Source organism: Brachybacterium squillarum M-6-3 (assembly GCF_000225825.1).
Taxonomy (GTDB): domain Bacteria; phylum Actinomycetota; class Actinomycetes; order Actinomycetales; family Dermabacteraceae; genus Brachybacterium; species Brachybacterium squillarum.
In genome coordinates, this window is record NZ_AGBX01000006.1 from 1 (window position 1) to 390,377 (window position 390,377).

Sequence of the window (390,377 nt, forward strand, 5' to 3'; positions counted from 1 at the left end):
GCGGCGCGGCCGCCGAGGAGACCCGCCGCGGACGGACCCCGTCCGCCCGGACCCGCGCGGGCTCCGGCCCCGCCCCCCGCCCGGCGGCGAACACCGGCGATCGTCGGCCCCGCCAGGACCCCGCCCCCGCCCGCCCGGCGCCGCGCCCCGAACCCGCCGCCCCGGAGGAGCCCCGCCCCCGCGGCCGCGAGCGCGTGGTCGAGGCCACCGACCGCTTCCGCGGGATGGTCGCCGGCAAGCCCTGGCGCCGCCGCCGCCGGGCGATCCTCGCCTCGCTGGCCGCGCTCGCGCTGCTGGCCGTGATCGCCCTCGGCACGGCGGTCTTCCTGCCCGCCCTGCGGCTGCAGCAGGTGAGCATCGAGGGCCTCGGCTACGTCGAGGAGACCGCGGTGCGCGAGGTGACCGAGCAGCACCTGGACGACAGCGTCCTGCTGCTGCCCACCTCCGCGATCGAGGAGGAGATCACCGGGGTGCCCGGGGTCCTCACCGCCGAGGTGCACCGGGACTGGCCCGACGGCGCCACCGTCACCGTCACCGAGCGCGAGGCCGTCGCCCAGCTCACCCGGCAGGACGGCTCCACCGCCGTACTCGACGCCCAGGGCGTGGAGCTGCCCGCGGCCGCCGCCGAGGGCGCCGAGCTGGTGCCGCTGACCGTCGCCCCCGATGCGGAGGACCCGGACGGCGCCACCGAGGCGATGAGCGAGGTGCTCGCCTCCGTCCCCTCCCCGCTGCGCGGCGCCGTGGTCGACATGACCGCCTCCACCCGCAGCGACGTCAGCTTCACCCTGAGCCTCGAGGACGGGGACACGAAGACCGTCGTCTGGGGCGACACGGCCGACGCGGACCTCAAGGCGGAGGTGGTGCAGGCGCTCCTCGGCCAGGGCGGCGGCACCATCGACGTCTCCTCCCCGATCGCCCCGGTCACCCGCTGAGGCGCTCCCGCGCGGTCCCCGCCCGCGGGATCGGGCGAACCGGGCTGACCGGGAGTGATCCACCTCCGGTCCGCGACGCGACACGCGCGGGTGGTCGTTGCGCGACCTCCGCGGTGTCCCTAGCGTCGAGAGCGTGCACGGACGGCACGAAGTCCGAACCTCAACTTCAGGTTCAGGGTTTCCCCGGACGTCGACCAGGACCCGCGTCGCCACCTCGGCAGGCGCCAGACAAGAGCAAGGACCACACGTGGCCGGAACCCAGATCTCCCTCGCAGTCATCAAGGTCGTCGGTGTCGGCGGCGGAGGCGTCAACGCCGTCAACCGGATGATCGAGTCCGGCCTCAAGGGGGTCGAGTTCATCGCTGTGAACACCGACGCCCAGGCCCTGCTGATGTCCGACGCCGACGTCAAGCTCGACGTCGGCAAGGAGATCACCCGCGGTCTCGGCGCCGGCGCCGACCCCGAGGTCGGCAAGAAGGCCGCCGAGGACCACGCCGAGGAGATCGAGGAGGTCCTGCGCGGGGCCGACATGGTCTTCGTGACCGCCGGCGAGGGCGGCGGAACCGGCACCGGCGCGGCCCCCGTCGTCGCCAAGATCGCCCGCAGCCTCGGCGCCCTCACCATCGGTGTGGTCACCCGCCCCTTCACCTTCGAGGGCCGCCGCCGCTCCACCCAGGCCGAGTCCGGCATCGCCGCGCTGCAGGCCGAGGTGGACACCCTCATCGTGATCCCCAACGACCGTCTGCTCTCCATCGCGGACAAGCAGGTCTCCATGCTCGACGCCTTCAAGAGCGCCGACCAGGTGCTGCTCTCCGGCGTCCAGGGCATCACCGACCTGATCACCACTCCGGGCCTGATCAACCTCGACTTCGCCGACGTGAAGTCCGTGATGCAGGGCGCCGGCAGCGCCCTGATGGGCATCGGCTCCGCCCGCGGCGACGACCGCGCCCTGCAGGCCGCCGAGCTGGCCGTCTCCAGCCCGTTGCTGGAGGCCTCCATCGACGGCGCCTATGGCGTGCTGCTCTCCATCCAGGGCGGCAGCGACCTCGGCCTGTACGAGGTCTCCGAGGCCGCCCGCCTGGTGCAGGAGGCCGCCCACCCCGACGCCAACATCATCTTCGGCTCGGTCATCGACGACGCCCTGGGCGACGAGGTCCGCGTGACCGTCATCGCCGCGGGCTTCGAGGCCGGCGGCCCACAGCCCCGCAAGGAGCAGCCGCAGTCCGCGCCGCGTCCCGCCCCGCGGGCAGAGTCCGCGCCGCAGTCCTCGCCCTCCCCCTGGGAGCAGCGCAGCAGCGGGGCCGGTGCCGCCGCGGGTGCCGGGGCCGCCGCCGGCGGTGCCTGGGGCGCCCCGCAGCAGACCTTCGCCCCCACCTCCCGTCCGGCCCCCGCCCCGGAGCCGGAGGAGGACCCCGCCGACCAGGAGGACGCGGTGCAGACCTCCCCGGCGCCCGCCCCGCAGCCGGCCCGCCCGCCGCGCATCGAGGAGCCCCCGGCGGACGACGACGACCTCGATCTGCCGTCCTTCCTGAAGTGACGAGCACCCCCCTCAGCGCACGGGCCCCGCGGCATCGCGGGGCCCGTGCCCTGTTCACGGGCCGTGCCGGCGGCGTGAGTGCGGGGGAGTTCTCCTCCCTGAACCTCGCCCGCCACGTCGGCGACGACCCCGCCGCCGTCGAGGCCAACCGGGCCCTGCTCGCCGCCGAGCTCGACCTGGATCCCGCCTCCCTGGTCTTCGTGGACCAGGTGCACTCCGCCGAGGTGCACGTGCTCCCGGCCGAGGGCCCCGCCCCCGTCGTCACCGCCGACGCCATCGTCACCGACCGCCGCGACGTGGCCATCGCGATCATGGTGGCCGACTGCCTTCCGGTGCTTCTGGTCGACGCCGAGGCCGGCATGATCGGCGCGGCCCACGCCGGGCGGCCCGGGCTGCTCGGCGGCGTGCTCGAGGCGACCGTCGCCGCCATGCGGGACCTCGGGGCTCGTCCCGAGCGCCTGACCGTGAGCATCGGCCCCTCCGTCTGCGGCGCCTGCTACGAGGTGCCTGCCGAGATGCGGGAGGCCGGCGCGACACTGCTGCCCGCCGCCGCGGCCACCACCCGCTGGGGCACTCCCGCCCTGGACCTGCGCGCCGGCGCCGTCCAGGCCCTGACCCGGCTCGGCGTCCCCGCAGTGGCGATCGACGCCGACCATCCCTGCACCCTCGAGGACGACACCTACTTCTCCTACCGTCGTCAGGGCCGCACCGGGCGATTCGCCGGGATCATCGCCCGGGCCTGAGCGTCCGACGGAAGCCCTGGTCGCGGCGACGCGGAGGGTGGCGCCGCGGATCACGCGACACACCGGCCGACACGCCGGGCGCGTCCCCGGCGATCTCCGCGGCCTGGGGTACTTTCGCACCCGAGGGTCCCCGCGCACTCCCCGTGCTTCCCTGGGGCCCATCCGCGTGAGAGCAGCAACGAACCGGGAGAACTGCGATGGGAACCTGGCGCAACGCCATGGTCGCACTCGGCCTCGCCAACGAGGTCGATGACGAGTACTACGAGGACGAGCGGGACCGGCACGAGGATCACGCCGCCACCCGTCGCACCGAGCGCGCCGACGAGGCGCCGACCGAGCGGGAGGCCCAGGTGACCCCGATCCGACAGCGGTCCCACCAGGTGGTGTCCGTGGCGCCCTCCCCGGAGGAGTCCATGCACCGCATCACGACCATCCACCCGCGCTCGTACAACGACGCCAAGGCGATCGGCGAGTCCTTCCGCGACGGCGTGCCCGTCATCGTGAACCTCTCCGACATGCAGGACGGGGACGCCAAGCGCATGGTCGACTTCTCGGCCGGTCTGGTCTTCGGTCTGCGCGGCACCATCGAGCGCGTGACCTCCAAGGTCTTCCTGCTCTCCCCGGAGTTCGTCCAGGTCGACGGTGACACCACGGCCGACGAGGGCAGCTTCTACAACCAGAGCTGAGCGCCGTGCAGATTGTCGCGGCGGTGCTGTACATCGCGCTGCTGCTGTACCTGATCACGCTCATCGCCCGCCTGGTGCTGGAGTGGGTGCAGGCCTACGCCCGCGACTACCGGCCCAGCGGCATCGTGCTGGTGCTCTTCGAGCTGGTCTACACGCTGACCGATCCGCCGGTGAACGGCCTGCGGCGACTGATCCCGCCGCTGCGGATCGGCGCCGTGGCCATCGATCTCAGCCTGATGATCCTGCTGCTGGGGGGCTGGTTCCTGCTCTCCCTGCTGGCAGGCCTGGCCTCCTGAGGCCTCCCGACCCCGCCGCCGGGACGGCTCGGTGCCTCGGCGAGGCCCACGCGACCTGGGGCATTGATCACCCTGGGCCGGAGGTGGCGAGCGCCCACCCTCCATCGGATAGGCTGTCCGGCGACGGTGCACGGGCCGAACCCTGCGCCCCGACTTCCACACTGACGAGAAGGTGACCCATGGCTCTGATGCCTGATGACCTGCTGAACAAGCGGTTCACCCCGGTTCGGTTCTCCGAGGGCTACGACATGGACGAGGTGGACAACTACCTCGACAACGACATCCTGCCGCGGCTCCAGGAGCTCATCGACGAGAACACCCGTCTGACCACCGAGCTCGAGCAGGCCCAGAGCCGCATCGCCGAGCTCGAGTCGGCCCCGGCCATGGCGGCCGCCGCCGAGTCGCCGGTGGAGGACGAGGTCGAGGGGACCCCCGCCGAGGAGTCCCCGGTCGTCGAGGCCGAGGAGACCGAGGGCGTCGTCGTCGCGGAGCCCGAGCCCGCCGCCCAGACCGGCGAGCAGTCGGCCGCGCAGGCCCCGGACCAGTCCGCCGCCGGCATCATCGCCTTGGCCAATCGTCTGCATGACGAGTACGTCAAGAACGGCGAGGACGAGCGCGACCGCCTCATCACCGAGGCCAACGACGAGCACCGCCGGATCGTCGGCGAGGCCGAGGAGAAGTCCCGCAGCACCCTGGCCGCCCTCGAGGAGACCAAGGCCGATCTCGAGAAGTCCATCGAGGGTCTGCGCACCTTCGAGCGCGACTACCGCAACCGCCTGCGGAACTACCTCGAGAACCAGCTCCGCGAGCTCGACACCGACGAGACGCAGGACAAGCAGGCGACCTACGGCCTGTGAGCCGCACCGCCTCCTCCGCCACGAGCGCCGATCCCACCGGGGTCGGCGCTCGTCGCCGTGCGGGCCTGGGCCTCGGCCCCGTGCTGGTCATCGTCCTGTTCCTGGGCGGCGCCATCGCCCTGATCGACCAGCTCACCAAGAACTGGGCCGAGGCGAACCTGCCACTGCTGGACCCGCAGCCTTTCCTCGGTGAGTTCCTGCAGTTCACCCTGCTGTACAACTCGGGGGCCGCCTGGGGAATGGGCTCCGGCATCACCCCCGTGGTGACCGTGCTGCAGATCGGCATCGCGATCGGCGTGGTCGTGTTCGCGGTGCGGGCCGTCCGCTCGTCCTGGTACGCGCTCGCCCTGGCGATGATCCTCGGCGGGGCGCTCGGCAACATCCATGACCGGCTGCTGCGCCCGCCCGGCCCCTTCCGCGGGGAGGTCGTCGACTTCCTCGAGCTGCCCAACTGGCCCGTGTTCAACATCGCCGACATGGGCGTGGTCGGCGGTGCCATCCTGGTGGTGCTGCTCGGCGTGATCGGCGTGTCCCCGGACCCGGCCCGCGAGGCCGAGGAGGACGCCGCGGCCGCCGCCGCCGGGGGCGATGCGGAGCCCCAGGGCACGGAGGAGGGCCGGTGAGCGGATCGCGGATGCTGATGGTCCCCGACGGCCTCGCCGGGGAGCGCATCGACACCGGCCTGTCCCGTCTGCTGGGCCTGTCCCGCACCCGCGCCGCCGAGCTCATCGACGCGGGACTGGTCGAGGTCGAGGGCCGCGCCCCCTCGCGCTCCCAGCGCCTCGAGGGCGGCACCCTGCTGAGCGTCGAGATCCCCGAGGAGAAGCCCGCCGTCGCGGTGCGCCCCCGGATCGCCGAGGGCATGGCCCTCGTGCACCAGGACGAGGACCTGGTCGTCATCGACAAGCCGGTCGGCGTCGCTGCCCACCCCAGCGCCGGCTGGTCCGGCCCCACCGTGCTCGGCCACCTCGCCGCCGCCGGGGTCTCGATCTCCACCAGCGGGGATCCGGAGCGGCAGGGCATCGTCTCCCGGCTCGACGTCGGCACCAGCGGCCTGATGGTGGTCGCCCGCACCGAGCGCGCCTACACCCGGCTCAAGGACGCCTTCCGTGCCCGCGAGGTCGGCAAGATCTACCACGCCATCTGCCAGGGCACCCCCGAGCAGTCCGTCGGCACCATCGCGGCCGCCATCGGCCGGTCCCCGCAGCACGACTACAAGTTCGCGGTGCGCAGCGACGGCAAGCCGTCGGTCACCCACTACGAGACCCTTCAGGACCTGCACGGCGCGACGCTGCTGCGGGTGAAGCTCGAGACCGGCCGCACCCACCAGATCCGGGTGCACCTGTCCGCCCTGCACCATCCGTTGGTGGGGGACCCGCTGTACGGCTCGGACCCGACGGTTGCGGCCCGGGTCGGGCTGGATCGGCAGTGGCTGCATGCGATGGAGCTGAGCTTCGTGCACCCCGTCAGCGGGGAGCCGGTCAGCTTCACCTCCACCTACCCGGACGACCTCGCCGCCGCCCTCGAGGCCCTGCGCACCAGCCCGGGACGGACCGGCGTCGGGGGCTAGAGCCCGGCGGTGTCCAGCGTCCGTGCGGTCTCCGCGCGGCCCGCCTCGATCACCCGCTCCAGCCGGTGGAACTCGAGCGTGCTGCCGGCCGCGGGCGGCACCGAGACCAGCACATGCTCCGGGGCGTCCGCGAGCACCTGCGTCTCGATGGTGCGCAGCATGATGTCGAAGGTGGCGACGGTGATACCGGGCAGGTGGCGCAGCAGCCGCGGCGGCCGAGCCCAGGGCTCCTGTCCGGACCCCATCACGCTGACCACCACGAGCGCCTCCGCCTCGGGATGGCGCTCGGCCGGGACGGGCAGCGGGGCGGTGAGGGTGCCGTCGGCCAGCGCGTGACGCAGGCGCCCGCCCGGTCCGCGATGGAGCTGCGGCACGAAGGCGCCGGGGATCGCGGTGGAGGCACGCACCGCCTCGGTGAGGCTGCCGCGGGTCAGCTCCACCGTGGTGCCGGTGGCCAGGTCGGAGGTGATCGCGGCGAAGGGCAGCGGCAGCTCCTCGATGCGGGTCGAGCCCCAGAGCCCGTCCAGCAGGCGGTGCAGGCCGCGCGCGCCCACCAGGCCTCTGGTCGAGAGCGAGGGGAGAGGTGCCGGGGAAGCGTCCACCAGCGCAGCGCACGGGCCTCCGCCTCGAGCGCGTCCAGGGTGCCGGTGGCCCAGGCGCCGCCGACCATCGCCCCCATCGACGTGGCGCGGATCCGCACCGGCTGGTGCCCGCGCGCCTCCAGCTCCCGCAGCACCCCGATGTGCGCCACCCCGCGGGCGGCCCCCGATCCCAGCACCAGATCGATCTTCATCCCATCCCTCTTGTCGTCGTGCCCGCTCAGGGTCGCACGGACGGGCGCCGCGGACGCGATAGCGTCGAGGCATGAGCGAGAACGCGCCCCGCACCGGATCCGAGCTCCGCCGCCGCCTGCTGGCGGGGGAGGACCTGCCGGTCGAGCGCATCGCCCGCCTGATCGGCCTGGACCCGCAGGCCGCCGAGGTGCAGCTGCGCGAGCCGGAGCGGATCCGGGAGGCCGTCCGCGAGGCCGCCGCCCGCTACCACGAGGCCGTCGAGGAGCAGCGGGAGGGCCGCGCCCCCACTACCCCGCTGGCCTCCGATCCCGACTTCCCGACCGGCGTGGGCATGGCCCTGGTCGGCGCGGCCCTGCTGTGGGAGGTGCCCGAGGTGGTGCCGCGCCTGGCGCTGGTGGTCGCGGCCGACCTCACCGCGGACGGCGAGCTGGAGCTGGCGGCGAGCTACGTGGCGCTGGTGCGGGAGACCGCCCTGCCGGGCCGCGACGACGCCGCGGCCTGGGCCGCGCAGTCCCTGCTGGTCACCCTGTTCCAGCGCACCGGGGACGCGGCCCGCGCGGAGGAGCTCTCCCGCGACCTTGTCGCCCACGGCGTGCCCTTGGACCTGTGGCAGCAGGCCGACCCGCGCCTGCCGGACGACTCCCTGGCCTGGCACGGCGGAGCCTTCGAGGGCGGCATCCCGCCGCGCCGCGACGAGCGCGGCCTCGCCTTCGAGGACGTCCACGACTACCTGCGGATCCTGCTGCGCGACATGCGCCGCGAGCAGGAGGCCGAGGACGACGCCGCAGGCCTGTGATCTCCGGGGTCGTGGCGCGTCCTGTCCACCGGACCCCTCAGATCGCAGGCGGCGTGCATATCGCAGGCCACCTGTCACCTGAGTGCATCGGATGGACAGGGGCGTTGCGGCGTGTCCACCAGATGGAGCGTGAGCGACGGTGCCCCGCCCGTGCGCGACCGCTGTCGCGCACGCTCCATCTCATGGACAGCCACCCGCGCGAGGCCGCTCCGCGGAGGCGGGACGACGTGATCCCAGGGCATGCCGCCTCGGACGTCGCGTCACCCGACGATCCACTCCTTGTCGATCTCGTCATCCTCGAGCTCGCGCAGGAGCAGCGTCACCGCATTGAGCGTCAGGCCGTGCAGGCGACGATGACGATGCAGGCCGAAGCGCTCCATGGCGTCGATCCAGGCCGGTTCTGCCCAGGCCACAGGCGTTGTCGTGGAACAGGACGCCGGGAGGAGTCCCACCTGTCGCTCTATGCTGACCGCGGGTCCAGCTCCCCACGGATCCGCCTCGACGTCATCGCGCGGATGGACGGCCGCCGCCCAGGCTTCGATGTCGCGCCACGACTCGACATCGTGGCCCTGACCCCGCAGGACGTCACGGATCTCCTCGGCCTGTTCTCCGTTCCCGCAGCCGGAGAGGGCCGCAGCGAGGACTCCGAGGATCAGCTCGCCGTACGGGACCTCCGACCGACTGGCCAGGTCGAGGGCCAGCACTGCGAGGTCCCGGGCATCGCGGACGTCGCCGTCCAGAAGGAGACGGCGGGCGACGAGTCCGGCAAGCACTCCTGCGTCGGCCGAGGTCTCGAGGGCCGCGTGGAGATGCAGACCGCCGAGGACGCGGCGCGCGAGGATCACGGGGAAGTCGGGATGCCGAGAAATTTCCGACGCTGGAGGAACCGACCTAGAGCCACGGTGCTCGCACTCGACGATCGCCTCCGCGATGTTCCTCGCCAGCTCCGACAGAGCCCCCGGGCGGTCACTCAGGTCGGCGTGAGGCACCCCCGGACAGCAGTCGAGAAGTGCATCGACGGCAGCCCTCGCGCGGCTGCGGATACCGCCCGAGTGCCCCATAGCGGTCGTCATGGCCTCACGTTCTGTCATTCCCGCACCGTAGGCCGGAGGTGTGACAGAAGATGAGCCCGAGCGCGCCCCTCGCGCGGGCTCGGAGCCCAGCGCTCCCCTCGCTGTGCCATCGCCAGAAGGAGGCCCCATGACGACTGCCCACTTACCCGAGATCCTCGCGGGAGATCGAGATGACGAGGCCGTGGAGAGACTCCGCGCCTACTACGGCCGCAAGGTTCCTCCCCTTCCCGGTGATTCCGCTGACGACATGTCCCCCAGCAGGCCGGTCTTCTCGGGTGCACGGTTCGACACCTTCGCGGCGGATCAGAACCCTCCGAACGAGCTCACACCGGCCGACCTCCTTGCCGTCGGGCTGCTCGGTGTCCATGTCCCTGGAGACGCCGCCCTGCAATTCCTGGAGGTCCGCCATCGGGAGATCTCCGGCCTCCTGAGCGAACTGGACCCGACTGATCAGCTGGGCTACCTCTCCAAGGCGGCGTTCGAGAGTCGTCTCGGGGGCGTCGACAGCCCGGGCCACAAGTTGTGGCGCCTCATTCGAGGGCATGACATAGACGTCTATCTCGGAGTGGGCGAGGTCATCACCAGCAAGCTACTTGCGCGTAAGCGTCCCCACCTCGTCCCGATCTACGACCGCCACATAGGGGAGGCGATGGGCCTCGGATCGTCCGAGCATCACTGGGTCGTGATGCACGAGCTGATGAGTTCCCCGGAGCTCGTGGAGCGGCTGACCCGGATCCGGAGCGAGGCCGGCATCGAGTCGATACCCCTTCTGCGGGTCTTCGATGTTGCGACCTGGCACGCGGAGTCCCAGAAGCACCCGCCAGGCTCGGGCAAGGAGTCTGAGACCGAGGCCCCGTACAACGAAGAAGTCGTCGGCGAGGACGACGCCGCGGGCCTCTGAGCCTCGGGGTCGTGGCGGGTCCTGTCCACCGGATGTCACCAGATCGCACGTCGCGTGCATATCGCAGGCCACCTGTCACCTGAGTGCATCGGATGGACAGGGGCGGGGGCCTGTCCACCAGATGGAGCGTGAGCGACGGTGCCCCGCCCATGCGCGACCGCTGTCGCACACGCTCCATCTCATGGACGGCCCCGCGCGGCAGGGCATCGAGGACGCGTATTCCGACCCGCCGTATGACCTCCGCGACGGGGTCGCGCGGCGCGTCGGGGCGCGGCGGTGGCTACGCTGGAACGCATGGCAAACGCGGGCACCGACGACTTCGTCCACCTCCACGTCCACACCGACTACTCCCTGCTGGACGGGGCCGCGAAGATCGACAAACTCGTCGATGAAACCGCACGTCAGGGCCAGAAAGCGGTGGCCATCACGGACCACGGCTACCTGTTCGGCGCCTACGAGTTCTACGCCGCCGCGACCGCCCGCGGGGTGAAGCCGATCATCGGCATCGAGGCCTACGTGACACCCGGCACCAGCCGTCACGACCGCACCCGCCAGCAGTGGGGCACCCGGGAGCAGCAGCTCGCCGGGGACGACGTCTCCGCGCGCGGCGCCTACACCCATCTCACCCTGCTCTCGCGCAGCACCGCGGGCATGCACAACCTGTTCCGGCTGGGCTCCGCCGCCTCGCTGGACGGGCAGATGGGCAAGTGGCCGCGCATGGACCGCGAGATCCTCAACCGCTACGCGGACGGCCTGATCGCCACCTCCGGCTGCCCCTCCGGCGAGGTGCAGACCCGGCTGCGGCTGGGCCAGTACGAGGAGGCCGTGAAGGCCGCCGGCGAGTACCAGGACATGTTCGGCAAGGAGAACTACTTCATCGAGCTGATGGACCACGGCCTGTCCATCGAGCAGCGCGTCACCAAGGATCTGCTGGAGGTCTCCAAGGCCATCGGCGCGCCGCTGGTCGCCACCAACGACCTGCACTACGTCACTGAGCAGGACGCGACCATCCAGGACGTGCTGCTGTGCATCAACTCCGGCTCGAAGCTCTCGGACCCGGACCGCTTCAAGTTCGGCGGCTCCGGCTACTTCCTGAAGTCCGCCGCGCAGATGCGGGAGCTGTTCCGCGAGTTCCCCGAGGCCTGCGACAACACCCTGCGCATCGCCGAGATGTGCGAGGTCGACTTCCGCACCACCGCCGAGGGCGCCAACTACATGCCGCGCTTCCCCACCCCCTCGGGGGAGGACGAGGAGTCCTGGTTCGTCAAGGAGGTGCAGCGGGGTCTGGAGTACCGCTACCCGGCGGGCATCCCCGACAAGGTCCAGGACCGCGCCGACTTCGAGGTGAAGATCATCCTGCAGATGGGCTTCCCCGGCTACTTCCTGGTGGTCTCCGACTACATCAAGTGGGCCAAGGAGCAGGGCATCCGCGTGGGCCCGGGCCGAGGCTCGGGCGCCGGCTCGATGGTGGCCTACGCGATGCGCATCACCGACCTCGACCCCCTCGAGCACGGCCTGCTGTTCGAGCGGTTCCTGAACCCCGACCGCGTCTCCATGCCCGACTTCGACGTCGACTTCGATGATCGCCGCCGCGGCGAGGTCATCGACTACGTGGAGCAGAAGTACGGCGACGACCGGGTGGCGCAGGTGATCACCTACGGCGTCATGAAGACGAAGAACTCCCTCAAGGACGCGGCGCGGGTGCTGGACTACCCGTACGCGATGGGCGACCGGCTCTCCAAGGCGCTGCCGCCCACCGTGATGGGCAAGGACATCTCCATCAAGGGCATCTTCGACCCGGAGGACAAGCGGTACGCCGAGGCCGGCGAGTTCCGCAAGGTCCACGACGAGGACCCGGACGTGCAGAAGGTCGTGGAGATCGCCAAGGGCGTCGAGGGCCTGACCCGTGGCTGGGGCGTGCACGCCTGCGCGGTGATCATGTCCTCCGAGCCGCTGACCGACATCATCCCGATGATGCGCCGCCCCTCCGACGGGCAGATCATCACCCAGTTCGAGTACCCCACCTGCGAGACGCTCGGCCTGCTGAAGATGGACTTCCTGGGCCTGCGGAACCTGACCGTCATCTCCGACGCGCTGGAGAACATGACGCGCAACGGCAAGGAGGCGCCGGACCTCGAGGTGATGGGCTTCGAGGACCCCGCCACCTACGAGCTGCTGCAGCGCGGTGACACCCTGGGCGTGTTCCAGCTGGACGGCTCGGGTATGCGCACCCTGCTGCGGCAGATGAAGCCCGACAAGTTCGGCGACATCACCGCCGTCTCGGCGCTGTACCGCCCGGGCCCGATGGGCATGGGATCCCACACCAACTACGCGCTGCGCAAGAACGGCCTGCAGGAGATCACCCCGATCCACCCGGAGCTGGAGGAGCCGCTCGCCGAGATCCTGGGGGAGACCTACGGCGTGCTGGTCTACCAGGAGCAGGTCATGCAGACCGCCCAGAAGGTGGCGGGCTACAGCCTCGGCGAGGCGGACATCCTGCGCCGCGCAATGGGCAAGAAGAAGAAGGCGGAGCTGGACAAGCAGTACGTCTCCTTCGAGGCCGGCATGAAGGACAACGGCTACTCCGACGCCGCCGTGCAGGCGCTGTGGGAGACCCTGCTGCCCTTCGCCGACTACGCCTTCAACAAGTCACACTCGGCGGCCTACGGCGTGGTCTCCTACTGGACCGGCTACCTGAAGGCGAACTACCCGACCGAGTACATGGCCGCGCTGCTCACCTCCACCCAGGAGAACCGCGACCGGCTCGGCCTGTACCTGGGGGACTGCCGTCACCGCGGCATCACCGTGCTGCCGCCCGACGTCAACGAGTCCGACCTGTACTTCTCCGCGGTCGGCGACGACATCCGCTTCGGCCTCTCCGCGATCCGCAACGTCGGCGCGAACGTCGTCGAGGAGATCATCAAGGCCCGCGAGGAGAAGGGCGCCTTCACCTCCTTCACGGACTTCCTGGACAAGGTGCCGCTGTCGGTGTGCAACAAGCGCACGATCGAGTCGCTGATCAAGGGCGGCGCCTTCGACTCGATGGGGGCGAACCGGCGCTCGCTGGTGCTGGTGCACGAGGACGCGGTGGACTCCGTGGTCGACGTGAAGCGCAAGGAGGCCCAGGGCCAGTACGACCTTTTCGCCGACATGCTCGGCGGCGGGGGCGACGGCATGGCCTCCGGCTCGGCCGCGACCATCACCATCCCCGACCTGCCCGAGTGGGACCGCAAGGAGAAGCTGGCCTTCGAGCGCAACATGCTCGGCCTGTACGTCTCCGACCACCCGCTGTACGGCCTGGAGCACGTGATCGCGCAGAACTCCTCGACGGCGATCAGCGCGCTCGCCGACGAGGGGGCCGTGGAGGACAACTCGATGGTCACCATCGCCGGGCTGATCACCAGCCTGCAGCGCAAGACCACCAAGAAGGGCGACATGTGGGCGATCGCCACGGTCGAGGACCTCGAGGGCTCGATCGACTGCCTGATGTTCCCCTCCACCTACCAGACCGTCTCCAGCGAGCTGGCGGAGGACCTGATCGTCTCCATGAAGGGGCGGGTTGACACCTCCAAGGGCATGCCTGAGCTGCGGGTGATGGAGATGAGCGTGCCCGAGGTGGGCGCGGGTCCGGACGGGCCGGTGACGATCTCTCTGCCGGCGATGCGGGCCACCGCGAAGGTCGCCGAGAGCATCCGCGGGGTGCTGCAGGACAACCCCGGCTCCAGCGAGGTGCGGCTGAAGCTGCAGGAGCCGGGCCGCTCCACGCTGATGCAGCTGGACAAGCGGCTCTCGGTGACGCCCTCGGCGGCGCTGTACTCCTCGCTGAAGGCGCTGCTCGGACCGGGCTGCCTGCTCTGAGACCGGGTAGACCGTGATGGTCCGACTGCGCGCCGCCAGCTACAACACCCACCACGGGGCCGATGCCCGCGACCGCCTCGACCTGGGGCGGACGGCGGAGACCCTGGCCGCCCTGGACGCCGACGTGATCGGCCTGCAGGAGGTCGACGTCCACTTCGGGGCGCGCTCCGGCGGGGTCGACCAGGCGGCGCGGCTGGGGGAGATGCTCGGGATGCAGGTGGCTTTCGGCGCCGCCATCGACCGTGCCGACGCCGAGGGCGGGCCGCGGCACCGCTACGGCAACGCCCTGCTGCACCGCGGCGCGATCGAGGAGCCGGCGATGCACCTGCTGGAGGGCCACCCGTCCCTGCCGGCGATGCACGAGCCGCGCGGGGTGATGAGGGCACGCCTGCCGATCCCGGGCGGCCCGGCGCTGACCGTGCTGGTCACGCACCTGGACACCGGTCACCGCGGGCACCGTGCCGCGCAGGTGCAGGGCATCCTGCGGCTGCTCGGCGAGCTGGAGGGTCCGGCGGTGCTGATGGGCGACATGAACAACGACCCGGCGGCCTCCGAGTTCGCCGCGCTCGCCGCGAGCGGCTGGCGGGAGGCGGGCGCCGAGGTGGCAGGGCGCGCCTCCGCCGGGTCGCGGCTGGGGGTGCTGGGCTCCCTGCTGCGGGCTGCCCTGCCGACCTCGGCGGCCCGTGCCACCTGGCCGGCCCGGTTCCCGCTGCGGCGGCTGGACGCGATCTGGTTGCACGGCGAGGTCCGCGCCCTGGACCTGCGGGTGGAAGACTCCCAGGCCTCCGACCACCGGCCCCTGGTGGCGACCCTCGGCCTCGGCTGAGTCCGCTCGGTCGCAAGGGATCAGCCGGTCGCGACGACGTGGGTCGCGGCCTCCCGCGGGGCGAAGCGCTCGGCGAAGTCCCGTACGTTGGGCACCCACACCTCGCGCCACAGCCGGTCGCGGTCGCGGCCCAGCGCATGGTCGCGGACCATCCCGCGCTCCGCGGCGGTGGCCGGGTCGAGCTCGCACCACACCCGCAGGTCCAGCTCCGCCAGCACCTCCGGGTGGAACAGGCCGATCAGGTCCACCACCAGCAGGCGACCCGTCGGCACCGGTTCGGGCTCCCCGAGCGCGCGGACCCCCCCCCGGTCGAAGCGCCGGAAGCTCGCTGGACGGCGTTCCCGGAAGGGGCGCAGCACCGTGTAGCGCAGCCGCACCCGCTCCACGCCGGCCCAGTCGGGGGAGCGGTGGTGGGAGCGGACCGGATCAACGAAGTCGTCGCCCCGCATCCGCACGGCGCCGCCGACCTGCTCCGCCAGGTCCCGGGCCAGGGTCGACTTGCCCGCGCCTCCCGCGAGGTCGCCCCCGGGGTCGATGCGGGGGACCCGTGCCCGCTGGGAACAGGCGGCGGGTTCTGCATCATCGCGGGAGTCTACGAGCTCGGCATAGCGTAGGGGCATGAGCATCGAGCACGAGCTGTTTCCCGAGGACCTGCTGGCCACGTTCCGCGACCGCGCACCCGGCCACGACCGGGACAACACCTTTCCCGAGCAGGACCTCGCGGACCTCCGCGCCGCCGGCTACCTCGGCCTGCTGGCGCCCGCCGACCTCGGCGGTCGCGGGGCGAGCCTGCTCGAGGCCGGGCGGGTGCAGCGGCGCCTCGCCCAGGCCGCACCTGCCACCGCGCTGGCGATGAACATGCACCTGGTCGTCACCGGCGCCGCCCTGCACGCCCACCGCCTCGGCGTGCAGGCCGCCCGGACGATCCTCGCCGAGGCCGCACAGGGCACCCTGTTCGCCTTCGGCATCTCCGAGGCCGGCAACGAGGCGATGCTCTTCGACTCCTCGACCGTCGCCGAGGACGATGGCGCGGGCGGCCACCGCCTGAGCGGCACCAAGATCTTCACCTCCCTCGCCCCGGTCTGGGACCGGCTCGTCGTGCACGGACGAGTCGATCGTGGTGAGGAGGAGCCGGAGCTGGTCTTCGGCACCCTCGAGCGCAGCGAGCAGGTGGAGGTGAAGAACGACTGGGACACCCACGGCATGCGCGGCACCCAGTCCCGCACCACCCGCCTGCACGGCGCCCACCTGCCCGCCGAGCGGGTGATCACCCGGACCCCCATCGGCCCGAACCGCGATCCCTTCCCGATGGGGATCTTCGGCGTCTTCGAGCTGCTGCTCGCCTCGGTCTACATCGGCATCGCCGAGCGAGCGGTCACCGTGGGCTGCGAGATCGCCCGTACCCGCCGCAGCGTCACGCGCGGCCTGGTCCACGCCGACGACCCCGACATCCGCCGCCGCCTCGCCGAGGCCGCGATCGGGATCGACGGCTCCGTGCTGCAGATCGAGGCGGTGCTCGCCGACCTCGACGCCCTCGGGACGGGCGAGACCGGCCCCGGCCTCACCGACCACGGGGCGCGCTGGTTCCTGCAGTTCTCCGGGGTCAAGCACCGCTCCACCGAGGCGGCCATCGCCGCGGTCGACCAGGTGCTGCGGGCCAGCGGCGGCGCCCACTTCTTCCGCCGCAGCGAGTTGGAGCGGCTCTCCCGCGACGTCCGCGCCGGGCTCTACCACCCCTCGGACGCCGAATCGGTGCAGGCCTCCTACGCCCGCGCGCTGCTCGGGGAGATCGGGGAGGACCGCGGCTGATCCGCCGGACGACCCGGCCCGACCACGAGGCGCCCCGCTCCCCGAGCGGGGAACGGGGCGCCTCGGCGGGGCGGGGGAGCGGGCTCAGCCGAAGAGCGTGAGCGCCTCCTCCCAGCGGGCCTCGCTGACCTTCTTCGGGTTGCCGATCGCGTCGGTGAGGGGCACGTCCACGATGTCGGTGCCCTCCAGCGCCACCATCCGGCCGAAGTCGCGACGATGCACCAGGCGCACCGCGGCGGAGCCGAGGCGGGTGGCCAGCACCCGGTCGTAGGCGCTGGGCTCGCCGCCGCGCTGGATGTGGCCGAGCACGGTGGCGCGGGACTCCACGCCGGTGCGCTGCTCGATGACGGGGGCCAGGGCCTCGGCGACGCCCCCGAAGCGGGGCCGGCCGAACTCGTCGAGCTCGTAGTCCATGAAGCCCTCGGGGGCGTCCTTGGGCACGAAGCCCTCGGCGACGACGACCAGCGGGGCGCGGCCGCGGTCGTAGGCCGAGCGCACCTGCTCGCAGATCTCGTCGATGGTCAGCGGGAACTCGGGAATGCAGATGACGTGCGCGCCCGCGGCCATGCCCGAGTGCAGGGCGATCCAGCCCACCGAGCGGCCCATCACCTCGGCCACCATGCAGCGGTGGTGGGAGTCGCCGGTGATGCGCAGCCGGTCCAGCGAGTCGGTGGCGATCTGCACGGCGGTGTCGAAGCCGAAGGTGTAGTCGGTGGCGCCGAGGTCGTTGTCCACGGTCTTCGGCACCCCCACCACGGGGATCCCGGCCTCGAACAGGCGGTTCGCGGTGTACAGGGTGCCGTCGCCGCCGATCGCGATGATCGCGTCGATCTCGTGCTCCTCCATCTGGCGGCGCACCATGGCGGCGCCGTCCTCCCCGTCGTGGAAGGGGTTGGAGCGGGAGGTGCCCAGGATCGTGCCGCCCACCCGGGACAGGCCGCGGATGCGGCGGCGGGGGAGGGTCATCCAGTCGTCGTCGATCACGCCGCGCCAGCCGTCGCGGTAGCCGATGAACTCGTCCTCGTAGAGCTTGTCGCCGGTGAGGACGGCCGCGCGGATCACGGCGTTCAGGCCGGGGCAGTCGCCGCCGGAGGTCAGGATGCCGATCTTCATGGGGGAACGCGCTCGCTTCCAGGCAGGGGACACATCGGGACCAGCCTAGGCGGGGACGGACCTGCAGGACAGGCCCGAGGTCCCCGCCCGGGCAGGGGTCAGTCCGCGGCGGGCTCGGCGCTCGCCGAGGTCTCCGACGCGGGCTCCGCGACGGGGCTACCCGAGGAACGTTCGGCCTCCTCGCGCACGGCGCGGCCCCCGGCGGCGGCCCGCTGCAGGGTCTCCTGGAAGTCGACCCCGGTGGTGGAGCGGACCATCTCCAGCACCTGCGCGAGGCCCACGGAGATGTTCTGCCCGATCTTCGCCTCGCCGTCGGTGGAGTACACCGAGAGCTGGTCGATGTTCGCGTAGGGGGAGGCCAGCTCGTTGGCGACCGAGGGCAGCACCTCGAGCACCTGCGCCAGCACCGCGGCGTCGTTGAACTGCTTGTAGGCCTCGGCACGGGCCCGGGTGGCCTCGGCCTCCGCCTCGCCGGTGGCGAGGATCGAGGCGCCCTCGGCCTCGCCCTGGGCGCGGCGGGAGTCGGCCTGCGCCTGACCCTCCAGGCGCACCGCCTCGGCGTCCTTGGAGCGGCGCTGCAGCTCCACCTCGGCCTCGGCGCGGCCGCGGGCCTCGATGGCGTGGGCCTCGGCGTCGGCGGTGACCTTGCGGGACTCGGCGCGGTTGCGCTCGTCGGTCAGCTGCGCCTCCGAGTCCGCGACCCGGGCGTACTTCTTGGAGTCCGCGTCCTGCTGCTCGGCGTAGCGCTTGGCCTCGGCCGGCTTGTGGACCTCGGCGACGAGCTGCTTCTCGCGCAGGTCGTTGTTGCGGACCGCGATGAGCTCCTCCTGCTCGATGATCTTCTGCTGCTGGGCGGCGCGGGCCAGGGGTCCGGCGGCGTCGGCCACGGCCTGACGGGCGTCGGTCTCCTCCTTGATCTCGGCCTGGCGGATGTCGAAGGCCTGCTTCGACTCGGCCTCCTGCTGCAGGTTCACGTTCTTGGCCTGCGTGGACTCGCGGTTCGCATCGGACTCGGCGATCGCGGCGCGCTTGGCGACCAGCGCCGCCTCGGGGCGGCCCCAGTCCCGCAGGTAGGTGCCGTCGTCCTCGATCGCGGAGATCTGAAAGGTGTCGATGACCAGGCCCTGGTTGTTCATCGAGTGCTCCGCCTCGGCCTGCACCTGGTTGGCGAAGGAGGCGCGGTCACGGATGATCTGCTCGACGGTCAGGGTGCCGACCACGGCGCGCAGGGTGCCCGAGAGGATCTCCTGGGTGTAGTGGTCGATCTGCTGCTGCTGGTCCAGGAAGCGCTGGGAGGCCTTGCGGACGTCCTCGATGTTGCCGCCCACCTTCACCTGGGCGACGCCGCGCAGCCGCAGGAAGATGCCGTTCATCGAGTAGCCCTCGACCTCGACGGGGATCTGGCGGGAGCTCAGCGACAGCACGAAGGCGCGGTCGAAGATGGGGCGCACGATGGCGCGGCCGCCGATCACCACCCGGGCGCCGCCGGATTCGAGGTCGATGTCCCCGTCGGGGGTGGACTTCGCGTTGCGGCCGGTGATGATCAGGGCCTCGTTCGGCGCGGCGATGCGATAGGACCTCACCAGCACCAGCAGGAGGATCAGGAGGACGACGACGGCGACGCCCACCAGGGCGAGGATCGGGATGAGGGCTTCCATGGTCACAGTGTCCCATCCTGCGGGTGCCCTGCGTCACCCCCGGGGATCCGCATGCTGACATCAGTTCCCGGATCGCGAGACCGGGCGTAGGGTCCGGGACGTGAACGAGCAGTCCCCCCGCCCCGCCCCCTCCTCTTCCGATCCGAGTCCCGCCGGCGACCCCGGCGCCGTGGGCACCGCCGGGCACGCCCCCGCGGCGGCCCCCGCGAACACCCGCGGCCGCGTCATCGTCGCCTCGATGGTCGGCACGACCATCGAGTTCTTCGACTTCTACGCCTACGCCACCGCGGCGTCCCTGGTGTTCCCCACCCTGTTCTTCCCCGAGCAGAGCCCCACCACCCAGCTGCTGAGCTCCTTCGCCGTCTTCGGCGTCGCCTTCGTCGCCCGGCCGCTGGGCTCGGTGCTGTTCGGCCACTTCGGCGACCGCATCGGCCGCAAGCGCACCCTGGTGGCGAGCCTGCTGGTGATGGGCATCGCGACCTTCCTGATCGGCATCCTGCCGCCCGCCACCACGCCCGGCTTCTCCGTGCTCGCCCCCGCGATCCTGGTGCTGCTGCGCTTCTGCCAGGGCGTGGGCCTGGGCGGCGAGTGGTCCGGCGCCGCGCTGCTGGCCACCGAGAACGCCCCTCCGGGCAAGCGCGCCCTGTACGGCACCTTCCCGCAGCTCGGGGCCCCCATCGGCTTCATCCTCACCAACGTGCTGTTCGTGGTGCTCAGCGTGACCCTCAGCGACGAGCAGTTCATGTCCTGGGGCTGGCGCGTGCCCTTCCTGATCTCCGCCGTGCTGGTCGTGGTGGGCCTGTGGGTGCGCCTGCGGCTGATGGAGACCCCCGCCTTCCAGCGCGTCCTGGACGAGCAGCGGGTGGCCGAGGTGCCCGTGGCCCGCGTCTTCACCACCGCCTGGAAGCCGCTGGTCCTGGCCACCCTCGCGATGGTCGCCACCTACGTGCTCTTCTACATGATGACCGCGTTCCTCATGGTCGTCGGCACCACCCCGACCACCGATCCGGTGCCGGGTCTGGGCTACGAGCGCCCAGCCTTCCTGGCCATGCTGATCATCGGCGTCGTCTTCTTCGGCATCTTCACCCTGGTCTCCGGACCGCTTGCCGACCGGGTGGGCCGCCGCTCCATGCTGCTGGTGGTCACCGCCGGGATCGCCGTCTTCGGCCTGCTGCTGCAGCCGTTGATCTCTCTGGGCACCGTCGGGGTGATGGTCACGCTGATCCTCGGCTTCACCCTGATGGGCCTCACCTTCGGGCCGATGGCCGCCTTCCTGCCCGAGATGTTCGCCGCCGACGTGCGCTACACCGGCAGCGCCGTCAGCTACAACATGGCCTCCGTGATCGGAGCGGCCCCCGCGCCCTACGCGCTGATCGCCCTGTGGACCCTGCTGGACGGTTCGCTGTGGCTGGTCGGGGGGTACCTGGTGCTGGCCGCGGCGGTCACCGCGGTCGCGCTGCTGCTCGGCTCCGAGACCAAGGACGTCGACTACCTGGCCTGACCCCGCGAGCCCGCCCCCTGACGACGACGCGCCCCCGCCGGAATCCGGTGGGGGCGCGTCACGCGTGCGTCGCGGCGGCGCTCAGGCCCGGTGCGCGCGGTAGTAGCGGATCAGCTCGGCAGTGGAGGAGTCCTGCTCCTCGATGGCCTGCTCGTCGCCGGCGACGGCGGGGGCGAGCTCCTTGGCGAGCTGCTTGCCCAGCTCCACGCCCCACTGGTCGAAGGAGTTGATGCCCCAGACCACGCCCTCGACGAAGGTGATGTGCTCGTACAGGGCGATCAGCTGGCCCAGCACCGAGGGGGTCAGCGCGGGCGCCATGATCGAGGTGGAGGGGCGGTCCCCGGAGAACTCGCGGGCGGCGACCAGTGCGCCCTCGGTGCCCTCGGCGCGCACCTCCTCGGCGGTCTTGCCGAAGGCCAGCGCCTTGGACTGGGCGAAGAAGTTCGCCAGGAACAGCTCGTGCACGTCCTGCTCGCCGTCGGTGAGCGGCCGGGTGGGGGTCGCGAAGGCGATGAAGTCGGCCGGGATGATTCGGGTGCCCTGGTGGATGAGCTGGTAGAAGGCGTGCTGCCCGTTGGTGCCGGGCTCGCCCCAGAACACCTCGCCGGTCTCGGTGACCACGGTCGAGCCGTCCCAGCGGACCGACTTGCCGTTGGACTCCATCGTGAGCTGCTGGAGGTAGGCGGGGAAGCGGTGCAGGTACTGGGAGTAGGGGAGCACCGCGTGGGTCTCCGCCTCCAGGAAGTTCACGTTCCAGATGTTCAGCAGGCCCATCAGCAGCGGCACGTTGGACTCGGCCGGTGCGGTGCGGAAGTGCTCGTCCATCGCGTGGAAGCCGGCCAGCAGCTCCTCGAAGACCTCCGGTCCGAGCACGGTGGCCAGCACGGTGCCGATCGCGGAGTCCACCGAGTAGCGTCCGCCCACCCAGTTCCAGAAGCCGAAGGCGTTGTCCGGGTCGATGCCGAACTCCTCGACCTTGTCCAGGGCGGTGGAGACGGCCACGAAGTGCTTGGCGACGGCCTCGTTCTCCTGCTCGCGGGTGAGCCCCGCGTTCTCGCGCAGGCCCTGCAGCAGCCACTGCCGCACCAGGCGGGCGTTGGTGATGGTCTCCAGGGTGGTGAAGGTCTTGGAGGCGACGATCACCAGGGTGGTCTCGGGGTCGAGGTCCGCGGTGGTCTCGTAGGCGTCGGTGGGGTCGATGTTGGAGATGAAGCGGGCCTCCAGGCCCTCCTGGGCGAGCGGCTTCAGCGCCTCGTAGACCATCACGGGGCCGAGGTCGGAGCCGCCGATGCCGATGTTCACCACGGTGCGGATCGGCTTGCCGGTCACGCCGGTCCACTCGCCGGAGCGGACCTGACGGGCGAAGGCGTAGATCTTCTCCAGGGTGGCGTGCACGTCGGCGTCGACGTCCTGGCCGTCGACCTCGAGGGCGGGGGAGGTCCCGGCCGGGCGGCGCAGCGCGGTGTGCAGCACGGCGCGGTCCTCGGTGGTGTTGATGTGCTCGCCCGCGAACATGGCGTCGCGGCGGTCGGTGAGGCCCACCTGCTCGGCGAGCTGCAGCAGCAGCTCCTGGGTGCGGGGGGTGATGAGGTTCTTGGAGAGGTCCACGTGGAGGTCCGCGGCGTCGTGCGTGAAGCGGGCGGCGCGCTCGGGGTCCTCGGCGAACCACTCGCGCAGGGAGCCGGTCATCTCGGCGTCGTGGGCGTCCAGTGCCTCCCAGGCGGCGGTGGTCGTCGGATCCACCGGGGCGGTGTCGGGGGCGGTCTCAGCTGCAGTGCTCGATGAGGTCATCCCCCCATTGAACACCCCGTACCGGGCGCCCGCGAGGGCCGACCGCCCTGCGACCGAGACAGAAGTGTTATCACCAGATGGATATCCGTTGACATGTAAGCGGGCACACTGTCAGTCACGGTTCCGGCGACGACTGCCGGGTTCCCGCACCAGCCACTCACAGGAGACCCCATGGCTATTTCGCGACGTTCGATGATGCTCGGCACCGCCGCCACCGGCGCAGCCGCCGTCACCCTGGCCGCCTGCGGCGGAGATTCGGAGAGCGGTTCCGGCGGAGGCGGCGGCGATGCCGTCATCCTCGCCAACACCACCGAGCCCGAGAACCCCCTGATCCCGACCAACACGGGTGAGGTCGGCGGCGGCCGCATCGTCACCGCCATCTTCGCCGGCCTGGTGTACTACACCGCCGAGGGAGAGGCCGAGATGGAGCTCGCCGAGTCCATCGAGTCCGAGGACTTCCAGAACTGGACCATCACCCTGCGCGAGGGTCTGACCTACTCCGACGGCGAGACCCCCGTGACCGCCCAGGACTTCGTCAACGCCTGGAACTACGGCGCCAACGCCGCCAACGCCCAGATCGGCCAGTACTTCTTCGAGCCCTTCGAGGGCTACGACGAGCTCTCCGCCGAGGACGTCGCCGCCGATGCGACCCTCTCCGGCCTCGAGGTCGTCGACGACCTCACCTTCACCGCCCGTCTGGTCTCCGCGCAGTCGGACTTCCCGACCCGCCTGGGCTACTCGGCGTACATGCCGCTGCCCCCCGTCGCCTTCGACGACATGGAGGCCTACGGCGAGGCGCCGCTCTCGAACGGCCCCTACATGCTCGACTCCTGGACCCACGACCAGGAGATCGTCCTGGTCCCGAACGAGAACTACGACGGCGGCCGCACGGTCGAGAACGACGGCGTCACCTTCGTCGTCTACGCCGACCCGGAGACGATGTACAACGACCTGCTCTCCGACAACGTCGACGTGGTCGACCAGATCCCGAACTCGGCCCTGCAGACCTTCGAGGACGAGCTCGGCGACCGCGCCGTCAACGAGCCGGGCGCCGTGTTCCAGTCGATGACCCTGCCGGGCTACGACCCCAACTTCGAGGGCGAGGCCGGCGAGCTGCGCCGTCGGGCCATCTCCCGCGCCATCGACCGCGCGTCGATCTGCGAGAACCTGTTCTTCGGCACCCGCACCCCGGCCACCGACTTCGTCTCCCCGGTGATCCCCGGCGGCGGGGCCACCGACCTGGAGGGCGCCGAGGTCTTCGAGTTCGACGAGGCCGAGGCCCAGGACCTCTGGTCGCAGGCCGAGGACATCCAGGCCTTCGAGGGCCCGCTGGAGCTGGCCTACAACTCGGACGGCCCCCACCAGGAGTGGGTCGAGGCCGTCTGCAACTCCCTGAGCAACGTGCTCGGGATCGAGGCCAACCCGGTGCCCTTCGCCCAGTTCGGCGAGATGCGCGAGCAGATCCGCATGCGTGAGCTGCTGGGCACCTGGCGCTCCGGCTGGCAGGCCGACTACCCCTCGATGTACAACTTCCTCGGCCCGCTCTACGGTTCCGCCGCCGCCGACGGCAACGGCTCCAACGACGGTGACTACAAGAACGAGGAGTTCGACCAGCTGCTGGCCGAGGGTCTCGCCACCGAGGACGAGGACGAGCGCATCTCGATCTGGAAGGACGCCCAGGAGCTCCTGGTGCGCGACCTCCCGGTGGTGCCCCTGTGGTACCAGAACTCCATCGGCGCCTACTCCACCGCGGTCAGCGACGTGCAGTTCGGCTGGGACACCGTTCCGCTCTACCACCAGATCACCAAGTGATCGCCTGACCCGTCTCGACAGCGGGAACCGGATCTTCTCCGGTTCCCGCTGTCGTCCGCGTGGCCACGACCCACGCGACCCCGGGGTCCCGGCCCCACTCCGACTGCGAAAGAGACCCACGTGATCTGGTACATCGGGCGGCGCCTGCTGCAGATGATCCCGGTCTTCCTCGGCGCGACACTGCTCGTGTACGGGATGACCTTCCTGACCGGCGGAAATCCGATCGACACCCTGGCGGGGGACAAGCCCATCTCGCCGGCCGTGCGCACTCAGCTCGAGGCGCAGTTCAACCTCGACCGGCCCTTCATCGTGCAGTGGCTGCTGTACCTCAAGGGCGTGCTGACGTTCGACTTCGGGGTCGGCTTCAACGGCCGCCCGATCATCGACCAGATCGCCGCCGCCTTCCCCGCCACCGCGAAGCTCGCGATCATCGCCGTGGTGGTCGAGACCATCTTCGGCGTCGCGGCCGGTGTGCTCGCGGGCCTGCGCAAGGGCACCGTCATCGACACCACCCTGCTGATGCTCTCGCTGCTGGTGATCGCCGTGCCGACCTTCGTGATCGGCTTCGTGGTGCAGTTCTTCCTCGGCGTCCGCCTGGACCTGATCACGATCAACGTGGGCCGCGATCCGAGCTGGATCAACCTGCTGCCCCCGGGGATCGTGCTGGGCGCGGTCTCCTTCGCCTACGTACTGCGCCTGACCCGCACCTCGGTGGCCGAGACCATGACGGCGGACCACGTGCGCACCGCCACCGCCAAGGGCCTCTCCCGCGGCGGCGTGGTCTCCAAGCACATCCTGCGCAACTCCCTGATCCCCGTGGTCACCTTCATCGGCGCCGACCTCGGCATGCTGATGGGCGGCGCCATCGTCACGGAGAACATCTTCAACATCCCCGGGATCGGCACCCTGCTGTTCGACTCGATCCGGGACAACGAAGCGCCGATGGTCGTCACCCTGGTGACCCTGCTGGTGATCGTCTTCCTGGTCTCCAACCTCATCGTGGACCTGCTCTACGCCGCGCTCGACCCGAGGATCCGCTATGCGAAGTGACACCCGCCCCGCCCTGAGGCCCCGTGCCGAGCACTGGGTCGCGCCGCTGGAGGAGACCCCGCTGCGCGAGGTCGACGCCGCCGACAGCAGCACCACACCCCGTTCCCTGTGGGCCGAGGCCTGGCACAACCTGCGCCGCAACCCCGTCTTCCTGATCTCGGCCGTGCTGATCCTGTTCGTACTGTTCGTGGCCGCGTTCCCGCAGCTGTTCACCGACCAGGACCCGCGCTACGGCAACCTGGCGCAGGCCCGCCAGGACCCGAGCGCCGAGCACCCCTTCGGCACCACCGTCCAGGGCTACGACATCCTCTCCCGCACGGTCTGGGGAGCCCGCACCTCGGTGACCATCGGCTTCCTCGCGATGATCGGCACCACCCTCATCGGCATGGTGATGGGCTCGCTGGCCGGCTACCTCGGCGGCTGGGTCGACGAGGTCATCTCCCGCATCACCGACATCTTCTTCGCGCTCCCGCTGGTGCTCGGTGCCATCGTGATCGCCACCCGTCTGGGGTCGATGACGATGCCGATCGTGGTGCTGGTGATCTGCCTGTTCGGCTGGACCAACATCGCCCGCATCATGCGCGGCGCGGTGCTGTCGACGAAGACGCAGGACTACGTGATGGCCTCGACCGCGCTGGGTGCGAGCTCGACCACGAACCTGCTGCGCCACGTGATCCCCAACGCGATCGCCCCGGTGATCGTCACGGCCACCGTGAACCTGGGCGTCTTCATCGTCGCCGAGGCGACCCTGTCCTTCCTCGGCGTGGGCCTGCCCTCGACCTCCGTGTCCTGGGGCGGGGACATCTCCGCGGCCCGCAGCGCCCTGCGCACCCAGCCGATGATGCTGTTCTACCCCTCCATGGCCCTCGCCATCACCGTGCTGAGCTTCATCATGCTCGGCGACGCGGTGCGCGACGCCCTGGACCCGAAGGCGAGGAAGCGATGACCGCCCAGCCCACCACCGAGCGCCCCGGCGCCGCCTCCGGCCCGGCCCAGCCGCTGCTGGAGATCAAGGACCTCGAGATCACCTTCACCACCTCCACCGGTCCGGTCCAGGGTGTGCGCAAGGCCGACCTCGAGGTGTACCCGGGCGAGACCGTCGCGATCGTGGGGGAGTCCGGCTCGGGCAAGTCCACCACCGCGATGAGCATCGCCCACCTGCTGCCCAAGAACGGCACTGTCACCGGCGGGCAGATCCTCTTCGAGGGTCGGGACATCACCCACGTCTCCGAGCGGCAGATCCGCACCCTGCGCGGCGACCAGCTCGGCCTGGTCCCGCAGGACCCGATGAGCAACCTCAACCCCATGTGGAAGGTGGGCAGCCAGCTCACCGAGGCGCTCGCCGCCAACGGGATCGCCAAGGGCTCCGCCGCCAAGCGCCGCTCCGTGGAGCTGCTCGAGGAGGCCGGCCTGTCCGACGCGGAGCGCCGCGCCCGGCAGTACCCGCACGAGTACTCCGGCGGCATGAAGCAGCGCGCCCTGATCGCGATGGGCCTCGCCGCACGACCGAAGCTGCTGGTGGCCGACGAGCCCACCAGCGCGCTGGACGTGACCGTGCAGCAGCAGATTCTCGACCACCTCGACGGGCTCACCCAGGAGCTCGGGGTGGCGGTGCTGCTGATCACCCACGACCTGGGCCTGGCCGCCGAGCGCGCCCAGCACCTCGTCGTCATGTACAAGGGGCAGGTCGTGGAGTCCGGCCCCGCGTTGGAGCTGCTGCAGAACCCGCAGCACCCGTACACCCAGCGCCTGATCGCGGCGGCCCCCTCCCTGGCGTCCCGCCGCATGGAGTCCGCCCGTGAGGCGGCCCCGGCCCACCCGCGGCCGCACAGGGTGTCCGAGCCGTTGGTGACCGTCACCGAGCGCGAAGCCGACACTGCCGCCCCGGCGGATCCGACGCCGTCCGGCGAGCAGGACGGTCACGGCCCCGAGTTCGGCTACGGCCCGGTGAACCCCGAGGCCGCGATCCAGGTCCAGAACCTGACCAAGGTCTTCCCCCTGCGCGGCGCCGTCCCCTGGAAGACCACGCCCTTCACCGCGGTGGACGACGTCTCCTTCGAGTTGGCCCGCGGCACCACCACGGCCATCGTGGGGGAGTCCGGCTCCGGCAAGTCCACCGTCGCCCAGATGGTGCTGCGTCTGCTGTCGCCCACCCAGGGCCGGGTGCTCATCGACGCCAAGGACGTCACCGAGTACCGCGGTGCGGACCTGAAGGCGCTGCGCCGCCGCGTGCAGCCGATCTTCCAGAACCCCTACGGCACGCTCGACCCGATGTACTCGATCTACCGCACGATCGAGGAGCCGCTGCGCCTGCACGGCATCGGCGACGCGAAGAGCCGCGAGGCGAAGGTCCGCGACCTGCTGGACAAGGTGGCGCTGCCCGCCGACATGATGCGCCGCTTCCCCAACGAGCTCTCCGGCGGCCAGCGCCAGCGCATCGCGATCGCGCGGGCCCTGGCCCTGGACCCCGAGATCGTGGTCTGCGACGAGGCGGTCTCCGCCCTCGACGTGCTGGTCCAGGACCAGGTGCTGCACCTGCTCAACGACCTGCAGGCCGAGCTGGGGCTGTCCTACCTGTTCATCACCCACGACCTCGCCGTGGTGCGCCAGATCGCCGACAACACCCTGGTCATGGAGCAGGGCAAGGTCGTCGAGCAGGGCACCACCGACCAGGTGTTCCAGGACCCGCAGCAGGACTACACCAAGCGCCTGCTGGCGGCGATCCCCGGCGGCAGCATCCAGCTCGCAGGCGCCGAGATCCTTGACGTCGAGGCCCCGGAGGGCCCCGGGGTCGAGGCCGAGGCGGTCCACCCCGAGCAGGTCCACGGCGACGACGACCCGGGCGAGCGCTTCCAGCGCCCCGACCCGGTCTGATCCCCGCCCCGTCCGACCCCGCTCTCCCTGCCACCCCGGACCCCCGTCACTTTCGTGTCGGATAGCGCGCCGTTATCCGACACGAACGTGACGGGGGTCCGTGCATTCCCGCGCACTCGTGACGGAGGTGCGCGGTGGCGCGCGGAGCGTGCAGGAGGTGATGTGTGTCGTGTGCAGGAGGTCTGCCATCGCCCCGCGGTGCGGTGCTCGATAGACTCGCGAAGGCCCCAGCGGGGTCGCGCCGCCTGGTGCGACCGGCACGGACGGGCCGCACCCTGACCTGCGACCCGGAAACGAGCTGCCCCGCATGACCCTTCGTCACCGCACCGACCTGCGCAACGTCGCCATCGTGGCCCACGTCGACCACGGCAAGACCACCCTCGTGGACGCCATGCTCCAGCAGGGCGGCGCCTTCGGGGAGCGCGACAAGCACGACGACCGGGCGATGGACTCCGGCGAGCTGGAGCGCGAGAAGGGCATCACCATCCTCGCCAAGAACACGGCGATCCGGTACACCGGCCCCTCCGCCGCGGCCGCCGGCGAGCCCGAGGGCATCACCATCAACGTGATCGACACCCCCGGCCACGCCGACTTCGGCGGCGAGGTCGAGCGCGGCCTGTCCATGGTCGACGGCGTCGTGCTGCTGGTGGACGCCTCCGAGGGCCCGCTGCCGCAGACCCGCTTCGTGCTGCGCAAGGCGCTGGCCGCGAAGCTGCCCGTGATCCTCGTGGTCAACAAGGTCGACCGCCCCGACGCGCGCATCGACGACGTCGTCGGCGAGGCCACCGACCTGCTGCTGGGCCTGGCCGAGGACCTCTCCGACGAGGTCCCCGACCTCGACCTGGACGCGCTGCTGGACGTGCCCGTCGTCTACGCCTCCGGCAAGGCCGGCCGCGCCAGCACCGACAAGCCGGCCGACGGCACCCTCCCGGACTCCGAGACCGTGGAGCCGCTGTTCAAGACCATCCTCGAGTCGATCCCCGCCCCGAGCTTCGACGACGAGGTGCCGCTGCAGGCCCACGTCACCAACCTCGACGCCTCCCCGTTCCTGGGCCGCCTCGCGCTGCTGCGCATCAAGAACGGCGAGCTCACCAAGGGGCAGCAGGTCGCCTGGTGCACCCAGCACGGCACCACCAAGACCGTGAAGATCACCGAGCTGCTGGAGACCAAGGGCCTCTCCCGCGAGCCGATGACCCGCACCGCCCGTCCCGGCGACATCGTCGCCGTGGCCGGCATCCCCGACATCATGATCGGCGAGACCCTCGCCGACGTCGAGGACCCGCGCCCGCTGCCGCTGATCACGGTCGACGAGCCCGCGATCTCCATGACCATCGGCATCAACACCTCCCCGCTGGCTGGCAAGAACGGCAAGGGCCACAAGCTCACCGCCCGTCAGGTGAAGGACCGCCTGGACGCCGAGCTGGTGGGCAACGTATCCCTGCGCGTGCTGCCCACCGACCGCCCCGACGCCTGGGAGGTGCAGGGCCGCGGCGAGCTGGCACTGGCCATCCTCGTCGAGCAGATGCGTCGCGAGGGCTTCGAGCTGACCGTCGGCAAGCCGACCGTGCTGACGCGCGAGATCGACGGCAAGACCCACGAGCCCGTCGAGCGGATGATCGTGGACGTGCCCGACGAGTTCCTCGGCACCGTCACCCAGCTGATGGCATCCCGCAAGGGCCGCATGGAGACCATGAGCAACCACGGCTCCGGCTGGGTGCGCATGGAGTTCGTGGTGCCCTCGCGCGGCCTGATCGGCTTCCGCACCCGCTTCCTCACCGAGACCCGCGGCAACGGCATCGCCTCCTCCTACGCCGACGGCTTCGAGCCGTGGATGGGTGCGATCGAGTTCCGCTCCACCGGCTCCCTGGTGGCGGACCGCCCCGGCGCGGTGACCCCCTACGCGATGATCAACCTGCAGGAGCGCGGCTCCTTCTTCGTCGAGCCCACCAGCGAGGTGTACGCCGGCCAGGTCGTCGGAGAGAACTCCCGCAACGAGGACATGGACGTCAACATCACGAAGGAGAAGAAGCTGACCAACATGCGCGCGGCCTCGGCGGACTCCTTCGAGAACCTGGTCCCGCCGCGCAAGCTCACCCTCGAGGAGTCCCTCGAGTTCACCGGCGAGGACGAGTGCGTCGAGGTGACCCCGCAGATCGTGCGCATCCGCAAGGTCATCCTCGACACCGGCGAGCGGGCCCGTGCCCGCTCCCGCGCCAAGGCCGGCGCCTGACCCGCGAGGCGATCCCCTCGTGAGCCCTGCCGCCGGATCGTCCGATCCCCTGACCGAGCGTCTCGGTCAGGGGGCGGTGGCGATCCTGCCGGCGATCATCTCCGTGCTGCTGATGATCACCACGCACCGCCTGCGGGTGGAGCTCGGCGGGGTCGAGCTGCCCGTGGGGCTGCTCCTCGGCGCCGCCTATCAGGTGCTGACCTGTGTGTTCCTCTGGGCGGTGACCGCCTCTCGGCTGCCGCTGGTGATCCTCGGCGGGCTCTGGGGCCTGCTGTCGATGCCCTTCCTCGGCAACGGCGTCGGCGGCGGCGTGCTGATGCCGGGCGCGCTCGGCGAGCAGCCGCAGTACTCCGGCTGGATCGTGCAGCTGCTCGGCGTGGGCATCCCCTTCCTGGCGGCGGGCCTGCTGAGCCTGCGCCGGAGGGGGCGATGACCGCCCCGGTGCCGCACCGCTCCGACTGGGCGACGATCCCCAACGCCGTCACCCTGCTGCGGTTGGTGCTGCTGGTGCCCGTCTGCGTGCTGCTGGTCGACGGCGGCCCCGACACCCTGGCGGTGCTGCTCCTGCTCGTCTGGGCCTCCACCGACTGGGTGGACGGACTGCTGGCCCGCGCCCTGCACCAGACCTCCCGGATCGGGGCGATCCTCGACCCGATCGCCGACCGTATCGGCGTGATCGGGATCGTGCTCTCCCTGGCCGTGGCCGGTCTGCTGCCCTGGGCGGCGCTGGTCCTCATCGTGCTGGCCGACGCCGTGATGGCCGCGCTGGCCAGCTCCGCCGCGCTCGGCGGTCGGCTCCACGTCTCCTGGCTCGGGAAGATCCGCACCGCCCTGATCATGGCCTCGGTGCTGCTGCTGGCGGCCGCCGCGGCCTGGGCGCCCGGGGCCGTCCCGGCCGTGCAGGTGATGCTGTGGATCGGGGTCGGCCTGCACCTGGTGACCGCCGCGGACTACGTCATCCGGGCTCGTCGGGTACCCGCCGCCGCGGCGGGGGAGGGACCTCCTTCGCGGCGATGACCAGCGCCCGCGGCACGTCCACGCTGCCGCGGCGGGTCATCACCCGCACGCTCGCCTCACCGACCTGCTCGACGCTGCCCAGCGCATCGGTCATCGACTCCCCGCGCGGGGCCTCGGCGCGCGGTATCGCGTAGCGCAGCACCACCCGTCGGCCCGGCACCAGGAACGGGGCCCAGCCGGCGCGGGCACGGGGCGCGGGGTCCGGGGTCATGGCGGGCACGCTACGGCACCGCCGGGGGAGCGGGGAGCGGCGTCGGGGCCCGTGTTCCTCCGGTCACGTCCGGTTCACGATGCGCCATCGGAGGCGGCCTTCGAGGGTCATAAGGTGCGATGATGGATGCCGTCTCCCGACGGAAGGAAGCCGACCCCATGACCTACGTCATCGCCCTGCCCTGCGTCGACGTCAAGGACCGGGCCTGTGTCGACGAATGCCCCGTGGACTGCATCTACGAGGGCAACCGCTCCCTGTACATCCAGCCCGACGAGTGCGTGGACTGCGGTGCCTGCGAGCCGGTGTGCCCCGTCGAGGCGATCTACTACGAGGACGACGTGCCCGACGAGTGGGCCGAGTTCTACCAGGCCAACGTCGAGTTCTTCGACGAGCTGGGCGCCCCCGGCGGCGCCGCCAAGATGGGCGTCATCGAGAAGGACCACCCCATCATCGAGGCCCTCCCTCCCCAGGGCGAGTGACCCTCCCGGCCGGTCGCGGTCTGGGACAATGGTCGCCATGAGCACCGCCCCGTCCGCGACCTCCGCCCGGCGGCCCCTGGCCGACCGGCTGCCCTCCTTCCCCTGGGACGCCCTGGCCCCCGCGAAGCAGCGCGCCGCCGCCCATCCGGACGGCCTCGTGGACCTCTCGGTCGGCACCCCCGTGGACCCGACTCCCGCCTCCGTGCAGCAGGCCGTCGCCGCCGCCGCGGACAGCCCCGGCTACCCGACGACCATCGGCACCCCCGCCCTGCGCGAGGCCCTGGTGGACTTCGTGCACCGCCACCGCGGCGCCCCCGCCTCGATCGACGTCGACGCGGTGCTGCCCACGGTCGGCTCCAAGGAGCTGGTCGCGCACCTTCCCTTCCAGCTCGGCATCGGGCCCGGCGACGCCGTCGGCTTCCCCGCCATCGCCTACCCCACCTACGACATCGGCGCCCGCTTCGTGGGCGCCGAGCCGGTCCCGCTGGACCTGGTGGCCCTCGCCGAGCACGGTGACGCGGCCCTGCCCGACCCGGGGCTGGCCGCGCGGCTGCGCCTGCTGTGGCTGAACTCCCCCTCGAACCCCACCGGTGAGGTGCTCACCGCCGGGCAGATGGCCGCCCTGGTCGCCTGGGCGCGGGAGCGCGGCATCGTCGTCGCCTCCGACGAGTGCTATGCCCTGCTGCCCTGGGACGTCGCCGAGGTCCCCTCCGTGCTGGACGACCGGGTCAGCGGCGGCTCCCTGGAGGGCGTGCTGTGCGTGTACTCCCTGTCCAAGCAGTCCAACCTGGCCGGGTACCGCGCCGCCTTCGTCGCGGGGGACCCGGCGCTGGTGGGGGAGCTGCTGGCCATCCGCAAGCAGGCCGGGATGATGCTGCCCGGCCCGATGCAGGCCGCCATGACCGCGGCCCTGGCCGACGACGCAGCGGTGGCCGCCCAGCGCGAGGTCTACCGGACCCGCCGGGCGCTGCTGGCCCCGGCCCTGCGCGCCGCCGGCGGGGAGATCCCCGCCTCCCCGGCGGGCCTGTACCTGTGGACCACCTTCGGTGAGGACGCGATGACCAGCGTGGACCGGCTGGCCGACCTCGGTGTGCTGGTGGCTCCGGGGATGTTCTATGGTGAGGGGGGCGCGGAGTTCGTCCGCGTCGCCCTGACGGCGAGCGATGAGCGCATCGCCGCCGCGGCCGATCGCCTCGCGGGCGCCTGACCGCCCCGCCCGGGGCGAGCCGCCCCGCACCACCCGCCCCTCGGGGCGCAGCCCGGATCCGACCATGCACGACGGAGAGCCCATGGATCAGCAGAGCCCGACCTCCCAGCTCCGCCACGGCGAGCAGACCCTCGACCTCGAGACGATTCCCGCCGTCGAGGGCAACCCCGGCATCTCGATCGCCCCGCTGCGCAAGGAGACCGGTGCGGTCACCTTCGACCCGGGCTTCATGAACACCGCCAACGCCCGCTCCGCGATCACCTACATCGACGGCGACGAGGGCATCCTGCGCTACCGCGGCTACCCGATCGAGCAGCTCGCCGAGCACTCCAGCTTCCTCGAGGTCGCCTACCTGCTGATCTATGGCGAGCTGCCCACCGGCGGCCAGCTCGACAACTTCACCGCCTCGGTGGAGCGGCGCACCCTGCTGGACGAGCGCTTCAAGCGCCTGTTCGACCACTACCCGCGCGACGCCCACCCGATGGCCGTGCTGCAGGCCGGGGTGTCGGCCCTGTCCACCTTCTACCAGGACTCCCTCAGCCCCTTCGACGAGGAGCAGGTGCGGCTGTCCTCGGTGCGGCTGCTGGCCAAGGTGCCCACCATGGCCGCCTACGCCCACCGCATCGCCCAGGGCCACGCCCTGCTGTACCCGGACAACCGGCTCTCCCTGGTGGAGAACTTCCTGCGCCTGACCTTCGGCTTCCCCGTCGAGGAGTACATCGCCGACCCCGTCGTGGTGCGCGCGATGGAGCAGCTGCTGATCCTCCACGCCGACCACGAGCAGAACTGCTCCACCTCCGCGGTGCGCCTGGTCGGTTCCGCCCAGGCCGACCTGTTCACCTCGATCTCCGCCGGCATCGGCGCCCTCTCCGGCCCCGCCCACGGCGGCGCCAACGCGGCCGTGATGGAGATGCTGAACCAGATCCGCGACGGCGGCATGGACCCGCGCCAGTTCATGGAGAAGGTCAAGAAGAAGGAGGACGGGGTGCGCCTGATGGGCTTCGGGCACCGCGTCTACAAGAACTACGACCCCCGCGCGAAGTTCGTGAAGAAGATCGCCGATGACGTGCTGGAGCGCCTCGGCGTGCACGACGAGCGCCTGGAGCTGGCCATGCAGCTCGAGGAGATCGCGCTGAAGGACGACTACTTCATCGAGCGCAAGCTCTACCCGAACGTGGACTTCTACACCGGCATCATCTACAAGGCCATCGGCTTCCCCACCCAGATGTTCACGGTGCTGTTCGCCATCGGCCGGCTGCCGGGCTGGATCGCCCAGTGGCAGGAGATGGTGCACGACCCGGAGACCAAGATCGGGCGCCCCCGCCAGCTCTACACCGGCAGCCCCGAGCGGCAGTACCAGTCGATGGAGGCCCGCACCGGCACCACCGAGCTGCGCCTCGAGCAGCTCGCCTCGGAGCTGCAGGAGCAGCACCGCGCCCACCAGGAGCAACTCGCCAAGGAGCGCCGCCTGGACCACTGAGGCCCGCTCTCCCCTGCGTGCAGCGCCCCTTCCCGGACCGCCGGGAGGGGGCGCTTCCCATGTGACGGGGGTCACGACGTCGTCGCTGGTGGCGCAGGACCTTCCGCCCCGGAGGCGTCCACATCGCGGACCTAGCCTGGATCCATCACGGAGGGCCAGGTCCCGACGGGCCCTCCGGTCCCGTATCGAGGAGGATCCCCATGACGTCCGCGACCACCGATCGACCGCTCACCGAGCCCGTCGCCGAGCCCACCCCGCGTGATCCCTGGGAGGGCTTCGTCCCCGGGCCCTGGCAGGAGCAGATCGACGTCCGCGACTTCATCCAGCGCAACTACGAGCCCTACGAGGGCGATGCCGCCTTCCTCGCCGGGCCCACCGAGAAGACCCTCGCCGTCTGGGACACCCTGCAGAACACCTACCTCGCCGAGGAGCGCCGCCGCCGGGTGTACGACGTGGACACCCACACCCCGGCCGACGTGGACGCCTTCGACGCCGGATACATCAGCGACCAGGACGACGTGATCGTCGGCCTCCAGACCGACACCCCGCTCAAGCGCGCCATGATGCCCAACGGCGGCTGGCGCATGGTCGAGACCGCGATCACCGAGGCCGGCAAGGAGATCGACGAGGACGTCAAGAAGGTCTTCACCCGCTACCGCAAGACCCACAACGACGCCGTCTTCGACATCTACACCCCGCGCATCCGCGCGGCCCGCTCCTCCCACATCGTCACCGGCCTGCCCGACGCCTACGGCCGCGGCCGCATCATCGGCGACTACCGGCGGCTCGCCCTCTACGGCGCCGACACGCTCATCGCCGACAAGAAGGTCGCCAAGGACGCCGTGGTGGACCAGCCCTTCAGCGAGCACTGGGCCCGCTACCGCGAGGAGCACTCCGAGCAGATCAAGGCCCTGCAGAAGCTGATCCGCCTGGGCGACAGCTACGGTCTGGACCTGCGCCGGCCCGCCGCCACCGCCCAGGAGGCCGTGCAGTGGACCTACATGGCCTACCTCGCCTCCGTGAAGAGCCAGGACGGCGCCGCGATGTCCATCGGCCGCCTCTCCGGCTTCCTGGACGTCTACTTCCAGCGCGATCTCGCCGCCGGCACGATCACCGAGACCGAGGCCCAGGAGATCATCGACGCCCTGGTCATCAAGCTGCGCATCGTGCGCTTCCTGCGGACCATCGACTACGACCAGATCTTCTCCGGCGACCCCTACTGGGCCACCTGGTCCGATGCCGGCTTCGGCACCGACGGTCGTCCGCAGGTCACCAAGACCTCCTTCCGCCTGCTGCAGACCCTGCGGAACCTCGGCCCCGCCCCGGAGCCGAACATCACCATCTTCTGGGACCCGGCCCTGCCCGCCGGCTACAAGGAGTTCTGCTCGGCCGTCTCCATCGAGACCTCCTCGATCCAGTACGAGTCCGACGAGCAGATCCGCGACCGCTGGGGCGACGACGCCGCGATCGCCTGCTGCGTCTCCCCGATGCGGGTGGGCAAGCAGATGCAGTTCTTCGGGGCCCGCGTGAACGCCGCCAAGTCCCTGCTGTACGCCATGAACGGCGGCCGCGACGAGGTCAGCGGGAAGCAGATCACCCCCGAGGGCATGGTCACCCCGGTCGCCGGCGACGGCCCGCTGGACTTCGAGGAGGTCTGGCAGAAGTACGAAGAGATGCTGGACTGGGTGGTGGGCACCTACGTGGAGGCCCTGAACATCATCCACTACAGCCACGACAAGTACGCCTACGAGGCCGTCGAGATGGCGCTGCACGACAGCGACATCGTGCGCACCATGGGCTGCGGCATCGCCGGGCTGTCGATCGTCGCCGACTCCCTGGCCGCCATCCGCTACGCCACCGTCACCCCGGTGCGGGACGAGACCGGCCTGATCGTGGACTACGTGACCGAGGGCGACTTCCCCCGCTACGGCAACGACGACGACCGTGCCGACGACATCGCCGCCACCATCGTCCACACGGTGATGAGCAAGATCAACGAGATCCCGATGTACCGCGACGCGATCCCGACCCAGTCGGTCCTGACCATCACCTCGAACGTGGTGTACGGCAAGGCCACCGGCTCCTTCCCCTCGGGCCACCGGGCCGGCACCCCCTTCGCCCCGGGCGCGAACCCGGAGAACGGCGCCGACTCCCACGGGATGGTCGCCTCGATGCTCAGCGTCGGCAAGCTCGACTACCAGGACGCCCTGGACGGCATCTCGCTGACCAACACCATCACCCCGCAGGGCTTGGGTCGCACGAAGGACGAGCAGGTCACCAACCTGGTCGGCATCCTCGACTCCGGCTTCATCATCGACGAGGACTGACCGCCCCGGTCAGCCGTTTCCCACACCGCTCACCCACCAGGAGGAACCCCATGAGCACCAAGACCTACGCCGAGCGCCTCGCCTCCATGCAGGCCAACCGCGCCGAGCACCACGCCGACTCCGGCCTGTTCCACGCGAACATCAACGTCCTGAACAAGGACACCCTGCTGGACGCGATGGAGAACCCGGAGAACTACCCGAACCTCACCGTGCGGGTCTCCGGCTACGCCGTCAACTTCGTCAAGCTCACCCGCGAGCAGCAGCTGGACGTGCTCGACCGGACCTTCCACCAGAGCGCCTGATGACGACCACCCTGGGCGTGCCCTCCGTCCGGCGCTCCGGCGCCGGCACGGAGGGCATGGCGCAGGCGGCGCTCGAACGCTCCGAGCGGCTGCAGGCGATCCGTGCGGGCACCCTCGCCTCCGTCCACTCCTGGGAGCTGGTCACGGCCGTGGACGGCCCCGGCACCCGGCTGACCGTGTTCTTCGCGGGCTGCCCGCTGCGCTGCGTGTACTGCCACAACCCCGACACGATGGAGATGCGCCGCGGCCAGGACGTGGAGCTCGCCGAGATCGTGCGCCGGATGCGCCGCTACCGCCGCGTGTTCACCGCCTCCGGAGGCGGCATCACCCTCTCCGGCGGGGAGGTGCTGATGCAGCCGGCCTTCGCCCGCAACGTGCTGCGCGAGGCGAAAGCGATGGGCATCCACACCGCGATCGACACATCCGGCTTCCTCGGCGCCGTCGCCACCGACGACTTCCTGGGGGACGTGGACCTGGTGCTGCTGGACGTGAAGTCCGGCACCGAGGAGACCTACCAGGCCCTCACCGGCCGTCACCTGCAGCCCACCATCGACTTCGGGGACCGGCTCGCCGCGGGCGGCACCGCCATCTGGGTGCGCTTCGTGGTGGTGCCCGGCTGGACCGACAGCGAGGAGAACGTCGAGCACGTCGCCGACATCGTCGCCCGCTGGAGCGACGTGGTCGAGCGCGTCGAGGTGCTGCCCTTCCACAACATGGGCCAGGACAAGTGGGACTCGCTGGGGATGGAGTACAAGCTCCGCGACGCCCAGCCCCCGAGCACCGAGGTCGTGGAGCGCATCCGCGGCCAGTTCCGCGCCCGCGGGCTGACCGTCCACTGAGTCGCCGGCCCCGGGCGGGGAGGATCGCAAAATCCCTGGCCGGGGGTGCTCCGCCGCGACATCATCACCTCATGGATGAGGACGAGATCGCGCGCCAGCAGCGGCTGTGGGACGAGGAGATCGCCCAGGGCTACGACACCCCCGGCACGGGGGCCTTCGCCCCCGAGGTGCTCGGACCCACCGTGCTGGTGCTGGCCGAGCTCGCCGGGGACGGGCCCGCCCTCGAGCTCGCGATCGGCACTGGCCGCGTCGCGATCCCGCGCGGGCGGGGGAGGGGTTCTCCCTGGTCTACCTGGTCTTCAACACGATCGGGAACCTGCTCACCCAGGAGGCGCAGGTCGACTGCTTCCGCAATGCCGCCCGCCACCTCGCCCCGGGCGGGCGCTTCGTGGTCGAACTGGGGGTGCCGCAGCTGCGCTCCCTCGCCCCCGGGCACGGCGGCGTCCTCGAGGTCAGCGAGCCCGGCTACCTGCTGGTGGACACCGTGGACCCGCTCGCCCAGCAGCTGGTCTCCCACCACGTGTGCTTCGACGCCGATCTGGAGGGGAGTCGGCAGGCACATCTCGCCCGCACCCCGCACCGCTACGTCCGGCCCTCCGAGCTGGACCTGATGGCGCGCCTGGCCGGGATGCGCCTCGAGCACCGCTGGGCCGACTGGGACCGCAGCCCCTTCACCGGCGAATCCCGCAGCCACGTCTCCGTGTACCGGCTGGCCGAGACCTCCTGAGCCGGGCGCTCAGCCCCCGGCGACGAGGACGACCACCGCGTCGGGGTCGCCGCCCTCGATGCTCGCCCAGGACTGGGCGTCCTCGCCGCGCAGGGAGCGGTCCCAGGTGCGGCCCGCGTAGCTGACCTGCACCACCGCGTGCTCCGCGGCCTGGGCCACGGCCCAGTTCGCGACCGACCAGCCGATGTCGTCCTCGCCGCCCACGTCGATCACCAGGGCCGTAGCGCCGGAGCCCTCGGGGCGCTGCGGGGCGGCCTCCGCGCCCTCCAGGGAGGCGCTGATCCGGCCGGACTCCGTCATCCGGGGGAACTGCCGCTCCAGCTCGGAGCGGACCGCCTCGGGGGTGCCGACGCCGTCCACGTCGTCCAGGATGCACACCAGGTTCGCCCCCGACTGGCCGGTGAGCGCCGAGGCGTAGAGGCGGCCCTCGGTCTCGTGGTCGCGGTAGGCCTCCGGGTGCCCGCTGCGCTGCACCTGCTGGGCGACGTCGTTGATGTCGGCGCTCTCGTAGCCGTCGATCTCCACCAGGGCGTCGTAGAAGGCGTTGGTCGAGTAGACCGGGTCGAGGATCTCCTCGACGCTGCCCCAGCCCTGCGAGGGCCGCTGCTGGAACAGGCCCACCGAGTCCCGGTCGCCGTGCTCGATGTTCTGCAGCTGCGACTCCTGGTAGGCGGTGGCCAGGGCGATCGACGCCGCCCGCGGGGGCAGGCCCCGGTCCACCGCGACCGCGCTGATCAGCGCCGCGTTCGCCACCCGGTCGGTGGTGTAGCGGTGGCTGGTGTCCAGTCCCGTGGCGGTGCAGGTGCCGGCGTGGGCGGGGGAGCCGTAGCGCTGCAGAGCCATGTAGGAGCCGCCCGCGATGCCGCCGAAGACCAGGATCATGACGCACGGCAGGACCAGGTGGCGCGCGGCACCACCCGGTCGCTGCCGGCGGCTGGTCACGGGGCGGGGGTCAGTTCGTGTGCAGGGCGTCGTTCAGGGCGACGGTCTGGCCCTCGCGGGCCACGACCTCCACTGCGCCGCTCAGCGAGTTGCGACGGAACAGCAGGTTCGGCACGCCCGAGAGGTCGCGGGCCTTGACCGTGTGCGGCTCCGCGCCGTCGCCGCGTTCGCCGACCACGACCACCTTGGTGCCCGCGGTGACGTACAGCCCGGCCTCGACCACGCAGTCGTCGCCCAGGGCGATGCCGATGCCGGCCTCGGCGCCCACCAGGGAGCGCTTGCCGATGCGGACCCGCTGGGTACCGCCGCCGGAGAGGGTGCCCATGGTGGATGCACCGCCGCCCACGTCGGAGCCGTCCTCCACGATGACGCCCTGGGAGATGCGGCCCTCGATCATCGAGATGCCGAGCGTCCCGGCGTTGAAGTTCACGAAGCCCTCGTGCATGACGGTGGTGCCCTCGGCGAGGTGCGCGCCCAGGCGCACGCGGTCGGCGTCGCCGATGCGCACGCCGGTGGGCATCACGTAGTCGACCATCCGGGGGAACTTGTCGACGCTGAACACGGTCGGGGTGCGGCCCGCGGCGATCAGGCGCAGGCGGGTCTCCTCGAAGCCGGCGACGGCGCAGGGGCCCTCGGAGGTCCATACCACGTTGGTGAGCCGGCCGAACAGGCCGTCGAGGTTCTGGGCGTTGGGGACCACCAGGCGGTGGGAGAGCAGGTGCAGGCGCAGATAGGCGTCGGCGGCGTCGGCGGGGGCGGCGGCCAGGTCGAGGGCGCGCACCACCACCTCCTGGGTGGTGCCGCGCACCTCGTCGGCGCGAGCAGAGGCCTCGAGCTGCGCGTGCAGCGGCTGCGCGGTCACGTCGGCGGGGGCCTCGCCCGGCTGCGGAGCCGGGTACCAGACATCGAGGGTGGAGCCGTCGGCGGCGAGGGTGGCCAGGCCGATGCCCCAGGCGTGGGTGGGGGCGGCGGGGTCGGTCGTCGGGGTGCTCATGGCCCCGATTCTACGGAGCGGGGCTTTCCCCGTCCCGGCCCGCGGGTGTGACCTGGGCCGGGTCCAGCGCTTTGCCCAGCCACTCGACGGCGGCGGCGCGGCGGACCAGCAGCTCCAGGCGACGGGTGCGCAGCGAGGACAGTGCCATCGCCACGATGAAGGCCGCGACGCCGCCGCCGAAGCAGCCCAGCGCCACCTCCACCAGGCCCGGGTTCTCGCGGGAGAGCAGGGTGACCAGCAGGATCGCTGCGCCGATCACGACGGCCAGCAGCGCTGCACCGATCAGCAGGGTCGGGCCGAGCACGGCGAGGATCGTGGGCGCGGGGGAGAGGCGCTGCAGCGGACGCCGCACCGGGATGCCCCGGCCCAGTTGGCCCGGCCGGGCGCAGGCCCAGTCCAGCAGGGCGCGGTCCCGGCGGCGGGTCGCGACTGTCCCCACCAGCGCGGCCAGCAGCAGTGCCGCGACCGTCACCGCGGCCCAGGCCAGCAGCGGGCGCGTCGCGCCAGCCCAGCCCTCGCCGCCGAGGCCCATCCCCAGCCAGACCAGGGCGAGCACCCCGGCGGCAGCGAGAACCAGCAGCAGCCCCTCCAGGATCCGCAGCGGGACCTGCCGGGCCGCGTGCTCGGCGTCGGCCGCGGAGACGATCTCGTCCTCGACCACCTCGGCGCCCTCCTCGATCACCACCCGGCGCTCCGCCGCCAGGCCCTGCACGAAGGCGTCCAGGTCGTCGCCCGCACGCAGCCCGGGGGCGTAGCGATCCCGCTGCGCCGCGGTGAGCCAGGCCGTCAGCACGGTCGCATCGGCCAGCGCCCGTTCCCGCGGCAGCGCATCGGAGCGTGCCAGCGCCCGCAGCCGCGAGGCCGCACGCCCGGGCAGCAGCCCACCCCGGTGCGAGGAGGCGGAGTGCTGCAGGTGACGCGGCGGGGTGGTCGGCGGCTGGCGCATGCGCACATCGTCGCAGAACACCCCCGCCCCGTCCTGTCCCGGCCCCGATCCGCGCGATACTGGGGGGATGACCTCCCCCTCCGCGCCCAGCCGAACCGTCGCCGTGATCGGTGCCGGGCCGCGGGGCACCGCGATCGTGGAGCGCCTGGTGGCGGCCTCCACCCTCGGGGACTGGCAGGGACGGCTCACCGTGCACCTGATCGACCCGCAGGTGGGGCGCGGCGGCGCGGTCTGGCGGCACGACCAGCCCGAGGTGCTGCTGATGAACACCGCCACCTGCCAGACCACCATGTACCCCGACGCGAGCTGCCACCCAGCCCTGCCGCTGCTGCACGGCACCACGCTCGCCGACTTCCTCGCCGCCGAGGGCTACGCCCCCGCCGACGTCGCCCCCCGCGCCGCCCACGGCCGCTACCTCGCCCACGTGCTCGCCACCGCCGAGGCCGACGCCGACCCCGCCCGCCTGCGCATCGTCCGCCACGCCGCCGAGGTGGTCGACGTGACCGGACCGGCCGAGGGCGCCCAGCGAGTCCGCCTGGACGACGGCCGCGTGCTCGCCGTCGACGCCGTCGCCCTGCCGCTGGGCCACCTCGCCACCGCCCCCGGACCCCGCTCGCAGCAGTACGCCGACGCCGCCGCGCGCCACGACCTGATCCACCTGGGCCCCGCCAACCCCCTGGAGCTGGACTACCGGGCGCTGCTGGGCCGCGAGGCCATCGCCGTGGCCGGGATGGGCCTGAACTTCTACGACCTGATCGGGATGCTCACCCACGCCGCCGGCGGCGTCTTCGAGGAGGACCCCTCCGCCCCCTCCGGCCTGCGCTACCTGCCCGGCGGCGGCGAGCCCCGCCTGGTCGTAGGCTCCCGCTCCGGCATGGTCTACCGGCCCAAGCCCGACCTGCGCCCCGAGCTGCCCGCCCCGTACACCCCGCAGGTGCTCACCTCCGAGCGGGTGCTGGACCTCGCCGTGCGCCCCGCCGGCGTCGACCACGAGCGGGACGTGATGCCGCTGATGCTCGCCGAGCTGCGCGCCGCCCTGCGCTCCGTCGGCGCACACCACCTCGCCACCGACGAGGCCCTCGTGCACCTGCTGTTCCCGCTCGGCCGACGCGGCGGCGCCACCGACGAGCCCCACCGCCTCACCCGCGAGGTGCTGCGCGACTCCCTGCGCGCCGCCACCGAGCCCGACCCCGTCTGGGTGCTCGTGTTCCGGGTGCTCAGCGCCCTGCGGGTCCAGGTCAACCGCCTCATCGACCTCGGGGCGTACACCACCGACAGTGTCCGCCGCGACATCGACGGGCACCTGCGCAACGCCTTCGCCTCCTGGGCCTCCGGCCCGCCCGTGTCGCGGGTGCGGCAGCTGCTCGCGCTCGAGGAGGCCGGGCTGGTGCAGTTCCTGGGCTCCCGCATGCACGTCGACATCGACGAGGAGGCCGGCCGCTTCGCCGTCCGCGGCGGGGACAACCCGCCCGTGCTGTGCGAGGGCATCGTCGAGGCGCACCTGCCGCCCGTGGACCTCCCCGCCTACCGGAGTCCTCTGCTGGGTGCCTGGCGCGAGCGCGACGAGGTGCAGAAGGACTCCTGGGCCTCCCGCGGCAGCGGGCGCCGCCTGCTGACCGGCTCCATCGCCGTGGACGGGCTGTACAGCCCCATCGGTGCCGACGGCACGGTCCACGAGCGGCGGTTCCTGCTCGGCGTGCCCGTCTCCACCGCCCAGCCCGGCTCCGCCATCACCGCCGAGCCCGACAGCTCCGCCCAGCTGCTGCGCCACGCCGAGGCCGTCGCGCTGCGCCTGGCGATGATCGGCGGCGCCCTGAGCGCCGGCGCCGGGGCGGGCGCCTCCGGGCACGGCCCCGGGACCGTGCTCGCCCCCGCCCGCTGAGTGCGGCGGACCTCCCCGTCCTCCCCGGACGTCGCGCCCCGCACCTTTCCGCCTCGGTGGCAGGATGAGGACATGAGCAGCCCCGCCGCCCCCGCCCCGGACACCCCCGTGCTGGACCCGCACGCCGACATCGTCGACCTCACCGCCGCCGTCGTCGACGTGCCCTCCGTCTCCGGGGACGAGCGAGCGCTCGCCGACGCCGTCGAGCAGGCGCTGCGCACCCACGCCCCGCACCTCGAGGTGATCCGCGACGGCGACACCGTCATCGCCCGCACCCACCGCGGCCTGCCGCAGCGCATCCTGCTGGCCGGCCACCTGGACACCGTGCCGATCGCCGGCAACGTCCCTTCCACCCGGCGCGTCCGGGAGGGGCGCGAGGAGCTGGTCGGCCGCGGCAGCTGCGACATGAAGGGCGGCGTGGCCGTCTTCCTCAAGGGCGCCGTCGAGGCCACCGACGCCGCCGTCGACCTCACCTGGATCTTCTACGACCACGAGGAGGTCGCGGCGGCCGAGAACTCCCTCACCCGGATCGCCGCCGAGCACCCCGAGTACCTCGCCGCCGACCTCGCGATCCTCGGCGAGCCCACCATCGCGGGCATCGAGGGCGGCTGCAAGGGCACCATGAAGCTCGAGGTCGCCGCCCACGGCGTCGCCGCCCACTCCGCCCGCGACTGGGTGGGTGACAACGCCATCCACCACCTCGGCGCCGTGCTGCGCCGCCTGGAGGACTACGAGGCCCGGCGTGCCGTGATCGACGGGCTCGAGTACCGCGAGTGCCTCAACGCCGTCCTGATCGACGGGGGCATCGCGGGCAACGTGATCCCCGACCGGGCCGTGGCCACCCTCAACTACCGCTTCGCCCCCGACACCTCGATCGAGCAGGCCGAGGCGCACGTGCGCGAGCTGCTGGCCGACCTGCCCGTCGAGGTCACCGTCACCGACGCCGCCCCCGGCGCCCTGCCCGGCCTGGACACCCCCGCCGCCCGGCAGGTGCTGGAGGCGCTCGGCGAGGACGTACGGGTGGACGCCAAGCAGGGGTGGACCGATGTGGCCCGCTTCGCGCCGCTCGGCGTGCCCGCCGTGAACTTCGGCCCCGGCGACCCGCTGCTCGCCCACACCGCCGACGAGCACGTGCCCTACGCCGACCTCCGCGCCACCCTGGACGGGCTGCGCCGCATCCTCGCCCCCGCGGGCACGGAACCGGGCGATACGCTCGGCGCATGAACGCCACCGACGACCGCCACCGCAAGGGACCCGTCACCCTCAGCGGGCGCCACCGCCCCGACCGCACCACCGACCAGCGGCTGCTGGAGGAGTCCGGTCCCGGCGACTGGGTCCACTCCGACCCCTGGCGGGTGCTGCGCATCCAGTCCGAGTTCGTCGAGGGCTTCGGGGCGCTCGCCGAGCTGGGCCCGGCCATCTCCATCTTCGGCTCCGCCCGCACCCCCGCCGACCACCCGGACTACGCCTGCGCCGAGGAGATCGCCCGCGGCGTCGTCGACATGGGCTACGCGGTGATCACCGGCGGTGGCCCCGGCATCATGGAGGCCGGCAACCGGGGAGCCCAGGAGGCCGGCGGCACCTCCGTGGGTCTCGGCATCGAGCTGCCCCACGAGCAGGGCATGAACCGCTATGTCGACCTCGGCGTCGACTTCCGCTACTTCTTCGCCCGCAAGACCATGTTCGTGAAGTACTCCAGCGGCTTCGTGGTGATGCCCGGCGGCTTCGGCACCTTCGACGAGCTCTTCGAGGCGGTCTGCCTGATGCAGACCCACAAGATCCGCATGTTCCCCGTCGTGCTGGTGGGCCGCGACTACTGGCAGGGCCTGCTGGACTGGATCTCCACCGCGGTGCTGGACCGCGGCATGATCGGCGAGGGCGACGTGGAGCAGCTGCGCGTGGTGGACTCCGCCGAGGAGGCCCTCGCCGTGCTGCGGGAGGCTGCGGGCCGATGACCGCCGTCTCCGCGATGGTGCTGGTGCTGCTGGGCACCGCCCTCGTGGTCGCGGTCGCAGCGGTGCTGGTCGCCGCCGGTCGGGTGGGGGAGGGGATCTCCCTGCCCGCGCGCACGCCCCGGAGGACTCGCCGGGAGCCCGCCGCCGTGCCTGCGCCCACCGCCGACGAGACCCGCGACGACGCAGGTCCGCGGACCTGAGATAATGGCCACCGTACCCGGGCTGTCCGGGGTCCCGACCCGGGGCCCTGCCGGGGACCGCGACACCACCAAGGAGGCACGCATGGCCGCTATGAAGCCGCGCACCGGGGACGGTCCGCTCGAGGTCGTGGAGGAGGGACGCAGCATCATCATGCGCGTCCCGCTCGAGGGTGGCGGCCGCCTGGTCGTCGAGATCGCCGCGTCCGAGGCCGTCTCCCTGCGGGACGCCCTCCAGGGCGTCATCAAGGAGTGATCCGCGACCTCGCGACCTGAGCTCGCCCGTCGAGCCTGATGGCCCTGCACCCCCGGGTGCGGGGCCGTCGCCGTCTTTGGGGTCTGTGCGGTTCCGCGCCTCGCGGGGTGCGGGGGCTCAGCCGCGCAGGACCGCCGCGAGCACCCCGTCGCCGCTGCCGGTGAGCGCCGTGATCAGGTCCTCGGACTGCTCGACCTCGCGCAGCAGCTCGCGCACCGCACGGGTGGCGGCGTCGCGGGCGGTGGGGTCGGCGACCCGGTCGTGGAACAGTGCGTGGGGGATCACCAGCACGCCGCCGGGCCGCAGCAGCCGCGTGGCATGGGCCAGCAGCTCGGGCGCGTGGTCGGCGTGGGCCGGGAAGGACACCAGGTCGTAGGCGTGATCGGTGAGGCGGCCGACGACGTCGCGGGGGGAGCCGGCGATGGTCCGCACCCGCGCCGGGCGGATCTTCGCCTCGGTGAAGGACTCGCGGGCCGCGCGCTGGTTCTCGACCTCCGGGTCGATGGTGGTCAGCACGCCCTCGGGGTGCATCCCCGCCAGCAGGTACAGGGAGCCGACGCCGCTGCCGGTGCCGATCTCCACGGCGGACCGGGCCTGAACGGCCGCGGCCAGCACCCGCATCAGGGCGCCCGCGCCGGGCAGCACCGGGGTGGCCCCCAGCTCGTTGCCACGCTCGCGGGCACGCGCGAGCACCCCGGTCTCGGGGAACAGCGTCGCCTCGTCGACGAACTCCTCGCCGTGGGCCCAGCTGGCCACCTTTCCCGATGCCATGGGATGCCCTTCCTTCCTCGCCCCGCACCCGGTGCCCCCGCCCCTCGGCGGGACCGGTCGACGCGACCGGCCCAGCCTACGTCAGGCGGTCCCCGCTCCCGGACTCTCCCCGGATCCCTCTGCCATAATGGCTCCGCGGAATCCGCGCCACCCCGGGGCGGAGCAGTGCGAGGCCGGCCCGGACCCGGCAGGAACAGGTGATGACGTGAGCTTCTTCGGGCTGCAGGGCTGGGAGCCCGTCGTCCTGCTCATCATCTTCGTGATCATCATCGGCCCCCAGCGCCTCCCGGAGTACACGCGCAACGTCGTGCGCTGGGTGCGCTCGGCCCGCCAGTGGGTGGACGAGTCCCGCGCCTCCGTCGAGGACGAGATGGGCATCGCCATCGACGACCTGCGCAAGTACGACCCCCGGCAGTACGACCCCCGCCGCATCATCCGCGAGGCCTGGGGCGACACCAATCCCGAGGAGCTGCTGCCCTCCAAGGAGTCCCTGAGCGTGGCCGCCGGCGGCGCGGCCGCGGGCACCGCCGCCTCCCGCCGGAAGTCCTCCGGCGGCGCGAAGTCCGGCTCGAAGACGGCCAAGGGCGAGGGCCCGCAGCGGGCCCCCTGGGACCCCGAGGCCACCTGAGCCGACCGCGCGGACCGCGCCGTGGGTCAGCCCCGCGCGACGATCAGTTCCGGGCGACCGAGATCGGCAGCTTCATCCCTCCGAGCCCCCGGGGCCGACGCACCAGCGAGCGCGCCACCTGCCGCAGCGCCTGCGCGGCGGGGGAGTCCGGCTCCGAGACCACCAGCGGCACACCGCGGTCGGCGCCCTCGCGCAGGGCCGGCTCCAGCGGGATCCGCCCCAGCACCGGCACCTCATGGTCCACTGAGCCCGCGAGGGTCTCCGCCACCCGGTCGCCGCCGCCGCTGCCGAACACGTCCATCACGGAGCCGTCGGGCAGGGTCAGCCCTGCCATGTTCTCCACCACCCCGGCGATGTCCTGCTCCGTGGAGGAGGCCAGGGAGCCGACCCGCTCCGCCACCGAGGCGGCGGACTGCTGGGGCGTGGTCACCACGACCATCTGCGCCCCCGGCAGGATCTGCGCGACCGAGATCGCGACGTCCCCGGTGCCGGGCGGCAGGTCCAGCAGCAGCACGTCCAGGTCGCCCCAGAACACGTCCGAGGCGAACTGCTCGATGGCCCGGTGCATCTTCGGGCCGCGCCACACCACGGCCTGCCCCTCGGGCACGAACATGCCGATGCTCATCACCGCGACGCCGTGCGCCTGCGGCGGCATCAGCAGGTCGGAGACCTTCGTGGGCTGCTCGTCGATGCCGAACATGCCGGGCATCGAGAAGCCGTGGATGTCGGCGTCGATCACGCCCACCCGCAGCCCGTCCGCGGCCATCGCCGCCGCCAGGTTCGCGGTCACCGTGGACTTGCCGACCCCGCCCTTGCCGGAGGAGATCGCGAGCACCCGGGTGAGGTTCCCGGGCTGGTTGAAGGGGATCTGGCGACGGCCCTGACGCAGCCGGTTGGTGAGCTCGCGGCGCTGCTCCTCGGTCATCGCGGTGGAGTCGACCTCGACCCGGGTCAGGCCCGGGACGGTGGCGGTGGCCTCGGCGGTGTCCTGCTCGATGCGGTCCCTCATGGGGCAGCCCTCGATGGTCAGCAGCACCCGCACCCGGGCGATGCCCTCCTCGTCGACGCTGACCTCGTCCACCATGCCCAGCTCGGTGATGGGCCGGTGGATCTCGGGGTCGATCACCCCGGTGAGGGCCTGATGGATCTGGGTGACGCGGTCGTCCGCGGGTGCGGTCTCCGTCGTCTCGGTGGTGGTCATTCCGGGGTCTCCTCCCTCGGGTGTCGGGGCGCGGCGGCCGCCCGCTCGCGGGCGGTGAGGGCCGCGTCGATCTCCTCGCGCAGCAGGGCGCGCAGCATGGCGTGGTGCGTGCCCTGCCCGCTGTCATCGGCGGACCCGGCATCGCCGGGGGACCGCGGGGCCTGCTCGCGGGCGTCCTCGGCCTCGTCCTCCAGCTCCTGCAGCAGGTCGCGCAGCTCGCCGCGGACGAAGTCGCGGGTGGCGACGTCGTTCAGGGCCAGCCGCAGGCCCGCGATCTCGCGGGTGATGAAGTCGGTGGTGGCGTGGTTGCGCTCGTTGGACTGGCGGTCCTGCTCGGCCTGCACCCGGTCGCGGTCCTCCTGGCGGTTCTGCGCCAGCAGCAGCAGCGGCGCCGCGTAGGAGGCCTGCAGCGACAGGATCAGGGTGAGCAGGGTGAAGTTCATGGCCCGCGGGTCGAACTGCGCGGCCTCCGGGGCCAGCGTGTTCCACGCCAGCCACACCGCACAGATCAGGGTCATCCCCAGCAGGAAGGCGGGGGTGCCCATGAAGCGGGCGAAGGCCTCGGCGACGCGGCCGAAGGTGTCTCCGCCCAGGGGGTTGCGCACCAGCGCCCGGCGGCGTGGCGAGGGGTCGTCGAGGGAGGAGGAGGGCTTGCGCTCGGCCATGCTCACCCCTTCCCGTTCGCGCGGGCGGTGGCGCGGGCGATCTCGCTGAGGTCGATCTGGCCCGTGGTGGGCACCGGTTCGTCCTGCTCACGCCAGTCGTCGGGCAGCACGTGGTCCAGCACGTCGTCGACGGTGACCGCGCCCAGCAGGCGCCCGTCCTCGTCGATCACGGGGATCGAGACCAGGTTGTAGGTGGCCATCTCGCGGGTCACCTCGGACAGCGGCGCGCTGGGGGCGACGGCCGCGCGGTCCTGGTCGATGAGGTCCCCGACGCTGCGGTCCGGGGGCTCGCGCAGCAGCTGCTGGAAGTGCACGATGCCGACCAGCTTGCCGGTGGGCGTCTCCAACGGGGAGCGGCATACGTGCACGGTCGAGGCCAGCGCGGCGTGCAGCTCCTCGCGGCTGATCATCGCCAGGCAGTGCGCGACCGGCGTCTCGGGGGAGACCACCAGAGGCTCGGTGGTCATCATGCCGCCGGCGGTGTACTCGTCGTAGGCCAGCAGACGGCGGACGTCCTCGGCCTCCTCCGGCTCCATCAGCTCCAGCAGCTCGGTCGCCACCGTCTCCGGCAGCTCCTGCACCAGGTCCGCGGCGTCGTCGGGGTCCATCGCGTCCAGGATCTCGGCCGCGCGCTCCGCGTCCAGACCGGTCACGAGGTCCACGCGGGCGTCCTCGGGCAACTCCTCGAGCACGTCGGCGAGGCGCTCGTCGGCGAGCTCCCCGGCCAGCTCCACGCGCCGCTTCGGGTCCAGCTCCAGCAGGATCTCCGCGAGGTCGGCAGGGTTGAGGTCCTGGTAGGAGGCGGCCAGCAGGTGCGCGGACTGCTCGGCCTGGGTGCCATAGAGCCCGGTCACCTCGTGCGCCGGCACCGTGAGGGTCTCCCCGCGGGTCATCAGGCGGCTCAGCGAGGAGCCGCGCTTGCGGCGCCGCACGTGCAGCCGGGAGATGTACCAGTCGCGGTGGCGGTCTTGGTCCAGGGCGATGTCCTCGACGGTGGCCTCGCCGCTGCCGTCCGTGAAGGTCACCACGCGGTCCAGCAGGTCGCCGATCACCAGCAGCTCGCCGCTGCGCTTCTCGAAGCGGCGCACGTTCAGCACGCCGGAGGAGATCACCTGGCCCGAGGTGATCGAGGTGACGCGGGTGATCGGCAGGAAGACGCGCTTCTTGCCGGGGACCTCCACCACGAAGCCGACGGCGCGGGCGCCGGCGCGGGGCTGCGGCACCACCACCACGTCACGGATCTTCGCCACCACGTCCCCGATCGGGTCGAAGACGGTGGTGCCGGCCAGGCGGGCGGCGTAGAAGCGCTGCAGGTTGGAGCTCACCCCCACAGACTAGCGATCCACGCCTCCACCTCGTCGGCCGTGCGGGGCGCCGCGGACGAGAGGTTCTCCACCCCGTCCTCGGTCACCAGCACGTCGTCCTCGATGCGCACGCCGATGCCGCGCAGCTCCGGCGGCACCAGCTGATCGTTCTCCTTGAAGTACAGGCCCGGCTCGATGGTGAAGACCATGCCCGGCACCAGCTCGGCGTCCAGGTACATCTCGCGGCGGGCCTGCGCGCAGTCATGCACGTCCAGGCCCAGGTGGTGGCTCGTGCCGTGGACCATCCAGCGGCGGTGCCACTGCCCCTCGGGGGCCAGGGACTCCTCGGCGGTGCCCGGCAGCAGGCCCCACGCCTCCAGCCGCGCGGCGATCACGCCCATCGCGGTCTCGTGAAGCTCGCGGAAGCGCATGCCCGGCTTCGCGACGGCGAACACGGCGTCGGCCGCCCCCAGCACCGCCTCGTAGACCCGGCGCTGCTCCGCGGTGTACGTGCCCGAGACGGGCAGGGTGCGGGTCACGTCCGCGGTGTACAGCGAGTCGATCTCGACGCCCGCGTCGATCAGCACCAGCTCGCCCTCGCGGACGGCGCCGTCGTTGCGGATCCAGTGCAGGGTGCAGGCGTGGTCGCCCGCCGCGGCGATGGTGTCGTAGCCGACGCCGTTGCCCTCGGCGCGGGCCGCGGCCGCGAAGGTGCCCTCGATGACCCGCTCGCCGCGGCGGTGGGCGACGGCGGCGGGCAGCTCCCGCACCACGTCCTGGAAGCCGCGGATGGTGGCGTCCACGGCCGCGCGCATCTGCTCGATCTCGTAGGCGTCCTTGACCAGGCGCTGCTCGGAGGCGGTCTCGGCCAGGTGCGCGGCCTCCTCGGCGGCCTCGTCCCCGCCGGGCAGGCCGTTCTGGGTGCGGATCTCCTCGACCATCGCCTCGACGCCCGCGTCGACCTGCGGCATCACGGTGAGGGAGAGCTGGGCGCCGACGTCCTTGGCCAGGTGGTCTCGCAGCTCGTCGATGTGGCGCACCTCGATGCCCAGCCGCTGCCCGGCCTCGATCAGGGTGGGACGGCGACCCACCCACATCTCGCCGTAGCGGGCGTCGGCGTAGAACTCGTTGCTGTCGAAGCCGGCGCGGGGGCGGAAGAAGTAGGTCGCCTCGGCGCGCTCGGGGTCCTCCGCGGAGGGCTCCACGACCAGCACGCTGTCCGGCTCCTCGTCGGTGCCCAGCCCCGAGTAGTAGGCGAAGGCGGTGTCGGGGCGGAAGGGGTAGTCGGTGTCGTTGGAGCGCACCTTCAGCACGCCTGCCGGCAGCACCATGCGGGTGCCGGGGACCGAGCGCACCAGGGCGTCCCGGCGGGCGGGGGTGTATGCGGTGCTGGGCAGCGGCTCGGCCTCGGGCACCGTCTCGTCCCAGCCGGAGGCGATGAAGCGACGGAACTGGTCGCTGGTGGGGCGCTGCGAGCGGGAGTCGCCGCGGGAGGCGAGCTCCGTGGCGCGGTCCTCGTCCGGGGTGGCCCCGGCGGTGTCGGCGGCGGGGATGGGCTGGGTCTGGGGCTGCTCCGTGGTCACCGATCGATCGTCCCACATCGCGAACTACCCTGGGTCCATGGAGGAACGCATCGACCTGCACGCCCACTCCACCTGGTCCGACGGCACCCGCGACGTGGCGGAGCTGTTCGCCGACGCCCGGGCGGCGGGGCTGGACGTGCTGGCACTCACCGATCACGACACCGTGGCCGGCTGGGCGGAGCTCCCCGGGGCCGTGGCTGCCAGCGGGGTGGCCGCGGTGCCCGGCATCGAGGTCTCCGCCGAGCACGAGCAGCTCAGCGTGCACGTCCTCGCGCTGCTGGTCGATCCCGGTCCCGGCACGGAGCTCGCCGGGGAGATGGCCCGGGCCTGCGCCTCCCGCGACCGCCGCGCCCGCACCATGGTCGACCGCCTCGCCGCGGACCACCCGATCAGCTGGGAGGGCGTGCAGGAGCAGGTCGCCGACCCCACCACCGTCATCGGCCGCCCCCACATCGCCGACGCGCTGGTCGCCGCCGGGGTGGTGCCGGACCGTTCGAGCGCCTTCGCGGAGCTGCTGAGCCCCTCGGGCCCCTACTACGTGCGCTATGAGGCGCCCACCCCGGTCGATGCGGTCCGGCTGATCCTCGCGGCCGGCGGGGTGCCGGTGATCGCCCACCCCGGCTCGGTCAGCCGCGAGGGGATGCTGCCCGTGGAGCTGCTGGAGGAGATGATCACGGCGGGTCTGGCCGGCATCGAGGTCGGCCACCGGGAGCACGAGCCGGATGAGCGGCGGCGCCTCGCGGAGCTGGCGAGATCACACGACCTGCTGGTCACGGGCGGAAGCGACTACCATGGCACCGGCAAACCCAACCGGCTCGGGGAGAACCTCACGCAGCCGGACGTCCTGGCCGCGATCACCCACCGCGCCACGAGCACCACCGAGGTCATCCGTCCGTGAACCTGGTCGACCTGAGCTTCCTCACGGGAGTCTTCGTCACCCTCTTCGTCATCATCGACCCGCCGGGCACCGTCCCGATCTTCCTGTCGCTGACCCATTCCATGACCGCGAAGCAGCGGGCGCGGGCGGCTCTGGTCGCCGTGGGGGTCGCGATGCTGATCATCAGCGTCTTCGCGCTGTTCGGGCGCTTCATCCTCGCCTACATGCACATCTCGCTGCCGGCGCTGCAGTTCTCCGGCGGCCTGCTGCTGCTCATCGTGGCGCTGCAGCTCCTGGCCGGCAAGGAGGACGAGATGGCCGCCAGCGAGGGCGTGAACGTGGCGCTGGTGCCGCTGGGCACCCCGCTGCTCGGCGGTCCCGGCGCGATCGTCGCGATGATGCTCTTCGTGGAGCAGACCGGCGGGCAGCCCGCTCGCATCGGCTCCCTCGTGATCGCGCTGCTGCTGATGGCCGTGGTCATGTACGCCACGATGCGCTTCGCTGACGTCATCGCCCGCCTGCTCGGCAAGGGCGGCGTCACCCTGGTCACCCGCATCTCCGGCGTGCTGCTGGCGGCCATCTCCACCCAGATGGTCTTCGACGCCATCCACTCGTTCCTCGTGGACTGGGGCACGATCCCCGCCTGACCGCCGGGCCCCGCCCGGCTCTCCGAGATATTCGACGGTCCGTGCCGGGACGTGGCACGGACCGTCGAAATCCATCGAGCGCGCGGCGCCTCGCCCGGGCGTGCATCGAGGGTCTGTTCCGGAGGTGGAACAGACCCTCGACGTGGTGGGACCGGCGCCCGAGGGATCAGGCGCCGGGACGGGGGATCACTCGCCGGAGGAGTCCGCGGCGGGGCCGGTGCCACCCTCGCCCTGGCCGCTGCGACGACGGCCGCGGCCCCCGCGGGAGCGGCGGCGACGCTTCGGGGCCTCGCCCTCGCCGCCCTGCTCGGAGGTGCCGGACTGCTGCGCAGGGCCGGAGCCCTGCTCGCCGTCGACGACCTCGCCGTTCACCCGGCGGGTGCGGGTGCGCGAGCGGTTGCGACGGGGACGCTCCTCGCCCGCGTCGGACCCGGCCTCGGAGTCGGCGCGCTCCTCGCGACGCGGGCCGCGCCCGCCGCCACCGCTGCGCTCGCCGCCGCGTCCGCCACGGCCGCCGCGGTCCCCGCTCCGGCCGCCGCGGTCACCGCCGCGGGAGCCGCGGTCGCGCGGGCCCTCGGGCCCGCCGAGGTCCTCGACCTCCTCGGCCTCCAGGCCTGCGCGGGTGCGCTGCGCCTTCGGCAGGGTGCCCTTGGTGCCCTCGGGGATGTCGAGGTCGGCGTACAGGTGCGGGGAGGTGGAGTAGGTCTCCACGGCCTCGGTCGACTCCAGCCCGAGCTGGCGGGCGATGAGCGCCCAGCGCGCCAGGTCCTCCCAGTCCACGAAGGTCACCGCGGTGCCCTTCTTGCCCGCGCGGCCGGTGCGGCCCGTGCGGTGGAGGTAGGTCTTGTCGTCGTCGGGGCTGTTCCAGTTGATGACGTGGGTGACGTCGTCCACGTCGATGCCGCGGGCGGCGACGTCGGTGGCGACCAGCACGTCCACCTTGCCGTTGCGGAAAGCTCGCAGGGCCTGCTCGCGGGCGCCCTGGCCCAGGTCGCCGTGCAGCGGGGCGGCCGCGAAGCCGCGCTTCTGCAGGTCCTCGGCCACTCGGTCCGCCTGGCGCTTGGTGCGCATGAACACGATGGTCAGGCCGCGTCCGCGGGACTGCAGCACCCGCGCCAGCACCTCGATCTTGTCGAGCTGGTGGGCGCGGTAGACGACCTGCTTGATGTCGGCCTTGGTGCGGGAGACGTCGCCCGGGTCGTGGGCGCGGATGTGGGTGGGCTGGGTCATGAAGCGCCGCGCCAGCGCCAGGATCGGGCCCGGCATGGTCGCGGAGAACAGCATGGTCTGGCGCTTCTCCGGCACGGCCCGCAGCAGCTTCTCGATGTCCTCGAGGAAGCCCAGGTCCAGCATCTCGTCGGCCTCGTCGAGCACCGCGGTGCGCACCTGGGAGAGGTCCAGGTACTTCTGGCGCATCAGGTCGATGAGACGGCCCGGGGTGCCGACGACCACGTCGACTCCCTTCTCGAGGGCCTCGATCTGCGGCTCGTAGGCGCGGCCGCCGTAGACGGTGAGGATGCGCACGGGGCGCTTCGCGGAGGCGTCCTGGAGGTCCTCGGCGACCTGCACGGCCAGCTCACGAGTGGGCAGCACCACCAGGGCCTGCGGCTTCCCGATCACGCGGCCGGTGGGGTTGTCCTCCCCGGGCGCGACGGTGCTCTGCAGCAGCGGGATGCCGAAGCCCAGCGTCTTGCCGGTGCCGGTCTTCGCCTGGCCGATGATGTCGCGGCCCTTGAGGGCGACGGGCAGGGTCATCGACTGGATCGGGAAGGGGTGGATGATCCCCTTGGAGGACAGCGCCTCGACGATGTCCTCGCGCACGTCGAAGTCGGCGAAGGTCTCGCTGACGACGGGCTGCTTGGCGGGCTCGGCCGGGGCCTCGGCCCCGGCGGTGGTCAGGGTGTCGCCGGAGCTCTGCTCGACGGCGGCGGAGGCCGACGCGGCCTCCTCGGTGGGGATGGTCTCAGACACCGTTCAACTCTCTGAAGGTCATGGATGTGCTCGGCCATCCTACCGTCCGCCCTGAACTCCGCCCTGAACTCCGCCCTGATCGCCGCCCGGGAACGACCTCGCCCCGGTCCGCACGAGGCGGGCCGGGGGCGAGGAGCGATGCGGCGGGGTGCTGAGCCCGGGGGCGTCAGCCGAGGAAGCCGACGCGGCGGGGCTCCTCGGTGGAGACCTCGGCGTAGGCCACCTTCGCGCCGGGGACCAGCACGATGCGGCCCTTGCTGTCCTCGAGGGTGACCGAGGTGCCCTGCTCGATCGCGGTGCCGAGCGATTCCAGCACCGCCGCGGACTCCTGCTCGGACTCGATGACGAGCTCGCGGGGGGAGTGCTGGATGCCGATGCGGATCTCCATGACCTGCGCCTTCCTTTCCGCCCGAGGGGCGGGGACGAGTGGACGTGCGCCGGGAGTCTACTCGCGCAGGGCCTCCTCGCGCAGGAGCGTGAAACCGGACAGGCCGTGCGCGATGGTGGTGGTGATCGTGTCGAGCACCCGTTCCCGGGCGTCCTCGTCCGGGGCCTCGTGCTGCAGGGTCGCCGAGACCTGGGTGATGCCGATGATCGCGTGACCGACGATGCGCGCCTCCTCCTCACTGATCTCGCGGAAGGCGGTGACCACGCTCGCGAGCTCGAGGGCCAGGGCGTCCAGCACCGCGTCCACCCGGGCCTGCACCGGCGCGGACAGCTCCACCTTCCCCGTGAACAGGCGCAGCGTGTTCTCGAGCGAGACCAGCTCGTAGAAGCGGCGCTGTCCGTAACGCACCCGCTCCACCGGGGTGCCCTCGTATCTGGTCAGCTCGGCAGCCTCCCGCAGCAGGTTCTCGCCGAGCACCCCGATGACCTCGCTGTACAGCGCCTCCTTCGAGGCGAAGTGCTGGTAGAGCACGGGTTTGGTGACGCCGGCGGCCCTGGCGATGTCGTCCATCGAGGTGCCTTGATAGCCCTGGTCCGTGAACACGGCGGTCGCGAGGTCCAGCAGCTGGGCGCGGCGCTCCCGGCGCGGCATGCGGGTGCTGGGGGACATGATGGGCACCTCCAGGGGCCATGGCTCTGAGCCCGAAAGAGAGTACCGGGCGGGAACTGTGACCCTTGACACTGTACGCCCGTGAGGTGCAGGGCCGGGGCCCTGCGCGCCGTCGTTCGTCGGGTCCGTGCGTTCCAATGGGGTCACGATGATCACGCAGAGCCCGCCCCGAGAGCGCCGCCGCCACGGCGGCGCCGTGGCCCCGCCGATCCGGCTGCTGGGCCCGGACCTCGCCGCGCTCCCGACGGTGCGGGAGCTCGACGGGCTCGACGCCGACCAGCGCGCTGCGCTCAGGGACCTGCTGACCGGGGAGGACGTGCTGGTGCACGGTGCCCCCCGCAGCGGACGCACCGCCCTCGCCCTGGCCGCCGCCTCGGCCCTCGCCCGGCGCCCCCGACCCTTCGCGGCGGCGGGCGGGGAGGACGCCGCGGTGCTGCTGCTCGCCCCGCGCCGCGCCGCCGCTGCCCGGCTGCGCGACGCCCTGGCCGCCGGCGGCGTCGACGGAGCCCGGGTGATGACCCCCGCCGCCCTCGGCTTCGCGCTGGTGCGCAGCGAGTCCGCCCGCCGCGGCGCGGGGGAGCCGACCCTGGTGACCGGCGCCGACCAGGACGCGCTGCTGGCCGAGCTGATCGCCGTGCGCGAGGACTGGCACCTGGAGATCGACGCGGCCGCCCGGCTGCTGCCGGGTTTCCGCACCGAGCAGCGGGACCTGGTCACCCGCGCCGGGGAGCTGGGCCTGGACGCCGAGGAGCTGGACCGCCGCGGCCGCGAGCTGGGTCGCCCCGCCTGGCGGGATGCGGCGGCGCTGCTGCGGGACTACCTGGGCGTGCTCGCCCTCGAGTCCGGCGCGGCGCTGGACGCCGGGCCCCGACTGGACAGCGCGGGGCTCGGCCGCCGCGCCGCCGAGCTGCTGCGGGCGGGCGCCGTCGAGCCGCCCGCGCCCGTCGTGATCGTGGACGATGCCCAGGACCTCACCGGCGCCGGCATCGCCCTGGTCCGGGCGCTCGCGGCGGGTGGGGCACGGCTGCTGCTCACCACCTGCCCCGACGAGGCCGTGGACACCTTCCGCGGAGCCCTGCCCGATGCGGCCGCGCGCCTGGCCGAGGGTCTCGCCCGGCCTCTGCGCCGCCACCAGCTGGGCGCCTCCCGCGCCGAGCCCGGCATCGCCGCGGCGGCCGCGGGGCTCGCCGCCCGGCTCCCGCTGGCCGGCGCCCCGAGCGCCGCCCGGCGCCCCGTGGACGGCGCCGCGGCGACCGGCGGCACCTCCGGGTCCGGGGACGGCGTGGCCGTGCTGCGCGCGCGGGACGAGCTGGAGGAGTCCCAGCTGCTCGCCGCCGCCCTGCGGGACCTGCACCACCGCGAGGCCGTGCCCTACGACGAGATGGCCGTGGTCTGCCGCTCCGGCGCCGCCGTGGGCGACCTCGCCGACCTGCTCGCCCGCGAGGGCCTGCCCGTGCGCACCCCGCGCCGCTCCCGACCCCTGCGCGAGGAGCCGGTCGCCGCGGACCTCCTGGCGATCGTCGAGCTGGGCGTCGAGTCCGCCCGCGGGGCCGCCGTGCCCGATCCGCTGCGCACCGCCGAGCTGCTGCGCGGACCCTTCGGCGACGCCGACGAGCTGCGCCTTCGCCGCATCCGCCGGATGCTGCTGGCCGCCCGGCCCGAGGGGGAGGAGACCCCCAGCGAGCAGCTCCTGGCCCGCGCCCTGGTGGAGCCGGAGGCCCCCGGCCTGCCCGAGCCCGGAGCACGCGACCGTGCCGCCGCGCCCGTGCACCGGCTGCGCGCCATGATCGCGGCCGTCCGCGCCCACCACGAGGAGCCCGCCACCGCCGTGCTCTGGCAGGCCTGGGAGGCGGCGGGTCTCGCCGAGGGCTGGCGCCGGGCCGCGCTGGGCACCGAGGAGGACAGCGACGGCGCCCGTGCCCGTCTGTCCGGCTCCCGCCTGGACGTGCTGATGGAGCTGTTCGCCGCCGCCGAGCGCCTCACCGACCGCCGCCCGGGCGCCGGAGCCCTGGACCTGGTCGAGCAGATCCGCGGCCAGGCCGTCGTCGAGGACACCCTCGCCCCCTCCGCCACCCCCCGCGGTCGCCTGGCCGTGCTCACCCCCGCGCAGCTCGCCGGCGAGGACCGGGACACCGTCGTGCTGGCCCGCGTGCAGGAGGGCGCATGGCCCGACCTGCGCCTGCGCTCCACCCTGCTCGGCGCCGCGGACCTCAGCCTGCTGGCCACCTCCCCGCAGGCCGCCGAGCTCGCCGCCGACCCGGACGCCCTGCACGCGGTGCAGCGCTCCCAGGTCCTCGCCGACGAGCTGCGCCTGGCCGTCAGCGCCCTCACCCGCGCCCGCCGCCGCGTGCTGGTCACCGCCGTCGACGGCGGGGAGCTCGCACCCTCCGCCCTGCTCGACGCGATCGAGGGCGCCGCGCCCGCGGAGCCCTGGGTGCAGGCGGAGACCCTGCGCCGCGACCCCGGCCCCGCCCCCGATGCCCGCCGCCTGGTCGCCTCCCTGCGCCGCCGGCTGCGGGAGGAGGACCCGGTCCGGGTGCGCGACGCGGCGCTGGCCCTGCACGCCCTGGCCCGCGCCGGGGCGCCCGGGGCCGACCCCGCCGCCTGGTACCACCAGCACCCCTCCAGCTCCGCGCCGCTGCGGGCGGGGGAGCGGCCGATCTCCCTCTCGCCCTCCGCACTGGAGCGCGCCCACGACTGCCCCCGCGCCTGGCTGTTCGAGCGCGCCGGCGGCACCCGCGCCGGCGGCCCCGCCCAGGTGCTCGGCACCGCCGTGCACCGCCTCGCCCAGGACCACCCCGCCGGGGACGCCGCCCCCGAGGACCTGCTGGACGAGCTGCACACCCTGCTGCGCGGGGTGCCCGGCCTGGACACCTGGTCCGGCCGACGCCGGGTGCGCCGCGCCGAGGACGCGGCCCGGCTGCTCGCCGCCCACCTCGCCCAGGCCCCGCCCGCGCTGGCCGTCGAGGCCCCCTTCACCGTCGAGCTCGGCGAGGTGCGCCTGCGCGGCACCATCGACCGCATCGAGGGCGACCCGGGCGCCCTGCGCGTCGTCGACCTCAAGACCGGACGCACCCCCAAGACCAAGGCTGCCGCCGCCGAGGACCTGCAGCTCGGCGCCTACCAGGCCGCCGTCCGCGCCGGGGCGCTGGACGAGCAGCTCGGCGAGGGCGCCGGGGAGCACCTCACCGGCGCCGAGCTGGTCTACCTCGGCACCGGCGGCCGCAGCGCCGCGGTGCGCCCCCAGGCCGCCCCGGAGCAGACCGAGGACCCGGACTGGTTCGCGGGGGTCACCGCCGAGGTGGCCCGCGCCGTCTCCGGCGACGCCGTGCTGGCCCGCATCAACCCCCACTGCTCCCGCTGCGCCGTGCGCGCCAGCTGCCCCCTGCAGCCGGAAGGGGCCGACCTGTGAGCCCCCCGAGCACCCCGCGCTACTCCGCCCTCGACCTCGCCCGGCTGCTCGAGCAGCCCCCGCCCACCGCCGAGCAGATCGCCGTGATCGAGGCCCCCACCGCCCCGATGCTGGTGGTCGCCGGGGCAGGCTCCGGCAAGACCGAGACCATGGCCTCCCGAGTGGTGTGGCTGATCGCCAACGAGATCGTCGCCCCCCGCCAGGTGCTCGGCCTCACCTTCACCCGCAAGGCCGCCCACGAGCTCGGCGAACGGATCGGGGCGCGCCTCGCCGCGCTCGCCGCCGCCCTGCGCGCCGAGGGGCTGCCGGTGCCGCCCGGCCTGGACCGCGGCGGGGACGAGCTGGTCGGCCAGCGCCCCACCGTGCACACCTACAACGGCTTCGCCCTGGACCTGGTGCGCGAGCACGCCCTCGCCGTCGGCCTGGACCCCGAGCTGACCATGATGTCGGCCTCCGCGTCCTGGCAGCTGGCCCACACCCTGGTGGAGGCCTCCGACGACTCCCTCGACCTCGACGCCTCCCCGGCCACCCTCACCGCCGCCCTGGTCTCGCTGACCTCCTCCCTCGCCGACCACCTGGCCACCCCGGCGGACCTCGCCGCCGAGCTGCGGCGCATCCGCGACCACCTCGCCGGGATCCCCCTGCAGGTGGAGGGCCGCCGCCGCACCACCCCGCCCACCGTCGCCGCCGTGCTCGACGCCCTCGAGTCCCGCCTGGCCCTGGTGCCGCTGCTGGAGCGCTTCGCCGCCGTGCGCGCCGAGCGCTCCGCCCTGGACTTCGCCGACCAGATCGCCCTGGCCGCCCGCATCGCCGCCGAGGTGCCCCGCGCCCGCGAGGAGGCCCGGCGCCGCCACCGCGTGGTGCTGCTGGACGAGTTCCAGGACACCTCGGTCGCCCAGCTGCGGATGCTCTCCGAGCTGTTCGGTCCCGGCCACGCCGCCTGCGCCGTCGGCGACCCGCAGCAGGCCATCTACGGCTGGCGCGGCGCCTCTGCGGCCTCCCTCGGTGGCTTCGGCCGCGCTTTCGCCACCCCCGAGCGCCCGGTGCTGCAGCGCACCCTGTCCACCTCCTGGCGCAACGACGAGGCCGTGCTGGCGCTGGCCAACCGCCTCGCCGGGCCCCTGCGCGAGGCCGGGGCCGGCATCACCATCCCCACCCTGCAGGCCCGCCCGGGCGCCGGGGAGGGCGCCATCGAGATCCACGAGGCCGGCGACGAGCGCCGTGAGGCCGCCGCCATCGCCGCCTGGATCCATGCCCGTCGCGCCGAGGCCGGCCCGGCGGAGGAGGTGCCCAGCGCCGCGGTGCTGGTGCGGGCGCGCCGCCAGATCGGACCGCTGGTCGAGGGCCTGGAGGCGGCCGGCCTGCCGGTGTCCGTCGTCGGCCTCGGCGGCCTGCTGCACCGCCCCGAGGTGGCCGACGTGCGGGCCCTGCTCACCGCCGCCCACGACCCCTCCCGCGGGGACGCCCTGATGCGTCTGCTCACCGGGCCCCGCTTCCGCCTCGGCGCCCGGGACCTCGCCGTGCTGGGTCGCTGGCGCGACCGTCTCGCCTCCCGCCTGCGCGGCGGGGAGGGCATCGCGAAGGATCCGGCCCGCCAGGTCTCCCTGGTCGATGCCGTGGACGACCTGCCGCCCGCCGACTGGGAGGACCCCGACGGCCGCGCGCTCGGCGCCACCGGCCGCGAGCGGCTGCGGCAGCTGCAGGGGATCCTGCGGGAGCTGCGTCGCCTGCTGCCGCTGCCCCTGCCGGACCTCGTCACCGCCGCCGTCCGTGCCCTCGACGTCGACCTCGCCCTGCTGGAGCAGGATCCGGGGAGCTCCGCCCTCGCCGACCTGGAGGCCCTGCGCGACCATGCCGCCGCCTTCGACCGCTCCGCCGTGCGCGGCGGCCTGGGTGCCTACCTCGACCTGCTGGAGATCAGCGAGGACGAGGAGGCCGGGCTGGCCGTCACCGCCGCGGCCGCCGCCGAGGCCCCGCCCGAGGCGGTCACCATCGTCACCATGCATTCGGCCAAGGGCCTGGAATGGGACCTGGTGGCCGTCGCCGGGCTCACCGAGGGCACCGTGCCCTCCTACGACCTGCGCCGCGCCCGCACCGACGAGTCCGGCCGGGTGCGAGTCCCCGCGAGCGGCTGGCTGGGCCCGCTGGCCTCCGCGAGCGTGCCCACCGCGCTGCGCGGGGACGCCGAGACCCTGCCGGAGTTCGCCTGGGCCGAAGCCGACACCCAGGTCGACGCCGAGGGCCTGCTCGAGGACTTCCGTTTCGCCCAGGGCGAGGAGTCGCTGCGGGAGGACCGACGGCTGATGTACGTCGCGGTGACCCGGGCCCGTCGCCGTCTGCTGCTGACCTCCGCAGCCTGGCGGCTGGGCCTGCGCGCCCCGCGCCCCCGCTCCCGCTACCTCGCCGAGGCCGAGCCCCTGGTGCCGGAGGCCTTCCGTCGCCGCGAGGAGGTGGGGGAGGAGAACCCGCTGGAGGCCGAGCGCCCCACCGCGATCTGGCCCCCGCCGCCCGGCGTGGAGGAGCACGCCCGGGACCGGGCCGCCGCGCTGCTGGAGGCCGCCGCCCCCGCGGGCGAGGGGCCCGGCGGCCCGGAGGGCACCGACGACGCCGAGGAGCGCGATCACCCTGGTGACCCGCACGAGCCGGGGGGCCCTGACGACTCCTCCGGGTCTGACGACCCCGCCGGCCCGGCGGATCCCGAGCTGGCGCGGCTGCTGGAACGGGCGCTCGCGGACCTCGCTGCCCGCCGGGCCGCGCCCGTCGTCCATGCCCCCGCCCGGCTCTCCGCCTCCCAGGCCGTCGCCCAGGCCCGCGACCCGGAGGCCGCGGCCCGCGACCTGCTGCGCCCGCTGCCGCGCCGTCCCTCCCCGGCGGCCACCCGCGGCACCGCCTTCCACGCCTGGCTGGAGCACCGCTTCGATGCCGGCACCCTGCTGGACCTCGAGGACATCGCCGAGCTGGCCGACGCCGAGGACGAGGAGACCACCGGCGCCACCGCCTCACTGCGCGAGACCTTCGCGGGATCCGCCTGGGCGGGACGCACCCCGATCGCGGTGGAGCAGCCCGTGCACACCCGTCTCGGTGAGGTCGCGGTGCGCGGCGTGATCGACGCCGTCTTCCCCGATCCCGACGGCGGGGACGGCGTGATGATCGTGGACTGGAAGACCGGCGCGGTGCCGCCGCCGGCCCGCCTGCGGGAGCTGTCCCTGCAGCTCTCCCTGTACCGCCTGGCCTGGGCCGAGCGCAGCGGACTGCCGCTGGGCAGCATCCGCACCGCCTTCCACTACGTGGCGGCCGACCACACCCACGAGGTGCGGCGGCACCCCTCCCGCGCGCGGATCGAGGCGATGCTCACGCCCGGGGAGGACACCGGGGACTGACCCGCGGCCGCTCCCGAGCAATCAGTGGCGGGATCAGCGCTGCTCGTCCTCGCCGTGCAGCTCGGCGTAGGTGCGCTCGGCCTCCTCCCGCGCCATCTGGGCGAGGTCCTGGTCGAGGTCGTGGATCATGCCGCGGGCATCGGCCACGATGTCCTCGTCGTCGGTGTCCAGACCGTGCAGCAGCCACTCGCAGACGGCGAACTCGCCGAGGGCCTGGGCGCGCTCCAGCAGCCGCGGGTGCACCGCGGTGGGCAGCTCCTCGCGGTAGGCGGCGTACAGCTCGTCGAAGCGCTCCGCGTCCAGGGAGGACACCAGCCAGGCGAGGTCGGTGGCCGGGTCGCCGATGCGGGCCGAGGACCAGCCCTGCACTGCACTGATCCTGTCCCCGCTGCGCAGCAGGGACTCCTCGGACAGGTCGGCGTGGACGAACTGCGGGGTGAAGTCCCACAGCTCGTCGTCCTCCAGCAGGGTCTCCCAGCGCTGGGCGACGGCCGCGGGCAGGTGCTCGCCGGCGCGGGCGCGCTGCACCCGGGCGCGATGCTCCTCGTGCAGGGTCGCGGCGGTGAAGGACTCCACCCCGGCGGCCTCCGCGGCGTAGCGCGGCACGGTGTGGATGCGCGCCAGGATCGTGCCCAGCGAGCGGGCCAGCTCGGCGGAGGCCTGCAGGCGGTCCAGCATCAGCGGCTGCCCGATCGCGGCCTTGGAGGCGACGGCGCGGCCGCCCTCGGGCAGCTTCACGAAGCCCAGCACGGGCGGCGTCACGGCCGACAGCGGGGTGCCGCCGAGGGCGTCGCTCACGGCCACGTCACGCTCCAGCCGCACCCCGGCGGAGGTGGTGGCGGGGGAGCGGACCACGAAGCGGCGGTCGTCCTCCCCGACCACCCCGGCCACGTCGAGATCCTCGGCGGGGGTGATGATCAGCGTGGTCCGCACGGGCACCAGCCCGGGGACCGCGGCGGCGGCGAGGGCGGCCAGCGAGAAGGAATTGCGATGCACGGGCCCCACCGTACCCGCCGCACCCCGGCCTCCCGCGTAGGCTCCCGGGCATGGCGACGCTCCGTGGACCACACCTGCACACGCCCCTGGCCTCGGGGCTCAGCGACCGGGACGCCCTGGACCGGGCCGACCCCGCGATCCTCGACCCGGGGGAGGACGCCCGCTACGTGGTCACCCGCGCCGGCACCGTCGCCCTCACCGAGGACGCGGACGGCACCCTGCGCCTGCTGCTGGAGACCGAGGACCCCCGCGGCTCCTCCACCCAGCCGGCCGTGCTGCTGGGCCGACGCGGCGGCCTGCGGGTGATCGGCGTCGAGGTGCCCGAGCCGCGCGCGGAGCTCGACGACCCGGGCCGTGACCTGCGCGAGCTGCGCCGCGTCGCCGACCGCCTGGACCCGGCCGACGCCGGCTTCGCCCTGGCCGCCGTCGCCATGGGTTCCTGGCACCGGGTGACCCGGCACTGCCCCCGCTGTGGGGCCCTGCTGGACCCGGAGACGGCCGGCTGGGTGCTGCGCTGCCGCGAGGACCGCTCCGAGCACTTCCCCCGCACGGACGCCGCCGTGATCATGGCGGTGCGCGACGACGCCGACCGGCTGCTGCTGGCCCGCAACGCCCATTTCCCCAGCCGCTTCCACTCGGTGCTGGCCGGCTTCGTGGAGCCGGGGGAGACCCTGGAGGCGGCCGTCGCCCGCGAGGTCGCCGAGGAGGTGGGCCTGGAGGTCGAGGAGGTCGAGTACGTCGGCTCCCAGCCCTGGCCCTTCCCGCGCTCGCTGATGCTGGGCTACCGCGCCTGGGTGCGCGGGGACACCGCGCTGACCCTGCAGGACGAGGAGATCGCCGAGGCCTCCTGGTACACCCGCGAGGACCTCGCCGCCGCTGTCGAGGCGGAGGAGATCGGCCTGCCCGGCCCCGCCTCGATGGGCCGCGCCCTGATCGACGACTGGATCGCCGGCCCCGCCGACTGACGTCCGCCCGCGGTGGTCCTCCTCACCGTCGCCCCTCCCCAGCGCCCCGGCGGCGGCCTCGTCCGTCGGCCCCCGCTGGCAGGATGACCGGTGATGACCGCGACCCCTCAGCACACCCCGAGTTCCGGCCCCGACGGCGCCCCCGTCGAGCCGGAGGAGATCCTGCACGCCCTGGACCCGGAGCAGCGGCAGGTCGCCGCGACCTTCGGCAGTCCCGTCTGCGTGCTCGCGGGCGCCGGCACCGGCAAGACCCGCGCCATCACCCACCGCATCGCCTACGGCATCGCCACCGGACGGATGGACGCCCGCCACGTGCTGGCCGTGACCTTCACCGCGAAGGCAGCCGCCGAGATGCGCTCGCGGCTGCGGGACCTCGGGGTGCCCGCCGTGCAGGCCCGCACCTTCCACGCGGCCGCCCTGCGGCAGCTGCGCCACTTCTGGCCGCGCGTCGTCGGCGGGCCGATGCCCGAGATCATGCCGAACAAGTACCCGGGCATCGCCGAGGCCTGCCAGCGCCTGCACATGAGCGTGGACCGCGCCGCCCTGCGCGACATCGTCGCCGAGGTGGAGTGGGCGCGGGTCTCGATGCTCACCCCCGAGAGCTACCCCCGCGCCGCCGAGCGCGCCCGCCGGCCCGGGGTGGCCGGCTTCGACGCCCGCTCGATCTCCCGGATCCTCACGCAGTACGAGGAGGTGAAGAAGGAGCGCGGCGTCATCGACTTCGAGGACGTGCTGCTGCACATGGTCGGCTTCCTCACCGAACGGCCCGACGTGGCCCGCGAGGTCCGCTCCCAGTACCGCCACTTCGTGGTCGACGAGTACCAGGACGTCTCCACTCTCCAGCACGCCCTGCTGCGGCTGTGGCTGGGCAGCAGCGACGACCTCTGCGTGGTGGGTGACGCCGCCCAGACCATCTACACCTTCGCCGGGGCACGCGCCGCCTTCCTGCTGGACTTCCCCCAGGAGTTCGGCCGCGCCCGCATCATCCGCCTGGAGCGCAACTACCGCTCCACCCCGCAGGTGGTGCGGATCGCCAACACGGTGCTGGACGGCGCCCGCGGCCGCACCCGCGATTCCCGCCTCACCCTGGTCTCCCAGCGCGAGGACGGCCCGCCGCCGCTGATCGAGTCCTACCCGGACGACCCCGCCGAGGCGGAGGGCGTCGCCTCCCGCATCGCCGAGCAGGTCCGCGAGGGCCGCCCCGCCTCCGACATGGCGGTGCTGTTCCGCACCAACGGCCAGTCCGAGGCCCTCGAGCAGGCCCTCACCGGCCGCGGCATCGGCTACCTGGTGCGCGGCGGGGACCGCTTCTTCGAGCGCCAGGAGGTGCGGCGGGCGATGGTCGCGCTGCGCGCCGCCACCCGCGTCGAGCAGGTCGAACCCGACCGGGCCGTGCGGGACGTGCTCGCCCCGCTGGGCTGGGCACCGCAGGCCCCCGAGACCACCGGCGCCGTCCGCGAGCGCTGGGACTCCCTGAATGCCCTGGTGATGCTCGCCGACACGGTCCTGTCCCGGCCCGGCACCGGGCTGCCGGAGCTGGTGCGGGAGCTGGAGGAACGCGCCGAGGCGCAGTCCGCCCCCGTCGTCGACGGCGTCACCCTCGCCTCCGTGCACGCCGCCAAGGGTCTGGAGTGGCCCGCGGTGTACCTCATCGGCGCCAGCGAGGGGCTGCTGCCCATCTCGATGGCCTCCACCGCCGCCGAGGTCGAGGAGGAGCGGCGCCTGCTGTACGTCGCCCTCACCCGCGCCAAGGACCTGCTGACCATCTCGTGGTCCGCGGCCCGCACCCCCGGGGCGCGCGGCTCCCGCAAGCTCTCCCGCTTCCTGGACGGGGTGCGCACCACCGACGGTCCCGAGGGCTCCCGCGGCCCGGCGCCGCGCCGCACCGGACGGCGCAGCGCCACCGTGTACAGCGAGTGCCGCGTCTGCGGGCAGGGCCTGGTGGCCGCGGCCGACCAGCGCCGCGGGCGCCACGCCGGCTGCCCCGCCACCGGCCACGAGGCCGCGGCCGCCGCCCTGCGCAGCTGGCGCGAGGAGCGCGCCCGGGAGCTCGGTGCGCCGCCCTTCGCGGTGCTCACCGAGGCCGCCGTCGAGGCGATCGCCGAGCGCGACCCGCGCACCGAGGCTGAGCTGATGGCCGTGCCCGGGGTCGCCGAGCGGGTGCTGGCCCGCCACCGGGAGGACGTGCTGGCGGTGCTCGCCGCACATCGCAGCGGGGCGGCGACGTCCTCCGGATCGGGAGCAGAACCGCAGGTCAAAAAATGATGGGCGGATTCTCGGGGGCTGTGTAGACTGCCACTCGTCCATCGTCACAGTCGTGGCCCGGCAGGCCGGGGTACGCGCACCAGAAAGGAGGGGAACCATGATCGATCAGGAGAATCTCGCGGTCGACGGCGGCGCCCCTCGCGGTGCGTCCTCCCTGTCCCACCGCTACCGGGGCTTTACTGCCCAGGTGCCGACCCGACACTGACGAGGTTCGACCTCGCTGCGGGGCGGCACCATCGCCGCCCACGGAGCCGTTCCGGCTCCCCACGACTTTCGAAGCAGCGAGACGATGACCTCCACCACCTTCCCGTTCCCCATCACGGCGGCGGCGATGCTGCCCTGCCACGAGGCCGAGGCGGCCGACCTCTTCTTCTCCGAGCGGCCCGCGGACCTGGAACAGGCCAAGCAGCTCTGCACCGGCTGCCCCCTGATGCAGGAGTGCCGCCAGGGAGCCTTGGACCGCGCCGAGCCCTGGGGCGTCTGGGGCGGGGCGATCTTCGAGGCCGGGCAGATCATCGCGGTCAAGCGCGGCCGTGGACGCCCCCGAAAGAACGCCGCCTGAGCCCGGGCCTCCCCCTCTCCGCCCTCACCCCTCACCACACCCGGGCCTGCCCCTCCCACGTCGAGCTCTTCATGGTTGCGTCCGAGGCGGCCCGAAGGCGCACTCTCGAAGAGCTCGACGCGGTGGCCGAGGAGGGGCCGTGAGGGCGCGGGGCCCTGGACCACGAGATCCACGTTCGGGTTGCCCTGTCGCCTCAGGGCAACCCGAACGTGGATCTCGGCACCCGGCACGGGAAAGGCCTCCCCGCGGCCGGGTCGGGTGGCGCCTCGGCATTCGGAAGGGCCCGGACAGCGAGAACGGGGCGGAGCACCCGCAGGTGCTCCGCCCCGTTCCGGAACCGGTCGTTCAGGCCGTGGAGATCAGGCCTTGCCGAGGATGCGGTTCAGCTTGGTGCCGCACACCGGGCACACCGCCTTGGCCATGCGCCGGCCGTTCGAGACGACGACGTCGCCCTCGGCCTCCCGCTTCTCGCGGCACTTGACGCAGTAGAACTCTCCGGCATAGGTCTCGTCGGCCATACCTGCTCCTTGTGAAGGTCGATCATTCGGATACCCGCGGGACACCGTCGGTGACCTGCGGGGGCCGTTCACTGTAACCCGTCCGAGGGGCGGCCCGTCGCACGCTTCGGGTCGTGGGGGCTCACGGGGAGCCGAGGAAGTGCGTGCGACGGGCCGGCGTCGGAGTCCGTCCGGCGCCCGCGATGGGCCGGAGGACCGTGGAACCCCGGGGGCGCTCAGCACCACGCGCACCTTCCCCGTGTGCGTCCTGCTAGTTATCCCGGGGTCCCACGTCTCGGAGAACGTAGCCCCTGCCCGTGGCACCGGTCAAAGGCGTCCCGGGGATGGGCTGTGGACAAGCGGCGTGGCGGTGTGGACATCACGGGGGAGGCGGTGAGGACGCTGTGGAGGAGCATGTGCATTTCCCCTCCACGATGCTGTGACCTGTGATGATGCAGCGCACACGTGTGGATGAACTTTTTTCCGTCGCCCCGTGCCAGGCTGTGTCCTATGTCCGGTTCCCGCTCCCAGACCACCACCGTGCTCAGCGATCAGCGGGGTCCGCGCGGGGAGCCGGTGTGGGTGCGGCGCTCCACCCGACGACGTCGGACGGTCTCGGTCACCCGTCGCGAGGGCGAGCTGGTGGTGGCGATCCCCGGCAGCTTCTCGACGCGTCAGGAGCGGGACTGGGTGACCCGCATGATCCGCCGCTACGCGGAGGGTCGCGAGGCCGAGGCCCCGGCGCGTCGCAGCGACGAGGATCTTGTCCGCCTGGCTCGGCAGCTCGGCGAGCGCCACCTGGACGGGAAGGCCGTCCCCACCTCGATCCGCTGGACCTCCCGGCAGCAGCAGCGCTGGGGCTCCTGCACTCCCGCCGAGGGCAGCATCCGCATCTCCGACCGGCTGCAGGGGATGCCCGAGTGGGTGCTGGCCTCCGTGGTGATGCACGAGCTGGTCCACTTGCTGGTGCCCGGCCACGGCTCCCACTTCCAGGCCCTGATGGCCCGCTACCCGGAGGCGGAGCGGGCCCGCGGCTTCCTCGAAGGCGTCACCTTCGCCCGCGACGAGCCGGCCCCGGCCGAGGAGTGAGACGGCTCAGGTGATGAGCTCGGCCTCGATGCGCCGCAGGTAGATCCGCCCCGCGGGAGTGAGGCGGAAGTCCTGTCGCTTCGCGCCGGTGCGGGGCACCTCCACCTGGGCCGTCGTCAGCAGTCCGCTCTGGGCCAGGCGCCGCAGCGTCCGGTAGAGCCCGCGTTCGCTGATCGACCAGCCGGAGGCCTCGGTGAACCGCTCGGCCGCCTCCCCGGCCGCCACGGGGCCGTGGTCCCGCACGATCCGCAGCAGCACCAGGGTGGTCGCGCTCTTCTTGTAGACCTCGACCCAGGAGCGGCCGAGCTCGGCGACCCATTCGGCGTCCTCCGCGGACAGGGGGGCGGCCTCCTCCGGCTCACCCGGACCGGTCTCCGCGTCGACGGGGGTCCCGCTGCTCACGCGCGTTCCCGCTCGAAGCCGCGGGAGAGCACGGCGCCGATTCCGTGGCAGAGCAGGCCCAGGCCCCAGAAGCTCGCCATCGCGAACGTCGCGCCGAACCAGCCGCCGTCGATGGGCAGTCGGCCCTCGCCGGCGACGGCGGGGGAGCCGGAGGCGATCAGCAGGTTCGCGTGCAGCAGGAAGCCGGTGTTGATCGCCGCGTAGGTGATCGCGTGGGCGGTGAACAGGCCGTAGCGCACCCGCGCCAGGCGTCGTCCGGCGGTGAGCAGATAGACGGCGTATCCCACGCCGACCAGCGCGGTGAGCAGCGCGATCCACGCGGTGATGTGGCTCCCGGTGGCGAGGACGACCGCCTGGATCGCGATGCTGGATCCGGTGATGGCGAGGGCGAAGGGCAGCAGGGTGCGGTGGGCGGCGGCGCCGTCCCCTTCGGCGCTCAGGCCGTGGTCGGTGGTCTCGATGTGTGCGGTCATGGCGTCCTCCCGGTCGCTCGGCGTCCCTGCGGCGGGGTCGGTGACTCCGCTCCGGACACTTGGTACTGTACCGATGGTGCACTGCTGATGTGAAGGGGTGCTTCCCGGAGGAACGGGGTAGGGGATTCCCCGGTGCCTCCGGGGTGCAGCATGCCCCTGGACGAGTGGGGAGGACGGCGGGGCGGTCGCGCGCCGAAGCCACGGAGCGATCACGGTGCCCTGGGCCCGGAGTCACCCGCGCCGCGGCGCCTCAGGTCCGCCGGGGGTGCGCGGCGAGGTGCTCGGCCAGCTCCGCGAGCTTGTCCGGCATGTCCTCCACGGTGCCCGGGGGCAGGTGCGCGACCGAGCGGGCGGGCCCCTCGCCGAGCAGCGGCCAGGGTACCCAGACCACCTCGGGGGACTCCTCGCTGGCCCGCAGCGGCAGCTCCGGGGCCGGGAGCGCGGTGCGCAGCAGGTACTGCACGTCCCAGTGCTCGTGGCAGGCGCCGAAGGCCGCGTCCAGGGCATGGCGGTGCAGCACGGCGGGGCCGGGCCCCACCCGTTCCAGCTCCTCCAGGCCGATCTCCTCGGCGACCTCCCGGCGCGCGGCGGCCTCCAGGTCCGCGTCGTCGACCTCCAGGTGCCCGCCGGGCTGCACCCAGAAGCTCCCCTTGCGGTGCCACACCAGCGCCAGGTGGTCGCCGTCACGGTCGATCACCACGGCGCTCGCCGTGAGGTGGTGGGGCCCGCCCTCCCGGAACAGGGCGCCCGGCTCCGCCTCCAGCACCGCCAGGTAGTCCGCGGCGGCGGCGCTCCCGCTCGCGGCGAGCTGGGTGCGGGCCGCGGCGAGCAGCCCGGACGCGGGGGCGGCCCCGGGAATGGTCCCCGGGGCCGCCGCGCCGTCCGCCTGCGGGGAGGTCCCGCTCATCGGGACCCGTCGCCCGCGGCGGAGTCGTCCCCGTCCGAGGGGCCGTCGTCGCCCGAGTCGTCGTCCCCCGCGATGCGGCCCTGCTCGTCCTCGTGCGGGGCCGAGCCCGCGCCGTCGCCGTCCAGCAGCCGCTGCAGCTCCGCGTCGAAGTCGCTGGGCAGCTCGGCCTGCACCTCGGCGGTCAGCTCCTGAGTCTCCTCGCCGCCCGCCCGCGGGGCCTGCGGGGTGCCGGAGAGCACCTCGGCGGTGGGCAGCAGGTCGGGGTGCTCCCACTTGGCCTCGCGGCCCGCGATGCCCTCGGTGGCCAGCACGCTGTCCCACCAGGCCAGGGCCTCGCGCACGCGGCGCGGCCGCAGCTCGATGCCGACGGTGCTGGCGAGCATCTGCTCGGCGGGGGAGCCGGTGGCGCGTCGGCGCCGCAGCACCTCGCGCAGCGCGTCCAGCTGCGGCAGCTTGCCCTCCAGTGCCTGCGTGGTCACGTGGTCCACCCAGGCCTCCACCAGGGCCAGCAGCGTGGCCAGCTCCTCCAGAGCGCGCTCCTGGGAGGCGCGGCGGGTGAAGACGAACAGGTCCTCGGGGCGCTTGGCCTGCAGCGCCTCCGGATCGGAGATGTCCAGGTCCCGCACCATCTCGTCGAGGGCGTCGAGGTCCAGGGTGATGCCGCGGGCGTAGTCCTCCACCGCGGAGAACAGGGTGCGACCCAGCCACGGCGCCGCCGTGAACAGGGCGGTGTGCGCCAGCTCCCGGGCGGTGAGGAAGATGCGGGCGGCGTCCGGGTCGAGGTCGTGGTCGGCGATGAGATCGGCGACGTTCACGGCCACCATCGCCGGCTCGCCCTCGCGGCCCAGCGGCAGCGAGAGGTCGGTGGTGCCGAAGACCTCGCGGGACAGCGAGCCGATGGCCTGGCCGAACTGGATGCCGAACAGGGTGCCGCCCACGCGCTCCATCATCGCGGCGGGGTCGCCGGGCATCGGCATCGGCGCCTCGGCCATCTGCGAGGTGATCGCCTCGCCGATCGCGCCGGCCATGTACTTGGCCACGGGCTCCACGGTCGACTTCCAGCGGGGCAGGGTGCGCACCATCCAGGTGCCGCGGCTGTAGACGCCGAGCTCCTTGGCGGGCACGTCCACGCCGAGCTCCGGGTCCAGCCACAGGCTCGCCACCTGCGCGGCCTGGCGCAGCTCCTGGATCTGCTCCGGGGTGGGGTTCGGGTCGCCGGGGGTGCCGGTGGGCTCGGGGGCGCCGGGGATCGGGGTGGAGCCGGCCGAGACGCGGCGCGCGATGTCCTCGGCCATGGTCCAGTTCACCGGGCCCTCCCCCTGGGCGTCGAACAGGTGCTGCATCTGTGCCGCCGCGGCCCGCAGCTGCGCCGGGTCCTGCGGGACGTTCGCCTGCTGCGCGAGGGCGGACAGGTCCAGACCGTCCAGCGCCCCTTCGGGCAGGGCCTCGCCGAAGGCCTCCTTCAGCAGGCGCTTCAGCGCCTCCTCGTCCATGTTGCCGGATCCTCCGGCCACGGGGTTCTCGCTCATCGTCTCCTCCTGCACGGGGTCGCCCGCCAGCGTACCGAGGCCGCCTGGGGGATTACGGCACAATGGCCCGGTGACCGCGAACGACGAGCCGACCCCCGCCCCGCCCGGACGGAGGAGCCGTCTGCGATCCCGGATCGACGCCATCGAGGTGCCGCGCCCCCGCCTCGCCGTCGGCGCCCTGGCCGGTATGTGCGTGATGATCCTGGGGGCCTCGATGCTGCCGGTGCCCTACGTCGTCGAGCGGCCCGGCCCGGCCATCGACGTGCTGGGGGAGTACCAGGACGAGCAGATCCTCACCATCGAGGGCGCCGAAACCTACGAGACCGACGGCGAGCTGATGATGACCACCGTCTCCGTGGACGGCGGCCCTGGCTACACCGTCACCCCCGTCGAGGTACTGGTGGGCTGGTTCGACCCCTCCCAGGCGGTGTTCCCCCGCGAGCTGCTGTTCCCCGAGGACCAGACGCAGGAGCAGACCGACCTGCAGAACACGGTGCAGATGAGCACCTCCCAACAGGGTGCCGTCGCCGTGGCCCTGGACGAGCTCGGCGTCGCCTACGAGGACACCGTGATGGTCGCGGGCATCCAGGCCGGCGCCCCCGCCGAGGGGCAGCTCGAGGGCGGGGACGTGATCCTCGCCGTCGACGGCGAGGAGGCCGCGGACGTCGAGGGCTACCAGGCGCTGGTCGCCGACCGCGAGCCCGGCGAGGACGTCACCGTCACCGTGCTGCGTGACGACGAGGAGCGGGACGTCACGATGGCCACGGCCGACGTCGACGGCACGGCCCGCCTCGGCATCGTCCTCGGCGCCGGCTACGACTTCCCGATGGACGTGCGCCTCACCGTCGGCGACGTCGGCGGGCCCAGCGCCGGCACCATGTTCTCCCTGGCCGTCTACGACGAGCTGACCCCCGGGGCGCTCACCGGTGGCGAGGCCGTCGCCGGCACCGGCACCATCTCGGCCGACGGCGAGGTCGGATCCATCGGCGGCATCCGCCAGAAGATGATCGGGGCCCGGGACGCGGGCGCCGAGTTCTTCCTGGCCCCCGGCGCGAACTGCGAGGAGGTCGCCGGGAACGAGCCGGACGGCCTGCAGGTCGTCGCCGTGGACACCTTCGACGAGGCCCTCGAGGCCACCACCACGATCGCCGAGTCCGGCACCGCGGACTCCCTGCCCACCTGTGAGGACCGATGAGCCGCCGCCGCACCGCCCCCCGCCGCCCCACCGTCGCCCTGGACTTCGGGGGCGTGCTCAGCGCCGGGCACGACCCCGCGCCCGAGCTGCACGAGCTGCTCGGCGGCGACCTCGACACCCTCCGCGCCGCCTGGCTGGAGCACCGCCCGCCCTACGACGCCGGGCAGATCGACGCCGCCGACTACTGGGGTCGGGTCGCGGCCGCCGTCGGCGTCGAGCAGCTGAGCGCCGAGGAGGTCACCGAGCTGCAGGAGACGGACGACCGCTACTTCCTGCAGCTGGACCCCGACGCCCGCGCCCTGCTGCACGACCTCGCCCGCAGCGGCACCCGCCTGGTGCTGCTGTCCAACGCCTCCCTCTCCTTCGGCCAGGCGGTCCGCCGCGCCGACTGGTTCGAGGCCTTCACCCTCGCCGTGATCTCCGCCGAGGAGCGGGTCTCCAAGCCCGACCGCGAGATCTACGAGATCCTGCTGGAGGTGCTGGCCCACGAGACCGGCGGTGTCGCCCGCCCCGGGGAGGTCGTCTTCTTCGACGACCGCGAGGAGAACGTGGCCGCCGCCCGTTCCCTCGGCATCGACGCCCACCACTGGCCGCGCAACGGCGAGGACCACCCCGAGGGCACCGAGCACGGCACCGTCACCGCGCGCCGCGTGCTGGCCGACCGGGGCGTCGTCCTGGACTGAGGGACGCGGCGGCTCAGACCGCACCGATCGTCAGCAGCGGGATCACCACTGCGGCATGGACCGAGACCAACCGAGACCAGCAGGGCACTGCCCCGACCACGGTCAGCGACGCCGCCGCGCCCGCCAGCAGCATCCCCGCCCAGTCGTCCCTGCGGGCGATCGCGAAGACCAGCCCCAGCAGCAGCGTCACCGCCGCCAGGGCGCCCAGAGCCGTCGCCCCGAGGAAGAAGACCGCGCCTCCGGCGAACCCCAGGGTGACCAGGGTCAGCAGCACCACCGCTCCGGCGTCGAGCCCGGCCAGGACCAGCGCGCCGCCGACGGCGGCGATCCGCGGTCCGCGGGGGATCCGGCTCGGCAGCAGGACCACGGCCGCCTGGGCGGCCACGGCGAGCAGCCCGGCCAGCAGCAGGGCGGCGATGGCGAGGTCGCCGAGCAGCCCCGGGTCCGGCTCGCCGTAGTCCGCGTACTGCGGGTCGGAGAAGAGGCCGTGGAACGAGAGCGGGGCGAGGACGGTCGCCAGCAGCTGGGCGATCACGACGGCCGGCCCCGACCAGGGCGGCGGGGGAGCGGCGGGCGGAGGGGAGGTCGCGGCCCCCGGGTGGACGGCGGGGTAGCCCGCCGCCGGGTGCCACTCCTGCTCGCCCGCGCCGTCGCTCCAGGACGGTGCCTGCGGATGCGGACGCGGATGGGTCATGGTCGATCCCCCTGTCGTCCAGTGCCGCGAGGATCCCCCGATCCCCTGTGACGGCGGTCAAGCCCCGTCCCGCGTCGGACCGGCACGCTGGGAGGAACCGGATCGCGGTGGGTAGAGTGCACGGGGCGCGCCCCTCCGCGAGGAGCCGGGCCCCTGCGCCGCTCCACCCCCATCAAACCACCCAGGAGATGCTTTGGCAGAGTTCATCTACACGATGTACAAGGCCCGCAAGGCCGTCGGGGACAAGGTGATCCTCGACGACGTCACCATGAGCTTCTACCCGGGCGCCAAGATCGGCATGGTCGGCCCGAACGGCGCCGGCAAGTCCACGATCCTGAAGATCATGGCCGGCCTGGACCAGCCCTCCAACGGCGAGGCCCGCCTCAGCCCCGGGTACAGCGTCGGCATCCTGCTGCAGGAGCCCCCGCTGGACGAGACCAAGACCGTCCTGGAGAACGTCCAGGAGGGCATGGGCGACCTGTACCGCAAGGTGCAGCGCTTCAACGCCATCGGCGAGGAGATGGCCGAGCCCGACGCCGACTTCGACGCCCTGATGGCCGAGATGGGCACCCTGCAGGCCGACATCGACGCCGCCAACGGCTGGGACCTCGACTCCCAGCTCGAGCAGGCGATGGACGCCCTGCGCTGCCCACCCGGGGACGAGATGGTCACCCACCTCTCCGGCGGCGAGCGCCGCCGCGTGGCGCTGTGCAAGCTGCTGCTGGAGAAGCCCGACCTGCTGCTGCTGGACGAGCCCACCAACCACCTCGACGCCGAGAGCGTGCTCTGGCTCGAGCAGCACCTGCAGCAGTACGAGGGCGCCGTCATCGCCGTCACCCACGACCGGTACTTCCTGGACCACGTGGCCCAGTGGATCGCCGAGGTCGACCGCGGCCACCTGTACCCCTACGAGGGCAACTACTCCACCTACCTGGAGAAGAAGGAGCAGCGCCTCCAGGTGCAGGGCAAGAAGGACGCCAAGCTCGCCAAGCGCCTCAAGGAGGAGCTGGAGTGGGTGCGCTCCAACGCCAAGGGCCGCCAGGCGAAGTCGAAGTCCCGTCTGGCCCGCTACGAGGAGATGGCCGCGGAGGCCGAGCGCACCCGCAAGCTCGACTTCGAGGAGATCACCATCCCGCCCGGCCCGCGCCTGGGCAACGTGGTCATCAACGCGAAGGACCTGGAGAAGGGCTTCGGCGACCGCAAGCTCATCGACGGCCTCAGCTTCTCCCTGCCGCCCAACGGCATCGTCGGCGTCATCGGCCCCAACGGCGTCGGCAAGACCACGCTGTTCAAGACCATCGTCGGCCTGGAGCCGCTGGACGCCGGTGAGCTGAAGATCGGCGAAACCGTGAAGATCAGCTACGTCGACCAGAACCGCGAGAACATCGACCCGAACAAGAACCTGTGGGAGGTCGTCTCCGACGGCCTCGACTTCATCCAGGTCGGCAAGGTCGAGATCCCCTCTCGCGCCTACGTCTCCCAGTTCGGCTTCAAGGGACCCGACCAGCAGAAGAAGGCGGGGGTGCTCTCCGGCGGCGAGCGCAACCGGCTGAACCTGGCGCTGACCCTCAAGCAGGGCGGCAACGTGCTGCTGCTGGACGAGCCCACCAACGACCTGGACGTGCAGACCCTCGGCTCCCTGGAGAACGCCCTGCTGGAGTTCCCCGGCTGCGCCGTGGTCGTCTCCCACGACCGCTGGTTCCTGGACCGCGTGGCCACCCACATCCTGGCCTACGAGGGCACCCCCGAGGAGCCCGCGAACTGGTACTGGTTCGAGGGCAACTTCGAGGCCTACCAGAAGAACAAGGTGGAGCGCCTCGGCGAGGAGGCGGCGCGTCCGCACCGCGTCACCTACCGTCGCCTCACCCGCGACTGATCCCGCCGCCCGAGGGCCCGGCACCAGGAGAGATCCCGGTGCCGGGCCCTCGGCGCGTCCGGAGATCGCGCGGTGCCGCGATGGCTCGACGCACCCGACGGCGGCGACAGGTCGGCGCGACCGGGCGTGTCCGCACCTCGACGAGGACCCCGCACGGGTGCCGCCGGGACGCGATGGTCCGCCCCGAGGTGGTCTGCCCGGTCCACCCGCCCGGGTGCGGCCGCGTATGCCCGGCCCCGCAGGAAGCAGACCCCGTGAGCACACCCTCCTCCGCGCCGCTGATCGACTGGCGCACGAACCCCGCCACCGAGGCCGAGTCCAGCCTGACGAACATGGTCATCCTCGTGGTCCTGGCGCTCGTGACCATCGCCCTCCTCGCCGGTGCGGTCCTCATGGGCTGGTTCCTGCTGATCTTCGCGGCGTTGACGGGCCTGGCCACCGCGGTGTGGGCCTCGCTGGTCTACAACTCCTACGCGGTCAGCAAGCTGACCGGCGACGACCTCATCACCATCGTCGTGACCGAGGAGGGGCTGACCACACAGGGCGGACGCACCACCACCTGGGACGAGATCGGCGCGGTCGACATCGTCACCGAGCAGGCCTACGCCGCCGTGAAGCAGCGCGCCGACACCAAGATGAAGCGTCTGGTGCTCTTCGGCCCGATGATCGGCGATCCGGCGAAGATCGACATCGGCCTGGGCAAGGTCCGGGCCGCCCAGATCGCCGACCTGGAGGAGGCGCTGCGCCGCGCCGCCCCCGCACGGGGTGATCGTGGACCACGCGGGGCCGACCCGGCCCGACTGAGCGCCGCCCAGCGGCTGAAAGTTCTTGCGAATTCCGGGGATCGGGACTGTGGGAGTGCTCACCCCGTAGGCCGTCACGCTGCGTCCCTGCAGGCCACGGGGTTCTGACTGGTGAGACGCCGCGCTTGTCCGGCTTGCAGATGGACTGCAAAGGTCCCGGCCCGCTCGATTATCGTGGAGGCATGAAACCGATCTCCACGATCACGGTCGCCTCCGACCTGCCCCCCGCTCTCGCCCCCCTGCGGGACCTCGCCCTGAACCTGCGCTGGACCTGGCGCCGCCAGACGGTGGACCTGTTCCGCAGCCTGGACCCCGAGGCCTTCGCCGCCAGCGACGGCAACCCCATCGCGATGCTTCCCTCCGTCTCGGCCGCGCGTCTGGCCGAGGCCGCCCGCGACGAGGACTTCCTGGCGCGCATGCGCTCCGAGGTCGGCGACCTGCGCACCTACCTCGACTCCGGCCGCTGGTTCCAGCGCACCGTCGAGCCCGCGGCCGGCGCCCCCACCTCCGTGGCCTACTTCTCCATGGAGTTCGGCATCACCCCCACCCTCCCCATCTACTCCGGCGGCCTCGGCATCCTCGCCGGCGACCACCTGAAGTCCGCCTCCGACCTCGGCGTGCCCCTGACCGCCATCGGCCTGCTGTACCAGTGGGGCTATTTCTCCCAGTCGCTGGACCGCGAGGGCTGGCAGCAGGAGAACTACCGCCTCAACGACCCCTCCCAGCTGCCCGTCGAGCCGGTCCGCACCGCCGCCGGGGAGCAGCTCACCGTGCAGGTCACCCTGCCCGGTGACCGCACCGTCGACATCGCCGTGTGGGTCGCGAAGGTCGGCCGCATCCCGCTGCTGCTGCTGGACACCAACGTCGCCACCAACGACGAGGACGCCCGCGCCATCACCGACCGCCTCTACGGCGGCGACCACGAGCACCGCATCGTGCAGGAGATCGTCCTGGGCATCGGCGGCGTCCGCGCCGTGGAGGCCTACAGCGAGATCACCGGCGGCACCGCCCCCACCGTCTTCCACCTCAACGAGGGCCACGCAGGCTTCTCCGGCCTGGAGCGCGTGGGCAGCCTGATGCAGGAGGGCCGCAGCTTCGCCGAGGCCCTCACCGAGGTCCGCGCCGGCACCGTGTTCACCACCCACACCCCGGTGCCCGCCGGCATCGACCGCTTCGACGTCAACGAGCTGCGCCGCTACCTCGACGCCGACGCCGAGGGCTCCTCCCGCCTGATCCCCGCCCTGCCCGTCGAGGCCGCGCTCGCGCTCGGCACCGAGGAGGGCGGCGAGGTCTTCAACATGGCGCACATGGGCTTCCGCATCGCCCAGCGCTCCAACGGCGTGGCCAAGCTGCACGGCGCCGTCTCCCGCGGCATGTTCCAGGAGCTCTACCCGGGCTTCGACGTGTCCGAGGTGCCCATCGGCTCGGTCACCAACGGCGTGCACCGTCGCACCTGGACCTCCGACCGCATGGACGATCTGTACAAGAAGGCGCTGGGCGACGTCGACATCTCCGCGCTGTCCGACTGGAGCCCGCTGGCGACCATCACCGACCACGAGCTCACCCAGGCCCGCGACGAGCTGCGCGCGGACCTGGTGACCATGGCCCGTCGCCACGTCAAGGAGTCCTGGCTGCGCCGCGGCGCCGACGACGCCGAGCTGGCCTGGACCGAGACCATTCTCGACCCGAGCGCGCTGACCATCGGCTTCGCCCGTCGCGTCTCCACCTACAAGCGCCTCACCCTGATGCTGCAGGACCCCGAGCGTCTGCGCCGCATCCTGAGGGACCCCGAGCGGCCCGTGCAGTTCGTCATCGCCGGCAAGTCCCACCCTGCGGACCGCCCCGGCAAGGAGTTCCTGCAGCAGATGGTGCAGTTCGCCGACCAGCACGGCGTCCGCGACCGCATCGTCTTCCTGCCGGACTACGACATCCGCATGGCCTCCGTGCTGATCGCCGGTTCCGACGTGTGGCTGAACAACCCCATCCGCCCCGAGGAGGCCTCCGGCACCTCCGGCATGAAGGCGGTCCTCAACGGCGGCCTCACCTTCTCGATCTCCGACGGCTGGTGGGACGAGATGCGCACCGACGAGGCGGGCTGGACCATCCCCACCGCCCAGGTCTCCGACCGCGGCGAGCGGGACCGGATGGAGGCCGAGGCCTTCTACGAGATCCTCGAGAACCACGTGGTGCCCACGTTCTACGACCGCGACGCCCGGGGCATGTCCGCCCCCTGGCTGGCCAAGGTCCGCAACTCGCTGGTGCAGATCGCCCCGCAGATCACCGCGGCCCGCATGGTGCGCGACTACGTCACCGACCTTTACGTGCCCGCCGCCCGCGCGGCCGCCGTGTTCGCGAAGGACACCACCGCCGCCACCGCCTTCACCGCCTGGCGGGACCGGGTGCGCGACGCCTGGTCGCAGGTGTCCGTCACCGACGTCCGCCTCGACGGCGGCCCCGGAAAGGCCGTCGCCACCGGCAGCGAGGTCTCCCTCTCGGCGCAGGTCGAGCTGGGCGGTCTGGACGACGCGGACGTGCTCGTCGAGGCGATCCTGGGCGAGATCGACGCCGCGGGTGAGATCATCGACGCGCAGCGCATCCCGCTGCAGCGCGCGCAGGACGGCCGCTTCGCCGCCCGCTTCGCGCTGACCGTCCCCGGCGAGGTCGGCTACACCGTGCGGGTCACCCCGCAGCACCCGGTGCTCGCCTCCCGCGCCGAGCTCGGCCTGGTCGCCACCGCCTGATCCGCCCTCCGGAAGGACCCCGCCCCCGTGCTCTCCCGCCGCCAGTTCGTCACCACCGCGACCGGGATCGCCCTCGGGGGCGGGGTCCTTTCCGCCTGCGGCGGCGAGGAGGACCCCGAGCTCGCCGAGGGCGAGGTGCTGCGGATGCGGGTCTGGGACGAGGCCGCCGCCTCCGCCTACCGCACCGCTCTGGAGACCTTCACCGCCGACACCGGCCTGGAGGTCGAGGTGGAGGTGCTCGCCTGGGAGGACTACTGGGCGCAGGTCCCGCTCGACGTCGCCGCGGAGACGCTGCCCGACGTGCTCTGGATGAACACCGCGAATCTCGCCCAGCTGGTCGACGGCGAGGACCAGGCCCTGCTGGACGCCGGTGCCCTGGCCGGGGACGAGGCCTCCGGCTGGGAGGACGCCGCCACCGAGCTGTACCGCCGCGACGGCACCCTGTGGGGCGTGCCGCAGGTCTTCGACCGCACCGTGCTGCTGGCCCACGACGAGCTGGTCACCGCCGCCGAGGGGAACCCCGACGAGCTGAGCTTCGACCCCGGCGCGGACTCCGACCCGCTGCGGGAGCTCTCCCGGCAGCTCACCGTCGACGGGGAGGACCGCCACCCCGGCGACGAGGACTTCGACGCCGGATCCCGCAGCGTCATCGGCTTCGGCGCCCAGCCGGACCGCTCCGCGGTGCTGGGCCCCTTCATCGCCGGCAACGGTGGTGCCTGGCAGGACGACGCGGAGAACTTCGTCTTCGGCTCCGAGCAGGGCATCGCCGCCGTGCAGTACCTGGCGGACATGGCCACCGGCCACCTCGCCCCCGACGGCACCGCGACCGCCGAGGACCTCGGGCACTGCCGGAGCCTGTTCATCGACGGCACCCTGGCGCTTCTGCAGACCGGCACCTACGACCTGGGCCCGGTGCTCGAGGACATCGACGGCGGCTTCGGCTGGAGCATCCACGAGGCGGTCGCCGGCCCCGAGGGCTCCCGGCCGCTGGTGCACGCCATCGCCGCGGTCGCCGCGGAGCCCGAGGACGAGGAGCGCGAGCCCGCCATCGGTCGACTGCTCGCCTTTCTCGGCACCGCCGACGGCCAGCGGCCGCTCGCCCAGGCGCGTGTCGGCATCCCCGCCCACCGGGACCTGCGCTCGGACTGGGTGGACTCCTGGGCGGAGGTCGGGGTGGACGTCGAGGCCGTCTCCGAGCTGCCCAACGCCCTGGCGGAGCCCGAGCAGGGGGTGCGCTCCGCGGAGGGCACGGGGGCGGCGCTGCCGATCATCGCGACCGTCTTCACCGGCGAGGCCGAGGCCGCGGAGGCCGTGCCCGAGGCGCAGCAGGCCGCCCTGGAGGCCAAGGGCTGACACCGGAGGCCCGGGCCGGGCCTGTGGCACGACCGGGCCCCGCGCCGGCGAGGGGAGTGGAGTGGGAGCCTCAGCCGCGCTGACCGGCGCGGATCATACCCTCCTGGGTGACGGTGGCGACCAGGTCCCCGTCGGCCCCGAACACCTGGCCGTGGGTCAGCCCGCGGCCGCCCGAGGCGCTGGGGGAGCGCTCCACGTACAGCAGCCACTCGTCGGCCGGGACGTGCCGGTGCCACCAGATCGCATGATTGATGGTCGCCATCCGCAGGCCCGGGCTCATCCAGCTCAGCCCCTGCCGCCGCAGGATCGGCTCGAAGGGCGTGTAGTCGCTGGCGAAGGCCAGGATCGCGTCGTGCAGCAGGGCCTCGCCGCCCACCGGGGCGACGGTGCGCATCCACACCATCTGGGTGTCGGTGCCGCTGCCCTCCGGGGCCGGGCCCAGGTAGATCGGGTCGGTGACGTGACGGATGTCGATAGGGCGCTGGGTGGACCAGTACCGCGCGATCGGATGGTCGATGCCCTCGAGCACCTGCGCGGTCGTGGGCAGGTCGTCCGGGGCGGGCGCCTCGGGGGCGCGCTCCTGGTGCTCCAGGCCGTCCTGCTGCTCCTGGAAGGAGGCGGTCATCGCCAGGATGGTGCGGTCCTCCCCGGGCTCCCCGTCGCGGCCGGGCTGGGTGGCCAGGACCCGGCGCACCGAGAAGGAACCGCCGTCGCGCAGGTTCTCCACCTGGAAGCGGATCGGATGGGCCGGGTCCCCGGGCGCCAGGAAGTATGAGTACATCGAGTGGATGCGGCGCTCGGACGACACCGTGCGGCCCACCGCGGTGACGGCCTGCCCCATCACCTGGCCGCCGAACACGTGGCCACCCGGCTGCGGGTTGGAGTCGCCCTCGAAGGCGGCGACCACGGCGGGGGAGGCGAGCGCCGGGTCCACGGGGACCTCCCGCAGGTCCAGCAGCTGGACCAGGGCGGCGGTGACGTCGGCGGGATCGGTGCTGGCTGTGGTCATGCGCTCGATGGTAGATGCCGGGGCGAGGTGCGCGGGCACCGACCCCGCCGGCCCGTGGCAGGTCCCTCGCCGGATCGGGCTCCGCGGCGGTGAGCGCGGCCCCTACGATGTCTGGCATGCCTGACGCCACCCCCGCCGGGGCCCTCGACCTGCCCATCGCCGTGCGCTGGACCGACCTGGACGCCTACGGCCACGTGAACAACGCCGCGATGATCCGCCTGCTGGAGGAGGCCCGCATCGCCGCCTTCTGGCAGGCGCCCGAGGACCAGGTGGCCCTCGGCGCCGTCGAGCCGCCCGCGGCGCTCCCCATCAGCGGGGTCGGCGCCGAGGTCAGCACCGTGATCGCCTCCCAGCGCATCGAGTACGCGCGCTCGCTGGGCCACCGCCGCGACGGCGTGGTGGTGCGGCTGTGGCTCTCACGCCTCGGCGGGGCGAGCCTCAGCGTCGACTACCTGGTGCTCACCCGGGACGACCCCGAGGGCACGGCGCCCTACGCCCGCGCCCGCACCGTGGTGGTGATGGTGGACGCCGCCACCGGCGCCCCCGTGCGCCTGGACGCGGGGACCAAGCAGCGCCTGGCCGCCCACACCGGGGAGCCCCTCACCTTCCGCGACTGACGTCGTCCACCGGAACCATGCAGGTGACAGGCGGCGTGCACAGTGCACGCCGCCTGTCGTCTGGATGGCTCGGATGGACAGGAGCCGGGCGCGCTCTGGTTCGGGGGCGGCTCAGCTGAGGTGGTCGGGCACCGTGCCGCCCGGTATGGGGGCCTCGCCGCCGTCCTCGGTGTTCACCATGAACTGGGCCGCCCGCTCCAGGTACTCCCAGAGGATCTGCTCGTGGCGCTGCTCCAGCTCCAGCGAGGTGACGGCCGCGCGCATGTGGCCCAGCCAGGCGTCCCGCGCGGAGGGGGAGACGGGGAAGGGGGCGTGGCGGATCCGGAGCCGCGGATGCCCGCGCTGCTCGCCGTAGGTCTTCGGTCCGCCCCAGTACTGCTCCAGGAACATCCGCAGCCGCTCCTTCGCCCCGGTGAGGTCCTCCTCCGGGTACATCGGGCGCAGCAGCGGGTCCTCGGCGACGCCCGCGTAGAAGCGGTCCACCAGCGCGGTGAAGGTGGGGCTGCCGCCCACCGCCGTGAAGAAGCTGCTCTCCTCGCCGGCCGGGGGCTGGGCATCGCCGGTGCGGCGGGTGGGCTGCAGGTCCATGTCGGGCTCCTGTGGTGAGGGAGGGGGCACGTTGCCCCGGGGGGCCGGTGAGTGCCTCCCGCGGCGTGCGGGGTCAGGCCTTGGTGATGTCCGCGATGCGCGGCAGTGCGAAGCCGATCCCGGCGTCCTGGAAGGCGGTCTGGATGCGGCGGCGCAGCTCCTGCTCGGCGTCCCACTGGGTGCCGGGCGCCACCTGGATGATGATGCGCCGCTGGAAGCCGGCGCCGTCCACGCTGAGGATGCCGCTGACGTCAGGCGTACCGATGACGGTGGACTCCCACTCGGGGTCGCTGGCGAAGGCGGTGGCGGTGCGCTCGAGCACCTCGGTGACCTTCGCGTTGTCGGCGCCGGAGTCGATGTCCAGCACCACCATCGCGTTGGAGTAGCCGCGGGACATGTTGCCGATGCGGATGATCTCGCCGTTGCGCACGGTCCACAGCACGCCGTCGAGGGCGCGGACCTGGGTGACCCGCAGGTTGATGCCCTCCACGGTACCGGTGGCGTACTCGAGGTCCACCACGTCGCCCACCGCGACGATGTCTTCGAACAGGATCACCACGCCGGCCACGAAGTCCTTGATGATCGTCTGCGCGCCGATGCCGGCGGCCAGGCCGATCACCCCGAGGGAGGCGATGACGGGGGCGATGTTCACGCCTACCTCGGACAGGATCATCACGATCGCGACCATCCAGATCACGGCGCGGGTGAGGTTGCGGGCCACGTTCGAGAGGGTCTCGGTGCGCTGCTCGCGCCGGGCCTGGGCGGCCTTCTGCAGGCGCGGGTCGCGCTTGACCATCGCCCCCGCCATGGAGGTGAGCTTGGTCGAGGATTCGCTCATCGTGCGGAAGAAGCGGCGCAGCAGCCAGCTCGCCACCACCGTCGCCAGCGTCGCCACCAGCAGGATGATGACGATGCGGACGCCGCTGGACAGCAGCCACTGCACCAGCGTCTCCAGCAAGGTGAGGGCCTCGTCGGTGTCGGGTGCCGCCAGGGTCGGGAGCAGGTCGTCGAGCATGCTCCCGACCCTAACGAAGCGATTCCGGGAAGATCCCGGACCTCAGGCTTGATCCGCCTCACGTACCCGCAGCGAGCGGGCCACGGTGTCGCGGCCCTCGATGATCACGCGGCGCAGGCCGAAGGGCGCGCCCTCGTGCTCGACCAGCCAGGCGTCGGCCAGGTCCAGCACCTCGGGGCCGCCGTGGGAGGAGGGGAAGTACCCCTGCACCAGGCGGTTCGCGATCTCCGAGGAGCGCTGCGACCAGATCCCGTCGATCGCCTCGAAGTAGCGCCGCTGGTACGGCGCGATCAGCTCCGGGTCGGTGACACGGCCGAAGCCGAGCACCACCGCGGTGAGGGACTCGTTGGGCAGGGTGTCGCGCTCCACGGTCTCCCGCCAGGCCGCGGCCTTCGCCTCCGCGGTGGGGGCGGCGGCCTTCGCGGTCAGCGCGGACTTGCGGCCGGACTGGGTGTCGTCGGCGGCGAGCACCGCGGCGATCCCCTCCTCGTCGATCCCGCCGAGGGCCGACAGCGCGATCACCAGCTTCCAGCGCAGGTCGGTGTCGATGGTGCGGCCCGGCAGGGTGAGCGTTCCCTCGTGCAGCTCGGAGAGGATCTCGCGGTGCTCGGCCGTGGAGGCGAGGCGTGCGAAGGTCTCCAGGTACTGCAGCTGGGCGTCGGAGCCGGCCTCGGCCCCGCCTGTGAGCTGCCAGAGGTCGTCGGCGGCGGCCACGCCGCGGGCGGCCCGCTCGGCTTCGGCCGCGTAGGGACCGGCGGCGGTCTCGAGCTGCTGCAGCAGGGTCCGCACGACGGAGGAGGAGTCCTCCCCGGTGATGTTCGCCAGCACCAGCTCCTGGAAGCGGCGGCTGGGCAGCTCCGCGTCGCGGGTCATGTCCCAGGCGGCGGACCAGACCAGGGTGCGGGCCAGCGGGTCGGTCATCTCGCGCAGGTGCACGGTGGCGACGGCCAGGGACTCCGGATCCAGGCGCAGCTTGGCGTAGGCGAGGTCGTCGTCATTGACCAGCCACAGGTCGGCCTGCTTCCCGATCAGCTCGGGCACCTCGGTGAGGGGGCCGTCGACGTCGAGCTCCACCTGCTCGGTGCGCACGAGCGCCCCGCCCTTGAGGGTGTAGCCGCCGACGCGGAGGCGGTGCGGGCGCAGCTCGGGATGTTCGGCCGGGGCCTCCTGGGCGATCGCGAAGGCGGTGACGGTGCCGTCCGCGTCCCGCTCGATGCGGGGGCGCAGGGTGGCCACGCCCGCGGTCTGCAGCCACAGTCGCGACCAGCTGGCCAGGTCGCGGCCGCTGGTGGCCTCGAGCTCGACCAGCAGGTCGCGCAGCTCGGTGTTGCCCCAGGCGTGCTTGGCGAAGTAGGCGCGCAGCCCGTCGAAGAAGGCGTCCTTGCCGACGTAGGCGACCAGCTGGCGCAGCACCGAGGCGCCCTTGGCGTAGGTGATGCCGTCGAAGTTGGTCTCCACCGCCTCGAGGTCGACCATGTCGGCGACGATCGGGTGGGTGGAGGGCAGCTGGTCCTGGCGGTAGGCCCAGGCCTTCTCGGAGCTGGTGAAGGTGGTCCAGGCGTCGGTCCAGTGGGTGGCCTCGACGCTGGCCAGGGTGGAGGCGTACTCGGCGAAGGACTCGTTCAGCCAGAGGTCGTCCCACCAGCGCATGGTCACCAGGTCGCCGAACCACATGTGGGCCAGCTCGTGCAGGATCGTCAGGTCGCGGCGCTCCCGGATCGCCCCGGAGACCTCGGAGCGGAACACGTAGGCCTCCACGAAGGTCACCGCGCCCGGGTTCTCCATCGCGCCCATGTTGTACTCCGGCACGAAGACCTGGTCGTACTTGGGGAAGGGGAAGTCCTGGTCGAAGGCGTCCTCGTAGAACTCCAGGCCCCGCCGGGTGATGTCGATGATGTACTCGGGGTCGAGGTGCTCGGCGAGGGAGGCGCGGGCGTACACGCCCATCGGGATCTCGCGGCCGTCGCGGGAACGCACGGACCCCTCGCCGCCGCGGTAGTCACCGGCGATGAGCGCCACCAGGTAGGTGGAGATGGAGACGGTGGGCTCGAAGCGCCAGGTGGCGGTTCCCTCACCGGCCGCCTCGGGGGCCGGGGTGGGGGCGTTGGAGATGACCCGCCAGTGCTCCGGCGCGGTCACGGCCAGGGTGAAGGTCGCCTTCAGGTCGGGCTGCTCGAAGCAGGCGAACATGCGTCGCGCGTCGGAGACCTCGAACTGGGTGTAGAGGTAGACCTCCTCGTCCACCGGGTCCACGAAGCGGTGCAGGCCCTCACCGGTGTTCATGTACGCGCCGTCGGCGAGGATGCGCACCGTGTTCTCCCCGACGCGCAGCGCGGGCAGCTGCACCCGGGCGCCGTCGAAGCGGGAGGCCGGGTCCTCCAGCAGTTCGCCGTTCAGCTCGATCTCGTGCACCCGCGGGGCGATGAGGTCCACGAAGGTGGGCCGCGCCTCGGTGGAGCGGAAGCGGATCGTGGTCTCCGTGCGGAAGGTCTCCGGGCCGGTGGTCAGGTCCAGCGCGATCGCGTAGGTGTCCGTGGCCAGGAAGGAGGCGCGCTCGCGGGCCTCGGCGCGGGTGAGGTTCTCGGTGGGCGTGGGGGAGGTCATGCCGTCCATCCTGCCACCGGGACGACGGGACCCTCCCAGGTCCCCGTGACGTGCCCTCAGCGGCGGGTGAGGTCGACGTCCCAGGTGTAGTGCTCGGGCAGACGCGGCACGGGCCAGGTGGGGTCCGGGAAGAAGTACTCGTAGCCCGCGGAGAAGGGATAGCTCCACTCGCCGATGTGCTGCTCGGCGCAGCGGCCCGCCTCCTTGATGTCCGCGATCTCCTGCGGGGAGAAGTAGCCGGTGCGCTCGGCGCCCTCCAGCTCGTCCTCGTCCTTGTAGTGCCAGTCCTTGCGGGGCAGCACCACCAGGTCCAGCACCAGGTCGCGGGTGCGCACGCCCTCCTCGGTGCGCTCGTAGGGCGTCTCGAGGTTCACGTAGTAGCAGCCCAGCGAGCCGTCGTCCTTGTAGAACAGCCACACCGAGTACGGCTTGTCGGGCAGGCCGATCATCAGGATGCCGTTGCCGGTCCACAGCTGCTTGGACTGCTTGCGGGGCGCGGTGAACATGCCCTCGTCGCCGGCGCGGCGCAGGGCCGCCCCGGATTCGAGCACGGGCAGCAGCACCTCGGTGCCGGGGGCGATCCACACGGCGATGCCGCGGTCGTCGTCCAGCACGACGGTGCCGGGGCGGACGGTGCGGGTGGGGTGCTGAGGGGTGTAGTACGTCCAGGTCACCTGGTCGCCGGGTGACCATCGCGAGATGGGAGGCATGGTGGAGGTCCTGGCCGGGTCGGCCTCCACGGACGCCCCGGTCCGTCCGGCCGCAGGGCCGGGGCTGCACTGCCCGTGAAGGGGTAGGCGTATGGGGCGACCATACCCCTTCGACACGCCGGGGCGGGGAAGGCTCGAGCGCTGGCCGGGCCCGGGCCGCCGGAGATGCCGGACGGCTCCGGCATCTCCGGCGCGCCGGTCTCTGAGAAGCTCTGGCGGTTCAGGCGCTCCAGGCGCTCCACAGTCGGGCGTACACCCCGCCGCGCTCGACCAGCTCGGCGTGCGGGCCCTGCTCGACGACGTGCCCGCCCTCCATCACCAGGATCCGGTCGGCGTGCATCGCCTGCGAGAGGCGGTGGGCGACGATCACGGTGGTGCGGCCGCGGGCGACCTCCAGCGCGGCGCGCTCCAGCACGCGGGCGCCGGAGGAGCCCTCGTCGGCCGTGGCCTCGTCCAGCACCAGCACCGCGGGGTCCTGCAGGGCGATCCGCGCCAGCGCGAGCTGCTGGGACTGCTCGGCGGTGAGCCTTTCGCCCTTCTCGCCGACCTCGGTGTGCAGGCCCTGGGGGAGCCGCCGCGCCCAGGGGCCGGCCTCGACCCGCTCCAGCGCCGCCCACAGCTCCTCCTCGCCCGCCTCGGGGCGGGCCAGGCGCAGGTCCTCGGCGAGGGTGCCGCGGAAGACGTGCACGTCCTGGCTGACGATGCTGGCGTGGCGACGGGCCGCCTCCAGCTCCGCCCGGGCCAGGTCCGCGCCGCCGTGCAGCACGGCGCCGTGACGCGGCGTGAGGGTGCCGGCGATGATCGAGGCCAGGGTCGACTTGCCCGCCCCGGAGGCACCGACCAGGGCGATCACCTCGCCGGGGGCGACGTGCAGGTCGATCGGGAACAGCACGGTGCGCTCGCCGCCGTCGGCGCTCTCCCCGTAGGCATGGGAGACCTGCTCCAGCCGGATCGAGGCGTCCGCGGGCACCTGGTCGCCGGGGGAGGAGGCAGGGTCGATCGCCTCGATCACGCCGACCATGCGGGTCAGCGAGGCCGCCGCGGACTGCACGTCGTCGAGGCTGAACAGCAGGTTCATCATCGGCCACAGCAGCGTCAGCACGTACATGCCGGCGGCGGTGACGAGGCCGACGGGTGCGTCGGAGACGTGCACCATCGCGTAGCCCAGCACCAGCACCAGCGCGATGGACAGGTTCTCCGGCCACACCACGACCTTCACCACCCGCGTCACCAGGGTCATCACCCGCATGCCGAGCACGGCGGCGGCCTCGGAGAGCACCGCCACGTGGCGGGTCTCGCGGCGCTCGATGCCGTAGGCGTGCACGGTGGGGATGCCGTGGATCGCGGAGAGCAGGCCCTGGGCGCGTGCGCCCATCGCCACCCGCTCGCGGCGGTAGATCGGGGCGGTGCGGCGCAGGTACCAGCGGCCCGCCAGGATGTACATCGGGGCGACGAGGACCACCAGGATCAGCAGCCACGGGGACAGGGTGACCATGCCGATCATGGTCACCACCACGTAGAAGCCCATCTGGATCAGGTTCGGCACCACGTTGTTCACGGCGCGCGCGGTGACGTCCACGTCGTCGGCCACGCGGGAGAGGGCGTCGCCGATGCCGGTGATCTCCATGGTCTGCGCGGGAAGGTCCAGGGCGCGGTCGATGACGTCCTCGCGCATCCCGGCCAGCACCCGCTGCCCGAGCCCGGAGACCAGCGACCAGCCGATCGCGGAGAACAGGGCCTGCAGGATCCCGGCCAGCAGGATCAGGGCGCCCTGGCGGTACAGGGCGTCGGTGTCGGCCCCCTGCTGCACCAGGTCCACCACGCCGCCGATGAGGCGCGGCAGCCAGGCGGCGGCCGCGGCCCCGGCGGTGACGACCAGCGCGGTCAGCGCCGTCATCCACGGCATCTGCGCGAGGCGTCCGCGCAGGTGCCGGGCGGTGGTGGGCACGTCGGCGATCGGCAGGATCGAGGCGTGCTCGGCGAGCTGGCGGCGCGCGGTGGCGTCCGAGGCCAGCAGCTCCTCGGGGGAGACGTCCCAGGCGATCTGCCGGGTGGGGTGGCGCGGTGTCTGCGGGGTCTGCGCAGTCGCCGTGTCCGCGGGGTGGGGGGCGGTCATCGCTGCACCATCTCCCGGTAGTCGGCGCGCTCCATCAGCGCGGTGTGGGTGCCGCGCACGGCGGGGCCGTCGGCGGGCAGGAACACCACCTCGGGGGCCTCCCGCAGCAGGGCGGGGGCGCGGGTGATCAGCAGGGTGGAGCGGTCCGGCAGGCTGCGCGCCGCGATGAGGGCCTCGGCGATGTGCTGCTCGGTGACGGCGTCCACCGCGGTCGTGGGGTCGTGCAGCACCAGCACGGGGGCGTCGGCGGCGACGGCGCGGGCCAGGGCGATGCGCTGGCGCTGTCCGCCGGAGAGGTTCGCGCCGCGGTCCAGGATCCGGGTGTCGTAGCCCTCGGGCAGGATGCCCAGCAGGTCCTCGGCGCCGGCGGCGTGCAGGGCGTCGTCGGCCCAGCCGTTCCCGGCCTGCACCGCGGCGGCGGGGGCGCGGGTGGCGAGCTGCTCGCGCAGGGTGCCGTCGAAGAGGTCCACCACGTGCGGCTCCACCAGCAGGTCGGCGCGGGTCGCGAAGCGTCCCTGCGCGGTGACGGGCTGCTCGCCGAGCTGCACGCTGCCCTGCTCGGCGTGCCCGCCGAGCGCTGCGACCAGGGCCTCGGCGCGGTGCGGGGCGGCGCTGGCGACGGCCAGCACCCCGCCCTCGGGCACCGTGAGGGTGAGGCCCTCCAGCTCGGAGCCGGGGGCGCCGTCGATGCGCAGGCCGCCGACGCCGGGGCGACGCTCGCCGGGGCTCGCCTCGCCGCGGTCGTCACGGGCGGTGGCGAGGTGGCCGAGCTGCAGCTCGGGGTCGTCGATGCTGCGGCCGAGGTCGGCCAGCAGGTCGCGCACACGCCGCCCGGAGGTCGACATCGAGGCCCACCAGATCGGCAGGCCGGACAGGCCCTGCAGCATGCCCATGTTCTGCCGGGCCACGCCCACCACGGCGATGAGGGTGCCGATGGACATGTCCCCGGCAATGGTGCGCTGGGCGGCGATGATCGCCACCGCCGCCATCATCCCGGCGGTGACCAGGGTGGTCAGGCCGCTGGAGACGCCGGAGTAGCGGGCGTTGACGAGCGCCGCGTCCAGCGCGATGCGGGAGCGGCGGCGGTACTGGCTGCGGGCGCGGGACTGCACGCCCAGGCCCTGCAGCACGCGCAGACCGTGCACCAGGTCGGTGGCGGTGGCGGCGGCATCGGCGGCGCGGGACTGCTGGGCGTCGTAGCGGGCGGAGAGGATCGGGCTGATCACGCGCACCACCAGCACCATCACGGCGATGCCGATCAGGGTGGCCACGCCCAGCCAGATGTCCTGCCATCCCAGCCACACGCAGCTCAGCAGCACCACCGCGGAGGCGGGGAACGCCCAGGGCAGCATGTCCAGCAGGTCCGAGGCCTTGTCGGCGTCGGAGGTGGCGATCGAGAGGACCTCCCCGGCGGGCCGCTGGATGGGCCGTGAGCGCGGGTCCAGCACGGCGCCGGTCACGGCCACCCGCACCCGATGCCGCTCCGTCATCCGGGCGCGCTGGGAGGCGGCGAACATCGCCGTCCACAGGTAGGTGGAGAACAGTCGCACGACGATCACGCCGAGCGCCCCCAGCAGGGTCACCGTGAGGCTGCCGGCGAGAATGCCCCGGTCGATCACCCAGCCCAGCAGCAGCGGCAGCGCCATGTCCACGAGCTCCACCACGAAGGAGGCGCCCAGGATCCACGGGATCTGGTGGCGGTGCTGGCCCAGCAGCGAGCGCATCACCGGGACCGGGCGCGCGGGGGGAGGGGGAGAGGAAGGGGGCACCAGGAGATCCAACACCGATCCGGCCGGGGCCACAACGCATTTAGTCCGACCGGGGTGACAGAATGGCCGCGATCCCCGTCACGCCTGCGAAGGAGACCCCATGAGCGCCCGCAGTGTCGAGCTGTTCTTCGATCCGATCTGCCCCTGGGCCTGGATGACCAGCCGCTGGCTGCTGAACGCCGCGTCGGTCCGGGACCTCGACATCACCTTCTCGGTGATGTCCCTCGCCGCCCTCAACGAGGGCCGCGACCTCCCCGCCGACTACCGCCGCAGCATGGACGAGGCCTGGGGCCCCGCCCGCGTCGCGCTCGCCGTCTCCCAGCAGGGCAGCCAGGCCGACGTCTCCGCCTACTACACCGCCTTCGGCGAGACCTACCACGTCGGCGGGGGCGAGGACCGCCGCGCCGCCGCCGAGGCGGGGGTCGCGGCCACCTCCCTGGACGCCTCCGTGCTCGAGGCCTACGACGACGCCTCCCTCGACGACACCCTCCGCGCCAAGCAGCAGGCTGTCGTGGAGCTGGTGGGCGACGAGGTCGGCACCCCGGTGATCTCCTTCGGCGAGGGCAAGGCCTACTTCGGGCCCGTCATCTCCCCGGCCCCGAAGGGCGAGGAGGCCGGCGAGCTGTTCGACGGCCTCGAGCTGATGAGCCGCACCAGCGGCTTCTTCGAGCTCAAGCGCACCCGCACCGTCGGCCCCATCTTCGACTGACCCCGCACACCCCCACACCCTGCGAAAGGCAGCAGCCCCCATGCGCGTCCACATCGGCACCGACCACGCCGGCTTCGAGCTGAAGAACCGGCTGGTCGCGAACCTCACCGAGAAGGGCCACGAGGTCATCGACCACGGCGCCCACGAGTACGACGCGCTGGACGACTACCCGCCGTTCTGCACCGCCGTCGGCGAGGGCGTCGTCGCCGACGCCGGCTCGCTGGGCGTCGTCATCGGCGGTTCCGGCAACGGCGAGCAGATCGCCGCCAACAAGGTGCGCGGCGTGCGCGCCGCCCTGGTGTGGAACGAGGACACGGCGCTGCTGGCCCGCCAGCACAACGACGCCAACGTGATCTCGGTGGGCGCGCGCCAGCACACCGAGGCCGAGCTCGAGCAGCTCATCGACCTGTTCCTGGCCGAGCCCTTCTCCGGTGAGAAGCGCCACCAGCGCCGCATCGACCTCGTGGCCCGCTACGAGGAGACCGGCGGCTACGACGACCCGGAGGGCGCAGGCGCCGCCTGATGCCGGAGGGACACACCGTCCACCGGCTCGCCGCCGCGATCCGCACCGGCTTCGGCGGCGAGCGGGTCATCACCTCCAGCCCCCAGGGTCGCTTCCCCGAGGCCGACGCCCTGGCCGGCTGGACCCTCGCCGACGCCGAGGCCGCCGGGAAGCACCTGCTGCTGGCCTTCACGCCGGGCCCCGACGTGGAGGCCGGCGCCCCGGTCACCCGCTACGTGCACGTCCACCTGGGGCTGTACGGCTCCTGGACCTTCGCGGGTGAGGAGGGATTCGCCTCCGCCCCCGCGATCGGCGCGCCCCGCCTCCGGGTCGGGGAGCGGGAGGACGCCCTCGGCGGCGCCGAGCCGTGGCGGGAGATCGTGCCGCGCGAGACGGTGCGGCTGCGCATCGTCGGCCCGCGCGGCCTCGCGGACCTCACCGGGCCCACCGCCTGCGAGGAGCTCGACGCCGCCGGACGGCAGGCCGTGCTGGACCGGCTGGGCCCGGACCCGCTTCGGGAGGACGCCGAGCCGGAGCGCTTCGTGCGGCGCGTGCTGCGCTCCCGCACCGCGATCGGCACCCTGCTGATGGACCAGTCGGTGGTGGCCGGCATCGGCAACATCTACCGCGCCGAGTTGCTGTTCCGCGCCCGCCTGGACCCGACCGTGCCGGGGCGCGACCTCAGCGAGGGCATGGTGCGGGGGCTCTGGGAGGACCTGGTGCCGCTGATCCGCTACGGCGCCCGCACCGGCCGCATCGTCACCACCCAGCCCGAGCACCGGCAGATCGAGGCGCGCATCGTGGAGCGCTCCCGCGGCACCCGCCAGAACGGCGACGAGGACCCCACGGTGGTGCCCCGCGAGGAGTCGTTCTACGTCTACCACCGCCAGACCCTGCCCTGCCGGCTGTGCCGCACCACGGTCCGCTCGGGGGAGATGGCTGGGCGCACCGTGTTCTGGTGTCCTCGCTGCCAGACCCGCCGCGTCCGCCGCGCCGGCTGGACCCGCGAGCACCCCGCGGAGGCCTGGGCGGTGGCGTGAGGCGCGGGGCCTGATGGGGCCGACCTCTCCGCCGCTCGAGCTTTCCCCGGCTCACTTCCACTGGTGGAAGCCAGCCGGGGAATTCCGCACAGACTCCGGCCCCTGCCCTGCCGCTCCCTACACTTTTGCGCGCTCACGAGCCGTGGGTGGTTCGTGAGTGCGCAGAAGTGCGGGGGATCAGGAGTTGAGGTCCACGATCGCCATGTTCAGGGCGCTCGCGAAGGCGGTCCACACGGCGTAGGGCGACAGCGCCACCCCGAGACCGCCGCGGGCGCTGCCGACGCGGCGCACCAGATCCGCGCTGGAGACGGCGAGGGCCACCGCGACCGGCACGGCGGCGGCGATCTCCCGACGGCCGAAGAACATCCAGCACCACCCGGCGTTCAGCCCCAGGTTCACGCCGAGCGCGACCGCCAGGCGGCGACGCTGCGCGGGCTCCAGCTCGTCCAGGGCCGCCGCGGTGGTGACGGCGATGTCGGTGTACAGCGCGGTCCAGGCGACGGGGAACGCCCAGGAGGGCGGCTGGAACGAGGGCTTGGCCAGGTTCTCGTACCAGTCGGAGTCGACGGAGGAGGCGGTGGCCTTCGAGCCGACGACGGCGCAGGCGGCGGTGGCGAGGGCGGTCGGGATCAGGTGACGGGCGCTGGGCACGGGGGCCTCCGGAGGATCGGGGACCGCATCAGCCGTTCCCGCCCGAGGAAGGGCGGCGCTGGATACAGTCCGGGGATGGACTCGCCCTCGACGCTACCCCCGCTGCTGGAGGAGGGCCGTCTCCCCGTCTCCGGCGGTCACGAGCTGCACTACCAGGTCTCGGGCACGCACGACGGCGTCCCCGCCCTCTACCTGCACGGAGGCCCCGGCGGCCGTCTCACCTCCGGGTACCGCCGCAAGGTGCCGGGGGAGACCACCCGACTGGTCGGCTTCTCCCAGCGCGGCGCCGGCGCCTCCACCCCCTCGGCCTCCGAGCCCGCGGGACTTGAGCACAACACCACCGCCGAGCTGGTCGAGGACATCGAGGCGCTGCGCATGCACCTCGGCATCGAGGACTGGGTGGTGCAGGGCGTCTCCTGGGGCGCGAGCCTCGCCGTCGCCTATGCGCAGGCGCATCCCGAGCGGGTGCGGGCCGTGGTGCTGATGGCCGTCACCGCCACCACCCGCACCGAGGTCGACTGGATCACCGAGCACGTCGGCGCGATCTTCCCCGAGACCTGGCAGGAGCTGGCCGCGCTCGCCGAGGCCCGCACCGACTACCGCCCAGGCGGGGAAATGCGACTGGTCGAGGCCTACCGGCGGATGCTGACCAGCGGCGACCGGGACCTGGAGGACGCGGCGACCCACGCCTGGATCGCCTGGGAGGACGAGCACATCCGCATCGGCACCGGCGGCTTCGCGCGCGTCACCGCCGACCCCGGCGCGCCCGTCGAGGACCAGGCACGGGTCTTCGCCCGATTGGTCACGCACTACTGGGCGCGCGACGGCTTCCTCGCCGACTGGGCGACTGCCTGGGGCGGTGAGCCCGGCAGCGGCCTGCTGGGCGGGATGCACCGCATCGGCCACATCCCCGCGGTGCTGATCCACGGCCGCCGCGACGTCTCCGGCCCGGTGCGGATCGCCTGGCAGATGCATCGCGCCTGGCCCGCCTCCGAGCTGATCGTGGTGGAGGACGAGGGCCACGGCGGCGAGGCGATGGTCGAAGCCTGGGCGCAGGCGATGGCCCGCTTCACCGCGCGCTGAGACGGGCCGGTAATCTGCCCGCATGTCCGACGATGCACCGCAGCCCGTGATCCACCCCGCCGCCTCCGAGCCCGACCCGGCGACCGGGGCCGTGCTGCGCCGCGCGCACCTGCGCGACATCGACCCGCGCACCGCGTACCTGCTGGCGAAGCTGCGCCAGGACGTGTTCACGATGGAGCAGGGCGCCACCGACCCCGACCTCGACGGCCGCGAGCTGGAGGCGGGCACCACCCTGCTGTGGGTGGAGGTGCCCGGCCCGGAGGCGGAGGCCGCGGGCCTGGACCGCGAGCCCGCCGCCCACATCCGCGTGCTCACCGAGGCCGACGGCACCATGCGTATCGGCCGTCTCGCCGTGCGCGGCGCGAACCGGCGCGACGGCTTCGGCGGCCGCATCATGCGCGCCGCCCTCGACGTCACCCATGAGGTCGCCCCGCAGGCCGAGGTGCACATCGACGCCCAGGCCTACCTCGAGAAGTGGTACCTCGGCATGGGCTACGTGACCACCGGCCCCGTCTTCCTCGAGGCCGGTATCGAGCACGTGCCGATGGTGTTCCGGCACCCCTCCTGATTCCGAGGAGCGGCGGCGAGGTTCCGGGAGGTCAGCCCAGCAGCGCGGCGATGTCCTCGCGGCCGAAGTACTGGGCGGTGGCGCGGGCGTCGGGTGTGCCGATGCTGGGGTCGGCGCCGGCGTCCAGCAGGGCCTTCGCGACGGCGAGGTCGCCCTTGAAGGCGGCGCCCGCGATCGGTGACTGGCCGCGGTCGTTCAGCAGGTCCACGTCGGCGCCGCGCTCGGCCAGTGCCGTGACCAGCCCGGGGTGGCCGTGGTACGCGGCCAGCATGAGCGGGGTGTTGCCGGAGGGGTCCTGCAGGTTCACGGGGGCACCGGCGTCGATGAGGGCCAGCAGCGGCTCCGCCTCGCCCTGGCGGGCGTGGTCGAGGAGCTGATGGGCGAGGGCGAGGACCTCGTCGTCGACGGGGTCGAGAGCAGGAGCGGCGGGGGAGTCGTCGGTCATGGGGCCAGCGTATCCAGCGGCACCGACAGTCCCCGCTGTTCCTGGAACGGCCTCACAGGGCGAGGGTGAGAACCAGCGGCAGCAGGCCGAGCGCCACCCCGAGGGCGAGACCCACCGCATCGGCGGCCCGGAAGGGCGGGACGCCCGTCCAGGTGCGGCGGGTGGCCCGGGCGAAGCCGCGGGCGTCCATCGCCAGGGCCTGCTGCTCCGCTCCGCGCAGGGCGTCGACCAGCAGGGCGAGCGTGGAGCCCGCCACCGCGCGCAGGGAGCGGGTCCCGCCGAGGCCGCGCAGGCGCCGCACCCGGGTGATTTCGCCCCAGCGCTGTCCCAGGTGGCCGGTGCGCACCAGGGCCGAGACGGACGCGGCGACCGGACGGGCGGGAAGGCGCAGCCGCGCGCCCAGCGAGTCGCCGAGCGCGGTGACGTCCACGCTGCCGAGCGCCAGCACCCCGGGGGCGACGAACACCGTGATCCGGCAGGCCTCCTTCAGCCCCAGCAGCCACGCCTCCCCGCTGAGCGGCGGCGCGGTGCCGAGCAGCGCCGTCGTCCAGGCCAGGGTGAGCGCGGAGAACAGGATCGGGGCCAGCCTCAGCAGGCCGCCGCGAAGGGTCCGCACCGCCAGCGGCGCGAGCAGCACCAGCGGGATCAGCGACAGCAGTCCCACCTGCCAGCTCTGCACGGCGAAGGAGCCGGCCGCGGTGAGCAGGCCGATCAGGCACAGGGTCAGCGGGTTCAGCCGGTCCGCGGCGACGGGGCGGCCGGTGCGGGGGACCGGGCCGATGGTGCGGTCCGGCATGCGATCCGGGCCCGCGGCAGCCTGCGGCGCGGGTGCATCCGCGCGGTCGTGCGACGCCCGACCGGGTTCGTCGACCAGCTCGTGGCGATGGTCGGCGCGGGCGATGAGATGGGGATCGTGGGTTGCGGCGAGCACCGTGCAGCCCTCCGCTCGGGCGGCATCCAGCAGGGCCAGCACCGCCTCGCGGCGCTCCCGGTCCAGGCCCACCGTCGGCTCGTCCAGCAGCAGGAGCTCGGGCCGCGGGGCGAGGGCGCCGAGGATCGCCAGGCGTCGCTGCTCCCCGCCGGAGAGGCGATGCGGGTTCGCCTCCGCCAGGTGCGAGAGGTCGGCGGCGGCCAGCAGCTCCTCGGCGCGAGCCGTGCGCTCGCGCCAGGTGGGGGTGTCCACGTCGCGGTCCTCGCGCAGCGGCACCATCAGCTCGCCGCGCACCGTCGTCACGACAAAGGAATGCTCCGGGTTCTGCGGCACGTAGCCCGGCCGGGCGTCCCGGGGTTCGTCGGCGAGGGCGCGCAGCAGGGTGGTCTTCCCGGCACCGCTCGATCCCGTGATCACCGTCAGCGCGCCCGGGACGCGGCGCAGTTCGGCCTCCGGGACCGGCCCGGATCCCGGCTCGGCCTCGCGCAGCGCGGGATGCGCGGCGAGCACTGTGGCGGGCGGCCCGTCGGCGAGGATCGTCGCGTCCGGGCCGAGCAGGATGATGCGGTCCAGGTGCTCCAGCCAGGGCTCGATGCGATGCTCGGCGAGCACCAGGGTCCGGCCGGCGGCGGCCGCGAGGATCGCCTCACGCACCCGGTCGGCGGTGTCGAGATCGAGCATGCTGGTCGGCTCGTCCAGCAGCAGCGCCCCCGGGTGCAGGGCGAGCGCCCCGGCCAGGGCGATGCGCTGCTGCTGCCCGCCGGAGGTGCGCAGGGGGTCGCGGGAGGCGTCCACATCCACCCGCGCGGCGTCCAGGGCCGCCGTGACCCGCTCCCGGATCTCGTCCGCCGGGAGGGCGGCGTTCTCGGGGCCGAAGGCGGTGTCCCGGCCGACGGTCGCGGCGACGATCGCGTGCACCGGGTTCTGCAGCAGCAGGCCGCGCTCCCCGGGACGCTCCGGGATCGGCTGATCGCCGTCGAGGTCCCCGGCCTCCGGGTCCAGCAGCCCGGCCAGGGCCCGCAGCACCGTGGACTTCCCGGCGCCGCTGGGGCCGGCGAGCAGCACCCGCTGCCCGGCCGGGATCGTCAGGTCCAGGCCGTCCAGGGTCGGTTCGTCGCGGCCCTGCGGGCGCCAGGTGAGCCCCTGCAGCCGCAGCTCCCGGGCCTGTCCGGACCTGGCCTCGACGGAGGGGACGGCGACGTCCGACGTCGTCCCCTCCGTCACCGGTTCAGGAGACCGCGGCAGGGCGGCGCTCCGTCCCGGTCAGCGCGCGGTCCCGGCCCGCGGGCAGCGCGTCCAGCGCCCCCGTCGCCGCCAGCGCCCGGGTGGCGGCGCGTCCCAACACCCCGCCCAGCACGGCCCCGGAGGCCAGGAAGAACGCGAGCATCACCAGCGCGAAGGGCCAGGACATCTCCGGGTAGTAGGCGAAGCGCTCGTAGACCCATTCCAGGGCGGCCGCGAACACGCCGGCGAGCATCGCCACCGGCAGGGTGAAGCGGCGGTAGGCGAGCAGGGCGAAGCCGAGCTCCACGCCGCCGCCCTGCAGCAGGCCGGAGATCATCGTGCCCCACGCCCACTGGCCGCCCAGCAGCATCTCCAGGGCGGCGGCGATCAGCTCCGCGAGCAGGGCCGCGCCGGGCTTGCGGACGATCAGCGCCGCGAGGATCGCCGGCAGGAACCAGATGCCTGCCAGCAGGCCCTCGGCGGGCTTGAACGCGGCCGTCAGCGGTCCGATCAGCGAGTACAGGGCGCCGTAGCCCAGGAAGGCCACCCCGAAAGCGGCCCCGATCGCGACCGTGACCAGCAGGTCGATCGTGCGGAATCGTGTCATCACGTCTCCTTCCCTCACGGAAAGGGGCGCGGGGCCGGGCAGCGGATCCGCCGGATGGCGGTCGTGCACCGTCCCCACGGATCCCGACTCCCTCCGCCGGTGCTAACCGGTTCAGGTTCGAGGGTCTGCGTCCGATGACGCACTCTCAGCACCCCGCTGGTGCTCCCCTGTCGTGGATGACCTGCTTACCCTATCGCGCTCAGCGCCGCGCGCGGATCGCCTGGTCGATGGCCGCGGCCGTCGCCTCGGTGTCCGTGGGGGAGAGCAGGTAGTGAACACCGCCGCGGCCGATGATCTCCACCTGCATCCCGGTGCGGGTGACCAGGGTGCGGTAGGGCGCCCGCGGCTCGCTGAGGGTGTGGATCTTGCGGCTACCGACGGGCCGCAGCTGCTCGGCCGAGGCGGTCAGCGCCCGGCCGCTGCGCCAGCCCAGACCGCCCACGGCCGCGCTGACGGTCACGTCGCCCAGGTCGCGCAGCTGCACGGTGCGGAAGTCCGCCAGCGGCCACCCCTGCCGCGGCCAGAAGCCACCCAGGCTCACCGTCACCCCGCGCTCGTCGACCACGAAACGGGTCCACTGGTGGATGAACGTCCAGGCCGCCATGCCGAGGAACAGCACCGCGACCAGGGTGATCGTTGCGGGCGTGGCGAGGTCGGGGCGCTGGGACATCAGCGCGATCACCACGCCGCCGATCACCACCGTCAGCAGCACGCGGGTCCAGCCCACCGCGGAGGGGCGGGTGGCGCCCACGAAGAACGGCATCTCCGGGCGGGCCATCAGCGGCGCCGTCCCTCGGTCGCGGCGACGCTCACCAGATCCGCACGCGCTGGTCGGGGGCGAGGAACATGCCATCGCCCTCGGTGACCGCGAAGGCCTCGTGGAAGGCGTCCACGTGTCCCAGCGTGGTGTTGCAGCGGAACTCGGCGGGGGAGTGCGGGTCGGTGGCCAGGCGACGGATCGCCTCCTGCGGGCGGTTCTTCCCGCGCCACACCGTCGCCCAGGACAGGAACACCCGCTGCAGCCCGGTGAAGCCGTCGATCTCCGCGGCCGCCTCCTCCTCGGAGCGGGTGGCGAGGTACGCCTTCACCGCGATGGACAGGCCGCCCAGGTCGCCGATGTTCTCGCCGATGGTGAGCGCGCCGTTGACGGTGTGGGTGTCCTCCAGCTCGCGCGGGGACAGCGTCGAGTACTGGGTGATCAGCGAGGCGGTGCGCTCGTCGAAGGCGGCGCGGTCCTCCTCGGACCACCAGGAGACCAGGTTGCCGTCGCCGTCGTACTTGGAACCCTGGTCGTCGAAGCCGTGGCCCACCTCGTGGCCGATCACCGCGCCGATGCCGCCGTAGTTCACGGCGTCGTCGGCCTCGGCATCGAAGAAGGGCGGCTGCAGGATCGCCGCCGGGAACACGATCTCGTTGGCGCCGGGGTTGTAGTAGGCGTTGACCGTCTGTGGGGTCATGTGCCATTCGGTCTCGTCGATCGGGCCGCCGACCTTCGCGTACTCGAAGGCGGCCTCGAAGCGGCGGGAGGCACGGACGGTCGCCACCAGGTCGCCCTCGACGATCTCCAGGTCCTCGTACTCGCGCCACTTGTCGGGGTAGCCCACCTTGGGAGTGAACTTCTCGAGCTTGGCCAGGGCCCGGGTGCGGGTGGCGGGGGTCATCCAGTCCAGCCCGGTGATGGAGACGCGGTAGGCCTCCAGCAGGGCGGCGACCAGCTCCTGCATCCGCTCCTTGTGCTCCGGCGGGAAGTGGCGGGCGACGTACTCGCGGCCCACCTCGAAGCCGACGACGCCCTCGACGAAGCCGACGCCGCGCTTCCAGCGCTCCCGCAGCTCCTCGGCGCCGGAGAGCACCGTCCCGGAGAAGGCGAAGTCCTCCTCGACCAGGGCGGAGGACAGGTAGGGCGCGTAGGCGGCGACGGCGTGCACGGCCATCCAGGAGCGCAGCACCGCGAGGTCCTCGGCGGCCAGCATCTCGGCCATTGCGGAGACGAACTCGGGCTGGCCGACGCCGGTCACCTCGAAGGCCGCGGCGGGGGCGCCGGTGCCCTCGATGAAGGCGTCCCAGGGGAAGGCGGGGGCCAGCTCGGCCCGCTGGACGGCATCCATCGGGTTGTCGGACTTCTCCCTGTCCCGCAGCCGCACCACGTCGACGTGGCAGGCGGCCAGGCGGGTCTCCAGGCCCATCACGGCCTCGGCGAGGGCCTCCGGGGTGTCCCCGGCCAGGCCCGCACGGCCCGGCAGCTCGGCCAGGCGGGCCAGGTTCGCCAGGTGCGCGGTGTAGGCCTCACGGATCTCGCCGTAGGCGTCCTCGCGGTAGTAGGACTCGTCCGGCAGGCCGAGCCCGCCCTGGTGCAGCCGCACCTGGTAGCGGGTGGAGTCGTGGTCGTCGGTCCACACGTAGGACAGCAGCGCCGCGGTGCCGGCGTCGGGGGCGGCCATCGCCCGTACGATCGCGGGCAGGTCCGCCAGCTCGGCGATCTCGCCGAGCATCGGCTCCAGCGGGCGGAGGCCGGCCTGCTCGATGGCGGCGGTGTCCATGAACATCGCGTAGAGGGTGCCGATGCGGCTCGGCTCCGCGGAGGCGGCGGCCTCCTCGACGATCTCCCGCACCTGCTCCTCGGAGCGGTCGCGCAGGGCGTGGAAGGCGCCGTCGGAGGAGCGGTCGGCGGGGATCACGTGCTCGCGCAGCCAGGCGCCGTTGACGTGTCCGAAGAGGTCGTCCTGGGGGCGGACCGCGTCGTCGCGGTGGGAGAGGTCCAGCCCGGAGGGACGGGCATCGGCGGTGGTCATGGAGGGGAGTTCCTTCGCGTCGAGGACGGGGCGGAGCCGGTCGGGTGCGGGTCGGACGGCGGCGGGTCAGACGGAGGCGATGCCGAGGATCGCCAGGGCCAGGGTCAGCAGGCCCACCCCGAGCGGCACGAAGGCCCAGGGGGAGGCGGTGCGGGCGGCCAGCTCGCGACGCTGCAGCACCAGGGTGGACAGGCCCGAGCCGATGGACAGCACGGCGGTGCCGATCACCAGCACGGGGGAGAGGATCACCAGCACGGTCGCGCCGATCTGGAAGGCGGCGGTGCCGATCACGTCCAGCACCCGCATCAGGGCGGTGGAGCGCGGGTTCACCCGCTGGTCCAGCAGGGTGGCGACCGTGTCCGTGGCCCAGGCCGAGGGGCGGGCCAGGCCGCGGCGGGTGGCGACGGTCTGCGCGGTCGCCAGGGTCATCCACACCAGGGCGGTGCCCGCGCCGATCCACACGCCCAGCTCGGCCCGCGCGTCCAGCGGCCACATCAGCAGCGCCAGCAGCACCGCGGCGACGCGCAGCACCTCCTCCACGGCGCTGCGCACCGCCAGCAGGCCCGGGTTCACGGCCAGCTGCCGCCGCGTTCGCGAGACGAACATGCTGGTCAGCACCAGGGAGGCGAGATGGGCGGCACCGAGGCCGATACCCAGCAGCAGCACCAGCGGGCTGGTGGGCGCCATCGGCAGCACCGCCAGCATAATCACCACGGCCAGCGCCGGGATCACCAGCGCCACCACGGACAGCGCCCGCACCAGCCCCTGGACCAGATCGGCCCCGGTGGGCGGATGGTCGTGCCCGGTGTGGTCGTGCGGGTCGTGGGGGTCCGTCGCGCAGCCGGCGGAGGACTCCGCAGGGGCCTCTCCGCTGGTGTCGGAGGCGGCGGTGGGGGTGTCGGTCATGGGGCTCCTTCTGGTCCCCACCAGGGTAGCCGCTGGGACGATTGCGCCCCGAGCCGAACTCGCGGGTAACAATGGTGTGGAACGATGGCCCGGTGACGGCGCCGGCGGGGAGGACGACACCATGGCACTGACGCCACCGCAACGAGAGCGGGCCCGAGGAGCCGTGGTCGCCGCGGCGACCGGCGACGCCCTCGGCGCGCCCTACGAGTTCCAGGCCCCGATCCCCGACTCCGACGATGTCGAGATGGTCGGCGGCGGCGTGCTGGACTGGCAGCCGGGGGAGTGGACCGACGACACCTCGATGGCGATCGTGGTGCTGGAGGCCGCGGCCGCCGCACCCGGTCGGCACGACCTCCGCGTCGACTCGGCGCAGGACCAGATCGCCCGCGAGTGGTACAGCTGGTCGCTGGGCACCCCGGACATCGGCACCCTGACGTCCGCGGTGGTGCGCCGCGCCGCCGACCGCACTCGCGCCGCCGGGCACTACGCCCCGCACGCCGAGGACTTCCGCGAGGCCGCCGCGAGCGCCCACGAAGAGCTGCCGCGGATCGCCGGCAACGGCTCCCTGATGCGCACCCACGCCGCGGTGCTGCCCTACCTCGAGGCCAGCGAGGACGAGGCCGCCGCGGGCATCGACATCGTCTGCCGCCTCACCCACGTCCACCCGGACACCACCGAGGCCTGCCTGCTGTGGGGCCTCGCGGTGCGCCACGCGATCCTCACCGGCGAGATCGATGTGCGCCGCGGCCTGCACCGGCTCAGCGAGGAGCGCCGCGCCCTGTGGGTCGACCGCATCGAGGAGGCCGAGGGCGGCTACCCCCACGAGTTCCGCCGCAACGGCTGGGTGGTGCACGCCTTCCAGGCCGCCTGGTCCGCGATCCACCGCGCAGGCCCGATCCCCGAGGACAAGTTCGCCCGCCGCCAGATGCTGGTGACGGCGCTGGAGGCCGCGGCCCGCGCCGGCTACGACACCGACACGGTCGCCTGCATCACCGGGGCCCTGATCGGCGGGGCGCTGGGCGTGAAGGCGGTGCCGCCGGAGTGGCGGCGGGTGCTGTTCGGCTGGCCCGGCTACGAGGTCGACGAGCTGATCGCGCTCACCGACCGGGTGATCACGCCCACCGAGGCCGAGAGCTGAGCCTCGCGCTGAGGGACCCGGCGGCGGGGGTCAGCCCCGCAGGCCAGCCCGCAGCGGCACCGCGTCGTCCTGTCCGCCGACGTGACGGATCCGCACCGTGCCGTCCGCGTCCTGCCCGACGACGGTGAGCTGCGTGCGGTAGCACTCCAGCGCCTTCCGCACGGCGTCCCCGGTCCCCGGCAGGTCACGCCAGGCGAAGCCCTCGCCCTCGGTGCTGCTGGCGATCTCGATCCGCGGGATGCCGGTGGCCCCGGATGCCTCGCGGGCCAGGTGGTGGGCCTGCACGTGGTCGGGGTGGCCGTAGGTGCCCTCGTCGTCGTAGCCGAGCAACACGTCGGGGCGGACCACCTCGATCAGCGCCCGCAGATCCGCGAGGGCCTGCGCGCGCGGGCGGCGGGTGAAGGCGTCCTCGCCGGAGGTCTCGGCCGGGCCGGCCAGTCCCTCCCGCACCCAGCGCATGCCCGAGTCGCGGTAGCGGCGGGGCGGCTGACCGGCGGCGAGGGCGGGGGCGGTGCCCAGCAGGTGCCGCTCGGCGACGCCGAGAGCCTCGCAGGCGCGGCGCACCTCCTCGCCGCGGATCTCGTCCAGGGGCCGCTCGTCGCCCGCGGCGATCGCCCCGGCGACGACCTCACCCTCCTCGCCGCGGCTCGCGGTCAGCAGCACCACGCGGGTGCCGCGGCCGGCCAGGTGGGCGAGCAGGGCACCGCTGGCCAGGGTCTCGTCATCGGGGTGGGCGTGCACCGCCAGCACCGTGCCGGCGTCCTCCAGCAGCTCCCAGGGGCCCGGAGCGGTCATCGGCGGGCCTGCAGGGTGCTCGCGTACAGGGAGGTGAGGGCCTCGGCGCTGGCCTCCCAGGTGCGGGTGGTGGCGAACGCGCGGGCGGAGGCGACGGCGGCGGCGTAGCGCTGCGGGTCCTCCAGGAGGGTCTGCACGGCTTCGGCCCACACGTCGGGGTCGCGGCTGGTCAACACCAGGCCGTCGGGGTCCACGGCCTCGCGCACGCCGCCGGCGCACTGCCAGGCCACCACGGGGGTGCCGCTGGCCTGCGCCTCGAGCGCCACCAGGCCGAAGGTCTCCGACCAGCTGGTCAGGAGCAGCACCCCGGCCGAGCGCATCGCCGCGGCCAGCTCGCCGCGGTTCAGGGCGCCGACCAGCTCCACCCGGTCCGCGACGCCCAGCTGCTCGGCGCGCTCGCGCAGCTCGGCGAGGTAGTCGGCGAAGTCGGCGGAGGAGCCGCCGGCCAGCACCAGCCGCGCCCCCAGGGCCGGGTCCAGGTGGGCGAGGACCTCCAGCGCCAGGTCGGGGGCCTTCAGCGGCTGCAGACGCGCGGTGAACAGCAGCGTCGGCCGCTGCCGCCGGTCCTCGGCGGTGTGCTCGCCGGGGTGGAAGCGCTCCACGTCGACGCCGGGGCGCACCACGGCCAGGCGCTCCCCGGGCACGCCGTAGCGCTCGCCGACGGTGCGGGCCTCGGCCTGGGAGACGGCGACCACCAGGTCGGAGTCCTGCGCCGCGAGGCGCTCGCCGGGGATGCGGCCGGCGGACTCGGCCGGCTCCCCGTTCTCCAGCGAGCCGGCACCCTCGGGCGCGGCCACCGAGTGGAAGGACTGCAGGTGGGGCACGCCCAGCTCCCGGGCCACGGGCAGGGCGGCGACCCCGCTGAACCAGTGGTTCGAGTGCATCAGGTCGATCTCGAGGGGCTCGCCGAGGGCGTCGGTGCCGGCCAGGCGGGCCCGCAGGGTCGCGGTGAACGGCTCGATGGCCTGCTCCATCGCGCTCTTGGCCAGCGGCGTCGCCGGCCCGGCGTCCAGATGGTGCAGGCGCAGGTTCTCGGCCACCTCGACCACGTCGGGGGAGTCCGGGTGGGCGCGGCGGGTGAACAGCTCCACGCGGTGCCCGGCGCGGGCCAGCGCCAGGGACTCCTCGAGGACCACCACGTTCATGCCCCCGGCGTCGTCACCCCCGGGCTCCTCGAGCGGGGAGGTGTGCAGGCAGATCGCGGCGATCCGCAGGGGGGTGTCGAGCATGGCTCCATCCTAGGCGGGCGTGACGTGACGCCTCTCCTGTTCGCCCGTGACGAAAATGCGCGCGGCCTGGGTCACGGGGAGTTGAAACTATGCCCCCGCATTCGACAGCCTGAGCGGCATGGATACCGCGGAAATGGTGGATTGGGCGGCCCTGAACGCCCATGCAGCGGGCCGTCCTGCCCGGCGGCTGGTGTCGAAGGCGATCACCGCGGCCGGAGGGGACCGCCACGCGCAATCCGGTGTGGTCCTGGATCTCGGAGCCGGCGCCGGCGCCGACTCGCTGCAGTTCGCCCGCCACGGCTGGACCGTGCACGCCTACGACGCCGACGACACCCTGGCCGCGCGGCTGGTGGAGAACGAGCGCATGAGCGGCGACGTGATCTTCCATCACACCGACCTGGCGGAGGTCGAGGAGTTCCCGGCCGCCCGCATCATCTACTCGACCTACACCCTGGGCCTGCTGGGCCCCGAGGGCCTGGCCGCGATCTGGCCGAAGCTGGTGGGTGCCCTGCCCGTCGGCGGCGTGATGGCCGTGGACCTGTTCTCCACGAACGACTCCTGGGCCGAGCGCCCGGACATCGCCACCCCCAGCCGCGAGCAGATCGACGAGATGTTCCGCGGCTTCCAGATCGTGGAGCGCAGCGAGCGCGACGAGGACGGTCGCTTCCTGGCCGACCGCAAGCACTGGCACGTCATCACGACCCTGGCGCGGAAGCGGGGCTGAGCGCCCCGAGGGTGCGCAGCCGCCGATCTCGGGCGGGCGCGGCGCGATCCGCGAGGGCGAGGTTGGCCATCGCTGCAGAGCCCACACGCCAGGCCTGACCCGCGATGCCTCGCCGTGCGGCGTAGTCCCGCAGGGCGCGGCGGAGGTCCGCGTGGCGGGCGAGGCTCGCCGTGAGGGCCGCGGCGTCCACCAGCGCCGTGTTCGCGCCGTGGCCGAGATTCGGCGCCATCGCATGGGCGGCGTCCCCGATCAGCACGACGTTCTCCCGCACGGGCCACGGCATCGGCGGGGCGGTGTGCATGCCGTGCACCAGGGTCGTCTCCGCACGGGCCGCCTCGAGCACCCTGTCGATCGGTGCGCGACGTTCACCGAGGACGCCGCGCAGATGCGTGAGGGCCGCGGCGACCGTGGGGGAGCGGTGCTCGGGGATCACCGCGAACCAGTTGGTGCGCTCCCCGGGCAGCGGCGTGATGCCGAACAGCCAGCCCCCGCCCCAGGTCTCGGAGACCTCCGGCGGCGGGATCTCCGCGGTGCCCCGCAGGATCGTCACCCCGTGCGAGCGGGCCCGGCCCCTCCCGGGCCAGCCGGAGGCGCGGACCAGGGAGTGCACCCCGTCGGCTCCCACCAGGAGGTCGGCACCCTCGCGCAGCGGGCGGACGTCCGCGATCCGCGCCGTGCGCCGGGCCACCTGATCGGGCAGGGCGTCGAGCAGGAGCCGCACCAGCTCGGAGCGGGGGATCAGCAGGGCGCCGCCCGCGGGCAGCTGCGCGAGCGTGCGGCCGTCGGCGCCGACGAGCCGTCCGGACCGGGGCGCGGCAGCGCGGTTCCGGACGTCCTCCAGCAGTCCCAGCTCGGCGAGGACCCGCTGCGCCGGGCCGAACAGACCGAGGGCGGTGCCCACGGCGGGCACGGCGAAGGCCTCGTCGACGATCTCGATCTCGTGACCCCGACGGGCCAGCAGGCCGGCGGCGGCGAGGCCGGCCACCCCGGCGCCGAGCACGCGGACCCGCAGGGATCGGGTGGCCGCCGCGTCGCTCATGGGCCGACGGTACCGTCACGCCCCGACGAATGATGAGGCGGGGTGGATCACCGGCCCTGCAGGGTGAGCACGGCGGTCACGCGCCGGTGCACGCTCGCATCGGCCTCGAGCCCGAGCTTCGCGAACAGCCGCTGGGTGTGCTTCTCGACCGCGCCGCCGCTGATCATCAGCCGCTCGCCGATCGCCACGTTCGTGAGACCCTCGCCCTTCAGCTCCAGCACCTCGCGCTCGCGGGCGGTGAGGTCGTCCAGCGGGGTGCGGCGGCGGGAGGCGATCACCTGGCCGACGACGTCCGGATCGATCGCGACCCCACCCTCGGCGACCCGCTCGATCGAGGCCAGGAAGGTGGGGATGTCGAACACGCGGTCCTTCAGCAGGTACCCCGTCGCGCGGGTCCCGGACTCGATGAGCTCGGTCGCGTAGCCGATCACCACGTACTGACTGAGCAGCAGCACCGGGGCCTCGGGCCAGGAACGGCGGATCTCCTGGGCGGCGCGCAGTCCCTCGTCGGTGTGGCTCGGGGGCATCCGGATGTCCGCGATCACGAGGTCCGGGCGCAAGGAGAGAGCACGGGTCACCAGGCCCGGACCGTCGGCCGCGGCGGCCTCGACCTCGTGGCCGGCCTCCTCGAGCAGCAGACGCAGCCCCTCGCGCAGCAGGGCCGAGTCGTCCGCGATCACGATCCGCACGGGATCACCGCCTCCAATCGGGTGCCCCCGCCGAGCGGGGATTCGATCCGCAGCTCGCCCTCGAGGGCCGCCACCCGGCCGACGAGCCCCGCGAGTCCGCCGCCCGGACTGGTCGCCGCACCGCCGCGCCCGTCGTCCACGACCTCCACGTGCAGCATGTCGGCCCGCCGGAGGACCTGCACACGGACGGCCTCGGCCCCGGAGTGCTTGGCGACATTCGTGAGGGCCTCGGAGACCACGTAGTAGGCGCCGATCTCCACGTGTTCGGGCAGGTCGAGGTCGGGACACTCCACCTGAGCGGGCACCGGACAGATCGCGGCGAGCTCGGCCAGCGCCCCGGGAAGCCCCCGGTCCACGAGGACGGGCGGCGCGATCCCGCGGGAGAGGCGACGCAGCTCGTCGAGCGTCTCCGCGAGCTGGGTGCGGGTGCCGCGCAGCATCTCCTGGGTGCGCTCCGGGTCCGTGCCGGCGGCCTGCTCGGCCCTGGCCAGATCCATCGAGGCGCGCACCAGACGCTGCTGGGGACCGTCATGGAGGTCCCGCTCGAGGCGGCGCAGCGCTGCGGACTCGGCGAGACGGCCCGCGGCACGGGACCGCTCGGCGCGCTCGAGCTGCTGCTGCTCGGCGTAGCGCGAGCTCAGCAGTCCACGGGCGATCCCGCGGTGGACCGCGGTGAGGCCGCGCGTCACGGGGACCACGGTGAGCAGGAACAGCAGGCCGATCAGCACCTGCCCGCCCAGGTCGACCACCAGGGCAGGTGTCCCGGTCATGCCCATCAGCTCGGGCAGGCCGGAGCGCTGCTCGGCGGGAAGCACCTGTTCCAGGATGAGGGTCGCGACCGGCCCGGCGACGGTGCCGATCGCCCCGAGCGTCCATGCCAGGGCGATCGGGAAGGTCGCCAGCACCGCGACCAGGTTCACGGGGGTCCACAGGCAGTTCATCCAGGACTGCGGGTCCGCGAGCGGGGTGAGCATCCTGCGCACCCAGCCGGCTTCCTCTGCGGCCCTCCGCGGTCGCGGGGTGGGGAGGTCGGTGCCGAGCAGGCTGTGCTGGAGGGAGCGCTCGGCGGCGGCGAAACCGCGGGCCACCAGCACCCCGGCGACGAGGATCGGCAGGCCGATCCAGATCACCACGGTGACGGCACCGGCCGCGAGCAGGGTCAGGACGAGGGAGAACGCGAGGAGCCCGAGGACGAGAGCGAGGAGGGAGTACAGCAGGAAGCGGCCCACGTCCCCGGCACCGCGGGTCAGGCGGTGGCCGGTCCGGGCCGGCGCCTCCGTGGAGGGCGACCGGGTCGCGAGGTCGTCGAACGGGTCGGGGAGGGACAGGGAGGCCGCGTTGTCGGAGGCAGGGGTCACGGTGCTCATGGTTCCAGTCTGGGAAGGAGGACGAGGGTTCCCTATCCGGCGGGCACCCGGGTGGACGTCGGGCCAGCCCGACACCCACGGTCCGGCGGCACGCGTAAGGGTGCAGGGGGCTCGATGTCGGCACGCCTGGTGCCGGGCGTGGGTGGCGCGGAGGGCGCGACCGGTGTGGCGTACGCGGCAGCCGACGCGGAGGTCCAGCGTTCGCTGATGCCCCCGAAGCGCCTGTTTCGCAGCCTCGCGGGGGAGTCGCCCGTGCAGGCGGCGGAGCGGATCTGGATGCCACTCGTCCGAGCCGGGGAGTGCCATCGACAGGGCTGCCGGACCACCGCGGGGTCGCAAGGCCCTGATAATCCCCGCGCGTCCATCCTGATCGGATCCGAGCGGAGGGGACGGGGGCGTCATTGCAGGGTAGCGGTGCACCTCCTTGCGCCTCTGCTTTCACCGTCCAGGTCTGGCTCGACAAGAAATCAGTCGCGACGGCTCCGTGCGCGGTGGCGGCGGACGGCGTCTCTGCTGGCACCCCGTGGAGAGCAGCAGCGCTGGGTCCCGTTGCGCGAGGTATCGACGATCACGCGCCGACAGGGCGTGGAGCCGCAGCGTCCGAGGCGGGTGATGCCGCGCGTGGTCAGGTGGATCGCCGTGCCCACGGCGATCACCGAGCGCAGGACCACCGGGAGGTCGTCATCGATGTCGCGGTAATGCAGGTGCCATCCCTCTCCGTCGTGGTCGGTCAGTCGCGGGTAGGCGGTGACGACCGCCATCTGCTCGTTCAACAGGGCGGCGCGGGCCTCGGCACTCGGAGCATTGACGATGAGCAGCCACTGGTCGATGATGTCCCGGCAGCGGGCGTGATCTCCCGGCTGCGCGGGAAAAGGCATGGACATGCCGTGTTCGCGGGTGCGGTCGACGATGCCAGAGCGGTTCGCCGGCCAGTCGTCGGACAAGGACTGTGCGAGGCGGACCGCGTACTCACCGTAAGGGTTGAGATGCACAAGGCCATTACATCAGGGTCGTCCCATGATGACTCCAGCGACGATGTTCCACATTTCCGCGCAGGCCGTGATCGGGAGGGCGGCGGCGCAGGCGATGGTGCTCACCCCGGGACCGAACATGATGTACCTCGCCTCTCGCAGCATCGGGCAGGGCCGACGCGCTGGGCTGGTCTCTGAAGCGCCCCGGGTCACTTTCCATGGCTAGGAAGCCGCCGGCACGGTGAACCGTCCCGGGTTTGATGCCGCTGCTGTTTGAGTCCGGAAGGATGGACAGCATGCCGAAGAAGATCGATCCCCAGCTGCGCGCGAGGTGCGTGCGGCTCGTCAGGGAGCACCAGCAGGAGTACCCCACCCTGACGGCCGCTGTCGCCGCGGTGGCCCGCCAGGAGGGCGTCTCGCGGGAGTCCGTGCGCCGCTGGCTGGCCGAGGCCGAGGTCGACGACGGGACCCGCCCCGGCATCACGAGTGAGGAGTCTGCCGAGGTCAAGCGTCTGAAGGCCGAGAACAAGCGGCTGCGGGAGGACAACGAGATCCTCCGCCGGGCCTCGATTTTCTTCGCGTCAGTACCAGACTGAGGGTGTCCCGGCGGGGCTGGCTCGTTTATTCGCTGCTTTCGTAGCTTGTCCGCGATGTGCCGTCCCGCCGGGGCCCGCGGTGCTGGAAGTGGGCGTGGCCTGATAGGAGCCTGCTGGATCGAATGCCCAACTGAGTCGTGCCCGTCTGCGTTCGGCACCGCAGCTCGAGCAGTACCGGACTGGGAAAGGGACTGTCATGACTGTCATCGGGATCGACGCTCACAAGGACTGGCACACGCTCGTCGCGGTGGACGAGGTGGGCCGGAGGATCAAAGAGCTCACGGTCGAAGCACGTGCCGTGGGGCATCGGAAGATCTTGACCTGGCTGGAAGGCTTCGAGACCGTCACCGTCGCGGTCGAGGACTGCCGCCACCTGACCCGTCGGCTCGAGGCTGACCTGCTCGAGGCCGGCCATCGAGTCGTTCGCGTGCACACCAGGTTGATGGCTGGCATGAGGCGCAGCAGCCGGGAACGCGGCAAATCGGATCCTATTGATGCGGAAGCCGTGGCCCGGGTAGCACTTCGCGAAGAGGGATTGCCGACCGCTGAGCTGCCGGGCACTTCCCGGGACATCAAGCTTCTGTCGGACCATCGCAGGAGCCTGGTTGCACGGCGCACAGCGATGCAGTCCAAGGCACGCTGGTTCCTCCACGAAATCGATCCTGAGCTGGAGATTCCCTCTCGTGCTCTGCGCCGGTACCACCTCCTGGACGAGCTGGTCGAGTACCTGGCGACAGCTGACGGAGCGGTCGCCGAGATCGCTCGCGACCTGCTGGTCGATATTCGCGAGCTGACAGTCAGGATCAACACGCTCGAGAGCCGCTTGAGCCGGCTGGTGCGGGCCGACCATCCCTCACTGGTCGCTGTCCCGGGCATGGGTACCTTGGGCGCAGCGATGATCATTGGCGAGACAGCGGGGATCGCCAGGTTTCGCTCCCGCGATGCCTACGCAAGATTCAACGGCACTGCGCCGATCCCGGTCTGGTCAGGGAACAAGGTGCGTGTTCGACTCTCGCGTGGAGGGAACCGCACGATCAACACCGCCCTGCACATGGCTGCCCTCACTCAGATTCGAATAGGCGCGGAAGGCGCCACCTACTACGACAAGCTCATTGCCGCCGGCAAGACTCGCAAAGAGGCGCTGCGGCTCCTACGACGTCGACTCTCAGATCGCATCTACGCCGCGCAGAGGGCCGACCTGGCCCCTGTCACCCAGACGCCCGAGGGTGGTGCCCCATTGGAGGAGCAGTCGCCGATCGAGCATCCTGCGTCGTCGATGCCGCTCATGGCCGCCTGAGCGATCCAACTTGACATAGGAGCATCGGGGAGCTCGACCCCCGCGGCCGCTGATCTGTGCCTTCATCGACGAGATGCGCCCCGAAGGCTATGCAGTCGAGTCGATCCTGAGGGTCCTGCGCCAGCAGGGCCTCGTGATCGCTGCACGCACCTACCGGGCCTGGAAACGCCCGGCCCGGATCGCGGCCCGCACCGTCACCGACGCCCTGGTCGAGAACAAGATCCGCGACCTCGCCTGGATGCCCAACCCGGTCACCAGGCAGGTCCAGATGACGCCGGAGGGCCTGTATGGCCGCCGGAAATGGACCGCTCTGCTGCGTCGCCAGGACGGCCTCGCGGGCACGTCCCGTGGGGCAGTGGACCGGGCGATGCGGACCCTCGGCCTCGAGGGCATCCGACGGGCGAAGAAGCTCCGCACCACCATCCCCGACCCTGACGGGAAACGGGCAGGTGACCTGCTGAACCGAGACTTCACCGCAGCGGCCCCGAACCGGGTCTGGGTCACAGATTTCACCTACGTCCGCACCTGGGCAGGGTTCGTCTACGTCGCGTTCATCGTGGACGTCTTCGCCCAGCGGATCATCGACTGGCACGCCAGCTCCAGCAAGAAGGTCGACCTGGTGATGACCCCGCTGCGCATCGCCCTGTGTCAGCGGGAACGAGAGGGAAACCGGGTCTCACCAGGTGATTTGATCCATCACAGCGATGCCGGATCTCAAGGCGGATTCAACAGGTCGTCGCAACACCTTGATGTCGGAGGTGTTCGAGCATGGCCACAAAGGACTGGACCAAGAAGACGAGCGACGCGGCAGAGGAGCTTCGTCGGCAATGGCGTGCTGACCGGGCGCTGAGACCGCCGATGCGCTCGCCCGGACGTCCAGACCCGTCCCGGGAGGTGCAACGGCAGTTCTGGCGTCTGATCGCCACGGGCATCACGTCGGCAGAAGCGGCGCTCGCGGTCGGCGTGTCCGTGCCGGTCGGGTCCCGCTGGTTTCGCCACGCTGGCGGCATGCCGCCCATCTCGCTTGCTGAGCCCACCGGCCGATACCTGAGCTTCGAGGAACGCGAGGAGATCGCCATCCTGCACGCCCAGGACAAGGGCGTTCGCGAGATCTCCCGCGTGATCGGGCGTGACCCCGGAACCGTCTCACGCGAGCTGCGCCGCAACGCGGCGACTCGTGGCGGGAAGCTGGAGTACCGGGCCACGGTCGCCCAGTGGAAGGCGCAGCAGGCGGCCAAGCGGCCCAAGGTCGCGAAGCTTCTCAAGAACGAGAACTTGCGCCAATACGTCCACGAGCGGCTCGCCGGCGATGTTCGCCGGCCCGACGGCACGATCGTCACGGGCCCCACCCCGGCCCCGTGGAAGGGGCTGAACAAGCCGCACCGAGCGGACCGGCGGTGGTCGCTGGCCTGGAGCCCGGAACAGATCTCTCAGCGCCTGAAGCTCGACTTCCCCGATGATGAGTCCATGCGCATCAGCCACGAGGCGATCTACCAGTCGCTGTTCATCGAGGGCCGGGGGGCGCTCCAGCGAGAACTGGTCACCTGTCTTCGCACCGGTCGCGCGTTACGGCGTCCCCGGGCCCGGTCACGGAACAAGCCCGGTGGGCATGTCACGGCCGATGTGATCCTCAGCGAACGCCCCGCGGAAGCCGAGGACCGCGCCGTGCCCGGTCACTGGGAAGGCGACTTGATCATCGGCACAGGCAGGTCGGCGATCGGGACGATCGTTGAGCGCAGCAGCCGCTCAACGATCCTGGTCCACTTGCCCCGCATGGAGGGCTGGGCAGAGAAACCCCATGTAAAGAACGGGCCATCGCTGGGCGGCTACGGGGCCGTCGCGATGAACGCGGCGCTGAGTGCATCGATCACCACGCTGCCCGAACAGCTGCGCAAGACCCTAACCTGGGATCGCGGGAAGGAGCTCTCGGGGCACGCGCAGTTCGCGATGCAGACCGGCACGAAGGTGTTCTTCGCAGACCCCCATTCACCGTGGCAGCGACCGACGAACGAGAACACCAACGGCCTGCTCCGCCAGTACTTCCCCAAAGGCACAGACCTCTCGCGATGGTCCGCCGGGGACCTCGAGGCCGTCGCTCACGCACTCAACAACCGCCCCCGAAAGGTCCTCCAGTGGAAGACACCCGCCGAAGTTTTCGAAGAGCAACTACGCTCGCTACAACAACCCGGTGTTGCAACGACTGGTTGAGCCCACGCAATACACCGCCATTCGACTGACCGAGCTTCTCGCCCTTGAAGGGATCGCCCCGGCGATCGGGACCGTCGGCGACGCCTTCGATAACGCGCTGATGGAGACGATCAACGGGCTCTACAAGACCGAGTGCATCCGCACCACCGTCTTCCACGCCGGCCCCTTCCGCACCCTCGCGGACGTCGAGTTCGCAACCGCCGGCTGGGTCAACTGGTACAACAACCGCCGCCTCCACGGCTCCCTCGGAATGCTCACCCCGGTAGAGTCCGAGACGCTCCACTACGAGGCCCTCACCCGAGAGCCCCACCCCGCAAAGTCGCGGCAGAGAACCCGGGCCGATTCAGAAGACGCCGGGTGGGCCTTCGGGCCAGGACCTGGTCGAGCAGTTGAAGGAAGCGGGGCAGCTGGACGCGCCGTTCGCTCAGATCGACGCCGGCCAGGTCGAGCTGACCGGGGACGGTGGGTTCGTGCCCGCGCTGGTCAAGGCCGCGCTCGAGCGGGGCCTGCAGGCGGAGCTGAGCAGCCATCTCGGCTACGAGTAGGGCTCCGACGACGCGTCGAAGCACGCCAACTCGCGTAATGGGACGACGCAAAAGACGATGGATTACGAGGTCGGGCCGATCGCGCTGGACGTCCCCAGGGACCGTGCTGGCTCGTTCACGCCACGCCTGGTTCCGAAAGGCCAGCGGCGCCTGGGAGGCCTCGATGACATGATCATCAGCCTCTACGCCAGCGGGATGACGAAGCGGGACATCCAGCACCATCTGGCATCCACGCTGGGCACGGACCTGTCGCACGAGACGATCTCGAACATCACCGACGCGGTCCTCGAGGAAGTCGCCGCGTGGCTAGCGAGGCCGCTGGAGGAGTTCGATCCCGTCCTTTACCTCGACGCGATCCGGATCAAGATCCGGGAGAACAGCCAGGTCATCAGCCGCGCGGCGAATATCGCGGTCGGCGTGGACCTCGACGGGATCAAGCACGTGCTGGGGATCTGGGTCCAGGACGCCGAGGGGTCGGCGTTCTGGGCCCAGGTCTGCGCTGACCTGGCCAATTGCGTTGTGCGGGACGTGCTGATCGTGTGCTGCGACGGCCTGAAGGGCCTGCCGGAAGCGGTCGAGGCGACGTGGCCGGACTCGATGGTCCAGACCTGCGTGGTCCACCTGATCCGCGCCGCCACGCGGTTCGTGGCCTACCAGGATCGCAAGAAGGTCGCTGCCGCGTTGAAGCCGATCTACACCGCCGCGAGCGAGGACGCGGCCTGGACGGCGCTGGTGGAGTTCGAGGCTTCGCCGCTGAGGCAGAAGTACCCCCAGGCGGTGATGACCTGGAAGAACTCGTGGGACCGGTTCACCCCGTTCCTCCAGTTCCCGCCGATGCTGCGGAAGGTCATCTACACGACCAACGCCATCGAGTCGTTGAACTACCAGCTGCGGAAGGTCACGAAGAACCGGGGCCACTTCCCCTCGACGGACGCGGTCGTGAAGCTGCTCTGGCTGGCGATCTGCAACATCGAGGACAAACGCGCCGCCGGTCGTGCCAGGGACCGCGGCGAGCCCGCGAACGAGCGGAAGGCCCAGGGGCGGCTCGTCGAGGGCCAGGTCGTCACGAAGTGGAAGCAGGCCCTCGCCCAACTTGCCGCTGCCTACCCCGACCGGATCACCCCCTACCTGTGAACACCCCGCTTACACAGACAAATTGACAAGCCCCCTGGCTGCGACACAGAACGGAACCCAGAGCGCTTCAACCCGAAAGTCACGTCGACCGGGAGTGTTGCTTCGGCACCGTGAGACGATCGAGTGTAGATACACGCTACTAAGCGATAGTCAAGCCTTCAAATATTCAATCGATACACACCTCCGAGAAAAAGTCAAGCCTTTACATGTCCGATCGGCAGATGCAAGCTTCGAGCAGCAGAACCTTCCCAGCATCACTTCCATGAAAGTTGAAAAAATGAGAAAAGCTAGAATTGCATGCCTGACACTTGTCGGGGTCATGGCGACGACCACGATGGGCCTTGGGGTCGCGAGTGCAGAGCAACCGGAGGTGACTGATCAAGTCCTCGCCGCGGTTGGTGGAGGCGTCATCGACGGTAATATTGACGTAAAGAGTGAAGCCAACAGTTTCTCAGGCGAGGCAGGCGATGGTTCCACAGTGCACATCCCAATCAAGGGCGAGGAGGGTATTGTTCTGAGCTCCGCCGACGAGGACCTGTCTGATCTAGCCCTTGTTCTTCCCGACGGTGACAATGTTGATTCAGCAGAAGAGTCCGACCTTGGAGGCGTGAGATTTGAGAACAGTGATGGCACTAGCAGTACCGTACTTCCAAAGGATGATGGATCAGTTCAGGTTGCTACCGTCATTCCAGACTCGAATTCTCCACGTAGCTTCACCTATGAGATTCACGGCAGCTCTGGAGGCTCCCTCGTCCTCGAGAGCGACGGTAGCGTTTCTGTGCTAGATGCCAGCGGCGAATGGGAGGGTGGGGTGAGTGCGCCATGGGCCACGGATGCGGATGGAAATTCCGTGCCAACCAGTTACACGGTGGACGGGAATCGGCTTACTCAGCACGTGGAATTTTCAGAGGAAACGGCGTTTCCGGTTGTTGCTGACCCTTGGTTGGGTAAGGCTCTCATAAAGAAGGCCGTTTGGGCCAATGGCCTATGGAAGTATAGTCCCACCCTCAAGGTGTACCCGACAACGTGGGGCCGCTGGACCGGAGCCGGGGCGCGGTGGTCAGCCTGGAAAGAGACCCTTGATAAGACACCTCGCAGAGGGCACCCGAATCCCAACACTACCACAATGAAACTGCAATTCTACTGCCATTTCGACGTCGTTCGATACCGAGCCCCGAACAAGGAAAGTTGGAATCTGGACACCAAGATCCCTAATCGTGGATACACGGGTTTTGTTAAGAATGGATGCAACTGACATGAATACAGTCCGCCGAATCCCTTTATTTCTCGGTGCTGCCGCGGGAGCCTCTCTCGTGATACTCAATGTAGTCACCGCCACTTTTTACCTGCTCTGGATGGGTGCTGACCAATGGTTGGTTAATCGGTCTGAAAGTGGTGGCGGATTCGACCCCAGTCAACTTCCTCCGTACACTCATGCTACTTGGTTCGCCGCACATGCCACCATGCTTTCGCTCGTGGTCCTGGATGTAATTGCCGTCGCGGCAGTCGTTCTTCTCATTCGTGGAAACCGAAGGCAAGCAGATGCCCCGGCAGCTGTCAATCTCCCACATCCTTCTGTGCACCAGGCCTGATGAAGGCTGAAGGGGAGTTGGGGTGTCACTCTCTAGTGAAGGCGTCCGTGATGACTGTGAATTACTCCGACTCCGATGGGGTTTTGATCCCACGAGATATCTTGGTGTGACATCTTGGGGCATCGTTCGCTGATGTCTCGGAACATCGTTCATGAAGAAGGGCCCCGACTCCTGCCGGGTGGTGTCAAAGCGTCGAAGCAACATGGGGCTCGCCGGCCAGTAGTCGAGTGAATGATTCTGTCGGTGTCAGGAAGCCGAGCCGGCGGCGGGGGCGGTTGTTGATCTCCTCCGCGATCGTGGTGAGGTAGGGCTGGTGATCGGGGATCGCGGTTCCCTTGGGCAAGTACTCGCGGTAGAGCCGGTTGGTGTTCTCGTTGGACGGTCGTTGCCACGGGGAGTGGGGGTCGGCGAAGTAGACCGGCATCGACGTGGCCAGGGAGACCTTCGCGTGCTGAGCCATTTCGCTGCCCTGGTCCCAGGCCAGCGAGGTTCGCATCATCTCGGGCAGCTCGTTGAAGTACTCGATGACCGCGTCCGCTGTCGTCTCGGCGTGCTTCGAGGGCAGGGCCAGCAGGCCGGTGAACCCGCTCATCCGCTCCACCAGCGTCGCCGCGCATGAGGTGCCGTTCTTCCCGATGATCAGGTCGCCCTCCCAGTGCCCGGGCACGCGTCGCTCAGCGGCGTCCTCGCCCCGCTCGCTCAGCGGCACCATCCCCACGATCGGCCCGCCCCGAGACCGGCCGGTCGTGCGGGGCTTGCGCCGAGTGCGCTTGGACTGCAGGAAGATGCCGCGCCGGGCGAGCTCGCCTTTGGGGATGGCGTAGATGTACTGGTAAATCGCTTCGCCGGAGACCGTGCGGCCCTGCGCGTCGGGTGAGTTCGCCACACGGCCAACAGTCGGGTCTGTGGCTTCCAGACGCAAGCGACCCGCGATCTCGTTCGGCGTCCACGACGCGGCCAGATCCGCCTCCACCCGCGCCTTCAGCACCGGATCTCTGGCGACCTTCCGCTGCTGCGGACGCGCCCGGCGACGCTGCGCGGCCACGTCCGCGGTGACGGCCTGATAGCCGCGGGTCTTCGTCGTGTTCCGCCGGATCTCCCGCGAGACCACAGACGGACATCGGCCCAGGTGACGAGCGATTCTCCGCACGCCCCACCCTGCCTTCGACGCGGTGGAAATCTCCGACCGCTCACCAAACGACAACCCCACCCGCGCCATCAGCACCCTCACCCGTCGATACCCCCACCGACCGGGAGTGTTGCTACGACGCTATGACACCGCCCCGGGGTCCTTCTTCTTTGGCTGTCATCCGCGGGCGGGGTCGATGGAGAACTCAGCAAGGATGGTGTCGGTGTCGGTGTCGGTGTCGGTGTCGGTGTCGAGGTCGGCGACGAGGACTGAATCGCCGCGGGGTTGTTTGAGGCCCGCTAGTGCGGTGTCGGCGTTCACCGGCACGGGCTGGTTGTGATGGTAGATGTCCTCGAGCTCGACGGGCGTGATCATGCCAATCTCGCTGTGGAGGCGCCGGTGACTTATTAAGGAGATGCACTTTGTGGTCGCGATCTTGAGATCGTCGATGATTCTCCAGGGCCCTCGATTGCGGACCATTTCGGCCTTTGGCAGCGAGTTTAAGGGCTCTTCGCAGATGAGGGTGTAGGAGCTGTCGGCGCGGCAGTGTCGGGATAGGCGTCGAGGCCTCCCGATGATGGAAGTTCTCAAGCTGCCCATCTGGAAGACCTCGACGTGGACAACGCTACCTTCAGCTCGCCGGATCTCGACGCGTTCTGCATGCTCGACCGCCTCGGCCTCACAGCCCCCGGACAACGCCTCGAACAAGACCAGGCTGTGCTGCAGTGCCGCTCCCGCGAGCCCGACCCGTGGTGCCGAGCCTGCGGGACCAAGGGCGTCGCAGTGGGCATGGTCCCTCGTCCCCTCGCTCATGGCCCTCTGGGGTGGCGACCCACGCTCCTGCAAGTCAGGGTCCGCCGCTACCGCTGCGAGCACTGCCAGCTGGTCTGGCGCGAAGACCTCGACCAGGCCGCTGCTCCCCGCTCGAAACTGACCCGCCACGCAGTCCTGTGGGCGCTGAAAGCACTGGTCATGGACCGCATGTCGATCTCCCGGATCGCCACGGCACTTGGCGTTGCCTGGCACACCGTGAACACTGCCGTCCTCGACCTCGGCCACCAGCTGCTCATCGATGACCCGTCCCGGTTCGACGGGGTCCGAGTGATCGGCGTGGACGAGCACGTGTGGCGCCACGCCCCGGGCAGGGACCGCTTCGTCACCGTCATCATCGACCTCACCCCTATCCGCGAGGCGACCGGCCCCTCCCGGCTGCTGGACATGGTGCCGGGCCGCTCGAAGAAGGTCCTCGCGACCTGGCTGAACGAGCAACCGCCCGGGTTCCGGGACGGGGTCGAGGTGGTCGCGATGGATGGGTTCACGGGCTTCAAGACCGCCGCGGCTGAGCAGCTGCCCGCTGCGGTCGCGGTGATGGACCCCTTCCACGTGGTCGCACTGGCAGGGGATGCCCTGGACCGGTGCCGGCAACGCATCCAGCAACAGACGCGCGGGCATCGGGGGCGTTCCGGGGACCCGCTCTACGGCATCCGCCGCACGCTACGGACCGGGGTGGACTTGCTGACCGGCCGGCATTGCGACCGTCTTACCAGCGTCTTCGCGACGGATCAGCATGCGGCGGTGGAGGCGACCTGGGGGATCTACCAGAGGATCGTGCAGGCCAACCGCCGCGACAACCGCGCGACAGGGAAGCAGGAACTGAGTTCGGTGATCAGTGCCCTCGCCAAGGACGTCCCGGCCGCGCTGAGCGAGGTCACCACGCTGGGCCGGACCCTGAAACGCCGAGCCGAGGACGTCCTGGCCTACTTCGACCGTCCCGGCACCAGCAACGGCCCCACGGAGGCGATCAATGGCCGGCTCGAGCACCTCCGCGGCACCGCCCTGGGCTTCCGCAACCTCGCCCACTACATCACCCGCGCCCTGCTCGACACCGGAGGCTTCAGACCCGCCCAACACCCTCAATTGCGATGAGCCCGTATAGGCACCCGCCGACACCGCACCTGCAAACCCCTTCCACCTCTGGGGTGAATCCCATCTTGACCCCGGCAGAACTGCATGAGAACGGCAGCGCGAATCCGCGGTGTGCCGCGCCGAAAGAAGGGAGGGCCGAGCACGCGTGCCGGGCGCCTAGCTCAAGGAGGAAACCTGTCGGCCGAGCTCCGCGAGGTCCGCGGCGACGGCGTCGATGTCGGAGGCGAACTCCTCCTCGCTCATGGTGCCGCGGCGGATGGTGAAGACGGCCTCGCTGCGTCCCTCGTCCAGCGGCAGCACCCGCAGCGGGTTCAGCACGGACTCGCCGGAGGGTAGCGTCACCGTGTGGTCAAGCACGCCGTAGGGGTTCTCGGGGACGAAGCTGACCAGGACCTTGCCCATCGGGGAGGTCATCGACCACTGCTCGACCTCTCGCTGCACCTCTCCGCCGGCGAGCCCAGCGGCCCACCGCGGCAGGTTCCGCGGGTCCACGGCGAAGGCGTACACCTCCTGCCAGGGGGCGTCGATCACCTGGGAGACGTGACGGCTGACGGGGCTCTGCGATGCGTCGCTCATGGCCCGACCGTAGCAACCCTGCTGGGCCCCGCGGCCCGCAGCTCCTCGAGCACGGCGGCCACCAGGGCGGGGATGCTGCGCGGCTCGCGCACCCGGACACGATCTCCTTGCGGCACGACGATCACCCAGCGGGCGGCGCCGCGGCGGGGCAGGCGCCCCACCTCGAGGCTGCGCCCGTCGGGCAGCGGCACGATCAGTGCGCCGCTCGGGCCGGCGACGACGCGCCGGGCCAGCTCGGGACGTTCCCGGGCGAGCAGCGCATGGATGCGTTCGCGTTCGTGGTGCACGCGGTCTGGTGGGGCGGTCGGTGCGGTCAGCGTCATGGTTCCTCCTCCCCGGCGCTTCCCCGGTCCCGGTGGTCCGGGCTCGGTCCCGACGCTAGGAGAGGGCTCCGACGAACGAACGAGCCGTGGAGCAGTTCCTCCGTGGTCAGGACGTCAGCGATCACCGCGCGAATCTCTCGGTGTCTCGTAGGATCGACGAATGCGTGATACTCGCTCATCCTCTGCCGATGGTGGAGAGCTCTCGACCCCCGTAGTACTTGGCCTCGCTGACGCAGGCGAGGTCCTCACGCTTCAGCGCGCGGCGTATCTCACCGAAGCCGCTGCGCATCACGACTTCAGCCTCCCGCCGCTGACGCAGACCCTTGCGGAGCTCGAGGAGGAGCTGACCGACTCCGCGGTGACGGCGCTCGGCATTCGCGTCGTCGGCCGACTCGTGGGAGCAGTACGCGTGCGCCGTGCTGCGAGCGTGGTCGAGCTCGGTCGGCTCATCGTCGCGCCTGACTGGCAGGGTCACGGCGTCGGGACCCGGCTCCTGCTCCGCGCCGAGACCGTGCATCCCGAGGCGAGCGAAATGCGTCTCTTCACCGGTGAGCACAGCACCGCCAATATTCGTCTCTACACGCGCCATGGCTACCACGAGACGCGCAGAACTCCGGCGGGTAGTTACCACCTCGTCCACTTCGCCAAGGTGCTCCCATCACGCTGATGTGCCGGTAGTCCCTCACGACTCCCGACGTTCCGCGATCTGCAAGAATCCCAGAAGCAATCCGTTCACGACCGGACGACGACCTCTTGCGCCCCACGCTGAGTGCGTCCAGAACGTCGAGGCGGAAGTCCTCGACTCGAAGGAGAGCATCGTGAAGCTGCGCTGGTACACCGTCGTCATCGACTGCCTGGACCCCCACGCCCAGGCCCGCTGGTGGGCCGGGGCTCTCGACGGGCAGATCGTCTACGAGGCGGACGACGAGGTCGTCGTGATCCCGGGTGGCCTGCCCGAAGGCTACGACCACACCGTCCCGATCCCCGCCGAGCAGTGGCACCGCCAGCAGCCCGGCCTGGTCTTCGTGACCGTGCCCGAGGGCAAGGAGGTCAAGAACCGCCTGCACCTCGATCTCGCCCCGCACACCGAGGACGACCGCGAGGCGCAGATCCGGCGGCTGCTGGACTCCGGGGCCACGCGGGTCGACGTCGGACAGGACGAGCAGCAGGTCGGGTGGACGGTGCTCGCGGACCCCGAGGGCAACGAGTTCTGCGTGCTCTCCTCGCGGAGCACCTGAGCGGACGTCCCCGGGACGGCTGACGTCGGGTCGGGGCCGTTCGCGGCCCGCGTCAGCGCAGCCGGGAGGCCGCGAGGGCGGCGGAACCCTCGGGGTCCAGCACCGCGGCGGGATGCGGGCCGGCCGCGCGCCAGCGCGCGGCCATGTCCTCGACTGCGGGGGTGCCCAAGGCGCCTCCGGCCAGCAGCACCATGTTCCCGTCCGCGGGATGCTCCAGCAGCGGGGCATGGGTCAGCATCCACACCCCCGCCGTGCCGCACTCCTGCGCCGCAGATTCCAGCTCCCGCAGCTGCCGCGCCAGGAACCGCTGCCCGGCGTCGTCGCCGACGTTGACCAGCAGCAGGCCTTCCGCCGTGAGGTGGCCGAGGGCCTCACGGTAGAAGTCGGCCGCGGCCAGGTGCGGCGGCGACTCCTCACCGGAGAACACGTCCAGCACGATCGCATCGAAGAGCCGCTCCGGCATGCCGGTCAGGGCCTCGCGGGCATCACCGATCACCACCTCCACCTGCGCCCCCGCGGGCAGCGGCAGGGCGCCGGTGACCAGGCTCGGCAACTCCCGCTCGATCTCCACGACGAGCTGCGGCGAGCCCGGCCGGGTGGCCTGCACATACCGGGCCAGGGTGAGGGCGCCGCCCCCGAGGTGCGCCACCTCGATCGGCTCCCCGGCGGGGCGCAGCGTGTCCAGCACGGTCGCGATGCGCTGCAGGTACTCGTGCTGGATGCGGCGCGGATCGGCGAGGTCTACGTGCGACTGCTCGATCCCGCCGATCCTCAGCACCCAGCCGGAGTCCCGGCCGTCCGGCTCGACGCTCGCCTCGACACCGGCGCCGCTCAGGTGCACACGCCGCGATCGTCCCGTGCTCTCAGAGGTCACGGGCGAGCTCCTCGATCACGGTGGCCGCGGGCACCTCGCGGGCGGCACGGAATCCGGTGCCCGCCCAGAGGTGCACCCGCTCCGCATCGCCCTGGGCGGCCGCCGCGGTGCGCAGAGGCTTGGTGAGGTGATGGACGACGGGGTAGGCGGTGGGCGCCTCGTCGTCGTGGTCCTCGACGAAGCGGCTGTGCAGGGCGCGCGCCGGCCGCCCGGTGAAGGCCCGGGTCACGCGGGTGGTAGTGAAGCGGGGGTCGGCGAGGGAGGCCCGGTGGATCGCCGAGGTGCCGGCCTCGACGGTCCGCAGCAGCAGGGTCCCGACCGCGGCGGCCGTCGCCCCCGCGGCGCGCAGCTCCCGCACGGCCTCCGGCCCGTCGACGCCGCCCGCGGCGATCAGCGGCAGCGAGGTCGCCAGGGCGACGGTCCGCAGCACCGTGGCCGTCGACTCCTCGGTGATCGTGCGGTGCGGGTCCCAGGTTCCCGAGTGGCCGCCGGCCCGGGGGCCCTGCACCACCAGGGCATTCGCCCCCGCCTCCTCGGCGGCGCGAGCCTCCCCGGGCGTGGTGACGGTGACCCACACCTGGGTGCCGGCTCGTCGCAGCCGGGAGACGTCGTCCGCTGCGGGCAGGGCGAAGGTGGTGGTGACCAGGGGCACCGGGTCTTCGAGCAGAAGGGCCAGCTTGTCTTCGTAGGCGTCCTCGTCATGCTCGGGGACGGCGCCGAGCTCGGCGCCGAGGGCTTCCAGGTCCGCCGCGAGCGCGGAGCCGTAGCGGTCCACCGCGGCGCGGGAGGCGGCATCCAGCGGCGGTCCGGGCACGAAGAGGTTCACGCCGAACGGCGCCCCCGTCGCCCGGGCCGCGGCGATGCGCTCCGCCAGGGCGTCGGGGGAGAGGTAGCCCCCGGCGACCATGCCGAGCGCCCCGGCACCGTTCATCGCGGCCACCAGCTCCGGGGAGGAGGGGCCGCCCGCCATCGGGGCCGCGACCAGTGGCAGGGGGACTCCGAGGTCGGACAAGGGTGACCAGCTCATGGTCCGGAGCCTACGCTCGCGGGATGCGACTGCTGTTCCTGCATGGTGCCGGCGGTGAGGAGGCCGGACGGGCCCTCGCCGCCGAGCTCGCTGCGGCGGTCGGCGCCGACCCCCTCGTGCCGTCCCTGCCCGCGGAGGACTTCGCCCGCGAGGCGTGGACCGCGCCCATCACGCATGCCCTCGAGGGTCTCGATGCCGAGGACCTGGTGATCGGCCACTCCTTCGGGGCGAGCATGCTGCTGCACGCGCTGGCGGAGCGCCCGGACGTGCCCTGGACCGTGCACCTGCTCGGCATGCCCGACTGGGGTCCGGAGGGCTGGGACGTGCCGGACTACGTGCTCACGCCCGCTGCCGTCGAAGGGCTGTCCGGGATCGCGCTGCACCTGCACCACACCGCCGACGACGAGGTCGTGCCCCTCGCGCACCTCGACCTCCACGCGGCCTGTTTCCCCTCCGCCAGCGTGCACCGCCACCCGGTCGGCGGGCACCTGTTCAACGGGTGCGCCGCGACCGTGCTCGGCCGCGAGGTCTCCTGGTCCCGGCCCTCATCCGCTGACTCCAGGACCGACCCCTCGCGCTCCCGGTGCCCCTGACCTAGTCTGGCCGCACAGACCGGCCCGCCCCGGGAGGCGATATGCCCGTATACGAATTCCGCTGCCAGAACGCTCACCTGCACGAATGCGCCCTGCCGCTGAGCAGCGACCGCCGCGAGGTGCCCTGCCCCGACTGCGGCGGCCCCGCCCGTCGAATGATCAGCGCCCCCGGCATCCACCACCTCGGCTCACCCGCCGCCCGTGCCCTGGACGCCTCCGCCCGCAGCGCCCACGAGCCCACCGTCGTGGACCGCCCACCCGCCGTGGCGAGACCCGGCACCCCGCGCAGCGCGGACCCCCGGCACGCGCGGCTGCCCCGCCCCTGAGGCCCCGAAGACCCGGCGGGGCCGCTCGGAGGGCCCGCCCCTGATGGAGGAGCACGACCATGCCGACGACCATCTTTCCGCTGGACTCCACGACCCCCTTCACCGAGCAGCAGATCCTCGGCCACAACCGCTGGCACCCCGACATCCCACCCGCCGCGAGCGTCCGCCCCGGGGACGCCTTCCGGGTGGACTGCCGCGAGTGGTTCGACGGTTACATCCGCAATGACGACTCCGCCGAGGACATCGCCACCGCACCCCTGAACACCGTGCACTGCCTGTCCGGGCCCTTCCGCGTTGACGGCGCCAAGCCCGGGGACCTGCTGATCGTGGACATCCTCGACGTCGGCCCCATCCCGCAGGAGGACTCCGGTCCGCTGGCCGGCCAGGGCTGGGGCTACACCGGCATCTTCGCCCGGCGCAACGGCGGCAGCTTCCTCACCGAGCAGTTCCCCGACGCCTACAAGGCGGTCTGGGACTTCCGCGGCGACACGGCCACCTCCCGCCATGTGCCCGGGGTCAGCTTCACCGGCATGATCCACCCCGGTCTGATGGGCACGGCCCCCTCGCCCGAGCTGCTCTCCCGCTGGAACGCCCGTGAGCGTGCCCTCATCGAGACCGATCCGAACCGGGTGCCGCCCCTCGCGCTGCCTCCCGAGCCGGACGGAGCCGTGCTCGGCGGTGTGCCGGTGACGGACCTGGAACGCGTCGCCGGGGAGGCCGCGCGCACCGCCCCGCCGCGTGAGAACGGCGGCAACCAGGACATCAAGAACCTGACCAAGGGCACCCGCATCTTCTACCCCGTCTTCGTGGACGGGGCGAACCTCTCCCTCGGCGACCTGCACTTCTCCCAGGGCGACGGGGAGATCACCTTCTGCGGCGGCATCGAGATGGGCGGGTTCATCGACCTGCACGTCGACGTGATCCCCGGTGGGATGGAGAAGTACAACGTCGCCGAGAACGCGATCTTCATGCCCGGGAACACCGCCCCGCAGCACTCGCGGTGGTTGAGCTTCTCCGGCACCTCGGTGACGCTCGACGGCGAGCAGCGCTATCTCGACTCGCACCTCGCCTACCAGCGGGCGTGCCTGCACGCGATTGAGTACCTGACCACCTTCGGCTGGTCCGCCGAGCAGGCCTACCTGCTGCTCGGCGCCGCGCCGATCGAGGGACGGTTCTCCGGCGTGGTCGACATCCCCAACGCCTGCGCGACCGTCTACCTGCCGCTGGACATCTTCGACATCGACATCCGGCCCGGGGCGGGCGAGGTGCCGAGGATCGATCCGGGCATCGGCGCGCCGCGCGCGAGCGTCGGCTGATCCCGAGGATCCGGTCGACAGGGGCGGGCTGAGCATCGACCGACGACCGACGGCGGCGGGTCCGGGAGGAGTCCCGGAGCCGCCGCCGCGTGATCCGCGAGAGACTGCCGGGATGACCGCCCCGACCCCCTTCTGCTCAACGGCGCGCCGCGCCGTGCTGCGCTGAGAGCCTCCGCGCGGCAGGTCCCCGTCGCCTGGTGATCATGGCGCACATGATCGACCTGAACCCGCTCTGGCCCGACTATCTCGGGATCAGCTGGACCGGTGCACTGGGCGTGGTGATCTCCACCATCGTGCTCTACCTGTTCTTCACGCTTCTGGTGAATCTCTCCGGCACCCGGCTGATGGCGACGATGAGCACGGCGAGCTTCGGGGTGCTCGCCGTGGTGGGCGGGGTCAGTGCACGCTCGATGCTCGGAAAGTCGCCGAGGATGCTCGCAGCCCTGCTCGCGCTCAACACGCTGATGGTGATGGATGCGCTGATGGGGACGTTCCGCCGCATCGCGCCGGTCCTGACCGCGGCCGTGCGTCGCCGCCCGAGCGTCGTGATGCTCGAGGGGAGCAGCCGTGCAGAGGCCCTGCGCCGACGTGGGATGACGGAGGTCTGGCTGCACGATCGACTGCGCATCGGGGGAGTGCTCGACCCCGCCCTGCGCGACGGGGGAGACCTGCACCCGCAGCGCTCTGTGGTCGGTGCCCGGGTTCGTCAGGCAGCTCGGCACGGGGCCCTCGACACGAGGGCCGACGATCGCATGGCCGATCCGGGCGAAGGGCGGCACGCTGCGGCCGACGGGCCAGGCCGGCTCCCACAGCCCCACCCCGCGGCCCCGCCTGGGGGCGGCGAGGAAGCCGTCGGCCGTGAGCTCGCGCATCGTGTAATGCTGCGCGATCGCATCGAGGTCCCCGACCAGCAGCAGGTTCTCCTCGGTGTGCGGCGCGACCATCTCGCCGACCGCAGCGGCATCGGCGGTCCATGACTCCGCGCCCATCCGCGGCGGCGCAGTGCGGACCGCCGCGAGGTGCCACAGCGTGCCGTCGATGGTGGTGGTGACGAGGAGGTTGTCGAAGACGGTGCCCTCCGTGGAGTCGACCAGCTCGACCGAGGTGCGGGAGAGCAGCATCGTCCCGCCCGCATCGTCGCGGGCGGTGCCGAAACGATGCGGGAAGGCCTCCAGCAGGCCCGACGTCTCGAGAGCCTCCTCGAACTCCGGCGTCACCTCCTGCAGCGCGATCGCGTCCACCCCTGCTCGGCGAGACGGGTGATCTCGTCGATGTCGGCGCCGCCGTACTCGACGTTCGACGAGAGCACGGTGAGCGTCCCCTCGGGGGCGGCCTGCGGGGTGTCCGACCACTCCGGTCCGAGCAGCATCGGTCAGGCCGTCACCGCTGCGAGCACGAGTGTGAGCGTCGCGGCGCCGAGCACGCCCATCATCAGCAGCACCCAGCCCGCGCCGCGGAACTCACGACCCATCATGCCGCCGGCCCGTCGGTCGAGGAGGAGCCGGTGCCGCCCTCCGCGGCGAGGAAGGTCTGCGGATCCACCGGCCGCCGCACCTGCGGCAGCGTCTCGACGGCCAGCAGGTAGGAGTCCGTGACGAGCTCGCGCGCGAACTCCGCCTCGAGCCCGCCGGGGCTCAGCGTGATCCAGTGCCGCTTGTTCATGTGACAGCCGGGCGTGATCTCCGGATGCGTCGACCGGAGCGCCTCCGCGTCGCGCGGCTCGACCTTCAGCACCACGCTCGGCTCGCCCTTCACCTCGGTGAGCAGCAGGAACATCTTCCCGAGCACCTTCGCGACCCCGGCGCCCGGACCGACGGGCATCTCGAACGCCGCAGCGGGCAGCTCGAGCGCACGATCTCCTGCAGGACGGTCCCGCCCATCGCCTCTCTTCTCATCCCTGCTGCTGGATGATGCCGATCTTCTGCCACACCTTGCGGGCCATGTCCGAGGTGAGCGCCTCGATGCCCTCGACCGCATCCAGCACGTCCCCGTCCGTGGTGTGTTCCGCGAAGAGCGCCGCGCTCTTGCCCACCAGCGACAGCATCTCCGTGCAGAAGTCGAGGTAGCGGGTCAGCTCCGTGCGGCCCAGGTCCAGCCCGCCGTCCTCGCGCGAGCCGCGCTCGAGCCGCTCGGGCACCTTGGTCAGCTGGTGCATGTCGATCACGTGGGCCAGGGAGCGCAGACGGTGCAGGATCCGCAGCACGCGCGCCCGCTCCATCCTCTCCGGGACCCGCAGCAGGAAGAACACCGCTACCCCGCCGAAGACGAGGTCGTTGATGATCGTCTCGAGCAGCGGTAGCACGTCCAGGGGGCCCAGCACGTCGCGCTCCGCGAACAGGTCCACCGCCGCGAGCGCGACAGCCCCGCCGAGGAACAGCGCGACCGCGAGCATCGCGAGCCGTGAGAGCAGTCGGGCGAGCCGCACCCGTCGGCGGCTGATGCCGGTGCCGGCGTTGATCTCGTCCACGAGCCCCACCACCTCCCGGCACACCTCCCACAGAGTGCGATCGGGGAAGCGGGTCATGATCCGGTGTTCGAGCGCCGCGGCCGAGCGGCGCACCGCCTGCCCGTCCAGACGCTGGAAGCGGCTCGAGGAGGGCGGCTCGTCGGAGTGGTCTTCAGGGCGGGGCGCGGGGGCCGACGGGTCGGTGGTCGGAGACATGCAGCGAGGCTAAGGGATCCGACGGGAACGGGTGTGGCGTCGACCCCGTGCTCCCCCGGGGAGCCCTCGAGCGCCCGCAGGTCTGCGCCGGGACCGTCGGCCTCGGCGACGGCCCGTCGAGGGCGCGCAGGGCCACGGAGGCAGCACTGTCCTGCCGACCATCGAGCAGGGGCTGATGCGACAGCGGGGCGACTTGGCGGTCTGGGTGCCCCGCTGAGGGGACCATCGGCCGCCAGCGGGTAGCGCAACTCGCACGGTCCTGGATCGGTACGCTGTGGCTTCGTTCGCTTGGTGGCGGGGTTTTTGCAGCGCTCCGTGGCGGTCTTGTTGCCGCGATCACGCAGGACTGGCTGCAGGTAGGTGTCGCGGTCTGAACCGAGAGGGGTGCGCCCGGTCGGGGCCGTTTGGATCGCTGCCGCTACGTCAGAGTCCGAAGGCTCCGCCGCTGACGAGGATCACGATGCCGAGGCCGATGAGAACGATGGGGAAGAGGATGTGCTCCCAGCGTTCGAGCACTTCGGCGATCGGGGGGCGGGTGGCGACGAACTTTGCCAGGGCCACCAGGACCGCGACGAGCGCGAGGAAGACTATGCAGTAGGCGACTGCTGCGAGAGGTTCCACGCTGAGGAAGACAGGGGTGTAGACGCCGATGTTGTCGCCGCCGTTGGCAAGGGTGACGCCTGCGACGGTCCACACGCCGACCTTCTTGCCGGCAACCTTGGCCTCGTCGTCATCGTCGTCATCGTCTCCGCGCCAGGCCTGCCATGCGGCCCAGAGGCCGAGGCCCAGAGGGATGAGACCGAAGTACGGGATGGCTGTCGAGGGCAGGAATGCTCCGGCGCCGATGGTCACCAGGACCGCGGTACCGAGGATGCCGGCGAATCCGAGGTACTGGCCGGCCAGAATGCGGGCGGTAGTGCCGCGCTGGCCTGCCCCTCGCGCGAAGAAGAGGGAGAGCACGATGATGTCGTCGATGTTGGTCGCTGCGAACAGGCCCATCGCCTGCAAGACCGAGGTGAGGATCATGCGCCCTCCCCAGCTGCGTCGCATCCGGGAAGCGAGCAGGCGGGATCGATGCACGGGGCGTCTTCGTCCACTGCCAGGGTGGCATCGACCAGTGCCGTCAGCGCCTGCGCCAGGTGCGAATCGGCGATCTCATATCGTGTCCGACGACCCTCGGGCTCGGAGACGACGATCCCGCAATTGCGCAGGCATGCCAGGTGGTTGGACACGTTCGGGCGTGTCAGGTCCAGATCTCGGGCCAGTTCCGCCGGGTAAGCGGGATGGTCGAGCAGGGTCAAGATGATCCGGGATCGAGTGGGGTCGGCCAGTGCACGACCCAGGCGGTTCATCACGTCGAGACGCGAAGCAATAGTCAGCATGAACTGAACTATACAGCGCGCACTGAACACTCGGTCACAGGCGTCAGCCCAGATCGCATGCCCGTAAGGGGAACCCTCACCGGACACCACCGCTACTGATCGAGAGGAACGACGGCACGCCTGGTGGGCTGTCCCGTAAGACCCGTCCGGTGAACTGTCCGGTGAAGGGAGGCTATATGACACACTGGGGAGCATGTCCCCCTTGAAGGTCGGCTATGCCCGAGTCTCCACCGACGAGCAGGACCTGACCGCGCAGCGTGACGGACTCGCGGCGTTCGGCGTCGATCCCAAGCGCATCTACGTCGATCACGGGCTCACGGGCCGCAACGCCGACCGTGAGGGCCTGCGGCAGGCGCTGGCTGCCTGTCGGGACGGCGATACGTTCGTGGTCACCAAGCTCGATCGGCTGGCGCGTTCAGTCCGTGATGCCCACCAGATCGCCGACGACCTCGCGGCGCGGGAAGTGAAGCTGAGCATCGCCGGATCGGTGTACGACCCGACCGACCCGATGGGGAAACTGTTGTTCAACGTGCTGGCGATGGTCGCCGAGTTCGAAGCCGACCTCATCCGTGCCCGCACCCGCGAGGGGATGAAGGTCGCCAAGGCCAAGGGCCGGCTGCGCGGGAAGTCACCGAAACTCACCCCCCGGCAAGAAGCTCACCTCGTCCAGCTACATGCTGCCGACGAGCACACCGTGGGCGAGCTGGCCGAGCTGTTCAGCGTGGGCCGCTCCACGGTCTACCGCGCCCTTCAGCGCGCCGAGCGCGGGCGCGAGAACGCCTTGCAGTAGGTGCGTCGTGGACGCTCGAGCGCGGTGGCGAATCCTCAGGCTCCACGTCGAGGACCAGGTGCCCCTCGCGCGCTTAGCTCGCGAGACCGATGTAGGGCTGCGGACCCTGGAGCGCTGGCACGCCCGCTACCGCGCCGACGGCTACGCCGGACTGGAGACAGCCTCACGGGCGGACGCCGGCTCCCGCCGCCTTCCGCCCGACCTCGTCGACCTGATCGAGGGCCTGGCACTGAGCAAGCCGCGGCCGGCCATCGCCACGATCCATCGCAAAGTCACGGGCATCTGCGCCGCCCGGAGGTGGCCGGTCCCCTCCTACTCGGTGGTGTGGGACATCGTGCGGACCCTGGATCCCGGCATGGTCACCCTCGCCCTGGAGGGCGCAGCGTCCTACCGCGACAAGCACGAGCTGGTGCTACGCCGGCAAGCAGAGCTGCCCAACGCGATGTGGCAATCCGATCACACCATGCTCGACATCCTGGTGGTGGGCACCGACGGCAAGCCCGCACGGCCATGGCTGACAACGATCCTCGACGACTGCTCCCGCGCGATCTGCGGCTACACCGTCTTCCTGGGCGCACCGTCGGCGATGAACACCGCCCTGGCGCTGCGCCAAGCGATCTGGCACAAGACCGACCCGGCCTGGCCGATGTGCGGCCTGCCCGACGTGCTCTACGTCGACCACGGCAGCGACTTCACCAGTGACCAGCTCGCCCACACCGCCGTCGACCTCCACATCCGACTGATCCACTCCACCGTCGCCCGACCCCAGGGACGGGGCAAGATCGAACGGTTCTTCGACACCATCAACACCGAGCTACTCGCCACCCTGCCCGGACTCATCACCGAAGGGCACCCCTGGCCGACACCGAAACTGTCCCTGGCCGCCCTCGATAGCGCCCTGGAGGCGTTCGTGGCCACCTACAACGACCGCACGCACAGCGAGCTCGGAACCTCCCCGCGCAGCGCGTGGATCGCCGATGGCTGGCTGCCCCGAATGCCCGAGAGCCTGGAAGACCTCGACAGACTGCTGTTAACCGTCGCCAAGACCCGCGTCGTGCGCCGCGATGGCATCCGCTTCCAGGGCCTGCGCTACGTCTCCCCAACGCTGGCCGGCTACGTCGGACGCTCGGTCGTGATCCGCTACGACCCCCGCGACATCACCGAGATCCGCGTCTTCGATCACGACGAATTCGTCTGCAAGGCAGTCAACCAAGAGCACCACGACCAGAAGGTCAGCCTCAAGGAGATCCAGGCCGCGCGCAACGCCCGCCGCCGGGCGCTGCGAGCCGGCATCAACGAACGCATCGCCCTCGTGGCCGCACCTACCGAGACGCCACGGATCACCGAAGCACCGGCTCCGGCGCCGAGGTCAGCGTTGAAGATCTACAAGGAGGACCTCAGGTGAGCCAGCGCTTCATCGTCACCAAGGAGCACCGCCGCTTCACCGAGTTCGCCGACGCCGTGCGCCGCGGGCACACCATCGGTTTGTGCTTCGGATCAGCCGGCGTAGGAAAGACACTCTCCGCACGCCGCTACGCACACTACGAGAAGGCTCATGACCTGCTGACCTACTGGGGGCCGCGCGCCGACAACGACGCCAAGATCTACGCCGCCTTGAACCGGAGCCGCACCGTGCTCTACACCCCCAGCGTGCTGACCACCCCGCGGACCCTGAAGGACGAGCTGACCCAAGCCATCACCCGCACCAACATGTGCATCGAGCAGCACCTCGTACCTCCCGGCACGGCCACTCCCGAGGCCTGGGGATGGCGACACGGCAGGAACTACGTGGAGCTGATCATCGTCGACGAGGCCGAACGACTGCGTCCCGCCGCGCTGGAACTGCTGCGCGATCGCTACGACCGCGACGGCATCGCCCTGATCCTGATCGGCATGCCCGGCCTGGAGAAGCAGTTCAGCCACTACCCCCAGTTCTACAGCCGAGTCGGCTTCGCCCACCAGTACCGGCCCCTGGGACAAGACGAACTGCTGTTCGTCCTCGAGCGACACTGGCGATCCCTCGGCAAGACCCTCGACCCCGACGACTTCACCGACGCCCAAGCCATCGCAGCCATCGCACGGATCACCCGCGGCAACTTCCGGCTCCTCGAACGCCTCTTCCCCCAGATCCAGCGGGCCCTGAAGATCAACGAACTCGACACCATCACCAACGACGTCATCGAAGCCGCACAGAGCACCCTGGTCATCGGTGTCACCTGACCCCGCCATGAAGCGACCGAAGAACCCCGCCATTCAGCAGACGAAGTCACACCGTCAGCCGCGGTCTTCTTCCCACTCCCGTGGGTCTCGAGCCACTGTCGCAGCGTGCCTCGGACGATCCCGAGGTCCTCCGCGATACCGCGGAGCGTCGCTCCCGGTGTCGACTCGTACAGGTCAACCGCCTGCTGGCGAAACTCTTCGGAGTAGTTCTTCCTGGCCATGGTTCATGATCTCGCTTCCCCAGCAGATGCTGGAATCAGCGTGTCCACGAACAAGGGTCAGGCCCCCACCACCACCGGCGAGTTTTCTCAACGCCACCCTGAACCGGCCCAACCACACAGCGAGGATTCAGCCTCCGTGCCGCCACAGCTACCGGCGAGATGAGGTCGGCGCTGATGACGCTCGCTGAACTTCCCCACTTCTGCTCATCGAATTTCCCCAGTCTGGGTCGCTCCGTCGCATGAGGCGGGCCGCCCTGGATGCTGGTGGTCTCTGACCACTCACCAGCCTTCCAGGGAGGCCCTACGCTCATGCTCTCAGAGAGGAGCAGCGTGGATATCCACGCTCTACGCCGGCAGGGATTCACGATCAGTGAGATCGCCCGACGCACCGGCCACGACCGCAAGACCATCCGTTCCTACCTCCGCGGCGACCGCGAACCGGGCGTGCGCCGGCGCGCCGTCCCGGACGTGTTCGAGCCGTTCACTGACTACGTCACCGCGCGGCTGATCGAGGACCCTCACCTCTGGGCGGTGACCCTGCTGGACGAGCTGCGCCCGCTGGGCTTCGAGGGCTCGTATCAGACGCTCACCAGGCACATTCGTGACCGGTCATTGCGGCCGGCCTGCCAGGCCTGCGCCCACGTGACCCGCCGGCCGAACGCGGTGATCGAGCACCCACCCGGGGAGGAGACCCAGTTCGACTGGCTCGAGCTGCCCGATGCGCCCGGCCACTGGGGCTATCCGACCAAAAGAGCGTTCGTGCTGGTCGGCTCGCTCGCCCACTCCGGTGTCTGGCGGGCCGCGATCGCTCCCTCGATGGACCTGCCCCATCTGCTGGCCGCGATGACGACCGTCCTTGCCCTGCTGGGCGGGCTGACACGCACCTGGCGGTTCGATCGGATGCGGACCGTGCTGGACCCTGCCACCGGAGACCTGACCGCGATGTTCTCCGCGTTCGCGAAGCATTACGGAGTCCGGGCCGTGGTCTGTCGGCCCCGCTCCGGGAACCGTAAGGGCGTGGTGGAGAAGAACAACCACACCGCCGCCCAACGCTGGTGGCGGACCCTGCCCGACGAGACCACCGCCGAGCAGGCCCAGGCCTCGCTCGAGACCTTCGCCGCCCGGCAGGACGGGCGCCGCCGCGAGAGCCCGACCGGAACTACGACGGCCCTCCAGATGCGGGCCACAGAGCGGCTCCGACCGCTGCCGTCGATCGCGTTCCCGGTGGTGGTGACCGAGCAGCGGACCGTCTCGCGGCAAGCGTTGATCCACTGGCGCGGCAACCGCTACTCCGTCCCGCCCGAGCTGGCGATGGCCACCGTGAATGTTCACCAGCCCCTCGGCGCGGACCACATCGAGATCGCCACCACCTCCGGCGCCATGCTCGCCCGCCACCAGCTGGCCGAGGCCGGCCTCGGGATCACCCAGCGCACCGACCAGCACGTCACCGCGCTCGAGTCGATCGCTCTGGCCTCCGCCCCACCGGGCCGGCCTCACCGCCGCAAGGAACGCATCCCACCCGGGGCTGCGTCCCTGGCCGCGGCACAGGCCCTGACCGGGTCGCCCGCACCGACTGCGACCGTGATCGACCTGGCCGCCTATGAGCAGGCCGCGAAGAACAGGAACACCCTCACATGACCACCACACCCACTACCGCGAGCGCCTATCAGCAGCTTCGCGGCCACCTGACCGAGCTGAAGCTGGCCGACGCCGCCGAGGCTCTCCCCGGCATCCTTGACCAGGCACAGGCAGAGGACTGGACCCTCACAGGCGCCCTGGAGCGCCTGCTGGCCATCGAGGTCTCCGCCACCGAGAAACGGCGCCTCGCGGGCCGGTTCCGGTTCGCGAACCTACCCAACGGCGCCACTTTGGAGAACTTCGACCATGACGCCGCTTCCGGCATCGACCCCAGCCTGCTCACGGAGTTGGGGACCTGCCGGTTCCTCGAGAACGCGACGAACGTGCTGCTCATCGGCCCTCCCGGAGTGGGCAAGACCCACATCGCCACCGGCCTCGGCCACGCCGCAGTCAACGCCGGCTACCGGGTCTACTTCACCTCAGCTGCGGACCTCGCCGCCCGCTGCCACCGCGCCGCGATCGAGGGCAAGTGGTCCACCATGATGCGGTTCTTCGCCGGCCCCACCCTGCTGATCATCGACGAGCTCGGCTACCTGCCGCTGCCCGCCGAAGCAGCATCAGCCCTGTTCCAAGTCATCAACCAGCGCTACCTGAAGACCTCGATCGTGATCACCACGAACAGACCCGTCGGCGCCTGGGGCGAGATCCTCGGCGACACCACCGTCGCCGCCGCCATGCTCGACCGGCTCCTCCACCGCTCCGTCGTGGTCACCCTCGACGGCGCGTCCTACCGACTCCGCAACCACCACGCCGCCGCCGAAGAAATCCGCCGCGCCACGACCGGCACGAACCTCGGCTAACCTAACCCCGCGACCCGGGGAAGTTCACCGAGCAACTCTGGGGAAAATCGATGAGCGCCATCAGCGCGGCGTGCTCCGGTCACTGCCAGGACGATGGCGGCGATAGTGAGCACGGCGGCGGTGCCGGTGAAAACACCGCGCCGAGACCGGCTACACCGAAGGCCAGCAGCAAGGGTGCCCGATGCAGAACAGGCGCACTGCTGCACCAGTACCGAGGACCAGGCGTCCCCGGCGCTCCGGCCCGGGCCTCGGATTGGGCCAGTGGATACGAGGGATCTCAGGCGCAGCAGGACGTCGGCATCTGGTTGCGGAAGAGGCCGGCGACGATGCGCAGACTCTCCGCCATGGTCAGGTACGGCGCCCAGGTGTCGGCCAGATCATCAACGGTCATGCCGGCCTTGATGGCGTAGGTGGCCGCCAGCATGATCTCCCCGGCGCCGTCGGCCAGAGCGTGCACGCCCAGCACCTTGCCGGTCGTGGCGTCAACTACGAGCTTCACCGCGCCCCTGGTGTCGTGCTGGACCAACGCCCGAGGGACGTCGGATAGGCCCAGGACCCGGCAGTCGCACACGTACCCGCGGGCGAGGGCCTCGTCCTCTGTCAGCCCTGCCGAGGCCAGCTGGGGCCTGGTGAACACGACCGCAGGCAGACCGGTGTAGTCCACGCGTGCGGGCGTGGCCCGACCGTCGTCGGCAAGTGCGTTGAGCGCGGCGGCCCGACCGCCGGCGGCGGCTACGTAGTCGTACTGAGGAGCCCCCGAGACGTCACCGGCGGCGTAGATGCGCGGGTTGGAGGTGCGCTGGGACTCGTCGACCACGACGAAGCCCCGCTCGTCCACGTCCACCGCGGCAGCGGCCAGGTCCAGGCCGTCGGTGCGCGCGAAGCGCCCGGTGGCCACCAACAGCCGTGCTCCGCGGACCTGCGCGCCGGAGGCGGTGCTCACCACGACGTCCTGTCCATGAGGACCGATGCCGGTGGCCACCGCGGTCGCGTGCTCCTCGACCACCGTGATGCCATCGTCGGCGAAAACCTCCCGAAGCCCCTGGGCCAGCTCCGGCTCGGCGTGGGGCGCCAGACGCCCGACCACCGACACCCGGGCACCGAGGTGGGCGAACAGCTGGGCCTGCTCCATCCCGACATAGCCGCCACCGATGACGACCAGGGACTTGGGCAGCTCGGTGAGCTCCATCGCCGTGGTCGAGGTCAGCCAGTCCACGGACTCAAGGCCGGCCACGTCCGGGACGGCGGGGGTGGAGCCGGTGGCGATCAGGTAGGCCCGGGCCCGCAGCACCGCGCCGTCGACGGCCATGGTGTCCTTGTTCAGGAAGGCGGCCTGGCCCGAGCGGACCTCGAAGCCGTAGGCGGCGGCTACGTCGGCGTACTTCGCCTCGCGCAGGCTCTCGATCAGGCCATCCTTCTGCGCCACTAGGGCGCCCAGATCCACCGGTCCGGCTGACGTCGGGACGCCTGCGAAGGGGTTGGTCAGCGCGGCGTGCCGCGCTCCGGCGGCCGCCAGCAGCGTCTTGGACGGCACACAGCCGATGTTCACGCACGTGCCGCCGAGGACGCCGCGTTCGATCAACACCACACTCTTGCCGGCCTGGCTGGCCGCGATCGCCGCCGACATGGCCGCGCCTCCTGACCCGATCACGGCCAAATCGACGTCGTAGTCCTCACCCATATCGCACATCTCCTTTGCGTTGCACGTCTCCAGTGACCAGAATGGACCTTCCAGTGCAGGGAAAGGTCAAGATGAACGTGGAAGCCGTTCGAGCAAGGAGGCGCCGTGCGGATCGGTGAGCTGGCCGAGGCCAGCGGCACCACAACCAAGACGCTGCGCTTCTACGAAGAAGCCGGGCTGCTGCCCGCACCGGACCGAACCGCCAACGGCTACCGCGACTACGCCGCTGAAGCCCTGGCGCGCCTGGGCTTCATCCGCCGCAGCCGCACCGCTGGGTTCACTCTGGCCCAAATCCGCGAGGTCCTCGACATCCGCGACGCCGGGGTCGCACCCTGCCGGCACGTGCAAGATCTGCTCGAGACCCGCCTGGACGACCTGGACCGCCAAATCGCCGACCTACAGGCACTGCGACACACCGTCGCCCAACTCAGCAACGCTGCCGCCACGGTCGACCCGACCGACTGCGACGCCACGACCATCTGCCGCTACCTGTGATCCGCACGGTCCCGAACCTGGCTGGCGCAGTGCCCACCGCTTGGTGCCGAACAGCGTCCCGGGGACCGATCGACCCGGCCCCGCTGGCCATCGCTCGTCAGTGAGACCGCCACGAAGCGACCGAAGAACCCCGCCAATTAGCGGACGGAGTCACAACAAGGGTGAGCCGGGCGTCCTCCGGCCCGCGGATGTGATCCACCTCGGGGTCCACCGGAGAGTCGAGCGTCATCGGGAGATCCGCCGTCTCCTCTCCCCACCGACGGGCCGCGACCTTGAAGATCGACCAGCCCAGAACAGTGGCGAGCACCATCGCCACGAGCACGCCCAGCGTCGCCTGGCGCCCCAGATCCGAGGAGGAGTCGAAAGCGAGGCTGATGACCAGCAGCGACACGGTGAAACCGATGCCCGAAAGTGCTGCCCCGCCGAACACGCTGCCCATTCCGACCCCCTCCGGCAGTCGGCCTGCGCCCATCCGAACGGCGAGGAGCGTCGCGATCCCGATTCCGAGGAGCTTGCCGAGCACGAGCCCCGCGATGACGCCCCACGTCACAGGCGAGCTCAGCGAGTCGGCCACCACCCCGCCGCCCAGGTCGACCCCGGCATTGGCCAGAGCGAAGATCGGCACGACCAGCAACGCCGTGGGGAGACGGAGGTAATCGTGCAATCGCTCGTTGACCGACACGCCCTTGGACAGCCCCCGTCCGACGGCACGCGCCGAGGAAGCGCTCGGGGATTGCCAGAAGTCGCGGAACAGCTGACGGGCGGCGACCACCTCGTGCCGTTGCGTCGGGTAGGCGGGGATCAGAAGGCCGGCGATCATGCCCGTCAGCGAGGCGTGGATGCCGGAGGACAGAGTCGCCACCCACAGCACGATGACGATCCCCACGTACGGAGCGGCACTCCACTGCCGGGAACGGCCCACCAGCCACAGGGCGACGAGGCAGCCGAGAGCGACCAGCAGCGGGACGGGCCGGATCTCGTCGCTGTAGAACACCCCGATGATCGATACCGCAAGGAAGTCGTCGACCACCGTGAGGGTCAGGAGGAAGACGCGAAGCTGCCCGGAAAGCCGGGGGCCGACGATCGCGAGAGCACCGAGCATGAACGCCGTGTCCGTTCCGACGACCGCCCCCCACCCGCGAAGCCCCTCGCCACCGGACGCGCCGACGACCAGGACATACACCAGCGCGGGCAACGCCACGCCCGTGAAACCGGCGATCGCTGCCAGGCGTGCGCGACTGCTGTCCCGCAGAGCCCCATACGCAAACTCCTGGCGCACCTCGAGACCCACGACGAAGAAGAACACGACCATGAGCCCGTCGTTGATCCAGTGGTGCAGATCCAGGTGCAACCCGAACGGGCCGACGTCGATCCCCACGCTCTGGTGCCACAACTCGACATAGGAAGAGGACAGCGGCGAGTTCGCCCAGAGGAGAGCGAAGACCGTGACGACGATGAGCAGGACGGCCGAACCCGACTCCGTGCGGAGTCTTCCGGCTACTCCGCGCGAGGGCGAAGTTGAGTGGGGCACGGCGCGATTCTGCCTGAACGTGCTGGCCGGCGCCACTGGGACGGACCGGGTCCGATGCCGCTGCTGTTCGGGTCCGAGGGGGTGGACGGGCGGCCGTGGGAGACCGATCCCCAGCTGCGCGCGAGGGCCAGGGGACGCTCCGCCCGGCCTCAGTTCTCTTCGCGGCGAGCTCGACCCGCGCAACCAGCGATCCTGGCGTTCGGCGACGTGATGAGAGGCGAGGTCTGCGCGGAGCTGCCGGGCCTGGAGGCGTCGGGCCCGTATCGCAGCCCTCACCGTCATCGATGCCCTGGTCCAAGACGGGATCCGCGATCCAGTCACACCAGTGACAGACCGGTGAGATCACTGCCACCTCGTCGAGAACCTGCGAATGTGGCCTCCATCACGATCCGCCGTGCCGGGAATGAACCTGACCGGACCAGAGTTGAGTCGAGTGTACTCAAGAATGGAGCTGCTCGGATTGACATCGTGAATCTCGGGTTCTCTACTTGAGTCCGTACAGCTCAAGTCTTGCAGCCGGCCGCTGGTCGGCAGCGAAGATCCCGTGCGGCGCATCCGTCGCAGAAAGGCAGGCACCCATGTCCCGTATCGTCGGAATCGATCTCGGCACCACCAACTCCGCCGTCGCCGTCCTCGAGGGCGGTCAGCCCACCGTCATCGCGAACGCCGAGGGCTCCCGCACCACCCCGTCGGTGGTCGCCTTCTCCAAGCAGGGCGAGGTGCTCGTCGGCGAAGTCGCCAAGCGTCAGGCCGTGACCAACGTCGACCGCACCATCTCCTCCGTCAAGCGCCACATGGGCACCGACTGGACCCAGGAGATCGACGGCAAGAAGTACACCGCGCCGGAGATCTCCGCGCGCATCCTCGGCAAGCTCAAGCGCGACGCCGAGGCCTACCTGGGTGAGCCCGTCACCGACGCGGTCATCACCGTCCCGGCCTACTTCAGCGACTCCGAGCGCCAGGCCACCAAGGACGCCGGGCAGATCGCCGGCCTGAACGTGCTGCGCATCATCAACGAGCCCACCGCCGCGGCCCTCGCCTACGGCCTCGAGAAGGGCAACGACGACGAGCAGATCCTGGTCTTCGACCTCGGCGGCGGCACCTTCGATGTGTCCCTGCTCGAGGTGAGCAAGGACGAGGACGGCGCGGCCATCCAGGTCGAGGCCACCGCGGGCGACAACCGCCTAGGCGGCGACGACTGGGACCAGAAGGTCGTCGACTGGCTGATCGCACAGGTCAAGAACAAGGACGGCGTGGACCTCTCCAAGGACCGCATCGCCCTGCAGCGCCTCAAGGAGGCCGCGGAGCAGGCGAAGAAGGAGCTGTCCTCCTCCTCCAGCACCAACATCTCCCTGCAGTACCTCTCCATGACGGAGAACGGCCCGCTGCACCTGGACGAGAAGCTCTCCCGCGCCCAGTTCGAGGAGATGACCAAGGATCTCCTCGAGCGCACCAAGGCCCCCTTCCACCAGGTGATCAAGGACGCCGGCGTGAAGGTCTCCGACATCGACCACGTGGTCCTCGTCGGCGGCTCCACCCGTATGCCCGCCGTCTCCCAGCTGGTCAAGGACCTCACCGGCAAGGAGCCCAACAAGGGCGTCAACCCGGACGAGGTCGTGGCCGTGGGCGCCGCCCTGCAGGCCGCCGTCATCAAGGGCGACCGCAAGGACGTGCTGCTGATGGACGTCACCCCGCTCTCCCTCGGCATCGAGACCAAGGGCGGCGTGATGACCAAGCTCATCGAGCGCAACGCGGCCATCCCGACCAAGACCTCCGAGGTGTTCTCCACCGCCGAGGACAACCAGCCCTCCGTGGCCATCCAGGTGTTCCAGGGTGAGCGTCAGTTCACCCGGGACAACAAGCTGCTGGGCACCTTCGAGCTGACCGGCATCGCCCCGGCCCCCCGCGGCATGCCCCAGATCGAGGTCACCTTCGACATCGACTCCAACGGCATCGTGCACGTGGGCGCGAAGGACCGCGGCACCGGCAACGAGCAGTCCATCCAGATCACCGGTGGCTCCGCCCTCTCCGAGGAGGACATCGACCGGATGGTCAAGGACGCCGAGGCCCACGCCGCCGAGGACGAGGAGCGCCGCAAGAATGCCGACGCCCGCAACGGCCTCGAGCAGCTCGTCTACCAGGGCGAGAAGCTCCTGTCCGACAACGCGGACAAGGTCTCCGATGCGGACAAGACCAAGGCCGAGGACGCCATCAAGGACGCCAAGGACGAGCTCGCCAAGGACGACGCCGAGACCTCCGCCCTGGAGGCCAAGCGCGACGCCCTGAACGAGGCCCTGCAGGCCGTCGGCACCGCGATCTACTCGCAGGCCGAGGGCGCCGAGGGTGCGGAGGGAGCCGAGCAGGCTTCTTCCTCGTCGGCCTCCTCCGACGATGACGACGTGGTCGACGCCGAGATCGTGGACGAGGACGAGGAGAAGAAGTGATGACCGAGGACCGCAGCACTCCCGACGACGCCCCCGAGGGGGAGCCCCGGTTCTCCTTCTCCGACAAGCGCAAGGTGGACCCGACGGACGGCAGCGTCCGTCCGTCGGGCGCCGCCGGCGAGCAGCCCTCCGAGCCCGTCGACCCGATCGACGCGGAGGCCGCCGCCCTGTTCGGGCAGGCCGAGGCCGGCGCGGACGGGCACGGTGACGACGAGCGGATCCGGGCCCTCGAGGCCCAGGTAGCCGAGCTCACCGAGCAGAGCAAGCGCGAGCAGGCGGAGTACGTCAACTCCCGTCGTCGCATCGAGCAGGCCGCCGAGGCCGGCAAGGAGCAGGCCGCAGGCCGGGTCCTCGCCTCCCTGATCGGTGTGCTGGACGACATCGCCCTGGGCCGCGAGCACGGCGACATCGCCGAGGGGACCCCCTTCGGCTCCATCGCCGCGAAGCTCGAGGAGACCCTGCGCACGCAGGGCCTGGAGCGGTACGGCCAGGTCGGCGACGAGTTCGACCCCACCCTGCACGAGGCCCTCATGCACGAGGACGTCGAGGGTGCCGAGAGCACCACGATCAAGCTCGTCATGCAGGCCGGCTACACCGTGGGCGGGCGTGTGCTGCGCCCGGCCCGGGTGGCCACCCAGGGTCCCGCCTGAGCGGGCCCCCGGCCAACGGGGTGGGCAGGACCGGCACGGCCCTGCCCACCCCGCGCCGTACCACCGGCCGGGACCATCCTCCGGCCCGCCCCCGAAGACACATGACCATCATGTGCTGACGCTCCTGGAAGGAGGCGCGATCAAATGTCCGGACAGGACTGGCTCGACAAGGACTTCTACGCGGTCCTCGGCGTCTCGAAGGACGCCGACGCGCAGGAGATCAAGAAGGCGTACCGGAAGAAGGCCAAGGAGCTGCATCCGGATCGCCACCCCGACGACCCGAAGGCCGAGGACCGTTTCAAGACGGTCGGCGAGGCCTACGCGGTGCTTCACGACCCGGAGCAGCGCGAGCAGTACGACGCGATCCGCGCGATGGGCTCCGGCGGGGCCCGCTTCGCCGCGGGCCAGGGCGGCAACACCGGCCAGGCCGGCTTCGAGGACGTGTTCTCCTCGATGTTCGGCGGCGGCGGGGGCGGCCGCGGTGCCCGCTACTCCACCAGCTACGGCGGCGGCCAGGGCGGCGAGCCCGACCTCGAGGACATCCTGCGGATGTTCGGCGGTCAGGGCGGCGGCGGGGGCTTCCCCGGCGGTGCCGGCGGCTTCCCGGGCGGCTCCCAGGGCGGCTTCGGCGGCCCGCCGCGGGCGGCCAAGGGCGAGGACCTCACCGCGAGGCTGCGGATCCCCTTCCGCGACGCCGCGATGGGGACGGAGACCACGCTCGACGTGGGCGGACGCAGCATCACCACCCGCATCCCGGCCGGAGTGCACGACGGCCAGAAGATCCGCCTGCGCGGCAAGGGACAGCCCGGCCAGGGCTCCGCGCCCGCCGGCGACCTGATCCTCTCCGTCGAGGTGGAGCCGCACGCCGTCTGGTCCGCCGACGGGGCCGACCTGCACATCACCGTGCCGATCAGCTTCGACGAGGCCGTGCTCGGCACCACTCTCACGGTGCCGCTGCTCGACGGCGGCACGGTGAAGCTGAAGGTGCCCGCCGGCACCCCCTCGGGCCGCACCCTGCGCGTCCGCGGCAAGGGCCTGGTCACGAAGAAGCGCACCGGCGACCTGCTGGTCACCGTGCAGGTGGTCGTGCCCAGCCACGTGGAGGGCAAGGCCAAGCAGGCCCTCGAGGACCTCCGTGAGGCGCTCGCCGAGGAGGACCCGCGCGCGGGCCTGGCGGAGGCCGCCGCGCGATGAGCACCCCGCAGCACCGCATCGACGAGCGCGCCCCCGTGTTCGTGATCTCGGTGGCCGCGGAGCTCGCGGGCATGCACCCGCAGACGCTGCGCCAGTACGACCGCATCGGTCTGGTCTCGCCCCGCCGCACGGCGGGGCGGGGCCGCCGCTACAGCGCCCGCGACGTCGCGGCGCTGCGCGAGGTGCAGCGGCTCTCCCAGGAGGAGGGCATCAACCTGGCCGGGATCAAACGCATCCTGGAGCTGCAGGAGCAGGTCTCGGGCCTGCGCGAGCAGCTCGAGCGGGTCAACCAGGCCCTGGAGGCGATGGCCCCGGCCGACCGCCGCCGCGTCTTCGCCGCCGATCGCACCGGCGAGATCAACGCGGTGCGACGCGGGCAGCGTCCCGAACGGCGCCCCGGGGGAGCGATGGTGCTGTGGCGCGGCGGTCGCCGCCCGGACTGAGCCGCGACGCCTCCCGGCCGGGAAGGTCCGGACCTTCCTCGGCGACCTGATGGGTGAGCACCCCGTCGGGGAACTGCTCCCGGTACAGCGGGCCCCCGCACCAGCACGGGGTCCCGCAGGCCAGCGCCCGGGAGACGGCGGCCGTGAGCATCCGAGGGTCGGTGCGGCCGTACCAGACGAAGGTGACCTCGGGCCTCGCCGCGGCCATTCGCAGCCAGTCCAGGATCCCCTTGCGCTCCAGCTGCATCCCGACGCACACCACCACCTCCGCCCCGGCGCCCCGCGATCAGCCCGCGGGAGTAGTCGCTGGGGTTCACCACCACCTCCCCGCGGCGGTAGAGCCCGGCGGGCTGCTGGTGGCGGATCGCCGCCCCGATCCCGGACTCCCGGCCCAGGGCGCTGAGCCCGCCGGGGAACAGCACCCGCCGCGGCCGCTCGGCCGGTGGTGTGGCCCCGCGCTCCGCGTGCAGGGACGGGTCGCTCATCAGCATCATCGCGGTCTCCTCACCAGGGGAGCAGGTGCAGCAGCAGGGTGCTCACGCCGAGCCCGTAGGCGATCAGGGCGGCCGGCTTGCCGAGCAGGATGATCAGGGGTGAAGGTGCACGCACGCATCCGGGTGGTGCCGACCAGGTAGCGCAGCAGGTCGTCCGGGGCGATGGGCAGCACGATCGCGAGGGCGAAGGCGCCGGTGGCGCGGGGCCCGGAGAGCCGGTCCCGCATCGCGCCCAGGGGACGCGGCCCCACCAGGCGTCCGATCAGGCCCACCCCGTGGCGTCGCGCCAGCGCGAAGGCGGCCAGCGATCCCGCGCACACCCCCAGGTAGCCGAGGATCGTGACCTCGACGGGCCCGAAGAGCACGGGGGCGGCGACCACGAGCAGCCCGCCGGGCACCAGCGGGAAGGCGATCACTGCGACGGCGGAGGCCAGCACGTACACCACCGGTCCCGCCGGTCCGAGGGAGTCCATGACCGCGCGCAGCGTCTCGGGGGAGTCGAGGATCCCCTGGGAACGGGCCCGGAGCAGGCCCGGTGTCGGTGCTCATGCCGGCACCGGCTCACGGCGGGCGATGATCCGGGGGGACCGCGGGGCGGGATCCAGCGGGGCCCGCATGCCCTGGTAGACGCCGAGCACCCGGGCGCCGTAGGTCGGGGCGGAGAAGGCGCTGTGGGCGTGCTCGACACCCGTCCGCGCCATTGCGCGCCGACGCGGCTCGTCCGCCCACAGCTCCTCCAGGTGGCGCGCCAGGTCATCGGGGGCGTCGAGCTGCCAGCCGGTGCGGCCGGGGATCACCACCGGGTCCAGGGAGGGGTCCCGGCGGCACAGCAGCGGCAGTCCGCAGGCCATCGCCTCGATGAAGGTCAGGCCCTGGCTCTCCGACTGCGAGGCGGAGACGAAGGCGTCGCCGAGGCGGTACCAGCGCGGCACCTGCGAGGGCTCGATCCCCCCGGGGAAGCGGACCCGCTCGGCGATGCCCAGGTGCCGGGCGTGCTCCTCGAGCTCCGCCCGCTGGGGGCCGTCGCCGACCATCACCAGCACGGTGTCCGCGCGGTCCGCGGCGGCGACGTCCTCGAGCACCTGCCGCAGGTTCTTCTCCTGGGCCAGGCGGGAGAGCGAGATCAGCACCCGCCGTCCCGGGGCGATGCCGAGCGCGGCGCGCAGGGCGGCGGCGTCGGCCTCCTCCCGCGGACCCTCGGCGGGGCGGAAGCGGCGCAGGTCGAGCCCGGTGGGGATCACGTGCAGCGGCCGGTCGACGCCGTAGCCGCGCAGTACCCGGGCCATCTTCTCGGTCGGGGCGATGACGGCGTCGGTGCCGTCGAGCAGCCGCCGGGTGAGGGTCTCCACGACCTTGCGGCCGACCGCCCGGGAGGGTGAGTAGTAGTGGGTGTAGTCCTCGTAGTTCGTGTGATGCGTGTGCACCAGCGGCACCCCGAGGTGGCGGGCGATGCGCCGGGCGGTGATGTGGGTGGAGAACTCGCAGTGGGAGTGCACCACGTCGGGGCGCCAGCGCAGGATCTCCCGTAGCGCCCGCGGGTTGGTGGGCATCCCGATCCGGGCGCGGGAGTAGATGGCCTGCGCCGGCAGCGAGCCGATGCGGTAGACGTCGGCCTCGCGGTGGGCGCGCAGCTCGGGGGAGAGGGTCAGCACGCGCACGTCGCAGCCCAGCGCCAGCAGCTCCCGCCGCAGCGTGGTCACGGAGGCGACCACCCCGTTGACCGCCGGCTCCCACCAGTCGGTGGTCAGCAGCACCCGCAGCGGCCGCCCACCGGGGGTGCCGACGCTCGCGCCGCGCGGGGACTCGGACATCTCGCTCATGTCTCGAGCCTAGGAGCTGGGTGTCGGCCATCGGAATCGGGTGTGCCGGATTCCTGGGAGGGGCCTGGCCCCCGTGACAGAGCGGCCCCGCTCTGGTATCGCGCGGCTCAGAAGCCGTCGACCGAGGGCTTCGGGTAGTGCTGCAGGAACTTCTTGACCTGGTTGGCCTTGGCGACGGCAACGTAGCCGCGGCGGCGCCAGCCCTCCACCGGGTAGGCCAGGGGGTGCACGGTGCGGCGCTTCCCGATCGCCCGCACCCGCGCCCGCAGCGAGGGGTCGGTGAGGTAGCGGCGCAGCAGCGCCCAGGGCAGGATCGAGTAGAGGATCTCCGCGCGCGGCACCATCCGCTCGATCCGGCGCCCCTGGACCATGTCGGCCACGACGGGGACCGCCACGTTGGTGCCGGCGGCGGTCATGTAGTAGTTGTTGCGGCCGATCCGAGGGTTCACCTCGAAGAACTTGGCGACGCCATCGCGCGGGTCGACCTTCACGTCGAAGTTCGCGAAGCCGCGATAGCCGGTGGCCTCGAGGAAGCGCACCGAGGCCTCCAGCACCGGCCCCAGGTCCGTGGTGAACATGGCGGCCGGGTTGCCGAGCGCTCCCGGGGTGTGCTCCTCCAGCAGAACGTGCGCCCCGCCCAGCAGGGTCACCTCGCCGTCGGAGTCGACGTAGGCGGTCACCGAGAGCATGCAGGTGTCGTCGCCGGGGATCATCTCCTGCACCACGAAGCGGTCGGTGAAGCCCGCGCCGTGGAGCCGGTCGACCAGGTCCTGCAGCTCGGCGCGGGAGCGGATCTCGAAGACCTTGCGCTTGCCCTCGAAGCTCACCTGCGAGTACGCGGAGGAGCGGGAGGCCTTCGCGACCACCGGGAAATCCCATTCCAGGGTGGGCACGCGCGGCTTGATGCCGTCGGCGAAGTCCAGCACCACGGTGCCGGGGGTGGGCACCTCGATGCCCGCGCAGACCTCGGCGAAGGTCGCCTTGTCGGCCACCGCCTCGAGCACGTTGTCGGCGAGCACCGGCAGGTGGAACACCTGGCCCAGCCGATCGCGGTTGCTCGCGATGAGAACCACCAGGAAGTCGGCGTTGGCCAGCAGGATCGGTCGCACCCCGGCGGCGCGGCGCTGCCCGCCGACCTCCAGCAGGGCCTCGACCATCGCGGCCTCGTCGGCGTCGGCGCCGAGCTCCACGGTGCGCAGGATCCTCGAGTCGGCCACCGGCCCGGAGACGGAGCGGGTGACGACGGTGGCGAGCGTGCCGTACTGCTCATGGAATGCGCGGGCCAGGGCGTAGACGCCGATGTCGCCGCCGAGCAGGACCAGGTCGATCCCCTCGTCGGAGGTGTGCGGGGCGGGGGTGCTCATCGGGACGGGGTCCTTTCGGGGGACCCGTGCGGGTCCGGTGATCGGGGGAGGGACGGGGCCGCTCAGAAGCCGGTGTCGGTGGGGCGCGGGTAGACCTTGCGGTACTTGCGCACGAAGTTCAGGCCGGAGACCGTCGCGTAGCCGCGCATCCACCAGCCCTCGGGACCGTAGCGGAAGGGGTTGCGCAGGCGGGTGCGGGCTACCGTGCGCACCCGCCGCTTCAGCGCCGGGTCCCGCAGGTAGGACAGCACCAGGCGCAGCGGCAGGATCGAGTACAGCACCTGCTCGGAGACCCGCACCGGCGGAATCTCGCGGCCGTGGACGCGGTCCTCCACCACGTGGCGGGCCACGGACTCGCCGGTCGCGGTGACGTAGTAGTTGTTGCGGCCGATGCGCGGGTTGATCTCGAAGAAGCACTCGGCACCGGTGCGCGGGTCGACCTTCACGTCGAAGTTCGCGAAGCCCACGTAGTCCACGGCGTCCAGGAAGCGCTCGGCGGCGTCCAGCAGCTCCGGGTGGCTGCCGGTGATCATCGCGGCCGGCCGTCCCAGGGCGTCGGGGGTGTGCTCCCCGAGCAGCACCTGCGCGGCGCACAGCAGGGTGACGCTGCCGCGGGAGGAGCGGTAGGCGGTGATGGAGCGCTGGGCGGTGTCGTCGCCCGGTATCAGCTCCTGGAACAGGAAGCGGCCGGTGAAGCCGGAGGCCCGCAGGCGCCGCACCAGGTCCTGCTGCTCGGCGGCCGACTCCAGGAAGAACACCTTCTTCTTCCCGGGGAAGGACACATGGTGGTACTCGGCGGTGTTGGCGGCCTTGCCGACGACGGGATAGGACCAGGGCAGCTCCGCGGTGCCGTTCCAGTCGGGCTCCTGCGCGCGGGAGAAGTCGACGATGACGGTGGGCACGGTGCCGATGCCGAGGCCCTCGCAGATCTCCGCGAACTCGGCCTTGTCGGCCAGGCGGGCCAGCAGGGCGCCGTCCACCTGCGCCAGCAGGTAGTGCTTCTCCAGCTCCGCCCGGAAGCGGTCGATGAAGTCGATCAGCGAGTCGGCGTTGGTCAGGAGCAGTGCGGGTCGTCCCGCGGGGCGGCGCGCGGCCAGCTCCAGCAGGCGGTCGCGCACGTCCTCGTCGCTGGCCCCGGCCCCGACCACCTCGAGGTCGCTGGTGACGGTGTGCTCGTTCATCGCGACGGGGGTGCGCACCACCGTAGTGGCGCGCATGCCGTACTGCTGATGGAAGGCGATCGTCAGGTTCAGGGAGTTCAGGCCGGCCCCGAGCACGACGACGTCGAACCCGGGATCGACCGGTGTGGAGCCGTTTCGCATGGGGGTGATCCTAACGAGGCCGGCTGTCCGCGCCCGGGAGGCGCACGGCACCCGGGCATACCGGGTGCCGTGCAGGTCAGCGCGGCGTGGCGTGCGCCTCACCGCGCGGGCGGGGCTCAGGCGGTGCGCAGCCAGAGGGTTGCGTCGGGGGCGATGGCGCCCGCCTCCTGCGCGCCCGAGGCGATGAGTACCTCGGCGTCGGCCAGGCCGCCGGCGGTGGGCAGCGGCAGGCTCTGCTCGGTGGTGTTCACCAGCACCACGACCTTGCCGCGGCGCACACCGAGCACGCCCTCGGGCAGGCCGTCGAGGAACTCGACGGCCGCGTCGTGCCGGCCCAGGCCCAGCTCGCGGCGCAGGTACAGGGCGCGGCGGTACATCTCCAGGGTGGAGCCGGGCACGCCGTCCTGGGCGTCCACGGCCAGGGGGCCGAAGGCCTCCGGCTGCGGCAGCCAGCTCTCGCCGCTGGGGGAGAAGCCGTAGGCCGGGGCGTCCTGCTGCCAGGGGATCGGCACCCGGCAGCCGTCGCGGCCGGGCACGCCGCCGCGGTGGTGGGCGGGGTCCTCGCGCAGCTCGTCGGGGATGTCGGCCACCTCGGGCAGGCCCAGCTCCTCGCCCTGGTAGAGGTAGGCCGCACCGGGCAGGGAGAGCATCAGCAGGCTGGCGGCGCGGGCGCGCTGCAGGCCGAGCTCGGCCTCGGGGTGCTCGTCGCGGCCCAGGCCTTCCCCGAAGGCGTAGTCGGGGGCGAAGCCGTAGCGGGTGGCGTGGCGGATCACGTCGTGGTTGGAGAGCACCCAGGTGGTGGGGGCGTCCACGGCATCGGCCAGCTCCAGCGGCTTCTCGATGGCGGCGCGCATCGTCTCCACGCCCCAGCGGGCCTGCAGGAAGCCGAAGTTGAAGGACTGGTGCGCCTCCTCGCGGCCGATGTACAGCGGCAGGCGGTGCTCGGGGATCCAGGCCTCCAGCACCATCATCCGGTCGCCCTCGTAGGCGTCCAGGATCGGCCGCCACTCGCGGTAGATGTCCAGCACGCCGTCGTTGTCGAAGTAGATCGGCACCTCACCCTCGGGGATGTCGATCAGGCCGTGGGCGTTCACGGTCGCGTCCGGCAGGCCCTCGGGCTTCACCATGCCGTGGGCGACGTCCACTCGGAAGCCGTCGGCGCCGCGGTCCAGCCAGAAGCGCAGCACATCGCGGAACAGGGCGTGCACGGCCGGGTTCTCCCAGTTCCAGTCGGGCTGGGTGGTGTCGAAGATGTGCAGGTACCACTGGCCGGGGGTGCCGTCGGCCTCGGTGATGCGGGTCCAGGCGGCGCCGTGGAAGATCGAGGTCCAGTTGTTCGGGGGCAGCTCGCCGTGCTCGCCGCGCCCGTCGCGGAAGATGTACATGTCCCGCTCGGGGGAGCCGGGGCCGGCGGCCAGCGCGGCCTGGAACAGCTCGTGCTCGCTGGAGGAGTGGTTGGGGACGATGTCGACGATGACCTTGAGGCCCTGCTCGTGGGCGCGGGCGATCAGCTCGTCGGCGTCGGAGCGGGAGCCGAAGCGGGGGTCGACGTCGGTGTAGTCGGCGACGTCGTAGCCGGCGTCGTGCTGCGGGGAGGTGTAGAAGGGCGAGAGCCACAGGGCGTCCACGCCGAGCTCGCGCAGGTAGGGCAGGCGGGAGGTGACGCCGGGCAGGTCGCCCATGCCGTCGCCGTCCGCATCGGCGAAGGAGCGGGGATACACCTGGTAGACCACGGCGTCGCGCCACCATTCGGGGGCGCCGGCCTCGGGCTGCGCGGTCGCGGGGGCGGGCGAGGCGGTGGTGGTCATGGTGTCCTTCCGATGGGGGCGGTGCGGGGCGCCGGGCCGACGGGGAGTGCCGGCCCGGACGATTCGTGGGGTATCAGACAGAGGCCGGTTCCGTGGTCGGCTCAGCAGCCAGCACGGTGGCGCCGGCCGCGGTGGCCTGCAGGCGCAGCAGCGGTCCGTCCGCGGCGGCGGTGGCGCCGCCGACGGCCACCAGGGGATGGGCACCGGTCACGCCGGGCAGGGACCGCAGGTCCAGGGTGACGGGATCGTGGGCGTCCCGGGCCAGGTGCACGATGATGTCGCCGTCCGGGTGGGTGCGCACGAGCACCAGGGCGTCTTCCCCGGTGTGCAGCCAGCGCAGGCCGCCGCGGCGCAGGGCCGGGTGCTCGCGGCGCAGGCCCAGCAGGGTGCGGGTGGCCTCCAGCACCTCGGCATCGACGGCAAGATCGGCGTCCCCGGGATCGCCCGCCTGCTCGGCGAGGGCGTCGATGGCGGCCCAAGGCATCGGGGTGCGGGCGTGCTCCCCGGTGAGGCCCTCGGCGCCGAGCTCGTCCCCGGCGAAGACGGTGGGCACCCCGGGAAGGGCCGCCAGGGCGGCGACAGCGGTGAGCTGGCGGCCGCGCTCGCCGACCACGGTGCGGGTGCGGGGCGTGTCATGGCTGGAGAGCTGGTTCTGGGAGTGCAGGCGGGAGGGCCAGGGCATCTGCGCGTTGTAGTCGCGCAGGCTGCGGGAGACGGCGCCGCCGGGCAGCCGCGGCGTCGTCATGGGCAGTCCCAGCCAGTTCAGGGCGCTGCCGGGCTCGGCCAGCCAGGCCCACAGGGGCCGGGTGAAGCCGGTGTAGTTCATGGTGCCGTGCCAGCCGTCGCCGTCCAGGTCCCCGGTGGCGTCGTGGCCGTGCTCGGCGACCAGCCAGGTGTCCCGGCCGGTGCGGGCGCGGACCCGGCGCAGGGTGCCGCGCATCTCGCGGGCCACCTCGCGGGTGAGGTCCACGGCGCCGTGGCGGCCGGTCATGTTGGCCACGTCGATGCGCCAGCCGTCGGCGAGCACGGGCTCGTCGAGGAATCGCGCGGTCACGGAGCCCTCGCCGCGGGTGAGGCGGGCACGCAGGGCGGCGCTGCGCTGGTCGAGCTTGGGCAGACTCGGCACGTCCAGCCAGCTCACGTAGCGGTCCGGGTGCTCGGTGAACAGGTAGTACCCGGCCTCCTCGCTCCCGGCATCGGCCTGGGCGGCGCGGAACCACTCGTGGGTGTCCCCGGTGTGGTTGGTGGTCAGGTCCAGCACCAGGCGCATGCCGCGGGCGTGCAGCGCCTCCGAGAGCCGCACGAGGGCCTCCTCGCCGCCGAGCAGCGGATCGACCGCCTCGAAGGTGGAGGCGTCGTAGCGGTGCACGGAGCCGGCGGGGAAGATCGGGGTGAGGTAGACGGTGTCCGCACCGAGGGAGGCGATGTGGTCCAGCCGCTCGATGATCCCGTCGAGGTCGCCGCCGTAGTACTGGGCGCCGGTGAGGTCGCCGCGCACGGCGGGCTCCTCGTCCCAGCGCATCGGCATGGCCCAGGCGGGCAGGTCCTCCGGGACGGGGCGGCCCTCGGCGTCCTCGGGGATGCGGGAGCTGCGGGCGAAGCGGTCGGGGAAGACCTGGTAAACGATCGCGTCGTCCACCCAGTCCGGGGCCGGCTCGTGCGCGACCAGGCGGAAGTCGGTGGCGTCGGAGACGTCCCAGGGCACCAGGCCGGCGGCGGTGAGCCAGGCGTAGGTGGGGACCGGGGCGCCGGAGGCGGTGCGGGCACCGGGCTCGGCGAGCACGGCGACGCGGTAGGGCACGACCGGGTTCGCGACGGTCAGGGTCGCTTCCCACCAGGTGCCGGTGCCGTCGGAGGCGGGACGCGGGGTGAGGTCCCCGGTGAGGATCTCCCCGTCCACCACGGACCGCAGGGCCAGGGTGCGCGCCGGATAGGCGGCGGGCACCCAGACCCGCAGCGTGGCCTCCTGGCCGAGGCCCGCCCGCGGACCCGGCACGAAGGACGGGCCGGAGTCGTGGTGGGGCTGCTCGGTCAGGGGCACTCCGCTGGGCTCGATCGCGGGATCGACCGGCTGCGGGGCGGGGGAGGGGAGATCGCTCATCGGGAGGGTCCGTTCAGCCCTTCACGGCGCCGGCGGTGGAGCCGCCGACGATGTAGCGCTGCAGGAACTGGTACAGGATGATCACCGGCACCATGATCATCACCGAGCCGGCGGCGAAGACGCCCAGGTTGTTGGAGCGGTCGCCCTCGAGCATCCCGTACAGGCCCACGGCCAGGGTCTTGGTGTCGTTGCTGGTCAGGAAGATCGAGCCCAGCAGGAACTCGGAGAGCACACCCACCAGGGCCAGCAGGATGGTGGTGGCCAGGATCGGGGTGAGGGTGGGCAGCAGGATCTTGGTGAACACCTGCCAGTGGGAGCAGCCGTCGATGATGGCGGCCTCGTCCAGCTCCTTGGGCACGGTGTCGAAGAAGCCCTTGATCAGCCACACCTGGCCGAGCGAGCCGCCCAGCAGCACGATGATGTAGCCCGGCAGGGAGTCCAGACCCAGGAAGGGGATCGCCTCGCCCAGCCCGGAGGCCATCGAGTAGATCGCGATCATCGCCAGGAACGCCGGGAACATCATCACCAGCAGCAGAGAGAGCAGGCCGATGCGGCGACCGGCGAATCGCAGGCGGCTGAAGGCGTAGGCGGCCAGGGTGGAGAGGAACACCTGCACCAGCGCGACGGTGCCGCACACGATGACCGTGTTCGCGTACCAGCGCAGGAAGGGCCCGCGATCGCCCGCGATCAGGGACTCGTAGTGCACCAGGGAGAAGGCCTTGGGGATCAGGCCGGAGCTGGAGACGGTGCCCAGCGGGTTCACCGAGGCGGAGACGATGAACAGGATGGGGAACACCGCGAAGGCGACGGCGAGGATGCCGACGACGTGGCGCCACCCGACCTCGGCCATCCAGCGGCCGAAGGGCATCCGCCGCTGCGCGGTGACGGAGGTCTGCTGCGAAGTCTGCGTGCTCATGATCGGGCCGCCTCTCAGTTGACGTCTTCGAGGACGCTGGTGAACCGGAACTGGATCGCCGCGAGCACGCCGGTCAGCGCGAACAGGGCGACGGAGACGGCGGAGGCGAAGCCGAAGTCGGCCCCCGAGCCGCCGAAGGCGATGCGGTAGATCATCGAGATCAGGATGTCGGTGCCGCCGCGGGTGTACTCGCCCGGCAGGAACGGACCGCCCTCGGTGAGCAGCTCGATCGCGTTGAAGTTGTTGAAGTTGAAGGCGAAGGACGCCACCAGCAGGGGGGCCACGGCCACCAGCAGCAGCGGGGTCACCACCTTCACCGTGGTCTGGAAGCGGCTGGCGCCGTCGATGCGAGCCGCCTCCATCACGTCACCGGGGATCGCCTGCAGGGCGCCGGTGGTGACGATGAACATGTAGGGGAAGCCCATCCACAGGTTCGTCAGCAGCACCGCGATCTTGGCCATCGTCGGATCGCCCAGCCAGTTCACGTTGATGCCGAGGGTGGTGTTGATCAGGCCGAAGTCCTGGTTGTAGAAGTTCGACCACACCAGCAGGGCGATGAAGCCCGGCACCGCGTACGGCATCAGCAGGATCGAGCGGTACAGGCGGCGGCCCTTCAGCCGCTCGTCGTTGAGGATCAGCGCCAGGGCGAAGCCGACCACGAAGGTCAGCGCCACCGAGCCGAGGGCGAAGACCAGGGTCCAGGCGAAGGCGGCGAGGAACTGGCCGGCGATGTTGGAGTCGGTGAACAGGCGCTGGTAGTTGGACCAGCCCACGTTCTGCAGCCAGGACTGGCTGAAAGCGCGCTCGCCGTTCTCGTTCACGAAGTACTCGGAGTCGCCCACGGTGCCGACCGTGTAGACCGCGCCCGTCTGGGTGTCGGTGATGGTGTCGGCGGCCTCGTCGTAGGTCAGCAAGGTGGTGCCCACGTAGGCCTGATTGGCGCCCTGCACCCGCACCGCGGAGTTCTCGTCGACGGGGACGGCGACCTCCTGCAGCGCGTTGTAGGCGTCGTTGACCTCGCGCGACTCGAGGATCGTGTAGCCGGAGGCCTCGGTGACGTAGTTGTTCTCGACGGTGACGTCGGCGGCGGGCACCGGGGCCAGCTCGGTCTCCTCGTCGCCGGAGTAGACGGTGCCCGTGGCGGGGTCCACCAGGAACAGGGTGAAGGGGCCCTCCACGGGGTCGCCCTGGGTGGCGACCGACATGTTGTACCAGGTGGAGTCGTCGGTCTGGACCACCGAGTTGGCGATGATCGAGTTCACCGCCTGCTCCTTGGTGCCGCGGGTGCCGTCGCCGTAGTTGGAGAAGGAGTAGCCCACCGTGAGGATGATCGGGGTGATCAGGAAGACCGCGAGGAAGAAGGTGCCGGGGAAGAGGTACTTCCCGGGGATGAAGCGCTTCGTGGAGTAGATGACGAAGATCGCGATCGCGGCCAGGACCATCACGGCCAGCCACATCCACTGCTGCTGCTGGATCATCAGCGGCACGGTGAAGGCGGTGACGGCGAGGACGGCGCCGAGGACGATGATGCGCACCAGGACCGCGGGGATCGAGGTGCTGCGCTCGCGGTGCACGGGCGGCAGGGGGCTGGACATGGCGACGGTGCCTTTCACGGGGTGGCGGGGGTGACCGGACAGGCCGGTCGGACGGGGTGCGACGCCGTGATGTCACACCCCGTCCGGAGGATCCGGGGGAGCGGGCGTGCTGCCCGCTCCGTGACGGAGGGAGGGTCAGCCGATCTGGCTGGTGATCTCCTCGCCGGCGGAGGTCATGGTCGATTCGGGGTCCGCGCCGCCGACCAGGTTGGCCTCGGCCTGACCGAGCGGGCCCCAGATGGCGGCCATCTCGGGAATCGCGGGCATCGGGGAGGCGTCCTCGGCGTACTCGGCCACGCGCACAACGTCGGGGTACTCGCCCGTGAGCTTCTCCTGCAGCTCGAGGTTCACCGGGGGCAGCTCGTTGCCTGGGAACATCGCCTCGGCGATGTCGGGGGAGGAGACCACGTCGGTGGCGAACTGCTGGGCGAAGGCCTGGTTGGCGCCGCTGGAGGCGACGAAGAAGGCGTTGACGCCAGCGAAGGGGACCGCCGGGTCCATGCCCTCGAAGCCGGGGACCTGGCTCATGGTGAAGTCGACCTCGGCGGTGCGGATGTCGGCCAGTGCCCAGGGGCCCGAGATCAGGTAGGCGGCGTTGCCGTCGGTGAACAGCGAGATCGCGTTGTCGTTGCTGATGGAGGTCTTCAGCACGCCCTGCTCGCCGAGCTCCACGATCTTCTCGGCCGCGGAGATCGAACCCTCCTTGCCCACGCCCACGTCGGAGGGGTCGAGGTTGCCCTCGGAGTCCTCGCCGAAGAGGTAGCCGCCGCCGGAGGTGTAGAAGGGCTGCATGTGGTAGGCGTCGCCCTCCTCGCCGACCGGCAGGGACAGCACGTTCTCGGCGCCGCCGGCCTCGCCGGCCTCGACGAGCTCCTCCACGGTGGAGGGCTCGGGCACGTCAGTGAGCTCGTTGTTCGCGTAGAGCACCAGGGTCTCCACGGCGTAGGGGGCGCCGTAGGTCTGACCGTCGTAGGTCACGGCCTCGAGGCCGACCGGGGCGATCGCGTCGGAGGCGCCGGAGGGCAGCTGCACCGGGGAGATGGCGCCGTTCTGCACCAGGTTCCCGATCCAGTCGTGGGCGGCCACGATCATGTCGGGGCCGTTGCCGGCCTGGTTGGCGGTGATGAAGTTGCCCTGCAGGTCGTCGGCGACGATCTGCACCGCGACGGTGAGGTTGTTGGCCTCGGCCCAGTCCTGCGCCGGGCCCTCGAGGGCGCCGGCCTTGACCTCGTCGGTCCAGATCACGAGGTCGGCATCGGCGCGCTCGGGCGCCGCGCCCTCGGAGGAGCCGCCCGCGTCCGAGCCGCCGGAGGAGCTGTCGGAACCGGAGTCGCTGCTGCCGCCGCAGGCGGCGAGGACACCGGTGGTGGCGGCGATGCCGCTCAGGGCGAGGAAGTTCTTGCGACGGATCTGCACGTCTTCTCCTTCGAATCGTGGTGCACCTGGCCGTCGGTGGCCGTGCGGATTGGGACAAAATATAGATCCTGTCGCGGTCCTGTGCAAGAATGAGCAAGAACTTGCAGGACACGATTCGGACACGGCACGATGACGCCCGTGGCCGGGGAGGATGAGTGTGATGGCGCGACTCATCGACATCGCCAAGGCCGCCGGTGTGAGCGAGGCCACGGTCTCCCGGGTGCTCAACGGGCGATCCGGGGTCAACGAGGCCACCAGACGTTCCGTGATCGAGACGGCCCGCCTGCTGGGGCGGGAGGTCGGCACCGCCGCCACCCGCACCGGGCCGCTGGTCGGGGTGCTGGTGCCCGACCTCGACAACCAGGTCTTCACCTCCTGGGCCGAGCGCATCGAGGCCGAGCTCTTCGAGCGCGGGGCCGACTGCCTGGTGGCCATGCGTGCCCGCACGGCTGAACGCGAGCGAGAGATCTTGCAGCGTTTCCTGTCGATCGGGGTGGACGGCATCATCGTCGTCTCCGGGCACCACGCCCAGGAGGGGGGCCCCATCGACCACTACCGCGAGGTGACCGATACCGGGAGGCCCCTGGTGCTGGTCAACGGCGTGCGCCCGGACCTGGGCGCCGCCTACCTGTCCACCGACGACGAGCACGCCGTGCGCGCCACCCTGCAGCACCTCGAGGACCTCGGCCACCGCCGCATCGGCCTCGCCGTGGGGGACGAGCGCACCTGGCCGGTGCGCGAGAAGGTGCGGGTCTTCGAGGAGGCTTCCCCCGACAGCGACCGCGAGGAGCGCCCCGTCTCCTACACCGACTTCTCCTACGCCGGGGGGTACGAGGCCGCCCGCGACCTGGTCGCCCGCGGCGCCACCGCGATCATGTGCGGGTCCGACGTCATGGCCGCCGGCGCCCTGGAGGCCGTGCGCGCGATGGGCCTGGCGATCCCGGGGGACGTCTCCGTGGTCGGCTACGACGACGTGTTCTGGTCGGCCCTGACGAACCCGCCGCTGACCACCATGCGCCAGGCTGTGCCCGCCCTGGCTCGCGCGGCCGTGCGCGCCGCGCTCAGCGGGGGCGAGGGGTCCCGTCGCCCCTCCCGCACCGAGGTGGTGGTGCGGCCCCAGCTCGTCGTCCGCGGCTCCACCGGCTCCGCCCCCGAGGCCTGACCCGGGTCCGCGTCCCGGGGTTCCCTTCCCCGCGCCGTCACGCGGCACGGTATTCACCGCCTGACTTCCATCCGTGGAATGGAGCCGAGGAAAACCGTGCCCCCGGCGGCCTCCGGCGCGGTGCCGGGCTGTGCGAGGCCTGCGTCGGAGGGGCGCGGGCGCCGATAGCATGGTGGGCATGACCGATACCGTCGCCGATGTGACCCCCGAGATCGCCCCCTCCAGCTACGACGCCGCCCAGCGGCGCAGCGACGCGATCTGGCAGAAGATCGAGAGCGACCCCAGCGGCCTGCGCATGCTCACCGGGGACCGTCCCACCGGCGCGCTGCACATCGGCCACTACTTCGGCTCCCTGCGCAACCGCGTCCGTCTCCAGCAGGCCGGCGTGGAGACCTGGGTGATCGTCGCCGACTACCAGGTGATCACCGACCGCGAGATCCTCGGCGACATCCAGGGCTCCGTGCGCGAGCTGCTCACCGACTACCTCGCCGTCGGCATCGACCCCGAGCGCGCCACGATTTTCACCCACTCGGCGGTGCCCGCCCTGAACCAGCTGATGCTGCCGTTCCTCTCACTGGTCACCCAGCCGGAGCTGGAGCGCAACCCCACGGTGAAGGCCGAGCTGGCCGCCGCCGGGAAGTCCGCGATGGGCGGGCTGATGCTCACCTACCCCGTGCACCAGGCCGCCGACATCCTCTTCTGCCACGGCAACCTCGTGCCCGTCGGCAAGGACCAGCTGCCCCACATCGAGCAGACCCGCGTGATCGCGCGCCGCTTCAACGAGCGCTACGCGGGCGGGGAGGCCTACTTCCCCGAGCCCGACGCGCTGCTCTCCGAGGCCCCCACCATCCTGGGCCTGGACGGCAATGCGAAGATGAGCAAGTCCCTCGGCAACACCGTCATGCTGCGGATGAGCGCCGAGGAGACCGCCAAGAAGATCAAGAAGGCCAAGACCGACGCCGAGCGGCACATCACCTACGACCCGGAGAACCGGCCCGAGGTCGCGAACCTGCTGACCATCGCGTCCCTGTGCACCGGGCAGGATCCTGCGGCCCTCGCCGAGGAGATCGGCGACAAGGGCGCCGGCACCCTCAAGGTGATGACCGCCGAGGCGCTCAACGAGCACCTGTCCCCGATCCGCACCCGTCGCGCCGAGCTGGAGCAGGACCCCGGCTACCTGTTCTCCGTGCTCCGCGCGGGCAATGAGCGCGCCGACGCCGTGGCCGAGGAGACCCTCGCCCACGTGCGCGAGGTGATGGGGATGGTCTACTGACCCGCTGACCCCGTTCGAGAGGCGGGCCGCTCAGAAACGACCCGAGCTGCCCGCACCGGAGAAGCCACCCGCGACGCCGGGGGAGTAGCCGCCGGTGCTGCCGGAGACCGATCCCGGGTCGCGGTGCTCGGCGAGCTCGTCAGGCGCCGAGGTGCGCCAGTCGGAGAGCCACAGCACCGGGCTGATGGGCCACACGTCGTTGCTCGTCGCCGAATCGGAGGCCTGTCCGCGGCGGCGGACCTCGCGAAGGGTGCCGTACTCCCGGGCCTCGGTGAAGTCGGCGTCGCCGCGCAGCAGCTCCGTCTCCTCCTCGTCGTCCGCGAGGCGGGCCACGCCCAGGTCCCGGCACAGTCGAGCCTCGGTGGACAGGCGTTCCGTGAGCGCATCCAGCCGGTCCAGCGCCTCCTGCGGGGTGATCCGCCGGGCCTTTAGGTCCGCGGTCAGGCCCGGCAGCTCGTCCTCGACCTCCCCGGCGACGCGACGCAGCTCCTCTGCGGCCTCGCGCTCGCCGTCGGTGGCTTCGACGTCGAGCTCGAGCGCATCCGGCAGAGCCTCGAAGCCCGCCCGGAAGGGCGCCAGCTCCCGCTCCCACAGGGCGCGCCAGTCGCCCCGCTGCAGCAGCAGGTCCCGCGCCTCGACCACGACGTCGTCCAGCTCGTCGAGGCGACGGGCTGCCTCCTCCAGCTCCCGGGCGGCGCGATCGGTCGCGGCGCGCGCCCCGCGCACCGCCGTGACGGTCTCCCGGGCGCGGTCCACGTGGGCGCGGGCCTGCCCGCGGGCGACCAGCAGCGAGACCAGCACGATGATCTAGGCGGCCGGAGCGGCGATGATGACCAGCAGCGCCAGCGGGTGCTGCCAGGCGGGACCGTCCAGTCGGTCCGCGTACTCCGCGGCCCCGGCGAAGATCGTCGCCTCCCAGTCGCCGTCCTGCGCCTCCTCGCGCATGTCCTCCTGCGCGGCCTCGAAGCCGCCGTCCGTGAGCTTCACGTCCTCCCCGGCATAGGTGCCCAGGAACCGGTTCCCGGGGACCAGGGCCAGGATCACGGTGCCGTCGGCCCAGTGGTCCCCGTCCTCGGAGAGCAGGTCGGGGCGGAAGTCCCGGGCGTACAGCAGCACGGCGTCGTTCAGGGCGCGGTCGTCGGAGGTGGAGCGGCCCTGCGCGGTGACGTCCAGGACCAGCACCCGCAGGTCGACCTCCGAGCGGAAGCCCACCTCGTCCAGTTCCTCGGTGAGGGCCGGGGCGTCGACCGCGTCCAGGGTGTCGATCACCTCCACCGAGCGGGGCGGCATCGCCTGCGCGGGGACCGGGACCACGGTCGTCAGCGCGGTCACCGCGGCGATCACCAGGAGCAGGACCAAGCGGGGGCCGCCGGTCAGCAGGACCAGGTCCGGGGGCGTCGAGCTCGGGGCGGGTCGGGCGGTGGACCGTGCCGTCATGCCCCCACCCTGCTCCGTGGGGCGAGGGCGCGCGTCTCCGGACGGCATCGAGCCGTGCCTGCCGGGTCGACTCCCCGTCGCCGCGGCGCCACAGCAGGTCCGCGGTGGCGGGGGAGTCCACGGGGAGGGCCGGGGCGGCGGCCTCCTCGCGCTCGCAGTCCTCGCGCAGCGCCGCCATTCCCTCCCGGAGTGCTCACCTCCGCGGTCCCGTGCGCCGGCGGAGGGGAGGCATGACCAGGATCCCGACGATGACCAGGACGGCCGCCGCCACCGGGACCAGGACCACGGGGCGTTGCCAGGGCGGGGGCATCAGCATCCCGGCGAGCTCGGCGCCGACGGTCGGGGCGCTGAACCACGAGGCCATCGATGCCTCCGGAGTCATGGCGGCGGCGAACCGTTCCGTGTCCTCGACCGTGAGGCCGAGCCCCTCGCCGGCGACGGCCGCGGTCTGACCGGAAGCGGGGTCGATCGCCAGGATCAGGGTGTGCTCGCCGACCCGGCCCGCGGGCAGGTCCATCAGCTCGGGGTATCCGTCGGCCGCGAGCTGGAGCGCGGCGGGGGCAGCGCCTGCGGGGTGTGGGTCACGAATCCCCGTTCGGCGACATCGGTGAAGATCACGAACAGGTCGACGTCACGGGGGGAAGGTGACCTCCGCCGGCGCCTCGAAACTGGAGACCGTCACCGAGCGGGCCGGCGGCCCGGTCGCCGGGACAACCGGCCCCCGATCACCCATGACCCCACGATCGCGAGGACGAGGAGTCCGGCCACCGCGAGGCGCGACATCCAGCGACGGCGCGGGGCGGTGGTGGCCGGAAGGGAGTTCTCGCGGATGGTGTCGGTCGTGCAGGGCATGCGGGGCCTGCTCAGGGGTCGTACCGTCGGAGCGGGTGCTCAGCCGAGGATGTCGGCGATCCGGGCGAGGGTGCGGGGGATGCCGGCGCGAGCCGCGTTCTGCCGCTGGGCGAGCTGGTCGTGCGCGTCCTCGCCGTACGTCCCCTCGAAGAACTGCTCGGTGACCTCGCTGGTGCTGGTGAACAGGGTCAGCAGGGAGCCGTCGCCGCGCGGCTCGATGCGGTAGCCCCAGACGGCCCGCCCGCCGCCGACCTCCCAGACGAACTCGCGGCCCGCCTCGGCGACGACGACGGTGGAGACGGTGCTCCACTCGCGCTCGGCGGTGCGGTTGTGGCCCGTGAAGGTGGCCCCGACGCCGCGGGCGGAGGAATCCCAGTCGGCGCGCACGGTCTGCTCGCTCCACTCCCCGGTGCGGGTCACGTCGGAGACGAGGGCGTAGACCTGCTCGGGCGAGGCGGAGAGCGCGATGGACTCGGTGAGGTCGTAGGTCATGGCGGCACGGTACGTCGCGCCCGCGCGCGCGGGAAGACTGCCCCACGAAACGGACGCAGCCGACGAACCGTCCGGTCCGCGGGAACGGCCCGGGTCCCCCGGTGGGCCCCGCGTGACGGGGTGTGACGGACGCCCAGGAGTCCCTCGGACACATTTGGTTATGATCGGCCCAAGCGTCACTTTGCAGAGCGGTCCCTGCACCGGACAGGCACCGCACACCCGCCGTCTGAACGATCCGAGGAGGATCCATGCCCGTCTACGAGAACGTCTCCGAGCTCGTCGGTCGCACCCCGCTGGTCAAGCTCAACCACCTCGGCGAGGACGTGAAGGGCACCGTCCTGGCCAAGCTCGAGTTCTACAACCCCGCCAACTCCGTCAAGGACCGCATCGGCGTGGCCATGATCGACGCCGCCGAGGCCTCCGGCGAGCTCCAGCCCGGCGGCACCATCGTCGAGGCGACCAGCGGCAACACCGGCATCGCGCTGGCGATGATCGGCTCCTCCCGCGGCTACAAGGTCATCCTCACCATGCCCGAGTCGATGTCCAAGGAGCGGCGGGCCCTGCTGCGCGCCTTCGGCGCCGAGCTGGTGCTGACCGAGGCCCCCAAGGGTATGAAGGGCGCCGTCGAGAAGGCCGCGGAGATCGCCGCCGAGACCGGCGCCGTGCAGGTCGAGCAGTTCGACAACCCCGCCAACCTGGAGATCCACCGCCGCACCACAGCCGAGGAGATCTGGGCGGACACCGAGGGCGAGGTCGACGCGCTGGTGGCCGGCATCGGCACCGGCGGCACCATCTCCGGCGTCGGCGAGGTGCTCAAGGAGCGCAAGCCCGAGGCCAAGGTCTTCGCCGTCGAGCCCGAGGAGTCCGCCATCCTCAACGGCGGCCAGCCCGGCCCCCACAAGATCCAGGGCATCGGCGCGAACTTCGTGCCCTCGATCCTGGACCGCGAGGTCTACGACGAGGTCTTCGACATCGACGCCGAGACCGCGATGGAGCGCGCCCGCTCCGTGGCCCGCAGCGAGGGCCTGCTGGTGGGCATCTCCTCCGGCGCCGCCATCGAGGCCGCCGTGCGCGTCGGCTCCCGCGAGGAGTTCGCCGGCAAGACCATCGTCGTGATCATCCCGTCCTTCGGCGAGCGGTACCTCTCCACCCCGCTGTACGCCGAGTACATGGACTGATTCCTCCGTGAATCAGCTCTCCCGGCTCTCCGATCGGGTGCGCAGCGCCGCCGCGACCGTCCGCGAGGATGTCGCGGCGGCGCGACGTCGCGACCCGGCCTCCACCGACGCCCTCACGATGGCGCTGACCTCGCCCGGCCTGCACGCCATCTGGGTGCATCGCGTGGCCCACGAGATGTGGAGCCGCGGCGTCCGCACGCCCGCCGTGGTGCTCGCCCAGGGCGCCCGCTCGGTGACCGGGGTGGAGATCCATCCCGGGGCCACCATCGGCCGCCGCTTCTTCATCGACCACGGCATGGGCGTCGTGATCGGGGAGACCGCCGAGGTGGGGGACGACGTGATGCTCTACCACGGGGTCACCCTGGGCGGCCGCTCGATGGAGCGCACCAAGCGTCACCCGACCGTCGAGGACGGCGTGGTGATCGGGGCCGGGGCCCGCGTGATCGGCCCCGTGGTGCTCGGCGAGGGCGCCCAGATCGGCGCCAACGCGGTGGTGGTGCGGGACGTGCCCGCGCAGGCCACCGCCGTCGGGGTGCCGGCGACGATCCGCAGCGGCGCCGCCCATCCGGAGGAGCCGCAGATGGACCCCGCGATCTACATCTGAGGGCCCGTGTCCGAGCGGAGGCGCCGGCTCAGCCGCCGAAGGGGTCCAGGAACGAGGACTCCCCGCCGCCGTTGACCGCGCGCTCCCAGGCGGGCAGTACCTCGTGGGCGTCCGCGGCGATCACGTGGTCGTAGATCGACCGGAGCCGCGGGTCCAGCGGCGGGTCCACGTCGATCAGCACCGTCGTGGCGTCGTGCTCCTTGGCCAGTGGCACCAGCTGCGCGGCGGGGAAGACCACCCCGGAGGTGCCGACGGCGACCATCAGGTCCGCGCCGCGTGCCAGTCGCATCCCCAGCTCCAGGTCCTCCTCGGGCAGCGCCTCCTCGAACAGCACCACGTCGGGTCGGGTGGGCTCGCCGCAGCGGGGGCAGTGCCCGGGCACGCCGTGGTCCTCGGCGCGGTCGCCGTCCCCGGGGGTGATGGGGGCCCTCCAGTCGCAGCGCGGATTCATGCACACGGCCCGCAGGGCGCTGCCGTGCAGCTCGGCGACGACCTCGCTGCCGGCCGATTGGTGCAGGCCGTCGATGTTCTGGGTGATGACCGGGGCGCCCATGCGGGCGATCGCCCGGTGCCCCGGGGTGGGGCCGTGCGCCACGGCCACGGACATCATCCCGCCCCAGGTGCTCCACAGGTCCGGCAGGGAGCCGGGCAGGGCGCTCGCGTGCATCGCCCGCTCCAGCTCCGGGCGCAGCGCCCAGATCCCCTCGGGGCCGCGGAAGGTGCCCAGGCCCGTGCGCGCGCTGAGCCCGGCCCCGGTGAGCACCACCATGCGCTCGTGCCCGGGACCGGGCACGAAGGCGCCGGAGGGGATCGGGCTCACCACTCCTCGTGCTCGCGGGAGTCCCAGGCGGCGTCCTCCCCGAGGTCGAGGGAGCCCAGCAGCGCCAGGTCCTCCTGATCCAGGGTGATCGCGTCCAGGGTCGCGTTGTCGCGGCGCCGCTGCGGGTCCGAGGAACGGGGGATCACCACCACGTCCTGGTCCACCGCCCACTTCAGGGAGATCTGGGTGGGGGAGACGCCGTGCTTCTCCGCGACCTTCTGCAGGGCGAACTGGGAGGCGAGGCCCTCGCGGCCGCCGAGGGGACCCCAGCCCTCGGTGACGATGCCGTGCTCGCGGTGGAAGGCCAGCGCCGACTGCCGGGGCAGGGCGGGGGAGAGCTGGATCTGGTTCACCTCGGGCCACACACCGGTGGCCTCGACCAGCTCCTCGATCTGCTCGGGCCGGAAGTTGGAGACGCCGATGTGCGCGGCCAGGCCCTCCGTCTTCAGCTCCACCAGGGTGCGCCAGGTGTCCACCGCCAGTCCCCGGGAGGGGTTCGGCCAGTGGATCAGCACCAGGCCCGCGCTCTCCAGGCCCAGGCGGCGCAGCGACTCGGTCAGGCCGGTCCGAGCGGCCTCGCGGCCCTGGTCGCCGCCGGCGATCTTGGTGGTGACGATCAGCTCGGAGGGGTCCACGCCGCTGACCCGGACGGCCTCGCCGACGGTCGCCTCGTTGCCGTACTGCGCGGCGGTGTCCAGCAGGCGGTAGCCGTCCTCGATGGCGCCGGCGATCTTCTCCACCCCGTCGGGCCCCTGGAACTTCACGGTGCCGAAGCCGATCAGCGGGAAGGGGGTGCCGTCGGCGAGGGCGGTGTGCGGGATGGTCAGCTGCGGGGCGGACATGGGGCCTCCTGGGGTGCGGGTCGACGTCGCGCGGATGCCTCCAGGCTAGACCCGTGCGCCCGCCCCGTGACGGGACGGCCCCGCGGGCCGGCACGCCGCTGGCCCGTACCGACCTGTGCCGGCATGCACGCACGCCCGTCCCGCCCGGATCGCCCGGGGGCCGGACATGCCCCGGTTCTCGGCGACCCTGCTGGTAGCGTGCGCGCACCGACCCGCGAGGAGATCCGCCATGGACGCCACCACCGCCCCGCCGCTCGGGGTGCCCGACGAGATCTCCCCGCTGCGGCAGGTGCTCGTGCACACCCCCGGCCGGGAGCTCGAGCGCCTCACCCCCGACACCCGGGAGCGGCTGCTGTTCGACGAGGTGCTGTGGCGCGACCGCGCCTGCGAGCAGCACGAGCAGTTCATCGCCCTGATGGAGGGGGAGGGCGTGCAGGTGCTGCGCCTGACGGACCTGCTCACCGACCTGGTGGAGATACCCGAGCAGCGCGAGCAGCTGCTGGGGGAGACCCTGCACCCGGAGATCCTCGGCGACATCGCCGCGCAGGACCTGCGCCAGGCCCTCGCCCAGCTCGACGCCGCCGCCCTGGTGGAGGTGCTGGTCTCCGGCATCACCGTCTCCGAGCTGCGCGGCCTCGGCCTCGAGCCCCGCTCCATCGCCCTGCAGCTCGCCGGCGGCGACGAGCTGGTGCTGGACCCCCTGCCCAACCACCTGTTCACCCGCGACCCCTCCGCCTGGATCGGCGACAGCGTCTCGGTGAGCCCCATGCGCCACGCCGCCCGTCGTCGCGAGAGCCTCCACCTGGAGGCGATCTACCGCGAGCACCCCCTGTTCACCGGGTCCCGTGCGCCCCGCCGGGTGATCGCCCCGCCGCGGGGCCGGGGCAGTCTCGCGACCGTCGAGGGCGGTGACGTGATGATGCTGTCCCCGCGCACCCTGGCCGTCGGCCTGTCCGAGCGCACCAGCGCCGTCGGCGTCGAGCACCTCGCCGCCGGGCTGCTGGAGGACGGCACCGTGGACCGGGTGATCGCGATCGCCCTGCCCCACCAGCGCGCCATGATGCACCTGGACACCGTCACCACCGTCGTCGACCAGGAGTCGATGCTGCGCTACGGGCCGCTGGGCGGGCTGGAGACCTACGAGATCCGACGTCACGAGGGCCGCCTGGTCTCCCGCGCCCGCGGCCCCGAGGAGCTGGACACGGTGCTCGCCGGCGGCCTCGGCGTGGACGCCCTGCGCGTGCTCACCCCGCCGCTGGACGCCTACTCGGCGGCGCGGGAGCAGTGGGACGACGGCTGCAACGTGCTGGCCCTGGCGCCCGGGAAGGTCGTCGCCTACGAGCGGGCGCACGCCACCAACGACTACCTGCGCTCGCAGGGCGTGGAGGTGCTGGAGCTGGTGGGCGACGAGCTGGGACGCGGCCGCGGCGGTCCGCGCTGCATGAGCTGCCCCGTCTCCCGCGGCTGAGCGGCGGACCCGCGCGGCGGGCCGGTCAGGTCTGCTGCGGCGGCGGCGGGTCCGAGGGCGACTGCACCGGGCCGTCCCGGCTGGGCAGCGGATCGGCCAGCGATCGCTCCATCAGCAGCTGCTGGGTACCGAACTCCTCCAGCCCCTTGCGCACGGTGAAGCCGAGCCGGCGCAGCAGCACCACGCTGCGCTTGTTGCGGGTCTGGGTGACGGCGATGACGTGGCCGTCCTCCAGGGTCTCCTGAGCCCAGCCCAGCACCGCCAGGCAGGCCTCCGCGGCGAAGCCCTGGCCGGTGCACTCGGGCAGCAGCGCGTAGGACAGCTCCAGCTCCCCGCGGTCGTAGTCCAGCGTGATCGAGCCGATCATGGTGTCGTCCTCGCGGCGCGCCAGCACCCAGCGTCCCCAGCTCAGCCCGAGCGGGGACAGTTCCAGCGCCTGCCTGGAGGCGTAGTCCACGGCGCCGCCGAGGTACTCACGGGTGACGGGATCCGTCATCAGCCGGATCATGGTGGACCGATCCGCGTCGCCGGGCTCACGGATCGCGAGGCGGGCGCTGGTCAGGCGCACCGGCCACTGGGTCGTCCCTTCGCTCGTCACCCCTCCACGGTACAAGCCGCAGCCGGTCGGACCGGACCATCGGTCCTGCCGTTCGGTCGGCCCGGCGCCCGCTCCGCCGTCCCACCGGGAACCGCTCGCCGCCCCGCCCGGCCGCTCCTGTCCGCTCTGTCCGGTTCCCCGTCCGGCGTCGCCGGGTCGACCCACACGGACGGCCCCGCCGCGTCCGGTGTCCACGATCCGGGCGGTACAGTGAGGGAGCGCCCCCGACGACGTCGGCGCACCACGCCCCTCTCCCCGAAGGAGCCCCATGCCCGCGACGGAGCCGCGCCGCACCGAGCTCGACGCCTTCCACGAGTCCCTGGGAGCCACCTTCACCGACTTCGCCGGATGGCGGATGCCGGTGCGCTACGCCTCCGACCTCGCCGAGCACGCCGCCGTGCGCTCCTCGGCCGGCCTGTTCGACCTCAGCCACATGGGCGAGATCCACCTGCGCGGCCCGCAGGCCGCGGACTCCCTCGACCACGCGCTCGCCGGTCGCCTCTCCGCGATCGCCGTGGGCCGCGCCAAGTACACGCTGCTGCTGAGCGAGCAGGGCACCGTGCTCGACGACCTCATCGTCTACCGCCTCGCCGAGGACCACTTCCTGGTGGTCGCCAACGCCGCCAACGTCGCCGTGGACCGCGAGGCCCTGACCGCCCGCGCCGTCGGCTTCGACGTCGAGGTCGCCGACGAATCCGCGGACACCGCCCTGCTGGCCGTGCAGGGCCCCGCCTCCGAGGCGATCCTGCGCGACCTGCTCACCGATGCGGGCGGCACGATCGCGGGCGTCGCAGCCGAGGACCTCACCGCGCTCGGCTACTACCGGGTGCTGCAGGGCTCCTACGAGGAGGCCGAGCTGCTGGTGGCCCGCACCGGTTACACCGGGGAGGACGGCTTCGAGCTGTACCTGCCCGCCGACCGTGCCGAGTCCCTGGCCCGACGGCTGCTCGCCGTCGGCGGGGAGCGCCTGGTGCCCTGCGGCCTCGCCTGCCGCGACACCCTGCGCCTGGAGGCGGGCATGCCGCTGTACGGCCACGAGCTCTCCCGGGACCTCTACCCCGTCCAGGCCGGGCTGGGGAAGGTCGTCGCCCTGCGCACCAAGGGCGACTTCGTCGGCCGCGCCGGCGTCGAGTCCGCCCCCACCGAGGGCCTGCCCGTGCTGGTGGGCCTCGCTGCCGAGGGCCGCCGCGCCGCCCGCGCCGGCGCCGAGGTCCGCACCACCGGCGGCGAGACGATCGGCGCGATCACCTCCGGCGCGCTGTCCCCGACCCTCGGCCACCCCATCGCGATGGCCCTCATCCACCCCGAGCACACCGCCGAGGGCACCGCCCTCGTGGTCGACGTGCGTGGCAAGGACCTCCCGGTCCGCGTCGTCCCCCTGCCGTTCTACACCCGTCACTGAGCACCCGCTCCCGCACCAGGAAGGCACCGTCATGTCCGACGAGCTCCGCTACAGCAAGGACCACGAGTGGGTCCGCCTCGACGCCGACGGCCACGCCGTGATCGGCGTGACCGACTTCGCCGCCGGACAGCTCGGCGACGTCGTCTACGTGGACCTGCCCGCCGCCGGGGACGAGATCTCCGCCGGCTCCGAGATGGGCGAGATCGAGTCCACCAAGTCCGTCTCCGACCTGTTCTCCCCGATCGACGGCACCGTCCTCGAGGTCAACCAGGCCGTCGTCGACGCCCCCGAGCTGGTCAACTCCGCCCCCTTCGGCGAGGGCTGGCTGATCAAGGCGTCCTTCGACGCCCTCCCGGACGACCTGCTGAGCGCCGAGGAGTACGCGGCGCTGACCGCCTCCTGACCCCGAGAGGAACCGCGTGAGCCCCGAGCACCAGGCCGGCCCCACCCCGTCCGCGTGGCACGAGTCCTTCGTGCGCCGCCACGTCGGCACCGACGAGCAGGCGCAGCAGAGGATGCTCGCCGCCCTCGGCCTCGGCAGCCTCGCCGAGCTGCTGGAGCAGGCGGTGCCCGGCACCATCCTGCTGGACGAGGACGCCGCCTCGCCGCTGCCGGAGGGGGCCACCGAGCCCGCAGCCCTGGAGGAGCTGCGGGCGCTCGCCGCGCGCAACCGGGTCCGCCGGCCACTCATCGGGCTCGGCTACCACGGCACCCACACCCCCGCCGTGATCCAGCGCAACGTGCTGGAGAACCCCGCCTGGTACACCGCCTACACCCCGTACCAGCCGGAGATCTCCCAGGGCCGGCTGGAGGCGCTGCTCACCTTCCAGACCATGATCTGCGACCTCACCGGGATGGACGTCTCCAACGCCTCCACCCTGGACGAGGCGACCTCCGCCGCGGAGGCGCTGATGATGGCCCGCCGCCACGCCAAGCGGAAGGGCCCGCTGTTCCTGGTGGACGCCGACGCCCTGCCCGCCACCAAGGCGGTCCTCGCCGGGCGCGCCGCCGGCCTCGGCATCGAGCTGCGCGAGGTCGACTTCGCCACCGAGGGCGTCCCCGAGGGCGACTACTTCGGGGCGCTCGTGCAGTACCCCGGCGCCTCCGGCCGGCTCTGGGACCCCCGCGAGGTCATCGCGCAGGTCAAGGAGACCGGGGCGCTCGCCATCGTCGCCGCCGACCTGCTGGCCCTCACCCAGATCGCCTCCCCGGGCTCGATGGGCGCCGACGTCACCATCGGCTCCTCCCAGCGCTTCGGGGTGCCCCTCGGCTTCGGCGGCCCCCACGCCGCCTTCGTCGCCGTTCGCTCGGGGCTGGAGCGGCAGCTGCCCGGCCGCCTGGTCGGCATCTCCCGCGACGTCGACGGCAACCCCGCCTACCGCCTCTCCCTGCAGACCCGCGAGCAGCACATCCGCCGCGAGAAGGCCACCAGTTCCATCACCACCGCGCAGGTGCTGCTGGCCGTGATGGCCGCGATGTACGCCGTGCACCACGGCCCCGAGGGGATCGCCCGCATCGGCCGCCGCGTCGCCGCCTGCGCCGCGAGCCTCGCCGCGCAGCTGCGCGCCTCCGGCTTCACCCTCGTGCACGAGAGCTTCGTGGACACCCTCGAGGTGCGCGCCACCGGCCAGGCCGCCGACATCGTCGCCGCGGCCGCCGAGGCCGGCTGGCTGCTGCACCAGGTCGACGCGGACACCGTGCACCTGGCGCTGGACGAGACCGTCACCGCGGCGGACCTCGCCTCGATCGCCGCCGTGTTCGCGCCCTTCGCCCCGGACCCCGGGGCCGAGCTCACCGCCGTGGAGCCGGGGGAGGGCTGGGGCGAGCTGGCCCGGACCGAGCCGTTCCTGCAGCACCCGGTGTTCTCCTCCTTCGCCTCCGAGACCGCGCTGATGCGGCACCTGCGCCGCCTCGCCGACCGCGACTTCGCGCTGGACCGCGGGATGATCCCGCTGGGCTCGTGCACGATGAAGCTCAACGCCGCCACCGAGATGGCCGGGGTGACCTGGCAGGAGTTCGGCGCCATCCACCCCTTCGCCCCGGCCCAGGACGTCGCCGGCTACCTCGACCTCATCGAGCAGCTCGAGACCTGGCTGATCGAGCTGACCGGCTACGACACCGTCTCCCTGCAGCCCAACGCCGGCTCCCAGGGCGAGTTCGCCGGCCTGCTGGCCATCCGCGCCTACCACGCCTCCCGCGGCGAGGCCGCGCGCGAGGTGTGCCTGGTGCCCTCCTCCGCGCACGGCACCAACGCGGCCAGCGCGGTAGCCGCCGGGCTGCGCGTGGTGGTGGTCGCCTCCGACGCCCGCGGCAACATCGACCTCGACGACCTCAAGCAGAAGATCAAGGACCACGGCGAGCAGCTCGCGGCCATCATGATCACCTACCCCTCCACGCACGGCGTGTACGAGGCGGAGGTGCGCACCGTCTGCGAGCTGGTGCACGACGCCGGCGGCCAGGTGTACGTCGACGGCGCCAACCTCAACGCGCTGCTGGAGGTGGCGCGCCCCGGCGAGTTCGGCGGCGACGTCTCCCACCTGAACCTGCACAAGACCTTCTGCATCCCGCATGGCGGCGGCGGCCCCGGCGTCGGCCCGGTCGCGGCCCGCGCCCACCTGGCACCCTTCCTGCCCGGGCATCCGGCCGCGCAGCGCGCCGAGCATCCCGTCGCCGGGCAGGCGCCGCAGGCCCACGGCGGCGCCCCCGTCGCCCAGGCCCCCTACGGCTCGCCCTCGATCCTGCCGATCTCCTGGACCTACATCCGCCTGATGGGCGCCGAGGGCCTGCGCCACGCCACCGCCTCCGCTGTGCTGGCCGCGAACTACGTGGCCCGGCGGCTGCAGGAGTCCTACGAGATCCTCTACACCGGGGAGAACGGGCTGGTGGCCCACGAGTGCATCGTGGACCTGCGGCCCTTCACCGCCCGCACCGGGATCACCGTGGACGACGTCGCCAAGCGCCTGGTCGACTACGGCTTCCACGCGCCCACCATGTCCTTCCCGGTGGCCGGCACCCTGATGGTCGAGCCCACCGAGTCCGAGGACCTCGCCGAGATCGACCGCTTCGTCGAGGCGATGCTCGCGATCGCCCACGAGGCCGAGGAGGTGCTGGCCGGCACCTGGCCCGCGGAAGACAACCCGCTGGTCAACGCCCCCCACACCGCCGCCTCCATCGCGGTGGGGGAGTGGACCCACCCCTACAGCCGGGAGACCGCCGTCTACCCGGCCACGCAGGCCGCTCCCGCCGAGGGCGACCACGTGACCCCGGGGATGCGGGTGCAGTCGAAGTACTGGCCCCCGGTGCGCCGCATCGACCAGGCCCACGGCGACCGCCACCTGGTCCCCACCTGGCCGCGCGACTGATCCGCCCGGAACCTCCGCACGACTGTGAACTGCTGTGACGCCCCGGTCGAGAGGCCGGGGCGGCGCCGTTAGCCTCGACGGCATGACCACCTCCAGGATCCTCACCAGCCACGCCGGTTCCCTGCCCCGCACCCCGGAGCTGATCGCCGCCAACGCCGCCCGCCCCGTCGGCGAGGACGGCCTGACCCCCGAGCCCACCGCCGAGTTCCGCGAGGTGCTCGCCCAGGCCGTGCGCGACGTCGTCGCGAAGCAGCACGAGATCGGCATCGCGGTCCCCAACGACGGCGAGTACGGGCACCTGATGGGCTCCGCCGTGAACTACGGCTCCTGGTGGTCCTACATCTTCGACCGCGTCAGCGGCCTCGCGCTGACCGGCGACGACCACTTGAACGGCGAGCCCGTGCGCTCCGGGCCCGGGAACGTCCGCCTGACCACCTTCCCCGACCGCCGCGACTGGACGATCTTCGCCGAGGCCTACCAGGACCCCAGCTCCGGCATCACGGTGGGCTCCCAGCCCACCTTCCCGGCCGCGATCGGCCCCATCGCCTACTCCGAGACCGGTCGTGAGCTTGTCGGCCAGGACATCAGCAACTTCCGGGCCGCCCTGGACGCCGCCGGCTACGACAGCGGCTACCTGGCCGCGCTGTCCCCGGGCTCCGGCAGCCGCATCGTCGACGACCACTACGGCGACGAGGACGCCTTCCTGGACGCCTGGGTGGAGGTGATGCGCCCCGAGTACGAGGCGATCGCCGCCGCCGGGCTCACCGTGCAGGTCGACGACCCCTCCATCGCCGAGAACTTCGACCAGATCAATCCCGAGCCCAGCATCGAGGACTACCTGGCCTTCACCCGCAAGCGGGTCGACGCCGTGAACCGGGCCCTGGTGAACGTGCCCACCGAGCAGACCCGCTTCCACCTCTGCTGGGGCTCCTGGCACGGACCCCACACCACCGACATCGAGTTCCGCCACCTCGCCCCGCTGCTGCTGGAGATCGACGCCCGCTACTACAGCTTCGAGGCCGCCAACGTGCGCCACGAGCACGAGTGGACCGTCTGGGAGGACCTCGCGCTGCCGGAGGACAAGGTGCTGGTGCCCGGCATCGTCTCCCACGCCACCAACGTCGTCGAGCACCCCGAGCTGGTCGCCCAGCGCCTGGAGCGCTTCGCCCGCCTGGTCGGCCCCGAGCGCGTGATCGGCTCCACCGACTGCGGCCTGGGCGGGCGCATCCACCCGCAGATCGCCTGGGCCAAGCTCGCCTCCCTGGTGCAGGGCGCCGAGATCGCCTCCGCCCGGCTCTGACCCCTCCGCCCCCCCCGACCGCCCCTGCCCCTGGACCCGCCCGGGCGCGGGGGCGCCGTCGTTCACCGGGGCGTCGGGGAGCCGGCGCGGAGCCGTCACGCCGCCGCCGGGGCCAGGACACCGGCGCCGCCCAGGCTGGGGTGCGTGAGGATCCTCGCCGTCGCCGAATCGTTCCTGCCGCACATGAACGGGGTCACCAACTCGGTGCTCCGCACCGTCGAGCACTTCGCGGCCACCGGCGAAGAGGTGGAGATCATCGCCCCGCAGTGGCCCCGCGCCGAGAAGCACTGGCGCACCCCCACCGGGCACCGCATCCCCGTGCACCGCATCGCCTCAGTGCCGCTGGCCGGGTACCCCGAGGTGCGGGTCGCCGCCACCAGCGCCGCCGCCCTGCACCGCCGGATCCGCGAGATCGCCCCCGAGGTGATCCACCTGGCCTCGCCCACCGTGCTCGGCGGCCGCGCCGCCGTGGCGGCCCAGCGTGCCGGGGTGCCCACCGTCGCCGTCTACCAGACCGACATCCCCGGCTACACCGCGAAGTACGGCATGTCCTTCCTGGAGGCCGCCTCCTGGCAGCTGCTGCGGGACGTGCACAACCGCGCCCGGCTCACCCTCGCCCCCTCCACCGCCACCCGGGACCAGCTCCACGCGCACGGCGTGGAACGGGTGAAGCTGTGGCGCCGCGGCGTGGACACCTCCCGGTTCTCCCCCTCGCTGCGCAGCGAGCGGCTGCGGGAGCGGCTGGCCGAGCCGGGGGAGCGGATCGACATGTGCATGGGGCGGCTCGCGGCCGAGAAGCAGGTCGAAGACCTGCGGGTGCTGCACGACATGCCCGGCACGCGCCTGGTGATCGTCGGGGAGGGCCCCGAACGGGAGGTCCTGCGCCGCCGGATGCCGCGGGCCCGCTTCACCGGCTTCCGCGGCGGGAAGGATCTCGCCGTCCACCTCGCCAGCGCCGACCTCTTCGTCCACCCCGGCGAGCTGGAGACCTTCGGGCAGACCATCCAGGAGGCGATGGCCTCCGGCCTGCCGGTGATCGCACCCCGCCGCGGCGGCCCCGTCGACCTGGTGGACCCCTCCCGCACCGGCTGGCTCTACACCCCCGGCATGCTCGACGAGCTGCGGGAGGCCGCCGTGGACCTGCTGTTCGACGACGCCAAACGGGAGGCCTTCGGCCGCGCCGCCACCGCCGCCGTGGAGCGCCGCACCTGGCCCGTGCTCGCCGAGCAGCTGCGCGGGCACTACCGCAGCGCCCTCGCCGCGCACGCCGCCACGGGAGCCGCGGCCCGCTGAGCTCCTGCGTGGCGGGACCTCTCCGTGACGGGACGTCTCCGTGACGGGGCGCCGTCACATTCGGCCACGAACCTCGCCCCCGGATGCGTCCGTGCCGTGGACTGTGCCCGTCGCCGATCGGCGGCGGACCAGCTCGCGGAAAGGACCACTCATGGCGCAGCGCACCACCACCCGTCGCCCGCTCATCGGCGTCACCGCAGGGGTCGGCCGCATGATGACCGGCGCCTGGGAGGGCCACGCCGCCGTCACCCTCACCGAGCACTACGTGCGCGCCGTCCGCGCCGCCGGGGCCCGCCCCGTGATCATCGCCCCGCAGGACGCGTGGAGCGAGGAGGAGATCGCCGAGCTCGACGGGATCGTGCTCACCGGCGGCACCGACCTCGACCCCGCCGCCTGGGGCGGCGAGGCGCTGCCCACCGACATGACCCCCGACCCCGATCGCGACGCCTTCGAGACCGCCCTGTACCGCGCCGCCCGGAGCGCCGGCGTGCCCGTGCTCGGCATCTGCCGCGGCCTGCAGATCATCACGATCGCCGAGGGCGGCGCCCTGCACCGTCACCTGCCCGCGGACGTCCCCGCCCACCCGACCACCGGCCTCGCCCCGGTCACGGTCGAGGCGGAGATCGACGCCGACAGCGACACCGCCCTCGCGCTCGGCATCCGCGCCGAGGTCACCGCCTTCCACCACCAGGGCGTCGCCGCCGTCGCCGGGGACCTGCGGGTCGTCGCCCGCCACGCCAGCGGGCTGCCGCTCGCCGTCGAGGCCACCTCCGGCTCCCCGGTGATCGCGGTGCAGTGGCACCCCGAGCTGGAGGGCTCCGACCCCGGAGAGGGCCTGTTCGGAGCCCTCCTCCGGGTGATCGCCCAGGGCGAGGCGGTCTCCGCCCGCTCCGCCGCTGGTCTAGGATGAGGGACGTCAGTCGTCACCCGGCCGCGCCCTGAGGTCCGTCCCCAGGCATCCCGCGGCCGCACGCACCCGGCACGAGCGGAGGAACCACCCCCATGAGCAGCGACCCCACCGGCATCCCCGCCGAGAAGCGCGAGAAGGCCGCCACCAGCGAGGGCAACAGCCTGGTCGTCTCCGTGGTGCTGTTCGCCCTGCTGTTCGTCCTGTTCTGCGCGGGCCTGTACGTGATGAGCCTGTTCACCACCGTCACCTTCCTGGTGGGTCTCGGCATGGTGCTGCTGGCCCTCTACCTCACCTTCGACACGGTGCCGCGCCTGCTCACCTGAGCGGCCCCACCGACGACACGGAGCCCGGCACCCCTCGTGGGTGCCGGGCTCCGTCGTGTCCGGGGGAGGTCAGCAGGTGCTCAGGAGGCGCCGCCGTCCAGCCGCACGATGGTCTCCAGCGCCATCACGATCATGTCCTCGAAGGTCTCCTGGCGCTCCTGGGAGGAGGTCTCCTCCCCGGTCAGCAGGTGGTCCGAGACGGTGCACACGGCCAGGGCGCGACGGGAGAACTGCGCGGCCAGGGTGTACAGCGCCGCGGCCTCCATCTCCACGCCCAGCACGCCGTAACCCGCGAGGGTCGAGGCGATCGTGGAGTTCGGGTTGTAGAACTGGTCGGAGGAGAACAGGCCGCCGGTGACCATCGGCAGCAGCCGCTCCTCGGCGACCTCCGCCGCGATCCGCATCAGCTCGAAGTCGGCGGCGGGGGCGAAGGTGACGTCCCCGAAACGGGGCCGGTTCATCGCGGAGTCCGTGGAGGCGGCGACGCCCAGGATCACGTCGCGCACCTTGACCTTCTCGGACAGGCCCCCGCAGGTTCCCACCCGGATGATCGCATGGGTGTCGTACTCGGCGAACAGCTCGTGGGCGTAGATGCCCAGCGAGGGCTGGCCCATGCCGGAGCCCTGCGCCGAGACCCGCACGCCGCGGTAGGTGCCGGTGAACCCCAGCATCCCGCGCACGTCGTTGTACAGCACCGGGTCCTCGAGGAAGGTCTCGGCGATCCAGCGGGCCCGGTAGGGGTCACCGGGCATCAGCACGTAGGGGGCGATCTGGTCGGGGGCGGCACCGATATGGGTCGACATGGCCTCAGCCTACGGCGGGGCGGCACCGCTCCCGGGCCGCGGCACGGGAGAATCGTGCCTCGTGAGCACGCCCTCCTCCGCCCCGCGCCCTGCCCGGATCCCGGTCCCCGCCGAGGCCCGGCGCGCCCGCTGGTCCGTCTCCCTGCTGTTCGCCCTGAACGGCGCCTCCTTCTGCGCGATCCTTCCGCGCTACCCGGAGCTGGTGGAGCGGATGGACGTCTCCAATGCCGCCTTCGGCCTCGCGGTGGGGCTGGGGCCGCTCGGCGGGCTCGCCGCGGGCCTGTTCGTGGCGCGGGCGATGCGCCGCTTCGGCTCCGCGCGGGTGGCGGTGCTCGCCCAGCTCGTGGCCTCCACCGTGCACCTGGGGATCTACCTGGCCGACTCCTGGCTCTGGTTCGCCCTGGCCCTGCTGTGCGCGACCGCCGCCGACGCCTTCACCGACATCGCGATGAACGCCCACGGGATGCGGGTGGAGCGCCGCTACCGCCGCTCCATCATGAACAGCTACCACGGCTGGTGGTCCCTCGGCGCCGTCGCGGGCGGCCTGCTCGGCGCCGCCGGCGCGCAGGCGGGGCTGCCGCTGGCCGCCCAGGGAGTGATCGGGCTGGTGGTCTTCGGGGCGCTCGCGGCGCTGTCGCTGCGCGGCATGCTGCCCGGCCCCGACGGCACCGAGCGCCCGGCCGCCGCGAGCCCCGACCCGGCCTCGGCCGCGGAGGTGCCCGAGGCGATGCCCGACGCCGCGGTGGGTCGCCGCATCGGCGGCATGACCCTGAGGGCCTTCGGCCTGGTGGCGGCGCTGGGCATGCTGCTGGTCTTCGCCGGCTCCACCGAGGACGCCGGCAGCACCTGGGGCGCCCTGTTCATGGACTCGACCTTCACGGTGACGCCCTTCGTGGCGGGCCTGGCCTTCGTGGCGCTGCAGGGCGCGCAGACCATCGGCCGCTTCACCGGCGACGCCGTGGTGGACCGGCTGGGGGACCGGCTCACCGCCCGGGTGGGCGCCGTGGTCTCCGCGCTCGGCATGTCCCTCGCGCTGCTGTGGCCGAGCCCGCTGACCGCAGTGATCGGCTTCGCCGCCGCCGGCTGGGGCATCGCCACCCTGTTCCCCGCCGCCTACCGCGCGGCCGACGACATGGAGGGCGTGCCCCATGGCGTGGGCATCACGGTGGTCGGCTGGTTCGCCCGGCTCGGCTTCTTCCTCACCCCGCCGCTGGTGGGAGTGCTGGCCGACGCCCTGACCCTGCGCTACGCGCTGTGGCTGGTGCCGGTCTACGCGGTGGGGATCCTCGCCTTCTCCGGCGCGCTCGAGGGGCGCCGCGCCCCGCGGGAGCAGGCCGCGGGGGAGCAGGCGACGGGGGAGCGGTAGCCGGCACGACGCTGCGCCCGAGCAGTGCAGTCCGGGAGCGGCAGCTGCAGCGGCCCGGGATCAGAAGCGGGAGACGTCCCCGGCGCCCTCGCGGGCGATCTCCACGTCACCGCCGGAGAGGTCCACGACCGTCGTCGGCTCCACCCCGACGGGACCGGAGTCGATGATGACGTCGAGCTGGTGGTCCAGCAGGTCCTGCACCACCCAGCCCTCCGAGGGCGGGTCCTCCTGGCCCGGCAGCAGCAGCGTGGAGGAGACGATGGGCTCGCCCAGGGTCTCCACCAGCGCGTGGGCCACCCGGTGGTCGGGGATGCGCACGCCGACGGTGAGCTTCTTGGGGTGGGACATCCGCCGCGGCACCTCCTTGGTGGCCGGCAGGATGAAGGTGTACGGCCCCGGGGTGGAGTTCTTGACCAGCCGGAACATCGGGTTGGAGACGATCACGAACTGCCCGAGCTGCGCGAAGTCCGCGCACACCAGCGTGAAGTGGTGGTTCTTGCCGACCTGGCGGATGCGCCGGATCCGCTCCAGCCCCTCATGGGAGTCCAAGGTGCAGCCCAGGGCGTAGCAGGAGTCGGTGGGGTAGGCGATCAGCCCGCCCTCGCGCAGCACCCGCACGGCCTGGTCGACGTTGCGCTGCTGCGGGTCGACGGGGTGGATGTCCAGATATCGCGCCATGCCCGATGGTACGTCCGCGGCGCCCTGCTCAGGCCACGACGACGAACTCGCGGCCGATCCACTTCGTGCGCCGCAGCCGCAGCACGGCCTGCACGGGCAGCGGTCCCTTGATGTGGGGGTAGCCGCGGCCGGCGTCCTGGTGGTCCGCCTCGATGTCCACGGCGATCCCGGCGGCCTCGACCCGGGCCACGTCGATCTCGAGGATCACCAGACCCTCGGGGCGGTCGGGGTAGACGCGCTTGGCGACCATGGAGACCTGCTCGGGCCAGCACGCGTGGAGGAAGCCGGACTCGGCCAGCTCGACATCGCGCGTGGAGCGCCGGTAGGAGCCATCCCGGACCGCCTGCTCCCAGGCGGTCTGCTCGGTGATGTGCCAGATCAGGGGCGCGGGCATGGTCGGCAGTGTAGCGTGATCGGCATGGACGAGAGCCATGTGCACAACGGGGGGTCCGGGGACGGGCCGCAGGTGATCCACGACGAGGATCGGGACCGTTTCGAGGTGCTCGAGGGCACCGCCGTACTGGGGGTGCTCGCCTATGCGGAGGACTCCGTGCTGATCGACGACGACGGCTCCGCCCAGCCCGTGCGCGACCTGCGCTCGACCGTGGTCTCGCCGGAGCGCTCCGGCCGCGGCATCGGCTCGATGCTGGTGTCCGCCGCCGTGGAGGACGCTCGCGAACGGGGCCTGCGGCTCCGCGCCACCTGCTGGTTCGCCCGCGGCTGGATCGACCGCCACCCCGAGGCGGCGGGGCTGCTCGCGGATGAGGACACCGGCGCGGGCTCGCCCGGCGCCGACGGGACCGGCGAGGGACGGGCATGACCGCGGCCCCCTTCCGCGTCCTCACCGTCTGCACCGGCAACATCTGCCGCTCCCCGATGGCCGAGTACGTGCTGCGCGACGCCCTCGAGCAGGAGGGCCTCGGGGACCGGGTCGAGGTGGCCTCTCTCGGCACCACCGGCTGGGAGGTCGGCAACCCGATCGATCCCCGCGCCGGGGCGATCCTGCGCGAGCACGGCCTGGACCCCTCCGCCCACCGCGCCCGCGCCACCACCCGCGAGGAGCTGGCCGGGGCGGACCTCGTGCTCGCCCTGGACCACGACCACCTCGGCCCGCTGCGGCGGATGCTCGGCGACCGCGCCGAGGACACCCTGTTCATGCTGCGCGACTTCGACCCGGCCGAGCCGGAGGACACCGGCATCCGCGACCCCTGGTACGGCGGCGAGGAGGACTTCCAGACCGTCTGGGACCAGATCACCGCCGCGACCGAGGGCCTGGTGCCCGCCATCAAGGAGCGCCTCGCCCCGCGGGATCCCGCGAGCGGGGACAGCGCGGCAGAGCCCCGATGACGGGGCAGCACGCCGCCCCGTCCGCGTCCGTGCCCCCGCTGGGCGCGCTGGGGACCGCCGCCGCGCTGCGTCGCGGCGAGCTCGACGCCCGCGACCTCATCGGGACCACCCTCGCGGCCGCCCACGATCGCGGCGCGGCCCACGGAGCCTTCGCCCACCTGCTGGAGGAGCGCTCCCACCGCCAGGCCGAGGCCGCCCATGCCGTCATCACGGCTGCCTGCCGCGCGGGAACCCTGGAGGAGCTGGCCGCCCGCCGGCCGCTGCTGGGGGTGCCCCTGCCGATCAAGGACCTCACGCGCATCGCCGGGGAGCCCTTCGAGGCCGGCAGCGTGCTGCTGCGTGGCAACCGCGCCGAGGTCACCGACGGGGTCGCCCAGCGCCTGCTGGATGCCGGCACCGTCACCATCGGGAAGACCTCGACCCCCGAGTTCGGGATGCCTTGCTACACGGAGCCCGCGACCGGCGCGCCCGCCCGCACCCCCTGGGACCCCCGTCGCACCGCCGGGGGCTCCAGCGGTGGTGCCGGGGCAGCGGTCGCGAGCGGCGTGGTGCCCCTGGCCCATGGCTCCGACGGCGGCGGCTCGGTGCGCATCCCCGCCGCCTGCTGCGGTCTGGTCGGGATCAAGCCGAGCCGGGGCCGCATCAGTCCGGGCCCCCATGGCGGGGAGGGAATGGGACTGGTGACCGACGGGATCCTCGCCCGCTCCGTGGTCGATGCCGCTGCCGGCCTCGACCTGATCGCGGGCCCCGGACCGGGGGACTACCTCAGCGCCCCCGGATCGGCCCTCGCGCCCGGTGCCTTCACGGCCGCCGCCCAGGGGCCGGAGCCGCAGGCGCTGCGCATCGGCGTGCTCACCGCGCCGCTGGCCGCGGAGACCGCCGTGCATCCCGCCGCGCTGCGCGGGGTGGAGCGTGCCCGGGCCCTGCTGGAGGCGCTCGGCCACGAGCTGGTGGAGGTGCCCGCCCCCTTCACCCCCGAGCAGTGGCGCAGCTTCATGCCGCTGTGGACCGTCGGCGCCGCCACCATCGAGGTGCCCGAGGAGCGTGAGGGTGAACTGATGGAGCTCACCCGCTGGCTGCGCGCGCAGGGCCGCGACTGCAGCGGCACCGAGCTGGCCACAGCGTTCGCCGGGGTGCAGGCGCTGGTGCGGCGCACCGGGCAGGCCTGGGCGGAGCTGGGCCTGGACGTGGTGCTCACGCCGTCCCTCGCCGCGCCGCCCGCGCTCCCCGAGACCCTGCAGCGGCCCTCCGGCGCGGACGACTTCGACGCCCAGTGCGCCTTCACGCCCTGGACCAGCAGCTGGAACATGTTCGGCTGGGCCGCGATCTCGGTGCCCCTGCACCGGGAGGAGATCGAGGGGACCCTGCTGCCCTTCGGCGTGCAGCTCGGCGGCACCCGCCCCGGCACCGAGGCGCAGCTGCTGGCGCTCGCCGCGCAGCTGGAGGCCACCGACCCCTGGCCGCTCCTCCCGCCGGAGCCGGCGGCATGAGCCCGGCACCGGAACGCGCCGCGGCTGTCCCGCCCGAGGGAACGCCCCAGCCGGAGCAGACGACGACACCGGGGCAGGTGGTGGCACCTGGGCAGGCGGCAGACTCGGAGCAGACGACGGAGCCCGACCGTTCGGCCGCGCAGCGCCTCGCGGTCACCACGGTGCGGGCGGACGTGTGGCTGTGGAGCGTGCGCCTGTATCCCAGCCGCAGCGCCGCCACCGCCGCCTGCCGCGGCGGACACGTGCGCCGCGACGGCGAGCCGCTGAAGGCCTCGCAGCGGATCGAGGCGGGGGAGGAGCTGCGGGTGCGCTCCCCGGGCCGGGAACGCATCGTCGAGGTGCGGGTGCTGCTGGGCAAGCGGGTCGGGGCGCCGATCGCGCGGCTGGCCTACGAGGACCGCACACCGCCCCCGCCGCCGCCGCAGCTGCTCGCCGCCCCGCCGCGTCGCGACCGGGGAGCGGGCCGGCCCACCAAGCGCGAGCGGCGCGCACTGGACCGTCTCCGCGGCCGCGACCCGCAGGCCTGACCGGAATCGTCGGACCCGGACCTCACGACGGACGCGACCCCGGACTGAGCAGACGACCGCCCGGACGCCGACCTCCTCGTCGGTGCCCGGCCGGCGCGCAGCGCTCAGGCGGCCTGCAGCAGGGCCTGCCGGTTCAGCGAGAGACGCTGCAGCAGCGCCGCCTCCTGCGCGACGGCCTTCGGGGCGGCCCCGTCGGCCAGCAGCCGCTGGCGCACCGAGGCGAGGTCCGCGCTCTCCCGGATGAACCGCTTCATCACCGGCTTCTGACCGATCTGCGCGGCCCAGCGGCGACCCTCCCGACGGCCCTTCCAGGTGGCGAGCATGTCGACCTCCTCGTGGGTCAACCAGCCCATGTTGGCGTAGTCGCCCAGTCGCACCCGGGTCAGTCGCGCCTCGTCCCAGACCAGGATGCCGATGAGGATGAGCCAGCACAGGGACAGCAGCGCCTTCACGCCGAACTGGGCCAGCATCGCCAGGCCGCCGGTCATCAGGCTCGCGCCGAGGTTCCAGCCCGCATGCAGCAGGATGCCCGGGATCAGCGCCACCACGATCACCAGCACGCCCGGGAGGGTGCCCCACCTGCGCACCACGTACCCCATGATCACGCCGGTCATCGAGGTGTAGATGGCATGCCCGAAGATGTTCAGGACGCCGCGCATGATGAACAGGGTGACCACGCCCTGCGCCCCGTACTCGGTGGCGATGCTCGAGTAGTAGAGGATGTTCTCCGTGAAGGCGAAGCCGCCGCCGATGAGCGCGCCGTAGATCAGGCCGTCCAGGGGGCCGTTGAAGTAGCGCCGTCCCACCAGCAGCAGCAGGACCAGGCCGAGGCCCTTGGTCGTTTCCTCGACCAGCGGTGCGCTGAACACGGCGCCGACGATGTCGGAGGTGCGCATGCTCCCGGAGATGTCGTAGGCGATCATCCCGACGAAGGTGTTCACCCAGAAGCTGATGAAGGTCGCGATCGCCGCACCCCAGAAGATCGCGATGAGCAGCAGCGGGATCGGCTGGGGGTCCCAACGGTCGGCCAGGAGCATCACCCCGGCGATCACCAGCAGGGAGACCAGGGCCAGGAAGGCGGTGGCCGGCCACCAGATCAGGGTGCCGGAGCCGCCGGTGTTGCCCATCGCGAAGAGCACGAAGAAGAAGCCGAGCACGAGGAGCAGCGCGATCGCGAGCACGGTGACGATGATCCAGGCGGCGATGGACACCTTCGGCACCACGGCCTTGGTCTGGGCGACCTCCTGCACCCGCCGGGTCTGGGTGCTCCAGGCGGAGGCGGGCTGGGCCTGCTGCGGCGGGTGCAGCGGGGCGGGGGCGTAGCGCGCCGCGGTGAGACCCGGGGCGGGCCGCATCGAGGTGTCGTACGCCCGAGGGTTGCCGTAGTCCACGTAGCGCGGCGCGGGCCCGGATCCCGGCCCCTGACCGGAGGGGGCGCCCGGACGGGGGCGGCCATTGGGCATCACGGGTCCCCGACCCTGCCCGGACGGCGGGACCTGGCCGGCGGGCGGACCGTGGCCGGGAGGAGGGCCGCCTGCGTGCTGCGGGGCGGGGCCGGGGTGCTGCTGCCCGGGCTGCTGCGGGGACCCGGGGCCCGGGTACGGCGGCTGCGTCATCGGATGCTCGAACTCTCTGTGCGGGGAACGGGTCGGGCCCGGTGCGGACCTCGACCCGGAGGAGGACCACGGCGGTGGGGATCACGACGCGGATCGGGGACCCCGATCCGTCCGTCCCGACCCCCGGCGGGACGAAGCGAGTTCACAGCGCGTCGCGATGATGCGATGCTACAGGTGATCTGCGCCACCGCGGGAAGTATCCCGCGCGGGCGGATGGGTGTTTGTGCTGGTCGTGGCCCTCATGGCCCAGATGTGGGGAGGAGTCACCACTCGATAGGCGGAGGATCTGAAAGTTGAGCGGAATACGCTCAAAGTTAATGTCGTTGACACGGAGGACCGGCGAGGAGGACGACCGGCGGACACCCGGACCACGAGCGGGGACATCCCGCGGACACCCGGACCGATCCCCGCGTCCCCGCACCCATCGCCACCACGACCACAGGAGGGAGCCCGATGGAGTTCCAGTTCACCACCCGATCCCAGGAAGCGGTCGCGGCGGCCGCCCAGCGCGCCGCGGAGGCGGGGAACCCCCAGGTGGGGTCCCTGCACCTGCTGGCCGCCCTGGTCGACCAGCCCGACGGCATCGGCCGCGCCGCTCTTGCGGACGCCGGCGCCGACCCCGCCGAGGTGGCCCGCCGCACCGAGGAGGCCCTGGCCCGACAGCCGCGTGTGCAGGGCGAGGCCGGTGGACACCCCACCTTCGTGGGTCCCGGCTTCGACGCGCTCGAGGCCGCCCGGAAGGCCGCGGACGCGGCCGGCCGCACCTACCTGTCCACTGAACACCTGATGCTCGGCATCGCACTCGGGGAGGACGACGCCGCCCGCATCCTCGCCGAGGCCGGCGCGACCCCGGAGCACCTGCGCGATGCCATCACCCGACTCACCGCCGGAGAGGACACCATGACCGCACCCGATACCGAGAATCCCGAGAGCAGCTTCCAGAGCCTGGAGAAGTACGGCGTCGACCTGACCGCCCAGGCCCGCGAGGGCCGGCTCGACCCCGTCATCGGCCGCGACACCGAGATCCGTCGCGTGGTGCAGGTGCTCTCGCGCCGCACCAAGAACAATCCCGTGCTGATCGGCGAGCCCGGCGTCGGCAAGACCGCCGTCGTCGAGGGCCTCGCCCAGCGCATCGTCGAGGGCGACGTGCCCGACTCGCTGCGCGACAAGCGCCTGATCTCCCTCGACCTCTCCTCGATGGTCGCCGGCTCGAAGTACCGCGGCGAGTTCGAGGAGCGGATGAAGGCGGTGCTGGACGAGATCCGCTCCAGCAACGGCCAGATCATCACCTTCATCGACGAGCTGCACACCGTGGTCGGCGCCGGGGGCACCGGCGACGGCGCGATGGACGCCGGCAACATGCTCAAGCCCATGCTCGCCCGCGGCGAGCTGCGGATGGTCGGCGCCACCACCCTGGACGAGTACCGCGAGAACATCGAGAAGGACCCGGCGCTGGAGCGCCGCTTCCAGCAGGTGTTCGTGGGCGAGCCCAGCGTGGAGGACACCATCACCATCCTGCGCGGGCTCAAGGACAAGTACGAGGCCCACCACAAGGTCTCCATCACCGACGGCGCCCTGGTGGCCGCCGCCGGGCTCTCCGACCGCTACATCCCTGGCCGGCAGCTGCCCGACAAGGCCATCGACCTGGTCGACGAGGCCGCCTCCCGACAGCGCATGGAGCTGGACTCCTCCCCGGAGGAGCTGGACATGCTGCGCCGCCAGGTGGACCGGCTGAAGATGGAGGAGCTGGCCCTGGCCGGCAGCGACGACGCGGGCAGCCGCGCGCAGCTCGACGCCGTGCGCGGGCAGCTCGCCGACCGCGAGGAGCAGATGCGCGCGCTCTCCTCCCGCTGGGAGCGGGAGAAGGCCGGGCTGAACCTGGTGGGCGACCTCAAGGCACAGCTCGAGCAGCTGCGGATGCAGGCCGACCGCGCCCAGCGCGAGGGCGACCTGTCCTCCGCCTCGAAGATCCTCTACGGCGACATCCCCGAGCTGAAGACGCAGCTGCGTCAGGCCGAGGAGAGCGAGGCCAGCGGGGAGCTGGAGGGCGAGGGGCCGCTCGTGGCCGACCACGTCGGTGCGGACGACATCGCCGAGGTGGTGGGCGCCTGGACCGGCATCCCCGCCGGCCGGCTGCTGCAGTCCGAGACCCAGAAGCTGCTGGAGATGGAGGACATCATCGGCGACCGCCTGATCGGGCAGCGCCGCGCGGTGGCCGAGGTCTCCGATGCGGTGCGCCGCTCCCGGGCGGGCATCGCCGATCCGAACCGCCCCACCGGCTCCTTCCTGTTCCTCGGCCCCACCGGCGTGGGCAAGACCGAGCTCGCGAAGGCGCTCGCGGAGTTCCTCTTCGACGACGAGCGGGCGATGATCCGCGTGGACATGTCCGAGTACGGCGAGAAGCACACCGTCTCCCGCCTGGTCGGCGCCCCTCCCGGGTACGTCGGCTACGACGAGGGCGGCCAGCTCACCGAGGCCGTGCGGCGACGCCCCTATTCGGTGGTGCTGCTGGACGAGATCGAGAAGGCCCACCCCGACGTCTTCGACGTGCTGCTGCAGGTGCTGGACGACGGTCGGCTGACCGACGGCCAGGGCCGCACCGTCGACTTCCGCAACACGATCCTCATCCTCACCTCGAACCTGGGCGCGCACGTGCTGCAGGACCCTGTGCTCGGCGAGGCCGAGAAGGTCGAGAAGGTGATGGAGATCGTGCGGGCCTCCTTCAAGCCCGAGTTCCTGAACCGGCTGGACGACGTGGTCATGTTCGATGCGCTCACCCAGCGGGAGCTCTCCCACATCGTGCGGCTGCAGGTGGCCTCCGTCGCCGAGCGGCTGCGGGACCGCCGCATCGCGCTGGTGGTCGACGACGCGGCCACCGAGTGGCTCGCCGAGGTCGGCTTCGACCCGCTGTACGGGGCGCGCCCGCTCAAGCGCCTGGTGCAGAAGGAGATCGGGGACGCGCTCGCGCGGATGATCCTGCGCGGCGAGGTCCACGACGACGAGACCGTGCTGGTCACCCGCGCCGAGTCCGGCGACGGCCTGTCCCTGCGGGTGCGCGAGGGCGATCAGCGCCCCGAGCACGCGGAGGACGGCTCCGCCGGCGATCACCACGATGCCGACGAGGGTGCCCGCCGCGAGGAGTGATCCCCGCGTCGCGGCCCGCCCCACCCGGGGACGGGCGGCGCGGTCTCCGCGGTGCCCGGCTCCCGGTCCCGACCCGTGCCCCTTCCTCATGACGGCCCTCGGTCGTCGTAGGGGAGGGGCACGTGGCGTCTGCGGGCGTCGTAGAGGTTCTGGGCCCCGGTGTGGTCGTCCCGTGCAGCCTGCATGCCGTCCTCCCAGCCCTCGAGCGTGCTCCCGGCCGTCTGCAGGGTCGCCGCGTACCCGGGAGCGAAGGGCTCGACGACCCCGGCCGCCGCGTCCGCGGTGTCCGCCCCGGCACCCAGCCAGGGACTGATGCTGTCCGGCATCACGGCGTCCGAGCCGGCGTCGATCCCGCGGTACACGCCCTTCTCGGCGGCTGCGACGGCTCCCCCCGGATCACCGTCCGCGAGTGCGCTGCCGATCTCGACGTGGGTCTGGATGTTGTTGGCGACGAGCCGGTCCACGCCCTCGAGGGTCTGATTGATCGCACCGTCCTGACCGAGCACGGCTCCGGAGGCGGCCCAGGGGATGCGGACGGCGTCCACGGCCGGGGTGAAGGCCCCGAAGCCGTTGTCCTCCATCCGCGTCTCCAGGGCGTCCAGCCCGGAGCCGGCCTGCTCGTGCATGGCGATGGCGCCCTGGACGGCCCCGATGGTCGTGCCGACCACGGGGATCTTCGTGACCGCGGCGCTCCGGACCCGGCTCACCGCGCCGACCAGCTCCGGGTTCAGCTCGGTGCTGTCCTCGGGGAGGGGGCCGTCGACCGGGCCGGTCGGCGCCGCTCCCGCAGCGAAGGGGTATGCGAAGGGCGTGCCCCGGTACTTCCCTGCCTCCTCCCAGGCGTCCCTCCACCTCTGAGGATCCGCGCCTCCCGGCAGCCGGATCGGCCCGCCCGGGCTCCCGACCGGATCGTTCCAGCCCTCGGGCGGTTCCCAGTCCCTGATCTCGCCGAACAGGCCGGCCCGCACCTGCCACAGCCCGTGCTCGTCGGGGGAGGAGGTCAGCTCCTGCTGCTCGGCGTCCTCGCGGATCATGCGCATGATGCCGAGCAGGTCCCCGCCGAGCCGGTCCATCTCCTGGGTGGCGGTGCGGGTCCCTTCCCGGTGGCCGTCCCCGTCCGGGCCGTCCCAGCGGGTGGAGGAGGAGCTGCCCTGCAGCAGATCCACCAGCTCCTGGATGCGGCGCGCCCCCTCGAGGAGACGCTCGGCGTGCTCGTCCAACTGGTGCGGGTCGCAACCCCAGAATGTGCTGTCCATGGCCTGACCGTAGGCAGCGGCTCCACCGGCCGCGCCCCGGTGGTGGCGGCGGTGGACGACGGTGCGGTGGGGAGGACCGGCGCAACCGGAGGGGGCGGGCACCGGTCTCCCGATGCCCGCCCCCGGCGGTTCCGCGGTGCGCGCGGCGGTCCTCGGACCGCGGCGCCCAGCAGACAGTGCTCAGACCACGATGTTCACGATCCGCGGCGCCTTCACGATGACCTTGCGGACGCTCTGGCCCTCGAGCAGCTGCTGCACCCGCTCCTCGCCCATCACCAGGGTCTCCAGCTCGGCCTCGCCGATCTCCGGGTCGACCTCCAGCTTGTGGCGGACCTTGCCCTTGACCTGCACCACGCAGGTGACGGTGTCGGCCTTCACCAGCGCCGGATCGGCCACCGGGTAGGCGGCGCGCGCCAGGGAGCCCTCGTGGCCCAGGCGGGACCACAGCTCCTCGGCCAGGTGCGGGGCGACGGGTGCGACCATCAGCACCAGCGGCTCGACGGCCTCGCGCGGGGTGCCCTCGGCGCCCGCCTTGGTGAGGTGGTTGACCAGCTCGATGAGCTTCGCGATCGCGGTGTTGAACTGCATCCCCGCCATCTCGCGGGTGACGCCGTCGATGGTGCGGTGCACGGCCTGGCGGGTCGCCAGCGGCGCCTCCTCCTCGGTGACGCGCAGGGCACCGGTCTCCTCGTCGACGGCCAGACGCCACAGGCGCTGCAGGAATCGCTGGGAGCCGACCACGGCGCGGGTCTCCCAGGGGCGGGAGAGGTCCAGCGGGCCCATCGACATCTCGTAGACGCGCAGGGTGTCGGCCCCGTACTCCTCGTACATGTCGTCGGGCGCGACCGCGTTCTTCAGCGACTTGCCCATCTTCCCGTACTCCTGCGTGACGGGCTCGCCGCGGTAGGTGAAGGTGCTGTCGGCCTCGGCCACGACCTCCTCGGCGGGGACGTACACGCCGCGGGCGTCGGTGTAGGCGTAGGCCTGGATGTAGCCCTGGTTGAACAGGCGGTGGAAGGGCTCCTGGCTGCTCACGTCGCCGCGGTCGAACAGCACCTTGTGCCAGAAGCGGGCGTACAGCAGGTGCAGCACCGCGTGCTCGACGCCGCCGACGTACAGGTCCGCGCCGCCGACGGAGCCGTCCTCGCGCGGGCCCAGCCAGTAGGCCTCGTTCTCGGGCCGCACCAGGTGCTCGGTGTCGCTGGGGTCCAGGTAGCGCAGCTGGTACCAGGAGGAGCCGGCCCACTGCGGCATCGTGTTGGTCTCGCGGCGGTACGTCTTCGGGCCCTCGCCCAGGTCCAGCTCGACCTCCACCCAGTCGGTGGCGCGGGACAGCGGGGTCTGCGGCTCGGTGTCGGCGTCCTCCGGATCGAAGGTCTTGGGGGAGAAGTCCTCCATCTCCGGCAGGGCGACCGGCAGCATCGACTCCGGCAGCGGGATGGGGGTGAGCGGGTCCGCGGGGTCGTAGACGACCGGGAAGGGCTCGCCCCAGTAGCGCTGGCGGGAGAACAGCCAGTCCCGCAGCCGGTAGGTGGTGCGGGCCCGGCCGAAGCCGCGCTCGGTGGCGTACACGGTGGCGCGGCGCTTGGCCTCGTCCTTGTCCAGGCCGTTCAGGTCCAGGTCGGCGCTGGCGGAGTTGATCTTCTCGCCCTCGCCGGTCCAGGCGCCGCCGTCGAAGCCCTCGGGCGGGCGGACGGTGCGGATCACGGGCAGCTCGAAGCGCTCGGCGAAGGCGAAGTCGCGCTCGTCCTCGGCGGGCACGGCCATGATCGCGCCGGTGCCGTAGCCGGTCAGCACGTAGTCGGCGGTGAAGACGGGCACCTGGCGCCCGTCCATCGGGTTGGTGGCGAGCAGGCCGGTGAACACGCCGGTCTTCTCGCGGTCCTCGGCGGTGCGCTCCTCCTCGCCCAGCGCCGCGGCGCGGGCCTGGTAGGCGGCGACGGCGGCGCGCGGGTCGGCGGCGCCCCCGGTCCAGGCGTCCTTCGTGCCCTCGGGCCAGGCCGCCGGCAGCACGGCGGGGTCGGACAGCAGCTCGTGCTCGGGGGAGAGCACGCAGAAGGTCGCCCCGAACAGGGTGTCGGCGCGGGTGGTGAAGACGTCGAAGGTGTGCTCCCGCCCGTCGGCGGTGCCCACGACGGGGAAGGTGATCTGGGCGCCCTCGCTGCGGCCGATCCAGTGCCGCTGCATGATGCGGATCGACTCGGGCCAGTCCACCCGGTCCAGGTCGTCGGCCAGGCGGTCCGCGTAGGCGGTGATGCGCATGTTCCACTGCCGCAGGCGACGGCGGAAGACCGGGAAGTTGCCGCGCTCGCTGCGGCCGTCGGCGGTGACCTCCTCGTTGGCCAGCACGGTGCCCAGGCCCGGGCACCAGTTCACCGGGGTCTCGGAGATGTAGGCCAGGCGGAAGCAGTCGGCCAGCTCGGCGATCTCGGCATCGGTCGCGGCGGTGACGGCGGCGGCGTCGGCGCCCTGCCAGCGGGCGGGCAGCTCGATGCCCTGCCGCTCGGCCAGGGCGATGGGGTCCACGGTGCCCGCGCGCAGCTCCTCGCGCAGTTCGGCGATGGGTCGGGCGCGCCCGGTGATGCCGTCGACGTTCGTCGCCTCCGGGTCGTACCAGGAGTCGAAGATCCGCAGGAAGATCCACTGGGTCCACTGCACGAACTCGGGGTCGGTGGTGGACAGGGAGCGGCGGGCGTCGTGGGAGAGCCCCAGCCGGTGCAGCTGGCGGCGCATGTTCGCGACGTTCGCCTCGGTGGTGGTGCGCGGGTGGGTGCCGGTCTGCACGGCGTACTGCTCGGCGGGCAGGCCGAAGGCGTCGTAGCCCATCGTGTACAGCACATTCTTGCCCAGCATCCGCTGGTGGCGAGCCACCACGTCGGTGGCGATGTAGCCCAGCGGGTGACCCACGTGCAGCCCCGACCCCGAGGGGTAGGGGAACATGTCCATGATGTAGATCTTCTCGCCCAGCTCCTCGGCGCTGCGGCCGTCCGCGAGGGCGCCGACGGGGTTGGCGGCCCAGAAGGTGCCCTCCTCGTCCCAGCGCTGCTGCCAGCGGCGCTCGATCTCGTCCGCCACGGCGGCGGTGTAGCGGTGCGATGCCTCGCTCATGGATCCTTCGCTTTCGGTTCGGGTGGGTGCTGCCGGGGTGCTCCTGCGCCGACGGGTCGCCGACATGAAAAAACCCCCGCACAGGCGAGGGGGCCGCGGCGGTGCCGGCATCGGGCGCCGGGGGCGCCGCGGGTGCGGGCGGTGATCCGTCGCGGCTAGGGAAGCAGGAGCTCTCGAGCCACGTGCTCAGCCTAGCGCACCGGCGATACGCACCTTGGCGGCGTCCGTGGCACCTCGGACCGGGGTGCGTCACGTCCGTGCGGGTATCCGCCGAGGTGCGTCACGAACGCGTCGGAATAGCCCCTCCTATCCGACGCGAACGTGGCGCACCCCCGTGCGGGCGAGGGGTGGTCGGGACGTGCGGGGCGCGAGGGGCAGGTGGGGGGGCGCTGCGGGCGTGCTCAGACGCCGAGGAGGCCGGAGACCAGCAGCAGCACGACCACGGTGCCGATGGTCGTGATCAGCACGGTGTCCCGGGCGAGGTTCTCGCCGGCCTGGTAGCGGGCGGCGGCGACGAAGACGTTCTGCGCCGTCGGCAGCGCGGCCATCACCACCACCTCGTAGAGGTCGTGCCCGCGCAGGTCCAGGGCGAGGCCCACCCCGAGGGCGATCAGCGGCATCAGCACGAGCTTCGCGGTGGAGGAGATCGCGATCAGGCCGCGATAGCCGTCGGCCTTGGCCAGGGGCTTCGAGCCGTTGAGGGAGAGCCCGAAGGCGAGCAGCATCGCGGGGATCGCCATCTGGCCGAGGGAGGCGAAGGGCTCCAGCACCACCTCGGGCAGGCGCACCCCGGCCAGGGACAGCACCATGCCGATCACCGAGGCGATGATCGTGGGGTTCGCGCCGATCGAGCGGGTCACGCCGCCGAGGCCGGGGGAGCCCTTCTGCGTCGTCGTGTGCAGGACGAACAGGTACAGCGGGGTGTAGACGGCCTGCTGGAACAGGATCACGGGGATCGCGTAGGAGAGGTCGCCGAGCACGTACGCCGCGATGGGGAAGCCCATGTTGGCGCCGTTGACCACGGAGCCGCTGATCGCGGCGACGGTCACCTCGGAGGCGTCACGGCGGGTGAACAGCCGCAGGCCGAGGAACAGCAGCACACCGGTCGTGAGGCCGGAGACGCCGGCCACCGCCATCGCGGGGGAGAACACCTCGCGTGGATCGGTGTCCAGCAGGCTGGAGAGCACCAGGGCCGGGGAGGCGACGAAGAAGGTGGTGCGGTTAAGCACGTAGCGGCCGTGGGGGCCGAGCACCCCGGTGCGTCCGACCACCCAGCCCACGCCGATCATCGACCAGACGATGAAGAACCCCGCCAGCACCCCGCTCATCGGGGGAGGCGGGGGTCAGGGAAGCTCACCCGTGGATCCTATATGGGTCGTGCGACGACGGGGAAGCGCTGTCCGCGGTGTGGCCCGCGGTGCGGCGGGCCGGTGACCGGGTGAGGTGGTCAGCGGATGCCGATGCTCTCCCGGCCGCTGATCTGATCGGGGGCGCCGGGGACCGGCTCGGCGGCGTCCTCACCGACGGCGACGATGCGGTTGTCGGCATCGACGTGCACGACCGTCGGCTCGTGGGCGATCACCTCGGCCTCGTTCATCTGCCCGTAGGCCATGATGATCACGAGGTCGCCGGGGGAGACCAGGTGGGCGGCGGCGCCGTTGATGCCGATCACGCCGCTGCCGGGCTCGCCGCGGATGACGTAGGTCACCAGGCGGGCACCGGAGGTGATGTCCGCGATGGTGACCTGTTCGTTCTCCACCAGGCCCGCGGCGTCCGCCAGCTGGGCGTCGATGGTCACCGAGCCCACGTAATGCAGGTCGGCCTGCGTCACGGTGGCGCGGTGGATCTTCGAGGTCATGAGGGTGCGCAACACGCCACCAGTGTCCCATGAGCGAGAATGGGTGCACCCCGTCCGTCAGGAGGATCACGATGCCCAAGGCGCGTCGCCGCAGCACCCACCGCTCGAGCCGCTTCGAGGACATGGCGCTGCCCGAGGAGCTGCTGGCCGTCCTGGCCGAGCAGGGGCTGGACCGCGCCTTCGAGATCCAGGAGGCGATCCTGCCGGACGCCCTCGCGGGACGGGACGTCCTGGCCCGGGCAGAGACCGGCTCCGGCAAGACCCTCGCCTTCACCCTCGCGATGACCGCCCGCTTCCGCGGCCGCAAGGTGCACCGCCGTCGCCCCCTCGGCGTGGTGCTCGTGCCCACCCGTGAGCTCGCCGTGCAGGTGGTCGACACCATCCACCCCTTCGCCCGCGCCTCGCGGGTGCGCGCCCAGCTCGTCGCCGGCGGGATGAACATCGAGAAGCAGGCCGAGGCCCTGCGGCGCGGCGTCGAGATCATCGTGGCCACCCCCGGCCGCCTGATCGACCTCGCCGAGCGCGGCGACCTGTTCCTGGACCGGGTCGAGACCACCGTGATCGACGAGGCCGACCACATGGCCGACCTCGGCTTCCTGCCCGACGTGCGCGACATCCTCGCCGCCACCGAGATGGGCAGCCAGAAGATGCTGTTCTCCGCCACCCTCGACGGCCAGGTGGAGCAGATCGTCGACACCTTCCTGGTGGACCCCGTCACCCACGAGACCACCCCCGTGGCCGCGGCCGTGACCACCATGGACCACCATGCCCTGGCCATCGCGCCGAGTGCGAAGCGCGAGGTCACCGCCGCGCTCGCCGCCCGCGAGGGACGCTCCCTGCTGTTCACCCGCACCCAGCTCGGCGCCGAACGCGTCGCCCAGGAGCTGGTGGAGGTCGGGGTGCCCGCCGCCGCCCTGCACGGCAACAAGCAGCAGGGCCTGCGCACCAACGTGCTGGCCGGCTTCCGTGAGGGCGCGTTCCCGGTGCTGGTCGCCACCGACGTCGCCGCCCGCGGCCTGCACATCGACGACGTCTCGATGGTGGTGCATGTGGACCCCGCCGACGACGTCAAGGAGTACGTGCACCGCTCGGGCCGCACCGCCCGTGCCGGGGCCGCCGGCACCGTCGTCACCCTCGCCCTGCCGCACCAGGTGAAGTCCACCCGCTCGATCCTCGAGGGCGCGCACGTTGAGAGCATCTGGGCGGACGCCGACAGCGCCGGGGTCGAGGCGATCGCCGAGCTCGGCGGCCGGCCTCCCAGCGGCGAGCCCGCCGAGGACCCGGCGACCGTCAAGCACAAGGGCGCCCCGCGCAAGCTCGACCTCTCCCGCAGGTCCGGGGCCAGCACCCGCCAGGCCGAGGAGCGGCGCGCGAACGAGGAGCGCCGTGCCTCCTGGGAGGAGCCGTCCCAGGACGTCGGTCGCGGTGGCCGGGGCGGACGAGGAGGCCGAGGCGGCTCCGGTGGCGGCGCTCAGCGCGGCGCCTCCACCCGCGGGGGCAGCAGCGCCGGACCCTCCAGCGGCGGCACCCGCTCCCGCGGCGCCCGGGGCGGCTCCGGCCGTGGCGACAGCGAGGAGCGCGGCGGCGGCCAGGCCCGCGGCGGACGCGGGGGGCAGGGCTCCGGCGGCCGCAGCGGGGGCCGCGCCGGTGGCCAGGGCCGCAGCGGTGGTCAGGGCCGTTCCGGGGGGCAGGGCCGTTCCGGCGGCTCGGGCGCACCCCGCCGGAAGGGGTCGCGGTGAGCATCAGCCTCTTCGATCTGTTCAAGATCGGGATCGGGCCCTCCAGCTCCCACACCGTCGGCCCCATGCGCGGGGCCGCCATCTTCGCCCGCGACCTGATGGCCGATCCGGAGCTCGCGCCCCGGGTCGCGCAGGTCGCCGTGCACCTGTACGGCTCGCTGGCCGCGACCGGTGCCGGGCACGGCACCCTCGACGCCGTGATCATGGGTCTGGAGGGCAATGACCCCGCCGTCGTCGATCCGGTGGCCGGCCGCGAGCGGGTCGCCGCGATCGAGGAGCGGGGCGGGCTGCTGCTGGACGGCACCCTCCCGATCGATCTGCGCCCCTCCGGGATCATGCTGCACCCGCTCACCTTCCTGCCGCAGCACTCCAACGGCATGACCTTCGTGGCGCTCGACGCCGAGGGGGAGGAGCTGCAGCGGCGGCCGATGTTCTCCGTCGGCGGCGGCTTCGTGATCGACGAGGCCGACATGGACCAGAGCGCCGCCGAGGCGATGATCCCCCTGCCCTCCGGACGCGACGCCGAGCGGGAGCGCCGCCTGGCCGTGTTCTCCACCGCCGCCGAGCTGCTGCGGGTGTGCGAGGAGGGCGGTCTGTCGATCTCCCAGGCGATGTTGCGCCGCGAACGGCAGTGGCGCACCGAGGAGCAGGTGCGCAGCGAGGCGCTGGCCATCTGGGAGGCCATGCGCGGCTGCATCGACCGCGGCATGCGCGGCACCGGCGTGCTGCCCGGCGGACTCGAGGTCAAGCGCCGCGCCGCCTCCTGGCACGACTCGCTGACCGCGGAGGACCCCGAGCACCTGCCGCTGAACGCCCTGGAGTGGGTGTCCCTGGCCGCGCTCGCCGTGAACGAGGAGAACGCCTCGGGCGGCCGCGTCGTCACCGCCCCCACCAACGGCGCCGCCGGGATCGTCCCGGCCGTGCTCTACTTCGCCACCACCTACCTCGAGGACGTCGACGTCGAGGACGTGGTGGTGCGCTTCCTGCTCACCGCCGGGGCCATCGGCTCCCTCTACAAGGAGAACGCCTCGATCTCCGGCGCCGAGGTGGGCTGCCAGGGCGAGGTGGGCTCCGCCTGCTCGATGGCCGCCGCCGCGCTGTGCGAGGTGATGGGCGGCAAGCCCGCCCAGGTGGAGAACGCGGCGGAGATCGCGATGGAGCACAACCTGGGGCTGACCTGCGATCCCGTCGGCGGTCTGGTGCAGGTGCCCTGCATCGAGCGCAACGCGATGGCCGCGATCAAGGCGATCACCGCGGCGCGCTTCGCGCTGCGCGGCAGCGGCGACCACTTCGTCTCCCTGGACACGGTGATCGAGACGATGCGCCGCACCGGCAAGGACATGCACGAGCGCTACAAGGAGACCGCGATGGGCGGCCTCGCCCTCACGGCGGTGCCGGTCAGCGTCCCCGACTGCTGATCCGCACCTCGGAGGGCACCGAGGCGGCGCCCAGCCGGTCGTGCACCAGTGCCTGGACGCCCGGTGCGGTGTGGGTGACGCCGACGGACTCGTCGACGGTGACGTGGGCGATCGTGCGGCGCACGCGCTGCGCGTCCGGCACCACCCGCAGCCGCACGCGCAGGATCCCGGGCTGAGTCTGCAGCAGACGCACCACCGCCCTCGGGTCCGGGGCCATGCCCTCGTCCTCCCGGTCGCCCGGCAGGCGCCCGAGCACGGTCACCCGACCCTGCTCGTCGACCTCGCCGCGGTCGGTGACCAGCCAGCGGCGCCCGGTGACGGGGGTGCGGGCGCGCAGCACCCCGTCGCGGGAGCGGATGCGCACCCCGCGCAGGGGCGTGCCGTCCACCGCGAGCATCCCGGTCTCGGTGGTGCCGTAGACGTCGTGCACGCGGGCCCGCCAGTGCCGGGCGAGGTCCGCGTGAAGCTCCGGGTCCAGCCGGTCCGCGCCGGAGGCGATGCGGGGGATCCGCAGCGCCCGGTGCCCGCTGAGCTCCCCGTCGGCCTCGAGCAGGTCCGCGAGGTGCATCGGGGTGCCGACCAGCAGGTGCGGCGTGGTCCGGTGCAGCATCGCCAGGCGGCGCTGCACGCTGAGGTGGCTGAGGTCCACCAGCGGCGCCCCCGCAGCCAGGGACTCCAGGGCCAGGCGCAGCCCGAGGCCGTGGACACCGGGCAGGGCGGTGGCCACCACGGCGTGGCGGCGCAGGCCGATGCGCTTGGCGAGGTCGTTCCAGGTGCGCTGCTGGGCCGCGGTGGAGGGGCCGCGGTGATGCACCCGTGGCGCGCCGGTGGCGCCGCTGGAGCGCAGGTCGAGCTGACCGTCCCCGGCCAGAGCGGTGACCAGCACCTGCCGTAGCGGAGCCGCGGCGGGGAGCTCGGACAGCCGCGGGGGCCGGGTGTCGCGCTGCTCCATGAGCTGCAGCTGGCCGTGCAGGTCCTCCGCGGTCAGCCGGCCGCGGGTGTCGGTGAGCACCACCGCGCCGGGACGCGCGAAGGCGCGACGGCCGAGGATGCGGCGGGCCTGCAGGGTCCCGCCGGAGGAGCGTCGGAGAGGGCTCATCGCGCGATCACCAGGCCCCTCGACGGTAGGGGCCGGGGTAGAGCTGGGGCTCGCGGGCGTCCAGCTCGTGGGCAGCGCGCAGCGGCCAGGAGGGCTCGCGCAGCGCGGCCCGACCCACGGCCACGAAGTCGGCGTCGCCGCGGGCGATGATCTCCTGCGCCTGCCGGGGCTCGGCGATCAGGCCGACGGCGGCCACCGGCATCGAGGTGGCGTCCCGGATGGTGCGGGCGAAGCCCACCTGGTACTCGGAGCCCACCGCGATGTCCGCGGCAACGGCGCCGCCGGTGGAGACGTGCAGGCAGTCCACGCCCACCCCGGCCAGCTCGTGGGCGAGGTCCACGGACTGGCCCACGTCCCAGCCGCCGTCGATCCAGTCGGAGGCGCTGATACGCACGATGATCGGCAGGTCGGAGGGCCATTCCTCGCGGACGGCGGCGGCGACCTCGCGGGCCAGACGGCGGCGCGCCTCGGGGCTGCCGCCGTACTCGTCGGTGCGGGTGTTGATCAGGGGTGAGAGGAACTCGTGGACCAGGTAGCCGTGGGCGAAGTGCAGCTCGAGGGCGTCGAAGCCGGCATCGCGCGCCCGGCGGGCGGCGACGGCGAAGTCGTCGACCACGCCCTGGATGTCGGCGGAGGTCATCGCCTCGGGCGCGTCCAGGCCGGGATAGGGGTCCTCCGTGGGGCCGACGGTGCGCCAGCCGGAGGCGAACTCGGGGATGGTGCCGCGGCGGGCCGCGTAGCGGGGGAGCACCGGCCAGGTGGAGGCCTTGCGGCCGGCATGGGAGAGCTGCGCGGCGACGGCGGCGCCCTGGGCGCGGCAGAAGCCGATGATGCGGGACCAGGCGCGCACCTGGTCCTCGTTCCACAGGCCCGCGTCCAGGGGGCTGATGCGCCCCTCCGGGCTGATCGCGGTGGCCTCGGTGACGAGCAGGCCGAAGCCGCCGGCGGCCCGGGCGCCCAGGTGCATGAGGTGCCAGTCGGTCGGCACCCCGTCCTCGGCCTCGATCATGTACTGGCACATGGGGGCCAGCCAGGTGCGATTGCGCAGCGTCAGGGAGCGCAGCTGTGCGCCATCGAAGAGGGAGGGGGAAGTCGAGGAGCCCGACGTGCTGGCCATGCCCCAACCGTAGTCGGATCGGAGGCTCCGCCGCGCCGATGCCCAGCGGTGATCCGCGCCCTTCGCGATCCGGGAGGAGGCGGACGGACCCGCCGGGAGAGACCTCCCGGTCGCGTGAGGCAGGTCTCAGCGCGATAGGGTGGGCGGGTCCGTCACCGCCCCTCCGGGGCCCCGCGAACAGGAGTGCCGATGTCCGACCAGACCGCCACCGGGACCGATCAGCAGGCCGAGGGCCGCACGTTCTCCCCGCCCACCGACTTCGTCCAGAACGCGGTGGCGCGACCCTCCCTCTACGAGGAGGCGGAGCGGGACCGGCTGGCCTTCTGGCGCTCCCGAGCGATGCTGCTGAGCTGGAAGACCCCCTTCACCGAGACCCTGGACTGGTCCCAGGCCCCGGTCGCCCGCTGGTTCGCCGACGGCACCCTGAACGCCGCCTACAACGCCGTGGACCGCCACGTGGAGTCCGGCCACGGCGGCCAGACCGCCCTGATCGGCGAGTACGAGGACGGCACCTCCACCACCTACACCTACACCCAGGTCAAGGACGAGATCTCCCGCATGGCCAACGTGCTCGCCGACATGGGCGTGCGCACCGGCGACCGGGTCGCGATCTACCTGCCGATGATCCCCGAGGCCGTCTTCGCGATGCTGGCCTGCGCCCGCATCGGTGCCCCCCACTCGGTGGTCTTCGGCGGCTTCAGCGCCGACGCCCTGCGCTCGCGGATCGAGGACGCCGAGGCCCGCGCCGTCATCACCGCCGACGGCCAGTTCCGCCGCGGCAAGGCCCTGCCGCTGAAGCCCGCCGTCGACGCGGCGCTCGCCGCCGGCGCCCCCAGCGTGGAGAAGGTGCTGGTCGTGCGGCGCACCGGTGAGGACGTCGACTGGACCGAGGGCCGTGACATCTGGTGGCACGAGGCCCGCGAGCAGGCCTCGACCGAGCACGAGCCCGTCTGGGTGGAGGCCGAGCACCCGCTGTTCATCCTCTACACCTCGGGCACCACCGGGAAGCCCAAGGGCATCGTCCACACCACCGGCGGCTACCTCACCCAGGCCAGCTACACCCACCGCGCGGTGTTCGACCTCAAGCCCTCCCACGACGTCTACTGGTGCACGGCCGACGTCGGCTGGGTCACCGGCCACACCTACGTGGTCTACGGCCCCATGACCAACCGCGCCACCCAGGTGATCTACGAGGGCACCCCCGACAGCCCGCACCAGGGCCGCTGGTGGGAGATCGTGCAGAAGCACCAGGTCTCGCTGTTCTACTCCTCGCCCACCGCGATCCGCACCGCGATGAAGTGGGGCGAGCAGATCCCCGCCGAGTACGACCTCGGCTCCCTGCGGCTGCTCGGCAGCGTCGGCGAGGCCATCAACCCCGAGGCCTGGATGTGGTACCACCGGGTGATCGGCGGCGAGCGCTGCCCGATCGTGGACACCTGGTGGCAGACCGAGACCGGCGGCATCATGATCTCGCCGCTGCCCGGCATCACCTCCACCAAGCCCGGCTCCGCGCAGGTGCCGCTGCCCGGCATCAGCGCCGAGGTGCTGGACGAGGCCGGTGAGCCCGTGGCCGACGGCGAGAGCGGCTACCTGGTGCTCACCGAGCCCTGGCCGGGCATGCTGCGCGGCATCTGGGGCGACCCGGAGCGCTTCGAGGACACCTACTGGTCGCGCTTCCCGGGCCGCTACTTCGCCGGCGACGGCGCCCGGAAGGACGAGGACGGGGACATCTGGCTGCTGGGCCGGGTGGACGACGTCATGAACATCTCAGGACACCGGCTCTCGACGATGGAGATCGAGTCGGCGCTGGTGGGCCACGAATGGGTGGCCGAGGCCGCCGTCGTCGGCGCCAGCGACGAGACCACCGGGCAGGCCGCCGTGGCCTTCGTGATCCTGCGCTCCGGCACCGAGGACGCGGTCGCCGCGGCCGGGGGCGAGGAGGCCGCCGCGCAGGCCCTGCGCGAGCACGTGAAGACGGAGATCGGCCCGATCGCCCGTCCCAAGAAGGTGCTGCTGGTCAACGAGCTGCCCAAGACCCGCTCGGGGAAGATCATGCGGCGTCTGCTGCGGGACGTCGCCGAGGACCGCGAGGTCGGCGACACCCAGACCCTCGCCGACTCCTCGGTGATGGACAAGATCCAGCGGGGGCTCTCCGGCACGAGCTCCTGACCCGCGCCCGCACCGCAGACGACGGCGGCCCCGTCCGACCGCGACGGTCGGGCGGGGCCGCCGCGTGCCGTGGGGGCCCGCTCGGGCTCAGCGCCCGACGGTCACGTCGCCGCTGCTGCTGCTGGCGATGAGGGTGCCGAGCACCTCCCCGTCGCCGCTCACCAGGTCGGGGTCGATGGTGGTCTCCCCGATCTCGGAGTGCGCCTCGACCGCGTAGCGGCCGGAGCCGGGGGCGGCGACCTCGACGTCCCCGACGCCGGCGGCGACCGTCAGGTCGCCCTCGGCCTCGGGTGCCAGGCGCACCGAGGTGTCGCCGAGGGGGTTCGCGACGTCGATGCCGCCCGGCACCGAGTCCGCGAGGGAGAGCTCCACGTCGCCGACCTCGGAGGTCACCGACACGTCCTTGGCGACGGAGATGTCGCGCAGCTCCACGTCGCCGGCGGACGTGCGGGCCATCACCCGGGTGAAGGCGCCCTCGGCCTCGATGTCGCCGACCCAGTTCGTGGCCTCCAGCGCCAGCTCGTGCTCGGGGGGGATCACCACCAGCAGGTCGCGCTGGGTGGTCATCCACGGCACCGGGTGGCTGGTGCGCGGCACGTCGACCTCGACCTCGCGGTCGGCCTCGGTGCCCCCGAGGGTGACGCGTGCCCGCACGGTCTCCCCGGTGGCCGGCAGGGTGGTGGCGCCCGGCTCGACCAGCGCGGCCGTGACCTGGGTGGCCTCCGGGTCGCGGACCGCGGTGATGTCCGTGACCTCGGCGGCGACCGCGAGGGAGTCGGGGGTGCCGAGCTCGTGGGCGGCGGGAATGTCGTCGTACTCGCCGTCGGCCACCCTCGTGGCCCAGGTGACGGTGGCCAGGGAACCGGCGGCGCCGATCACCAGGACCAGGCCGAGCAGCAGCACCGCCCAGCGCAGCGCGCGCGAGCCGTCGGCGGCGGGGGTCAGGCGGCGGGCGCCGCCGCGCTGCCAGGAGCGGGGGCGGGGATCGGGGGCGGTCATCACTTCTCCTCGGATTCCAGATAGCGCAGGACCGCCATCACACGGCGGTTCTCGCCGTCCACGGGCGGCAGGTCGAGCTTGGTGAGCAGGGAGGAGATGTGCTTCTCCACACTGCCGGGGGAGACGAACAGGGTCTCGGCGATGGCCTGGTTGGAGCGGCCCTGCGCCATCAGCGCCAGCACCTCCCGCTCCCGGGGGGTGAGGCCCTCCAGGGTGCGGCGGCGGCGCGAGCGGACGAAGATCTGCTGCACCACCTCGGGGTCCAGCCGGGTGCCGCCGGAGCCGACCTCCTCGACGACGCCGAGGAAGTCCTCGACGTCGGCCACCCGGTCCTTCAGCACATAGCCGAGACCGCGGGGCGAGTCGGCGATCAGCTCGGAGGCGTAGCGCTCCTCGACATACTGCGAGAGCACCACCAGCGCCACCTCCGGGTCCTGGCTGCGGATCAGGGTGGCGGCGCGCACCCCCTCGTCGGTGAAGGTGGGCGGCATCCGCACGTCCACCACGGCCAGGTCGGGGCGGTGCTCGCGCACCGCGGACAGCAGGGTGGTGGCGTCGCCGACGGCGGCGACGACCTCGTGGCCGGCCTCCGTCAGCAGGTGCTCGAGGCCGGCGCGCAGCAGCACGGCGTCGTCGGCGATCACGATCCTCATCGGGTGGCCTCCTGGGGGAGCGGCCGGCCGGTCGGCGCGGCGGGTGCGGTGGAACGGGGGATCAGGGCGGTCAGCACGGTGCCGGGACGCTCCGTGCCCGGGGCGGCCGCGGACACCTCGAGGCGGCCGCCGGTGGCGCGGACCCGGTCGGCGAGGCCGGCCAGGCCGGTGGAGACGCCGTCGCGACGGATCGCGGCGCCGCCGCGGCCGTCGTCGGCCACCCGTACGCGCAGCTCGCCCTCGGGGCCCTCGCGCAGCACGGTGACCTCGGCGGTGGTGGCCGCGGCGTGCTTGGCGACGTTGGTCAGCGCCTCGGCGACCACGAAGTAGGCCACGGCCTCCTGCTCGCGGTCCACCGGTCCGGTCATCCGCACCTGCATCCGCACCGGGACGGGGGAGCGGGCGGCCAGGGCGGAGAGTGCCGCATCCAGGCCGCGGTCGGTGAGCACCGCCGGGTGGATGCCGCGGGCCAGCTGACGCAGGTCGGTGACGACGGCCTTCGCCTCGGAGTGGGCGTGGTCGACCAGGGCGGTGGCGCGCTGCGGGTCGGTGGGGATGGCCTGCTTCGCGCGGCCCAGGGTCATCGCGAGGGCCACCAGGCGGGGCTGGACGCCGTCGTGCAGGTCGCGTTCGATGCGCAGCCGCTCCTGGGCGGCGGCGTCCACCGCGCCCTGGCGGCGCAGGGACATCTCGGTGACCTGCTCGCGCAGTTCGTCCTCGCTGCCGGAGATCAGCCCTCGGGCGAGTCCGCGGTCGGCCAGGGCCCCCAGGATCAGCACCCCGATCGCCAGCACGGCGATGAGCACGGCGACGACCACCAGGGCGAGGCGGGACAGCTCGACGCCGCTGATCTCCAGCGGGCCATAGCGCACGGCGATGTCCACCGCCATCCACGCGGTGGTCAGCAGGGCGAGGGCGAGCAGGGAGAAGATCCCGGCCACGACCATCGCGAGGTGGTGGTGCAGCACCCCGCGCCAGAACGCCCCGGAGGTCACGTCCAGCCAGAGGCCGTGCAGCCAGCCCGTGAAGCCCTCGCGGGTGCTGCGGCGGCGCCGCGGGGTGATCACCGGCATCCGGTGCACCGAGACCGCGCGGCGCTGCTCCAGCGCGATCGCACCGCGCATCAGCAGCACCCAGGGGATCAGCAGCAGCAGGCCCGCGCCCGCCGCCAGCAGTGAGCCCAGCCCCGCGCTCAGCAGGGAGAGCGAGATCCAGAACCAGGTCAGGAACAGGAATCCGCCCAGCGGCACCCCGAGCACGGCGGCCACGGTGAGGCGACCGCGGTCGGAGGAACGGGTGTCCCGGCGCTCCTGGGCGGGCACGGGATCCGGCGACGGGGAGGTCTGGGGGGAGTGCTCGGCGTCCATGGGGACGACAGTACGGGCGGAGAAATTCCGCTCCCACCGGGGCGTCCCGCCTCCCGGGCGGGGGAAAACCCCCGCCCGGCCATGAGGGATCGCCTGAGGGGCGGCCCCCGGTGCGGTGCCGATGCGGTTCAATGGGGCCATGGCGAGTAACTCCAGCAGCATCGACCCCACGCTCGGCGCCGAGGACGGCACCGGCACCGAGGGCACCACCGGTCAGGTCGTCGAGCAGGGCGAGGAGGTCACCGAGTCCATCGCGCAGGACTCCGGTCCCAGCCGCGGCACCCTCCGCGACGTCGCCGACTCCCTGGGCATCTCCAGCGCCGTCGCGCTGCGCGCCCTGCGCGGTACGGACGACATCCGTCCCCGCCTGGCCGAGCGGGTGCGCGAAGAGGCCGAGCGCCTCCATTTCCCCCTCGAGGAGCTCGCCGGGGAGGCAGACCACCGCGGCGTCGTCGCCGTGCTGGTGAACACCATGCGCAACACCTGGATCTCCGACCTGGTGCGCGCGATCCGCATCGAGCTGACCGCCACCGGCCGCTCTGCCGTGGTGGTGCCCACCCGACGCCGCGTGCCCGAGTACCCGATCGCCGCGGACACCGACGCCATCGAGTCCCTCGTCCAGCTCGGCGTGGACGGCTTCCTGATGATCTCCGACCTCGCCGACGACCAGCGAGTGATGGAGGTGGTCGGCGACCGTCCGATCATCGGCATCGGCTGCTCGAAGGAGTTCGTCGGGCGCATCGACACCGTCCGCATCGACGACGAAGTCGGCCAGGGCCTGCTCGTGGACCATCTGGTCGGGCTCGGCCACCGCGAGATCGCGCACGTCGGCGGGGTCGGCTCGGCCGTCGCCACCGAGCGCGCCGCCGCCTTCCGCAAGGCCATGGAGCGCCACGGCCTCGGCGACTCCGCCCGCATCGAGCCCGGTGACTTCACCGAGCAGGTGGGGCAGACCGCCGGCAACATGCTGCTGCGCGGCAGCCATGTCCCCACGGCCGTGACCTGCGCCAACGACGTGACCGCAGTCGGTGTGATGTCCGCCGCCCGCGAGGCCGGCTTCTCCGTGCCCGAGCAGCTCGCCGTCGCCGGCTACGGCAACACCTCGATCGGTGCCTCCGGGATCGCGCAGCTGACCAGCGTCGACCCCAACTCCGATCGCATCGGCGCGCTCGCCGCCCAGTTCCTGGTGGAGCGGGTCTCCGGCCACGAGGAGGACGCCCGCGACGTCGCCGTCGCACCCTCCGTGGTGGTGCGCCGTTCCAGCTCCGCCGGCCCCCGCGCCGAGTCGCCGCGGCGCAAGCGGATCTCCGTCGACTGAGAGCGGGTCGAGTCCCGACCTGTGCGCGCACGTCCCCTCTGTCCGATTCCCCTGCGTTAGGCTCCCACCCATGATCAACACCACGAACGACCCGAGCACGCCGCCGACCCAGCGGTCCATCGGCGAGCTCGTCCAGTCCATCCGTGATGAGCTGCTGGGCGTCGTCCACGCCGAGATCGACATCGCCAAGAAGGAGCTCACCGCCCTCGGCATCAAGATCGGCATCATCGCCGCCTGCGCCGCGGTGCTGCTGTTCCTGCTGCTCTCGGCCTGGGTGATGCTGCTGTTCGCCGCCGCCACCGGCCTGCAGCGCGCGGGCCTGCCGGACTGGGCCTCCTTCCTCATCGTCGCCGGCGTCTTCGTGCTGCTGGCCGCGATCGCGGGGCTGGTGGCCTTCCTGATCTCCAAGAAGCTCAAGGCCCCCGAGACCACCATCGAGACCGCGCAGTCCGCGGTCGGGGCCGTCCAGGGCAAGCGCCGCAGCAACGCGGTCACCTACGACGACACCTTCGAGGAGCTCTACGGCAAGCGCGCGGAGACCGCCTCGAGCGAGTGATCTCGCAGGCCGGGAGCCCCTGAACGGCTGCTCCCGGCCCCCGTGGGCAGTACCCTGGCAGGCGTGAGCCTCCACCTGCACGACACCGCCACCCGCACCACCGCACCCTTCACCCCGGTGCGCGAGGGGGCGGTGTCGCTGTATGTCTGCGGCCCCACCACCCAGGGGGCGCCGCACCTCGGCCACCTGCGCACCTTCCTCGCGGTCGACGTGCTGGTGCGCTGGCTGCGCCGCTCCGGCTACGAGGTCACCCACGTCCGCAACGTCACCGACATCGACGACAAGATCCTGGTGAAGTCCGCGGAGGCCGAGGCGGCCTGGTGGGCCTGGTCGCTGCGCTTCGAGCGGGACTTCCAGGACACCCTGGCCACACTCGGCACCCTGCGTCCCGACTACGAGCCGCGCGCCACGGGGCACGTGCCCGAGATGATCGCCTTCATGGAGCGCCTCATCGAGCGCGGCCATGCCTACGCCGACGGCGAGGGCTCCGTCTACTTCGACGTCGCCTCCCTGCCGGACTACGGCTCCCTGACCCGCCAGAGCCTCGAGGACATGCTCGACGCCGGCGAGGAGATGGAGCCCGGCAAGCGCGATCGCCGCGACTTCGCCCTCTGGAAGGCCGCCAGGGACACCGAGCCGGAGACCGCCAGCTGGGACACCCCCTTCGGGCGCGGCCGCCCCGGCTGGCACCTCGAGTGCTCGGCGATGAGCCTGAAGTACCTCGGCGAGACCTTCGACATCCATGCCGGCGGACGCGACCTGCGCTTCCCGCACCACGAGAACGAGCAGGCGCAGTCCCACGGCGCCGGATACGGCTTCGCCCGCCAGTGGGTGCACTCCGGCATGCTCACCGTGGACGGCATGAAGATGGGCAAGAGCCTGGACAACTTCGTCTCCGCCGCCGACGCGCTCGCCGCGGCCCCCGCCCCGGTGGTGCGCCTGGCCCTGGTCGGCGGGCACTACCGCGCCAACGTCGAGTACAACGACGCCGCGGTCGCCGAGGCGCAGGTGGTCTGGGAGCGCTTCGGCGCGACCGTGCGACGCGCCGCCGAACTGGTGCCCGGGGAGGCCCTCGCCCAGCCGTCGGCGGACCTCGAGTCCGTGAAGCTGCCGGAGGCCTTCGTGGCCGCGATGGACGACGACCTCGCGGTGCCCGAGGCGATGGCCGTGATCCACCGCGAGCAGGCCGCGCTGAACACTCTGCTCGCCACCGCCGCCCCCGACCCCACCCTGGTCGCGGCGGGCCTGGGCCGCCTGCGGGCCATGCTCGACGTGCTCGGCCTGGACCCGATCGGCCCCCAGTGGGGCGGCGACACCGAGGACGGGGACGCGGCGCACACGGCGCTGGACGCCCTCGTCCGCACCCAGCTGGACGCGCGGGCCACCGCCCGCGCGGAGAAGGACTGGGCCCGCGCGGACGCGATCCGCGACGCCCTGACCGCGGCCGGGATCCGCGTCGAGGACGGCCCCGACGGGGCCCGCTGGACGCTGGCCCCCGCGAACTGACAAGGAGAGACATGGCAGGCAACAGCTCACGCCGCGGCGCGATGCGACACGGCAAGAAGGGCGCCACCGCCGGCTCCGGCGGCGTGCGCCGTCGCGGCCTCGAGGGCCGCGGCCCCACCCCCAAGGCGGCCGACCGCCCCCATCACAAGGCCTACCAGGGCGGCACGAAGAAGGCCCGCCGCGACGACCGCGGCCGCCCCGGCGCCGACCAGGTGGCCGGGCGCAACGCGGTGCTGGAGGCGTTGCGGGAGGACGTCCCCGTCACCCAGCTCACGGTGATGGCGCGGATCGAGGTCGACGAGCGGGTGCGGGAGATCCTGCGCCTGGCCGGCGCCCGCAACCTCCCCATCGCCGAGGCCTCCCGCACCGACCTGGACCGGATGACCGACCACGCCGTCCACCAGGGCGTGGCGCTGACCATCCCGCCCTACGAGTACGCCGACGTCGAGGACCTGGTGCAGATCGCCCAGGACGCCTTCGAGCCGCCGCTGCTGGTGGCGCTGGACGGCGTGACCGACCCCCGCAACCTCGGGGCGATCCTGCGCAGCGCCGACGCCTTCGGCGCGCACGGCGTGATCATCCCCGAGCGCCGCAGCGCCTCGATGACCGCGAGCGTGTGGAAGGTCGCCGCCGGCGCGGCCGGGCGGGTGCGGGTCGCGCAGGTCACCAACCTCAACCGGGCGCTGTCCGCGCTGAAGTCCCAGGGCGTGTTCGTGCTGGGCCTGGACGCCGAGGGCGACGTGACCAGTCGCGAGCTGGAGCTGGGCACCGAGCCGGTGGCCCTGGTGGTCGGCGCCGAGGGCAAGGGCCTGTCCCGCCTGACGCGCGAGACCTGCGACCAGGTGGTATCGATCCCGATGGGCGGGCAGACCGAGTCGCTGAACGCCTCCGTGGCCGCCGCGATCGCCCTCTATGAGATCTCCGGGGTCCGCGCCGCCCACGGCCACGCCTGAGCGGCGGGGCGCTCAGCCCTCGAACATCGGCAGGGCGGACGTCTCCGTGGTCACCAGGGAGCGCTCGTCCGGCCGGTGCACGAACACGGTGAGGATGTAGTCCCGCACCGCCTCGTCCAGGCTCACGTCCACCCCGCGCTGCTCGGAGAGGTACCAGCGGTGCTCGAGCACCTCGTGGTAGAACTCCGGCGGCTCCAGCTTCGAGCGCATGCCGCGGGGGATCGCCCGCACCACCGGCTCGTACTGCTGCTGCAGCCACTCGTGGGCGACGAACTCCTCATCCTCGTCCTGCTGCTCGGTGACGGCCCGGTACTGGTCCAGGTCGTTCAGCAGGCGCCGCGCCTGGTTCTCCTGCGCGTCGATCCCGGTGAGGGACTGCAGGCGCCGCGCGTGGTGGCCGGCGTCGACCACCTTCGGCCAGATCGACAGGGTGGTGCCGTCCAGGTCGGTGGTGATGTCCAGCTCGTCCACGTCGAAGCCGAGCGCGTTCAGCCGCTCCACGCGCGCCGCGACCCGCCAGCGCTCCTCGGTGGAGAACTGCTCGCGGGCCGTGAGGGCGTCCCACAGCTCGGTGTAGCGGCGCACCAGGGTGTCGCCCACCTCGATCGGGTCGGACTCCGGGTCGATCAGCTCCCCGGCCTGCAGATCCATCAGCTCGCCGATGATGTTGGTGCGCGCCAGGTCCAGGTCGTACAGGCGCTGGCCGTCGGTGAGCTGCTCGTGGAGGCTGCCGGTCTCCACGTCCACGATGTACGCCGCGAAGGCGCCGGCGTCGCGACGGAACAGGGTGTTCGAGAGGGAGACGTCGCCCCAGTAGAAGCCCTCCAGGTGCAGCCGCACCAGCAGCACGGCCAGCGCGTCCAGCAGCCGGTGGGCCGTGTCCTCCTGCGAGAGCTGGCTGAACACCGCCCGGTAGGGGAGGGAGAACTGCAGGTGCCGGGTGATGAGCACCGCGTCCAGCGGCTCCCCGGCGGCGTCGGTCCGACCCGAGATCACCGCGAAGGGGGCGACGGCGGGGATGCCGATGCGGGCCAGCATCCGCAGCATGTCGTACTCGCGGCGAGCGAGGTCGTGGTTGATCTCCTTGAGCGCCAGCACCCGCCCGGAGACCCGCACGAAGCGCACCACGTGCCGGGAGATGCCGCGGGGGAGGGCCGCGAGCATGTCCTCCGGCCACTCCTCGAGGGGTCGCTCCCAGGGCAGGTCCAGCAGTGCCGGATCCGCTCGGGAGGCCGTGATCTCCAAGGGTGCCATGCGTCCATTGTCCCCCACGAAGGGGCCCGCACCGGGTACCTCGGCACCACACGGACGGGATCGTGACCTTCGTCCGGGTCGTCCTTTTCCCGAGATGGACGGGGCCGACCGCCGGTGCGGGACGCCCGCCGCACGACCGTCGGCCCGGGCACGACCGGTGCCCGCAGGACGACGCACGGGCGCCCGGCCGCAGCCGGACGCCCGTGCGTTCACCGCCTCGCGGGGCGGTGGGGATCAGTCGCCGAGGCGCTGACCGGACTTCACGTCGAACAGGTGCAGGTGGCCCTGCTTGGGACGGAAGTACACGGTCTCGCCCTTGGCCGGGGGACGACGCCCGTCGACGCGCGCGATGATCTCCTTGCCGGAGTCGTCGCCCGCCAGGCGGCCGTAGACGTAGGCGTCGGCGCCGAGCTCCTCGACCACGTCCACCTCGACGGCGAGGCCCTCGCCGTCGGTGACGAGCTCCAGGTCCTCGGGGCGGACGCCCACGGTGACCGAGTTCTCGTTGGTGTCGGTGAGGGTGGAGCGGTCCACCGGCAGCACCGCGCCGCCGAACTGCACGCCCTGGTCGGTGAGCTTCTCCTCGAGCAGGTTCATCGCCGGGGAACCGATGAAGCCGGCCACGAACACGTTGTTCGGGTGGTCGTACATGCGGCGCGGCGAGTCGATCTGCTGGAGCACGCCGCCGTTGAGCACCGCCACGCGGTCGCCCATCGTCATCGCCTCGGTCTGGTCGTGGGTCACGTAGACGGTGGTGACGCCCAGGCGACGCTGCAGCGAGGCGATCTGGGTGCGGGTGGAGACGCGGAGCTTGGCGTCCAGGTTGGACAGCGGCTCGTCCATGAGGAACACCTGGGGGGAGCGCACGATCGCGCGGCCCATGGCCACACGCTGGCGCTGACCGCCGGAGAGGGCCTTCGGCTTGCGGTCCAGGTACTGCTCGAGGTCGAGGATCTTGGCGGCCTCCTCGACGCGCTTGCGGATCTCCGCCTTCGGGGTGCCGGCGATCTTCAGGGCGAAGCCCATGTTGTCGGCCACCGTCATGTGCGGGTACAGCGCGTAGTTCTGGAACACCATCGCGATGTCGCGGTCCTTCGGCGGGACGTCGGTGACGTCGCGATCGCCGATGAGGATGCGGCCCGCGTCGATCTCCTCGAGACCGGCGAGCATGCGCAGGGAGGTGGACTTGCCGCAGCCCGAGGGACCGACCAGCACGAGGAACTCGCCGTCGGCGATCTCGATGTTCAGGTTGTCCACGGCCGGGCGCTCCTGGCCCGGGTAGATGCGCGAGGCGTTGTCGAACGTGACTGTTGCCATGGTGGTTCTCCTTCACCGGCAGGTACGTGCCGGACGGTCCGTTGTGAAGTGATGATCACCGGTTTGTCGCAGGATGCAGCTGTGCACCTTTGCACCGGCTGGAGAGAGTGTAGCCCAGCTCGCATGTGATCGTGGCCACCCGTTCGTCCCGTGGGCGCGTCGCCCGCTGCCGAGCCGCCCGTCGGCCCGAGCGGGACCGGGGCGGCACGGTCCCTCGCGGACCCGGCGCCCGGGCGATACTGGCCGGGTGGACCTCGCCGATCTCATCCGCCGCACCCTCGACCGCCGCCCCGAGCCCGGGGCCCCGCTGCGCATCGTCCAGGCCGGGCACCCCGCCCTGCGCCGCCGCGCCGTGAGCCCCGCCGAGCGGGTGGAGCCGGCGCTGCTGGCCGAGCTGGCCGCGGCGATGACCGTGACCATGCGCCGCGCCCCCGGGGTGGGCCTGGCCGCCCCGCAGGTCGGCATCCCGCTGCGCCTGGTGGTGGTCGAGGACGCCCACGCCTCCACCCCCGGGGAGGACCCCGAGGACGACCTGCTGGAGCGCCGCCCGCTGCCGCTGCGCACCCTGGCCGACCCCGTGCTGGAGCCCCTCGGCGAGCAGGACGTGGTGGCCTGGGAGGGCTGCCTCTCCGTCAGCGGCTGGCGCTCGATCGTTCCCCGCGCCCGTCGGGTGCGGCTGCGCGCGACCGAGCTCGACGCCGCCGGGCAGGGGACCGCCGTGGAGGAGGAGCACCTCGGCTGGACCGCCCGCATCCTGCAGCACGAGACCGACCACCTCCACGGCGTGCTCTGCCACGACCGGATGGTGCCGCGCTCCTACGTCGACGAGGCCTACGTCCACCACTACGCCGAGATCCCCCAGGCCGTGCGCCGCCTCGGCCTGACCGGTCCCATCGCCGAGCTCGGTCCCGAGCAGGTGGTGCTGCCGCGCCCGGCGCGCGCCGCGGATGCCGGGGCCTGAGCACCCCGCCCGGTAGCGTGTGACCATCGCCGACCACAGAACGGAGCCACCCCGTGACCAGCCGTGACAACACCCCCGGCCCGGCCGACCTGCCCGCCGGGGATTCCCCCGAGCTCGACGACCGCTGGATCTCGCTGCTCGACACCGCGCTGCGCGCACAGGCGCCCGTCGCCCGTCGCTACGTGCAGGGCCTGCGCGCCAAGAAGCCCGGCGCCTCGACCGAGGAGCTGATGCGCGCCCTCACCCTGCGCTACTCGGTGCTGGCCACCGGCGCCGGCGCGGGCATCGGCGGCGTGGCCGCGATGCCCGGCATCGGCACCGCCACCGCCCTCGGACTCACCGTCGGCGAGGGTCTGGTCTTCGCCGAGGCCAGCGCCTTCCTCACGCTCGCCGCGGCCGACATCCACGACGTCGACATGCGCGACGCCGAGACCCGTCGGTTGGTGCTGATGGCGGTGCTCTCCGGGGAGCGCGGCGCCGAGATCATCGCCAAGAGCCTCGGCCAGCAGGGCATGCAGTGGAGCTCCGTGCTCGGCGGCGGGGGAGTCGTCCCCGGCTTTGTCACCCGGCAGGTCTCCCGCTACGTGCGCCGCCGCGTGCTCGCTCGCACCAGCGGCATCTGGCTGGGCCGGCTGCTGCCCTTCGGCGTCGGCGCCGTGATCGGCGGCGTCGGGGCGCGGCTCGTCTCCCGCTCCGTGGTCGACGCCCTCGAGGAGATCTTCGAGGAGGCCCCCGAGACGCTGCAGGGCTCCGCCCGCCCGGCGATCGAGGACTGACCTCCGCATCCACGACGAGGGCCCCGGATCCGTGCGGATCCGGGGCCCTCGTCCATCGCCCGGCGGAGCGGGCGGCTGGCTCAGCGGCTCAGGAGTGGTCCTGGGTGAACTCGTTGGCGTGCTCGGTGCCGAGGGCGCGCACGTACGAGCGGCGGATCTCGGCCTCGGCGTCGCTGCGGCCCTCCCAGTGGGCGCCCTCGACGCTCTTGCCCGGCTCGAGGTCCTTGTAGACCTCGAAGAAGTGCTGGATCTCCAGGCGGTGGAACTCGGAGACGTCGGTCAGCTCCTGACGGCGCACCTGACGGCGGTCGCCCACCGGCACCGCGACGATCTTGTCGTCGCCACCGGCCTCGTCGCGCATGCGGAACATGCCCAGCGCGCGGCAGCGGATCAGGCAGCCCGGGAAGGTGGGCTCCTCCAGCAGGACCAGGCAGTCCAGCGGGTCGCCGTCCTCACCGAGGGTGCCCTCGATGAAGCCGTAGTCGTCCGGGTACCGGGTGGCGGTGAACAGCATCCGGTCCAGGCGGATCCGCCCGTTGTGGTGGTCCACCTCGTACTTGTTCCGGTTCCCCCGGGGGATCTCGATGGTCACGTCGAATTCCACGACAGCCGCTCCATTGCTCTCGGCCCCCCGTGGGGCACTTCCTGGGACGCCGGACACTCTATCGTGAGGGCATGGTCCCTGAGCGCATCTGGCGGAACACGGCGATCGCCCTGTGCATCGCGGTGCCGGCGAGCTTCTACCTGCTCGGGGACCTCGCCGACGCCTTCCCGGGCGTGCTCACCGTGCGCAGCGAGCAGTCCGAACCCGGCGCCGGGCCCGCCGCCGAGGCGGAGGACTGGGAGCGGGTGACCACCCCCGCCCCGCAGGGGCACGTCGCCCCCGAGGTCGACGAGGAGGCCGCCGCCGACGTCGCGACCCGCATGGACGCCCACGCCGGCCTGCCCGTGGTGGAGGGGAACCTCGCCTACAGCGTGGTCGACGCCGACAGCGGCGAGCAGATCGCCGCCCGCGACGCGGAGACCGCCCGCATCCCCGCCTCCACCCTCAAGCTGCTGACAGCCGCCGCCGTGCTGCGCGTGCGGGATGCCGACGAGGTGCTGACCACCTCCGCCGTCGTCAGCGACGGCACCATCACCCTGGTCGGCGAGGGCGACATGACCCTCACCGAGGACAAGCTGACCTCCCTCGCCGAGGACGCCGCGACGCTGGCCGCCGAGCAGGACACCGACACCGTCGCCCTGGCCGTGGACACCACCGCCCTCACCGGCGGGGAGAACCCCGCCTGGGGCGACAACGGCATCGACGGCGGCTGGGTGACGCCGACCGCCGCGATGGCCCTCGAGGAGGGCTGGCTGGACGGGGAGCAGTACGGCGCGAAGTCCGCCGACCCGGTCGGGGACGTCGCCGAGCGCTTCCGGGAGCTGCTGGAGGAGCAGGGCCTCACCGTCGAGGGTGACGTCGCCTCCGCCGAGGCGCCGACGGGAGCGGCCGCCGCGGAGGTCACCTCCGCCCCGCTCGGAGAGATCGTCCGCCACACGCTGCTGATCTCCGACAACACCACCGCCGAGCTGCTCGCCCACCTGGTGGCGCAGGCCCGGGGCGAGGACACCACCCCCGAGGCCGCGGCCGCGGCCGTGGAGGCGGAGATCCGCGAGCTCGCCGCCGAGCTGGGCGTGCCCGAGGAGGACCTCGAGGCCTTCGAGATCGCCGACGGCTCCGGCCTCTCCCGGGACAACCGGGTGCCGCCCACGGTGCTCGCCTCCGTGCTCGGCGAGGTCGCCTCCGGCGACGTCGCCGAGCTCGAGCAGATCCTCTACGACGTGCCCATCGCCGCGCTCTCCGGCACCCTCGCGGACCGCTTCGACGCGGAGGACACCTCGCAGGCGGCGGGCCTGGTGCGCGGCAAGACCGGCTACCTCGGCGGCGCCGCCACCCTGGCCGGGATCACGACCCTGCCCGATGGCCGCACCGTCGGCTACTCGATCATCGTGCACGGCTTCGAGGGCTCCGAGGCCGCCGACGCCCGCGCCGCCGTCGACGAGGTCGCCGCCGAGCTGGTGAGCGGCTCCTGATGGCCGGACCGCCCCCGGTGGTGGCCCGCGCCCGCACCGCGGTGCGCCGCGCCCTGACCGACCGCCTCGAGGAGCTCGCCGACGACACCGCCGCCGGGCAGCTGTCCCCGCACCTGCTGGTGGGACTCAGCGGGGGCGCGGATTCCCTCGCGCTGCTGGCCACCACCGCCTGGGTCGGATCCCGGATGGGCCTGACCACCCGCGCCGCCATCGTCGACCACGGCCTGCAGGAAGGCTCCGCGGAGGTCGCCGAGCGCGCCCGCAGCCAGGCCGAGTGGCTCGGCGTCGAGGCCCGCGTGCTCACCGTCGCCGTGGACGCCGCCGCGCCCGGCGGGGTGGAGAACGCCGCCCGCGAGGCCCGCCACCGTGCCCTGGAGACCTGCCTGGCCGAGGAGGGCGGTCTCGCGCTGCTGCTCGCCCACACCCTGGACGACCAGGCCGAGCAGGTGCTGATGGGCCTGGCCCGCGGCGCCGGCCCCCGCGCCCTGGCCGGCATCCCGCGCCGCCGCGGCCCGCTGCTGCGCCCCTTCCTCGGCAGCGGCCGCGACGAGGCCACCGCCCTGCGCCGCGAGGACACCGAGGAGATCTGCCGCCTGCACGAGCTGGAGTGGTGGGAGGACCCGATGAACACGGACCCCGCCCACCTGCGCGCCCGGGTCCGCCACCGGGCCCTGCCGCTGCTGCGCGAGGTGCTCGGCACCCAGATCGACGAGAACCTCGCCCGCACCGCGGACCTGCTGCGCCCCGACGCCGAGCACCTGGACGGTGAGGCCGGGGAGCTGCTGGCCGACCTGCGCCGCGACGGCGGTGAGCTGCGCGAGGAGGGCGACCTGCTGCTGCTGGACGTGCACGCCCTCGCCGCCGCCCCGACGGCGCTGCGCACCCGCGTGCTGCGCGACGCCTCCCGCCTCGCCGAGCAGGCCGGGGGCCGCCCCTCCGACAAGTCCCTGCTGCGCCGCCACGTGCTCGCCGCGGACGCCCTGGTGCTCACATGGCACGGTCAGGCAGCGGTGCCCCTTCCGGGTAGGATCGAGGTCGCTCGTCGCGACGGCCTGCTGGTCTGGCGCCGTCCCGATCCCTGAGCAGCGACGAGAGCTCCCCGAACCTCACCCAGGAGAACCGCGTGCCCGAGACGCACCTTCACCCGGACGTCGATCACGTGCTGCTCGACGCCCAGCAGATCGCCGACAAGCTCCACGAGCTCGGTCAGCAGATCGCCGCGGACTACGCGGACGAGCCCCCCATCCTGGTCGGCGTCCTCAAGGGCGCCGTGATGGTGATGGCCGACCTCTCCCGCGAGATCGACCTCGCCACCGAGATGGACTGGATGGCCGTCTCCTCCTACGGCTCCGGCACCAAGTCCTCCGGCGTGGTGCGGATCCTCAAGGACCTCGGCGCCGACATCTCGGACCGCCACGTGCTGATCGTCGAGGACATCATCGACTCCGGTCTCACCCTGAAGTGGCTCCTGTCCAACCTGCGCTCCCGCGGGCCCAAGAGCGTCGAGGTGTGCACCCTGCTGCGCAAGCCCGACGCCGCCCGGGTCGAGATCGACGTGCGCTACGTCGGCTTCGACATCCCCAACGAGTTCGTCATCGGCTACGGACTGGACTACGCCGAGCGCTACCGCAATCTTCCCTACGTGGGCGTGCTGAAGCCCTCGGTCTACGGAGGCTGAGCATGCCCGAGGACTCCTCGAACAACCAGACCGCCAAGAACCCCCGCAAGGGGGGCCGGCGCCGCCGCCCCCTCGCCTCCGTGGCGATCTGGATCCTGGTGGCGCTGCTGCTGGGCATGGCCCTGTTCTCCCTCTTCGGTCGTGACGGCTTCCAGGAGGTCGACACCGAGCAGGGCCTCGAGCTGCTCGAGGGCGGCACCGTCGAGCAGGCCAAGATCATCGACGGCAACCAGCAGCGCGTGGACCTCGTGCTGTCCGAGGACTTCGTGGACGGCGACGAGAACAAGGGCACCCAGGTGCAGTTCTCCTACGTCGACGCCCGCGGCGAGGCCGTGGTCGCCGCCGTCGAGGCCGCCGACCCGGCCGACGGCTACACCGACGAGATCGCCACCAGCTCCTGGTGGTCCAGCCTGCTGGTCACCTTCCTGCCGCTGCTGCTGTTCATCGGCCTGTTCTGGTTCCTGATCATGAACGCCCAGGGCGGCGGCCGCGCCATGCAGTTCGGCAAGTCCAAGGCCAAGCTGTTCAACAAGGAGTCCCCGAAGGTCACCTTCGCCGACGTCGCCGGCGCCGAGGAGGCCGTCGAGGAGCTCGACGAGATCAAGCAGTTCCTCGTGGACCCGGGCCGGTACCAGGCCGTGGGCGCGAAGATCCCCAAGGGCGTGCTGCTGTACGGCCCTCCCGGCACCGGCAAGACCCTGCTGGCCCGCGCCGTCGCCGGCGAGGCGAACGTGCCCTTCTACTCGATCTCCGGCTCGGACTTCGTGGAGATGTTCGTGGGCGTCGGCGCGAGCCGCGTACGCGACCTGTTCTCCACCGCCAAGGAGAACTCGCCGGCGATCATCTTCATCGACGAGATCGACGCCGTCGGCCGCCACCGCGGCGCCGGCATGGGTGGCGGCCACGACGAGCGCGAGCAGACCCTGAACCAGATGCTGGTGGAGATGGACGGGTTCGACGAGAACCAGAACGTCATCCTCATCGCCGCCACCAACCGCGTGGACATCCTGGACCCGGCGCTGCTGCGACCCGGCCGCTTCGACCGCCAGATCGCGGTGGAGGCGCCCGACCTCAAGGGCCGTCTGCACATCCTGAAGGTGCACGCCCAGGGCAAGCCCCTCGCGCACGACGTCGACCTCGAGGCCGTCGCCAAGCGCACCATCGGCATGTCCGGCGCGGACCTCTCCAACGTGCTGAACGAGGCGGCGCTGCTGACCGCCCGCTCCGGCAACCAGATCATCGACAACCGGGCGCTGGACGAGGCCATCGACCGCGTCTCGATGGGCCCGCAGCGCTACTCCAAGGTGATGACCGAGCGGGAGCGGCAGATGACCGCGTACCACGAGGGCGGCCACGCCCTGGTGGCGGCGGCGCTGAACAACTCCGCCCCGGTCACCAAGGTGACGATCCTGCCGCGCGGCCGCGCGGGCGGCTACACGATGGTGGTGCCCACCCAGGACCGCAACTACCAGTCCCGCAACGAGCTGCTGGACCGCCTGGCCTACGCCATGGGCGGCTACGCCGTGGAGGAGTCGATCTTCCACGATGTCACCACCGGCCCCAGCTCCGACCTGCAGAACGCCACCAAGATCGCCCGCACCATGGTGATGCAGCTCGGCATGAGCGACGCCGTGGGACAGGTGGCCCTCTCCGGCGATCAGGACGAGGTCTTCGTCGGCATGCAGCAGGGCCAGGGGCCACGCTTCTCCGCCGAGACGGCCTCCCAGATCGACCAGGAGGTGCGCCGGCTGTTGGACACCGCCCTGGACGAGGCCTGGCGCGTCATCGAGCAGAACCGTCACGTGCTGGACCGGCTGGTCGCGGAGCTGCTGGAGAAGGAGACCCTCAACGAGCAGGAGCTGGCGGCGATCTTCGCGGACGTCACCAAGCTGCCCGTGCGCGAGGTCTGGCTGTCCAGCCACGAGCGTCCCGCCCTGGCCGCCCCCAGCGTCGGCGCCACCACCACCGCCACCGGTGCGGAGGCCTCCGACGCCGGCGAGCCGCTGCAGCCGGGCGACCCGAGCCTGCCGCAGCCCGGCGGCGACGGCCCCGACATCCCCGGCGCCCCCGGCCAGTCCGGCCCGCTGGGCACGGACGCCTGAGGCCGGCGGCCATGACGGTGGACCGTCCCCGCGCCGCCGCGGCGGTGCGAGAGCTGCTGCTGGCGGTGGGGGAGGACCCCGACCGCGACGGCCTGCGGGACACCCCCGACCGGGTGGCCCGCATGTACGCCGAGGTGTTCCAGGGTATGGACCAGGACGCGCACGAGCCGCTGGCGACCACCTTCGAGATCGACCACCAGGAGCTGGTGCTGGTGCGCGACATCGGCTTCCACTCCATGTGCGAGCACCACCTGCTGCCGTTCGTGGGTCGCGCCCACGTCGGCTACATCCCCGGCGAGGGGCGGGTGGCGGGCCTGAGCAAGCTCGCCCGCCTGGTGCACGTCTACGCGCGCCGCCCTCAGGTGCAGGAGCGCATCACCTCCCAGGTCGCCGACGCGCTGATGGAGGAGATCGGCGCCGCCGGCGCCATCGTGGTGCTGGAGGCCGAGCACATGTGCATGTCGATGCGCGGGGTGCGGGCGGACGGCTCCCGCACCGTGACCAGCGCCGTGCGCGGGCAACTGCGCGAGAGCGCCACCCGGTCCGAGGCGATGAGCCTCATCCTGCGGGGCTGAGCCCGTGACCGGCCCGCGCCGCCGCCCCCGCGGCCTGCCCGAGCACCTGGACCGGGAGGACACCCTCGTGATGGGGGTGCTGAACGTGACCCCCGATTCGTTCTCCGACGGCGGCCTGTACCTCGAGCCCGAGCGGGCGATCGCCCACGGCCGGGAGCTGCTGGCCGCCGGGGCCGACCTGCTGGACATCGGCGGGGAGTCCACCCGCCCCGGCGCGCCCCGCGTGGACGCCGAGGAGGAGCGCGGCCGGGTGCTGCCCGTGGTGCGGGCCCTGGCCGCCGAGGGCGCCGTGATCAGCGTGGACACCATGCGCACCGAGATCGCCGAGGCCAGCGTCGCCGCGGGCGCCCTGATCGTCAACGACGTCTCCGCGGGCCGCGCCGACACCGACATGGGCTCCCTCGCCGCGCACCTGCGCACCCGCCTGGGCACCCCGCCGGTGTTCGTGGCGATGCACTGGCGCGGCCACAGCGACGTGATGAACGAGCTCACCGACTACGCGGACGTCGCCCTCGACAGCGCCGCCGAGCTCGCCGAGCGGCTGGACGCCCTGCGCGCCGCCGGGGTGGACGAGGACTTCCTGGTGGCCGATCCCGGCCTGGGCTTCTCCAAGACCGGGGAGCAGAACTGGGAGCTGCTGGCCGACTGGGCATCGATCACCTCCCACCGCCTGCCGGTGCTGATCGGCGCCTCCCGCAAGCGGTTCCTCGGCGCCCTCGGGGTGGACCGCGACCACGCCACCGCCGCCGTCAGCGCCTACGCCGCCGAGCACGGCGCGTGGGCGGTGCGCGTGCACGAGGTGGCCCCGACCCTGGCCGCCGTGCGGGTGGGGGACCGACTGCGCAGGAGCCGCCGATGAGCATCGACCCGAGCACGCACGACCCCCTGGCGGGGCTGGACCGGATCGCCGTCACCGGCATCCGCGGCTGGGGCCGCCACGGGGTGCTGGCCGCCGAGCAGGAGCTCGGCCAGGCGTTCACCGTGGACGTGGTGCTGCGCCTGGACACCTCCGCCGCCGGACGCGGCGACGAGCTGGGCGCCACCGTGAACTACGCGGAAGTGGCCGCCGTGGCCGCCGCCGAGATCACCGCCGGCCCCCACCTGCTGATCGAGACCCTCGCCGCCCGCATCGCCGAGCGCACCCTCGCCGAGTGCGGGGCGCCGCTGCTGCGCCGGGTGGAGGTCACCGTGCACAAGCCCGCCGCCCCCGTCGGACTGCCCGTGGACGACGTCGCGGTGACCATCACCCGCGATGCCCCGCCCGGCGAGGCCGTGCTCGCGCTCGGCACCAACCTGGGGGAGCGGGAGACGCAGCTCGCCGCCGCCCTGGCCTCCCTCGCCGCCGCGCCCGGCGTCGAGGTCGCCTGGACCTCCCCGGTGGTGGAGACCGCGCCCGTCGGCGGCCCCGCGGGGCAGGGCGCCTTCCTCAACGCCGTGGCGGGAGTGCGCACCGTGCTCGCCCCCGCCCAGCTGCTGGCCGTCTGTGCCCGCCTGGAGCGCGAGGCCCGCCGGGTGCGCACCGTGCGCTGGGGCCCGCGCACCCTGGACGTCGACGTGATCACCTACGGGGAGCACCGCAGCGCCGACCCGGTGCTGACCCTGCCCCACCCCCGCGCCCACCAGCGGGCCTTCGTGCTGGACCCCTGGCACCGTGCCCGCCCGGAGGCGGAGCTGCCCGGCCACGGCGCGCTCGCCGCCCTCCTGGAGCAGGCCGCGGACCGCGCCGAGATCCGCCCCGGCCCGGTGATCGAGGGGTTCGACCAGCCGTGAAGCCGCTGAACATCGTCCTGCTGGTGCTGATCTGGGCCGCCGGCGCCGGCTTCGGGGCGCAGGTGATGGAGACCCTCGCCACCCGCGGGCACTCCCTGCCCGTCACCGGCTGGCTCACCACCCTGGTCGAGGTGGTGCTGATCGCGGTGCTGCTGGTCAACGCGCTGCCGCTGCGGCGGTACATGCGCGAGAGCGAGGAGCGCGCCGAGCACCCCACCGCCGCGCCGCGCCGCCACCAGCTCGACCTGCCCACCGCCTTCCGCACGGTGCTGCTGGCCCACGCCTGCGCCTACACCGGCGCCGTGATGGGCGGACTCTTCGCCGGGCAGGCGCTGTACCTGCTGCTCTCCGGCACCGGCGACGTGCTCACCGCCGTGCTCCCCACCGGCTCCGCCGCCCTGGCCGGCACCGTGCTGGGCGTGCTCGGGGTGATCGTGGAGCGCTGGGGGACCCTGCCGCCGCAGGACGGCGAGGCCGCCGAGGAGGCCGCGACGGGCTCCTGACCGGCCCCGACCATCGAGGGGTGTCGGCGCCGCGGATCACGCCCTCGGACGGAGGGTGAGGCACCGCCGAGGTGACACGATGGACCCCATGACCCTCCCGCCCGATCCCTCCTCGCCCGCGACCCCCGCCCCCGCGGACGCCGTGTCGCCGACTCCCGCGCCCGGGGACGGGACGAAGCCGGGCACGGCGGTGCCCCCCGCGACGGCCCCGGAGGAGGCCCCGCCGGTGCTCGTGCGCGCCGACGGCCGCCGCCTGCACGTCGAGGGGCTTCGCGCCGTCTCCCCGCTGCTGATCCGCGCCCGCTACCTCGCCGGGATCCCCGGCTACCTCATCGCCCTGCTCGCCGTGGCCGGGGCGATCGTCGCCGCGGTGCTCACCGGCTGGTGGTGGCTCGGGCTGACCGCCCTGCTGCCCGCGATCCTCGCCGGCCAGGGCCTCGCCCTCACCCCGCGCCGGGTCCGCGCGATCGGCTACCTGGAGGGTCCCGAGGAGCTCGTCGTCGCCTCGGGCGTCATGTTCCGCTCCGTGGAGACCGTGCCCTACGGCCGCGTGCAGTCGGTGACCATCGACGAGGGACCGGTCGACCGCCGTTTCGGGCTCGCCCAGCTGACCGTCACCACCGCCTCCGACGGCGCGGACGTCACCCTGCCGGGCCTGCCGCGGGACGAGGCCGAACGGCTGCGGGTGATGCTCACCGAGCGCGGCGTCGAGCTGATGGCGGCCCTTTGAGCGAGCAGCCCGCCCCCGTCGAGCCCCCCGACGCCGCCCGGCCCTCGGACTCCGGCGACGCCCCCGAGCAGGCGCCGGAGCACCGCCGCACCCATCCGATCACGCCGCTGATCTCCGGCTGGAAGGTCATCGCGGGCATCCTCGCCGTGCTCACCGTGCAGAACATCGCGGCGCTGGTGGAGAACTTCACCCTCAGCCGCGCGCTGATCGGCCTCGGCGTGCTCGCCGTGGTGGTGCTCGGCACCATCGCGATCTCCTTCCTGTCCTGGCGGGCCACCACCTTCGCCCTCACCGGGGACGGCGTGGCCAAGCACTCCGGGCTCATCTCCCGCACCCGCCAGTTCGCCCCCCGCGCCCGCATCGAATCGGTCTCCGTGGAGCGGCCCCTGCTGGCGCGGCTGCTGGGCCTGGCGAAGGTGCGGATCGAGGTGGCCGGCGGCTCCGAGTCCCACCTGGACATCGCCTATGTGCGCTCCGAGGAGGCCGAGCGGCTGCGCCGCGGCATCCTGCAGGTCGCCGCCGGCGGGGGCGCCTCGGCCCGCGACGGCGGGACGAGCACCGCGACGGTCCCCGGCGAGGACCGCGCGACCGCCGAGGACGCGACGGTGAGGGAGGGATGCGGCACCGATGGTCGGTCCGCCCCCGGCCGCGACGCAGAGGCCGCCCCCACCCGCGGCGACGCCGAGCCCGCCCCCACCCGCCGCGACACCCTGCGTGAGATCCTCCACGACGGCGTCACCGAGGGCGAGCTGATCGCCGAGATCCCCACCGAGCGCCTGGTCCGCTCCCTGCTCCGCGACCCCGAGTTCCTCATCGGCGCCGCGGTCACCGTGCTCGGCGTGGGCGCCGCGATCATCGCCGGGGCGATCGCCGACGGCTTCTCCCCGGCCCTCCTGGTCGGTCTGCTGCCGGCCCTGATCGCCCTGCCCCGCTTCGTGTTCGGCCGCGTCGAGGCCGGCTGGGGCTTCGTCTCCCGCCTCACCGACTCCGGGCTCCGGATGCGCCGGGGCCTGGCCAACACCCGCAGCGACAACATCGCCTCCGGCCGTATCCAGCGCCTGGACCTGCGCCGGCCCCTGCTGTGGCGCGGCCCCGGCTGGACCGCCGTCCAGGTCACCGTCGCCGGCATCGAGGACACCGAGGGCGGCGCCGAGAGCGTGCTGCCCGTCGGCACGCGCGAGGAGGTCGCCCGCACCCTCGGCCACCTCGCCCCTCCGCTGGGCAGCGAGGACGACCTCGCCCTGCTGGAACGGTTCCTCACCCGACCGGCCCGCGAGATCGAGGGCTACCACCCGCCCTCGCCCGTGCAGTGGATCGCCCGCCGCACCGAGGTGACCGTGACGCTGCCCGGCGCCGTGCTGCACCGCAGCGGCATCCTCGCCAAGCGCGTCCAGATCATCCCGCGTGACCGCATCCAGGAGCTCCGCCTGGCCGACGGGCCGCTGAACAAGCGCCTGGGCCTGCTGGACCTCCACGTCGCCGTCGGCGGGCACACCGTCACCCTCGGAGGCCTCGCCCGCCCCGGCGCCTGCGCCCTGCAGGCCGTACTCGCCCGCGACGCCGCCCGCCGGCGCCGCTACACCGAGCGCGCCTCCTGGCCCACCCCGGTGCTCGCCGGCACCGGCACCCCGGAGCAGATCCGATGAGCGCCCCCCGCCTCGGCATCGGCGTCATCGGCGCCGGCCGCGTGGGCGCCGTGCTCGGCGCCGCCCTGCGCGCCGAAGGCCACGCCGTCACCGGCGCCTACGCCGTCTCCGAGGCCTCCCGGGAGCGGGCCGCGGACCTGCTGCCCGGGGCGCCGCTGCTCGACGTCCCCACCCTCGTCGAGCGCAGCGAGCTGCTGCTGCTGGCCGTGCCCGACGACCAGCTCGCCGACCTCGCCGCCGGGATCGCCGCCACCGGCCTCGTGCCGGGCGGGCAGCTCGTCGTGCACACCTCCGGCCGCTACGGCACCGAGGTGCTCGCGCCGCTCGCCGCCGCCGGCTGCGCCACCCTCGCCCTGCACCCCGCCATGACCTTCACCGGTACCGCCGAGGACCTGCCCCGCCTGCAGGGCTGCCCGATGGCGATCACCGCCGCCGAGGCCTTCCTGCCCGTGGCCGCGGCCCTCGCCGTCGAGCTCGGCGGCGACGCCTTCGTGCTGCCCGAGGGGGACCGCGAGCTCTACCATGCGGCCCTCGCCCACGGCGCCAACCACCTGGTGGTGCTCGTCCACCAGGCCCGCGAGGCACTCGCCCGGATCGGCGTCCAGGACCCCGGCGCCACCCTGCGCCCCCTGCTGGAGGCGGCCCTGGACAATGCCCTGCGCCATGGCGCCACCGCCCTCACCGGGCCCGTCGTGCGCGGGGACGCCGGCACCGTCGCCGCCCACCTCGCGGCCCTCGACGAGGCCGACGACACCGCCGTGCTCGAGCACGAGCACGACACCGGCGCCACCTACCGGGCCCTCGCCCGCGCCGCCCTCGAACGCGCGGGCCTGGACCCCCACACCCACGCCCGCATCCGTGCGCTGCTGGAGACGACGCCTCCCGCGACGGATCCCGCCCCGACCTCCCCGCCGAACCCGCCCCACCCGCAGGAGCCCACCGCATGACCGCCGCCCCCGTTCGAGACACCGTCCTGGTCACCACGATCGAGGAGCTGCGCACCCGCCGCGCCGCCCTGCCCGGCACCGTCGCCGTGGTGATGACCATGGGCGCGCTCCACGCCGGGCACCTGGCCCTGGTGGCCCGGGCCCGTGAGGTCGCCGACCACGTGATCCTCACCGACTTCGTGAACCCCCTGCAGTTCGGCCCCGGCGAGGACTTCACGGCCTACCCGCGGGACCTCGAGGCCGACCTCGCCGCCGTCGACGGGCAGGTCGATCTCGTGCTCGCCCCCTCGACGGAGGAGATGTACCCGGTGCTGCCGCCCACCGTGAGCGTCAGCGCCGGAGCGGCCGGCCGGGTGCTCGAGGGCGCCGCCCGCCCCGGCCACTTCGACGGCGTCGTCACCGTGGTCACCAAACTGCTGCAGATCACGGCCCCCGACGTGGCCGTCTTCGGCCAGAAGGATGCCCAGCAGCTCGCGATCCTGCGCCGCCTGGTGGCCGACCTGAACCTGCCCGTGCGGATCGAGGCCGTGCCCATCCAGCGGGAAGGGACCGGCCTGGCCCGCTCCAGCCGGAATGCCTACCTCAGCACTGACGGCCGCGCGCAGGCCCTGGCGCTGTCCCGCGCCATCGCCGCCGCCGAGCTCGCCGCCCCCTCGCTGGGCGCCGTGCAGGCGGCGCTGGAGACGGCCCGACAGGACTCGGCGGTCGCCTGGGACTACGCGCTCGCCGTCGACCCGGTGACCCTCGCCCCCGTCGGCCCCGAGCACCGCGGCGAGACCCTCGTGGTGCTCGCCGGGTATGTGGAGGGCACCCGGCTGCTGGACGCCGCCGTGGTGTCCGTGACAGCAGCCTGACTCGGCTGGGACACCCCGCGGGGCTCGTGGAACAATCGAGGCCATGAGCCAGAACCCCACCTCTGCCGAGCCGTTGGACACTTCCGACCAGGTCGCGGTGCGCAAGTCCAAGCGGGAGCGGCTGCTGGCGCGCGGGGAGGAGGCCTACCCGGTCTCCGTGCCCGTCACCACCACCATCGCCGCGGTGCGGGAGCAGTACGGCCACCTCGAGGCCGGGGTCGAGACCGAGGACGAGGTCGGCGTGGCCGGCCGCGTGGTCTTCCAGCGCAACACCGGCAAGCTCTGCTTCGCCACCATCCAGGACGGCGAGGGCCGGCGCCTGCAGGTCATGGTCTCCCTCGCCGCCGTCGGCGAGGAGCGTCTGGCCGCCCTCAAGGCCGATGTGGACCTCGGCGACCACGTCTTCTTCCACGGCCGCGTGGGCGCCTCCCGCCGCGGCGAGCTGAGCGTCTTCGCGGACTCCTGGCAGATGGCCGCCAAGGCCGTGCGCCCGCTGCCGGTGCTGCACGCCGAGCTCTCCGAGGAGTCCCGGGTGCGTCAGCGCTCCGTGGACCTCATCGTGCGCCAGCAGGCCCGGGACACCGTGCGCCAGCGCGCCGCCGTGATGCGCTCCCTGCGCGCCACCCTCGAGGGCGAGGACTTCGTCGAGGTCGAGACCCCGATGCTGCAGACGATCCCCTCCGGCGCCGCCGCCCGGCCCTTCCGGACCCACATGAACGCCTTCGACATGGAGCTGTTCCTGCGGATCGCCCCGGAGCTGTTCCTCAAGCGGGCCGCCGTGGGCGGGATGGAGCGCGTCTTCGAGATCAACCGGAATTTCCGCAACGAAGGCGCGGATTCCACGCATTCCCCGGAGTTCGCGATGCTCGAGGCCTACCAGGCCTACGGTGATTATGATTCCATCGCCGATCTCACCCGGCGGATGGTCCAGAACGCCGCCGAGACCGCCACCGGCTCCCAGGTGGTCACCCTCGCCGACGGCACCGAATACGACCTCTCCGGATCCTGGGACGCGATCACCGTCTACGGATCCCTCTCCGATTCCCTCGGCGAGGAGATCACCCCCGAGACCACGCCGGACCGCCTGCGCGAGATCGCCCGCTCCCTGGAGCTGGACCTCGACCACCCGAAGTTCGGCCACGGAAAGCTGGTCGAGGAGCTCTTCGAGCACCGGGTGGGCGATCACCTGTACGCCCCGACCTTCGTGCGGGATTTCCCGGTGGAGACCAGCCCGCTGGTGCGCGCCCACCGCGAGACGCCCGGCGTGGTCGAGAAGTGGGACCTGTACGTCCGCGGCTTCGAGCTCGGCACCGGATACTCGGAGCTGGTCGACCCCGTCATCCAGCGCGAGCGCTTCGCCCAGCAGGCAGCCCTGGCCGCGGCCGGGGACGACGAGGCGATGCGCCTGGACGAGGACTTCCTCGAGGCCATGGAGTACGCCCTGCCGCCCACCGGCGGCATGGGCATGGGCATCGACCGGCTGCTGATGGCGATCACCGGCCTCGGCATCCGCGAGACCATCCTCTTCCCGCTGGTGAAGCCCGAGGCCTGAGATGGACAGCGGATTCTGGTTCGAGGCCGGTGCCCTGGTCCCCTCCATCGGGGTGGGGCTGCTGTTCTGGTTCGTGATCCGCGCGATTCTGCGTGCGGACCGCCGGGAGCGCGAGGCCGATAAGCAGGCCGAGGCCGATTATCGCGCCCGGCATCCCGAGGGAGATTCCTCCCCCACGCCCCCGAAAACCGACGGGTAAAATCACTCTTTACCATTCTCGGATTGATTTCCCAGGTGGAGATCGGCATACTGCTGGGGATTGAACGTCGTAATCCGGCGCCCAAACCCCATCAATACCGAGGAGTCACTCATGGCCCGAAAGACCTACGTGGAGCTCGTGGACGACATCGACGGCGAGAAGGCGGACCAGACCGTCACCTTCTCCCTCGACGGCGTGAGCTACGAGATCGACCTGTCCGAGAAGAACGCCGAGACCCTCCGCGAGGAGATCGGCGCCTGGACCGCGAAGGCCCGCCGCGTCGGCGGTCGCCGCAGCACCAAGTCCGCCGGCTCCTCCTCGCGCGGCAGCAACGAATCCGCGCGCATCCGCGAGTGGGCCCGCGAGAACGGCTACGACGTGTCGGACCGCGGCCGCGTCGCCGGGAACATCCGCAAGGCCTACGAGGAGGCCAACGGCTCCTGAGCCGACCCTCCCGCAGAACCCCGAGGGCCGGGTCCACCAGCGATGGTGGACCCGGCCCTCGGTGTCTGCGCGGCGTCCGCGGATGTGCGGCGGACCGGGCGCAATGGCGTCCGTGGCGGGGTGGGCTCAGAGGCCGCGGATCGCCCAGGAGGTCTCGTGAGCGGTGCCGGGCTCCAGGCGGATCACGTCGGTGCCGCTGCGGAAGGCGTCCGGCGGGCAGGACATCGGCTCGACCGCGAGGCCCAGCCGGTCGTCCTCCGGCTCCGGGCGGTCCCCGGTGTGGATCTGCAGCCACGGCAGGTCCGGCCCGGCCGTGAGCTCCACCCCGGTGCCGCCGGGCGCGGTGACGGTGACGGTGACCCCGTCGCCGTCCCCGAGGTCGGTGAAGGCGTGGTCGATGAAGAGGTCCCCGATCACCCGCGGCGCGGCGAAGTCGAAAGGGTCCCCGGGAGCGATCGGCGCGGTGCCGGTGGGCAGCAGCCGGTCCTCGGTCACCGTGAGCACGCTGCCCAGGCGCACCTGCAGGCTCCAGGTGTCCAGCGGCTCCGGCCCGGCCACCAGGTACGGGTGGGGGCAGACGCCGTAGGGGGCGTCGTCCCGGCCGACGTTCTCGGCCGTGACCGTGGTGCGCAGCCCGGCCTCCGCGTCGAGCGCGTGACGGACCCGCAGCAGCAGGTGGAAGGGGTAGCCGGGGGTGGGGAACAGCTCGGTGACCAGCTCCACCGCGGCCTCCTCCCGGGCGGTGACCGCGAAGGCCTGGAACGAGACCAGGCCGTGCAGGGCGTTTCCGCGCTCGACCTCGGTGATCGGCGTCTGCAGCTCCTGGCCGTCCCAGGTGTAGCAGCCGTCGCCGATGCGGTTGGGCCAGGGGGCGACGATCGCGCCGCGGTAGAACCGCATCGGCCCGCTCGGCGGGTTGCGCACCAGCAGGTCGCGGCCGCCGAGGGTGAGGGACTCCAGGATCGCGCCGAGGGTGGAGACCTCCGCGCGGTAGCCCCCGGCGGCGAGGGTGATCAGCTCGCCGCGGTCGCGGGGCGCGGGGGTCGGGGTGCTCATGCCTGCTCCTGGGGGGTGGTGGCCTGTCCGGTCGATGCCTCGGCGGTGCTGTCCTCGGGCTCGGGCTCCGGCTCGGGGTCCACGAGGACCACGTGCAGCTGCCGCGGGCCGTGCACCCCCTCCACGCGCTCCAGCTCGATGTCGCTGGTGGCGCTCGGACCGGAGATCATGGTCCAGGCGGCGGTGGGGTCCTCGTTCATCCGCTCGATGCCCTTGGGGACGCCGAGGACCACCTGCTCGGCCTCGACCACCACCACGTGCAGGTCCGGCACCAGGGTGATCGCGCGGCGGCCGGAGAGATCGTCGCCGCGCAGCACCAGGGTGCCGGTGATCGCGATGGCGGTGTGGCAGCCGGTGAGCACTGCGTCGATGCCGTCCAGCTCGCGCGGGCTGGCCGAGCCGTCGTCGACCGTGATCTCGGCGGCGACCTGCTCGCGCCAGGCCTCGGGCAGCCCCGGCGGCACGATCACGGAGCCGGATGCGGCCAGCACCTCGGCGACCGTGGCCGCGAGGGAGGAGGGAATGGTGCGGTGCACCGTGGCGCGATAGTCCTCGATGCGCTGGGTGAGCACGTCGCGCACCTTCGCGGGGTCGGTGGAGGTCTCCTGCCGGTCGTCGGCCCGCTGGTAGGCGCGGGGCACGTCGGCCGCGGTGGTGACCTCGTCGCGGCGCGGCGCCTGCAGGGCGGTGCGCACCCGCGCCAGGATCTCCTCCCTGGCGCTCATCCCGGGGGTGCGGGTGGGGCGCTGCTGCTCGGCGCGGGCGCTCATCGCCGCCCCTCCTCGTCCTCGGCCGAGCCGTCCGCCCCGGCACCGGGCTCCGGCTCCGGGGGAGCGGGCTGCTCGCGCTGCTCCCACCAGGAGCGGAAGGACTGCTGGGGCTTGGGCAGGTCGCGGTGGTCGGTCCAGCCCGGCACCAGCGGCAGCATGCCCGGCACCTTGCCGATGTTCTTCCCGGGCAGCACCTTGGACAGCGGCCCGGCGGAGCGCACCGCCAGGTCGTAGGCCTTGGGGGAGGACATCAGGGTGCTGGCGCCCTTCATCGCGATGTCCCACTGCCCGTGGAACTCCCCGCGCTCCCCGCGGCGACGGTCGACGTCCTGGGCGCGCAGGTGCACCAGGATCTCCGGGATGTTGATCTTCACCGGGCACACGTCGTAGCAGGCGCCGCAGAGGCTCGAGGCGTAGGGCAGCGTCGAGTTCGGGTCGTCGGTGCCGGAGGTGCCGGTCATCTGCGGGGAGAGGATCGCCCCGATCGGCCCCGGGTAGGTGGAGCCGTAGGCGTGGCCGCCGGCGCGGGCGTACACGGGGCACACGTTCAGGCAGGCCGAGCAGCGGATGCAGTGCAGGGCGCTGCGGCCGTCCGGGTCCTCCAGCACCGCGCTGCGGCCGTTGTCCAGCAGCACCAGGTGGAACTCCTCGGGGCCGTCGCCCTCGTGCACCCCGGTGAACAGGGTGGTGTAGGGATTCATACGCTCGCCGGTGGAGGAGCGCGGCAGCAGCTGCAGGAACACCTCGAGGTCCTCGAAGGTGGGCACGATCTTCTCGATGCCCACCACCGAGACCAGGGTCTTCGGCAGGGTCAGGCACATCCGGCCGTTGCCCTCGGACTCGACGACGACCATCGTGCCGGTCTCGGCGACCGCGAAGTTCGCCCCGGAGACCGCCATCGAGCCGGGCATGTCCAGGAACTTCTCGCGCAGGAAGCGGCGGGCGGCCCCGGCCAGCTCCGCCGGGTCGTCGGTGATCGAGGCGTCCAGATCCGGCATCGCGGCCAGGAAGATCTCGCGGATCTCGGCCCGGTTGCGGTGGATCGCCGGCACCAGGATGTGCGAGGGGGTGTCGTCGGCGAGCTGAACGATCAGCTCGGCGAGGTCCGACTCGATGGCGCGGATCCCGGCGTGCGCCAGGGTCTCGTTCAGCGCGATCTCCTGGGTGGCCATCGACTTGACCTTGAGGATCTCCTCGGCGCCGCGCTCGATGCCCAGCGCCGTGACGATCTCCCCGGCCTCCTCGGCGTCGCGGGCCCAGTGCACCACGCCACCGGCGGCGGTCACGGAGGCCTCGAGCTGCTCCAGCATCTCCGGCAGGTGGTCGGTGACCTGCCACTTCACGGCGCTGCCGGCGTTGCGTAGCTTCTGCCAGTCCCGCACCTCGCGCACCACCCCGGCGCGCTTGGCCTGGATGGAGGAGGTGGCGTGGTGGAGGTTGCCGCGCTGGGTCTCATTGCCGAGCTCGTCCCGGGCGGCCGCGGGGAAGCCGCGGGACCCGCGCAGGTGCGAGGAGGGGGAGGCATGCTGGGGGCGGACGGTGGGGATGCCGAGGTCGACGGTGCTCATGAGGCCCTCCCGAGGATGGTGTCGGCCGGGATGAAGGGCTCCTCCTGGGTGGAGGCGAGGATCTGCGCCAGGTGCACAGGCTTCGGCTGCGCGCCGGTGCGATGCAGCTTCCCGCCGATGTTCATCAGGCAGGAAGCGTCGCCGGCGACCACGAAGTCCGCGCCGCTGGCGACGACGTTGGAGGCCTTGTCGGTGACCATCGCGTCGGAGGTGGCGTCGTTCTTCACCGAGAAGGTGCCGCCGAAGCCGCAGCAGGTGTCGGACTCGGGCAGGTTCACCACGGTGATGCCCTCGACCGCGCGCAGCAGCTTGAGGGGGCGCGGCCCCACCTTCAGCACCCGCATCGAATGGCAGGTGGGGTGGTAGGTGACGGTGTGCGGGAAGTAGGCGCCCACGTCGGTCACCTTCAGCACGTCCACCAGCAGCTCGGAGAGCTCGTAGGTCTTCGCGGCGACCGCCTCGGCCCGCTCCTCCAGCTCGGTGTCGCCCTCGTGGCGGGCCACCAGGCGGTGCTGGTCGCGCACGCAGCCGGCGCAGGAGCCCGAGGGCATCACGATCGCGTCGACCTCGTCGAGGGTCGGCTCGTAGGTGTCCACGAAGGAGCGCACCACGGGCGCCGCCTCCGTGTAGTAGCCGGTGTTGGTGTGCATCTGGCCGCAGCAGGTCTGGCGTTTGTCGAAGACGACCTCGTGGCCGAGGCGCTCGAGCAGCCGCACGGTGGAGCGGGCGACGTCCGGCGCCATCACGTCCACCAGGCAGGTGGTCATCAGCGAGATACGCATGGGGTCCCTTCCGGGTCCGGGGTCGGCGGGGTGCGCCGGCCGGAGGGGCGACGGGGCGCGCCCCGCCGCGGGTGGTCAGTCGTGGTCCAGGCCGAGCGCCGTGGCGGTGCGGGCCAGGGACTCGTGCGCGGCGGCCGGGTCGTCGGCGAGCGCCGTGCCCCAGCTCGGCACCATCTGGCGGATGGTCGGGGCCCAGGACTCGCGGCGCTCGGGGAACATCCGCTCCAGCAGCTTCAGCAGGATCTCGGTGGAGATGGAGGCGCCGGGGGAGGCGCCGAGCATGCCGCCGATGGAGCCGTCGGCCGCGGAGATCAGCTGGGTGCCGAACTGCAGCACGCCGTGCTTGTCCTTGTCGGGGGCGATCACCTGCACGCGCTGTCCGGCGGTGACCTGCTCCCAGTCCTCGGGGCGGGCCGAGGGCATGAACTCCAGCAGCGCCTCGAAGCGCTGCGCCTCGGTGGCGGCGAGCTGGCCGACCAGGTAGGTCATGAGGTCCAGGTTCGGCGGGGCCACGGCCAGCATCTGGGTGAGGTTGTCGGGCTTGATGGAGGCGAAGAGGTCCGTGTAGGAGCCGGTCTTGAGGAACTTCGGGGACCAGCCGGCGTAGGGGCCGAACATGAGGGACCTCTGCCCGCGGACCACGCGGGTGTCCAGGTGTGGCACGCTCATCGGCGGGGCGCCGACTGCGGCCTTGCCGTAGACCTTGGCCTGGTGGCGGTCGATGATCTCGGGGTCGGTGCAGCGCAGCCACTGGCCGGAGATGGGGAAGCCGCCGAAGCCGCGGATCTCCTCGATGCCGGACTTCTGCAGCAGCGGCAGCGCGTTGCCGCCCGCTCCCACGAAGACGAAGGGGGCCCGGATCACGCGGGTGGCGCCGGTGGCGTCCCGGGACATCACGCCCCAGTCCGTGCCCATGCGGCGCAGGTCCACGACCTCCGAGCCGGTGGAGACGGTGGTGCCGACCCGCTGCGCGTAGTCGAACAGCAGGCCGGTCAGCGCGCCGAAGTCGACGTCGGTGCCGTCGGGGGAGTGGGTGGCGGCGATGGTCTCGGTGACCGGGCGGCCCTCGGTGATCAGCGGCGCCCACTCCGCGAGCTGGGCGTGGGAGGTGGTGAAGCGCATCCGGTCGAACAGCGGGTTCGCGCTCAGGGCCTCGTGGCGGCGGCGCAGGTAGTCCACGTTCTCCATGCCGTGCACGAAGCTCATGTGGGGCACGGTGCGGATGAAGTCGGAGGGGTCGCCGATGCGGTCGTTCTCCACCAGGTGGGCCCAGAACTGGCGGCTGACCTGGAACTGCTCGTTGATGGAGATGGCCTTGGCCGGACTGACGGAGCCGTCCACGTCCTGCGGGGTGTAATTCAGCTCGCACAGCGCGCTGTGGCCGGTGCCGGCGTTGTTCCAGCCGTCGCTGGACTCCAGGCCCAGGCCGTCGAGCTTCTCCAGCACCTGGATGTCCCAGTCCGGCTCCAGCTCGCTCAGCAGCGCCGCCAGGGTCGCGCTGGCCACGCCCCCGCCGATCAACACCGCGTCCGCGCGCGTGACCTCCAGCCGCATCTGCGCCATGACACTCCGTTCTCGGTGATGGGTGCGCCCCGTCCCGGGGCGTGCCCGGGCGTATGCTCGCGAGTCCTCGCGCGGCGCCGGGCGGTTCTGCCTCCCAGGGTATCGCTCCGGGCCGAGCGCGCCGGACATCGGGCGGAAGACGCCGCGCCTGGCCGTATGGAACGGCTCCGGAGGGTCGCGCGCCCAGCACACACGCTCCGCGACCGGCCCGTCCACCGCGCCGTCACAGGCTGTCACGCCCGCGGCGAACACCCGCGACCTTCCGGGATCCGGCGCGTAGTCTCGATCCATCACCACACCCGAATGGGGGAGGACCATGTTCGAACGCTTCACCGACCGGGCTCGCCGCGTCGTCGTCCTGGCGCAGGACGAAGCCCGTCTGCTGAACCACAACTACATCGGGACCGAGCACATCCTGCTCGGCCTGATCCACGAGAACGAGGGCGTCGGCGCCAAGGCCCTGGAGGCCCTCGGCGTCACCCTCGACGCGGTCCGCGAGCAGGTCCGCGACATCATCGGCGAGGGGAACCAGACCCCGAGCGGGCACATCCCGTTCACCCCCCGCGCCAAGAAGGTGCTCGAGCTGTCCCTGCGCGAGGCGCTGCAGCTGGGCCACAACTACATCGGCACCGAGCACATCCTGCTGGGTCTGCTGCGCGAGGGCGAGGGCACCGCCGTCAAGGTGCTCTCCCGGCTGAAGGCCGAGCCCGCCGCGGTGCGCCAGGAGGTCATCGAGCGCCTCTCCGGCTACCAGGGCAAGGAGCCCGCGACCGCCGGCGGCCCCGCCGAGGGCCAGCCCTCCGGCTCGCTGGTGCTGGACCAGTTCGGCCGCAACCTCACCCAGGCCGCCCGCGACGGCAACCTGGACCCGGTGATCGGCCGCGAGCACGAGGCCGAGCGTGTCATGCAGGTGCTCTCCCGCCGCACCAAGAACAACCCGGTGCTGATCGGCGAGCCCGGCGTCGGCAAGTCCGCCGTCGTCGAGGGCCTGGCCCAGTCCATCGTGGCCGGGGACGTCCCCGAGACCCTCAAGGACAAGCAGCTCTACACGCTGGACCTCGGCTCCCTGGTGGCCGGCTCCCGCTACCGCGGCGACTTCGAGGAGCGTCTGAAGAAGGTGCTCAAGGAGATCCGCACGCGCGGCGACATCATCCTGTTCATCGACGAGATCCACACCCTCGTCGGGGCGGGCGCCGCCGAGGGTGCGATCGACGCCGCCAGCATCCTCAAGCCGATGCTGGCCCGCGGCGAGCTGCAGACCATCGGCGCCACCACGTTGGAGGAGTACCGCAAGCACATCGAGAAGGACGCGGCCCTCGAGCGCCGCTTCCAGCCGATCCAGGTCGACGAGCCCTCCATCGTGCACACGGTGGAGATCCTCAAGGGGCTGCGCGACCGCTACGAGGCCCACCACAAGGTGACCATCACCGATGCGGCGCTGGTCTCCGCGGCGAACCTCGCCGACCGTTACATCAACGACCGCTTCCTGCCGGACAAGGCGATCGACCTGATCGACGAGGCCGGTGCGCGCCTGCGGATCCGTCGTCTCACCGCCCCGCCCGAGCTCAAGGAGTTCGACACCCGGATCGAGGACACCCGCAAGCAGAAGGAGGAGGCGATCGACGGGCAGGACTTCGAGCTCGCCGCCTCCCTGCGCGACACCGAGCAGCAGCTCAAGACCGAGCGGGACGAGAAGGAGAAGGCCTGGCGCCACGGCGACTCCGACGTCGTCTCCACCGTCTCCGAGGAGGTCATCGCCGAGGTGCTGGCCGCCGCGACCGGCATCCCGATCGTGAAGCTGACCGAGGAGGAGTCCTCGCGCCTGCTGCACATGGAGGACGAGCTGCACAAGCGCGTCATCGGTCAGGACGAGGCCATCAAGGCCCTGTCCCAGGCGATCCGCCGCACCCGTGCGGGTCTGAAGGACCCCAAGCGCCCCGGCGGCTCGTTCATCTTCGCGGGCCCCACCGGCGTCGGCAAGACCGAGCTGGCCAAGGCGCTGGCGGAGTTCCTGTTCGGCGACGAGGACTCCCTCATCCAGCTGGACATGTCCGAGTTCGGCGAGAAGCACACCGCCTCGCGGCTGTTCGGCTCGCCCCCCGGGTACGTCGGCTACGACGAGGGCGGCCAGCTCACCGAGAAGGTGCGTCGCAAGCCGTTCAGCGTGGTGCTGTTCGACGAGGTGGAGAAGGCCCACGTCGACATCTTCAACTCGCTGCTGCAGATCCTCGAGGACGGCCGCCTGACCGACTCGCAGGGCCGCACGGTGGACTTCAAGAACACCGTCATCATCATGACCACGAACCTCGGCACCCGGGACATCGCCAAGGGCGTGTCCATGGGCTTCCAGGCCGGCGGCGACCTCGCCACCGACTACGAGCGGATGAAGGCGAAGGTGAACGAGGAGCTCAAGCAGCACTTCAAGCCCGAGTTCCTGAACCGTGTCGACGACATCGTGGTGTTCCCGCAGCTCTCCCAGTCCGAGATCATCCAGATCGTCGACCTCATGGTCGCGAAGCTGGAGACCCGCCTGAGCGAGAAGGACATGGCGATCACCCTGACCGACGGCGCCAAGGCGCTGCTGGCCGAGAAGGGCTACGACCCCGTGCTGGGCGCCCGGCCGCTGCGCCGCACCATCCAGCGCGACATCGAGGACACCCTCTCCGAGAAGATCCTCTTCGGCCAGGTGCGCGTGGGCGACGAGATCGTCGTCGGCGCCGAGGGCGAGGGCCTGCTCGGCGAGCTCACCTTCGCCCGCCGCGGCGAGAACGGCGAGCTGGAGGCGATCAGCGACACCGTCGACCTCGAGGCGATGACCGAGGCCCGCGCCGACGAGGTGGCCCGCCCGGACAATGACGCCGCCGACTCCTCGGGGGCCTCCGAGGACGCAGAGGCGACCGCCAACTGAGCCGGGGGAACCGGCCCCACCACGTGTGGGGCCGGTTCCGTCGTATCCGGGCGCGCGGCCCGGGGAAGCGAGATCGCACGTGGATACCCTGCGGGAGCTGCTGGACTGGGCGCTGCACTTCAGCGGCCAGCTCGAGGAGTGGGTGCTGCTCGTCGCCGACGCCTGGTGGGTCTACCTGGTGGTGCTCGGCTTCGCCGCCTTCGACGGCTTCTTCCCGACGGTGCCCAGCGAGTCCACCATCGTCACCCTGTCCTCCCTGTGGTCCTCCTCGGGCCAGCCGTACATCTGGCTGATCTGCCTGGCCGCCTGGATGGGCGCCTGGGCGGGCGACAACATGGGCTTCTGGATCGGCAAGAAGGTGGGCTGGGAGCGGTTCCGCTTCCTGCGCGAGGGCAAGGGCCGCCGCGCCGTGGAGGCCGCCGACCGCGGCCTGCAGCGCCGAGCACTGCTGTTCCTGATGACCGCGCGCTACATCCCCTTCGGCCGCACCGCTGTGAACCTGGTGGCCGGCGCGGTGGGCTACCCGCACGCCCGCTTCTGGCCGCGCTCCCTGCTGTCCACCTTCGTGTGGGCCGTCTACTCCTGCGCGATCGGGGCCGTGGCCGGCGCCTGGTTCGAGGACAACCACCTGCTGGCCATCACCGTGGCCCTGGTGGCCGCCGTGGTCCTGGCCCTGGTGGTGGAACGGCTGATCAGCGCCCTGCACCGGGTGCTGGACCTGCGCGCCGAGCGCCGCGGGGAGGTCCCGACCGACCGCACCTCCCTGCCGGGGGAGGAGCCCTCCGCCACCTACGCCGAGGGCGAGGCCGTCTCCTCGCCCGCCTCCCCGTCCGAGGTGTCGACGAAGGACGCCTCCATCGCCGAGGGGGAGCACCGATGAGCATCACCATCCGCCCTGCCCGTCCCGCCGACGTGCGCGGCATCAACGACGTGGTCGAGCCGCTGGCCCACCGCGGGATCCTGCTGGGCAAGGACCTGGTCTCCTTCTACGAGGCCGTCCAGGAGTTCCAGGTGGCCGTGGACGAGGACGGCACCGTGGTGGGCTGCGGCGCCCTGCACGTGATGTGGGAGGACCTCGCCGAGGTGCGCACCCTCGCGGTGAGCGAGCGGGTGCTCGGCACCGGCACCGGGCACCGCATGCTCGAGGCGCTGCTGGGCCGCGCCCGCGAGCTGGGCCTGGCGCGCGTGTTCTGCCTGACCTTCGAGACGGAGTTCTTCGCCCGCCACGGCTTCGTGCCGATGGCGGAGGCGGTGGACCCGGAGCTGTACGGCCAGCTGCTGCGCTCCCCGGACGAGGGCATCGCGGAGTTCCTGGACCTGGCGCGGGTCAAGCCCAACACCCTGGGCAACACCCGGATGATCGCGCAGCTCTGACGCCTGCCGGGGCCCGTCCGGGGAGTCGGGTCAGGGTAGGCGCAGCGCCTCGCCGTCGGCGGCGACCAGCCCGTCGGCCAGCAGCGAGGCCCGGCAGCGGGCCACCCGCTCCGGGTCCTCCGTGTCCAGGGCGGCGATCGCCGCGGCATCGGCCCGGCCGTGCTCCCGCAGCAGCGCCATGATCTGCCCGCGCAGCTGCCGGTCGGTGCCCTCGAAGCGCTGCACCCGGCGCGGCGCATCGGCCGGTGCGGCCGGGGACCCGGCCGCCACCCAGGCGCAGTGCCCCGACGCCAGCGGGCAGACCGCGCAGCGCGGCGATCGGGCCGTGCACACCAGCGCCCCCAGCTCCATCACCGCCTGGTTCCAGCGCACCGAGCGGACTGTGTCCCCGGGCACGCTCGCGGTGACCACGGCCCGTTCGGCCGCCGTGTAGGAGGGGGCCGGCAGCGCGGTGCCGAGCGCGGCGCGGGCCAGTACCCGACGGATGTTCGTGTCCGCCACCACCGCGCGACCGTGATGGGCGAAAGCCGTGACCGCGGCGGCCGTGTACTCCCCGATCCCGGGCAGGGCCCGCAGGGCGTCCTCGCCGCAGGGCACCTCGCCGCCGTGGCGGGCGACGATCGCGCGGGCGCACTCCTGCAGGCGCAGGGCGCGGCGCGGATACCCCAGGCGGTCCCAGGCCCGCAGCACCTCCGCGATGGGGGCGTCGGCGAGGTCGGCCGGGGTCGGCCAGGCCTCCATCCAGGCGAGCCAGCGGGGCAGCACCCGCACCACCGGCGTCTGCTGCAGCATCACCTCGGAGACCAGGATCCCCCAGGCGCTCGCGTCCTCGTGCCGCCAGGGCAGGTCGCGCGCCTCGGCCCGGTACCAGTCCAGCACCGCGTCGACCGCGGCGTCGTCCAGCACGGGCGGCGCGGCGGGAGCGGGGGAGTGGGGCACCCGGGGACCGTACCTCACCGCGAAGGCGGTCCTCGCACAGGAACGGCGGGGCGGGACCGTGTGGTCCCGCCCCGCCGTGGGGAGCCGGAATGCGTCCGGCGAGCGTGCGGCCGATCAGGCCTGCGGACGCTGGTCGGTCGCGGCCGCCTGGTTCTGGGTCTGCAGCGCGTCGCGGATCTCGGTGAGCAGCGCGATGTCCTCGGCCACCGGGGTCTCCTCCTCCGGGGGCAGGCCGCGGCGCTTGCGGTCCATCTTGGTCGCGGTGTTCACGGGGAGCACGAACACGAAGTAGACGACGGCCGCGGTGATCAGGAAGGCGATCACGGCGGAGATGACGGCGCCGAAGTTCACCAGGGTCGCCTCGTTTTCCTCACGGATGAAGAAGGCGAGGCCGTTGACGTTCGTACCGCCGAAAACGGCGATGACCGGCTGGATCAGATTGTCGACGAAGGCGGTGATGAGCGCGGTGAAGGCGGAGCCGATGACGACGCCGACCGCGAGGTCGAGGACGTTGCCCCGCATGATGAATTCCTTGAAGCCCTTCATGGGGATCTTCCTAACTGGGAAAGGGTGGGATGGAAGGCCGTGCGTTCGACCGGGCGGTCACCGGCGCAGCCCGAGCGGACTCTAACCGACGACGGAGACGGTCAACCAGCCCTCCCGCTGCGCCCGCGCGAGGTCCCCGGCGTCCTCCCTCGCCAGGCGCACCACCACCTCCACCTCGTCTGCCGAGGTAAGGCCCGCATCCTCGCCCATCGGCAGCTCCCCGCCGCTCGCCGACGAGATCTGCACGACATGTGCCGGGATGTGACGCGGCACGCCCGATTCGGGCATTCCCGCCAGCAGCTCCACCGGGGTGCCGGGGCCGAGCTGGCCCGCCAGCAAGCCCGGGGCGGTGATCACCATCGCCACCTCGCCCGCCGGGAGCTCCGCCGCGGCCTCGGCTCGCAGCATGGCCGGGAGGATCGGGCTGCCCGCGGGGATCGCCGTGGACGTGCGGGTGCCGAGCAGCGCATCCGGGTCGGTGGCGGCGCCCGCGGGCACCAGGGTGGCGGCGACCCGCACCGTGGTCAGGTCCGTGGCCCCGAGCGCCGTCCCGGCGGGCACGTCCACTGCGGCCGCGACCACGGCGACCCCGCGGCGGTCGGCCGGTTGCACCGCGGCGGCCAGGGGCGGAAGCGCCAGGGCGATCAGGCAGGCACAGAGCAGCAACACCAGCAGGCGGCGGCGACGGCGCAGGGCACGCCGCCAGGAGGGGAGCTGGGCGCGGATCCGGGTGAGCATGGCCGCACGCTACGCAGCAGCGGTCACCGTCGGCGGAGGTGCCGAGTGGCGGGGGACAGGCCCCCGATGGGGAGGAACCGCGCGGGTCAGGAGGAGGCGGCCTGTGCGGAGCCGCTCGAGGAGGAGCCCGTCGAGGACGAGGACCCGGCGGAGGAGCCGCCGGTCGAGGCGCCCGAGGAGGAGCCGCTGCTCTCGGAGGAGCTCTTCTCCGTCGATCCCGTGGAGCCCTTCTCGCCGGAGCCGCCCACGCTGTTCGCCCCGGAGGTCTTCGCATCGGTGGAGTAGAAGCCGGAGCCCTTGAACACGACGCCCACCGAGTCGAACACCTTGCGCAGGGTCGGCTCGCCGCAGTTCGGGCACACCGTCAGCGAGTCCTCGCTGAAGGACTGGTACTGCTCGAAGCGGTGACCGCAGTTCTTGCAGGCGTAGGCGTAGGTGGGCACCTGGGTTCCTCCGGGGATGAGCGGGCGGGGGCGCCCGTCGCCGGGGCCGCGGACGATTCTACGACTCCGCGCCGCCGGCCCGGACGCCCCGGTCCAGCCGTGTGAGGCCGCTCGCGGTGAGAGCACGCGGCACCGGCCGGTCGTGGGGCATCCGCGGCAGGGCGCCCGCCGGCAGCACCTCGTGCGGGTGCACGATCGTCACCACGGGCACACCCTCGCGCACGTGCGCGAGCGCCCGGTCGTAGTAGCCGCCGCCGTGGCCGAGCCGGGTGCCCGCGAGGTCCACGGCCAGCGCCGGGGTCAGCACGAGCGCGGCGGTGGCCAGGGCGTCGGGGCCGAGTCGGGTGCCGCCGGGCTCGGCGCCGAAGCCGCGTCCCGACGAGGGGGCGAAGTCCTCGCCGTCCCAGACCACCCATCCCAGCTCGGGGCCCTCCGCGTGCACCGGGAACAGCAGCTCGGCACCGCGGGCCCGCAGGTGCGCGGCCAGCGGCAGCACGGGCGGCTCGCTCGGCAGTGGATGGAACAGGGCCACCCGCGGGGCAGCGCGGCCGCGGGAGACGCCGTCGGGGGAGGGGCGGCCGTCGAGCCCGGGGACCCCGGCCAGCAGCGCCCCGGCGTGGCCGCCCAGCAGCCGCGCCTGCAGCTCCCGCTCGCGGGCGGCTCCGGGGCGGGTCGCGCGCTCGCGGCGGGCCCGCCGCAGCCGGGTGCGCCAGGCGGCCTTGCGGGCCATCGGATCCTCGTCGTCCACCGCTACGGATCCATCAGGCCCGTGTCCCGCCTCGCCCCCTCGCTGCTCCATGCCCGAAGCGTGCCACAGCCGCGTCTACGATGACGCGATGGCGCACACCTGGCCCCTGGTCCTCCGCGACGGCGAGCTGGTCCTCCGCCCGCTGCGGCGGCGGGACCGCTTCGCCTTCGAGGCGCTGCGCCAGCGCAACCGCCACTGGCTGCGGCCCTGGGACGCCACCGACCCCGAGCATCCCGCCCAGCGCCCCTCCTTCTCCGCGCTGCGCCGCTGGAACGAGCAGCAGGCCCGCGTCGGCGTCGGCCTGCCCCTGGTGATGGTCGTCGAGGGGAAGATCGTGGGCCAGATCACGGCCGGGCCCCTGCAGTACGGGGCCGTGCGCACCGCCGTGCTCGGCTACTGGATCGACCGCGCCGCCGCCGGTCGCGGCCTCGTGCCGCGCGCCGCCGCCCTGGTCATCGACCACCTGTTCACCGAGATGGGCATGCACCGCATCGAGGTGACCGTGCGCCCCGAGAACACCGCCAGCCTGCGCGTGGTCGAGAAGCTGGGGCTGCGCGCCGAGGGGCTGAGGCCCCGCGCGATCCACGTCGACGGCGCCTGGCGCGACCACCTCGTCTTCGCCATCACCGCCGAGGAACTGGACACCGACGACGCCGGCCACGGCATGATGGCCCGCCTCACCGGCCCCACCGACGATCCGATGGAGTCCGTGGCCGACACGCCCACCGCGTGACCAGCCGAATCACATCGGTGTCATTACCCTTGGGCGGGTGGAGTCCTTCAATCTCGGGGCCGTGCTGTTCGTCCTCCTGCTGCTGCTGTGGCTGGGCTATGCCCTGCCGCGCACCGCGGCCCGCCGCGACGTGATGGGGCGCGCCCGCGCATCCCAGGACGCCGCGTCCCCCTCCGCCGCCCGCGATCTCTCCGCGGCCGTCCACACCGCCCGCCCTTCCCGTGAGGTGAGTTCCCGCATGTCCCAGGACCGTCTGCTGATGCGCCCCGCCGATCCCACCAGCCGCCCCCGCTTCGACGCCGAGCCGGGCGAGCGCCTGGACCCGCTGGCCGAGCGCGCCCGCTCCCGCCGCACCCTCGGCCTCGTCCTCGGTGGCCTGATCGTCGCCACCCTCGCCCTCGCGGGCCTCGCCGTCGCCGGAATGGTCCACTGGGCCCTGCCCGTCGTCGCCGGCGTGGGCCTGACCGCCTACCTGGTGGGCCTGCGTCGCGCCGAGCTGCAGCGCCGCACCCGCCTGAAGCGCGCCGCGGCGCTGGCCAAGATCGAGGAAGCCGACCGCGTCGAGGCGCAGAAGGCCCTCGAGCGCGAGCGCACCGCGACCGCCGCGCCTCGCACGGACCTCGAGGACACCGCCGAGCGCGCCACCGTCCAGGTCACCACCCCCGGCGAGTGGATGCCGCGGCCCGTCCCGCAGCCCACCTACACCCTGCGCGGCGAGGTCGACGACCTCGCCACCCGCCACGCGGCCCACCGCGCCGGCATGCGCCAGGGCGGCACCCCGCTCGAGCGCGAGGGCATCGAGGAGATCGAGGCCAAGGACGAGGCGATCGCCGCGCCCGCGGTCGACCTCCACCTCGACGAGATCCTGGAGCGCCGCCGCGCCTGAGCGGACACTCGCAGGCCACGGGGCCGGGACGCATCGCGCGTCCCGGCCCCGTCCTCGTGTTGAGGATCGTCTGTGCTGAGGCGCGGCTCGATAGGCTGGCGGCGATGAGCACCGCACCCCGCCCCGAGGCCCCGTCCGTCCCCACCGCGGAGGTGCCGGCCCCCGCCGAACTCCTCCGCATCGCCGAGTCCGCCGCCGCGGAGGCCGCCGACTACCTGCGCTCCCTGGACCGCGACCACATCTCCCGCGAGTACAAGACCTCCAGCCAGGACATCGTCACCGAGCACGACCGCGCCAGCGAGGAGATCATCGTCGCCGCCCTGCGCCGCGAGCTGCCCGGTTGCCGCATCGTCGGCGAGGAGGGCGGGGAGCGTTCCGCGGACGATGACGCCCCGGGGTCCGGTGATCCCGCGGACGTGGTGACGTTCTACGTCGACCCCATCGACGGCACCAGCAACTTCGCGTCCGGCCTGCCCCTGTTCTGTGTCTCCATCGGCATCGCGGTGGGGGAGGAGCTGGTAGCCGGGGTGATCGACGCGCCCATCCTCGGGGAGGTCTTCACCGCCGCCGACGGCCCGATGATGGTCAATGGTGTCCCCGTCGAGCCGCGCGCCACCCGCCCCGCCCGCGACGCCCTGGTGCTGTCCGGCTTCCCCGGCCACCGCATCAGCCGCGAGCTGCCCGAGCAGGCCGGCCGGATGAACATCGCCGTGCACGAGGAGTTCTCCGCCGTGCGCCACCTCGGCACCGCCGCCCTGGAGCTGGCCTACGTCGCGGCCGGCCGGGCCGACGCCACGGCGCTCGCCTCCATCAACGCCTGGGACATCGCCGCCGGCTTCCACCTGCTCACCCGCGCCGGCGGCTCCCTCCGCACCTGGCCCGGCACCGGCCCCGCGGACCGCCCCGACCACCTGCGCCCCGCCTACGCGGCCTGTACCGGCCCCGAGCGCCTCGAGCTGCTGGACACCCTGCTGGACGAGGTGCAGGCCCTGCGCGACGCCCGGGTATGAGCCCGGTGGCGGGCCTGTGATCCTCGTCAAGGCCCGCCCCTGAGCGGGCGGACGGCCCCTGAGCAGTGCTAATCTGTCGTGGTCGCTCGACGACATGGGGCTATGGCGCAGTTGGTAGCGCGTCTCGTTCGCAATGAGAAGGTCGGGGGTTCGAATCCCCCTAGCTCCACTTCTGGCCTGAGCCGCGACATCCTCGACCGAGGGTGCCGCGGCTCAGGTTTTTTCGTGAGTTCTCGGGTTGCGAGACAGGCGACTGTTCGGCTCGGCTGATTCCGCTTGACCCCGCCCTTGGGGGAAGCCGTGGGGTGGGTGCAGATGGCGGGACCGCCGCCGTCCCCGTATCGACAGGAGCATTCCGATGACCCTCAGCGTCTCCACCCAGGACCGACCCACGATCCACTACGTCGGCATCCCCGTCACGGCCCGGTACTCCGAGTTCGGCGCACCCGACGGGCCCAACGACATGGTGCCGCGCGTCTTCCAGTGGCTTGCGGAGCACCAGATCGTGCCGCAGAGCGGCCCGCTGTTCGTCTACCGCCACGTGGGAGGCCCCGAGGATCCGGTGGACCTCACCGTCGCGGTCCCCGTCGCCGAGCCGGTGACGCCCACGAACGGTCTCGTGCTCGGCAGCCTGCCCGCCGGCACCTACATCGTCGGCCGATATGAGGGGGCGCCGGATGAGATCCCCGCCGCGGACGCCGAGGTGAGGACCTGGGCCGAGACCCACGGTCACCGACTCGAGGCGGCACGGGACGACCACAGAACCCCCTGGACGGGCCACGCGGAGCACTACCTCACGGACCCGGCCGAGGAGCCCGACACCTCCCGATGGGTGACCGAGCTGCTCTACGCGACCGCGTGAGCGCACAGTCGGACGAAGCCACGGCGATCGAGGAGAGGCGCGGAACCATGAGCGGCCACCTGACCATCGGCGAGTTCGCGACGGCCACGTGGCTCTCGACCAAGGCGCTGCGCCTCTACGACGAGAAGGGCCTGCTCACGCCCGACGCCACGGACCCGCATACGGGGTACCGGCGGTACAGTCGGGCGCAGGTGGAGACCGCCCGGCTCATCACCCTGCTCCGTCGCCTCGACATGCCCCTGGACCAGGTCCGGGAGGTGGTGGGACGGGACCCGGGGGAGCGGGCGGCGCTGATCGCCCGGCATCGCGAACGCGAGGCGGAGCAGCACGCCCGGCGACAGTCCCTGGCCCGGTACCTCGAAGGCGCCCTCGACGCCGGGTCCCTCACCGGGCAGGGGCAGTCGGCCGTGGCGGCGTACGAGGTCTCTCTCCGCGAGGTTCCCGCGGTCGCGCTCCTGACGGCGACCCGTCACACCGCGGCCAAGGACCTCCCCGACGTCATCCGGGAGCAGGCCGCCCGGCTCGTCGCCTTGGCCGAGGACCGCGGCGGCGTGGCGGGTCGGCTCAGCGTGATCTACCACGGGCAGGTCGGCTGGGAATCCGACGGCCCCGTGGAGGTGTGCGTCCCGATCGGGGACCCCGAGCGGGCGCACCGGATCGAGCCCGCCCACCGGGAGCTGTTCACCCGGGTCCGCAGGGAGGACGTCCAGTTTCCGGGCATCCTCGCCGCCTTCGACGCGGTCCAGCTGCGTGCCGCCCACCTCGGACTCACGCCCGCGGGACCTCCCCGGGAGGTCTACGTGCCCGTTGCGGACGAGGAGGTCCCCCGCTGCGACGTCGCGCTGCCCCTCTCCGGTCCGGTGACCTGAGCGCTCGGGGACCGGATCGAGACCCTTGACGTCCCGGGACAGGGACTCAGTTCCTCTCACCCGGGCCAGCTCCTCGAGGCCCATCCGCTCCCGGCTCGTGCCGGGGGACGCCGTGCCCGCGTCCCCGGGTGCGGCCACTCCGAAGGCGGTCATCGAGGTCACCTCCCCATGGCGGGCATGGAGAACTTCGCGGCAATGCCCGCGCGGTCGAAGGCGCGGAACTGGTGGGCGTCCAGGCCCATCGCGAGGCCCTGGATCGTCATGTGCGCCACGGCCTGGCCGAGGTCGTAGCGGGAGAACTCCGAGAACTCCCACTGCGGGGAGTCCTCGACGAGCACGTGCGCCAGGTTCACGACCCGCAAGGACGGCGAGATGGCCGCGGTCGGATCGAAGCGCGTCGGGCTGAATCGACCGGCCAGCGCCGGATGCAGAGCAGGGGCCTCGAGGCTGTCGCAGAGTGCCATGTCGTCAGTCTCCTGCGTCCACGCCGCGGTGCGCGAGTGGCACGCTGAGGTCATGGCATCCCCGCAGACCCTCAGCGAATCGGACCGGCGGATCGTGGCCCTGTGGGCGGCGGACTGCGCCGAGCGGGCGCTGCCGCTGTTCGAGGCCGAGGGATCCGGGGACGGTCGGGCACGCGAGGGGATCGAACGGACCCGCGCCTTCGGCCGGGGAGAGCTGGACGCGGCCGGGGAGATCCGGCGACGTTTCGAGGCGGGACGTGCCGCGCGGTCGGTGAGCGCCCCGGCCGCCGTCGCCGCGGCGCGCGCCGCCGGCCAGGCCTCGGGCGTCGCCCACATGGGGGCTCATGCCCTGGGAGCTGCGGCGTATGCCGCCAAGGCCGCCGCGCTCGCCGGCGATGACGCCGAGGCGGCGCGCCGTGCGGAGGTGCAGTGGCAGATCGAGCACCTGGGTGACGACGCCTGCGCAGCCCTCGCGCGGCTGCCGCTGCTGGGGGAGGACTCCTCCGGTCCGCTCGGACCGGGCCTGCTGACCGCCGCCTCGCTGGCCGGGACCGTCCGGGAGATCCAGGCCGAGGTGCAGTCCGCGTCTCGCGCCTGACACCAGAGACGCAGGGAGAATGGGCTGATGGACGAGACCGCCGACCACGACGCCCACATCGCCGCCGCGGCAGGGCTCACGGCCACCAAGACCGGCGTCGCCTTCACGCCCCGTCGGCCGATCCCCGCGGTCCTCGTGGAGCGCCTGGTGCTCTCCTCCCGGATCGTCCTCGGGGTCTGAGAGCCCTCGGTCCGCCAGGGCAGCGCTGGCCTGCCAGGATGGGGCGCATACCCGCCGATCCTGCGCACCCTGCCCCGACTTCCCTCGCGGAGCTCAACGACGTCGACCGCCTCGACGCGCAGACGCGGGAATGGGTGGCCGAACGCATCCGGCGCCTGGAGGCCGACGACCGGCGCAGCGCCGACACCCACCTGCTGCGCCTCGACCTGCCCGAGGACTGGGGCATCGAGGTCTACCTCAAGGACGAGTCCACCCACGTCACCGGCAGCCTCAAGCACCGCCTGGCCCGCTCCCTGTTCATGTACGCCCTGGTCAACGGCTGGCTGCGCCCTGGCATGAACGTCATCGAGGCCTCCTCCGGATCCACCGCCGTCTCCGAGGCGCACATGGCCCGGCTGCTCGGCGTGCCCTTCGTGGCGGTGGTGCCCCACTCCACCAGCGCCGCCAAGATCGCGCTCATCGAAGGGGAGGGCGGGCGCTGCCACCTGGTCGAGACCGCCGAACAGATGGCCCCGGAGGCCCGGCGCCTGGCCGGGGACACCGGTGGCCTGTTCATGGACCAGTTCACTTTCGCCGAGCGCGCCACCGACTGGCGCGGCCACAACAACATCGCCACCTCGACCTTCGAACAGCTGGCCGAGGAGCCGCATCCCATCCCGCGCTGGATCGTGGTCGGTGCCGGCACCGGCGGCTCCAGCGCCACCCTCGGCCGCTACGTCCGCTACCACCGCCACGCCACCGGCCTCTGCGTCGCCGACGTCGAGAACTCCGCCTTCTTCCCCACCTGGCTGCACGGCGGCACCGGCATCGACACCGGCCGCGGCTCCCGCATCGAGGGCATCGGCCGGCCCCGCAGCGAACCGAGCTTCCTGCCCGAGGTGGTCGACCGCATGATCCAGGTGCCCGACGCGGCCTCCGTGGCCGGTGCACGCCACCTCTCCGCGGCGCTCGGCCGCCGCGTCGGCGCCTCCACCGGCACCAACCTCGTGGCCGTCGCCCGGCTCGTCACCGAGATGCGCCGCCGCGGGGAGAGCGGCAGCATCGTCACCCTGCTGTGCGACAGCGGGGACCGCTACCGCGACACCTACTTCGACGACGACTGGGTGGCAGCCCAGGCCTGGGACCTCGACCCCTGGCTCGCCGAGCTGGAGGCCGCGCTGCCGGGGCCGCGCCCGGTCTGAGCGCCGGATCGGATCAGGCCGGCGGAAGGCCCGATCCCGACGACTCCGCCCCCGACGTCTCGGTCCCCGACGTGTCGATCCCGGACGTCTCGCCGGCGGCGTCCAGCACCCCCACGCTCCGCCAAGCCTCCGCGATCGCGGTGTGCTCCGCGCTGTCCTCGCCGTAGCGCTCGGCGGCGCGGGTGAGGGTGAGGCCGGCGAAGGTGGCGAAGTCGGCGTCCTGGGGGATGCCGCGGCCGGTGATCGTGTCGTACCAGACCTGCCCGGCGCGCTCCCAGGCGTTCCCGCCGAGGGCGGTCGCGGCCAGGTAGAAGGCGTGGTTGGGGATGCCGGAGTTGATGTGGACGCCGCCGTTGTCGTTCTCGTCGTCGTGGGGGAGGACCACGTAGTCGTCCATGGTGGCGGGCTGCGGGTCGGTGCCCAGGCGCGGGTCGTCGTAGGCGGTGCCGGGCGCCTTCATCGAGCGCAGCGCCTTCGCGTTCACGCCCGGCACGAAGATGTCCTCCCCGATCAGCCAGTCCGCCTCCTCGGCGCTCTGACCGAGCAGGCGCTGCTTGACCAGGGAGCCGAACACGTCGGAGACGGACTCGTTCAGCGCCCCGGGCTGGGCCACGTAGGTGAAGCCGGCCGTGTACTGGGTGAGGCCGTGGGCCAGCTCATGGGCGATCACGTCGAGGCTGTCGGTGAAGGAGGAGAAGATCTCCCCGTCGCCGTCCCCGAACACCATCTGCGCGCCGTCCCAGAAGGCGTTGGCGAAGTCGCGGTCGTAGTGGACCGTGGCGATCAGCGGCAGGCCTTCGTCGTCCAGGGAGTTGCGGCCGTAGACCGCGGCGAGCAGATCGAACGTGTGACCGAGCCCGTCGTAGGCCTCGTTCACGGACTCGTCGCCGGTCGGCTCGGCGCCCTCGGCGCGCACCAGGGTGCCGGGCAGCTCGGTGGTGTGCTCGGCGTCGTGGATGCGGCGCTCCGGGGTGGGAGTGCCGGTGGCGGCGGGCGCCTCGGCCTCCGTTACGGCGCCGGTGAGGTTGCCGGGCACGAAGCCGGTGGCACCCGGGGTGGAGCGGCCGGACCCGCTGGAGCCGCGCACCCGTCGCAGACCCCCGACGCGCTGGCGGCTCTGCAGGGATCGCCGCGCCATGCGGGCCACCTGCGGGTCGGCGTCCTGGGCGAGGTGCTGCAGCAGGTGCGGCGGGACGATGCCGCACACGGCGGCGGCGGATGCGTCGGTGGGGGAGAGGCGGGCGGGGTCTGCGGTGTGTCGAGCCATGTTTCACCCTCCCGCAGGGGTCCGACGAACGACAGCGATCCCGCCCGATCCGACCGGTCGGACGGCGTGACCCCGAGTGCCCGGTTCGAGACCGTTCCGAGACCCGTCGTGCCGCGTCGCATCGTCGATCGCTGCTGGTCGGCCGGGAGAATCGACGGTGCCGTCCACCCGTGCCGTCTCGGGACGCCGCACGGCCGCGGGGCGGCATCCCCTCTCCCGTCGCGAAGGCCCTCTCCCCATGACCTCCCGCCTCCCCGCCCGAGTGCGCTCCTTCTCGCGCGGCCAGAAGATCGGCCTCGGCGCCCTCGTCTCCTGCTGCGGCTGCTCCGTCCTCGCCGTCCTGCTGATCATCGCGCTCGGCGTGCTGGGAGCGGTGCTCGATGCCGAGGACACCGTGACCGCTCCGGCCCCCACCGCGACCAGCTCGGCCGCCTCGGATGATGGCGAGCCGACCCCCACCCCGGACACCAGCACGGCGCTGGGGGTGCTGGCCGCGCTCGAGGTCAAGGGCCGCGCCCCCAAGACCGGCTACGAGCGGGACCTGTTCGGCTGGCGGCAGGACGTGGACGGCAACGGCTGCGACACCCGCAATGACGTGCTGCGCCGCGACCTGCGCGACATCCTGTTGGTGCACGGCACACAGGGCTGCGTGGTGCTCTCCGGCGAGCTCGCCACCTCCCCGTACAGCGGGGACGCCGTGGACTTCGTGAAGCAGGACGACCCGGCGCTGGACATCGACCACGTCGTCGCCCTGTCGGACGCCTGGCAGACCGGCGCCGACTCCTGGGACGAGCAGACGCGGCACGCCTTCGCCAACGACCCGCTGAACCTGCTGGCCGTCGAGGACGACCTGAACTCCCAGAAGGGCGACGGCGACGCCGCCACCTGGCTGCCGCCGAACAGTGGCTACCGCTGCGAGTACGTGGCGCGGCAGATCGCGGTCAAGGAGAAGTACGAGCTGTGGGTGAAGCCCGCCGAGGTGGATGCCATGACCGAGGTGCTCACCGACTGCCCGGAGCAGCCCGCCTTCGCCGACGACCAGGCCGTGCCCGCGCCCGGCGAGGGGGAGGGGGCGCGCGAGGAGCCCTCTCCCACGCCCGAGCCGGAGCCCACGACCGAGGAACCCGAGCCCACCACGGAGGAGCCGGAGCCGACGACGGAGGAGCCGGAGCCGACCACGGAGGAGCCGGAACCCACGACACAGGAGCCGGAGCCCTCCACGGAGGCACCCGCCGAGGAGGAGTCCGAGGACGACGGCGGCTCGGTGTACTACGAGAACTGCGACGCGGTGCGCGCCGCGGGGGCCGACCCGATCATGGCCGGTGACCCCGGCTACTCCCGCAAGCTCGACCGCGACGGGGACGGCATCGGCTGCGAGTGACCGCCGCCGCGGGGGGGAGATCAGCCTTCGCCCTCGATGATGTCCTTGAGGACGGTGGTGGCGCCCATCCCGTTGGGCCAGCCGGCGTAGAAGGCCAGCTGCAGCAGCGCCTCCTGCAGCTCCTCGTCGGTGACGCCGTTCTGGCGGGCGTAGGCGAGGTGGAACTGCAGCTGCTCCATCTTGCCCATCGCGGTGAGCGCCGCGACGGTGACCAGACTGCGGTCGCGGGTGGACAGGCCCTCGCGCTCCCACACCTCGTCGAACAGGACGCGGTCGGTGTAGTGGACCATCCCGGGGGCGAAGTCGCCGAAGGCGTTCTTGCCGCCGGTCCACCCGCCCTCGGTGCCCTCAGTGCTCTCGGTGCTCTCGGTGCTCTCGCTCATGGTTTCTCTCCTCTGCGGTGGGTGTCCTCGACGCTAGGCGTGTCGTCGCCGACGAGGGAGGCCCTGGGAGGGCACCCCTTCGATGCCCCGGGCTCCCCGAGATCTACGTTCGGGTTGCTGTGAGCGCTCAGGGCAACCCGAAAGTCGTTCTCGACGGCCTGGCCCCGCTCAGTCCGGCACGTGCTCGTCCAGGAACTCGAGCAGCAGCCGGTTGGTCTCCGTCGGGTTGTCCTGGTTGGCGTTGTGGGAGGCCGTGGGGATCACGGCGTAGCGGCAGTGCGGGTCGCGGGCCGCCCAGGCGGGGACGGAGCGGGCGATGGTGCCGGTGCGGTCCTCGGCGCCGTGGAGCAGCAGGATCGGCTGGGTGATGCGGTAGCCGGGCTCGGCGTGGAGGCAGGTCGCGACGCCCTCCCAGATCCGCAGGAAGTCCCGCTTGCCGATCACGCCGATGGCTCCCCCGGCGTAGGCCTGGACGGCGGGGTCACGGGCGGTGGAGCGCGCGACCACCTGCGTCAGCAGCCGCCACGGCCAGGGGCGGAACCACCACGGCGAGCTGCGCAGCGCCCAGTCCTCCGCGCGGCTGATCGGCAGGGTCAGGCAGGTGGAGCCGATGATGACCAGCGCCGCGACCCGCTCGGGGTGGCGGAACACCAGCTCCTGGGCCACGTATCCGCCGAGCGACTGCCCACCGGCCACGACGGGCCCGGTCACGCCGAGATGGTCGAGCACGGTGAGCAGGTCTTCCACCAGCAGCGGCACCGTGAAGGGCTCCGCGCCGAGGGGACGGGAGGCGCCATGGCCGCGCAGGTCCCAGGTGATCACCCGGTACCCGGCCGCCGTGAGGGCGGGCACCTGGGCGTCGAACATGCGGTGGTCCATCGTCGCGCCATGGGTGAGGACCACGACCGGGCCGTCGACGGGACCGCTGTCCCAGACGTGCACGGTGGCCCCGATGACGGGGATCTGGTGCTCGGTGCTGCGCTGCTCGGCCATGCTCCACGGTATCCGGCCCCCGGGCGCCAGCACCCCGTCGCCGAGCACTTCGAGAGTGCGTGAATGAAAGTTCCCCGACGCAGTTCCGAAGAGTTCGGCGTCCGGGGCGGATCGTGGGGCCGGGTGGGAGAGGGGGACGGCGTCGGCGCCGGCAACGGGGTGGAGAGGCGGGCCGCCAGGGCTTCGGGGTGGCGCGCCCGCTTCGTCATGACATGGGTGATCCTGATCGTCTCGGGGATGCTGGAGGCCGTCTGGGCCACCGCGCTGTCCGACTCACAGGGTTTCAAGCGCCCCGTCCCCACCGTCGTCTTCCTCGTCGCCATGGCGCTGAGCATGGCGGGCCTCGCCGTCGCCATGCGCGAGATCCCCACGGGCACCGTCTACGCCTTCTGGGTGGGCATCGGCGCCGCCTTCACCGTGGGCTCCGTGATGGCCACCGGCGCCGAGGCGGTCTCCGCCGCCAAGATCGTGTTCCTGCTCGGCATCATCGGCGGCGTGATCGGCCTGAAGCTGGTGCCCAGCCCCGCTGCCAGCGAGGAGCCCGCTCCCGACGAGGAGCCTTCCGCGCGCTGAGGCGACACCGGGACGGCCGGCCGTCGGGGGAATCGCCCCCGCGGCCGCGCTTCCCGGGGGCCAGCGCCTCAGCCACCTGTCCCGGTGAGGAAGCGATCCAGTTCCCGCGCCGCGCGGCGACCCGCCCGGTTGGCGCCGACCGTGGACTGCGAAGGCCCGTAGCCCACCAGGTGCAGTCGCGGCTCGGCCGCCACCCGGGTGCCGCGCAGCACGATCCCGCCTTCCGCATTCCGCAGGCCCAGCGGGTCCAGATGAGCGATCGACGGGGTGAAGCCGGTGGCCCAGAGGATCGCGTCGAGCTCCGTCACCGTGCCGTCGACCTCGACCACGCCCTCGGGCACGATCCGGGTGAACACCGGATGCCGCACCAGCACGCCGCGCTCCCGGGCCGCCACGGCCGCCGGGAACCAGCCGAGCCCGGTGTAGGAGACGACGCTGCCTGTGGGGTGCCCGGCCTCCACGTCGGCGGTGACGCGGGCGATCACCGCACGGCCCGTGGTCTCCGGCTCGAACGGGCCCTCCCGGAAGACGGGCTCGCCCCGCGTGTACCAGCGGGTCCGGGCGACGCGGGAGATCTCCTCGAGGTGCTGGATCGCGGAGATCCCGCCGCCCACCACGGCCACCCTCTGCCCGGCGAACTCCTCGGCGGCGACGTAGTCCCGGGTGTGCAGCCGGCGGCCGCGGAAGGTCTCGGCACCGGGGAACGCGGGCAGGCGAGGGCTGTTCCAGGTGCCGCTGGCGTTGATGACGCCGCAGGTGCGCCAGGTGCCCGCCGTGGTCTCCACGAGCAGGTCGCCGTGCGGGTCGGCATCGGCCTCCCTCACCGACCGCACGCGCACGGGCCGCAGGATCGGCAGGTCCATCGCCTGCTCGAAGCGGGAGAAGTAGGCCGGGACGGCCTCACGGCTCGGGGCGGCAGGGGCGACGGGCTCCTGCGCCATGCCGGGCAGGTCGAAGATGCCGTTGACGGTCTCCATCGTCAGGGAGGCCCAGCGGTGCCGCCACGCCCCGCCGGGGGCGTCCTCGGCGTCCAGCACCACCACGGACCGCTCCGCGCCCGGCTGCTCCAGGGCGCTCACGAAGCCGCGGCGGAGCAGGTGGTACCCGGCGGACAGCCCGGCCTGCCCGGCGCCGATCACCACCACGGTGGCACGGCGCTCGGGGGAGGCGGGGGAGGGGTGGCTCATGGCCCGGCAACGATCACCCGCTGCCGCCGATTCCCACCGGCCCCAACGGGGAGGCGCAGGCCACGGTGACGCACCGGGCCGGCATCGGGCCGCCCGAGCAGCGTCGCCGCCACGCGGCCACGGGATCGGCGATCATGTCCTCATGAGTGAGCCCGCCGTCGTCCTCGTCCACGGCACCCGCACGTCCTCCCGCCAGTGGGACCCGCAGGTGCCGGGGCTGCGGGCCGCCGGGTACCGGGTGATCGCCCCCGACCTGCCCGGGCACGGCACCCGCACCGCCGAGCCCTTCACCCTGCGCGCGGCCGCCGACGCGATCGCCGAGGCCGTCGCCTCCGCCGGTTACCGCCCCACCCACCTGGTCGGCACCTCGCTGGGCGGGATGCTCGCCATCCACGTCGCCGCCAACCGCACCCTGCCGCAGCTGGTCTCCCTGATCGCCGCCGGCGCCGCCGTGCAGCCCGGACCCCGCTCCGCCGCCCTCTACGGAAAGATGCTCGCCGGTCTCGACCGGGCCCCCCGGACGCGGCACGCCCACCTGCTCGGCGCCCGCTCCGGCCCCGAGGTGATCGCCCCCGCCATGCGCGCCGTCGCCGCGCTCGACCTGCGAGCCGACCTCGCCCGCATCGACGTGCCCGTCATCATCCTCAGCCCCCGCTTCGACCAGCTCCGCGTCCAGGAGCGGGCCTTCGCGGCCGCCGCCCCGCAGGGACGGCTCGAGGTGCTGCCCTACGGCACCCACCTGGTGAACCTCTCCCGGCCGCGCCGCTTCACCCGCGACCTGGTCCGCCTGCTCGGCGAGCTGGACCGGGAGCGGGCGCTGAGTCGCGACCCGCGCCGCGGCCCGTAGGCTGGCCCTATGGACCGCCCCACCCTCCGCGTCGGCTTCGTGCCCGGTGTCGAACCCGACCGCTTCCTGCGCCGCTGGAAGTCCGGGCGCCGCGCCGCCTGGCTCGAGCTGACCCCCGTGCCCTGGTCCCGCCAGACCGAGGCGATCGGCGCCGGGGAGGTCGACATGGCCTTCGTGCGGCTGCCGATGGCGACCCGCGAGGAGCTGCACGTGGTGGCGCTGTGGGAGGAGCGGCCCGCCGTCGTCGTCGGCGACGAGCATCTGCTGAGCGTCGCCGAGGAGCTGACCGAGGCGGACCTGGCGGGGGAGACGGAGATCCCCGCTCGCCACCTCGACGACGCCAAGGAGCGGGTGGAACTGGCGGCCAACGGTATGGGCTACGCCCGGATGCCGCTGTCCCTGGCCCGCCTGCACCACCGCAAGGATGCCGTGCACCGGCCGCTGGCCGATGCCGACCCCACCCGCATCGCCCTGGTGTGGCCCCGCGAGGCCGATGACGAGCTGCGCCAGGAGTTCGTCGGCGTGGTCCGCGGACGCACCGCCCGCAGCGGCCGCTGACCCGTCACCCGTAGAGCACCCGAGAACCCCGACAGGCCCCAGGAGGACCCGATGACCGAGACCCCGCACATGAACGTCGAGAGCTTCAACCTCGACCACCGCACCGTGGCCGCCCCCTACCTGCGCATCGCCGACCGCAAGCAGCTGCCCGCCGGGGACGTGCTGACCAAGTTCGACGTGCGCTTCTCCCAGCCCAACGTCGAGCACCTCGGCTCCGAGACCGTGCACTCGCTCGAGCACATGATGGCCGAGCACATGCGCAACCACTCCACGCAGGTCATCGACGTGTCCCCGATGGGCTGCCGCACCGGCTTCTACGTGCTGCTGGAGGGCGAGCACGACGTCGAGGGCTTCGCCCCGGTGCTCGAGGCGACCCTCACCGACCTGCTGACGGCCACCGAGGTGCCCGCCGCCAACGAGGTGCAGTGCGGCTGGGGCGCCCACCACACCCTGGAGGGCGCGCAGGCCGCGGCCCGCACGTTCCTGGACCGCCGCGCCGAGTGGGCGCAGGTCAGCGCGAGCTGAGCATCTCCCGCACCGTCCCCAGCAGGCGGGCGGTGCGTTCATCGGTGGCGAGCTGGTCGATGGTGACCGGCCGCTCCAGCTCGTCGGCCAGCGGGATCCGCCAGTTCGGGTACTCCTCGTCGGTGCCCGGCTGGTTCTGGATCCGCCGCTCGCCCACGCAGTCCACCAGGGACACGCCCAGCAGCAGCGAGGGCGTCATCGCCAGGTGGCGGTGCAGCGCGAGCACCGTCTCCTCGATGTCGGCGTCCTCGGCGAGCAGGCTCTCGCGGCGCAGCCCGGCCAGCACCTTCTCGCGGGCCGCCTCGTCGATGGCGATCTCCTCGTCCAGCGGACGCTCCAGCAGGTCCAGCTCGGCGCGCAGCCGCACGTGGTCGCCCTGCAGGTAGCCGGCCGTGGGCGGCAGGTCGTGGGTGTTGACCGAGGCCATGCACAGGCGCCGGTAGGTCTCCGGGGGCAGCGGGTCACCGTTGCCGTCGTTCTCGAACCACAGGATCGAGGTGCCCAGGATCCCCTGCTCGGAGAGGTAGTCCCTCACCCACGGCTCGAAGGTGCCCAGGTCCTCGCCGATCACCAGGGTGCCGGAGCGCTGCGCCTCCAGCGCCAGGATGCCGATCATCGCTTCGTGGTCGTAGAACACGTAGGTGCCGTCGGCGGCGACGGAACCCTGCGGGATCCACCAGAGCCGGAACAGGCCCAGCACGTGGTCGATGCGCAGCGCACCGGCGTGCCGCATCAGCGAGCGCAACATGTCCCGCCAGGGCTTGTAGGAGGCCTCCCGCAGGTGCTCGGGGTGCCAGGGCGGCTGGTCCCAGTTCTGGCCGAGCTGGTTGTACTGATCAGCGGGGGCGCCGACGGCGATGCCGCGCGCCAGCACGTCCCCCAGGCGCCAGGAGTCCGCGCCGACCTGCTCCACGCCGACGGCGAGGTCGTGCATGACGCCGATCCGCATCCCGGACTCGAGGGCGGCGTCCTGGGCGGCGGCGAGCTGTTCGTCCAGCAGCCACTGCACCCAGGTGTGGAACTCGATGCGCTCCCCGAGCTCGGCGCGGGCGGCCTCCACGTCCGCGGCGGTGAGGTCCCGCAGCCGCGGCTCATCCTCGGTGCCGTGGAGCTGCTCGGCGATCGCGCTCCAAGTGGCGAAGTCGACCAGGCCCTGGCCCTCGCGGCGGCGGAAGGCGGTGAACAGGGCCTCGCGGCCGGCGGTGCGGGGCACCGCGAACAGCTCCTCCAGCGCGTCCAGCTTCGCGGTCACCACCGCGTCCCGCTCCAGGCGGTCGGTGCGCTCGTTCCAGACGGCGGCGTCGCGGCGCAGCAGGGCGAGGCGCTGACGCGCGAACTCGGGCAGGTCGCGGTACTCGGGGACGTCCTCGACGCGCAGGTACAGGGCGCCGGTGAAGCGGCGGGTCACCGGCAGGTAGGGGGAGGGCTCGATGGGCACGGTCGGGTAGGAGGCGTGCAGGGGGTTCACCAGCACGAAGTCGGCGCCGTGGTGGGCGCCGGTGATCGCGGCGAGGTCCCGCAGGTCGGCGAGGTCGCCGATGCCCCAGGAACGCTCGGAGCGCACCGAGTAGAGCTGGGCCTGCAGACCGAAGGCGCGGTGCTCCCCGAGCTGCTCGTGCACGGTGACGCGGCGCGGCGTGATGACGACGTCGGCCTCGAACTCGCCGTCGGCGGTGGTGGCCTGCACCCGGTGCCAGCCCAGCGGCAGACCGACGGGCAGCACGAAGCGGGCGCGGCCCAGCCAGCGGCCGTCGACCTCGCGGGCCGGGGTGTTGTCCTCGCCCTGGGGGAGCTCCCGCACGGAGCCGTCCTCCAGCAGCAGGCGGGCGCCCACGCCGGTGCCGGCCTCGACGTGCACCGGCACGGAGCCGACGCGGTCCTCGCGCAGCACGGTGACGGGCGGCAGCACGGCGCGCCAGGCGTCGAGTTCGCGCTCGGCGCGGATACGGGCCGCGTCCTCCTCGGAGTCGACCTCCGCGCCGAGGGCGGCGAGCACCGCCCGCAGGGTGTCGTCGGAGACGTCCTTCTTGGACCCGTCGTAGCCCCAGTAGTCGGTCCCGACACCGAGGTCACGGGCGAGATCACGCAGGGTGGAGGAGAGCAGCGCCATGGGACCAGGGTACCTGCACGGGGCCGACGTTCCGGACACCGGCCGGACCCCGGCTCGGGCGGCGGCCGCGCGGGCCGGCGGGAATCTGGCGCGGCTCAGGTCCAGGACGGCAGCCACATGCGCCACTGCCACTGGTCCAGGTCGATCACCTGGCCGGTCCACACCGGCCAGAAGAACGCGGAGACCAGCACGATCAGCACCAGCAGGGAGCCGACGAACAGGCCCCCGGCCAGCCGCCGCTCCGGGTCGGCGCGGCGCCCCCCGACGACCAGGCCCAGCACGTAGGCCAGGCACAGGATCAGCCACGGCTCGAACACCACGGCATAGAAGGTGAAGACGGTGCGCTCCTCGTACAGCAGCACCCATGGCAGGTAGCCGGCGACGATGCCGCTCAGTGCCGCCAGGGCCCGGCCGTCGCGGAACCACAGGCCGAGCAGCAGCGTGACGATCACCGCGAGGGTGCCCAGCCACCAGATCAGCGGGTTGCCGACGGAGAGGATGTGGGAGGCGCAGCGCTCCACCTGGCAGCCCATCTCGCCGTAGTCGTAGGAGCGGTAGTAGAAGTTCGTGGGGCGGAGCATCAGCGGCCAGCCCCAGGGGTTCGACTGCCAGGGGTGCTCCGAGTCCAGGCCGACGTGGAACTCGTAGGCCTGCCGGTGGTAGTGCCACAGCGACCACAGGGCGTCCAGCGGCGCGAACCCGGTGCCGCCGCCCTCCTGCTCGGCGGCCCAGTGGCGGCCGTAGCCGATGGAGGTGAGGAGCCAGCCGGACCAGGAGAGCAGGTAGGTGACCGCGGCGGTGCCGACGGTGGCGAGGAAGGCGGGGATCGCGTCGCGCCACAGCCCGCCCAGCAGCCAGTCCCGCTGCTCGATGGTGCGCCGGGCCCACCAGTCCCACAGCACGATCATGATCCCGAAGACCGCCAGGAAGTAGATGCCCGACCACTTCACCGAGCAGGCCATGCCCAGCAGCACCCCGCCGGTGATCCGCCAGGGCCGCCACCCCCCGCGCAGGCCCAGCCTCGGCGGGGCCAGGCCCGCGACCCGCAGCCGCGCCGTCTCCAGGGCCAGACGCTCCCGGTGCCGGTCGCGGTCGATCAGCAGCGCCCCGAAGCCTGCCAGCACGAAGAAGGTCAGCGGCAGGTCCAGCAGGCTCGTGCGGGAGTGCACCAGGTGCAGCCCGTCGATGGCGAGCAGCAGCCCGGCGATCAGGCCGACGGTGGTGGAGCGGAACAGGCGCCGCCCGATGCGGGCCAGCATCAGCACGCTGAGGGAGCCCAGCAGCGCCACGGCGATGCGCCAGCCCCAGGGGTTGTCGGCCCCGAGCGCGGTCATCCCGGCGCCGATCAGCCACTTGCCGAGGCTCGGATGGACGACGTACGCGCCGGTGTCGAGGTAGCCGTCCACCTCGCCGCGCTCCCAGGCGGCATCGGGCTCCTCGGGCCAGTCCATCTCCACGCCCTGCTGGGTGAGGGTGTAGCCGTCCTTGACGTAGTAGGTCTCGTCGAAGATCAGCTCGTCGATGGTGCCGAGGCCCCAGATGCGCAGCACCAGGGCCAGGCCGAAGACGGCGAAGGCGCCCGCCCAGGCCAGGCCCGCGGCGTTCGCGCCCACCCGCTCGGGCAGGCGCAGGCGACGGCGCAGCGCGGCATGGGTGGCGGCGAACTCGGCGGCCTGCTCCTCGGCATCGACGGGGGACTCGTCCACGGCGACGGTGGTGGGGGTGGGCTCGGTCTCTGGGGTCGCGGCTCCGGTCCCGGGGGCCACGGCGTCGGCCTCGGGGCTCCCGGACCCGGCGGTCTGATCGCGCGCGGTCGCCGCGTCGTCGTCCTGGGCCCTCTGCACCCGGTCATGCTAGGTCATCGCCGCTGCGCGGCCCGGCAGACGCCGAGGGCGGGCCCGCCCCCGACACCTGCGGAGACCTAGCATGGGGCGCATGCTCTCCCCCGGTGTCCTCACCCTCGCCGCCACCCCCATCGGCAACCCGCTGGACGCCTCGGTGCGGCTGCTGCGGGCCCTGGAGCAGGCCGATCTCATCGCCGCTGAGGACACCCGCCGCCTGCACCGCCTGGCCGCGGCGCTCGAGGTGACGCTCGGCGGGAAGGTCCTCTCCCACCACGAGCACAACGAGGAGCACCGCACCGAGCAGCTGTTGACCGCGCTCGCCGAGGGACGGCGGGTGCTGATCGTGACCGATGCCGGGATGCCCGTCGTCTCCGACCCCGGCTACCGTGCCGTGCGGGCCGCCGCCGCCGCGGGCTACCCGGTCACCGTGATCCCCGGCCCCTCCGCCGTGCTGACCGCGCTGGCCGCCTCCGGCATCGCTCCGGACCGCTTCACCTTCGAGGGCTTCCCGCCGCGCCGCGACGGCAAGCGCCACGCCGCCTTCGAGCCGCTGCGCCACGAGCCGCGCACCATGGTGTTCTTCGAGTCCCCGCGCCGCACCGCCGCCACCCTCGCCGCGATGGCCGAGGTGTTCGGCCCCGAGCGGGAATCCGCCGTGGCGCGCGAGCTCACCAAGACCTACGAGGAGGTGCGCCGCGGCACCCTCGCCGAGCTGGTGGCCTGGGCCGAGGCGGGGGAGGTGCTGGGCGAGGTGGTGATCGTCGTCGCCGGCGCCGAGCCCGTCGCCGCCGACCCGGAGGCGCTGCTGGAACAGGTGCTGGCCCGCGCCGCCGCGGGGGAACGGATGAAGGACGCCGCCAAGGCCGTCGCCGCGGGCGCCGAGGGCGTCAGCGCCCGCGAGCTGTACGACGCGGCCCTCGCCCGTCGCTGACTCAGCTCTGGGAACCCGCCTCCCCGTCCGCACAGGCCCAGGACGCACGAGAGCCCCCGACCACAGGGTCGGGGGCTCTCGTGGAGACGAACGCGCGGGACGGGCCCGCGGGCGATCAGTCGTCGATGGAGATCAGACCGCGCTGGTAGGCCTTCGCCAGGCGACGCGGCACCGCGGCGGTGCGACCGCGGACGGTGACCTGCACGAGGTCGGCGTTCGAGGCCTTCCACTGCGCACGGCGGGACCGGGTGCGAGCCCGGGACATCTTGAACTTGGGCACTGCCATGAGGAACGCTCCTTGACGGTCCGGAGGATGAACATGCGCCGCGACCCGGCCCGAGCAGCGACCCGGACCCACAGGGGTGGGGCGCTCGGGTGCGCGAGGGGGTGCGCGACAACGGTCCATTGTGCCACAGCGGCGCCGAGGCCTCGCCCCCGGGCCGGGTGAGGTAGCCCACCGTTCCCGCAGGCCCGCGCGCCGCGGGGCCGTGCCGGACGGCGGGACGGCGGCGGTGCCGGGGCCTTCTACGATGGTCGCATGTCGTCCCCGACCTCCCCCGACCGGGGCGCCGCCGTGCCGCCCGCCGTGCGCTCCCGCGAGGACATCGACCCGCGCGGCCGCTCCCGCGACCGCTCCTGGCCGCCCGCCCCGGAGCCGCTGCCGCTGCCGGTGATCGACAACCACTGCCACCTGGACTTCTCCGACGGCGACACGGAGCTCAGCGTCCACGACCACGTGCGCCTGGCCCGCGAGGCCGGCATCGATGCGCAGATCACCATCGGCTCCGACCTGGCCGCGAACCGCTGGACCACCGCGCTGATGGCCTCGCCGGATCGACCCGCGAGCCTGCGCGGCGGCGTCGCCATCCACCCCAACGAGGCGCCGCTGCACGCCCGCGGCCACGACCACGAGGGCACCGCCCTGATCGACCTCGACACCGCCATCGCGGAGGTCGCCGAGCAGCTCGCCACCCCCGGCATGGTCGTCGTCGGGGAGAGCGGCCTGGACTGGTTCCGCACCTCCAAGAAGGACGAGGCCGCCCGCGCCGCCCAGATCGACTCCTTCCGCGCCCACATCGCCCTGGCCAAGGAGCGCGGCCTGCCGCTGCAGATCCACGACCGCGACGCCCACGCCGACGTGCTCGACGTGCTCGACGCCGACGGCGCCCCCGATCGCACCGTGCTGCACTGCTTCTCCGGCGACGCCGAGTTCGCCCGCGCCTGCGTCGAGCGGGGCTTCTACCTCTCCTTCGCCGGCACCGTCACCTTCAAGAACGCCGACCCGCTGCGGCAGGCCCTCGCGACCGTCGGCCTCGGCCCCGTGATGGTCGAGACCGACGCCCCGTTCCTCACCCCCGTGCCCTACAGGGGCCGTCCCAATTCCTCCTATCTGATCCCGCTGACCATGGCGACGATCGCCGAGGTCACCGGCGCGACCCTGGAGGAGGCCTGCCGTGCCGTGCGGGCGACCACCGAGCAGGTGTACGGGCCGATCCCGGCCGGGCCCGCCGCATGACCGGCACGGACGGGGAGCGCCCCGGGAAGCTGCTGAGCGCCCGCGACATCCGCGAGCTGGCCGACGCCACCGGCATCCACCCCTCCAAGCAGCGCGGCCAGAACTTCGTGGTGGACCCCAACACGGTCCGCTCCATCGTCGAACGCGCCCACGTCACCCCCGGTCAGGCCGTGCTCGAGGTCGGGCCCGGCCTCGGCTCCCTCACCCTTGGCCTGCTGGAGGCCGGCGCCGCCGTCACCGCCGTCGAGCTGGACCGGGGCCTGGCCGCGCTGCTTCCCGCCACCCTCGCCGCCCGCGGCATCGGCGAGGACCGCTTCCGCCTGGTTCACGCCGACGCCCTGCAGGTCACCGAGCTGCCGGAGGTGCCCGGGGTCGGGCCGCCCACCGCGCTGGTCGCGAACCTGCCCTACAACGTCGCCACCCCCATCCTGCTGACCGCCCTGGAGCGCTTCGCGAGCCTGCGCACCGCTGTGGTGATGGTGCAGTCCGAGGTGGTCGAGCGGCTGTGCGCCGGGCCCGGCTCCCGCACCTACGGCGCGCCCAGCGTGAAGGCCGCCTGGTACGGCACCGTCACCCACGCCGGCCGCATCTCCCGGCAGATCTTCTGGCCGGTGCCCAACGTCGACTCGGCCCTCGTGCGGCTGGAGCGCTACGCCGAGCCGCTCGGGGACGAGACCGAGCGGGCACAGGTGTTCGCGGTGGTCGACGCCGCCTTCGCGCAGCGCCGCAAGACCCTGCGCGCGGCCCTGTCCGGCTGGGCCGGCTCCCCGGCCCGCGCCGAGGAGATCCTCCGCGCCGCCGGCATCGACCCCGGCGCCCGCGGGGAGCGCCTGGAGGTCCACCAGTTCCGGGCCATCGCCCGCGCGGCGGCCACCGGGTGAGCGCCCTGCGCCGCGTCGTGGTCCGCGCCCCCGGCCGGGTCACCCCGTACCTCGCCCTCGGCGCCGCCGACGAGGACGGCCACCATCAGCGCGCCACGGTGCTGCAGGCCATGGACCTCGAGGAGACCATCACCGCCGAGCGCGCCGAGGGCCTGCACCTGGAGGTCGACAGCGAGGGCCCCGGCGAGGTGCCGCGGGACGCCACCAACCTGGTGCTGCGCGCCGCCGCCCTGCTGCGTGAGCACAGCGGCGAGGGCCACGGCGCCGCCCTGCACCTTCACACCCGGGTGCCGATCGCCGCGGGACTCGGCGGGGGATCGGCCGACGCCGCCGCCACTCTGGTCGCGCTGCACCGGCTGTGGGGGCTGGACCTGCCCGTCGCCGATCTGCGCGAGCTGGGCCGGGGCCTGGACGCCGAAGTCCCCTTCGCGATGCTCGGCCACACCATGCACGGCCACGGCGGGGAGCTCACCACCGTGCTCACCCACGGCCACTGGACCTGGCTGCTCGCGCTGCCCGAGGGGTCGCTGGTCGCCGCGGAGGTGCTGGCCCGCCACGACGAGATCGCTGCGGCCGTCGGCCGGGAGATCCCGGAGCGCCCCGCCGTCGACGAGCGGGTGCTGCAGGCCCTCGGTGCCGGGGACGCGCAGCTGCTCGGCCAGGGCCTGCACAACGACCTCACCTCCGCCGCCTTCGCCCTGCACGGCGGGCTGGAGGCCCTGGTGGAGGCCGCCGAACAGGCCGGGGCCGCCGGGGCGATGGTCTGCGGCTCCGGCCCGGCCGTCGCCGTGCTGGTGGAGGACTCCGTGCACGGCCAGGAGGTCGAGGCCGCCCTGCGCGGCGCGGACCTGGTGCGCGAGTGCCACCTGCTGCGCGGCTCCGTGCCGGGCGCCGCGATCCTCGAGGAGCGCTGATCCCGCGCTCCGCGAGGACCGACGGTCAGGCCTGCAGGTCCAGCTCCGCCCGCATCCAGGCGTGGGTGCGGGCGGCGAGCCGGACGTCGGCGGCTTCCGCGCTGCGGGGCAGCAGCGTCGGGTCCCCGCGCAGCGCCCGCGGCCCGTCCGGCCCCACGTAGGAGGCGGCCGGCAGCGGCTGCGTGGCCGCCACCAGCACCGACTCGGCGCCGCGGGCTGCGGGCATCGCGAGCGGGCGGGTCGCCCCGGTGAGCAGCGCGTCCAGCCGCACCGAACCGGTGGCGTTCTGCAGGTTGGTGAGCACCCAGCCGGGATGCACCAGCTGCACGTCCACGGGGGAGCCGACGGCGCGCAGCCGCTCGGAGAGGTCCAGGCCCCACAGCATCGCCAGCAGCTTGGAGCGGCCGTAGCCGGCGGTGAACGACCAGCCGCCGGTCCGGAAGTGCGGGTCGTCCCCGTCGAGCCGGCCGAAGTGGTGCGCCGCGGAGGCGGTGATCACGACCCGGCCGCGCACGGCCGGCAGCAGCAGCTCGGTCAACAGCACCGGAGCCAGGGCGTTGACCCCGGTCATCCACTCGAAGCCCTGCACGGTCTCCTCGCGGCGCCGGGTGACACCGCCGGCCACATGGACCAGCAGGTCGATGCCGGTGTCGGCGGTGGCCTCCTTGATCTCCGCGGCCCCGGATCGCACCCGGTCGAGATCGGCGAGGTCCAGGTCGGTGAGGGTCGCGGCGTCCTCGCGGCCGGTCTCCCGTCGCAGCCGCGCCGCCACCGCCTCGCCCTTGTGGCGGGTGCGCACGGGCAGCACCAGGCGGGCGCCCCAGTGGGCGAGTCGCAGCGCCGCCTCGCGGCCGATCCCGTCGCTGCCGCCGGTGAGCACCACCGTGGAGCCGTGCAGGTCGGGCCGGGGCAGATGCTCCCAGCAGGGGATGTCGAGGCGCGGGGTCGTCATCCCCGCACCGTAGAACGCCGTCCTGGGTGCGGGCCGGACCCACGGCGGGACGGGGCGCGACGGACCCCGGCTACGGTATGTCCATGTCGCCCCGTTCCTCCTCGGCCGTAGCCCTACCGTGAGCGCACCGTCCGCCAGATGCTGCGCGTGATGACCCTGCAGAAGCTCAGCGACAAGTACGACGACGTGCCCGAGGGCTCCCTCGTGGAGCATCTGCTGGAAGGGCGGCTCGGCGCCTCGCGATGAGCACCCGCCGGGCCGTCGTCGGACTGCTTCTCGATGGGTTGCGCCAGGTGCGGTCCCGGCACCGCCTCGTCAGGCGGAGGCGAGTCGAGCTGACACGAGGCGATTCAGCGACACCTCTTGCTCGGCGGCTTCGGTGGCGAGTCGTCGGTGCAGTTCGGGGGTGACCCGCACCGGTCGCCACGTGCGCCTCGTCCTCGGGGGACCAGCGCACGCGGTGGGTGTCGTGATCAATGTTCACGTCGTGCCCTTCTGGGCCGTCGCATCGGCTGGTCAGCGCGCCACCGTCGACGGTTCAGCAACAGACTGGCGACGGTGTGCGACGCGGGAGCGGACCATCGCGAGGGTCTGCTCGTCGCCGTCACCGATCGGTCGCTCTCCGGACCGTGATGCCTTCGCTCAGCCCACCTGCTCGGACAGCTCCAGCCAGCGCTCCTCGGCCTCGGCGCGCTCGGTCTCGGCGGCGCCGGCCTCGGCGGTGAGCTTCTGCAGGCCCTCGTAGTCGCCGGGGTCGTGCTCGGCCATGCGGGCATGGATCTTCTCGATCTGGGATCCGAGCTTGTCGATGCGGCGCTCCAGCGCGGAGACCTCCTTCTGGGCCTCGCGCAGCTCGCGGCCGGAGAGGGCCGTCGCGGCGGACGCGACCGGCTCCGGGGAACCGGCCGCAGCAGCGGGGGCACCGGAGCCCGCGGCCTCCTGCTCGGCGCGCAGCGCCAGGTACTGCTCGACGCCGCCGGGCAGGTGCCGCACGTGCCCGTCGAGCACCGCGTACTGGGTGTCGGTGACGCGCTCGAGCAGGTAGCGGTCGTGGGAGACCACCACCAGCGGGCCCGGCCAGGTGTCCAGCAGGTCCTCCATGGCGGCCAGCATGTCGGTGTCCATGTCGTTGGTGGGCTCGTCCAGCACCAGGATGTTGGGCTCCTCCAGCAGGGTCAGCAGCAGGTCCAGCCGTCGCTGCTGCCCGCCGGAGAGGGCGCCGATGCGCACCTTCTGGTGGGCGGTGGTGAAGCCCAGCCGCTCCAGCAGCTGCCCGGGGGAGACCTCGTCCTTGCCGGCCCGGAAGCTGCTGCGGTAGCGGCCGATGACGTCGCTGACCCGTTCGTCCAGCACGTCCTGCAGCCCCTCGAGGCGCTGGGACACCTGCCGCACGGTGACGGTCTTTCCCTTCCTCACGCGCCCGGCCTGCGGCTGCACGGTGCCGGTGATCAGCCCGAGGAAGGTCGACTTGCCGGCGCCGTTGGGCCCGAGCACGCCGATGCGGTCGGCGGGACCCAAGTGCACCGTCACGTCGTGCAGCACGGTGCGCTCGCCGTAGCCCGCGTCCACGTCGAGCACGTCGATCACGTCCCGGCCCAAGCGCGAGGTGGCCAGCTGGGTGAGCTCGACGGTGTCGCGGGCGGGAGGCTCCCCGGCGATCAGCTCGTTGGCGGCGTCGATGCGGAACTTCGGCTTGGAGGTGCGGGCCGGGGCGCCGCGGCGCAGCCAGGCAAGCTCCTTGCGCATCAGGTTCTGTCGCTTCGCCTCGACCGCGGCGGCCTGCCGGTCGCGCTCCACCCGCTGCAGCACGTAGGCCGCGTAGCCGCCCTCGAAGGGATCGACCACCCCGTCGTGCACCTCCCACATGCGGGTGCAGACGGCGTCGAGGAACCAGCGGTCGTGAGTGATGACCACCAGGCCGCCGTCGCGCGGGGACCAGCGGCGCTTGAGGTGCTCGGCCAGCCAGGCGATGCCCTCCACGTCCAGATGGTTGGTGGGCTCGTCCAGGAGCAGCACGTCCCAGTCGCCCACCAGCAGCTCCGCCAGGTGCACGCGGCGCAGCTGTCCGCCGGACAGCGCGGTGAGCAGCGCGTCCAGCTCGATGCCGCCCAGCAGGCCGGACAGCACGTCGCGGACCCGCGGGTCCGAGGCCCATTCGTGCTCGGGACGGTCGCCGACGACCCGCTTGCGCACGGTCGTGCCGTCGCCGAGGCGGTCCTGCTGGTCCAGCACGCCCACCCGGGTGCCGCCCCGCACGGTGACGCGGCCGTCGTCGGGCTCCTGCTGACGGGACAGCAGGCGCAGCAGCGTGGACTTGCCGTCGCCGTTGCGACCGACGACGCCGATGCGGTCGCCCGCGTCGATGCCGAGGGTGACGGAGTCCAGCAGCACGCGGTCGGGCAGGGCGACGTGCAGGGCCTGGGCGCCGAGCAGATGGGCCATGGGTGGGAACCTCGCAGAGCGGATCGGGAGACGAAGAACAAGGGGGGGCGGGCGCGGGCCGCCGAGAGGCGCCGGGCACGCGGCGCCGAGGGAGGGGGCTCAGCCGCGCGGCGGCTCCTCCGCCTCGAAGGTGAGCAGCAGGCGGCGCAGGGTCGCGGCCAGCGCCTGCTCCTGCTCGGCGCCGAGCGGGCCCAGCAGCTCCCGCTCGCTGGCCAGCAGCGCCGCCATCGCGGCATCCACCCGGGCGGTGCCCTCGGGCATCAGCCGCACCTCCACGGCGCGGCCGTCGCGGGGGCTGCGCGCCTTGGAGACCAGGCCGCGCGCCACCAGCTTGTCGATCCGTGTGGTCATGGTGCCGCTGGTCACGAGCGTCTGCCGCATCAGCTCGCCGGGGGAGAGGGCATCGTCGCCGCTGCGGCGCAGCGCCGAGAGCATGTCGAACTCCCAGCCCTCCAGGCCGGCCGCGGTGAAGGCCTCCCGGCGGGCGGACTCCAGGAACCGCGACAGCCGCGAGATGCGGGAGAACACCGCCAGCGGGGCGATGTCCAGATCGCCGCGGGCCTGCGTCCAACCGGCCACGATGCGATCCACCTCGTCGCGCTCCGCGGCCTCGCCGACGGGCGGCTCGGGGGTGACGGGGCGGCGCTCGGCGCCGGGATCAGCGGGGATGGACATGCAGGGGAGTCTAGGGGCGGACGCCGCGCGGCACCGAGCCGCGCGGCCCGTGCCGTGCGCTCAGGACGCCCGGGCGCGCAGCTGCGGGCGGCGCTCGATGGCGGAGAGTCCGAACCAGGACAGGTTCACCATCCCCGCGGCGACCTCCTCCTTGGAGGGCTGCCGGGTCTCCAGCCACCACTGCCCGGTGTACGACACCATCCCGACCAGCATCTGGGCGTACATCGGGGCGTCGGTGGTGGGGTAGCGGTGCTGGCGCAGCTGCGCGGCGAGGATCTCCTCCACCCGGCGGGCCACGTCGGTCAGCAGGGAGGAGAAGGTGCCGCCGGTCTGGCTGACGGGGGAGTCCCGCACCAGGATCCGGAAGCCGTCCTCGTGCTCGTCGATGTAGGACAGGAAGGCCATCGCGGCCCGCTCCATCAGCACCCGCGGATGCGCCCGCTGGTCCCGCAGGGAGGACTCCAGGGAGGCGAGCAGGGTGGAGACCTCCCGGTCCACCACCACCGCGTACAGCCCCTCCTTGCCGCCGAAGTGCTCGTAGACGATGGGCTTGGAGACCCCGGCGCGGGAGGCGATCTCCTCCACGCTGGTGGCGTCGTAGCCCTTCTCCGCGAACAGGGTGCGGCCGATCGTCACCAGCTGCTCGCGCCGTTCGCGGCCGGTCATCCGGGGGGTGCGCGCCCGGGGAGCCTCCTGCATCGCCATGCGGCGAGTCTGTCACAGGCCCCGCGCCGCCCCGGGGGACCGGCCCTGGCACCGTCCCCGGGCGGCGGTCCGGCGCCGTCCCGGCCGGTAGGATCGTCGCGCGCCCGTGGCGCCCCTCCGCCATGGTGTAATCGGCAACACCTCAGATTTTGGTTCTGAAGTTTCAGGTTCGAGTCCTGATGGCGGAACGACCACCGCCCCCGTCGCGGGGTCACCGCACGTTGTGTGTCGATCACGAGGAGCAGCCGACGTGAACAACCCCGCCCCCGCCGCCGTCGTCGTCCTGGCCGCCGGCGCCGGGACCCGGATGCGGTCCCGCACCCCCAAGGTGCTGCACGAGATCGGCGGGCGTTCCCTGCTGATCCACGCGCTCACCGCCGCCGAGGGCGCCGGCCCCGCCGAGCTGGTGGCCGTGCTGCGGCACGAGCGCGAGCGGGTCGCCGCCCACCTTGCCGACCACGCCCCCGAGGTGCTGATCGCCGATCAGGACGAGATCCCCGGCACCGGCCGCGCCGTCCAGTGCGGACTGGGCAAGGTCACCGCCACCGAGGGCACCGTGCTGGTCACCTACGGCGACGTGCCCCTGCTGGACCCAGCCACCCTGCGCGGCCTGGTCGCCGCCCACGAGGAGGCCGCCGCCGCGGTCACCGTGCTCACCGCGACCGTGCCCGACCCCACCGGCTACGGCCGGATCCTGCGCTCCGAGGACGGCGCCGAGGTGCTCGGCATCGTCGAGCACAAGGACGCCACCGACACCCAGCGCGAGATCGTCGAGATCAACTCCGGCATCTACGCCTTCGACCTGGCCGTCCTGCGCGACGCCCTGGACCGCATCACCACCACCAACGCCCAGGGCGAGATGTACCTGACGGACGTGCTGTCCATCGCCCGCCAGGACGGACGCTCCGTGCGCGCCGTCGTCACCGACGACCAGATGATGGTCGAGGGTGTCAACGACCGGGTGCAGCTCGCCCAGCTCGGCGCCGAGATGAACCGCCGCATCCTCGAGGGCCACATGCGCGCCGGCGTCACCGTCGTCGACCCCGGGTCCACCTGGATCGACGCCGATGTCTCCATCGGCCAGGACGCGATCATCCGTCCCTGGGTGCAGCTGCACGGCGCCACCGACATCGGCGAGGAGGCCGAGATCGGCCCCGAGACCACCCTCACCGACACCGAGGTCGGCCCCGGCGCCTGCGTCGTGCGCACCCAGGCGACGCTCGCCGTGATCGGCAAGGACGCCTCCGTCGGCCCCTTCTCCTACCTGCGGCCCGGCACCGTGCTCGGCACGAAGGGCAAGATCGGCGGCTTCGTCGAGACCAAGAACGCGCAGATCGGCGACGGTACCAAGGTGCCGCACCTGAGCTACGTGGGCGATGCGGAGATCGGCGAGGGCACCAACCTGGGCGCCGGCACCATCGTGGCCAACTACGACGGCGTCACCAAGTCCCGCACCACCGTCGGGTCTCACGTCCGGGTGGGCGCCGACAGCGTGCTGGTGGCCCCGGTGAGCCTCGGCGACGGCGCCCACACCGGCGCCGGCACCGTGGTGCGCAAGGACGTCCCGCCCGGGGCGCTGGCCGTGAACGCCTCCGCCCAGCGGAACATGGAAGGATGGGCCCTGCGACGCCGCGCGGGGACCGCGGCCGGTGAGGCCGCACGGGCCGCACTCGGCGAGCACGCCCCCGGTGATGCCGCATCCGGATCCGGTGCCCAGGAGAGCAAGGAGCACGAGCAGCGATGAGCGGAATCGTCACCACGGGGGAGAAGCGGCTGGTCCTGGCCTCGGGCCGGGCGCACCCCGTGCTCGCCCAGCAGGTCTCGGAGGAGCTCGGAGTCGAGGTGCTCCCGATGGACGCCTGGGACTTCGCGAACGGCGAGATCTACGTGCGCTACGGCGAGTCCGTGCGCGGCTCCGACGCCTTCGTGCTGCAGTCCCACCCGGCTCCCATCAACACCTGGCTGATGGAGAACCTGATCATGATCGACGCGCTGAAGCGGGCCTCCGCCAAGCGCATCACCGCGATCGCCCCCAGCTTCCCCTACGCCCGGCAGGACAAGAAGCACCGCGGCCGCGAGCCGATCTCCGCCCGCCTGGTCGCGGACCTCTTCGAGACCGCCGGCGCCGACCGCATGATCTCCGTGGACCTCCACGCCCCCCAGGTGCAGGGCTACTTCAAGCAGCCCGTGGACCACCTGATGGCGCTGCCGATCCTCGCCGACTACGTCTGGAAGCACTACGGCACCGAGGACATCGCCGTGGTCTCCCCGGACGCCGGCCGCATCCGCGTGGCCGAGCAGTGGGCCAAGAAGCTCGGCGGCGTGGGCCTGGCCTTCGTGCACAAATCCCGTGACCCCAAGCGGCCCAACCAGGCCGTCGCCAAGCGCGTGATCGGCGACGTCTCCGGCAAGACCTGCATCCTGGTGGACGACATGATCGACACCGCCGGCACCATCGTGCAGGCCGTCGAGGCGCTCAAGGCCAACGGCGCTTCCTCCGTGGTGGTGGCGACCACCCACCCGATCCTCTCCGACCCCGCCTCGGACCGCCTGCGCGCCGCCGGGGTGCGCGAGGTGATCTGCACCAACACCCTGCCGATCCCCGAGGAGAAGCAGTTCGAGGGCCTCACCCAGCTCTCCATCGCACCGCTGCTGGCCCGCGCCATCCGCGCGGTCTTCGACGACGGCTCGGTGACCAGCCTCTTCGACGGCGAGGTCTGACCCGCCCCGCCCGGCGCCGATCTGAACCCGGACAGCACGGGACCCCGCGACCCTCGGGTCGCGGGGTTCCCTCGTCCGGGACGAGCGCGGCGGTTCGGATCGGCTCAGATCAGCCAGGGGGCCTTCGCGCCGACCGTGCGGCGCCAGGTCTTCCCGAGGCCCAGGTACTGTCCGGCGCCGACACCTGCCAGGGCCAGCATCAGCACACCCATGATCACGTGGTCGTCGATGATCGGGTTGGTGGTCATCGGGAAGGCGGCGAGGTACATCAGGCCGTACATCGCGGCGCCGGAGACGGCGGCGATGCGCATCCCGATGCCCAGCAGCAGGGCCACGCCGATGCCGAGCAGGCCCGCCATGAACAGGATGTCCACCAGCGGGTTCAGGCCCAGGAGGAACTCCCACAGCCCGGCGAAGGGGTTGCCGCCCTCGATCGAGCCGCCGAGGAAGCCGGTGGTGGGGGAGCCGCCGCGGATCCAGGCGTTCTCCGCCGGGGTGGCGTAGCCCAGCCCGAAGGTCTTGTCCAGGAACGCCCACAGGAAGTAGAAGCCCAGCAGGATCCGCACCAGGCCCAGCAGGGTCAGGCCCCAGCGGCGGGGTGCGGTGGTACCGGTGGTGCCGGTGGTGCTCTGCGCGGCGGTGGTATCGGTGGTCATTGGGGAGACCTTTCATCGGGGCGGTCCCGGGGATGGCTGCGGGGTCTCCGCGAGGAGCCGGGAACCGCGAGGGGGATGTGCGTCCTGTCACCACCGTCCTGCTCCCCGCGACCCCCTCCTGACCGGGACCTTCGGCTCCATCAACGCAGGTCGGAGCCGGTTTTGTCCGACCCCGGGTCCCGTCGCCCGGCCGTCGGGGCGTGCTAGCATCGCGCAGTCACTTCGGCGAGGGGACGGATCCGTCCGTTCCGTGATCGACGCGGTGCGGTTCCCCGGGCGCTCCCGGGTGCCGTGGTCCTGCTCGACGCCGATGCCCGACCACCACCCGTCACCGAGGAGAACCCCCATGGCCGAGAAGCTGAACGTCGAGCTGCGTGAGGAGTTCGGCAAGGGCGCCGCCCGCCGTATCCGCGCCGAGCACAAGATCCCCGCCGTCCTGTACGGCCACGGCGAGGACCCCGTGCACCTGATCCTGCCGGGCCACGAGACCGCCCTGGCGGCCCGCAACGCCAACGCCCTGCTCGAGCTCGAGCAGGCCGACGGCACCAGCAACCTGGCCCTGATCAAGGAGATCCAGCGCCACCCGCTGTCCCGTACCCTGACCCACCTGGACCTCATCATCGTGAAGCGCGGCGAGAAGGTCGAGGTCGACATCCCGATCTCCGTCAACGGCGAGCCGGTGGCCCCCGCCATCTCCGTGCTCGACCTGCAGACCCTCACCATCTCCGTGGACGCCCTCAAGGTCCCCGAGGTCATCGAGATCGACGTGGAGGGCACCGAGGAGGGCCACCAGGTCTTCGCCGGTGACGTCACCCTCCCCTCCGGCGTCGAGCTGGTCACCGATCCCGAGCTGCTCGTCGTCGCGATCCAGATCCCGCGCGTCGAGGAGGAGCCCGAGGACGAGGAGACCGAGGGCGAGGACGCCGAGTCCGCCGAGGAGGGCTCGGAGGAGTCCGAGGGCTCCGACGAGGAGGAGTGACCTCCCGCTGAACCCCTGTGACGCGCGGGAGCGGCACCGCCCGCGACCGATCCGTCACTCCCGCCTCCGGGGCGTCGCGCACCGCGCGGCGCCCCGGTAGGTTTCTCGGGGCCGTCCGCGAGGCCGGCCCGCCGCGCCGTCGTCGCCACACCGTCCCCCCGTTCGCCGAGGAGCAGCCCGTGACCAGCATCGATCGCACCCCCGGCACCCACCTGGTGGTGGGCCTCGGCAACCCCGGCCCGAAGTACGCCGCCACCCGGCACAACGTCGGCCAGATGGTGCTGGACCACATCGCCTCCGCCGCCGGCGCCCGCTTCTCCGCGGCCCGCCGCGCCCAGGCCGTCGTCGTCGAGGGCCGCCTCGGTCTGCCCGGCGCCGACGAGCGCGTGGTCCTCGCCGAGCCGACCACCTACATGAACACCTCCGGCGGTCCCGTGAAGGCCCTCGCCTCCTACTACGACATCCCTCCGGAGCGGATCGTCGTCGTGCACGACGAGGTCGACATCCCCTTCGACACGATCCGCGTCAAGCGCGGCGGCGGCGAGGGCGGCCACAACGGCCTGCGCGACATCACGAAGGCGCTCGGCACCAAGGACTACCTGCGGGTGCGGGTCGGCGTCGGCCGTCCCCCAGGCCAGCGCGACACCGCCGACCACGTGCTGGCCCCCTTCACCACCACCGAGCGCCGCTCCCTGGACCTGCTCGTCTCCGACGCCGCCGACGCGGTGGAGCAGCTGGTCCTCGAGGGCCTGCTCGCCGCCCAGCAGCGCTTTCACGCGAAGGACGCCCGATGAGCACCCCCTCCCAGACCCCTGCCGCCCCGCTCGCGCCGCTGCTCGAGCAGGTCTCCCGCACCTCCGACCTGGAGCGCATCCGCGCCCTGGTCGCCGAGGGCGCCGAGACCGGCGAGGGCGGCAGCATCGTCGCCGCGACCGGCCTGTTCCCCTTCGCGATGGCCGACCTGGCCCGCCGCGCCACCCCCGAGCAGCCACTGGTGGTCATCACCCCCACCACCCGCGCCGCCGAGGACGCCCGCGCCGCGCTCTCCGCGCTGGTCGGCACCGAGCACCTGGCCGAGCTGCCCGCCTGGGAGACCCTGCCCCACGAGCGGCTCTCCCCGCGTGCGGACACCGTCGCCCGCCGCCTGGCCACCCTGCGCCGCATCGCCCACCCCGAGTCCGAGCAGGGCGTGCACGTGCTGCTGATGCCCGTGCGCTCCCTGCTGCAGCCGATCGCCGCCGGCCTCGGCGACCTGGTGCCCGTGCGCGCCGCCGTCGGCGACACCTACCCGCTGGAGGACCTCGAGCGGGACCTCGTCGACGCGGCCTACGCCCGCGTGGACATGGTCGAGCGGCGCGGCGAGTTCGCCGTCCGCGGCGGCATCCTCGACGTCTTCCCGCCCACCGAGCCGCACCCGCTGCGCGTGGACCTCTTCGGCGACGAGATCGACGACGTGCGCTACTTCTCCGTCGCCGACCAGCGCTCCCTCGACCCGGCCCCGCACGGCCTGGACGCCCCGCCCTGCCGCGAGATCCTGCTGACCGAGGACGTGCGCCGCCGCGCCGGGGAGATGGCCGAGCAGCTGCCCGGTGTCGACGAGATGCTGCGCCGCATCGCCGCCGGCATCGCCGTGGACGGCATGGAGTCCCTCTCCCCGGTGCTGGTGGAGCGCATGGAGCAGGTCGCCGACGTGCTCCCCTCCGGCACCCGCTTCCTGCTGTTGGACCCCGAGCGGGTGCGGGCCCGCGCCGAGGAGCTGGTGGCCACCACCGACGAGTTCCTCGCCGCGGCCTGGTCCTCCGCCGCCGCCGGCGGGGGCCTGCCCATCGACGTCGGCGCCGCCAGCTTCGTGCCACTGGACGAGGCCAAGGGCCACGCCCGCGAGGGCGGCCGCCCCTGGTTCACCCTGGCCGCCTTCGGCCTGGACGCCGACGTGGACCTGAGCACCTCCGCCCGCACCCACCCCGGCTACTCCGGTCGCCCCGCCGAGGCCGCCCGCGACCTCGAGCAGCGCCGCCGTGACGGCTGGTCCGTGGTGGCCACCATGACCGGCTCCGGCAGCGCCCGCCACGCCGCCGAGAACCTGAGCGCCGAGGGCCTGCCCGCCGTCTTCGCCGCCCAGCTCGAGGGGCCCGTCGAGCCGGGGGAGGCCGTCGTCACCGTCGGCCCCTTCCCCGAGGGCCTCATCGACGAGGAGGCCAAGCTGGTGCTGGTCTCCGAGCGGGACCTCACCGGCAAGTCCGGCGCCCGCCGCGGCGAGGAGCGCAAGATGCCCTCCCGCCGCCGCAATGTCGTGGACCCGCTGCAGCTCAGCCCCGGCGACCACGTCGTCCACGCCCACCACGGCGTCGGCCGTTTCGTGGAGATGACCAGTCGCACCGTCGGCACCGGCGCCAAGGCCACCACCCGCGAGTACCTCGTCATCGAGTACGCCGCCTCCAAGCGCGGCCAGCCCGGCGACCGCCTCTACGTGCCCTCCGACCAGCTCGACCAGGTCACCAAGTACGTCGGCGGCGAGGAGCCCGCCGTGAACCGGATGGGTGGGGCGGACTGGGCCAAGACCAAGTCCCGCGCCCGCAAGGCGATCCGCGAGATCGCCGACGAGCTGGTGCGGCTGTACTCCGCCCGGCAGTCCGCCCCCGGCCACGCCTTCGGCCCCGACACCCCCTGGCAGCGGGAGCTCGAGGACGCCTTCGAGTTCGTCGAGACCCCCGACCAGCTCTCCACCCTGGACGACGTCAAGGCCGACATGGAGAAAACCGTCCCGATGGACCGGCTGATCCTCGGCGACGTCGGCTACGGCAAGACCGAGGTCGCCGTGCGCGCCGCCTTCAAGGCCGTGCAGGACGGCAAGCAGGTGGCGGTGCTCGCCCCCACGACGCTGCTGGCCCAGCAGCACCTGGACACCTTCACCGAGCGCTACACCGGCTTCCCCGTCACCGTGCGGGGCCTGTCGCGCTTCCAGCCCGCCGCGGACTCCGAGCGCACCGTCGAGGGGCTGCGCACCGGCGAGGTCGACGTCGTCATCGGCACCCATCGCCTCCTCACCGGGCAGGTGCGCTTCAAGGACCTGGGCCTGCTGATCGTCGACGAGGAGCAGCGCTTCGGCGTCGAGCACAAGGAGACCCTCAAGGCCCTGCGCACCGACGTGGACGTGCTGGCCATGTCCGCCACGCCGATCCCGCGCACCCTGGAGATGGCCGTCACCGGCATCCGCGAGATGTCGATCCTGGCCACCCCTCCGGAGGAGCGCCACCCCGTGCTCACGTACGTCGGCGCCCAGGAGGACAAGCAGGTCACGGCCGCCATCCGCCGCGAGCTGCTGCGCGAGGGCCAGGTGTTCTACATCCACAACCGGGTGGAGGACATCGACCGGGTCGCCGCGCACCTGCGGGAGCTGGTGCCCGACGCGCGCGTGGCCGTCGCCCACGGCAAGATGAACGAGGCCCAGCTGGAGCGGGTCATCGTGGACTTCTGGGAGCGGGAGTTCGACGTGCTGGTGTGCACCACCATCGTCGAGACCGGCCTGGACATCGCCAACGCCAACACCCTCATCGTGGAGAACGCCGACAAGTTCGGCCTCTCCCAGCTGCACCAGCTGCGCGGCCGGGTGGGCCGTTCCAGCGAGCGCGCCTACGCCTACTTCCTGTACAACGCCACGAAGCCGCTCACCGAGACCGCGCACGACCGGCTCACCACCCTGGCCACCAACACGGACCTGGGCGCCGGCATGCAGGTGGCGATGAAGGACCTGGAGATCCGTGGCGCCGGCAACCTGCTGGGCGGCGAGCAGTCCGGCCACATCGCCGGGGTGGGCTTCGACCTGTACGTGCGGATGGTGGGGGAGGCCGTGGCGGCCTTCCGCGGCGAGTCCACCGCGCCCGAGAAGGAGATCCGGGTGGAGCTGCCGGTGGACGCCCACCTGCCCCACGACTACATCGGCTCCGAGCGGCTGCGGCTGGAGGCCTACTCCAAGCTCTCGGCGGTGCGCAGCGAGGACGAGATCGCGCAGATCCGCGCCGAGCTCACCGATCGCTACGGCGAGCCTCCCGCTCCGGTGCAGCTGCTGCTGGACGTGGCCGCCTTCCGTATCGCCGCCCGTGCCGCCGGGATCGACGAGATCCAGGCGCAGGGCAAGATGATCCGCTTCGCCCACCTGGAGCCGGCCGACTCGGTGGCCATGCGGATGAAGCGCCTGTACCCGGGCACGATGCTGAAGCCGGCGCTGCGCCAGGTGCTGGTGCCGCGGCCCACCACCTCCCGCTTCGGCGGCACCGAGCTGCGCGACCAGGAGCTGCTGGCCTGGGCCCGTGAGGTGATCGGGGTCCTCGTGCCCGCCTCCGCGCCGGTAGCCTCCCAGGCGTGAGCGAGCCCGCAGCCGACCCCCGCCCCGATGCCGCCCCGCCTCGTGGGCAGGAGCTGCTGCGCGCGGTCGCGGTGATGGAGGCGCTGCGGGCGCCGGACGGGGACGCCTGGACCCACACCCAGACCCACGCGTCCCTGGCCCGCTACCTGCTGGAGGAGACCCACGAGGTGCTCGAGGTGATCGAGGACCCCGCCGCCCACGGCCCCGGCGCGCTCGCCGACGAATTGGGCGACCTGCTGTTCCAGATCCTCTTCCATGCCCGCCTCGGCGAGGAGGAGGACCCGGCCTGGGACGTGGACACGGTCGCCCGCTCCTTCGTGGCGAAGATGGAGCGTCGCAACCCCCACGTCTTCGGGCCCGAGCGGGACGCCGCGCTCGCCGACCCCGGCGACGTGGAGGAGATCATCGCCCAGTGGCACGCCGTGAAGGCCGCGGAGAAGGCGGAGACGGCGGCGGCTGCCGCAGCAGAGCAGGATCCCTCCGATCCCTGGTCCGCGGGCATCCCGGCCCGGCTGCCCGCTCTGCAGCGCGCCGCGAAGATGGTCCATCGCGCCCGCTCCGCCGGTCAGCTCGACCAGCTCCTCGCCGCCGCCGACCGTGCTGCCGCTCCCGACCCGGACGAACTGGGACGGGCGCTGCTGGACCTCGTGGTCGCGGCCGAGGCGCAGGACGTGGACCCCGAGTCCGCCCTGCGCTCCCTCCTCACCCGCCTCGGCCCCCTCGCCCCGCGCTGAGACCTGGCGTCAGGTGCACCACCATCGCCATATACGCGACGAGGGTGCACCTGACGCCAGGTCTCAGCGCCGAGCCCGCTGCCCACAGCTCGGCCCACCCGCGATCGGCCCACCGCCTCCGGCCCAGACGCCCGCGGCCCAGCCCCGCTACCCCGCGCCCACCTCTCTGCCCCCGAGCCCACCGCTCCCGCGCCCCACACACCTGGCCCCCGCGGTGGCTGGGGCCCACCACGTCTGTGTCGGATAGCGCCCCTCCATCCAGCATGGGCGTGACGCACCCCGGGAGGGTCGGTGTGCGGTCGAGGCAGCGGGAGCGCACGCCCCGTACCCGCCACCGCCGCCCCCTTCCAGCCGCCGCCACCCCGCTCCCGCCTTCGCCACCTCGCGCCGCCCCGCCGGATCCACCCCGGGCACGCGCTGAGAAAGGGACGTGGGTGTGCAGCCAGCGCCTCAGGAGCGGTCGCTGCACACCCACATCCGTTGTTCCGTCATCTCCGGCGTCCCGGGCGCCGCAGGTGGCGTCGGCGTGGCGCGGATCGGCCCGCTCCCCACGGGACACCCGTCCCTGCGCGGACGCCGCCCGCAGCGCCTAGACTGTCCGCGGACGGTCAGCGCCGACCGGCCATGATGATCGTCATTCGATGGAAGGAACAGCACATGGCAGCTCTGATCGATGCCGTCCACGCCCGCGAGATCCTGGACTCCCGCGGCAACCCCACCGTCGAGGTGGAGGTGCTGCTGGACGACGGCACCTTCGCGCGCGCCGAGGTTCCCTCGGGCGCCTCGACCGGCGCCTTCGAGGCCGTCGAGCGACGTGACGGGGACAAGGGCCGTTACCTGGGCAAGGGTGTCGAGCAGGCCGTCGCGGCCGTCATCGACGACCTCGGCCCGGCGGTCGTGGGCCTGGACGTGCAGGAGCAGCGAGCCCTCGATGCCGCGATGATCGCGCTCGACGGCACCGAGAACAAGGGATCCGTGGGCGCCAACGCCATCCTCGGCGTCTCCCTCGCGGTGGCCAAGGCCGCCGCGGACTCCGCCGGGGTCCCCCTCTACCAGTACGTCGGCGGCCCCAACGCCCACGTGCTGCCCGTGCCCATGATGAACATCCTCAACGGCGGCTCCCACGCGGACTCCAACGTCGACATCCAGGAGTTCATGATCGCCCCGATCGGCGCGGACTCCTTCCGTGAGGCCGTGCGCATGGGCGCCGAGGTGTACCACCAGCTGAAGTCCGTGCTCAAGGAGCGCGGCCTGAACACCGGGCTGGGCGATGAGGGCGGCTTCGCCCCCAACCTGGACTCCAACCGCGAGGCCCTGGACCTCATCGTCGAGGCCATCGAGAAGGCCGGCTACACCCCGGGCAAGGACGTCGCCCTCGCCCTGGACGTCGCCGCCTCCGAGTTCTTCGAGGACGGCGCCTACACCTTCGAGGGCGCCAAGAAGTCCTCCGAGGAGATGAGCGCCTACTACGCGGAGCTCGTGGACGCCTACCCGCTGGTCTCCATCGAGGACCCGCTGGACGAGGACGACTGGAGCGGCTGGGAGACCATCACCACCCAGCTCGGCGACAAGGTCCAGCTGGTCGGCGACGACCTGTTCGTCACCAACCCGACCCGTCTGGGCCGCGGCATCGCCGAGGGCGCCGGCAACGCGCTGCTGGTGAAGGTGAACCAGATCGGCTCCCTGACCGAGACCCTCGACGCCGTGGAGCTCGCCCACCGGGCCGGCTTCAAGGCCATGATGTCCCACCGCTCCGGTGAGACCGAGGACACCACCATCGCCGACCTGGCCGTCGCCACCAACTGCGGCCAGATCAAGTCGGGCGCCCCCGCCCGCGGCGAGCGCGTGAACAAGTACAACCAGCTGCTGCGCATCGAGGAGGAGCTGGACGAGGCGGCGGTGTACGCCGGCGCGTCGGCCTTCCCGCGCTTCTCGGCCTGAGGCGGTAGCCTTCGGGCATGACCTCCAAGCGACCGGGCGCCCCGCGATCAGCGAGGCGCCCGGTTGCTGCGTCCGGGGGCCGACGCCCCGCGGCGCGACCCACCGCCCGCGGCACCTCCAGCCGCTCCAGCGGCCCCTCCTCGCGTGGGAGCTCCTCGCGCTCCGGGGCCTCCTCGCGCGGCCCCGCCGCGGCCGCCCGGCCCCGCAGCGCCGGCGCCCGGCAGCCCGGCTCCGACGGCCCGGGGATCACCCTCACCCGCCGCACCCTGGTGCTGGTCTCCCTGGTCGTGGTGGCGCTCGCCGCCCTGGTCCCGACCGTGAACTCCTACGTCGCCCAGCGCCAGCAGCTCGCCGCGCTGCGCGAGGAGGTCGCCCAGCAGGAGGCCGACGTCGAGGCCCTGCAGGAGCAGGTGGACCGCTGGGAGGACCCGGCCTTCGTGGCCGCCCAGGCCCGTGAGCGCCTGCTGTTCGCGATGCCGGGGGAGACCCAGTACCGCCTCACCGACACCTCCGGCCAGGAGGTGCCCCTCACCGAGGAGCAGCAGGCCGCGGAGGCCGCCGCCGAGGGCGAGTGGTTCGCGACCCTGTGGTCGAGCGTGGAGGCCTCCAGCCAGCTCACCGCCGAGGACATCCCGGACGAGACCGGTGCCGACTCCCCGGAGGACGAGGGCGAGGAGGACCCGGTCGAGGAGATCACCACCGACGCCCCCGAGACCGACGAGGACACCGCCGAGTGACCACCACCCCCGCCGCCGACGACCCTCGGACCGCCGGCGCCCCCGGATCCCCCCTGCCTCCGCTGCCCTTCGAGAGCCCCGCGACGGCGGAGGACCTCGCTGTGATGCGCGAGCAGCTCGGCCGCGACATGCGCGGCGTCGTCTCCATCGCCCGGCGCTGCGGCTGCGGCCGCCCGGCCGTGGTGCGCACCCGGCCCCGCCTCGAGGACGGCACCCCCTTCCCGACCTCGCTGTACCTGACGCTGCCCTGGCTGACGCTGGACATCTCCCGCATCGAGGCCACCGGCACGATGGCCGAGCTGACCGCGCGCCTGGACGATGACGAGGAACTGGCCGCCGCCTACCGGAGCGCCCACGAGCGCTACATCGCCCGCCGCGAGGAGCTCGGCACCGCCGCCGAGGTGGACCACGTCAGCGCCGGCGGCATGCCCAGCCGCGTGAAGTGCCTGCACGCCCTCGCCGGCCAGGCCCTCGCCGAGGGCCCCGGCATCAACCCCGTGGCCGATGAGGTGCTGGCCACCATCCCGGGCGCCGCCCCGGAGCTGGTGTGCCGCTGCGCCGAGGACGCCACCGACACCGTGGGGGAGACCCGATGAGCCCGACCGTCGCCGCCATCGACTGCGGCACCAACTCCATCCGTCTGCTCATCGCCCGTCGCGACCCGGACACCGGGGCGATGGTGGACCTCGAGCGGGAGCTGGAGATGGTGCGGCTGGGCTACGGCGTGGACCGCACCGGCCGCTTCGACCCCGCCGCCATCGAGCGCACCCTCGACGCGGCCCGCCGCTACGCCGAGCTCATCGCGCGGCACGGCGTCACCGAGCTGCGCTTCGCGGCCACCTCCGCCACCCGCGATGCCGCCAACCGCGACGAGTTCATCGCGGGCATCCAGCAGATCCTCGGCGTCACCCCCGAGGTGATCAGCGGGGAGGAGGAGGCGGCGCTGTCCTTCCGCGGCGCCGTGAGCACCCTGGACGGGCTCCCTGCCGGTCCGCGCCTGGTGGCCGACATCGGAGGCGGCTCCACCGAGCTCGTGATCGGCACCGAGGAGCCCACCGCCCGCATCAGCATGGACATCGGCTCCGTGCGGCTGACCGAGCGCCATCTGCACTCCGACCCGCCCACCGCGGAGGAGATCGCGGAGGCGACCGCCGACATCGACGCGATGCTGGAGGAGGCCTTCGCGCGGCTGCCGATCCCCGAGGCGGAGGCGATGATCGGCGTGGCCGGCACCGTGACCACCGTCACCGCCGTCGCGGAGGGTCTGACCGCCTACCGCCCGGACGTGACCCACGGCGCGGACCTCTCCCTCGCGCACGCCATCGGCACCTGCGAGCGTCTGCTGGCGATGAGCCGCGAGGAGCGCGCGGCGCTGGGCATCATCCATCCCGGCCGCATCGACGTGATCGGCGCGGGAGCCCTGATCTGGGCAACCATCCTGCGTCGGGTGGGGGAGGCCGCCGGGATCGACCGCGCCCGCACCAGCGAGCACGACATCCTCGACGGCCTCGCCCTGGACGTGCTGGACCGCGCCGAGGCCCGCGCAGACCGGGACTGAGGTCCCGTTGCCTGCCCGGGACGGGGTGCTGTGACCTGGCTCTCCCTCGTCCGCAGGGTGCACAGGTTTTGGCGGTCGGGCCGGGACCGACCTACCCTGGCCCCATGAACACCACCTTCGGCGGCAAGCCCCATGTCCTGATCCTCGGCGGCGGCGCGGTCGGCCTCACCACCGCGTCCGAGCTGCGCAAGACCCTCGGCTCGGAGGTGGCGATCACGGTCGTCGACCCGCGGCCCTACATGACCTACCAGCCCTTCCTCCCCGAGGTCGGCGCCGGCAACATCGATCCCCGCAACGTCCTCGCGCCCCTGCGCAAGGCGCTGACCGGCACCAAGGTCGTCACCGGTTCCGTCTCCGCGATCCGCAGCGAGGACAACACCGTCGTCGTCACCACCGAGGACGACTCCCAGATCGAGATCGCCTACGACTACCTCGTCGTGGGCCTGGGCTCCGTGCCCCGCCTGCTGCCGATCCCGGGCCTGGCGGAGAACGCCATCGGCTTCAAGTGGGTCGAGGAGGCCATCGCCGTGCGCGATCGGATCCTCGCGAACCTCGCCGAGGCGGCCACCACCAAGGATCCGAAGGTCCGCAAGCGCCTGCTCACCTTCACCTTCATCGGCGGCGGCTTCGCCGGCGGCGAGGCGATCGCCGAGGCCGAGGACATGGTGCGCGACGCGCTGCGCTACTACCCCGACCTGCACGCCTCCGACGTGCGCTTCGTGCTGATCGACGCCGCGCCCTTCGTGTTCCCCGAGCTCACCGAGGAGCAGCGCGCCTACGTGCTGAACCAGCTGCGCGAGCGGGGCATCGAGGTCAAGCTCGAGACCTTCCTGAACTCCGCGGAGAACGGTCTGATCAAGACCAGCGACGGGGACGAGTTCGAGACGGACCTGCTGGTGTGGAACGCCGGCGTGAAGCCGAACCCGCTGCTGATGGACGAGGAGAACTCGGACCTGCCCGTCGTCACCGAGCGCGGCCCGCTGATGGGCAAGCTCGACGTGCTCGCGGACCTGCGCGTGAACGGCGCCGAGGGCCCGATCGACAACGTCTTCGCCGCGGGCGACTGCGCCGCGGTGCCGGACCTGGCCTCCGGCGAGGGCAAGTTCTGCCCGCCCAACGCCCAGCACGCCGTGCGTCAGGGCAAGCGGATCGCCGACAACCTGGCCCGCGCCGTGCAGGGCCGCCCGCTGGTGGACTACTACCACAAGAACCTCGGCGTGATGGCGACCCTCGGCATGTACAAGGGCGTCGCCCGCCTGATGCTGGGCGACAAGGAGGTCGACGTGCGCGGCCTCCCCGCCTGGGCCGCCGCTCGCGCCTACCACGTGTACGCGATGCCGACCGTGGGCCGGAAGGTCGCCGTCATCGCCGACTGGGTCTCCAACCTGGTCTCGCGCCGCGACATCATCGGCATCCCGCAGAGCGGGGACCCGCGCGCCGCCTTCGAGCTGGCAGCGAACTCCGGACCCAAGAAGAAGTGACCGCGACGGCGTGAGCCGCTGAGCTCGCGCCCACCGCCCGCAGGGCCCCGGACCTCCTGGTCCGGGGCCCTGCGTCGTGCGGGGCCGATCCCGGGTGGATCACACGCCAGGGCATGGCATCCGCCGCCCGCACCCCGTATGCTGTGCCTGAACATGAGCAGTTCAGTCGATGTTCCGTCGCAAACGCGCACACGATATCCAGGGTGGTGCGGAGCGGACGGGGCCGCAGCGGAGGAGACGCCGTGGAGATCGTGATCGTGCCGGATGCCGAGGCCGGAGCCCGCGTGGTGGCCGACCGCTTCGAGCGGGTCGTCCGCGGGGCGGGGGAGCAGGGCGCGACCCTCGGCCTGGCCACCGGCTCCTCCCCGGTGCTGGCCTACGCCGAGCTGATCCGCCGCCACCGCGAGGAGGGCCTCTCCTTCGCGGCCGGCCGCGCCTTCCTGCTGGACGAGTACGTCGGCCTCGGCCCCGCCGACGCCCAGAGCTACCACCGTTTCATCCGCGAGCACTTCACCGCCGACGTCGACATCCCCGACGCCGCCGTGCTCTCTCCGGACGGGACCGCTGCCGACCCGAGCGCGGAGGCCGCCCGCTACGACGCCGCCATCGCAGCGGCCGGCGGCATCGACCTGCAGGTGCTGGGCATCGGCACCAACGGCCACATCGCCTTCAACGAGCCCGGCAGCTCGCTGTCCTCCCGCACCCGCCACGCGGCCCTGACCCGCGCCACCATCGAGGCCAACGCCCGCTTCTTCGCGGATGCCTCCGAGGTCCCCCGCACCGTCCTCACCCAGGGGCTCGGCACCGTGCGCGAGGCCCGCCGGATCGTGCTCACCGCCACCGGGGAGCGCAAGGCCGCGGCCGTCGCGGCGATGATCGAGGGCGCCGTGAGCGCCCGCTGGCCCGCGAGCTGCCTGCAGCTGCACCCCGCCGTGACCGTCGTGGTGGACGAGGCCGCCGCTTCCCGGCTCGAGCTCGCCGAGGACTACCGCGCCGCGCAGCAGGTGCTTGCCGACTGACCGTCGGGAGGCGGTGGCCGCTCCCGTGAACCGGCCCCGTCCCGGCCTCGGAGCGATGACGGTCACGGTCCGGCCTCGTGCGGGGATCCGGGTTCCGGCCGTGCCTGGCGAGGCCTATACGATCGCGGCATGCAGGCAGAATCCTCCCCCTCGTCCTCCTCCTCTCCCGGGTCCGCCGCCCCCACGGCGACCCCGTCCCCGCAGCTCCCGCGCTCCGGCCTGGACCGCTTCTTCCGCATCTCCGAGCGCGGCTCGACGGTGGCCCGTGAGGTCCGCGGCGGCCTCGTCACCTTCTTCGCGATGTGCTACATCGTGGTGCTGAACCCGCTGATCATCGGCACCGTCCCGGACTCCACCGGCCAGTACCTCGGCGGCGGCACCGAGCCGAACCTCGCCGCCGTCGCCGCCGGCACCGCCCTGGTGGCCGGCGTGCTCACCATCCTCATGGGCGCCTGGGCCAAGTTCCCCCTCGCCCTGGCCACCGGCCTCGGGCTGAACGCCTTCCTCGCCTACTCCGTGGTGCCCCTGCCGGGCATGACCTGGGCCGGGGCGATGGGCCTGGTCGCCATCGAGGGCGTGCTGGTGCTGATCCTCGTGCTCACCGGCTTCCGCAAGGCCGTCTTCGACGCGGTGCCGCCCTTCATGAAGACCGCCATCAGCGTCGGCATCGGCCTGTTCATCGCCTTCATCGGCCTGTACAACGCCCGCTTCGTCACGCACGCCGCCGGCACCCCCGTCCAGCTCGGCAACGACGGCTCCCTCACCGGCTGGCCCACCCTGGTCTTCGTCGTCGGCCTGGTGCTCATGTTCGTGCTGTGGGTGCGCAAGGTGCCCGGCGCGATCCTCATCGCCATCGTCGCGGCGACCCTGCTGGCCGTGGTCCTGGAGCGGGTACTCGCGATCGGCGCCTACAGCGACGGCAGCGACGGCTCGGCGGCGAACACCTCCGGCTGGAGCATGAACGTGCCGTCCCTGGACGGCTCCGCCCTGCAGATGCCGGACTTCGCCACGCTGCTCACCGTGGACCCCCTGGCCGGCTTCACCGCCGCGGGCGTGGTCGGGGCGAGCGTCATCGTCTTCTCCCTGCTGCTGGCCGACTTCTTCGACACCATGGGCACGATGGTCGCCGTCGCCTCCGAGGGCAACCTGCTCGACGAGCACGGCGACATCCCCTACGCCCAGCGCATCCTCGTGGTCGACTCGCTCGGCGCGATCGGCGGCGGCATCGGCGGCGTCTCCTCGAACACCAGCTACGTCGAGTCCACCTCCGGCGTGGCCGACGGCGCCCGCACCGGCCTGGCCGCCGTCGTCACCGGCCTCGCCTTCCTGCTCACGACCTTCCTCTCCCCGCTGGTGGGGGCCGTGCCCTACGAGGCGGCCACCCCGGCGCTGGTGATGGTCGGCTTCCTGATGATGACCCAGGTGACCTCGATCGACTTCTCCGACCCGGAGCTGGCGATCCCCGCCTTCCTCACCATCATCCTGATGCCCTTCGCCTACTCGATCACCGTGGGCATGGGCGCCGGCTTCATCATGTACGTGCTGATCCGGATGGTGCGCGGCAAGGCGCGCGAGGTGCACTGGCTGATGTACCTGATCGCGGTCCTGTTCGTCATCTACTTCCTGCGCGGGGCGCTCGAGGGCCTGTTCCTCTGATCCTCTCCTCGACGACGCGAACGCGGCCGGCCCCCTCGGGGACCGGCCGCGTTCTTCGTCGGAGGGTTCAGTCAGGCGCTGTGGTCCAGCACGTGGTCCAGCACCGCGGTGAGCGCGGCGACGTCCTCCTCGGGCACCGCGGGGAAGGTCGCGATCCGCAGCTGGTTGCGGCCCAGCTTCCGGTAGGGCTCGATGTCGACGACGCCATGGGCCCGCAGCACCGAGGTGATGGCGGTGGCGTCGATGGCCTCGTCGACGTCCAGGGTGGTGACGACCTGGGAGCGGGCGGCGGGATCGGCGACGAAGGGCGTGATCTCCTCCCGGCCCGCGGCCCAGTCCTGCAGTATCCCGGAGGTGGTGCGGGTGCGGCGATCGGACCAGTCCAGGCCGCCCTGCGCGAGCATCCACTCCACCTGGTCCGCGAGCAGCGCGAGCGTCGCCACCGCGGGGGTGTTGAGGGTCTGGTCCTTGCGGGAGTTGTCCACCGCGGTGGTCAGCGAGAGGAAGGCAGGCACCCAGCGGTCGCCGCGCGCCTCGAGCCGGGCGGCGCGCTCGATGGCGGCGGGGGAGAGGACTGCGAGCCAGAGCCCGCCGTCGGAGGCGAAGCTCTTCTGCGGGGCGAAGTAGTAGGCGTCGGTCTGGGAGACATCCACGGCCACGCCGCCGGCGGCGGAGGTCGCGTCCACCAGCACCAGCTGATCGGCACCGGCGCCGGCGGGGCGGCGCACGGGGGCCATCACGCCGGTGGAGGTCTCGTTGTGCGGCCAGGCGTAGGCGTCCACCCGGGGGTCGGCGACGGGGGAGGCGAGGGTGCCGGGCTCGGCGGAGATCACGGAGGGGTCCTCCAGGAAGGGCGCCTCGCGGGTCTCGGTGGCGAACTTCTGGGAGAACTCCCCGAAGGCGAGGTGCTGCGAGCGGCGCTCGACGAGGCAGGCGGTGGCCACGTCCCAGAAGGCGGTGGAACCGCCGTTGCCGAGCACCACCTCGTAGCCCTCGGGCAGGGAGAACAGCTCGGCCAGGCCGCGCCGGGTGCGGGCGACCAGGTCCTTGACGGGACGCTGACGATGCGAGGTGCCCAGGACATCCCGGTAGGTGCTGCCCAGCGCATCGACCTGCGCATCCCGCAGACGGGAGGGACCGGAACCGAAGCGACCGTCCGCGGGCAGCAGCTCCGCGGGGATCTGCAGGCCGGCCATGGCCTCGGCGCGTGCGGTGCGGGCATCGCTCATGGGGGTTCTCCTGAATCTCGACGGCCGCCGGCTCGGCTGCGGGCGACCACGGGCATCGTCCATCCTGCCAGCGCGGGGGAGGGACCTCGCGCAGGGTCCGGGGGGCGAGCGGCGCCCGGGGCAGCGGAGCAGCCCGGCCACGGCGGACTCTGGCAGGATCAGGGGCATGAGCCGCGCCGATCTCGACAAGAAGCCCTACGACGTCGCCGGGATGTTCGACTCGGTCGCCGGGCGCTACGACCTCATCAACGATCTGGCCTCGATGGGCCAGACCCGCATGTGGCGACGGAAGATGGTCGAGGCCCTGGAGCTGGAGACCGGTGACGCGGTCCTCGACCTGGCCGCGGGGACCGGCACCTCCTCCACCGCCATCGCCGAGGCGGGCGCCAGGGTGGTCGCCGCGGACTTCTCGCTGGGGATGATGAGTGAGGGACGACGGCGCGGGGCACCGGTCCCCTTCGTGGGCGCCGACGCCCAGCACCTGCCCTTCGCGGACGACTCCTTCGACGCGGCCGTCATCTCCTTCGGTCTGCGCAACGTGCAGGATCCCCGGGCCGGCCTCGCGGAGATGGTGCGGGTGGTGCGCCCGGGGGGACGGGTCGTGGTCTGCGAGTTCTCCACCCCGAGCTCCCGCACCTTCCGCACCGTGTACGAGCGCTACCTGCTGCGGGCGCTGCCCGCGGTGGCCTCCCGCGCGGGCAGCGCCTCCGAGGCCTACGACTACCTGGCCGAGTCCATCCTCGACTGGCCCGACCAGGAGGCGCTGCGCGGATGGTTCCTGGAGGCGGGGCTCGAGCGGACGCAGTACCGGAACCTCACCGGCGGCATCGTGGCCCTGCACCGCGGATACGTCCCGCAGGGGGCCGGAGTGCCCGCGGTCACGGGTTGATCGGGCCTCGTGGCGGCCATCGACCTCGCTCTCCACGGACCAGCAGCCTGAAGGTGCTTCTGACCTGCAGAAACGTTGAGAGAGCGGGTGATGTGGCCGAGGCCACTACGGAAACGGCCCTCTCAAGTTGACGGCACCCCGGGGTCCGCGTAGTGTTTTCTCTTGTGCCCGGGACAACGGCACGGAGGGAAGGCCAGCAATGGCTTACCACCGAAACGGACTCCCACCAGGCACTTCGGTCTCGGAAAGAGCCGGCGAGGCGCGGATCACACCGCACCGAGTTGACATGGAGAACCGGATCCCCTAAGTTATAGGGGTTGCCTCGGAGCAAGGAACTCAGAGAGTTCGGAGCACTGAGTGCGCGTGTTGCTTGATATCTCAATAGCGTGTTTGTTTGTTGATGCCAATATTTTGATTGGCAGATATTACGGATGATTAGCAGAAATGCTGGTTGTTTGTTGTTTGCCAGGTATGATTTTTCATTTTTTCATGGAGAGTTTGATCCTGGCTCAGGACGAACGCTGGCGGCGTGCTTAACACATGCAAGTCGAACGATGACGACCGTGCTTGCACGGTCTGATTAGTGGCGAACGGGTGAGTAACACGTGAGTAACCTGCCCTCCACTCTGGGATAACCTCGGGAAATCGGGGCTAATACCGGATATGAGCTCCTACCGCATGGTGGGTGCTGGAAAGTTTTTCGGTGGGGGATGGACTCGCGGCCTATCAGTTTGTTGGTGAGGTAATGGCTCACCAAGGCGATGACGGGTAGCCGGCCTGAGAGGGCGACCGGCCACACTGGGACTGAGACACGGCCCAGACTCCTACGGGAGGCAGCAGTGGGGAATATTGCACAATGGGCGAAAGCCTGATGCAGCGACGCCGCGTGGGGGATGACGGCCTTCGGGTTGTAAACCTCTTTCAGTAGGGAAGAAGCGAAAGTGACGGTACCTGCAGAAGAAGCGCCGGCTAACTACGTGCCAGCAGCCGCGGTAATACGTAGGGCGCAAGCGTTGTCCGGAATTATTGGGCGTAAAGAGCTTGTAGGTGGCTTGTCGCGTCTGCCGTGAAAACCCGAGGCTCAACCTCGGGCGTGCGGTGGGTACGGGCAGGCTAGAGTGTGGTAGGGGAGACTGGAACTCCTGGTGTAGCGGTGAAATGCGCAGATATCAGGAAGAACACCGATGGCGAAGGCAGGTCTCTGGGCCATTACTGACACTGAGAAGCGAAAGCATGGGGAGCGAACAGGATTAGATACCCTGGTAGTCCATGCCGTAAACGTTGGGCACTAGGTGTGGGGAACATTCCACGTTTTCCGCGCCGTAGCTAACGCATTAAGTGCCCCGCCTGGGGAGTACGGCCGCAAGGCTAAAACTCAAAGGAATTGACGGGGGCCCGCACAAGCGGCGGAGCATGCGGATTAATTCGATGCAACGCGAAGAACCTTACCAAGGCTTGACATGCACCGGACGACCTCAGAGATGGGGTTTTCTTTGGACTGGTGCACAGGTGGTGCATGGTTGTCGTCAGCTCGTGTCGTGAGATGTTGGGTTAAGTCCCGCAACGAGCGCAACCCTCGTTCCATGTTGCCAGCGCGTAATGGCGGGGACTCATGGGAGACTGCCGGGGTCAACTCGGAGGAAGGTGGGGACGACGTCAAATCATCATGCCCCTTATGTCTTGGGCTTCACGCATGCTACAATGGCCGGTACAATGGGTTGCGAAACTGTGAGGTGGAGCGAATCCCAAAAAGCCGGTCTCAGTTCGGATTGGGGTCTGCAACTCGACCCCATGAAGTCGGAGTCGCTAGTAATCGCAGATCAGCAACGCTGCGGTGAATACGTTCCCGGGCCTTGTACACACCGCCCGTCAAGTCACGAAAGTCGGTAACACCCGAAGCCAGTGGCCCATCCCTTGTGGAGGGAGCTGTCGAAGGTGGGATCGGTGATTGGGACTAAGTCGTAACAAGGTAGCCGTACCGGAAGGTGCGGCTGGATCACCTCCTTTCTAAGGAGCATCACCAAGTAATGGTGGCCATCTGCTCACCCGCGTGTGGTGGGGGTGGTTGCTCATGGGTGGAACATCAACGAATGGGCACTTCGCCGGCTCGGCGAGGCATGGAGTACTCCCTTGTGGATGGAAACGTGCTGGTTCGAGTGGGTTTGAGGTGGAGACACGCTATTGGGTTGTGAGGCTGCACGCGGCCTGCCGTCATCTTCGGGTGGCTGGTGGGTGTGTGGCTGGTCCTCCCCGTCATCGTCTGCATGTGGTGCAGGTGGTGGGGGTGTGGGGTTGTTTCTTGAGAACTACATAGTGGACGCGAGCATCTTGTAAGCAATTTTAGTGTCTTTGTGTGTTGCCAAGTCTTAAAGGGCGCACGGTGAATGCCTGGGCACGAGGAGCCGACGAAGGACGTAGGAGTCTGCGATAAGCCTCGGGGAGGTGACAACCGACCTGTGATCCGAGGATGTCCGAATGGGGAAACCCACCGGGAGTCATGTCTCGGTACCCGCCACTGAATGTATAGGTGGTGTGGAGGGAACGCGGGGAAGTGAAACATCTCAGTACCCGCAGGAAGAGAAAACAAATAGTGATTCCGTGAGTAGTGGCGAGCGAAAGCGGATGAGGCTAAACCTGGTCTGTGTGATACCCGGTAGGGGTTGCAGGCTGGGGGTTGTGGGACGCATGTGGTCTTTCTACCGGAAGGCCGGCGTGGACGTGTGATGGTAGTCGAAGTCGTGTTGAGAGCGACGGCGTAGAGGGTGTGACCCCCGTAGACGAAACTGTGACGCGGCGTTATTGCTGTTCCCGAGTAGCACCGGGCCCGTGAAATCCGGTGTGAATCTGCCAGGACCACCTGGTAAGCCTGAATACTACCTCGTGACCGATAGCGGACAAGTACCGTGAGGGAAAGGTGAAAAGTACCCCGGGAGGGGAGTGAAATAGTACCTGAAACCGTGCGCTTACAATCCGTCGGAGCCTTGAGGGGTGACGGCGTGCCTTTTGAAGAATGAGCCTGCGAGTTAGTGGTCGGTGGCGAGGTTAACCCGTGTGGGGTAGCCGTAGCGAAAGCGAGTCTGAACGGGGCGTTCAGTCGCCGGCTCTAGACCCGAAGCGAAGTGATCTATCCATGGGCAGTGTGAAGCGCGGGTAAGACCGCGTGGAGGCGCGAACCCACTTCAGTTGAAAATGGAGGGGATGACCTGTGGATAGGGGTGAAAGGCCAATCAAACTTCGTGATAGCTGGTTCTCCCCGAAATGCATTTAGGTGCAGCGTTGCGTGTTTCGTGCCGGAGGTAGAGCACTGGATAGGCGATGGGCCCCACCGGGTTACTGACCTTAGCCAAACTCCGAATGCCGGTACGTGAGAGCGCAGCAGTGAGACCGTGGGGGATAAGCTTCATGGTCGAGAGGGAAACAGCCCAGAACATCAGCTAAGGCCCCTAAGCGTGTGCTAAGTGGAAAAGGATGTGGAGTTGCTGAGACAACCAGGAGGTTGGCTTAGAAGCAGCCACCCTTGAAAGAGTGCGTAATAGCTCACTGGTCAAGTGATTCTGCGCCGACAATGTAGCGGGGCTCAAGTACACCGCCGAAGCTGTGTCATTCCGGTTTGTGCCGGGATGGGTAGGGGAGCGTCGAGCAGCCAGCGAAGCCGCGGGGTAACCCAGTGGTGGAGGCTGTTCGAGTGAGAATGCAGGCATGAGTAGCGAAAGACGGGTGAGAAACCCGTCCGCCGATTGATCAAGGGTTCCAGGGCCAGGTTAATCCGCCCTGGGTTAGTCGGGACCTAAGGCGAGGCCGACAGGCGTAGTCGATGGACATCGGGTTGATATTCCCGAACCGATCGTAGGAGGACCCATACCGAGGCGGCTGATGCTAACCACCCGATCTGTGTTCCCGCCCTTCGGGGCGGGTGTCATGGTGAGGCTGGGAACCAAGGCCGTAGTAGGTCAGCGTATGGAATGACGCAGAGAGGTAGCTTCCGCGGACTTAATGGAATAGTCCGTCTAAGCGTGCAGCCCGACCCCGGGTAATGCTGGGGTCATGAGGGTCAGACGTGATGGGGATCCCGTATGGGCGAAGGTGAGTGATCCTGTACTGCCTAGAAAAGTTCCGGCGTGACGAATACGGTCGCCCGTACCCTAAACCGACTCAGGTGATCAGGTAGAGAATACCGAGGCGTTCGAGAGAATCGTGGTTAAGGAACTCGGCAAAATGCCCCCGTAACTTCGGGAGAAGGGGGGCCCTCGGGGTGAGAGCCCTGTGGGCCGCAGAGACCAGGGAGAAGCGACTGTTTACTAAAAACACAGGTCCGTGCGAAGTCGTAAGACGCTGTATACGGACTGACGCCTGCCCGGTGCTGGAAGGTTAAGAGGACCGGTTAGATCTTCGGATCGAAGCTGAGAATTTAAGCCCCAGTAAACGGCGGTGGTAACTATAACCATCCTAAGGTAGCGAAATTCCTTGTCGGGTAAGTTCCGACCTGCACGAATGGCGTAACGACTTCTCCACTGTCTCAACCGCGAACTCGGCGAAATTGCATTACGAGTAAAGATGCTCGTTACGCGCAGCAGGACGGAAAGACCCCGGGACCTTTACTATAGTTTGATATTGGTGTTCGGGACGGCTTGTGTAGGATAGGTGGGAGACTGGGAAGCATTCACGCCAGTGAGTGTGGAGTCGTTGTTGAAATACCACTCTGGTCGTTCTGGATTCCTAACCTCGGTCCGTGATCCGGATCAGGGACAGTGTCTGATGGGTAGTTTAACTGGGGCGGTTGCCTCCCAAAAAGTAACGGAGGCGCTCAAAGGTTCCCTCAGCCTGGTTGGCAATCAGGTGTTGAGTGTAAGTGCACAAGGGAGCTTGACTGCGAGACAGACATGTCGGGCAGGTGCGAAAGCAGGAACTAGTGATCCGGCACCTCATTGTGGAATGGGTGTCGCTCAACGGATAAAAGGTACCCCGGGGATAACAGGCTGATCTTGCCCAAGAGCTCATATCGACGGCATGGTTTGGCACCTCGATGTCGGCTCGTCGCATCCTGGGGCTGGAGTTGGTCCCAAGGGTTAGGCTGTTCGCCTATTAAAGCGGTACGCGAGCTGGGTTTAGAACGTCGTGAGACAGTTCGGTCCCTATCCGCTGCGCGCGTTGGATATTTGAGAAGACCTGTCCCTAGTACGAGAGGACCGGGATGGACTGACCTCTGGTGTGCCAGTTGTTCTGCCAAGAGCATGGCTGGTTGGCTACGTCGGGAAGGGATAACCGCTGAAAGCATCTAAGCGGGAAGCCTGCTTCAAGATGAGATATCCGTGCACCTTGTGTGTGGGAGGCCCCCAGTAGATGACTGGGTTGATAGGCCAGATGTGGAAGCGCGGTAACGTGTGGAGCTGACTGGTACTAATGGCCGATGACTTATCAACACATTTCTTGTGCTTCTTGTGTGTTCGCGTCCACTGTGTGGTTCTGGAGGAACAACCCCGGGACACCTGCCCTTGCGGGGGTCTGGGTGTTCGTGGATCGGTTGGGTCTCATCGTGTTACGGCGGTCATAGCGTCGAGGAAACGCCCGGTTCCATTCCGAACCCGGAAGCTAAGCTCGATTGCGCCGATGGTACTGCACTCGGGAGGGTGTGGGAGAGTAGGTCGCCGCCGGACATCTTCACCGATCAAGGGGTGAGGACACGACGCAGAGATCTTGTGGGTCTCGCCGTGCCCTCGCCCCTTTTTCATGCCCGCACACCCCTCGGGGTGTGCGGGATCTTCCGTGTCCGGGGGAGGACGTCGAGGTCGGTCCCTCGCGGAGTAGAGCTGTCTGTTCACGGCGGCGTATCGTGCGCGGCTGCGTCAGTGCGGTCTCACGGCGAAGAAGTCTGAGCTCGTCGGCAGAGGCTGTAAGGCACTCCCTCGGATCAGCGTATGGCCCACGACATCGAGATCGAGCTCTGCTGTCCCCTCGGGGCGCACGAAGGCCCGTCGGCCAGTCTTTCTGCCCTCGGAGGACAGGGTGCTCGCCCTTGTTCCCACCCATGGGGGAGAGGTCGTCCGTCGCGCTCTGAGCAATGGATCGGACGGTCGTCCGCACGAGGTCCATCTTCTGCCCTTCCCGAACCAGACCACGCTCGACGCGTACTTCGCTGATCCCGCGCGTCTGGCTCTCGCAGAGGAAAGGGACCAGGCCGTCGCCCGCATCGAACTGTTCCCCGTGTCGCTTCGATGACCGGCCCCTCTGGACCTGCCCATACATGCCCGGCCCGTATTCAGGACGAGGCGCCAGCGAAGATGTCCTCCTCGATCGATCGCGCTCCGGTCGGAAGGTGCGGCGATTGCGCTTCCGGCGAGCTTCGGGGCAACCGCGGAGGCCGTCGGCGTGCTCCACGTGCCGGCGCCGTGCGTTCCGCGCTGACCCACGGGCTGTGAGCGACGCGCCTCGCGGCATTCTGACCTGGTGAAAGCAGTCACGGAAGGACCGGCTACCCGCGATTCACCCTCATCGGCTCCCCTACAGTGGAACGCGTATCGCATCAACTGAAGAGGGACGGGCAGCGTGGCTGACCACAGCAGCAACGACAGTGACCGCCGCAGCGGCGACGACCGACGCGACCACCTGCGAGGTGGCTCGTCCGGTCTGCGCCGTGCTGGCTCCTCCGACGGCCGCCCCCCTCGCTCCCGCAGCGCTCAGCACGGCGGATCGCGCGACGACCGCCGCCCGAGCGGAACCGCCGACCGCCGAGGCGGATACCGCGATGACCGTCGGCAGGGCAGCGCCGGAGACCGTCGGGACGGCTCCCGTGACGACCGCGGCCGTCAGGATCGCCGCAATGGCCACCGGGACGACCGCCGTCCGGGCGGCTCCGATGACCGACGCGGGGGGTACCGGGATGATCGTCGCCGCGACGGGGACCGTCGTGGCGGCCCGCGCGATGACCGGCGCGGCGGGCACCGCGACGACCGTCGGGGAAACTCCCGCGACGACCGCGGTCGCCAGGAGCGCCGCGAAGACCGCGGCTCGCGTCCCGGGCAGGAGGCACGTGCCGACCGCCCCATCGAGCCGCGCGTGCCCGAGGGCATCACCGGTCGGGAGCTCGACGGCGACCTGCGCGCCGAGCTGCGCGGCCTGAGCAAGGAGACCGCCGAGCGCGTCGGCCGCCACCTCGTCTCCGCGACCCTGCTGGAGGACGAGGATCCCGAGACCGCGCTGGCCCACGCCCGCTTCGCCGCGCGCCTCGGCGGCCGCGTGGGCGGAGTCCGTGAGATCTACGGGGCCCTCGCCTACCGCGCCGGCGAATACCAGACAGCCCTGCGCGAGCTGCGAACCGCCCTGCGCATCACCGGCCGCACCGACGTGCTCCCGATGATCGCCGACTGCGAGCGCGGCATGGGCCGTCCCGAGCGCGCCCTCGACGTCGCCTCCTCCCCGGAGGCCGACCAGCTCGAGGTGGATGCCACCATCGAGCTGATGATCGTCGTGGCAGGCGCCTACGCCGACACCGGCGACGTGCAGACCGCCCTGCAGACCCTCGAGGTGCCCGCGCTGCGCCACAAGGTGGACGGCCGCTGGCAGGTGCGCCTCTGGGTCGCCTACGCCGACCTGCTCGAGAAGGCCGGTCGCGGCGAGGAGGCCCACCGCTGGCTGACCCTCGCGGCCGACGCCGACACCGAGCAGGTCACCGACGCGGCCGAGCGCCTGGGACGCCCCTCCCCGGTCCCCGCCCCCCAGCCCGCCTGGGAGGACGACGAGGAGATCGCCGTGCTCGACGCCTTCGACGAGGACGAGGACGACGAGCCCCGGGATGCGGAGTCCTCGGATGATGATCTCGAGACCGGCGAGCACGCAGCCGAGGACGCCCTCCTGACAGAGGACGCCGAGGCGGAGTCGTCCGCGGACGACACCCCTGAGCCGGAGGCCCCGGCCGACGAGTACGTCGAGGCGGCCTCGGCCGAGGACGAGGTCGCCCCGGCCGAGGCAGCCGTGGACGGCGAACCGTCGACGGAAGAGCCCGCGGACGCGGAGGACTCGGCCCGCGAGCTCGACGCGGAGGTGGCCCGGTGACCCGCCGGCTCGACTCCTCCCTGCTCGAGCAGCACGACGCGCTGCTGTTCGACCTCGACGGCACCCTCATGCACGGCGGCACCCCCATCCCGCACGCCGCCGAGGCGATCGCCGCCACCCGGGAGGCCGGCGACCACGTCGTCTTCGCCACCAACAACGCCTCCCGCACCCCGCAGCAGGCCGCCGACCACCTCGCCGGCATCGGCATCCCCGCCGAGCCGGGCGAGTTCATCACCTCCCCGCAGGTCGCGGTGACCCTGCTCGCCCAGCGCATCCCCGCCGGCTCCACCGTCCTGGTGGTCGGCGGACCCGCCCTGGCCGCCGAGGTCGAGGCCGCCGGGCTCCACCCCGTCACCCGCGACGACGACACCGTCGCCGCCGTCATCCAGGGCTGGGCGCCCGAGTTGGACTGGGCGCGCCTGGCCGAGGGCTCCTACGCGATCCGTCGCGGCGCCACCTGGATGGCCACCAACGTCGACGCCACCCTGCCCACCGAGCGCGGCTTGGCCCCCGGCAACGGCTCCATGGTCGCCGCCCTCCGCCACGCCACCGGCGTCGAGCCCGCCGTGGCCGGAAAGCCCGAGCCCGGCATGTTCACCGTCGCCGCGCAGCGCATCGGCGCCCGCCGCCCCCTCGTGGTCGGCGACCGCCTCGACACCGACATCGAGGGTGCCAACCGCGCCGAGATGCCCTCCCTGCTCACCCTCACCGGCGTGGACGGCGTCGCCGAGGCGCTCCGTGCCGACCCGGTGCGCCGCCCCACCTGGATCCTGCCCGACCTCGCCGGCCTCACCGCGCCCTTCGCGCTGCCCGTCACCGAGGGGGAGCGGGTCCGCTGCGGCCCCGTCTCCGCCACCTGGGACGACGGCGACGTGCGGCTGCACGGTGAGGTCGAGGACCCGCGCAGCCTGCGCGCCGTGCTCGCCCTGCTCGCGGCTCGCAGCCCCGAGACCGCCTGGACCGGCACCCTCCGCGACACCGAGGGCGCCGAGCTGCCCCTGCCCACCCGGTGAGCCCCCGCCGCCTCGACGTGGCGCTCGCGGCGGCCGGCCTCGCCCGCTCCCGCACCCACGCCCGGCGCATCGTCGAGGAGGGACGCGCCCGCATCGACGGCCGCCCCGCCACCAAGGTCTGCGAGCCCGTCGCCGAGCACGCCCAGCTCGAGGTGGTCGCCGTGCCCGACGGCGTCGAGTACGCCTCCCGCGCCGCCCACAAGCTGCGCAGCGCCCTGGACCTCGCACCCCTGCCCATCCGCGGCGCCCGCTGCCTCGACGCCGGCGCCTCCACCGGAGGCTTCACCGACGTGCTGCTGCGCGAGGGCGCCGCCGAGGTGCTCGCCGTCGACATCGGGCATGACCAGCTCGCCGCCCATGTGCGCGAGGACACCCGGGTGCGGGTGCACGACGGCACCTCCGTCCGCGACCTCACCCCCGAGCTGGTCGGCGGCCCCGTCGACCTGGTCGTTGCCGACCTCTCCTTCATCTCCCTGCGCACCGTGATCGACGCGCTGGCGGGCGTCGTCCGGCCCGGGGGAGACCTGCTGCTCATGGTCAAGCCCCAGTTCGAGGTGGGCCGCGAGGCCCTGCCCCGCGGCGGCGTGGTGACCGACCCCGTCGCCCAGCATCGCGCCGTCACCGGGGTGGTCGAGGCCGCCGCCGCGGCCGGAATCGCCCTGCGGGCCGTCCACCCGAGCGGCCTGCCCGGCCAGGACGGCAACCGTGAGTTCTTCGTCCATCTGCGCCCCGAGGCCGCCACCTGCACGCTCACCGCCGAGGCCTGTGACATGATCGAGTCCGCCGTGGGGACCCGCGGCGATGCAGCGCGCGGCAGCACGGCGGCGGGGGACCGCCGGGGCCGCCGGCCCGACCCGCACCAGCACCCGGACCCGCCCCAGGAGGACACCCAGCGATGAGACGGTTCCTCCTGTACGTCCATTCCGGACGCGCCTCCGCGCTGACCGCGATGATGACCGTGCTCGCCGAGCTCGGCTCCCGCGGCGTCCGCGCCGTCATCACCGACGAGCAGTACGAGGAGATCCGCGGCGCCGAGGCCGGGCGCCTGCCCGCCGGCCTGCTGGACATCCTCGACTCCGAGGAGGTCGACGTGGTCGACGCGGTCTCCGCGGCGGACCTGGTCGAGCTCGGCATCGTCCTCGGCGGCGACGGCACCATCCTGCGCGCCCTCGAGGTGGTGCGCGAGGCCGAGGTGCCCCTGCACGGCGTGAACCTCGGGCATGTCGGCTTCCTCGCCGAGAGCGAGGCCGAGGAGCTGTCCACCACCGTGCACCGCCTGCTCGACGGCGACTACGACATCGAGCAGCGCGCCACCCTCGACATCGTCGTGCTCGACGACGAGGACCGCGTGGTCCACACCGACTGGGCGATGAACGACGCCAGCCTGGAGAAGGCCGACCGGCAGAAGATGATCTACGTGGTCATCGAGATCGACGGCCGCCCCGTCTCCTCCTTCGGCTGCGACGGCGTGCTGCTGGCCAGCTCCACCGGCTCCACCGCCTACGGCTTCAGCGCCGGCGGCCCCATCGTCTGGCCCGAGGTCGACGCTTTCCTCCTGGTGCCGCTCGCCGCCCACGCCCTGTTCGCGCGCCCCCTGGTGCTCGGCCGCTCCTCCGAGGCCGCCATCGAGATGACCGTGGACAACCGGGACCAGGGCGTGCTCACCCTCGACGGCCGCCGCGTCGTGGACATCACCGCCGGGATGCGCGTCGAGGGCCGCCTCTCCCCGCGCTCCATCCGCCTGGTGCGGCTGACCTCCACCCCCTTCGCCGACCGCCTGGTGGAGAAGTTCCAACTGCCGGTCGTGGGCTGGCGCGGGCGCGTCGGCCGCGACGTCTGAGCGGGGGCGGGATGCTCTCCACCCTGCGGATCCGCCACATCGGCGTGATCGACGACGCCACCCTCGCCTTCGGCCCCGGATTCACGGCGCTCACCGGCGAGACCGGAGCCGGCAAGACCATGATCGTCACCGGCCTCGGGATGCTGCTGGGGGAGCGGCTGGACCGCGGCCGCGCCGGGGAGTCCGCCACCGTCGACGGCAGCCTTGCCCTCACCGGCCACGAGGAGCTCGCGGACGCGCTCGACGAGCTCGGCGCCGAGGAGGACGAGGGCGAGGTGCTGGTGGTCCGCCGCGTCACCCGCGACGGCCGCTCCCGCGCCCAGATCGGCGGGGTCCCCGTACCCATCGGCACCCTCTCCCGCCTGGTCGGCACCGCCGTCACCGTCCACGGCCAGTCCGACCAGCAGCGCCTGCGCGACGCCGACGCCCAGCGCGAGGCGCTGGACCGCTCCGCCCGCGCCGAGATCGAGCCGCTGCGTGAGCACCACCGGGAGCTGTGGACCGAGCGCCGCACCCTGCGCGAGCGCCTCGCCGAGATCGACGCACTGCTGGCCGAGGGCGAGCGCCGCGGCCGCGTCATGCAGGAGGCCCTGGACCGCCTCGAGGCCGTCGACCCGCAGCAGGACGAGGACACCGAGCTGCGCCGCGAGCTGGACCGGCTGGGCAGCGCCGAGGAGCTGCGCGGCGCCGCCGCCACCGCCGCCGACGCCCTGGTCGGCGACGACGCCCCCTCCGCCGCGGCGCTGGTGGACATCGCCGCGCAGGCCGCCGAGCGCGCCCGCCGCACCGACGCCACCCTCGCCCCGCTCACCGAGCGACTGGAGGCGCTGCGGCTGGAGATCTCCGACCTCGCCGCCGAGCTGTCCCGCTACGCCGAGGGCATCGACGCCTCGCCCGGCCGCAGCGACGCCGCCAACGAGCGCCTCGCCGAGCTCACCGCCCTGGTCCGCGACCTCGGCGCCCTGCTGCCCGGCCCCGACGGCCCCGCCGAGGACGTCACCACGCTGCTGACCGCCTCCCGCGGCGCCGCCGTCGACCTGGACCGCTACGCCCGCGCCCGCGGGGAGCGCGAGGAGGCCGCCGCGCGCCTGGAGACCCTCGAGGGCGAGCTGGAGCAGGCCGCCGCCGACCTCACCGCCGCCCGCACCGGCGCCGCCGAGGCCCTCGCCGCCGCCGTGCAGACGGAGCTGCGCCACCTGGAGATGCCCGACGCCGGGATCCGGGTGGACGTCACCGCCCAGGCCCAGCGCTGGCACGGGAAGGACCTGGTCGAGATCCTGCTCGCCCCGCACCCCGGCGCCGCGCACCGTCCCGTCGCCCAGGCCGCCTCCGGCGGCGAGCTCTCCCGCGTGATGCTCGCCCTCGAGGCGGCCCTGGCCGCCTCCCGCCGCGACCGCAGCGCCGCCCCCGTCTTCGTCTTCGACGAGATCGACGCCGGGATCGGCGGCCGCGCCGCCCTCGCCGTCGGCCAGCGCCTCGCCCAGCTCGCACGCCACGCGCAGGTCATCGTCGTCACCCACCTGCCGCAGGTCGCCGCCCACGCGGGCACCCACCTGCGGATCGTCAAGAGCCGCGACGAGCAGCGCACCAGCTCCACCGTCGAGACCCTCGAGGGCGCCGGCCGGGTGCGGGAGCTGGCCCGCATGCTCGCCGGCGACGAGGACTCCGACGTCGCGCTCGCCCATGCCGAGGAGCTGCTCGAGGAGGCCCGACGGGCCCCGGGGCGGGGGAGCGGATGAGCGATCTCCCCGTCGTGCCCGACCCGGACGCGCTCGCCGTCGCCGGCGTCGCCCGGCTCGGCCACCGCACCAAGGACCTCACCTCCCGGCTGGTCCCCGGGGACGTCGCCGTCATCGATCACGAGGACATCGACCGCGTCGCCGCCGAGGCCCTCGTCGAGCGCCAGCCCGCCGCGGTGCTCAACGCCGCCGCCTCCACCTCGGGCCGCTACCCCAACGCCGGCCCCCGGATCCTGGTCGAGGCCGGCATCCCCCTGGTGGACCGGCTCGGCCCCGAGCTGTTCGCCACCCTCCGCGAGGGCGACGAGATCATCGTGCAGGACGGCATCGTCCACCGCGGCGCCGGCACCGTCCTGCACGGCACCGCGCAGGACGCCGGCACCGTCGCGAGCGACCTCGCCGCTGCCCGTGAGGGCCTCTCCGAGCAGCTCGAACTGTTCGCCCGGAACACCATGGAGTACATGCTCCGCGAGAAGGACCTGCTGCTGGACGGCATCGGCGCCCCCGAGGTGCGGACCGCCCTGCGGGGACGCCCCGTGCTGATCGTGGTGCGCGGCTACCACTACAAGGAGGACCTCGTTACGCTGCGGCCCTTCCTGCGGGAGAACCGGCCCGTGGTGATCGGCGTGGACGGCGGCGCCGACGCGGTGCTCGAGGCGGGCGTGCGCCCCGACCTGATCATCGGCGACATGGACTCCGTCTCCGACCTGGCCCTGCGCAGCGGCGCCGAACTCGTCGTGCACGCCTACCGCGACGGCCGTGCCCCCGGCCTGGAGCGGCTGCAGAAGCTCGGCCTGGGGGAGAAGGCCATCGTCTTCCCCGCCTCCGGCACCAGCGAGGACATCGCGATGCTGCTGGCCGACGAGAAGGGCGCCAGCGTGATCGTCGCCGTCGGCACCCACGGCACCCTCGAGGAGTTCCTGGACAAGGGGCGCGCCGGGATGAGCTCCACCTTCCTCACGCGCCTGCGGATCGGGTCCAAGCTGGTGGACGCCAAGGGCGTCTCCCGGCTGTACCGCCAGCGCATCTCCACCCTGCAGCTGGTGCTGCTGGCCCTGGCGGGGCTGGTCGCGCTCGGCGTCGCCCTGTGGTCCACCGACGGCGGCCAGGCCCTTTTCCAGATCATCGGGGCGCGCCTGGACGCCGCCCTGTCCGCCTTCACCCACCTGTTCGAGCCCCGGCCCAGCGGGTCGTAGGAGGGACTGCCGCCGTGATCGACTTCCGCTACCACCTGGTCTCCCTGATCTCCGTGTTCCTCGCGCTCGCGGTGGGCATCGTGCTGGGCGCCGGGCCGCTGCAGGACAGCCTCGGCGACCAGCTCTCGGGGCAGGTCGAGCAGCTGCGCACCGAGCAGGAGAACCTGCGCAGCCAGGTCGAGGACCTCGAGGGGCAGAACGACCAGCTCGCCTCCCTGGTCACCGAGATCGGCCCCGAGGTCGTCGCCGGCACCCTCGAGGACAGCACCGTCGCCGTGATCACCGACGACGCCTCCACCGGCACCGCCGTGGACACCACGACCTCCCTGCTGCAGGATGCCGGCGCCGCCACCGTCGTCGAGGTCGAGCTGCAGCGCGCCCTGTGGGCGCCCGACCGGGCCTCCACCCGCGCCGACGCCCTCGAGGAGATCGCCGCGATCGCCCCCGCCGTGCTCGACCCCGAGCTGGAGGACCACGAGCAGCTCGCCGCCGTCGTGGTGGACCTGCTGGCCCCCGCTTCCGCCTCCGGCCTGGACGAGAACCTCCGCGGGCAGATCTGGCAGGTGCTCATCGAGCACCAGCTCGTCTCCACCGAGGGCGACATCCCCGTCTCCGTCGACGCGCTGATCTACGCCGCCGCCGAGCCGGAGCGCTTCGCCGTCGCCACCGACGACGACGCCACCGCCACCGAGCGCGCCCAGCAGCAGCTCGCCGCCCAGACCGCCCTGCTCGAGGAGCTCGCCGGCACCGGGATGCCCGCCGTGGTGGCCGGGGTGACGCCGGACAACGACGGCACCACCGGTCTGCTGCGCACGGTCCGCGGAGACGGCCGCTTCGGGGAACTGTCCTCCACCGACCGCCTGCAGGAGCCCGACGGGCCGCTGCTGGCCGTGCTGGCGCTGATCGAGCAGGACCGCGGCGGCTCCGGCGCCTACGGCACCACCTCCGACGCCGAGTCCCGCCTGCCCTCCCTGCCCGAGACGCAGGCCTCCGCGCCCGCCGCCTCCGACGGGGGTGAGCAGGGGTGATCCGCGCCCTCCGCGCCGAGCTGCGGCGCCGCAACTTCGCCGGGCGAGAGGTGACCCTGGCCGAGGGGGCCCTGGTGGGTCTCGGCGTCACCGTCCTCGCCGCCCGCGGACGCGGCCGCGACGCCGCCGTGCTGGCGGGCGTGACCGCCCTGGGCCTGGCCGACGACGTGCTGGAGCCGCGGCTGCGCACCGCCGGGCACCCCGTCTCCAAGGGCCTGCGCGGCCACCTGGGCCGTCTGCGCGAGGGGCACCTGACCACGGGCGCCGCCAAGGCGCTCGGCATCCCCCTGCTGGCCGGCGCCGCCGCGCTCACCGCACCCGCGCCCCGGAACGGCCCGATGGTGCTCGCCGATGCGGCCCTCGCCGCCGGCACCGCGAACCTCGCCAACCTGCTGGACCTGCGGCCCGGCCGCGCCCTGAAGGTCGTGCTGCCGGCCGCCGCGGCCCTCGCCCTGCCCTCGGTGGCGGAGGACGCGGCGCGCGCCGCCCGCGACGCCGACGGCCGCGCCCTGGCCGTCGCCGCCCTGCTCCCCGGCGCCCTGGCCCTGCCCGCCGACCTGCGAGAGCACGGCATGCTCGGCGACGCCGGGGCCAACGTGCTGGGCACCGCGCTGGGCACCGCCGCCGCCCGGCGCCTGCCCGTGCCGGCGCGCCTCGCCCTGCTGGCCGGCGTCACCGCCCTCACGCTGGCCAGCGAGCGTCACAGCTTCAGCGCCGTCATCGCCGCCACGCCCGTGCTGGACCGCCTGGACCGGCTCGGCCGCCGCCCCGCCCCCGTCCCCGACCCCGATCCCGGGACCGCCGCGTGAGCGCCCCCGAGGCCGTCGTCCCCACCGGCGCCGGCTCGCCCCCCTCCTCCCTGCTGCGCACCGTGCTGAGGGGCGCCGGGGTGATCCTCGTGGTCACCGTGCTGGCCCGCCTCGCCGGCTTCCTGCGCTACCTCGTGTTCGGCGCCAGCGTCGGCGCCGGCGACGTCGGCACCGCCTACGCGACGGCGAACCTGCTGCCCTCGGTGATGTTCGAGATCGTCGCCGGCGGCGCGCTCGCCGCGGTGGTGGTGCCGCTGGTCGCGGGCCTGGTCCCCGAGGGCGCCCCGCGACCCGGGGCGGGGGGCACGGCGGGCGCTGCGAATGCCGCCGCCAAGACCGAGGGCTCCGCCCGCGCCGCCGGCATCGTCTCCGGCCTGCTCGGCTGGGCGCTGCTGGTCACCCTGCCGCTCACGGCCGTGCTGATCGTCTTCGCCCCGCAGCTCGCCTCGCTGCTGCTGGGGGCGGGGGAGTCCAGCGCCGGGGCCGTCACCGTCGGCACCGCGCTGCTGCGGATCTTCGCCCCCCAGCTGCCGCTGTACGCGATCGCCGTGGTGCTCGCCGCCTACCTGCAGGCCCGCAAGCGCTTCCTCTGGCCCGCGATGATGCCGCTGCTGTCCTCCCTGGTGGTGATGGCCTCCTACCGCGTCTACGCGGCCCTGGTGCCGACCGTCGCCACCTCCACCACCGTGCCCGATGCCGCGATCGCGTGGCTGGGCTGGGGCACCACCGCCGGGGTCGCCGTGATGGCGCTCAGCGTCGCGATCGCCGCCCACCGGGCAGGCCTGCGGCTGCGACCCACCCTGCGCCTGCCCGCCGGCGACGGCCGCCGCGCCCTGGGCCTCGGCGGCGCGGGCCTCGGCGCGGTCGCCGCCCAGCAGGGCGTGCTGGCCCTGGTGATGCTCCTGGCCATGCGCGCCGGCGGCACCGGCACCCTGCCCGTGTTCCAGTACGCCCAGGCGCTGTACCTGCTGCCCTACGCGATCCTCGTGGTGCCGCTGATGACCGCGATGTTCCCGCAGCTCGCCGAGATGCGCCTGGTCGGCGACACCGTGGGCCTGGCCCGCGCGGCCGCCGCCTCCGTGCGCACCGTGATCGGGCTGTCCGTGCTGGGCGCCGCGGCGCTGATCGCCGCCGCCCCCGCCCTCGAGCAGTTCTTCCGGCTCATCGACCGGGCCGGCGCCGCCGGCGTCGGCTCCACCACCGCGGCCCTCGCCCTGGGCCTGCCCGGCTACGCGGTCGCCACCCAGTGCACCCGCATCCTCGCCGCCGCCCTGCGCGCCCGGGACGCCCTGCTGGTCGGCTCCGCGGGCTGGGTCATCGCCGGCGCCGCGATCCTCGCCCTGATCGTGCCCTCCCCGCTGCGCCCCGCCTCCGAGGCGGCCACCACCTTCGGCCTCACCATCGCCCTCGGCATGGCCCTGTCCGCTCTGGTGGGCCTCGGTCGCATCGCCCCGGTGATCGAGCCCGGCGGCGGCGCCCCGCAGGTGCGCCGCTCCGCCCTGCTCGCGCCCCTGGCCCTCGTGGCAGGGGCCGTGCCCGGCCTGCTGCTGTGCCGGCTGCTGGTGGACCTCGGCAGCGGCCTGGTCACCACCATCGCCGTCGGCGCGCTCGCCGGACTGGTCGGGGCGGTCCCGGCGGCCCTGGTGCTGCTCGCGGCCGACCCGACCCTGCTGACCACCCTGCGCCGACGCCTGCGCCGGTCGAAGGCCACGGCAGCCGAGGGGGAGACCGCCACGGATCCCGGCGTCACCGATCCCGCGGGTGCCGACCCTGCTGGTGCCGGTCCCGCCGACGCGGAATCCGCCGTCGCGGTGGACTCGACCCCGACGCCGCCGGCCCGTCCCGCCGCCCCCGGGGACCTGGGCGCCGAGGAGCGCGTGGCCACACCCGAGGAGGCCGAGCACCCCAGGGAGCGGCCGTGAGCGTGCTGCTGGTGCGCCCCCGCGCCACCGGGGGCCTCGCCGCCCACGTCGACCAGGAGCGCGAGCTGCTGCGCGCCGCGGGCCTGGACGTCACCGAGTCCGCCGCCCGCATCCAGGAGCGCCCCGCGCCCCGCGCGGACCTCGCCAGCTGGCGCACCCTGCGCCGCGAGATGCGCACCGCCGCCCGCCCGCTCGGCGTGCACGCCCACGGCCTGCGCGCCGGGGCGCTCGCCGCCCTCGCCCGCCCCCGCCGCGACCGCCGGGTGCGGCTCGTGGTCACCCTGCACAACCGCACCCTCGGCTCCCTCCCGGTGCGCGCCATCGGCGCGCTGCTGTTGCGGATCCTCGCCCGCGGCGCCGACACCGTGCTGGCCGTCTCCCCGGACCTCGCCGAGCAGGCCCACCGCGCCGGCGCCCGGGACGTCCGCCACGCCGTCATCCCCGCCCCGCCCGCTGCCGGGGTGCCGGACCCGGTGCCGCCCGAGGCCGAGCCGCTCGACCCCGGCCCGTTGCGGGTGCTGGTCCTCGCCCGGCTGGCCCCGCAGAAGGGCCTGGAGAACCTGCTGGACGCCGCCGCCCTGCTCGAACCCGGCCAGGTGCGCATCGAGGTGGCGGGGGAGGGGCCGCTGCGTTCCGCCCTGCAGGACCGGATCGACGCCGAGCGCCTGCCCGTCACCCTGCTCGGCCACCGCGCCGACGTCCCCGCCCTGCTCGCGGACGCCCAGCTCGTGGTCTCCGCCGCGCGCTGGGAGGGCCAGCCCGTCGGCCTGCAGGAGGCGCTGCGCGCCGGCCGCGCCGTGGTCGCCACCGACGCCGGCGGCACCCGCTGGGTCACCGGCGCCGCCGCGACGCTCGTGCCCGTCGGTGATCCGTCCGGTTTGGCTGCGGCGATCGTCGCCCAGCGTGACCCCGTGCACCGTCGCCGCGCCGAGCGTGCCGCGCGGGAACGGGCTCTGACCTTGCCCGATGCCACGGATCTCACCGCGCAGCTGGTGGACCTCCTGGCTCCGACCGGCGTGCGATGGTAGGTTGACAGCCCGTGGCAGACACCAGCGTGAGCACCCCCGTCAACGGCCCCGGTCCCCTCCCTCGCCCCGGCCAGAGCGCCGCCGCGAAGCCCTTCAGGAACCCCGGCACCACCAAGCACATCTTCGTGACGGGGGGTGTGGTCTCCAGCCTCGGCAAGGGCCTGACCGCCTCCTCCCTCGGGATGCTGCTGCGAGCCCGCGGCCTCACGGTCACCATGCAGAAGCTCGACCCGTACCTGAACGTGGACCCGGGCACCATGAACCCCTTCCAGCACGGCGAGGTCTTCGTCACCGAGGACGGCGCCGAGACCGACCTGGACATCGGCCACTACGAGCGCTTCCTCGACGAGAACCTCACAGCCGACGCCAACGTCACCACCGGCCAGGTCTACTCCGGCGTCATCGCCAAGGAGCGTCGCGGCGAGTACCTCGGCGACACCGTGCAGGTCATCCCGCACATCACCAACGCCATCAAGGAGTCGATGCGCTCCCAGGCCGGCGAGGACATCGACGTGGTGATCACCGAGATCGGCGGCACCGTCGGCGACATCGAGTCCCAGCCCTTCCTCGAGGCCGCCCGCCAGGTCCGCCAGGACGTCGGCCGCGACAACGTCTTCTTCGTGCACGTCTCCCTGGTGCCCTTCATCGGCCCCTCCCAGGAGCTGAAGACCAAGCCCACCCAGCACTCCGTCGCCGCGCTGCGCAACATCGGCATCCAGCCCGACGCGATCGTGCTGCGCGCCGACCGGGAGCTGCCCACCTCGGTGAAGGCGAAGATCTCCTCGATGTGCGACGTCGACCTCGACGCCGTCGTCACCTGCCCCGACGCGCCCTCCATCTACGACATCCCCCACGTGCTGCACGACGAGGGCCTGGACGCCTACGCGATCCGCCGCCTCGACCTGCTCAGCCACGACGTGGACTGGAGCGTCTGGGACTCGCTGCTGCAGCGCGTCCACCACCCCTCCTACGAGGTCACCGTCGCCGTGGTCGGCAAGTACGTCGACCTGCCCGACGCCTACCTCTCCGTCTCCGAGGCCATCCGCGCCGGCGGCTTCCACCACGCCGCCAAGGTGCACCTGCGCTGGGTCGAGTCGGACTCCTGCACCACCGAGGAGGGCGCCCGCCAGCAGCTGCGCGACGTCGACGCGATCGTCGTGCCCGGCGGCTTCGGCGTGCGCGGCGTGGACGGCAAGGTCGGCGCCCTGCGCCACGCCCGCCGCCACGGCATCCCGGCGCTGGGCCTGTGCCTGGGCATGCAGTGCATGGTCATCGAGTACGCCCGCACCGAGCTGGGCTGGGCCGACGCACACTCCTCCGAGTTCGACCCCACCACCTCGCGTCCCGTCATCGCCACCATGGCCGAGCAGCAGGACATCGTCGACGGCGGCGGGGACCTGGGCGGCACCATGCGCCTGGGCTCCTACGACCACACCCTCGCCGAGGGCTCCCTGGCCGCCGAGGTCTACGGCTCCCGACAGGTCGCCGAGCGCCACCGCCACCGCTACGAGGTCAACAACGCCTACCGCGGCGAGCTGGAGGAGGCCGGGCTGCGCATCTCCGGCGAGTCCGCGCTGGAGGGCGAGCGCACCCTGGTCGAGTTCGTGGAGCTGCCCACCGAGGTGCACCCGTACTACATCGGCACCCAGGCCCACCCCGAGCTGAAGTCCCGCCCCACCCGCGCGCACCCGCTGTTCGCCGGGCTGATCGGCGCGGCCCTCGAGGTGCAGAAGTCCACCCGCCTGCTCGAGGTGGAGCCCACCGGCGTCGAGGACGCCGAGGCGACTACCCCGGCCGAGGACTGAGCATGACCGCTGGCCCGGAGCAGGACGGCAGCGCGGCGACCGGCCCCGACGCGGAGGCCCCGCTGCGCGACCTGCCCGGGCAGCGCCCCGTCGCCGAGCGCCGCACCTCCCATCACGGGATGGTCTTCGACCTCAGCCGCGACACCATCGACTTCGCCCCCGGCGTGCGCTTCGACCGCGAGTACGTGCGCCACCCCGGGGCGGTCGCCGTGCTGGCCCTCGACGAGCAGGGGCGGGTGCTGCTGATCCGGCAGTACCGCCACCCCGTCGGCCACGAGCTGTGGGAGATCCCCGCCGGTCTGCTGGACCACGGCGACGAGCCGGAGCAGGACGCGGCCCTGCGCGAGCTCGCCGAGGAGACCGGATTTACGGCCGGCACCCTGCACAGCCTGATCGACCTGCGCCCCAGCCCCGGCGGCAGCGACGAAGTGCTGCGCGTCTACCTCGCCACCGACGTGCGCCCCGCCGAGGACCTCGACTTCGCGCGCGAGCACGAGGAGGCCGAGCTGCTGCAGCGCTGGGTGGACCTGGAGGAGGCCGTCGCCGCGGTGCTCGCCGGGGAGATCAGCAATGCCACCACGGTGGCGGCCCTGCTGGCGCTGCGCGCCGTGCCAGGTGGGGAGGACCAAGCGGCACTGCGCCCGGCCGATACGCCGTTCCCGGAGCGTCCCGGCCGCGATTAACCCGCCGCGCGGTGAGCGACACCGCCGGTCAGACTTCATCCAGGTACAGGCAGAAGGAATGCCCGACCGCATCCAGCAGCACATGGACTTCCCTTACGGCTGGAACCCAGCGAAGCGCACACGCCACGCCTCTGCGTTGCGCAACGCGGCGTCCAGGTCACGTACCCAGATGACAAGGCGGAGCAACATGTGCGGACGACCGGGATCGGCCTGCCACTCCCGCGGGGCTTAGGGATCCTCGGGCTGCACGGGCAAGGTGGCGCGGGAGGCCGATGCATCATCATGCACCAGTCGGGCTAGTCCGTGGAGTGCGGGTCATCCAGCTTTTCAGACCAGAAGATCACGAGCTGCCGGACCGCCGGGGCGGAGAGGACGGTGTCGACCCAGCCGGTGGGGTGGGGGCGGTCGAGAAGCGGGGTGACATCGGGGGTCAGCTGCCCCGCGGACTGGCCGGATGCCTGTAAGGCAACCGAATGGATGTGAAGACATGGGGCTGCGATAACCATGCGCACACAGGAACTCGACTTCGTCGCCGGGTCTCGGGAGCCCGACCTTGCTAGGGACCAACCGGTCGGTGTGCCGGGAGAGACAGCTCAGGTAGGTGAAGACCTGAGCGCCGCCGGCGACCTGAAACTCGGAGTCGAGAACATTGAGGACGGGACGACTCGCAGTCGCGCTGAGTGCCCTCTGGGCATCCGCTAACTAGGGTCGATCCTTCCCACAGCGAGAGCGACAGATGCCGACAGAGAGACTGGTCCTCGGTGGACACGTGCGCGTGGTCGTGCATCGTCACGGGACCCTCCTGTGCCACAACGAACCGATTCGATCGACTTTTGGCACGAGTAGATCTGGCACGCCGTTGTGACACACGTCGACCAGGGAGACCGTCCTGCGACTCCGGCGGTGACCCAGGCAGTGCTCAACGACCGTTTCTGGCACAGGACGAGCGGAGGTGAGCCGGCGTCTGACAGTCGGCGCTAGCGCCCCGGCTACAGACGTCTAGAGAGCTGCGTAGGTGCACAGAGCACAGCGCGTACCCTGAACGGGTACGGGCGAGCCGACGCAAGCAGGCTAGGCCCCTTCGAGGAGTCACAATCTAGCGATTGACAAGAGAGACCATGACAAACGAGAAGTCCACCGACCAGTTTGTTCGCGACATGTTGCGAGACATCGATGTTCTCCGGCCGTGGGAGCAGGATGGCGGTCCGGCATGGAAGCGCGACGCGCTAAGAGGCGGATCCAAGTCCGCATCCGCTCTCGCTGAGGGTAAGCCAGAATTCGTGTTTGAGGTCGATGGCTTTGTTGTGGTGATTGAGGACAAGCGCGAGGTCAGCCGCACGCGCTACCTCGATGGCGGCGAGGTGACTACAGCCTATCCGTATCGCGCCGACTATGCATTGAACGGCGCCGTGCACTACGCGAAAACCATGATCAGCAATGGGATTCCGCACACTAAGGGAATCTTTGCTGTCGGGATTGGCGGGGACGAAATCCACCATGAGATATCTGTTGTCTACGTAAATGAAGGCGTCGTTAAGCAACTCGATGACTTGAGCAATCTCGATGTTTTCGCGACCGATCAGATTAGCGAATATCACTCGGTGCAAGTACTCGAGCGCAGGCCCCAATCTGAAGCTCGCCTTGATGATCTGCGGTCGGTCGCCCGACGGCTCCATGAAGGTATGAGGAACTACGGCAGCGTCGAGAACGACCGGAAAGCCCCTCTCGTTTCTGCGATTCTCCTAGCCCTGCGCAACGAATTCTTCAGCATCGAGAATCTTCACGCTCGCACGCCAGGTAACAATAGCCAGGTTTGGGACGGGCGAATAATCTACGATGCGGCAGAACAGTTCATGCGAGCTGAGTCACTAATGCCGAATCAGAAAATCGGCACCCTGCTAGACCAATTCGCCTTCATCAGGAACGCCCCGCAACTTAATCGCCGACATCGGGACCTCGACGAGTCCCCCCTTAAGTGGATCGCTCGTATCCTAAAGAATGATGTACTTCACGTAGTAGTCGACCCCTCGATGAGCGCATTCGATGTGCTCGGCAACTTCTACCACGAGTTCATCTCGTATGGTGGTGGTGATGGGGCTGGACTCGGTATTGTTCTTACTCCTGAGCATGTCACAACACTGATGACAGAACTTATTGACGTTAGCGCTAGTGACTATGTTCTCGACCCGACAGCTGGTACAGCCTCGTTTCTCATTGCTGCAATGCAGCGCATGTTCAGTGATGCTGGCGACGACGCCCATCTGAAGAATGTAATACGGGAGCATCGGCTTCATGGCATTGAACTTCAAGACAAGCTGTTCGCCATTGGCACAACGAACATGATTCTTCGTGGAGACGGTCGCGCCAACTTTCGCCGCGATTCCATCTTTGAGGCCCCAATGTCCGAAATGCGTGGGGACCGAGTACTTAGTGACGGGAGCGTCGAGCCTGGGCACGGATTCACTAAGGTGCTTTTGAATCCGCCGTATTCACAGTCCAAGGACAAGAATACACGACACCTGTCTGAGATCGCTTTTGTCGAGAAGGCGTTAGAGTTCCTCAATCCGGGTGGTCGGCTTGCAGCTATTGTTCCGCAATCAGCGATGGTGGGGAAGACGAAGGAGGACCGAGCCCGAAAGAAGAGCATACTGCGCCACAACACGCTAGAGAGCGTCATCACCATGAACCCGATGACTTTTCATAATTCGGGCCATACTCCCCATACGGTGATTGTGATTCTAACTGCCGGGAGGCCGCACAAGGCTGAGTCGAAAGTCAAATTCATTAACTTTGAAAAGGATGGATGGGTTGTCGCCCAGCATCGTGGACTAGTCGCTGATGGCACAGTCGAGGCTCGTCGCAAGCATCTTTTGGAAGTCCTGAGCGGAGACGCTCAGGATGACACTTCGTTCATCGTGCGCTCTGAGGTCACTGCGGATGACGAGTGGCAACACTCCTACTTCTACTTTAATGATCAGCCGCCGACCTACGAAGAGCTTCTCGATACGGTAGCTGATTATGTCACGTGGCAAGTTGGTATGCATTCACATGGACTTGGACACCTTATTGACCCTCTCGCAAACGGAACGACGAAAGAGGGTGTCGAGGAATGAGTGTCTACGAGGAGATTAACTTCGAGCCAATGCTCATCCCAGAAGTTTTCGAAACAATGAAGGCTTCGGCTTCCTGGTATGACAAGGCAGATCTTCAAGATGGTCCAGGAGAGTACTTCTACCTCAGTCAGGTTTATGGCAATAATGGGATTGCGGCAGTGGTGGGGGCCCAAGAGAGCCAGCCGGTGCCGGGAAATTGCATCACCGTCACACTCAAGACGCAGTCCACGTTCTATCAGCCACAACCATTTTATACCGCACAGAACTTCCTAATCTTCCGGCACCCAAGAATGAATAGCGGCAGCGGGCTGGTGCTCGTTGCTGCAATGCGGCACGCGATGGCCAAGTTCTCCTGGGGGTATGGGGTGTCGATGAAGAGGCTCGCGCGCACCCGCATATTAGTTCCCGCTCAGCGCGACAAGGGCGGCAATGTCGAGGTGGACTGGGAGGGTCTCGATGCTCTAGGTCAAGAGATCACTTCTGCCGCGTCGGCGAGGGTAAATGAGTTTGTCCGCAGAGAAATGGTGAAAACGTCCGAAGTGCTCCCAGAGCTCTCTTTTGGCGCATTGCGCATTACGGATGTGTTTGAGTCCATAGGAGCTGCCGGGAAGTGGTTCGATCTGAGTAAAGCAGAACGAATCGGTAACGCATGCTATCCGTACGTTGCCCGCTCGGGAGAAAACAACGGCATCGTGGCCTATCTTCCGCATCAACGTTTTGACGTCCCCAATGGCGGTAATTGCCTTACTATTGGGGTTTCTACGTCGACGGTCTTTTATCAGCCTGTCGGGTTCTATACCAGCAAGGAAATACAGGTTCTCAGGCATCCGAAGCTTAATTCCTCGAACGGGCCGGTGCTGGTAGCAATCTTGCGTCGGCAAATGAGTAAGTTCAAATGGGGAAACGGAGCATCTCTCAACCGCCTTCGAGCGACGCGTATAATGGTACCTGTCATTACTGATGAGCGAGGAGTCGTCGAGGTCGATTGGGAAGGGATGACGACTTACGGGAGGGTGCTTCGGGCGCGCGCTGGAGATAGTCTCCTTCGGGATGTGTGATGCAACGTTACTGATGCGGCCTGTCACGTGCAGCAGGAAGTCGTTGGGATTCTTCAGGCGTTTGCGTGTTACTTGTTTGTGTGCGGCGAATGGTAAGAGCGCAGGATGTAAGCTTCTAGTTCAGCGTTTTCAATTCGCCACTGTCCCCGGCCTCCGACACGGATCGCGCGAAGATCGCCCGATCGAACGAGTGCGTATGCCTGCGCGTGGCTGATGCTGAGCACCTCACGGACATTCTCGAGCGTGATAAATCGGCGCTTCAGGACCGGCGGTGGATTAGACATGCTCTGGCCTTTCTCCGGTGAGCGGACTTGTTTACTGCTATAGCATCGTCTATGCGACCAAACTTATTCCGTCGATGATCGACCGGGCTTGGGCGGTGTCAAGGCCTACGTAGATTGCTGTGGTCTCAGGCTTCGAGTGACCCATGAGCGTCTGAACTAATAGGAGATCTCGGGATCTTCTGTATGCCTCTGTTGCGAATCGATGGCGTAGGGTGTGTGCGCTCCAGCGGCCTGAGAGCGCCTCGTTGATTAGCTCGCCAACTCGAATCGGTTGGAGGTGTGAATCTGCGTAGCGTCCCGTTGAAGGGAAAAGCCAAGGAAGCTCAGGAGAGACATCGTTGAGCTGTCGTCCGACGGCGTCGGCTGCGGCCCGCGTCAAGGGCACTGTACGTTCGCGCCGGCCCTTACCATGAACGATGAGCGAGGTTCCGGCATGTTCTTCGATGACGTCGGCGCGGGAAACCACCGCGATCTCTGCACGTCGTAGCCCTGCCTCGGCCGCAAGGGTGATCATCGCTTGAACTCTCGTGTTTGAGCTGAGGAGCGCCTTTCGGATGATCGGGTCTGGACATGGCCTGGGGACAGATTTGGGAGCTCTGGCTGGCGGGATGAGTGCGAGTGGATCCGCGAGGATCCTGCCGGTGCAATGGAGCCAAGTGGTCCAGATCCGCAGGGATGTGCGGGCGCTGCGGCGGGTTGCGGGCTTCCAACAAGGATTCGCGAGGTAGGCGATAAGCCACTCAAGATCTAGCGGATCCGTCTCAGCGGGAACACTACTCAGGTAGCGCCGGACGTGGTATTCGCGCAGTCTCACAGTCGTTTCGGAGCGGTCTGAGGCACGAAGCCAGGCCGTCCAGAGAGGGAGTTGTGCGATGACGTCCATGGGTTCCACGTTGCCCGACAGCTCTGTCTGGTTTCGAGTGGCTCCGATGGTTTGGGGATAGTTGGGGTGTGTGGAGGGAAGTAGGTGCAGGGGCGCTGTTACAGGGGCTGGTCTGCCAGAGGAAGCATCCAAGAGTCACCCAGCGATGGTGCGTCGCCCCCGGGCTTCGCTGAAGTTGACTTCGATCAGCGACCCAACGGTGCCCGACTCCAGACTCTTAATCAGCGGCTTCAAGGTCCCTCGACGTGGGTATGACGCCGTCGCGCATCACCTAGGAGCGGTTAGCAGTTTGATGCGAACACTTCCTTGCGAAGCTTTCACGGGGATGTCCATCCTTCCGTCAGCAATAGTTCCAAGGGAAAGTCGAAGCCTTATGTTCGCTCGCCGAAAAGCTGTCACCATCCGGGGGCGTTTGACGGAATTCGCTGCCGGCTCGGGCCTGACCCCGGGAGACGTAGAGGTGGCAAGTCGTCGTGCTGCCCCGAAGCAGGGTGCGAACGCCAGCTCAGCCTTCCGCTGGGGCGGTTGGGAGGGTGTGAAGCGTTGCGGTGAGGACCGGGGCCACCAACTCGGCTTGCCAGGGGCGAGCGCCCAGGGCGGCGAGTTCCGTCCTTACCTCGGTGACGGTGCCCGCCTGCTCGTGCTCCCACACCCAGGTGCGCAGCAGCGCCGGCTGGATCAGGTTCTCGGTGGGCAGGTCCAGGGTCTCCGCGTGGGCGGCGACTGCCTCCCGCACGGCCTTGTAGCGCTCCCAGGCCTCCGGGTACTTCTTGGCCCACAGCTTGTGCGGCGGCGGGTAGGAGGCCTCGGCTCGCTCCGGCAGGTGCGCGGCGGGCAGGTCCAGGCCCGAGCGGGCCGCCTTCCACCAGGAGTCCTTGCGGCGCATCTTCGCGGGCAGGGCCTTGTCGAAGGCGTCCCGGCCGCGGGGCGCCTCCTTCACGGCGGCCACGATCTCGCGGTCCCGGATCACGCGGTGCGGGGAGAGGTCCTCGCGGGCGGCGATCTCGTCGCGGGCGGTCCACATGGCGCGCGCCGCGGCGAGCTGCCGGGTGCTGCGCAGCGAGCCGATGCCGTGCAGGCCCCGCCAGTCCGCCGAGCGGGTCGGCCCGACCTCGCGGGTGCGCTCGTGCTCGAACTCGGCGAGCGCCCACTCGTGCTTGCCGGCCTCGCGCAGGCGCCGCTCCAGCTCGTCGCGCACCTGCACCAGCACCTCGACGTCCAGCGCCGCATAGACCAGCCAGGCGGCCGGCAGCGGTCGCTTGGACCAGTCCGCGGCGGAGTGCTCCTTGGCCAGCGACAGGCCGAGGGTCTCCTCGACCACGGCGCCGAGGCCGACCTTGGACATCCCCAGCAGGCGCGCCGCCAGCTCGGTGTCGAACAGGCGGCCCGGGTGCAGGCCCAGCTCGGCGAGGCTCGGCAGGTCCTGCACGGCGGCGTGCAACACCCACTCGCGCTCGGCCAGCAGCGCCGGAAGGGTGGAGGGCATGGTGAAGGCCAGCGGGTCGATCAGTGCGGTGCCCGCCGCCTCGGTGCGCAGCTGGATCAGGTAGGCGCGGGAGCTGTAGCGGAAGCTGGAGGCGCGCTCCGCGTCCACCGCCACCGGCTCCTCGGGGGCGGTGGCGGCGGCCTCGCACCAGGCCAGCAGCGGCTGAATCCGGTCGATCACGGGCACCATGCCGTCGCGCGGGGCGGTCAGCGGCACCGGGGCCGGGCGTGACTGCTCCGGGGCGGAAGAGCCCTCGGAGGCGGTCTCGGGGGCGGGGGTGGGGCTGGTGGTGCTGCAGGAGGTCACCGAACGTCCTCCGGGGACGGGGAGAGGGGCGCGCGGGCCCGATGGGACGGGGTCAGGGGAGCCACCCGAGGCGGGGCCGGGGGCAGGCCGCCCGCGGCCGCGAGCATCGCGATCCAGGCGGCGAAGTGCGGGGCGAGGTCGTCGTCGGCCGGCGTCCAGGAGATCCGCATCTCCACGTCCACCGTGGAGGCGCGGCCGGCCAGGGCCCCGTAGGACTGGGAGACCACCCGAGTGGCGGTGCAGCCCAGCTCGCGGGTCTCCGCATCGTGCAGCTCGAGGGACTCGGTCACCCAGGACCAGGCGACGTCCCCGAGCATCGACTCGATCGCGAACTCCGGCTCGAGCTGCGCCTGCACCAGGGCGACCATGCGCCAGGTGCCGTCCCAGGACTCCTGCCCGGCGGGATCGTGCAGGATCACCAGGCGGCCGCCGGCGAGCTCCTCGTCGTGCACCTCGATCTCCCCGGTGGCGGCCCACGCGGAGGGCGCCATCTTCGAGGGGGCGGGGATCTCGCGCCAGACGAAGTCGCTGCGGTGCGGGCTACGCGTCATCGCGTCGACGGCGGCCCGGAAGGCGTCGTCGCCGCTGCGGAAACGGTGAACGGACACGCCCGTGAGGCTAGTGCGGCCCGGCGCCCCAGGGCGGCAGGCGCGCCGGGCGCGGGGGAGGGGGTGGCTCAGCCCTCCCGCGGGGCGGTGCCGCCGCCCTCGCGCGGCACGTCGTCGGAGTGCACCAGGGAGATCGAGTTGATGCAGTAGCGCTCGTCGGTGGGGGTGTCGAAGCCCTCGCCCTCGAAGACGTGGCCGAGGTGGGAGCCGCAGTTCGCGCAGCGCACCTCGATCCGGCGCATCCCCATCGAGAAGTCCTGCAGCAGCTCCACCGCGTCGGAGTCGCTGGGCGCCCAGAAGGCGGGCCAGCCGCAGTGGGCGTCGAACTGGGTGTCGGCGGAGAACAGCTCGGCCCCGCAGGCGCGGCAGGCGTAGGTGCCGGCGGGCCGGACCTCCTCGTACTCGCCGGTGAAGGGCCGCTCGGTGCCGCCCTCGCGCAGGACCTGGTACTCGGCGAGGCTGAGGCGCTCGCGCCACTCCTCGGAGCTGATGGCGACCGGGTAGGGACGGCTGCCGATGGCGTCGGTGGACACGGGGTATCCCTTCGGGGAAGACGGGTGCGACGGTACGGGTCCCACGGGGACCCTGGGACTCGATCCTACGCGCGGTCCCTAGACTGTGGCCATGAGTGTTGACGGCGCCGACCCCACCCCCCGCGGCCTGCTCCGACGGGGCCCCCTGCGGCTGCGTCCCCGCTCCGACCAGGGAAGATGGGCGGAGGCCGCGGCGGTCGGCCTCACCGGCGCCGGGGTGACGTTCGCGCTCAGCGCAGGCGCCCTCACCGTCGGCGCACGACTGCTGGCCCGCCTGCCGTTGGTGCCGCAGCTCGGCGTGCGCCAGCGCCCCGACACCGGGGTCCGGGCGGTGTTCGAGGACCGGGTGCACCTGGACTCCACCGCCGAGTCCCGCCGCGGCGGGTACCTGGCGCTGCGGCAGTCCGGCGGCGCCACCCACGTGCGCCTCGGCCCCGTCACCGGACAGCCCACCCCCACCACTGTGGCGCGTCCCCTGCTGGCGCAGGACACCGCCGAGGAGCTGCGGGTGGACAGGGCGAAGGTCAACGGCTTCTTCTGGGCCGGCACCCCCGCCACCGCCCACGGCCTGCCCACCCAGGAGGTCGAGATCGACTCCCCGGTCGGCCCGATGCCCGCCTGGCTGGTGCGTCCCGACCCCGCCGCCGGCTCCGCCCCCGGGCAGGAGCGCACCTGGGCGATCTTCGTGCACGGCCACGGCGCCACCCGCGGCGAGGCGCTGCGGGTGCTGCCTCTGCTGCACCGCCTGGGCCTGACCAGCCTCACCGTCACCTACCGCAACGACATCGGCGGTCCCGCCTCCGCCGACCGCATGCACCACCTGGGATCCGACGAGTGGGAGGACGTCGAGGCCGCCATCGAGTACGCCCTCGCGCACGGCGCCGAACGCCTGGTGCTGCTGGGCTGGTCGATGGGCGGCGGGATCGCCCTGCGCACCTCCGTGCGCTCCGCCCACCGCGACCGCATCGCCGCCCTGGTGCTGGACTCCCCGGCCGTGGACTGGCAGGACATCCTCATCTACCACGCCACCGCGCTGAAGGCCCCGCAGCCGATGCGGCGCCTCGCCCTGTGGATGATGACCTCCTCCTTCGGTGCGCGGATGGTGCGGCTGCACGAGCCGCTGGCCCTGCACGAGATGCGGCCCGAGCACTACGCCCGCACCCTGATCCACCCGGTGCTGCTGTTCCACGCCCTCGACGACGCGACCGTGCCGCCCGCGCCCAGCCGGCGCCTGGCCTCGCTGCGCCCGGACCTGGTGACCTTCGAGCCCGTCGAGGGGGCCTCCCACACCCGGGAATGGAACCGTGACCCGGCCCGCTGGGAGCGGCTGCTCACCGGTTTCCTGCAGCGCAGCCTCGACCTCGATCCGGCGCAGGTGCCCACCGCGTTCCCGGTGCGCGACCCCGGGGCCGCCCCCGAGGCCGACGCCATCGGCATGCGGCTCTGAGGCCCGCGCCTCCTGAGCTCCTGCAACGGACCCGCCCGGCTCAGGCGCGGCGGTAGCGGCCGATCGTCGCCTCGGCCCCGACCAGCAGCGAGGCCAGGCGCCAGTCCTGCTCCGCGGCCGCCCCGGTGATCGCCCGGGAGGCGTCCCCGCCCACCGTGCGATGGGTGGTGGAGAAGCACAGCTCGTCCAGCCGCCGCGCCGCGGCCAGACGGCCCAGCGTGCCGGGCCCGCCCTCCGCCTGGATCAGCCGGTGCCCCCGCGTGGCCAGCCGCTCCACCGCCTCGGCGGCGTCCGCGGCCGGCAGCACCCGCTCGGCGGCCAGCCCGCTGCGCTTGATCACCCGGTCCCGGTGCTCGGGCGGGCACAGGGCCAGCACGGGCCAGCCGGCGCTGTCGCCGAGCAGCTCCTCCGGGAGGTCCCCGGTGCTGGTGAGCACCGCCAGCTCGGGGCGCCCCGCCCCGCCGGGACGGTGCGCCCGCGGGTCCAGGGCCGCATGCCCGGTCGGCTGCGTGTAGTCCTCGGCGCGCACGGTGCCGGCGCCCACCAGCACCACGTCCGCCAGGGATCGCAGCACCGCGAAGACCAGGGAGTCGTCGGCGTTGCGCAGGGTGCCGCTGGAGCCGTCGGAGCCGGTGACGGCTCCGTCGATCGTCGTGTTCATCATCGCCCGCACCGTGAGGCCCGGCCCGGGTGCGTACAGGGCGGCCAGCGCCTCCGCCCCGGCGGCGTCGTCCGTGATCGGGCGGGGCGCCGCGAGCGCGGACCCGTCCTGGAGCAGCAGCTGCATCGACCCACCTCCGCACGCCGCGGGTCCCTCCCGCCGGCCGGACCATCCTCCCGCATGCGCCGTGCGGGGTCGGACGCGCCCCTACACTGGCCCGCGTGACCGATGCGCTCGCCGACCGACGGCCGAACCCCTCCCTGGACCGCCTGCTCGCCGACCTGGTGCCGCCGCCGCGCTTCGCCGAGGCCCGCCTGGAGACCTACGTGCCGGATCCTGCGCACCCCTCCCAGCAGGAGGCCAAGGAGCGTATCGGCGAGTTCGCCGCCGGTCTCGGCTGGCCCGCCGCCGGGGGCCTGCGCGGCCTGCTGCGCCGCAACAAGCCGGCTGCCGCCCGCGGCATCTACCTCGACGGCGGCTTCGGCGTCGGCAAGACCCACCTGCTGACCTCGCTGTTCCACGCCGTCGACGGCAAGCGGGTGTACGGGACCTTCGTGGAGTACACGGACCTCGTCGGCGCGCTCGGCTTCCAGCGGGCCGTGGACCTGCTGGGGGAGTCGGTGCTGGTGTGCATCGACGAGTTCGAGCTCGACGACCCCGGCGACACCCTGCTGATGACCCGGCTGATCCGCGAGCTCTCCGACCGGGGCGTGGCCGTGGTGGCCACCTCCAACACGCTGCCCGAGGCGCTGGGGGAGGGACGCTTCGCCGCCCAGGACTTCCTGCGGGAGATCCAGTCGATGTCCGAGCGCTTCGAGGTGCTCCGCATCGACGGCGAGGACTACCGCCGCCGCGACGGCGTCACCGAGATCCGCGCCCTTCCCGAACAGACCGTCCGCGAGCACGCCGAGGCCCAGGACGCCGCCACCCTCGACGGCTTCGAGGATCTGCTGGAACACCTGCGCCACGTGCACCCCTCCCGCTACGGGGCGCTGATCGACGAGGTCTCCGCCGCACACCTGACCGGGCTGCGCACCCTCACCCACCACCACGACGCGCTGCGCTTCGTGGTGCTCGTGGACCGGCTCTACGACCGCGAGGTGCCCACCCCGCTGTCCGCCGCGGACGACGCCGAGGTGGTCGCGGAGCTGTTCACCGCGGAGCTGCTGCGCAGCGGCTACCGCAAGAAGTACTACCGGGCGCTGTCGCGCCTGGCCTCCCTCGCCCACGACGGGGCCCGGCAGCTCCGGGCCTGAATCCTCGGCACCCGGGCCGAGGCGGCCGCGCGCGTCTCCTGCCGCAGGGTCAGCGCACCACCAGCACGCCGGGACCGTTCAGCCCCGGGAGGCCCTGCGGGTCCGCGGTCGTGGTCCCGAAGGACGCCAGCTCCTCGCCGCGCGGGGGAGCCTCCGGCAGGGACACCGGGCCCTCGCCGCGGTGGGCGAGCACGGTGACGTCCCCGCGGCGCAGCAGCACCGTCTCCTCGCCGAGCGCCTGCACCGAGGTGTCCGCGAGGTCGCCGCTGCGCAGGGCCGGGACGGCGCGTCGCAGAGCGATCAGCGCCCGGTACCACTCCAGGATGCGGGCGTGCTCGCCCTCGCCGCGCTCGTCCCAGGGCAGCATCGAGGCGGTGAAGGTCTCCCGGGCCTGCGGGTCGGGGATCGTGCCCTCCCAGCCCATCTCCGCGAACTCCTCGGCGCGGCCGGCGCTCACCAGCGGGCCCAGCTCCTCGTCGTGGTCGGTGAAGAAGGCGAAAGGGGCGGAGGTCGCCCACTCCTCGCCCTGGAACAGCATCGGGGTGCCGGGGCCCAGCAGGACCAGCGCGATCGCGGCGGCGTGCTGCTCGGGGGTGAGGGAGGCGTGGATGCGGTCGCCGGTGGCGCGGTTGCCCACCTGGTCGTGGTCCTGCAGGAAGGTCACGAAGGAGTGGCCGTCGTAGTCGGGGGAGGCGGGGTCCACGGGGGCGCCCCACACCTGCCCGCGGAAGCTCGAGTAGGTGCCGGCGTGCTCGAAGATGCGCGGCAGCACGCGGCCCAGCACCTCCGTGGTGCCGAAGTCGCCGTAGTAGCCCTCGCGCTCGCCGGTGATCCAGGCGTGCACCCCGTGGTGCACGTCGTCGGCCCACTGCATGTCCATCCCCAGGCCGCCCGCGGCGACGGGGGTGACGGTGCAGGGGTCGTTGCGGTCCGACTCGGCGATCAGGGTCAGCGGGCGGCCGGTGTCCTCCTGCCAGACCAGGGTGTCCAGGCTCAGCTCGGCCAGCAGGTGCAGCGGGGAGTCGTCCTGCAGCTCGTGCACGGCGTCCAGGCGCAGCCCGTCCAGGCCGAACTCCACCAACCACTGCCGGGCGGCGGCGCGCAGGAAGGCCCGCACCTCCCTCGAGCCCTCCTGGTCCAGGTTCACGGCCTGGCCCCAGGGCGTCTCGTGCTGGTCGGTGAAGTAGGGCCCGAGCATGCCCAGGTAGTTCCCGGCGGGGCCGAGGTGGTTGTAGACCACGTCCAGCAGCACCGCCAGGCCGCGGGCGTGCGCGGCGTCGACGAAGCGGGCCAGGGCGGCGGGGCCCCCGTAGGCGGCGTGCACCGCGTACAGGCCGACGCCGTCGTAGCCCCAGCCGCGGTCGCCCGGGAAGGTCGCCACCGGCATCAGCTCCACGGCGTCCACGCCGAGCGCGACCAGGTCGTCCAGCCGCTCGATCGCGGAGTCCAGGGTGCCGCCGCGGCCGTCCGGCCCCGGGGTGAACGTGCCCACGTGCAGCTCGTAGATCACGGCGCCGCGCAGGTCCGCCCCCGCCCACGGCGCGGCCTCGGCGCGCAGGGCGGCCAGGTCCACGACCTCGCTGGGGCCATGGACGCCGTCCGGCTGGGAGAGCGAGCGCGGGTCCGGGATCCAGGGGCCGTCGTCGTCGATGCGGAAGGCATAGCGGGTGCCGGGCTCGGCGGCGACGCCGGGCAGGGTGAACCAGCCGTCCTCGCTGCGGGTCATCGGCCGCGCCGCGTCGCCGAGGCGGATCTCGACCTGCTCGGCGGCGGGCGCCCACAGGGCGTAGCGGCCGCGGTCCACGGCAGGCAGCGGGGCAGGGGTCGCGTCCTGGGGTGCCATCAGGCGGTCTCCTCCTCGGGCAGCTCGTCCGCGCTCACGGTGCGGAACACCTCGGTCATGGTGGTCTCGCCGCGGCGCACCAGCAGCGCCACGGGCCAGTCGGTCAGCAGCTCGGCCAGACGCACGGTGCCGCCGGCGATCTCCCGGCCGGTCAGTGCGTCGCGCCAGCGGCCCTCGGGCAGCTCCAGGCGCGCATCGCCCCAGCCGCCCCGCTGGGCCAGGCCGTGGGCCAGACGGGTGACGACCGTGACGGCCTCCAGGGGGCCCTCCCCGACACCGCGGCCGAAGGCCAGGGCGTGCGCCGTGGAGGTGGGCAGCGGACGGTAGGTGGCCTCGCGGCCGCGGAACAGCTCGGGCCGCTCCTGGCGCAGCACCAGCGCCCGATGGGTCAGCCACTGCTTCTCGTCGCCGATGCCGTCGGGGCGGCGTCCGGCGATCATGCGGTCCAGCCGCTCGGCGTGAGCGGCGTGGTCCACGGGACGCCGGTTGTCCGGATCCACCAGGGACAGGTCCACGGTCTCGTTGCCCTGGTAGATGTCGGGCACGCCCGGCATGGTCAGCTGCACCAGCTTCTGGCCGAGGATCGCGGAGCGCTGCACCGGCAGGGTGCGGCGGGTCCAGGCGGTGAGGATCTCGTCGACGGCGGGACTGGCCACGGACGCGCGAGCCAGGTCCAGCACCTGCTGCTCGTACTCCGGCTCCTGGTCGGTCCAGGTGGTGTGGGTCTTCGCCTCCCGCATCGCCTTGGTGAGGTAGTCCGTGATCCGCTCGGCGGTGATCCGCTCCGCAGCGGCGCCCGGCAGGTCCCAGCAGGCGGCCAGGGTCTGCCACAGCAGCAGCTCCACGGCGCCGTCCACCCGGTCCCCGCGGTGCTCGGCGGTGGCGCGGTCCAGGTCCTGCACCACCACGGCCCACTCCAGCGGCTGCTCCGTGAGCACCGCCAGACGCGCCCGCACGTCCTCGCTGCGCTTGGTGTCGTGGGTGGACAAGGTGGTCATCGAGTCCGGGCGGGTGCGCACCATGTCCAGCGCGTGGTCGTGCAGGTCGTCCGGGTCCACGCCGATCCGGTCCGGGTCCGCGCCCACCTCGGTGACCGGCAGGAACCGCGGGTAACGGTAGAAGGCGGTGTCCTCCAGCGCCTTCGCGTGCACGGGCCCGCAGGTCTGCGCGAAGCGGATGATCACCTCGGCGCGCTGGGCGCTCGCCGTGCGGCCGGCGCTGCCGATCTCGTCGCCGCACACCAGCGCCACCACGGTCTCCAGCGTCGCCACCACGTCCTCGTCCTCGCCCAGGCGGTCCCGGGAGCGCGCGGCGGCCTGCTCGATCACCGCCCGCTCGGAGCCGGGGGCGGGCTCGCCGGGCACGATGTACGCCCGGTAGCGGTCCATCGAGGCCAGCAGCGCGACGACGACCTTCTGGATGTTGCGCCGGGTGGTGTCGCGCAGGCGGATGTCGTCCTGGCAGATGCGGTGGATCAGCGAGGTGAGGCGCTCGATCTCCGCCCACAGGCTGGTGGTGACGATGAGGTCCGTGGACTCCGCGGCGATCTCGTCGAAGGGGCGCAGGTCGCCGGTGCGGCGCTGCCACAGGTGGGTGAGCCCCAGGGCGCCGTGAGGGTCGTGGAACAGGCCGCCGACCCGCCACAGGGCGTCGTAGCCGGTGGTGCCCGCGCAGGGGAAGTCCCCGGGCAGCTGCTCCTCGCCCTCCAGGATCTTCTCCACCACGGTCCAGGCGCCGCCGGTGGCGGCCTCCAGATCGCGCAGGTAGCCGCGCGGGTCGGCCAGGCCGTCGGGATGGTCGATGCGGTAGCCGTCGATGACTCCCTCGCCCTGCAGTCGTAGCAGCGTCGCGTGAGTGGCCTCGAAGACGCTGGGCAGCTCCACGCGCACCGCGGCCAGGGTGTCCACGTCGAAGAAGCGCCGGTAGTTCAGCTCGTCGTCGGCGACCTTCCAGTACGCCAGGCGGTACCACTGCCGCTCCAGCAGGTCCGCCAGCCCCAGGTGCTCGGTGCCCGCCGCGATCGGCAGCACGTGGTCGTAGTAGCGCACCACCGGCTCCTCGGCGAGGCCGCCGTCGGGCTGGGGGATCTCCTCCCGGCCCACGGTGACCTCCCCGTCGGCCAGCACGGAGCCGATCGGCCGGCCCAGCACCGGCACCAGCACGGCCCTCTCGGCCGGGTCCAGATCGAACCACTCGGCATAGGGGGAGGCAGGGCCGTCGCGCAGCACCGACCACAGGGCGCCGTTGTGCCAGATCGGGGTGGGGATCGCCATGTGGTTGGGCACCACGTCGACGATGATCCCCATGCCGTGCTCGTGCGCTGTCGCGGCGAGGGCCCGCAGGCCGTCCTCGCCGCCGATGTCCTCGCTGATGCGGGAGTGGTCGACCACGTCGTAGCCGTGCATCGAGCCGGGCGCCGCCTGCAGCACGGGGGAGCAGAACAGGTGCCCCACGCCGAGCCGCGCCAGGTAGGGCACCAGCGCGGCCGCGTCGGCCGTGGTGAAGCCCGCGTGCAGCTGCAGCCGGTACGTCGAGCTGGGCACCGCCGCGGCCGAGGCCGTGGGGAGCTCGGCGGTGCGGGTGTCGGGACGGGGGCGGGCCCCCTCGGTGGCGTTCACGATCGTGCTCCGCTCCTTCGTGGGGGCCGCGCCCCCGGGGGTGGGGTGGGCCGGCTCAGGCCCGGCTGCGGTGGTCGACCTTCGGCTCCTCGGGCTCGACGACGTCCTCGGGCAGCTCCGCGGGGCGCATCAGCACCAGCAGCGAATGTCCGGGACGGGTCAGGGTGGTGCCCGCGGTGACGGTCTCGCCGATGTCGATCACGCCGCCGGTGCCGACCTCGACGGTCCACTCCTCGCCGTAGGTCGCGTCCGGCAGCACGAATTCCACCGGGTTGCCGGAGGCGTTGAACAGGATCAGCGCCGAGTCGTCCAGGATCCGTTCGCCGCGCAGCGTCGGCTCGGGGATGGCCAGGCCGTTGAGGAACACCGTCAGGCACTTGTTCAGCGGGTCGTGCCAGTCCTCCTCGGTCATCGGGGTGCCGTCGGTGCCGATCCAGGCGACGTCCGCGAGGGTCGAGCCGGAGCCGTCGCGCACCTCGCCCTGCAGGAAGCGGCGGCGGCGGAAGATCGGGTGGGCGCGGCGCAGCGCGATCATCGCGCGGGTGAAGCGCAGCATGTCCTGCCGGTCGACGTCGAGCTCCCAGTCCACCCAGGAGATCTCGTTGTCCTGGCAGTAGGTGTTGTTGTTGCCGCCCTGGGTGCGGCCCATCTCGTCACCGTGCAGGATCATCGGCACGCCCTGGCTGACCAGCAGGGTGCCCATCAGGTTCTTGGCGCGGCGCAGGCGCAGGTCGCGGATCTCCTGATCCGTGGTCATGCCCTCGGCGCCCGAGTTCCAGGAGCGGTTGTGGCTCTCGCCGTCGTTGCCGCCCTCGCCGTTGGCCTCGTTGTGGCGCTCGTTGTAGGAGACCAGGTCCCGCATGGTGAAGCCGTCGTGCGCGGTGACGAAGTTGATCGAGGCGATCGGGGTGCGACCCGTGTGCTGGTACAGGTCCGAGCTGCCGGCCAGGCGGGAGGAGAAGTCCCCGAGCACGCCGGGCTGGGAGCGGTGGAAGTCGCGCACCGTGTCCCGGTAGCGGCCGTTCCACTCCGACCACAGCGGCGGGAAGCCGCCCACCTGGTAGCCGCCCTCGCCGAGGTCCCACGGCTCCGCGATGAGCTTGACCTGGGAGATCACCGGGTCCTGCTGGATGATGTCGAAGAAGGCGGAGAGGCGGTCCACCTCGTGCAGCTCCCGGGCCAGGGTGGAGGCCAGGTCGAAGCGGAAGCCGTCCACGTGCATCTCCTGCACCCAGTAGCGCAGGGAGTCCATGATCAGCTGCAGCACGTGCGGGGTGCGCATGAGCAGCGAGTTCCCGGTGCCGGTGGTGTCGTAGTAGTACGCCTTGTCCTCGTCCACCAGGCGGTAGTAGGAGGCGTTGTCGATGCCGCGGAAGCTGAGGGTGGGGCCCATCTCGTTGCCCTCGGCGGTGTGGTTGTAGACCACGTCGAGGATGACCTCGATGTTCGCCTCGTGCAGGTTCTTCACCATCTGCTTGAACTCCTGCACCTGCTGACCGCGGTCACCGGCGTAGGAGTACTCGTTGTGGGGGGCGAAGAAGCCGATCGTGTTGTAGCCCCAGTAGTTGCGCAGGCCGCGCTCCACCAGGTGGCCGTCCTGCACGAACTGGTGCACGGGCATCAGCTCGATGGCGGTCACGCCCAGCGAGGTGAGGTGCTCGATGATCGCGGGGTGGCCCATCGCCACGTAGGTGCCGCGGATCGACTCGTCGATCTCCGGGTGCAGCATCGTCAGGCCCTTCACGTGGGCCTCGTAGATGACGGTGTCGTGGTACTCGTGGGCGGGGGAGTGATCGTTGCCCCAGTCGAAGAAGGGGGAGACCACCACGGAGTGCATGGTGTGCTCCGCGGAGTCCTCGGTGTTGCGCTGGTCGTGGTCCTCGAAGTCGTAGCTGAACAGCGAGGCATGGTTGCTGGCCATTCCCGAGATCGCCTTGGCGTAGGGGTCCAGCAGGAGCTTGGAGGGGTCGCAGCGGTGTCCCTGCGAGGGGTCGAAGGGGCCGTGGACGCGGTATCCGTAGCGCTGTCCCGGCTGCACCGAGGGCAGGTAGACGTGCCAGACGAAGGCGTCGACCTCCTCGATGTCGATCCGCGACTCGGTGCCGTCGTCGTCGAAGAGGCAGAGCTCCACGCGCTCGGCGACCTCGGAGTAGAGGGCGAAGTTGGTGCCAGAACCGTTGAAGGTGGCTCCCAGGGGGTACGACTGACCGGGCCAGATCTGCATGGGCCCAGGCTAACCGCATTGGTCCGGATTCCCGCGGGAGGTGACCGCCCGTGCGGTGTTCGTCTCCGGTCCTTGACCCCGGTCGCCCCGCGTGGGGCCCGGTCACCCCGTGTGGGCGCCGGCTCGAGGGGTCGGTGGCCGGGGTGCTGTCCATGAGATGGAGCGTGGGAGGCAGTGCCTCCCCTATGGCGAGGCACTGCCTCCCTGACTCCATCTCATGGACAGGTCGCGGGGCGTCTCGTCGCGCGCAGGAGCCGGACATGCGGAACGGCCCCGGTCGTGGGACCGGGGCCGTTCATCAAGGGGTGGGCGATACTGGGTTCGAACCAGTGACCTCTTCCGTGTCAGGGAAGCGCGCTACCGCTGCGCCAATCGCCCGTGCACCCGAGGGTGGGAAGGATTGGAGCGGACGACGGGACTCGAACCCGCGACCCTCACCTTGGCAAGGTGATGCTCTACCAACTGAGCCACGTCCGCGTATCGGCGATGCCGACGAGGGACCACTGTAGGGCCGCCCCGGGGTGGGCGCAAACCGTCGGGCCCGCCCGTGTCCGAGGTCACCGCCGGAGCGTGTGCACGTGACCAGGGTCGACGGCGGCGGCACGAGAGGGGTGGAGGGACGGGTGGACGTAGGTCACACGCCGCCTGGTCCGGTGCACCCCCGGGATTCGTGTAGGCTGGTCCAGGTCCGAAACGGCGCCTCTCACGGGTGGCGGGACGGATGACCTCCGGGCGATTGGCGCAGTGGTAGCGCGCTTCCTTCACACGGAAGAGGTCACTGGTTCGAACCCAGTATCGCCCACGCAGACCGGATGCCCCGGCATCCCCTGCGGTACGCGGACGTGGCTCAGTTGGTAGAGCATCACCTTGCCAAGGTGAGGGTCGCGGGTTCGAGTCCCGTCGTCCGCTCCGATGAGGCGGCGCTCCCGATCGTGGATCGGGGGCGCCGTGTCGTCAGATGCACCAGCATCCTGGTGGGTTGGCCGAGAGGCGAGGCAACGGCCTGCAAAGCCGTGTACACGGGTTCGAATCCCGTACCCACCTCCACCGTCGCCCCCGGGCGGCGGCCCGGGCGATTGGCGCAGCGGTAGCGCGCTTCCCTGACACGGAAGAGGTCACTGGTTCGAACCCAGTATCGCCCACCCCCACGAACGGCCCCGGTCCCCCGACCGGGGCCGTTCCGCATGCCCGGGTCCCGCGCCGCCCCGCCACCCGCCGCCGCGCCCTCGCCTCACCGGTCGCTGTCCATCGGATGCACTCAGATCGCAGGCGGCGTGCACGTGGCAGGCGACATGTCATCTGGGTGCATCGGATGGACAGGGCCTCTCACGGCCGGCGCGAGGCCGGGGCCGAGCGTTCCGGCACGGCGTGGGCTCGCCGGTCGGTGTCGTGTCGCAGGATCGCGACCGGCCGCCGCGGGACCGCGACCTGATCGCGACCTGACCGCGACATCCACCGACCTGCACGCCGGTACGGTCGTGACCAGGACGGCGGCAGCGGGTCGCCGGGTGACGGAGGGGACGGACATGCAGACGACGACGCGACACCGGGTCCGGGGGATCCGAGCACGTGCCCTGGGCGGATTGGTGGTGGCGGGGCTGGCGCTGAGCGGGTGCAGCCTCGGGCTGGACGGCGGCAGCGGCGGCGCGTCGCAGGAGGAGTCGACGAGCGCGGCCGCCCCGGAGGACGGAGAGGCCGCCTCGGACGGGGGCGGTAGCGACTCCGAGGGCGACGAGGAAGCCGTCGTCGACGAGGGGGCCGCGGCCGCGGGCGTGGACCTCACCGACCTCGGCGAGCCGGTCGCCACGGCCGAGATCCAGGCCGTGGTCGAGGGCGACGACGAGGCCACGATGACCGTCTCCCTGTACGGCCTGGAGCGGCAGGGGGAGACCGTCGTGGCCACCTACAGCTTCCTCGTGCACAGCGACAGCACCGAGGACCGCTGGATCTACCACTACCTCGGGAACCAGGCCTGGGAGCCGTACCTGATCGACTCCGCGAACCTCAACCGCCACGGCGTGCTGGGCGACTACCCGGAGCTGGCCATGACCGATTACCAGGGCGCGAAGTTCCGGCCGGGTCAGGCCTTCTACGCCTACGCCTCCTTCGCCGCCCCTGCCGAGGACGTCGAGACCATGGACGTGATGATGGTGGGCGGGGCGCCGCTGGTCACCGAGGTCCCGATCCGATGAGGCGCCGCATCCCGTCAGCGCTCGGCGCCCTGGGGCTGCTGCTGCTCGCTGCCCCCACGGCGCTCGCCGAGGAGGACGTGATCCCGCTGTCGACCAACATCGTGCCCCTGGCCACGAACATCACACCGCTGGCCGAGGTGGAGGAGGGCGAGGAGGGCACCACGATCACCCTGAGCTCGGATGTCCTCTTCGACACCGGCTCGGCGGAGCTCAGCGAGGCCGCCGCCACCCGCATCGAGGACCTCGTCCAGGAGGTGCCGGAGGGCGCGGAGGTCTCCGTGTCCGGTCACACCGATGACGTGCCCTTCTCCGGCCAGGGGGGCAACCAGGCCCTGTCCGAGTCCCGCGCCGACGCCGTGGCCGCCGTGATCACCGAGGCCCGGCCGGACCTCGACCTCGAGGTCGCGGGGTACGGGGAGAGCCGTCCCGTGGCCGACGGCGACGAGGCCGCGGCCCGGGCCCAGAACCGCCGGGTGGAGATCCGCTACGACGGGGACGGGGGATGAGCGCGGCGCCGGCTCCCGAGCACCGTCCGCGGGTGCTGCTGGTCGACGACGATGCCACCATCACCGCCCACCTGCCCGCGGTGATGGCACGCAGCGGCCTGGACGTGGAGGTCGCCGAGGACGGGGTGCAGGCGCTGGAGAGCATCGCCCGCTCCCGCCCCGAACTGGTGGTCCTCGACGTGCTGATGCCCCGGATGGACGGACGTGAGGCCCTGCGGCGGATCCGGGCCGACGACCGCTGGCTGCCGGTGATCCTGCTGACCGAGGTGGGGGAGACCTTCGAGCGGGCCGCGGCGCTGGACGAGGGGGCCGACGACTACCTCACCAAGCCCTTCGACCCCGTGGAGCTGCTGGCCCGGGCCCGTGCGGTGCTGCGCCGCAGCGGGGACGGGACCGTCCCGCTGAGTGCGGCAGCGGGCCTGCGCGCCGGGCAGCTGAGCCTGGACCGTCCCGCGCGACGGGTCCACCTCGCCGGCCGCGAGCGCTCTCTGACCCCACGCGCCTTCGCCCTGCTGGAGTTCCTGATGTCCCACCCGCAGGAGGCCTTCCCCCGCGAGCGTCTGCTGCAGACCGTCTGGGGCTTCGAAGCCGTGGTCACCACGCGGGCCGTCGATCATCGGGTGGCGGAGATCCGGCGGGTGCTCGAGGACGACGCCGCCGATCCCCGCTACCTGGAGACCGTGCCCGGCGCCGGGTACCGCTTCCGCGCCCCGGTGGTGCGGGCGTGAGCGGGACCGCGGGCCCGGCACGGCGCGGGCCGCACGTGCTCCGACTCTCCCTGCTGGCTGCCGCCCCGCTCCTCGCGGGGCTCGCGATCTCGCTGCTGTGGCGGCTGCTGGCCACCGGCCGTGAGCTGATCGCCACCCTGGCCCTGCCGTGGCTGCCGGCCGCGGCGGGTGCCGTCCTGACCGCACTGGCCGTCGTCGTGCTGCTGGGCGCGATCCCGCTGCGGCGGGCCGCCGCGCGCGGGCACCAGCGGGAGCTGGAGGCGCAGGAGGAGCGCCACCGCCGTCTGCTGCGCCGGCTCGACCACGAGCTGAAGAACCCCGTCCAGGGGATCCGGGCGGCCGTCGCCGACGAACCCTCCGAGCACCAGCGCGCCAGCATCGACGCCCAGGCCCGCCGCCTCACCGGGCTGCTGGCCGACCTGCGCCGGATCGGGGAGGTCGAGCACACCGCCCTGGAGCTGACCGCGGTGGACGTCCCCGCCCTGCTCGAGGAGGCCCTGGCCGGGCTGGAGGACGCCCCCGGCGCCGGCGAGAGACGCCTCTCCCTCTCGGTGCCCCGCGCCCCGCGGCCGCTGCCCGCCGTGCGGGCGGACGAGGACCTGCTGTTCCTGGCCGTGACCAACGTGCTCGGCAACGCCCTCAAGTACAGCGCGCCCGGCGACGCGATCGAGGTCCGCGCCCGTCAGGACGGCGACGCGGTGGTCCTTGAGATCGCCGACACCGGCCGCGGCATCGCCCCGGAGCACCACGACCTGGTGTGGGAGGAGCTCGGACGCGCCCCCGACGCTCGGGACGTGCCCGGTTCGGGCCTCGGCCTGCCCATGGTCCGGGCGATCCTGCAGCGCCATGGCGGCGCCGCGCACCTGGAGTCCTGGCCCGGCGAGGGCTCGACCGTGATCCTGCGGCTGCCGGTCGCGGGGCCGCGGGAGGACGGCGAGCGTCGGCAGCGCCGTCGGTGAGCCGGACACCGCGGGTCCCGCCCATCCGAGGCGCCACGCGGCCGGAGGACGTCGCGGGCCTGTCCATCTGCTGGAATCAGGAAGCACGTGGGGCGCACTATGCGACTCACCTGCCGCTCAGCTCCACCACCTGGACAGGGGAGTGCGGGGCCGGGTCACGCTTCGGTGGTCCGATCCCGTCCCCCAGCCGTCACGAGACCTCGCCGCGTCGGATCCGGACGTCCGACGGGGACTCCGCTCCCACCTCGTCGATCCCCACCTCGGCGACCACGAGGGTGATCTCCGGCGCCTCGCAGAGGTGCGAGCTCTCCGGCGTGGGGTCGTAGTGATCGACGATGACCTCCCCGGGCTCTCCGGCGACGAAGCGGACGGCTCGATCGCAGGCATCGAACACCTCGACCGCGAGGACCGACTGCTCGAGATCGACCGTCGAGAGGTCCGCGGCGGCCGCCTCCGTCTGCTCGGCATCGAGCGCGGTCTCCGCCCAGTCCTCGAACTCCTCGAGGCTGAGCAGGGTGAGGGGGACGCCGTCCGTGGTCTGCTCCGTGCTCCCGCCGATGACGGTCTCCAGACGGGTGGCTCCGATCACCTCGGCGGCCGCCGTGGTCGGTGCGGAGGCGGGCTCGGGGAGGCAGGAGGCGAGAAGCACCGCCGCGACCAGCACGGGTCCCGCGGGCAGGAGCCCGCGCCGGTGGGTGACGGCCCGTGCGTGGGATGACTGCCGCGCGGGGGACGGCTGCCTTTCTCCGCACATGCGACACCTCCGTCGGATCGGTCCCCGCCTCGGTCGAGCGTCCGGGACGGGTCCCCGCGCGGGCGGCGAGCGGGGCCGCGCGAGGCCTCCAGCCTATCGAGGGCCATGGTCCGGGCCCCAGGGCCCCGGTCAGGATGCCGGACGCCCGCCCCGTGGCCGATACGATCGGGGGCGGAGCCGGCATCGTCGGCCGGCTCGCACCGCACACCAAGGAGCACACCCCGTGGCAGACCCCGCGCAGATCGACATCACCCTCGACGGATCCCCTCAGGTGGCCGCCGCCGGGACCACCGGCACCCAGCTGTTCGAGGGACAGCCCACCATCGTCGCCCTCCGGGTCGACGGCGAGCTGCGCGACCTGGACACCACCCTCACCACCGGCCAGCAGGTCGAGGGCGTGGACATCTCCAGCGAGGACGGCCTGGCCATCCTCCGCCACAGCGCCGCCCACGTGCTCGCCCAGGCCGTGCAGAAAACGAACCCCGAGGCGAAGCTCGGCATCGGCCCCCCGATCACCGACGGCTTCTACTACGACTTCGACGTCGCCGAGCCCTTCACCCCCGAGTCCCTCAAGGCGCTCGAGAAGGAGATGGGCCGCATCATCAAGCAGGGCCAGCGTTTCGTGCGCCGTGAGGTCAGCGACGACGAGGCCCGCGCCGAGGAGGCCGGCGAGCCCTACAAGCTCGAGCTGATCGGTCTGAAGTCCACCGCCGACGACGCCGCCGAGGGCGCGAGCGTCGAGGTGGGCGCCGGGGGCCTGACCATGTACGACAACGTCGACCGGCGCGGCGAGGTGGTCTGGACCGACCTCTGCCGCGGCCCCCACCTGCCCTCCACCAAGCTCATCGGCACCGGCGTGGCGCTGACCCGCTCGGCCGCCGCCTACTGGCGCGGCAGCGAGAAGAACCCGATGCTGCAGCGCGTCTACGGCACCGCCTGGCCCTCCAAGGAGGAGCTGCGCGCGCACCAGGAGCGCGTCGCCGAGGCCGAGCGCCGCGACCACCGACGCCTGGGCAGCGAGCTGGACCTGTTCTCCTTCCCCGAGGAGATCGGCTCCGGGCTGCCCGTGTTCCACCCCAAGGGCGCGATGATCCGGATGGAGATGGAGGACTACTCGCGGCGGCGCCATGTCGACAGCGGCTACTCCTTCGTCTCCACTCCGCACATCACCAAGAAGAACCTCTTCGAGACCTCCCGCCACCTGGAGTGGTACGCGGAGGGCATGTACCCGCCCATGCACATAGACGAGGAGGTCGACGCCGAGGGCAACGTCACCAAGCAGGGCCAGGACTACTACCTCAAGCCCATGAACTGCCCGATGCACAACCTCGTCTATCGCTCCCGCGGCCGCTCCTACCGCGAGCTGCCGCTGCGGCTGTTCGAGTTCGGCAGCGTCTACCGCTACGAGAAATCCGGCGTGGTCCACGGCCTGACCCGCGCCCGCGGCTTCACCCAGGACGACGCCCACATCTACACCACCCGCGAGCAGATGAAGGAGGAGCTCTCCAGCCTGCTCGGCTTCGTCCTGGACCTGCTGCGTGACTACGGCCTGGACGACTTCTACCTGGAGCTGTCCACCCGCGACCCCGAGAAGTCCGTGGGCGACGACTCCACCTGGGAGGAGGCCACCCGCACCCTGGAGGAGGTCGCCAGCGCCTCCGGGCTGGAGCTGGTGCCCGACCCGGGCGGCGCCGCCTTCTACGGCCCGAAGATCTCCGTGCAGGCCAAGGACGCCATCGGCCGCACCTGGCAGCTGTCCACCATCCAGCTCGACTTCTTCGAGCCGGAGCTGTTCGAGCTGGAGTACACCGCCCCCGACGGCTCCCGGCAGCGCCCGGTGATGATCCACCGCGCCCTGTTCGGCTCCATCGAGCGCTTCTTCGGCGTGCTGCTGGAGCACTACGCCGGGGCGTTCCCGGTGTGGCTGTCCCCGGTGCAGGTGGTCGGCATCCCGGTGGCGGGGGAGTACACCCCCTACCTGGAGGAGGTCGCCGCGAAGCTCCGCGCCCACGGCGTGCGGGTCGAGGTCGACGCCTCCGACGACCGGATGCAGAAGAAGATCCGCACCCACACCAAGGAGAAGGTTCCCTACCTGCTCATCGCCGGCGGCGAGGACCAGGACAAGGGCGCGGTCTCCTTCCGGATGCGCGATGGCAGCCAGGACAACGGCATCCCCGTGGACGAGGCCGTCGAGCGCATCGTCACCGCGATCCGCGAGAAGGCGCAGGTGTGAGCGAGCAGCCCGGCACCGGGCAGGCCGCGGGGTCCGGGGCGGAGAGCGCTCCGCCCGAGCGGGTGGACCCCGCGGCCTTCCCGGGCGAGCCCGACGGGATGCAGCGCCTGTGGACGCCGCACCGGATGGCGTACATCGGCGGGCAGAACAAGCCCACCGACCCGGACGACGGGGAGCAGTGCCCCTTCTGCGCCGGCCCGCGCCGCGACGACGAGGACGCCCTCATCGTCCACCGCGGCGAGGTCGCCTACGTGATCCTGAACCTGTACCCGTACAACACGGGCCACCTGATGGTCTGCCCCTACCGCCACGTCGCGGACTACACCGAGCTGACGGGCGCCGAGGTGGCCGAGGTGGCGGAGCTGACCCGCACCGCGATGCGGGTGGTGCGGGCCGTCTCGAACCCCGCCGGCTTCAACCTGGGCATGAACCAGGGCGAGGTGGCCGGCGCCGGGATCTCCCACCACCTGCACCAACACGTGGTACCGCGCTGGATGGGCGATGCGAACTTCCTGCCCATCGTCGGCCGCACCAAGGCCCTGCCGCTGCTGCTCGCCGACACCCGCGCGCAGTACGCCGCGGCCTGGCCCGCGGAGGCGCAAGGGACCGGGACGACCGACGCACTAGCATGACCGGCAGCGGCGCCGCGCCCGGGGGAGGGGCGGCGCGCGGACGCGGGAGGAGCGCCCCATGACGAACCCGGCAGCGGGACCCGGCGGGCCGCGGGCCATCCCGGCCCCGACGGGGTACGGCTACGACGTGCCGCGCACCGACCCGCGCGCCCCCGGCTCCGTGGGTGCGCCCACCCCGCCGCGGGCCCGGCCGCGCCGCCGCTGGGTGCAGCGGCTGTTCTGGATCCTGTCGCTGGCCTCCCTCGCGCTGGCCGCGGTGCTGCTGGTGATCTTCGTGTTCCGCCCGATGGGCATGGGCACCTCGCTGGTGGCGTTCACGGCGGCGCTGGTGCCCGTCGCGATCGTGTTCACCGCGATCTGGTGGCTGGACCGCTACACCCCGCAGCCGCGCATCACCCTGGTCTACGCCTTCGTCTGGGGCGCGGCCGGCTCGGTGGCGCTGACCTTCCTGCTGGGCGGACTGTTCGTGGCCTGGATCGCCCCGGCGGAGGACCCGGGCGAGCTGGTGATGAACTTCCTCAACGTCACCATCCAGGCGCCCGTGGTCGAGGAGTCGATGAAGGCGCTGGGCCTGGTGGGCCTGCTGATCTGGGGGCGGCGCTTCCTCGCCGGGCCGATCGACGGGGTGGTCTACGCGGCGCTGATCGCCGGCGGCTTCGCCTTCACCGAGAACATCCTCTACTTCGCGCGGTCCTTCCACGAGTACCAGGCGGCCGGGGAGGTCGCCGTGTTCTGGCAGACCTTCCTGCTGCGCGGCCTGCTCTCGCCCTTCGCGCACGTCTCCTTCACGGCGCTGGTCGGCCTGGGCCTCGGCATCGCCGCCGAGCGGCGCTCGCTGATGCTCTCCTTCGGGCTGGGCCTCGGCGGGCTCGGTCTGGGTATGGGCCTGCACGCCCTGTGGAACGGCTCCTCCTTCTTCCTGCCGGCCGACCCGGAGGCCCCGATGGCGGCCTTCCTGCGCTACTACGCCACCGTGCAGGTGCCGATCTTCCTGCTGCTGGTGGGGATCGTGCTGACCCTGCGGCTGCGGGAGACGCGGATCCTGCGCCGCCAGCTCTCCGACTACGGCCGCGCCGGCTGGTTCTCCCCGGCGGAGGTCGAGATGCTGGTCTCGATGCGTCGCCGCCGCCGCGCGGAGCGCTGGGCCGCCCGCCACGGCGCGGTGGCCCGGATGGGGATGCGCGACCTGATCCGCTCCGCGATCGCGCTGGGCATGGAGCGCCACAGCGCCCTGTACGGCCGACCCACCGAGCGCACCCGGCGCCGGGAGCCGGAGCTGCTGGAGCGGATCACCGCGGACCGCCGCCTGATCGGCGCCCTCACCGTGCCCGTGGTGCGCGCCGCGCCCCCGGTCGAGGTCCCGGCACCGAGCGTCCAGCCCGTATGATGGGGCGGCAATCCGCGACCTGACCGAGCCGGGAGGAGACCCATGTCCGGGCATTCCAAGTGGGCGACCACGAAGCACAAGAAGGCCGCCATCGATGCCAAGCGCGGCAAGCTGTTCGCCAAGCTGATCAAGAACATCGAGGTGGCCGCGCGCGTGGGCGGTCCCGACCCGGCCGGCAACCCCACCCTCTTCGACGCCATCCAGAAGGCGAAGAAGTCCTCGGTGCCCAACGACAACATCGACCGCGCCGTCAAGCGCGGCGGCGGCCTGGACGGCGGCGGCGTCGACTACCAGACCCTGATGTACGAGGGCTACGCCCCCGGCGGCGTCGCGCTGCTGGTCGAGTGCCTCACCGACAACAAGAACCGCGCCGTCTCCGAGGTGCGCCTGGCCTTCACCCGCTCCGGCGGCAACATGGCCGACTCCGGCTCGGTGTCCTACATGTTCAACCGCAAGGGCGTGGTGACCCTGCCCGCCGAGGGCAACACCGAGGACGAGCTGCTCGAGGTGGTGCTCGACGCCGGCGCCGAGGAGATCTCCGAGGAGGGCGACACCTTCGAGATCATCTCGGAGGCCGCCGACGTGGTCGCCGTGCGCACCGCCCTGCAGGAGGCCGGGATCGACTACGACAGCGCCGAGGCGCAGTTCGTGCCGAACATCCGCACCGAGGTCGACCTCGACGGCGCCCGCAAGGTGCTGCGCCTGATCGACGCCCTCGAGGACAGCGACGACGTGCAGAACGTCTACTCCAACCTCGACATCCCCGCCGACGTCGCCGCGCAGCTCGACGACGAGGAGTGAGGGGCCCGGCGCGATGAGCCTCCGGGTGCTGGGCGTGGACCCCGGCCTCACCCGCTGCGGCATCGGCGTGCTCGATGCCGGCCGCGGCCGCGGCGCCACCCTGGTGGACGCCGGGGTGATCCGCTCCGCCCCCGATGACGGCATCGACCAGCGGCTGCTGTCGATCTCCCGCGGCCTCGAGGAGACCATCGAGCGCCACGCCCCCGACGTGGTCGCCGTGGAGCGCGTGTTCAGCCAGAACAACATCTCCACGGTGATGGGCACCGCCCAGGTCTCCGGCATCGCGATCCTGCTGGCCGCCCAGCGCGGCATCCGCATCGCCATGCACACCCCCTCCGAGGTGAAGGCCGCCGTCACCGGCAGCGGCCGCGCCGACAAGAAGCAGATCCAGACCACCCTGGTGCGGATCCTGCGGCTGGACGCCCCGCCGCAGCCCGCCGACGCCGCCGACGCCGTCGCGATCGCCCTCACCCAGCTCTGGCGCGGCCCCGGCCCCGTCCGCACCGACGCCACCGGCGGGGCCCGCACCAGCGCGCAGGCCGTCTGGGCCGAGGCGGAGCGCTCCGCGCGGCGCGCGCGGGAATCCTCCACCTCCCGCTTCTGATCGAACAGATGTTCTAGGGTGTCCGCGTGATCGCCACCCTCACCGGAACCGTCTCCTCCCTCGGGCTCGACTCCCTCGTGCTCGACGTGCGCGGCGTCGGCTACCTCGTCCGCACCACCCCCGCCGCGCTGGCCCACACCCGCCACGGCGCCGAGCTGACCCTGCACACCGAGCTGGTGGTGCGGGAGGACTCGATGACCCTGTTCGGCTTCCCCGCGCCCGCCGAGGCGGAGGCCTTCCGGGTGGTGCAGTCCGTCAGCGGCATCGGGCCGCGGCTCGCGCTGTCGGTGCTGGCCGTGCTCTCCCCGGAGGACCTCGCCCGCGCGGTCGCCGCGCAGGACACCAAGGCCATCACCAAGGTCCCCGGCATCGGCCCGAAGGTCGCCGGCCGGATGATGCTGGAGCTCGGCGGGAAGCTCGCCCCGCCCGCCGATGCCGCCCCGGCCGCCGGGCAGGCCGCCCCTGCCGCCCCCGTCGACGCCGCCACCGCGCAGGTCGTCGAGGCCCTCGTCGGCCTCGGCTGGCCCGAGAAGGCCTCCGCGACCGCCGTCGAGGAGACCGCTGCCGAGCTCGGCGGTGCCCCCGAGGCCGGGGAGCTGCTGCGCGGCTCGCTGCGCCGCCTGGGCGGTGCCCGATGAGGCTCGGCGAGCACGAGGGTTTCCCGGACGCGGACGGCGTCGACGCCACCGCCGAGGCGGAGGACCGCTCCCTGACCAGCGCCGAGTCCGGCGCCCTGGAGCGCGCCGCCGAGGCCGCGCTGCGCCCCAAGCGGCTGGAGGACTTCGTCGGCCAGGCCGTGGTGCGCGAGCAGCTCTCCCTGGTGCTGGACGCCGCCCGCGGCCGCGGCCGCCCGCCCGAGCACATGCTGCTCTCCGGCCCCCCGGGCCTCGGCAAGACCACCCTGGCGATGATCATCGCCGCCGAACTCGGCACGCCCCTGCGCATCACCTCCGGCCCGGCCGTGCAGCACGCCGGGGACCTCGCCGCGATCCTCTCCTCCCTCGAGGAGGGCGAGGTCATGTTCATCGACGAGATCCACCGCCTCGCCCGCCCCGTCGAGGAGATGCTCTACATCGCGATGGAGGACTTCCGGGTCGACGTGGTGGTCGGCAAGGGCGTCGGCGCCACCTCGATCCCGCTGGAGCTGCCGCCCTTCACCGTGGTCGGCGCGACCACCCGCGCCGGGCTGCTGCCGGCGCCGCTGCGCGACCGCTTCGGCTTCGTCGGCCACCTGGACTACTACCGCCCCGAGGAGCTGGACCGGGTGGTGCGCCGCTCCGCCGGGCAGCTCGGCGTCGACATCGCCGGGGAGGCGGCCGCCGAGATCGCCTCCCGCTCCCGCGGCACCCCCCGCATCGCCAACCGGCTGCTGCGGCGGGTGCGGGACTGGGCCCAGGTGCGCGGCAGCGGCGCGCTGGACCTGCCCGCCGCCCGCGCCGCCCTCGAGGTCTACGAGGTCGACGCCCGCGGGCTGGACCGGCTGGACCGGGCCGTGCTCTCCGCCCTGTGTACCCGCTTCGCCGGGGGACCGGTGGGGCTGTCCACCCTCGCCGTCGCGGTGGGGGAGGAGACCGAGACCGTGGAGACCATGGTCGAGCCCTACCTGGTGCGCGAGGGCTTCCTGCTGCGCACCCCCCGCGGCCGGGCCGCCGCCCCCGCCGCCTGGGCCCACCTGGGCCTGCCCGTCCCCGAGACCGGCCCCGAGCAGTCCCCGATGCTGGGACGCTTCTGAGCACTGCCCCTCCGCAGGCCCCGCGACGCCGCGCCGGAGCCCGCTCGCCGGTCCGCGGTTGACGTCGTGACCCGGGGTTCCGTGCAGCCCGGGTGAGGGTCGTCCCCTCCTGGACGCCCTGCCGGGGCGCGCGCGGGCACGGCGGGTAGAGTGGTCCGGTCAGCCGTCCGCGGCAGGCTCCCGTGCGGCCGTATCGGCCCGGGCCTGCCCGTGGTGCCGCCCCGGCCGAGGAGCCGGGGCCGGCCCGTCCACCGAGAGGAACCCTGTGGAACTCCTGCCCCTGCTGCTCATCTTCGCCGTCCTGCTGCTGCCGATGCTGTTCATGTCCAACCGCCAGCGCAAGGCGCAGCGCGAGCAGCAGGAGCGCATCAGCCAGCTCGGCGTGGGCGACGAGGTCCGCACCCACTCCGGCTTCTACGGCCTGATCGTCGAGGAGTACGACGACCTGGTCGTGCTCGAGTCCGAGGACGGCACCCAGTCCAAGTGGGCCCGCCAGGCCATCGCCATGAGCGTGGACCCCACCCCGGAGGAGGAGCTGGCCGAGGACGGCACCCCGGCCGCCCCCGGTGAGACCGTCGACAGCACCGCCACTCCCGCCGACGCCTCGGACGAGGTCCCCGGCGTCACCGCCCGCGACGAGGACGCCGACGCGCGCCGCGAGCGCTGAGCGCCCGCCTCCCCGCTTCCCCCGACAGGAACGCACCTCCATGTCCGCACGCCGCATCCCGCTGATGGTCCTCGCCGTCCTGATCCTCCTGCTCGGCGGGGGGATCGGGGCCGGCGTCTGGAAGGGCGGCTGGTCGCCCACCCCGCAGCTCGCCCTGGACCTCGAGGGCGGCACGCAGGTGATCCTGCAGGCCCAGACCACCGACGGCTCCACCATCGACCGCGAGTCGATGGAGCAGGCCCGCCAGATCATCAGCCAGCGGGTGAACGCCCTGGGCGTCTCGGAGACCGAGATCTCCATCCAGGGCGGCACCAACATCGTCGTGGACATCCCCGGCACCCTGGACCAGGAGACCTCCGAGGCGCTGCGCCAGACCGCCTCCATGAGCTTCCGTCCCGTGCTCGGCGCGGTCGCCCCCGAGGGCGTCGACTCCGGCGCCTCCGACGCCGGGGGAGCCTCCGATGCGGGCGGCGCCTCCGACGCCGGCGGCGAGGAGGCCCTCGAGGAGGCCACCGAGGAGTCCGAGGCCCCCGCGGACCCCTCCGCCCTGCAGTTCCAGGGCCTGGTCAGCGAGGACACCTCGATGGCCCCCGCCACCTCCACCGACGGCGGCGAGCTCGCCTACCCGGCCTGGTCCCTGGACTGGCTCACCACCGAGCTGCAGACCGAGCTGATGACGGTGGACTGCACCGACCCCGCCGCGCAGCAGGAGGCCGTGGCCGACGCCCCGGCCGACGAGCCCGTGGTCGCCTGCGACCCCGACGGCACCCAGAAGTTCCTGCTCGGCCCCGAGGTGGTGGCCGGCTCCAGCATCGAGAACGCCACCGCCGGCGCGGAGACCAATCCCTCCAGTGGGCAGGCCACCGGCTACTACGTGGTGAACATGAGCTTCGGCGACGAGGGGGCCCAGGCCTTCGCCGACATGACCAGCGCCCTGTACGACGGCGAGGGCTCCACCGCCGCCTTCGGCATCGTGCTGGACGGCCAGGTGATCTCCGCCCCGCAGGTGCAGGAGCCCTCCCCGAACGGCGAGGCCCAGATCTCCGGCGAGTTCACCGAGGAGCAGGCCAGCCAGCTCGCCGACCAGCTCCGCTTCGGCGCCCTGCCGCTCGAGTTCGAGGTCGCCTCCGAGCAGCAGATCTCCGCCACCCTCGGCGAGGACCAGCTCGAGATGGGCCTGATCGCCGGGCTGATCGGCCTGGCCCTGGTGGTGCTGTACGCCTTCGCCCAGTACCGGGTGCTGGCCGTCGTCACCACCTCCAGCCTGCTGGTGATGGGCCTGCTCACCTACTCCGTGCTGACCGTGCTCTCGAACATCCCCGACATCGGCTACCGGCTCTCGCTGGCGGGCGTCGCGGGCCTGATCGTCGCGATCGCCTTCACCGCCGACTCCTTCATCGTCTACTTCGAGCGCGTGCGGGACGAGATCCGCGAGGGACGCGGCATCGCGGCGGCCGTGGACCACGGCTGGAACCGCGCCAAGCGCACCATCCTCGCCTCCGACGCGGTCAACCTCATCGCGGCCGTCGTGCTGTACCTGCTGTCCACCGGCGGCGTGCGCGGCTTCGCCTTCGTGCTCGGCGTGACCACCGTGCTCGACCTGCTGGTGGTGTTCCTGTTCACCCACCCGGTGCTGCGAGCCCTGGTCACCACCCGCTTCTTCGGCAAGGGCCACCCCATGAGCGGCCTGGACCCGGCGCTGCTGGGCCGGGACGTCCCCGCCTACGCCGGCCGCGGCCGGGTCCGCTCGGCCGCCGAGCGCGGCCGCGACGGCGAGGCCGCCCGCGAGACCCTCGCCGAGCGCAAGGCCCGCCTCGCCCGCGAGGAGGCCGCCGCCGCGGAGGACGGATCCACGGCGCCCGCCGACCGTCCCGACGATCGTGAGGAGGAGCGATGACCGCCACGCTCTCCCGGGCCGGCAACGCCCTGCACGACGGCACCCGCTCGGTGCCGATCGTCCGTCGCCGCCGCACCTGGTACCTGATCAGCGTCGCCGTCGTGCTCGTGCTCGGCGCCCTGGCGCTGCTGCGCGGCCCGAACCTCGGCATCGAGTTCACCGGCGGCTCCGAGTTCCAGGTCGCCGGGGTCTCCTCGACCGACCAGACCGCCGCCCGCGACATCGTGCGCGAGGAGTTGCCGGACACCGAGCCCAAGATCACCGTGATCGGTGGGGACACCCTGCGGGTGCAGACCACCCAGCTGGACTCCACGCAGACCGCCACCATCGCCCAGGAGCTCGCCGAGGGGTACGGGGTCGAGGCCGAGGCGGTCTCCACCTCGTACATCGGCCCGGTCTGGGGCGCCGACATCACCCAGAAGATGCTCCGCGGCATCCTGGTGTTCCTGGTGCTGGTGGCCGCCGCGATGGCGCTGTACTTCCGAGACCTGCGGGTCTCCGGCGCCGCGATGATCGCCCTGTTCCACGACATGCTGATCACCGCCGCCGTGTACGGCGTGGTCGGCTTCGAGATCACCCCGGGCACCGTGATCGGCTTCCTCACCATCCTCGGCTACTCGCTATACGACACCATCGTCGTCTTCGACAAGGTCCGCGAGAACACCGCCGGCATGTCCGACACCCGCGGCCCCGCCTACGCGGGCCGGGTGGAGCTCGCCGCGAACCAGACCCTGGTGCGCTCCATCAACACCTCCGTGGTGGCCCTGCTGCCGGTCGGCTCGATCCTCGTGATCGGCGCCTTCCTGCTGGGCGCCGGCACCCTGAAGGACATTTCCCTGGCGCTGTTCGTCGGCATCCTCGCCGGCACCTACTCCTCGATCTTCCTGGCCCCCGGCCTGCTGGTGGACCTGCACCGCATCGGCGGCCGGCGCCGCGGCAAGGCCGCGCATCCGGCGGAGGCCCCCGCGGGCCGCCGGGCCGCTGCCCCGCGGCGCGGCACCGAGGCCGAGGAGACCGGGGACGATCCGGAGGGCGCCTCCTCCTCGGAGGCCACTGCGGCCGGCACCCCCTCCACCGGCTCGGCCTCCGGCGACACCGCTCGCTCCCGCGCCGCCGCGGCCGCCCCGGCCCGTCGTCAGCCCCGCCGCAGCACGCGGCGCGGGCGCTCCAGCTCCCGGTGAGGAACCCCAGATGAGCACCCCCAGCCCCTCCCTCGACCGCGTCCAGGAGCTGCGCAGCAGCCACATCGGGGAGTACCCCGACTTCCCGCAGCCCGGGATCCTGTTCCGCGACATCACCCCGCTGCTGCGTGACGCCGGCGCGCTGCGCGAGATCATCGCCCACTGGCGCACCCTGCTGCCCGAGGGCATCGAGTACGTCGTCGGCACCGAGGCCCGCGGCTTCGTGCTCGGCGCGCCGCTGGCCTACGAGCTCGGCGCCGGCTTCATCCCCGTCCGCAAGGCCGGCAAGCTGCCCGGCAATCCGGCCAGCCTGCGCTACGACCTGGAGTACGGCAGCGCCGAGGTGCAGATCCCCGAGGACTGCCTGCCCGCCGGTGCCCGCACCGTGGTGATCGACGACCTGCTGGCCACCGGCGGGACCGCCGCCGCCACCATCGAGCTGGTGCGCCGCTTCGACGTCGAGCTGCTCGGCGCCTCCTTCCTCATCGAGCTCGAGGGTCTCGGCGGCCGCGAGGCCATCCCCGCCGACGTGCCCGTCTCCGCGGTCTGGTCCTTCCCGAACTGAGCCCCGCCCGCCGGCCCGTCGCCGTGCCCGCGGGCATCGCCGTCCCCGCCCCGGGAGGGTTACCGCTTCGTCACGGCTCCGTGGCTGGGGACGGGACCTTTCTCCCGCGCGCGTAGACTGTCCGATCACAGAGGCAGGAGGCGTGCGATGACGGATCGACCCGAGTCCGAGGACTCCGCGGCCCGGACCCAGGCCGCCCCGGCGCCCGGTGCCCGCGCGGAGACCCCCACCTCCCCGCCCTCCCCGGCGACCAGCACCGGCGCGATCCGGCGCCCCCGCTCCCGCCTGGCCTTCTTCGGCTCCCGCGGCGGCAGCACCGCCGTCGACCCTCTGCTGGCGCCCCTGCTGGAGACCATGGGCTCGGTCAGCCCCAAGGAGGACCTGGGCCTGGTCCAGCGCGCCTACACGGTGGCCGAGCGCGCCCACCGCGGTCAGCAGCGCAAGAGCGGCGACCCGTACATCACCCATCCGGTCTCGGTGGCGACGATCCTCGCCGAGCTGGGCTCCCCGGCCGAGGTGGTCGCCGCGGCGCTGCTGCACGACACCGTCGAGGACACCGACTACTCCCTCGATCAGCTCCGCGCCGACTTCGGCGAGGTCATCGCCGTGATGGTCGACGGCGTCACCAAGCTGGACAAGGTCACCTATGGCGAGGCCGCCCAGGCCGAGACCGTGCGCAAGATGATCGTGGCGATGAGCCGCGACGTGCGGGTGCTGCTTATCAAGCTCGCCGACCGCCTCCACAACGCCCGGACCTGGAAGTACGTCCCGGCCGCCTCCGCGGAGCGCAAGGCCAAGGAGACGCTGGAGATCTACGCGCCGCTCGCGCACCGCCTGGGCCTGAACACCATCAAGTGGGAGCTGGAGGACCGCTCCTTCCAGGTGCTCTACCCCAAGGTGTACGAGGAGATCGTGGCGCTGGTCGCCCAGCACGCCCCCGCCCGCGAGCAGTACCTGCGCAGCGTCTCCGGCCAGATCCTGGAGGACCTCAAGCAGGCCCGCATCAAGGCCGAGGTCACCGGGCGCCCCAAGCACTACTACTCGATCTATCAGAAGATGATCGTCCGCGGCCGCGACTTCGCCGACATCTACGACCTGGTCGGGGTGCGGGTGCTGGTGGACACCGTGCGCGACTGTTACGCCGTGCTGGGCACCCTGCACGCGCGCTGGTCCCCGGTGCCCGGGCGCTTCAAGGACTACATCGCCCTGCCCAAGTTCAACCTCTACCAGTCGCTGCACACCACGGTGATCGGCCCCACCGGCAAGCCGGTGGAGATCCAGATCCGCACCTGGGAGATGCACCGCCGCGCCGAGTACGGTGTCGCCGCCCACTGGAAGTACAAGGCGATGGCCGGCGGCGCTCCCGGGGGAGCGGCCGCCCAGCCGATCGCCAGCGAGGGCGCCTGGCTGCGCCAGCTGATGGACTGGCAGAAGGACACCACCGACTCCGGGGAGTTCCTGGACTCGCTGCGCTTCGAGATCAACACGCAGGAGGTGTACGTCTTCACGCCGAAGGGGGACGTGCTCGCCCTGCCGCAGGGTTCCACCCCGGTGGACTTCGCCTACGCCGTGCATACCGAAGTGGGCCACCGCACGATCGGCGCCCGCGTCAACGGCCGCCTGGTCTCCCTCGAGTCGACGCTGGACACGGGCGACGTGGTCGAGGTCTTCACCTCGAAATCGCAGGAGGCCGGGCCCAGCCGTGACTGGTTGGGCTTCGTGAAGTCCCCGCGGGCCCGCTCGAAGATCCGCCAGTGGTTCACCAAGGAGCGCCGCGAGGAGGCCCTCGAGCGCGGCCGCGAGGAGCTGGCCAAGGCGCTGCGCCGCCAGGACATCCCGATGCGGCGCCTGCTCACCCACGAGACCCTGAACGCCGTGGCGGGGGACCTCAACCTCGGCTCCATCGACGCCCTGTACACCTCGATCGGGGAGGGCCACACCGGCGCCCAGAACGTGGTGGAGAAGCTGCGCGCCACCTTCGGCGGCAGCGACGGCGCCGAGGAGGACGTGGCCGAGTCCACCGTCCCCACCTGGGTGCGCCCCCCGGCGCCGAAGGACCGCTCCGAGCGCCGCACCGCGCAGACCGATCAAGGGGTCGTGGTCGACGGCCAGACCGATCTGTGGGTGAAGCTCGCCAAGTGCTGCGGCCCGGTGCCGGGCGATCCCATCGTCGGCTTCGTGACCCGCGGCAACGGCATCTCGGTGCACCACCGGGACTGCTCCAACGCCGTGCAGCTCACCGAGCAGCAGCCGGACCGGATGGTGCCGGTCTCCTGGTCGGGCCGCCACAGCACCGCCTACCTGGTGCACATCAAGGTGGAGGCCCTGGACCGGCCGCGGCTGCTCACCGACCTCGCGCTGGTCATCTCCGATCAGCAGGTGAACCTGCATTCGGCCTCGGCGCAGTCCAACGCCGACCGGCTCGCCGCGACCTACTTCTCCTTCGAGCTGGCGGATCCGACGCATCTGGCCGCCGTGCTCTCCCAGGTGCGCAAGGTGGAGGGCGTCTACGACGTCTACCGGGTGACCGCCGACGGCAAGGCCGTGGGCGCCTCGGAGCCGCTGACCGTGGTCTGATCCCCGGCGACGGACCCGATCGCCCCGGTCGCTCCGGGGAGCCCGTCCCGCGGCGGCGGGATGATCCGTCGGGGCGCGGGACGGCCGTCCGGCGACGGCGGCTCTTCCTCCTCGATCCGCGGCGGGGCCTCCCGGCACCGCTGCTCGACGGTGGGCCCGACCTCCCGCGCCTGTTCCCGCGCCCGTCCCTGTTCCCGCTCCAGCTCCGCGCGGAGCGTCCGCAGACAGCGCCGTGCCCCGGGGGCGCGCGGATGCCGGGGCAGCCGCCCCAGCCGCTCCGCGATCCCGCGCAGGTCCGTGTGGCCGCTGCACACCAGCTCCGCGACCAGCGCCAGCCGGTCGCGGTCGGGGTCCGAGCGCAGCAGGTCCGCGCCGGTGCGGGCCGGGACCGTCATCGGCACCCCGCCGCGGGTCTCCACCTCCTCGGCGCCCAGCCGCGAGGAGCGCACCGTCACCCCCGGGATCGTCGCCCGGTGGGCGGTGGAGAACAGCTCGACGCCGGCCGGCGGAGGGCCGCCCAGCACCACCCAGGCCGCGGAGGCCCCCGCCAGCACATGGTCCCGTCGCAGGTGCTCGCCGAGCGCGCAGCCGATCGCCAGCGCGCGCCCGACGGCGCTGTCCAGCAGGTCCGGGGGCAGGTAGATGCCCGGCAGCAGCCGCACCAGCAGTCCCTCGGCCACGAGCACCGCGGTGGAGGGACTCTCCGCGGCCGGGTAGACGGCGGCCGCCACGGGCTGCGCGAGCTCGGCCGCGTGCCGCGACCAGGCGGCGCAGGCGACGCGCGGCTCCCGACGGCGTCCGTCGGTCGCGGCGCCGGCCCCCACCCGGGTCTCCGACGTCTCCGCGTCCCGGTCGCCGACGGGGCTCGGGCCGAACTCCGCGCGCGCCGCGGCGGGCAGTCGCGGGGGCGGGGTGCCGGGGTCGAGGGAGTCCATGCCCCGAGCCTCCCGGTTCGCGGCCGGGACGACAACGGGGCCCGTCCCGGTGTGGACGGGCCCCGTGGTCGGGGAGGAGCAGTCGTGCTCAGCCGAGGTCGCGAGCGGAGCGCTCGATCACGGCGAGCCACTCACGGCGGGCCTCCAGCGCCGCCTCGGCCTCGGCGACGCGCCGCGGGTCGCCGGATGCCTGCGCCTTCTCCAGCGCCTCCTCGTAGCCGCTGATCGCGGACTGCAGCTGGGAGGAGGCTCCCTCGACGCGCGCCTTGGTGCGCGGATCGGTGCGGCGCCACTCGGCCTCCTCGGCCTGCTTCACCGAGCGCTCGATGCCACGCAGCTTGTCCTCCACGCGCCGCAGGTCGCTGCGGGGCACCTTGCCGGCGTCCTCCCAGCGGTCCTGCACGGAGCGCAGGGTCTCCTTGGCGGCATCCAGGTCGGTCGAGGGGTCGATCTGCGCGGCCTCCTGCAGCAGGGACTCCTTGACGGCGAGGTTCTCCCGCTGCTCGGACTCGGTGGCTTCGAGGTCCGCGTTGCGGGCGGCGAAGAAGGTGTCCTGGGCGGCCTTGAAACGCGCCCACTGGGCGTCGTCCTTCTTGCGGGAGCCGCGGGGCGCGCGGCGCCACTGGTCCATCAGGTCCTTGTAGGCACGGACCGTGGGGCCCCAGTCCGTGGAGTCCTGCATCTCCTCGGCGCGAGCGATGAGCTGCTCCTTGGTGCGGGCCGCCTCCTCGTGCTTCTCGTCGAGCTGCGCGAAGAACTGCTTGCGGTGCCGGTCGAAGGTGGAGCGGGCTGCGGAGAGCCGCTTCCACAGGGCGTCCTCGGTGGGCCGGTCGAGGCTGACGTCCTCGGTCTGCATCCGCTTCCAGGTGGGCACCATCTGGCGCATCGTCTCCCCGGCGCTGCGCCAGGAGATCTGCTCGGGCGGGGTCGCGACCAGGGCCTCGATCTCCTCGACGAAGGCGGTGCGGCGCTCGACGGCACCGGCCCGCGCCTCGGCGCGGCGGGCCTCGAGCCCGGCGATCAGGGACTTGGCCTGCTCCCGCAGGTCGTGGGCGCGCTGGCGCAGAGCGGGGATGTCCCCGACCACCTGTGGCTCCTTCATGTTCTTGCGGAGGTTCTCCAGCAGTCGGTTCAGCTCGTTGTGGGTGTGCTCCGGCGCGGCGAGCTTCTCCTCGGTGAGGTCCAGGAAGGCCACCAGGTCCAGGTAGCCCTTCGCATAGGGCTCCAGCGGGTCGCCCTCGGCGGCGGCGTCGACGCTGCCGATGGTGCGCACCTGGGTGCCGTCCTGCACGGTGACGGTGCCGTCCTCAGCGACCGCGCCGAACTCCTTGGCGGCGGCGATCTGCTCGGCGTCGTACTCGGCGGCCGGGGGAGCGGCGGGCAGCAGCGGGGCGGCCGGCTTCTTCCCGGCCAGGGCGGCGGGGGAGGGCACCGCGGGGCGCGGGCCCGGCGCGGGCTGCTCTGCCGTCGCCGCCTCGTCAGCGGGGCCGTTCCCGGCATCGTCCGTGACGAAGACCGCGGTCTCCGCGGTCGTCTCCGCGGAGGATTCGGCGGTCGCCGCCGTCGGATCCGGGGCCTGCTCGGCGGCGGTCTCCGGGGAGGAGGCGGGGGTCGTCGGGGTCTCGGACTCGCTCACGGGGAGCTCCTTCGATCGGATCCGCCCTCGGCGGGCGGGACGAGCCATCGGGGTCGATGGCCGGGCGGTCGGGACGCATGCCCCCGCGGGGAGGGACACGTCACGGAACTCTACCGCGCACGCGGGCCGGCACGAGGCGGCGCCCGCCCCCACCGACCGGCGCGGACGGGGATAATGGGTCGGGCTCCGCGCCGGGCGACCGGACGCGGGCCACGGCTCCACCGTCGACCCCAGCAAAGGACCTCCCCGCATGGCGAAGATCTCCGCCCTGTCCGGCTTCCCCGAGTGGCTCCCCTCCGAGCGACTCCTCGAGCAGCACGTCATCGACGTGTTCCGCGAGGTCGCCGAGCTGCACGGGTTCTCCGGCATCGAGACGCGCGCGGTCGAGCCCCTCGACCAGCTGCTGCGCAAGGGCGAGATCGACAAGGAGGTGTACGTGCTGCGCCGCCTGCAGGCCGAGGACGGCACCGAGGACGCCACCGCGGACCCCTCCCGCACCCTGGGCCTGCACTTCGACCTCACCGTGCCGCTGGCCCGCTACGTCCTGGAGCACCAGAACGACCTGGCCTTCCCGCTGCGCCGCTACCAGATCCAGAAGGTCTGGCGCGGGGAGCGCCCCCAGGACGGCCGCTTCCGGGAGTTCTACCAGGCCGATCTCGACGTGATCGGCCAGGACAGCCTGCCCGGGCACGTGGAGGCCGAGGTGGCCGTGGTGATGGCCGAGATCCTCTCCCGCCTGCCCCTGCCCCCGGTGCGGATCCACGCCAACACCCGCCGGCTGTCCGAGGGCTTCTTCCGCTCCATCGGCTTCGCGGACCACACCCCCGTGCTGCGCGCCCTGGACAAGCTCCCCAAGATCGGCGACGAGGCCGTGGCCCGCCTGCTGCGCGAGGAGGCCGGCGCCACCGAGGAGCAGGCCGCCGCTGCGCTCGCCTTCGCCGGCATCCGCACCGCCGACGCCTCCTTCGCCCAGCAGGTGCGCGACCTCGGCGGCACCGGCGAGATGCTCGAGCAGGGCATCGCCGAGCTCACCGCCGTGCTGGAGCGCGTCGAGGTTGCCGTGCCCGGGGTGATCCTCGCCGATCTCTCCATCGCCCGCGGCCTGGACTACTACACCGGCACCGTCTTCGAGAGCTTCCTCGAGGGCCACGAGTCCCTCGGCTCGATCTGCTCCGGCGGCCGCTACGACGAGCTCGCCGCCGACAACCGCCACCGCTACCCCGGGGTGGGCCTGTCGATCGGCCTCTCGCGCCTGGTCTCCCGGATGATCTCGGCGGGCCTGGCCCGGCCCAGCCGCCCCGTGCCCACCTGCGTGCTGGTCTCGGTGGCCGAGGAGGAGTCGCGTCCCGCCAGCGAGGCCGTCGCCCGGTCCCTCCGCTCCCGCGGGATCGCCTGCGAGGTCGCCCCCACCGCGGCCAAGCTCGGCAAGCAGATCCGCTACGCGGACCGGCGGGGGATCCCCTTCGTCTGGTTCCCCGGCGGTGACGGCGACGAGGTCAAGGACATCCGCTCGGGCGAGCAGACCTCGGCCGACGCCGCGAGCTGGGAGCCCCCGGCCGCGGACCGCACGGTGCGGCTGGTGGGCGTCGCGCAGGTCTGACGCCGTCCCGGCCCGGGACGTGTGAGGGCTCGCACATTGCGGCCAGGAGGGAATGCACCGGCGCCCGGCGGCGTTGGGCGGGACATGGCTACCGTCACCCTGACCACCGAGAACCACGACGAGACCGTCCAGGACGGCGTCGTCCTGATCGACTTCTGGGCCGGCTGGTGCGTTCCCTGCCAGCGCTTCGCCCCGATCTTCGAGGAGTCCTCCGAGCAGCACGAGGACGTCACCTTCGCCAAGGTCGACACCGAGGACCAGCAGCAGCTGGCCATGCGCTACGGCGTCACCTCGATCCCGACCCTGGTCGCCTACCGCGAGGGCATCCCGGTGTTCTCCCAGGCCGGCGCCCTGCCCGCCTCCGCCCTGGAGGACCTCATCGGCCAGGTGAAGGGCCTCGACATGGACGAGGTCCGCAAGGCCTACGCCGAGGCGCAGGAGCAGCAGGACGCCAACAGCTGACCGCTCCGCCCGGACGGCCGGGACGAGCAGGGGCCCCGCACCGATGATCGGTGCGGGGCCCCTGCCGTGCCAGGACGGTCACGGCGACGTCCCGCGCCGCACCGGGGCGGCGCGACGCCCTGTGACGCTCCGGACCCATGGCCGTATCGTCCGTCTCGTCCGTATCGCCCGACACGTCCTCCTCCGGCTCCCGCTTCACCTGGATGGACCTGTTCTGAGGACTCGCCGTCGTCCTGGTGACCGCGAACCACGCGGCCGACGAGAGCACCAGCGAGGCCATCCGTGGGGTGATGGCCGCCCTGGGCGACTACCGCATGCCGGCCCTCCTCCTGCTGTCCGGGATCCTGCTTCCGCGGTCCCTGACCAAGCCCACCGGCGTGTTCATCAGCGGAAAGCTCCGTCTCATCGCCTGGCCCTGCCTGGTGTGGTCCGCGGTGATGCTCGGCATCTTCGGCCCCGAGCTCGGGCTGACCTGGCGCTGGTGGCTGCTCGCCGAGCCGTCCCACGTCTGGTACCTCAACGCCCTGCTGATGTACTACCTGCTCGGGCTGCTGCTGCGCCGCGTCCCGCCCCTCGTCACGGCTCTCGCCCTGCTGGCCCTCTCGGTCCCCCTGGCCGTCTTCTCCTACCCGGGGGACGTGCCCGGGATGGTCTGGCACCGGCCCTGGTACGGCTTCTTCTTCTTCCTCGGAGCCGCCCTGCAGCCGCACCTGAACCGGGTGATCGGGCTGCGCGGCTGGGTGATCGCCCTCGCCACGCTCGCCTCCGTGCCCTGGGTGGTCCACACCGTCCGCGTCAGCGAGACCTTCAACGGGGGAGTGGTCGCCGCGCTGATGTCCGCCGTGGGTCTCATCGTGGTGGTGTGGCTCGCCCCCCGGGTGCCGCGCGGACGAGTGGCGCGCGCCTTCGAGTGGATGGGGAGGAACTCGATCGTGATCTACCTGGTGCACTTCCCCTCGATGTTCGCCTGGCACCAGATCGGCTTCTCCGCCGACGGTGTCCTGAACTACCTGGTGATGGTCGCGCTGTCGCTGGGAGCCGGGGTGGTGGCGGTCCGGCTGCGGCCCTGGTCGTGGTCCCTGTACGAGTTCCCGGACCTGCGCGCACGTCGGCGACGACGGCGTGAGGCCGCGGCCGCGGCCGGCTGACCGTGCAGGAGGGCCCGCACCGACGCTCGGTGCGGGCCCTCCCGCGCTCCGGGCCGGGCCCGGGTCATGCGGTGGTCAGTCGCGGTGGCCGCGGTGCCCGCCCTCGTTCCTGCGGAAGGAACGGTCCCCGCCCTTGGGGAAGGGGCGGTCGCCGCCGCGAGGACCACGGTGGTCCCCGCCGCCGCGACGGTCGTCGCGCGGGCCGCCCTTGCCGCCCTTGGGGCCGTGGTCGGGGGCGATCCGCAGGGTGCGACCGGCGATCTTGGCGCGGCCGATGGAGGAGAGCTGCTCCTCGCTGAGGGTGCCGCGGATCTGCACCAGGGCGAAGGAGCCGAAGATCGAGATCTTGCCGACGTCCTTGCCGTTGACACCGCCCTCGCCGGTGATGGTGCCGACGATCGACGGCGGCTTGGCGCCGTGGCTGTGGCCCACCCCGATGCGGTACTGGGTGTAGCCGTTCTCCGCGCGGGGGGCGTCGGAGCCGCCGCGGCGGTCGTCCCGTCCGCGGTCCTCGCGATCGCCGCCGCGCTGCTGGGTGAACTCCTCCTCCTCGGGGGCGCTACCCGGGCCGCCGTCGCCGACGCTCATCGCGCCCAGCACGGTCGCCAGCTCGGCGGCGTCCATCTCGTGCTCGGCGAGGAAGGCGTCGACCTGCTCGCGGTACAGCTCCAGCCGGCCGCGCTCGCGGCGCGCCGGCACCTCGGCCAGCAGGCTCGCCATGCGGTGCTTGGAGACGTCCCGCGGGGAGGGGATCACGGCCTCCTCGAGGCGCTGCTTCGTGGCGCGCTCGATGTTCTTCAGGGTGCGCCGCTCGTGGGGGCCGATGAAGGTGAGGGCCTCACCGGTGCGGCCCGCGCGGCCGGTGCGGCCGATGCGGTGCACGTAGGCCTCCGGCTCGCGGGGCACGTCGAAGTTCACGACCAGGCCGATCTTCTCGACGTCCAGGCCGCGGGCTGCCACGTCGGTGGCCACCAGGATCTTCAGGGAGCCGTCGCGGAGCCGCTCGACGAGCTTCTCGCGCTCCTTCTGGGGTACGTCGCCGCTGATGGTGGCGGCCACGTGGCCGCGGGCCACCAGTGCGGCGCCCACCTCCTCGGCGGCGGCGCGGGTGCGCACGAAGACGATCGCGGCCTCGGCGTCGGAGGTGGCCAGCACGCGGGAGAGCGCACCGGTGCGGTGCTTGAAGGGCACCAGCGCGTAGGTCTGGTGCACGCTGGAGACGGTGGAGGACTGCGGGGTGACGCTCACCTGCACCGGGTGGCGCATGTGGTCGTCGGCGACCTTGCGGATCGCCGGGGGCATGGTGGCGGAGAACAGGGCCACCTGACGCTCTTCGGGGGAGTGGGAGAGGATCTCCTCGACCTCCTCCGCGAAGCCCATCCGCAGCATCTCGTCGGCCTCGTCCAGAACCGCGAAGCGCACCGCGTCCAGGCGCAGCGAGCGGCGGCGGATGTGGTCCATCACGCGACCGGGGGTGCCGACGACCACCTGGGCGCCGCGCTGCAGGGCGCGCTCCTGGGGGCCATAGGGGGAGCCGCCGTAGACGGCGACCACGTCGAGCCCGCCGATGGAGGTGGCGAAGGAGGAGATCGCGTCGGCGACCTGCATGGCCAGCTCGCGGGTGGGGGCCAGCACCAGACCCTGCACCGCCTTCAGCTCGGGGTCCACCGCGGCCAGCAGGGGCAGGCCGAAGGCGGCCGTCTTGCCGGTGCCGGTCTGAGCGACGCCGATCACGTCGCGGCCCTCCAGCAGCGGCGGGATGGCCTGCTCCTGGATGGCGGAGGGGGTGGTGAAGCCGAGGTCCTCCACCGCGCGGCGCAGTGCCGGGGGCAGGTCCAGGGCATCGAATCCGGCGGGGGCGGCCGGGGCGGCGGGCGCGTCGTCCGCCGCGGCGGCGTCGGCCGCGTCCTCGGGGGCGGGGGTGGCCGTGGCCGTGTCGGCGGGGGTGGCCGGGTCCTCGGCAGGGGAGTGGGCAGGGGAAACGTCGCTCATGGCGTCCTTCGGCGGAGGGGGTGGATGGTCTCCCGCGCCGGTCCCCGCACAGCGCGGGAGGGCTTCGACGTCTCGGGAGAGGACCCGCACGGACACTTCACGACGGCCTCGCCCGGGATCTCCCGTGGCGGCCAGGTCACAACGATGGTGCAGGTCGGACAGTGATCCAGTCTACGGATGAGGGAGGTCTCCGACCAGGCCCGCCGTGGCGACATCCCTCACCCCGGGCGCTACGCTGAGACCTTCGCGCCCCCGGACGCGAGCACCCCATCCGCCGGGCGGGCACCGCCCGTCCCACGTCGAAGGACACCCCGTGCTGCGCACCCACCACGCCGGCGAGCTCCGCCCGGAGCACATCGGACAGACCGTCACCCTCACCGGATGGATCGGCCGACGCCGTGACCACGGCGGCGTGACCTTCCTGGATCTGCGCGACGCCTCGGGCGTCGCCCAGGTCGTGGTCCGCGAGGACGAGGCGATGCACCTGCGCAACGAGTACGTGCTGCGCGTGACCGGCACCGTCGACCGCCGCCCCGAGGGCAACGAGAACGCGGCCCTGCCCTCCGGCGAGGTCGAGGTCACCGCCACCGAGGTGGAGGTGCTGAACTCGGCCGCACCGCTGCCCTTCCAGCTCGACGCCCACACCGAGGTCGGCGAGGAGGCGCGCCTGCGTTACCGCTACCTCGACCTGCGCCGCGAAGGCCCCGCCCGCGCCCTGCGCCTGCGCTCGGACATCAACCGCGCCGCGCGCGACACCCTGCTGGAGGACGGCTTCGTGGAGGTCGAGACCCCCACCCTGACCCGCTCCACCCCCGAGGGCGCCCGCGACTTCCTGGTGCCCGCGCGCCTGGCCCCCGGCTCCTGGTACGCCCTCCCGCAGTCGCCGCAGCTGTTCAAGCAGCTGCTCATGGTCGGCGGCGTGGAGAAGTACTTCCAGCTCGCCCGCTGCTACCGCGACGAGGACTTCCGCGCCGACCGCCAGCCCGAGTTCACCCAGCTCGACATCGAGATGGCCTTCGTGGACCAGGAGGACCTGATCGCGCTCGCCGAGCGGCTGCTGGTGAACGTGTGGAAGGTCGCCGGTCACGAGATCGCCGCCCCGATCCCGCGCATCACCTACGCCGAGTCCATGCGCCGCTACGGCTCCGACAAGCCCGACCTGCGCTTCGACCTCGAGCTCACCGAGATGACCGAGTACTTCGCCGAGACCCCCTTCCGGGTGTTCCAGGCCCCCTACGTGGGGGCCGTGGTGATGGCCGGCGGCGCCTCCCAGCCCCGCCGCACGCTGGACGCCTGGCAGGAGTGGGCCAAGCAGCGCGGCGCGAAGGGCCTGGCCTACGTGCTGATCCAGGAGGACGGCACCCTCACCGGCCCGGTCTCCAAGAACCTCTCCGAGGCGGAGAAGGCCGGCCTCGCCGAGAAGGTCGGCGCCCGGCCCGGCGACTGCGTGTTCTTCGCGGCCGGCGAGCCGAAGGCCTCCCGCGCCCTGCTCGGCGCCGCCCGCGACGAGATCGCCGAGCGCCTCGGCCTCATCGACCACGACGCCTTCGCCTTCGTGTGGGTCGTGGACGCCCCCATGTTCGAGCCGGCCGGCGACGCCGTCGCCGCGGGCGACGTGGCCGTCGGCTCCGGCGCCTGGACCGCGGTGCACCACGCCTTCACCGCGCCCAAGCCCGAGTTCGCCGACACCTTCGATACCGACCCCGGCAGCGCGCTGGCCTACGCCTACGACATCGTCTGCAACGGCAACGAGATCGGCGGCGGCTCCATCCGTATCCATCAGCGGGAGATGCAGGAGCGCGTCTTCGAGGTGATGGGCATCGACGAGGAGGCCGCCCAGGAGAAGTTCGGCTTCCTGCTGGACGCCTTCGCCTTCGGCGCCCCGCCGCACGGCGGCATCGCCCTGGGCTGGGATCGCGTGGCCGCGCTGCTGGCCGGCACCGACTCCATCCGCGAGGTCATCGCCTTCCCGAAGACCGGCAACGGCTACGACCCGCTCACCCAGGCCCCCGCCCCGATCCCCGCGCAGCAGCGCAAGGAGACCGGCGTGGACGCCAAGCCCGCCGCGAAGAAGACCGAGCAGCAGAAGGACGGGAAGCAGGACGAGACGCAGGACGGGGCCGCCGCCTCCGCCTGACGCCGGGCACCGCCGCCCGAGCACGAGGAAGGCCCCGCACCGGTCGGTGCGGGGCCTTCTCGGGTCCTCCCGGGTCGGGGGAGCGGGTCAGCGGGGCTGCTCGCCGTGCTTGATCTGCGGGCGCGGCAGCCGGAAGCGGCGGATCTGGATGGCGCGCATGATGCCGTAGCCCACCAGGCCCGAGCCCACCGCGCCGAAGGCCTCGGTCAGCTCCCGGCGCAGGCGGCGGCGCAGCAGGAAGGAGTCGATGACGCACAGGGCGATGCCGCCCCACAGCACCAGGATCATCGCGAAGCTCACCGAGGTGTACAGGTCAGCGTTGATCAGCGGCACCACCAGGGCCACCACGAAGAACACCAGCGCGACAGGGAAGAAGTACTCGGCGAGGTTGTGCCGGGAGTCGACCACGTCGCGCACCAGGCGGCGGTCGCGGCCGCGGTGCTGCAGCGGCATCTTCGACTCGTCGCCGCTGACCAGCGCCTGCTGGGACTCGGCGCGCTCCCGGGAGGCGCGCTCGCGGTCGCGCTTGCGGGCCTGCTTGCGGTCCTGCACCACCAGGGGTCGACGGCGCGCGGCCTCGGCCTCCTTGCGGGTACGGGTGGGCCGGCCCTTCGCCCCGGGGCGCGTCTCGGCGACCGGCTCCGGCTGGGAGGTGGAGTTCTCGTCGGATTTGCGGAAGATCACCAGGGCATTCTAGGTGACCGCCCCGCCCGGCCGCGCATCCGGGTGAGGCGCGCCGCGGGTACGGTGGAGGCCATGAGCACCCCCTCCGCCGGACCTTCCCAGCCCCCGATCGACGAGCAGGCCGCCCGCGCTCTCCACGAGCGCCTCGAGCCCCTGCTCCCCGCCGCGATCGAGGACCTCGAGAACCTGGTGCGGATCCCCTCGATCGCCTTCCCCGGCTACGACCGCGCCCCGGTGCACCGCAGCGCCGAGGAGGTCGCCCGGCTGCTGCGCGAGGCCGGCCTGCCCGAGGTCGTCATCCGCTCGGTCGAGGACGGCGCCCCTGCCGTCATCGGTCGTCTCCCCGCCCGCGACGGCGCCCCCACCGTGATGCTCTACGCCCACCACGACGTCCAGCCCACCGGGGACCCCGAGGCCTGGAGCTCCGCGCCCTTCGAGCCGACCCGCCGCGGGGACCGCCTCTACGGGCGCGGCGCCGCCGACGACAAGGCCGGGGTGATGGCCCACGTCACCGCGCTGCGTCTGGTCGGCGAGGAGCTCGCCGCCGCGGGCATCGGCGTGACCGTCTTCGTGGAGGGGGAGGAGGAGGCCGGCTCCCCGACCTTCCGCCCCTTCATCGAGGCCCACCGCGAGCAGCTGGCCGCCGACCTCATCATCGTGGCCGACTCCGCCAACTGGGCCGTCGGCACCCCGGCGCTGACCACCTCCCTGCGCGGCGTGGTGGACCTCGTGGTCACCGTGCGGGTGCTCGAGCACGCCGTCCACTCGGGCCTGTTCGGCGGACCCGTGCTGGATGCCCCCACGCAGCTCGCCCGGCTGCTGGCCACCCTCCACGACGAGCGCGGCGAGGTCGCGGTGCCGGGCCTCGTGCGCGCCGCGGATCCCTCCGTCGAGATGCCCGAGGAGGACTACCGCCGCGACGCCGGCGTGCCCGAGGGGCAGGCACTCTCCGGCACCGGTCCGCTGGCCGCCCGGCTCTGGGCCCGTCCCGCGATCTCGGTGATCGGCATCGACGCCCCCAGGGTGCGCGACGCCTCCAACACCCTGGTCCCCGCCGCCTCCGCGAAGATCTCCCTGCGCATCCCGCCCGGGGAGGATCCCGCCTCGGCGATGGACGCCCTCATCGCCCACCTCGAGGCGCAGGCCCCCGACACCGCCCAGGTGCAGATCCGCCGCGGTGAGCAGGGCAAGCCCTACGGCGCCCGCCAGGACGCCCCCTCGATGGACCTCGCCCGCGAGGCGCTCGGCGCCGCCTGGGGCACCGCGCCCGTGGACACCGGGCTCGGCGGCTCCATCCCCTTCATCGCCGATCTGCTGGAGGTGTTTCCCTCCGCCGAGGTGCTGGTCACCGGCGTCGAGGACCCCTCCTCCCGGGCCCACGGCCTCGACGAGTCCCTGCACCTGGGGGAGTTCGCCCGGGTGTGCGTCGCCGAGGCCCTGGTGCTGCGCGGCGCCGACCGCCTGCGCGCCGGCGCCGACGGGGCCGGGGGATGAGCGCCCCCGGCCGCCCGGAGGGGGACCGCCGCAGCGAACCGGTCTCGGCCCTGATGGTGCCGCTGCTGTTCCTCGGCCTCGTGATCGGCTTCCTCGCCGGCTACGTGCTGCTGTGGTGGGGCGCCCTGGTGGTCGCCGCGGTGCTGGTGCTCTCCCTCTCCTGGGTGCTGCTGGGTCGCAACCGTGACGCCGTCACCGGGCTGCTGGTGGGCACCGTGATCGGCTACCTGGTCGTGCTGGCGCTGGCCTTCTTCCGCGGCGTCCTGTTCTGAGCCCTGTCCCGCCTCGTCGCCCGGGAGGCCGGGAGCCGGTGTGGCCTCCGCCGCGGGCGGACGTCCTCGCATCCCCGCTCGCACGGGCGTAGGCTGGAGGGGAACATCCGTGCCCGAGGAGGACCGCATGACCACCACCACCGAGGCCCCCAGCGCCGCCCACGGCGTCACCCTGACCACCGAGGCCGCCTCGAAGGTCAGCTCGCTGCTGGAGCAGGAGGGTCGCGACGACCTGCGCCTGCGCATCGCCGTGCAGCCCGGCGGCTGCTCCGGCCTGATCTACCAGCTCTACTTCGACGAGCGCCTGATGGACAACGACCTCACCGTCGACTTCGACGGCGTCGAGGTGGTCGTCGACAAGATGTCCAGCCCCTACCTCTCCGGTGCCGTGATCGACTTCGCCGACACCATCGAGAAGCAGGGCTTCACCATCGACAACCCGAACGCGCAGAGCTCCTGCGCCTGCGGCGACTCCTTCTCCTGAGGCACCGCCCCACCTGAGACACCGCGGGGCCCGCATCGTGTCGACGTGCGCGCATCCGCCCGGCGGCACCCCTGCCGCCCACCCCGGGCCCGCCCGGCGACATCCCGTCGCCCGGCGGGCCCGTCGGCGTTCCGAGACGTCGTCCCCGTGCGCCAACCCCGGGCGCCGCGGTGCTCGACGAGCCTCCGACGCGCGCCCTATCACGCGGCGGATCACGGTGCCGCATCGGCCCGCACGACCTGCGTGCCGATGGTCCGCGCACCCCGCGGAACCCGTATGATGACAGCGTGCCGTCATGTGGCGGGCGCCCTGCGCCCGTCGCCGCTCCTTCCTCAGAGGAGCGCGGCGCCGCGGGCTTCCCGGCCCGCGCGAGTACCCACTCCGTCGCCACGGAGCCGCCCCGCCCCGCGCGGGCCCCGGCACCCCGGCGGCGGGGACGACGAGCGGAAGGTCATCTCTGTGATCCCCCAGGCCCCCCAGCGCTCGCGGCGGTTGCGTCGCACGGCGACCGTCGGCATCGCCGCCGCGGTCGTTCTGGTCCTTGCCGGGTGCAGCCAGGCCCAGCAGCGCGGCTTCCTCCCCGGCTACACCGACGGCGAGGTCACCAATCAGACCGAGCGGATCACCACCCTCTGGGTCGGCTCCTGGGCCGCCCTCGTGGTCGTCGGCCTCATCGTGTGGGGCCTGACCATCTGGTGCGCCGTCGCCTACCGCCGTCGCAAGAACGACACCGGCTTCCCGGTGCAGCTGCGCTACCACGTGCCGCTCGAGCTCATGTTCACCCTGCTGCCGGTGGTCATGATCCTCACCTTCTTCTACTTCACCCAGCGCGACATCCACGAGATCGAGGCCATCGAAGAGGATCCCTACGTCACCGTGAGCGCGGTCGGCAAGCAGTGGAGCTGGGACTTCTCCTACACCGTGGGCGACCAGGTGGTCCACGAGCCCGCGGGCGTGCAGTCCTTCGAGACCGGCGAGCCCGGCGCGGCGGACTCCCTGCCCGTGCTCTACCTGCCCGAGGGCGAGACCGTCGAGTTCCAGCTCGACTCCCGCGACGTCATCCACTCCTTCTGGATCGTCGACTTCCTCTACAAGAAGGACATGATCCCCGGGCACACCTCGACCTTCCAGGTGACCCCCACCCGTGAGGGCACCTACGCCGGCAAGTGCGCCGAGCTGTGCGGCGAGTACCACTCGGACATGCTCTTCAACGTCGAGGTCGTCTCCGTCGAGGAGTTCGAGGCCCACCTCGACGAGCTCGAGGCCCAGGGCCTGACCGGAGAGCTCGGCGTCGACCTCAACCGCAACCAGGAGGACTGGGAGATGCGTGAGGAGTGGGACGAGGGCGTCGAACAGCAGAACCAGCGTGACCAGCAGACCGCGGAGGAGGGGCAGTGAGCGCCCAGACCGAGACCCGTCCCGCCCCCGCGCCGGCACGGTTCGACACCAGCCGTGAGCGCACCGGCCTCGGCAAGCAGGTCTTCAACCTGCTGACCACCACCGATCACAAGCTGATCGGCATGATGTACATGGGGATGGCCTTCGCCTTCTTCTGCTTCGGCGGCCTCCTCGCGCTGATGATCCGCGCCGAGCTCTGGGAGCCCGGCCTGCAGGTCGTGGTCTCCAAGGACCAGTACAACCAGCTGTTCACCATGCACGGCACGATCATGCTGCTGATGTTCGGCACCCCGCTGTTCAACGGCTTCGCCAACTACCTGGTGCCGCTGCAGATCGGCGCCGTGGACATGGCCTTCCCGCGCCTGAACATGTTCGCCTTCTGGCTGACCCTGTTCGGCTCCGTCATCGCGGTGGCCGGCTTCCTCACCCCGCAGGGCGCCGCAGCCTTCGGCTGGTTCGCCTACGCCCCCTTGTCCGACACGACGTTCAGTCCCGGCCTGGGTGGTGATCTGTGGGTCTTCGGACTCGGATTGCAGGGCTTCGGGACGATCCTGGGCTCGGTCAACTTCATCACCACGATCATCTGCATGCGCATGCCCGGCATGACCATGTTCCGGATGCCCATCTTCACTTGGAACGTGCTGATCACCGCCGTGCTGGTGCTGATGGCCTTCCCGCCGCTGGCGTCCGCGCTGCTGGCGCTTGGCGCTGACCGCCGCTTCGACGCGCAGGTCTTCAACCCCGAGAACGGCGGCCCGATCCTCTGGCAGCACCTTTTCTGGTTCTTCGGCCACCCCGAGGTGTACGTGCTGGCGCTGCCCTTCTTCGGCATCGCCTCCGAGATCATCCCGGCCTTCAGCCGCAAGCCGATGTTCGGCTACAAGACCCTGGTCGGCGCGACCATCGCCATCGCCGCCCTGTCGGTGACCGTGTGGGCGCACCACATGTACACCACCGGCGCGATCATGTTGGACTTCTTCTCCTTCATGACGATGCTGATCGCGGTGCCCACCGGCGTGAAGTTCTTCAACTGGCTCGGCACCATGTGGCGCGGCTCGATCACCTTCGAGACGCCGATGCTGTTCACCCTCGGCTTCCTGTCCACCTTCACCTTCGGTGGCCTGACCGGCGTGATCCTGTCCTCCCCGGTGCTGGACTTCCACCTCTCCGACAGCTACTTCGTGGTGGCCCACTTCCACTACGTGATCTTCGGGACCGTGGCCTTCGAGATGTTCGCGGGCTTCTACTTCTGGTGGCCCAAGATGTTCGGCTACAAGCTGCACGAGGGCCTGGGCAAGTTCCACTTCTGGTTCCTGATGATCGGCTTCCACACCACCTTCCTGATCCAGCACTGGCTGGGTGTGGAGGGCGCCCCCCGCCGCTACGTGAACTACCTGGCGGAGGACGACTTCGGCTGGATGAACCAGATCTCCACCGTGGGCGCGTTCATCCTGGGCGCCTCGACGCTGCCGTTCATCCTGAACGTCGTGCTCACGCACACCCGCGGCAAGAAGGTCGAGGTGGACGACCCCTGGGGCTACGGCGCCTCGCTCGAGTGGGCGACCTCCTGCCCGCCACCGCGGCACAACTTCCACTCGCTGCCGCGCATCCGCTCCGAGCGTCCCGCCTTCGACCTCCACCACCCGGAGATCGCCGCCCTGGACCACATGCTCGAGGAAGAGCCCGAGAAGACCCCGAGGAGCAACTGACCCATGAAGAGCACCGCTCGGATCTTCTACATCCTCTCCGCCTTCTTCGTGGTGGTCGGGATCGCCTACGGCATCATCACCGGCCGCAACGAGCCGATGGGCATCGAGCCCGTGGGCTTCGCCGCGATCCTGGGCGCCGGCGGCCTGGCGCTGATGATCGCCATCTACCTGTCGATGAACGTCAAGGCCCACCCGGACCGGCCGGAGGACAACCTCCACGCCGAGGTCGAGGACGAGGCCGGCGTGCAGGGCAGCTTCGCCCCCTACAGCTGGTGGCCCCTGTGGGCCGCCGCGGGCGCCGCGCTCTGCTTCCTGGGTGTCGCCGCCGGCTGGTGGATCTTCGCCCTGGGCTTCATCCTCGCGTTCTTCGGCATCATCGGCTGGGTGCTCGAGTTCTCCACGGGGCAGCACCAGCACTGATCCCCGACACGTCTCACGGCCCCGTCTCCCTTCCGGGAGGCGGGGCCGTGCGCTGTTCGTCGCCGGGATGGGCTCGCAAGGGTCCCCGTCGCTTCGGCTCCGGTGCGTGACACGCTTGTGCTGGATGAACGAGGTCCATCCGACGCGAACGTGACGCCCCCGAGGCCATACCCGCACGGAGGTGATGGGAGGGGGCGCGGATACGGGTCATGACGTCCTGTCGGGAGTGCCCGGCTCGGAACGCGAACACCTCGCACTCACGAATGAGGCTGTATCCACTCAAGCGTACGGTAAGACGCGTAGATGGCGGGGAATGGGTCAGCGGCCGCCACCGGGTGTCGGGTGCTGGTTGTCGCGCGTCGGGTTGCTGCGTTCGAGCATCTCCTCGCCGTGTCCACGGTGCAGGGGCCCATCGGCCCGCTCGGGACGGCGACCCGAGCGGTCGGTCCGAGGAGTCCGTTTCGCGTGGTCCGCAGGGGTAGTCTCGGGAACACGGGAACCTCCCCGCGGAATTCCGGCTCACGCACGGGCACGGGGCAGGGGAGGGGAGGACGCGGCGAGGCCGCCGTCTCCGCCACCGTGCACGGGACAGGGGAAGGGAGTACGTGATGATCGGTCCGTGGAAGCAGCCCGAGCAGCGCGCCCAGGGGCAGCTGCGCCGTCTCTATGGCGAGGACGCCGATCCCTTCGCAGCCGCCCGGCTCTGGGCCCGCGACGTGCTCCGGGAGTTCCGCATCGATGCCGGGACCCGGCCCATGGCCGCCGCGCGCGCATTGCGCCACGCGGACCCGCGCCTGGGCCGCGTCACCGCCCGCTACCTCGTCGAGCTGGCCGCCGGACGCAAGGACGGCAGCGAGCCGCCCCGCCGTCGCAGCCCGCTGCTGCACTGAGCCTCCCTGAGCCTCCCTGAGGCCGCTGAGGCCTCGGACGCCGACGGGGGCGTCGGCCGCCCCGCCTGCGCGTGCGGCGCCGATGGGCGTGGTGAGCAGACCGTCCCGGAGCGCGACGAGTACAGCCCCGTCCGGGGAACTTCCACTCAGCTGGACGGTATCCGGACATCATCTCCGTGTGCGGCAGCGCCCTGTCCTGCGCGCACACAGCACGGCACGGAGAAGCGCCCCGGGAGACCGGTGAGGGTCTCCCGGGGCGCTGCTCAGGCTCCGGTGGGGGAGAGGGGCGTCAGTGGTGCGCCTTCTCCGCCGGGATGCGGTAGTCGCCGCCGGTGGCCTCGTCGATGACGTGCTTCTCGTGGCCGGCGTGCTCCATGGCCTCGCGCAGCTCGGTCGGGGTGACGGGCTCGATGCGGTCCTTGAAGAAGAACGAGGTGGCCTTGGCCCGCAGCGAGGAGACCCCGTTGCCGGCCTTCAGCGGACGGTAGTCGTCGTGCTGCACCAGGACCCAGCGGTCGTACTCGTTCAGCGGCTCGTGGATCTCCAGCATCTCGCCGCTCTCGGTGCGGACCACGCGGGACGTCTCCTCGCCGTGCAGGACCGTGTTGCGCTTCTGCCGCTGCAGGGAGAGGCACACGCGCTTGGTGATCCAGAACAGCAGCACCGGGGCGACGAAGATGCCGATCCGGAACAGCCAGGTGAGGTCGTTGATCGACAGCTGCAGCTTCAGCGCGATGAGGTCGTTCGTCGCGCCGAGCGCCAGGATCAGGTAGACGCTGATCCAGGCCACGCCGATGCCGGTGCGCACCGGGGTGTTGTAGGGCAGGTCCAGCACGTGGTGCTCGCGGTCGTCGCCGGTCACCCAGGCCTCGAGGAACGGGTACAGGGCCAGGAAGGCCAGCAGCCCGCCGTAGACGGCGAAGGGGATCAGCATGTTCAGGGAGATCACGTAGCCGAAGACCGTGAACTCCCAGCCGGGCATGAGGCGCAGGCCGCCGTCCGTCCACAGCATGTACCAGTCGGGCTGGGAGCCCGCGGACACGGGGGAGGGGTCGTAGGGGCCGTACACCCAGATCGCGTTGATCGCGGTGGTCGCCGAGATCAGGGTGATGATGCCGAAGACCAGGAAGAAGAAGCCGCCGGCCTTCGCGGTGTACACCGGGAACAGCGGGAAGCCGACCACGTTGCGGTCGGTGCGACCGGGCCCGGGGTAGTGGGTGTGCTTGTGGGCCACCAGCATCACCAGGTGGATGGCGATCAGGCCCAGGATCGCGGCCGGGACCAGCAGGATGTGGATGGTGAACAGGCGCGGGATGATGTCGGTGCCCGGGAACTCGCCGCCGAACAGCAGCATCGACAGATAGGTGCCGATGATCGGAATGGCCTTCATCAGGCCGTCGATCACGCGCAGGCCGTTGCCGGAGAGCACGTCGTCGGGGAGGGAGTAGCCGGTGAAACCGGCGACCATGCCCAGCACCATCAGGGAGAAGCCGACCAGCCAGTTCAGCTCGCGCGGCTTGCGGAAGGCGCCGGTGAAGAACACGCGGAACATGTGCACGAAGATCGCGACCATGAACACCAGGGCCGCCCAGTGGTGCATCTGCCGGAACAGCAGGCCGCCGCGCAGCTCGAAGGAGATGTACATGGTGGAGGCGAAGGCCCGGGAGACCTCCGCGCCCTGCAGCGCCTCGTAGGGGCCGTCGTAGACGACCTCGTCCATCGAGGGCACGAAGAACATCGTGAGGAACGTGCCGGAGATCAGCAGGATGACGAAGCTGTACAGCGCCACCTCGCCGAACATGAACGACCAGTGGTCGGGGAAGATCTTGCGGGCGAAGAACTTCACCAGGCCGGCGCCGCCGACGCGCTGGTCCAGCCAGTCGCCGCCGACCGCGCCGAGCTTCATCATGCGGCCGTTCTTCTCCCCGGTGCCGGTGGTGCGGGAATCGGAAGTCGTGGTCATCGTCGTGATCACTTCTCCTTGTACATTTCCCAGAAGCTGGGACCGATCGGCTCCGGGAAGTCACCGGTGGCCACCAGGTAGCCTTCCGCGTCGACCTCGATGGGGAGCTGGGGGAGGGGACGGTGCGCCGGACCGAAGATCACCTTGGCGCCGTCGGTGACGTCGAAGGTGGACTGGTGACAGGGGCACAGCATGTGGTGGGTCTGCTGCTCGTACAGCGCCACCGGGCAGCCGACGTGGGTGCAGATCTTGGAGAAGGCCAGGATGCCTTCGTAGCCGTTGGCCAGGCTCTCCTCGTTCTGCCCCAGCGCGGGGTCGATGCGCACGATCACCGTGGCCGCCTTGGCCCGCTCCTCCAGGTAGTGCGGGGTCTCGTGGGTGAGCTCCTCCGGCATGACGTGGAAGATCGAGTTCATGGCCACGTCCGCGGCGCGGATGGGGGTGCCGTCGTGGTCCCGGGCCAGGCGCATGCCGGCCCGCCAGAAGGTGTGGTGCAGCTTGTTGCCGGGCAGCGGGCCCAGCGTGGACAGCGGCGCCAGGATCGCGATGGGCAGCGCCACCAGGGCGGCCACCATCGAGGTGACGATCAGGGGGCGACGGCCGATGCCGGCCTCCTGGATGCCCTCGGTGAGGATGCCGACCGCGGCGGCGCGGGTCTCCTCGCTGCCCTTGAGCTCGTGACGTTCCTCGACCATCTCCTCGTCGGGCATGAGGGTCTTGGCCCAGTGCACGGCGGCGGCGCCGATGAAGAACACGGCGATGGCGAGGCCGAGGCCCGTGATGAGGTTCGACCACCACAGGGCGCTGGTCGAGCCGGTCTCCGCGAACAGGTTGGTGCCGGTCGGGGTGACCACGAAGTAGGACGCGATGAAGATCGCGGTGCCGATCACCGAGATGCCGAACATGGCGGCCACGATGCGCTCGGCGCGCTTCTCGGCCTTCGGGTCGATGTCGGCCTGGCGGTGGACGTGCGGGGGCAGGCCCGGGTTCGGGAAGCCGCCGTCCTCCTTGGGGGCGATCGCGCTCACGCCGCGGGCGGGGAAGCTGCCGTCGAGGTTCTGGTTCATGCCGCTGCTCACTTCGCCTTCGCCCCCAGCCACACGGCGCAGCCGGTGAGGAGGGTGAGGATGATGGTCCACGCGTACAGGCCCTCGGTCACGGGACCGAGCGAGCCCAGGGAGATGCCGCCGGGGGAGCCGGTCTCCTCGAGGGACTCGAGGTAGGTGATGACGTCGCGCTTGTCCTCGGGGGAGAGGTTGGTGTCGTTGAAGACGGGCATGTTCTGCGGGCCGGTCGCCATGGCCTGGTAGACGTGCCTGGGCTCGACGCCGGTCAGGGCGGGCGCGTACTTGCCGCGGGTGAGGGCGCCGCCGGCGCCCGCCGCGTTGTGGCACATGGCGCAGTTGACGCGGAAGATCTCGCCGCCGGCCTCGGCGTCGCCCAGGGAGGTGTCGAGGGCCTCCTCATCGGGGACCGAGGGGCCCGGGCCCAGCGAGGCGACGTACGCGGCGAGCTGCCGGGTCTGCTCCTCGTCCATCTGGGCGGGCTTGCCCTGGGCCTGGGGGCCGGAGGCCTGCATCGGCATCCGGCCGGTGCCGACCTGGAAGTCGACGGCGGCGGCGCCGACGCCGATCAGCGACGGCCCGAGGGTGTTGCCCTCGGAGTCGGTGAGGCCCTCGGCGTTGCGGCCGTGGCAGGTGGCGCAGTTGGCGAGGAACAGCGCCTCGCCCGCCTGGACATCCTCCTCGGTGTAGGCCTCGGCCTGGGCGTCGCGGGGCTGGAACGCGACGTACAGCCCGCCGGTCGCGACGAGCGCGAGCAGCAGTATCACGAGTAGAGCCATCGGATGATGGCGACGTGCGGCGAGTGCCTTCACGGTTCGAACCTCGATTCGTGGAGGGGACGGTCGGGGAAGAGGGACGGGGTGCGCGATCCGCGGGCGGCCGGGAAGCCGTCGGGACCGATCAGAAGATGTGCCAGACGAAGTCGACCGGGATCACGTGCTCGGGGTTGATCAGGGTCATCATCGGGTCCAGCAGGTAGACGATGAAGAACAGGCCGATCCAGACCACGTCCACGAAGTGCCAGTAGTAGGACAGGCAGATCACGGAGATCTGCTCGTGCTGGGTGAACTCCTTGGCGGAGAAGATGCGGGTGAGCACGAGGAGGAAGGCGACGAGGCCGCCGAGCACGTGCAGACCGTGGAAGCCGGTGGAGAGGTAGAAGACCGAGCCGAAGGGCGAGGAGGAGAGCGTCACCCCGTGGTGGACGAGCTCGGTGTACTCGTAGGCCTGGCCGGAGAGGAAGATCGCGCCCATCACGAAGGTGAGGGTGAACCATTCCACGGTGCCCCAGCCGCCCACGTTGAGGATCGAGCCGGTGCGGTGCTTGCGGGGGGCGAAGACGCGGCCGCCGGGCAGCCGACCCTCGGCCATGAACACACCCATCTGGCAGGTGAAGGAGCTCGCGACCAGGATCGCGGTGTTGAGCATCGCGAAGCCGTGGGTGAAGTTGGACTCGCCGTCGGCGAAGACCTCCGGCACCATCGAGCGCAGGGTGAAGAACATGGCGAACAGGCCGCCGAAGAACATCAGCTCGCTGGAGAGCCAGACGATCGTGCCGATCTGCGTCGGGTTGGGGCGGCCGACCGCGGGGGCCGCGGCGGCGGGGCGCTCAGACAGGGTCGCAGTACTCACGTCACCATTATGTCGTGTCGTCAGATTCGGCGTGCTCGGTTCACGACTTCCGAGCACCCCGCAGGGCACTGCCCCGGGCGGACTCGGCCAGCATATCGCTCCTGACGCCCTGTCACGAACCCAGACACGCACCCGACGGTCCTGGTGGCGGGCCGGTTCGGGCCCCCGTGCCCGGTCACGGCTCCGCGCGTGCGGGTCGTGATGCGACCGTGATCCGTTCCGTGACCATCCCGACCGCCCGTCCGGCCGCGGGTGGGAGGATCGGCCCATGAGCGAGAACACCCCCAGCTGGCCCCGGATCACGCAGTCCCTGGTGCGCGGGGAGGACCTGCCGTCGCGGACGGCCGCCTGGGCGATGGACGAGGTCATGTCGGGCCAGGCCACGGCCGTGCAGCTGGCCGGCTTCCTGGTGGCCCTGCAGGCCAAGGGCGTCACCAGTGCGGAGCTGGCGGCGCTGGCCGAGGTGATGGTCACCCACGCCCGTGAGGTCCGCGCCCCCTCCCGCGCGGTGGACATCGTCGGCACCGGCGGAGACCTCGCCCACACGGTGAACATCTCCACGATGGCCGCGATGGTGATCGCCTCCACCGGGCGCACGGTGGTCAAGCACGGCAACCGCGCCTCCAGCTCCGCCTCCGGGTCCGCCGACGTGCTCGAGGCGCTCGGGGTGCGGCTGGACCTGCCGGTGGAGCAGGTCGAGGCGCTGGTGGCGGAGGTCGGGATGACCTTCCTGTTCGCGCAGGTGTTCCATCCGTCGATGCGTTTCGCGGCCGAGGCGCGCAAGGGGCTGGGGGTGCCCACGGTGATGAACATCCTGGGCCCGATCACCAACCCCGCCCGACCTCGCGCGAGCGCGGTCGGGGTCGCGGACCCCGCGGTCGCGCCGATCGTGGCCGGCGTGTTCGCCGAGCGCGGGGCCTCGGCGCTGGTGTTCCGCGGGCAGGACGGCCTGGACGAGCTGAGCGTCGCCGCCCCCTCGGACGTCTGGGAGGTCGCCGGCGGCGAGGTCGTCCGGCACGTGCTGGACCCGGAGGCGCTGCTGGGCGTGCCGCGGGCCGGCTGGGAAGCCCTGCGGGGCGGCACCGCCGAGGAGAACGCACAGGTGGCCCGCGATCTCTTTGCGGGGGATCGGGAGGGCCGGATGGGACCGATCCGAGACGCCGTGCAGCTGAACGCCGCCGCGGGGATCCTCGCCCACGACGGCATCCCCGCCGGTCCGGGGGAGACGCCCGCGCCCGCGGCGACGACGGAGGGTTCCTTCGAGGAGCGCTACGCCGCGGCCTTCGCCTTGGCGGGCGAGGCGCTGGACGCAGGCGGCCCCGCGGCGCTGGTCGAGCGCTGGGCGGCCGCCTCGCAGCGGGCCGCGGGCTGATCCCCGCGGCGGGGCCGGTCCCCGCCGCGGGGCGAGGGTCTCAGCCGTCGAGGCCGAGGTCGAAGGCGACGTCGAGGTCGCGCTTGGAGTAGGTGCGGAAGGCGATGTTGGTGCGGGTGTCCAGCACGCCCTCCACCTTCCCGATCCGGTCCGCGATCACCTCGGCGAGGTCCTCGTGACGACGCACCGCGACCACGGCGATGAGGTCGGCGTCGCCGGTCACGGAGTGCACCTGCTCGACCCCGGCGATGTCGACCACCTCCTGGGCGACCTCGGGGATGCGGCGGGACTCGACGTCGATCAGGACGATCGCGGTGATCATGGGCTCTCCTTCGGGCGGCGCCGGGGCGCGGGGTCGGTGGCGCTCCCGAGCCTATGCCCCCGCGGCCTCCGCGAGGTCGGCGACCCCGGCCTCCGCGGCGGCCTGCTGGGTGCGGGCGAAGCGCTCGGCCAGGTGCTCGGGGGTGAAGCGGGCGCGGGCGGGCATCCGCCAGGAGCCCTCGACCAGCACGGTGCGCATCCCCTCGCCGTCCAGCCAGCCCAGCAGCAGCTCCGCCTCCTGGTGGTAGCCCTGGCACAGCGGGGCCGCGAGCTCCGCCTCGCCCTCCCCGGTCATCGCCAGCGCCCGCGCGGCGGCCAGGGGGTCCCCGCGGCGCGGCACCAGGGTGGTGCCGGAGAAGCGTCCGTGCCGCAGTGCCAGCAGCTCCCAGCCGCTCCCGCCGATCACCGGGTCGGTGCTGGGTCGGGCCGCGATCAGCAGCTCCACGGAGGCGATCGCCCGCAGCCGGCTGGCCCGCCGGGCCGCGGCGAGGTACCCCAGGGCGGTCCGCCGCAGCTTCTCCGCCTCCTCGTAGCGCCCGGCCGCGACGTGCCGGCGCATCCGCCCGGCGACGTGGTCCAGCACCTCCGTGGGGTCCTCCAGCAGGGCGCGCCGGATCCGCGCCCGGTGCCCCGCCTCGACCGACACCGTGCCGCGGCCCTGCTCGAAGGAGACCCCGCGGCCCATCACCGCCTCCGTGAGCAGCGCCCGCATCGGCTCGACGTCGTGGCGGGAGCCCAGCGGCCCGATCTGCGCGGAGCCGTCGCCCTCGCCGCGGGCGATCCGGGCGGCCCGCAGCCCCTCCCGGCCGCTGCCCAGGCGCAGCCACAGGGCCTTCTCGGGCTTCAGCCCGTGACGGTTCGAGGGCGGCTGCTTCGCGGCGATGATGCGCAGCTCCCGCACCGCGGCCTCCAGCGGGGTGGTGCACTCGATCACCTGGATCCGCTCGGCTCGAGGCAGCATGTCCAGCACCCGCCTGCGGGTCTCCGCCGCGGTGAAGTAGGTGCGCACCCGGCTTCGCAGGTTGCGGGAGGTGCCGACGTACAGCGCCTGGCCCGCGGCGTCCTGGAACTCGTAGACCCCGGGCACCGAGGGCACGGTCTCGGCGAGGTGCCGCTTGCGCCGCTGCACGGGGCTGATGCGGCGGTGCGCGCCGGAGAGGTCCTCCAGGGTGGCGGCGGCGGGGCCGAGCCGTTCGATGATCGCGTGCAGCACGTCCACGGTGGCGCGGGCGTCGGAGAGGGCCCGGTGGTCGGGGGTCACGGCCGCGCCGACGTGGGCGGCGAGGGTGCCGAGCTTGTGGTCGCGCACCTCGTCGCGGCGGAACACGGTGCGGGCCAGCGCCAGGGTGTCCAGGACCGTCGGGCGGCCCCAGGGCAGCTCCAGCAGGGCGGCCTGCGCGGCGAGGAAGCCGATGTCGAAGCGGGCGTTGTGGGCGACCACCGCCGCATCCCCCAGGAAGTCCAGGAACATCGGCAGCGCGACCGCGATCTCGGGGGCGTCGCGCACCGTCGCATCGGTGATCCCCGTGAGGGAGGCGATGTACGCGGGGATCGGGCGCCGCGGGTCCACGAAGGTGCGGAACTCGCCGATCACCTCCCCGCCGCGCACCTTCACCGCGCCGATCTCGGTGATGGCGTCCTGCTGCGGGTCGGTGCCGGTGGTCTCGAGGTCCACCACCACCAGGGTGGCCTCGGCGAGCGGGGTGCCGAGGTCGTCGAAGCTCAGCTGGCGGCGGGCGGGCATGTCGGCAGGCTACGACGCGGCCCCGACGAACCAGCGGCGCGGGCCGCCGGTCCCTCGGCGCCGGGTGCGGGGTCGGGTCTCAGCCCTGCGGCTTCGGGGAGGAGTAGATCCTGTCGATGACCTCGGAGAAGTCCTTGGTGACCACGTTGCGCTTGAGCTTCATGGACGGCGTGAGGTAGCCGTTCTCCTCGGTGAAGTCGGTGTCGATGACCTCGAACACACGGATCGACTCGGCCTTGGAGACGAGCTGGTTGGCGCGGTCCACGGCCGCCTGCAGCTCGGCGCGCACCCGCTCGTCGGAGGCGGCCTCGGCCACCGTCATCTCCGGCAGGCCGTTGTTCGTCAGCCAGGTCGGCAGCATCTCCGCGTCCAGGGTGAGGATCGCGGCGACGAAGGGCTTCTGGTCGCCGGTGACGATGCTCTGGCTGACCAGGGGGTGCGAGCGCAGGGCGTCCTCGAGCGGGGCAGGGGAGATGTTCTTCCCGCCGGCGGTCACGATGACCTCCTTCTTGCGGCCCGTGATCGAGAGGTAGCCGTCCTCGTCCAGTGATCCGAGGTCGCCGGTGTGGAACCAGCCGTCCTGGATCGACTCGGCGGTGGCCTCGGGGTTGTTGCGGTAGCCGGCGAAGACCATCACGCCCTTGACCAGGATCTCGCCGTCCTCGGAGATCTGCACGGCCGAACCGGGCAGCGGCGGGCCGACGGTGCCGGGCTTGACGTTCCAGGGCAGGTTCACGCCGATGGGGGCGGTGGTCTCGGTGAGGCCGTAGCCCTCGAGCACGGTCACCCCGATGCCGCGGAAGAAGTGTGCCAGGCGCGTCCCGAGCGGCGCCCCGCCGGAGACGGCGTAGCGGACGTCCCCGCCCATCGCGGCGCGCAGCTTGGCGAAGACCAGGCGGTCGAACAGGGCGTGCTGGGCGCGCAGCAGCAGCGGCGCCTTCGCCCCGCCGGTGGTGGCGCGGGAGTACGCGATGGCGTTGTCCGCGGCGGCGGCGAAGATCTTTCCGCGCCCCCCGGCGATGGCCTTGGCCTCGGCCCCGTTGTAGACCTTCTCGAACACGCGCGGCACGGCCAGCAGGAACGTCGGCTTGAAGGCCTCCAGGTCCGGCAGCAGGTTCTTGGTGTCCGGGGTGAAGGCGGTCGTGACCGGCCAGGCGGTGGCCAGCACGGTGATCAGTCGGGCGAAGACGTGCGCCATCGGCAGGAACATCAGCAGCCGCGAGCCCGGGGGCAGCACCTTGTCGCCCAGCAGGGTCACGGCGCTGCGGGTGGTGTCCACGAAGTTGCCGTGGGTGAGCTCGGCGCCCTTGGGGCGGCCGGTGGTGCCGGAGGTGTAGATGATGGTGGCGACGTCGGCGAGCGTCCGGGAGGTGCGACGCGCCTCGAGCTCCTCGTCGCTGACGTCGTTGCCGCGCTCGACGAGCTCCTCGAGGATGCCGTCCTCGATCACGCCGATCCGGTCCAGGGCGGGCAGCTCCCCGCGCACCGACTCCATGTCCTCCCGGTGGCGGTCCGCCTCGACCAGCGCGAAGCGGGCCCCGGAGTCGGAGGCGATCCACTGGATCTGACTGGGGGAGGAGGTCTCGTAGATCGGGACCGAGACGGCCCCGGCGAACCAGATCGCGTAGTCGGCCAGCACCCACTCGTAGCGGGTGCGCGAGAGCAGGGCGACGACGTCCCCGGACTCGACGCCGGAGGCGATCAGGCCCTTGGCGAGCGCCTTCACCTCGTCCACGAAGGCGGCGGTGGTCATCGGCACGTAGCGGCCGTTCGCGTCGGCGCGCTCGAAGATCGGTACGTCGCGCGAATCGGCCAGGCGGCCCAGCAGCAGGTCGGTGGTGTTCTCGTCCTCGCGGCTCTGGTGCTGAGCGGGCGTCGCGAACTGCTTCATCGAATCTCCTTCGATCCGGGTCGGGGCGCCGTCCGCCAGGGCGGAATCCTGCCCGGGAGCACGGGTGGGTATCGGCGCGATTCTACGTCAGCGCCCCCTAGGATGGCGGTGAACGACGAGGTGGCGCGCGGTTCAGCGGTCACGGACCGGTCACGGCGGATCCTCGGTGCCGCACGCTCAGCGGTGAAGCCCGAGCCCAGGCCGCTGCGACCCCGGAACCCTCCGCCTCGTCGCCGACAGCGGGCCCGCACCGCGGACGAGGGCCCGGGACGACGGAATCGACCCCAAGGACGGACAGCATGCTCTCCATCGGTGTGGACATCGGCGGCACCAAGATCGCGGTCGGCGTGGTCGACGAGGAGGGGCGCATCGTCGCCTCCACCACCCGCCGCACCCCTGCCACCGACCCGGAGCTGATCGAGGCCGGCGTCGCGGACGCGGTCGCCGAGCTGACCGCCGACCACGAGGTGGCCGGCGTCGGCGTGGGCGCGGCCGGTTTCGTCGACGCCGACCGTCGCACCGTGCGCTTCGCCCCCAACCTCGCCTGGCGAGACCGTGCGCTCGCCGCCGAGCTGGAGGAGCTGGTCCGGCTCCCCGTCGTGGTGGAGAACGACGCCAACGCCGCGGGCTGGGCCGAGTACCGCTTCGGGGCCGCGACCGACGCCGCCCACATGTTGATGCTGACCGTCGGCACCGGACTCGGCGGCGCGATCGTGCTGGACGGACAGCTGATCCGCGGGGCCGGCGGCTTCGCCGGGGAGATCGCCCACATGATCGCCGTGCCCGACGGCCAGTGGTGCGGCTGCGGCCTGCGGGGCTGTCTGGAGCAGTACACCTCCGGCACCGCGCTGGTGCGCTCCGCCAAGCGCCGCGCCGAGTCCGGGGACCCGCTGCTGGAGCCGCTGGTCGCCGCCGCCGGCGGTCGACGCAAGGACATCGACGGTCCGCTCATCACCACCCTCGCCCAGGAGGGCGACCCGGGCGCGATCGACCTGATCGCCGACCTCGGGAGCTGGCTGGGCGTGGGCGTCGCCTCCATCGCCGCGCTGCTGGACCCCGACGTGGTCGTCGTCGGCGGGGGCGTGGCCGCCGCCGGCAACCTGCTGGTCGAGCCAGCCCGGCAGCGCTTCGAGCGGGAGGTCACCGCGGGCCGCCACCGCGACATGCCGAGCTGGGCCCTCGCCCGCATGGGGAACACCGCCGGCATCGTCGGCGCGGCGGACCTGGCGCGCTGAGCAGCAGGGGGAGCGGGGTCCACCTGTCGGCATCACCGTGGGAACCGACCCGCAACGGGGTGGGCGTCGAGATCGTCCCCGGCGTCCCGGCCGACGTGCCCGCGGCCGCCCGGATGATCGCGCGGGCGCTCCGCGACGACCCGGTGGTGGGTGTCCTGATCCCGGGGGCGCACGACCGGGAGCGGCGCCTGACCACCGTGTACGAGGCGGGGCCCCGGCTGTGCCTCGCCGAGGGGGGGGCTCGAGAAGGCCCGTCCGACAGCTCCGCACCGGTACCTCGGCAAAATGCGGTGGCCCCCGCCGCGCGCGGCCGAGGCGTGGGCTCGGCCCTGCTGCGCCATCGCCTCGCCCGGATCGACGGCGCCCTGCCGGGGCGTCCCGGAGCTCCCGCGCACCTCGAGGCGACGACGGCGGCGAGCCGCGCCCTCCACGAGCGCCACGGCTTCCGCCTGCCGGAGATGCTGGACCTGACGGCGGACGGATACCCGGCCGCCATGGAACGGGCGGGGAGGCCGTGATGACCCACGCCGAGCTGCTCACCGCGCTCGCCGCGGCCGGGCTGCGCACCCCCTGCCAGCAGATCAACGAACTCCGCCCCGGCTTGCTGAAGCAGGTGCTGCGCCGCGACGACGACGGCACGGTCCAGCGGCGACGCAGGGGCCGACGGCGGAAGGCCCGAGGGTCCAGCACGCGGGACAGTGCCCGGTACTCGCCGACCACCGCGGCGATCATCCGCACCGAGGCGGCGTCGGTGGTCAGGGCGCTGATCTCGAAGTCCAGTACGAAGGAGCGGATGTCCATGTCCGAGGAGCCGAACACGTCGGCCTCCTCGTCCACGATCATGCACGTGGTGTGCAGCACCGCCGGTTTCGGGTACTGCTCGGTCCGCCCCCAGGCCTCCAACAGCTGCTCGTCGTAGGAGGACTGGGCGTTGTCGACCATCGCCTGGTCCGCCTCCTCGCTGACGTACACCTCGACGTCGACCCCGCTGATGGCGGCCCCGGTGAGGGCGCCCAGCAGCGACTCCTCGGGCACGGAGTAGGGGCTGACCACGCGGATGCTGCGCCGCGCCCCGTGGGCCAGGGAGGTGAACATCCGCAGGTCCGGGAACGTGGTGCAGGCGGGGCCGGAGGGGACGATCTGTGTCATCGAGGCGGGGTCGTGGGGCCCTCGTAGCGGCCCATGGTGTCGACCCACTGCCGTCCGGAGCGCTCGTTGCCGCGGTTCTCGTCGTGCGGGTCGATCATGTTCATCGAACCCGTGCAGGCCACCCGCACGTCCACGCCGCGCCCGGCCGCCCGCCCGAGAGCGTCGACGAAGGGCCGGGTGAAGGGGTCCGGGCTCATGATGTCGATCGCGACGTGCACGCTGCGCGCGGCCTCGTCGACGGCCTCGCTCATCATCGCCATCGACTCGCGGGAGTCGCCGTGCAGGGCGGTGAGCCCGCCGGGCAGCGGAGGGAACGCCGTCGGTCGCTGGTTCAGCACTGCCGCGGTTTCCACGGCGGAGCTGTCGGGGGTGAGCTCCAGGCGGTCGGGCTACTCGGCCATGCGGGGGTCCTTCCGGACGGGGGTGGTTCTCAGACCTCGGCGCCGTCGCCGCGGTCGTCGTCGCGGGAGCGGGGCACGCGCCACAGCAGGGCGACCAGGCCACCGACGGCGGCCACGCCGCCGAGCCCGCCGAGCCAGATCGGCAGGGTCGCCGAGACGGCCACCACCAGCATCAGCACCAGGCCGCCGAGCAGCGCCGCCCAGGACCACAGCGTCCCGGAGGAGGCCTCCGGGAGATCCGGGTCCGGGGGCACGAACTCCCGCGGCAGGAAGGGATCGTCGTCGTCCGGGTGCGGGGCGGCGTCACGGGCGCCCGCGGAGGGGTGGGCGGCACGGGCCCGGGCCCGGGCGTCCTCGTCGGGCGGTCCGGCGGGGGATTCGCCGGAGGAGGCCCAGTCCTCCCGGTCCGCGGGCTCGGGCGCGGCCGGCTCGCGGGGCGCCTGCCCGGGGCTGAGGGACATGCCCTCGCTCCGCAGCATCCGCGCGAACTCGGCGTCGACGTCCCGCGGGTCGTGCTGCTCGGGTCGGGTGGCGGCCATCAGACGGCCTCCGGAGCGGGCACGTGGGTGTCCAGGAACCGCGCGGAGGCCGCGAACAGCCGCTCGGCGTCGTGGTCCAGGGGCGCCAGGTGGTAGCTGTCCGGCAGGGCCAGCCGCTCCAGCGGTCCGCTCACCCCGGCGGCGACGATGTCGCTGTCCGTCGGCGGGACCGTGTGGTCCACGGCGGAGGTGGCCAGCAACAGCGGTGCCTGCACCCGATCCAGATGACGACGGGTGCGGCTGAACAGTCGGTGCAGCTCGCCCACGGAGCGCAGCGGGATCCGGTCGTAGGCCTCCTCGTGGACTCCCTCCTTCGCGACGTCGTCGGCGATACCCGCCATCGTCGGCCTCACCCGCGACAGCAGATGCCCGAACCGTGCCACGGGCGGCAGGGTCATCCCTGGGTTCACCGCCACCAGGGCCGCGATCCGGCCCCGCAGTCGCGGGTCCTCCCCGAGTGCGAGGGTGAGGGCGCCGCCCATGGACAGGCCACCGATCGCGATGGGGCCGTAGCGCTCCGAGAGCTCCAGCGCGGCCTCGCGCAGGTGCCCGTACCAGTCCGTCCAGTCGGTGCGCGCCATCTCCTGCCAGGTCCGGGCGTGCCCGGGCAGCAGCGGCAGCTCCACCGCCCAGCCGCGAGCGGCATGGTCCTCGGCCCAGGGCCGCAGCGACTGCGGGGAGCCCGTGAAGCCGTGGCACAGCAGCAGACCGCCCCGCGGCGACGTGCGGTCGTGGACGCGGTAGGGGGCGGAGCGTGCGGTGAAGGCCATGCGCACATGGTCGCACTCGCACCGGTACAGTTCATCCCGGTCCACCGCCCGGTCCCGTCGGCGGCCCCGCGGGGGACGCCAGGGCGGCCCGCCGCCCCCGACGACCCCAGGGGGACCCGAGTGCTCTACGAGATCGCCAAACCGCCGGTGCGGGCGCTGATGCGCGCGGTGTGGCGCCCCGCCCTCACCGGCGCCCACCACGTCCCCGAGGACGGCCCCGTGGTGCTGGCCTCGAACCACCTGGCCTACTCGGACACCGTGATCCTGCCGGCCTCCATCGAGCGCACCGTCTTCTTCCTCGGCAAGTCCGATATCTTCACCGGCGGCAACCCGTTCAACGCGCTCTTCGCGCGCATCATGCGGGGCCTGCACGTGATGCCCGTGGACCGCAGCGGCGGCCCCGCCTCCTCCACGGCGATCGAGGCGGGCCTCGCGGTGCTCGCCGAGGGAAAGGTGCTGGGCATCTACCCCGAGGGCACGCGCAGCCCCGACGGGCGCCTGCACCGCGGCAAGACCGGCGTGGCCCGGTTCGCGCTCGCCGGCGGCGCGCCGATCGTGCCGGTCGGCATGGTCGGCAGCTTCGAGGCCCAACGGGGTCGCCGCTACCTGCCGCGCCGTCACCCCCGGATCGAGGTACGGGTAGGGGAGCCCATCGATCCGGAGGCCGTCGTCGCCGCGCTGCCGGAGGCCTCCGAGGCGGAGCAGCTGCGGGCGCTGACCGATCACGTGATGGAGCGGATCACCGAACTGTCCGGGCAGGATCGGGTGGACGAGTACGCCGCCGACGTGAAGCGGCGCCTGCGGGCCCAGCGCTCCGCGCGACGCACGGGGCGGTCCGCAAGCTCCGAGGCCGACCCGGGGGCGTGATCCGCGCCGGTCCGGGGCCCGGACCGTGCACCCGCACCCCCGGATCATCAGTACCCTGTCCGAGTGACCCAGTTCAGCCCCGTCGCTCCTGCCCGCGCCCACGACTTCAGCCTGTCCGAGGCCCATGAGGGTCTTGCCTCGCTCGGGGCCTGGCGGGACTATCCCCGGGTGCAGCAGCCCACCTGGCCGGACGAGGACGCCCGCGCCCGCGTGTTCTCCCAGCTGCGCGGCGCCCCGCCCCTGGTCTTCGCCGGGGAGGTCGACGTGCTGCGCTCCAAGCTCGCCGCCGCGGCCACCGGTGACGCCTTCCTGCTGCAGGGCGGGGACTGCGCCGAGACCTTCGCCGACTCCACCGCCGACCGGATCCGCAACAAGATCCGCACCATCCTGCAGATGTCCGCGGTGCTGACCTACGGCGCCTCCGTGCCCGTGGTGAAGATGGGGCGCATGGCCGGGCAGTTCGCCAAGCCCCGCTCCGCCGACGAGGAGACCCGCGACGGCCTCACCCTGCCCACCTACCGCGGGGATGCCGTCAACGACTTCGGCTTCACCGAGGCCGCCCGCGTGCCCGACCCCGAGCGCCTGCTGCGGATGTACAACACCAGCGCCTCGACCCTGAACCTGCTGCGCGCCTTCACCGGCGGCGGCTTCGCCGACCTGCGCCAGGTGCACGCCTGGAACCGCGGCTTCACCGCCGGGCCGGGATACGACCGCTACGAGGAGCTGGCCGCGCAGATCGACAAGGCGATCCGCTTCATGGACGCGATCGGCGCCGACTTCGACGAGCTCACCGTGGTCGACTTCTACTCCTCCCACGAGGCCCTGCTGCTGGACTACGAGGAGGCCCTGGCCCGCGTCGACTCCCGCAGCGGCGAGATCTACGGCTGCTCCGGCCACTTCCTGTGGATCGGGGAGCGCACCCGCCAGCTCGACGGCGCCCACGTCGACTTCATGGCCAAGCTGCGCAACCCCATCGGGGTCAAGCTCGGCCCGAACGCCTCCGTGGACGACGCCCTGCGCCTGCTCGACCGACTCGACCCGGAGCGCGAGCCCGGCCGCCTCACCTTCATCACCCGCATGGGCGCCTCCCGCATCCGCGAGTCCCTGCCTGCGCTGGTGGAAGGCGTACGCGATGCCGGGGCCCAGGTCACCTGGGTCACCGACCCGATGCACGGCAACACCATCACCTCCTCCAACGGCTACAAGACCCGCCGCTTCGAGGACATCCTCGACGAGGTCGTCGGCTTCTTCGAGGTGCACCAGGCGGCCGGCACCGTGCCCGGCGGGCTGCACATGGAGCTCACCGGCGACGACGTCACCGAGGTCCTCGGTGGCTCCGGCCACATCGACGAGGCCGGTCTCGAGCGCCGCTACGAGACCCTGGTGGATCCGCGCCTGAACCACCAGCAGTCCCTCGAGCTGGCCTTCCTGGTGGCGGAGATGCTCTCCCGCCGCTGAGGACACCGCCGCCCACGGACGGGCCCGGCCGACGCCTCGCGTCGACCGGGCCCGTCCCTTTGCGGGGGTCGCGGGGGAAAGGGGATCAGAACACGGTCAACGTGACCGTGGAGCCCTTGGCGAGCTCGTCGCCCGCCGCGGCGGACTGCTCGTAGACCTGGCCGAAGACCGGGTCCTCGTTGTCGTACTCGACGGCGACCTCGAAGCCGGCCGACTCCATCGCGGCCCGCGCCTCGTCCTCGGTCATCTTGAAGACGTCGGGGACGGTGGCCATCTCCGGGCCCTGCGAGACCACGATCGAGACGGTGTCACCGCGGTAGCCGCTGCCCGAGCCGGGGGACTGGGAGATCACGTCGCCCTTGGGCACGTCGGGGGAGTGCTCCGAGGAGGTGGTGACGGTGAAGCCGGAGTCCTCCAGGGAGGCCTTCGCATCCGCCTCGGCGCGACCGGTCTGATCGGGGATCGAGATCGGCTGCCGGCCCTGGGAGACGACCACGGAGACCTCCCCGCCCTCGGGCAGGGCGTCGGCGGACTGGCTCTGGGAGATGACCTGCCCGGCGGGCACGGTCTCCGAGTAGGCGGGGTCGTCCTCCACCAGCACCAGGCCGAGCTCGGACAGGGAGGCCTCGGCCTCCCCGACGTCGCTGCCGGTGAGGTCGGGGACGGTGAACAGCTCCTCGCCGCGGGACACGACGAGGGCGACCTCGTCGCCCTTCTTCACGTCGGTGCCGGAGCCGGGGGAGGAGGAGATGACGTGCCCGGCCGGCACCTCGTCGTCGTACTGCTGGGTGGTGGAGACGGCGAGGCCCTCGGAGTCCAGGGCGTCCTCGGCGTCGGCCAGCTCGGTGCCGGCGAGGACGGGGACGGTGCGGTCCGCGCCGGGTCCGGTGTTCAGGTACCAGTCGGCGCTGGTCCAGGCGCCCGCGCCGAAGGTCGCGAGCAGGGCGCCGGTGGCCAGCAGCACCACGGGGCGGGAACCGCGGCGGGTGCCCTCGGGCAGGTGACGGCCGCGACGGCTGCGCGGTGCGGCGGCCTGCACACTGCGGGTGCCCTCGCCGTCCTCGTCCTCCGTGTCGGCGGTCGAGGCCCCGGATGCGGCGTCGGGGGAGTCGGACGGTGCGTCGCGCGCGGCGTCGTCGGTCGCTCCGCCGGGAAGGGCCGCGGCGGCCGCGGAGGCGCCGAGCACCCCGGGCCAGGAGCGCGGGTCGGCATCCTTCCCGTCCAGGGCGCGCTCGATGCGGGTGGTGATGCGCGGGGCGTCGCCGGTGTCCTGCGCCTCGATCTCCTCGGCGTCCAGCGGCTCGGGCCGCGACTCGAGCATCTCCTGGGGCAGGGCGGCCCGCAGCTCGCGGACGCTGCGCAGCAGCTCCGCGGCGGAATGTGGGCGGTGCTCGACGGTGCGGGCGGCGGCCCAGGTGACCAGGGAGTCCAGCTCGCGAGGGACGCCCGCGGCGCGCCGGGAGGGAGCCGGGATGTCGTCGTGGACGTGCTGGAAGGCGATGTGCACCGGCTGCTCGCCGACGAAGGGCTGGCGCCCGGTGAGCATCTCGAACAGCACCACGCCGAGGGAGTACAGGTCGCTGCGCTCGTCGCTCTGCCCGCGGGTGACGACCTCGGGGCTGATGTAGGCGACGGTGCCCAGCAGGGTGGCGCTGGCCGAGGAGTTCGCGGTGCCGATCGCGCGGGCCAGGCCGAAGTCGGCCACCTTCACCACGCCCTCGGGGTCCAGCAGGATGTTCTCGGGCTTGATGTCGCGATGGACGATCCCCGCGCCGTGCGCGGCGACCAGCGCCTGCAGCACCTGCTCGGTGACGTCGAGGGTCTCGCCGAGCGAGAGGGGGCCCTGCTCGCGCAGCCGCGCCCGGAGGGTCTGGCCCTCCACCAGCTCCATGGCCAGGTAGATGCGGTCCTCGTCCTCACCCTGGTCGAAGACCCCGACCACGTTGCGATGGGCCAGCCGCGCCGCGGCGCGGGCCTCCCGGCCGAAGCGGCGGCGGAAGTCCTCGTCGGCCGCGAGGTGCGGATGCATGATCTTCAGGGCCACGACGCGATCCAGTCGCTGGTCGTGGCCGCGGTGCACAGCGGCCATGCCGCCGCGCGCGATCAGCTCCTCGACCCGATAGCGGTGATCGAGGAGCTGGTCGATGTCGGGGGAAGTCGACGTCGCCGGGCTCACGAGGCCCACTGTAGGAGCGCCGGGCGAGTCGGACGCGGAAGGTCGCGCCCCGACACGCCGTGTCGCCTCCGTCTCCCCGCGCCGCCCGCGCGCCCGCGGGGACGTGCCTGCGCCGGCCCTCGCGTGGCACCCTGGGCGCGTGAACGCCGATACCCCGCAGACCCCCGCGTCCGAGGACGCCGCCCCCACCCCCAACCCCACCGACGCGCCGACCTACGAGGCCGTGATCGGGAGCTGGCTGACCCTGCCCGACGTGGCCCTCGAGATGGAGATCGAGGTCTCCCAGGTGCGCCGCCTGATCGAGGACGGTCAGCTCGTGGCCGTGCGCCGCGGCACCCCCGTGGTGCGCTCGGTGCCCGCGGAGATGCTGCTGGAGGGCGAGCTGATCCCGCATCTGGCCGGCACCCTCACGGTGCTGCGCGACGGCGGCTTCTCCGATGAGGAGCTGCTGACCTGGTTGTTCACCGAGGACGAGACCCTGCCGGGGCGCCCCATCGACCAGCTCCGCGCCGGCCAGCGCGGAGAGGTGCGCCGCCGCGCCCTCGCCCTGGCCTTCTGAGCACCGGGCCTCCCGCCCGCTGAGGTCCGCCTCGGGCCCGGCCGGTCCGAGGCGCCGAATCAGCCCCGGGGGTCCAGGAACTCCCGGACGTCGGTGGCCCGGTCGGCGAGCGCCTGCAGCCCGGCACGGCCGGTCTCCCCGAGGTCGGGGAGACCGGTGAGCATCGCCGTGGCGCGCCCCGACTGCTCCTGCACCTGCGCGGCGACGGAGGCGACGGCGCCCGTGTCCACCATCAGTCGCTGCACCGCGGCGACGTCCTCGGGGGAGGCATCCGGATCCCCGACCACCCGGTCGAGCAGGGCGCGCCCGGCGGCGTCGCTCGCCTCCTCGGTGCGGGCCAGCAGCACGGTGCGCTTGCCCTCGGTGACGTCCCCTCCCAGCGGCTTGCCGGTCGCGTCCGTGTCGCCGGCGACGCTGAGCAGGTCGTCGCGGAGCTGGAAGGCGGTGCCGATCTCGACCGCCCAGGCATCGAGCCCGTCCACCACGGCGGCCGGGGCGCCCACGCCGGCGGCACCGATCCGCACCGGTCGCTGCGTCGTGTAGGGGACGGTCTTCCACCGGATCACGGCCAGTGCCGCCTCCTCGGCGGAGGCGGGGGAGGCGAAGCCCCCGGCCTGATGGAGCACGTCCAGGTACTGCCCGACCATCACCTCGCTGCGCAGCGCCTCGAACTCCGCTCGGCCGGAACCCGTGAGCCCCGCGGTGGCCGCGAGCTGCTCTGCCCAGGTGAGGGTGAGGTCGCCGAGCACGATCGCGGTGGCCGCACCGAAGTCCTCGGCGCTGCCGGCCCAGCCCTGCGCGCGGTGGTCCGCCGCCTCCGCCACGTGCAGCGCGGGCCGCCCGCGCCGGGTATCCGAGTGGTCGATGACGTCGTCGTGCATGAGCGCGGCGGCCTGCACGAGCTCGATCGCGGTGCCGATGCAGGCCAGGGACTCGAGCTCGGCGTCCTCCGGCTCCCGGCCGAGCGCGGCGACGGCGGCATGGAAGGCGAAGCGGGGCCGCAGCAGCTTCCCGCCGTCCAGGTACTCCGTGAGCCGGTCCACCAGGGTCTCCGCCTCGGGCGCGATGCGGACGACCTCGGCCCGGCGCGCGGCCAGCTCCCGGTCGCGCACCGCCTCCAGGCGGGCGAGCAGGACGGCGTCCAGGCGGAGCGCCTCCGCGGCGGGGGAGGTGGCGGGATCGGCGGGGGTCATCACGGCTCCAGGGGGTGACGGGGGAGGGGTCCCGAGATCCTTTCACGGTCATCCGGCCCCGCCCGCTGCCACGTCGGGGCGACCGACCCCGTCGCGTCGCCCGCCATCGCCCCGGGCATCCCGGACTCGTCACCGCGGTCCCCCGGTGCCGTGGCCGTAGGAAGGCGCGGTCCCTCCCCACCGGGGGCCATCCCCCGTCGCGGCGCGGACCTCGTCCCGGCGGGCTCCGCACGGAAGGCTCGGGGAATGACGACCGCACCTCGCCCCGCACCCGCCGCCACCGACCCCACAGATCCCACCGAACCCTCTGACCCCTCCGCCCCGTCCGACCCCGCCGGCCTCCGCGTCCTCCGCGTGGGCGAACCCTCCGAGCTGCTGGCCGAGTCGCGCCTGGCCATGCACGCCGATCTGCGCGACAGCCTGGTGCTGATCGGGCACGGCGGCGAGGGTCGACCGCTGTTCTCCCGCACCGACCTGCGCCACGTCGCGGGGCCGTCCGCCCCCGAGCACGTCGAGCACCACCTCACGGCGGTGCGCGAGCACGGCCATCCGCGCGCCGTGGCCCTGTTCGTGCTCGGCGACGGCCACGACGACCTCCCGCCCGGTCTGCCGGGCGAGGCGGCGGCGATGCTCGGTGCCCTGCTGCTGCGCTCCGCCCGCGAGCTGCTGCCCGAGCCCGTCGCCGTCGACGCCTGCTGGGTGCTCGGCGCCGGGGTCGGGCACCGGGTGCTTCCCGGCGCCTTCACCCGGGACGGCGAGGAGGTGGCTGTCTCCCCCCTCTGCCCCCTGGTCCCGTGCGCGGAGACCGCCGCCGCGGCCCACGCCGTGCTGGAGGGGCAGGCCGTCGCGCAGGTCCTCGAGGGAGACCCGGGCCCGGCCGAGCAGCGTCTGCTGTGCGCCCTCGGCGCCTCCCTGTCCGGGCACGGGACCCTCTCCTCACTCCCGGCGGCCGCTCGCGCCATCGGTCGCGGCGCCGCCGACGAGGAGCAGCGGGCCCGGGACCTGCCCCGCGTCCTCGCGGCGGCGCGGGAGGTGCTGCACCGGGTGGTCGACCTCGGCGGGGGCGGCACCGCCGATCCCTCTCCCCTCGCCGGGGCCGGTCCTGCCGCCGCACCCGGCGGTCCGGTCGCCGATGACAAGGGCTCCACCGCGGTCTCCGTGACGGACTGTGAACCCCTCGCCGAGCTGATCCTGCTGCTCGGCATCGGCACGCTCGACTGGCGCCTGTTCGCCCTCTGCGTCGATCACGGTCGGGCGGAGGAGACCCCCGTCGAGGAGCTGCTGGACCGCCTCGTCGACGACCCCGACATGGTCCCGCATCCCGACGTCCGTGCAGGTGGGGACTGGTTCCGGGACCTCGAGAGGCTCCGCCTGGTCTGCGAGGAGCTCGCCCTGGCGCCCGCCGGGCCGGCCTCCGGGGCGGGGGACTCCGCCTGGCGCGGCCTGACCGCCGTGCTGGTCCTCCTGCAGTGGTGGAACCATCGCTTCGCCAGCGCGGGGGACCTCGTGGACGAGCTGCTGGAGGCCCAGCCCGGCTGCCCTCTGGCACCCTTGCTCACACGCCTGATCGACGCCCCGATCTCCCCCGCCTGGCGCCCCGGTCGCTGACCGCCCCGCGCAGGGAGCAGGGGCCACCCGTGGGAGGAGCACACCGGTGACCACCACCCGCCCCGCGCGCCCCGTTCCTGCGCCGGCCTCCCCCGCGGGGACCCCGGTGTCGGGGTCCGCCGCGCCGCCCCCGCCCCCCGGGGGCCCCGCCCC

340 protein-coding genes, 8 tRNA genes, 3 rRNA genes, 10 pseudogenes and 1 riboswitch are annotated in these 390,377 nt (G+C 72.3%); of the genes and pseudogenes, 214 read left to right on the top strand and 147 right to left on the bottom strand.

Annotation, left to right across the window (positions count from 1 at the left end):
• The 8 genes from OM98_RS07830 to OM98_RS07865 form a co-directional block, all read left to right on the top strand.
• On the top strand, positions 1-932 hold a 932-nt coding region (locus OM98_RS07830), incomplete at its 5' end, for a cell division protein FtsQ/DivIB (protein WP_010534055.1).
• A gap of 247 nt (positions 933-1,179) precedes the next feature.
• Positions 1,180-2,469, top strand: coding sequence for a cell division protein FtsZ (gene ftsZ, locus OM98_RS07835; RefSeq protein ID WP_010534056.1), 1,290 nt, complete (start codon positions 1,180-1,182; stop codon positions 2,467-2,469).
• Positions 2,466-3,212 carry a peptidoglycan editing factor PgeF gene (gene pgeF / locus OM98_RS07840; RefSeq protein ID WP_010534057.1) on the top strand — a complete coding sequence of 249 codons (747 nt, stop codon included), beginning with the start codon at positions 2,466-2,468 and terminating at the stop codon, positions 3,210-3,212. Before ftsZ ends, pgeF begins: the two co-directional genes overlap by 4 nt.
• A 197-nt stretch (positions 3,213-3,409) precedes the next feature.
• A complete protein-coding gene (locus OM98_RS07845; protein WP_010534058.1) occupies positions 3,410-3,898 on the top strand; it encodes a cell division protein SepF in 489 nt (162 codons plus the stop codon).
• A 5-nt stretch (positions 3,899-3,903) separates the two neighbouring features.
• A complete protein-coding gene (locus tag OM98_RS07850) occupies positions 3,904-4,194 on the top strand; it encodes a YggT family protein (RefSeq protein WP_010534059.1) in 291 nt (96 codons plus the stop codon).
• Positions 4,195-4,373: 179 nt separating this feature from the next.
• Positions 4,374-5,051 carry a DivIVA domain-containing protein gene (locus OM98_RS07855; RefSeq protein ID WP_010534060.1) on the top strand — a complete coding sequence of 226 codons (678 nt, stop codon included), beginning with the start codon at positions 4,374-4,376 and terminating at the stop codon, positions 5,049-5,051.
• On the top strand, positions 5,048-5,674 hold the full coding sequence (lspA, locus tag OM98_RS07860) for a signal peptidase II (RefSeq protein WP_010534061.1): 627 nt from the start codon (positions 5,048-5,050) through the stop codon (positions 5,672-5,674). The genes OM98_RS07855 and lspA overlap by 4 nt, the downstream gene beginning before the upstream one ends.
• Positions 5,671-6,621 (top strand): RluA family pseudouridine synthase, encoded by a 951-nt coding sequence (locus OM98_RS07865; RefSeq protein ID WP_029362765.1) that lies wholly within the window; start codon positions 5,671-5,673, stop codon positions 6,619-6,621. The genes lspA and OM98_RS07865 overlap by 4 nt, the downstream gene beginning before the upstream one ends.
• Here the strand turns inward: OM98_RS07865 and OM98_RS16210 are convergent.
• Positions 6,618-7,223, bottom strand: a complete 606-nt coding sequence (locus tag OM98_RS16210) for a patatin-like phospholipase family protein (RefSeq protein ID WP_245528753.1) — start codon at positions 7,221-7,223, stop codon at positions 6,618-6,620. The genes OM98_RS07865 and OM98_RS16210 overlap by 4 nt on opposite strands.
• Positions 7,223-7,414, bottom strand: a pseudogene (locus tag OM98_RS16490) (patatin-like phospholipase family protein); the annotation flags it as partial. The pseudogene OM98_RS16490 and the gene OM98_RS16210, both read right to left, overlap by 1 nt.
• Positions 7,415-7,485: 71 nt before the next feature.
• Between OM98_RS16490 and OM98_RS07875 the strand changes: the two are divergent.
• On the top strand, positions 7,486-8,211 hold the full coding sequence (locus tag OM98_RS07875; RefSeq protein WP_010534064.1) for a hypothetical protein: 726 nt from the start codon (positions 7,486-7,488) through the stop codon (positions 8,209-8,211).
• Between the two features lie 260 nt (positions 8,212-8,471).
• On the opposite strand, the gene OM98_RS07880 is transcribed toward OM98_RS07875, so the two are convergent.
• Positions 8,472-9,302, bottom strand: coding sequence for an ACT domain-containing protein (locus tag OM98_RS07880; RefSeq protein WP_139017652.1), 831 nt, complete (start codon positions 9,300-9,302; stop codon positions 8,472-8,474).
• 109 nt (positions 9,303-9,411) lie between these two features.
• On the opposite strand from OM98_RS07880, the gene OM98_RS07885 reads away from it, so the two are divergent.
• From OM98_RS07885 to OM98_RS07895, 3 genes are all read left to right on the top strand, one after another.
• Positions 9,412-10,185 carry a DUF6308 family protein gene (locus tag OM98_RS07885; RefSeq protein WP_010534066.1) on the top strand — a complete coding sequence of 258 codons (774 nt, stop codon included), beginning with the start codon at positions 9,412-9,414 and terminating at the stop codon, positions 10,183-10,185.
• A 294-nt stretch (positions 10,186-10,479) separates the two neighbouring features.
• Positions 10,480-14,043 (top strand): DNA polymerase III subunit alpha, encoded by a 3,564-nt coding sequence (dnaE, locus tag OM98_RS07890; protein WP_010534067.1) that lies wholly within the window; start codon positions 10,480-10,482, stop codon positions 14,041-14,043.
• Between the two features lie 16 nt (positions 14,044-14,059).
• Positions 14,060-14,869 carry an endonuclease/exonuclease/phosphatase family protein gene (locus tag OM98_RS07895; RefSeq protein ID WP_010534068.1) on the top strand — a complete coding sequence of 270 codons (810 nt, stop codon included), beginning with the start codon at positions 14,060-14,062 and terminating at the stop codon, positions 14,867-14,869.
• A gap of 20 nt (positions 14,870-14,889) precedes the next feature.
• Here OM98_RS07895 and OM98_RS07900 read toward each other — a convergent pair whose 3' ends face one another.
• A complete protein-coding gene (locus OM98_RS07900) occupies positions 14,890-15,489 on the bottom strand; it encodes a uridine kinase family protein (RefSeq protein WP_010534069.1) in 600 nt (199 codons plus the stop codon).
• On the opposite strand from OM98_RS07900, the gene OM98_RS07905 reads away from it, so the two are divergent.
• On the top strand, positions 15,488-16,678 hold the full coding sequence (locus OM98_RS07905; RefSeq protein ID WP_010534070.1) for an acyl-CoA dehydrogenase family protein: 1,191 nt from the start codon (positions 15,488-15,490) through the stop codon (positions 16,676-16,678). The genes OM98_RS07900 and OM98_RS07905 overlap by 2 nt on opposite strands.
• Positions 16,679-16,762: 84 nt before the next feature.
• Here OM98_RS07905 and OM98_RS07910 read toward each other — a convergent pair whose 3' ends face one another.
• Positions 16,763-17,791 carry an ATP-dependent 6-phosphofructokinase gene (locus OM98_RS07910; protein ID WP_010534071.1) on the bottom strand — a complete coding sequence of 343 codons (1,029 nt, stop codon included), beginning with the start codon at positions 17,789-17,791 and terminating at the stop codon, positions 16,763-16,765.
• Positions 17,792-17,889: 98 nt separating this feature from the next.
• Positions 17,890-19,449, bottom strand: a complete 1,560-nt coding sequence (locus OM98_RS07915) for a flotillin family protein (RefSeq protein ID WP_033195119.1) — start codon at positions 19,447-19,449, stop codon at positions 17,890-17,892.
• Between the two features lie 169 nt (positions 19,450-19,618).
• Between OM98_RS07915 and OM98_RS07920 the strand changes: the two genes are divergently transcribed.
• Positions 19,619-20,950, top strand: coding sequence for an MFS transporter (locus tag OM98_RS07920; RefSeq protein ID WP_029362766.1), 1,332 nt, complete (start codon positions 19,619-19,621; stop codon positions 20,948-20,950).
• An 81-nt stretch (positions 20,951-21,031) separates the two neighbouring features.
• On the opposite strand, the gene pgi is transcribed toward OM98_RS07920, so the two are convergent.
• A complete protein-coding gene (gene pgi / locus OM98_RS07925) occupies positions 21,032-22,741 on the bottom strand; it encodes a glucose-6-phosphate isomerase (RefSeq protein WP_050812654.1) in 1,710 nt (569 codons plus the stop codon).
• Between the two features lie 171 nt (positions 22,742-22,912).
• On the opposite strand from pgi, the gene OM98_RS07930 reads away from it, so the two are divergent.
• From OM98_RS07930 to OM98_RS07960, 7 genes are all read left to right on the top strand, one after another.
• Positions 22,913-24,553, top strand: a complete 1,641-nt coding sequence (locus tag OM98_RS07930; protein WP_029362767.1) for a peptide ABC transporter substrate-binding protein — start codon at positions 22,913-22,915, stop codon at positions 24,551-24,553.
• Between the two features lie 120 nt (positions 24,554-24,673).
• Complete coding sequence (locus OM98_RS07935) at positions 24,674-25,603, top strand: ABC transporter permease (protein WP_010534076.1); 930 nt, start codon at positions 24,674-24,676, stop codon at positions 25,601-25,603.
• Complete coding sequence (locus tag OM98_RS07940; RefSeq protein ID WP_010534077.1) at positions 25,593-26,549, top strand: ABC transporter permease; 957 nt, start codon at positions 25,593-25,595, stop codon at positions 26,547-26,549. Before OM98_RS07935 ends, OM98_RS07940 begins: the two co-directional genes overlap by 11 nt.
• Entirely contained in the window at positions 26,546-28,477 is a 1,932-nt protein-coding gene (locus OM98_RS07945) for a dipeptide ABC transporter ATP-binding protein (protein ID WP_010534078.1), read from the top strand. Before OM98_RS07940 ends, OM98_RS07945 begins: the two co-directional genes overlap by 4 nt.
• 307 nt (positions 28,478-28,784) lie before the next feature.
• Positions 28,785-30,707: a translational GTPase TypA gene (gene typA / locus OM98_RS07950; protein ID WP_010534079.1), complete on the top strand. Its 1,923-nt coding sequence runs from the start codon at positions 28,785-28,787 to the stop codon at positions 30,705-30,707.
• A gap of 19 nt (positions 30,708-30,726) precedes the next feature.
• Entirely contained in the window at positions 30,727-31,140 is a 414-nt protein-coding gene (locus tag OM98_RS07955) for a hypothetical protein (RefSeq protein WP_010534080.1), read from the top strand.
• Positions 31,137-31,724 carry a CDP-alcohol phosphatidyltransferase family protein gene (locus OM98_RS07960; protein ID WP_010534081.1) on the top strand — a complete coding sequence of 196 codons (588 nt, stop codon included), beginning with the start codon at positions 31,137-31,139 and terminating at the stop codon, positions 31,722-31,724. Before OM98_RS07955 ends, OM98_RS07960 begins: the two co-directional genes overlap by 4 nt.
• Here OM98_RS07960 and OM98_RS15205 read toward each other — a convergent pair.
• Positions 31,663-31,935, bottom strand: coding sequence for a putative acetyltransferase (locus OM98_RS15205; RefSeq protein WP_139017653.1), 273 nt, complete (start codon positions 31,933-31,935; stop codon positions 31,663-31,665). The genes OM98_RS07960 and OM98_RS15205 overlap by 62 nt on opposite strands.
• 158 nt (positions 31,936-32,093) lie before the next feature.
• Here OM98_RS15205 and fdxA point away from each other — a divergent pair, with 158 nt between their 5' ends.
• The 7 genes and pseudogenes from fdxA to OM98_RS14530 all read left to right on the top strand — a co-directional run bounded on the left by fdxA (position 32,094) and on the right by OM98_RS14530 (position 39,296).
• The gene (fdxA, locus tag OM98_RS07965; protein WP_010534083.1) at positions 32,094-32,414 is read left to right on the top strand and encodes a ferredoxin; all 321 of its coding nucleotides are present in this window, start codon (positions 32,094-32,096) and stop codon (positions 32,412-32,414) included.
• A 37-nt stretch (positions 32,415-32,451) separates the two neighbouring features.
• The gene (gene dapC / locus OM98_RS07970; RefSeq protein ID WP_010534084.1) at positions 32,452-33,621 is read left to right on the top strand and encodes a succinyldiaminopimelate transaminase; all 1,170 of its coding nucleotides are present in this window, start codon (positions 32,452-32,454) and stop codon (positions 33,619-33,621) included.
• A gap of 82 nt (positions 33,622-33,703) precedes the next feature.
• Positions 33,704-35,101, top strand: coding sequence for a citrate synthase (locus OM98_RS07975; protein WP_010534085.1), 1,398 nt, complete (start codon positions 33,704-33,706; stop codon positions 35,099-35,101).
• Between the two features lie 200 nt (positions 35,102-35,301).
• Positions 35,302-37,428 (top strand): pyruvate formate lyase family protein, encoded by a 2,127-nt coding sequence (locus OM98_RS07980; RefSeq protein ID WP_010534086.1) that lies wholly within the window; start codon positions 35,302-35,304, stop codon positions 37,426-37,428.
• 116 nt (positions 37,429-37,544) lie between these two features.
• Positions 37,545-37,730, top strand: a pseudogene (locus OM98_RS16380) (glycine radical domain-containing protein); the annotation flags it as partial.
• Positions 37,730-38,569 (top strand): pyruvate formate-lyase-activating protein, encoded by an 840-nt coding sequence (gene pflA / locus OM98_RS07990; protein WP_010534088.1) that lies wholly within the window; start codon positions 37,730-37,732, stop codon positions 38,567-38,569. The pseudogene OM98_RS16380 and the gene pflA, both read left to right, overlap by 1 nt.
• An 86-nt stretch (positions 38,570-38,655) precedes the next feature.
• Positions 38,656-39,296, top strand: a pseudogene (locus tag OM98_RS14530) (SAM-dependent methyltransferase).
• A 9-nt stretch (positions 39,297-39,305) separates the two neighbouring features.
• On the opposite strand, the gene OM98_RS08000 reads toward OM98_RS14530, so the two are convergent.
• The 3 genes from OM98_RS08000 to OM98_RS08010 all read right to left on the bottom strand — a co-directional run bounded on the left by OM98_RS08000 (position 39,306) and on the right by OM98_RS08010 (position 42,178).
• The gene (locus tag OM98_RS08000; protein WP_010534090.1) at positions 39,306-40,178 is read right to left on the bottom strand and encodes a hypothetical protein; all 873 of its coding nucleotides are present in this window, start codon (positions 40,176-40,178) and stop codon (positions 39,306-39,308) included.
• Positions 40,179-40,248: 70 nt separating this feature from the next.
• Positions 40,249-41,232 carry a 2,3,4,5-tetrahydropyridine-2,6-dicarboxylate N-succinyltransferase gene (gene dapD / locus OM98_RS08005; protein ID WP_010534091.1) on the bottom strand — a complete coding sequence of 328 codons (984 nt, stop codon included), beginning with the start codon at positions 41,230-41,232 and terminating at the stop codon, positions 40,249-40,251.
• 10 nt (positions 41,233-41,242) lie between these two features.
• A complete protein-coding gene (locus tag OM98_RS08010) occupies positions 41,243-42,178 on the bottom strand; it encodes a hypothetical protein (RefSeq protein ID WP_033195121.1) in 936 nt (311 codons plus the stop codon).
• A 67-nt stretch (positions 42,179-42,245) separates the two neighbouring features.
• Here OM98_RS08010 and OM98_RS08015 point away from each other — a divergent pair, with 67 nt between their 5' ends.
• From OM98_RS08015 to OM98_RS15210, 5 genes are all read left to right on the top strand, one after another.
• Positions 42,246-44,060, top strand: a complete 1,815-nt coding sequence (locus tag OM98_RS08015; protein ID WP_010534093.1) for an FAD/NAD(P)-binding protein — start codon at positions 42,246-42,248, stop codon at positions 44,058-44,060.
• 72 nt (positions 44,061-44,132) lie between these two features.
• Positions 44,133-45,284 carry a succinyl-diaminopimelate desuccinylase gene (gene dapE, locus OM98_RS08020; RefSeq protein ID WP_010534094.1) on the top strand — a complete coding sequence of 384 codons (1,152 nt, stop codon included), beginning with the start codon at positions 44,133-44,135 and terminating at the stop codon, positions 45,282-45,284.
• Positions 45,281-46,015 (top strand): LOG family protein, encoded by a 735-nt coding sequence (locus OM98_RS08025; protein WP_010534095.1) that lies wholly within the window; start codon positions 45,281-45,283, stop codon positions 46,013-46,015. Before dapE ends, OM98_RS08025 begins: the two co-directional genes overlap by 4 nt.
• Entirely contained in the window at positions 46,012-46,215 is a 204-nt protein-coding gene (locus tag OM98_RS08030) for a hypothetical protein (RefSeq protein ID WP_010534096.1), read from the top strand. The genes OM98_RS08025 and OM98_RS08030 overlap by 4 nt, the downstream gene beginning before the upstream one ends.
• 82 nt (positions 46,216-46,297) lie before the next feature.
• Entirely contained in the window at positions 46,298-46,468 is a 171-nt protein-coding gene (locus OM98_RS15210; protein ID WP_010534097.1) for a DUF3117 domain-containing protein, read from the top strand.
• 117 nt (positions 46,469-46,585) lie between these two features.
• Here the strand turns inward: OM98_RS15210 and OM98_RS08035 are convergent, their stop codons facing one another.
• A complete protein-coding gene (locus tag OM98_RS08035) occupies positions 46,586-47,239 on the bottom strand; it encodes an O-methyltransferase (protein WP_010534098.1) in 654 nt (217 codons plus the stop codon).
• A gap of 205 nt (positions 47,240-47,444) precedes the next feature.
• On the opposite strand from OM98_RS08035, the gene OM98_RS08040 reads away from it, so the two are divergent.
• Positions 47,445-47,867 carry a twin-arginine translocase TatA/TatE family subunit gene (locus OM98_RS08040; protein WP_010534099.1) on the top strand — a complete coding sequence of 141 codons (423 nt, stop codon included), beginning with the start codon at positions 47,445-47,447 and terminating at the stop codon, positions 47,865-47,867.
• Positions 47,868-47,910: 43 nt separating this feature from the next.
• Here the strand turns inward: OM98_RS08040 and OM98_RS08045 are convergent, their stop codons facing one another.
• From OM98_RS08045 to OM98_RS08060, 4 genes are read right to left on the bottom strand one after another with little or no spacing between them, the layout of a single operon-like run.
• Positions 47,911-49,068, bottom strand: a complete 1,158-nt coding sequence (locus OM98_RS08045; protein ID WP_010534100.1) for an Mrp/NBP35 family ATP-binding protein — start codon at positions 49,066-49,068, stop codon at positions 47,911-47,913.
• A complete protein-coding gene (locus tag OM98_RS08050) occupies positions 49,065-49,733 on the bottom strand; it encodes a DUF1003 domain-containing protein (RefSeq protein WP_010534101.1) in 669 nt (222 codons plus the stop codon). Before OM98_RS08050 ends, OM98_RS08045 begins: the two co-directional genes overlap by 4 nt.
• A gap of 2 nt (positions 49,734-49,735) precedes the next feature.
• Positions 49,736-51,058, bottom strand: a complete 1,323-nt coding sequence (locus tag OM98_RS08055; protein WP_033195123.1) for a magnesium transporter MgtE N-terminal domain-containing protein — start codon at positions 51,056-51,058, stop codon at positions 49,736-49,738.
• The gene (locus tag OM98_RS08060) at positions 51,055-52,638 is read right to left on the bottom strand and encodes an aminopeptidase P family protein (RefSeq protein WP_010534103.1); all 1,584 of its coding nucleotides are present in this window, start codon (positions 52,636-52,638) and stop codon (positions 51,055-51,057) included. Before OM98_RS08060 ends, OM98_RS08055 begins: the two co-directional genes overlap by 4 nt.
• Before the next feature lie 19 nt (positions 52,639-52,657).
• Between OM98_RS08060 and OM98_RS08065 the strand changes: the two genes are divergently transcribed.
• A complete protein-coding gene (locus OM98_RS08065; RefSeq protein ID WP_010534104.1) occupies positions 52,658-53,518 on the top strand; it encodes a PHP domain-containing protein in 861 nt (286 codons plus the stop codon).
• Positions 53,515-54,144 (top strand): MarC family protein, encoded by a 630-nt coding sequence (locus OM98_RS08070; RefSeq protein ID WP_010534105.1) that lies wholly within the window; start codon positions 53,515-53,517, stop codon positions 54,142-54,144. Before OM98_RS08065 ends, OM98_RS08070 begins: the two co-directional genes overlap by 4 nt.
• Before the next feature lie 186 nt (positions 54,145-54,330).
• Here the strand turns inward: OM98_RS08070 and OM98_RS08075 are convergent, their stop codons facing one another.
• From OM98_RS08075 to OM98_RS08085, 3 genes are all read right to left on the bottom strand, one after another.
• Positions 54,331-56,115, bottom strand: a complete 1,785-nt coding sequence (locus OM98_RS08075) for a DEAD/DEAH box helicase (protein ID WP_010534106.1) — start codon at positions 56,113-56,115, stop codon at positions 54,331-54,333.
• 166 nt (positions 56,116-56,281) lie between these two features.
• Positions 56,282-56,503: a DUF3107 domain-containing protein gene (locus OM98_RS08080; protein ID WP_010534107.1), complete on the bottom strand. Its 222-nt coding sequence runs from the start codon at positions 56,501-56,503 to the stop codon at positions 56,282-56,284.
• Positions 56,504-56,560: 57 nt separating this feature from the next.
• Positions 56,561-57,172: a TetR/AcrR family transcriptional regulator gene (locus OM98_RS08085; protein ID WP_010534108.1), complete on the bottom strand. Its 612-nt coding sequence runs from the start codon at positions 57,170-57,172 to the stop codon at positions 56,561-56,563.
• 148 nt (positions 57,173-57,320) lie between these two features.
• Between OM98_RS08085 and OM98_RS08090 the strand changes: the two genes are divergently transcribed.
• Both OM98_RS08090 and OM98_RS08095 read left to right on the top strand, forming a co-directional pair.
• Positions 57,321-60,584, top strand: coding sequence for a PD-(D/E)XK nuclease family protein (locus tag OM98_RS08090; protein ID WP_010534109.1), 3,264 nt, complete (start codon positions 57,321-57,323; stop codon positions 60,582-60,584).
• Positions 60,581-63,964, top strand: coding sequence for an ATP-dependent helicase (locus OM98_RS08095; RefSeq protein ID WP_010534110.1), 3,384 nt, complete (start codon positions 60,581-60,583; stop codon positions 63,962-63,964). The genes OM98_RS08090 and OM98_RS08095 overlap by 4 nt, the downstream gene beginning before the upstream one ends.
• 33 nt (positions 63,965-63,997) lie before the next feature.
• Here the strand turns inward: OM98_RS08095 and OM98_RS08100 are convergent, their stop codons facing one another.
• The gene (locus OM98_RS08100; RefSeq protein WP_033195113.1) at positions 63,998-64,960 is read right to left on the bottom strand and encodes a phosphotransferase; all 963 of its coding nucleotides are present in this window, start codon (positions 64,958-64,960) and stop codon (positions 63,998-64,000) included.
• Positions 64,961-65,010: 50 nt separating this feature from the next.
• Here OM98_RS08100 and nudC point away from each other — a divergent pair, with 50 nt between their 5' ends.
• From nudC to OM98_RS08115, 3 genes are all read left to right on the top strand, one after another.
• Complete coding sequence (gene nudC, locus OM98_RS08105) at positions 65,011-65,925, top strand: NAD(+) diphosphatase (protein WP_010534112.1); 915 nt, start codon at positions 65,011-65,013, stop codon at positions 65,923-65,925.
• Between the two features lie 93 nt (positions 65,926-66,018).
• Positions 66,019-68,190, top strand: a complete 2,172-nt coding sequence (locus tag OM98_RS08110; protein WP_010534113.1) for an ATP-dependent DNA helicase UvrD2 — start codon at positions 66,019-66,021, stop codon at positions 68,188-68,190.
• A 289-nt stretch (positions 68,191-68,479) separates the two neighbouring features.
• Complete coding sequence (locus OM98_RS08115; RefSeq protein ID WP_010534114.1) at positions 68,480-68,752, top strand: WhiB family transcriptional regulator; 273 nt, start codon at positions 68,480-68,482, stop codon at positions 68,750-68,752.
• A gap of 359 nt (positions 68,753-69,111) precedes the next feature.
• Here OM98_RS08115 and OM98_RS15580 read toward each other — a convergent pair whose 3' ends face one another.
• On the bottom strand, positions 69,112-69,270 hold the full coding sequence (locus tag OM98_RS15580) for a DUF5679 domain-containing protein (protein WP_010534115.1): 159 nt from the start codon (positions 69,268-69,270) through the stop codon (positions 69,112-69,114).
• Between the two features lie 489 nt (positions 69,271-69,759).
• On the opposite strand from OM98_RS15580, the gene OM98_RS08120 reads away from it, so the two are divergent.
• A complete protein-coding gene (locus OM98_RS08120) occupies positions 69,760-70,338 on the top strand; it encodes a M48 metallopeptidase family protein (RefSeq protein ID WP_010534116.1) in 579 nt (192 codons plus the stop codon).
• A 6-nt stretch (positions 70,339-70,344) separates the two neighbouring features.
• Here the strand turns inward: OM98_RS08120 and OM98_RS08125 are convergent, their stop codons facing one another.
• From OM98_RS08125 to OM98_RS08140, 4 genes are all read right to left on the bottom strand, one after another.
• Positions 70,345-70,740, bottom strand: a complete 396-nt coding sequence (locus tag OM98_RS08125; protein WP_010534117.1) for a PadR family transcriptional regulator — start codon at positions 70,738-70,740, stop codon at positions 70,345-70,347.
• A complete protein-coding gene (locus OM98_RS08130) occupies positions 70,737-71,213 on the bottom strand; it encodes a 2TM domain-containing protein (protein WP_010534118.1) in 477 nt (158 codons plus the stop codon). Before OM98_RS08130 ends, OM98_RS08125 begins: the two co-directional genes overlap by 4 nt.
• A gap of 250 nt (positions 71,214-71,463) precedes the next feature.
• Entirely contained in the window at positions 71,464-72,120 is a 657-nt protein-coding gene (locus OM98_RS08135) for an NUDIX hydrolase (protein ID WP_010534119.1), read from the bottom strand.
• The gene (locus OM98_RS08140; RefSeq protein ID WP_010534120.1) at positions 72,117-73,649 is read right to left on the bottom strand and encodes a zinc-dependent metalloprotease; all 1,533 of its coding nucleotides are present in this window, start codon (positions 73,647-73,649) and stop codon (positions 72,117-72,119) included. The genes OM98_RS08135 and OM98_RS08140 overlap by 4 nt, the downstream gene beginning before the upstream one ends.
• Positions 73,650-73,719: 70 nt before the next feature.
• Between OM98_RS08140 and OM98_RS08145 the strand changes: the two genes are divergently transcribed.
• A complete protein-coding gene (locus tag OM98_RS08145) occupies positions 73,720-74,844 on the top strand; it encodes a YlbL family protein (RefSeq protein ID WP_010534121.1) in 1,125 nt (374 codons plus the stop codon).
• A complete protein-coding gene (locus OM98_RS08150) occupies positions 74,841-75,527 on the top strand; it encodes an HAD-IA family hydrolase (protein ID WP_010534122.1) in 687 nt (228 codons plus the stop codon). The genes OM98_RS08145 and OM98_RS08150 overlap by 4 nt, the downstream gene beginning before the upstream one ends.
• A 13-nt stretch (positions 75,528-75,540) precedes the next feature.
• Here the strand turns inward: OM98_RS08150 and OM98_RS08155 are convergent, their stop codons facing one another.
• Positions 75,541-76,221 (bottom strand): hypothetical protein, encoded by a 681-nt coding sequence (locus OM98_RS08155; protein ID WP_010534123.1) that lies wholly within the window; start codon positions 76,219-76,221, stop codon positions 75,541-75,543.
• Between the two features lie 193 nt (positions 76,222-76,414).
• Between OM98_RS08155 and ettA the strand changes: the two genes are divergently transcribed.
• The 4 genes from ettA (at position 76,415) to OM98_RS08175 (ending at position 82,994) form a co-directional block, all read left to right on the top strand.
• Positions 76,415-78,097 carry an energy-dependent translational throttle protein EttA gene (gene ettA / locus OM98_RS08160; protein ID WP_010534124.1) on the top strand — a complete coding sequence of 561 codons (1,683 nt, stop codon included), beginning with the start codon at positions 76,415-76,417 and terminating at the stop codon, positions 78,095-78,097.
• Positions 78,098-78,351: 254 nt separating this feature from the next.
• A complete protein-coding gene (locus OM98_RS08165) occupies positions 78,352-79,008 on the top strand; it encodes a hypothetical protein (RefSeq protein ID WP_010534125.1) in 657 nt (218 codons plus the stop codon).
• A 74-nt stretch (positions 79,009-79,082) separates the two neighbouring features.
• A complete protein-coding gene (gene glgP / locus OM98_RS08170; protein ID WP_010534126.1) occupies positions 79,083-81,641 on the top strand; it encodes an alpha-glucan family phosphorylase in 2,559 nt (852 codons plus the stop codon).
• 27 nt (positions 81,642-81,668) lie between these two features.
• Positions 81,669-82,994, top strand: a complete 1,326-nt coding sequence (locus tag OM98_RS08175) for an ABC transporter substrate-binding protein (protein ID WP_010534127.1) — start codon at positions 81,669-81,671, stop codon at positions 82,992-82,994.
• A 70-nt stretch (positions 82,995-83,064) separates the two neighbouring features.
• Here OM98_RS08175 and OM98_RS08180 read toward each other — a convergent pair whose 3' ends face one another.
• The gene (locus OM98_RS08180) at positions 83,065-84,003 is read right to left on the bottom strand and encodes an acyl-CoA thioesterase (protein ID WP_010534128.1); all 939 of its coding nucleotides are present in this window, start codon (positions 84,001-84,003) and stop codon (positions 83,065-83,067) included.
• Between the two features lie 116 nt (positions 84,004-84,119).
• Here OM98_RS08180 and OM98_RS08185 point away from each other — a divergent pair, with 116 nt between their 5' ends.
• Positions 84,120-84,620 carry an acyl-CoA thioesterase gene (locus tag OM98_RS08185; protein WP_010534129.1) on the top strand — a complete coding sequence of 167 codons (501 nt, stop codon included), beginning with the start codon at positions 84,120-84,122 and terminating at the stop codon, positions 84,618-84,620.
• A 111-nt stretch (positions 84,621-84,731) separates the two neighbouring features.
• Here the strand turns inward: OM98_RS08185 and OM98_RS08190 are convergent, their stop codons facing one another.
• The 6 genes from OM98_RS08190 to OM98_RS08215 form a co-directional block, all read right to left on the bottom strand.
• Complete coding sequence (locus OM98_RS08190; RefSeq protein WP_010534130.1) at positions 84,732-85,208, bottom strand: globin; 477 nt, start codon at positions 85,206-85,208, stop codon at positions 84,732-84,734.
• Positions 85,209-85,281: 73 nt separating this feature from the next.
• Positions 85,282-86,223, bottom strand: a complete 942-nt coding sequence (locus OM98_RS08195) for a mechanosensitive ion channel family protein (RefSeq protein WP_010534131.1) — start codon at positions 86,221-86,223, stop codon at positions 85,282-85,284.
• Positions 86,224-86,265: 42 nt separating this feature from the next.
• Positions 86,266-88,827 (bottom strand): aminopeptidase N, encoded by a 2,562-nt coding sequence (gene pepN, locus OM98_RS08200; RefSeq protein WP_010534132.1) that lies wholly within the window; start codon positions 88,825-88,827, stop codon positions 86,266-86,268.
• A 56-nt stretch (positions 88,828-88,883) separates the two neighbouring features.
• Positions 88,884-89,537 (bottom strand): ribonuclease FAU-1 family protein, encoded by a 654-nt coding sequence (locus tag OM98_RS08205; RefSeq protein WP_010534133.1) that lies wholly within the window; start codon positions 89,535-89,537, stop codon positions 88,884-88,886.
• A 220-nt stretch (positions 89,538-89,757) separates the two neighbouring features.
• Positions 89,758-91,653 (bottom strand): ABC transporter ATP-binding protein, encoded by a 1,896-nt coding sequence (locus OM98_RS08210; RefSeq protein WP_010534134.1) that lies wholly within the window; start codon positions 91,651-91,653, stop codon positions 89,758-89,760.
• Positions 91,650-93,377 (bottom strand): ABC transporter transmembrane domain-containing protein, encoded by a 1,728-nt coding sequence (locus tag OM98_RS08215; RefSeq protein ID WP_010534135.1) that lies wholly within the window; start codon positions 93,375-93,377, stop codon positions 91,650-91,652. Before OM98_RS08215 ends, OM98_RS08210 begins: the two co-directional genes overlap by 4 nt.
• 145 nt (positions 93,378-93,522) lie before the next feature.
• On the opposite strand from OM98_RS08215, the gene OM98_RS08220 reads away from it, so the two are divergent.
• Genes OM98_RS08220 through OM98_RS08230 form a run of 3 tightly spaced genes read left to right on the top strand, consistent with a single transcriptional unit; the run spans position 93,523 to position 95,673 of the window.
• The gene (locus OM98_RS08220) at positions 93,523-94,131 is read left to right on the top strand and encodes a DsbA family protein (protein ID WP_010534136.1); all 609 of its coding nucleotides are present in this window, start codon (positions 93,523-93,525) and stop codon (positions 94,129-94,131) included.
• Positions 94,132-94,171: 40 nt separating this feature from the next.
• Entirely contained in the window at positions 94,172-94,654 is a 483-nt protein-coding gene (locus tag OM98_RS08225; RefSeq protein ID WP_010534137.1) for a ribose-5-phosphate isomerase, read from the top strand.
• Positions 94,654-95,673 carry an Fpg/Nei family DNA glycosylase gene (locus tag OM98_RS08230; RefSeq protein WP_010534138.1) on the top strand — a complete coding sequence of 340 codons (1,020 nt, stop codon included), beginning with the start codon at positions 94,654-94,656 and terminating at the stop codon, positions 95,671-95,673. Before OM98_RS08225 ends, OM98_RS08230 begins: the two co-directional genes overlap by 1 nt.
• Positions 95,674-95,850: 177 nt before the next feature.
• Here OM98_RS08230 and OM98_RS08235 read toward each other — a convergent pair whose 3' ends face one another.
• On the bottom strand, positions 95,851-96,324 hold the full coding sequence (locus tag OM98_RS08235; protein ID WP_010534139.1) for a TspO/MBR family protein: 474 nt from the start codon (positions 96,322-96,324) through the stop codon (positions 95,851-95,853).
• A gap of 75 nt (positions 96,325-96,399) precedes the next feature.
• Here OM98_RS08235 and OM98_RS08240 point away from each other — a divergent pair, with 75 nt between their 5' ends.
• Together OM98_RS08240 and OM98_RS08245 are read left to right on the top strand one after the other, a co-directional pair.
• Positions 96,400-97,407, top strand: a complete 1,008-nt coding sequence (locus OM98_RS08240) for an alpha/beta fold hydrolase (RefSeq protein WP_010534140.1) — start codon at positions 96,400-96,402, stop codon at positions 97,405-97,407.
• A gap of 22 nt (positions 97,408-97,429) precedes the next feature.
• Positions 97,430-97,975, top strand: a complete 546-nt coding sequence (locus tag OM98_RS08245) for a GNAT family N-acetyltransferase (RefSeq protein ID WP_139017656.1) — start codon at positions 97,430-97,432, stop codon at positions 97,973-97,975.
• Between the two features lie 31 nt (positions 97,976-98,006).
• Here the strand turns inward: OM98_RS08245 and OM98_RS08250 are convergent, their stop codons facing one another.
• The 6 genes from OM98_RS08250 to OM98_RS08275 form a co-directional block, all read right to left on the bottom strand.
• Entirely contained in the window at positions 98,007-98,420 is a 414-nt protein-coding gene (locus tag OM98_RS08250; protein ID WP_010534142.1) for an ankyrin repeat domain-containing protein, read from the bottom strand.
• A gap of 52 nt (positions 98,421-98,472) precedes the next feature.
• A complete protein-coding gene (locus tag OM98_RS08255; protein ID WP_010534143.1) occupies positions 98,473-100,575 on the bottom strand; it encodes an ATP-binding cassette domain-containing protein in 2,103 nt (700 codons plus the stop codon).
• A 4-nt stretch (positions 100,576-100,579) separates the two neighbouring features.
• On the bottom strand, positions 100,580-101,182 hold the full coding sequence (locus OM98_RS08260) for an ECF transporter S component (protein ID WP_010534144.1): 603 nt from the start codon (positions 101,180-101,182) through the stop codon (positions 100,580-100,582).
• A 71-nt stretch (positions 101,183-101,253) separates the two neighbouring features.
• Positions 101,254-101,361: riboswitch (TPP riboswitch) on the bottom strand.
• Positions 101,362-101,381: 20 nt separating this feature from the next.
• The gene (locus OM98_RS08265; RefSeq protein ID WP_010534145.1) at positions 101,382-101,960 is read right to left on the bottom strand and encodes a hypothetical protein; all 579 of its coding nucleotides are present in this window, start codon (positions 101,958-101,960) and stop codon (positions 101,382-101,384) included.
• 31 nt (positions 101,961-101,991) lie between these two features.
• Positions 101,992-103,974, bottom strand: a complete 1,983-nt coding sequence (locus OM98_RS08270; protein ID WP_010534146.1) for a M13 family metallopeptidase — start codon at positions 103,972-103,974, stop codon at positions 101,992-101,994.
• A 66-nt stretch (positions 103,975-104,040) separates the two neighbouring features.
• Entirely contained in the window at positions 104,041-104,880 is an 840-nt protein-coding gene (locus tag OM98_RS08275) for a hypothetical protein (RefSeq protein WP_010534147.1), read from the bottom strand.
• Between the two features lie 121 nt (positions 104,881-105,001).
• Here OM98_RS08275 and OM98_RS08280 point away from each other — a divergent pair, with 121 nt between their 5' ends.
• Positions 105,002-106,018: an ADP-ribosylglycohydrolase family protein gene (locus OM98_RS08280; protein ID WP_029362774.1), complete on the top strand. Its 1,017-nt coding sequence runs from the start codon at positions 105,002-105,004 to the stop codon at positions 106,016-106,018.
• A gap of 30 nt (positions 106,019-106,048) precedes the next feature.
• Here the strand turns inward: OM98_RS08280 and OM98_RS08285 are convergent, their stop codons facing one another.
• Together OM98_RS08285 and OM98_RS08290 are read right to left on the bottom strand one after the other, a co-directional pair.
• Positions 106,049-106,813 (bottom strand): PIG-L deacetylase family protein, encoded by a 765-nt coding sequence (locus OM98_RS08285; RefSeq protein ID WP_010534149.1) that lies wholly within the window; start codon positions 106,811-106,813, stop codon positions 106,049-106,051.
• A complete protein-coding gene (locus OM98_RS08290; protein ID WP_010534150.1) occupies positions 106,810-108,042 on the bottom strand; it encodes a glycosyltransferase in 1,233 nt (410 codons plus the stop codon). The genes OM98_RS08285 and OM98_RS08290 overlap by 4 nt, the downstream gene beginning before the upstream one ends.
• A 118-nt stretch (positions 108,043-108,160) precedes the next feature.
• Between OM98_RS08290 and OM98_RS08295 the strand changes: the two genes are divergently transcribed.
• Positions 108,161-108,766 (top strand): class I SAM-dependent methyltransferase, encoded by a 606-nt coding sequence (locus OM98_RS08295; protein WP_029362775.1) that lies wholly within the window; start codon positions 108,161-108,163, stop codon positions 108,764-108,766.
• Here the strand turns inward: OM98_RS08295 and OM98_RS08300 are convergent.
• From OM98_RS08300 to OM98_RS08315, 4 genes are all read right to left on the bottom strand, one after another.
• Positions 108,738-109,805, bottom strand: a complete 1,068-nt coding sequence (locus OM98_RS08300) for an FAD-dependent monooxygenase (RefSeq protein ID WP_010534152.1) — start codon at positions 109,803-109,805, stop codon at positions 108,738-108,740. The genes OM98_RS08295 and OM98_RS08300 overlap by 29 nt on opposite strands.
• Positions 109,806-109,852: 47 nt before the next feature.
• Positions 109,853-110,494, bottom strand: a complete 642-nt coding sequence (locus tag OM98_RS08305) for a response regulator transcription factor (RefSeq protein ID WP_010534153.1) — start codon at positions 110,492-110,494, stop codon at positions 109,853-109,855.
• Complete coding sequence (locus OM98_RS08310; RefSeq protein ID WP_010534154.1) at positions 110,482-111,861, bottom strand: sensor histidine kinase; 1,380 nt, start codon at positions 111,859-111,861, stop codon at positions 110,482-110,484. The genes OM98_RS08305 and OM98_RS08310 overlap by 13 nt, the downstream gene beginning before the upstream one ends.
• Before the next feature lie 467 nt (positions 111,862-112,328).
• A complete protein-coding gene (locus OM98_RS08315; RefSeq protein ID WP_010534155.1) occupies positions 112,329-112,853 on the bottom strand; it encodes a CGNR zinc finger domain-containing protein in 525 nt (174 codons plus the stop codon).
• Positions 112,854-113,128: 275 nt separating this feature from the next.
• Between OM98_RS08315 and OM98_RS08325 the strand changes: the two are divergent.
• From OM98_RS08325 to OM98_RS15590, 7 genes and pseudogenes are all read left to right on the top strand, one after another.
• A pseudogene (locus tag OM98_RS08325) lies at positions 113,129-113,407 on the top strand (transposase); the annotation flags it as partial.
• A gap of 217 nt (positions 113,408-113,624) precedes the next feature.
• On the top strand, positions 113,625-114,725 hold the full coding sequence (locus OM98_RS08330; protein WP_010534158.1) for an IS110 family RNA-guided transposase: 1,101 nt from the start codon (positions 113,625-113,627) through the stop codon (positions 114,723-114,725).
• A gap of 28 nt (positions 114,726-114,753) precedes the next feature.
• Positions 114,754-115,449: pseudogene (locus OM98_RS08335) on the top strand (DDE-type integrase/transposase/recombinase); the annotation flags it as partial.
• Between the two features lie 134 nt (positions 115,450-115,583).
• On the top strand, positions 115,584-116,933 hold the full coding sequence (locus OM98_RS08340; RefSeq protein WP_425358399.1) for an IS30 family transposase: 1,350 nt from the start codon (positions 115,584-115,586) through the stop codon (positions 116,931-116,933).
• A 1-nt stretch (position 116,934) separates the two neighbouring features.
• A pseudogene (locus tag OM98_RS15585) lies at positions 116,935-117,249 on the top strand (transposase); the annotation flags it as partial.
• 25 nt (positions 117,250-117,274) lie between these two features.
• Positions 117,275-118,612: pseudogene (locus OM98_RS14535) on the top strand (IS256 family transposase).
• Between the two features lie 262 nt (positions 118,613-118,874).
• Positions 118,875-119,867 (top strand): DUF2599 domain-containing protein, encoded by a 993-nt coding sequence (locus OM98_RS15590; RefSeq protein ID WP_139017657.1) that lies wholly within the window; start codon positions 118,875-118,877, stop codon positions 119,865-119,867.
• Positions 119,868-120,388: 521 nt separating this feature from the next.
• On the opposite strand, the gene OM98_RS08355 is transcribed toward OM98_RS15590, so the two are convergent.
• Entirely contained in the window at positions 120,389-121,423 is a 1,035-nt protein-coding gene (locus OM98_RS08355; RefSeq protein WP_029362777.1) for an IS30 family transposase, read from the bottom strand.
• A gap of 87 nt (positions 121,424-121,510) precedes the next feature.
• On the bottom strand, positions 121,511-121,708 hold the full coding sequence (locus tag OM98_RS08360; RefSeq protein WP_029362778.1) for a hypothetical protein: 198 nt from the start codon (positions 121,706-121,708) through the stop codon (positions 121,511-121,513).
• A gap of 240 nt (positions 121,709-121,948) precedes the next feature.
• Between OM98_RS08360 and OM98_RS08365 the strand changes: the two genes are divergently transcribed.
• The gene (locus OM98_RS08365) at positions 121,949-123,259 is read left to right on the top strand and encodes an ISL3 family transposase (protein WP_010534166.1); all 1,311 of its coding nucleotides are present in this window, start codon (positions 121,949-121,951) and stop codon (positions 123,257-123,259) included.
• A 156-nt stretch (positions 123,260-123,415) separates the two neighbouring features.
• On the opposite strand, the gene OM98_RS08370 is transcribed toward OM98_RS08365, so the two are convergent.
• Positions 123,416-123,835, bottom strand: a complete 420-nt coding sequence (locus tag OM98_RS08370; RefSeq protein WP_010534167.1) for an SRPBCC family protein — start codon at positions 123,833-123,835, stop codon at positions 123,416-123,418.
• Complete coding sequence (locus OM98_RS08375; RefSeq protein ID WP_010534168.1) at positions 123,832-124,158, bottom strand: hypothetical protein; 327 nt, start codon at positions 124,156-124,158, stop codon at positions 123,832-123,834. Before OM98_RS08375 ends, OM98_RS08370 begins: the two co-directional genes overlap by 4 nt.
• Positions 124,159-124,318: 160 nt before the next feature.
• Here OM98_RS08375 and OM98_RS08380 point away from each other — a divergent pair, with 160 nt between their 5' ends.
• Both OM98_RS08380 and OM98_RS08385 read left to right on the top strand, forming a co-directional pair.
• Positions 124,319-124,825: a GNAT family N-acetyltransferase gene (locus OM98_RS08380; RefSeq protein WP_010534169.1), complete on the top strand. Its 507-nt coding sequence runs from the start codon at positions 124,319-124,321 to the stop codon at positions 124,823-124,825.
• 151 nt (positions 124,826-124,976) lie between these two features.
• Complete coding sequence (locus OM98_RS08385) at positions 124,977-125,396, top strand: VOC family protein (RefSeq protein WP_010534170.1); 420 nt, start codon at positions 124,977-124,979, stop codon at positions 125,394-125,396.
• A gap of 52 nt (positions 125,397-125,448) precedes the next feature.
• On the opposite strand, the gene OM98_RS08390 is transcribed toward OM98_RS08385, so the two are convergent.
• Positions 125,449-126,270 (bottom strand): spermidine synthase, encoded by an 822-nt coding sequence (locus OM98_RS08390; protein ID WP_029362779.1) that lies wholly within the window; start codon positions 126,268-126,270, stop codon positions 125,449-125,451.
• Complete coding sequence (locus tag OM98_RS08395; RefSeq protein ID WP_050812656.1) at positions 126,260-127,297, bottom strand: nitronate monooxygenase; 1,038 nt, start codon at positions 127,295-127,297, stop codon at positions 126,260-126,262. Before OM98_RS08395 ends, OM98_RS08390 begins: the two co-directional genes overlap by 11 nt.
• Before the next feature lie 23 nt (positions 127,298-127,320).
• On the opposite strand from OM98_RS08395, the gene OM98_RS08400 reads away from it, so the two are divergent.
• Genes OM98_RS08400 through fmdA form a run of 3 tightly spaced genes read left to right on the top strand, consistent with a single transcriptional unit; the run spans position 127,321 to position 129,532 of the window.
• Positions 127,321-127,890 carry an alpha/beta hydrolase gene (locus OM98_RS08400; protein ID WP_010534173.1) on the top strand — a complete coding sequence of 190 codons (570 nt, stop codon included), beginning with the start codon at positions 127,321-127,323 and terminating at the stop codon, positions 127,888-127,890.
• Positions 127,891-127,931: 41 nt separating this feature from the next.
• Positions 127,932-128,216, top strand: coding sequence for an FmdB family zinc ribbon protein (locus OM98_RS08405; RefSeq protein ID WP_010534174.1), 285 nt, complete (start codon positions 127,932-127,934; stop codon positions 128,214-128,216).
• A 59-nt stretch (positions 128,217-128,275) separates the two neighbouring features.
• Positions 128,276-129,532, top strand: coding sequence for a formamidase (fmdA, locus tag OM98_RS08410; protein WP_010534175.1), 1,257 nt, complete (start codon positions 128,276-128,278; stop codon positions 129,530-129,532).
• On the opposite strand, the gene OM98_RS16495 is transcribed toward fmdA, so the two are convergent.
• The 6 genes from OM98_RS16495 to cmtR form a co-directional block, all read right to left on the bottom strand.
• The gene (locus OM98_RS16495; protein ID WP_425358397.1) at positions 129,430-130,773 is read right to left on the bottom strand and encodes an endonuclease/exonuclease/phosphatase family protein; all 1,344 of its coding nucleotides are present in this window, start codon (positions 130,771-130,773) and stop codon (positions 129,430-129,432) included. The two genes, fmdA and OM98_RS16495, sit on opposite strands and share 103 nt — an antisense overlap.
• Positions 130,746-130,901 (bottom strand): hypothetical protein, encoded by a 156-nt coding sequence (locus OM98_RS15860; RefSeq protein WP_175285967.1) that lies wholly within the window; start codon positions 130,899-130,901, stop codon positions 130,746-130,748. Before OM98_RS15860 ends, OM98_RS16495 begins: the two co-directional genes overlap by 28 nt.
• A 101-nt stretch (positions 130,902-131,002) precedes the next feature.
• Positions 131,003-131,509, bottom strand: coding sequence for an MmcQ/YjbR family DNA-binding protein (locus OM98_RS08420; RefSeq protein ID WP_083837746.1), 507 nt, complete (start codon positions 131,507-131,509; stop codon positions 131,003-131,005).
• A complete protein-coding gene (locus tag OM98_RS08425; protein WP_010534178.1) occupies positions 131,424-132,194 on the bottom strand; it encodes a hypothetical protein in 771 nt (256 codons plus the stop codon). Before OM98_RS08425 ends, OM98_RS08420 begins: the two co-directional genes overlap by 86 nt.
• Before the next feature lie 423 nt (positions 132,195-132,617).
• The gene (locus tag OM98_RS08430) at positions 132,618-133,220 is read right to left on the bottom strand and encodes a cadmium resistance transporter (RefSeq protein ID WP_010534179.1); all 603 of its coding nucleotides are present in this window, start codon (positions 133,218-133,220) and stop codon (positions 132,618-132,620) included.
• On the bottom strand, positions 133,217-133,576 hold the full coding sequence (gene cmtR, locus OM98_RS15225; RefSeq protein ID WP_083837747.1) for a Cd(II)/Pb(II)-sensing metalloregulatory transcriptional regulator CmtR: 360 nt from the start codon (positions 133,574-133,576) through the stop codon (positions 133,217-133,219). The genes OM98_RS08430 and cmtR overlap by 4 nt, the downstream gene beginning before the upstream one ends.
• A gap of 193 nt (positions 133,577-133,769) precedes the next feature.
• On the opposite strand from cmtR, the gene OM98_RS08435 reads away from it, so the two are divergent.
• From OM98_RS08435 to OM98_RS08445, 3 genes are read left to right on the top strand one after another with little or no spacing between them, the layout of a single operon-like run.
• Positions 133,770-134,366 carry a recombinase family protein gene (locus tag OM98_RS08435; protein ID WP_010534181.1) on the top strand — a complete coding sequence of 199 codons (597 nt, stop codon included), beginning with the start codon at positions 133,770-133,772 and terminating at the stop codon, positions 134,364-134,366.
• 7 nt (positions 134,367-134,373) lie between these two features.
• Entirely contained in the window at positions 134,374-135,771 is a 1,398-nt protein-coding gene (locus OM98_RS08440; protein WP_029362780.1) for a Mu transposase C-terminal domain-containing protein, read from the top strand.
• Positions 135,768-136,586: an AAA family ATPase gene (locus OM98_RS08445; protein WP_010534183.1), complete on the top strand. Its 819-nt coding sequence runs from the start codon at positions 135,768-135,770 to the stop codon at positions 136,584-136,586. The genes OM98_RS08440 and OM98_RS08445 overlap by 4 nt, the downstream gene beginning before the upstream one ends.
• A 35-nt stretch (positions 136,587-136,621) precedes the next feature.
• On the opposite strand, the pseudogene OM98_RS15230 reads toward OM98_RS08445, so the two are convergent.
• Positions 136,622-136,807, bottom strand: a pseudogene (locus OM98_RS15230) (transposase); the annotation flags it as partial.
• A gap of 330 nt (positions 136,808-137,137) precedes the next feature.
• Between OM98_RS15230 and istA the strand changes: the two are divergent.
• Together istA and istB are read left to right on the top strand one after the other, a co-directional pair.
• Positions 137,138-138,445: an IS21 family transposase gene (gene istA, locus OM98_RS08450; RefSeq protein WP_245528754.1), complete on the top strand. Its 1,308-nt coding sequence runs from the start codon at positions 137,138-137,140 to the stop codon at positions 138,443-138,445.
• The gene (gene istB, locus OM98_RS08455; RefSeq protein WP_010534185.1) at positions 138,442-139,245 is read left to right on the top strand and encodes an IS21-like element helper ATPase IstB; all 804 of its coding nucleotides are present in this window, start codon (positions 138,442-138,444) and stop codon (positions 139,243-139,245) included. The genes istA and istB overlap by 4 nt, the downstream gene beginning before the upstream one ends.
• Positions 139,246-139,522: 277 nt before the next feature.
• On the opposite strand, the gene merA is transcribed toward istB, so the two are convergent.
• Complete coding sequence (gene merA / locus OM98_RS08460) at positions 139,523-140,926, bottom strand: mercury(II) reductase (protein WP_010534186.1); 1,404 nt, start codon at positions 140,924-140,926, stop codon at positions 139,523-139,525.
• Between the two features lie 105 nt (positions 140,927-141,031).
• Between merA and OM98_RS08465 the strand changes: the two genes are divergently transcribed.
• Positions 141,032-141,421, top strand: a complete 390-nt coding sequence (locus tag OM98_RS08465) for a heavy metal-responsive transcriptional regulator (RefSeq protein WP_010534187.1) — start codon at positions 141,032-141,034, stop codon at positions 141,419-141,421.
• Positions 141,422-141,518: 97 nt separating this feature from the next.
• On the opposite strand, the gene nhaA is transcribed toward OM98_RS08465, so the two are convergent.
• Complete coding sequence (gene nhaA / locus OM98_RS08470; RefSeq protein WP_425358398.1) at positions 141,519-142,988, bottom strand: Na+/H+ antiporter NhaA; 1,470 nt, start codon at positions 142,986-142,988, stop codon at positions 141,519-141,521.
• Positions 142,989-143,530: 542 nt separating this feature from the next.
• Between nhaA and dnaK the strand changes: the two genes are divergently transcribed.
• The 4 genes from dnaK to OM98_RS08490 all read left to right on the top strand — a co-directional run bounded on the left by dnaK (position 143,531) and on the right by OM98_RS08490 (position 147,683).
• Complete coding sequence (dnaK, locus tag OM98_RS08475; protein WP_010534189.1) at positions 143,531-145,396, top strand: molecular chaperone DnaK; 1,866 nt, start codon at positions 143,531-143,533, stop codon at positions 145,394-145,396.
• Positions 145,396-146,046, top strand: coding sequence for a nucleotide exchange factor GrpE (locus OM98_RS08480; RefSeq protein WP_010534190.1), 651 nt, complete (start codon positions 145,396-145,398; stop codon positions 146,044-146,046). The genes dnaK and OM98_RS08480 overlap by 1 nt, the downstream gene beginning before the upstream one ends.
• Before the next feature lie 144 nt (positions 146,047-146,190).
• Entirely contained in the window at positions 146,191-147,240 is a 1,050-nt protein-coding gene (locus tag OM98_RS08485; RefSeq protein ID WP_010534191.1) for a DnaJ C-terminal domain-containing protein, read from the top strand.
• Complete coding sequence (locus tag OM98_RS08490; RefSeq protein WP_010534192.1) at positions 147,237-147,683, top strand: heat shock protein transcriptional repressor HspR; 447 nt, start codon at positions 147,237-147,239, stop codon at positions 147,681-147,683. The genes OM98_RS08485 and OM98_RS08490 overlap by 4 nt, the downstream gene beginning before the upstream one ends.
• Before the next feature lie 490 nt (positions 147,684-148,173).
• Here OM98_RS08490 and OM98_RS14540 read toward each other — a convergent pair whose 3' ends face one another.
• The 9 genes from OM98_RS14540 to OM98_RS08535 form a co-directional block, all read right to left on the bottom strand.
• The gene (locus OM98_RS14540) at positions 148,174-148,650 is read right to left on the bottom strand and encodes a TVP38/TMEM64 family protein (RefSeq protein ID WP_010534193.1); all 477 of its coding nucleotides are present in this window, start codon (positions 148,648-148,650) and stop codon (positions 148,174-148,176) included.
• Positions 148,651-148,722: 72 nt separating this feature from the next.
• The gene (locus OM98_RS08500; protein WP_139017659.1) at positions 148,723-149,997 is read right to left on the bottom strand and encodes a glycosyltransferase; all 1,275 of its coding nucleotides are present in this window, start codon (positions 149,995-149,997) and stop codon (positions 148,723-148,725) included.
• Positions 149,998-150,104: 107 nt separating this feature from the next.
• Positions 150,105-151,361 (bottom strand): carboxylate--amine ligase, encoded by a 1,257-nt coding sequence (locus OM98_RS15865; RefSeq protein ID WP_010534195.1) that lies wholly within the window; start codon positions 151,359-151,361, stop codon positions 150,105-150,107.
• A gap of 62 nt (positions 151,362-151,423) precedes the next feature.
• Positions 151,424-152,683, bottom strand: coding sequence for a carboxylate--amine ligase (locus OM98_RS08510; RefSeq protein WP_010534196.1), 1,260 nt, complete (start codon positions 152,681-152,683; stop codon positions 151,424-151,426).
• Positions 152,684-152,799: 116 nt separating this feature from the next.
• Positions 152,800-154,491 (bottom strand): glycoside hydrolase family 13 protein, encoded by a 1,692-nt coding sequence (locus OM98_RS08515; RefSeq protein ID WP_010534197.1) that lies wholly within the window; start codon positions 154,489-154,491, stop codon positions 152,800-152,802.
• Positions 154,492-154,564: 73 nt separating this feature from the next.
• The gene (locus OM98_RS08520; protein ID WP_010534198.1) at positions 154,565-156,592 is read right to left on the bottom strand and encodes a glycoside hydrolase family 13 protein; all 2,028 of its coding nucleotides are present in this window, start codon (positions 156,590-156,592) and stop codon (positions 154,565-154,567) included.
• A 13-nt stretch (positions 156,593-156,605) separates the two neighbouring features.
• Positions 156,606-157,508, bottom strand: coding sequence for a sugar ABC transporter permease (locus OM98_RS08525; protein ID WP_010534199.1), 903 nt, complete (start codon positions 157,506-157,508; stop codon positions 156,606-156,608).
• Between the two features lie 14 nt (positions 157,509-157,522).
• The gene (locus OM98_RS08530) at positions 157,523-159,103 is read right to left on the bottom strand and encodes an ABC transporter permease subunit (protein ID WP_010534200.1); all 1,581 of its coding nucleotides are present in this window, start codon (positions 159,101-159,103) and stop codon (positions 157,523-157,525) included.
• A 135-nt stretch (positions 159,104-159,238) separates the two neighbouring features.
• Entirely contained in the window at positions 159,239-160,519 is a 1,281-nt protein-coding gene (locus OM98_RS08535) for a sugar ABC transporter substrate-binding protein (protein WP_010534201.1), read from the bottom strand.
• A 160-nt stretch (positions 160,520-160,679) separates the two neighbouring features.
• Between OM98_RS08535 and OM98_RS08540 the strand changes: the two genes are divergently transcribed.
• Both OM98_RS08540 and trpS read left to right on the top strand, forming a co-directional pair.
• The gene (locus OM98_RS08540) at positions 160,680-161,681 is read left to right on the top strand and encodes a LacI family DNA-binding transcriptional regulator (protein ID WP_010534202.1); all 1,002 of its coding nucleotides are present in this window, start codon (positions 160,680-160,682) and stop codon (positions 161,679-161,681) included.
• A gap of 178 nt (positions 161,682-161,859) precedes the next feature.
• Positions 161,860-162,954, top strand: coding sequence for a tryptophan--tRNA ligase (trpS, locus tag OM98_RS08545; protein WP_010534203.1), 1,095 nt, complete (start codon positions 161,860-161,862; stop codon positions 162,952-162,954).
• 30 nt (positions 162,955-162,984) lie between these two features.
• On the opposite strand, the gene OM98_RS08550 is transcribed toward trpS, so the two are convergent.
• The 4 genes from OM98_RS08550 to OM98_RS08565 form a co-directional block, all read right to left on the bottom strand.
• Positions 162,985-163,755, bottom strand: a complete 771-nt coding sequence (locus tag OM98_RS08550; RefSeq protein WP_029362781.1) for a DUF5129 domain-containing protein — start codon at positions 163,753-163,755, stop codon at positions 162,985-162,987.
• A 6-nt stretch (positions 163,756-163,761) separates the two neighbouring features.
• The gene (locus OM98_RS08555) at positions 163,762-164,391 is read right to left on the bottom strand and encodes a DUF5129 domain-containing protein (protein ID WP_029362782.1); all 630 of its coding nucleotides are present in this window, start codon (positions 164,389-164,391) and stop codon (positions 163,762-163,764) included.
• A gap of 193 nt (positions 164,392-164,584) precedes the next feature.
• On the bottom strand, positions 164,585-164,908 hold the full coding sequence (locus tag OM98_RS08560; RefSeq protein ID WP_010534204.1) for a hypothetical protein: 324 nt from the start codon (positions 164,906-164,908) through the stop codon (positions 164,585-164,587).
• A 374-nt stretch (positions 164,909-165,282) separates the two neighbouring features.
• A complete protein-coding gene (locus tag OM98_RS08565; RefSeq protein ID WP_010534205.1) occupies positions 165,283-165,735 on the bottom strand; it encodes an SRPBCC family protein in 453 nt (150 codons plus the stop codon).
• A 248-nt stretch (positions 165,736-165,983) separates the two neighbouring features.
• On the opposite strand from OM98_RS08565, the gene cysK reads away from it, so the two are divergent.
• Both cysK and epsC read left to right on the top strand, forming a co-directional pair.
• On the top strand, positions 165,984-166,913 hold the full coding sequence (cysK, locus tag OM98_RS08570; protein WP_010534206.1) for a cysteine synthase A: 930 nt from the start codon (positions 165,984-165,986) through the stop codon (positions 166,911-166,913).
• Between the two features lie 7 nt (positions 166,914-166,920).
• Entirely contained in the window at positions 166,921-167,517 is a 597-nt protein-coding gene (gene epsC, locus OM98_RS08575) for a serine O-acetyltransferase EpsC (RefSeq protein WP_010534207.1), read from the top strand.
• 28 nt (positions 167,518-167,545) lie between these two features.
• On the opposite strand, the gene OM98_RS08580 is transcribed toward epsC, so the two are convergent.
• A complete protein-coding gene (locus OM98_RS08580) occupies positions 167,546-168,337 on the bottom strand; it encodes an SIR2 family NAD-dependent protein deacylase (protein ID WP_010534208.1) in 792 nt (263 codons plus the stop codon).
• On the bottom strand, positions 168,334-169,179 hold the full coding sequence (locus OM98_RS08585; protein WP_010534209.1) for an aldo/keto reductase: 846 nt from the start codon (positions 169,177-169,179) through the stop codon (positions 168,334-168,336). Before OM98_RS08585 ends, OM98_RS08580 begins: the two co-directional genes overlap by 4 nt.
• Positions 169,180-169,408: 229 nt before the next feature.
• Here OM98_RS08585 and OM98_RS08590 point away from each other — a divergent pair, with 229 nt between their 5' ends.
• Entirely contained in the window at positions 169,409-170,647 is a 1,239-nt protein-coding gene (locus OM98_RS08590; protein WP_010534210.1) for an arginine deiminase, read from the top strand.
• Between the two features lie 25 nt (positions 170,648-170,672).
• On the opposite strand, the gene OM98_RS15235 is transcribed toward OM98_RS08590, so the two are convergent.
• Entirely contained in the window at positions 170,673-171,245 is a 573-nt protein-coding gene (locus OM98_RS15235) for a GNAT family N-acetyltransferase (protein ID WP_033195114.1), read from the bottom strand.
• Positions 171,246-171,513: 268 nt separating this feature from the next.
• On the opposite strand from OM98_RS15235, the gene gcvT reads away from it, so the two are divergent.
• The 7 genes from gcvT to OM98_RS08630 all read left to right on the top strand — a co-directional run bounded on the left by gcvT (position 171,514) and on the right by OM98_RS08630 (position 179,835).
• Complete coding sequence (gcvT, locus tag OM98_RS08600; RefSeq protein WP_010534212.1) at positions 171,514-172,647, top strand: glycine cleavage system aminomethyltransferase GcvT; 1,134 nt, start codon at positions 171,514-171,516, stop codon at positions 172,645-172,647.
• Positions 172,648-172,678: 31 nt separating this feature from the next.
• A complete protein-coding gene (gcvH, locus tag OM98_RS08605; protein ID WP_010534213.1) occupies positions 172,679-173,050 on the top strand; it encodes a glycine cleavage system protein GcvH in 372 nt (123 codons plus the stop codon).
• 16 nt (positions 173,051-173,066) lie between these two features.
• Positions 173,067-176,009: an aminomethyl-transferring glycine dehydrogenase gene (gene gcvP, locus OM98_RS08610; RefSeq protein ID WP_010534214.1), complete on the top strand. Its 2,943-nt coding sequence runs from the start codon at positions 173,067-173,069 to the stop codon at positions 176,007-176,009.
• 82 nt (positions 176,010-176,091) lie between these two features.
• Positions 176,092-177,309 (top strand): cobalamin-independent methionine synthase II family protein, encoded by a 1,218-nt coding sequence (locus tag OM98_RS08615; RefSeq protein WP_010534215.1) that lies wholly within the window; start codon positions 176,092-176,094, stop codon positions 177,307-177,309.
• 144 nt (positions 177,310-177,453) lie between these two features.
• Positions 177,454-178,602: a glycosyltransferase family 4 protein gene (locus OM98_RS08620; protein WP_010534216.1), complete on the top strand. Its 1,149-nt coding sequence runs from the start codon at positions 177,454-177,456 to the stop codon at positions 178,600-178,602.
• 151 nt (positions 178,603-178,753) lie between these two features.
• A complete protein-coding gene (locus OM98_RS08625; RefSeq protein WP_010534217.1) occupies positions 178,754-179,512 on the top strand; it encodes a gamma-glutamyl-gamma-aminobutyrate hydrolase family protein in 759 nt (252 codons plus the stop codon).
• Positions 179,513-179,604: 92 nt separating this feature from the next.
• On the top strand, positions 179,605-179,835 hold the full coding sequence (locus tag OM98_RS08630) for a hypothetical protein (RefSeq protein WP_010534218.1): 231 nt from the start codon (positions 179,605-179,607) through the stop codon (positions 179,833-179,835).
• Between the two features lie 80 nt (positions 179,836-179,915).
• Here OM98_RS08630 and deoD read toward each other — a convergent pair whose 3' ends face one another.
• Positions 179,916-180,638: a purine-nucleoside phosphorylase gene (deoD, locus tag OM98_RS08635; RefSeq protein WP_010534219.1), complete on the bottom strand. Its 723-nt coding sequence runs from the start codon at positions 180,636-180,638 to the stop codon at positions 179,916-179,918.
• Positions 180,639-180,699: 61 nt separating this feature from the next.
• Between deoD and OM98_RS08640 the strand changes: the two genes are divergently transcribed.
• Entirely contained in the window at positions 180,700-182,004 is a 1,305-nt protein-coding gene (locus tag OM98_RS08640) for an MFS transporter (protein WP_010534220.1), read from the top strand.
• A gap of 60 nt (positions 182,005-182,064) precedes the next feature.
• Here the strand turns inward: OM98_RS08640 and OM98_RS08645 are convergent, their stop codons facing one another.
• Positions 182,065-182,682, bottom strand: a complete 618-nt coding sequence (locus OM98_RS08645) for an L-threonylcarbamoyladenylate synthase (RefSeq protein ID WP_010534221.1) — start codon at positions 182,680-182,682, stop codon at positions 182,065-182,067.
• A gap of 28 nt (positions 182,683-182,710) precedes the next feature.
• Entirely contained in the window at positions 182,711-183,076 is a 366-nt protein-coding gene (locus tag OM98_RS08650) for a DUF952 domain-containing protein (RefSeq protein ID WP_010534222.1), read from the bottom strand.
• Positions 183,077-183,100: 24 nt separating this feature from the next.
• Between OM98_RS08650 and OM98_RS08655 the strand changes: the two genes are divergently transcribed.
• The 4 genes from OM98_RS08655 to OM98_RS08670 all read left to right on the top strand — a co-directional run bounded on the left by OM98_RS08655 (position 183,101) and on the right by OM98_RS08670 (position 186,046).
• Positions 183,101-183,502, top strand: coding sequence for a GNAT family N-acetyltransferase (locus tag OM98_RS08655; protein ID WP_050812657.1), 402 nt, complete (start codon positions 183,101-183,103; stop codon positions 183,500-183,502).
• Complete coding sequence (locus OM98_RS08660) at positions 183,499-184,029, top strand: low molecular weight protein-tyrosine-phosphatase (protein ID WP_010534224.1); 531 nt, start codon at positions 183,499-183,501, stop codon at positions 184,027-184,029. The genes OM98_RS08655 and OM98_RS08660 overlap by 4 nt, the downstream gene beginning before the upstream one ends.
• Positions 184,026-185,519, top strand: coding sequence for an amidase (locus OM98_RS08665; RefSeq protein ID WP_010534225.1), 1,494 nt, complete (start codon positions 184,026-184,028; stop codon positions 185,517-185,519). The genes OM98_RS08660 and OM98_RS08665 overlap by 4 nt, the downstream gene beginning before the upstream one ends.
• A 161-nt stretch (positions 185,520-185,680) precedes the next feature.
• Positions 185,681-186,046: an RNA-binding S4 domain-containing protein gene (locus OM98_RS08670; protein WP_029362784.1), complete on the top strand. Its 366-nt coding sequence runs from the start codon at positions 185,681-185,683 to the stop codon at positions 186,044-186,046.
• Positions 186,047-186,150: 104 nt separating this feature from the next.
• Here OM98_RS08670 and OM98_RS08675 read toward each other — a convergent pair whose 3' ends face one another.
• A complete protein-coding gene (locus OM98_RS08675; RefSeq protein ID WP_083837751.1) occupies positions 186,151-187,509 on the bottom strand; it encodes a PrsW family intramembrane metalloprotease in 1,359 nt (452 codons plus the stop codon).
• Between the two features lie 606 nt (positions 187,510-188,115).
• Here OM98_RS08675 and clpB point away from each other — a divergent pair.
• Positions 188,116-190,806 (top strand): ATP-dependent chaperone ClpB, encoded by a 2,691-nt coding sequence (gene clpB, locus OM98_RS08680; RefSeq protein WP_010534228.1) that lies wholly within the window; start codon positions 188,116-188,118, stop codon positions 190,804-190,806.
• An 86-nt stretch (positions 190,807-190,892) separates the two neighbouring features.
• Here clpB and OM98_RS08685 read toward each other — a convergent pair whose 3' ends face one another.
• The 4 genes from OM98_RS08685 to panD all read right to left on the bottom strand — a co-directional run bounded on the left by OM98_RS08685 (position 190,893) and on the right by panD (position 197,043).
• The gene (locus OM98_RS08685) at positions 190,893-192,062 is read right to left on the bottom strand and encodes a hypothetical protein (RefSeq protein WP_010534229.1); all 1,170 of its coding nucleotides are present in this window, start codon (positions 192,060-192,062) and stop codon (positions 190,893-190,895) included.
• 180 nt (positions 192,063-192,242) lie between these two features.
• Positions 192,243-195,170, bottom strand: coding sequence for a leucine--tRNA ligase (leuS, locus tag OM98_RS08690; protein ID WP_010534230.1), 2,928 nt, complete (start codon positions 195,168-195,170; stop codon positions 192,243-192,245).
• A 401-nt stretch (positions 195,171-195,571) separates the two neighbouring features.
• Entirely contained in the window at positions 195,572-196,498 is a 927-nt protein-coding gene (locus OM98_RS08695) for an AEC family transporter (protein ID WP_029362786.1), read from the bottom strand.
• Between the two features lie 119 nt (positions 196,499-196,617).
• On the bottom strand, positions 196,618-197,043 hold the full coding sequence (gene panD, locus OM98_RS08700) for an aspartate 1-decarboxylase (RefSeq protein WP_010534232.1): 426 nt from the start codon (positions 197,041-197,043) through the stop codon (positions 196,618-196,620).
• 56 nt (positions 197,044-197,099) lie between these two features.
• Here panD and OM98_RS08705 point away from each other — a divergent pair, with 56 nt between their 5' ends.
• Complete coding sequence (locus OM98_RS08705; protein ID WP_010534233.1) at positions 197,100-198,767, top strand: DEAD/DEAH box helicase; 1,668 nt, start codon at positions 197,100-197,102, stop codon at positions 198,765-198,767.
• Positions 198,764-200,185 carry an L-serine ammonia-lyase gene (locus OM98_RS08710; RefSeq protein WP_010534234.1) on the top strand — a complete coding sequence of 474 codons (1,422 nt, stop codon included), beginning with the start codon at positions 198,764-198,766 and terminating at the stop codon, positions 200,183-200,185. Before OM98_RS08705 ends, OM98_RS08710 begins: the two co-directional genes overlap by 4 nt.
• Here OM98_RS08710 and OM98_RS08715 read toward each other — a convergent pair.
• Positions 200,166-201,284 carry an AMP-binding protein gene (locus OM98_RS08715; RefSeq protein ID WP_010534235.1) on the bottom strand — a complete coding sequence of 373 codons (1,119 nt, stop codon included), beginning with the start codon at positions 201,282-201,284 and terminating at the stop codon, positions 200,166-200,168. The two genes, OM98_RS08710 and OM98_RS08715, sit on opposite strands and share 20 nt — an antisense overlap.
• A gap of 7 nt (positions 201,285-201,291) precedes the next feature.
• A complete protein-coding gene (locus OM98_RS08720) occupies positions 201,292-202,401 on the bottom strand; it encodes an NADH:flavin oxidoreductase/NADH oxidase (RefSeq protein ID WP_010534236.1) in 1,110 nt (369 codons plus the stop codon).
• Positions 202,402-202,590: 189 nt separating this feature from the next.
• Here OM98_RS08720 and acs point away from each other — a divergent pair, with 189 nt between their 5' ends.
• Complete coding sequence (gene acs, locus OM98_RS08725; protein WP_010534237.1) at positions 202,591-204,570, top strand: acetate--CoA ligase; 1,980 nt, start codon at positions 202,591-202,593, stop codon at positions 204,568-204,570.
• An 87-nt stretch (positions 204,571-204,657) separates the two neighbouring features.
• Here acs and OM98_RS08730 read toward each other — a convergent pair whose 3' ends face one another.
• From OM98_RS08730 to OM98_RS08740, 3 genes are read right to left on the bottom strand one after another with little or no spacing between them, the layout of a single operon-like run.
• Positions 204,658-205,569, bottom strand: a complete 912-nt coding sequence (locus OM98_RS08730; RefSeq protein WP_010534238.1) for a DUF4097 family beta strand repeat-containing protein — start codon at positions 205,567-205,569, stop codon at positions 204,658-204,660.
• Positions 205,569-206,222 carry a response regulator transcription factor gene (locus tag OM98_RS08735; RefSeq protein WP_010534239.1) on the bottom strand — a complete coding sequence of 218 codons (654 nt, stop codon included), beginning with the start codon at positions 206,220-206,222 and terminating at the stop codon, positions 205,569-205,571. The genes OM98_RS08730 and OM98_RS08735 overlap by 1 nt, the downstream gene beginning before the upstream one ends.
• A complete protein-coding gene (locus OM98_RS08740; protein WP_010534240.1) occupies positions 206,219-207,589 on the bottom strand; it encodes a sensor histidine kinase in 1,371 nt (456 codons plus the stop codon). Before OM98_RS08740 ends, OM98_RS08735 begins: the two co-directional genes overlap by 4 nt.
• Before the next feature lie 139 nt (positions 207,590-207,728).
• Here OM98_RS08740 and OM98_RS08745 point away from each other — a divergent pair, with 139 nt between their 5' ends.
• From OM98_RS08745 to rlmB, 4 genes are all read left to right on the top strand, one after another.
• On the top strand, positions 207,729-208,907 hold the full coding sequence (locus tag OM98_RS08745) for a LacI family DNA-binding transcriptional regulator (protein ID WP_010534241.1): 1,179 nt from the start codon (positions 207,729-207,731) through the stop codon (positions 208,905-208,907).
• 70 nt (positions 208,908-208,977) lie between these two features.
• Positions 208,978-209,463 (top strand): phage holin family protein, encoded by a 486-nt coding sequence (locus tag OM98_RS08750; RefSeq protein WP_010534242.1) that lies wholly within the window; start codon positions 208,978-208,980, stop codon positions 209,461-209,463.
• Between the two features lie 63 nt (positions 209,464-209,526).
• Positions 209,527-210,969 (top strand): cysteine--tRNA ligase, encoded by a 1,443-nt coding sequence (gene cysS, locus OM98_RS08755; protein ID WP_010534243.1) that lies wholly within the window; start codon positions 209,527-209,529, stop codon positions 210,967-210,969.
• Positions 210,970-210,980: 11 nt separating this feature from the next.
• Positions 210,981-211,922: a 23S rRNA (guanosine(2251)-2'-O)-methyltransferase RlmB gene (rlmB, locus tag OM98_RS08760; protein ID WP_010534244.1), complete on the top strand. Its 942-nt coding sequence runs from the start codon at positions 210,981-210,983 to the stop codon at positions 211,920-211,922.
• Positions 211,923-211,934: 12 nt separating this feature from the next.
• Here the strand turns inward: rlmB and OM98_RS08765 are convergent, their stop codons facing one another.
• Positions 211,935-213,176 carry a DUF4032 domain-containing protein gene (locus OM98_RS08765; protein WP_010534245.1) on the bottom strand — a complete coding sequence of 414 codons (1,242 nt, stop codon included), beginning with the start codon at positions 213,174-213,176 and terminating at the stop codon, positions 211,935-211,937.
• Between the two features lie 234 nt (positions 213,177-213,410).
• Complete coding sequence (locus OM98_RS08770) at positions 213,411-214,493, bottom strand: ABC transporter ATP-binding protein (protein ID WP_010534246.1); 1,083 nt, start codon at positions 214,491-214,493, stop codon at positions 213,411-213,413.
• Between the two features lie 247 nt (positions 214,494-214,740).
• On the opposite strand from OM98_RS08770, the gene OM98_RS08775 reads away from it, so the two are divergent.
• Positions 214,741-215,454: a peptide deformylase gene (locus OM98_RS08775; RefSeq protein ID WP_010534247.1), complete on the top strand. Its 714-nt coding sequence runs from the start codon at positions 214,741-214,743 to the stop codon at positions 215,452-215,454.
• A gap of 53 nt (positions 215,455-215,507) precedes the next feature.
• A complete protein-coding gene (locus OM98_RS08780; RefSeq protein WP_010534248.1) occupies positions 215,508-216,230 on the top strand; it encodes a hypothetical protein in 723 nt (240 codons plus the stop codon).
• Positions 216,231-216,318: 88 nt separating this feature from the next.
• Here OM98_RS08780 and OM98_RS08785 read toward each other — a convergent pair whose 3' ends face one another.
• Positions 216,319-216,834, bottom strand: a complete 516-nt coding sequence (locus OM98_RS08785) for an inorganic diphosphatase (RefSeq protein WP_010534249.1) — start codon at positions 216,832-216,834, stop codon at positions 216,319-216,321.
• Between the two features lie 71 nt (positions 216,835-216,905).
• Between OM98_RS08785 and OM98_RS08790 the strand changes: the two genes are divergently transcribed.
• The 15 genes from OM98_RS08790 to OM98_RS08860 all read left to right on the top strand — a co-directional run bounded on the left by OM98_RS08790 (position 216,906) and on the right by OM98_RS08860 (position 231,306).
• Positions 216,906-218,306 carry a D-alanyl-D-alanine carboxypeptidase/D-alanyl-D-alanine-endopeptidase gene (locus OM98_RS08790; RefSeq protein WP_010534250.1) on the top strand — a complete coding sequence of 467 codons (1,401 nt, stop codon included), beginning with the start codon at positions 216,906-216,908 and terminating at the stop codon, positions 218,304-218,306.
• A complete protein-coding gene (tilS, locus tag OM98_RS08795; RefSeq protein WP_010534251.1) occupies positions 218,306-219,388 on the top strand; it encodes a tRNA lysidine(34) synthetase TilS in 1,083 nt (360 codons plus the stop codon). The genes OM98_RS08790 and tilS overlap by 1 nt, the downstream gene beginning before the upstream one ends.
• Before the next feature lie 41 nt (positions 219,389-219,429).
• Positions 219,430-219,984 (top strand): hypoxanthine phosphoribosyltransferase, encoded by a 555-nt coding sequence (gene hpt / locus OM98_RS08800; RefSeq protein WP_010534252.1) that lies wholly within the window; start codon positions 219,430-219,432, stop codon positions 219,982-219,984.
• Positions 219,985-219,986: 2 nt separating this feature from the next.
• A complete protein-coding gene (gene ftsH, locus OM98_RS08805) occupies positions 219,987-222,086 on the top strand; it encodes an ATP-dependent zinc metalloprotease FtsH (protein ID WP_010534253.1) in 2,100 nt (699 codons plus the stop codon).
• A gap of 11 nt (positions 222,087-222,097) precedes the next feature.
• Complete coding sequence (gene folE, locus OM98_RS08810) at positions 222,098-222,661, top strand: GTP cyclohydrolase I FolE (RefSeq protein WP_010534254.1); 564 nt, start codon at positions 222,098-222,100, stop codon at positions 222,659-222,661.
• A gap of 4 nt (positions 222,662-222,665) precedes the next feature.
• Positions 222,666-223,520, top strand: coding sequence for a dihydropteroate synthase (gene folP, locus OM98_RS08815; protein ID WP_010534255.1), 855 nt, complete (start codon positions 222,666-222,668; stop codon positions 223,518-223,520).
• Positions 223,517-224,431, top strand: coding sequence for a 2-amino-4-hydroxy-6-hydroxymethyldihydropteridine diphosphokinase (folK, locus tag OM98_RS08820; protein WP_010534256.1), 915 nt, complete (start codon positions 223,517-223,519; stop codon positions 224,429-224,431). Before folP ends, folK begins: the two co-directional genes overlap by 4 nt.
• A complete protein-coding gene (locus OM98_RS08825) occupies positions 224,428-224,934 on the top strand; it encodes a DUF3180 domain-containing protein (protein ID WP_010534257.1) in 507 nt (168 codons plus the stop codon). The genes folK and OM98_RS08825 overlap by 4 nt, the downstream gene beginning before the upstream one ends.
• Positions 224,935-225,022: 88 nt before the next feature.
• Positions 225,023-225,664, top strand: coding sequence for a PH domain-containing protein (locus OM98_RS08830; RefSeq protein WP_010534258.1), 642 nt, complete (start codon positions 225,023-225,025; stop codon positions 225,662-225,664).
• Positions 225,661-227,310 carry a PH domain-containing protein gene (locus OM98_RS08835; protein ID WP_010534259.1) on the top strand — a complete coding sequence of 550 codons (1,650 nt, stop codon included), beginning with the start codon at positions 225,661-225,663 and terminating at the stop codon, positions 227,308-227,310. Before OM98_RS08830 ends, OM98_RS08835 begins: the two co-directional genes overlap by 4 nt.
• Positions 227,307-228,257: a Rossmann-like and DUF2520 domain-containing protein gene (locus tag OM98_RS08840; RefSeq protein WP_010534260.1), complete on the top strand. Its 951-nt coding sequence runs from the start codon at positions 227,307-227,309 to the stop codon at positions 228,255-228,257. The genes OM98_RS08835 and OM98_RS08840 overlap by 4 nt, the downstream gene beginning before the upstream one ends.
• A complete protein-coding gene (gene panC / locus OM98_RS08845; protein ID WP_010534261.1) occupies positions 228,254-229,111 on the top strand; it encodes a pantoate--beta-alanine ligase in 858 nt (285 codons plus the stop codon). Before OM98_RS08840 ends, panC begins: the two co-directional genes overlap by 4 nt.
• 43 nt (positions 229,112-229,154) lie before the next feature.
• Positions 229,155-230,663 carry a lysine--tRNA ligase gene (gene lysS, locus OM98_RS08850; protein ID WP_010534262.1) on the top strand — a complete coding sequence of 503 codons (1,509 nt, stop codon included), beginning with the start codon at positions 229,155-229,157 and terminating at the stop codon, positions 230,661-230,663.
• 1 nt (position 230,664) lies between these two features.
• On the top strand, positions 230,665-230,862 hold the full coding sequence (locus OM98_RS08855; RefSeq protein WP_010534263.1) for a hypothetical protein: 198 nt from the start codon (positions 230,665-230,667) through the stop codon (positions 230,860-230,862).
• Positions 230,863-230,973: 111 nt separating this feature from the next.
• Positions 230,974-231,306: a histone-like nucleoid-structuring protein Lsr2 gene (locus OM98_RS08860; protein WP_010534264.1), complete on the top strand. Its 333-nt coding sequence runs from the start codon at positions 230,974-230,976 to the stop codon at positions 231,304-231,306.
• Positions 231,307-231,432: 126 nt separating this feature from the next.
• On the opposite strand, the gene OM98_RS08865 is transcribed toward OM98_RS08860, so the two are convergent.
• The 5 genes from OM98_RS08865 to OM98_RS08885 all read right to left on the bottom strand — a co-directional run bounded on the left by OM98_RS08865 (position 231,433) and on the right by OM98_RS08885 (position 237,045).
• The gene (locus OM98_RS08865; RefSeq protein ID WP_010534265.1) at positions 231,433-232,362 is read right to left on the bottom strand and encodes an aldose 1-epimerase family protein; all 930 of its coding nucleotides are present in this window, start codon (positions 232,360-232,362) and stop codon (positions 231,433-231,435) included.
• Positions 232,359-233,132 carry a LutC/YkgG family protein gene (locus tag OM98_RS08870; RefSeq protein ID WP_010534266.1) on the bottom strand — a complete coding sequence of 258 codons (774 nt, stop codon included), beginning with the start codon at positions 233,130-233,132 and terminating at the stop codon, positions 232,359-232,361. The genes OM98_RS08865 and OM98_RS08870 overlap by 4 nt, the downstream gene beginning before the upstream one ends.
• On the bottom strand, positions 233,129-234,700 hold the full coding sequence (locus tag OM98_RS08875; RefSeq protein WP_010534267.1) for a lactate utilization protein B: 1,572 nt from the start codon (positions 234,698-234,700) through the stop codon (positions 233,129-233,131). The genes OM98_RS08870 and OM98_RS08875 overlap by 4 nt, the downstream gene beginning before the upstream one ends.
• A complete protein-coding gene (locus tag OM98_RS08880) occupies positions 234,697-235,482 on the bottom strand; it encodes a (Fe-S)-binding protein (protein WP_010534268.1) in 786 nt (261 codons plus the stop codon). Before OM98_RS08880 ends, OM98_RS08875 begins: the two co-directional genes overlap by 4 nt.
• Positions 235,483-235,557: 75 nt before the next feature.
• The gene (locus OM98_RS08885) at positions 235,558-237,045 is read right to left on the bottom strand and encodes a malate:quinone oxidoreductase (protein ID WP_010534269.1); all 1,488 of its coding nucleotides are present in this window, start codon (positions 237,043-237,045) and stop codon (positions 235,558-235,560) included.
• A 316-nt stretch (positions 237,046-237,361) separates the two neighbouring features.
• Between OM98_RS08885 and OM98_RS08890 the strand changes: the two genes are divergently transcribed.
• The 3 genes from OM98_RS08890 (at position 237,362) to OM98_RS08900 (ending at position 241,327) form a co-directional block, all read left to right on the top strand.
• Positions 237,362-239,953: an ATP-dependent Clp protease ATP-binding subunit gene (locus tag OM98_RS08890; RefSeq protein WP_010534270.1), complete on the top strand. Its 2,592-nt coding sequence runs from the start codon at positions 237,362-237,364 to the stop codon at positions 239,951-239,953.
• 79 nt (positions 239,954-240,032) lie between these two features.
• Complete coding sequence (locus tag OM98_RS08895) at positions 240,033-240,833, top strand: DedA family protein (RefSeq protein ID WP_010534271.1); 801 nt, start codon at positions 240,033-240,035, stop codon at positions 240,831-240,833.
• Positions 240,830-241,327 (top strand): amino-acid N-acetyltransferase, encoded by a 498-nt coding sequence (locus OM98_RS08900; protein ID WP_010534272.1) that lies wholly within the window; start codon positions 240,830-240,832, stop codon positions 241,325-241,327. The genes OM98_RS08895 and OM98_RS08900 overlap by 4 nt, the downstream gene beginning before the upstream one ends.
• Positions 241,328-241,357: 30 nt before the next feature.
• On the opposite strand, the gene OM98_RS08905 is transcribed toward OM98_RS08900, so the two are convergent.
• From OM98_RS08905 to OM98_RS08925, 5 genes are all read right to left on the bottom strand, one after another.
• Complete coding sequence (locus OM98_RS08905) at positions 241,358-242,266, bottom strand: HhH-GPD family protein (RefSeq protein WP_033195115.1); 909 nt, start codon at positions 242,264-242,266, stop codon at positions 241,358-241,360.
• 114 nt (positions 242,267-242,380) lie between these two features.
• Positions 242,381-242,812, bottom strand: a complete 432-nt coding sequence (gene mscL / locus OM98_RS08910; protein ID WP_010534274.1) for a large conductance mechanosensitive channel protein MscL — start codon at positions 242,810-242,812, stop codon at positions 242,381-242,383.
• An 81-nt stretch (positions 242,813-242,893) separates the two neighbouring features.
• Positions 242,894-243,550, bottom strand: coding sequence for an SAF domain-containing protein (locus OM98_RS08915; protein WP_010534275.1), 657 nt, complete (start codon positions 243,548-243,550; stop codon positions 242,894-242,896).
• A gap of 86 nt (positions 243,551-243,636) precedes the next feature.
• Positions 243,637-243,993: an FmdB family zinc ribbon protein gene (locus OM98_RS08920; RefSeq protein ID WP_010534276.1), complete on the bottom strand. Its 357-nt coding sequence runs from the start codon at positions 243,991-243,993 to the stop codon at positions 243,637-243,639.
• 58 nt (positions 243,994-244,051) lie between these two features.
• Positions 244,052-244,741, bottom strand: coding sequence for a 5-formyltetrahydrofolate cyclo-ligase (locus OM98_RS08925; RefSeq protein ID WP_010534277.1), 690 nt, complete (start codon positions 244,739-244,741; stop codon positions 244,052-244,054).
• An 88-nt stretch (positions 244,742-244,829) separates the two neighbouring features.
• Here OM98_RS08925 and OM98_RS08930 point away from each other — a divergent pair, with 88 nt between their 5' ends.
• The 6 genes from OM98_RS08930 (at position 244,830) to OM98_RS08955 (ending at position 249,101) form a co-directional block, all read left to right on the top strand.
• Positions 244,830-245,474, top strand: a complete 645-nt coding sequence (locus tag OM98_RS08930) for a GNAT family N-acetyltransferase (RefSeq protein WP_010534278.1) — start codon at positions 244,830-244,832, stop codon at positions 245,472-245,474.
• Between the two features lie 37 nt (positions 245,475-245,511).
• On the top strand, positions 245,512-246,360 hold the full coding sequence (locus OM98_RS08935; RefSeq protein ID WP_010534279.1) for a hypothetical protein: 849 nt from the start codon (positions 245,512-245,514) through the stop codon (positions 246,358-246,360).
• A 104-nt stretch (positions 246,361-246,464) separates the two neighbouring features.
• Positions 246,465-247,370, top strand: coding sequence for an inositol monophosphatase family protein (locus OM98_RS08940; RefSeq protein WP_010534280.1), 906 nt, complete (start codon positions 246,465-246,467; stop codon positions 247,368-247,370).
• A 96-nt stretch (positions 247,371-247,466) separates the two neighbouring features.
• A tRNA-Ala gene (locus tag OM98_RS08945) sits at positions 247,467-247,539 on the top strand.
• Between the two features lie 189 nt (positions 247,540-247,728).
• On the top strand, positions 247,729-248,232 hold the full coding sequence (locus OM98_RS08950; protein WP_010534281.1) for a GyrI-like domain-containing protein: 504 nt from the start codon (positions 247,729-247,731) through the stop codon (positions 248,230-248,232).
• Positions 248,233-248,279: 47 nt separating this feature from the next.
• The gene (locus OM98_RS08955; RefSeq protein ID WP_010534282.1) at positions 248,280-249,101 is read left to right on the top strand and encodes a MerR family transcriptional regulator; all 822 of its coding nucleotides are present in this window, start codon (positions 248,280-248,282) and stop codon (positions 249,099-249,101) included.
• 158 nt (positions 249,102-249,259) lie between these two features.
• Here OM98_RS08955 and OM98_RS14545 read toward each other — a convergent pair whose 3' ends face one another.
• On the bottom strand, positions 249,260-249,565 hold the full coding sequence (locus tag OM98_RS14545) for a nitroreductase family protein (RefSeq protein WP_175285968.1): 306 nt from the start codon (positions 249,563-249,565) through the stop codon (positions 249,260-249,262).
• A 52-nt stretch (positions 249,566-249,617) separates the two neighbouring features.
• Here OM98_RS14545 and OM98_RS08965 point away from each other — a divergent pair, with 52 nt between their 5' ends.
• From OM98_RS08965 to OM98_RS08970, 3 genes are read left to right on the top strand one after another with little or no spacing between them, the layout of a single operon-like run.
• Positions 249,618-250,163: a putative immunity protein gene (locus tag OM98_RS08965; protein ID WP_010534284.1), complete on the top strand. Its 546-nt coding sequence runs from the start codon at positions 249,618-249,620 to the stop codon at positions 250,161-250,163.
• A gap of 27 nt (positions 250,164-250,190) precedes the next feature.
• A complete protein-coding gene (locus tag OM98_RS15870) occupies positions 250,191-250,343 on the top strand; it encodes a hypothetical protein (RefSeq protein WP_010534285.1) in 153 nt (50 codons plus the stop codon).
• Positions 250,344-250,381: 38 nt separating this feature from the next.
• Positions 250,382-251,524, top strand: a complete 1,143-nt coding sequence (locus OM98_RS08970) for a PLP-dependent cysteine synthase family protein (protein WP_083837752.1) — start codon at positions 250,382-250,384, stop codon at positions 251,522-251,524.
• 13 nt (positions 251,525-251,537) lie between these two features.
• On the opposite strand, the gene OM98_RS08975 is transcribed toward OM98_RS08970, so the two are convergent.
• A complete protein-coding gene (locus OM98_RS08975) occupies positions 251,538-252,791 on the bottom strand; it encodes a M4 family metallopeptidase (protein WP_010534287.1) in 1,254 nt (417 codons plus the stop codon).
• Between the two features lie 238 nt (positions 252,792-253,029).
• Here OM98_RS08975 and OM98_RS08980 point away from each other — a divergent pair, with 238 nt between their 5' ends.
• Positions 253,030-254,172, top strand: a complete 1,143-nt coding sequence (locus OM98_RS08980) for a GmrSD restriction endonuclease domain-containing protein (protein ID WP_010534288.1) — start codon at positions 253,030-253,032, stop codon at positions 254,170-254,172.
• 20 nt (positions 254,173-254,192) lie between these two features.
• On the opposite strand, the gene OM98_RS08985 is transcribed toward OM98_RS08980, so the two are convergent.
• Entirely contained in the window at positions 254,193-254,555 is a 363-nt protein-coding gene (locus tag OM98_RS08985) for a carboxymuconolactone decarboxylase family protein (RefSeq protein WP_010534289.1), read from the bottom strand.
• 168 nt (positions 254,556-254,723) lie between these two features.
• Complete coding sequence (locus OM98_RS08990) at positions 254,724-255,548, bottom strand: alpha/beta fold hydrolase (protein WP_010534290.1); 825 nt, start codon at positions 255,546-255,548, stop codon at positions 254,724-254,726.
• Between the two features lie 207 nt (positions 255,549-255,755).
• Between OM98_RS08990 and OM98_RS08995 the strand changes: the two genes are divergently transcribed.
• Positions 255,756-256,121 (top strand): DMT family transporter, encoded by a 366-nt coding sequence (locus tag OM98_RS08995; protein ID WP_029362788.1) that lies wholly within the window; start codon positions 255,756-255,758, stop codon positions 256,119-256,121.
• 68 nt (positions 256,122-256,189) lie between these two features.
• On the opposite strand, the gene OM98_RS09000 is transcribed toward OM98_RS08995, so the two are convergent.
• Entirely contained in the window at positions 256,190-257,308 is a 1,119-nt protein-coding gene (locus OM98_RS09000) for an NAD(P)-binding domain-containing protein (RefSeq protein WP_010534292.1), read from the bottom strand.
• 142 nt (positions 257,309-257,450) lie between these two features.
• Here OM98_RS09000 and OM98_RS09005 point away from each other — a divergent pair, with 142 nt between their 5' ends.
• From OM98_RS09005 to OM98_RS09015, 3 genes are read left to right on the top strand one after another with little or no spacing between them, the layout of a single operon-like run.
• Positions 257,451-258,155, top strand: a complete 705-nt coding sequence (locus tag OM98_RS09005; protein ID WP_010534293.1) for an alpha/beta fold hydrolase — start codon at positions 257,451-257,453, stop codon at positions 258,153-258,155.
• 9 nt (positions 258,156-258,164) lie between these two features.
• Positions 258,165-258,713, top strand: coding sequence for a LysR substrate-binding domain-containing protein (locus OM98_RS09010; RefSeq protein WP_010534294.1), 549 nt, complete (start codon positions 258,165-258,167; stop codon positions 258,711-258,713).
• 51 nt (positions 258,714-258,764) lie between these two features.
• The gene (locus OM98_RS09015) at positions 258,765-259,238 is read left to right on the top strand and encodes an S-ribosylhomocysteine lyase (RefSeq protein ID WP_010534295.1); all 474 of its coding nucleotides are present in this window, start codon (positions 258,765-258,767) and stop codon (positions 259,236-259,238) included.
• Here OM98_RS09015 and malQ read toward each other — a convergent pair.
• Positions 259,225-261,348 carry a 4-alpha-glucanotransferase gene (malQ, locus tag OM98_RS09020; RefSeq protein ID WP_010534296.1) on the bottom strand — a complete coding sequence of 708 codons (2,124 nt, stop codon included), beginning with the start codon at positions 261,346-261,348 and terminating at the stop codon, positions 259,225-259,227. The genes OM98_RS09015 and malQ overlap by 14 nt on opposite strands.
• A 95-nt stretch (positions 261,349-261,443) precedes the next feature.
• The gene (locus tag OM98_RS09025; protein WP_010534297.1) at positions 261,444-263,192 is read right to left on the bottom strand and encodes a dolichyl-phosphate-mannose--protein mannosyltransferase; all 1,749 of its coding nucleotides are present in this window, start codon (positions 263,190-263,192) and stop codon (positions 261,444-261,446) included.
• A gap of 82 nt (positions 263,193-263,274) precedes the next feature.
• Here OM98_RS09025 and rsmI point away from each other — a divergent pair, with 82 nt between their 5' ends.
• Positions 263,275-264,123: a 16S rRNA (cytidine(1402)-2'-O)-methyltransferase gene (rsmI, locus tag OM98_RS09030; protein WP_010534298.1), complete on the top strand. Its 849-nt coding sequence runs from the start codon at positions 263,275-263,277 to the stop codon at positions 264,121-264,123.
• 115 nt (positions 264,124-264,238) lie between these two features.
• Here the strand turns inward: rsmI and rpmF are convergent, their stop codons facing one another.
• The gene (gene rpmF, locus OM98_RS09035; protein WP_010534299.1) at positions 264,239-264,409 is read right to left on the bottom strand and encodes a 50S ribosomal protein L32; all 171 of its coding nucleotides are present in this window, start codon (positions 264,407-264,409) and stop codon (positions 264,239-264,241) included.
• A 252-nt stretch (positions 264,410-264,661) separates the two neighbouring features.
• Between rpmF and OM98_RS09040 the strand changes: the two genes are divergently transcribed.
• The 3 genes from OM98_RS09040 to OM98_RS09050 are packed head-to-tail and all read left to right on the top strand — an operon-like array spanning position 264,662 to position 267,434.
• Positions 264,662-265,639, top strand: a complete 978-nt coding sequence (locus OM98_RS09040; RefSeq protein WP_010534300.1) for a TatD family hydrolase — start codon at positions 264,662-264,664, stop codon at positions 265,637-265,639.
• Positions 265,636-266,520 (top strand): 16S rRNA (adenine(1518)-N(6)/adenine(1519)-N(6))-dimethyltransferase RsmA, encoded by an 885-nt coding sequence (rsmA, locus tag OM98_RS09045; protein ID WP_010534301.1) that lies wholly within the window; start codon positions 265,636-265,638, stop codon positions 266,518-266,520. Before OM98_RS09040 ends, rsmA begins: the two co-directional genes overlap by 4 nt.
• Positions 266,517-267,434, top strand: coding sequence for a GHMP family kinase ATP-binding protein (locus OM98_RS09050; RefSeq protein WP_010534302.1), 918 nt, complete (start codon positions 266,517-266,519; stop codon positions 267,432-267,434). The genes rsmA and OM98_RS09050 overlap by 4 nt, the downstream gene beginning before the upstream one ends.
• A gap of 25 nt (positions 267,435-267,459) precedes the next feature.
• On the opposite strand, the gene OM98_RS09055 is transcribed toward OM98_RS09050, so the two are convergent.
• The 5 genes from OM98_RS09055 to OM98_RS09070 all read right to left on the bottom strand — a co-directional run bounded on the left by OM98_RS09055 (position 267,460) and on the right by OM98_RS09070 (position 272,208).
• Positions 267,460-268,386 carry an SDR family NAD(P)-dependent oxidoreductase gene (locus OM98_RS09055; protein ID WP_010534303.1) on the bottom strand — a complete coding sequence of 309 codons (927 nt, stop codon included), beginning with the start codon at positions 268,384-268,386 and terminating at the stop codon, positions 267,460-267,462.
• A 315-nt stretch (positions 268,387-268,701) separates the two neighbouring features.
• Complete coding sequence (locus tag OM98_RS16215; RefSeq protein ID WP_245528756.1) at positions 268,702-268,803, bottom strand: toxin-antitoxin system HicB family antitoxin; 102 nt, start codon at positions 268,801-268,803, stop codon at positions 268,702-268,704.
• 225 nt (positions 268,804-269,028) lie between these two features.
• A complete protein-coding gene (locus tag OM98_RS09060) occupies positions 269,029-270,828 on the bottom strand; it encodes an ABC-F family ATP-binding cassette domain-containing protein (RefSeq protein WP_010534304.1) in 1,800 nt (599 codons plus the stop codon).
• Between the two features lie 99 nt (positions 270,829-270,927).
• On the bottom strand, positions 270,928-271,503 hold the full coding sequence (locus OM98_RS09065; protein WP_010534305.1) for a MarR family winged helix-turn-helix transcriptional regulator: 576 nt from the start codon (positions 271,501-271,503) through the stop codon (positions 270,928-270,930).
• Between the two features lie 60 nt (positions 271,504-271,563).
• A complete protein-coding gene (locus tag OM98_RS09070; protein ID WP_010534306.1) occupies positions 271,564-272,208 on the bottom strand; it encodes a TetR/AcrR family transcriptional regulator in 645 nt (214 codons plus the stop codon).
• A gap of 116 nt (positions 272,209-272,324) precedes the next feature.
• Here OM98_RS09070 and OM98_RS09075 point away from each other — a divergent pair.
• The 3 genes from OM98_RS09075 to OM98_RS09085 all read left to right on the top strand — a co-directional run bounded on the left by OM98_RS09075 (position 272,325) and on the right by OM98_RS09085 (position 274,929).
• Positions 272,325-272,396, top strand: a tRNA-Gln gene (locus OM98_RS09075).
• A 62-nt stretch (positions 272,397-272,458) separates the two neighbouring features.
• Complete coding sequence (glmU, locus tag OM98_RS09080; protein WP_010534307.1) at positions 272,459-273,952, top strand: bifunctional UDP-N-acetylglucosamine diphosphorylase/glucosamine-1-phosphate N-acetyltransferase GlmU; 1,494 nt, start codon at positions 272,459-272,461, stop codon at positions 273,950-273,952.
• Positions 273,949-274,929 (top strand): ribose-phosphate diphosphokinase, encoded by a 981-nt coding sequence (locus tag OM98_RS09085; protein WP_010534308.1) that lies wholly within the window; start codon positions 273,949-273,951, stop codon positions 274,927-274,929. Before glmU ends, OM98_RS09085 begins: the two co-directional genes overlap by 4 nt.
• A 104-nt stretch (positions 274,930-275,033) precedes the next feature.
• Here the strand turns inward: OM98_RS09085 and OM98_RS09090 are convergent, their stop codons facing one another.
• Complete coding sequence (locus OM98_RS09090) at positions 275,034-275,585, bottom strand: hypothetical protein (RefSeq protein ID WP_010534309.1); 552 nt, start codon at positions 275,583-275,585, stop codon at positions 275,034-275,036.
• Between the two features lie 346 nt (positions 275,586-275,931).
• On the opposite strand from OM98_RS09090, the gene OM98_RS09095 reads away from it, so the two are divergent.
• The 11 genes from OM98_RS09095 to OM98_RS09145 all read left to right on the top strand — a co-directional run bounded on the left by OM98_RS09095 (position 275,932) and on the right by OM98_RS09145 (position 290,056).
• Complete coding sequence (locus tag OM98_RS09095; protein WP_010534310.1) at positions 275,932-276,564, top strand: 50S ribosomal protein L25/general stress protein Ctc; 633 nt, start codon at positions 275,932-275,934, stop codon at positions 276,562-276,564.
• A gap of 179 nt (positions 276,565-276,743) precedes the next feature.
• On the top strand, positions 276,744-277,358 hold the full coding sequence (gene pth / locus OM98_RS09100; protein ID WP_010534311.1) for an aminoacyl-tRNA hydrolase: 615 nt from the start codon (positions 276,744-276,746) through the stop codon (positions 277,356-277,358).
• Positions 277,355-280,930 carry a transcription-repair coupling factor gene (mfd, locus tag OM98_RS09105; RefSeq protein ID WP_010534312.1) on the top strand — a complete coding sequence of 1,192 codons (3,576 nt, stop codon included), beginning with the start codon at positions 277,355-277,357 and terminating at the stop codon, positions 280,928-280,930. Before pth ends, mfd begins: the two co-directional genes overlap by 4 nt.
• On the top strand, positions 280,927-281,664 hold the full coding sequence (locus tag OM98_RS09110) for a MazG nucleotide pyrophosphohydrolase domain-containing protein (protein ID WP_050812658.1): 738 nt from the start codon (positions 280,927-280,929) through the stop codon (positions 281,662-281,664). The genes mfd and OM98_RS09110 overlap by 4 nt, the downstream gene beginning before the upstream one ends.
• 657 nt (positions 281,665-282,321) lie before the next feature.
• Positions 282,322-283,605: a phosphopyruvate hydratase gene (gene eno / locus OM98_RS09115; RefSeq protein WP_010534314.1), complete on the top strand. Its 1,284-nt coding sequence runs from the start codon at positions 282,322-282,324 to the stop codon at positions 283,603-283,605.
• A gap of 17 nt (positions 283,606-283,622) precedes the next feature.
• Positions 283,623-284,342 (top strand): FtsB family cell division protein, encoded by a 720-nt coding sequence (locus OM98_RS09120; RefSeq protein ID WP_010534315.1) that lies wholly within the window; start codon positions 283,623-283,625, stop codon positions 284,340-284,342.
• Positions 284,339-284,938 (top strand): DUF501 domain-containing protein, encoded by a 600-nt coding sequence (locus OM98_RS09125; RefSeq protein WP_010534316.1) that lies wholly within the window; start codon positions 284,339-284,341, stop codon positions 284,936-284,938. Before OM98_RS09120 ends, OM98_RS09125 begins: the two co-directional genes overlap by 4 nt.
• Positions 284,935-285,900 carry a Ppx/GppA phosphatase family protein gene (locus OM98_RS09130; protein ID WP_010534317.1) on the top strand — a complete coding sequence of 322 codons (966 nt, stop codon included), beginning with the start codon at positions 284,935-284,937 and terminating at the stop codon, positions 285,898-285,900. The genes OM98_RS09125 and OM98_RS09130 overlap by 4 nt, the downstream gene beginning before the upstream one ends.
• Positions 285,901-286,004: 104 nt before the next feature.
• A complete protein-coding gene (locus OM98_RS09135; protein WP_010534318.1) occupies positions 286,005-287,381 on the top strand; it encodes an NAD(P)/FAD-dependent oxidoreductase in 1,377 nt (458 codons plus the stop codon).
• Between the two features lie 242 nt (positions 287,382-287,623).
• The gene (gene nagB / locus OM98_RS09140; RefSeq protein WP_010534319.1) at positions 287,624-288,400 is read left to right on the top strand and encodes a glucosamine-6-phosphate deaminase; all 777 of its coding nucleotides are present in this window, start codon (positions 287,624-287,626) and stop codon (positions 288,398-288,400) included.
• Between the two features lie 129 nt (positions 288,401-288,529).
• The gene (locus tag OM98_RS09145; RefSeq protein WP_010534320.1) at positions 288,530-290,056 is read left to right on the top strand and encodes an NCS2 family permease; all 1,527 of its coding nucleotides are present in this window, start codon (positions 288,530-288,532) and stop codon (positions 290,054-290,056) included.
• A gap of 71 nt (positions 290,057-290,127) precedes the next feature.
• Here the strand turns inward: OM98_RS09145 and serC are convergent, their stop codons facing one another.
• Complete coding sequence (serC, locus tag OM98_RS09150; protein ID WP_029362791.1) at positions 290,128-291,285, bottom strand: phosphoserine transaminase; 1,158 nt, start codon at positions 291,283-291,285, stop codon at positions 290,128-290,130.
• Positions 291,286-291,451: 166 nt separating this feature from the next.
• Here serC and OM98_RS09155 point away from each other — a divergent pair, with 166 nt between their 5' ends.
• The 18 genes from OM98_RS09155 (at position 291,452) to OM98_RS15255 (ending at position 317,457) form a co-directional block, all read left to right on the top strand.
• Positions 291,452-292,174, top strand: coding sequence for a demethylmenaquinone methyltransferase (locus tag OM98_RS09155; protein WP_010534322.1), 723 nt, complete (start codon positions 291,452-291,454; stop codon positions 292,172-292,174).
• Positions 292,175-292,660: 486 nt separating this feature from the next.
• Positions 292,661-294,181: ribosomal RNA gene (locus tag OM98_RS09160) — 16S ribosomal RNA — on the top strand.
• Between the two features lie 350 nt (positions 294,182-294,531).
• Positions 294,532-297,594: ribosomal RNA gene (locus tag OM98_RS09165) — 23S ribosomal RNA — on the top strand.
• 117 nt (positions 297,595-297,711) lie between these two features.
• Positions 297,712-297,828: ribosomal RNA gene (gene rrf / locus OM98_RS09170) — 5S ribosomal RNA — on the top strand.
• The 16S, 23S and 5S rRNA genes sit together here, the layout of an rRNA operon.
• A gap of 1,399 nt (positions 297,829-299,227) precedes the next feature.
• Positions 299,228-300,223 (top strand): tetratricopeptide repeat protein, encoded by a 996-nt coding sequence (locus OM98_RS09180; RefSeq protein ID WP_010534324.1) that lies wholly within the window; start codon positions 299,228-299,230, stop codon positions 300,221-300,223.
• Complete coding sequence (locus tag OM98_RS09185) at positions 300,220-301,236, top strand: HAD-IIA family hydrolase (protein ID WP_010534325.1); 1,017 nt, start codon at positions 300,220-300,222, stop codon at positions 301,234-301,236. The genes OM98_RS09180 and OM98_RS09185 overlap by 4 nt, the downstream gene beginning before the upstream one ends.
• Positions 301,233-302,135 (top strand): TlyA family RNA methyltransferase, encoded by a 903-nt coding sequence (locus OM98_RS09190; RefSeq protein WP_010534326.1) that lies wholly within the window; start codon positions 301,233-301,235, stop codon positions 302,133-302,135. The genes OM98_RS09185 and OM98_RS09190 overlap by 4 nt, the downstream gene beginning before the upstream one ends.
• A complete protein-coding gene (locus tag OM98_RS09195; protein ID WP_010534327.1) occupies positions 302,132-303,076 on the top strand; it encodes an NAD kinase in 945 nt (314 codons plus the stop codon). The genes OM98_RS09190 and OM98_RS09195 overlap by 4 nt, the downstream gene beginning before the upstream one ends.
• Before the next feature lie 11 nt (positions 303,077-303,087).
• Entirely contained in the window at positions 303,088-304,815 is a 1,728-nt protein-coding gene (recN, locus tag OM98_RS09200; RefSeq protein ID WP_010534328.1) for a DNA repair protein RecN, read from the top strand.
• A complete protein-coding gene (steA, locus tag OM98_RS09205) occupies positions 304,812-306,011 on the top strand; it encodes a putative cytokinetic ring protein SteA (protein ID WP_010534329.1) in 1,200 nt (399 codons plus the stop codon). The genes recN and steA overlap by 4 nt, the downstream gene beginning before the upstream one ends.
• A gap of 14 nt (positions 306,012-306,025) precedes the next feature.
• On the top strand, positions 306,026-307,039 hold the full coding sequence (locus tag OM98_RS09210; protein ID WP_010534330.1) for a copper transporter: 1,014 nt from the start codon (positions 306,026-306,028) through the stop codon (positions 307,037-307,039).
• Positions 307,036-307,848: a hypothetical protein gene (locus OM98_RS09215; RefSeq protein ID WP_010534331.1), complete on the top strand. Its 813-nt coding sequence runs from the start codon at positions 307,036-307,038 to the stop codon at positions 307,846-307,848. Before OM98_RS09210 ends, OM98_RS09215 begins: the two co-directional genes overlap by 4 nt.
• Complete coding sequence (gene murJ / locus OM98_RS09220) at positions 307,845-309,770, top strand: murein biosynthesis integral membrane protein MurJ (protein WP_010534332.1); 1,926 nt, start codon at positions 307,845-307,847, stop codon at positions 309,768-309,770. Before OM98_RS09215 ends, murJ begins: the two co-directional genes overlap by 4 nt.
• Positions 309,767-310,798 carry a glycosyltransferase gene (locus OM98_RS09225; protein WP_010534333.1) on the top strand — a complete coding sequence of 344 codons (1,032 nt, stop codon included), beginning with the start codon at positions 309,767-309,769 and terminating at the stop codon, positions 310,796-310,798. Before murJ ends, OM98_RS09225 begins: the two co-directional genes overlap by 4 nt.
• Before the next feature lie 11 nt (positions 310,799-310,809).
• Complete coding sequence (locus OM98_RS09230) at positions 310,810-312,603, top strand: CTP synthase (RefSeq protein ID WP_010534334.1); 1,794 nt, start codon at positions 310,810-310,812, stop codon at positions 312,601-312,603.
• Between the two features lie 2 nt (positions 312,604-312,605).
• Positions 312,606-313,286 (top strand): NUDIX domain-containing protein, encoded by a 681-nt coding sequence (locus OM98_RS09235; RefSeq protein WP_010534335.1) that lies wholly within the window; start codon positions 312,606-312,608, stop codon positions 313,284-313,286.
• A gap of 1,118 nt (positions 313,287-314,404) precedes the next feature.
• Complete coding sequence (locus OM98_RS15250; RefSeq protein WP_010534337.1) at positions 314,405-316,399, top strand: HsdM family class I SAM-dependent methyltransferase; 1,995 nt, start codon at positions 314,405-314,407, stop codon at positions 316,397-316,399.
• Entirely contained in the window at positions 316,396-317,457 is a 1,062-nt protein-coding gene (locus tag OM98_RS15255) for a restriction endonuclease subunit S (protein WP_010534338.1), read from the top strand. The genes OM98_RS15250 and OM98_RS15255 overlap by 4 nt, the downstream gene beginning before the upstream one ends.
• A gap of 68 nt (positions 317,458-317,525) precedes the next feature.
• On the opposite strand, the gene OM98_RS15260 is transcribed toward OM98_RS15255, so the two are convergent.
• The 5 genes from OM98_RS15260 to msrB form a co-directional block, all read right to left on the bottom strand.
• Positions 317,526-317,741, bottom strand: coding sequence for a helix-turn-helix domain-containing protein (locus tag OM98_RS15260; protein WP_010534339.1), 216 nt, complete (start codon positions 317,739-317,741; stop codon positions 317,526-317,528).
• Positions 317,742-317,790: 49 nt separating this feature from the next.
• Positions 317,791-318,624 (bottom strand): tyrosine-type recombinase/integrase, encoded by an 834-nt coding sequence (locus OM98_RS16500; RefSeq protein ID WP_083837754.1) that lies wholly within the window; start codon positions 318,622-318,624, stop codon positions 317,791-317,793.
• Between the two features lie 505 nt (positions 318,625-319,129).
• Positions 319,130-320,416 carry a ribonuclease D gene (locus OM98_RS09250; protein WP_010534341.1) on the bottom strand — a complete coding sequence of 429 codons (1,287 nt, stop codon included), beginning with the start codon at positions 320,414-320,416 and terminating at the stop codon, positions 319,130-319,132.
• A complete protein-coding gene (locus OM98_RS09255; RefSeq protein ID WP_010534342.1) occupies positions 320,413-321,024 on the bottom strand; it encodes a DUF3000 domain-containing protein in 612 nt (203 codons plus the stop codon). Before OM98_RS09255 ends, OM98_RS09250 begins: the two co-directional genes overlap by 4 nt.
• Positions 321,025-321,092: 68 nt before the next feature.
• The gene (gene msrB, locus OM98_RS09260) at positions 321,093-321,557 is read right to left on the bottom strand and encodes a peptide-methionine (R)-S-oxide reductase MsrB (RefSeq protein ID WP_010534343.1); all 465 of its coding nucleotides are present in this window, start codon (positions 321,555-321,557) and stop codon (positions 321,093-321,095) included.
• A 91-nt stretch (positions 321,558-321,648) separates the two neighbouring features.
• Between msrB and OM98_RS09265 the strand changes: the two genes are divergently transcribed.
• Positions 321,649-323,004, top strand: coding sequence for an alpha/beta hydrolase (locus OM98_RS09265; RefSeq protein WP_010534344.1), 1,356 nt, complete (start codon positions 321,649-321,651; stop codon positions 323,002-323,004).
• Positions 323,005-323,044: 40 nt separating this feature from the next.
• Here the strand turns inward: OM98_RS09265 and OM98_RS09270 are convergent, their stop codons facing one another.
• On the bottom strand, positions 323,045-323,791 hold the full coding sequence (locus OM98_RS09270; protein WP_010534345.1) for a dihydrofolate reductase family protein: 747 nt from the start codon (positions 323,789-323,791) through the stop codon (positions 323,045-323,047).
• Between the two features lie 95 nt (positions 323,792-323,886).
• On the opposite strand from OM98_RS09270, the gene zapE reads away from it, so the two are divergent.
• Positions 323,887-324,921 carry a cell division protein ZapE gene (gene zapE, locus OM98_RS09275; RefSeq protein ID WP_010534346.1) on the top strand — a complete coding sequence of 345 codons (1,035 nt, stop codon included), beginning with the start codon at positions 323,887-323,889 and terminating at the stop codon, positions 324,919-324,921.
• Positions 324,922-324,970: 49 nt separating this feature from the next.
• On the opposite strand, the gene treZ is transcribed toward zapE, so the two are convergent.
• The 5 genes from treZ to OM98_RS09300 form a co-directional block, all read right to left on the bottom strand.
• A complete protein-coding gene (gene treZ / locus OM98_RS09280) occupies positions 324,971-326,764 on the bottom strand; it encodes a malto-oligosyltrehalose trehalohydrolase (protein WP_010534347.1) in 1,794 nt (597 codons plus the stop codon).
• Positions 326,764-329,382, bottom strand: coding sequence for a malto-oligosyltrehalose synthase (gene treY, locus OM98_RS09285; protein WP_010534348.1), 2,619 nt, complete (start codon positions 329,380-329,382; stop codon positions 326,764-326,766). Before treY ends, treZ begins: the two co-directional genes overlap by 1 nt.
• A gap of 55 nt (positions 329,383-329,437) precedes the next feature.
• Positions 329,438-331,606, bottom strand: coding sequence for a glycogen debranching protein GlgX (glgX, locus tag OM98_RS09290; protein ID WP_010534349.1), 2,169 nt, complete (start codon positions 331,604-331,606; stop codon positions 329,438-329,440).
• Between the two features lie 306 nt (positions 331,607-331,912).
• A tRNA-Val gene (locus tag OM98_RS09295) sits at positions 331,913-331,984 on the bottom strand.
• A 23-nt stretch (positions 331,985-332,007) separates the two neighbouring features.
• Positions 332,008-332,083 (bottom strand) — tRNA-Gly (locus tag OM98_RS09300).
• Between the two features lie 253 nt (positions 332,084-332,336).
• Here OM98_RS09300 and OM98_RS09305 point away from each other — a divergent pair.
• The 8 genes from OM98_RS09305 to OM98_RS09340 all read left to right on the top strand — a co-directional run bounded on the left by OM98_RS09305 (position 332,337) and on the right by OM98_RS09340 (position 335,991).
• Positions 332,337-332,408, top strand: a tRNA-Val gene (locus tag OM98_RS09305).
• Between the two features lie 34 nt (positions 332,409-332,442).
• Positions 332,443-332,515 (top strand) — tRNA-Gly (locus OM98_RS09310).
• A 64-nt stretch (positions 332,516-332,579) separates the two neighbouring features.
• A tRNA-Cys gene (locus OM98_RS09315) sits at positions 332,580-332,653 on the top strand.
• 23 nt (positions 332,654-332,676) lie between these two features.
• Positions 332,677-332,748, top strand: a tRNA-Val gene (locus tag OM98_RS09320).
• Between the two features lie 384 nt (positions 332,749-333,132).
• On the top strand, positions 333,133-333,798 hold the full coding sequence (locus tag OM98_RS15880; RefSeq protein ID WP_175285970.1) for a hypothetical protein: 666 nt from the start codon (positions 333,133-333,135) through the stop codon (positions 333,796-333,798).
• Positions 333,795-334,304, top strand: a complete 510-nt coding sequence (locus OM98_RS09330) for an OmpA family protein (RefSeq protein ID WP_010534351.1) — start codon at positions 333,795-333,797, stop codon at positions 334,302-334,304. The genes OM98_RS15880 and OM98_RS09330 overlap by 4 nt, the downstream gene beginning before the upstream one ends.
• Positions 334,301-335,032 carry a response regulator transcription factor gene (locus OM98_RS09335; protein WP_010534352.1) on the top strand — a complete coding sequence of 244 codons (732 nt, stop codon included), beginning with the start codon at positions 334,301-334,303 and terminating at the stop codon, positions 335,030-335,032. The genes OM98_RS09330 and OM98_RS09335 overlap by 4 nt, the downstream gene beginning before the upstream one ends.
• Positions 335,029-335,991, top strand: a complete 963-nt coding sequence (locus tag OM98_RS09340; protein WP_245528757.1) for a sensor histidine kinase — start codon at positions 335,029-335,031, stop codon at positions 335,989-335,991. The genes OM98_RS09335 and OM98_RS09340 overlap by 4 nt, the downstream gene beginning before the upstream one ends.
• 190 nt (positions 335,992-336,181) lie before the next feature.
• Here the strand turns inward: OM98_RS09340 and OM98_RS15885 are convergent, their stop codons facing one another.
• Positions 336,182-336,640, bottom strand: coding sequence for a hypothetical protein (locus OM98_RS15885; RefSeq protein WP_175285971.1), 459 nt, complete (start codon positions 336,638-336,640; stop codon positions 336,182-336,184).
• 328 nt (positions 336,641-336,968) lie between these two features.
• Between OM98_RS15885 and thrS the strand changes: the two genes are divergently transcribed.
• The 12 genes from thrS (at position 336,969) to OM98_RS09405 (ending at position 351,021) form a co-directional block, all read left to right on the top strand.
• On the top strand, positions 336,969-338,978 hold the full coding sequence (thrS, locus tag OM98_RS09350; RefSeq protein WP_010534355.1) for a threonine--tRNA ligase: 2,010 nt from the start codon (positions 336,969-336,971) through the stop codon (positions 338,976-338,978).
• Positions 338,975-339,610, top strand: a complete 636-nt coding sequence (locus tag OM98_RS09355) for an HIT family protein (RefSeq protein WP_010534356.1) — start codon at positions 338,975-338,977, stop codon at positions 339,608-339,610. Before thrS ends, OM98_RS09355 begins: the two co-directional genes overlap by 4 nt.
• Before the next feature lie 58 nt (positions 339,611-339,668).
• Entirely contained in the window at positions 339,669-340,997 is a 1,329-nt protein-coding gene (locus tag OM98_RS09360; protein WP_010534357.1) for a PrsW family intramembrane metalloprotease, read from the top strand.
• Between the two features lie 42 nt (positions 340,998-341,039).
• Entirely contained in the window at positions 341,040-341,798 is a 759-nt protein-coding gene (locus tag OM98_RS09365) for a YebC/PmpR family DNA-binding transcriptional regulator (RefSeq protein WP_010534358.1), read from the top strand.
• Between the two features lie 13 nt (positions 341,799-341,811).
• Positions 341,812-342,402 carry a crossover junction endodeoxyribonuclease RuvC gene (gene ruvC, locus OM98_RS09370; protein WP_010534359.1) on the top strand — a complete coding sequence of 197 codons (591 nt, stop codon included), beginning with the start codon at positions 341,812-341,814 and terminating at the stop codon, positions 342,400-342,402.
• 26 nt (positions 342,403-342,428) lie between these two features.
• Positions 342,429-343,040, top strand: a complete 612-nt coding sequence (ruvA, locus tag OM98_RS09375) for a Holliday junction branch migration protein RuvA (protein WP_010534360.1) — start codon at positions 342,429-342,431, stop codon at positions 343,038-343,040.
• Positions 343,037-344,134, top strand: a complete 1,098-nt coding sequence (ruvB, locus tag OM98_RS09380) for a Holliday junction branch migration DNA helicase RuvB (RefSeq protein ID WP_010534361.1) — start codon at positions 343,037-343,039, stop codon at positions 344,132-344,134. The genes ruvA and ruvB overlap by 4 nt, the downstream gene beginning before the upstream one ends.
• Positions 344,135-344,399: 265 nt before the next feature.
• Complete coding sequence (gene yajC / locus OM98_RS09385) at positions 344,400-344,801, top strand: preprotein translocase subunit YajC (protein WP_010534362.1); 402 nt, start codon at positions 344,400-344,402, stop codon at positions 344,799-344,801.
• Between the two features lie 40 nt (positions 344,802-344,841).
• Positions 344,842-346,698, top strand: coding sequence for a protein translocase subunit SecD (gene secD, locus OM98_RS09390; protein WP_010534363.1), 1,857 nt, complete (start codon positions 344,842-344,844; stop codon positions 346,696-346,698).
• Positions 346,695-347,879, top strand: coding sequence for a protein translocase subunit SecF (secF, locus tag OM98_RS09395; RefSeq protein WP_010534364.1), 1,185 nt, complete (start codon positions 346,695-346,697; stop codon positions 347,877-347,879). The genes secD and secF overlap by 4 nt, the downstream gene beginning before the upstream one ends.
• Before the next feature lie 10 nt (positions 347,880-347,889).
• Positions 347,890-348,444, top strand: a complete 555-nt coding sequence (locus OM98_RS09400) for an adenine phosphoribosyltransferase (protein WP_010534365.1) — start codon at positions 347,890-347,892, stop codon at positions 348,442-348,444.
• Positions 348,445-348,591: 147 nt separating this feature from the next.
• Positions 348,592-351,021, top strand: a complete 2,430-nt coding sequence (locus tag OM98_RS09405) for a RelA/SpoT family protein (protein WP_010534366.1) — start codon at positions 348,592-348,594, stop codon at positions 351,019-351,021.
• On the opposite strand, the gene OM98_RS14855 is transcribed toward OM98_RS09405, so the two are convergent.
• Together OM98_RS14855 and OM98_RS09415 are read right to left on the bottom strand one after the other, a co-directional pair.
• A complete protein-coding gene (locus OM98_RS14855; RefSeq protein ID WP_010534367.1) occupies positions 350,961-351,956 on the bottom strand; it encodes a hypothetical protein in 996 nt (331 codons plus the stop codon). The genes OM98_RS09405 and OM98_RS14855 overlap by 61 nt on opposite strands.
• 88 nt (positions 351,957-352,044) lie before the next feature.
• Positions 352,045-353,592, bottom strand: coding sequence for a DUF349 domain-containing protein (locus OM98_RS09415; RefSeq protein WP_010534368.1), 1,548 nt, complete (start codon positions 353,590-353,592; stop codon positions 352,045-352,047).
• A 250-nt stretch (positions 353,593-353,842) separates the two neighbouring features.
• Here OM98_RS09415 and hisS point away from each other — a divergent pair, with 250 nt between their 5' ends.
• The 3 genes and pseudogenes from hisS to OM98_RS09430 form a co-directional block, all read left to right on the top strand.
• Positions 353,843-355,192, top strand: coding sequence for a histidine--tRNA ligase (gene hisS / locus OM98_RS09420; RefSeq protein WP_010534369.1), 1,350 nt, complete (start codon positions 353,843-353,845; stop codon positions 355,190-355,192).
• 84 nt (positions 355,193-355,276) lie between these two features.
• Entirely contained in the window at positions 355,277-355,654 is a 378-nt protein-coding gene (gene trxA / locus OM98_RS09425) for a thioredoxin (protein ID WP_010534370.1), read from the top strand.
• Positions 355,655-355,884: 230 nt separating this feature from the next.
• Positions 355,885-356,802: pseudogene (locus OM98_RS09430) on the top strand (acyltransferase family protein); the annotation flags it as partial.
• Positions 356,803-356,877: 75 nt separating this feature from the next.
• Here the strand turns inward: OM98_RS09430 and OM98_RS09435 are convergent.
• Positions 356,878-358,794, bottom strand: a complete 1,917-nt coding sequence (locus OM98_RS09435) for a DEAD/DEAH box helicase (RefSeq protein ID WP_010534372.1) — start codon at positions 358,792-358,794, stop codon at positions 356,878-356,880.
• A 313-nt stretch (positions 358,795-359,107) separates the two neighbouring features.
• Between OM98_RS09435 and aspS the strand changes: the two genes are divergently transcribed.
• The gene (aspS, locus tag OM98_RS09440; RefSeq protein ID WP_010534373.1) at positions 359,108-360,931 is read left to right on the top strand and encodes an aspartate--tRNA ligase; all 1,824 of its coding nucleotides are present in this window, start codon (positions 359,108-359,110) and stop codon (positions 360,929-360,931) included.
• 87 nt (positions 360,932-361,018) lie between these two features.
• Here aspS and OM98_RS09445 read toward each other — a convergent pair whose 3' ends face one another.
• Positions 361,019-361,615, bottom strand: a complete 597-nt coding sequence (locus OM98_RS09445; RefSeq protein WP_010534374.1) for a DUF3043 domain-containing protein — start codon at positions 361,613-361,615, stop codon at positions 361,019-361,021.
• Positions 361,616-361,687: 72 nt separating this feature from the next.
• Here OM98_RS09445 and OM98_RS09450 point away from each other — a divergent pair, with 72 nt between their 5' ends.
• The 7 genes from OM98_RS09450 (at position 361,688) to OM98_RS09480 (ending at position 368,282) form a co-directional block, all read left to right on the top strand.
• Positions 361,688-363,109, top strand: coding sequence for a dipeptidase (locus OM98_RS09450; protein ID WP_010534375.1), 1,422 nt, complete (start codon positions 361,688-361,690; stop codon positions 363,107-363,109).
• Complete coding sequence (locus OM98_RS09455; protein ID WP_010534376.1) at positions 363,106-363,381, top strand: hypothetical protein; 276 nt, start codon at positions 363,106-363,108, stop codon at positions 363,379-363,381. The genes OM98_RS09450 and OM98_RS09455 overlap by 4 nt, the downstream gene beginning before the upstream one ends.
• Before the next feature lie 127 nt (positions 363,382-363,508).
• The gene (erpA, locus tag OM98_RS09460) at positions 363,509-363,865 is read left to right on the top strand and encodes an iron-sulfur cluster insertion protein ErpA (protein ID WP_010534377.1); all 357 of its coding nucleotides are present in this window, start codon (positions 363,509-363,511) and stop codon (positions 363,863-363,865) included.
• Between the two features lie 459 nt (positions 363,866-364,324).
• Positions 364,325-365,263 carry an aa3-type cytochrome oxidase subunit II gene (gene ctaC, locus OM98_RS09465; RefSeq protein ID WP_010534378.1) on the top strand — a complete coding sequence of 313 codons (939 nt, stop codon included), beginning with the start codon at positions 364,325-364,327 and terminating at the stop codon, positions 365,261-365,263.
• Positions 365,260-366,972: an aa3-type cytochrome oxidase subunit I gene (gene ctaD, locus OM98_RS09470; RefSeq protein WP_010534379.1), complete on the top strand. Its 1,713-nt coding sequence runs from the start codon at positions 365,260-365,262 to the stop codon at positions 366,970-366,972. The genes ctaC and ctaD overlap by 4 nt, the downstream gene beginning before the upstream one ends.
• A 3-nt stretch (positions 366,973-366,975) precedes the next feature.
• Positions 366,976-367,392: a cytochrome c oxidase subunit 4 gene (locus OM98_RS09475; RefSeq protein ID WP_010534380.1), complete on the top strand. Its 417-nt coding sequence runs from the start codon at positions 366,976-366,978 to the stop codon at positions 367,390-367,392.
• Between the two features lie 608 nt (positions 367,393-368,000).
• On the top strand, positions 368,001-368,282 hold the full coding sequence (locus OM98_RS09480; protein ID WP_010534381.1) for a hypothetical protein: 282 nt from the start codon (positions 368,001-368,003) through the stop codon (positions 368,280-368,282).
• A gap of 289 nt (positions 368,283-368,571) precedes the next feature.
• Here OM98_RS09480 and qcrB read toward each other — a convergent pair whose 3' ends face one another.
• The 4 genes from qcrB to ctaE form a co-directional block, all read right to left on the bottom strand.
• Positions 368,572-370,245: a cytochrome bc1 complex cytochrome b subunit gene (qcrB, locus tag OM98_RS09485; protein ID WP_033195158.1), complete on the bottom strand. Its 1,674-nt coding sequence runs from the start codon at positions 370,243-370,245 to the stop codon at positions 368,572-368,574.
• Positions 370,246-370,253: 8 nt separating this feature from the next.
• Positions 370,254-371,312, bottom strand: coding sequence for a cytochrome bc1 complex Rieske iron-sulfur subunit (qcrA, locus tag OM98_RS09490; protein WP_010534383.1), 1,059 nt, complete (start codon positions 371,310-371,312; stop codon positions 370,254-370,256).
• An 8-nt stretch (positions 371,313-371,320) separates the two neighbouring features.
• Positions 371,321-372,121 (bottom strand): cytochrome bc1 complex diheme cytochrome c subunit, encoded by an 801-nt coding sequence (gene qcrC, locus OM98_RS09495; protein WP_029362794.1) that lies wholly within the window; start codon positions 372,119-372,121, stop codon positions 371,321-371,323.
• Positions 372,122-372,209: 88 nt separating this feature from the next.
• Entirely contained in the window at positions 372,210-372,941 is a 732-nt protein-coding gene (ctaE, locus tag OM98_RS09500; protein WP_010534385.1) for an aa3-type cytochrome oxidase subunit III, read from the bottom strand.
• A 268-nt stretch (positions 372,942-373,209) separates the two neighbouring features.
• Between ctaE and trpD the strand changes: the two genes are divergently transcribed.
• Positions 373,210-374,313 carry an anthranilate phosphoribosyltransferase gene (gene trpD, locus OM98_RS09505; RefSeq protein WP_010534386.1) on the top strand — a complete coding sequence of 368 codons (1,104 nt, stop codon included), beginning with the start codon at positions 373,210-373,212 and terminating at the stop codon, positions 374,311-374,313.
• Positions 374,314-374,353: 40 nt separating this feature from the next.
• Here trpD and OM98_RS09510 read toward each other — a convergent pair whose 3' ends face one another.
• The 3 genes from OM98_RS09510 to OM98_RS09520 all read right to left on the bottom strand — a co-directional run bounded on the left by OM98_RS09510 (position 374,354) and on the right by OM98_RS09520 (position 378,269).
• Positions 374,354-374,635: an Lrp/AsnC family transcriptional regulator gene (locus OM98_RS09510; protein WP_010534387.1), complete on the bottom strand. Its 282-nt coding sequence runs from the start codon at positions 374,633-374,635 to the stop codon at positions 374,354-374,356.
• A gap of 51 nt (positions 374,636-374,686) precedes the next feature.
• Complete coding sequence (locus tag OM98_RS09515) at positions 374,687-376,378, bottom strand: DEDD exonuclease domain-containing protein (protein WP_010534388.1); 1,692 nt, start codon at positions 376,376-376,378, stop codon at positions 374,687-374,689.
• A 79-nt stretch (positions 376,379-376,457) separates the two neighbouring features.
• Positions 376,458-378,269, bottom strand: a complete 1,812-nt coding sequence (locus OM98_RS09520) for an AMP-dependent synthetase/ligase (protein WP_010534389.1) — start codon at positions 378,267-378,269, stop codon at positions 376,458-376,460.
• 299 nt (positions 378,270-378,568) lie between these two features.
• Between OM98_RS09520 and OM98_RS09525 the strand changes: the two genes are divergently transcribed.
• A complete protein-coding gene (locus OM98_RS09525; RefSeq protein ID WP_010534390.1) occupies positions 378,569-379,504 on the top strand; it encodes an ROK family protein in 936 nt (311 codons plus the stop codon).
• 59 nt (positions 379,505-379,563) lie between these two features.
• A complete protein-coding gene (locus OM98_RS09530; RefSeq protein ID WP_010534391.1) occupies positions 379,564-380,022 on the top strand; it encodes a GNAT family N-acetyltransferase in 459 nt (152 codons plus the stop codon).
• A gap of 271 nt (positions 380,023-380,293) precedes the next feature.
• Here OM98_RS09530 and OM98_RS16505 read toward each other — a convergent pair.
• From OM98_RS16505 to OM98_RS09550, 4 genes and pseudogenes are all read right to left on the bottom strand, one after another.
• A pseudogene (locus tag OM98_RS16505) lies at positions 380,294-380,653 on the bottom strand (phospholipase D-like domain-containing protein); the annotation flags it as partial.
• The gene (locus OM98_RS09540; RefSeq protein ID WP_139017668.1) at positions 380,650-381,006 is read right to left on the bottom strand and encodes a phospholipase D-like domain-containing protein; all 357 of its coding nucleotides are present in this window, start codon (positions 381,004-381,006) and stop codon (positions 380,650-380,652) included. The gene OM98_RS09540 and the pseudogene OM98_RS16505, both read right to left, overlap by 4 nt.
• Before the next feature lie 77 nt (positions 381,007-381,083).
• Positions 381,084-381,593, bottom strand: coding sequence for a hypothetical protein (locus tag OM98_RS09545; RefSeq protein WP_010534394.1), 510 nt, complete (start codon positions 381,591-381,593; stop codon positions 381,084-381,086).
• Positions 381,593-382,363, bottom strand: coding sequence for an alpha/beta hydrolase (locus tag OM98_RS09550; RefSeq protein WP_010534395.1), 771 nt, complete (start codon positions 382,361-382,363; stop codon positions 381,593-381,595). The genes OM98_RS09545 and OM98_RS09550 overlap by 1 nt, the downstream gene beginning before the upstream one ends.
• A 120-nt stretch (positions 382,364-382,483) precedes the next feature.
• Here OM98_RS09550 and OM98_RS09555 point away from each other — a divergent pair, with 120 nt between their 5' ends.
• Both OM98_RS09555 and OM98_RS09560 read left to right on the top strand, forming a co-directional pair.
• Entirely contained in the window at positions 382,484-383,230 is a 747-nt protein-coding gene (locus tag OM98_RS09555; RefSeq protein WP_010534396.1) for a lysophospholipid acyltransferase family protein, read from the top strand.
• 63 nt (positions 383,231-383,293) lie between these two features.
• On the top strand, positions 383,294-384,688 hold the full coding sequence (locus OM98_RS09560) for a class II 3-deoxy-7-phosphoheptulonate synthase (protein ID WP_010534397.1): 1,395 nt from the start codon (positions 383,294-383,296) through the stop codon (positions 384,686-384,688).
• Positions 384,689-384,773: 85 nt separating this feature from the next.
• Here OM98_RS09560 and pknB read toward each other — a convergent pair whose 3' ends face one another.
• Positions 384,774-386,864 carry a Stk1 family PASTA domain-containing Ser/Thr kinase gene (pknB, locus tag OM98_RS09565; RefSeq protein ID WP_050812666.1) on the bottom strand — a complete coding sequence of 697 codons (2,091 nt, stop codon included), beginning with the start codon at positions 386,862-386,864 and terminating at the stop codon, positions 384,774-384,776.
• 139 nt (positions 386,865-387,003) lie between these two features.
• Between pknB and OM98_RS09570 the strand changes: the two genes are divergently transcribed.
• Positions 387,004-387,423 (top strand): Rv2175c family DNA-binding protein, encoded by a 420-nt coding sequence (locus tag OM98_RS09570; protein ID WP_010534399.1) that lies wholly within the window; start codon positions 387,004-387,006, stop codon positions 387,421-387,423.
• A gap of 59 nt (positions 387,424-387,482) precedes the next feature.
• On the opposite strand, the gene OM98_RS09575 is transcribed toward OM98_RS09570, so the two are convergent.
• The gene (locus OM98_RS09575; protein ID WP_010534400.1) at positions 387,483-388,616 is read right to left on the bottom strand and encodes a polyprenyl synthetase family protein; all 1,134 of its coding nucleotides are present in this window, start codon (positions 388,614-388,616) and stop codon (positions 387,483-387,485) included.
• A gap of 354 nt (positions 388,617-388,970) precedes the next feature.
• On the opposite strand from OM98_RS09575, the gene OM98_RS09580 reads away from it, so the two are divergent.
• Positions 388,971-390,224, top strand: coding sequence for a hypothetical protein (locus OM98_RS09580; protein ID WP_139017669.1), 1,254 nt, complete (start codon positions 388,971-388,973; stop codon positions 390,222-390,224).
• The last annotated feature ends 153 nt before the right edge of the window (positions 390,225-390,377 follow it).

Bases quoted from the DNA above. Each gene is read 5' to 3' on its own strand.
- OM98_RS07845 (WP_010534058.1), top strand. From the start codon at position 3,410: ATGGGAACCTGGCGCAACGCCATGGTCGCACTCGGCCTCGCCAACGAG.
- OM98_RS07855 (WP_010534060.1), top strand. From the start codon at position 4,374: ATGGCTCTGATGCCTGATGACCTGCTGAACAAGCGGTTCACCCCGGTT.
- OM98_RS07875 (WP_010534064.1), top strand. From the start codon at position 7,486: ATGAGCGAGAACGCGCCCCGCACCGGATCCGAGCTCCGCCGCCGCCTG.
- OM98_RS07880 (WP_139017652.1), bottom strand. From the start codon at position 9,302: ATGACAGAACGTGAGGCCATGACGACCGCTATGGGGCACTCGGGCGGT.
- OM98_RS07885 (WP_010534066.1), top strand. From the start codon at position 9,412: ATGACGACTGCCCACTTACCCGAGATCCTCGCGGGAGATCGAGATGAC.
- dnaE (WP_010534067.1), top strand. From the start codon at position 10,480: ATGGCAAACGCGGGCACCGACGACTTCGTCCACCTCCACGTCCACACC.
- OM98_RS07895 (WP_010534068.1), top strand. From the start codon at position 14,060: ATGGTCCGACTGCGCGCCGCCAGCTACAACACCCACCACGGGGCCGAT.
- OM98_RS07905 (WP_010534070.1), top strand. From the start codon at position 15,488: ATGAGCATCGAGCACGAGCTGTTTCCCGAGGACCTGCTGGCCACGTTC.
- OM98_RS07900 (WP_010534069.1), bottom strand. From the start codon at position 15,489: ATGCCCCTACGCTATGCCGAGCTCGTAGACTCCCGCGATGATGCAGAA.
- OM98_RS07910 (WP_010534071.1), bottom strand. From the start codon at position 17,791: ATGAAGATCGGCATCCTGACCTCCGGCGGCGACTGCCCCGGCCTGAAC.
- OM98_RS07915 (WP_033195119.1), bottom strand. From the start codon at position 19,449: ATGGAAGCCCTCATCCCGATCCTCGCCCTGGTGGGCGTCGCCGTCGTC.
- pgi (WP_050812654.1), bottom strand. From the start codon at position 22,741: ATGACCTCATCGAGCACTGCAGCTGAGACCGCCCCCGACACCGCCCCG.
- OM98_RS07930 (WP_029362767.1), top strand. From the start codon at position 22,913: ATGGCTATTTCGCGACGTTCGATGATGCTCGGCACCGCCGCCACCGGC.
- OM98_RS07940 (WP_010534077.1), top strand. From the start codon at position 25,593: ATGCGAAGTGACACCCGCCCCGCCCTGAGGCCCCGTGCCGAGCACTGG.
- OM98_RS07945 (WP_010534078.1), top strand. From the start codon at position 26,546: ATGACCGCCCAGCCCACCACCGAGCGCCCCGGCGCCGCCTCCGGCCCG.
- typA (WP_010534079.1), top strand. From the start codon at position 28,785: ATGACCCTTCGTCACCGCACCGACCTGCGCAACGTCGCCATCGTGGCC.
- OM98_RS07960 (WP_010534081.1), top strand. From the start codon at position 31,137: ATGACCGCCCCGGTGCCGCACCGCTCCGACTGGGCGACGATCCCCAAC.
- OM98_RS15205 (WP_139017653.1), bottom strand. From the start codon at position 31,935: ATGACCCCGGACCCCGCGCCCCGTGCCCGCGCCGGCTGGGCCCCGTTC.
- fdxA (WP_010534083.1), top strand. From the start codon at position 32,094: ATGACCTACGTCATCGCCCTGCCCTGCGTCGACGTCAAGGACCGGGCC.
- dapC (WP_010534084.1), top strand. From the start codon at position 32,452: ATGAGCACCGCCCCGTCCGCGACCTCCGCCCGGCGGCCCCTGGCCGAC.
- OM98_RS07975 (WP_010534085.1), top strand. From the start codon at position 33,704: ATGGATCAGCAGAGCCCGACCTCCCAGCTCCGCCACGGCGAGCAGACC.
- OM98_RS07980 (WP_010534086.1), top strand. From the start codon at position 35,302: ATGACGTCCGCGACCACCGATCGACCGCTCACCGAGCCCGTCGCCGAG.
- pflA (WP_010534088.1), top strand. From the start codon at position 37,730: ATGACGACCACCCTGGGCGTGCCCTCCGTCCGGCGCTCCGGCGCCGGC.
- OM98_RS08000 (WP_010534090.1), bottom strand. From the start codon at position 40,178: ATGATCCTGGTCTTCGGCGGCATCGCGGGCGGCTCCTACATGGCTCTG.
- dapD (WP_010534091.1), bottom strand. From the start codon at position 41,232: ATGAGCACCCCGACGACCGACCCCGCCGCCCCCACCCACGCCTGGGGC.
- OM98_RS08010 (WP_033195121.1), bottom strand. From the start codon at position 42,178: ATGCGCCAGCCGCCGACCACCCCGCCGCGTCACCTGCAGCACTCCGCC.
- OM98_RS08015 (WP_010534093.1), top strand. From the start codon at position 42,246: ATGACCTCCCCCTCCGCGCCCAGCCGAACCGTCGCCGTGATCGGTGCC.
- dapE (WP_010534094.1), top strand. From the start codon at position 44,133: ATGAGCAGCCCCGCCGCCCCCGCCCCGGACACCCCCGTGCTGGACCCG.
- OM98_RS08025 (WP_010534095.1), top strand. From the start codon at position 45,281: ATGAACGCCACCGACGACCGCCACCGCAAGGGACCCGTCACCCTCAGC.
- OM98_RS08030 (WP_010534096.1), top strand. From the start codon at position 46,012: ATGACCGCCGTCTCCGCGATGGTGCTGGTGCTGCTGGGCACCGCCCTC.
- OM98_RS15210 (WP_010534097.1), top strand. From the start codon at position 46,298: ATGGCCGCTATGAAGCCGCGCACCGGGGACGGTCCGCTCGAGGTCGTG.
- OM98_RS08035 (WP_010534098.1), bottom strand. From the start codon at position 47,239: ATGGCATCGGGAAAGGTGGCCAGCTGGGCCCACGGCGAGGAGTTCGTC.
- OM98_RS08045 (WP_010534100.1), bottom strand. From the start codon at position 49,068: ATGACCACCACCGAGACGACGGAGACCGCACCCGCGGACGACCGCGTC.
- OM98_RS08050 (WP_010534101.1), bottom strand. From the start codon at position 49,733: ATGGCCGAGCGCAAGCCCTCCTCCTCCCTCGACGACCCCTCGCCACGC.
- OM98_RS08060 (WP_010534103.1), bottom strand. From the start codon at position 52,638: ATGTGGGACGATCGATCGGTGACCACGGAGCAGCCCCAGACCCAGCCC.
- OM98_RS08065 (WP_010534104.1), top strand. From the start codon at position 52,658: ATGGAGGAACGCATCGACCTGCACGCCCACTCCACCTGGTCCGACGGC.
- OM98_RS08080 (WP_010534107.1), bottom strand. From the start codon at position 56,503: ATGGAGATCCGCATCGGCATCCAGCACTCCCCCCGCGAGCTCGTCATC.
- OM98_RS08085 (WP_010534108.1), bottom strand. From the start codon at position 57,172: ATGTCCCCCAGCACCCGCATGCCGCGCCGGGAGCGCCGCGCCCAGCTG.
- OM98_RS08090 (WP_010534109.1), top strand. From the start codon at position 57,321: ATGATCACGCAGAGCCCGCCCCGAGAGCGCCGCCGCCACGGCGGCGCC.
- nudC (WP_010534112.1), top strand. From the start codon at position 65,011: ATGGCGACGCTCCGTGGACCACACCTGCACACGCCCCTGGCCTCGGGG.
- OM98_RS08110 (WP_010534113.1), top strand. From the start codon at position 66,019: ATGACCGCGACCCCTCAGCACACCCCGAGTTCCGGCCCCGACGGCGCC.
- OM98_RS08115 (WP_010534114.1), top strand. From the start codon at position 68,480: ATGACCTCCACCACCTTCCCGTTCCCCATCACGGCGGCGGCGATGCTG.
- OM98_RS15580 (WP_010534115.1), bottom strand. From the start codon at position 69,270: ATGGCCGACGAGACCTATGCCGGAGAGTTCTACTGCGTCAAGTGCCGC.
- OM98_RS08120 (WP_010534116.1), top strand. From the start codon at position 69,760: ATGTCCGGTTCCCGCTCCCAGACCACCACCGTGCTCAGCGATCAGCGG.
- OM98_RS08130 (WP_010534118.1), bottom strand. From the start codon at position 71,213: ATGACCGCACACATCGAGACCACCGACCACGGCCTGAGCGCCGAAGGG.
- OM98_RS08135 (WP_010534119.1), bottom strand. From the start codon at position 72,120: ATGAGCGGGACCTCCCCGCAGGCGGACGGCGCGGCGGCCCCGGGGACC.
- OM98_RS08140 (WP_010534120.1), bottom strand. From the start codon at position 73,649: ATGAGCGAGAACCCCGTGGCCGGAGGATCCGGCAACATGGACGAGGAG.
- OM98_RS08150 (WP_010534122.1), top strand. From the start codon at position 74,841: ATGAGCCGCCGCCGCACCGCCCCCCGCCGCCCCACCGTCGCCCTGGAC.
- OM98_RS08155 (WP_010534123.1), bottom strand. From the start codon at position 76,221: ATGACCCATCCGCGTCCGCATCCGCAGGCACCGTCCTGGAGCGACGGC.
- glgP (WP_010534126.1), top strand. From the start codon at position 79,083: ATGAAACCGATCTCCACGATCACGGTCGCCTCCGACCTGCCCCCCGCT.
- OM98_RS08180 (WP_010534128.1), bottom strand. From the start codon at position 84,003: ATGACCACAGCCAGCACCGATCCCGCCGACGTCACCGCCGCCCTGGTC.
- OM98_RS08185 (WP_010534129.1), top strand. From the start codon at position 84,120: ATGCCTGACGCCACCCCCGCCGGGGCCCTCGACCTGCCCATCGCCGTG.
- OM98_RS08190 (WP_010534130.1), bottom strand. From the start codon at position 85,208: ATGGACCTGCAGCCCACCCGCCGCACCGGCGATGCCCAGCCCCCGGCC.
- OM98_RS08195 (WP_010534131.1), bottom strand. From the start codon at position 86,223: ATGCTCGACGACCTGCTCCCGACCCTGGCGGCACCCGACACCGACGAG.
- pepN (WP_010534132.1), bottom strand. From the start codon at position 88,827: ATGACCTCCCCCACGCCCACCGAGAACCTCACCCGCGCCGAGGCCCGC.
- OM98_RS08205 (WP_010534133.1), bottom strand. From the start codon at position 89,537: ATGCCTCCCATCTCGCGATGGTCACCCGGCGACCAGGTGACCTGGACG.
- OM98_RS08210 (WP_010534134.1), bottom strand. From the start codon at position 91,653: ATGACCGCCCCCCACCCCGCGGACACGGCGACTGCGCAGACCCCGCAG.
- OM98_RS08215 (WP_010534135.1), bottom strand. From the start codon at position 93,377: ATGCGCTCGCTGCTGGGCCAGCACCGCCACCAGATCCCGTGGATCCTG.
- OM98_RS08220 (WP_010534136.1), top strand. From the start codon at position 93,523: ATGAGCGCCCGCAGTGTCGAGCTGTTCTTCGATCCGATCTGCCCCTGG.
- OM98_RS08225 (WP_010534137.1), top strand. From the start codon at position 94,172: ATGCGCGTCCACATCGGCACCGACCACGCCGGCTTCGAGCTGAAGAAC.
- OM98_RS08230 (WP_010534138.1), top strand. From the start codon at position 94,654: ATGCCGGAGGGACACACCGTCCACCGGCTCGCCGCCGCGATCCGCACC.
- OM98_RS08240 (WP_010534140.1), top strand. From the start codon at position 96,400: ATGGACTCGCCCTCGACGCTACCCCCGCTGCTGGAGGAGGGCCGTCTC.
- OM98_RS08245 (WP_139017656.1), top strand. From the start codon at position 97,430: ATGTCCGACGATGCACCGCAGCCCGTGATCCACCCCGCCGCCTCCGAG.
- OM98_RS08250 (WP_010534142.1), bottom strand. From the start codon at position 98,420: ATGACCGACGACTCCCCCGCCGCTCCTGCTCTCGACCCCGTCGACGAC.
- OM98_RS08260 (WP_010534144.1), bottom strand. From the start codon at position 101,182: ATGACACGATTCCGCACGATCGACCTGCTGGTCACGGTCGCGATCGGG.
- OM98_RS08265 (WP_010534145.1), bottom strand. From the start codon at position 101,960: ATGGCCCGCCCGGAGATGCCGTTCTTCGTGGGCGCCACCCGCCCCTCC.
- OM98_RS08270 (WP_010534146.1), bottom strand. From the start codon at position 103,974: ATGACCACCGCCGATGCCCGTCCCTCCGGGCTGGACCTCTCCCACCGC.
- OM98_RS08275 (WP_010534147.1), bottom strand. From the start codon at position 104,880: ATGACCGACACCCCCACCGCCGCCTCCGACACCAGCGGAGAGGCCCCT.
- OM98_RS08280 (WP_029362774.1), top strand. From the start codon at position 105,002: ATGGCACTGACGCCACCGCAACGAGAGCGGGCCCGAGGAGCCGTGGTC.
- OM98_RS08285 (WP_010534149.1), bottom strand. From the start codon at position 106,813: ATGACCGCTCCGGGCCCCTGGGAGCTGCTGGAGGACGCCGGCACGGTG.
- OM98_RS08290 (WP_010534150.1), bottom strand. From the start codon at position 108,042: ATGCTCGACACCCCCCTGCGGATCGCCGCGATCTGCCTGCACACCTCC.
- OM98_RS08295 (WP_029362775.1), top strand. From the start codon at position 108,161: ATGGATACCGCGGAAATGGTGGATTGGGCGGCCCTGAACGCCCATGCA.
- OM98_RS08300 (WP_010534152.1), bottom strand. From the start codon at position 109,805: ATGAGCGACGCGGCGGCCACCCGATCCCTGCGGGTCCGCGTGCTCGGC.
- OM98_RS08310 (WP_010534154.1), bottom strand. From the start codon at position 111,861: ATGAGCACCGTGACCCCTGCCTCCGACAACGCGGCCTCCCTGTCCCTC.
- OM98_RS08330 (WP_010534158.1), top strand. From the start codon at position 113,625: ATGACTGTCATCGGGATCGACGCTCACAAGGACTGGCACACGCTCGTC.
- OM98_RS08340 (WP_425358399.1), top strand. From the start codon at position 115,584: ATGCGCTCGCCCGGACGTCCAGACCCGTCCCGGGAGGTGCAACGGCAG.
- OM98_RS15590 (WP_139017657.1), top strand. From the start codon at position 118,875: ATGAAAGTTGAAAAAATGAGAAAAGCTAGAATTGCATGCCTGACACTT.
- OM98_RS08355 (WP_029362777.1), bottom strand. From the start codon at position 121,423: ATGGCGCGGGTGGGGTTGTCGTTTGGTGAGCGGTCGGAGATTTCCACC.
- OM98_RS08360 (WP_029362778.1), bottom strand. From the start codon at position 121,708: ATGATCACGCCCGTCGAGCTCGAGGACATCTACCATCACAACCAGCCC.
- OM98_RS08370 (WP_010534167.1), bottom strand. From the start codon at position 123,835: ATGAGCGACGCATCGCAGAGCCCCGTCAGCCGTCACGTCTCCCAGGTG.
- OM98_RS08375 (WP_010534168.1), bottom strand. From the start codon at position 124,158: ATGACGCTGACCGCACCGACCGCCCCACCAGACCGCGTGCACCACGAA.
- OM98_RS08380 (WP_010534169.1), top strand. From the start codon at position 124,319: ATGCGTGATACTCGCTCATCCTCTGCCGATGGTGGAGAGCTCTCGACC.
- OM98_RS08395 (WP_050812656.1), bottom strand. From the start codon at position 127,297: ATGAGCTGGTCACCCTTGTCCGACCTCGGAGTCCCCCTGCCACTGGTC.
- OM98_RS08400 (WP_010534173.1), top strand. From the start codon at position 127,321: ATGCGACTGCTGTTCCTGCATGGTGCCGGCGGTGAGGAGGCCGGACGG.
- OM98_RS08405 (WP_010534174.1), top strand. From the start codon at position 127,932: ATGCCCGTATACGAATTCCGCTGCCAGAACGCTCACCTGCACGAATGC.
- fmdA (WP_010534175.1), top strand. From the start codon at position 128,276: ATGCCGACGACCATCTTTCCGCTGGACTCCACGACCCCCTTCACCGAG.
- OM98_RS15860 (WP_175285967.1), bottom strand. From the start codon at position 130,901: ATGCTGCTCGGACCGGAGTGGTCGGACACCCCGCAGGCCGCCCCCGAG.
- OM98_RS08420 (WP_083837746.1), bottom strand. From the start codon at position 131,509: ATGCGGTCGAGGGCATCGAGGCGCTCACCTCGGACATGGCCCGCAAGG.
- OM98_RS08425 (WP_010534178.1), bottom strand. From the start codon at position 132,194: ATGTCTCCGACCACCGACCCGTCGGCCCCCGCGCCCCGCCCTGAAGAC.
- OM98_RS08430 (WP_010534179.1), bottom strand. From the start codon at position 133,220: ATGATCCTCACCTCGGTCTTGCAGGCGATGGGCCTGTTCGCAGCGACC.
- cmtR (WP_083837747.1), bottom strand. From the start codon at position 133,576: ATGCTGACTATTGCTTCGCGTCTCGACGTGATGAACCGCCTGGGTCGT.
- OM98_RS08435 (WP_010534181.1), top strand. From the start codon at position 133,770: ATGTCCCCCTTGAAGGTCGGCTATGCCCGAGTCTCCACCGACGAGCAG.
- istB (WP_010534185.1), top strand. From the start codon at position 138,442: ATGACCACCACACCCACTACCGCGAGCGCCTATCAGCAGCTTCGCGGC.
- merA (WP_010534186.1), bottom strand. From the start codon at position 140,926: ATGGGTGAGGACTACGACGTCGATTTGGCCGTGATCGGGTCAGGAGGC.
- dnaK (WP_010534189.1), top strand. From the start codon at position 143,531: ATGTCCCGTATCGTCGGAATCGATCTCGGCACCACCAACTCCGCCGTC.
- OM98_RS08480 (WP_010534190.1), top strand. From the start codon at position 145,396: ATGACCGAGGACCGCAGCACTCCCGACGACGCCCCCGAGGGGGAGCCC.
- OM98_RS08485 (WP_010534191.1), top strand. From the start codon at position 146,191: ATGTCCGGACAGGACTGGCTCGACAAGGACTTCTACGCGGTCCTCGGC.
- OM98_RS08490 (WP_010534192.1), top strand. From the start codon at position 147,237: ATGAGCACCCCGCAGCACCGCATCGACGAGCGCGCCCCCGTGTTCGTG.
- OM98_RS14540 (WP_010534193.1), bottom strand. From the start codon at position 148,650: ATGGACTCCCTCGGACCGGCGGGACCGGTGGTGTACGTGCTGGCCTCC.
- OM98_RS08500 (WP_139017659.1), bottom strand. From the start codon at position 149,997: ATGAGCGAGATGTCCGAGTCCCCGCGCGGCGCGAGCGTCGGCACCCCC.
- OM98_RS15865 (WP_010534195.1), bottom strand. From the start codon at position 151,361: ATGAGCACCCCCGCCCCGCACACCTCCGACGAGGGGATCGACCTGGTC.
- OM98_RS08510 (WP_010534196.1), bottom strand. From the start codon at position 152,683: ATGCGAAACGGCTCCACACCGGTCGATCCCGGGTTCGACGTCGTCGTG.
- OM98_RS08515 (WP_010534197.1), bottom strand. From the start codon at position 154,491: ATGACCACCACCGCCTCGCCCGCCCCCGCGACCGCGCAGCCCGAGGCC.
- OM98_RS08520 (WP_010534198.1), bottom strand. From the start codon at position 156,592: ATGAGCGATCTCCCCTCCCCCGCCCCGCAGCCGGTCGATCCCGCGATC.
- OM98_RS08525 (WP_010534199.1), bottom strand. From the start codon at position 157,508: ATGAGCACGCAGACTTCGCAGCAGACCTCCGTCACCGCGCAGCGGCGG.
- OM98_RS08530 (WP_010534200.1), bottom strand. From the start codon at position 159,103: ATGTCCAGCCCCCTGCCGCCCGTGCACCGCGAGCGCAGCACCTCGATC.
- OM98_RS08540 (WP_010534202.1), top strand. From the start codon at position 160,680: ATGGCGCGACTCATCGACATCGCCAAGGCCGCCGGTGTGAGCGAGGCC.
- trpS (WP_010534203.1), top strand. From the start codon at position 161,860: ATGACCGATACCGTCGCCGATGTGACCCCCGAGATCGCCCCCTCCAGC.
- OM98_RS08555 (WP_029362782.1), bottom strand. From the start codon at position 164,391: ATGACGGCACGGTCCACCGCCCGACCCGCCCCGAGCTCGACGCCCCCG.
- OM98_RS08560 (WP_010534204.1), bottom strand. From the start codon at position 164,908: ATGGACCTGCCCGCGGGCCGGGTCGGCGAGCACACCCTGATCCTGGCG.
- OM98_RS08565 (WP_010534205.1), bottom strand. From the start codon at position 165,735: ATGACCTACGACCTCACCGAGTCCATCGCGCTCTCCGCCTCGCCCGAG.
- cysK (WP_010534206.1), top strand. From the start codon at position 165,984: ATGCCCGTCTACGAGAACGTCTCCGAGCTCGTCGGTCGCACCCCGCTG.
- OM98_RS08585 (WP_010534209.1), bottom strand. From the start codon at position 169,179: ATGTCCGCCCCGCAGCTGACCATCCCGCACACCGCCCTCGCCGACGGC.
- OM98_RS08590 (WP_010534210.1), top strand. From the start codon at position 169,409: ATGGACGCCACCACCGCCCCGCCGCTCGGGGTGCCCGACGAGATCTCC.
- gcvT (WP_010534212.1), top strand. From the start codon at position 171,514: ATGCCCGCGACGGAGCCGCGCCGCACCGAGCTCGACGCCTTCCACGAG.
- gcvH (WP_010534213.1), top strand. From the start codon at position 172,679: ATGTCCGACGAGCTCCGCTACAGCAAGGACCACGAGTGGGTCCGCCTC.
- OM98_RS08615 (WP_010534215.1), top strand. From the start codon at position 176,092: ATGACCACCTCCAGGATCCTCACCAGCCACGCCGGTTCCCTGCCCCGC.
- OM98_RS08625 (WP_010534217.1), top strand. From the start codon at position 178,754: ATGGCGCAGCGCACCACCACCCGTCGCCCGCTCATCGGCGTCACCGCA.
- OM98_RS08630 (WP_010534218.1), top strand. From the start codon at position 179,605: ATGAGCAGCGACCCCACCGGCATCCCCGCCGAGAAGCGCGAGAAGGCC.
- deoD (WP_010534219.1), bottom strand. From the start codon at position 180,638: ATGTCGACCCATATCGGTGCCGCCCCCGACCAGATCGCCCCCTACGTG.
- OM98_RS08645 (WP_010534221.1), bottom strand. From the start codon at position 182,682: ATGGCGCGATATCTGGACATCCACCCCGTCGACCCGCAGCAGCGCAAC.
- OM98_RS08650 (WP_010534222.1), bottom strand. From the start codon at position 183,076: ATGCCCGCGCCCCTGATCTGGCACATCACCGAGCAGACCGCCTGGGAG.
- OM98_RS08655 (WP_050812657.1), top strand. From the start codon at position 183,101: ATGGACGAGAGCCATGTGCACAACGGGGGGTCCGGGGACGGGCCGCAG.
- OM98_RS08660 (WP_010534224.1), top strand. From the start codon at position 183,499: ATGACCGCGGCCCCCTTCCGCGTCCTCACCGTCTGCACCGGCAACATC.
- OM98_RS08665 (WP_010534225.1), top strand. From the start codon at position 184,026: ATGACGGGGCAGCACGCCGCCCCGTCCGCGTCCGTGCCCCCGCTGGGC.
- OM98_RS08675 (WP_083837751.1), bottom strand. From the start codon at position 187,509: ATGCCCAATGGCCGCCCCCGTCCGGGCGCCCCCTCCGGTCAGGGGCCG.
- clpB (WP_010534228.1), top strand. From the start codon at position 188,116: ATGGAGTTCCAGTTCACCACCCGATCCCAGGAAGCGGTCGCGGCGGCC.
- OM98_RS08685 (WP_010534229.1), bottom strand. From the start codon at position 192,062: ATGGACAGCACATTCTGGGGTTGCGACCCGCACCAGTTGGACGAGCAC.
- leuS (WP_010534230.1), bottom strand. From the start codon at position 195,170: ATGAGCGAGGCATCGCACCGCTACACCGCCGCCGTGGCGGACGAGATC.
- OM98_RS08695 (WP_029362786.1), bottom strand. From the start codon at position 196,498: ATGAGCGGGGTGCTGGCGGGGTTCTTCATCGTCTGGTCGATGATCGGC.
- OM98_RS08705 (WP_010534233.1), top strand. From the start codon at position 197,100: ATGCCCAAGGCGCGTCGCCGCAGCACCCACCGCTCGAGCCGCTTCGAG.
- OM98_RS08715 (WP_010534235.1), bottom strand. From the start codon at position 201,284: ATGAGCCCTCTCCGACGCTCCTCCGGCGGGACCCTGCAGGCCCGCCGC.
- OM98_RS08720 (WP_010534236.1), bottom strand. From the start codon at position 202,401: ATGGCCAGCACGTCGGGCTCCTCGACTTCCCCCTCCCTCTTCGATGGC.
- acs (WP_010534237.1), top strand. From the start codon at position 202,591: ATGTCCGACCAGACCGCCACCGGGACCGATCAGCAGGCCGAGGGCCGC.
- OM98_RS08730 (WP_010534238.1), bottom strand. From the start codon at position 205,569: ATGACCGCCCCCGATCCCCGCCCCCGCTCCTGGCAGCGCGGCGGCGCC.
- OM98_RS08735 (WP_010534239.1), bottom strand. From the start codon at position 206,222: ATGAGGATCGTGATCGCCGACGACGCCGTGCTGCTGCGCGCCGGCCTC.
- OM98_RS08740 (WP_010534240.1), bottom strand. From the start codon at position 207,589: ATGGACGCCGAGCACTCCCCCCAGACCTCCCCGTCGCCGGATCCCGTG.
- OM98_RS08745 (WP_010534241.1), top strand. From the start codon at position 207,729: ATGGCGAGTAACTCCAGCAGCATCGACCCCACGCTCGGCGCCGAGGAC.
- OM98_RS08750 (WP_010534242.1), top strand. From the start codon at position 208,978: ATGATCAACACCACGAACGACCCGAGCACGCCGCCGACCCAGCGGTCC.
- rlmB (WP_010534244.1), top strand. From the start codon at position 210,981: ATGGCAGGCAACAGCTCACGCCGCGGCGCGATGCGACACGGCAAGAAG.
- OM98_RS08765 (WP_010534245.1), bottom strand. From the start codon at position 213,176: ATGGCACCCTTGGAGATCACGGCCTCCCGAGCGGATCCGGCACTGCTG.
- OM98_RS08770 (WP_010534246.1), bottom strand. From the start codon at position 214,493: ATGGCAACAGTCACGTTCGACAACGCCTCGCGCATCTACCCGGGCCAG.
- OM98_RS08790 (WP_010534250.1), top strand. From the start codon at position 216,906: ATGGTCCCTGAGCGCATCTGGCGGAACACGGCGATCGCCCTGTGCATC.
- tilS (WP_010534251.1), top strand. From the start codon at position 218,306: ATGGCCGGACCGCCCCCGGTGGTGGCCCGCGCCCGCACCGCGGTGCGC.
- ftsH (WP_010534253.1), top strand. From the start codon at position 219,987: ATGCCCGAGGACTCCTCGAACAACCAGACCGCCAAGAACCCCCGCAAG.
- folE (WP_010534254.1), top strand. From the start codon at position 222,098: ATGACGGTGGACCGTCCCCGCGCCGCCGCGGCGGTGCGAGAGCTGCTG.
- folK (WP_010534256.1), top strand. From the start codon at position 223,517: ATGAGCATCGACCCGAGCACGCACGACCCCCTGGCGGGGCTGGACCGG.
- OM98_RS08830 (WP_010534258.1), top strand. From the start codon at position 225,023: ATGACCCTCCCGCCCGATCCCTCCTCGCCCGCGACCCCCGCCCCCGCG.
- OM98_RS08840 (WP_010534260.1), top strand. From the start codon at position 227,307: ATGAGCGCCCCCCGCCTCGGCATCGGCGTCATCGGCGCCGGCCGCGTG.
- panC (WP_010534261.1), top strand. From the start codon at position 228,254: ATGACCGCCGCCCCCGTTCGAGACACCGTCCTGGTCACCACGATCGAG.
- lysS (WP_010534262.1), top strand. From the start codon at position 229,155: ATGAGCCAGAACCCCACCTCTGCCGAGCCGTTGGACACTTCCGACCAG.
- OM98_RS08855 (WP_010534263.1), top strand. From the start codon at position 230,665: ATGGACAGCGGATTCTGGTTCGAGGCCGGTGCCCTGGTCCCCTCCATC.
- OM98_RS08860 (WP_010534264.1), top strand. From the start codon at position 230,974: ATGGCCCGAAAGACCTACGTGGAGCTCGTGGACGACATCGACGGCGAG.
- OM98_RS08865 (WP_010534265.1), bottom strand. From the start codon at position 232,362: ATGAGCACCCCGACCCCCGCGCCCCGCGACCGCGGCGAGCTGATCACC.
- OM98_RS08870 (WP_010534266.1), bottom strand. From the start codon at position 233,132: ATGAGCGCCCGCGCCGAGCAGCAGCGCCCCACCCGCACCCCCGGGATG.
- OM98_RS08875 (WP_010534267.1), bottom strand. From the start codon at position 234,700: ATGAGCACCGTCGACCTCGGCATCCCCACCGTCCGCCCCCAGCATGCC.
- OM98_RS08880 (WP_010534268.1), bottom strand. From the start codon at position 235,482: ATGCGTATCTCGCTGATGACCACCTGCCTGGTGGACGTGATGGCGCCG.
- OM98_RS08885 (WP_010534269.1), bottom strand. From the start codon at position 237,045: ATGGCGCAGATGCGGCTGGAGGTCACGCGCGCGGACGCGGTGTTGATC.
- OM98_RS08890 (WP_010534270.1), top strand. From the start codon at position 237,362: ATGTTCGAACGCTTCACCGACCGGGCTCGCCGCGTCGTCGTCCTGGCG.
- OM98_RS08900 (WP_010534272.1), top strand. From the start codon at position 240,830: ATGAGCATCACCATCCGCCCTGCCCGTCCCGCCGACGTGCGCGGCATC.
- mscL (WP_010534274.1), bottom strand. From the start codon at position 242,812: ATGAAGGGCTTCAAGGAATTCATCATGCGGGGCAACGTCCTCGACCTC.
- OM98_RS08915 (WP_010534275.1), bottom strand. From the start codon at position 243,550: ATGCTCACCCGGATCCGCGCCCAGCTCCCCTCCTGGCGGCGTGCCCTG.
- OM98_RS08930 (WP_010534278.1), top strand. From the start codon at position 244,830: ATGGCGCACACCTGGCCCCTGGTCCTCCGCGACGGCGAGCTGGTCCTC.
- OM98_RS08940 (WP_010534280.1), top strand. From the start codon at position 246,465: ATGAGCACCGCACCCCGCCCCGAGGCCCCGTCCGTCCCCACCGCGGAG.
- OM98_RS08950 (WP_010534281.1), top strand. From the start codon at position 247,729: ATGACCCTCAGCGTCTCCACCCAGGACCGACCCACGATCCACTACGTC.
- OM98_RS08955 (WP_010534282.1), top strand. From the start codon at position 248,280: ATGAGCGGCCACCTGACCATCGGCGAGTTCGCGACGGCCACGTGGCTC.
- OM98_RS14545 (WP_175285968.1), bottom strand. From the start codon at position 249,565: ATGGCACTCTGCGACAGCCTCGAGGCCCCTGCTCTGCATCCGGCGCTG.
- OM98_RS08965 (WP_010534284.1), top strand. From the start codon at position 249,618: ATGGCATCCCCGCAGACCCTCAGCGAATCGGACCGGCGGATCGTGGCC.
- OM98_RS15870 (WP_010534285.1), top strand. From the start codon at position 250,191: ATGGACGAGACCGCCGACCACGACGCCCACATCGCCGCCGCGGCAGGG.
- OM98_RS08970 (WP_083837752.1), top strand. From the start codon at position 250,382: ATGGGGCGCATACCCGCCGATCCTGCGCACCCTGCCCCGACTTCCCTC.
- OM98_RS08975 (WP_010534287.1), bottom strand. From the start codon at position 252,791: ATGGCTCGACACACCGCAGACCCCGCCCGCCTCTCCCCCACCGACGCA.
- OM98_RS08980 (WP_010534288.1), top strand. From the start codon at position 253,030: ATGACCTCCCGCCTCCCCGCCCGAGTGCGCTCCTTCTCGCGCGGCCAG.
- OM98_RS08985 (WP_010534289.1), bottom strand. From the start codon at position 254,555: ATGAGCGAGAGCACCGAGAGCACCGAGAGCACTGAGGGCACCGAGGGC.
- OM98_RS08990 (WP_010534290.1), bottom strand. From the start codon at position 255,548: ATGGCCGAGCAGCGCAGCACCGAGCACCAGATCCCCGTCATCGGGGCC.
- OM98_RS08995 (WP_029362788.1), top strand. From the start codon at position 255,756: ATGACATGGGTGATCCTGATCGTCTCGGGGATGCTGGAGGCCGTCTGG.
- OM98_RS09000 (WP_010534292.1), bottom strand. From the start codon at position 257,308: ATGAGCCACCCCTCCCCCGCCTCCCCCGAGCGCCGTGCCACCGTGGTG.
- OM98_RS09005 (WP_010534293.1), top strand. From the start codon at position 257,451: ATGAGTGAGCCCGCCGTCGTCCTCGTCCACGGCACCCGCACGTCCTCC.
- OM98_RS09010 (WP_010534294.1), top strand. From the start codon at position 258,165: ATGGACCGCCCCACCCTCCGCGTCGGCTTCGTGCCCGGTGTCGAACCC.
- OM98_RS09015 (WP_010534295.1), top strand. From the start codon at position 258,765: ATGACCGAGACCCCGCACATGAACGTCGAGAGCTTCAACCTCGACCAC.
- malQ (WP_010534296.1), bottom strand. From the start codon at position 261,348: ATGGCGCTGCTCTCCTCCACCCTGCGTGATCTCGCCCGTGACCTCGGT.
- rsmI (WP_010534298.1), top strand. From the start codon at position 263,275: ATGGGGCGCATGCTCTCCCCCGGTGTCCTCACCCTCGCCGCCACCCCC.
- rpmF (WP_010534299.1), bottom strand. From the start codon at position 264,409: ATGGCAGTGCCCAAGTTCAAGATGTCCCGGGCTCGCACCCGGTCCCGC.
- OM98_RS09040 (WP_010534300.1), top strand. From the start codon at position 264,662: ATGTCGTCCCCGACCTCCCCCGACCGGGGCGCCGCCGTGCCGCCCGCC.
- rsmA (WP_010534301.1), top strand. From the start codon at position 265,636: ATGACCGGCACGGACGGGGAGCGCCCCGGGAAGCTGCTGAGCGCCCGC.
- OM98_RS09055 (WP_010534303.1), bottom strand. From the start codon at position 268,386: ATGACGACCCCGCGCCTCGACATCCCCTGCTGGGAGCATCTGCCCCGG.
- OM98_RS09060 (WP_010534304.1), bottom strand. From the start codon at position 270,828: ATGGCCCATCTGCTCGGCGCCCAGGCCCTGCACGTCGCCCTGCCCGAC.
- OM98_RS09065 (WP_010534305.1), bottom strand. From the start codon at position 271,503: ATGTCCATCCCCGCTGATCCCGGCGCCGAGCGCCGCCCCGTCACCCCC.
- OM98_RS09070 (WP_010534306.1), bottom strand. From the start codon at position 272,208: ATGGCGATGCAGGAGGCTCCCCGGGCGCGCACCCCCCGGATGACCGGC.
- OM98_RS09085 (WP_010534308.1), top strand. From the start codon at position 273,949: ATGAGCGGAATCGTCACCACGGGGGAGAAGCGGCTGGTCCTGGCCTCG.
- OM98_RS09090 (WP_010534309.1), bottom strand. From the start codon at position 275,585: ATGACCACCGATACCACCGCCGCGCAGAGCACCACCGGCACCACCGGT.
- OM98_RS09095 (WP_010534310.1), top strand. From the start codon at position 275,932: ATGGCCGAGAAGCTGAACGTCGAGCTGCGTGAGGAGTTCGGCAAGGGC.
- mfd (WP_010534312.1), top strand. From the start codon at position 277,355: ATGAGCACCCCCTCCCAGACCCCTGCCGCCCCGCTCGCGCCGCTGCTC.
- eno (WP_010534314.1), top strand. From the start codon at position 282,322: ATGGCAGCTCTGATCGATGCCGTCCACGCCCGCGAGATCCTGGACTCC.
- OM98_RS09120 (WP_010534315.1), top strand. From the start codon at position 283,623: ATGACCTCCAAGCGACCGGGCGCCCCGCGATCAGCGAGGCGCCCGGTT.
- OM98_RS09130 (WP_010534317.1), top strand. From the start codon at position 284,935: ATGAGCCCGACCGTCGCCGCCATCGACTGCGGCACCAACTCCATCCGT.
- OM98_RS09135 (WP_010534318.1), top strand. From the start codon at position 286,005: ATGAACACCACCTTCGGCGGCAAGCCCCATGTCCTGATCCTCGGCGGC.
- OM98_RS09145 (WP_010534320.1), top strand. From the start codon at position 288,530: ATGCAGGCAGAATCCTCCCCCTCGTCCTCCTCCTCTCCCGGGTCCGCC.
- serC (WP_029362791.1), bottom strand. From the start codon at position 291,285: ATGAGCGATGCCCGCACCGCACGCGCCGAGGCCATGGCCGGCCTGCAG.
- OM98_RS09155 (WP_010534322.1), top strand. From the start codon at position 291,452: ATGAGCCGCGCCGATCTCGACAAGAAGCCCTACGACGTCGCCGGGATG.
- OM98_RS09195 (WP_010534327.1), top strand. From the start codon at position 302,132: ATGAGACGGTTCCTCCTGTACGTCCATTCCGGACGCGCCTCCGCGCTG.
- recN (WP_010534328.1), top strand. From the start codon at position 303,088: ATGCTCTCCACCCTGCGGATCCGCCACATCGGCGTGATCGACGACGCC.
- steA (WP_010534329.1), top strand. From the start codon at position 304,812: ATGAGCGATCTCCCCGTCGTGCCCGACCCGGACGCGCTCGCCGTCGCC.
- OM98_RS09235 (WP_010534335.1), top strand. From the start codon at position 312,606: ATGACCGCTGGCCCGGAGCAGGACGGCAGCGCGGCGACCGGCCCCGAC.
- OM98_RS15250 (WP_010534337.1), top strand. From the start codon at position 314,405: ATGACAAACGAGAAGTCCACCGACCAGTTTGTTCGCGACATGTTGCGA.
- OM98_RS15255 (WP_010534338.1), top strand. From the start codon at position 316,396: ATGAGTGTCTACGAGGAGATTAACTTCGAGCCAATGCTCATCCCAGAA.
- OM98_RS15260 (WP_010534339.1), bottom strand. From the start codon at position 317,741: ATGTCTAATCCACCGCCGGTCCTGAAGCGCCGATTTATCACGCTCGAG.
- OM98_RS16500 (WP_083837754.1), bottom strand. From the start codon at position 318,624: ATGGACGTCATCGCACAACTCCCTCTCTGGACGGCCTGGCTTCGTGCC.
- OM98_RS09265 (WP_010534344.1), top strand. From the start codon at position 321,649: ATGAGTGTTGACGGCGCCGACCCCACCCCCCGCGGCCTGCTCCGACGG.
- OM98_RS09270 (WP_010534345.1), bottom strand. From the start codon at position 323,791: ATGCAGCTGCTGCTCCAGGACGGGTCCGCGCTCGCGGCGCCCCGCCCG.
- treZ (WP_010534347.1), bottom strand. From the start codon at position 326,764: ATGGCACCCCAGGACGCGACCCCTGCCCCGCTGCCTGCCGTGGACCGC.
- glgX (WP_010534349.1), bottom strand. From the start codon at position 331,606: ATGCAGATCTGGCCCGGTCAGTCGTACCCCCTGGGAGCCACCTTCAAC.
- OM98_RS15880 (WP_175285970.1), top strand. From the start codon at position 333,133: ATGCAGACGACGACGCGACACCGGGTCCGGGGGATCCGAGCACGTGCC.
- OM98_RS09330 (WP_010534351.1), top strand. From the start codon at position 333,795: ATGAGGCGCCGCATCCCGTCAGCGCTCGGCGCCCTGGGGCTGCTGCTG.
- OM98_RS09335 (WP_010534352.1), top strand. From the start codon at position 334,301: ATGAGCGCGGCGCCGGCTCCCGAGCACCGTCCGCGGGTGCTGCTGGTC.
- OM98_RS09360 (WP_010534357.1), top strand. From the start codon at position 339,669: ATGACGAACCCGGCAGCGGGACCCGGCGGGCCGCGGGCCATCCCGGCC.
- OM98_RS09365 (WP_010534358.1), top strand. From the start codon at position 341,040: ATGTCCGGGCATTCCAAGTGGGCGACCACGAAGCACAAGAAGGCCGCC.
- ruvC (WP_010534359.1), top strand. From the start codon at position 341,812: ATGAGCCTCCGGGTGCTGGGCGTGGACCCCGGCCTCACCCGCTGCGGC.
- ruvB (WP_010534361.1), top strand. From the start codon at position 343,037: ATGAGGCTCGGCGAGCACGAGGGTTTCCCGGACGCGGACGGCGTCGAC.
- secD (WP_010534363.1), top strand. From the start codon at position 344,842: ATGTCCGCACGCCGCATCCCGCTGATGGTCCTCGCCGTCCTGATCCTC.
- secF (WP_010534364.1), top strand. From the start codon at position 346,695: ATGACCGCCACGCTCTCCCGGGCCGGCAACGCCCTGCACGACGGCACC.
- OM98_RS09400 (WP_010534365.1), top strand. From the start codon at position 347,890: ATGAGCACCCCCAGCCCCTCCCTCGACCGCGTCCAGGAGCTGCGCAGC.
- OM98_RS09405 (WP_010534366.1), top strand. From the start codon at position 348,592: ATGACGGATCGACCCGAGTCCGAGGACTCCGCGGCCCGGACCCAGGCC.
- OM98_RS14855 (WP_010534367.1), bottom strand. From the start codon at position 351,956: ATGGACTCCCTCGACCCCGGCACCCCGCCCCCGCGACTGCCCGCCGCG.
- hisS (WP_010534369.1), top strand. From the start codon at position 353,843: ATGGCGAAGATCTCCGCCCTGTCCGGCTTCCCCGAGTGGCTCCCCTCC.
- trxA (WP_010534370.1), top strand. From the start codon at position 355,277: ATGGCTACCGTCACCCTGACCACCGAGAACCACGACGAGACCGTCCAG.
- OM98_RS09435 (WP_010534372.1), bottom strand. From the start codon at position 358,794: ATGAGCGACGTTTCCCCTGCCCACTCCCCTGCCGAGGACCCGGCCACC.
- OM98_RS09450 (WP_010534375.1), top strand. From the start codon at position 361,688: ATGAGCACCCCCTCCGCCGGACCTTCCCAGCCCCCGATCGACGAGCAG.
- OM98_RS09455 (WP_010534376.1), top strand. From the start codon at position 363,106: ATGAGCGCCCCCGGCCGCCCGGAGGGGGACCGCCGCAGCGAACCGGTC.
- erpA (WP_010534377.1), top strand. From the start codon at position 363,509: ATGACCACCACCACCGAGGCCCCCAGCGCCGCCCACGGCGTCACCCTG.
- OM98_RS09475 (WP_010534380.1), top strand. From the start codon at position 366,976: ATGAAGAGCACCGCTCGGATCTTCTACATCCTCTCCGCCTTCTTCGTG.
- OM98_RS09480 (WP_010534381.1), top strand. From the start codon at position 368,001: ATGATCGGTCCGTGGAAGCAGCCCGAGCAGCGCGCCCAGGGGCAGCTG.
- qcrB (WP_033195158.1), bottom strand. From the start codon at position 370,245: ATGACCACGACTTCCGATTCCCGCACCACCGGCACCGGGGAGAAGAAC.
- qcrA (WP_010534383.1), bottom strand. From the start codon at position 371,312: ATGAACCAGAACCTCGACGGCAGCTTCCCCGCCCGCGGCGTGAGCGCG.
- trpD (WP_010534386.1), top strand. From the start codon at position 373,210: ATGAGCGAGAACACCCCCAGCTGGCCCCGGATCACGCAGTCCCTGGTG.
- OM98_RS09510 (WP_010534387.1), bottom strand. From the start codon at position 374,635: ATGATCACCGCGATCGTCCTGATCGACGTCGAGTCCCGCCGCATCCCC.
- OM98_RS09515 (WP_010534388.1), bottom strand. From the start codon at position 376,378: ATGCCCGCCCGCCGCCAGCTGAGCTTCGACGACCTCGGCACCCCGCTC.
- OM98_RS09520 (WP_010534389.1), bottom strand. From the start codon at position 378,269: ATGAAGCAGTTCGCGACGCCCGCTCAGCACCAGAGCCGCGAGGACGAG.
- OM98_RS09525 (WP_010534390.1), top strand. From the start codon at position 378,569: ATGCTCTCCATCGGTGTGGACATCGGCGGCACCAAGATCGCGGTCGGC.
- OM98_RS09545 (WP_010534394.1), bottom strand. From the start codon at position 381,593: ATGGCCGCCACCCGACCCGAGCAGCACGACCCGCGGGACGTCGACGCC.
- OM98_RS09550 (WP_010534395.1), bottom strand. From the start codon at position 382,363: ATGGCCTTCACCGCACGCTCCGCCCCCTACCGCGTCCACGACCGCACG.
- OM98_RS09575 (WP_010534400.1), bottom strand. From the start codon at position 388,616: ATGACCCCCGCCGATCCCGCCACCTCCCCCGCCGCGGAGGCGCTCCGC.